The 362,099-nt window shown below is 59.5% G+C and carries 315 protein-coding genes, 3 tRNA genes, 2 rRNA genes, 1 other RNA gene and 10 pseudogenes (2 of these 331 only partly in view); 146 read left to right on the forward strand and 185 right to left on the reverse strand.

The window, feature by feature from the left end; translation table 11 throughout:
* The 7 genes from ABIA48_RS09940 to ABIA48_RS09970 form a co-directional block, all read right to left on the reverse strand.
* On the reverse strand, positions 1-1,631 hold the 5' portion of the coding sequence (locus ABIA48_RS09940; protein WP_429488304.1) for a fatty acid--CoA ligase. 13 nt of this gene lie to the left of the window's left edge; the window shows 1,631 of its 1,644 coding nt (coding positions 1-1,631); the start codon lies at positions 1,629-1,631; the stop codon falls past the left edge of the window.
* Between the two features lie 23 nt (positions 1,632-1,654).
* The gene (locus ABIA48_RS09945) at positions 1,655-3,433 is read right to left on the reverse strand and encodes an acyl-CoA dehydrogenase C-terminal domain-containing protein (protein ID WP_310057195.1); all 1,779 of its coding nucleotides are present in this window, start codon (positions 3,431-3,433) and stop codon (positions 1,655-1,657) included.
* A gap of 6 nt (positions 3,434-3,439) precedes the next feature.
* Positions 3,440-5,959: an efflux RND transporter permease subunit gene (locus ABIA48_RS09950; RefSeq protein ID WP_429488306.1), complete on the reverse strand. Its 2,520-nt coding sequence runs from the start codon at positions 5,957-5,959 to the stop codon at positions 3,440-3,442.
* 16 nt (positions 5,960-5,975) lie between these two features.
* Positions 5,976-7,067, reverse strand: a complete 1,092-nt coding sequence (locus tag ABIA48_RS09955; protein WP_429488308.1) for a WD40/YVTN/BNR-like repeat-containing protein — start codon at positions 7,065-7,067, stop codon at positions 5,976-5,978.
* 188 nt (positions 7,068-7,255) lie between these two features.
* Entirely contained in the window at positions 7,256-8,614 is a 1,359-nt protein-coding gene (locus ABIA48_RS09960) for a DUF1329 domain-containing protein (RefSeq protein WP_429488310.1), read from the reverse strand.
* Between the two features lie 41 nt (positions 8,615-8,655).
* The gene (locus ABIA48_RS09965) at positions 8,656-10,659 is read right to left on the reverse strand and encodes a DUF1302 domain-containing protein (protein ID WP_429488312.1); all 2,004 of its coding nucleotides are present in this window, start codon (positions 10,657-10,659) and stop codon (positions 8,656-8,658) included.
* A 124-nt stretch (positions 10,660-10,783) separates the two neighbouring features.
* Positions 10,784-11,350, reverse strand: a complete 567-nt coding sequence (locus tag ABIA48_RS09970) for an RBBP9/YdeN family alpha/beta hydrolase (RefSeq protein WP_429488314.1) — start codon at positions 11,348-11,350, stop codon at positions 10,784-10,786.
* Positions 11,351-11,705: 355 nt separating this feature from the next.
* Between ABIA48_RS09970 and ABIA48_RS09975 the strand changes: the two genes are divergently transcribed.
* From ABIA48_RS09975 to ABIA48_RS09995, 5 genes are all read left to right on the forward strand, one after another.
* Positions 11,706-12,743, forward strand: coding sequence for an AraC family transcriptional regulator (locus ABIA48_RS09975; protein ID WP_429488315.1), 1,038 nt, complete (start codon positions 11,706-11,708; stop codon positions 12,741-12,743).
* 264 nt (positions 12,744-13,007) lie between these two features.
* Positions 13,008-14,621 (forward strand): phospholipase effector Tle1 domain-containing protein, encoded by a 1,614-nt coding sequence (locus tag ABIA48_RS09980; protein ID WP_429488317.1) that lies wholly within the window; start codon positions 13,008-13,010, stop codon positions 14,619-14,621.
* Positions 14,618-15,274, forward strand: coding sequence for a DUF2931 family protein (locus ABIA48_RS09985; protein WP_429488319.1), 657 nt, complete (start codon positions 14,618-14,620; stop codon positions 15,272-15,274). The genes ABIA48_RS09980 and ABIA48_RS09985 overlap by 4 nt, the downstream gene beginning before the upstream one ends.
* 86 nt (positions 15,275-15,360) lie before the next feature.
* Positions 15,361-16,014: a DUF2931 family protein gene (locus ABIA48_RS09990; RefSeq protein ID WP_429488320.1), complete on the forward strand. Its 654-nt coding sequence runs from the start codon at positions 15,361-15,363 to the stop codon at positions 16,012-16,014.
* A gap of 140 nt (positions 16,015-16,154) precedes the next feature.
* Positions 16,155-16,457 carry a helix-turn-helix domain-containing protein gene (locus tag ABIA48_RS09995; protein WP_429492829.1) on the forward strand — a complete coding sequence of 101 codons (303 nt, stop codon included), beginning with the start codon at positions 16,155-16,157 and terminating at the stop codon, positions 16,455-16,457.
* Between the two features lie 136 nt (positions 16,458-16,593).
* On the opposite strand, the gene ABIA48_RS10000 is transcribed toward ABIA48_RS09995, so the two are convergent.
* The 8 genes from ABIA48_RS10000 to ABIA48_RS10035 form a co-directional block, all read right to left on the reverse strand.
* Positions 16,594-19,329, reverse strand: a complete 2,736-nt coding sequence (locus ABIA48_RS10000) for a C2H2-type zinc finger protein (protein ID WP_429488322.1) — start codon at positions 19,327-19,329, stop codon at positions 16,594-16,596.
* Positions 19,330-19,689: 360 nt separating this feature from the next.
* Positions 19,690-20,700 carry a YeiH family protein gene (locus tag ABIA48_RS10005; RefSeq protein WP_429488324.1) on the reverse strand — a complete coding sequence of 337 codons (1,011 nt, stop codon included), beginning with the start codon at positions 20,698-20,700 and terminating at the stop codon, positions 19,690-19,692.
* A complete protein-coding gene (locus tag ABIA48_RS10010) occupies positions 20,697-21,023 on the reverse strand; it encodes a Rieske (2Fe-2S) protein (protein WP_429488326.1) in 327 nt (108 codons plus the stop codon). Before ABIA48_RS10010 ends, ABIA48_RS10005 begins: the two co-directional genes overlap by 4 nt.
* Complete coding sequence (locus tag ABIA48_RS10015) at positions 21,020-21,682, reverse strand: DsbA family oxidoreductase (protein ID WP_429488328.1); 663 nt, start codon at positions 21,680-21,682, stop codon at positions 21,020-21,022. Before ABIA48_RS10015 ends, ABIA48_RS10010 begins: the two co-directional genes overlap by 4 nt.
* Complete coding sequence (locus tag ABIA48_RS10020) at positions 21,679-23,010, reverse strand: MFS transporter (RefSeq protein ID WP_429488330.1); 1,332 nt, start codon at positions 23,008-23,010, stop codon at positions 21,679-21,681. Before ABIA48_RS10020 ends, ABIA48_RS10015 begins: the two co-directional genes overlap by 4 nt.
* A 91-nt stretch (positions 23,011-23,101) precedes the next feature.
* Entirely contained in the window at positions 23,102-24,154 is a 1,053-nt protein-coding gene (locus ABIA48_RS10025) for a 3-keto-5-aminohexanoate cleavage protein (protein WP_204929298.1), read from the reverse strand.
* 96 nt (positions 24,155-24,250) lie between these two features.
* Positions 24,251-25,099, reverse strand: coding sequence for a TauD/TfdA family dioxygenase (locus tag ABIA48_RS10030; protein WP_204929297.1), 849 nt, complete (start codon positions 25,097-25,099; stop codon positions 24,251-24,253).
* A gap of 13 nt (positions 25,100-25,112) precedes the next feature.
* Entirely contained in the window at positions 25,113-26,093 is a 981-nt protein-coding gene (locus ABIA48_RS10035; protein ID WP_204929296.1) for a quinone oxidoreductase family protein, read from the reverse strand.
* A gap of 268 nt (positions 26,094-26,361) precedes the next feature.
* Between ABIA48_RS10035 and ABIA48_RS10040 the strand changes: the two genes are divergently transcribed.
* The 4 genes from ABIA48_RS10040 (at position 26,362) to ABIA48_RS10055 (ending at position 29,586) form a co-directional block, all read left to right on the forward strand.
* Positions 26,362-28,284 carry an alkaline phosphatase D family protein gene (locus ABIA48_RS10040; RefSeq protein ID WP_429488333.1) on the forward strand — a complete coding sequence of 641 codons (1,923 nt, stop codon included), beginning with the start codon at positions 26,362-26,364 and terminating at the stop codon, positions 28,282-28,284.
* Between the two features lie 117 nt (positions 28,285-28,401).
* A complete protein-coding gene (locus ABIA48_RS10045; protein WP_429488335.1) occupies positions 28,402-28,896 on the forward strand; it encodes an adenylate kinase in 495 nt (164 codons plus the stop codon).
* A 184-nt stretch (positions 28,897-29,080) separates the two neighbouring features.
* On the forward strand, positions 29,081-29,335 hold the full coding sequence (locus ABIA48_RS10050) for a type II toxin-antitoxin system Phd/YefM family antitoxin (protein ID WP_429488337.1): 255 nt from the start codon (positions 29,081-29,083) through the stop codon (positions 29,333-29,335).
* The gene (locus ABIA48_RS10055; RefSeq protein WP_429488339.1) at positions 29,332-29,586 is read left to right on the forward strand and encodes a Txe/YoeB family addiction module toxin; all 255 of its coding nucleotides are present in this window, start codon (positions 29,332-29,334) and stop codon (positions 29,584-29,586) included. The genes ABIA48_RS10050 and ABIA48_RS10055 overlap by 4 nt, the downstream gene beginning before the upstream one ends.
* Here the strand turns inward: ABIA48_RS10055 and ABIA48_RS10060 are convergent.
* Positions 29,580-30,770 (reverse strand): acetylornithine transaminase, encoded by a 1,191-nt coding sequence (locus ABIA48_RS10060; RefSeq protein ID WP_429488341.1) that lies wholly within the window; start codon positions 30,768-30,770, stop codon positions 29,580-29,582. The genes ABIA48_RS10055 and ABIA48_RS10060 overlap by 7 nt on opposite strands.
* A gap of 102 nt (positions 30,771-30,872) precedes the next feature.
* Here ABIA48_RS10060 and ABIA48_RS10065 point away from each other — a divergent pair, with 102 nt between their 5' ends.
* Positions 30,873-31,790 (forward strand): LysR family transcriptional regulator, encoded by a 918-nt coding sequence (locus tag ABIA48_RS10065; RefSeq protein WP_429488343.1) that lies wholly within the window; start codon positions 30,873-30,875, stop codon positions 31,788-31,790.
* A 43-nt stretch (positions 31,791-31,833) separates the two neighbouring features.
* On the opposite strand, the gene msrA is transcribed toward ABIA48_RS10065, so the two are convergent.
* The 3 genes from msrA to msrB are packed head-to-tail and all read right to left on the reverse strand — an operon-like array spanning position 31,834 to position 34,899.
* Positions 31,834-32,541: a peptide-methionine (S)-S-oxide reductase MsrA gene (gene msrA, locus ABIA48_RS10070; protein ID WP_429488345.1), complete on the reverse strand. Its 708-nt coding sequence runs from the start codon at positions 32,539-32,541 to the stop codon at positions 31,834-31,836.
* 30 nt (positions 32,542-32,571) lie between these two features.
* Complete coding sequence (locus ABIA48_RS10075) at positions 32,572-34,347, reverse strand: cytochrome c biogenesis protein DipZ (RefSeq protein WP_429488347.1); 1,776 nt, start codon at positions 34,345-34,347, stop codon at positions 32,572-32,574.
* Between the two features lie 33 nt (positions 34,348-34,380).
* Positions 34,381-34,899 (reverse strand): peptide-methionine (R)-S-oxide reductase MsrB, encoded by a 519-nt coding sequence (gene msrB / locus ABIA48_RS10080; RefSeq protein ID WP_429488349.1) that lies wholly within the window; start codon positions 34,897-34,899, stop codon positions 34,381-34,383.
* Between the two features lie 299 nt (positions 34,900-35,198).
* Here msrB and ABIA48_RS10085 point away from each other — a divergent pair, with 299 nt between their 5' ends.
* Both ABIA48_RS10085 and ABIA48_RS10090 read left to right on the forward strand, forming a co-directional pair.
* A complete protein-coding gene (locus ABIA48_RS10085; protein WP_085714630.1) occupies positions 35,199-35,918 on the forward strand; it encodes a response regulator transcription factor in 720 nt (239 codons plus the stop codon).
* The gene (locus ABIA48_RS10090; RefSeq protein WP_429488351.1) at positions 35,915-37,435 is read left to right on the forward strand and encodes a HAMP domain-containing sensor histidine kinase; all 1,521 of its coding nucleotides are present in this window, start codon (positions 35,915-35,917) and stop codon (positions 37,433-37,435) included. The genes ABIA48_RS10085 and ABIA48_RS10090 overlap by 4 nt, the downstream gene beginning before the upstream one ends.
* A 112-nt stretch (positions 37,436-37,547) precedes the next feature.
* Here ABIA48_RS10090 and ABIA48_RS10095 read toward each other — a convergent pair whose 3' ends face one another.
* From ABIA48_RS10095 to ABIA48_RS10110, 4 genes are all read right to left on the reverse strand, one after another.
* Positions 37,548-38,303, reverse strand: coding sequence for a class II aldolase/adducin family protein (locus ABIA48_RS10095; RefSeq protein ID WP_429488353.1), 756 nt, complete (start codon positions 38,301-38,303; stop codon positions 37,548-37,550).
* Positions 38,300-39,280, reverse strand: a complete 981-nt coding sequence (locus ABIA48_RS10100; protein WP_429488355.1) for a CobW family GTP-binding protein — start codon at positions 39,278-39,280, stop codon at positions 38,300-38,302. Before ABIA48_RS10100 ends, ABIA48_RS10095 begins: the two co-directional genes overlap by 4 nt.
* Positions 39,277-41,025: an amidohydrolase gene (locus ABIA48_RS10105; RefSeq protein WP_429488357.1), complete on the reverse strand. Its 1,749-nt coding sequence runs from the start codon at positions 41,023-41,025 to the stop codon at positions 39,277-39,279. The genes ABIA48_RS10100 and ABIA48_RS10105 overlap by 4 nt, the downstream gene beginning before the upstream one ends.
* Positions 41,026-41,106: 81 nt before the next feature.
* A complete protein-coding gene (locus ABIA48_RS10110; protein ID WP_429488359.1) occupies positions 41,107-42,711 on the reverse strand; it encodes a 5-guanidino-2-oxopentanoate decarboxylase in 1,605 nt (534 codons plus the stop codon).
* Between the two features lie 150 nt (positions 42,712-42,861).
* Between ABIA48_RS10110 and ABIA48_RS10115 the strand changes: the two genes are divergently transcribed.
* From ABIA48_RS10115 to ABIA48_RS10145, 7 genes are all read left to right on the forward strand, one after another.
* Positions 42,862-43,767, forward strand: a complete 906-nt coding sequence (locus tag ABIA48_RS10115; RefSeq protein WP_007984195.1) for a LysR substrate-binding domain-containing protein — start codon at positions 42,862-42,864, stop codon at positions 43,765-43,767.
* A 268-nt stretch (positions 43,768-44,035) separates the two neighbouring features.
* Positions 44,036-45,127, forward strand: coding sequence for an ABC transporter ATP-binding protein (locus tag ABIA48_RS10120; protein WP_429488362.1), 1,092 nt, complete (start codon positions 44,036-44,038; stop codon positions 45,125-45,127).
* A gap of 89 nt (positions 45,128-45,216) precedes the next feature.
* Positions 45,217-46,329, forward strand: coding sequence for an ABC transporter substrate-binding protein (locus ABIA48_RS10125; RefSeq protein WP_007984193.1), 1,113 nt, complete (start codon positions 45,217-45,219; stop codon positions 46,327-46,329).
* A 10-nt stretch (positions 46,330-46,339) separates the two neighbouring features.
* A complete protein-coding gene (locus ABIA48_RS10130) occupies positions 46,340-47,212 on the forward strand; it encodes an ABC transporter permease (RefSeq protein ID WP_007984192.1) in 873 nt (290 codons plus the stop codon).
* A gap of 7 nt (positions 47,213-47,219) precedes the next feature.
* Positions 47,220-48,047: an ABC transporter permease gene (locus tag ABIA48_RS10135; protein ID WP_429488365.1), complete on the forward strand. Its 828-nt coding sequence runs from the start codon at positions 47,220-47,222 to the stop codon at positions 48,045-48,047.
* A gap of 323 nt (positions 48,048-48,370) precedes the next feature.
* A complete protein-coding gene (locus ABIA48_RS10140) occupies positions 48,371-49,075 on the forward strand; it encodes a hypothetical protein (protein WP_108229062.1) in 705 nt (234 codons plus the stop codon).
* 369 nt (positions 49,076-49,444) lie between these two features.
* On the forward strand, positions 49,445-50,875 hold the full coding sequence (locus tag ABIA48_RS10145) for a PLP-dependent aminotransferase family protein (RefSeq protein WP_429488367.1): 1,431 nt from the start codon (positions 49,445-49,447) through the stop codon (positions 50,873-50,875).
* A 114-nt stretch (positions 50,876-50,989) separates the two neighbouring features.
* Here the strand turns inward: ABIA48_RS10145 and ABIA48_RS10150 are convergent, their stop codons facing one another.
* The 10 genes from ABIA48_RS10150 to ABIA48_RS10195 form a co-directional block, all read right to left on the reverse strand.
* A complete protein-coding gene (locus ABIA48_RS10150) occupies positions 50,990-51,790 on the reverse strand; it encodes an N-acyl homoserine lactonase family protein (protein WP_429488369.1) in 801 nt (266 codons plus the stop codon).
* A 14-nt stretch (positions 51,791-51,804) separates the two neighbouring features.
* Positions 51,805-52,764, reverse strand: coding sequence for a diiron oxygenase (locus ABIA48_RS10155; RefSeq protein ID WP_429488371.1), 960 nt, complete (start codon positions 52,762-52,764; stop codon positions 51,805-51,807).
* 67 nt (positions 52,765-52,831) lie between these two features.
* Positions 52,832-53,590, reverse strand: coding sequence for a TauD/TfdA family dioxygenase (locus tag ABIA48_RS10160; RefSeq protein ID WP_429488373.1), 759 nt, complete (start codon positions 53,588-53,590; stop codon positions 52,832-52,834).
* 21 nt (positions 53,591-53,611) lie between these two features.
* Positions 53,612-54,484 carry a branched-chain amino acid aminotransferase gene (locus tag ABIA48_RS10165; RefSeq protein ID WP_429488375.1) on the reverse strand — a complete coding sequence of 291 codons (873 nt, stop codon included), beginning with the start codon at positions 54,482-54,484 and terminating at the stop codon, positions 53,612-53,614.
* Positions 54,485-54,515: 31 nt separating this feature from the next.
* Positions 54,516-55,856, reverse strand: coding sequence for a KamA family radical SAM protein (locus tag ABIA48_RS10170; protein ID WP_429488377.1), 1,341 nt, complete (start codon positions 55,854-55,856; stop codon positions 54,516-54,518).
* Positions 55,857-55,888: 32 nt separating this feature from the next.
* Positions 55,889-56,533 carry a glutathione transferase gene (yfcF, locus tag ABIA48_RS10175; RefSeq protein WP_429488379.1) on the reverse strand — a complete coding sequence of 215 codons (645 nt, stop codon included), beginning with the start codon at positions 56,531-56,533 and terminating at the stop codon, positions 55,889-55,891.
* A 231-nt stretch (positions 56,534-56,764) separates the two neighbouring features.
* Positions 56,765-57,250, reverse strand: coding sequence for a cupin domain-containing protein (locus ABIA48_RS10180; protein WP_429488381.1), 486 nt, complete (start codon positions 57,248-57,250; stop codon positions 56,765-56,767).
* A gap of 84 nt (positions 57,251-57,334) precedes the next feature.
* The gene (locus tag ABIA48_RS10185) at positions 57,335-57,829 is read right to left on the reverse strand and encodes a RidA family protein (RefSeq protein WP_007986839.1); all 495 of its coding nucleotides are present in this window, start codon (positions 57,827-57,829) and stop codon (positions 57,335-57,337) included.
* A gap of 49 nt (positions 57,830-57,878) precedes the next feature.
* Entirely contained in the window at positions 57,879-59,159 is a 1,281-nt protein-coding gene (locus tag ABIA48_RS10190) for an ATP-grasp domain-containing protein (protein ID WP_429488383.1), read from the reverse strand.
* Positions 59,160-59,202: 43 nt separating this feature from the next.
* Positions 59,203-60,303, reverse strand: coding sequence for a hypothetical protein (locus ABIA48_RS10195; RefSeq protein ID WP_204929267.1), 1,101 nt, complete (start codon positions 60,301-60,303; stop codon positions 59,203-59,205).
* Positions 60,304-60,451: 148 nt separating this feature from the next.
* Here ABIA48_RS10195 and ABIA48_RS10200 point away from each other — a divergent pair, with 148 nt between their 5' ends.
* Positions 60,452-61,870, forward strand: coding sequence for a PLP-dependent aminotransferase family protein (locus ABIA48_RS10200; protein ID WP_429488385.1), 1,419 nt, complete (start codon positions 60,452-60,454; stop codon positions 61,868-61,870).
* 258 nt (positions 61,871-62,128) lie between these two features.
* On the opposite strand, the gene cyoE is transcribed toward ABIA48_RS10200, so the two are convergent.
* The 7 genes from cyoE to hmpA form a co-directional block, all read right to left on the reverse strand.
* A complete protein-coding gene (cyoE, locus tag ABIA48_RS10205; RefSeq protein WP_007986830.1) occupies positions 62,129-63,016 on the reverse strand; it encodes a heme o synthase in 888 nt (295 codons plus the stop codon).
* An 11-nt stretch (positions 63,017-63,027) separates the two neighbouring features.
* Entirely contained in the window at positions 63,028-63,366 is a 339-nt protein-coding gene (gene cyoD / locus ABIA48_RS10210) for a cytochrome o ubiquinol oxidase subunit IV (RefSeq protein ID WP_204929260.1), read from the reverse strand.
* A complete protein-coding gene (locus ABIA48_RS10215; RefSeq protein ID WP_007986828.1) occupies positions 63,367-63,993 on the reverse strand; it encodes a cytochrome o ubiquinol oxidase subunit III in 627 nt (208 codons plus the stop codon).
* Between the two features lie 3 nt (positions 63,994-63,996).
* Entirely contained in the window at positions 63,997-66,027 is a 2,031-nt protein-coding gene (cyoB, locus tag ABIA48_RS10220) for a cytochrome o ubiquinol oxidase subunit I (protein WP_429488388.1), read from the reverse strand.
* A 3-nt stretch (positions 66,028-66,030) separates the two neighbouring features.
* On the reverse strand, positions 66,031-66,966 hold the full coding sequence (gene cyoA / locus ABIA48_RS10225) for a ubiquinol oxidase subunit II (protein WP_204929259.1): 936 nt from the start codon (positions 66,964-66,966) through the stop codon (positions 66,031-66,033).
* 839 nt (positions 66,967-67,805) lie between these two features.
* The gene (locus ABIA48_RS10230; RefSeq protein ID WP_033063323.1) at positions 67,806-68,315 is read right to left on the reverse strand and encodes a disulfide bond formation protein B; all 510 of its coding nucleotides are present in this window, start codon (positions 68,313-68,315) and stop codon (positions 67,806-67,808) included.
* A gap of 272 nt (positions 68,316-68,587) precedes the next feature.
* Positions 68,588-69,769: an NO-inducible flavohemoprotein gene (hmpA, locus tag ABIA48_RS10235; protein WP_429488391.1), complete on the reverse strand. Its 1,182-nt coding sequence runs from the start codon at positions 69,767-69,769 to the stop codon at positions 68,588-68,590.
* 156 nt (positions 69,770-69,925) lie between these two features.
* Between hmpA and norR the strand changes: the two genes are divergently transcribed.
* The 5 genes from norR to ABIA48_RS10260 all read left to right on the forward strand — a co-directional run bounded on the left by norR (position 69,926) and on the right by ABIA48_RS10260 (position 74,468).
* Positions 69,926-71,476, forward strand: coding sequence for a nitric oxide reductase transcriptional regulator NorR (gene norR / locus ABIA48_RS10240; protein WP_429488393.1), 1,551 nt, complete (start codon positions 69,926-69,928; stop codon positions 71,474-71,476).
* Positions 71,477-71,747: 271 nt separating this feature from the next.
* Positions 71,748-72,650 (forward strand): chemotaxis protein CheV, encoded by a 903-nt coding sequence (locus ABIA48_RS10245; protein ID WP_007986822.1) that lies wholly within the window; start codon positions 71,748-71,750, stop codon positions 72,648-72,650.
* Between the two features lie 27 nt (positions 72,651-72,677).
* The gene (locus tag ABIA48_RS10250; RefSeq protein WP_429492831.1) at positions 72,678-73,136 is read left to right on the forward strand and encodes a GNAT family N-acetyltransferase; all 459 of its coding nucleotides are present in this window, start codon (positions 72,678-72,680) and stop codon (positions 73,134-73,136) included.
* Positions 73,137-73,308: 172 nt separating this feature from the next.
* Positions 73,309-73,635, forward strand: coding sequence for a hypothetical protein (locus ABIA48_RS10255; protein ID WP_429488395.1), 327 nt, complete (start codon positions 73,309-73,311; stop codon positions 73,633-73,635).
* Between the two features lie 83 nt (positions 73,636-73,718).
* Positions 73,719-74,468 (forward strand): YkgJ family cysteine cluster protein, encoded by a 750-nt coding sequence (locus tag ABIA48_RS10260; RefSeq protein WP_429488397.1) that lies wholly within the window; start codon positions 73,719-73,721, stop codon positions 74,466-74,468.
* Between the two features lie 143 nt (positions 74,469-74,611).
* On the opposite strand, the gene ABIA48_RS10265 is transcribed toward ABIA48_RS10260, so the two are convergent.
* Positions 74,612-74,869 carry a hypothetical protein gene (locus ABIA48_RS10265; RefSeq protein ID WP_429488399.1) on the reverse strand — a complete coding sequence of 86 codons (258 nt, stop codon included), beginning with the start codon at positions 74,867-74,869 and terminating at the stop codon, positions 74,612-74,614.
* A gap of 197 nt (positions 74,870-75,066) precedes the next feature.
* Here ABIA48_RS10265 and ABIA48_RS10270 point away from each other — a divergent pair, with 197 nt between their 5' ends.
* Positions 75,067-76,041, forward strand: coding sequence for a 2-hydroxyacid dehydrogenase (locus tag ABIA48_RS10270; RefSeq protein WP_204929251.1), 975 nt, complete (start codon positions 75,067-75,069; stop codon positions 76,039-76,041).
* 188 nt (positions 76,042-76,229) lie between these two features.
* A complete protein-coding gene (locus tag ABIA48_RS10275) occupies positions 76,230-76,739 on the forward strand; it encodes a DUF2165 family protein (RefSeq protein ID WP_429488401.1) in 510 nt (169 codons plus the stop codon).
* 26 nt (positions 76,740-76,765) lie between these two features.
* Here ABIA48_RS10275 and ABIA48_RS10280 read toward each other — a convergent pair whose 3' ends face one another.
* The gene (locus ABIA48_RS10280) at positions 76,766-77,668 is read right to left on the reverse strand and encodes a DMT family transporter (protein ID WP_429488403.1); all 903 of its coding nucleotides are present in this window, start codon (positions 77,666-77,668) and stop codon (positions 76,766-76,768) included.
* 151 nt (positions 77,669-77,819) lie between these two features.
* On the opposite strand from ABIA48_RS10280, the gene ABIA48_RS10285 reads away from it, so the two are divergent.
* Positions 77,820-78,695 carry a helix-turn-helix domain-containing protein gene (locus ABIA48_RS10285; protein WP_429488405.1) on the forward strand — a complete coding sequence of 292 codons (876 nt, stop codon included), beginning with the start codon at positions 77,820-77,822 and terminating at the stop codon, positions 78,693-78,695.
* Positions 78,696-78,839: 144 nt separating this feature from the next.
* Here ABIA48_RS10285 and ABIA48_RS10290 read toward each other — a convergent pair whose 3' ends face one another.
* The 3 genes from ABIA48_RS10290 to ABIA48_RS10300 form a co-directional block, all read right to left on the reverse strand.
* Positions 78,840-81,269: a TonB-dependent siderophore receptor gene (locus ABIA48_RS10290; RefSeq protein WP_429488407.1), complete on the reverse strand. Its 2,430-nt coding sequence runs from the start codon at positions 81,267-81,269 to the stop codon at positions 78,840-78,842.
* A gap of 241 nt (positions 81,270-81,510) precedes the next feature.
* On the reverse strand, positions 81,511-82,500 hold the full coding sequence (locus ABIA48_RS10295; RefSeq protein WP_429488409.1) for a FecR family protein: 990 nt from the start codon (positions 82,498-82,500) through the stop codon (positions 81,511-81,513).
* Positions 82,497-83,069, reverse strand: a complete 573-nt coding sequence (locus ABIA48_RS10300) for an RNA polymerase sigma factor (RefSeq protein ID WP_429488411.1) — start codon at positions 83,067-83,069, stop codon at positions 82,497-82,499. Before ABIA48_RS10300 ends, ABIA48_RS10295 begins: the two co-directional genes overlap by 4 nt.
* On the opposite strand from ABIA48_RS10300, the gene ABIA48_RS10305 reads away from it, so the two are divergent.
* Entirely contained in the window at positions 83,004-83,315 is a 312-nt protein-coding gene (locus ABIA48_RS10305) for a hypothetical protein (RefSeq protein WP_429492973.1), read from the forward strand. The two genes, ABIA48_RS10300 and ABIA48_RS10305, sit on opposite strands and share 66 nt — an antisense overlap.
* Here ABIA48_RS10305 and ABIA48_RS10310 read toward each other — a convergent pair.
* Both ABIA48_RS10310 and ABIA48_RS10315 read right to left on the reverse strand, forming a co-directional pair.
* Positions 83,305-83,712: an HPF/RaiA family ribosome-associated protein gene (locus ABIA48_RS10310; RefSeq protein WP_310057365.1), complete on the reverse strand. Its 408-nt coding sequence runs from the start codon at positions 83,710-83,712 to the stop codon at positions 83,305-83,307. The genes ABIA48_RS10305 and ABIA48_RS10310 overlap by 11 nt on opposite strands.
* 214 nt (positions 83,713-83,926) lie before the next feature.
* On the reverse strand, positions 83,927-84,874 hold the full coding sequence (locus ABIA48_RS10315) for a LysR substrate-binding domain-containing protein (RefSeq protein ID WP_429488414.1): 948 nt from the start codon (positions 84,872-84,874) through the stop codon (positions 83,927-83,929).
* A gap of 135 nt (positions 84,875-85,009) precedes the next feature.
* Between ABIA48_RS10315 and ABIA48_RS10320 the strand changes: the two genes are divergently transcribed.
* Positions 85,010-86,386 (forward strand): L-serine ammonia-lyase, encoded by a 1,377-nt coding sequence (locus ABIA48_RS10320; protein ID WP_429488416.1) that lies wholly within the window; start codon positions 85,010-85,012, stop codon positions 86,384-86,386.
* Positions 86,387-86,695: 309 nt separating this feature from the next.
* Positions 86,696-87,016, forward strand: a complete 321-nt coding sequence (locus ABIA48_RS10325) for a DUF3509 domain-containing protein (protein ID WP_429488417.1) — start codon at positions 86,696-86,698, stop codon at positions 87,014-87,016.
* Here ABIA48_RS10325 and ABIA48_RS10330 read toward each other — a convergent pair.
* On the reverse strand, positions 87,013-87,513 hold the full coding sequence (locus ABIA48_RS10330; RefSeq protein ID WP_429488419.1) for a phosphate-starvation-inducible protein PsiE: 501 nt from the start codon (positions 87,511-87,513) through the stop codon (positions 87,013-87,015). The two genes, ABIA48_RS10325 and ABIA48_RS10330, sit on opposite strands and share 4 nt — an antisense overlap.
* 277 nt (positions 87,514-87,790) lie before the next feature.
* Here ABIA48_RS10330 and ABIA48_RS10335 point away from each other — a divergent pair.
* A pseudogene (locus ABIA48_RS10335) lies at positions 87,791-88,030 on the forward strand (YebG family protein); the annotation flags it as partial.
* Between the two features lie 188 nt (positions 88,031-88,218).
* Here the strand turns inward: ABIA48_RS10335 and ABIA48_RS10340 are convergent.
* Entirely contained in the window at positions 88,219-89,238 is a 1,020-nt protein-coding gene (locus ABIA48_RS10340; protein WP_204929241.1) for a Glu/Leu/Phe/Val dehydrogenase, read from the reverse strand.
* Positions 89,239-89,421: 183 nt separating this feature from the next.
* Between ABIA48_RS10340 and ABIA48_RS10345 the strand changes: the two genes are divergently transcribed.
* Complete coding sequence (locus ABIA48_RS10345; protein WP_429488422.1) at positions 89,422-90,225, forward strand: SirB1 family protein; 804 nt, start codon at positions 89,422-89,424, stop codon at positions 90,223-90,225.
* A gap of 118 nt (positions 90,226-90,343) precedes the next feature.
* Here ABIA48_RS10345 and maiA read toward each other — a convergent pair whose 3' ends face one another.
* The 3 genes from maiA to hmgA are packed head-to-tail and all read right to left on the reverse strand — an operon-like array spanning position 90,344 to position 93,604.
* Positions 90,344-90,979 carry a maleylacetoacetate isomerase gene (gene maiA / locus ABIA48_RS10350; protein ID WP_429488424.1) on the reverse strand — a complete coding sequence of 212 codons (636 nt, stop codon included), beginning with the start codon at positions 90,977-90,979 and terminating at the stop codon, positions 90,344-90,346.
* Positions 90,980-90,991: 12 nt separating this feature from the next.
* Positions 90,992-92,296: a fumarylacetoacetase gene (fahA, locus tag ABIA48_RS10355; protein WP_429488426.1), complete on the reverse strand. Its 1,305-nt coding sequence runs from the start codon at positions 92,294-92,296 to the stop codon at positions 90,992-90,994.
* Positions 92,297-92,299: 3 nt separating this feature from the next.
* Positions 92,300-93,604 carry a homogentisate 1,2-dioxygenase gene (hmgA, locus tag ABIA48_RS10360; protein ID WP_429488428.1) on the reverse strand — a complete coding sequence of 435 codons (1,305 nt, stop codon included), beginning with the start codon at positions 93,602-93,604 and terminating at the stop codon, positions 92,300-92,302.
* Between the two features lie 163 nt (positions 93,605-93,767).
* On the opposite strand from hmgA, the gene ABIA48_RS10365 reads away from it, so the two are divergent.
* Positions 93,768-94,592 (forward strand): IclR family transcriptional regulator, encoded by an 825-nt coding sequence (locus ABIA48_RS10365; protein ID WP_429488430.1) that lies wholly within the window; start codon positions 93,768-93,770, stop codon positions 94,590-94,592.
* Here ABIA48_RS10365 and ABIA48_RS10370 read toward each other — a convergent pair.
* The 8 genes from ABIA48_RS10370 to ABIA48_RS10405 form a co-directional block, all read right to left on the reverse strand.
* Positions 94,557-95,252, reverse strand: a complete 696-nt coding sequence (locus ABIA48_RS10370) for a hypothetical protein (RefSeq protein WP_429488432.1) — start codon at positions 95,250-95,252, stop codon at positions 94,557-94,559. The genes ABIA48_RS10365 and ABIA48_RS10370 overlap by 36 nt on opposite strands.
* Positions 95,253-95,414: 162 nt before the next feature.
* A complete protein-coding gene (locus ABIA48_RS10375; protein WP_429488433.1) occupies positions 95,415-97,952 on the reverse strand; it encodes a LuxR C-terminal-related transcriptional regulator in 2,538 nt (845 codons plus the stop codon).
* A 141-nt stretch (positions 97,953-98,093) separates the two neighbouring features.
* The gene (locus tag ABIA48_RS10380; protein ID WP_429488435.1) at positions 98,094-99,461 is read right to left on the reverse strand and encodes a DUF1329 domain-containing protein; all 1,368 of its coding nucleotides are present in this window, start codon (positions 99,459-99,461) and stop codon (positions 98,094-98,096) included.
* Between the two features lie 23 nt (positions 99,462-99,484).
* Positions 99,485-101,278, reverse strand: coding sequence for a DUF1302 domain-containing protein (locus tag ABIA48_RS10385; RefSeq protein ID WP_429488437.1), 1,794 nt, complete (start codon positions 101,276-101,278; stop codon positions 99,485-99,487).
* A gap of 464 nt (positions 101,279-101,742) precedes the next feature.
* Positions 101,743-102,654, reverse strand: coding sequence for an SDR family oxidoreductase (locus tag ABIA48_RS10390; RefSeq protein WP_429488439.1), 912 nt, complete (start codon positions 102,652-102,654; stop codon positions 101,743-101,745).
* Between the two features lie 143 nt (positions 102,655-102,797).
* Positions 102,798-103,700 (reverse strand): alpha/beta fold hydrolase, encoded by a 903-nt coding sequence (locus ABIA48_RS10395; RefSeq protein WP_429488441.1) that lies wholly within the window; start codon positions 103,698-103,700, stop codon positions 102,798-102,800.
* Entirely contained in the window at positions 103,700-104,482 is a 783-nt protein-coding gene (locus ABIA48_RS10400) for a class II aldolase/adducin family protein (RefSeq protein ID WP_429488443.1), read from the reverse strand. The genes ABIA48_RS10395 and ABIA48_RS10400 overlap by 1 nt, the downstream gene beginning before the upstream one ends.
* Before the next feature lie 226 nt (positions 104,483-104,708).
* Positions 104,709-105,164 carry a flavodoxin gene (locus ABIA48_RS10405; protein ID WP_429488445.1) on the reverse strand — a complete coding sequence of 152 codons (456 nt, stop codon included), beginning with the start codon at positions 105,162-105,164 and terminating at the stop codon, positions 104,709-104,711.
* A 102-nt stretch (positions 105,165-105,266) separates the two neighbouring features.
* Between ABIA48_RS10405 and ABIA48_RS10410 the strand changes: the two genes are divergently transcribed.
* Complete coding sequence (locus tag ABIA48_RS10410; protein WP_429488447.1) at positions 105,267-105,743, forward strand: PAS domain-containing protein; 477 nt, start codon at positions 105,267-105,269, stop codon at positions 105,741-105,743.
* Between the two features lie 54 nt (positions 105,744-105,797).
* Entirely contained in the window at positions 105,798-106,403 is a 606-nt protein-coding gene (locus tag ABIA48_RS10415; protein ID WP_429488449.1) for a hypothetical protein, read from the forward strand.
* Positions 106,404-106,406: 3 nt separating this feature from the next.
* Here ABIA48_RS10415 and ABIA48_RS10420 read toward each other — a convergent pair whose 3' ends face one another.
* Complete coding sequence (locus tag ABIA48_RS10420; protein WP_429488451.1) at positions 106,407-107,366, reverse strand: MerR family transcriptional regulator; 960 nt, start codon at positions 107,364-107,366, stop codon at positions 106,407-106,409.
* Between the two features lie 212 nt (positions 107,367-107,578).
* On the opposite strand from ABIA48_RS10420, the gene ABIA48_RS10425 reads away from it, so the two are divergent.
* The 7 genes from ABIA48_RS10425 to ABIA48_RS10455 all read left to right on the forward strand — a co-directional run bounded on the left by ABIA48_RS10425 (position 107,579) and on the right by ABIA48_RS10455 (position 112,209).
* Complete coding sequence (locus tag ABIA48_RS10425) at positions 107,579-108,148, forward strand: antibiotic biosynthesis monooxygenase (RefSeq protein WP_429488453.1); 570 nt, start codon at positions 107,579-107,581, stop codon at positions 108,146-108,148.
* A gap of 173 nt (positions 108,149-108,321) precedes the next feature.
* Positions 108,322-109,032, forward strand: a complete 711-nt coding sequence (gene folM / locus ABIA48_RS10430) for a dihydromonapterin reductase (protein WP_429488455.1) — start codon at positions 108,322-108,324, stop codon at positions 109,030-109,032.
* Between the two features lie 20 nt (positions 109,033-109,052).
* Positions 109,053-109,613 carry a GTP cyclohydrolase I FolE gene (folE, locus tag ABIA48_RS10435; RefSeq protein WP_429488457.1) on the forward strand — a complete coding sequence of 187 codons (561 nt, stop codon included), beginning with the start codon at positions 109,053-109,055 and terminating at the stop codon, positions 109,611-109,613.
* A gap of 2 nt (positions 109,614-109,615) precedes the next feature.
* Complete coding sequence (gene folX / locus ABIA48_RS10440) at positions 109,616-109,987, forward strand: dihydroneopterin triphosphate 2'-epimerase (RefSeq protein ID WP_007970304.1); 372 nt, start codon at positions 109,616-109,618, stop codon at positions 109,985-109,987.
* Between the two features lie 96 nt (positions 109,988-110,083).
* Entirely contained in the window at positions 110,084-110,380 is a 297-nt protein-coding gene (locus ABIA48_RS10445; RefSeq protein ID WP_007986756.1) for a DUF1244 domain-containing protein, read from the forward strand.
* Positions 110,373-110,711 carry a HopJ type III effector protein gene (locus ABIA48_RS10450; protein WP_429488460.1) on the forward strand — a complete coding sequence of 113 codons (339 nt, stop codon included), beginning with the start codon at positions 110,373-110,375 and terminating at the stop codon, positions 110,709-110,711. The genes ABIA48_RS10445 and ABIA48_RS10450 overlap by 8 nt, the downstream gene beginning before the upstream one ends.
* Positions 110,712-110,958: 247 nt before the next feature.
* A complete protein-coding gene (locus ABIA48_RS10455) occupies positions 110,959-112,209 on the forward strand; it encodes a 2-aminoadipate transaminase (protein WP_429488462.1) in 1,251 nt (416 codons plus the stop codon).
* A gap of 250 nt (positions 112,210-112,459) precedes the next feature.
* Here the strand turns inward: ABIA48_RS10455 and ltrA are convergent, their stop codons facing one another.
* Both ltrA and trxB read right to left on the reverse strand, forming a co-directional pair.
* Complete coding sequence (gene ltrA, locus ABIA48_RS10460) at positions 112,460-113,881, reverse strand: group II intron reverse transcriptase/maturase (protein ID WP_429488464.1); 1,422 nt, start codon at positions 113,879-113,881, stop codon at positions 112,460-112,462.
* 477 nt (positions 113,882-114,358) lie between these two features.
* Positions 114,359-115,315 (reverse strand): thioredoxin-disulfide reductase, encoded by a 957-nt coding sequence (gene trxB, locus ABIA48_RS10465; protein WP_007970300.1) that lies wholly within the window; start codon positions 115,313-115,315, stop codon positions 114,359-114,361.
* 315 nt (positions 115,316-115,630) lie between these two features.
* Between trxB and cysZ the strand changes: the two genes are divergently transcribed.
* Together cysZ and ABIA48_RS10475 are read left to right on the forward strand one after the other, a co-directional pair.
* Complete coding sequence (gene cysZ, locus ABIA48_RS10470) at positions 115,631-116,383, forward strand: sulfate transporter CysZ (protein ID WP_429488467.1); 753 nt, start codon at positions 115,631-115,633, stop codon at positions 116,381-116,383.
* A 57-nt stretch (positions 116,384-116,440) separates the two neighbouring features.
* A complete protein-coding gene (locus ABIA48_RS10475; protein ID WP_429488469.1) occupies positions 116,441-117,640 on the forward strand; it encodes a glycosyltransferase family 4 protein in 1,200 nt (399 codons plus the stop codon).
* A 119-nt stretch (positions 117,641-117,759) separates the two neighbouring features.
* Here ABIA48_RS10475 and ABIA48_RS10480 read toward each other — a convergent pair whose 3' ends face one another.
* The 3 genes from ABIA48_RS10480 to ABIA48_RS10490 all read right to left on the reverse strand — a co-directional run bounded on the left by ABIA48_RS10480 (position 117,760) and on the right by ABIA48_RS10490 (position 120,170).
* A complete protein-coding gene (locus ABIA48_RS10480) occupies positions 117,760-118,863 on the reverse strand; it encodes an NADH:flavin oxidoreductase (protein WP_429488471.1) in 1,104 nt (367 codons plus the stop codon).
* A gap of 216 nt (positions 118,864-119,079) precedes the next feature.
* Entirely contained in the window at positions 119,080-119,562 is a 483-nt protein-coding gene (locus ABIA48_RS10485) for a glutathione peroxidase (protein WP_429488473.1), read from the reverse strand.
* 122 nt (positions 119,563-119,684) lie between these two features.
* Complete coding sequence (locus ABIA48_RS10490; protein WP_007942189.1) at positions 119,685-120,170, reverse strand: FKBP-type peptidyl-prolyl cis-trans isomerase; 486 nt, start codon at positions 120,168-120,170, stop codon at positions 119,685-119,687.
* Here ABIA48_RS10490 and ABIA48_RS10495 point away from each other — a divergent pair.
* From ABIA48_RS10495 to ABIA48_RS10505, 3 genes are all read left to right on the forward strand, one after another.
* Complete coding sequence (locus ABIA48_RS10495) at positions 120,139-120,465, forward strand: DUF3565 domain-containing protein (protein WP_429488475.1); 327 nt, start codon at positions 120,139-120,141, stop codon at positions 120,463-120,465. The two genes, ABIA48_RS10490 and ABIA48_RS10495, sit on opposite strands and share 32 nt — an antisense overlap.
* Positions 120,466-120,526: 61 nt before the next feature.
* Entirely contained in the window at positions 120,527-122,626 is a 2,100-nt protein-coding gene (gene pta, locus ABIA48_RS10500; protein ID WP_429488477.1) for a phosphate acetyltransferase, read from the forward strand.
* Positions 122,627-123,532, forward strand: coding sequence for an acyltransferase (locus ABIA48_RS10505; protein WP_429488479.1), 906 nt, complete (start codon positions 122,627-122,629; stop codon positions 123,530-123,532).
* 170 nt (positions 123,533-123,702) lie between these two features.
* On the opposite strand, the gene cysN is transcribed toward ABIA48_RS10505, so the two are convergent.
* The 3 genes from cysN to ABIA48_RS10520 all read right to left on the reverse strand — a co-directional run bounded on the left by cysN (position 123,703) and on the right by ABIA48_RS10520 (position 127,540).
* Complete coding sequence (gene cysN / locus ABIA48_RS10510; RefSeq protein WP_429488481.1) at positions 123,703-125,601, reverse strand: sulfate adenylyltransferase subunit CysN; 1,899 nt, start codon at positions 125,599-125,601, stop codon at positions 123,703-123,705.
* Positions 125,602-125,610: 9 nt separating this feature from the next.
* The gene (gene cysD / locus ABIA48_RS10515; protein ID WP_008046199.1) at positions 125,611-126,528 is read right to left on the reverse strand and encodes a sulfate adenylyltransferase subunit CysD; all 918 of its coding nucleotides are present in this window, start codon (positions 126,526-126,528) and stop codon (positions 125,611-125,613) included.
* A gap of 253 nt (positions 126,529-126,781) precedes the next feature.
* A complete protein-coding gene (locus ABIA48_RS10520; RefSeq protein ID WP_429488483.1) occupies positions 126,782-127,540 on the reverse strand; it encodes a Nif3-like dinuclear metal center hexameric protein in 759 nt (252 codons plus the stop codon).
* A gap of 103 nt (positions 127,541-127,643) precedes the next feature.
* On the opposite strand from ABIA48_RS10520, the gene algW reads away from it, so the two are divergent.
* A complete protein-coding gene (algW, locus tag ABIA48_RS10525; RefSeq protein WP_429488485.1) occupies positions 127,644-128,804 on the forward strand; it encodes a Do family serine endopeptidase AlgW in 1,161 nt (386 codons plus the stop codon).
* A 130-nt stretch (positions 128,805-128,934) separates the two neighbouring features.
* Here algW and hisC read toward each other — a convergent pair whose 3' ends face one another.
* From hisC to ABIA48_RS10575, 10 genes are all read right to left on the reverse strand, one after another.
* Positions 128,935-129,987 (reverse strand): histidinol-phosphate transaminase, encoded by a 1,053-nt coding sequence (gene hisC, locus ABIA48_RS10530; protein WP_033063317.1) that lies wholly within the window; start codon positions 129,985-129,987, stop codon positions 128,935-128,937.
* A 2-nt stretch (positions 129,988-129,989) separates the two neighbouring features.
* Positions 129,990-131,315, reverse strand: a complete 1,326-nt coding sequence (gene hisD / locus ABIA48_RS10535) for a histidinol dehydrogenase (RefSeq protein WP_429488487.1) — start codon at positions 131,313-131,315, stop codon at positions 129,990-129,992.
* Between the two features lie 125 nt (positions 131,316-131,440).
* Positions 131,441-132,076 (reverse strand): ATP phosphoribosyltransferase, encoded by a 636-nt coding sequence (hisG, locus tag ABIA48_RS10540; protein WP_007970278.1) that lies wholly within the window; start codon positions 132,074-132,076, stop codon positions 131,441-131,443.
* 128 nt (positions 132,077-132,204) lie between these two features.
* Entirely contained in the window at positions 132,205-133,470 is a 1,266-nt protein-coding gene (murA, locus tag ABIA48_RS10545) for a UDP-N-acetylglucosamine 1-carboxyvinyltransferase (protein ID WP_429488490.1), read from the reverse strand.
* Positions 133,471-133,492: 22 nt separating this feature from the next.
* On the reverse strand, positions 133,493-133,732 hold the full coding sequence (locus tag ABIA48_RS10550) for a BolA family protein (protein WP_008070578.1): 240 nt from the start codon (positions 133,730-133,732) through the stop codon (positions 133,493-133,495).
* A 115-nt stretch (positions 133,733-133,847) separates the two neighbouring features.
* The gene (locus tag ABIA48_RS10555) at positions 133,848-134,153 is read right to left on the reverse strand and encodes an STAS domain-containing protein (RefSeq protein ID WP_429488492.1); all 306 of its coding nucleotides are present in this window, start codon (positions 134,151-134,153) and stop codon (positions 133,848-133,850) included.
* Positions 134,150-134,803: an MlaC/ttg2D family ABC transporter substrate-binding protein gene (locus ABIA48_RS10560; protein WP_429488494.1), complete on the reverse strand. Its 654-nt coding sequence runs from the start codon at positions 134,801-134,803 to the stop codon at positions 134,150-134,152. Before ABIA48_RS10560 ends, ABIA48_RS10555 begins: the two co-directional genes overlap by 4 nt.
* A gap of 11 nt (positions 134,804-134,814) precedes the next feature.
* Positions 134,815-135,282, reverse strand: coding sequence for an outer membrane lipid asymmetry maintenance protein MlaD (gene mlaD, locus ABIA48_RS10565; protein WP_056728368.1), 468 nt, complete (start codon positions 135,280-135,282; stop codon positions 134,815-134,817).
* Positions 135,282-136,079, reverse strand: coding sequence for a lipid asymmetry maintenance ABC transporter permease subunit MlaE (gene mlaE, locus ABIA48_RS10570; protein ID WP_429488497.1), 798 nt, complete (start codon positions 136,077-136,079; stop codon positions 135,282-135,284). The genes mlaD and mlaE overlap by 1 nt, the downstream gene beginning before the upstream one ends.
* Entirely contained in the window at positions 136,079-136,888 is an 810-nt protein-coding gene (locus ABIA48_RS10575) for an ATP-binding cassette domain-containing protein (RefSeq protein ID WP_007986707.1), read from the reverse strand. Before ABIA48_RS10575 ends, mlaE begins: the two co-directional genes overlap by 1 nt.
* A gap of 276 nt (positions 136,889-137,164) precedes the next feature.
* On the opposite strand from ABIA48_RS10575, the gene ABIA48_RS10580 reads away from it, so the two are divergent.
* The 10 genes from ABIA48_RS10580 (at position 137,165) to ABIA48_RS10625 (ending at position 144,192) form a co-directional block, all read left to right on the forward strand.
* Positions 137,165-138,139, forward strand: coding sequence for a KpsF/GutQ family sugar-phosphate isomerase (locus ABIA48_RS10580; protein ID WP_429488499.1), 975 nt, complete (start codon positions 137,165-137,167; stop codon positions 138,137-138,139).
* Positions 138,139-138,663: a KdsC family phosphatase gene (locus ABIA48_RS10585; protein ID WP_429488500.1), complete on the forward strand. Its 525-nt coding sequence runs from the start codon at positions 138,139-138,141 to the stop codon at positions 138,661-138,663. The genes ABIA48_RS10580 and ABIA48_RS10585 overlap by 1 nt, the downstream gene beginning before the upstream one ends.
* Before the next feature lie 7 nt (positions 138,664-138,670).
* The gene (gene lptC, locus ABIA48_RS10590) at positions 138,671-139,243 is read left to right on the forward strand and encodes an LPS export ABC transporter periplasmic protein LptC (protein WP_429488501.1); all 573 of its coding nucleotides are present in this window, start codon (positions 138,671-138,673) and stop codon (positions 139,241-139,243) included.
* Positions 139,230-139,778 (forward strand): lipopolysaccharide transport periplasmic protein LptA, encoded by a 549-nt coding sequence (lptA, locus tag ABIA48_RS10595; RefSeq protein ID WP_204929204.1) that lies wholly within the window; start codon positions 139,230-139,232, stop codon positions 139,776-139,778. Before lptC ends, lptA begins: the two co-directional genes overlap by 14 nt.
* Positions 139,778-140,503 carry an LPS export ABC transporter ATP-binding protein gene (lptB, locus tag ABIA48_RS10600; RefSeq protein WP_046040048.1) on the forward strand — a complete coding sequence of 242 codons (726 nt, stop codon included), beginning with the start codon at positions 139,778-139,780 and terminating at the stop codon, positions 140,501-140,503. The genes lptA and lptB overlap by 1 nt, the downstream gene beginning before the upstream one ends.
* A gap of 184 nt (positions 140,504-140,687) precedes the next feature.
* Positions 140,688-142,181, forward strand: coding sequence for an RNA polymerase factor sigma-54 (locus ABIA48_RS10605; RefSeq protein WP_204929203.1), 1,494 nt, complete (start codon positions 140,688-140,690; stop codon positions 142,179-142,181).
* A gap of 74 nt (positions 142,182-142,255) precedes the next feature.
* Positions 142,256-142,564: a ribosome hibernation-promoting factor, HPF/YfiA family gene (gene hpf / locus ABIA48_RS10610; RefSeq protein ID WP_007941242.1), complete on the forward strand. Its 309-nt coding sequence runs from the start codon at positions 142,256-142,258 to the stop codon at positions 142,562-142,564.
* Positions 142,565-142,576: 12 nt separating this feature from the next.
* Positions 142,577-143,041 carry a PTS IIA-like nitrogen regulatory protein PtsN gene (gene ptsN / locus ABIA48_RS10615; RefSeq protein WP_007986694.1) on the forward strand — a complete coding sequence of 155 codons (465 nt, stop codon included), beginning with the start codon at positions 142,577-142,579 and terminating at the stop codon, positions 143,039-143,041.
* 2 nt (positions 143,042-143,043) lie between these two features.
* Positions 143,044-143,901, forward strand: coding sequence for an RNase adapter RapZ (rapZ, locus tag ABIA48_RS10620; RefSeq protein WP_007986692.1), 858 nt, complete (start codon positions 143,044-143,046; stop codon positions 143,899-143,901).
* Between the two features lie 15 nt (positions 143,902-143,916).
* Complete coding sequence (locus tag ABIA48_RS10625; protein ID WP_429488502.1) at positions 143,917-144,192, forward strand: HPr family phosphocarrier protein; 276 nt, start codon at positions 143,917-143,919, stop codon at positions 144,190-144,192.
* A gap of 105 nt (positions 144,193-144,297) precedes the next feature.
* Here the strand turns inward: ABIA48_RS10625 and pmbA are convergent, their stop codons facing one another.
* Entirely contained in the window at positions 144,298-145,644 is a 1,347-nt protein-coding gene (gene pmbA, locus ABIA48_RS10630; RefSeq protein ID WP_007986689.1) for a metalloprotease PmbA, read from the reverse strand.
* A gap of 108 nt (positions 145,645-145,752) precedes the next feature.
* Between pmbA and yjgA the strand changes: the two genes are divergently transcribed.
* Positions 145,753-146,277, forward strand: coding sequence for a ribosome biogenesis factor YjgA (gene yjgA / locus ABIA48_RS10635; protein WP_007970253.1), 525 nt, complete (start codon positions 145,753-145,755; stop codon positions 146,275-146,277).
* A gap of 48 nt (positions 146,278-146,325) precedes the next feature.
* Here the strand turns inward: yjgA and tldD are convergent, their stop codons facing one another.
* The 8 genes from tldD to mreB all read right to left on the reverse strand — a co-directional run bounded on the left by tldD (position 146,326) and on the right by mreB (position 157,548).
* Positions 146,326-147,768 carry a metalloprotease TldD gene (gene tldD, locus ABIA48_RS10640; RefSeq protein ID WP_429488505.1) on the reverse strand — a complete coding sequence of 481 codons (1,443 nt, stop codon included), beginning with the start codon at positions 147,766-147,768 and terminating at the stop codon, positions 146,326-146,328.
* A 12-nt stretch (positions 147,769-147,780) separates the two neighbouring features.
* Positions 147,781-148,635, reverse strand: coding sequence for a carbon-nitrogen hydrolase family protein (locus tag ABIA48_RS10645; RefSeq protein WP_429488506.1), 855 nt, complete (start codon positions 148,633-148,635; stop codon positions 147,781-147,783).
* Positions 148,636-148,705: 70 nt separating this feature from the next.
* The gene (locus tag ABIA48_RS10650) at positions 148,706-152,509 is read right to left on the reverse strand and encodes a YhdP family protein (RefSeq protein ID WP_429488508.1); all 3,804 of its coding nucleotides are present in this window, start codon (positions 152,507-152,509) and stop codon (positions 148,706-148,708) included.
* A 75-nt stretch (positions 152,510-152,584) separates the two neighbouring features.
* Positions 152,585-154,042 (reverse strand): ribonuclease G, encoded by a 1,458-nt coding sequence (gene rng / locus ABIA48_RS10655; RefSeq protein ID WP_007986680.1) that lies wholly within the window; start codon positions 154,040-154,042, stop codon positions 152,585-152,587.
* A 57-nt stretch (positions 154,043-154,099) separates the two neighbouring features.
* Complete coding sequence (locus ABIA48_RS10660) at positions 154,100-154,696, reverse strand: Maf family protein (RefSeq protein ID WP_429488511.1); 597 nt, start codon at positions 154,694-154,696, stop codon at positions 154,100-154,102.
* Positions 154,697-154,739: 43 nt separating this feature from the next.
* A complete protein-coding gene (gene mreD / locus ABIA48_RS10665) occupies positions 154,740-155,231 on the reverse strand; it encodes a rod shape-determining protein MreD (RefSeq protein WP_007970244.1) in 492 nt (163 codons plus the stop codon).
* Positions 155,231-156,367: a rod shape-determining protein MreC gene (gene mreC, locus ABIA48_RS10670; protein ID WP_429492833.1), complete on the reverse strand. Its 1,137-nt coding sequence runs from the start codon at positions 156,365-156,367 to the stop codon at positions 155,231-155,233. The genes mreD and mreC overlap by 1 nt, the downstream gene beginning before the upstream one ends.
* 143 nt (positions 156,368-156,510) lie before the next feature.
* Positions 156,511-157,548, reverse strand: coding sequence for a rod shape-determining protein MreB (gene mreB / locus ABIA48_RS10675; RefSeq protein WP_015093487.1), 1,038 nt, complete (start codon positions 157,546-157,548; stop codon positions 156,511-156,513).
* A gap of 211 nt (positions 157,549-157,759) precedes the next feature.
* Here mreB and gatC point away from each other — a divergent pair, with 211 nt between their 5' ends.
* The 6 genes from gatC to ABIA48_RS10705 all read left to right on the forward strand — a co-directional run bounded on the left by gatC (position 157,760) and on the right by ABIA48_RS10705 (position 162,983).
* Positions 157,760-158,047, forward strand: coding sequence for an Asp-tRNA(Asn)/Glu-tRNA(Gln) amidotransferase subunit GatC (gene gatC / locus ABIA48_RS10680; protein WP_077045271.1), 288 nt, complete (start codon positions 157,760-157,762; stop codon positions 158,045-158,047).
* Positions 158,048-158,063: 16 nt separating this feature from the next.
* Complete coding sequence (gene gatA / locus ABIA48_RS10685) at positions 158,064-159,515, forward strand: Asp-tRNA(Asn)/Glu-tRNA(Gln) amidotransferase subunit GatA (RefSeq protein ID WP_429488513.1); 1,452 nt, start codon at positions 158,064-158,066, stop codon at positions 159,513-159,515.
* 10 nt (positions 159,516-159,525) lie between these two features.
* A complete protein-coding gene (gene gatB / locus ABIA48_RS10690; RefSeq protein WP_008000924.1) occupies positions 159,526-160,971 on the forward strand; it encodes an Asp-tRNA(Asn)/Glu-tRNA(Gln) amidotransferase subunit GatB in 1,446 nt (481 codons plus the stop codon).
* A 148-nt stretch (positions 160,972-161,119) separates the two neighbouring features.
* Positions 161,120-161,494 (forward strand): septal ring lytic transglycosylase RlpA family protein, encoded by a 375-nt coding sequence (locus ABIA48_RS10695; protein WP_204929193.1) that lies wholly within the window; start codon positions 161,120-161,122, stop codon positions 161,492-161,494.
* Between the two features lie 50 nt (positions 161,495-161,544).
* Positions 161,545-162,606: a calcium/sodium antiporter gene (locus ABIA48_RS10700; RefSeq protein WP_429488516.1), complete on the forward strand. Its 1,062-nt coding sequence runs from the start codon at positions 161,545-161,547 to the stop codon at positions 162,604-162,606.
* Positions 162,603-162,983, forward strand: a complete 381-nt coding sequence (locus ABIA48_RS10705; protein ID WP_046040018.1) for a carboxymuconolactone decarboxylase family protein — start codon at positions 162,603-162,605, stop codon at positions 162,981-162,983. Before ABIA48_RS10700 ends, ABIA48_RS10705 begins: the two co-directional genes overlap by 4 nt.
* 127 nt (positions 162,984-163,110) lie before the next feature.
* Here ABIA48_RS10705 and ABIA48_RS10710 read toward each other — a convergent pair whose 3' ends face one another.
* From ABIA48_RS10710 to ABIA48_RS10750, 9 genes are all read right to left on the reverse strand, one after another.
* Positions 163,111-164,052: an AEC family transporter gene (locus ABIA48_RS10710; RefSeq protein ID WP_429488518.1), complete on the reverse strand. Its 942-nt coding sequence runs from the start codon at positions 164,050-164,052 to the stop codon at positions 163,111-163,113.
* 186 nt (positions 164,053-164,238) lie between these two features.
* Positions 164,239-165,792, reverse strand: coding sequence for a galactarate dehydratase (gene garD, locus ABIA48_RS10715; protein WP_429488520.1), 1,554 nt, complete (start codon positions 165,790-165,792; stop codon positions 164,239-164,241).
* Between the two features lie 11 nt (positions 165,793-165,803).
* Entirely contained in the window at positions 165,804-167,186 is a 1,383-nt protein-coding gene (locus tag ABIA48_RS10720) for an MFS transporter (protein WP_429488522.1), read from the reverse strand.
* Positions 167,187-167,353: 167 nt separating this feature from the next.
* A complete protein-coding gene (locus ABIA48_RS10725; RefSeq protein ID WP_429488524.1) occupies positions 167,354-168,799 on the reverse strand; it encodes an aldehyde dehydrogenase family protein in 1,446 nt (481 codons plus the stop codon).
* A gap of 60 nt (positions 168,800-168,859) precedes the next feature.
* Positions 168,860-169,771, reverse strand: coding sequence for a 5-dehydro-4-deoxyglucarate dehydratase (gene kdgD, locus ABIA48_RS10730; RefSeq protein ID WP_007981458.1), 912 nt, complete (start codon positions 169,769-169,771; stop codon positions 168,860-168,862).
* 433 nt (positions 169,772-170,204) lie between these two features.
* The gene (locus tag ABIA48_RS10735; RefSeq protein ID WP_177318948.1) at positions 170,205-170,954 is read right to left on the reverse strand and encodes a FadR/GntR family transcriptional regulator; all 750 of its coding nucleotides are present in this window, start codon (positions 170,952-170,954) and stop codon (positions 170,205-170,207) included.
* Positions 170,955-171,147: 193 nt separating this feature from the next.
* On the reverse strand, positions 171,148-172,875 hold the full coding sequence (locus ABIA48_RS10740; RefSeq protein WP_429488526.1) for an ABC transporter ATP-binding protein/permease: 1,728 nt from the start codon (positions 172,873-172,875) through the stop codon (positions 171,148-171,150).
* Between the two features lie 97 nt (positions 172,876-172,972).
* Entirely contained in the window at positions 172,973-173,533 is a 561-nt protein-coding gene (locus ABIA48_RS10745; RefSeq protein ID WP_429488528.1) for a response regulator transcription factor, read from the reverse strand.
* The gene (locus ABIA48_RS10750; RefSeq protein ID WP_310057545.1) at positions 173,526-174,788 is read right to left on the reverse strand and encodes an ATP-binding protein; all 1,263 of its coding nucleotides are present in this window, start codon (positions 174,786-174,788) and stop codon (positions 173,526-173,528) included. Before ABIA48_RS10750 ends, ABIA48_RS10745 begins: the two co-directional genes overlap by 8 nt.
* A 362-nt stretch (positions 174,789-175,150) precedes the next feature.
* On the opposite strand from ABIA48_RS10750, the gene ABIA48_RS10755 reads away from it, so the two are divergent.
* The 9 genes from ABIA48_RS10755 to ABIA48_RS10795 all read left to right on the forward strand — a co-directional run bounded on the left by ABIA48_RS10755 (position 175,151) and on the right by ABIA48_RS10795 (position 187,119).
* Positions 175,151-175,867, forward strand: coding sequence for an SIMPL domain-containing protein (locus ABIA48_RS10755; RefSeq protein ID WP_429488531.1), 717 nt, complete (start codon positions 175,151-175,153; stop codon positions 175,865-175,867).
* Between the two features lie 473 nt (positions 175,868-176,340).
* Positions 176,341-177,966, forward strand: a complete 1,626-nt coding sequence (locus ABIA48_RS10760) for an ABC transporter substrate-binding protein (RefSeq protein ID WP_429488533.1) — start codon at positions 176,341-176,343, stop codon at positions 177,964-177,966.
* A gap of 303 nt (positions 177,967-178,269) precedes the next feature.
* A complete protein-coding gene (locus ABIA48_RS10765; protein WP_204929180.1) occupies positions 178,270-179,871 on the forward strand; it encodes an ABC transporter substrate-binding protein in 1,602 nt (533 codons plus the stop codon).
* Between the two features lie 174 nt (positions 179,872-180,045).
* Positions 180,046-181,479 carry an OprD family porin gene (locus tag ABIA48_RS10770; protein ID WP_429488536.1) on the forward strand — a complete coding sequence of 478 codons (1,434 nt, stop codon included), beginning with the start codon at positions 180,046-180,048 and terminating at the stop codon, positions 181,477-181,479.
* 78 nt (positions 181,480-181,557) lie between these two features.
* A complete protein-coding gene (locus tag ABIA48_RS10775; RefSeq protein WP_429488537.1) occupies positions 181,558-183,153 on the forward strand; it encodes an ABC transporter substrate-binding protein in 1,596 nt (531 codons plus the stop codon).
* 74 nt (positions 183,154-183,227) lie between these two features.
* Entirely contained in the window at positions 183,228-184,238 is a 1,011-nt protein-coding gene (locus tag ABIA48_RS10780; RefSeq protein ID WP_007981479.1) for an ABC transporter permease subunit, read from the forward strand.
* 10 nt (positions 184,239-184,248) lie between these two features.
* Entirely contained in the window at positions 184,249-185,160 is a 912-nt protein-coding gene (locus ABIA48_RS10785; RefSeq protein WP_429488540.1) for an ABC transporter permease subunit, read from the forward strand.
* A gap of 10 nt (positions 185,161-185,170) precedes the next feature.
* Positions 185,171-186,139 carry an ABC transporter ATP-binding protein gene (locus ABIA48_RS10790; protein ID WP_310057566.1) on the forward strand — a complete coding sequence of 323 codons (969 nt, stop codon included), beginning with the start codon at positions 185,171-185,173 and terminating at the stop codon, positions 186,137-186,139.
* Positions 186,139-187,119 (forward strand): peptide ABC transporter ATP-binding protein, encoded by a 981-nt coding sequence (locus ABIA48_RS10795; RefSeq protein ID WP_429488542.1) that lies wholly within the window; start codon positions 186,139-186,141, stop codon positions 187,117-187,119. Before ABIA48_RS10790 ends, ABIA48_RS10795 begins: the two co-directional genes overlap by 1 nt.
* A gap of 169 nt (positions 187,120-187,288) precedes the next feature.
* Here the strand turns inward: ABIA48_RS10795 and ABIA48_RS10800 are convergent, their stop codons facing one another.
* The 5 genes from ABIA48_RS10800 to ABIA48_RS10820 form a co-directional block, all read right to left on the reverse strand.
* A complete protein-coding gene (locus ABIA48_RS10800) occupies positions 187,289-187,543 on the reverse strand; it encodes a hypothetical protein (protein WP_429488544.1) in 255 nt (84 codons plus the stop codon).
* Between the two features lie 150 nt (positions 187,544-187,693).
* Positions 187,694-188,926 carry an MFS transporter gene (locus ABIA48_RS10805; protein ID WP_429492835.1) on the reverse strand — a complete coding sequence of 411 codons (1,233 nt, stop codon included), beginning with the start codon at positions 188,924-188,926 and terminating at the stop codon, positions 187,694-187,696.
* Positions 188,919-189,971: a hypothetical protein gene (locus tag ABIA48_RS10810; protein WP_429488546.1), complete on the reverse strand. Its 1,053-nt coding sequence runs from the start codon at positions 189,969-189,971 to the stop codon at positions 188,919-188,921. Before ABIA48_RS10810 ends, ABIA48_RS10805 begins: the two co-directional genes overlap by 8 nt.
* Entirely contained in the window at positions 189,961-191,349 is a 1,389-nt protein-coding gene (locus ABIA48_RS10815) for a DUF6002 family protein (protein WP_429488548.1), read from the reverse strand. The genes ABIA48_RS10810 and ABIA48_RS10815 overlap by 11 nt, the downstream gene beginning before the upstream one ends.
* 239 nt (positions 191,350-191,588) lie before the next feature.
* Positions 191,589-193,172, reverse strand: a complete 1,584-nt coding sequence (locus ABIA48_RS10820) for a peptide chain release factor 3 (protein ID WP_007981495.1) — start codon at positions 193,170-193,172, stop codon at positions 191,589-191,591.
* Between the two features lie 356 nt (positions 193,173-193,528).
* Between ABIA48_RS10820 and ABIA48_RS10825 the strand changes: the two genes are divergently transcribed.
* The 5 genes from ABIA48_RS10825 to ABIA48_RS10845 all read left to right on the forward strand — a co-directional run bounded on the left by ABIA48_RS10825 (position 193,529) and on the right by ABIA48_RS10845 (position 199,070).
* Positions 193,529-194,245: an ABC transporter permease gene (locus tag ABIA48_RS10825; protein WP_429488550.1), complete on the forward strand. Its 717-nt coding sequence runs from the start codon at positions 193,529-193,531 to the stop codon at positions 194,243-194,245.
* A 20-nt stretch (positions 194,246-194,265) separates the two neighbouring features.
* Positions 194,266-195,159, forward strand: a complete 894-nt coding sequence (locus ABIA48_RS10830; RefSeq protein WP_429488552.1) for a glycine betaine ABC transporter substrate-binding protein — start codon at positions 194,266-194,268, stop codon at positions 195,157-195,159.
* A gap of 12 nt (positions 195,160-195,171) precedes the next feature.
* Complete coding sequence (locus ABIA48_RS10835) at positions 195,172-195,825, forward strand: ABC transporter permease (RefSeq protein ID WP_429488554.1); 654 nt, start codon at positions 195,172-195,174, stop codon at positions 195,823-195,825.
* The gene (locus tag ABIA48_RS10840) at positions 195,822-196,979 is read left to right on the forward strand and encodes a betaine/proline/choline family ABC transporter ATP-binding protein (RefSeq protein ID WP_429488556.1); all 1,158 of its coding nucleotides are present in this window, start codon (positions 195,822-195,824) and stop codon (positions 196,977-196,979) included. Before ABIA48_RS10835 ends, ABIA48_RS10840 begins: the two co-directional genes overlap by 4 nt.
* Positions 196,980-197,906: 927 nt before the next feature.
* Entirely contained in the window at positions 197,907-199,070 is a 1,164-nt protein-coding gene (locus tag ABIA48_RS10845) for a type III PLP-dependent enzyme (RefSeq protein WP_277534528.1), read from the forward strand.
* A gap of 154 nt (positions 199,071-199,224) precedes the next feature.
* On the opposite strand, the gene ABIA48_RS10850 is transcribed toward ABIA48_RS10845, so the two are convergent.
* Together ABIA48_RS10850 and ABIA48_RS10855 are read right to left on the reverse strand one after the other, a co-directional pair.
* Positions 199,225-199,929 carry a tetratricopeptide repeat protein gene (locus ABIA48_RS10850; RefSeq protein ID WP_429492837.1) on the reverse strand — a complete coding sequence of 235 codons (705 nt, stop codon included), beginning with the start codon at positions 199,927-199,929 and terminating at the stop codon, positions 199,225-199,227.
* Between the two features lie 57 nt (positions 199,930-199,986).
* Positions 199,987-200,667 carry a Fe2+-dependent dioxygenase gene (locus ABIA48_RS10855; RefSeq protein WP_429488558.1) on the reverse strand — a complete coding sequence of 227 codons (681 nt, stop codon included), beginning with the start codon at positions 200,665-200,667 and terminating at the stop codon, positions 199,987-199,989.
* Positions 200,668-200,874: 207 nt separating this feature from the next.
* Between ABIA48_RS10855 and ABIA48_RS10860 the strand changes: the two genes are divergently transcribed.
* Both ABIA48_RS10860 and ABIA48_RS10865 read left to right on the forward strand, forming a co-directional pair.
* On the forward strand, positions 200,875-203,199 hold the full coding sequence (locus ABIA48_RS10860; RefSeq protein WP_429488560.1) for a TonB-dependent receptor: 2,325 nt from the start codon (positions 200,875-200,877) through the stop codon (positions 203,197-203,199).
* 234 nt (positions 203,200-203,433) lie between these two features.
* Positions 203,434-205,962: a PepSY domain-containing protein gene (locus ABIA48_RS10865; protein WP_429488562.1), complete on the forward strand. Its 2,529-nt coding sequence runs from the start codon at positions 203,434-203,436 to the stop codon at positions 205,960-205,962.
* Positions 205,963-206,036: 74 nt separating this feature from the next.
* On the opposite strand, the gene ABIA48_RS10870 is transcribed toward ABIA48_RS10865, so the two are convergent.
* The 5 genes from ABIA48_RS10870 to ptsP form a co-directional block, all read right to left on the reverse strand.
* Positions 206,037-206,459 (reverse strand): hypothetical protein, encoded by a 423-nt coding sequence (locus ABIA48_RS10870; protein WP_429488564.1) that lies wholly within the window; start codon positions 206,457-206,459, stop codon positions 206,037-206,039.
* A gap of 154 nt (positions 206,460-206,613) precedes the next feature.
* The gene (locus tag ABIA48_RS10875) at positions 206,614-208,155 is read right to left on the reverse strand and encodes an alkaline phosphatase D family protein (protein WP_429488566.1); all 1,542 of its coding nucleotides are present in this window, start codon (positions 208,153-208,155) and stop codon (positions 206,614-206,616) included.
* A 186-nt stretch (positions 208,156-208,341) separates the two neighbouring features.
* Entirely contained in the window at positions 208,342-210,081 is a 1,740-nt protein-coding gene (locus ABIA48_RS10880) for a PTS fructose-like transporter subunit IIB (RefSeq protein WP_429488568.1), read from the reverse strand.
* Between the two features lie 11 nt (positions 210,082-210,092).
* The gene (gene pfkB, locus ABIA48_RS10885; RefSeq protein WP_429488570.1) at positions 210,093-211,034 is read right to left on the reverse strand and encodes a 1-phosphofructokinase; all 942 of its coding nucleotides are present in this window, start codon (positions 211,032-211,034) and stop codon (positions 210,093-210,095) included.
* Positions 211,034-213,895 (reverse strand): phosphoenolpyruvate--protein phosphotransferase, encoded by a 2,862-nt coding sequence (gene ptsP / locus ABIA48_RS10890; RefSeq protein WP_204929160.1) that lies wholly within the window; start codon positions 213,893-213,895, stop codon positions 211,034-211,036. Before ptsP ends, pfkB begins: the two co-directional genes overlap by 1 nt.
* Before the next feature lie 290 nt (positions 213,896-214,185).
* Between ptsP and cra the strand changes: the two genes are divergently transcribed.
* Positions 214,186-215,181 (forward strand): catabolite repressor/activator, encoded by a 996-nt coding sequence (gene cra, locus ABIA48_RS10895; RefSeq protein ID WP_204929159.1) that lies wholly within the window; start codon positions 214,186-214,188, stop codon positions 215,179-215,181.
* A gap of 3 nt (positions 215,182-215,184) precedes the next feature.
* Positions 215,185-215,961, forward strand: a complete 777-nt coding sequence (locus ABIA48_RS10900) for a TatD family hydrolase (RefSeq protein ID WP_429488572.1) — start codon at positions 215,185-215,187, stop codon at positions 215,959-215,961.
* Here the strand turns inward: ABIA48_RS10900 and ABIA48_RS10905 are convergent, their stop codons facing one another.
* The 5 genes and pseudogenes from ABIA48_RS10905 to ampD all read right to left on the reverse strand — a co-directional run bounded on the left by ABIA48_RS10905 (position 215,962) and on the right by ampD (position 220,334).
* Positions 215,962-216,351 (reverse strand): hypothetical protein, encoded by a 390-nt coding sequence (locus ABIA48_RS10905; protein ID WP_429488574.1) that lies wholly within the window; start codon positions 216,349-216,351, stop codon positions 215,962-215,964.
* A gap of 245 nt (positions 216,352-216,596) precedes the next feature.
* Entirely contained in the window at positions 216,597-217,526 is a 930-nt protein-coding gene (locus ABIA48_RS10910; protein ID WP_429492839.1) for a methyl-accepting chemotaxis protein, read from the reverse strand.
* Positions 217,503-218,594: pseudogene (locus tag ABIA48_RS10915) on the reverse strand (methyl-accepting chemotaxis protein); the annotation flags it as partial. The gene ABIA48_RS10910 and the pseudogene ABIA48_RS10915, both read right to left, overlap by 24 nt.
* A gap of 346 nt (positions 218,595-218,940) precedes the next feature.
* On the reverse strand, positions 218,941-219,777 hold the full coding sequence (ampE, locus tag ABIA48_RS10920; RefSeq protein ID WP_429488576.1) for a regulatory signaling modulator protein AmpE: 837 nt from the start codon (positions 219,775-219,777) through the stop codon (positions 218,941-218,943).
* The gene (gene ampD / locus ABIA48_RS10925) at positions 219,774-220,334 is read right to left on the reverse strand and encodes a 1,6-anhydro-N-acetylmuramyl-L-alanine amidase AmpD (protein WP_277534495.1); all 561 of its coding nucleotides are present in this window, start codon (positions 220,332-220,334) and stop codon (positions 219,774-219,776) included. Before ampD ends, ampE begins: the two co-directional genes overlap by 4 nt.
* A 252-nt stretch (positions 220,335-220,586) precedes the next feature.
* Between ampD and nadC the strand changes: the two genes are divergently transcribed.
* Positions 220,587-221,435: a carboxylating nicotinate-nucleotide diphosphorylase gene (nadC, locus tag ABIA48_RS10930; RefSeq protein ID WP_429488578.1), complete on the forward strand. Its 849-nt coding sequence runs from the start codon at positions 220,587-220,589 to the stop codon at positions 221,433-221,435.
* Positions 221,436-221,486: 51 nt separating this feature from the next.
* Here nadC and ABIA48_RS10935 read toward each other — a convergent pair whose 3' ends face one another.
* From ABIA48_RS10935 to rlmE, 17 genes are all read right to left on the reverse strand, one after another.
* Positions 221,487-221,792 carry a DUF6388 family protein gene (locus ABIA48_RS10935; protein WP_429488580.1) on the reverse strand — a complete coding sequence of 102 codons (306 nt, stop codon included), beginning with the start codon at positions 221,790-221,792 and terminating at the stop codon, positions 221,487-221,489.
* A gap of 133 nt (positions 221,793-221,925) precedes the next feature.
* A tRNA-Thr gene (locus ABIA48_RS10940) sits at positions 221,926-222,001 on the reverse strand.
* 138 nt (positions 222,002-222,139) lie between these two features.
* Complete coding sequence (gene pnp / locus ABIA48_RS10945) at positions 222,140-224,245, reverse strand: polyribonucleotide nucleotidyltransferase (protein ID WP_007988674.1); 2,106 nt, start codon at positions 224,243-224,245, stop codon at positions 222,140-222,142.
* 207 nt (positions 224,246-224,452) lie between these two features.
* Positions 224,453-224,722 carry a 30S ribosomal protein S15 gene (gene rpsO, locus ABIA48_RS10950; protein ID WP_011332409.1) on the reverse strand — a complete coding sequence of 90 codons (270 nt, stop codon included), beginning with the start codon at positions 224,720-224,722 and terminating at the stop codon, positions 224,453-224,455.
* Positions 224,723-224,839: 117 nt separating this feature from the next.
* Positions 224,840-225,757, reverse strand: a complete 918-nt coding sequence (gene truB / locus ABIA48_RS10955; protein ID WP_057716473.1) for a tRNA pseudouridine(55) synthase TruB — start codon at positions 225,755-225,757, stop codon at positions 224,840-224,842.
* A 3-nt stretch (positions 225,758-225,760) separates the two neighbouring features.
* Positions 225,761-226,162, reverse strand: coding sequence for a 30S ribosome-binding factor RbfA (rbfA, locus tag ABIA48_RS10960; protein ID WP_007973108.1), 402 nt, complete (start codon positions 226,160-226,162; stop codon positions 225,761-225,763).
* Positions 226,163-226,321: 159 nt separating this feature from the next.
* Positions 226,322-228,847, reverse strand: a complete 2,526-nt coding sequence (gene infB / locus ABIA48_RS10965; RefSeq protein ID WP_429488583.1) for a translation initiation factor IF-2 — start codon at positions 228,845-228,847, stop codon at positions 226,322-226,324.
* A gap of 27 nt (positions 228,848-228,874) precedes the next feature.
* Complete coding sequence (gene nusA / locus ABIA48_RS10970) at positions 228,875-230,356, reverse strand: transcription termination factor NusA (RefSeq protein WP_007988680.1); 1,482 nt, start codon at positions 230,354-230,356, stop codon at positions 228,875-228,877.
* A 59-nt stretch (positions 230,357-230,415) separates the two neighbouring features.
* A complete protein-coding gene (gene rimP, locus ABIA48_RS10975; RefSeq protein ID WP_007915250.1) occupies positions 230,416-230,874 on the reverse strand; it encodes a ribosome maturation factor RimP in 459 nt (152 codons plus the stop codon).
* A gap of 138 nt (positions 230,875-231,012) precedes the next feature.
* Positions 231,013-231,089: transfer RNA gene (locus ABIA48_RS10980), tRNA-Met, on the reverse strand.
* 97 nt (positions 231,090-231,186) lie between these two features.
* Positions 231,187-231,272, reverse strand: a tRNA-Leu gene (locus ABIA48_RS10985).
* A gap of 22 nt (positions 231,273-231,294) precedes the next feature.
* Positions 231,295-231,678, reverse strand: a complete 384-nt coding sequence (gene secG, locus ABIA48_RS10990; RefSeq protein ID WP_033063466.1) for a preprotein translocase subunit SecG — start codon at positions 231,676-231,678, stop codon at positions 231,295-231,297.
* A gap of 4 nt (positions 231,679-231,682) precedes the next feature.
* Complete coding sequence (gene tpiA, locus ABIA48_RS10995) at positions 231,683-232,438, reverse strand: triose-phosphate isomerase (RefSeq protein ID WP_429488586.1); 756 nt, start codon at positions 232,436-232,438, stop codon at positions 231,683-231,685.
* A 66-nt stretch (positions 232,439-232,504) separates the two neighbouring features.
* A complete protein-coding gene (gene glmM / locus ABIA48_RS11000; RefSeq protein WP_429488588.1) occupies positions 232,505-233,842 on the reverse strand; it encodes a phosphoglucosamine mutase in 1,338 nt (445 codons plus the stop codon).
* 16 nt (positions 233,843-233,858) lie between these two features.
* Positions 233,859-234,710, reverse strand: coding sequence for a dihydropteroate synthase (gene folP, locus ABIA48_RS11005; protein ID WP_429488590.1), 852 nt, complete (start codon positions 234,708-234,710; stop codon positions 233,859-233,861).
* A gap of 8 nt (positions 234,711-234,718) precedes the next feature.
* Complete coding sequence (gene ftsH / locus ABIA48_RS11010; RefSeq protein ID WP_057398827.1) at positions 234,719-236,629, reverse strand: ATP-dependent zinc metalloprotease FtsH; 1,911 nt, start codon at positions 236,627-236,629, stop codon at positions 234,719-234,721.
* Between the two features lie 199 nt (positions 236,630-236,828).
* Entirely contained in the window at positions 236,829-237,461 is a 633-nt protein-coding gene (rlmE, locus tag ABIA48_RS11015; protein WP_007988685.1) for a 23S rRNA (uridine(2552)-2'-O)-methyltransferase RlmE, read from the reverse strand.
* Between the two features lie 105 nt (positions 237,462-237,566).
* Here rlmE and ABIA48_RS11020 point away from each other — a divergent pair, with 105 nt between their 5' ends.
* A complete protein-coding gene (locus ABIA48_RS11020) occupies positions 237,567-237,875 on the forward strand; it encodes a YhbY family RNA-binding protein (RefSeq protein WP_007942889.1) in 309 nt (102 codons plus the stop codon).
* 9 nt (positions 237,876-237,884) lie between these two features.
* Here the strand turns inward: ABIA48_RS11020 and ABIA48_RS11025 are convergent, their stop codons facing one another.
* The 8 genes and pseudogenes from ABIA48_RS11025 to grpE form a co-directional block, all read right to left on the reverse strand.
* Positions 237,885-238,268, reverse strand: a complete 384-nt coding sequence (locus ABIA48_RS11025) for an MFS transporter (protein WP_310057837.1) — start codon at positions 238,266-238,268, stop codon at positions 237,885-237,887.
* 49 nt (positions 238,269-238,317) lie between these two features.
* Entirely contained in the window at positions 238,318-238,794 is a 477-nt protein-coding gene (gene greA / locus ABIA48_RS11030; RefSeq protein WP_033051914.1) for a transcription elongation factor GreA, read from the reverse strand.
* Positions 238,795-238,796: 2 nt separating this feature from the next.
* The gene (gene carB, locus ABIA48_RS11035) at positions 238,797-242,018 is read right to left on the reverse strand and encodes a carbamoyl-phosphate synthase large subunit (RefSeq protein WP_007988688.1); all 3,222 of its coding nucleotides are present in this window, start codon (positions 242,016-242,018) and stop codon (positions 238,797-238,799) included.
* A gap of 118 nt (positions 242,019-242,136) precedes the next feature.
* Positions 242,137-243,273, reverse strand: a complete 1,137-nt coding sequence (gene carA, locus ABIA48_RS11040) for a glutamine-hydrolyzing carbamoyl-phosphate synthase small subunit (RefSeq protein ID WP_007988689.1) — start codon at positions 243,271-243,273, stop codon at positions 242,137-242,139.
* Positions 243,274-243,532: 259 nt separating this feature from the next.
* A pseudogene (dapB, locus tag ABIA48_RS11045) lies at positions 243,533-244,337 on the reverse strand (4-hydroxy-tetrahydrodipicolinate reductase).
* Positions 244,338-244,347: 10 nt separating this feature from the next.
* Positions 244,348-245,472, reverse strand: coding sequence for a molecular chaperone DnaJ (gene dnaJ / locus ABIA48_RS11050; protein WP_007973132.1), 1,125 nt, complete (start codon positions 245,470-245,472; stop codon positions 244,348-244,350).
* A gap of 296 nt (positions 245,473-245,768) precedes the next feature.
* The gene (gene dnaK / locus ABIA48_RS11055; RefSeq protein WP_429488594.1) at positions 245,769-247,685 is read right to left on the reverse strand and encodes a molecular chaperone DnaK; all 1,917 of its coding nucleotides are present in this window, start codon (positions 247,683-247,685) and stop codon (positions 245,769-245,771) included.
* Between the two features lie 102 nt (positions 247,686-247,787).
* Positions 247,788-248,354, reverse strand: a complete 567-nt coding sequence (gene grpE, locus ABIA48_RS11060) for a nucleotide exchange factor GrpE (protein ID WP_108229189.1) — start codon at positions 248,352-248,354, stop codon at positions 247,788-247,790.
* A gap of 241 nt (positions 248,355-248,595) precedes the next feature.
* On the opposite strand from grpE, the gene recN reads away from it, so the two are divergent.
* Entirely contained in the window at positions 248,596-250,269 is a 1,674-nt protein-coding gene (gene recN / locus ABIA48_RS11065) for a DNA repair protein RecN (RefSeq protein WP_429488597.1), read from the forward strand.
* Positions 250,270-250,345: 76 nt separating this feature from the next.
* Here the strand turns inward: recN and fur are convergent, their stop codons facing one another.
* Positions 250,346-250,750 carry a ferric iron uptake transcriptional regulator gene (gene fur / locus ABIA48_RS11070; protein WP_003197684.1) on the reverse strand — a complete coding sequence of 135 codons (405 nt, stop codon included), beginning with the start codon at positions 250,748-250,750 and terminating at the stop codon, positions 250,346-250,348.
* Positions 250,751-250,847: 97 nt separating this feature from the next.
* Between fur and ABIA48_RS11075 the strand changes: the two genes are divergently transcribed.
* Positions 250,848-251,375, forward strand: coding sequence for an outer membrane protein assembly factor BamE (locus ABIA48_RS11075; protein WP_429488599.1), 528 nt, complete (start codon positions 250,848-250,850; stop codon positions 251,373-251,375).
* A 61-nt stretch (positions 251,376-251,436) separates the two neighbouring features.
* Here ABIA48_RS11075 and ABIA48_RS11080 read toward each other — a convergent pair whose 3' ends face one another.
* The 3 genes from ABIA48_RS11080 to ABIA48_RS11090 are packed head-to-tail and all read right to left on the reverse strand — an operon-like array spanning position 251,437 to position 253,589.
* The gene (locus ABIA48_RS11080; protein ID WP_429488601.1) at positions 251,437-251,751 is read right to left on the reverse strand and encodes an RnfH family protein; all 315 of its coding nucleotides are present in this window, start codon (positions 251,749-251,751) and stop codon (positions 251,437-251,439) included.
* Positions 251,744-252,178 (reverse strand): type II toxin-antitoxin system RatA family toxin, encoded by a 435-nt coding sequence (locus tag ABIA48_RS11085; RefSeq protein ID WP_429488603.1) that lies wholly within the window; start codon positions 252,176-252,178, stop codon positions 251,744-251,746. The genes ABIA48_RS11080 and ABIA48_RS11085 overlap by 8 nt, the downstream gene beginning before the upstream one ends.
* A 7-nt stretch (positions 252,179-252,185) precedes the next feature.
* A complete protein-coding gene (locus tag ABIA48_RS11090) occupies positions 252,186-253,589 on the reverse strand; it encodes a sodium-dependent transporter (protein WP_007988705.1) in 1,404 nt (467 codons plus the stop codon).
* Positions 253,590-253,707: 118 nt separating this feature from the next.
* Between ABIA48_RS11090 and smpB the strand changes: the two genes are divergently transcribed.
* Positions 253,708-254,190, forward strand: coding sequence for an SsrA-binding protein SmpB (smpB, locus tag ABIA48_RS11095; RefSeq protein ID WP_007988707.1), 483 nt, complete (start codon positions 253,708-253,710; stop codon positions 254,188-254,190).
* Positions 254,191-254,306: 116 nt separating this feature from the next.
* Here smpB and ABIA48_RS11100 read toward each other — a convergent pair whose 3' ends face one another.
* A complete protein-coding gene (locus tag ABIA48_RS11100; protein WP_429488605.1) occupies positions 254,307-255,074 on the reverse strand; it encodes a GntR family transcriptional regulator in 768 nt (255 codons plus the stop codon).
* Positions 255,075-255,335: 261 nt separating this feature from the next.
* On the opposite strand from ABIA48_RS11100, the gene ABIA48_RS11105 reads away from it, so the two are divergent.
* From ABIA48_RS11105 to ABIA48_RS11195, 19 genes are all read left to right on the forward strand, one after another.
* Positions 255,336-257,030 (forward strand): lactate permease LctP family transporter, encoded by a 1,695-nt coding sequence (locus ABIA48_RS11105; protein WP_204929140.1) that lies wholly within the window; start codon positions 255,336-255,338, stop codon positions 257,028-257,030.
* Positions 257,031-257,181: 151 nt separating this feature from the next.
* Positions 257,182-258,006 (forward strand): (Fe-S)-binding protein, encoded by an 825-nt coding sequence (locus ABIA48_RS11110; RefSeq protein WP_429488608.1) that lies wholly within the window; start codon positions 257,182-257,184, stop codon positions 258,004-258,006.
* A complete protein-coding gene (locus ABIA48_RS11115; protein ID WP_108229195.1) occupies positions 258,003-259,454 on the forward strand; it encodes a LutB/LldF family L-lactate oxidation iron-sulfur protein in 1,452 nt (483 codons plus the stop codon). Before ABIA48_RS11110 ends, ABIA48_RS11115 begins: the two co-directional genes overlap by 4 nt.
* Complete coding sequence (locus ABIA48_RS11120; protein WP_429488610.1) at positions 259,454-260,125, forward strand: LutC/YkgG family protein; 672 nt, start codon at positions 259,454-259,456, stop codon at positions 260,123-260,125. Before ABIA48_RS11115 ends, ABIA48_RS11120 begins: the two co-directional genes overlap by 1 nt.
* Positions 260,122-262,932 carry an FAD-binding and (Fe-S)-binding domain-containing protein gene (locus ABIA48_RS11125; RefSeq protein ID WP_429488612.1) on the forward strand — a complete coding sequence of 937 codons (2,811 nt, stop codon included), beginning with the start codon at positions 260,122-260,124 and terminating at the stop codon, positions 262,930-262,932. Before ABIA48_RS11120 ends, ABIA48_RS11125 begins: the two co-directional genes overlap by 4 nt.
* A 202-nt stretch (positions 262,933-263,134) precedes the next feature.
* Positions 263,135-263,410 (forward strand): hypothetical protein, encoded by a 276-nt coding sequence (locus tag ABIA48_RS11130; protein WP_108229198.1) that lies wholly within the window; start codon positions 263,135-263,137, stop codon positions 263,408-263,410.
* Between the two features lie 334 nt (positions 263,411-263,744).
* Complete coding sequence (locus ABIA48_RS11135) at positions 263,745-264,023, forward strand: hypothetical protein (protein ID WP_277534441.1); 279 nt, start codon at positions 263,745-263,747, stop codon at positions 264,021-264,023.
* 94 nt (positions 264,024-264,117) lie between these two features.
* Positions 264,118-264,511, forward strand: a transfer-messenger RNA (tmRNA) gene (ssrA, locus tag ABIA48_RS11140).
* Positions 264,512-264,677: 166 nt separating this feature from the next.
* Complete coding sequence (locus ABIA48_RS11145; protein WP_429488615.1) at positions 264,678-265,889, forward strand: tyrosine-type recombinase/integrase; 1,212 nt, start codon at positions 264,678-264,680, stop codon at positions 265,887-265,889.
* Positions 265,890-265,992: 103 nt separating this feature from the next.
* Positions 265,993-266,448 (forward strand): hypothetical protein, encoded by a 456-nt coding sequence (locus ABIA48_RS11150; RefSeq protein WP_429488617.1) that lies wholly within the window; start codon positions 265,993-265,995, stop codon positions 266,446-266,448.
* Between the two features lie 30 nt (positions 266,449-266,478).
* Complete coding sequence (locus ABIA48_RS11155; protein ID WP_429488619.1) at positions 266,479-266,883, forward strand: DUF6387 family protein; 405 nt, start codon at positions 266,479-266,481, stop codon at positions 266,881-266,883.
* A 184-nt stretch (positions 266,884-267,067) separates the two neighbouring features.
* Entirely contained in the window at positions 267,068-267,340 is a 273-nt protein-coding gene (locus ABIA48_RS11160) for a helix-turn-helix transcriptional regulator (protein ID WP_429488621.1), read from the forward strand.
* 1 nt (position 267,341) lies between these two features.
* A complete protein-coding gene (locus tag ABIA48_RS11165) occupies positions 267,342-267,548 on the forward strand; it encodes a hypothetical protein (protein WP_429488622.1) in 207 nt (68 codons plus the stop codon).
* Between the two features lie 457 nt (positions 267,549-268,005).
* Positions 268,006-268,251, forward strand: coding sequence for a hypothetical protein (locus tag ABIA48_RS11170; protein ID WP_429488624.1), 246 nt, complete (start codon positions 268,006-268,008; stop codon positions 268,249-268,251).
* The gene (locus ABIA48_RS11175) at positions 268,248-268,556 is read left to right on the forward strand and encodes a hypothetical protein (protein WP_429488625.1); all 309 of its coding nucleotides are present in this window, start codon (positions 268,248-268,250) and stop codon (positions 268,554-268,556) included. Before ABIA48_RS11170 ends, ABIA48_RS11175 begins: the two co-directional genes overlap by 4 nt.
* A 3-nt stretch (positions 268,557-268,559) precedes the next feature.
* A complete protein-coding gene (locus tag ABIA48_RS11180) occupies positions 268,560-269,522 on the forward strand; it encodes a toprim domain-containing protein (RefSeq protein WP_429488627.1) in 963 nt (320 codons plus the stop codon).
* Entirely contained in the window at positions 269,509-271,314 is a 1,806-nt protein-coding gene (locus tag ABIA48_RS11185; protein WP_429488629.1) for a DUF927 domain-containing protein, read from the forward strand. Before ABIA48_RS11180 ends, ABIA48_RS11185 begins: the two co-directional genes overlap by 14 nt.
* Before the next feature lie 590 nt (positions 271,315-271,904).
* The gene (locus ABIA48_RS11190) at positions 271,905-273,395 is read left to right on the forward strand and encodes an aldehyde dehydrogenase family protein (RefSeq protein ID WP_429488631.1); all 1,491 of its coding nucleotides are present in this window, start codon (positions 271,905-271,907) and stop codon (positions 273,393-273,395) included.
* A 98-nt stretch (positions 273,396-273,493) separates the two neighbouring features.
* A complete protein-coding gene (locus tag ABIA48_RS11195; RefSeq protein WP_429488632.1) occupies positions 273,494-273,766 on the forward strand; it encodes a DUF4242 domain-containing protein in 273 nt (90 codons plus the stop codon).
* A gap of 59 nt (positions 273,767-273,825) precedes the next feature.
* Here ABIA48_RS11195 and ABIA48_RS11200 read toward each other — a convergent pair whose 3' ends face one another.
* The gene (locus ABIA48_RS11200; RefSeq protein WP_429488634.1) at positions 273,826-275,727 is read right to left on the reverse strand and encodes a sigma-54-dependent Fis family transcriptional regulator; all 1,902 of its coding nucleotides are present in this window, start codon (positions 275,725-275,727) and stop codon (positions 273,826-273,828) included.
* Positions 275,728-275,985: 258 nt separating this feature from the next.
* Between ABIA48_RS11200 and ABIA48_RS11205 the strand changes: the two genes are divergently transcribed.
* The 7 genes from ABIA48_RS11205 to pqqE all read left to right on the forward strand — a co-directional run bounded on the left by ABIA48_RS11205 (position 275,986) and on the right by pqqE (position 282,620).
* Positions 275,986-276,918 (forward strand): transporter, encoded by a 933-nt coding sequence (locus ABIA48_RS11205; RefSeq protein WP_429488636.1) that lies wholly within the window; start codon positions 275,986-275,988, stop codon positions 276,916-276,918.
* Positions 276,919-276,997: 79 nt separating this feature from the next.
* The gene (locus tag ABIA48_RS11210; protein ID WP_429492843.1) at positions 276,998-279,085 is read left to right on the forward strand and encodes a PQQ-dependent dehydrogenase, methanol/ethanol family; all 2,088 of its coding nucleotides are present in this window, start codon (positions 276,998-277,000) and stop codon (positions 279,083-279,085) included.
* A 118-nt stretch (positions 279,086-279,203) separates the two neighbouring features.
* The gene (pqqA, locus tag ABIA48_RS11215) at positions 279,204-279,275 is read left to right on the forward strand and encodes a pyrroloquinoline quinone precursor peptide PqqA (protein WP_097084786.1); all 72 of its coding nucleotides are present in this window, start codon (positions 279,204-279,206) and stop codon (positions 279,273-279,275) included.
* Between the two features lie 125 nt (positions 279,276-279,400).
* Positions 279,401-280,312: a pyrroloquinoline quinone biosynthesis protein PqqB gene (gene pqqB / locus ABIA48_RS11220; protein WP_429488638.1), complete on the forward strand. Its 912-nt coding sequence runs from the start codon at positions 279,401-279,403 to the stop codon at positions 280,310-280,312.
* Between the two features lie 136 nt (positions 280,313-280,448).
* Positions 280,449-281,201, forward strand: a complete 753-nt coding sequence (pqqC, locus tag ABIA48_RS11225) for a pyrroloquinoline-quinone synthase PqqC (RefSeq protein WP_429488640.1) — start codon at positions 280,449-280,451, stop codon at positions 281,199-281,201.
* Positions 281,198-281,473, forward strand: a complete 276-nt coding sequence (gene pqqD / locus ABIA48_RS11230) for a pyrroloquinoline quinone biosynthesis peptide chaperone PqqD (RefSeq protein ID WP_008051583.1) — start codon at positions 281,198-281,200, stop codon at positions 281,471-281,473. The genes pqqC and pqqD overlap by 4 nt, the downstream gene beginning before the upstream one ends.
* Complete coding sequence (gene pqqE, locus ABIA48_RS11235) at positions 281,445-282,620, forward strand: pyrroloquinoline quinone biosynthesis protein PqqE (RefSeq protein ID WP_429488642.1); 1,176 nt, start codon at positions 281,445-281,447, stop codon at positions 282,618-282,620. The genes pqqD and pqqE overlap by 29 nt, the downstream gene beginning before the upstream one ends.
* 103 nt (positions 282,621-282,723) lie before the next feature.
* Here the strand turns inward: pqqE and ABIA48_RS11240 are convergent, their stop codons facing one another.
* On the reverse strand, positions 282,724-283,674 hold the full coding sequence (locus ABIA48_RS11240) for a LysR family transcriptional regulator (RefSeq protein WP_429492845.1): 951 nt from the start codon (positions 283,672-283,674) through the stop codon (positions 282,724-282,726).
* A 400-nt stretch (positions 283,675-284,074) separates the two neighbouring features.
* On the opposite strand from ABIA48_RS11240, the gene ABIA48_RS11245 reads away from it, so the two are divergent.
* The 13 genes from ABIA48_RS11245 (at position 284,075) to ABIA48_RS11305 (ending at position 300,427) form a co-directional block, all read left to right on the forward strand.
* A complete protein-coding gene (locus ABIA48_RS11245; RefSeq protein WP_429488644.1) occupies positions 284,075-284,404 on the forward strand; it encodes a DUF485 domain-containing protein in 330 nt (109 codons plus the stop codon).
* The gene (locus ABIA48_RS11250; protein ID WP_429488646.1) at positions 284,401-286,050 is read left to right on the forward strand and encodes a cation acetate symporter; all 1,650 of its coding nucleotides are present in this window, start codon (positions 284,401-284,403) and stop codon (positions 286,048-286,050) included. Before ABIA48_RS11245 ends, ABIA48_RS11250 begins: the two co-directional genes overlap by 4 nt.
* Positions 286,051-286,219: 169 nt before the next feature.
* On the forward strand, positions 286,220-287,470 hold the full coding sequence (locus ABIA48_RS11255; protein ID WP_429488648.1) for an OprD family porin: 1,251 nt from the start codon (positions 286,220-286,222) through the stop codon (positions 287,468-287,470).
* Between the two features lie 350 nt (positions 287,471-287,820).
* Positions 287,821-289,524 carry an AMP-binding protein gene (locus ABIA48_RS11260; protein WP_429488650.1) on the forward strand — a complete coding sequence of 568 codons (1,704 nt, stop codon included), beginning with the start codon at positions 287,821-287,823 and terminating at the stop codon, positions 289,522-289,524.
* 102 nt (positions 289,525-289,626) lie between these two features.
* Entirely contained in the window at positions 289,627-291,135 is a 1,509-nt protein-coding gene (locus ABIA48_RS11265; protein ID WP_429488651.1) for a CoA-acylating methylmalonate-semialdehyde dehydrogenase, read from the forward strand.
* Between the two features lie 45 nt (positions 291,136-291,180).
* Positions 291,181-291,954, forward strand: a complete 774-nt coding sequence (locus ABIA48_RS11270; RefSeq protein ID WP_429488653.1) for an enoyl-CoA hydratase — start codon at positions 291,181-291,183, stop codon at positions 291,952-291,954.
* 25 nt (positions 291,955-291,979) lie between these two features.
* On the forward strand, positions 291,980-292,870 hold the full coding sequence (gene mmsB / locus ABIA48_RS11275; RefSeq protein WP_429488655.1) for a 3-hydroxyisobutyrate dehydrogenase: 891 nt from the start codon (positions 291,980-291,982) through the stop codon (positions 292,868-292,870).
* A gap of 2 nt (positions 292,871-292,872) precedes the next feature.
* Positions 292,873-293,997, forward strand: a complete 1,125-nt coding sequence (locus tag ABIA48_RS11280) for an enoyl-CoA hydratase/isomerase family protein (RefSeq protein ID WP_429488657.1) — start codon at positions 292,873-292,875, stop codon at positions 293,995-293,997.
* Entirely contained in the window at positions 293,979-295,130 is a 1,152-nt protein-coding gene (locus ABIA48_RS11285) for an acyl-CoA dehydrogenase family protein (RefSeq protein WP_429488659.1), read from the forward strand. The genes ABIA48_RS11280 and ABIA48_RS11285 overlap by 19 nt, the downstream gene beginning before the upstream one ends.
* Positions 295,131-295,194: 64 nt before the next feature.
* Entirely contained in the window at positions 295,195-296,823 is a 1,629-nt protein-coding gene (locus ABIA48_RS11290) for a methyl-accepting chemotaxis protein (RefSeq protein ID WP_429488661.1), read from the forward strand.
* The gene (locus ABIA48_RS11295; RefSeq protein ID WP_429488662.1) at positions 296,820-297,476 is read left to right on the forward strand and encodes a TetR/AcrR family transcriptional regulator; all 657 of its coding nucleotides are present in this window, start codon (positions 296,820-296,822) and stop codon (positions 297,474-297,476) included. The genes ABIA48_RS11290 and ABIA48_RS11295 overlap by 4 nt, the downstream gene beginning before the upstream one ends.
* Before the next feature lie 991 nt (positions 297,477-298,467).
* Positions 298,468-299,049 carry a TetR/AcrR family transcriptional regulator gene (locus ABIA48_RS11300; RefSeq protein WP_429488664.1) on the forward strand — a complete coding sequence of 194 codons (582 nt, stop codon included), beginning with the start codon at positions 298,468-298,470 and terminating at the stop codon, positions 299,047-299,049.
* 151 nt (positions 299,050-299,200) lie between these two features.
* Complete coding sequence (locus ABIA48_RS11305; RefSeq protein WP_429488666.1) at positions 299,201-300,427, forward strand: MFS transporter; 1,227 nt, start codon at positions 299,201-299,203, stop codon at positions 300,425-300,427.
* Between the two features lie 765 nt (positions 300,428-301,192).
* On the opposite strand, the gene ABIA48_RS11310 is transcribed toward ABIA48_RS11305, so the two are convergent.
* The 5 genes and pseudogenes from ABIA48_RS11310 to ABIA48_RS11330 form a co-directional block, all read right to left on the reverse strand.
* Positions 301,193-302,911, reverse strand: coding sequence for a UvrD-helicase domain-containing protein (locus tag ABIA48_RS11310; protein WP_429488668.1), 1,719 nt, complete (start codon positions 302,909-302,911; stop codon positions 301,193-301,195).
* Positions 302,912-302,919: 8 nt separating this feature from the next.
* Entirely contained in the window at positions 302,920-304,719 is a 1,800-nt protein-coding gene (locus tag ABIA48_RS11315) for an ATP-dependent nuclease (RefSeq protein WP_429488669.1), read from the reverse strand.
* A 1,842-nt stretch (positions 304,720-306,561) separates the two neighbouring features.
* Positions 306,562-306,990 (reverse strand): hypothetical protein, encoded by a 429-nt coding sequence (locus ABIA48_RS11320; RefSeq protein WP_429488671.1) that lies wholly within the window; start codon positions 306,988-306,990, stop codon positions 306,562-306,564.
* Positions 306,991-307,962: 972 nt separating this feature from the next.
* Positions 307,963-308,328 (reverse strand): hypothetical protein, encoded by a 366-nt coding sequence (locus ABIA48_RS11325; protein WP_429488673.1) that lies wholly within the window; start codon positions 308,326-308,328, stop codon positions 307,963-307,965.
* Positions 308,329-309,308: 980 nt separating this feature from the next.
* A pseudogene (locus ABIA48_RS11330) lies at positions 309,309-309,614 on the reverse strand (glycoside hydrolase family 19 protein); the annotation flags it as partial.
* Here ABIA48_RS11330 and ABIA48_RS11335 point away from each other — a divergent pair.
* Positions 309,603-309,782 (forward strand): annotated as a pseudogene (locus ABIA48_RS11335) (transposase); the annotation flags it as partial. The pseudogenes ABIA48_RS11330 and ABIA48_RS11335 sit on opposite strands and share 12 nt — an antisense overlap.
* 316 nt (positions 309,783-310,098) lie before the next feature.
* On the forward strand, positions 310,099-310,728 hold the full coding sequence (locus tag ABIA48_RS11340) for a LysE family translocator (protein WP_429488675.1): 630 nt from the start codon (positions 310,099-310,101) through the stop codon (positions 310,726-310,728).
* A gap of 20 nt (positions 310,729-310,748) precedes the next feature.
* Here ABIA48_RS11340 and ABIA48_RS11345 read toward each other — a convergent pair.
* A pseudogene (locus ABIA48_RS11345) lies at positions 310,749-311,153 on the reverse strand (helix-turn-helix domain-containing protein); the annotation flags it as partial.
* On the opposite strand from ABIA48_RS11345, the gene ABIA48_RS11350 reads away from it, so the two are divergent.
* Entirely contained in the window at positions 311,123-311,428 is a 306-nt protein-coding gene (locus ABIA48_RS11350) for a tautomerase family protein (protein ID WP_429488677.1), read from the forward strand. The pseudogene ABIA48_RS11345 and the gene ABIA48_RS11350 overlap by 31 nt on opposite strands.
* Positions 311,429-311,776: 348 nt before the next feature.
* Here the strand turns inward: ABIA48_RS11350 and ABIA48_RS11355 are convergent, their stop codons facing one another.
* Both ABIA48_RS11355 and ABIA48_RS11360 read right to left on the reverse strand, forming a co-directional pair.
* Positions 311,777-312,418, reverse strand: coding sequence for a LysE family translocator (locus ABIA48_RS11355; protein WP_223458943.1), 642 nt, complete (start codon positions 312,416-312,418; stop codon positions 311,777-311,779).
* Between the two features lie 237 nt (positions 312,419-312,655).
* Positions 312,656-313,006, reverse strand: a pseudogene (locus ABIA48_RS11360) (MFS transporter); the annotation flags it as partial.
* Between ABIA48_RS11360 and tnpC the strand changes: the two are divergent.
* Positions 312,995-313,780, forward strand: a pseudogene (gene tnpC, locus ABIA48_RS11365) (IS66 family transposase); the annotation flags it as partial. The pseudogenes ABIA48_RS11360 and tnpC overlap by 12 nt on opposite strands.
* Here tnpC and ABIA48_RS11370 read toward each other — a convergent pair.
* From ABIA48_RS11370 to ABIA48_RS11380, 3 genes are all read right to left on the reverse strand, one after another.
* Complete coding sequence (locus ABIA48_RS11370; RefSeq protein WP_429488678.1) at positions 313,777-314,985, reverse strand: MFS transporter; 1,209 nt, start codon at positions 314,983-314,985, stop codon at positions 313,777-313,779. The pseudogene tnpC and the gene ABIA48_RS11370 sit on opposite strands and share 4 nt — an antisense overlap.
* A 105-nt stretch (positions 314,986-315,090) precedes the next feature.
* Positions 315,091-315,948 (reverse strand): LysR family transcriptional regulator, encoded by an 858-nt coding sequence (locus ABIA48_RS11375; protein ID WP_429488680.1) that lies wholly within the window; start codon positions 315,946-315,948, stop codon positions 315,091-315,093.
* Between the two features lie 608 nt (positions 315,949-316,556).
* Positions 316,557-316,820 carry a hypothetical protein gene (locus tag ABIA48_RS11380; protein WP_429488681.1) on the reverse strand — a complete coding sequence of 88 codons (264 nt, stop codon included), beginning with the start codon at positions 316,818-316,820 and terminating at the stop codon, positions 316,557-316,559.
* Positions 316,821-317,444: 624 nt separating this feature from the next.
* Here ABIA48_RS11380 and ABIA48_RS11385 point away from each other — a divergent pair.
* Both ABIA48_RS11385 and ABIA48_RS11390 read left to right on the forward strand, forming a co-directional pair.
* Positions 317,445-317,807: a DUF6124 family protein gene (locus ABIA48_RS11385; RefSeq protein ID WP_429488683.1), complete on the forward strand. Its 363-nt coding sequence runs from the start codon at positions 317,445-317,447 to the stop codon at positions 317,805-317,807.
* 1 nt (position 317,808) lies between these two features.
* On the forward strand, positions 317,809-318,057 hold the full coding sequence (locus tag ABIA48_RS11390; protein ID WP_429488685.1) for a hypothetical protein: 249 nt from the start codon (positions 317,809-317,811) through the stop codon (positions 318,055-318,057).
* 50 nt (positions 318,058-318,107) lie between these two features.
* Here ABIA48_RS11390 and ABIA48_RS11395 read toward each other — a convergent pair.
* The 3 genes and pseudogenes from ABIA48_RS11395 to ABIA48_RS11405 form a co-directional block, all read right to left on the reverse strand.
* Positions 318,108-318,422: pseudogene (locus ABIA48_RS11395) on the reverse strand (HipA N-terminal domain-containing protein); the annotation flags it as partial.
* Positions 318,419-318,670: a helix-turn-helix domain-containing protein gene (locus tag ABIA48_RS11400; RefSeq protein WP_429488687.1), complete on the reverse strand. Its 252-nt coding sequence runs from the start codon at positions 318,668-318,670 to the stop codon at positions 318,419-318,421. The gene ABIA48_RS11400 and the pseudogene ABIA48_RS11395, both read right to left, overlap by 4 nt.
* 47 nt (positions 318,671-318,717) lie before the next feature.
* Positions 318,718-319,638, reverse strand: coding sequence for a YeeE/YedE thiosulfate transporter family protein (locus ABIA48_RS11405; protein ID WP_429488689.1), 921 nt, complete (start codon positions 319,636-319,638; stop codon positions 318,718-318,720).
* Positions 319,639-319,779: 141 nt separating this feature from the next.
* Here ABIA48_RS11405 and ABIA48_RS11410 point away from each other — a divergent pair, with 141 nt between their 5' ends.
* Positions 319,780-320,238: a DUF2252 family protein gene (locus ABIA48_RS11410; RefSeq protein ID WP_429488691.1), complete on the forward strand. Its 459-nt coding sequence runs from the start codon at positions 319,780-319,782 to the stop codon at positions 320,236-320,238.
* A 199-nt stretch (positions 320,239-320,437) separates the two neighbouring features.
* On the opposite strand, the gene ABIA48_RS11415 is transcribed toward ABIA48_RS11410, so the two are convergent.
* Together ABIA48_RS11415 and ABIA48_RS11420 are read right to left on the reverse strand one after the other, a co-directional pair.
* A complete protein-coding gene (locus ABIA48_RS11415; RefSeq protein ID WP_429488692.1) occupies positions 320,438-321,271 on the reverse strand; it encodes a phosphatase PAP2 family protein in 834 nt (277 codons plus the stop codon).
* A gap of 34 nt (positions 321,272-321,305) precedes the next feature.
* Positions 321,306-321,977: a histidine phosphatase family protein gene (locus ABIA48_RS11420; protein ID WP_277534363.1), complete on the reverse strand. Its 672-nt coding sequence runs from the start codon at positions 321,975-321,977 to the stop codon at positions 321,306-321,308.
* Between the two features lie 395 nt (positions 321,978-322,372).
* Between ABIA48_RS11420 and ABIA48_RS11425 the strand changes: the two are divergent.
* A pseudogene (locus tag ABIA48_RS11425) lies at positions 322,373-323,299 on the forward strand (methyl-accepting chemotaxis protein); the annotation flags it as partial.
* A complete protein-coding gene (locus tag ABIA48_RS11430; protein ID WP_429492847.1) occupies positions 323,294-324,157 on the forward strand; it encodes a methyl-accepting chemotaxis protein in 864 nt (287 codons plus the stop codon). The pseudogene ABIA48_RS11425 and the gene ABIA48_RS11430, both read left to right, overlap by 6 nt.
* Positions 324,158-324,230: 73 nt before the next feature.
* Here the strand turns inward: ABIA48_RS11430 and ABIA48_RS11435 are convergent, their stop codons facing one another.
* The 9 genes from ABIA48_RS11435 to ABIA48_RS11475 form a co-directional block, all read right to left on the reverse strand.
* Entirely contained in the window at positions 324,231-324,536 is a 306-nt protein-coding gene (locus ABIA48_RS11435; protein ID WP_007989040.1) for an XRE family transcriptional regulator, read from the reverse strand.
* Positions 324,529-324,894 (reverse strand): type II toxin-antitoxin system RelE/ParE family toxin, encoded by a 366-nt coding sequence (locus tag ABIA48_RS11440; RefSeq protein ID WP_007989038.1) that lies wholly within the window; start codon positions 324,892-324,894, stop codon positions 324,529-324,531. Before ABIA48_RS11440 ends, ABIA48_RS11435 begins: the two co-directional genes overlap by 8 nt.
* Positions 324,895-325,131: 237 nt before the next feature.
* On the reverse strand, positions 325,132-325,500 hold the full coding sequence (locus tag ABIA48_RS11445; protein WP_429488695.1) for a glyoxalase superfamily protein: 369 nt from the start codon (positions 325,498-325,500) through the stop codon (positions 325,132-325,134).
* A 216-nt stretch (positions 325,501-325,716) separates the two neighbouring features.
* Positions 325,717-327,174 (reverse strand): D-aminoacylase, encoded by a 1,458-nt coding sequence (locus ABIA48_RS11450; RefSeq protein ID WP_429488697.1) that lies wholly within the window; start codon positions 327,172-327,174, stop codon positions 325,717-325,719.
* A gap of 1 nt (position 327,175) precedes the next feature.
* Positions 327,176-328,036: a MurR/RpiR family transcriptional regulator gene (locus ABIA48_RS11455; protein ID WP_310057760.1), complete on the reverse strand. Its 861-nt coding sequence runs from the start codon at positions 328,034-328,036 to the stop codon at positions 327,176-327,178.
* Positions 328,037-328,050: 14 nt separating this feature from the next.
* Positions 328,051-329,400, reverse strand: coding sequence for a gluconate:H+ symporter (locus ABIA48_RS11460; protein WP_429488699.1), 1,350 nt, complete (start codon positions 329,398-329,400; stop codon positions 328,051-328,053).
* Between the two features lie 220 nt (positions 329,401-329,620).
* Positions 329,621-331,066, reverse strand: a complete 1,446-nt coding sequence (locus ABIA48_RS11465; RefSeq protein WP_429488701.1) for a SulP family inorganic anion transporter — start codon at positions 331,064-331,066, stop codon at positions 329,621-329,623.
* 252 nt (positions 331,067-331,318) lie between these two features.
* Positions 331,319-332,230, reverse strand: coding sequence for a LysR family transcriptional regulator (locus ABIA48_RS11470; RefSeq protein WP_429488703.1), 912 nt, complete (start codon positions 332,228-332,230; stop codon positions 331,319-331,321).
* A 241-nt stretch (positions 332,231-332,471) separates the two neighbouring features.
* Positions 332,472-333,062, reverse strand: a complete 591-nt coding sequence (locus ABIA48_RS11475) for an NAD(P)H-dependent oxidoreductase (RefSeq protein ID WP_007994557.1) — start codon at positions 333,060-333,062, stop codon at positions 332,472-332,474.
* Between the two features lie 162 nt (positions 333,063-333,224).
* Here ABIA48_RS11475 and ABIA48_RS11480 point away from each other — a divergent pair, with 162 nt between their 5' ends.
* Positions 333,225-333,539, forward strand: a complete 315-nt coding sequence (locus ABIA48_RS11480) for a putative quinol monooxygenase (RefSeq protein WP_204929116.1) — start codon at positions 333,225-333,227, stop codon at positions 333,537-333,539.
* Here ABIA48_RS11480 and ABIA48_RS11485 read toward each other — a convergent pair.
* Entirely contained in the window at positions 333,529-334,293 is a 765-nt protein-coding gene (locus ABIA48_RS11485) for a sulfite exporter TauE/SafE family protein (RefSeq protein ID WP_429488706.1), read from the reverse strand. The genes ABIA48_RS11480 and ABIA48_RS11485 overlap by 11 nt on opposite strands.
* Positions 334,294-334,499: 206 nt before the next feature.
* On the opposite strand from ABIA48_RS11485, the gene ABIA48_RS11490 reads away from it, so the two are divergent.
* Positions 334,500-335,390 (forward strand): LysR substrate-binding domain-containing protein, encoded by an 891-nt coding sequence (locus ABIA48_RS11490; protein ID WP_429488708.1) that lies wholly within the window; start codon positions 334,500-334,502, stop codon positions 335,388-335,390.
* A 30-nt stretch (positions 335,391-335,420) separates the two neighbouring features.
* On the opposite strand, the gene ABIA48_RS11495 is transcribed toward ABIA48_RS11490, so the two are convergent.
* The 3 genes from ABIA48_RS11495 to kynU all read right to left on the reverse strand — a co-directional run bounded on the left by ABIA48_RS11495 (position 335,421) and on the right by kynU (position 339,587).
* Positions 335,421-336,830 (reverse strand): amino acid permease, encoded by a 1,410-nt coding sequence (locus ABIA48_RS11495; RefSeq protein WP_429488709.1) that lies wholly within the window; start codon positions 336,828-336,830, stop codon positions 335,421-335,423.
* 88 nt (positions 336,831-336,918) lie between these two features.
* Positions 336,919-338,232 (reverse strand): OprD family porin, encoded by a 1,314-nt coding sequence (locus ABIA48_RS11500; protein WP_429488711.1) that lies wholly within the window; start codon positions 338,230-338,232, stop codon positions 336,919-336,921.
* A 104-nt stretch (positions 338,233-338,336) separates the two neighbouring features.
* Entirely contained in the window at positions 338,337-339,587 is a 1,251-nt protein-coding gene (kynU, locus tag ABIA48_RS11505) for a kynureninase (protein WP_429488713.1), read from the reverse strand.
* Positions 339,588-339,808: 221 nt separating this feature from the next.
* On the opposite strand from kynU, the gene ABIA48_RS11510 reads away from it, so the two are divergent.
* Positions 339,809-340,282, forward strand: a complete 474-nt coding sequence (locus ABIA48_RS11510) for an Lrp/AsnC family transcriptional regulator (RefSeq protein ID WP_007989007.1) — start codon at positions 339,809-339,811, stop codon at positions 340,280-340,282.
* Positions 340,283-340,296: 14 nt separating this feature from the next.
* Here ABIA48_RS11510 and ABIA48_RS11515 read toward each other — a convergent pair whose 3' ends face one another.
* On the reverse strand, positions 340,297-341,310 hold the full coding sequence (locus ABIA48_RS11515) for an AraC family transcriptional regulator (protein WP_116260230.1): 1,014 nt from the start codon (positions 341,308-341,310) through the stop codon (positions 340,297-340,299).
* A 385-nt stretch (positions 341,311-341,695) separates the two neighbouring features.
* Here ABIA48_RS11515 and antA point away from each other — a divergent pair, with 385 nt between their 5' ends.
* Genes antA through ABIA48_RS11535 form a run of 4 tightly spaced genes read left to right on the forward strand, consistent with a single transcriptional unit; the run spans position 341,696 to position 346,063 of the window.
* Entirely contained in the window at positions 341,696-343,087 is a 1,392-nt protein-coding gene (gene antA / locus ABIA48_RS11520) for an anthranilate 1,2-dioxygenase large subunit (RefSeq protein ID WP_429488716.1), read from the forward strand.
* Positions 343,087-343,578: an anthranilate 1,2-dioxygenase small subunit gene (gene antB / locus ABIA48_RS11525; protein ID WP_429488718.1), complete on the forward strand. Its 492-nt coding sequence runs from the start codon at positions 343,087-343,089 to the stop codon at positions 343,576-343,578. Before antA ends, antB begins: the two co-directional genes overlap by 1 nt.
* An 18-nt stretch (positions 343,579-343,596) precedes the next feature.
* Positions 343,597-344,616, forward strand: coding sequence for an anthranilate 1,2-dioxygenase electron transfer component AntC (gene antC / locus ABIA48_RS11530; protein ID WP_429488720.1), 1,020 nt, complete (start codon positions 343,597-343,599; stop codon positions 344,614-344,616).
* A 43-nt stretch (positions 344,617-344,659) separates the two neighbouring features.
* Entirely contained in the window at positions 344,660-346,063 is a 1,404-nt protein-coding gene (locus ABIA48_RS11535) for an amino acid permease (RefSeq protein ID WP_429488722.1), read from the forward strand.
* Between the two features lie 63 nt (positions 346,064-346,126).
* Here ABIA48_RS11535 and kynA read toward each other — a convergent pair whose 3' ends face one another.
* Positions 346,127-346,981: a tryptophan 2,3-dioxygenase gene (kynA, locus tag ABIA48_RS11540; RefSeq protein WP_429488724.1), complete on the reverse strand. Its 855-nt coding sequence runs from the start codon at positions 346,979-346,981 to the stop codon at positions 346,127-346,129.
* Complete coding sequence (gene kynB, locus ABIA48_RS11545; RefSeq protein ID WP_429488726.1) at positions 346,978-347,643, reverse strand: arylformamidase; 666 nt, start codon at positions 347,641-347,643, stop codon at positions 346,978-346,980. The genes kynA and kynB overlap by 4 nt, the downstream gene beginning before the upstream one ends.
* Before the next feature lie 265 nt (positions 347,644-347,908).
* On the opposite strand from kynB, the gene ABIA48_RS11550 reads away from it, so the two are divergent.
* Entirely contained in the window at positions 347,909-348,253 is a 345-nt protein-coding gene (locus tag ABIA48_RS11550) for a cupin domain-containing protein (protein ID WP_007988984.1), read from the forward strand.
* Between the two features lie 173 nt (positions 348,254-348,426).
* Here ABIA48_RS11550 and mmsB (ABIA48_RS11555) read toward each other — a convergent pair whose 3' ends face one another.
* Positions 348,427-349,314, reverse strand: coding sequence for a 3-hydroxyisobutyrate dehydrogenase (gene mmsB / locus ABIA48_RS11555; protein ID WP_429488728.1), 888 nt, complete (start codon positions 349,312-349,314; stop codon positions 348,427-348,429).
* Positions 349,315-349,324: 10 nt separating this feature from the next.
* Positions 349,325-350,851, reverse strand: a complete 1,527-nt coding sequence (locus ABIA48_RS11560; RefSeq protein WP_429488730.1) for a CoA-acylating methylmalonate-semialdehyde dehydrogenase — start codon at positions 350,849-350,851, stop codon at positions 349,325-349,327.
* Between the two features lie 149 nt (positions 350,852-351,000).
* Between ABIA48_RS11560 and ABIA48_RS11565 the strand changes: the two genes are divergently transcribed.
* On the forward strand, positions 351,001-351,948 hold the full coding sequence (locus ABIA48_RS11565; protein WP_033063487.1) for a LysR family transcriptional regulator: 948 nt from the start codon (positions 351,001-351,003) through the stop codon (positions 351,946-351,948).
* Here the strand turns inward: ABIA48_RS11565 and recD are convergent.
* The 5 genes from recD to ABIA48_RS11590 form a co-directional block, all read right to left on the reverse strand.
* Positions 351,945-354,038 carry an exodeoxyribonuclease V subunit alpha gene (gene recD / locus ABIA48_RS11570; protein ID WP_429488733.1) on the reverse strand — a complete coding sequence of 698 codons (2,094 nt, stop codon included), beginning with the start codon at positions 354,036-354,038 and terminating at the stop codon, positions 351,945-351,947. The two genes, ABIA48_RS11565 and recD, sit on opposite strands and share 4 nt — an antisense overlap.
* Positions 354,035-357,724: an exodeoxyribonuclease V subunit beta gene (gene recB / locus ABIA48_RS11575; RefSeq protein WP_429488735.1), complete on the reverse strand. Its 3,690-nt coding sequence runs from the start codon at positions 357,722-357,724 to the stop codon at positions 354,035-354,037. Before recB ends, recD begins: the two co-directional genes overlap by 4 nt.
* The gene (gene recC, locus ABIA48_RS11580; RefSeq protein ID WP_429488737.1) at positions 357,724-361,173 is read right to left on the reverse strand and encodes an exodeoxyribonuclease V subunit gamma; all 3,450 of its coding nucleotides are present in this window, start codon (positions 361,171-361,173) and stop codon (positions 357,724-357,726) included. Before recC ends, recB begins: the two co-directional genes overlap by 1 nt.
* Positions 361,174-361,326: 153 nt before the next feature.
* Positions 361,327-361,442, reverse strand: a 5S ribosomal RNA gene (gene rrf / locus ABIA48_RS11585).
* Between the two features lie 156 nt (positions 361,443-361,598).
* Positions 361,599-362,099: ribosomal RNA gene (locus ABIA48_RS11590) — 23S ribosomal RNA — on the reverse strand; it runs 2,391 nt beyond the window's last position.

A 362,099-nucleotide genomic window follows, 5' to 3' on the forward strand; every position in this document is an offset into this window, starting at 1 on the left:
CTTTCGCGGATCAGTTTTTTGTTGATCTTGCCGACGCTGGTCTTGGGGATTTCGGCGACGAATTTGAACTGCTTGGGGATCGCCCATTTGTTGATGCGGCCGCCGTCGACGAAGGCTTGCAGGTGCGTCTCGAGGATCTTGCGATCCAGGTATTGCCCCGGCTCGCTGACGACCATGGCCATGGGTCGTTCGCCCCACTGTTCATCGACAATGCCCACGACAGCGACGGACATGACGCCCGGGTGCTCGCTGATCAGGCTTTCCAGTTCCAGGGAGCTGATCCACTCGCCGCCGGTCTTGATCACGTCCTTGATGCGGTCCTTGATTTCCACGCCGCCCTGTTTGTCGATTGAGGCCATGTCGCCGGTGTGCAGCCAGCCGTTGAGCCACAACTCCGCGCCTTTGTCCGGGGCGTTCAGATAGCCCTGGGTCAGCCACGGCGCGCGCACCACGATCTCGCCCAGGGACTCGCCGTCATGGGCCACGTCATTGCCCTCGGCGTCGATGATTTTCAGGTCGACCATCGGCACCGGCGTGCCGGTCTTGATGCGGATCGGCAGTTGGGCTTCGGCGGATAGCTGAAGGTCCTCGTCGCGCAGGTAGGTCAGGCACAGCAACGGGCAGGTTTCCGACATGCCGTAGCCGGCGTGCACCACCATGCCTTTGGCGCTGGCTTCACTGGCGATGCCAAGCGTCAGTGCGCTGCCGCCGAGGAGCATTTTCCAGCCGTCGAAACGGGTCGCCTTGCCCTCCTCGCAGTTGAGGATCATCTGCAGGATGGTCGGCACGCAATGGGAGAACGTCACCTTCTCTTCGCGGTACAGCCGGACCAGGCTGTTGGGCTCGTAGCGGCCGGGGTAGACCTGCTTGATGCCCATCAGGGTCGCGACATAAGGCACGCCCCACGCATGCACATGGAACATCGGCGTGATTGGCATGTACACATCGTCGGAGCGCAGCAGCGGCTGGCCCTGATAGACGCCCAGGGTGCCGACGGCATTCAGGGTGTGCAGCACCAGTTGCCGATGGCTGAAGTACACGCCTTTCGGGTCACCGGTGGTGCCGGTGGTGTAGAACAGCGTGGCGACCGAGTTCTCGTCGAAATCCGGGAAGTCGTACTGGTCCGGGGCCAGCGACAGCAACTGCTCGTACTCACCGAGCACTGGCAGTGACGTCTTGGTCGCCTCGTCATCGGTGAGTTGCAGGTAGCCTTTGACGGTTTCCAGCCGTCCGTGGATCTGCTCGACCAGGGGCAGGAAATCGTCATGCACCAGCACCAGGTCATCCTCGGCGTGGTTCATGGTGAACAGCACCTGCTCCGGTGACAGGCGAATGTTCACCGTGTGCAGCACCGCGCCGATCATCGGCACGGCGAAGAAGCATTCCAGGTAGCGATGGCTGTCCCAGTCGAGCAGCGCAACGGTGTCACCGGCCTTGACCCCGGCCGCCGTCAGCGCATTGGCCAGGCGGCGAATGCGCTGGTTCAGCGTCTGGTAGCTGTAGCGCAGTTTGTCGGCGTAGACGATTTCCCGGCCCGGCTCGTAGCGCACGCCGGACAGCAGTAATTGCTTGATCAGCAAGGGATAGGCATAAGCGCCGTCGGCGGGCGGGATTATTTTTGTATTCAGCATGGTTGGAGTTCCTTGTCCTTCGATCAGAACTGATCGGCTTGCAGCTCGTAGAGGCAATCACTGCCGGCCTTGGCCGATGCGCTCAACGAGTGGATACGCGGCAGCAACCGGGCAAAGTAGAAACGCGCGGTCGCCAGTTTGCTGGTGTAGAAGTCGTCTTCGGCATCACCGCTCATGACGGCCTTGGCCATGCGCGCCCACATGTAGGCGTATGCGGTGTAGCCAAACACGTGCAGGTACTCGACCGAGGCCGCACCGATTTCGTTCGGGTTGCTCTGGGCCCGATCCAGCAACCACGCGGTCAGCTCGTCGAGGGTGTCCACGGCGGCGTTCAACGGCTTGGTGAACTCGCCGAGGTCAGCGCAGGCATTGGCGGTAAAGTTGCGGATTTCCGAGGCGAACAAACGGTAAAGCGCCCCGCCGCTGCCGACGATCTTGCGCCCGGCCAGGTCCAGGGACTGGATGCCGTTGGTGCCTTCGTAGATCTGCGTGATGCGCACATCGCGCACCAGTTGCTCCTGGCCCCACTCGCGGATGTAGCCGTGGCCGCCGAAGATCATCTGACCGTGCAAGGTGGTTTCCAGCCCCATGTCGGTGAGGAACGCCTTGGCCACCGGGGTCAGCAGCGATACCAATTCCTGGGCCCGGGTGCGGGCTGTGACGTCTTCGCTGTACTTGGCGATGTCCAGTTGCAGGGCCACGTAGCTGGAGAACGCACGGCCACCTTCGTTCAAGGCTTTCATGGTCAATAGCATGCGGCGCACGTCCGGGTGCACGATGATCGGGTCGGCGGCTTTGTCCTTGTTCTGCGCGCCGGTCGGTGCGCGGCTTTGCAGACGGTCGCGGGCGTACGCGACGGCGTTCTGGTAGGAACGCTCGCCCTGGGCCAGACCCTGGATGCCCACGCCCAGACGCTCGTAGTTCATCATGGTGAACATGGCCGCCAGGCCTTTGTTCGGTGCGTCGACGATCCAGCCGGTGGCGCCATCGAAGTTCATCACGCAAGTAGCGGATGCCTTGATGCCCATCTTGTGTTCGATGGAGCCGCAGGACAGCGCGTTGTTTTCGCCCAGCGAACCGTCGGCGTTGACCAGCACTTTGGGTACCAAAAATAGCGAAATGCCCTTCGGCCCCGCCGGTGCATCCGGCAGACGTGCGAGTACCAGATGGATGATGTTCTCGGTCAGGTCGTGATCGCCGCCGGTGATGAAAATCTTGCTGCCACTGACCTTGTAACTGCCGTCGGCCTGGGGTTCGGCCTTGGTGCGAATCAGGCCCAGGTCGGTGCCGGCGTGGGCTTCGGTCAGGCACATCGAACCGGTCCAGGTGCCGGCGTACATGTTCGGCAGATAGCGTTGCTTGAGCTCTTCGCTGGCGTGAGCCTTGATTGACAGGCAGGCGCCGGCGGTCAGCATCGGGTACAGGCCGAACGACAGGCTGGCCGAGTTGACCATCTCTTCGACCTGCGCCGAAATCGCCTTGGGCATGCCCATGCCACCGTACTGCGGATCACCGCCGACACCGACCCAGCCGCCCTCGGCGAAGGCTTGATACGCCTCGGCAAAACCGTCCGGCGCGGTGACCGAACCATTGCTCCAGGTGCAGCCCTGTTCGTCGGTGGCGCGGTTCAAGGGTGCGATGACTTCGCCGCTGATCTTGCCGGCCTCTTCGAGGATGGCGGCGGCGGTTTCTTCATCGATCACGTCGGCCAGGCCGGGCAAACTGGCCCAGAGCCGGGACACCTGGAAAACCTCGTTGAGTACGAAGCGCATGTCGCGCAGGGGAGCTTTGTATTCAGACATCTTGGCTTACTCGGAAGTGGTCAGGGCATGGGGCATGCCCGGACGTTCAGTGGATTCAGTGTTCTCGGCTGCGGTAACAGAACCCGGCTGAGGAGCCCGTTCGCGCAGCAGGAAATACGACAGGGCCGGAATCAGGATCAGCGCGCCGAGCATGTTCCACAGGAACATGAACGTCAGCAGGATGCCCATGTCGGCCTGGAACTTGATCGGCGACCAGACCCAGCACACCACGCCGGCGGCGAGGGTGATGCCCACCAGCCCGACCACTCTGCCGGTAAACGAGACGGCGTTGCGGTAGGCCTGGGACAACGGCAGGCCCTGGCGCTGGAAGTGCAGTTGCACGCTGAGCAGGTACAGGGCGTAGTCCACGCCGATGCCGACGCCGAGGGCGATCACTGGCAGGGTCGCGACTTTCACGCCGATACCCATGGCCACCATCAAGGCTTCGCAGAGGATTGAGGTCAGCACCAGCGGCAACAGCGCCACCAGCGTGGCCCGCCAGCTGCGGAAGGTGATCAGGCAGAACAGCGTCACCGCCGCGTACACATACAGCAGCATGGTGTGATTGGCCTCGCGGACCACGATGTTGGTCGCTGCCTCGATACCGGCAGTGCCGGCCGCGAGCAGGAACTGGCGATCCCCGGTGCTGTTTTCCCTAGCGAACTTGTCAGCAATCGCCACTACGGCGTCCAGGGTTTCGGCCTTGTGGTCCTTGAGGAAGGTAATCACCGGCATCAGCGAGCATTCGGTGTTGAACAGCTCCGGCGAGTTGACCGAGGCTTGCTGCCCGGCGTAGTTGAGCACGTCCTGATTGCGCTGGATGCTGTTGAGCTTCGGGTTGCCTTCATAGGTGCCGGCGGTGATCTGCCGTACCGCGTTGACCAAGGACGCGGTGGCTTGGACGCCCGGATACTGTTGCAGCTCCCAGGCCAAACGGTCGGCGAGTACCAGAGTCTTGTAGTTCAGGCAGCCTTCCGGGGCGGTCTTGATCATCACCGCGAACAGGTCGCTGGACAGCGCGTAATGCTGGGTGATGTAGGCGTTGTCGCGGTTGTAGCGCGAGTCGGCACGCAACTCCGGCGCACCGCTTTCCAGGTCACCAATCTTCAGGTTGAGGCTGACCACGTAGCCGCCAATACCCATCAACACCGCGACCAGCACGGCACCGGTGGCCCACTTGGCGGTGGTGAAGCGATCGAGCGCGTCCCACAACCGGCCGAAGCCTTTGTGCTTTTCGGCACGGGTGTCGATTTTCAGCGCGCGCTCAGCGGCCTTGGCGCCAACGCCGACATAGGACAGCGCCACCGGCATCAGCAACAGCGAGGTGAAAATCAGCACGGCGACGCCGATGCTGGCAGTGATCGCCAGGTCCTGGATCACCGGGATGTCGATCAGCATCAGCACCGCAAAACCCACCGCATCGGCCAGCAACGCGGTAACGCCGGCAATGAACAGTCGGCGGAAGGTGTAGCGCGCGGCGATCAGTTTGTGGGTGCCACGGGCGATGTCCTGCATGATGCCATTCATCTTCTGTGCCGCATGGGACACGCCGATGGCGAAGATCAAAAACGGCACCAGCACCGAGTACGGATCGATGGCGTAACCGAGCCAGGCGACGATGCCCAGTTGCCAGACCACTGCGATCAGCGAGCAGCCGACCACCAGCAAGGTGCTGCGCACGCAACGGGTATAGGCGTAGATGATGGCCAGCGAAGTGACCACCGCCAGACCGAAAAACATCATCACCTGAATCAGACCGTCGATCAGATCGCCCATGAGTTTGGCGAAGCCGATCACCCGCACCTTGTAATGGCCGGAGCCCTCTACCCCGGATTTACGCGCTGCGCTGTCGCCGGCGTATTCGATCTTGTCGCGCAACTGCTCTTCGAGCATCTGCGAGAACGCGTGGTAGTTGATGCGCTGGCCACCGGCGGCGGCTTTGTCCAGCAGCGGCACGATCAGCATGGTCGACTTGAAGTCGCTGGCCACCAGACTGCCGACAATGCCGGCGCGGGAAATGTTCTGGCGCAGCTGTTCGATCTGTTCAGGCTGCCCTGAATAGGTGTCGGGCATCACCGGGCCACCCTGGAAACCGTCCTCGGTGACTTCGGTCCAGCGCACCGCCGGGCTCCACAGCGACTTCATCCAGGCGCGGTCGACACCTTCGGTGAGGAACAACTGGTCGTTGACCTGCTTGAGTACGTCGAGGTATTCGGGGTCGAAAATATCGCCCTGGGTGTTCTCCACCACCACCCGCACCGAGTTGCCCAACCCGCGCAGGGAAGCGCGGTTTTCCAGGAAGTTCTGGATGTACGGCTGGCTCTGCGGAATCATTTTTTCGAAGCTGGGGCGCAGCTCCAGGCGAGTCACCGCCATGTAGCCCAACACCACGGTGGCCAGCGCCATCAACAGCATGAACAGCGGGCGGAAGTTGAACACCAGCCGTTCGAGAAGGTTGCCGGAACGCTGGTCGAAATCACGCACATCGCGGATCACCGGCATGGCGTCTTGTTTGATATTGCCCATGTCTGGGTTCTCGCTCTTAGGGTTCGAGGGCTGGGTCGGTGGACAACGTCCGGGCACCACGACTGCCCGCCAGCACCAGCGCACCGTCGGCGGACTGGGTGGCGCCGGCAACCGGTGTCGGTGCCGGCTGCTGCAGCAGATGCAGCTGCGCGCCCGTCCCTTGGCTGACCAGCATCTGCCCGCCCTGGGTGAACAAGCGGTAGTTGCCACGGGCATCGATCAGGCCCGCGGTGATGCTGACGTGCAGGCCGGTGTCCAGTGCGGTCCAGCTCTGGCCGCCGTCGGTGCTGCGCAGCACGTTGCCGCGCAGTCCGTAGACCAGCACTTCGCCGGGCTTGCCGAGCACGCCGAAGAAGCTGCCTTGATAAGGCGTCGACACGGCGGCGAAACGCCGGGCGCTGTCATCCCACTTGAGCAACAGGCCTTGCTCGCCGGCGATGTACAACGCGTCGCCGGTGGCGGCGATTGCGTTGAGGTGCAAGCTCTGCGGGTTGTCGGTGCGATCCTGGAACGGGGTCCAGCTCTGGCCACCGTCGTCGGTGCGCAGGATCAGGTTGAACACGCCGACCACATAGCCGGTTTTGTCGTTGGCGAACCAGACGTCAAGCAGCGGTTTGTCCGCGCCTTGATCCAGTAGCCTTTGGCCCTCGGTAGCCAGCAGCGGCCATTGCTCGTTGCCCGGCTCGGCCTTGGCCAGTGCCGAGTAATGCTTGATCAGCAATTCGCCGATCTGGCGACCGTCGAGTTGCTTCTTCCAGGTCGCGCCGGCGTCGCTGCTGTGCAGCACCACGCCGTCATTGCCCACCGCCCAGCCCTGGGTAGTGGTCGGAAAATTCACCGCGGTGAGATCGGCACTGACCGGCACGGCGGCCTGCTGCCAATGCTTGCCCGCATCATCGGAAAACAGAATATGGCCACGCTGGCCGACGGTAATCACGCGCCCGCCAGCGCGGGCCATGCCGGACAACGGGCTGTTGATCGCCAAGGTACTGACCCTGGCGGGCAGGTCCAGTACATCGACGTATTCGGCCGCGTGGGTGACGCCCTGCGACAGGCCGAGCACAACGCCGAACGCCAAACGCAAAATATTATTTTTATACGAACACATGCTGCGTCCTCTTCGGAAAACCGCGTCGAGGCACACTTGCGTGTACCAGACGTTCAAACCTCGCGCCGTGCAGGTCATGTGGGAGCGAGCTTGCTCGCGATGGACGTTAACGATTACGCGTGCTGTCTGGATGCCCGCGTCGCCTTCAGGTCCATCGCGAGCAAGCTCGCTCCTACAATGCGGTTGGCTTAGCGAATGCCGGCGCCTGCCAGGGATTCCGACGACCACTGCGCCTTGGAGAGCGGGTCGATGTACTTGATGCCGCCGTAAGGGCCGACTACGCCGTTGATGTTGTACGAACCACCGACCAGGTCGTAGATCATGAAGGGCGTCGAATCCGGCACCTGCTTGTCATAGCTCTGGCTCAGGAAGGCGAAGGAGCCGCGATAGAGCTGGCCACGGGCGTCATATTGATCCGAGGCCAGAGCGGTCCAGCTGTCTTCGTCGAGGTAGAAGCGACGCTTGGCGTAGATGTGACGCGCACCGGCCTTGAGGTTGCCTTCGACGACCCAGACGCGGTGTTTTTCCCAGCGCACGAAATCCGGCGCGAGGTGGTTGGCGGTGGTCAGTGACTTCGGATCCTGGACGTAGGTCAGCTTGTAGGTGTTGTAGGGCACGATCATTTCCTGCTTGCCCACCAGCTTCCAGTCGTAACGGTCCAGCGCGCCGTTGAACACGAACACGTCGTCGTAGGTACCCGCACCCGCGGTGCCAGGGTTAGGCGTGTCGTAGGCCAGGTTCGGTGCCAGTTTCACCCGACGCTGACCCGGCAGGTATTGCCAGGCGCGACGCGGCTGCTGCAACGGGTTGGCGGCGTCCTTGAGCATCACCGCCTCGCCGGCCCGGCGCGCAGGGCCGGTGTAGGACAGCTTCATCTGGTAGTACACGTCGGCGCTGCTGATCGGCTGCGTGAGGTTTTCGTAGATCGGGTAGGAAATGAACGCCTGCCCGGTGGTGGCCAGGCTCGGCACACCGGCGGAGTCGACGTTCCAGGAGTCGTACTTGGAGCTGATGCTCACACCCTGATAACGCAGCAGGAAGTTCCACATCGCTTCGTTGCCCGATTGTGGAATCGGGAACGGTACGCCCGGCAAGACGTTGTCGATGGCCAGGCCACCTTCAAGGGACTTGGCACCGCTGGCGTTCTTCACGCCGTTATCCAGAATGGCCTGGGGCAGCGAAACGGTACGGTGAGTCGGGAACACGTCGACATGAAAAGTCGGGAAACGCTTGGCCAGTTCTACCGTGGTCGCCGTGAGCAGGCCCTTGTATTGGTCGACGTTCTTGCCGTCGATCACCAGCAGCGGCTTTTCGCTGGCAAACGGATCCGGGCGCATGCTGTCACCGGATTTGAAGCTGGTCGGCGGCGTCGTCAAGCCACCGTTGTAGGCAGGGATGGAACCATCAGCGTTCCCGGCTTTTTCAGCGCCCACCATGGTCAGGCTGGTGCCTAGCTTGGCAGCTTCCTGGGTTGAAACAGCGGCCTGTGCCTGGGCGGCAAGGACCAAGGCCAGCGAAGCGGCCAACACGGTTTGTGCGAATTTCATCTTGTTATTCTCCTGCTTGCATTGAGCAAATCAGTGGTGAATCAAAAGGTTGTTTTCATCGTCAGGTACACGGCGCCACGATCCTCAGTCGTGGCACCACCTCCGGAGAAGGACGAATAGCCACCGGCGAAACAGGCGTAGTTTTCGTTGCCGCTAAAGGCGTTCGGAGTGGAGCCGTCACCGCCGTTCGGGCCGGTACTCACACCGCTGACGTTGCACTTTTCGGTCTTGCCGAAAGAGTCCACGTACTTCAGGTCGACAAAGTATTTGTTGTACACAACGGCACCGACGCCCAAGGCATAGTTGCCGGTGTCCTTGGCCCCGCCACCGGAGACCGGTGACACACCGGCGAGCCCCACGTTGACCGACATCGGCGCGTTGAGGTCGACACCGGGGAACACCTGGTACCAGGTCGGTGTGAAGTTGACCGCGATGCCCCAGTTGTCCCGGGTCGGTGCGTCGATGCCGCGATAGCTGTCCTTGCCCTTGTAGAGCGCTTCGTTCTTGCTATCGAGCTTGAGCAGGTTGCTGTAGTACAGCTCGGCCAGCACCGTTGCCTGATCGAACACCGGCGTTTTCGGCAGGGTCATCAGACCGTTGAGCGTCCAGTGCAAGGTATCGCCTGTGGCGCTCATGCTGTCGCCGCGGCTCGGGGTGTCGTAGATCACGCCCGTGGCATCCGTGCGCGCCGGCAACAGGCCGAGGCCCTTGCCCAGGCCCAGCGGGCTGGTAGTGCTGACAATCGCCGGGATACTGGCCAGCGGCATGTTGTGACGGATGTTCAGGTCCGAGCCGACGCTGACCCCGCCCACGTCCTTGGACAGGCTCAGGCCAAAGATCTTGATGTTGTCGGCATACGCCAGTTGATAGGTGGCGGTGTCCAGCGAGTTGAGGGTGTTGACCACCGCCGGCACTTGCCCTGCCGGCCGGGTGCCGTTGGGGTTGGCCGAGGTAATGCCCCTGGCATCCAGCCAGGCTTGCGGCAGGATTTCCGAAGTCTCGCGGTAGTAGACGCCGAGGGTGCCATCCAGCCAGGCTGGCGACCACTTGGCCATCACGCCCCAATCGCCGCTGCTGCCCGGTGTCAGGTCATGCCCGCGACGCACGTTGGTCAACGCGTTGCACGGCGCCAGGCCACAACCCAGCGGGCTGCCAGGCACCTTGGCGTTGGTGTTGCCGAGCAGGAACGACTGCGCACCATAGCCGATCAGATCCGAACCACCGTAGTAAGTACCGGCTTCGGGCAGGCGCGCGGCGTCCCAATCGAGGAAGTACTGGGCGCCCACGGTCAATTCCGGATTGACGGTGAACGTCATCGACAGTTGATTGCGCGGGACGAACAGTTCCTTGGCTTCGGTGCCCGGCGACGCGGCAAGCTTGGCCAGGTCGAGGCCGGACTGGCCGTAACTGACCGAGTGCACCGGGTTGAGAATGGTCTCGCCCCAGAACACGTTGTGCTGACCGGCCTTGGCGCTGAACATCGACTCCTCGCCCACTTCGGTGCTGTAGAACACGAAGGCATCGAGGATTTCGCCCGAAGGACCGCTGTAGTAGCGCTGGGCATAGTTGCTCAGGTGCGGGCTGCCATTGCCGACGTTGTCATGGGTGACCGCTGCCAGGCGCGGGTCGTTGGCGATCAGGCCCGACGTCGATCCATTGCCGTTGACGAACGGGTTGGAGTTGGAACCGGTGTTGTCGTAGGCCTTGTCGTACCAGCTGGCGGCGCTGACGCGAAAGCCCATGGCGTTCTTGTAGACCACATCCATTTCGGTCAACAGGTCGATACGGTTGGTAATGTTGGTGCCGGCCTTGCGGAAGTTGTAGTCGCCGTCGTTGTTGTTCGGCGTTCCCAACATGCGTTTGTCAGCGCTTTCGGTGCGCACGCCGTAGTTGTACTTCACGGTGTTATCCAGGCGCGCGGTCCAGTCCGGGTTGCCCAAATCGAGCTCGACCCCATGGGCCGCCGGCGCAATGACGGCCAGAATGGCCGAGGCCAACAAGGTGTAGCGCGCTACGGTGAAGCCGTGACTCTTATTGTTGTGCATTGCGTTGTCTCCGCCTTTTTGTATTTGTTTTAAGCGCAGCCGCCCTCACGCAAACATAGATGGGTTTGCGTTTAAGGAAAGAGGGCAAATGCCGGTTGGCGTACTGCCAGTCCAGCTCCTTGTACTAGCGGTCCAGCTCCAGGATGAGTTCTTCGGCTTGCTGCCAATGGCCAAATCCTGCGGCCGGATTGAGGTGGCCGACATCGCCCAGATTGAGCAATTCGGCGCCCCAGCCTTCTGCCATGCGGGTGACCGCAGGCAGCGTGGCAAGGTGATCGTTGGTGCTGCCGGCCACGATGCTGCGAAACGGCAGTGGGCCTTGGGGCAGAGGATTCCAGCCCTGGCTACGCAGGGTTTCGGAAGAAGGATAGTTGGGCGGCCAGACCGCATCGAGGTCCGGTGGCGCGGCCAGCAAAGCGCCCTTGATCGGACGGCTGTAATGCGCCGCCCAATGCGCGACCATCAGCACGCCGGCACTGTGGGCCACCAGAATCACCGGCCCGTCAATTTGCTCGAGTTCGTGCTGGATTGCCCGGACACGGGCCATGCAGTCGAGTTTGTCGGTTTCCAGTGGCGGGACGCTGCGCACTTTGCCCAGCCTGTCTTGCAGCAACGTTTGCCAATGTTCGGCCACGTGCTCGCGCAGACCCGGGACGATCAGAACGGTGGCGGCAGTTTGCAATTTGTCCACGTCAACACCTTCGCTTTCTCGATAACTCGACTGGCTGTTTGCGCCAGGGGCTTTTTGTAGTGTCGACATTAAAGAGCGCCCACCCGAAGCGCTTTACATTGGACGTCAGGCACTTTTCTTTTGATGACAAATTGTCGGACAGCAGGACACTGCGACCGCTGGTCGAAAAACCCCGCAGGTTGGCGCAGGGTCACTGTAATCAACGGATCAGGGACGATTGCTTCAAACAACACCGTTGATTCGCGACCGGACAACATGAAAACCATCAACGACATGACAACTGTTCAACTGTTGATACGCTGGATATAGTCGCCACGCTCACGCCAATCGCCATCGGCACAGGGAAGCCCCTCGCATGACCAAGCTTGTTCGCGCCGCCGTCTTGACCAACTACCTGGAGGTCACCCAGTACCTGGGTTTCAACCCGCGCGATGTCATGGCAGCCGTCGGTCTGAGCAAAGCCCAATTGCAGGCCCCTGAACACCGCATCCCCATCGATGCCGCCGTACGCCTGCTGGAAGACTCCGCCACCGCCAGCGGCTGCCAGACCTTCGGCCTGAGCATGGCCGAGTCGCGCCAGCTCTCGGACTTCGGCGTGGTCAGCCTGCTGCTCAGCCACCAGCGCACCCTGCGCGATGCCTTGCAGGTCGTGGTGGATTACCGGCACCTGATGAATGATTCGCTGGCCATCTTCATTGAAGAGGCCGGCAAGATGGTGATCATTCGCGAAGAGGTGGTCACCGAAACGCCCATGCCCAGCCGCCAGGCCACGGAACTGGCCATCGGTGTGATGTTCCGGCTGTGCTCGGCCCTGCTCGGCTCGCACTGGCACCCCTACAGCGTCAACTTCATGCACCAGCCACCGGACAACCTGCACCTGCATCGTCGGCTGTTCGGCTGCAACCTGGAGTTCGGCAGCGAATTCAACGGCATCGTCTGCCCGGACGTCAGCCTCGACATGACCAACCCCAACGCAGACCCGGCCATGGCCCGCTACGCCCAGAGCTACCTCGACTCGCTGCAGAACCACGAAGGGAACTCAATGCTGTTCGAGGTGCGCAAGGCCATCTACCTGCTGCTGCCCATGGGGCGCGCCACCATCGAACAGGTCGCCCAGAGCCAGGGCATGAACGTACGCACCCTGCAACGCCGTCTCAAGGACGACGGCTGCGCCTTCAACGACGTGATCAACGACGTGCGTCGAGATCTGGTGCTGCGTTACCTGGACAACCCGAATTACTCGCTGAGTCGCATTGCCGACATGCTCGGGTATTCGATGGCGAGTTCGTTTACGCGGTGGTTCATCAACCAGTTCGGCATGCCACCGGCTTCATGGCGCAGCACGCAGAAACAAGGTGGAGCAAAACCCCACTCTGACGCCAAAGAATCCTGAGCGCCTCGAACCCTGGATTAAAGGGTGGTCACGCAGGCAGTCCAGGTCGCCACGGGGCTGTGCTCTACACGTCCCATCTCCCCACCCTCGTTGCTTGAAGGCTTTTCTGACAGCCCCAGACCTCAATCTTCCCAGACCGATCCCACAAGCAAATAGGCTGCAACTGGCAGCGTCCCCCCTTCCTCGACACGCACGCTTACCCCTAAAAATCGATCACCTGATTTGGCGCCCAGGGAGGGGCATTTCGCTGAAAGGAATGCACTCATGGAACAAGATCTTGAGGGGTACCACTGCGCGGTCTGCCGCGACCAGGCCAAGGCTCGCGCCCGACAGCCCAAGCACTGGGATGCGGCAGAGGAGCAACGCAAATACGCGGAAATGCTGGCCCGACAACGGGCGCGCGAAGAGCAGGCCAACCAGGCGTGGGAAGAAAAAAAGGCCCGGGAAGAAGCGGCACGCGTAAAGGTCACCCTGCGCATCGGCGTGTTTTTCGACGGCACCGGCAACAACCCGTTCAATGTCGAGATGGGGCGCAAATGCGGGGCTCATCATCCGGTGTCGGAGGACGATCTGGATGGCAGTTGCAAGCCGTATATGCGGGACCCTGAGAGCAGTTATGGGGGGGAAGTGACGAATGTTAAGCGGTTGCATGAGTTGTATCGAGAGGACAAAAACGTTGAGCTGATCACATCGAACAAAATCGTATTCGACAAGGTTTATATCGAGGGTATTGGCACAATGACAAACGAGCAAGATCGCTTGCTGGGCATGGCGTTTGGTCGCGGTGAAACTGGCATCGAGGCTCGAGTGTTTCAGGCATTCCGTCAAGTCAAACTAAGGTTGCGCGGTTTTCACGATGACTACCCGGACCTGCAGATCAGTTCCCTGATCTTCGATGTCTTCGGCTTCAGCCGTGGCGCGGCTGCCGCCCGCCACTTCGCCTACTTGTGCATGGTCGGCATCAACAGCCCGCTCGTAGATACGTTGTACCTGCCGGATCGCCTGTTCGCCCGCGGCTTCAGCAAGATGTTCGGTGAAGGGGTCAAGACCGGGTTTATCGGTCTGTTCGACACCGTCGCTTCCGTGGGTGGCCTGAGTAACCTGGGGTATGTGCGCAGCCCGGCAGCTCCCGGGGTCAAGTTGCATTTGGCGCCGCGCTTCTTTCCCCAAGTATTGCAACTGGTGGCCCGGGACGAATACCGCGCCAACTTCGCCCTCAATCGGGTCGGCCCGGACCATCCGGAAATCAACCTGCCGGGAGCCCACTCGGACATCGGCGGGGGTTACCGGGATGACGTCGAAGAGTGCGTGCTACTCAGCCCCCTGCAAGCCCTGGACGTGGGCGAGCTCACCGAGGTCAAAACCACCTCGATCTACCGCGAGGCCGAGCAGGAACGGGAAAAATGGCACGCCAAGGGTTGGCCACTGGAAATGCTGGAGCTGGTGACTCCAGAGCCGGTAATGCTACCGCCCGCCCCGAGAGAACGGGCAGCGCCAAAACAGAAGCGGGTGTTTGTCGGTTTGCAGCTACGGCGCAAGGTCAGTGCCGGACTGGCGCTGGTGTACTTGCGGGTGATGTATGAAGCCGCCAAAAAGCACGGGGTGGAGTTTGAAGATATTCAGCAACGTGCTGCATTCGCACCACCTGCTGAGCTTCAGCCACTGTGCGAACGATTTATCGCGGGTGACTACAGCCTGACCACTGCCGAAGAGCAACTGCTGAAGCTCCGTTACATCCACCAGTCGGCGCACTGGAACCCGACCTTTCTCTCCGGACCTCGCAGCACCCGATTCGAGCTGGCTTATGCCCATGTCCCCACGGCGGATGCCGTACGGGTGCACCACCCTCATGTTCCGGAATGGAGGCTGTCACCATGAAAAACCTCATTGCACTACTGGCCACGTTGGCGATAAGCGCGTGCCAGCCCGTCGATCCGTTGTCGGCCAAAAATGATTACAGAACGCCCTGGTGGTACATCGGCTTTACCGAGCCTGCTTACATGACTGTTTGGGTGGAAACGACTGCGGTTGTCGATATACAGGATCGACTTATCCCCGCAGGGGCCTCAGGCGCAGCGGCGCAAACGCCAGACGGTGAATACACCAAGGAAATCGCTCGCGGATGGGATGGCATTGGCGGCTCTAGCATGCCGGTGGTGGGCGCCGACCTGCCAAAACGCCTCTTTGTGCGCTGGCAATCGATTGTCGAACGCCAGACCTACGCCGGCTGGATCGATATCTCCGAATCGACCCGCGACATCATGCGCAACTCGACGGCCCGGCGTTGCCACAAGTACCCGCAGCATAGCGCTAACTCGAGTGCGCAACTGAATCTGGGACTGGCGCCGGGCGGCATCATTCAGGTTTGGGTTCGGGACGAGTGCTCGCACGCCCACAAAGTCGACCGCGGGCAAGTCGGCATCGAACCCTTGGGGCCCGACCAAGGCAAGTACAACGGCTTCTACGGCAAGATCAAAGACTCCTCCCAACGCTACATCGAGCGCTTCGGCATTCCCTATGGCAGTTGGTAATCATGAGCCTTGGTTTTCGCCCATGTCCCCACGGCGGACACCGTACGGGTGCACCACCCTCATGCTCCGGAATGGAGGCTGTCACCATGAAAATCCTGTTTGCCTTGCTGGCAATGTTGTCGATCAGTGCCTGCCAAGCCGTCGATCCGCTGTCGGCCAAAAATGACTTCAAACTGCGCTGGTGGGGAATTGGCTTCACCGAGCCTGCCCACATGACGGTCTGGGTCGAAACCTCGGCTGTCGAGGACATAAAGGGGCGGGTAATTCACCATATTGCGGCAGGAACGGCAGCCAGTAGTGACAATGAAAATGGCACCGAAAATGCTCGTGGCTGGATAGGTGTGGGTGGCGCCGGCATGCCCGTCACGGGCGCCGACCTGCCCAAACGCCTCTTTGTGCGCTGGCAATCGATTGTCGAGCGCAAGACCTATTCGGGCTGGATCGATATCTCCGAATCGACCCGCGACATCATGCGCAACTCGACGGCCCGGCGTTGCCACAAGTACCCGCAGCATAGCGCTAACTCGAGTGCGCAACTGAATCTGGGACTGGCGCCGGGCGGCATCATTCAGGTTTGGGTTCGGGACGAGTGCTCGCACGCCCACAAAGTCGACCGCGGGCAAGTCGGCATCGAACCCTTGGGTCCCAACCAAGGCAAGTACAACGGCCATTACAGAAAAATCAAAGACTCCTCCCAACGCTACATCGAACGCTTCGGCATTCCCTATGGTAGTTGGTGACAAGGGGCTTTTTACCCCCGAATCGACCCAATGAAAAAACGGCGACTGCTGGTACAGTCGCCGCGAAAGACCGGTGTTTGTGACACCGGCCGGGCGCCGCACTGCGCGAGGAGTAGACGCAGTTCGGCGCTCTGTAGCAGCTGCCGAGCCGGCGAGGCTGCGTTCGGCTGCGAAGCAGTCGTAAAACCCTGCAACGCCGTCTCAAGGACGACGGCTGCGCCTTCAACGACGTGCGTCGAGATCTGGTGCTGCGCTACCTGGACAACCCGAACTACTCCCTCAGCCGCATTGCCGACATGCTCGGCTACTCGATGGCGAACTCGTTTACGCGGTGGTTCATCCATCAGTTTGGGATGCCGCCGGCGACGTGGCGGGCGCAGAAGCTGGGGGCTGCGAAAGTGCAGGTGGATGCTGCGGGGCAGGTTGTTCCGAAAGAATCCTGATTCGGTTGGACTATTGGAAGCTCGAAAACGCTATCAGTCAGGTGCCGGCCTGCCAGCCTGGGTGTTTTTGTTTTATATGTTTTGTCAAATTGACTGGGGTACGTACCACAGTGGGACGGTCTTCAACTGGACATGACTACTTTTTTAGTTGGTGGGTCTTGGCGTGCTTATCCCTGACGTCTTTACGTCTAAATACCTTGCCACATCCAGGCTCCATACAGCTGTAGGGCTTTTCGCCGGTATGGGTTCGCATGTGGCTCGTAAGACCTAACTTATGCGCAAACGCTCGGTCGCAATACCCACACTTATGGGGCTGTTCGCCGGTATGGATTCGCATGTGGACCTTAAGATTTGACTTGTTCGAACACACTTTGCCGCACCCCGAAAACTCACAGTGGTAGGGCTTTACGCCGGTATGGATTCGCATGTGGACCGTAAGATGTGACTTTTGCTTACCCGCGTAGTCGCACCTCGGATGCTCACAGCGGTAGGGCCTTTCGCCGGTATGGATACGAAGATGTCTGTTTAATTCACTTGGACTCGTAAATGCTTTACCGCAGATGGGGCAGGTATGAGCGTTCAAAGCTCCCGACACGGGAGGAGACACTTCTCTAACCAGCGCGCGGCCAGAAATCAACTCAGCCTGCGTCGGCGGCGCGTCAAATAATCCACTGATGTCCCATGCCGAAGCCTGTGAATTGGACACGGGAGGAGGCACTTCTCCAACCAGCGCGCGGCCAGAAATCAACTCAGCCTGCGTCGGCGGCGCGTCAAATAATCCACTGATGTCCCATGCCGAAGCCTGTGAATTGGACACGGGAGGAGGCACTTCTCCAACCAGCGTGCGGCCATAATTCAACTCAGCCTGCGTCGGCGGCGCGTCAAATAATCCACTGATGTCCCATGCCGAAGCCTGTGAATCGTCACCGAATATCGACCCCACCCGCCCATCCCGATCCACCCGCCCCACCGGCGAATTGCCCACAAACCCATACAGATTCAACCCGTCCACCGCCCCCGCCGGGTCGGGGTTGATCCAGCGACTCAACCACGGCGCGAAGTAGCGATACCCGTAGTAGTACAACCCGGTTGCATCGCGTTCCTTGCCCGAGTAACGAATGGTTTTCCAGGCGCCGCTCTGGTCGCTGTGGTCCTCCCACGCCGTGCCGCCGAACGGGTAATACGCTTCGCGGCTCTGTACGTTGCCCTGTCCATCAAGTTCCACCGCACTTGAACCAAGATGATCGGTCAGGTGGTAGCGCAACGCGTGCTCGGGCGCATTCGGCCCTTGCCGCCATTTCACTCGGTTGCGTCCGGCTTCGAGGTCGAGCACTTGATGGGAGGGGATGCCGTTGCGCAGGTGAATTTCCAGCCCCGGCAGGTAACGCACTTCGGCGGTCATGGTCCGAGCGTCGGTCAGGGTGGTGCGGACTTTGCGCAGGCGTTTACCTCCGCCGCCGTAGAGATAGCATTCGGTGTCATCGGCTTCATTCTCCCGTTGCACCGGCGACACGCTGGCGAGTTGGTTGCGCCAATCCCAGGTCATGGCTTGGCCACGCTGCAGACAGCGCAGGTTGCCATTGCGGTCGAAGCGGCTGTCGAAATCCGCTGGCTGATCATCCTCAAGCAGGCTGCGATTGCTGTTCGGGTCGACGGCCCAGCGTCGGGTGAAGGGCTGCGCGCCGAAGTGCCGCAACTCAGTCATGTTGCCGGCCGGGTCGTAGTCGTATTCTTCGCGGTAGTTCACCACGGCGTTGACGTCGTTCGAGGTGCGGTAATGGGGCATCGGGTAAGAAGCGGCTTGCTCGGCTTTCCAGCCGGTGGCGCTGATCAACTGGCCGAGGCTGTCATAGCCGAAGGTGCGCCGTGCCTCGACACGTTGATTTTTATGGAAACGCGCGGGCAGCGCACGGTCGTCGATTTCAAGGATATTGCCAACCGCGTCGACGGCATAACGCAGATCCTGCAAGGGTGATTCGCCGGGTAATGCGCTGGCCAATCGCAGCAAACGTCCATCGCTGGGTGCGTACTCGGCCTCGGTAACGACGCCGTTGCCGGCGGTTTCCCGTTCGACCTGATCGCTCGGGTTGTAGCGGATGTCGTGCACCAGGCACTGTCCGGGTGCCGGGCTGTTCGCCGTTTGCAGCCAACCCGCCTTGAGCTGTCCGGCCACGGTGTAACCGAATCGCCGATGGTTGCCGCTGGCATCGACAAGTCTCAACAAATCCCCGGCGGGGTTGTAGGCCCAGCGACTCTGCAGCCCCATTGCGGATTCAAGTAATGCATCGCGTGCCGACTCGTCCAGCGGCCAATCGGGTGTGTCCAACCCAGTGAGAAAGTGGCTGATTTCACTCGTCGCCAGCCCCAGCAGATCGTACTCAGGCATATGCCGGGTGCCAGCCGGGTCGTCGTGGCGAATCAGTCGACCACACTGATTGCCGACCTGAAGATTGGCGGCGCCATATTCGAAGCGCTCGACCACCCGTAGCGCCTCACCACGCGCCTGTTCCATCACTGCCGTGGGGCGTAGCGACGTGTCGTACTCATGATCCTGCCGCGTGCCGCGACTGTCCCACTGAGCCAGGGTTTCACCGGCCTGCCCAAGCAGTAACGCCCGCCAACCGGCATCGACACTATCCGTCGCCAGCACCTGCCCTGTCAGGCTAAACACATGCCCCATCGCCGGAACCGGCAAGCGCGCATCCCACTGTTCAACCCCACGCCCCGCCGCATCGAATACCTGCCGCGTGACTCGCGCCTCTGGCGCTCGCCCGGCCTGTGAGCGCCAGTAGCCCACGTCACGCACAGCGAGCCCTCGCGGATCCATGACCACGAGGGTGGGCGTTGCGTGATGCACAGAGGGATTGTTCATGGGCTCTGGATAGCATTCGCTGTCGGGCAACGTCTACTGTCAGAAATTACAGGTGGGAGGAAAAAACCCATTGATTGCCTGCCATAAAAAAACGGCGACTGCTGGTACAGTCGCCGCGAAAGACCGGTGTTTGTGACACCGGCCGGGCGCCGCACTGCGCGAGGAGTAGACGCAGTTCGGCGCTCTGTAGCAGCTGCCGAGCCTGCGAGGCTGCGTTCAGCGGCGAAGCAGTTGTAAAACCATGCAACGCGGTGTGTCAGTCAACCCGCGTATACCGGATTTGCGAGGACTTCGTCCTCGAACGCAGGCTTCGCCAGCTGCTACAAAAGTGGCTTCGCAAACAGTCTCTCTTGGCAGGGCCTAGAGGCCCCAGTGCAGCAGCAACAGCACCAGCACGACCAGGAACACCGTCTCCCCTACCATCAGCAGGATCGGCTTGATCCCGACCGCTGCCAGCTCCTTGAGCCGGGTCTTCATGCCCAGGGCGCTGATGGAAATCACCAGGCACCAGCGCGACAGTTCGTTGACCGCCCCCTGCACGGCAGGCGCTATCCATCCGGTGCTGTTGATGCAGGCCAGAATCAGAAAACCGACGGCGAACCACGGCAACAATGGCGGACGTTTGCCGGTCGGGTCGGCACCCTGCATGCGGGTGATCATTGCGGCGGTGACGATCACCGGCAGCAGCATGGCGACGCGCATCAGCTTGACCACCGTGGCCGTGTCGCCGGTCTCGGTCGACATGCTGTAGCCGGCGCCGACCACCTGGGCCACGTCGTGGATCGTGGCGCCGAGGAACACGCCCGCCACCTGCGGCGACAACTGCAACCAGTTGGCGATCATCGGGTAGACGATCATCGCCATCGTGGACAGCGCCGAGACGCCGATCACCGTGAACAGTGTGGCGCGTTCTTTCTGCGGATGGTTCGGCAATGCCGCCGCCAGGGCCAGTGCCGCCGAGGCGCCGCAGATCGCCGTCGCACCGCCGGTGAGCATGCCGAACAGGCGCTGGAACCCCAGGGCCTTGGCCGCGACCACCGACACACTGATGGTCACCACCACCAGAATCACCACCAGCGCAATCGGCTTCCAGCCCAACGCGGCCATCTGTTCCAGGGTGATGCGCATGCCCAGCAGCGCCACGCCGATGCGCAACACCGTGCGGGCAGTGAACTCGACGCCGGCCTTGCACGGGCCGTCATCGGCCAGGAAATTCAGGGCCATGCCCAGCAGCAAGGCAAACAGCATGACCGGCGCACCGTAGTGCTCGGACAAGAACGACGCGGCGGCCGCCACGATCAGGCTGACAATAAACCCCGGAGCCAGTTCGCGCGTGCGACTGTGGATACGGGTGAGAGCAATGACGCTCATGGCGCGGACTCCTCGGATGCGATGACGATAAACGCCTGGTCGTCGATGATCTCGACCGGGTAGTGGGTGACTTTGACCAAGGTGGAATTGAGCATGTAGCCACTGCGCAGATCGAAGCGCAGGCCATGGGCGCAGCATTGAATCACCTGCCCCTCAAGGCGCCCGCCACACAGCGAGGCGCCCTGATGCGGGCAGCTGTCGTCGATGGCAAACAGCTGCCCGTCGACGTTGAACAACGCCAGGCTTTTGTCTTCGAATTCGAACAGCGCCCGGCCACCGGCCTGCGGGTGTTTGCCGGCAGGTACGGGAATGCGCCGGGTCATGCTGACTGCCGCTCGCGATCACTTTCCTTAAGGGCCTGGTTCATGGCCCCGAGCAATGCCTCGGCAGGTTGCGCGCCCACTACCGTCATGCGGCGGTCGAACTGAAAGCTCGGCACGCCACTGGTCGCGCCGGTAGATCCTTCAAATGGCGTGGCGTCGCCCTTCAGGCAATCAAGCACCCCGTCCGTATCGACGCCACAGGAGCGGGCAATGGCGAGCAAGGTCTCCCGACAACCGAGGTTTTCGCGTCTCTGGAAATAAGCGGCGAACAGTCGTTCGAGCAACATTTCACGCTGACTGGCATTGCCCAGCGCGCTGACACGCTCGAACAAACGATGGGCGTCTGCGGTGTTGGGCATCGTCTCGATGCGGCTGAGGTCGATGGCCAGTCCAACCGCCCCGGCTGCCTGCTGTACCTGGGCCTGGCGCATGGTCATGGCGTCCGCATTGCCCAGGCGTTTGCGATAGAACTCGGCGAAGGGTTCACCCTGTACCGGCAACTGAGGCAACAACTGCACGCCATGCCACACCGTGGTGATCTGCACATCCGGGTGGCGACTGCGAAACTGCACCTGCGCATGCTCCAGTTGGCGTTTGCCGATCAGGCACCAGGGGCAGATAAAATCGAAAAACACATCAATACGTAAACGACGACTCACAACTTCACCTCTAAACCCGCTTCACCGACAGGGTCAGGCACGCTCTGACCCTGAAGCCGGGCAATATCTTTGTGGTAATGACACTTGGCATAAAAGAACACCGCCGCCGCCGCGAGGCTGACCAGTGGCACCAGTTGAAACGCGGCATGCAGACCGATGAGGTCGGACACCCGGCCAGTGATGAACGGCCCCGGCGCCAGCCCCAGCATGTTGTTGGCCAGGGTCAGCGTGGCGAACGCTGTACCGTGCACCGAGTAATGGGTCAGGTTGGCAACCATCGCGCCGGCAGGTCCCGTGGTACCGGTGGCAATCAGCATGCCCAGGCAGATCAGCAGCAGTTGCACTGGCCCTGCCTGCAAGGCAAACGCCGCCGACAACAGCAAACAACTACCCAGGCAGAAGCCGATGGCCAGGCTGACCTTGCGCTCCGGCGAGTTGCGACACAGGCGATCGCTGAGCATGCCGCACAGGATCATGCCCGCACCGCTGCACAACACGATGATCGCCGCCATGCCGCCGGCCTTGTCGGTGGGCATGTCGTAGTAGCGATTGAGGTAGCTGGGAATCCACACCATCACCGTACCGCCGACGAACAACTGCAAGCCGCTGGCGATGTAGGTCGACACCACCGAACGGCTGGACCACAGCGTGCGCAGCGGACGCTTGACCGCGGCAGCCGTCTTGTTCGCAATCTGCGCGGCACGCTGTGGCGCAATGCGAGCTTCCTTGACGATGAGCGGATAGAGCACCGCCAGCCCCAGGCCAAACAACGACATGCCGGCGAACGACCAGCGCCAGCCCAGCTTGGCCGCGATGGCACCGCCCAGCGCCATGCCCAACACCGAACCGAACATCCCGCCGGCCATGAAGGCACTGGCCAGAGTGGCGCGCATGTGTTTGGGGAACACCGAAATCACCACCGCGATGCCCACGCTGCCGTAGGCGGCTTCGCCGACACCGACCATGAACCGCGCGATGAACATTTGCTGGTAGTCCTGCGCCAACGCGCAACCCAGGGTCGCCACGCTCCACAGGAACGCCATCAGCGCCAGGCTCTTGACCCGGCCGAAGCGGTCGGCCATCAACGACAGGGGAAACGTCAGCAGGCCGACCATCAGGGCAACGATGCCGCTGAGCAGACCCAGCTGTCCGTCGCTCAACGCCCACTCAGTCTTGAGCAGGGGGAATACCGCGTTCAGTACCTGACGCGACATGTAATCGGAAATCAACAGGCCGAACGTCAGTGCAAAGACGATCCAGGCATATTGGCGCGCAACGCCGACGCTACCTGCGTCGTCATCGTCGGCGGCGATTGGGTGAAAGGCCATGCAGCCTCCTCAAAGCTTTTATTTATTTTTGTTATCAAGCGTGTTGCAGCTCAGTGCGCGGGAGGTCACGGCCTCTCGCGCACCTGATCGGTCAACCGCGTTGCGGTACACCTTTTTGCCCAGCCTTGCGGTTGGGGGCCATGCCGTTGGCCAACAGGGTTTCTTCGATGGTTTCGTACTGCACGCCGATGCGGTAGATCTCGCGGGCTTCTTTGCCGGTGGCGATTTCACGGCCCAGTTCATGAGCGATGCGCACGGTTTGCTGGATCTGCGCCACCGAGCCGAAACGATCGCCCTTGTGATCAATGATAGTGTCTTCATTGCCCACGCGCGGGTGCATGCCCATGGCCATCGACATGGTGTTGAACGGCATGACGTTCTTGAGCAGCGATTCGGAGGTCAGGGTGCAACCGTCCGGCGCGCGGTGGATGAAGTTGAAGAAGTTGAACGGGTTCGGGCCGTCGAAGCCGCCGCCGATGCCGATCCAGGTCAGGTTCAGCGGGCCCTTGTAGATACCCCTGCGCACCAGGCGCTCGAGGGTTTCCATAGCGTGCATGCCGGTCAACTGGAAGTGCGGCTGGATGCCGTTGTCCATCAGGCGCTTGAGGTGCTCGGCAACCCAGGCCGGGCCGGCCGGTACGGTCATTTCGCTGTAGGCGGCCTGAGTCAGCGGGTTGGCCAGGGAAGTGCCTTCCAGGTATTCCGGATACAGCAGCTCCATGATGTTCATCTGGGTGGTGTTGATGGCCACGGTGACCTGATCCGGCTTCGGCGTCAGCTCGGCCAGCATGTGGCGGGTGTCGTCGGACAGCCACTTGGCCGCTTCACCGTCGCTTTCCGGGGCGAAGGAAATCGAACCGCCGACCTGGATGATCATGTCCGGCACGGCTTCACGCACACCGGCAATCAGCTCGTTGAACTTCGACAGACGCTTGGAACCCTTGCCGTCCAGTTCACGCACATGCAGGTGCAGTACGGTGGCGCCGGCTTCATAGCAATCGACCGCTTTCTGGACTTGCTCGTCCATGGTCAGCGGGATGTCTTCCGGGAAGTCTTCGGGCATCCATTCCGGGCCGTACGGGGCCACGGTGATGACTACCTTTTCCATGTTTTCGGGGTGCAGGGAATCGTCGAAGAATTGCATGGTTACTCCAGTTCTTACAGTTCTTATGATTGTTCCGTCCACCCGGGGTCGTGCCGGGCAGACGTGTTTACGAGAGCGGATGCAGGTCGCGTTCGATCAGAACGTCTTGTCGCCGATGATCCCGGCGCGTTCCATCTTGCGATGGCACGGCGGGTAATCCATGACGGCGTAGTGCTGGGTACTGCGGTTGTCCCAGATGGCGATGCTGTTGGGCTTCCAGCGCCAGCGCACCTGATACTCGGGGATGTACGCCTGACTGATCAGGTAACGCAGCAACTCGCTGGCGCCGGGGTTGGCGTCCTGGCCGAAGCGCACCCGCTCAGGGGTGTGGTAGTTGCTGAAATGGGTGGTGAAAGCGTTGACGAACAACACCTTTTCGCCGGTTTCCGGATGGGTGCGCACCACCGGATGTTCGGCATCCGGATACATCGCCTTCAGCGCCAGACGCTTTTCGATCGGCATGGCGGCGCCGAAGCTCGCCTCGATGCTGTGGCGGGCGCGCAGGTCAGCGATTTTTGCTTTCACGTCATCCGGCAAATTCGCGTAAGCCTCGACCATGTTGGCCCACATGGTGTCGCCGCCGACCGGCGGGCATTCCACGCAGCGCAATACGCAGCCCATCGGCGGTGCTTCGCGCCAGGTGGCGTCGGTGTGCCAGGCGTTTTCGTAGCGGTCCATCGGCTGGTCAGGATTCTTGTAGATCCGCACCAACCCCGGATGATCCGGATCACTGCCGGCCACCGGATGATCTTCCAGCTCGCCGAAGCGTCGGGCGAAGGCCACGTGCTCGGCGCGGGTGATGTCCTGATCGCGCAGGAACACCACGCGGTGCTTGAGCAACTGGGCACGAATCTCGGCAAACAGACCGTCGTCATGCACCGCATCGGCAAGATTGACGCCGATCAGTTCGGCGCCGATGTTGCAGGTCAATTGTTCGACTTTCATGGCTGGCCGCTCCTTAAATAACGAAAATCGACGAGCCCGTGGTCTTGCGTGACTCAAGGTCGCGATGGGCCTGCACCGCATCCTGCAAGGCGTAGTGCTGGTTGATCTCGATCTTGATCCGGCCGCTGCCGACGTGGTCGAACAGCTCACCGGCCAGGGCGGCTTTTTCCGCAGGATCGCTGATGTAGTTAGCCAGGGCCGGACGGGTCAGGAACAGCGAACCTTTCATCGCCAGCAACACCGGGTCGAACGCCGGGATCGGCCCCGACGCGGTACCCACGCAGACCATCAGGCCACGGGGTTTCAACGAATCCAGCGACCCCATGAAGGTGTTCTTGCCAACGCTGTCGAACACCACATTGACGCCGACACCGTCAGTCAGTTCGCGAACCCGCGCAGCAACGTCTTCATGGCTGTAATTGATTGTATGGTCGCAACCGTGAGCGCGAGCGATTTCCGCCTTTTGCTCAGTCGAAACCGTGCCGATCACGTTCAGGCCCAGCAACTTGGCCCACTGCGAAACAATCAGGCCGACACCACCGGCAGCGGCATGCAGCAGGATGCTGTCGCCAGCCTTGAAGTCGTAGATGCGGCGCATCAGGTACGAAGACGTCAGGCCGCGCATGGTCATCGCGGCAGCGGTTTCGAAGCTGATGGTTTCCGGCAGCTTGATCAGCGGCGCGGCCGGGATCAGGCGTTCGGTGCTGTAGGCGCCGAGGGTGTTGAGAAAACCGGTGTAGGTGACGCGATCACCGACCTCGACATTGGTGACCCCTTCACCAACGGCCTGGACTACGCCAGAGGCCTCGACGCCCATGCCGTTGGGCAGCGGAATCGGATAGGTACCGTTACGGAAATAGGTGTCGGCGTAGTTCAAACCAACCGCCACATGACGAAGCCGAACCTGGCCGGGACCGGGTTCGCCGACTTCGACGTCCTCGTAACGTAGAACTTCGGGACCACCGGTTTCGTAGAAGCGTACGGCTTTGGCCATTTTTCTTATTCTCCAATCTGCAATATGGGCGTGTTGCATCGAATTGCGCTGATTGGACTGTAGGACGAGGCCTGTTGAGACGCTTCTCATCAGACGACAATGGCTTTTCATTTGATGACAGACGGGGGCGGTCGAAGTTTGCGGGTTGCTGAATCCGGGCCTTTCACTCGAAACGCCGACACATGGCGCGGCAGACTCACTCTAGCCTGTCCATTCGCCACCTGCGCTATCATCGCCCGCCTCGATCCCCCAAGAGTCTTGAATCCGGATGTCCGAAACGCTGCCACTGCCCGACGATCGCCAAGCCCTGCCGCCGGTCCTGGCTGGCCCGCTGTTGCGGCGCCTCGAGCCCACGCGGCTGGCGCTGTGGCTGGTGGGTTCCCGGGCACTGGCGCTGACCTTGCGCTTGCAGGGCGTCGGCGATATTCGTCTCGATGCCGGGCAGTGCACGGTGATCGCGGTGGGGGCTCATGCCTTTGTGCACTTGATCGATGTGCAACTCGATTGCGCCCTGCCCCGGGATGAGTCGATCGAATATGACCTGCTGATCGATGGCGCAGAAACAGGCATCGCCGACTGGGCGCCACACCTGCTGTACGGCGATGCCCGTTGCCCGAATTTCGTCCTGCGAGCGCGGGTCGATCAATTACTGCACGGCTCTTGCCGCAAACCTCATCACCCGGCGGCTGACGGCTTGCTCTGCGTCGACCATTTACTGGCGCAAAAACACGCCGCCAAGGACCGCCCGGCGCTACTGATGATGACCGGCGATCAGGTCTACGCCGACGATGTCGCGGGGCCGATGTTGCGGGCGATTCACGCCTTGATCGAGCGCCTGGGCCTGTTCGGGGAGCACCTCGACGGTGCCGTGGTCAGCGATAGCGCCAGGCTCTACGAGCATCCGGCCAGCTACTACCACCGTGCGGATCTGCTGCCGGCGCTACAAAGCAATGAAACCTTGCGCGAGCGTTTCTTCGGTGGCGCGCGCAAGCCGATTTTCACCAGCAGCAGTGCCGACAATCACCTGGTGACCTTCGCCGAAGTCATGGCCATGTATTTGCTGGTCTGGTCGCCAACACCCTGGACCCTGATCACCCCCCAGGCACCGACACTGACGCCGCAAAGGCTTGAACGCTACGCCCTTGAACAGACCCGCATCGACGCCTTCAGGGCCAGCCTTGGCAACGTCGCGCGAGCAATGGCGCATCTGCCGACGCTGATGATTTTCGACGACCACGATATTACCGATGACTGGAACCTTTCCGCGCAGTGGGAGGAAACGGCCTACGGCCATCCGTTCTCCCGGCGCATCATCGGCAACGCGCTGCTGGCGTACATGTTGTGCCAGGGCTGGGGCAACAATCCGGATGCGTTCGCTGCCCTGCTGCACAAGGCCGGTGCGTTGAGCGCCAGCACACAGGACCGGCACCTCGACAGCACGGTTCAGGACGATCTGATCGATGACCTGCTGAAATTCCAGCACTGGCATTACGTGCTGCCGACCACCCCGGCCATCGTGGTGATCGACACCCGCACCCGACGCTGGCGCAGCGAGATGAACCTCAAGCAGCCTTCCGGCCTGCTCGACTGGGAAGCCCTCAGCGAACTGCAACAGGAACTGCTGGACCACCCGAGCGCGATCATCGTTTCACCGGCGCCGATCTTCGGCGTCAAACTGATTGAAACCGTGCAGCGGGTATTCAGCTGGTGCGGTTACCCACTGCTGGTGGACGCGGAAAACTGGATGGCCCATCGCGGCGCGGCCCAGGTGATCCTGAACATTTTCCGCCACTCGCGCACGCCGGGTAACTACGTGGTGCTGTCGGGCGATGTGCACTACTCCTTCGTCTACGAAGTGCTGATCCGCCACCGCAAGGCCGGGCCGCGCATCTGGCAGATCACCAGCAGCGGCATCAAGAACGAATTCCCGGCCACCCTGCTCGAATGGTTCGACCGCCTCAACCGCTGGCTGTACTCGCCACGCTCGCCGCTGAACTGGCTGACCAAACGTCGACGCATGCGCATCGTGCCGCATGTTCCTGAACACGCCGAAGCCGGTGAGCGGCTGTGGAACTCGGCGGGGATCGGGCAGGTGTTCTTTAATGAAAAAGGTCAGCCGCAGGACATTTTTCAACACAACTCCAATGGCTCGCCGAAGACGCGGATCGTGGCGCCCGAAAGCGACGAGTGATCACAAAAAACTGTGGGAGCGAGCTTGCTCGCGATTGCAGTCTGTCGGTCACTTTAGTGGTGACTGGCATACCGTCATCGCGAGCAAGCTCGCTCCCACAATTGATCGGAGTCGCTCATGGACCTCACCCGAACCCTGATCATCGGTAATTCCGGCTCCGGCAAGAGCTGGCTGGCACAACGGCTGGCGGAACGCTTGCAACTGCCCTGGACCGATCTTGACCGGATTCACTGGCTGTCCGACGAACACAGCATCCCCCGCCCCCGAAATGAAGCGTTGGGAATGGCGCGGATCGCAGCCGATGAAGAGCGCTGGGTGATCGAAGGGGGTTACGGCTGGATCGTCAGGGAAATCCTCCACCGGGCTACGGCGTTGATCTGGCTGTGTATCAATGACGTCGATTGCGTCGCCAATATTCGCCGGCGGGAAGCCAACGATGACGAACGATTGATTGCATTGCTGGAGTGGGCTGATAGCTATCGAACGCGTGATGACCCCAGTGGCTTTGCGGCCCATCGGCACCTGTTCGAAGGGTTTACCGGTTCAAAGATTCAGCTGATGGATCGGACGGAAATCACGGATTTTTTCAGTGCAACGCAAAGTACCGGTTAACCACAGTGTCTGATCCTTTCAAATCGGATCTGGACTACACCACTTGCGGAAACGTCCCGAAGAGGTTTCGACGATACTCAGGACAAACGTTGATGCGTCATCTGCACAGCGACCACTCGGAGGTATCGCCTTGTCATTCTGTACTCATTTCTGTACGTTCTTTGCATCGAGTGAGGACTACGACATGCAAACCATCAACTACACCACTGCACGCGCGCACTTGGCGGAAACCATGGATCGGGTCAACGAAGATCGTACCCCATTGCTGATTACCCGCCAGAAAGGCGAGCCGGTGGTGATGATGTCACTGGCCGAATACAACGCCCTAGAAGAGACCGCCTACCTGCTCCGTTCCCCCGCCAATGCCGAACGCCTGATCAAATCAATCGGCAATCTGCGGGCGGGGAAAACTCAAGCCAGGCAACTCATTGAAGAATGAAAATCGAGTTCACTCCTGAAGGCTGGGACGACTACCTTTGGTTTCAGCAAAACGATAAGGCCGGGCTCAAACGAATCAACTTGCTGATTAAGGCAATCCAGCGCGAACCGTTCCGGGGCCTGGGAAAACCAGAGCCCCTCAAACACAATCTGAGCGGCTGCTGGTCGCGACGGATTACTGCTGAACATCGCTTGGTCTACTCAGTCGAGGATGGTGAAGTATGCGTCGTGTTGTGCAGATACCACTACTGAGCTGCCCCCCAGGCCGCCCTTACAATCCCGCTCACCCCTCTGACAATCATCTCCACTTCCCGCTCATCAATCGTCAGCGGCGGCAGCAGGCGAATGGTTTTGCCCCGTGTGACGTTGATCAGCAAACCGTGATCCCGGGCAGCGATCAGGCTTAGGTCGCGGATCGGTTGCTTGAGTTCGATGCCAATCATCAGCCCCTGACCACGGATCGCCATTACGTTCGGGTGGCCCGCCAATTCTGTGCGCAATCTTTCGAGCAGGCGCTCCCCCTGAAGCCGGGCGTTTTCCAGCAGCCCTTGTTCTTCAATGATCTCCAGCACGGTGCATCCGACCCGGCAAGCCAGCGGATTACCGCCGAAGGTGCTGCCATGGCTGCCCGGCGTAAAGAGTTCGGCCGCCTTGCCACGGGCCAGGCAGGCGCCGATGGGTACGCCGTTGCCCAGGCCTTTGGCCAGGGTCATGACGTCCGGGACGATGCCTTCGTGCTGGAACGCAAACCATTGGCCGGTGCGGCCGATACCGGTCTGGATTTCATCGAGCATCAACAGCCATGAGCGCCGGTTGCACAGTTCGCGCACAGCCTTGAGATAGCCCGGTGGCGCCAGTTGCACGCCGCTTTCGCCCTGGATCGGCTCCATCAAAACCGCCACGATCCGCGAGCCATGGGCTTGTTGCACCTTGTCCAGCGCATCAAGGTCGCCGAACGGCACTTTGACGAAATCCCCCGGCAGCTTGTTGAAACCCAGGCGCACCGCCGGGCCATCACTGGCCGACAACGTGCCGAGGGTGCGGCCGTGGAACGCGTTCTCCATGACCACCACCAGCGGCTGCTCGATGCCTTTGTGCCAGCCATGCAGCCTGGCGATTTTCAGTGCGGTTTCGTTGGCTTCGGCCCCGGAGTTGTTGAAAAACGCCCGGTCCATGCCCGCCAGGCGGGTAAGTTTCTGCGCCAGCCGTTGCTGCCAATCGATGCTGTAGAGATTCGACGTGTGCAACAGCAACCCGGCCTGCTCAGTAATGGCGGCAACGATTTTCGGGTGGGAGTGGCCGACGTTGGTCACCGCCACACCGGCGACCGCATCCAGGTATTCGCGACCGGCCTGATCCCACAGGCGAGTGCCCAGGCCCTTGTTGAAACTCAGGGCCAGGGGTTGGTAAGTGCTCATCAGGCAGGCGGCGGTCATGACATCAAGCTCCAGCAGGGGTCGGTGTTTTTGCAGTATGGTTAGCAACTTGAGCTGGATAAACGCTGAAAACCTTCAATCATTTTAAAGCCGAGCTTGATAATGGATTTGTTCCAGGCAATGACCGTTTACGTGAAAGTGGTGGAGACCGGCAGCATGACCGCCGCCGCATTGCAGTGTGAAATGTCCACGACCATGGTCGGCAATCACCTCAAGGCCCTGGAGCAACGGCTGGGTGTGCGCCTGCTCAACCGCACGACGCGGCGCCAGCGGCTGACCGAGTTCGGTGCCGCGTATTACCAGCGTTGCCTGGAAGTGTTGGGGTTGGTGGCCGATTCCGAGCGACTGGCCGAACAGGCGCTCGACGAACCGAGCGGTATCTTGCGTATCACCGCGCCCTTGACCTTCGGCACCGAACGTCTGGCACCGGCACTGAGTGAGTTCAGCCGGCAAAACCCGCGGGTGAAACTCGACATAGTACTGACCAACCGGCGCCCGGATCTGCTGGAAAACGGCCTGGATGTGGCGTTTCGCCTCGGCGCACTGGAGCCCTCCAACCTGATCGCCCGCCCGCTGATCGACTACACCCTGACCATGTGCGCGTCACCGGAATATCTGGCCCGTCGGGGCACACCGCAAACACCGGAAGACCTGCGGCTCCACGATTGCCTGTCCTTTGCCTATCCGGCCGGCGATGACTGGCAATCGGTGCAAAAGGAATGGCGCCTGGCCGGGCCCGATGGCGAAGTCAGCGTGGGGGTCGGCGGGCCGATGCTGATCAACAGTTCGGCCGGACTGCATCAGGCAGCGCGAACCGGCATGGGCATCGTGATGATGCCCGACGCCCTGGTCGAGCAGGACCTCAAGGACGGAAAGCTGCTGGCCTTGATGCCCGATTACTGCCCGCCCAGTCGGCCGATGCACCTGGTCTATGCCCAGGATCGCCACCGTTTGCCGAAACTGCGGCGTTTCGTCGAATTCGCTGTACAGAGGTGGGGCAAGCACCCGTTGGCCGAATAGACCCTGCACGAGTCAGTGGCAGGGTTGTCCATCTCCCATTCACTTACATCCCCGACTTCACCAACACCGGTTGCTCCTGATAACGATTCGGGTACAACTGCTTGAGCTGCGCCACCTTCGGCAAGTCATTGATCACGATGTACGGATAGGTCGGATGTTCGGTCAGGAAATCCTGATGTTCCTCCTCCGCCGGATAGAAACCATTGAAAGTTTCCAGCTTGGTCACGATCGGTTTATCGAACGAATGCGCGGCGTCGAGCTGGGCGATGTAAGCCTGCGCGACCCGCTGCTGCTCAGCGCTTTTGGTGAAGATCGCCGAGCGATACTGGGTGCCGCTGTCCGGCCCCTGACGGTTGAGTTCGGTCGGGTTGTGCGCCACCGAAAAGTAGATTTGCAGCAAGGTGCCATAACTGACTTGAGCTGGATCGAAGGTGATTTCGACCGATTCCGCATGGCCAGTATTGCCGTCGCTGACACGTTCGTAATGCGCGGTGTTGGCTGCCCCGCCTGCGTAGCCGGAGACGGCATTCTTCACGCCTTTGACATGCTGGAATACACCTTGAACGCCCCAGAAGCAGCCACCGGCGAACACCGCGGTTTCGCTGCGGGCCTGGGTGCTTTCGTCGAGGGTCGGCGGTGGAATGATCACCGCCTCTTCGGCACCGCCGAACGAGAAAGCCGAGCATTGGCTGATGATGCCGGCAGCCGCCAGCCCCAGCAGGGTACGGCGCCAGCTAAAGAGGTTTTTCATGGGGCGAACTCCTGAATCGTTGAAAAGTTATCAGCCGAACGTGAAGGCGTAAGCCGACGCACCCGGGTCAAGAAACTCGATACTGAAGGTCCGGTCGCTCACGCCGCCGTTTTGCCGCACCAGTTGATACAAGCGCTGCTCGGTTACGGTGCCGCTGCCATCCGGAGCCACGTCCATGCCGTGGTCATCGCCCGGCGCCTGGCCGTCGATCAACACCTTGAAGCGCACCGGTTTGCCATCGGCGCCAGGGCCGAGCACCAAATGCAAATCACGGGCATGGAAGCGATAGACGATGCGACTGGCCGGTGCGCTGGCGGTGGCCCGTTCCGGACCGACATGCCACTGCCCGCCCAGGCTCCAGTCGTTGAGGGCCAGTTGCGCCGGCGGGTTGTAGGCCGCGACTTTGTCCGGTACCAACGCGGTTTCCGGCACGAAATGCTCCGCGCGCTGGTAGCCGACATAGGTTTCCGGCGACTGCACGGCGTTGTTGTCCGGGGCCATTTGCACGCCATCGGCCTTGGCATCGATCAGCCCGTCCGCAACTTTTGCAGCGCCTGCCTCACGCAGCAATTGCTGGATGACTCGCTCCGATTCGGCGTACTCGCCTTCACCGAAGTGGTGATAACGAATGCGTCCCCGGGCGTCGGCAAAGTAATGCGCCGGCCAGTACTCGTTGTTGAAGGCGCGCCAGATCTTGAATTCGTTATCGATGGCCACCGGGTAGTTGATGCCCAGGTCTTTCATGGCTTTGGTGACGTTGTTGACATCGCGCTCGAAGGCAAACTCGGGCGCATGCACGCCGATCACCACCAGCCCCTGATCGCGATACTTCTCGGCCCAGGCTTTCACATAGGGCAGTGAACGCAGGCAGTTGATGCAGGAGTAGGTCCAGAAATCCACCAGCACGACCTTGCCTTTCAATGCCTGGGCATCGAGAGGTGGCGAGTTGAGCCATTGCACGGCGCCATCCAGAGGCGGCAGGTTGCCTTCGACCGGCAAGGTGCCAGGGGTTTTGTCAGCTACTTGCACCGCGCCCTCGGAGGCCGCGTTCTGCGCGATCATCGCCCCGCTGTTACGCGGCAATTTGCCGGACAGTTTCTCCACCAAGGCTTGCTCGATTCCACCGGTAGATGCCGTGGAAAACCGGGCCAGAATCCCCGTATCCAACCCCAGGGCAATCGCCGCTACACCGGCCAGCATTGCGCCGCCCAAGCCGCGACGAACCCATTCGCCGGCGCCAATCGAGCGCTTCATCGCCGTGAAAACCTTGCCCCCCAACAGCAATGCCAGCGCAAGGGAGGTAGCCGCCCCGGCCGCATAGGCCAGCAACAGCAACGTGGTCTGGATGCTCGCACCCTGCAGCGCCGCACCGGTCAACAGCAAACCCAGGATCGGCCCGGCACAGGGCGCCCACAGTAATCCCGTGGCAACGCCGATCAGAAACGAAGCGCCAGGACGCGGCCGCGAATCGGCCCCCGCCACTTCGGACAGGCGACTGCCCGCCGCCACCAATGGCCGGGTCAGGCGCTCGGCCAATTGCGGCAGCAATAGCGTCAGACCGAACAGCGTCACAAACGCCAGTGCCAGCCAGCGGCCGTACTGATTGAGCTGCACCACCCAGCCACCGCCCACCGCCGCCAGCGTGGCGACCAGCGCGAAAGTCAGCGCCATCCCTGCCAGTAGCGGCAATCCGCTTTTGACGAACGGTTGCCCGGTGCGGGCGAAGACAAACGGCAACACCGGCAGAATGCACGGGCTGACAATCGTCAGCACACCACCGAGATAAGCGAGGACCAGCAGCCACATGGCGATTACCTGCAAAAAGTGAGTGGAAAGGAATCACACCGTCTTCGGCACGAACTTCATCGCCAGGCCGTTCATGCAGTAACGCAGGCCGGTGGGTTTCGGGCCGTCATCGAACACATGCCCCAAATGCCCGCCACAGCGTCGGCAGTGAACTTCCTCGCGGACCATGCCGAACGTACGGTCCTGGCGGGTGGCCACGGCCTTGTCCAGCGGCGCCCAGAAACTCGGCCAGCCGGTACGACTGTCGAACTTGGTTGCCGAGGAAAACAACGGCAGATCACAACCGGCACACACGAACGTGCCGTCACGGTGCTCGTTGTTCAGCGGGCTGCTGTAGGCCCGTTCGGTGCCTTCTTCGCGAAGGATGTCGTACTGCTCGTCGCTCAGGATCCTGTGCCATTCACTGTCACTGTGGGTCACTTCGAACTCCTCGGCCGCACTGGCCTCGCTGATCAATGCCGTGCCTGTGGAAAACTTCGGCAACAGGCCGATCGCCAGGGCTACTACCCCCAGCCCGCTGCTTGCTAGAAGAAATTGCCGTCGTGAAAACATGCGCGTCTCCAAAAAAACCAAGGGAGTTTCATGGAACACAGCCTAGGCTTTGGGTGATCGCCAAATCCTCACGGGAAGTTAAACAATTCGTGATAACTCAGCCCCCGAAAAACCCGCACAATGAATAACGCCAACCTTGAACACTGCTATTCCTGTGGGAGCGAGCTTGCTCGCGAAGGCGGAGTGTCAGTCGATGGTGATACTGGCTGACCTGACGCTTTCGCGAGCAAGCCCGCTCCCTCAGGTTTTGCACCTTGACCGAGCGGCAATGCGCCCACTGCACCGAAGGATTGAGCTGGATGGAACAGACCAAACGAGTCCTCGTGGTCGAGGACGACCTGCACATCGCCGACCTTATCTGCCTGCATCTGCGTGACGAGCAGTTCGAGGTAGTGCACAGCGCCGATGGCGATGAAGGCATGCGCCTGCTGCAGCAAGGCAACTGGGATGCGTTAATCCTCGACCTGATGCTGCCCGGTGTCGACGGCCTGGAAATCTGCCGCCGCGCCCGGGCCATGGCCCGCTACACGCCGATCATCATCACCAGCGCGCGCTCCAGCGAAGTGCACCGGATCCTCGGCCTCGAACTGGGTGCCGACGACTATCTGGCCAAACCCTTTTCCATGCTCGAACTGGTGGCCCGGGTCAAAGCGCTGCTGCGCCGGGTCGATGCCATGGCGCGCAACCTGAAGATGGACGCCGGCAGCCTGCTCACCGACGGCCTGGCCATCGACCCGATCACCCGCGAAGTGTCCCTCGACGGCCGTCGCCTCGATCTCACGCCCCGGGAGTTCGACTTGCTGTATTTCTTCGCCCGCCAGCCCGGCAAGGTGTTTTCGCGCATGGACCTGCTCAACGCCGTGTGGGGCTACAGCCACGAAGGCTATGAGCACACGGTCAACACCCACATCAACCGTCTGCGCGCCAAGATCGAGGCCGATCCGGCGCAACCGGTGCGCATCCTCACGGTCTGGGGCCGCGGCTACAAATTCGCCACCGGTGAGGAGCCGCAGCCATGAGGCTGACCCTGACGCAACGCCTGTCCCTGGTGTTCGCCGTGCTGCTGCTGGTGTGCTGCGGCACGTCGGCGTGGTTGCAGGTGCGCTCAAACCAGATGCATGAGCAGGAAGTGGTGCAAGGCTTGTCCCGTGACCTGGCGCAGCACATCGCCCGTGATACGGTGCTGATGGACACCCAGGGCCTGATGCCCAATGCCGTGCGCGATCTGTTCAGCAAACTGATGCAGGTCAACCCGAGCGTCGAGGTGTATCTGCTCGACACCGCGGGCAAGATTGTCGGCAGCGCCGCGCCTGAGGGCCGGATCCATCGTGACCGGGTCGACCTGGCACCGATCCAGCGCCTGCTGCGGGGCGATGCCCTGCCGATTCTCGGCGACGACCCGCGCAGCGTCGATGCGCGCAAGGTGTTCAGCGCCGCACCATTGAAGGTCGACGGCAAACCGGCCGGTTACCTCTACGTGGTGTTGCTCGGCGAGGACCACGACCGCCTGGCCGAACGCGGCGCGACCAGTGCGGCGCTCAATACCGCGCTGCTGTCCATCGGGCTGGTAGCCCTGTTGTGCCTGATCGCTGGTCTCACCGCGTTTGCCCTGATCACCCGGCCGTTGCGCCGCTTGACCGAAACCGTCAGCCAGTTCGACATCGATGGCGTTCCGGTCATGCCAGCCCCGCCCGTCGCGGTGGAAAAAGCCGCCAGCCACGATGAAATCGCCGTGCTCGATGCGGCGTTCCGGCAGATGCAGGCACGCCTTGGCGAACAATGGCGTTCGTTGACCCGCCAGGATCAGGAGCGCCGCGAACTGGTGGCGAACATCTCCCACGACTTGCGCACGCCGCTGGCCTCGTTGCACGGTTATCTGGAAACCCTGTCGCTCAAGGACGCTACGCTGTCCCCTGCCGACCGCCGTCGTTATCTCGGCATCGCGCTGGACCAGAGCCGCAAGGTCGGCGGTCTGGCGCAATCGCTGCTGGAACTGGTGCGGCTGGAGCACGGCTTCGTGCAACCGGTGCTGGAACGTTTTTCCCTGACCGACCTGGCCCAGGACATCTTCCAGAAATTCGAACTCACCGCCGAGGCGCGCCAGGTCGAACTCAAGGCCACGTTCGCGCCGAACGTCTCGGCGGCCTGCGCGGATCTCGGGTTGATCGAGCGGGTGCTGACCAACCTGTTCGACAATGCCCTGCGCCATACCCCGCCGGGTGGCGAGGTCGAACTGGGCCTGCGCCCGCAAGGTTCGTACATCGAAGTCACGGTCAGTGATACCGGCCCCGGCATCGCCCCGGAACTGCGCGAAGGTTTGTTTTTGCGCCCGTTCAATATCGGCGGCGCAAGGCGCGATGGCGGGTTGGGGCTGCGGATCGTGCATCGGATCCTGCAATTGCATGGGCGCGAAATTCAGTTGATCGATGTGCCGGGACGTGGCGCGACCTTTCGTTTTTCGTTGCCGATCGATGAAGAGACAGCGTCGGCGTTGGCGGTGCGGTCGATGAACCTGAATACACCGCGACAGGCCTGACAGACCGCGGCGCCTGCTTCGCGAGCAAGCCCGCTCCCACATTTGGAATGCATTCCCCTGTGGGAGCGGGCTTGCTCGCGAAGAGGCCAGCTCAAACAACACAGGATCTGGATCAGTCGCGATACCCCGGCGCCACTCGATCCAGCATTCGCAACAACGCCGCCCACGCCAATTGCATGGCATCCGGATCACTCAGCTGCCCATCCTCCAACGGCCGCCCCGGATCATTGAACTGCCGCTCAGTGTGCGCGCAGACGTCATGCGACGGCAGAACAACTTCACCGGCAGCCTGCGCAGCCAATTGAATGTCGCAGGCCTTTTCCAGGTAATACATACGCAGGAACGCCTGCCCTACCGTCTCGCCCACCGTCAGCAAGCCATGGTTACGCAACATCAACACCGGCTTGTCGCCCATGTCCGCCACCAGCCGTTGTTGCTCACTCAAGTCCAGCGCTACGCCTTCGTAATCGTGATAAGCGACGCGACCGTAGAACTCCATGGAAATCTGATTGACCGGCAACAACCCGCACTTCAACGCCGCCACCGCGCACCCGGATTTGGTGTGGGTGTGCAGCACGCATTGCGCATCGTCACGGGCACCGTGGATGGCGCTGTGAATCACGAAACCGGCCGGATTGACCGGGTACGGCGACGGCTCCACCGCGTGGCCATTGAGGTCGATCTTGACCAGATTGGACGCGCTGATCTCGTCGAACATCAGCCCGTACGGGTTGATCAGAAAGTGATGCTCCGGCCCCGGAATGCGCACCGAGATGTGGGTGAAGATCAAATCGGTCATGCGAAAGTGCGCAATCAAGCGGTAGCAGGCCGCCAATTCTTCACGCAAACGTTGCTCTGTCGATGTCATGCCACGGTGACCTCTTTCACGGTGCTCTCTTTTACGCTGCAGTCTTTCACGGTGCAATCTTCCAGCCCTTGCCCCAAGGCCTCCCAGCCATCGAAGCCACGGCGAGCGATAAATACCAGGCGTGTTGCGTTGGCCCGGGCGTCATCCAGTGCCGGCAGAAACTGACTGCGCGTGCCGACATGTTGCAGCCAGTGCGCCGTGCTGCCCGGTGTCAGCAGCACCAGGCCTTTGACCCGGAATACATCACTGGGCAGCGCCCTCAACCAGCCGCGCAAGCACTCGACGTCGAGGGCCGCGTTGCTCTGCCACAACCAGCTGCTGAACATCTCGCCATGATCGCCGTCGGACACCCGAGTCAGCGGTTTCTGTGCCCGAGGCTCAAGGTCCAGGTCGGTATCCAGCCACAGTGCATCGGGCAACTCGGCCTGTACACTTTCATGCACGCGAGTCCTGGCGCCCAGTGCATCGCGCAACGCTTGCAGCTGTGATTCGTCGACCAGGTCGGTCTTGTTCAACAGCAACAAGTCGGCAGCCGCCACCTGCGCCCGAGCCAGGCGTGCGTACTCACCATCAAGTTGCAGATGACGGGTGGCGTCGACCACGGTGATGACCATGTCCAGTTGCATCTGGCTGCGCAGTTGCGGGTAGGCCAGGGTTTGCACGATGCGCTGCGGGTCGGACACACCGCTGCACTCGATGACGATGCGCTCCAACCTTGGTTCAAGCTGCGCCAGGCTGGCGAGTTGCGCCAGCAGGTCTTCCTGCACCGTGCAGCAGATGCAGCCGTTTTGCAGGCTGTACACGGCGTCGGTGACTTCGGAAACGATGGCCGCATCGATGTTCAGCTCGCCGAAATCGTTGACGATCACCGCCAGCCGACTGCCTTCGGCACGGCGCACCATACGGTTGAGCAAAGTGGTTTTACCGGCGCCGAGAAAACCCGACACCACAGTCACGGCGATACGTGGGGAAGTCATTCTGCCTTGCCCTCCAGCACCGGTGGTTCGCCCTGCCAGACGGCTTTGAGGCCGACGGTTTCCAGCGTTGAATGGCGGTCGTAGACCAGTTGCCCTTCAACGAAGGTCAGCAGCACCTGGGTCTTGTGAATGTAGTTGCGCGCCGGGGCGGCGAACAAATCTCGGTCGATGACGATCAGGTCCGCCGACTTGCCCACTTGCAGGCTGCCGGTGCTGTGCTCCAGGCCCATAGCCACGGCGCCGTTGCTGGTGATCACGGTCAGCGCCTGTTCGAGGCTGATCGGGTCACCGAAGCAGGCCGGGTCGTCGTTCCACGGGTTCTGCCGGGTGATCATGGTTTCCAGCGCCAGCCACGGGTCGATGGACGCCACCGGCCAGTCAGTGCCCATCACCGCTGTACCACCGGCGGCGAGCACACCTTTGAAGTCGTAGATGCGTTTGAGTCGCTCCTGACCGTAGCCGGAACGTGCGCCGCTGGCGAACGGCGTCGGGTACCAGGCGGCCGGGGAAAATTCGGCGATGACATTCAGTTCCTTGAAGCGCGGCAGGTTGCCGGGGTGCAGCAAGGTGCTGTGGGCGCACTGGTGGCGCACACCGCTGAAACCGTTGCGACGACGGGCCTCGGCCACGGCATCGAGGAACACGTCGGAGGCGCCGTCACCGGTGCAGTGGGCGATCACGCAGATGCCCTTGCGGTCCATGTCCACCACCATGTCGGTGATGTGTTCCGGGGTCAGGTTGAGCTTGCCGCGCCAGCTCGATTCCTGCGGCCACGGGGTCAGCAGGTACGAAGACTTCGGCTCGACCGTGCCGTCGAAGTGGAACTTCACCGCGTTGGCGCTCAGGCGCGCGCTGCGGTAGTAGTGACGCTCGCCGGCCAGCAGCTCCCAGCGGCGACGCACCGGGAAGATGTCGTCCTGCCAACTGATCGCCGCTTCGATGCGCACCGTCAGTTCGCCGCTGTCGTCCAGTTCCTTGAGGGCCTGCAAACGCTGTTCGCAGACGTGCACATATTTGCTCGCCGTGACGCCACGCGAGCTCTGGAAGTGCACGCCATCGCGATAGGCGCGGCGCAACACGCTGACCGGCGTCGGTGGCATGGCCGCGTGGATCATCGCGTAGGCACCGTCGATCATCAGGCCGGTGGGTTCGCCGGTCAGTTCGTCACGTTCGAAATAACCGTTGCGCGGGTCGGACGTGTGGCGGTCGATGCCCGCCAGTTCCAGGGCCTTGGAGTTGACCATCATGGTGCCCCACATACGGTCGAGCAGCGCCACCGGACGGTCCGGCATCACGCTGTCGAGCCACTCGCGGCCCGGCGTCAAACCCGCCTCGCGGAAGGTGTAGCGCACCCAGTATTGGCCGTAGATCCAGCCGTCGCCGGGATGGCTGTCGGCATAGGCGAGGATGCTTTCACGCAGCTGTTCCGGGGTCGGGTCTTCGATGCCGACGTCGAGGTCATCGGCGTAGCGCGGTGCCAACGCGAGGTCGGGATGCGTGTGCATGTCGTGCAGGCCCGGCATGCAGAATGCGCCTTGCAGGTCGTGCACGCGGGTGTTCGGGCCCTTGAACATCTCGATCTGGCCAAGGCTGGCCACTGCGATCAACTTGCCGTCGCGGATGGCCACGGCCTCCGCCCACGGGTTGGCCGGGTCCTGGGTGTAGATACGACCGTTGGCGAGGATCAGGTCGGCGTAGGTCCCCTGCACGGAATGGGTAGAGGAGAAGTTATCGGACTCAGCCATGTAAGCCACCTTTGAGTTCAGGGAGATTGAAAGGTCCACCGGGCGTTGTGCGTGTCGGCGACCTGAAAAATTGTTGTTGTTTTACTCAGCCAGAAACGTTGTGGCGTCGACCTCGATCATCACCGGTTCATGGCAATTGCCGAGTTGCCCGAGCAACTCGCGCAAGCCGTGCAGATGGCTCACCCGGTGATGGGGCACGTGGCAGCTCTGTGCCAGCGCAGCGAAGTCCGGCGTGAGGATGTCCACCCCCAGCAACGGCACCGCCTTGGCATTCATGTAGTCGCGGATTTCGCCGTAGCTGCTGTTGTTCCACAGCAGCAGGATCACGCCGGCGCCGGCCTCTTTGGCGGCGATCAGTTCGGCGCTGGAAAACTGCAAGCCGCCATCGCCGACCAACGCCACCACCGGGCGCAGTGGTCGGGCCAGCTTGGCGCCGATGGCGGCGGGCAAACCGTAGCCGAGGGTGCCGTAGCCGCTGCCGGCGTTGAACCAGCTATTGGGGGTTGGCGCACGGTAGCCGAGGGCGCCCTGGTAAACCGGTTGAGTCGAATCACCGACGATCAGCGGTTGCGGCAAGTGATCACGAACCGTATCGAGCAAGGCTTGCATACGGCTCTGTTGCGCGTTCCAGCCAGCCCGTTCGATGGCGTTGACCCGGCTCACCCGCTCGCTCGCCCAGCCGGCAATAGCCTGGCGCTGTGGCAGTCGCGCCAGCAGCGAACACAAGCCCTGCCCGGCATCACCGAGCAATCCGACCGTAGCTGTTTGCACACCGAGCACTTGCATCGGGTCGATGTCCAGACGAATCAGCGGCGCTTTGAACGCCAGTGGACCGAGGCCGAAAAAGTCATAGTCGGTTTCACCCAGTTCGGTGCCGACAGCCAACACCACGTCGGCCTCGGCGAACAGTTCGCGACCATGGGCCGATGACTGCACACCGTCGAGCAGCAAAGGATGTTCGGGCGCCAGTAAACCACGGGCGTTGGTGGTCAACGCCACAGGGGCCTGAAGACGCTCGGCGAGCGCGGTCAGGACTTCAGCAGCCCGGCGCGCCCCGCCACCGGCGAGGATCAATGGACGCTTCGCGTTGCTGATCAGGGCCACCGCAGCATCAATGGCTTCCGGCGCCGGGGCAGGCGCTGCCGGTAACGGACGCGGGCGCAGGTCCAGACCTTCGGCAGACATTTCCAGCACATCCAGCGGAATCTCGATGTGCACCGGCCGCGGCCGCGTACAGCCAAACAGGGCAAACGCCCGCGCCAGTACTTCCGGCAATTGCGCCGGGTGCTGCAACGTATGGCTGAAAGCGCAGACCCCGGCGACCAGCGCGCGCTGATCCGGCAGTTCATGCAAGTGACCATGGCCCAGGCGCAGGTGGTCGCGACGGTTGCAGGTGGAGATCACCAGCATCGGCACCGAATCCGCATAGGCCTGGCCCATGGCAGTGATGATGTTGGTCATGCCGGGACCGCTGATGATGAAGCACACCCCGGGCTTGCCGCTGGCCCGGGCATAACCGTCAGCCATGAACCCGGCGCCCTGCTCGTGGCGCGGGCTGACGTGCTTCAGGCGGCTGCCGTGCAAGCCGCGATACAACTCGACGGTGTGCACCCCGGGAATGCCGAAGACGGTTTCAACGCCATAGCCTTCCAGCAACTGAACGAGCGCCTGGGCACAACGGGGCATGCAGCACCTCCTGGATAAAGGGCCACGGTGGCCCAACGACGAATGGGGCTAGTATTGTTGAATCAACCGATACAACAATCGATTTTTTTTGGCCTGACTGTTCGATTTACATCACCATATGAGCCACTCAAAACAATAACGGGATGATTTGTGCGTTTTCCTTCGATGACAGCCCTTCGCGCGCTGGATGCGGTTGCCCGCACAGGCAGCGTGTCGATCGCAGCCCGTGAACTGAACCTGACCCGCAGCGCCATCAGCCACCAGATCAGCAAGCTTGAGGAATGTGTCGGTTTCGCCCTGACCGAGCGCATTGGCCGGGGCATCGGCCTGACGTATCAAGGCGAACGCTATGCGCGGGAAGTGCACGGGATTCTGTTGAACCTGCTGGATGCCGGGCAGTTGGTCGATGATCAGGAGATTTCGGGCCGGTTGTGCGTCAGTTGCGCGCCGGGGTTCGCCACCTATTGGTTGTGTCACCACATCGGTGCGTTCCTGCGCCAGTACCCGCAAGTGCAATTGCAGCTGATCTCGCCGCGGACACCGGACGACACCAACAACCCCAACACCGATCTGTTCATTGCCTACGGCATCGGCGACTGGCCGGAAATGGTCGTTGAAGAGATTGTGGCGCTGCGCTTTTTCCCGGTGTGCAGCCCGCGTCTGATCAACGCATTGAGCGGGCTGAAAAACCCGCAGGAACTCAGTGCCTACCCGCTGCTGCACATGACCGACTATTCGGACTGGCGCGTGTGGCTGACTGCTGCCGGTGCTTCAGGGGTCAACGCAATGAGCGGCATTCTGTTTTCCGATGCGCATTGTGCACAGTCCGCCTGCATTGCCGGCCAGGGCATTGCGATTGGCGACAACCTGATCAGCGGCGATGCCTTGTCCAAGGGTTTGCTGGTGCGCCCGTTCGACATCAGCATCGACCTGCACCGTGGCTATTACCTGGTCGCCGACCCACAAAAAGCCGAGCGTGCAGTGGTCCAGGCCTTCAGCAACTGGGTCAAGACGCAACTGCAGTCGTCCCACCAGACCTGGCAAGACACCCTGTAAAACACACCAAATTCCCCTGTGGGAGCGGGCTTGCTCGCGAAAGCGGTGTGCCACTCACCAAAAAAGTTGAATGTGACGCCGCTTTCGCGAGCAAGCCCGCTCCCACAGGGATTTAGTTGTCACGTAATTGAGCAATAAAACTAACCAATACGAGCAAAATAATTCCATTGATGTAGCGATATTTTTAACAATAATAAGCTTCAAAGCCCGTTTCGGATTCGCATCCGTCCTCGTACGTCATACGGGCAATAAAAAGAGGAACTCCATAGTGTCCAGCCGTTCAGCGATTCAGCTCAGCGCTCAAGGTATCAGCCAGTATTACGGCCGTTTCGCGGCGCTGGATAACGTCGATCTCGACGTTCGCCAAGGCGAATTTCTTACCCTGCTGGGTCCGTCCGGTTCGGGCAAGACCACCTTGCTGATGATCCTTGCCGGTTTCCTCAGCCCGACCTCGGGCAAGTTGATGGAACAAGGCGTCGACATCATCAAGCGCTCCGCCGAGAAGCGGAACTACGGCATGGTGTTCCAGGGTTATGCGCTGTTCCCGCACATGAGCGTGGCCGACAACGTGGCCTACCCGCTGCGTATCCGCAAAGTCGCGGCGGAGGAACGCAATCGCCGGGTCAAGCACATCCTTGAAGTGGTCGGCCTCGGTGCGCACATGCACAAGAAGCCCGCCGAGATGTCCGGCGGCCAGCAGCAGCGTGTGGCGATTGCCCGGGCGCTGGTGTTCGAGCCGGAACTGTTGTTGCTCGACGAGCCGCTGTCGGCGCTGGACAAGAACCTGCGCGAACAGCTGCAAACCGAGCTACAACGCATCCACCGTCAGGTCGGCACCAGTTTCGTGTTCGTCACCCACGACCAGAACGAAGCCCTGGCGCTGTCCTCGCGTATCGCGATTTTTAACCACGGCAAGCTGACTCAGGTCGACACCCCGGAGAACATCTACAACCGCCCCGAGAGTCGTTTCGTCGCCGAGTTCCTGGGCAAGATGAACCTGTTCCCGCTGGACAACCTGACCCGCAACGGCCAGACCGCCAGCGGCCGTTGCGGCACCAGCGTATTGCACGCCCAGGCGCCGAACGCACTGAGCCAGGCGCCGATCGTGCTGGCCGTGCGCCCGGAGCACATGGAACTGCACAGCGAGTGCCCGACCCGGGACGGCTACAACGTGATGCCCGCACAACTCACCGACAAGGTCTATCAAGGTTCCAGTACCCATCTGGCGCTCAAGGTCGGCGGCGATACGTTGCCGATCAACCTGTCCGTACCCGGCAATCACCCGGGCGCGTCGATGACCAGCGGTGCGCCGGTGTGGCTGAGCTGGCCGGTGCAGCAAAGCTTCCTGCTACAAGCCTGAACCCAAAAAAACCGCGTCACAAAGCTCTCTTCCAATGACAACAAAAAGGCCGGTGTCCACGCAGACACCCGCCAACTGAGGACTTGCCCATGCGCCAGGATCACCAACAAGACTGCATCGAAGTGCTTATCGAAAAGGCTCGCGACGGTCAGATCAACCGTCGCACCTTCATCCAGGCCATGGGCCTGCTGGCTGCGGTGCCGCTGGCGCTGCGCAGCGGTATCAGCTGGTCGGCGGACAAGCCGCTGGTGGTGGTCAACTGGGGTGGCGATGCCCTCAACGCGTTCCGTTCGGCGTGGACCGACACCTTCACCAAAAACACTGGCATCCAGGTGCGCATCGACGGTGCCGGCCCGACCGAAGGCGCAATCCGCTCGCAGCTGGCCAGCGGTCAACCGAGCTGGGACGTGGTCGACGTCGAGAGCTACAGCGCCATCGTGCTGGGCCGGGAAAAGATCCTGCAGCCGCTGGACTACAACGTGATCAAGCGCGATCAAGTGGCCCCGGCGCTCTCCTCCGATTTCGGCATCGCCAGCTACCAGTTCAGCTATGTCATGGCCTGGGACAGCGCAAAATTCGGCGACAACGGGCCGAAGACCTGGGCCGATTTCTGGGACGTGAAGAAATTCCCCGGCAAGCGCACGCTGTACAAATGGATGAACGGCATGCTCGAAGCGGCGCTGCTGGCCGACGGCGTTCCGGCCGATCAGTTGTACCCGCTGGACGTGCCGAGGGCGATGAAGAAGATCGACGAGATCAAGCCTCACGTCCTGTCGTTCTGGAGCTCGGGTGCCGAGAGCCAGCAATTGATGGTCGACGGCGAAGTGTCGGTGGGCGCGATCTGGCACACCCGCGCCAAACTGCTCAGCGAAGACACCGACAACCGCGTGCGCTGGAGCTTCGACAACGGTTTCATCAACTCCAGCAGTTGGGCCGTGCTGAACGGCAACCCGGGCGGCACTCAACCGACCATGCAGTTCATCCAGCAAGCCTTGCAACCCGAAGGCCAGCTCAAGCTGTTTGAATTGCTGGGCAACGGCCCGTCGAACAGCGCCACGGAAAAACTGATGTCGGCCAAGCAACTGGAAGGCAACTGCGCGTCCGAAGACAACCTGAAAAAACAGATCGCTCTCAATGCCCAGTGGTACGCCGACAACTACTCCAAAGCCCTGGAAGAGTATCTGACGCGGCTGTCCAAGTGAGCCATTGACCATGACTACGACCCTGACCTCAACGCTGACCACCCCCAAGCCCCGCTTCAGTTCGCCGGGGCTGGAGCGCAGCATGCTGCTGTTCCCGCTGCCGGTGTTGCTGCTGGTCTTCTACGTGCTGCCGTTTCTCGGTGTGGTCGGCTGGAGCTTCTCGCTGCCCACTCCGGGCATCGAGCAGTACCAGCGCATCGCCACGGACCCGGCAATCCACGAGATGCTCTGGCGCACCTTGCGCCTGTGCATGACGGTCAGTTGCCTGGCCCTGGTGATCGGTTATCTGCTGGCCTACTGCTGGGTGTTCAGCCCGCCGTTCTGGCAGCGGGTGGTGGAGATCTGCATCTTCATCCCGTTCTGGATTTCGGTGCTGGTACGGGCCTTTGGCTGGTTGATCGCCCTGCGCAGCAACGGTGTGCTCAATAACGGTTTGATGGACATGGGCCTGATCGATCAGCCGCTGCAACTGAGCCGCAATGAAATCGGGGTGGTCATCGGCATGCTCCACGTGATGATCCCGTACGCGGTGTTCCCGCTGCTGTCGACCATGCGCCAACTGGATCAGCGTGTGCTCATGGCCTCGCGCGGCCTCGGTGCCGGTGCCTTGCGCACCTTCTGGCAAGTGCTGCTGCCGCAGACCCTGCCGGGCATTCTGGGCGCGTTCATCATGGTCTTCGTGTTCTGCCTGGGCTTCTTCATCACCCCGGTGCTGTTGGGTGGCGGGCAAACGGTGATGATCGCCGAGTACGTGTTCCTGCAAATGTTCCAGACCAGCAACTGGGGCCTGGGCGCGGCACTGAGCGTGGTGTTGCTGGCCCTGGTCAGCGCGCTGATCTGGGTGCTGTTGAAAATGACCCGCGTCAACCGACTGGTAGGCTGAGATCACTATGAATACCCATCGCACAAGCCTGAGTACGCGGCTGTTGGCCGTGGTCGCCATGGCCTTCATGCTGTTCCCGCTGCTGACGGTCATCCCGGTGTCGTTCACCAGCAAACGCTTTCTGTCGATGCCCGAAGGCAACTGGTCGCTGCGTCACTACGAGGCGCTGGTCAGCAACCCTGACTGGTTCCACGCCATCAGCCAGAGCCTGACCATCGCCTTCGCCACCAGCGTCATCGCCACGTTGCTGGCGACGAGTTTCAGCCTCGGCATCTGGTACATGCGCTCCAAATGGGCCACGGTGCTGATTGGCCTGGTGCTGTTGCCAATGGCGATTCCGCCGGTGATTTCCGCGCTGGTGCTGTACTTCATGGAAACCAAGCTCGGTCGCTTCGCGCCGGGCATGGGCTACGACACCCTGACCGGGGTGGTGATTGCCCACGTGATCATGGTGGTGCCGTACGGCGTGGTGACCATGCTGGTTGCGTTGAGTCAGATTGACCGGCGCATCGAACTGGCCTCGCGCAACCTCGGTGCCAGCCTGATGCAGACCACGTTCATGGTGATCCTGCCGAACCTGAAGTTGGGTCTGGCCTCCACCGCGCTGTTGGGTTTCGCCCTGTCCTGGGAAGAAGTGGCGGTGACTCTGTTCATCACCAGCGTCAACGTCGACACCCTGCCCAAACGCATCTGGAGCGGCTTGCGCGATAACGTCGACCCAAGCGTCGCGGCGATTTCGGTGTTGCTGATCAGCCTGACCTTGCTGGTATTGATCGGCCGGTTGGTGGTTCAGCATCTGGCGGATAAACGAGCGCGCAAGCTATTGCACCCATAGTCTAGTCGCGTCATTTCTCTCGGTAATCAGAAAGCCCCGCTTCGTCATGGTCGCGGGGCTTTTTTGTGGGAGCGAGCTTGCTCGCGATGAGGGAGTGTCAGCCAACATCAAGGGGCCTGCCAGATTGCCATCGCGAGCAAGCTCGCTCCCACAGGGATCCGGGTTGACCGAAGAATCTGTGGTCAACCCTCTACAAAGCGAAATCATGACCAGCCGCCTGTTGATCCGTGACAACTACGCCCCGGTCCAATAGATTAGTCGGCCTGAAAAAGCCCCCGGGCTTTCTCGCCCCTATTCAAGTTCAAAGAAGTAGTGAAATTTCAATGTCCGATTCCAATACCGCTGAATCCGTAGTCACCTTGTCGTCCAAAGCGGAATACGAAAACTCCATCAATCTTTCACAACACGTGCCCCAGGCCAAAACCATCAGTGAGATGGTGCTGGACGCTTTCCAGTCAACTCGTGAAAGCGACCAGATTCGCGAACTGCGCGCCGCGATCCGCCAGGCCCACGACAGCTTCGATGACGACAAGGCCTATGAACTGATGGGCCAGCTCAAGCAGCTCAAGGACGCCGAAGCAGCGGACATCGCTGCCCTGGAAGACCTGAGCAGCAAATTCCCGATCAGCCGCATCCTCTCCAGTTTCAAGGACGATCCGGCGTTCCAGGAAATCGTCTACGGCCTGGCCCTGAAGGTGCTGAACCAGACCCACCAGGCCATCAGCAACCCGAGCGGCGGCAAGAGCAAGGCCGCCAAGGCCAAGAAAGAAATCGAAGTGTTCACCATCAGCAAGGACGGCATCAGCGTCACCCTGCCGCTGCGCACGCCGCGCTCGCGCCTGAACGTCGACCGTGAAGCCCTGGAATTCCTCGGTTTCACCTTCGTCGGCGAAGGCGATGAGGCGGAACTGGAAAGCGAGACGTTCCTGGACAACAGCGGCGCCGAGCAGGCGGTCAATCGCAAGAACATCATCACTGCCCTGCAACAGCAGACGGCGTTCGACGGCTACAGCATCGCCGCGCAGTAAGGCGCCCCATCCTGATCTGTGGTGAGAGGACTGCCTGTGGCGACGGGGCTTGCCCCCGTTCGGCGGCGAAGCCGTCGTAAAACCAGCGAATGCGGTTTTCCTGCGATAACTCAAATAGCTTGATTGGGGTGGCTGCGCCACCCAACGGGGGCAAGCCCCCTCGCCACAAGTGACTCAGCCCCCCTTAAAAGCCCCGCCATCCGTGCGGGGCTTTTTATTGCCCGTGATTCGGGCAAAACCGCGATTACTCTTCCAGTATCGACGCCAGAACACCACTTCCCTTCACCCATGAGCACCACGGGTCCTCCTGCGGGGAGCGTCAACTCACTTTCCAGCCCAGACCTCAGTGGTGCAACTGCCGAGGTCATCATGAACACGCCCCCCTTGTATCGCCAGCTGGCCAACCACTACCTGGACGCAATCCGCAGCGGCACCTTGAAAACCGGTGAGCGCTTGCCCTCGATCCGATTGATGATGGAAAAACACGCCGTCAGCCTGTCAACCGCCGTACAGGTGTGCCGGGAGCTGGAAGACTATGGCGTGCTGGAGGCCCGGCCACGCTCCGGCAACTACATTCGCCAACCCGACACCGTGCCCAAGCCCACCCCGACGGCCTTGGCAGCAGCACTGGATACCAGCGTTTATGTCGGCATTCACGAACAGGTGTCTGCGGTGCTCAAGGCCAGTCAGCGCGCGACGATCAAGGTCAACTTCGCCAGCGCCTACTGCGCGCCTGAGCTTTATCCGCTGAAGACCTTGCAGGACAACATGATCAAATCCCTACGCTACGACGCCCGCCTGCTCGGCACCGCGGGCTCAACCTGTGGCAGCAGCGCATTGCGCAACATCCTGGCCCGGCGGGCACTGGCCAGCAAGACCCACCTGGCCCCCGAGCGGATCGTGATCACCAACGGCGCCACCGAAGCGATCAATCTGGCCTTGCGTGCGGTCACCCGCCCCGGCGACACCGTGGCCGTGGAGTCGCCGACTTTCTACGGCCTGCTGCAAATCCTCGAAAGCCTGAACCTGCGGGTGCTGGAAGTCCCGGCCTCGGCCCATACCGGGCTCAATCTGCAGGCCCTGCAACGGCTGCTGCAAGGCCCCGAGCGGGTCAAGGCATTGATCGTGGTTCCCAACCTGCAAAATCCGCTTGGCAGCATCATGCCGGACGCCAACAAGGCACGGCTGGTCAATCTGTGTGCCGAGCACAACACCGTACTGATCGAGGACGACACCTACGGCGACCTGGTGGACACCGAGCAACCGTTGTCCACCCTCAAACACTGGGACCGTACCGACAATGTGATTTATTGCGCCTCACTGAACAAAACCCTGGCACCGGGCATGCGCCTGGGCTGGATCTGCGCCGGCAAATGGCACGACCGCGTGGAGATGCTCAAGCATACGCAGTCCCGGAGTTGCGAAGCGCTATCGCAATTGGCGGTCAGCGAATTCATGCGCACACCGTCCTACGAACGTTACCTGCGCCGTTTACGTAAAACACTGACCGTACAACGCGCACAGATGAGCACGGCGATTACCCGCTATTTCCCCATCGGCACCAGTGTGACCCACCCCCAGGGCGGCACGCTGTTATGGGTGGAATTGCCTCGCCGGTATTCATCCATGGCGTTTTTTCACGAGGCGCTGAAGGTCGGTATCCAGATTTCCCCTGGGGATATCTTTTCCAATGCCAAGCGTTTCGATCACTTTGTGCGCATTGGCTGTGGCGCACCGTATTCGCCGCGGATTGATGAGGCTGTAGAGACCTTGGGGCGCATCCTCAAGAATCAGGGCTAACAACCCTCTGTGGGAGCGGGCTTGCTCGCGAAAGCGCTGTGTCAGACACATCAATGTTGAATGTGCTGGCGCCTTCGCGAGCAAGCCCGCTCCCACAGGTTTTTGGGGTGGGGTTCAGATCGGGGGTTGGTGCAGGCAAATGATATGTGGGTCGTCATTCCAGTGCGGGAAACACTCGGCGATCAGCGGGTCGTGGCCGGGGATGACGTGGTCCTGGCTGTCGGCCAGGCGGTCGATTTCGCTGAAGGCTTCAAGGGTTTGCGCCAGGTCATCGAGAATCGGGAACGGGCTGCGCTCACGAATGTTGACCCACAGGTGCGCGGCATCCGAGGCCAGCACAATCCAGCCGCGCCCGGTGTTCACTCGCACCACCTGGCTGCCCGGTGTGTGTCCGCCCACGGGGTGCAGGGTCACACCTGGCAACACCTCGACTGTGCCGCTGTGCAAACGCATCCGCCCTTCGAACAGCGGCGGCAGCGCCGACATCACGTCCTCGACTTCGTAGGTTTTGTTCACCGTGCGATGAGCCATTTTCGGCCCGGTGCAGAAACGCAGCTCCGCTTCCTGCAAATGCACGGTCGCCTTCGGAAACAGCCCGAGGTTGCCGGCATGATCCCAATGCAAATGGGTAAGGATCAGGTGTTCGACCTGTGCCGGATCGATGTCCAGTTGTCGCAAGGACTCCTCCGGCAGGCGGTACATCTGACGATTGCGCCGGTCCGCCGTGGCCGGTTGAAAACAGGTGTCGACCACAATCACCTGCTGCTCGTTGCGGATGACCCAGAAGTAGTAGTCCAGCGGCATCGGCGCATTCGGATCACCGCAGCAGGCGTCGTAGAGAAAATTCTCCCTGGCGGTGCGCTGGGCGTTTGCGCCGACACGGATAGCGAACACTTCGTACACAGGAACGGACATAGTCACCTCCGGGTTCAGGCGGCTGCCGTGGTTTTGAGGGCCGGACGGAAATCGAAATCGATCTGCTCGCTGATGCCCAGGTCCTGTGCCAGCTTATGCAGGCCGCTGTAGTCGCGCATGATGGTCGCGTTCTTGTTGCTCTCGCGGGTGTCGGCAATGATCAGCGCCGCATCCTCGACCCCGAGTTGCGTCAGAATCGCCTCCCACATCGAGTAGTCCTGAGCGATAAAAGCACTCAGCGCCACCGACAGGTTGCGAGCGAAAAATTCCCGCTGGGTCGGCTGCATGTTCGCGTACATGACCTTCGCCACTTCGGCCAGCACCTTGCTGTGAGCGTATTCGTCGCGGTTGTGAAGCTCGGCTACCCGACGGTTCTGCGGCTGGATGGTCTGGTCGTCTGCCAGCAGGTCCAGATAAGCGTTGACGCTGATCTCGGCCACCACCGCAAAAGTGATCGCCACCAGATCTCGCTGCCATTGCTCGGGCAGCTCTGCATGCAAGGCCTTCAGGCGCAGGTAGGTGACGGACGGCGGCAAGTCCAGATCCTGATCCAGTGCCCGCTCCAGCTTGGTCCGCTCAATGGCGCGCAGGTGCATCAGCGTGTGGTAATGCTCGTCGATCAGGGTCTGTTGCATGGCCTCGCGAAAGTGCCAGTCATCCTTGCCCAGGTACTGATTGGCGATGACGCTGAGTGCCGGGTTGACCACGTGCTCCTCGGCGGTGACGGTGCGCAGGTTGTAGCCGATCCAGCCCCAGGTCACCACGCTGCTTTTGAGCTCGTCGCTCAAGGCCTGGAATGTCGGGTGATGGAAAAACGGCACCATGCACTCCGGGTAATCCGGGCGCGCCGGGTCGAACGCTTCAATGATCTGGGCCCTGTCCGGCGCACAAACGGAGGCGCGCTTGGTCCAGGCCTGGTTGAGCCGCACGATCAGTTGATGATCGACCTGGGCGATCTCGATTGCTGTTTGCATGACGCGATACCTGTAAGACGCGTACCCGCCAAGGGGTACGCCAAAAGAATGAAGGGCGACGGAAAAATCAGGCCAGCCAGTAGCGGGTCAGGTGGCGCGCCGGGTCAGTGTAACGACTGCGGGCGTGGATCATTCGCCAGTTATCCCAAATCAGCAGGCATCCGTCGGGAATCAGCACCGGAACGTTATGCTCGACAAAGTACGCTTCGCCGAGCACGGCAAACCTGGCCAGTGGCGAGGTGCTGTTGGCGACCAGGGATTGCTGCAGGGCTTCCCTGGACGGATTCACATCGCCGTAGTGAAACTGGTTGTAGCTGAAACGGAAAATATCCCCGTCCGGCGTCGGCGTCAGGATGTATTCCTGGACCCGCCGTTGTCCCGGTTCGCCCGGTTTGGCGGTGGCGACAAACTCTACCGGCGTGTCATCGAGCCATGCGCGCAGCTGCGGTTCGCTACGTTCGAGGACGCGCAGAAATTCATAGCCGTCCACCAGGCCGGTGTGCCCGCCGCCACAGGTCGCCTGTTTATGGCAATGCAATGCCAGGTAGCGCGGCGGCGGCCCGTACACTGGCGCCTCGGTGTGCGGGCCGATGCCGTTCATGCTCTGGGAGTACGGCAAGTCTTCGTAACCCGGTTTGCGGGTAATGGGAAAAGCCATCTGGCCGTTGAACTGCGGAATGATCGGACCGAACTCATGCAAGGTGCCTACGACATCATCGGCACATTCGTCCGGGGTCAGCACCGTCCAGCCCAACGTCGACAGCTCTTCATGACGATGGCCGAGCGAAATGTAAAGTTGCGACGCAACAATCCCTTGATCTGACATGGTGAAATTCCTGGCAAGTGATCAGGCGTTTACGGTTGAGGTGTAAGCGGCAATGAAGTCACGACAGGCATCGCCCGGTCGGTAGTGCTGCTCATCAATGCTCTGCACCGGGGTGATTTCGGCGGCGGTGCCAGTGAGAAAACACTCGTCGAAGTCGCCAAGCTCTGTAGGCAAAATCGTGCGTTCGACGACCTGGTAGTCCAGCGCTTTGGCCAACTCGATCACGGTCTGCCGGGTGATACCGTTGAGAAAACAATCCGGCAGCGGCGTGTGCAGAGTCCGGTCTTTGACGAAGAACACATTGGCGCTGGTGGCTTCGGCGACATGGCCGCGCCAGTCGAGCATCAAGGCATCGTGATAACCGCAGTTCTCGGCGTCGTGCTTGCTCAGCGTGGCGATCTGGTAATGCCCGGATGCCTTGGCTTCGAACGGGCTGCTGCTCGGTGGCGGGCGGCGCCAGCTCGCGGTTTTCAAGCGGATGCCGGCCATGCGCGCCGCCGGGTCGAAATAACTCGGCCACTGCCAGCAGGCGATGGCCACGTGCACACGATTGAAGCGCGCCGAGGTGGAGATCATTTCACTGCCGCGCCAGGCCACCGGGCGCAGATAACCCTCGACCACCTTGTTGCGTTGCAGCAGTTCATGGCTCGCCGCTTCCAGTTCAGCCAGCTCATAGGGGATGGCAAAGTCCATCATTTGCGCCGAGCGATACAACCGCTCGCTGTGCTCGCGCAGCTTGAAAATCTTGCCGTTGTAGACCCGTTCACCTTCATACACGGTGCTCGCGTAATGCAGGCCATGGGTCAACACATGCAATTGCGCCCGGGACCACTCGACGAACTCGCCGTCGAGCCAGATAACACCCTCGCGTTGATCAAACGGGATACTGCTCATTTCCATATCTCCCCATTGCTGTTGATTTTTCCTACGCCGTTTCCAGCAACACCGGTATCAATTCCGGCACGGCGGCGAGCTCGGTCTGAAAGAAGAACGAACGCTCGCCGAAAGCCGGCTGCAAGTCGTCGAACCAGGTCACTTGCGGATCAAAGCGCGCATAGAACGTGCGCAACACCCATTGCGGGTTGCGTGCCTGGAGGAACTGCAAGACAAAGACCTTTTCTCCGGCGACGGTCTCGATGCCGTTGATCAACACCTTGCCGTAGAAGGTGCTCATGGACGGCCCGCGCACTGTGCGCGCCAGCCCGGATACCGTGCGGTATGCGGCCTGAAAGATCTCGAAGGCCCGGGCCAGTGGCATCGCGAAGTAGTGGCTGGGGCCGGTGTCACGCTCGACGAACATGTAATAAGGCACGGCCCCGAGCCGCACGCCTTCGGTCCACAGCGCGGCCCAATCGGCGGGGTTTTCGTTAATGTGACGGATCACCGGCGCCTGCATGCGCAGCGTCGCGCCCGTCGAGCGAATGCGTTCGATAGCCTGGCGGGCAATGGCCTGGCGGATCTCCACCGGGTGGTTGTAGTGGCCCATGATCGACAGGTTTTTACCCGCCGCGACGATACGCTGGAACAACTCCAGCAGCTCGGGCGCATCCGTGTCGCTGACAAAACGCTGCGGCCAGTACGCCACGGATTTGGTGCCGATGCGGATGCTCTTCAGGTGTGGCAAATCCAGCAGCGGTTCGATGTAACCGGCCAGCGAGCGGGTGTTCATGATCATCGGGTCGCCGCCGGTAATCAGCACGTCTGTCACTTCGCTGTGCACCTTCAGGTAACTCACCAGTTCCTGGGACTCACGGGCATTGAACTTGAGTTCTTCATCACCGATGAACTGCGCCCAGCGGAAACAGAAGGTGCAGTAGGCGTGACAGGTCTGACCGGCGCCGGGGAAAAACAGTACGGTCTCGCGGTACTTGTGCTGGATGCCCGGCAGGACTTTGCCGTTGAGCGTGACGCCGTTGTGGGTCAACTGTCCGGCCGGATGCGGGTTCATACGCAGCCAGATCGCCTCGATCCGGCGCTTGATCGCCGCGCTGTCATCCAGTTCGATCAGTTGCTTGAGCGAGGCATATTCCTCTGGCAGCAACATGTCCTTGTGGGGAAAGGTCATGCGGAAAACCGGATCGTCCGGAATGTTGTTCCAGTCGATCAGCGTGCCCAGCACGTATTCATTGGTACGAAACGGCATGACCCGGGCCACGACGGTCATGGCCTCCTGCAACGCCGGCGTCAGCTTGTGCCAGTAAGGTGTATCGCGGATAGTGCGTGAGTTATAGGGTTTGTAGCGTTCGTGCTCCGACAGTCCTTGCATGGCCGCGCTCCTGGTGATTGCCCTGAGTGTTGTTAGGCGATGGCCGGCGCTTTGCGCTCTATGTCCATCCACGCCCGGACGCTGTCGCGATCCCACTGGCGACGCACATAGGCTGCGAGCCGGGCAGGCACTGGATCGCCGTTGGCAACCAGTCGGTTGAGCATGATTGCCAGGTCGGTGTCGGCAATGCTCCAGTCACCGAACAGATGCTCGGCACCCTCTTCCAGCAAATGGTCGGCGGCGAAGAACAAGCGCTCGACGGCGGCTTGGGCATCGGCGCTCAGGGGCGCATCTTTTTTACCGAAGTAAACCAGGTCAAACGGGCGCTCCTTGCGTACCACCAGCAAGTCACTGCGCAACCAGGCCTGCAATTGACGGGCACGGGCGCGCTGCTGGAGGTCCTGTGGATAAAGTTTTTTATGCCCCGGGGAAAGTTCATCGAGGTATTCGGCAATCGCCGATGATTCCGACAAGGCAAAATTGTCGTGAACTAACGTGGGAATCTTGCATGTCAGCGAAAGATCGCGATAACTCGCCAGATAGTTCTCACGAGCCTTTAGATCAACCGTAACAAGTTCAAATGAAAGTTGCTTTTCCTTGAGCGCGACAAAAGCCGACATTGCGAAAGCGCTGACATAATCAGCGCCAACGTACAGTTTTAGCTTCCTGTTTTCCATAGAACACTCCATTCACCGACTGTAGGGATTAACGTGCATTTGAAGTGATCGTAGTTAGTTGAACGAAGGCTGAATAGATACAGAATCTGCCCGTTTCAATCGATACAGAAAGTTGTTTTTTACCGGCAGACACGCAGCCAAAACCGCTGCAACGGGGGATACGGGGGCAGGCCTGTAAAACAAAAAAGGGAGCCAACGAAGGTTGGCTCCCTGGGCTGATTCGGCGGGAAATTACGGCTGGGTGGTGATCAGGCCATGGCTGTCGGCGAAGTTCGAAAGCAGTGCCATTTGTGGCATGTTGCTCATGTTCAGCATCGCCAGAGGCTCGTGTTTGCTGGTGTTGACGAAGCCATGCCGGGTCCAGGCCGGCACCAGCAGCACGTCGCCGCTGCTGACGTTGACCTCATCGGCATCGCCGAGGGTCAGCACGCCGCTGCCGCACTGGATGACAAACAGATGCCACCAGGAATGGGCATGGCCATTGAGCGTTACGCCTGGGTTCAGCCATTGCATGGCGATCGCCATCCCAGGTGTCACTTCACAGCCCTCAATGCTCTTGTCGTGAGCCAACGCGACAATATCAACGTCGCTGGCTTCAAGGGATTGACGCAAATCCGTTAGTTCGGTGCCTTTCCATACCTTGGGACTTGACGGTCGATGATGCAGGCTCTGACGAAAATCCTTATATGAAAAAAACGCACCTTGAAAGTTATCCATTCACACGCCCTTTCTTTTTATTCCCCATACTTTAGCGCTAAACCTTAAGTTAACGGTTCAGCGCTGTAAAGCCGGGGGAATAATTTATAGAACCGATGGGCGCAAGGCGGCGATCATGTCCACTTCAATCGCCGCATTCTTGGGTAACTGATACACACCTATCGTGGTACGTGTATGTTTACCGGCATCGCCAAGTACATGGCTGAACACATCCGAGGCGCCGTTAGCTACTTCGCTTAAATCGACAAAATCCGCCGTGGACTTCACATAGACCGTTACCCGGATCAATGACTTGATCTTGTCCAGCGAACCAATGGCATCGACGATCAGCGCCAGGCCGCGCATCGCGCTGATGCTGGCCGCCGCTTGCGCATCGGCCATATTGAGGTCCAGCCCGACCCGGCCAGGGTAATGGATTTTGCCGTTCATGCGCGGCACCAGGCCGCTGATGTACAGCTCATCGTGATGGCGGATCAGCGGCGCGTAATGCCCGCCTGCGGTGTTTTCGCCGTAAATGTCATAACCAAACTCTTTGGCCAGGGCGATGAAGCGTTCATCGCAGGTCATGTGCTGGATCATTGATCGAATCCTCTTAATCAGTAATGCAAAAATCCTGGTCCTTGCGGGCTCAACACACGGCGCGGGTGGCCGGTGCCTGGCAAGTGACGTCAATACGGGACTCAATTGCCTCGGCCAGGCGCAACAGGTCGTTGCTCAGTTGCTCGTAGTGTTCGTTGAACAACACGATGTGACCGATGAATGAGAAGTTGTCTTTGACCAACGCGCTGACCGAGTCGCCGATACGTTTGGCGTACTGCCCTTCCACCAGGTCGATACGCAGTGCGCGGGCCAGGGCCTCGATATCAGGCGTTGCACGCAGGATGCCGCCGGTCGGTGCCCTGAGCAGGCGAATGCCGCAGTAGCCGCGAGCCACTGGCTCATATTGTTCAGTCTTGCCTTCCACCGCCCAGCGCACCCAGCGCTCCCACGGATCGAAATTGACGAAGGATCGTTTGGCCAGGTCCCAGATGTGCATGCCGCCGGGACGCATGTTGGTTTCCACTGCGGAGGTCAGGTTGTCGCTGCGCAGGAACACTTCGTTGTGCCAGGCACCATTGTCCCCGGACACCAAACCGGACATATGCCGGCCGGCTGCCAACAAACGCGCCTGTATCTCAGCCGGAAGCGGTGCCGGTACGACTTGCTGGATCTCCGCGCGGTAGGCGCCTTCGGTGGTGGTTTTTTCAGTGACCCAGGTGCTGCCGGCCACGCAGTCCCAGCTGTATTCGCGGGCGTTCTGCACCAGCTCTTCAAGGACGATGCCGCCTTCACGATAAGGCTTCAGGGCGAGCCAGGCGTCATCGCATTCCGAAGGGTGATGGATGACGCGACAGCCTCGGCTGGCGCCTTCGCAGGCCGGTTTTATGAAGGCCCTGCCGCCCAGTTCGACGACCCTTTGGCGCAGTTCCGGCAAACTTCCGACCCGCACGGAAAACACCGGTCGATACTCTTCGGGTGAGGTGCAGGCCGCCGCTTCAAGCCGGCGAAAGATCTGCTTGTCCAGGCCCGCCCGCGCTTCGTCCGGGGTAATGCCCGGCAGGCCGAAGTGACTGGCCAGCGCTGCACCGAGCAGCACACCACGATCGGAGAACGGCAGTACGCCGATCAGCCTCCAGCTGTCGGCGTTCAGGCACCCCACCACCAGTTCAAGGGATGTCGTCACATCCTTCTCGGCCAGTGAAGTGCTGCAAACGTGATCGGCCACCTGGTCGTCATGGAGCTGAATTTTCTCGACCAGCAGGATGAGCCTGGCGTTGTAGAGCGACTTGCACAGCTCGCGCAGTTTCTGGATATCGTGAACCCGATTGCCGTTGTAACCGACCACTACTACGCATGAAGTCGTATTCATGATGTCCCCCGACTTGCAAAGTGAAAATCGCAACTGCGATGACTCAGTCATGCAACGACGCATTGGATTTACGGTTGAGCCAGTACCAGGCCAGGATCCCTCCGGCCCCGATAACGGCCAGCACCAGCGCGTTGTATGGCGCCGGCACAACCCGCATGATCAACACCGTCAACCCGGCCCCGACGCCCAGGGATACCTCCTTGACGAACATGTTGTTCTGCTTGACCGAAAAGTAATCGAGGTAGCTGAACGCACATTCGGCGATGGACAGCAGCGCCACCCAGATCAGTGCACCGGCGAGGGTTTCGACGTGGAACGCGGCGGGTGAAGACAGCACGGCAAAGCCACCGACGATGATCCCGATCACCGCCACGACCTTGAAGCGCCCGGTGCGCTCGATCAGTTTCATCACCGGCACCTGGGCAAACACCACCACGGCGCTGTTGAGGATCAGCATCAAGCCGTACCAGGCTGGCAATTCACCAGTCTTGAGCAGAATCGCTTGCGGCAGGATCGAGAACACCCCGAACAGCTTGATGCCCATGATGATCCCGGCGATCACCCACGGCAGCTTGTTGCCCCAGTTGCTACCGACCTGACTGGCCGGGCGGGCTACCACCGGTTCGCTGGTGAAGGTCGCACCGAGGGCGATCGGCAGGCACAGCAACACGAAGGCCGCCGCGCCGAGGAAAAACATGGTCGGGGTGAGTAGCGGCGACAACAGGATCAAACCGGCCACCAGGCTGCCCATGTTCATGGCCACGCGGTTGTAGGCTGCACCTTCCTTGGTCTGGGCCGCTTCGCTCTTGATCAGGTAACCGGCAATGGCAATGCCGTAGGCAAACAGTGCGGCAGCAAACATCACCATGCCTTGATTGCTGGTCAGTGCCAGCAATACCAGGCCGAGCCCGGCACACAGTAGCGTGACGCTCAGGGAGCGACGACCAAGCACCAGCAAAGTCAGGGGCAACAGCAGCAACAAGGCGCGATATCCGAGGGCCAGAATGCTGTTGGTGGCGGTGTCGAGCCAGACGTTGGCCTTGCCCAGCACTGCGAACAGCGACACGGCGGTGATGATCCGGATCGTGAACAAACGCAGGTTGATGACCGGTTTAGCGACCGCGATCGTTGTTTCGACACTCATGCAACACCTCATGAACCACGCGATTGCCGCCCAGTAAAGGTCGACCATCAGAAAAGTCTGTAAGGGCATGGTAGAGACAGAGGCTTGTCCTGATCAGAGCAAGTTCGTATAGAATCCAACGAACTTTACTGCCGGAGAGACCAGTAAAATGCAGGTTCAACGTGCAGTCATTGCCGCCATTGAATTCCAGCCCGGCGCGCCGCTGGTGCAGCAGATCGTCGATCAACTGACCCAGGCCATCAGCACGGGCGGCCTGCCCCACGGCGCCAAGCTGCCGCCGATTCGCGAACTCTCCGACTTGATGAACGTGGGCAAATCCACGGTGGTCGATGCGCTGGACCGCTTGCGGGCCAAGGGTCTGGTGGTGTCGCGCCAGGGCTCGGGGCATTACGTGCATCGCTCCGAAGCGGCGCTGAAAAGTGGCACCGGCCCGGACCTGCAACCCCAGGACACCCTCAGCGTGGTACGCCGTGCCCTGTTGCTGGACAACGGCGCGTTGCGCCCCGGCTGCGGGTTTCTGCCGACCTCCTGGCTGCCCGCCGAAGAATTGCAGAAAGCCGTGCGCGGCACCCTGCGAGCGACGTCGTTGCGCATGGGCGAGTACGGCGTGGCGGGCGGTTACTTGCCGTTGCGCCAGGCCTTGCGGGTCAAGCTGGCGACTTTCGGCATCGAAGCGCCGGTGGATCAGATCATCACCACCGCCAACACCATGCAGGCCATCGACCTGCTGATGCGCCTGCTGGTCAAACCCGGCGACACCGTGCTGCTCGACGACCCCTGCTATTTCAACATGCACGCCAACCTGGCGTTGCACGGGGCCAGGGTCATCACCATCGCCCGGGATTGCGACGGCATGGACCTCGACGCGTTCGAGCAACTGCTGATCGCCCACAAACCCGTGCTGTACATGACCAACAGCACGTTGCATAACCCCACCGGCCACTCGTTCACCCCGGCCCAGGTCTACCGCTTGCTGGAACTGAGCCACCGCCATGGCTTCCACATTGTCGAAGACGATTTGTACTGCGACATCCAGCAACGCCGCACCCCGCGCCTGGCGGCGAGCGGGCTGGACAACGTGAGTTATGTCTCCGGTTTCTCCAAGACCCTGACCGCCAACAGCCGCGTCAGCTACACCGTGCTGTCACCGCAACTGGCGGCACGCATGGTCGCGCTGAAAATGGCCTGCGGTGGCGTGACCTCGGAGCTGGCAGAGCAGATTACGTGCACCATGCTCAGCGATGGCAGCTATGCCAAACATGCGCGGCGCACGGTGGATCGGTTGTATGAATCCAACAGCCGTGTGGCCGGTTGGTTGGCGGAAGCCGGGTGTTCGCTTTCCTCGTTGCCCGGCGAGGGCGTGTTTATCTGGGCGCGATTGCCGGAGGGCCTGCACGCCGAGAACCTGGCTCGACAAGGCCTGGAGAACAATATGGTATTGGCGCCGGGCACCTTGCTGAGCAAAGCCCCGAATGCCAGTCAGTTCCTGCGCTTCAACGTAGCCCACAGCGACAGCCTGCAGGTGCGCGAGCGGTTTTTCCGCCTGCTCGAAACACAAAATAAATAACTGAGCCCCTAATCCTGTGGGAGCGGGCTTGCTCGCGAAGAGGCCGTCACATCCAGCATCAATATTGCCTGACACACCGCCTTCGCGAGCAAGCCCGCTCCCACAAGGGTTCAGCGTCGCACTTAAAACTGGCGGCACCACCGATCCAATGTGGGAGCGAGCTTGCTCGCGATGGCGGCAACTCGATTCATTTGAAACACCAACAAAAAGCCCCGCTCTTCTCTCGAAGGCGGGGCTTTTCAATTCAGCATCCGACGCTTACGGCGCGTACGTCAGCAACAACTCCGTCGGCACTTTGAAGTCCAGGGACATCATCACGCTCAACGCGGTAATGGTGAAGATCGAGAACACGAACAGCTTGCGTGCCCAGACCGTGTCATCCACTGCCTTGTAGCCGGTCCAGGCCATGTACAGCCAGTACATGCCCATGGCCGCGGCGACGGCGAGGTAGCTCATGCCGGCGTAGCCGCTGAAGGTCAGCATCAAGGTCGCCACGAGGAAGGCCAGGATGTAGATCAGGATGTGCTTCTTGGCCACCTGGATCCCGCGCTTCACTGGCAGCACCGGAATCGATGCGGCCAGGTAATCGTTGAAGCGGAAGATCGCGATGGCGTAGGAATGCGGCATCTGCCACAGGCTGAACATCACCAGCAGGGTCAGTGCGGCCATGTCGAAAGTGTTGCTCACTGCGACGTAGCCGATCACCGGCGGCATCGCGCCCGACAGACTGCCCACCAGCGTGCCGTGAACCGACTTGCGCTTGAGGTACAGGCTGTAGAAGCCGACGTAGATGACGAAGCCGATCACCGCGAACAGCGCGGCCAACGGGTTGGCCACCTTGTACAACAGGGCAACGCCGGCGACACCCAGGACGGTCGCATAGATCAGGGCCAGTTTCAGGGAGATCAAGCCCTGGACCAGCACCCGGTTCTTGGTGCGTTCCATCTTCAGGTCGATGTCGCGGTCGATGCAGTTGTTGAACACGCAACCGGAGGCAACCACCAGGGACGTGCCGATCATGGCGGCCAGGAAAATGGCCAGATCGACATGCCCTTTGGAGGCCAGGAAAAATCCGCCTGCCACAGAAAGCACGTTACCGAAAATGATCCCCGGTTTGGTGATTTGGATAAAGTGCTTAAGGGACATGCGGATCTACCTCACTTCGCCATCATGAACGTGTGGATGCTGAACATGATCCACAGCGACAAGCCAACCAGCAGGACAATCACGATCGCGGCAAAGACAAACGCAATCACGTTGTTACGCTGCGCGGCCGAACGGTCCAGGTGGAGGAAGTACACCAGGTGCACCAGCACCTGAATGACCGCGAATGCCAGGACGATCAACAGAGTGATCGACTTCGGCAGCGACGGGTACATCACCAGACCGAATGGAATCAGGGTCAGGATTACCGACAGGACGAAGCCAATGACGTAGGACTTGACGCTGCCGTGACCGGCGTCGTCGTGGCCATGGTGGGAATGAGCGTTAGCCATTTACATAGTCCCCATCAGATAAACAACCGTGAATACACAGATCCACACAACGTCCAGGAAGTGCCAGAACAGGCTCAGGCAGCTCAGACGGGTCTTGTTGGTCGCCGTCAGGCCGTTTTTCTGCACCTGATACATCATGATCGCCATCCAGATCAGACCGCTGGTCACGTGCAGACCGTGGGTGCCGACCAGGGTGAAGAACCCGGACAGGAAGCCGCTGCGGCTAGGGCCGTAGCCTTCGGAGATCAACATGTGGAACTCGTTGATCTCCATGCCGATGAAGCCGGCACCGAACAGGAAGGTCAGGGCCAGCCAGCCCAGGACCTGCTTCTTGTTGCCACGGAAGAACGCCAGCATGGCGAAGCCGTAGGTGATCGAACTGAACAACAGCAGAGCGGTTTCGCCCAGCACGTATGGCAGCTCGAAGATGTCGTGGCCCGACGGGCCACCCGCTACGTTGTTAACCAGTACCGCGTACGCTGCGAAGATCGACGCAAACAGAATGCAGTCGGTCATCAGGTAGAGCCAGAAACCGAATACGGTCATCTCGCCCGAATCGTGGTGATGGTCATCATGCCCATGTCCATCGACATGGGTGTGTCCAGCATTGGTCACTAAGTTCGACATGGTTTAAGCCTGTTCCAACGAGGTTTCAACACGGGTGGCAGTGGCTGGGACTTTCCCGGCTGCTACCAGACGCTTGTGCTGCTCGGCTTCGATGCGCTCGATCACGTCGACCGGCACGTAGTAGCCTTGATCATCACGGGCCGCGTGGATCACGAAGTAGATCACGGTGCCGGCGAGACCCGCGATTGCCAGCCACCAGATGTGCCAGATCATCGCGAAACCGAACACGGTCAACAGTGCGCCCATGACCACACCGGTCGCGGTGTTGTTTGGCATGTGGATCGGTTCGTACTTGGCCGGAGCCTTGTATGCAGTGCCGTTTTCCTTGGCTTCGGTGAACGGATCGACCACGTCGGCTTTTGGCAGAACAGCGAAGTTGTAGAACGGTGGTGGCGACGAGGTCGACCATTCCAGGGTGTGTGCATTCCACGGATCGCCGTGTTCGCACATGTTTTCCGGCTTGTTGCGGTCACGCACGCTGACGTAGAGCTGGATCAGCTGGCAAGCGATGCCCACAGCGATCATCACCGCACCGAACATGGCGACGTACAGGTACGGCACCCACTCAGGGTTGGTGGTGGCGTTCAGACGACGGGTCATGCCCATGAAGCCCAGAGCGTAGAGCGGCATGAACGCGACGAAGAAGCCGGAGATCCAGAACCAGAATGCTGCCTTGCCCCAACCTTCGTGCAGCTTGAAGCCGAACGCTTTAGGGAAGTAGAAACCGAAACCGGCGATGTAACCGAATACCGCACCGCCGATGATCACGTTATGGAAGTGCGCGATCACGAACAGGCTGTTGTGCAGAACGAAGTCGGCACCCGGGATGGCCAGCAATACGCCGGTCATGCCGCCGATGGCGAAGGTCACCATGAAGCCCAGGGTCCATAGAACCTGGCTGGTGAAGCGCAGACGGCCCTGGTAGATGGTGAACAGCCAGTTGAATAGCTTCACACCCGTCGGGATGGAAATCAGCATCGTCGCCAGACCGAAGAAGGCGTTGACGCTGGCACCCGAACCCATGGTGAAGAAGTGGTGCAGCCAAACCATGAAGCCCAGGATCGAGATCGCGCCCGATGCGTAGACCATCGAGTGGTGGCCGAACAGTTTCTTGCCGGTGAACGTCGAGATGACCTCGGAGAAGATACCGAACGCCGGCAGAATCAGGATGTAAACCTCAGGGTGACCCCAAGCCCAGAACAGGTTGACGTACATCATCGGATTGCCACCAAGTTCATTGGTGAAAATGTGGAAATCCATGTAACGGTCAAGCGTCAGCAGCGCCAGGGTGGCGGTCAGGATCGGGAACGAAGCCACGATCAGGACGTTGGCCCAGGTGCAAGTCCAGGTGAAGATCGGCATGTCCATCAGCTTCATGCCAGGGGTACGCATTTTCAGTACGGTGGCCAGGAAGTTGACCCCCGTCAGCGTTGTCCCCAGACCCGATAGCTGTAGCGCCCAGATGTAGTAATCCATCCCCACGCCAGGGCTGTATTGCAGACCCGACAGCGGCGGATAGGCAACCCAGCCGGTCTTGGCGAATTCGCCGACGCCCAGGGACAGGTTGATCAGCACCACGCCGGAAACCAGCAGCCAGAAGCTCAGGGAGTTCAGGAACGGGTAGGCAACGTCACGCGCGCCGATCTGCAGCGGCACTGCAAGGTTCATCAGGCCGGTGAAGAATGGCATCGCCATGAAGATGATCATGATCACACCGTGAGCGGTGAAGATCTGGTCATAGTGTTCAGGTGGCAGGTAGCCAGGCGAACCCTCGGTGGCCATGGCCAACTGGGTACGCATCATGATGGCGTCGGCAAAGCCGCGTAGCAGCATGACCATGGCGACGACGATGTACATCACGCCGATTTTCTTGTGGTCGACCGACGTCAGCCACTCGGTCCACAGGTAGGTCCACTTCTTGAAGTAGGTGATTGCAGCGAACAACGCCAGACCACCGAGCGCGATCATGGAGATGGTCACCATGACAATTGGCTCGTGGAACGGGATCGCTTCCCAACTTAATTTACCAAACATCGTTTACTCCTCTGCCCCGGCAGCTGAATGCGAGTTCATGTCCGTAGCGGCCACTTCTTTCTCTTTCTTCTCGTGGTGCACCTTAGGACCCGGTTTCATGCCTTCGTACTTGTCGACGATGGTCTGGAACAGGTTCGGCGTCACCGAGGAGTAGAGCTCGACTGGGTTGTTCTGGCTTGGCTTGGAAAGGGCTGCGTATTCAGCTTGTTCAAGCTGTTTAGGTGCCTTTTTGACTTCACTTACCCAGGCGTCGAAATCTTCCTGAGTCGTTGCGATCGCTTTGAATTTCATACCGGTGAAACCAGCGCCGCTGTAGTTGGCGGAGATACCGTCCATTTCAGCGTTTTCGTTGGCGATCAGGTGCAGCTTGGTCTGCATGCCCGCCATCGCGTAGATCTGGCCACCCAGAGCAGGGATGAAGAACGAGTTCATCACGGCGTCGGAAGTGATCTTGAAGTTGACCGGGGTGTGCGCCGGGAACACGATCTTGTTGACCGTGGCGATGCCTTGTTCCGGGTAGATGAACAGCCACTTCCAGTCCAGTGCGACCACTTCGATGGTCACCGGCTTCACGTCGGATTCCAGTGGCTTGTACGGGTCCAGGGCGTGGGTCGACTTGTAGGTGACGTAACCCAGGGCAATGATGATCAGCACTGGAACAGCCCACACCGCGATCTCGATCTTGGTGGAGTGGTTCCATTTCGGGGTGTAGGTAGCGTTGGTGTTGGACGCGCGGTATTTCCAGGCGAACAAGAAGGTCATGATGATGACCGGAACCACGACCAACAGCATCAGCAGCGTTGCGGTGATGATCAGGTTTCGCTCGTCCAGACCAACCTGGCCCTTGGGATTGAGCAAGGTCATGTTGCAGCCTGACAGCAACAATGTGCCGATCAGCGGCAATAAGCCTAGTAGTCTGGGGTACCTGTTTTTACTCATCTCACGACCTCTAAAGCAGCTTGCGCAATGCAGTTGGGTTTTGATCGCCAACACTTCACCCTGCCAAGGGTTGGCATTTTCTTGGATTGAATAAGGGCATGCCCGTCGTGCGTCAGACGCGTTTCGACAAATCCTGGGCCTGCGGCGAGTTCTTATTCGAATTCGTGGTCAAAGGCCTTGTTACAGACCAATTCCATTTGGTGCGGGTAGTTTTGGAGGCTCCGACACCAGGGCGTCGCATGAAGCCACTGGACCTCTCGACACCCTTTCTGCCTGACTCCTGGTTAAGGATTGAGCAGTGTCGGGTATTCAGTGCGGGCGATTGTAGTTATGTAGCGTTTCATAAACCATGTCTCATCCCGAAATAATTTTTATCCGATGCGGCAACAATCATTAACCAATTCCGCAAAAGTGGCGCATCTTATCGAAATTGATTCTCAACAAAAACACCAAAATAAGTAGGCCTACCACCCGCAGTTCAGACAGTATCGAAAGCTTGCACACCTCTATCGATGTCGCCCAAACCCCGATATGACAAGGGCTCTGGCAATTCGCCGATGCCTGTTAAAACTGCCTGCTTCAGCTCGATCCGGCGAACATCGGCAACGCTGAATATTGGCCAATTTCGTTACGCATCCACGCGCCAATCCGTCTCCGGCGAATGCCCTGCGACACGCGCTCTGTGACAACATGTCGCACATGTGTCGCACCCTTGGCTGCCACACATCAGGGACTTTTTACCCGGCCTCTGAAGTGCGTTCTTCAAGCGCAAAATGCCCCGGACCTCTCATCGGGGACCGGGGCATTTTTTGTCCGACAATGCGTGTCGACAGAGGATCTCAGCGCAGCGCCTTGCGGTTACGCGAAGTCAGCAGCGGCACCAGCACCACGATCAGCACGAAGGCAACCAGCGCCCACTGCGCCAGCGACAGACCGAGGATCGGCGGATACGGCGTGGAGCAGAAACCATCGACCTGGAAGCCCAACGGGAAAATCTTCGCCAGCGGTAGACCATCGACAATCGGTTGCAACACATCGATGCCGCAGCTGACAGCCGGATAGAACTGCGTATAGACGTGATGCCCGGCAACGCCGACGCCTGCCAGCGCGCAGATCACCACCAGGGTTTCAAACACCGTGATGCTGCGACGGGTGCGCATGGCGGCGCCAATGAAGGCAAAGATCGCGATCAGCAGCAACGCGTAACGTTGCAGGATGCACAGCGGGCAAGGTGCCTCGCCCAGAACAATTTGCATGTACAGCGCGCCGCCGATCAGCGCCAGGCAAATGATGCCCAGCAACACCAGATAGCGCCGTTCACGCCCCAACCGCATGGTTTCCTCGCTCATCGCGTTTCCCTTGAAAATTTCGATTGCCCGCCAGTCTACACGCTGGCCCGGACCTTTGAGAGTCTGGAGCATGTCAGGGGGATTCGGGGGGAATAGACGATAAGGCGGTTAAGAAGGGATTAACTTTCGAGCGTTTTTTTCAATTCAGGACCGCAGTGTGGCATTCGCGAGCAAGCCCGCTCCCACATTGGTCCGTGTCGCTCACAGATCAAATGTGGGAGCGGGCTTGCTCGCGAAGCAGGCGACTCGGTCCCCCGAGTCGCCGCAACCGCTTACTCCAGGGCCGCTGCCGGCCCGAAGAACTCGTAGCGGCTTTGCGCCTCCGGCACGCCCAGTGCCTTGAGGTGACGCTTGATGGACGCCATGAAACCTTTCGGCCCCAGGAAGTAAGCATCCAGGTCACGCTGCTCCGGCAGCCATGCATGCAACTGCTGCTGGCTCAACAAACCGACCTTGTGCGCCGCCGGGCTCACGCCGTCGTCCTCGGAATAGCAATAAAAACGCTTGAGCTGCGGATGACGCTCGGCCAGGCCATCGATCCAGTCGCGGAACGCGTGAACGCTGCCGTTGCGCGCACAGTGGATGAAATGCACCGGCCGCCGGGTTTCCAGTGCCGCTTCGAGCATCGCCAGGGTCGGGGTGATGCCGACACCGCCGCTGATCAGCACCAGCGGTTTATCGCTGGCGGTGAGGATGAACTCGCCCGATGGCGGGAACAACTGGATGCTGGCTCCGACATGCATCTGGTCGTGCAGGTAGTTGGAAGCGCGGCCACCGGCTTCACGCTTGACGCTGATGCGGTACTGGCCTTTGTTCGCCAGCGCCGACAGCGAGTAGTTACGGCGAATCTCTTCACCATCGAGGATCAGTTTCATGCCGATGTACTGGCCGGGTTCTGCCGCCAGGATCGGGCCTTTGTCGGCGGGTTCGAAGTAGAACGAAGTGATCTCGGCGCTTTCCTCGACCTTATCTACCAGGATGAATTCCCGCGCCCCGCGCCAGCCGCCGTGGGCCTGTTCTTTTTGGTCGTAGACGCTGGCTTCGGCACCGATCAGGATGTCCGCCAGTTGGCCGTAGGCCGCGCCCCAGGCCGCGATCACTTCAGGGGTGGCGATCTCTTCGCCCAATACTTCGGCGATCGCTCGCAGCAGGCAGCTGCCAACAATCGGGTAATGTTCCGGCAAGATCTGCAGGGCCACGTGCTTGTTGATGATCTTCGCCACCAGGTCGCCCAACTGGTCGAGTTGGTCGATATGGCGCGCATACATCAATACGCCGTTGGCCAGGGCACGCGGCTGGTCACCGCTGGCCTGGTGGGCCTGGTTGAACAGCGGGCGGACTTCCGGGTATTCGGAGAGCATCATGCGGTAGAAGTGCGTGATCAGCGCTTCACCACCGCTTTCGAGCAGCGGCACGGTGGATTTGACGATGGCACGGTCTTGAACGCTCAGCATAAGGTGACTCCTGGAGTTCTTGGGTTGCTAACGGGTTACCCTTTGCTTATCAGTTTCCATGCCAACTATTTAATCGTTGTAAATCAACATGTTAATAACAACATAGTCATTTAGACACTGCCTGGCTTATAGTCATACCGACTACACGGAGTCACTATGACTGCAAAACCCTTGCTCACCGCCCTGCTGCCCCTGGTCGCCGACCTGTCCCGCGAACTGCCCGAAGGCGAGCGTTATCGACGCCTGCTGGAAGCCATGCGCGCCCTGCTCCCGTGCGACGCCGCCGCGCTGCTGCGCCTCGATGACGAATGGTTGGTGCCACTGGCCGTCGACGGCTTGAGTACCGACACCCTCGGCCGACGCTTCAAGGTCAGCGAGCACCCGCGTTTCGAAGCGCTGCTTAGCAGCCCCGGCCCGACCCGCTTCGCTGCCGACTGCAACTTGCCCGACCCTTATGACGGCCTGGTCGATGGCCTGGATGATCATCTGGAAGTCCACGACTGCATGGGTTGCCCGTTATTCATCGACGAGCGTCCGTGGGGCCTGCTGACCCTCGATGCCCTCAATCCGGAGCAGTTCGAACCGATCGAACTGGGCGCGCTGGAAGCCTTCGCCAGCCTTGCCGCCGCCACCGTCAACGCCGCCGAACGCATCGAGCGGTTGAACAATCGCGTCGAGGACGAACATCAGCGTGCCGAGGTCTACCGCCAGGCCAGCGGCCAGCAGCACCGCGAGATGATTGGCCAAAGCAAAGCCCATAAAAGGCTGATGGAAGAAATCAATCTGGTGGGCGGCAGTGACCTGACTGTGTTGATCACCGGCGAAACCGGGGTCGGCAAGGAATTGGTGGCCCAGGCCATTCACGACGCTTCGTCCCGTGCCGACAAACCGATCATCAGCCTCAACTGCGCCGCATTGCCCGATACCTTGGTGGAAAGCGAGTTGTTCGGTCATGTTCGCGGCGCCTTCACCGGGGCGATGAACGACCGCCGTGGCAAGTTCGAGCTGGCCAATGGCGGCACGCTGTTTCTCGATGAGGTCGGTGAGTTGTCGTTGACGGTGCAGGCCAAGTTGCTGCGTGTTTTGCAGAGCGGTCAATTACAGCGACTGGGCTCGGACAAGGAGCATCAGGTCGACGTGCGCCTGATCGCGGCGACCAACCGTGACCTCGCCGAAGAAGTGCGCAGCGGCCGCTATCGCGCCGATTTCTATCACCGTCTCAGTGTTTACCCGCTGCTGGTCCCGGCCTTGCGCGATCGCGGGCGTGATGTGTTGCTGCTCAGCGGTTACTTCCTGGAGCAGAACCGCTCGCGCATGGGTCTCAACAGCCTGCGCCTGAATAGCGACGCCCAGGCCGCGCTATTGGCCTACGACTGGCCCGGCAATGTACGCGAGCTTGAACACTTGATCGGCCGCAGCGCCTTGAAAGCGCTGGGCAACTGCAAGGAACGGCCGAAGATTCTCAGCCTGAGCGCGACTGATCTGGATCTGCCCAACGCCAATGTTGAAGCCACTGCCGAGCAACCCGCCGCCCTTGTAACGCAAGCAGTGACCGGCGACTTGCGCGAGGCTACCGAGCGTTATCAGCGTCAACTGATCGGCGCCTGCCTGGAACGGCATAACAACAACTGGGCCAGCGCGGCGCGTGAGCTAGGCCTGGATCGGGCGAACCTGGGGCGGATGGCCAAGCGGTTGGGGATGAAATAGTGTTTTTCAGTGTCGAGTGAAATCTTGTGGCGAGGGGGCTTGCCTCCGTTGGGTCGCGAAGCGGCCCCAGCTTTCCACCAATCAAACCGAGTCGCTGGATTTACGACCGCTGCGCGGCCGAACGGGGGCAAGCCCCCTCGCCACAATGGTCCTGTGTTTGGTCCGAGATGGGCATTCCCCCTAAAGCCTGCCCTCGACAAGTCGATAACCCGGCATCGAAGTTATCGGCGATCCCGAGATTGCCCGTCACCTTTTTCCTGAGAAGGTTCATATGTCCTCCAACAAAGCCCGCGCAGACTCACTTTCGCTTCTGCTGTTTACCTTGCGCAGCGGCAAGCTGATGGCGATCAACCTGCTCAAGGTCAGTGAAATTATTCCCTGCCCGCCGCTGACCCGGCTGCCAGAGTCACACCCTCACGTCAAAGGCATCGCGACCCTGCGCGGGGCGTCGCTGTCGGTGATCGACCTCAGTCGTGCCATTGGCGAGCGTCCGCTGGAAGATCCGAACGGCGGCTGCCTGATCGTCACCGATGTCAGCCGTTCCAAGCAGGGCCTGCACGTGCAGGCGGTGAGCAAGATCGTCCATTGCCTGACCACCGACATCCGCCCTCCGCCCTTCGGCTCCGGTGGTTTGCGCGCCTACATCACCGGCGTGACCTCGGTCGACGGCACCCTGGTGCAAGTGCTGGACATCGAAAAAGTCATCCACGGCATCGCCCCGGCACAAATCGAAATGGCGCCGACCGAACTGAGCATGGAAGACGCCGAATTGCTCGGCAACGCGCGCATTCTGGTGGTCGATGACAGCCAGGTCGCCTTGCAGCAATCGGTACACACCCTGCGTAACCTCGGCCTGCAATGCCACACCGCCCGCAGCGCCAAGGAAGCCATTGACTGCCTGCTGGATCTGCAAGGCACTGCGCAGCAGATCAACCTGATCGTCTCGGACATCGAGATGTCGGAGATGGACGGCTACGCCTTCACCCGCACCCTGCGGGAAACTCCGGACTTCGCGCATCTTTATGTACTGCTGCACACGTCACTGGACAGTGCGATGAACGCAGAGAAAGCGCGTCTGGCCGGGGCCAATGCGGTGCTGACCAAGTTCTCTTCGCCGGAATTGACCCAATGCCTGATCACGGCGGCAAAGGCTGTCGCCGAGCAAGGTTACTGAGTCTTGGCCGAGGAATTTGGCTGGCTGATGCGGCGCGACCTCTCTGTAGTCGTGCCGCCAGCCGATTGGCCAGCCGGCCTGCAGCTGAGCGAATACCGCCCCGAAATCGGCGCAGCCGTGCACCGTTTGATGGAGTTCGGTTACCTCGAAGGTGGCGGCCGCGTAGCAGCGCTGGACATGTGGCAATGGCAGTTCGAAACCGACCCGGAATATGACTCGGCGCTGTGTTTCATCGCACAGGATGCCGAAGGCATCGTTGGCGTGTGCCAGTGCTGGACCAGCGCCTACATCAAGAATCTGGTGGTGCATCCACGGTTTCAGGGCCGTGGATTGGGGCGTGCCTTGTTGTTGCAGGCGTTCAAGGTGTTCCAGCAACGGCGCGAAGGATTTGTGGATTTGAAGGTGCTGGAAGACAACCACCGGGCGCGGCGCTTGTATGAAAGTGTCGGGATGCGCGCAGTCCGCCGGGAGCCGGTTCCACTCTGACACACCGCCATCGCGAGCAAGCTCGCTCCCACAGGTTACCCGTCGTACACAAAATCTGTGGCCACACTCGACCACTGTGGGAGCGAGCTTGCTCGCGATGGGGCCTGCACAACCACTTCAAAACCTTCAGGCATACTCACCTTTCGGTCACTGCCCCAAGGATGCCTGGACCATGAAAGCAGCAACCCTGACTTTTCTCTGCCTCACCGCCCTCACCTCTCAGGCCCACGCCTCCAGCCCCGACGCCTGGGCCGCCTACGACAAAGCCGTACTTGCCAGTTGTACCAAGGCCAGCGGCCTGAAGGACAGCAAACCGGTCGGCAACGCCGCGCAGTTCGATGACCGGGTCGGCTACACCGCGCTCCTGCTCCAGGGCCAGTACCCGCAAAAACACATGAAAGGCGCCCAAGGCACTGAACTGTGCCTCTACAACAAAAAGAGCAAAACCGCGTACGTCACCGAATGGGACTCTATCCGCCCGGCCGACAAGGCAAACTGAATGGCGCGTAACTTGCTTTGAAAGCGGCTTTGATGGCGGCATTCTGTCGCCGTTTCATACCCTGTGATACGAACAAACGCTCAATGAGTACGACGTTTTCCTGTGTAGGCTGCGGTAAATGCTGCAACGACCACCATGTGCCCCTGACCTTGAGCGAGGCCCGGATGTGGGCAGCCGATGGCGGTCAGTTGATCGTGCTGGTGGAAGCGTTTCTGGGCAATGGCCTGGGTCTGCCGGCGCAACAACGGGAACACGCCGAACGCCGTTCGGCAGCGGTGCGCAGCGGCGAATCCGATGCGTACGTGGCCATCACGTTCGCCGCCTACAATGTCGGCCCCTGCCGGAATCTTGACGAAGACAACCTCTGTCGCATCTACGAACGCCGGCCGCTGGTGTGCCGCATCTACCCGATGGAAATCAATCCGCACATTCCCCTGAACATCACCCTGAAGGAATGTCCGCCCGAGTCGTGGGAAAAAGGACCGGATCTGATTGTCGGCGGCAACCTGGTCGATCAGCAGCTGGTGCAACTGATTCAGCGCTCCCGCCAGGCGGATCGCGATGATATTCAGATGAAGGATGCGATTTGCGCGTTGCTGGGCATTCGCACAACGGCCCTGAAGGGTGACGGGTTTACCGCTTATCTGCCGGATATGGCGGAGTTTGCTGCGATCGTCGACGAACTGGCTGGGCAAACGTTGCCGGAATGGGCCAGCGAATGGCAGTTTCATGTGTCAGGCGATGAAATTGCCGGGCAAGTGCTGGCCGCCGGTGCGCAAGAGGCGGCCGGTGTGCCGGCGAACTACGCGTTTATTTCATTGCGGGCGGCTTGATCCGGGATATGCGTTGTTTGTGCCGCCCCCTTCGCGAGCAAGCCCGCTCCCACATTTGATCGCATTCTCATGAAAGAACGCGTTTTCCTGTGGGAGCGGGCTTGCTCGCGAAGACGGTAGACCAGGCACCACAGAGTTAAAACTCAGCGCTTACCCATCGACCGACGAGTCCCCGGCGGCGCCATGCCAGGGGTTTTGGTGTGGCCGTTCTTGGCGCCGTTCTTGTACCACGGCTGGTTGGAGCCCTTGGCCGACGCCAGTTCGCCCGGTTTGAACGGGAACTTGAATGCTGGAATCTCGGCCTTGGTTTCGCTGTCGGCGCTGGAGTCGACGCTGTCTGGCAGCTCTGCCTGTACGTCGCTCAAGGCGTCGGCTACCGGCGGTTGTTTCGGGGATGTCATGAAAGCTCCGGGTGATGCGCAAATTGTCGGGCCCAGTGAGCGAGCCGCGAAAGGCCGCAGTATAGCGGATTAGCAGCAGCGAGCTTCAAGCGGCAAGCTTCAAGTCAAAAGCAGTGGCGATGGCTTTTGGACTTGCGGCTTGCCGGTTGAAACTTGTAGCTTGCTAAGCATTCCTCACCGCCCGACGAGCCGCCTCCATGAAAAAAACCGTCCTCGCCTTCAGTCGCGTCACGCCTGAAATGGTCGAACGCCTGCAACAGGACTTCGACGTCATCGTGCCGAATCCGAAAAACGGCGACATCAACGCCCAGTTCAACGAAGCCCTGCCCCATGCCCACGGTTTGATCGGCGTCGGCCGTAAACTCGGTCGTGCGCAACTGGAGAACGCCGCCAAACTGGAGGTGGTGTCCAGCGTTTCGGTCGGCTACGACAACTACGACGTGGCCTACTTCAATGAGCGCGGGATCATGCTCACCAATACCCCGGATGTGCTCACCGAAAGCACCGCCGACCTGGCCTTCGCCTTGTTGATGAGCAGTGCCCGCCGCGTAGCCGAACTGGATGCCTGGACCAAGGCAGGGCAATGGCAAGCGACCGTCGGTGCACCGTTGTTCGGTTGCGATGTCCACGGCAAGACCCTGGGTATCGTCGGTATGGGTAATATCGGCGCGGCCATTGCCCGCCGTGGTCGCCTGGGTTTCAACATGCCGGTTATCTACAGCGGCAACAGCCGCAAGACTGCGCTGGAACAGGAGCTCGGTGCGCAGTTCCGTAGCCTGGATGAATTGCTGGCCGAAGCCGACTTCGTCTGCCTGGTGGTGCCGCTCAGCGAAAAAACCAGGCACCTGATCAGTCATCGCGAACTGGCGCTGATGAAGCCTGGCGCCATCCTGGTGAACATCGCCCGTGGCCCGGTGGTGGATGAACCGGCGCTGATTGAAGCCCTGCAAAACAACCGCATTCGCGGTGCCGGGCTGGACGTGTACGAAAAAGAGCCATTGGCCGAGTCACCACTGTTTCAGCTGAAAAACGCCGTGACCTTGCCGCACATCGGTTCGGCCACCCACGAAACCCGCGATGCCATGGCCAACCGCGCTCTGGCCAACTTGCGCAGCGCCCTGCTGGGCGAGCGACCGCAGGACCTGGTCAACCCGCAAGTCTGGAAGGGTTGAAAAAACGGGCAGGCGTTACAAGCGCCTGCCCGTTAATTCAAAGAAAAAAACAAATCAATCTCCACTTATCAAGCAAGTATTCTGAATACACACCCTGCAATTCAGTCAATAACCAAACAATAAAACCACACGATAGACTCTCCTTACTTACCCAGGCATAACGGGAACAATAATGGAGATTAACAATCTTGAGCCAACTCACAACGAGTCAAGTCATTCGATTCAGCAAAGCCACGCTGATGTTGTTTATCAGTTTCTTTGGATTGCTGATGCTTTACAGCAACTTCACGGATTACGCGACCAACTATGAATACCTCGCCCACATCCTGAGCATGGACACCACCAGTGATAGCCAGAAATACAGCTACAGGGCTATTACCTCAGCGATGCTACATCACCGCATCTACTGGCTGATCATTACACTTGAGGTGGTCTACACCATATTTTGCGCACTCGGAACCTATTACCTTTATAAAAACATCAACGCCGGTCCGGGAGAGTTTCACGAAGCCAAAAAACCTGCACTGATAGGACTGCTGATCGCCCTCGCCCTCTATTACGTTGGTTTTCAAGTGATTGGAGTCGAATGGTTCAACATGGATGAATCGCAAACCTGGAACTACAAGGACTGGGCCCGGCAGATTGTTGATTTCATCTTTCTGTTATTAATATTCATCGCGATGAAAATCGAGCGCTGAGCCCCTCGACGCTCGATGTCACGACCTCAGGCCAGTTTGCCGCCACCCAGTACCTGGGGTGCTTTGGGTTTGCGAAACACCAGTACGTTCCCCGACATCACCAACACCAGCCCCAACAGTGCCGGCACGGTCCATTGATAACCCTCGGCAAACGCTGACACGTTGAGCGCCACCACCGGGAATAGCACCGTGCAATACGCAGCACGCTCAGGCCCCATGCGTCCGACCAGGGTCAGGTAGGCGGTGAAACCGATCACCGATCCCGGAATCACCAGGTACAACAGCGACCCGATGTAACGCGCGCTCATTTCCATCTCGAAGGGAATGCCTTTGACCAGACACCACACCGAGAGCATCGTCGCACCGTACGCCATGCCCCAGGCATTGGTGGTCAGCGGCTTGAGACCGGCCTTCTGTTGCAGGCTCGAGAGCATGTTGCCCGCCGAGAAACACAAGGTGCCGCACAGGGCCAGACCGAGACCGAGCAAGGTTTCCGGGCTGGCGGTATGCCCAGCCAATTCCGGCCAGAACAACAGCCCCAGCCCAAGCAGGCCCAGCGCACCACCCATCAGCACATTGCGGGCGATTTTCTGAGCGAAGAACACCCGCGCGTTGAGGGCGTTCCACAAGGTCGCGGTGGAAAACACCACGGCCACCAGACCGCTGGGGATCCACTGGCTCGCCGTGAGGAAGCACATGAAGTTGACGCAGAACAGGCACAAGCCCTGAGCCAGGCAGATCAGGTGCCCGCGACGGTTCATCACTTGCAGGCGTCGGCTAAGCAGCAGGATCACGAACAGCACCAGCGCAGCGAGGCCGAAGCGATAGACGATCGACACGGGAATGGCCACCACGCCCAGTTGCCACTTCAAGGCAATCCAGGTGGTGCCCCAGATCAGCACGGTCAGCAAGTACAACGAAAGGTTCATGACTAAGGCTCCTCGATAGGTGCCCAGTGTCCGGCGCAACGCCTGGGCGCACTTGCATAAACTTGCGCTTTTGTCTGGCGACAGGCTGGCAGGCACACGTCTACGGAGTAGGATGCAGGGCGTTGGATGCAGGTGTTAGAGAGCAACGATCATGGCTGCACTGGATACCCTACAAGTCTTTCAAGCTCTTAACCGTTCGCCGAATGCTCGCCTCGAGCACAGTGCCGAGCTCGGTGACGGCCTGTCTGCTGCCTTGTGGAGCAATCACCACGATGCCCAGGAATACGAAGCGCCCAGCCACCACACGTTGTCCTGTTACATAGCCGGCGGCACCGGCACCTTCCGTCGTGATCAGCCCGGCACCAAGGGCGGCCCGGACAAACTGTGCATCCTGCCGGCCGATCACCAGTCAGGCTGGGTGATCAACGGCGACATTCGCCTGGCGCACCTGTATTTCAGCCCCGAACAATTTGCCCTCGGCTGCGTCACCCTGCTCGATCGCGAACCACGGGAAATGCAGCTGCGCGAGCAGACCTTTCTCGATGATCCGCAGCAGGCGTTGCGCTTTCGGCAGTTGATTACATTGAATTGGGACGAGCCGGGCGAGCGCCTGCTCACCAGCAGCCTGGCCCACGAATTGCTCAGCCACGCCCTGCTCAGCCAAGTGAATGTACGTCAGGGCTTGCGCCTTAAAGGCGGATTGGCCGCACATCAGCGCCGGCATCTGGTGGAGTTCATCGACAGCCATCTGGACGACGCCATCAGCCTGGGTCAACTGGCGGCGTTGTGTGCATTGTCGGAATACCACTTCGCGCGGATGTTCCGCGAAAGTTTCGGCTTGCCGCCCCACCAATACGTGCTGGCGCGGCGCCTGAACCGGGCGCGGGAGTTGCTGCGCGAGACCTCGCAGCCTCTGGGCGAGATTGCACTGGCCTGTGGCTTTTCCAGTGCCAGCCACTTCACCAACCGCTTTCGCCAGGCCCTGGGTGGAACGCCTGGCGATTATCGCCAGGCGTTTTTGCGCTAGCCCCGAGCTTTTTCGTGGCCTGTACAACCGCCTTCGCGAGCAAGCCCGCTCCCACAAGGTTTGGTGGTGCTCAGCTGTTTTGTGATCACCCTTTTCCCCTGTGGGAGCGGGCTTGCCCGCGAAGAACGATGACGCGGTCTGTCGTCAGAACTCCAAGGTGCTGGACAGCGAAATCTGCCGCGAATCGCCCATCGACACAAAGAAGCGGCTCGCCGCCGAAGTGTAGTAAGTGCGGTCGAACAGGTTCTTCACGTTGAGCTGGAACTTGACCCTCTGCCCTTCGACCTTGGTGTCGTAGGTGGCGAACGCATCGGCCACGGTGTAGCCCGGCAGGTCGAAATCGTTAACCGCGTTGCCCGCGCGCTCCCCCACATAACGCGCCCCGGCGCCGACCCGCAGTTGATCACCGCCTATGACGGTGCCGAAGTCATAGACGGCCGACAACGAGCCGCTGTTCTTCGCCACGTTTTGCAGTTGATTGCCTTTGTAAACCGGGTCCTCGGTGACTTCGGCGTCGGTGTAGGCGTAACTGCCGATCATGCTCCAGCGATCGCTGAGCTGACCGCTCAAGTCCACTTCCAGGCCACGGGAACGCACTTCGCCGGCGGCACTGTAAATCGTGGTCGGGCCTTCGGCGTTGGCCACCAGCACGTTGCGTTTCTTGATGTCGAACAGCGCGATATTGCCGGTGACGCGCCCCGGCAGATCCAGCTTGGCACCCAGCTCCCAGGACTTGGCTTCTTCCGGCGCGATGCCACCGTCAAGCACGGTACTGCTGCCGCTCAGCGGCGCGATGGTCGAGTTGGGTTTGAACGACTCGGTGTAACTGCCGTAGAACGACAAGGCATCGGTGTATTTGTACACAAGGCCCGCGCGCGGCACCCATTTCTGCCCGTTGCTGTCGGTGTTGGCGTGGAACGGCACGCCTTTGCCGGCGTACTGGTCGTACGCCTGGAAACGCGCGCCGGCCACTAGAATCCACTGCTCGGTGAGGTGGATGGAGTCTTGCAGGAACACCGAATCGCTGCGCAGTTCATCGGTCTGCGCGCTGTCGGCCGCACTGACAGTGGTGCCGGGCACTTCCTGGCCATAGACCGGATTGACGTAACTGAACGTGGTCAGGCTTTTCTGGCGGATCAGGTCTTCGCGGAAGATCTTGCGGTATTCGTCGTCGATGCCGAACAGCAGGTCGTGCTGCATGCCGAGCACGTTCACATTGCCTTCTAGGCTGGCGGTGGTGAAACGATCAGTGCTGATGGCATTCCGGGTGCCGTCCATGCTGCGGGTCAGGGTGCCCTTTTGGGTGTCGATGGCGGTCACGCGCACCTGGCTGGCGTCGTAGGTTTCACGGTTCCAGCTGTAGCCGAAATGGGCTTTCCAGTTGTCGTTGAGTTCGTGATCGGCTTCGAAGTGATAGAGGTCCGAACGTCCCTCCATGTTGTTGAACGGCTCGTCGAGACGCTCATTGCGCGAGATGTCCAGTGGATGGTTGGTCCGCGGATCGATCAGCGTGCCACGGTCGAACGGCGTGAGGAATTCGCGGTGCTCATAGGAGAAAAGCAGCTGGGTGCTTTCGCCGTACCAGGCCAGGGATGGCGCGATAAGGCTCTCGCGGTGCACGCCGAAATTGCGCCAGTAATCTTCGTCTTCGTAGTCCAGCACCATGCGGTAGGCCAGCCCGGAATCGCCGAGGGCGCCGGTACTGTCGAGACCGCCGCCGCTGCCATTCTTGCTGTCGCCATAGGTCGAGCCGCGCAAGTTCAAGGCGTTGTACTGCTCAAGCTCGGGCTTCTTGCTCACCATATTGACCACGCCGCCCGGATCCTGAATGCCGTAGAGCAACGAGGCCGGCCCCTTGAGCACTTCAACCCGGTCGACGCTGGCGTTGAGACCACGACCCTGCACGATCGGCATGCCGTCACGCATGATCGAGCCGTTACGGTTGTCGCCAAAGCCGCGGACCATCACCGAATCCTGAGTGCTGCCCAAGGTGTTGGCCTGAGTAATGCCGCTGACATTCGCCAGGGCATCATCGAGATTGCGCGGAGCCTGGTCGCGGATGACTTGGGCCGGGACCACGTTGATGGTCTGCGGGATGTCCTGAATCGGCGCCGAGGAGCGCATCACCGAAGAGGTCGGTGGCGGCTGGTAGCTCATGGAATCGTCCATCACCGAAGTGATGGTGGTCGCGCCCAGGTTCAACGCGCCTTCGGTAGGCCTCGGCTCCAGGGCCATGGTGTGGCCGTCGGTACGACGGAAGGTCAAGCCCGAACCGCTGAGCAGACGTTGCAAGGCCTGTTCGGCGCTCATCTGGCCATTGATTGCCGGCGCATTGAGACCGTATGGCGCTTCATCGGTGTAGACGACGCTGATGCCGGTCACCCGGCTGAAATCACTCAAGGCCTGGGGCAGCGGTTTGGCGGCCAGGGAAAAACTGAACTGTGCATGTTGCTGGCTGTTGCCGGCTTCAGCGGCCAGCGCCACGCTCAGCGGTAACAACGCCAATGCCGAATAGCTCAACGCAGACACACTCAACCATTGTTTGACCGAACCCGATTTTGCCCTGGACTTCATGACTCATGACCTGTGTAGAACCACAACGGATGCGAATGACTCGCAGTTTCAGTCACTACACGAATGGCAATCGGGTTTACCTCAGCAAAAATTTGAAAATATTTTTACATTGAGTGATTGGGTGTCTGATCTGGCCCCTTCGCGGGCAAGCCCGCTCCCACAAGGTTCTATGTTGTCCCCCAATTTGGTGACCGACTCAAAACCTGTGGGAGCGGGCTTGCCCGCGAAGAGGCCAGCAGCTTCAACGCAAAATAATCAGATGCCCCAACACCTGATGCTGCTCAAACCCCATCACCCCCTGCAACGAACTCAACACCGCCTGCGGGTTCCTGCTCGGGAAGCTGCCACTGACCCGCCGTGTCGCCAGCTCATCGTTGAGCAACACGATTCGTCCGGGGTAATAGCGTCCCAAATCCTGAACCACATCGGCCAACGTCGCCTTGTAGTAATTGAGCCAGCCCTGACGCCATGCCAACTGCGCTTCGCTGTCCACTGCGTGGAGCTTTTGCGCCGAACTTTCGCCGTAGGCCACTTGCTGGCCGGCGGTGAGTATTTGCTGTTCGGCGTTCTTGTCCGCCGACACGCCAACCCGCCCCGACAACACCGTGACCTGCGCGCCATGGGGCTGCAAACGGACTTCGAATTGCGTGCCCAGGACCCGCGCCTGACCTTTCTCCGCCTCCACCACAAACGGCTCGCCGGTATGGGTGACGCTGAAAAAGCCGGCGCCGCGGCGCAACTGCACATGGCGCTCGCCACGGCTGAAATCCACCGCGATGGCACTGTCGGCGTCCAGGGTGACTTGCGATTGATCGGCCAGGGTCACCGTGCGAATTTCCCCTGGCGCCGAGATGTAATCCGCCCCCAGGTCATCGATCCAGCGCATCGGCTGCCAACCCGTGCCGAGGCTGATCATCAATAGCAGGCAAGCGGCCATGGCCAAGGCCCCGGACCAGCGCCCGACGGTGTTGCGCCGCGAGCGATTCATCGCCTTGAGGTACCCCTGCAAGGCAAAGGCGTCTTCATGGGCGAGGGTGCGCGCCGGCACTTCGCTCAACTCCCACAGCACTTGCGCCTGGGCATACGCCTCGGCATGGGCGGGGTCGGCTTGCAACCATTGGCTGAACGTAGCCTGGTCACCGCTGCTTGGCTGGTCATGCAACAGGCTCAGCCAGGCCAGCGCGGCTTGCTCCTGCGCGGGCGTCGGAATGACGCGGTCAAAGTGGTTCACGGTGCTTTCCCTGGCATACGCGTTTCGGGTTCCCGAAGGCTGGCCTTGCAGGCTTCGAGGGCGCGCATCATATGTTTTTCCACGGCACTTTGGGACAAACCCATGGCCTTGGCGATCTCCGCGTATTTACGGCCATGAATACGATTGAGCAAAAAAATCTGCCGTGTACGCTCCGGCAAGGCGCGCAACGCCGCTTCGACATGACGCAAATCGCTGCCCGCCTCCAGTGCCGCCTGCGGTCCGCTGCCGTGGCTGTCCGGCGGTTCGACCAGCAAGCCTTCACTGGCCCGGACTCGCGTGCCTTCACTGCGCAAATGGTCGATGGCGATATTGCCGGCGCAGCGCAGCAGGTAAGTGCTGAGCTCCTCGACCTGCACCAGCGGCCGACGCCAGAAACGCAGGAACAAATCCTGCACCAGATCAGCCGCCGTCGCCCGGCAACCGACGCGACGATTCACCAACGCCTCCATTTGCGAGCGCTGGGAAAGAAAGACCTGGAGAAAATGCGCACGATCGCAGCGTTGTTCGTCGTGCTCGATATCGTGGGGGTCGGGAGGGAGAGTAATCATCGTTCATGTTTCGACCTGAAAACCGGTGAGGCCACGACAGCGTCAGGGGGCCGGCAAGGCCGCAATATTAATGATAAATATTCTCATATGCAAAAGGATCGGGTGCAGCCCTCTATTACGCCCATTGGTTGCACCACAGCCATGCCAATGGTCACGGAATCCAAAAGCCAGCGAAAACAAAACGGGCCTGCAATGCAGGCCCGTTTTCATGGGAAGGAAAAAAGTGAATCAGGTGTCAGCCGTTAAGCGCCGCCTGTTCGTTCTCCAGAAACTCTTCTTCCAGCAGGTGGTCGGCATGGGCACCACTCTCGATGGGCACCACATTGGCTCGTTTGCCGCGTAATTTGCCGAACATATGCTCCAGCGCATGTTCAAGTTTGGTGGCCGCTCCGTCGATCGCCTGCTCCATGGTGGAGGCTTTATGGGTGACGGAAACCGGTTGATGGCCTTTTGGCCGCGCCTCCAGTTGGCAGCGCATGTCATGGGGACCCGGCTTGTCGCCGTTCTCGTCCCGCAGGTGAACCTCGACGCGTGTCAGGTCCTCTTCGTAGCGTTCGAGCATGCTCTCAATGGTCGTACGTACCCACTCCTCCAGTCGTTTACTGCCTTGAATATGGTTATCGCTATTGACTTGGATTTGCATAGTTCATCCCTTATTTCAGCTAGCTCGCGAGAGGCCGGTCAGCTAAGCCCTTGGGCGTCGTCACCGTGACCTCTTGGTTACACAATCGGTCTGTACGCGGAACAATTCAACCCCCTAAAAAAGATAAATTTTCAATCGCAAAAAAAGCCGGACAACCGATAAAAGCGCTGTTAAGGTCGGGAGTTGGGTCGCCCTGCTCTTACGTAATAATTGCTCACATTTGCCGCTCCCCCAACGGGTGCAGGCTGCGAAAAATCCCCGCCTCTTCCACCAGCCAGTCATGCACCGCACGCACGCCGGGATGGCTTAGCGCACCCGGCGCATAGAGCAACATGTAGCGTTTGTGATTAGGCACCGCCAAGCCAAAAGGCACGATCAACGCCCCGCGTTCCAGTTCGTCGTTAAGCAGCGTTCGTCGGGCAATCGCCACGCCCATCCCGGCGATGGCCGCCTCGATGGTCAGGTGATTGCGATTGAAGGTATGCCCGCGTCGCACATCCGCCCCCTCGAAGCCGATGGCATTGAGGTAAAACTCCCATTCCGCGTACTCGTAGCTGCCGCGCCAGGCGGTAATGTCGTGCAGCAAGGGAAAGTGCATCAGGTCTGCCGGACCATGCAGCGGCGGACGACCACGCAACAGGCCCGGCGCGCACACCGGAAAAATCTGTTCATCAAGCAAGGCTGTGGATAACAGGCCGGGATAGCTGCCGTCGTTCAGGTCGATCGCCAGGTCGAAGTCACCTTCATGCAACGGCACGCTGCTGTCCTCGGCCACCAGGCGCAACTGAATGTCCGGAAAACGCTGCTGCAAACGCGGCAGCCGTGGCGTCAGCCATTTGCTCAGGAACGACGGAATCGAACGCACCCGCAGAATCCCGCTGATCATGCCCGCGTCCAGTCGCCGCAATTCCGCATCGATGCTGCCAAAGGCCTCGTTGACGGTAATGGCCAGGCGCTGGCCCTCGGCGCTCAGCTCCACGCCGCGGGCACGGCGGTGAAACAGGCGAAAACCCAGGCGTTCTTCCAGCTGGCGGATCTGCTGGCTGACTGCCCCCGGGGTGATGTGCAGTTCTTCGGCACATCGGGTGAACGACAGGTGCCGCGCAGCACAGGCAAACACGTTCAGCCAGACGTATGTCTGGCCGTGCAATTGACGACTCATCGTTTAGTCCTGCTAAAGGATGTCTTAGGAATTTTCGTTGGTCACGTAGGAGCTTGACGGGCAGTATCGCCGACATTGCGCTTGTCCTACAAAAATGGCGGCGATTCCCCTTCCATTGCTTGTACAGGCTTTAGCATGGCTATCAGTGTTTTCGATCTCTTCAAAGTCGGCATCGGCCCGTCCAGCTCCCATACCGTCGGTCCGATGCGTGCCACCGCGACCTTTGCCCGGCAACTGGTCGAACAGGGTTTGCTGGCTGACGTGCGACGAGTGGAAATTCGCCTTTACGGTTCACTCTCTGCCACCGGCGTTGGCCACGCAACAGACCGCGCCTGCGTCATGGGCCTGATGGGCGAATGGCCCGACAGCATCGATCCCGGCACCATCGACAGGCGCATTCACACCCTGCGCGAAACTGGCAGATTGTGCCTGGCAGGCGTTGCGGAAATTGCCTTCGACTGGCAACGCGATCTCCTGTTGCTCGACGAGAGCCTGCCCTACCACCCCAATGCCATGTCCCTGACAGCCTTCGGCGAATGCGGCGAACTGTTCGAGCAAACCTATTACTCGGTGGGCGGCGGCTTCATCATCGAAGCGGCCGAGGCCGAATCCGGAATCGCACCGACTGGCGATGTGGTGCTGCCTTACGACTTTTCCAGTGCCGCCGAACTGCTCAAGCTCTGCAACGAGCACGGGCTGCGGGTGAGCGAACTGATGATGGCCAACGAGCGGGCATGGCGCACTGACGCGCAGATCCGCCAGGGCCTGTTGCAGATCTGGTCGGTAATGCGCGAATGCGTAGAGCAGGGTTTACGCCACGAAGGCATTCTGCCCGGCGGCCTGAATGTTCCGCGTCGAGCGGCGAAACTGCATCGCAGCCTGCAGGAAATCGGCAAGCCGAATGTCATCACCTCCACGTTGTCAGCGATGGAATGGGTCAACCTGTACGCCCTGGCGGTCAACGAAGAAAACGCCGCCGGCGGGCGCATGGTCACGGCCCCGACCAACGGCGCGGCGGGGATCATTCCGGCGGTGCTGCACTACTACATGAAGTTCAATGCCGAGGCGTCTGACGACGATGTGGTCGCATTCTTCCTGGGCGCAGCGGCCGTCGGCATCCTGTGCAAGAAAAACGCTTCGATCTCCGGGGCCGAAGTCGGTTGCCAGGGCGAAGTCGGCTCCGCCTGCGCCATGGCCGCCGCGGGTTTGGCAGAGGTGCTTGGCGCCACCCCGGAACAGCTGGAAAACGCCGCCGAAATTGGCCTGGAACATAACCTCGGCCTCACCTGCGACCCGGTTGGCGGACTGGTGCAAGTGCCGTGTATCGAGCGCAATGCGATTGCCGCCGTGAAGGCAATCAACGCCACGCAAATGGCCCTGCGCGGCGACGGCAAACACTTCATTTCCCTGGACCGGGTGATCCGTACCATGCGTGACACCGGGGCGGACATGCACGATAAGTACAAAGAGACGTCACGGGGCGGACTGGCGGTGAACTGGGTGGAATGTTGACCGTTTTGGTTGCACGCCAGCCATTATTGCCCTGAAACGGGCAGAAAACGCGGCCCCTGTAGGAGCGAGCTTGCTCGCGAAAAACCCTCAGGCGCCGCGAACCATCTGGTTTGACGCGTTATCGTTCACGACCATCGCGAGCAGGCTCGCTCCTACAGAACGTGTTTTTTGTCCGGCATTTTTTCCGGCATGAGCCTTGCTAGTTCCCTGGTGGAACAATGATGGCGAGATGGCCGGCGGTCTGGCATTGCGAACCAACCCGATCACGGCCGGTCAACAACTGCAGGTTCAATCAAGCGGTGACGCATCATGGACAACCCTTTCCAGCTCATTACCGATGCCTTCGCAGCGGATTATCAGATCAACCTGAGCATTCAGGGCCTGGACGGCAGCATCATGCTGACCCTTTCCGACAATGGCCGCGTGGTGGCCAAACGCATGATCAGCGCCGAACAGCGCAATGACCCCCAACGTCTCAAGCGCCTGGTTCAAAGCATTCAATTCGGCATTGCCATCGAACAAGGCCACAGCGCCGTGACCATTCTCGAAGCCATGACCACCGGCAGCGGCCGGACCTTGCCGCCACCCGCCGTCAAAGGGCGGCTGCGCCCCCCCACGCTCGGGCTCTAGATTTCGCCCTTCTCGATCTCAGGATGTTCACTGGAGCCCGCACCGATTTTGCGTTGCGGGTTTTCGATCTTCACCGATGGAAATTGCGACGAAGCGTAACGCACCACCAGAATCGCAAACGCCAGCAGCAGGATCCCGCCGCACAGGTAAATGATCCCCAGGTCCGGCGGGTTGTGATGCGAAACGTTGGAAATCAGCAACCGCGTCAGCGCGGTGATCGCCACATAGATCAGGAAACGCACGGGCATGTGGTTGGTCTTGAAGTAAATCCCGACCATCGCCCCCAGTTCCAGGTAGATGAACAGCAGCAAGATGTCATCGATCTTGATGTGCCCCTCTTCGATCATCCCGAGAAACTCCATCACCGCCGCCCACGCGGTCACCGCACCAATGGCGAACAGCGCCAGGTAGTGAAAGGTTTCGACGAACAGATTGCCCAGGGACTCGGCCAGCTCATGGACGTTCCGCCGCAATTTTTCGGCCCAGTTGATTTTCACGATGATGCTTCCTTAGGTCGAATCGACCGGATGATGCGGGTTGGACGTGACGGTTTTTCTGTATGCAGAAAAAAGGCCAGCCCATGATGGCGAGCTGCTCTGGATTGCGCGCCGTGGCGTTTGGTCGCACCCGTGCAGCGCCTCGCCTGACAAATGTCGAATCCGGACTACATTAAAAAGCCACTACCCAAAAGACAGGGTTTCGCTTATGCTTTTCGCTGTATATAGATACAGTAGTCGAAACCGACAACCAATGTGAAGGCATGTGAGGTGGTGAATGGCCGTCGAAGTGGTATACCGCAGCAGCCGAGATCTGGAGCGCTTGTTCATGGATAAAGCCGAAGCTGACCGTCATGACAAAATGCTCGAACTGGCCGAATTGCTGGCTGAAGTGTTGCAAAAAGCCGTTCCGTCCCTGACCGAGCAGCAAGTGGAAGAAGCCGGGATCTACATGGCGAAGAATCGCGATGTGTTCGCCAAGGCGTTCAAGAGCCAGCCGGACGCCCTGTCCGAACTGCTCAGCGCACCGGTTGAAGTCGCAGAACCTGTTGCAGCGGTTGGGGCCGTTGAAGCCGCTGAGCCGATCACCCCGGCCAAGCCTGCCAAGGCCCCCAAAGCCGCCAAGTAAGTAAAGCCCAAATTGAATAGGCCCTGAGTCGAATGGCTCAGGGCCTTTTTCATGCCTGTGGAAAACTCATACCTGATTCAACGGTACAACACTTTTTCCGCCAACTCGTCGGCCACCCGTGCGGGTGAGCGTTTTTCCGCCTGGGCGTGGGCGAACACTTCGGTCAGGCGCGAGCTGATTTTCGACAAGTGTGCGGTGATGGTCGACAGCTCTTCGCCGCGGTGCTTGAGCGAAACGTAAATCAGCCCACCGGCGTTGATCACGTAATCCGGTGCGTACAGGATGCCCCGCCGCTCCAGTTGGTCGGCGACATCCAGATGCGTCAACTGATTGTTCGCCGAACCGGCCACCGCCGAGCAGCGCAGTTGCGTCACGCTGTGGCTGCTCAGCACCCCGCCCAAACCGCACGGCGCAAGAATATCGCAAGGCGTGCTGAGCAGTGCGTCGTTGGCGATGGGATGAGCCCCGAGTTGCTCCATCGCCAGTTGCACCTTGCCGTGATCGATATCGCTGACCAGCAATTCGGCCCCGGCGGCGTGCAACTGTTCTGCCAAGGCATAGCCGACGTTGCCCAGGCCTTGAATGGCGACGCGCAGGCCTTCGAGGTTATCGCTGCCCAGTCGCGCCATCGCCGTGGCGCGAATGCCGGTGAATACGCCCATCGCCGCGTGCGGCGCGGGGTCGCCCGCCGAGGTAGTGCTGGTGACGTGTTGAGTCTGTTGGGCGATGCAATCCATGTCCGCCACTGAGGTGCCACTGTCGATGGCCGTGATGTAGCGCCCGTCGAGCTGATTGATACAGCGCCCGAAGGCTTCGAACAGCGCGGCGCGATTGGCCACGTGAACGGGGCGAATGATCACCGCCACGCCTCCGCCCTGGGCCAGGCCGGCCAGCGCAGCCTTGTAGCTCATGCCCTGGGCCAGGCGCACAGCGTCCTCGACCGCGGACTCGTCGCTGGGGTAGGCAAGGTAACGACAACCACCCAGGGCAGGCCCCAGGCGGCTGTTATGAATGGCAATGACCGCCTTCAACCCGGTGGCCGAGTCAACGCTAAGATGCAGCGATTCAAGGCGAGTGCTTTGCATGAGAGCGAACATCGTAAGGCTCCCGAATCACTTCTTGTAGTCGCCAGTATAGGCTTGCGCACAAAAATTGCAGAAGCGCACAGGAATAAGCACGGCCACAATGCTGGCTTTCGGAAATAACCTGTATTGGCCCTTGCGCGGCACTGGACGAATGCCGGAGAGGGGGCTAAAACGAGGCATTGCCCGGAGATTTTGATGACCCCGCGCCAATCGTTTTTCGCCTGCCTGCAACGTTCACCGCCCGCGCTGTTCGAGGCGGCACTGTGGATTGCGGCCGAGCACGATAGCGAGGTGAACCCGCAAGCACTGCTGGCCGATTTCCAGGCGTTGCAACAACGGGTCAGTGGCGGATTGCCGATGTTGCCGGTCAGTGAACTGGCCCAGCCGCTGCTGCGGCGCATGAACGATCTTGGTTTTGCCCAGGACGATTTCACGCCGTTGCGCCCGCAAGTGGCACTGCTCGATAAAGTACTGGAACGCCGACGAGGGCAACCCTTGACGCTGGGGCTGATTGCACTGGAGTTGGCCCGGGGCCTGGAGATTCCCATGGTCGGGGTCAACTTCCCCGGACATTTCCTGCTGCGGGTGCCGGGCGCCGATCATTTGCTTGACCCCTGCGGCGGCCGTCGCCTTTATCCGAACGATTGCAGGGAATTACTGCACCGCCAGTACGGCCCGAACATAAAGCTCAGCGCCGAGCACCTGGAAACCGCCGAGCCGGTGCAGATGCTGCAACGACTGTCGCGCAACCTGCGCCAGTTGTACCTGTCCCACGACGATGTCATCAATGCCTTGATAGACGCCGATCGCGTCCTGCAACTAGGCAACGCCAGTGCCACAGACTATCTGTCCCGGGCCAGCCTGTATCAACGGCTGGACTGCCCGAATGCCGAGCGTTTTGACCTTGAGCATGCGCTGCTGCTCAGCGACGACCCGATCCAGCGGATTCGCCTGACGGAACGCCTGGGGCATTTGCCGCCGAACGCCATCGTTCACTGATCACAAAACACCTGTGGGAGCGGGCTTGCTCGCGAAAGCGGTGTGTCAGCCACATTGTTGTTACTGACATGCCCTCTTCGCGAGCAAGCCCGCTCCCACATTGGGACAGGGTGAATAGTTATGGCGTGTCTGGCTGGTTCGCCGGATGCGCCTTGATGAACGCCGGGTGTGTTGCCGCCAATGCCGCCACTCGCCGGATGCGCGGATAAGCCTCAAGGGAAACATTAAAGCGCTCGGCCGCATACAACTGCGGGATCAGATAGACGTCCGCCAACCCGGGCTCGGGACCGAAACAGTAACCGTCATCACCGATCAACTGCTCCACCGTGGCCAACCCCTGGCCGACCCAGTGGCCGATCCACTCCACCACTTGCGGTTCGTCGTGGCCCAACTGGCGCAGCCGATTGAGCACGCTGACGTTATGCAACGGGTGCACATCGCAGCCGATGACTGCCGCCACACCGCGTTCATGGGCGCGGGTGGCGAGGTCCCTGGACAGCAGTGGTACCTGTGGATAACGTTCTTCCAGGTACTCGATGATCGCAGGAGACTGGATCAATAATTCGCCTGCATCGGTGCGCAAGGCCGGCACCCGGCCTTGCGGGTTGATACCCAGATAAGCCGGCTGCCGATGCTCGCCGCCCTGCGGTGCGATCAGGTTGACTGGCAAAGATTGATAATCCAGGCCCTTGAGCGCCAACGCGATACGCACCCGGTACGACGAAGTCGATCGGTAGTAGGTATAGAGTTCCATGCCCCTCTCCTGTTAACGCGCCGGCAGCACTTTGCCGCGGCACTCACCGAAACCGATGGAAGCGAAACCGTCACGGCGGCAACGGCCGCGCAGGATGATTTCGTCACCGTCCTCAAGGAATTTACGCACTTCGCCCGACGCCAGCTCGATCGGTTTTTTACCACCCTCGGTAATTTCCAGCAGGCTGCCGAACTGACCGTTCTCAGGGCCCGACAACGTGCCCGAGCCGAACAGATCACCGGCCTGCAATTGGCAACCATTGACGCTGTGGTGCGCGACCATTTGCGCCACGGTCCAGTACATGTGATGCGTGTTGCTCAACGTCAGGCGATGGGCCGGCAGGTTCTGTTCGCGCATGGCCTCGGTGAGCAGCAACACTTCCAGTTCGATGTCGAACGCGCCAGCGGCCTGATCGCGCTTGTCGAGCAGGTATGGCAGCGGCTGCGGATCGCCTTGCGGACGCGCAGGCTGGGCGCGACGGAATGGCTCCAGCGCTTCGGCGGTAACAACCCACGGCGAGATGCTGGTGATGAAGCTTTTCGACAGGAACGGGCCCAGCGGCTGGTATTCCCAGGCCTGGATGTCCCGTGCCGACCAGTCGTTGAGCAGGCAGAAACCGGCGATGTGATCGGCGGCGTCGCCAATGGCAATCGAGTCGCCCATGTCGTTGCCCTGGCCGATCCAGATGCCCAGTTCCAGTTCGTAGTCCAGGCGCGCGCAAGGGCCAAAGGTCGGCTCGGTTTGACCGGCCGGCAAGGTCTGGCCTTTCGGACGACGTACGTCGGTACCGGACGGGCGAATGGTCGATGCGCGACCGTGGTAGCCGATTGGCACGTACTTGTAGTTCGGCAGCAACGGGTTGTCGGGACGGAACAGTTTGCCGACGTTCTGCGCGTGCTCAATGCCGACGTAGAAGTCGGTGTAATCGTTGATTTTCGCCGGCAGGTGCATCTCGCAATCCGCCGCCAGTGGCAACAGTTTCGCCCTCTGGGCTTCGATTTTGCCGTGCAGGGGGCTGCCTTCGGTGAACAGTTCCAGCAAGCGTTCACGCAGGGCCACACGCGCCTCGCGGCCCAGTTCGAAGAAAGCATTCAACTGGCCGCCACGGGTGGCCTCGACGGCAGCCTTCGCGGCGCCCTCGAACAACCCGGCTTCCAGGGCCGCTTGCAAATCAAAGATATGCTCGCCAATGGCCACGCCACTGCGCGGTGCCGAGCCGTTGAGGCTGAACACGCCCAGCGGCAGGTTTTGCAGCGGGAAATCAGCATGGCCGTTGGCGGATTCAACCCAGCTGCGAGTGATGGAAGTCTGCGTCATGGGTTATCTCCGGGTCGGGTCGAAAGTGGCGGGCAGCGTAGCCCAGCAGGCATCGTAAGTGTTTTGCAGTTGCGGGCAATCGAGGGCGAAACGGCTTGGACGCAACACCTGGCTGGTTTCGAACATGAATGCCATGGTGTTGTCGATTTTCGCCGGCTTGAGGTCAGCGTTGATCGCTTTGGTGCAAGTCTCACCGTCCGGACCGTGGGCGCTCATGCAGCTGTGCAACGATGCACCGCCAGGCACAAAGCCTTCAGCCTTGGCGTCGTATTCGCCCTGGATCAAGCCCATGAATTCGTTCATCAGGTTGCGGTGGAACCACGGTGGACGGAAGGTATTCTCGGCCACCATCCAGCGCGGCGGGAAGATCACGAAGTCGAGGTTGGCCAGGCCGTGGACGCTGGTCGGCGAGGTCAACACCGTGAAGATCGACGGATCAGGGTGATCGAAACTGACGGTGCCGATGGTGTTGAAACGGCGCAGGTCATATTTGTACGGCACGTTATTACCGTGCCAGGCGACCACGTTGAGCGGCGAATGATTGAGTTCGCACGCCCACAACTGGCCGAGGAACTTCTGCACCAGCGTGGTGGGCTGTTGCAGGTTTTCGTAGGCAGCCACCGGGGTCAGGAAGTCCCGCGGGTTGGCCAGGCCATTGCTGCCAATCGGCCCCAGGTCCGGCAGACGCAGCGGCGCGCCATGGTTTTCAGCGACGTAACCGCGGGCTTGCGGGTCGAGCAGTTCGATGCGGAATTTAAGGCCGCGTGGCAGTACGGCAATTTCCAGCGGTTGCAGTTCAAGCACGCCGAGTTCGGTGGCAATACGCAGGCGCCCCAGTTCAGGCACCAGCAATATCTCGCCGTCAGCATTGAAGAACACACGCTCCATAGAGCGGTTGGCGCGATAGTTGTAGATGCTGATCCCGGCCGGTTTTTCTGCGCCCGAGTTGGCGGCCATGCTTACCAGACCGTCGATGAAGTCAGTCGGCTCGGCGGGAATCTCCAGCGGGTTCCAGCGCAGGCGGTTGGGAGTCACGTCACCCAATGGACCGCCCGCCAGTTGCCGATCAAGTTTGACGAACGCCGGATGATTGGCCGATGGCTGAATGCGATACATCCAGGTGCGACGCGCCTCACTGCGCGGCATGGTGAATGCCGTACCGGAGAACAGTTCGGTGTAAAGGCCGTACGGGGCTTTTTGCGGGGAGTTCTGGCCGACGGGCAATGCGCCGGGCAACGCTTCGCTGCTGAATTCGTTACCGAAGCCTGACAGGTAAGCCAGCGCTGGCGTCGTTGAATCGGAGTTCATGGAGCCTCCTGAACAGGGAGTCGGCAATGGCCGGTCGCTCTGTTGCAGAGTTCGTGGCATGCCTGGGTTATTTTTATCGTAATTCAATTACGCATAACGTAATTTGATTGGTATTGACCGTCAAGCTATAAAGACGCCCATTCGTCCCGGGATCCCAGCCACCATGGAAAAAACCAGCGACAACAACGGTAAACAGAAAGTCCGCTCGGCCGAGGTTGGCACCGACATCCTCAAGGCTCTGGCCGAATTGTCGCCCTCGACTTCGCTGTCGCGCCTGGCCGAACACGTGCAGATGCCGGCGAGCAAGGTTCACCGCTATTTGCAGGCCTTGATCGCCAGTGGATTCGCCGAGCAGAACGCCGCCACCAACCATTACGGCCTTGGCCGCGAAGCCTTGCGCGTAGGGTTGGCGGCACTCAACAGTATGGACGTGCTGAAAGTCGCCACCCTGCCCCTGGCTGAATTGCGCGATGACTTGAACGAAACCTGTTTTCTGGCGGTGTGGGGCAATCAGGGCGCGACCGTGGTGCATATCGAACCGGCGGTGCGTGCGGTGACAGTGGTGACACAACTGGGCTCGGTGTTGCCGCTGCTCAGCTCCTCCACCGGACTGGTCTTCGGCGCTTACCTGCCTGCGCGTGAAACCGTGGACCTGCGCGATCAGGAATTGCAGAACAGCACCGCCCACGCCTTGGCCGACCAGCAGGCATACACGACGATGTGCGAACAGATCCGCCAACGGGGCCTGCATCATGTGCATGGATTGTTGATGCCCGGTGTGGATGCCTTGTCGGCGCCGGTGTTCAACGCGATGGGCAAGATTGCGGCAGTGCTGACGGTGGTGGGGCCGACGTCGCTGTTTCATGCTGACGAAAATGGCCCGGCGGCGCAGCGATTGCTTGCCGCGACCCGGGCCATCAGTTGGCGGATGGGATATGAACATCGCCCCCAGTCAAACCAGGAAGTCAGGAACAATATCGATCACTAGCCTGCTGATTTCTTGAGTTGTAACCTGTGTATGCACATGTTCATCTTTTGTACTGTAGGCGACCGAAAAAACGCCGATATGCTCGCCATGGTAAAACGGAATTTCATTGTGCTGCAGGTAGCCGTATAGATCTTCGGCCAGACTTCGGGAGTGTAGAACTTTGCGCTCACCGGAGTCGTCAATAAAACTGGTTATATACACTGCATTAATATCAACCTCGGGCATTCCATACTTTACTGCCCTATGAACCTCTTCAAAGCTCAATGATTTTACCGAGCGTTTGGAAAGATTGACTGAAGGTGCGCTGGTTAACACCCTGACGATCTGCACGACAAGATCTTCAAAACTCAACAAGTCCAGTCCCGCAACCCGATCTTTCGATGCGAATGAAAACTGTCGTTTGAAAACGCCATTGATGCCTTGTACGTAATTGGGCAGTTGTTCTTTTTCAACCCACTCCAGGGTCTCATCGAACAATGTCCTGGAGGACTCCACATCGTCATACAGTACGTCGACCAGCGTATTCAGGTAGGTGTTGAAAGGGCTGACACCAAATTTTTGAAGCTGCTCGGTCAAAAGCACCTCTACTGCAAAACCCGGGCGAGTTTTCTTCAAGGCAAGAATTCGTGGATCGCTATAAGAATAAAGACTGTTACTCATAAAAACTTCCTGTCATGTTATTCGGATCGAACTTCCTGTCGACCCGCTGGTTACTTGCATCTGACTTGCGTCACTGATTGAGCGCGAATCTACAGCAGACAGCCCACCCAACAACACAACGCACATGTATGCAATCGTTAAACAAAGATTCAGGATATTTAATCAACCGACAATCCCTATTGCCTTGGCCTTGGCTACCGCTTGCGTACGTCGTTCTACACCCAACTTGCTGTGAATTCTTCGGGCATGAGTTTTAACCGTATGCAATGAAATGAACAACTGTTCGGCGATTTGTTGATTGGAGTTACCCTGTGCAATAAGACCGAGTACTTCAAGTTCTCGAGAGCTCAGCAAACCTGCATCGGCCGCCAGTATGGCCTGCGGTACTTCTTCGCGCACACGACCGAGCAAATCCGCCTGGCGCAATCCCAATTCGCGCAGTGCCTGCTGCCCATTGCAACGGCTCACCAAAGCCAGGCCCGCCTCGAGTGCCGTCCTGGCCAACGCAGGCTCGCCAATCAGGTCGGCCACTTCGCAGATCACCAATTGCAACTCCGTTTCCAACGCCAGCATGGCATGCCGTTGCGCCTCTTCGAGCAATTCCTTGAGTCGATCCAGCGGGTCTTGCGCTTGATGCAGATAAGTCTGCGCCAGCACCAGTTGGTATTCGATTCGGGCAATCAATTGCAGCGTGGCCGGGGGTGCCTGGCGCGCACGGGGTCCACGGTAATGCCGCAAGACCCGGGTCAGCGCCTCCTGCGCCAACTCCGGGCGCCCTTGTTGCAACCAGAAATGACTGCTGATTTGCAGCAGCACGCCGCGATAAACCGTGTCGGGGATCTGTCGCTGCTGCATCAACCGCTCGGCCTCGCGCAGACGATCAAACGCAAGGGCATAGTCGCGTTGATTGGCCGCCATCTGCGCCTGCCCGAGAAAGCCGTACAACACGTGCTTGTCCTGACTGTGCAGGCAATCATCAAGGCCAGCCTGGAAACACTCACCGGCCAGTTCGTCTTGCCCCATGCACAGGGCCAGCCGCCCACGCCGCAAAGCGATTCGCCCCAACAGCGGCGTCGGTCGATCCGCCTGCCGACTGAGCATTTCATTGATGTCGGCCAACAACTGCCCGGCTCGCCGGGGTGCACCACGCTGCTCCAGCAACTGTGCATGATCGAGTTCCAGCAAACCCTCAAACAACAACGAGCCTTGTGCCCGCGCCAGGCACAGTGCGTCACGATTGTAGGCCTGGGCGCCGTCGAGGTCGGCATTGAGCAATGCCTGCTGGGTCAACCCGGACAGGCACAACAACCGCGCAGGCCACGCCTCGGCGGCCAGTTCGTCCAGTGCCTCGATAAAATGTGCCCGTGCGGCCGGCATGCGTCCCTGCAAATGCAGCAACCAACCTTGTTGCGCCTGCCAGCGCGCCAGCAGTTGCCGCTGCAAGGGCGCTGTCGGCTGCGGGGTGAATCGCGCCAGCTGCCCGATGCACGCGGCCGCCTGCTCGAAGCGCCCGGCAAATAGCAGGGCGGCGGTAATCAACCCCACCCGTTGCGGTGTCCCCAGGGTCAATTGCTCACCCAGGCGCTCATGCAGCTTGAGTAACAGGCTGACATTCTGACGCTTGAACAAATGCTCAAAGCTGAAGTGCTGCAACAGGCTGACCGCGACCTCGTGCTCCTGTGCCAGCAACGCCTGCTCGAACGCCCCCTGCCAGTCCTCTTTGGCGCTGAACCATTGGCAGGCGCGGCGATGCCAGGATCGTCCGGCCGTCGTCGGTTCTTCACGCATCGCCCGGGCCAGTGGCTCGAAGACCCGCAACCATTCGACGGAGTCTTCCCAGGGTTCAATGAAGCAGCCCATTTCCTGCAACGCGTGCAGCCACTGCGCGCCCTCACCCGTGCCGAAAAGATGCTCGCACAAGCTGGCGTTGAAGCGTGGCAGGTGAACCAACACCTGCCAGACCTCAACCAACTCCGGCGGCAGGGTGTTGAACAACTCGTGTTGCAGGTAATCGAGCAGCGTCGCCGAACGACCCTGCTCACCCGACCACGGACAACCATTGAGTAACGCGATCCGCACGCCAGCGCACCAGCCACCGCTGCGCTCAACCACCCTTGTGGCGGTTTGTGCAGCCAGGGTCGGCTCGACGTGAGCGAGCAACTGCACGACTTCTGCCTCGGTGAACGCCAGTGCCCGACCTTCGCACTCGTACAACTCATCATCCAGCAGCAGCCGTGGCCAGTTGCAGGGTGGTCGTCGACGGGAGCCCAGCCACCAGGTCAGCGCCGGACTGGCAACGGCCAACAGGCGATCGAGCATCCGATCGAGCTCCGGGTTGGGTGCGCGGCAATAGTCATCAAGAAACAGCCAGGTCGGCGTCTGCAATCGGGCCAGATGCGCCAGCAACCCGGGTTCATCCGCCGGGGGCAGGCCCAGCGCTTGCGTCAGGCGCAACAGAAAGTCGGCCGCACTCAACGACTCTCCCGCCAGCGGCAGCCAACAGACCCGATACTGCTCCGGCGCTCGCAGCAGGCATTCGGTGAGCAACGCACTCTTGCCACTACCGGCCGGTGCGCAAAGCAACTTCACCCGCGCAGTCGAGACCAGCATGGGCTCAATCAGCCGCTCGCGGGACAGATGATGGGACGACAGTCGGGGCAGGAAGCCAGAGCGGTCCGGACAGTGCGTCATTGCAGTCATTGTTGTGCGCCTTTTTTATAATTCTGGCGCCACCCTAGCCCCCTCCCGAGCGCTTGTTGAAGAAGTATTCAACACACTGATCGACCGCTATAAAAAAGGTGACCGTAAAGTCACCCTTTTGTGTAGGAGCCTGTAGGAAACCTACCGCACCCCCGTGCTACGCAAGGCTGCCGGCGTGTAGTCCCCCGCTTTTGCATCGATGTTGAATTCGAAGCTGCGCTTCTCTTCGTTCTTCATTCCCAAGGCGATATAACGACCGGCGATCAGGTCATACAGCGCTTCGACGGTGTAGGCCGGCACCTGGTGATCGTAGTAGAACTGGGCATGCCCCTCGGCGACGCGCCAGAGCTGACCACGCCCGTCGTAGTGGTCGGCCAGCGCCACTTGCCAGCTGTCTTCATCGATGTACATGTGGCGCTTGGCGTACACGTGCCGCTCATTCGGCTTGACCGTGGCGACGACTTCCCAGACCCGGTGCAACTCATAGCGGGTCAGGTCCTGATTGATGTGCCCGGCCTTGATCACATCGGTGTACTTGAGTTCCGGTGAATCGAGCTTGTAGCTGTTGTAGGGAATGTACATCTCCTTCTTGCCGACCAGTTTCCAGTCGTAGCGATCCGGTGCGCCGGAAAACATGTCGAAGTTGTCGGTGGTGCGCAGGCCGTCGGACGAGGTGCCTACGCCGTCATAAGCCACCTGTGGCGCACGCCGTACCCGACGCTGGCCAGCGTTATAGATCCAGGCCTTGCGCGGCTCCCTGACCTGGTCGAGCGTCTCGTGAACCAGCAACACGTTGCCCGCCAGCCGCGCTGGCGCAGTCACTTCCTGCTTGAAGTAGTTGAGGACGTTATCGTCGCTGCCCGGCTTCAGATCACCGAGCAACGACGGTACGGCGACTTCGTCCTTGAAGCGGATCACGGTGAAATCGCCATTGGACTGCGGGGTTGCCTGGGTGATGGTGCGGCGCAGATTACCGCCGTGGTAACGAGTGACGTGGTTCCAGATCACTTCCACGCCATTCTTTGGAATCGGGAATGCGTAGTAGCGATTGCCGGTGAAATTGGCCAGACCGTTACCGTCGTTGATCGGTGTTACGTTCAGTGCACTGCGCTTGGCCGACTCATAGATTTCTGCCGGTAACGCCACAGTGCGGTGGCTCGGGTAGACCGGAATCCTGTAGGTCTCGGGGTAGCGCTTGAACATCGCGATCTGGCCGTCGGAGAGCTTGTCCTTGTACTGGTCGACGGTGGCTGCGGTGATCACGAACAACGGCTTTTCGTTGGCGAAGGGGTTGGCGAGGAAACCTTTACTGTCCACTGCACCCGCATTTTTCGGGATGCCACCGGTCCAGGCCGGAATCGAGCCATCGGCATTGCCGGCCTTCTCGGCACCGAGCGGGGTAAGGCTGATGCCGAGTTTGCCGGCTTCCTCCGGCGACACTGCCGCCATCACATTGGCGGCCAGCAACCCGAGGGTCAGTGCACCCAATTGCAGAATCATCTTGCGCATTGAAATCATCCTTTTCAGCCAGATCAGAAATTCACGCCAAAACTCAACGCCACGAAGTCACGGTCGGTGAGAACGTTAAAGTCCCCACCGAAAAAATCGGTGTAACTGAGGCTCGCGGTATAGGTGTTGCGATAGTCCGCATCGACACCGAGGCTGACCGCCTTGGCGCCTTCGTTGAACAGACCGTTGGGGCCAAAGCCGGAGACATCGTGGGACCACGAGAGGTTGGGTCTGAAATTGATCCCGGCGATCAGGTTGTTGTAGTCGAGGATGGCCCTGGCGCGATAACCCCATGAAGTCGAGGTCACGAAACCATCGGTATTACCGCCGAAACCATACTGGCCATACACCGAGTCACGGCCGTAGCGCAGTTTGGTACGCGACTCCAGACCGCCAACCCGGACCACCGCCGCCTCGCCCACCAGGGTCAGGCGGTCCGCACCCGCGACCTGATCGATGAAGTGCGTCAGGGTGCTCTGCACCTGCGTCACTTCCTTGCGGCGATAGCCTTTGTTGTCGGCCCCGGGCGATGTCGCAATTGGCGATGCCGCGCCTCCGGCGATCGGGTTGAGCATGGCCAGTGTCAAGTCGTTGGTGTTGACCTGCACCGGCGCGTTGGGACGGTAGCTGATTTCGCCAGTCCACGCGGTGCCGGTGGACAACGTGGTGGAGAAACTTGCGCCGTAGAGGCGGATGTCCTCCGGGTATTCGAGGTAATACTGGCCGCGACCGAGCATCACACTCTGGGCGAGGCCTGAACCGCTGCCGGGGACGATCCGGTTGGCGGCGGCGACGATCCCTGGAATGCTCGCCAGTGTACTGAGGCCGGCGGTGGTGGTCCCGACGTTCGGGGTGCGGCTGTGGTAATTCAAGAAATACAGGCCGTACTCGGTGTCGTCCCCCAGCCAGCGCAACGCCGTACCCCACTGCCCGGAATCCCGGGCATCGCGGTCACCGCCACGGGGAACGATCACACCCTCCTTGCCGACTTCGAAGCCCTGGCCAAATGCAGCAGCGATCGGCTGCAACGGTGCAATGGCCGGACTGGCGACGGTGTAACCCTTGTTGCAGCCGTCCGCCACCACATCGACACCAAAGAAAGTGCCGCAGTTATCGACGACCGTCTGGTCCCATTCCAGTTGATAAAAGCCTTCCACAGTCAGCTTGTCTGTCAGGCCCTGGGAGGCAAACAGCATGTTGACCGGAATCAGGCCTTCCTTGATCTCGGCGCCAGGACGACGGAACGCGGACACGTCCACCGGGTTGATGCTGTTGATCGAGTTGCCGATGAAGGTACTCTCCCCCCAACTGACCACCTGCTTGCCCGCACGGACCGTACCGGGCAGATCGGCGATGGAGTAGTTGTGATAGACAAAGGCGTCGAGGATTTGCCCGCCAGAAGACTTGGCGCCCTCTTTGCGGTTGTGATCGCTGATGGGCTTGAACTCGCGGTCTTCATCCTTCAACTCGAAGTCGTACCAGTACTTGCCACGCACGAACACACCGGTGTCGCCGTACTTCAGTTCTAGGTCATGAATCCCCTTGAAGATTTTCGAAAAGGTTTCGCCCTTCTTGAAGTTCAGTCGCCCGTCGTCACCGGTTGAGGCCTGGCCGGAACCACCATTGACGATGCCCACCAGGGCGTTATCCGCATCACGCATGCCCCAGCTCGCGCCGACCGACAGCGAGGAGTCGAACGTTCCCTCGATTTCCCCGATGTTGAACGAAATGGCCTGCGCCTGGGCACAGCAACCCAAGGCGACCGCAGCCGCCAGCGCCTGCGGTGTGAAGATGGCGCGCATTGTTGTTTTTGTCATGCGTCTTCCCCGGTGAGTGACAGAAGGCCCCACCCTACTGCCCGGCATCGGGGTCGATAAGCGCACCAAGGAGGTATTCGTGGTGTACCTCTAAAGGATGACTGGCACCGGGGCATCATCCAGACGACGAGCAGACGCATGCGGACTGTTGTCCGGGCTGCAACAGTGCATGTCCGGAATTGGTATTTTTCCCACGACACCAAGGGCTTATTCTTGTCTGGCTCTCACGCAAAAGCCTGAAAGCCCCTCAGAAACGGCCCACGCCATGACTGACAGACTTCAGATGAATTGAACATTTCAGTTCGTCGCCCCGGGTACACCGACGTTGATTTGTAGCTCCTGGATCCAACGTCTTACTTTGGCCGCTGCGTTTGCAGCGGCCTTTTTTATGGGCGGTGGTTTTCAAGCGCAGGCACAAGCCTGGAGATGGCAGCACCTGGACAGGCCCTGCCGAAGACGCGTCGTCAAAGCGAATACTTGTGCAAATTGCCCATCATTTCCTTCAGCGCTTCGATGTTGTCCTTCGGATGCGCGGCGCCTTCGAAGTCGCAAATCTGCTGCCAGTGCGCGGCCACGTCTTCCGGGGAGAAACCCGCCCGTGGATCGAACCCGGCGCCGAGGCTGCGCTCCCAGCGGACCTTGCCCATCCAGCCGCCGCCGACCTCGAACAGGCCGGAGGTTTCCTGGCAGTTCTCGCTGGCCAGGTACACCACCAGCGGGCTGACCAGTTCCGGTTTGAGCTGTTCGAAGACTTGCGGCGGAATCAGGCCTTCGGTCATGCGCGTGCCGCCGGTGGGGGCGATGGCGTTGACCAGGATGTTGTTCTTGCGGCCTTCGATGGCCAGGGTGCGGGTCAGGCCATAGAGGCCAAGCTTGGCCATGCCATAGTTGGACTGGCCGAAGTTGCCATAGATACCCGAGGTCGACGCGGTGAAAATCACCCGGCCGTAGTTCTGTTCGCGCATGTGTGACCAGGCGGCACGAGTGACTTTGTAGGCACCTTCGACATGGACGCGGTAAACCAGGTCCCAGTCGGCGTCATCCATTTTGTGGAAGGTCTTGTCACGCAGGATCCCGGCGTTGTTGACCACTACGTCGACGCGACCGAAGACATCCAGGGCGTGCTGGACCAGTTTGTCACCGTCAGTGACCGAGTCATGGTTGGCTTCGGCGATACCGCCGGCCTCGCGAATTTCCGCTACCACGCGGTCGGCGGCCGAGGCGTTGGCGCCTTCGCCCTGGGCCGAACCGCCGAGATCGTTGACCAGCACCTTCGCGCCCTGTCTGGCGAACAGCAGTGCATGCGCCCGTCCCAGGCCGCCACCGGCACCGGTGATGATCACGACTTTATCTTCGAAGCGCACAGACTCATTCATGGGGGGGACTCCAGCAGGCCAAGGGACAATGAGTCCGAGTTTCAGGCACGGCGCAGCGGGTCACAATGAACACGGGGGAGGCTGAATGGTGTGCGATAAGGCTGGGGGATGATGATCGCGCCGGACAGGTTCAATGCTGCGAATCAGGAGCAGGCGACTTTGCGCGGCAGAGAAAGCAACTGATCGCGAAACGCCAGGTAGTGCTTGAGCACCTCGCCGGGAGCCTCGATTTGCGGGTAGTGGCCAATATCGGGCAACACGACCGTGTCCGCCTCCGGAATCAGCTCCCGGTAACGCTCGACCATGTGCACGCCGGAGACCGGGTCGACCCCGCCATCGATTACCCGCAGCGGCACTTCACCGCGTTGCATCGCGCTCACCCAGCGATTGCGCCAGACTCGTCGCTCCGGGATGTAGGCGATCAATTTGTGCATGATCCGTGGCCCGTGATGGCTTTCGATCAGGCTCCAGAAATCATCCATCTGGCTTTCACTGGGACGGGTTTGCGGACCGAAAATCTGCCGAAAGATTTTCATCAGGCCATCACGACTGAAGGCCCGGCCAATCATCCAGCCCAAAGGGCTGAGCAAGAGTTTTTGCATCAGTACCGGGCGGTGAGTTTCCGGAAACAATCCACCATTGAGAAACACGCAACTGGCCAGCTCCACCCGCGCTTCGTAGTGCCGGGCCAGCAGTTCCTGGGCCACACTGTCGCCGTAATCGTGGGCAAACAAATGCACTGGCTGATCAACATGCAGGTGTTCAAGCAATGCCTGTTGCAGGTCCGCTTGCTCCAGCAGGCTGTATTCATGATTGACCGGTTTGGCCGAATCGCCGAAGCCCAGCATGTCGCAAGCGATCACGCGAAAACGCTGGGTCAATGGCTGCCACAGATAATGCCAGTCCCAACTGGCGGACGGAAAGCCGTGAATGAGCAACAGCGGTTCACCCTGCCCGGCTGTCCAGTAACGGATGCTCTGGCCATGGAATTCGAACGTCTGGCTGCGTTTGCGCCAGACACACAGGGGGATCTCGGCGAGTACCATTAGAGTGTATAACCCGGGTCCAGTTTATCGAGTTTACGCAGCAGCGCCGGCCAGGCCAGCGCTCCGCCCATTCCTTGAGCACTTCGGGTGACTCCCGCAATCATGGCTTTGGCGCCGGCCAGAATCTGCGGTTCGATGGCGATCAGCTCAGCGGCACCGCTCTGCGCCATAACCTGAATATCGCAGGCACGCTGAAAGGTAAACATCATCAGGAACGTATCGGCGATGGTGCTGCCGCAAGTCAGCAGACCGTGGTTATGCAGCATCAGGAAATTGTTTTCACCGAGGTCGGCTTGCAGCCGCACTTTCTCATCATGGTTGAGCGCCACGCCTTCGTAGGCGTGGTAGGCCAGGCTGGAAAGCACGAACAACGACTGTTGGCTGATCGGCAAAACACCCTGCTTCTGCGCCGACACCGCAACCCCCGAGGCCGTGTGGGTGTGGAGCACGCAGACGACATCGTGACGGACTTCATGCACGGCGCTGTGGATGGTGTAACCCGCCGGATTGATTTCGTAAGGACTGTCCATCAGCTTGTTGCCGGCCTGATCCACCTTGACCAGACTCGACGCAGTCATTTCGTGAAACATCAACCCGAACGGGTTGATCAGGAAATCTTCGGTGCCGGGTACCTTGGCGGAGATATGAGTGAAGATCAGGTCATCCCAACCCTGTTGAGCGACCAGGCGATAACAGGCCGCCAGGTCGATGCGAGTCTGCCACTCGGCGGCACTGACCTGGTCTTTGACACTGTGCGGCGATTGGACGGAAGCGACAGTCACGGCAAGGAGCCTCGGTATTTTTATGATGGAGTGTTTCCTATGTTTACCGAGTCTAGTCAGCCCTTGAGGTTCGTGTAGTTGCATTGACAGCCAGCTTGATGGCCCAGCGAGTCAGTCACCCTGCTACCCTGGATCCATGTCAAATGACCGGCGCCCGCGATGGTCTGAAAGGCAAGTTTTACCGCACTGTCAGAACCCCGGCGAGCATGGGTGGCAGGAATAACGGTCAGGCGCGCAATGCGCTGATCAGCTCCGCCAGCCAAGGCTCGGCGTCCGTCTCGGGGGTCACGGTTTCGCTGGCATCCAGGCGCAGCATCGGCAGGACTTCGCGAATGCCCAGTTCATCGAACAATTCACGCATCTGCTCGCCGCCGCCACAAAAAGTATCGCCATAACTCGCATCGCCCAAACCGATCACCGCACCCGGCAAACCGCGCCAGGCCGCTGGCAATTGGTCACGAATGGCCGAATACAGCGGTTGCAGGTTGTCCGGCAGCTCGCCCATGCCGGTGGTCGAGGTCACCGCCAGAAAGGCTTCGGGGCCAAACGCCTGGATGTCGGCGAGGGTTGCACGCGGGTTGTGCCAGGTTTCGAAACCGGCGGCTTTCAACAGGCTGTCGGCGTGGCGGGCGACTTCTTCGGCCGTGCCGTACACCGAGCCGGAAATGATGGCGACTTTCATCAATCTGATCCTGAATCCGAGTCAAAGACCCGGATATTAACAGCACGGTCGTAATTGTTCTTTTAGAATGCAATCGACAATCAATCAGGAAAGGATACTCCGATGATTAATGCGCAACTGCTGCAAATGGCGATCAACGCCTCGAACGACGGCATCGTGATTGCCGAAAAGGAAGGCGATCAAGACAAAATCCTCATCTACGTCAACCCCGCGTTCGAACGCCTGACGGGTTACACCAGCGAAGAAATTCTCTATCAGGATTGCCGCTTCCTGCAGTCGGGGGACCGTGACCAGGAAGCCCTGCAGTTGATTCGCGATGCCTTGAACAGTGAAGGATCCTGCCGGGAAATATTGCGAAACTACCGCAAGGACGGCACACCGTTCTGGAATGAACTGTCCCTTTCAACGGTGAAAAATCCAACGGATGGGCAAACCTATTTTATCGGTGTGCAGAAAGACGTCACCGTGCAGGTCAAGGCGCAACAGCGCGTGGCACAGCTTGAGGTGCAGTTGGCTGAACTCCAGTCCGAGCTTGCTGCGCTCAAAGCGACGAACGGCATAAACCAAATCCTGAATTAATGGTCATTAATTACAATCACCAATGACTATGTACCTATATCTTTCGAGCTGGCCATGCAACGCGACGCACTCCTGACCCAGGATGAGCTGGATTTCATCCAGACCATGCAACACAACCCGCAGCTCAATGTGCGAGACGCGACGTCGAGCCTGCTCGTCAACGGTGGGTCGCAAATCCGTGACCTGCTCACCCGCCTGGCGGCCCATGAGCAGGTCACCATTCAAGCCAGTTTCGAAAACCAGCAATTGACTTTCCCGCTGCATCTGGTGGAAGACGAGTTCCATGCGCTGCATCTGCGTCTCGGCGTGCCCAGTATCTATGAGGACGGGCCGATGGTGCGGCCTTGGCGCCTGGTCCTGGACGAACCGGTAGCGCTGGAGAACGCCAAGGGGCAACCGGGCGCTCTGTGGGTGCACGAAGTATCGTGCAAAGGGGTCTTGCTGGAGGTACGCAACAAGACCAAGCCGCCGAAGCATTTCGCCTTGTGGTTCAGCCCCTCAGGCTATGAACGGATTGCCTTGCGCGGCACTTTCGAGAAAGAAAACGAACAGGGTTTCTACGCCTATCAGCTTAGCCAGAGCGATACAGACGAAACCGAACGCCTGCGCCAGTTCATCCTGCAACAGCATCGGCTGACGCATCCCGCGCTGCACCTCTGAACCTCAAGTATCCAGACTGCCCGCCAGGAACTGCTTCAGACGCTGGCTCATGACATCCCCTTCGTTACCCAGGCATCCGATCGACGACCCGGCCAGACTCTCCTGTGCCAGATCAGAAGCATCACCGGCCAGCAACAACTGACAATTGAGGCTTAAGGCCAGGCGACTTAAACGCCGGGGCAATTCGACAGCCGGTACATGATTGGAAAACAGCACCAGCGCCTGGGGTTTGATCTGTTCACAGACCAGGGTCAACTCATCGAACGGCTGACCAATGGGCAGCACTCGAATCCCCGTTTGCGGGTAGCCCAGAAACAGGGCGGCGATCAGTAATTCGAGTTCCCGGCAATGGCCAGCGAGGGCACTGATGACCACTCGCCGCGGCCGGGTATCGCGCATCAGCAGCAGGCGTTGCAACACCCGCGAACGCAGGAATCCATCAAGGAATACCCATTCGCTGATCCCGCCGAATTGATCCTGGCGTTGCAGCAATTGCCTCCATACCGGAAGCAGAATGTCTTGAAACACCACCGACAGGGAGTAGCTGGAAAAAACCTGTCCGTACACCTGCTCCAGCTGAACGTCGTCAAACACGCTGACGGCTACCCGGATCTGCCGTTGCCATTGCGCATAGTCGGCCAGCACGATGTCGTTGGGAATGATCTGGGACAGCACTTGAATTGGCGCCGCCCTGGCCAGCAACTTGCCGATCTTGCTGACGGCAACACCACGCTCGATCCAGCCGAGAATGCTGCGAACACGCTCGATATCGGACATCGAGTACAGGCGATGCCCACTTTCAGTGCGTATTGGAACAATCAGGCCATACCGTCGTTCCCAGGCTCGAAGCGTGATCGGGTTGACGCCTGTCAGGCGCGCGACCTCGCGAATCGGAAAGAGCTGTTCCTGTTCAAGGGAGATTGTCTGCGGTACACCTGAAGCTACGTCAGTAAGGACAGGCATCTAAGGTTGTACATCCATGTGCAGATGGGTCCTCATTCTAACTCCGCCACCCCATAGTGATTCAAGTTCATAATCGAAGAAAAACGCTCAAAGACGAAGCCGGCAGAATCAGGAATAATCCTTGCTTGTTTCAAGCCGCAGCCCGACACCCCGGCGCTGTGCCTGGCGAAGTTCCTACCCGGAGCGACGCAAATGTCTTACGGAGATATACAATGTCTACCTCTCCCGTCACGCTGATGGTCGCGCGTCGTGTTGCCAATGGTCGGTTTCAGGATCTGATCGCCTGGTTGCGCGAAGGCGAACAACTGGCCACCGACTTTCCCGGCTACCTCGGCTCTGGCGTACTCGCTCCGCCGCCCGGCGATGACGAGTTCCAGATTATCTTCCGCTTCGCCGACGAGCAGACCCTGCACGCCTGGGAGCACTCCGCCTCACGCAGCGCCTGGCTCGGACGCGGCAGCGATCTGTTCGCCCACCCGACAGAACATCGGGTCAGCGGCATCGAGGGCTGGTTCGGCACCGCCGGTCAACGCCCGCCGCGCTGGAAACAGGCCGTGGCAATCTGGCTGGCGTTCTTTCCGGTATCACTGTTGTTCAACTTTGTGCTGGAGCCGCTGCTCAGCGAGATGGCGCTGCTGCCCCGCGTGTTCATCAGTACCCTGTGCCTGACGCCGCTGATGGTCTATTTCTTCATTCCCCTGTCGACCCGCCTGCTGGCCAATTGGCTGAACAGCACGCCGGTACGCCGTTTGCCCCCCGAACCCGCCCCCCAAAACCACTGATAACCTTTGTGGGAGAGGGCTTGCTCGCGAAGACGGTGTGTCAGTCAACATTTGTTCCGGCTGACACAACGCTTTCGCGAGCAAGCCCGCTCCCACACAGGCCCGTTTTGCATAATAGGTAGAGCGCTGCCGTCGCTGGTATAGTTTTGCTCTCACCGCAACGCGAGCCGTTCATGACCACTTCCGCAGCCCCAATCCTCATTACCGGCGCCGGCCAGCGTGTCGGCCTGCACTGCGCCCGGCGATTGCTGGAAGATGGCCATCGTGTGATTTTCAGCTACCGCAGCGAGCGGCCCGGCGTACAAACCCTGCGCGATCTGGGTGCGACGGCGGTGTTCGCGGACTTCTCCAGCGAGGTCGGAATCCTCGCCTTCATCAGCGAGCTGCAAACCCACACCGACTGTTTACGGGCGATTGTCCACAACGCCTCCGAATGGCTGGCCGAAACACCGGACACCGACGCCGCAGCGTTCTCCCGCATGTTCAGCGTACACATGCTGGCGCCCTACCTGATCAACCTGCATTGCGCCGACCTGCTGCAACGTTCAAGCCCTGCCGACATCGTGCACATCAGCGATGATGTGACCCGTAAGGGCAGCAGCAAGCACATCGGTTATTGCGCCAGCAAAGCCGGGCTCGACAGCCTGACCCTGTCCTTCGCCGCCAGGTACGCGCCGGCCATCAAGGTCAACGGGATCGCGCCGGCCCTGCTACTGTTCAACCCTGAAGACGACGCGGCCTACCGCGCCAAGGTGCTGGCCAAATCCGCATTGGGCATCGAGCCCGGCTGCGAAGTGATCTACCAGAGCCTGCGTTATCTGCTCGACAACCCTTATGTCACCGGCACCACCCTGACCGTCAACGGCGGAAGGCACATCAAATAAGTGTCCCGCGAGGATTTTCCATGACGTTATCCCTGCCCCAGAATTATCGAGAGATCCTCATCGGCCTCGGTGAAAATCCAGACCGCGAAGGCCTGCTCGACACCCCGGTGCGCGCAGCCAAAGCCATGCAGTACCTTTGCCATGGTTACGAGCAAAGTGTCGAAGAGATCGTCAACGGCGCACTGTTCGCCTCAGACAACGATGAAATGGTGATCGTCGACAACATTGAGCTGTACTCGCTCTGTGAACATCACCTGTTGCCCTTCATCGGCAAGGCGCATGTGGCTTATATTCCAACCGGCAAGGTACTGGGCCTGTCGAAGATTGCGCGGCTGGTGGACATGTTCGCCCGGCGCCTGCAAATCCAGGAAAACCTCACCCGGCAAATCGCCGACGCAGTGCAACAGGTGACCGGCGCGGCCGGCGTCGCGGTGGTCATCGAGGCGCAGCACATGTGCATGATGATGCGCGGCGTCGAGAAACAGAACTCGACCATGAACACCTCGGTGATGCTCGGCGCCTTCCGCGAGTCGAGCAACACCCGCCAGGAGTTCCTGCAATTGATTGGACGGAGCAAGTAGCAATGCCACAACTTCAACCAGGCATGGCACGCATCCGGGTCAAAGACCTGTGCCTGCGTACCTTCATCGGCATCAATGAGGATGAGATCCTCAACAAGCAGGATGTGTTGATCAACCTGACCATTCTGTACGCGGCCCAGGAAGCGGTGCGTGACAACGACATCGACCACGCATTGAACTACCGCACGATCACCAAGGCGATCATCGCCCATGTGGAAGGCAACCGCTTTGCGCTGCTCGAACGCCTGACCCAGGAAATTCTCGACCTGGTGATGGCCAACGCCTCGGTGCTCTACGCCGAGGTCGAGGTCGACAAGCCCCACGCGCTGCGATTCGCCGAGTCGGTGTCGATTACGCTTGCAGCGAGTCGCTAGCTACAAGCTACAAGCGCCAAGCTGTAAACTTGCAGCCACCGCAATCCAACTTGCAGCTTGAAGCCTGTCGCTTGAAGCTGTCTCGCAGAGACCGCCATGACCGATCAACAACGCCTGGAACTCGAAGCCGCCGCCTTTCGCCGGCTGGTGGCCCACCTGGACAGCCGCAAGGATGTACAGAACATCGACCTGATGAACCTCTCGGGTTTCTGCCGCAACTGCCTGTCCAAGTGGTACAAGGCTGCGGCCGACGAGCGCCAGATCGAGGTCAGCCTCGATGAAGCCCGCGAAGTGGTTTACGGCATGCCGTACGCCGAATGGAAAGCCCAATATCAGCAGGAAGCCAACGCCGAACAGCAAGCGGCGTTCGCCAAAGGAAAACCCAATGAGTGATTTGAACACCCTGCGCGCCAGCCTCAACAGCGGCGAACACGCCTTCGCCGACACCCTGGCTTTCATCGCCGCCGGTTACGACTATCAGCCTCAGGCCTTCAACAATGGCGGCGTGGAAAACGCGGCCGGGCAGAACGAAGGTTCGTGCAAGACCCTGGGTCTGGCGCTGCTCGAAGGTTTGAGCGATGAAGAAGCCCTGCTGGCTTTCGGCGAGCATTACCGCTCGGTTGTTGCCACGCCTGAGGGCAGCGACCACGGTAATATCCGCGCATTGATGGCCCATGGTCTGGCGGGCGTGAAGTTCACCCAACAGCCACTGACCCGCCGCTGATTTAAATTGTAGGAGCGAGCCTGCTCGCGAAAAACCCAAGAGCACTGCTGGGCCTCCGGTTTACGCGTAATCGTTCACCACCATCGCGAGCAGGCTCGCTCCTACAGGTTCTGCATTCACGGCGCGGAACTGATCAGAAACACATCCTGACTTTTAAGATTGACCCGGCAACTTTATTTCGTTTGCCCCGTAACACCGCTCCCGGCTTAGATAAAAAGAAGTCCTCCTTCTTCCGAGTCGGTCATTCATGCGCAGCGAATCCATCAGCCAGTCGATCAACATCGTTCACCCTGTCACGCTCAGCCACGGTAAAAACGCCGAGGTCTGGGATACCGACGGCAAACGCTACATCGACTTTGTCGGCGGCATCGGTGTGTTGAACCTCGGCCATTGCCATCCGCGCATCGTCGAGGCCATTCGCGAACAAGCCACCCGACTGACCCACTATGCGTTCAACGCCGCGCCCCATGTGCCTTACCTCGAGCTGATGGATCGCCTGAGTGCGTTCATGCCGGTGGGATACCCGGTCAGCGGCATGCTCACCAACAGCGGCGCGGAAGCGGCGGAGAACGCCCTGAAGATCGTCCGTGGCGCCACCGGCCGCAGCGCGGTCATTGCCTTCGACGGCGCATTCCACGGCCGCACACTGGCCACGCTCAACCTCAATGGCAAAGTGGCGCCCTACAAACAGAAAATCGGCGTGCTGCCAGGGCCGGTGTTTCACCTGCCCTTCCCCAGCCAGGACAACGGCGTCACCTGCACCGAAGCCCTCAAAGCCATGGAACGCCTGTTCAGCGTCGAGATTGATGTCGAAGACATCGCCTGCTTTATCGTTGAACCGGTGCAGGGCGAAGCGGGCTTCCTGGCCATGGAAGTGGAATTCGCCCAGGCGCTGCGCAAGTTCTGCGACGACAAAGGCATTGTGCTGATCGCCGATGAAATCCAGTCCGGTTTCGGCCGCACCGGCCAGCGCTTCGCGTTCTCACGGCTGGGCATCGAACCGGATCTGATCCTGCTCGGCAAAAGCATCGCCGGCGGCGTGCCGCTGGGGGCGGTGGTCGGGCGCAAATCGCTGCTGGATAACCTGCCCAAGGGCGGACTCGGTGGCACCTATTCCGGCAATCCCATCGCCTGCGCAGCGGCACTGGCAACCCTCGATGAAATGACCGATGCCAATCTGCATGCCTGGGGCACACAACAGGAAGAAGCGATTGTCGGCCGCTATGAAACCTGGCGCGCGAACAACCTGACACCGTACCTGGGCCGCCTGACCGGCGTCGGTGCGATGCGCGGCATCGAGCTGATCAACGCTGATGGCTCGCCCGCCCCGGCACAATTGACCCAGCTGCTGGCTTTGGCGCGGGATGCGGGCCTGCTGCTGATGCCCAGTGGCAAATCGCGGCACATCATTCGCTTGCTGGCGCCGTTGACCATCGAGGCTGCGGTGCTGGAGGAAGGGCTGGATATTCTTGAAGCTTGCCTGGCAAAACTGGCGTGAGAGCGAAGTCCCACAAAGAGATTGAGGCCAGCACAACATTTGTGTGCGACATCAATTAAATGTGGGATCGGGCTTGCTCGCGAAAGCGGTGGATCAGCCAGCATTAATGTTGCATGACACACCGCCTTCGCGAGCAAGCCCGCTCCCACACTGGAATGTGCTCAGGCATAAAATTGTGGATCGAGTAGGAGGCGGATTTACATCCGCCGTCCTCTCACACCACCGTACGTACGGATCCGTATACGGCGGTTCAAGTTATGCGGTTAAGCCGGTTTATCGTATCCAGTACCGAGACTAGCCCAAGTTGGTCCCACAGCTTCTTCGGCAACGCCTGATTCATATGAGACGCCCCCGAACTCCACCATGGGCCGCGACCATTGAAGGCTGATTTGCAGGCGCGTGGCTCGCTAAGCCCCAAGCGCATCAAGTTGCACGCCCTCGTTGAGGGCTGCCTCCATTGGCGCCATACGGCGCAGCGCAGCTTTCGACGCACCCAACCATCCAACTCCTCAAGAGGCCTCTTGCTCTGACTCAGCTTGAAGTAGCCTGCCCAGCCACGCAGTACAGGGTTTATTCGCTCAATGACGATTGCCATCTTGCAACCCCGCGCTCCGCGCAGCAGGTCTCTGAGTCGGTCGCGCAGGCGACCCAGACTCATCGTTGCCACTCTTAGTCTCGGCTGTTGATGCCAGCTCATCCCATAGCCCAAGTAATCACACATCCACGACCCGGCTACTCGGCTCTTTTCCCGATTCAGTACCAGTTTCAGGCGCCGGCTCAGGAAGCGTTCAACGCCGGCCATCACCCGTGCGCCTGCCCGTTGGCTACGCACGTAAATGTTCGCGTCGTCGGCATAACGCACGAAACGATGGCCCCGCCGTTCCAGTTCGCGGTCGAGTTCGTTGAGCAAGATATTCGACAGCAACGGCGAGAGGGGGCCGCCTTGCGGCGCCCCTTCCTGCCGTCGACTGACGAGTCCACCGGACATCGTTCCCGCCTCGAGATAACGGCGGATCAGCGTGAGCACCCGCTTGTCTTCGATCTGACGCGCCGCGTAAACCATCAGGACATCGTGGTTAACCCGATCAAAGAACTTCTCCAGATCAAGTTCTACGCACCAGCGGTGGCCCGCTGCCACATGGCCGCGGGCAGTTTCGATGGCTTGGTGAGCGCTTCTGCCCGGACGAAAGCCGTAGCTGTAGTCCGAGAACAGCGGATCGAAGATCGGCGTGAGCTGCTGCAGCAGGGCCTGCTGGATCAGGCGATCCACGACGCTGGGGATGCCCAACTGGCGGGTTCCGCCTTTGGGTTTGGGGATGTCGACGGCGCGCACACCTTGCGGGTGATACTCACCGGCCAACAACCGAGCCTTGAGGATCGGCCAATACTGCTTCACGTAGCCCGCCAACTGGTCGACCGTCATGTCATCGGCACCCGGCGCGCCCTTGTTGCTGACTACGCGTTGATACGCACGCCTAAGGTTGGCGGGTGCAAGCACCCGCTCCATCAGCGTGTCCGGCTCCGCGCTCGTCCACGTCACAGACGCCGTCGATACCTGTGCGCTGTCAGCCGTCATCCTCGGATTCTGTCCAGGACTCGGAGTAACAGTCTTCTCTGGGAGAAATTTCTGCATTTCGGTATTCAACGAGACTCTGACGCCTACTGGCGGCATACCTTGTTCGGCCCTTGGTGGCGCGGTTAACCGCCACTTACTACGGCTTCGGCTGACTTCTGCACGCTCATCCCGTCGTCTCTCGACGCTCGGTAGCACAGTGGCAAACGTGCAGATCTCCCAGGGTAATTCGCGCGACCTTCCTGCTTATGCCTGTCAGATCTACGTCGCAGCGCTCCGTGCAAGTATTGGGCTTTGAGGAAACACGCCCTCTTACCCCGCTGCGCCGCCTCTATCCGCTTCCTGTTCGTCAGGCCAGCATTTTGCCTCGGGCTTCCTTCAGATTCGCAGTCACCCGCGACACCCTTGCCTCTGGCTAACACTTCCCCTTGCCGGGTGTGTAGAGGACTTTCACCTCCAAGTCACCAGCGTAGCCACCACAGCCAAGCTGGTTGCGCTTGCGCGCAACGCGCCATGCCTGGCGCACGCATAAAAAAACCGGCCGAAGCCGGTTTTTTCATTTCGACGAAAACAGAATCAAGCGTTCTGCAGATTGTCGAGGTAACGCTCGGCATCCAGTGCCGCCATGCAACCGGCGCCGGCCGAGGTGATGGCCTGACGGTATACATGGTCAGCCACGTCACCGGCGGCGAAGATACCTTCAAGGTTGGTGGCAGTGGCGTTGCCGTCACGGCCGCCCTGCACCACCAGGTAACCGTCTTTCAACGTCAGCTGACCTTCAAACAACGAAGTGTTCGGGGTGTGGCCGATGGCGATGAACACGCCGTCGACTTTCACTTCGTCGAAGCTGCCGTCGTTGTTCTTCAGGCGGGCACCGGTCACGCCCATGTTGTCGCCCAGCACTTCGTCCAGGGTCGCGTTCAGCTTCAGCTCGATCTTGCCTTCGGCTACACGGGCGTTCAGCTTGTCGATCAGGATCTTCTCGGCGCGGAAAGTTTCGCGACGGTGGATCAGGGTGACTTTGCTGGCGATGTTGGCCAGGTACAGGGCTTCTTCAACAGCGGTGTTGCCGCCGCCAACCACTGCCACTGGCTTGTTGCGATAGAAGAAACCGTCGCAGGTTGCGCAGGCGGAGACGCCTTTGCCCATGAACGCTTCTTCCGATGGCAGGCCCAGGTAACGGGCGCTGGCGCCGGTGGCGATGATCAGGGCGTCGCAGGTGTAAGTCGCGCTGTCACCGGTCAGGGTGTACGGCTTGGCGGCGAAGTCGACGGCATTGATGTGATCGAAAACGATCTCGGTTTCAAAGCGCTCGGCGTGCTCGCGCATCCGCTCCATCAACGCCGGGCCGGTCAGGCCGTGGACGTCGCCCGGCCAGTTGTCGACTTCGGTGGTGGTGGTCAGTTGACCGCCGGCCTGCATGCCGGTGATCAGCAGCGGCTTGAGATTGGCACGGGCGGCATAGACCGCGGCGCTGTAACCGGCAGGGCCGGAACCGAGAATAATCACTCGCGAATGACGGACTTCAGACATGACCTGCTCCTGTTGACCGGCCCGGAACACCTGGCGCGGAACGCCGGATTGCCGGCGGGAATAAAAAAGAACGGTTGAAAGCACTTGGGGAAGGCTTGAACCCGACCGTCCTGTAAAAAGATTGGGTGCAGCGTATCGAGGGGGCGAAGATTAAGGAAATACGGTTTAACAATCCAGCTCATAGGTGGTCTCTATCCCGTAACCGTGATTATCAGGACGCCTTTGTTACAGTTAATGTCGATGCTGCTACCGCGCTTTCGTCCGTCAGACAAAGCCGGTAAGGTCGGCGCGTTTTCCCTCTACCCGGAGCACGTTATGCCCGCCCCTGTTCTGTCCGGCCCGCAATACCTGCGCGAAGGCCTCAAACTGGTGTTGAGCCCCAGCCTGCGTTTGTTTGTGCTGTTGCCGTTGGCAATCAACCTGGTGCTGTTCGTCGGATTGATCTATCTGGCCGGCCACCAATTCAGCCTGTGGGTCGATACGCTGATGCCGTCCCTGCCCGACTGGCTGAGTTTTCTCAGCTACATCCTCTGGCCGCTATTCGTGGTGCTCGTCGTGCTGATGGTGTTTTTCACCTTCACCATGCTCGCCAACGTCATTGCCGCACCATTCAACGGCTTTCTTGCGGAGAAAGTCGAAGTGGTGGTGCGCGGCACCGATGACTTTCCGGCGTTCAGCTGGGGCGAACTGATTGCAATGATCCCGCGCACCCTGGCCCGGGAAATGCGCAAGCTCGGCTACTTTCTGCCCCGGGCGATCGGGCTGTTCATCCTCTCGTTCATCCCGGTGGTGAACATCATCGCCGCGCCGCTGTGGCTGTTGTTCGGGGTGTGGATGATGGCGATCCAGTACATCGACTACCCGGCGGACAACCACAAGCTGGGCTGGAACGAGATGCTTGGCTGGCTGCGCGAGAAACGCTGGCAGAGCATGAGTTTTGGCGGCAGCGTCTATCTGGTGCTGCTGATCCCGGTGGTCAACATCCTGATGATGCCGGCCGCCGTGGCGGGTGCGACGCTGTTCTGGGTGCGTGAACGCGGAGCGGAAAACCTGGTGACCCAGCGCTGAGCCATCACCGCCAGCAACTCGGTCACAAATCCATCATCCCGACGTCACACTCACGACATGACCCCAGCCGACACTGGGGTCATGACGACAACTCTGCATATCACCCTGATCACCGAAACCTTCCCTCCGGAAATCAACGGCGTGGCCAATACCCTGGGTCGCTTGTGCGACGGCTTGCGCGCGCGCGGGCATCAGGTGGAATTGGTGCGACCGCGCCAGGGCTGCGACCAGCAATCGGGCAGCGACGATGGGTTGCTGCTGTGCCGCGGCTGGCCGCTACCGGGTTACCCCGGCTTGCAATGGGGTCAGTCGTCGATGCACAAGCTGCTGCGGCGCTGGACGCGTCACCGCCCGGACGTGCTCTATATCGCCACCGAGGGTCCGCTGGGCTTGTCGGCCTTGCGTGCGGCACGGCGACTGGGGATTTCCGTGGTCAGCGGGTTTCACACCAATTTCCAGCAGTACTCCAACCAGTACGGGCTTGGTTTGCTCACGCGCCTGCTGACTCACTACCTGCGCTGGTTCCACAACCGCTCGACCATGACCCTGGTGCCCAGCGTCAGCCAGCGCATGGAACTGGAGCGACGTCATTTCGAACGACTGGCGTTGCTGTCCCGAGGGGTCGACAGCGAATTGTTTCACCCGGCCAAACGTTTGAATGCCCTGCGCGAGCAATGGGGACTGACCGAAGAAGACATCGCCGTCATTCATGTCGGGCGTCTGGCCCCGGAAAAAAACCTTGGGCTGCTCAAACGCACCTTCAATACCCTCAAGGCGAGTTATCCCCGGCGCACGCTGAAACTGATCGTGGTCGGCGACGGCCCGCAGCGCCAGGAGCTGGAAAAGGAAATGCCCGAGGCGATTTTCTGCGGCACCCAGCGGGGTGAAGCCCTGGCCTGTCACTACGCGTCGGGCGATGTGTTTCTGTTTCCGAGCCTGACCGAAACGTTCGGCAATGTGGTGCTTGAAGCACTCGCCTCGGGGCTCGGCGTGGTGGCCTACGACCAGGCGGCAGCCGCCCAGCATATTCGTCATGGCTACAACGGTGTATTGGCGATGCCGGGGGATGAAGAAGCGTTCTGCGATGCAGCGGCATGGCTGCTGGAGGACAGGGAAACCTTGCGCAATGTGCGCCTCAATGCGCGCCAGCATGCCAGTCGCCAGGGTTGGGCGACGATCATCGAGCAGTTCGAGGGACAGTTGCGGGGGGCTTGTGCCGGGGAGATGGTGGTGCCGAATGCACCGATTGTTCCCTGATTTTGTAGTGCTCTTTAGTCAGTCTTCGCGAGCAAGCCCGCTCCCACAGGGGATTTGTGTACGACACAGAACCAATGTGGGAGCGGGCTTGCTCGCGAAAGCGTAAGTCCTGACGCCGCTTAAACCAGCGTCATCAACGCCTCACGGCTGAACGGCAGAATGTCTTCTTCACGACCATCGCGCACTTTCTGCGCCCAATCCGGATCCACCAGCAACGCACGACCGACCGCCACCAGGTCGAACTCATCGTTGTTCAAACGTTCCAGCAGTTTTTCCAGGCTGGCCGGTTGCGCGACCTTGTCGGTGTTGACCATGAATTGCAGGAATTCGCCATCCAGGCCGACACTGCCCACGGTGATGGTCGGCTTGCCGGTCAGTTTGCGAGTCCAGCCGGCCAGGTTCAGTTCGGAACCGTCGAACTCCGGCTCCCAGAAGCGGCGGGTCGAGCAGTGAAAAATATCCACGCCCGCATCGGCCAGCGGCTTGAGGAACTCGCCCAGGACCTCCGGGGTTTGCACCAGACGTGCGGTGTAATCCTGCTGCTTCCACTGCGAGAAACGGAAGATGATCGGGAAATCTTCACCGACCGCGGTACGCACAGCCTGAATCAATTCAATGGCGAACCGCGAACGGTTGGCCAGGCTGCCGCCGTATTCGTCGGTGCGCTGGTTGCTGCCTTCCCAGAAGAACTGGTCAATCAGGTAACCGTGGGCACCGTGGATTTCCACGCCGTCCATGCCAATGCTCCGGGCATCCCTGGCGGCCTGGGCGAACGCGGCGATTACGTCCTGAATGTCTTGTTTGGTCATGCCGTGCACCACGACCTGACCTTCCTTCACTTTTTCCGACGGGCCATAACCGGGCACGCTGGCGTCCGGCTCGGTGCCGATACGGCGGACGCTGCCCACATGCCACAATTGCGGCACGATCTTGCCGCCTTCGGCGTGCACGGCGTCGACGACTTTTTTCCAGCCGCCCAGTGCCGCTTCACCATAGAAATGCGGAACATTCGGGTAGCCGTTGGAAGCCTTGTGACCGACGGTGGTGCCTTCGGTGATGATCAGGCCGACGCCTGCAGCGGCACGACGACGGTAGTACTCGATCACTTTGGAGTTCGGCACGCCACCCGGTGAAAAGGAGCGGGTCATCGGCGCCATGACGACGCGGGTCGGCAGTTCGAGGGTGCCGAGGTGGAACGGTTTGAACAGGGCTTTGACGGGCATGGGACGCTCCACGGAGGAATGACTTTATGACGGTTATAATATGGAGAGTCCAACGCATTGAACAGCATTATTGATCAGCGTGATTAGGGGTCAAAAGGCAGGGAGTACTGTAGGAGCGAGCTCGCTCGCGATGGGCTTGAGAACGCTGCGGGGTATCAGACTTGCAGCGTTATCGTTGACGACCATCGCGAGCAAGCTCGCTCCTACAGGAGGGAATCAGCTCAGCGCTTTTTCAATCGCGTGAACGATGGTCGGATCATCCGGCGCCGTGCGTGGCGAGAACCGCGCCAGTACGCGGCCGTCCTTGCCCAGCAGGAACTTCTCGAAGTTCCAGGTGATGTCACCAGGAAACTCCGCGCCCTCGCCCGCCAGCAAGCGGTACAACTGATGGCGGTCATGCCCGTTGACTTCCAGCTTGCTGGACAACGGAAAGCTCACGCCATAGTTGAGGCTGCAGAATTCCTTGATCTCCCGTTCGCTCCCCGGTTCCTGCCCGGCAAACTGATTGCACGGCAGGCCCAGCACGCTGAAGCCTTTGGCCTTGAATTGCTGATAGAGGTTTTCCAGCGCCGCGTACTGCGGGGTCAAGCCGCATTTGGAGGCCACGTTGACCACCAGCACGACTTGGCCTTTGAAAGGCGCCAGAGGTAGCTCCTGGCCATCCAGGGCTGTCAATTTAAGGTCGTGAAAAGCACTCATGACGTCCTCCAGATTCCCGTGTTCTTCTCGAAACAGCCACTTGGCGGTGTCGTCAGGGACAGCCGCAGACTAAAAAGGCGCCCTCGGGGCGCCTCTCCAGTTATCTGAGCTTAGCGCAGAAATCAGTGGTGATGGCCACCTTCGCCATGGACGTGGCCATGAGCGATTTCTTCCTGGCTGGCGTCACGGATGGCAACGATCTTGACCTGGAAATTCAGGCGCTGGCCGGCCAACGGGTGGTTGCCGTCAACGGTCACGTCGTCGCCGTCCAGATCACGGATGGTCACGATCTGCATCTGGCCGTCCGGAGCGGAAGCGTGGAACTGCATGCCCACTTCCAGTTCGTCGACGCCTTCGAACATGCTACGGCTCAGGGTGCTGACCAGTTCGGCCGCGTATTCGCCGTAAGCGTCTTCCGGTTCAACGGCTACAGTCAGCTCATCGCCGACGGCCTTGCCTTCCAGAGCCTTTTCCAGGCCCGGGATGATGTTGCCTGCGCCTTGCAGGTAGACCAGCGGCGCGCCGCCGGCGGAGCTGTCGATGACCTCACCAGCGTCGTTGGTCAGGGTATAGTCGATGGAGACAGCCTTATTGGCGGCGATCAGCATGGGGCGAGACCTTTTGCATAAGAAGATTGAAAGGCCAAGTTTAGCGAAGCAATCGTCCGAAAGCGAACACAACCCGGACAAACGGGATTCGACGATCACAGGCTTCCATCAGGACGAGGACGGACACTGGGTGGCCGAGCTTTCCTGCGGCCACACCCAACACCTGCGGCACCAGCCGCCATGGCAATCCCGGGCCTGGGTCATGGACCCTGCACAGCGCCAGGAAAAAATAGGCCAGCCCTTTGCCTGCGGTTGGTGCGCACAAGGCTCGGTTAGCGATAACCTTGGCGACTGAATTTCGGTAATCGACCAGCCATAGGTCGTGACCATTGCCATGCACCCTCCAGAGAATCCGCATGCAAACTTTTTTTATCGCGCCCACCGATTTTGGTGTGGGTCTGACCTCCATCAGCCTCGGGCTGGTACGCACCCTTGAGCGCGCCGGGCTCAAGGTCGGCTTTTTCAAACCGATTGCCCAGCCGCATCCGGGTGACACGGGCCCGGAACGTTCCACCGAACTGGTGGCGCGTACCCACGGCTTGAAACCGCCTCAGCCACTGGGCCTGGCCCATGTCGAGCGCATGCTCGGCGACGGCCAGCTCGATGAATTGCTCGAAGAAATCATCACCCTGTATCAGCAGGCGGCCATCGGCAAGGACGTGCTGATCGTCGAAGGCATGGTGCCGACCCGTAGCGCCAGCTATGCCGCGCGGGTCAATCTGCATCTGGCCAAGAGCCTCGACGCCGAGGTGATCCTGGTCTCGGCACCGGAAAACGAAGTGCTGACCGAGCTTTCCGGACGCGTCGAGTTGCAGGCGCAATTGTTCGGCGGCCCGAAAGACCCGAAAGTCCTCGGTGTGATCCTCAACAAGGTCAAGACCGACGAAAGCATGGACGCCTTCGCCACGCGCCTGAAAGAGCATTCGCCGTTGCTGCGCAGTGGTGATTTCCGCTTGCTCGGCTGCATTCCGTTCCAGCCGGAACTGAACGCCCCGCGCACCCGCGACGTCGCCGACCTGATGGGCGCGCAAGTACTCAACGCCGGTGACTATGAAACCCGGCGCATGACCAAAATCATCATTTGCGCCCGCACCATGCGCAACACCGTGGAGCTGCTCAAGCCCGGTGTGCTGGTGGTGACCCCCGGCGACCGCGACGACATCATCCTCGCCGTCAGCCTCGCGGCCTTGAACGGCGTGCCGCTCGCCGGCCTGCTGCTGACCAGCGACACCCTGCCCGACCCACGCATCATGGACCTGTGCCGGGGCGCCCTGCAGGCCGGGTTGCCGGTGCTGTCGGTGAGTACCGGCTCCTATGACACCGCCAACCTGCTCAATGGCCTGAACAAGGAAATCCCCATCGACGACCGCGAGCGCGCCGAAATCATCACCGATTTCATCGCGGGCCATCTCGATGCCGACTGGCTGCATCAGCGCTGCGGTACACCACGGGAGATGCGCCTGTCGCCAGCGGTTTTCCGCTATCAATTGATCCAGCGCGCCCAGGCGGCCAACAAGCGCATCGTGCTGCCCGAAGGCAGCGAACCGCTGACCGTGCAGGCTGCCGCGATCTGCCAGGCCCGTGGCATCGCTCGCTGTGTGTTGCTGGCCAAGCCCGAGGACGTGCAGGCCGTCGCCCGCGCCCAGGGCATCGAGTTGCCACCGGGACTGGAAATCATCGATCCGGACTCGATCCGCGAGCGTTATGTCGAGCCGATGGTCGCGCTGCGCAAAAGCAAAAGCCTCAATGCGCCAATGGCCGAACAACAACTGGAAGACACCGTGGTCATCGGCACCATGATGCTGGCCCTGGATGAGGTCGACGGCCTCGTGTCGGGTGTGATCAACACCACCGCCAACACCATCCGCCCGGCCCTGCAGCTGATTAAAACGGCGCCGGGCTGCACCCTGGTGTCGTCGGTGTTCTTCATGCTGTTCCCCGAAGAAGTGCTGATCTACGGCGACTGCGTGATGAACCCGCACCCGAGTGCCAGCGAACTGGCCGAGATCGCCCTGCAAAGCGCTGACTCGGCCGCAGCATTCGGCATCACGCCACGGGTGGCGATGATCAGCTACTCCAGTGGCGACTCGGCCAGCGGCGAAGAGGTCGAGAAGGTCCGCGAGGCCACCCTGCTCGCCCACGAACAACAGCACTCGCTGCTGATCGACGGCCCCTTGCAGTACGACGCCGCCGCCAACGAAAGCGTGGCCCGGCAATTGGCGCCGAACAGTCAAGTGGCCGGGCGTGCCACGGTGTACGTGTTCCCCGATCTCAACACCGGCAACACCACGCACAAAGCCGTACAGCGCAGCGCCGACTGCGTCAGCCTCGGGCCGATGCTGCAAGGCCTGCGCAAACCGGTGAACGATTTGCCGCGCGGCGCGCAGGTCGATGACATCGTCTACACCATCGCCCTGACCGCGATTCAAGCCGCCAATCGACCTATGGATGTGTAAATGCTGGACTTCCTACCCGCCCCTTTGCGCGGTGTAACCACCTCGCTGCTGTTGGCATTGAACACGATTCTGCTGTGCTCGTTCCTGTTCTGCGTGGCGCTCGTCAAGGTCTTGCCGTTCGCCTTCACCCAGCGTATCGCGGGTTGGCTGATGAGCCATACCCACGAAGCCTGGATCAGCAACAACAAAGGCTGGATGAACCTGGTGCGCCGCACGCGCTGGCACATCAGCGGCCTGCAGGGCCTCGACTATCGGCACTCGTACCTGATCACCAGCAACCACCAGAGCTGGGTCGATATCCTGGTGCTGCAATACGTACTCAACCGGCGCATTCAACCGCTGAAGTTCTTTCTCAAGCAGGAGCTGATCTGGGTCCCGGTGATCGGTCTGGCCTGGTGGGCGCTGGGCTTTCCGTTCATGAAGCGCTACTCCAAGGCCTATCTGGAGAAACACCCGGAAAAGAAAGGCAAGGACCTGGAAACCACCCGCAAGACCTGTGCGAGGTTCCGCGACAACCCGGTGGGCATTTTCAACTTCGTCGAAGGCACGCGCTTCACCGCGGGCAAGCACAAGCAACAGCAGTCACCCTTCAAGTACCTGCTCAAGCCCAAGGCCGGAGGCATTGCCTTTGTGCTCGATGCGATGGGCGAGCAGCTTGAATCCCTGGTCAACGTGACCATCCACTACCCCGCCGGGCGTCCTGGTTTTTGGGATTTGTTGTGCGGGAACGTTGCGGACGTGGTGGTGCACTTTGAAGAGCTGAGAATTCCGCCGCAGTTCATCGGCAAGAACTATGACCAGGACGGTGAATACCGCCTGCAATTTCAGGGCTGGATCAATCAGCTGTGGCAGGACAAGGATGCGTTGCTGGCGCAGATGCATCGCGAATATCCAGGCAAACACTGATCCTCTGTGGGAGCGGGCTTGCTCGCGAAAGCGGTGGATCATCAGCCAGCATCAATGTTGAATGACACGCTGCATTCGCGAGCAAGCCCGCTCCCACATTTGAATATCACAAGGCACAAAAAAACCCGCCGATGATCACTCATCGGCGGGTTTTTCATTACGACTGAGGCTTAGATCGCCCCACGCTCACGCAGTAGAGCCAGCACTTGCTTGACGCCTTCCTCCAGCGACACGGACTGGGTGTCGATCACCAGGTCGGCATCCAGCGGCACGTCGTACGGGAAGGATTCGCCCGGGATGTTATCCCCGGCCGCCGCGTACAGGCCTTGCGGATCACGCTCGGCGCAAACCGTCGGCGAAGCCTGGACGTAGACTGTCAGCAGACGTTCCTTGCCGATCAGTTCCCGGGCCTGTTCACGACCTTCGGCACTCGGCGCAACGAACGCCGCCAGGGTCAGCAAACCGGCTTCGTTGAACTGACGCGCAACGTGTGCGGCACGACGCCAGTTCTCGGTACGCCCGGCGCGATCCTGTGGCAGACCTTTGTTCAGGTCGTGACGCAGGTTCTGGCCATCGAGCACGAACACCGCACGGCCAAGGTCGAACAGCTTGCGTTCAACCGCATACGCCAGAGTGCTCTTGCCCGCGCCCGACAAGCCGCTGAACAACACGGTGGCCGGTTGTTGGCCAAAACGCTGTGCGCGTTCTTCGGTGGCGACGTGAGCCAGTTTGCCGTGGTGCGTGCTGGTGCCATGTACCAACGGTTGGGCGATGATCATGCCGGCACCGACGGTGCCGTTGGTCAGGCGGTCGATGATGATGAACGCGCCGGTGGTGCGGTTGCTGTCGTAACCGTCGAGGGCAATCGGCGCATCCAGCGCGATCTTGACCTTGCCGATTTCGTTCAGTTGCAACGCGCTGGCCGGACCCTCTTCCAGGGTATTCACGTCGACCTTGTTGACGATGCTGGCGATGGAACCCGGCACGTAACTGGTAGCGCGCTTGATGTCGTATTTCTTGCCCGGCAGCATCGGCTCTTCAGCCATCCACACCAGCATCGCCTCGAAGCTGTCAGTCACCGGCGGCACGTTGTCGGCATGCACCAACAGGTCACCACGGGAGATGTCGATTTCGTCTTCCATGGTCAGCGTTACTGCCTGACCAGGACCGGCGTGCTCCAGTTCACCTTCGAAGGTGACGATGGATTTCACGCGGCTGCTCTTGCCCGACGGCAGCACCACGACTTCGTCGCCCTTCTTGACGATGCCGCTGGCCAGCGTACCGGCGAAACCACGGAAGTTCAGGTTCGGACGGTTGACGTACTGCACCGGGAAACGCAGGTCGGTGAAGTTGCGATCGCCCGCCACTTCCACGGTCTCGAGGATTTCCATCAGCGACTGGCCGGTGTACCACGGCGAACGCTCGGACTTGTTCACCACGTTGTCGCCCTTCAAAGCCGACATCGGCACGAAGTGCATCGTGGTGGGCTTCATCTTCAAGCCTTCGGCAAACTGCAGGTAATCGGCCTTGATCGACTCGAACACGCCCTGGTCGAAGTCCTTGAGGTCCATCTTGTTGATGGCCACAACGATGTGCTTGATGCCCAGCAGCGAGGCGATGAAGCTGTGGCGACGGGTCTGGGTCTGCACGCCGTAACGGGCGTCGACCAGGATGATCGCCAGGTCACAGGTGGAGGCACCGGTGGCCATGTTGCGGGTGTACTGCTCATGGCCGGGGGTGTCGGCAATGATGAATTTGCGCTTGGCGGTGGAGAAATAGCGGTACGCGACATCGATGGTGATGCCTTGTTCACGCTCGGCCTGCAGGCCGTCGACCAGCAACGCCAGGTCGATGTCTTCACCGGTGGTGCCGACTTTTTTCGAGTCGCGGGTAATCGCTTCCAGGTGATCTTCGTAGATCATCTTGGAGTCGTGCAGCAGGCGCCCGATCAGGGTGCTCTTGCCGTCGTCGACGTTACCGCAGGTCAGGAAGCGCAGCAGCTCTTTACGTTCGTGCTGGCCCAGGTAGGCGAGGATGTCCTCGCTGATCAAATCAGATTGATGCGACATGACAGCCCCTTAGAAATAACCTTGACGTTTTTTGTCTTCCATCGAGCCGGCGCCATCGTGGTCGATGACACGGCCCTGGCGCTCGGAAGTTCGCGTCAGGAGCATTTCCTGAATGATGTCCGTGAGGCTTTCGGCCTCGGACTCCACCGCGCCCGTCAACGGGTAGCAACCAAGGGTACGGAAACGCACTTTCTTTTTGACGATGCGCGCTTTGTCTTCGTCGCTCAGGTGCTCGAGGATGCGCTCGTCGTCGATCATGATCAGCGTGCCGTTCTTCTCGATGACTTCACGCTCGGCGGCGAAGTACAACGGAACGATCGGGATGCCCTCAAGGTAGATGTACTGCCAGATGTCCAGCTCGGTCCAGTTCGACAGCGGGAAGACGCGGATAGACTCACCCTTGTTGACCTTGCCGTTGTACACGTTCCACAGCTCGGGACGCTGGTTTTTCGGGTCCCAGCGGTGCTTGCTGTCGCGGAACGAGTACACGCGCTCCTTGGCGCGGGATTTCTCTTCATCGCGACGGGCGCCGCCGAATGCTGCGTCGAAACCATACTTGTCGAGTGCCTGCTTCAGGCCCTCGGTCTTCATGATGTCGGTGTGCTTGGCGCTGCCGTGGGTGAACGGGTTGATGTCTTGCGCCACGCCGTCCGGGTTGACGTGGGTGATCAGGTCGAGGCCCAGCTCGGCGACCATCTTGTCGCGGAAGCTGTACATCTCCTTGAATTTCCAGCGAGTGTCGACGTGCATCACCGGAAACGGCAGCTTGCCCGGGAAGAACGCCTTGCGTGCCAGATGCAGCATCACGGCGGAGTCTTTACCGATGGAGTACAACATCACCGGGTTGTCGAACTCGGCGGCCACCTCGCGGATGATGTGGATGCTTTCCGCCTCCAGCTGTTTCAGATGCGTCAGTTTGTCGACCATGGCTACTCACGAAAGCTTTCTTATGAACGGCCAGCGGGCCGTGTTCGAGCGGGGATCCTAGCACAGCGACCTCTTCTAATCAGGACGCCAACTAGATCGAAAGAGCATATGAATATGCCTGCCCGTTTGGGCACAGCAGAACCCTGTGGGAGCGGGCTTGCTCGCGAAGGCGGACTGACATCCAACACTGATGTCGACTGACACAGCGCATTCGCGAGCAAGCCCGCTCCCACATTTGGATCGATGGCGTACCTCAAATCGGATTCGGGCAATCGATGAAGATGTGCTCCAGCGCAAAGCGTCGCGCCAGGTAATCCCCCAACGCCTGAACGCCGTAGCGCTCGGTCGCGTGGTGACCGGCGGCGATAAAACTGATGTCGTTCTCCCGGGCACTGTGGAAAGTTTGCTCGGAAGCCTCGCCGCTGAGGTACAGATCGACGCCTGCCAGAATGGCCTGATCGATGTAACCCTGGCCACCACCAGTGCACCAGCCGACGCTGCGGATCATTGCACTGCCTTCGATCAACAGCGGCTCACGGCCCGTCACTTCCTGGACGCGGCGGGCGAAATCCCGGGGCGTCATCGGGTCATTCAGCGAGCCGACCAGGCCGACAATCTTCAGATTGTCCGGATCCAGCGGCCCTTCGACGGTGATGTCGAGCTGCCGCGCGAGCTGCACGTTATTGCCGACGTCCGGGTGCAGATCCAGCGGCAGGTGATAGGACAACAGGCTGATATCGTGCTTGAGCAAGGTTTTCAGGCGGCGTTGTTTCATGCCGGTGATGCACGGGTTCTCGCCCTTCCAGAAGTAGCCGTGATGCACCAGTACCAGGTCGGCATTGGCCTCCACGGCAGCGTCGAGCAAGGCCTGGCTGGCAGTCACACCACTAACGATGCGCATCACCTGCGGCCGACCCTCGACTTGCAGGCCGTTGGGGCAATAATCGGCAATTTTCGAACTGCTGAGGTAACGGTCGGCTTCTTCGACCAGGGTGCTCAGGGCGACGGCCATAAAAGACTCCTAAATATCCCGTTCAGAGGCGCGCGCGGCCTCGTATAATGCGCGTCATTATGAGCGGTCTTAGACCGCCTGCAACTCTCTCAGGACGTGCTTAATGCTCAAGGCGCTGCGTTTTTCCGGCTGGCCGCTGTTGGCTGGCGTGCTTGTCGCTCTGTTAATCATCCAGCGTTACCCGCAGTGGGTCGGGCTTCCAAGCCTCGACGTCAATCTGCAGCAAGCCCCGCAAACCACCAGCATGCAGCAGGGCCCGGTGTCCTATGCCGACGCGGTAACCACCGCCGCGCCGTCGGTGGTGAACCTGTACACCACCAAAGTCATCAACAAACCCAGCCATCCGTTGTTCGAAGATCCACAGTTCCGCCGCTTCTTTGGCGACAACTCGCCCAAGCAGAAACGCATGGAGTCGAGCCTCGGCTCCGGCGTGATCATGAGCCCGGAAGGCTACATCCTGACCAACAACCACGTAACCAGCGGCGCCGACCAGATCGTTGTGGCCCTCAAGGACGGTCGTGAAACACTGGCCAGGGTGATCGGCAGCGACCCGGAAACCGATCTCGCGGTACTGAAAATCGATCTGAAATCCCTGCCTTCGATTACCGTCGGTCGCTCCGACAACCTCCGCATCGGCGATGTCGCGCTGGCCATCGGCAACCCGTTCGGCGTCGGCCAGACCGTGACCATGGGCATCATCAGCGCCACCGGGCGCAATCAACTGGGCCTGAACAACTACGAAGACTTCATCCAGACCGATGCGGCGATCAACCCGGGTAACTCCGGCGGTGCACTGGTAGATGCCAACGGCAACCTGACCGGCATCAACACAGCAATCTTCTCCAAGTCCGGCGGCTCCCAGGGCATCGGTTTCGCGATCCCGGTGAAGCTGGCGATGGAAGTGATGAAGTCGATCATCGAGCACGGCCAGGTGATTCGTGGCTGGCTGGGTATCGAAGTGCAGCCGCTGACCCAGGAATTGGCCGAATCGTTCGGCTTGTCCGGGCGTCCGGGCATTGTCGTGGCGGGGATTTTCCGTGATGGTCCGGCACAGAAGGCCGGCCTGCAATTAGGTGATGTGATTCTTTCCATCGACGGCGAACCGGCCGGCGATGGCCGTCGCTCGATGAATCAGGTGGCGCGGATCAAGCCGACGGACAAGGTCACGATCCAGGTGATGCGCAACGGCAACGAACTCAAGCTGACCGCGGAAATCGGTTTGCGTCCGCCACCGGCACCGGTCCAAGAGAAAGAAGAAGAGTAACTGGCCAACCCACAAACCCTTGTGGGAGCGGGCTTGCTCGCGAAAGCGGTGTGTCAGTCGACGCAAAAGTTAACTGACACACCGCTTTCGCGAGCAAGCCCGCTCCCACACCCACAGGGTTGGCCGTGAGTTAAAGGTCGCCTAGGCCGTCGATCAGCGCCTGGTTCTGCTCAGGCGTGCCGATGGAGATCCGCAGGAACTGGGCAATCCGCGCCTGCTTGAAGTGCCGGACAATCACGCCCTGTTCGCGCAATTTAGCCGCGATACCTGCCGCATCGTGCCGGGGGTGACGGGCGAAAATGAAATTCGCCGCCGACGGCAGCACTTCAAAGCCCTTCCCTTCCAGCTGCGCAATCACCCATTCACGGTGCTCGATGACCAAACGGCAGGTCTTGTCGAAATACTCGCGATCCTCGAATGCGGCGGCTGCACCGACATTGGCCATACGGTCCAGCGGATAGGAGTTGAAGCTGTTCTTGATCCGCTCCAGCGCCTCGATCAGGTCCGGATGCCCGACCGCCAGGCCAACCCGCAGACCGGCCAGGGAGCGGGACTTGGACAGGGTCTGGGTCACCAGCAGGTTTGGATAGCGGTCCACCAGCGTAATCGCCGTTTCTCCGCCGAAATCGATGTAAGCCTCGTCCACCACGACCACGGAATCCGGGCTGGCCTTGAGGATCTGCTCGACCGCCTCCAGCGCCAACAGGCAACCGGTCGGTGCATTCGGGTTAGGGAAAATGATCCCGCCATTCGGTCTGGCGTAGTCCGCCGGGTTGATCCGGAACTGCTCGTCCAGCGGCACCGCATCGAACTTGATGCCATACAACCCGCAGTAAACCGGATAGAAGCTGTAGCTGATGTCCGGGAACAATAGCGGCTGATCGTGCTGCAGCAAACCGTGGAAGATGTGCGCCAGCACTTCATCGGAACCGTTGCCGAGAAACACCTGATTGCCTTGCACGCCGTAGTACCTGGCGACGGCTTGCTTGAGCACATCGCTGTTCGGGTCCGGGTACAGACGCAGGTTGTCATTCAGTTCGGTTTGCATCGCCGCGAGGGCTTTCGGCGATGGGCCGTAGGGGTTTTCGTTGGTGTTGAGCTTGACCAGTTTGGTCAGCTTGGGCTGCTCGCCCGGCACGTAAGGCACCAGATCCTTGACGAATGGGCTCCAGAATTTACTCATCTTCATTTCACCTGCTTGTCGTCAACGATACGGTATTCGGCGCTACGCGCGTGGGCGGTCAACGACTCGCCACGGGCCAGCACGGATGCGGTCTTGCCCAGAACGGACGCGCCCTGCTCGGAGCAGAAGATGATCGACGAACGTTTCTGGAAGTCATACACGCCCAGCGGCGAAGAAAACCGTGCAGTACCGGAGGTCGGCAACACGTGGTTCGGGCCGGCGCAGTAATCACCCAGGGCTTCGGATGTGTGACGGCCCATGAAGATTGCACCGGCGTGGCGGATGTGCGGCAACCAGGCTTGTGGATCGGCAACGGACAACTCGAGGTGCTCCGGCGCGATGCGGTTGGCCACTTCGATGGCTTGCTCCATGTCGCGAACCTTGATCAGCGCACCACGGCCATTGATCGAGGTTTCGATAATCGCGGCACGCTCCATGGTCGGCATCAACTTGGCGATGCTGGCGGCGACCTTGTCGAGGAACTCGGCATCGGGGCTGACCAGAATGGCCTGGGCGTCTTCATCGTGCTCGGCCTGGGAGAACAGGTCCATGGCAATCCAGTCCGGATCGGTCTGGCCGTCGCACACCACGAGGATTTCCGAAGGGCCGGCGATCATGTCGATACCGACCTGGCCAAACACGTGGCGCTTGGCGGTAGCCACATAGATGTTGCCCGGGCCGACGACCTTGTCGACCTTCGGCACGCTTTCGGTGCCGTAAGCCAGCGCCGCGACGGCCTGGGCGCCCCCGATGGTGAACACACGGTCGACACCGGCGATGCAGGCCGCGGCCAGCACCAGCTCATTGATTTCACCGCGCGGGGTCGGTACGACCATGACCACTTCGGTGACGCCGGCGACCTTGGCCGGAATCGCGTTCATCAACACCGACGACGGGTACGACGCCTTGCCGCCTGGCACGTACAGACCCGCACGGTCCAGCGGCGTGACTTTCTGGCCCAGCACGGTGCCGTCGGCCTCGGTGTAGCTCCAGGATTCCTGCTTCTGTTTTTCGTGGTAGCTGCGCACACGAGCCGCGGCGACTTCCAGGGCTTCACGCTGGGCCACGGAGATGCGCGTGAGCGCCAGTTCCAGTCGCTCGCGCGGCAGGATCAGGTCCGCCATGGACGCCACGTCCAGGCCGTCGAACTGCCGGGTGAATTCCACCAGTGCCGCGTCGCCACGCTCGCGCACGGCCTTGATGATGTCCAGCACTCGCTGATTGACCGAGTCGTCAGACACACTTTCCCAGCTCAGCAGATGATCCAGATGATGTGCGAAATCCGGGTCAGCAGCGTTGAGTCGGCGAATTGCAGTCAGTGCGGTCATAGCGAGAGCCTCATAGGAATGGCAAAAAACTCAGGCGCCCGAAGCTAACATTCGATCCGCTTGGGCACCTGAGAATTCTGGCTATGAGGCGGATAGACGGCGCGCCTTGCGGTCGCGCAGGTGAATCAGCCGCGGTGTCGAGACTCCACTGCCTTGCGCAAGGTGTCGATCAACGCCTGGATACGGGCGTGCTGCATTTTCATCGAAGCCTTGTTGACGATCAGCCGGGAGCTGATGGCCGCGATGAAATCCTGTGGCTCCAGGCCGTTGGCCCGCAGCGTGTTACCGGTGTCGACCACGTCGATGATCTTGTCTGCCAGACCGATCAGCGGCGCCAGCTCCATCGAGCCATAGAGCTTGATGATGTCGACCTGACGACCCTGTTCGGCGTAGTAGCGCTTGGCGACGTTGACGAACTTGGTGGCGATACGCAGGCGGCCCTTGGGCTCGACCGCGCCGACTTTACCGGCGGTCATCAGCTTGCACTGGGCGATTTGCAGGTCCAGCGGCTCGTACAGGCCCTGGCCGCCGTATTCCATCAGCACATCTTTACCGGCGACGCCGAGGTCGGCAGCACCATGTTCGACATAGGTCGGCACATCGGTAGCACGCACGATCAGCAGACGGACATCGTCCTGGGTCGTGGGGATGATCAGCTTGCGGCTCTTGTCCGGATTCTCGGTCGGCACGATGCCCGCTTCAGCCAGAAGCGGCAGGGTGTCGTCAAGGATGCGGCCCTTGGACAGTGCGATAGTCAGCATGGGAAACGTCAGCCCTTAATCAGGAATCTTATGCCCGGTCGCAATCGGCGCCGGACACGCATCGAGCCGGAAACCGGCTCGACCTACAACAATCCAACGGACACCTCCCTGTGCCCATGCAGCAGAAACTAGCCCGGAACGCGACGGATCCTGGCGCCCAGCATCTGCAGTTTTTCTTCGATGCACTCGTAGCCACGGTCTATATGGTAGATGCGGTCGATCAGGGTGTCGCCCTCAGCAACCAGGGCCGAGATCACCAGGCTGGCCGAAGCACGCAGGTCGGTCGCCATCACTGGCGCGCCCTTGAGCTTCTCGGTGCCGGTGACGATGGCAGTGTTGCCCTCGACCTGGATCTTGGCGCCCATGCGGTGCAGTTCGTAGACGTGCATGAAGCGGTTTTCGAAGATCGTCTCGATCACAGCGCCGGTGCCTTCGGCAATGGCGTTGAGGGAGATGAACTGCGCCTGCATGTCGGTCGGGAACGCCGGGTACGGAGCGGTCCGCACGTTGACGGCTTTCGGACGCTTGCCGTGCATGTTCAGCTCGATCCAGTCTTCGCCGCAGGTGATTTCGGCACCGGACTCCCGGAGTTTTTCCAGAACGGCTTCGAGGATGGTCGGATCCGTATCCTTGACCTTCACACGGCCGCCGGTTACCGCCGCTGCCACCAGATAGGTGCCGGTTTCGATACGGTCGGGCATAACTTTATAAGTGGTGGTGTGCAGACGCTCGACGCCATCGATGGTGATGGTGTCGGTGCCAGCGCCGGAAACCTTGGCACCCATGGCGTTCAGGAAGTTCGCCAGGTCGACCACTTCAGGTTCGCGCGCGGCGTTGGCCAGTACGCTGCGACCCTTGGCCAGGGCGGCGGCCATCATGATGTTCTCGGTACCGGTCACACTGACGGTATCGAAGAAGAAGTGCGCGCCGCGCAGGCCGCCTTCAGGCGCCTTGGCCTTGATGTAGCCGCCTTCGACGTCAATGACCGCGCCCATGGCTTCAAGGCCACGGATGTGCAGGTCGACTGGACGCGAACCAATGGCGCAACCGCCAGGCAAGGCGACTTCGGCTTCACCGAAACGGGCAACCATCGGACCCAGCACCAGGATCGACGCACGCATGGTTTTAACCAGTTCGTACGGTGCGACCAGGGTCTTGATGGTGCGCGGGTCGATTTCGACGGCGAGTTTCTCGTCGATCACCGGCTCGATGCCCATGCGGCCGAACAGCTCGATCATGGTGGTGATGTCGTGCAGGTGTGGCAGGTTGGCCACGGTCACCGGGCCATCGCACAGCAAGGTGGCAGCCAGGATCGGCAGGGCAGAGTTCTTTGCCCCGGAGATGCGGATTTCGCCGTCAAGACGAGCACCGCCAGTAATAATCAATTTATCCATAAGAATCTCGACGCCCTTGGGCTCAGGTGCGCTCGGCCCAGGCCGCGCTGCTGAAAAATTTCATAGTGACCGCATGGATGCTGCCATCGGCGATCCACGGGTTCAAATGGGCATAGATGCTTTGCTGACGCTTGACCGGGCTCAGTGCCGCCAGTTCATCGCTAATCACGTTCAGCTGAAAGTTGCAGCCTTCGCCTTCAACTTCTACCTGAATTCCTGGCAGCTTTCCTTCAAGGAAGCTCTTCACTTCTACGGCCTGCATGCTCAACCTCAATCGGCGCCCTGTGCGCGCGGGTCGGACATCATACAAAAAAGCCCCGCGCCTGCGAACCCCGCATTCACAGGACTCTGACGGGGGGCTTCTTTATAGATGCGGTTCAGGGATGCGCCAACAGCTCGGTCATTTCGCTGACCTGAGCGATTTCACGCATGTCGTCCGGCATCCCACGGATGCTCAGGGCCTTGCCGGCCTCCTGCGCATCGCGGATGAAACACAGCAGCAACGACAAACCGACACTGCTGGACTTGGTCACCGCCGAGCAATCGACCACCAGCGCCACGGCCTTGCTGGCCTTGATCAGCGCCTTGCCCTGCTCGCGCAGGCCAGGGCCGGTGCGGTAATCCAGCACGCCGCTGAGTCGCAACTCGCCCGCTTCATCCATCTGGACTGCCGATTCACTCATTGGGCTGACTGCCCTGGTTTCTTGTCGGTGGCTTCCTTGGCCTTGGCGACTTCCCCGGCCCAACCATTGATGGTCTTGTCCAGGTCATTGCCATTGCGCTGCATCGCGTCGGCGAACTGATCGCGGAACAGCTTGCCGATATTGATGCCGTTGATGATGACGTTACGCAGCTTCCACTCGCCGTTGATCTTTTCCAGCGTGTAGGACACTGGATAGATCGAGCCGCTGCTGCCCTTGACGGTCATGCCGACGCTGGTACGGTTGCCCGACTCGTCCTTGGCAGGTTCAACGGTGATGCCCTGGTTGTTGTACTCCAGCAAGGCATTGCCATAGAACTGGAACAGACCCTTCTTGAAGTTTTCTTCGAAGGTTTTCATCTGCGCAGGCGTAGCTTTCTTCGAGTATTTGACCGTCATGATGCTCTTGGAAATACCCTCGGCATCCACCACCGGCCCGACGATGTCGTTTAGCGCCGTATAGAAGTCCTGCGGATCCTGCTTGTACTTTTCTTTGTTGGCCGCCAGATCGGCCAGCATCCGGTTAGTGGTGTCCTGTACCAGATCGTGCGCGGAAGGTGACGCCACGGCATTGGCCACCAGTGGCAGCGCCGCGAGCAGTACCAACAGGCCACGTCGCAAGATAGAGATCATTTACCAGTTCCTCATTTAGCTTCTTTGCTAACGGTATTGAGAAGAAATTTACCGATCAGGTCTTCGAGCACCAGCGATGACTGCGTGTCATGGATGGTTCCACCATCCTTGAGCAGGGTGTCTTCCCCACCCACGCTAATACCGATGTACTTCTCGCCCAACAGGCCAGCAGTCAGGATAGATGCAGTAGAGTCCGCCGGAAGATTATCGATGCGTTTTTCCAGCTGCATGGTCACCCGACCGGTGAAACTGTCGCGATCCAGATCGATGGCCGTGACCTTGCCGATGGTCACACCGGCCATGGTCACCTTTGCTCTGACAGTCAAACCGGCGATATTGTCGAAGTAGGCATAAAGTTTATAGGTGTCGGTGCTCGGGCTCGGGGACAGGCCGCTGACCCGCAACGCCAACAAGAGCAAAGCCAGGATGCCAGCCAGCAAGAAAAGGCCGACACCGATTTCCAGGGTGCGGTTTTGCATCAGAAATCTCCAAACATCAAGGCGGTCAGAATAAAGTCCAGGCCGAGTACTGCCAACGAGGCATATACAACGGTTTTGGTAGTGGCACGACTGATCCCCTCGGAAGTGGGTTCGCAATCATAGCCTTGGAATACGGCAATCCAGGTCACGACAAAGGCAAAGACGATACTTTTGATGATCCCGTTGAGCACATCGTCGGTGAACGTCACGCTGTTCTGCATGTTCGACCAGTAGGAGCCCTCATAGACCCCCAGCCAGTCGACAGCTACCCACGAGCCGCCCCAGATACCCACGACACTGAAAATCATCGCCAGCACCGGCAGGGAAATAAAACCGGCCCACAGGCGTGGTGCGATGATGTACTTGAGCGGGTCAACCCCGATCATTTCCAGGCTGGACAACTGCTCGGTGGACTTCATATTGCCGATTTCGGCGGTCAGCGCGGAACCTGCGCGCCCGGCGAACAGCAAAGCAGTCACCACCGGCCCCAGTTCACGCAGCAGCGTCAGGGCAACCATCTGCCCGACAGCCTGCTCTGAGCCATAGCTGGAGAGAATGTTGAAGCCCTGCAGCGCCAGCACCATGCCGATGAACACCCCGGAGACCACGATGATCACCAGGGACATCACGCCCACCGAATGCAACTGCTTGACCAGCAGCCCGAAGCTGCCACCGATACCGCCGCGGCCGAGCAAGGCATGGAACAGGAACAAGCTCGAACGCCCGAACACCGCCAACGCATCGATGCCGGCCTGACCGAAGCGGCGAACGCGCTCTATCAATGAAATTCTGCGCATCAGCGCTTCCCCAGAAGATCTGCGCGGTAATCCGTCGCTGGAAAGTGGTACGGGACCGGGCCGTCGGGTTCGCCGGTCATGAACTGACGAATGCGCGGCTCATCCGAGTTCATCAACTCGTCCGGCGTGCCCTGCCCCAACACCTGACCATCGCCCACCACATAAATGTAATCGGCAATGCTCGCGGTCTCGGCCAGGTCATGGGATACCACGATGCTGGTGATGCCCAGCGCATCGTTGAGCAGGCGAATCAGACGCACCAGAACGCCCATTGCGATAGGGTCCTGGCCAACAAAGGGCTCGTCGTACATGAGAATCTGTGGGTCGAGGGCAATCGCCCGCGCCAGCGCAACACGGCGCTTCATGCCGCCGGAAAGCTCATCGGGCATCAGCTCGATGGCGCCCCGCAAGCCCACGGCCTGCAGCTTGAGCAGGACGATGTCGCGGATCATTTCATCCGGCAGTTGCGTATGGACACGCAATGGGAAGGCGACGTTTTCGAAGACATCGAGGTCGGTAAACAGGGCACCGCTCTGAAACAGCACGCCCATATGCTTGCGCGCATCGAACAGATCGCTGCGCGACAGTTTTGGCAGGTTCTGACCATTGACCCAGACTTCGCCCTTGGTGGGCCGCAACTGGGCGCCCATCAGACGCAAAAGCGTGGTCTTGCCACACCCGGAAGGTCCCATGATGCCGGTGACCTTGCCGCGAGGGATACGGATATCGACATTGTTGAAAATGCTGCGCGCACCGCGCTTGAAGGACAGTCCCTTCAGCTCGACCGCGTAGGCGTTATCGGCACTCATCTAAACTCCTTGCGATGCAGCCTCTCACTCGGACGCCTGGCTTTCTGACAAAAGCACATACCTCCCGGGCAGGCCGAACTGGCGGCGAACTATACCACTGCAAAGGCTGCGTCCCCAAGGCCAAAGCCGGGTCATGTTCAACTGCATGTCAGCTTGAAAGCCCCATTTAGAAGGTTTCCGGTAACTGAAAATAACAATGCGCGACGAACTTGCGTGAGGGATTCGATCATAACCGCTATAATCGCCGCCTTTTCATCAGGCTATACGATTTCTGACATGAGCCAATCCAGCGACCTGATTCAATCAGCACAACGCACCATCCGCCTCGAAGTAGAAGCCGTGCAAGGCCTGCTACCCCATATCGACGCAGATTTCGTACGCGCTTGCGAGATGATTCTGGCCAGCAAAGGCCGCGTGGTCGTGGTCGGCATGGGCAAGTCGGGGCACATCGGCAACAAGATTGCCGCGACCCTGGCCAGCACCGGCACCACGGCATTTTTTGTGCACCCGGCTGAAGCCAGCCACGGTGACATGGGCATGATTACCCGCGACGACATCATTCTGGCGCTCTCGAACTCCGGTTCCACCAATGAAATCGTTACCCTGCTGCCACTGATCAAGCGCCTGGGCATTCAGTTGATCAGCATGACCGGCAATCCTGACTCGCCGCTGGCCAAAGCCGCCGAGGTCAACCTGAACGTCCACGTCGAGCACGAGGCCTGCCCGTTGAACCTGGCACCCACCTCGTCGACCACCGCCGCACTGGTCATGGGCGACGCCCTGTCAGTCGCGCTGCTGGAAGCGCGTGGCTTTACCGCCGAAGACTTCGCTTTTTCCCATCCCGGCGGCGCCCTGGGCCGACGCCTGCTGCTGAAAGTGGAAAATGTCATGCACGCAGGCCAGGAACTGCCGCAGGTCCAGCGCGGCACCCTGCTCAAGGATGCCCTGATGGAAATGACCCGCAAGGGCCTGGGCATGACCGTCATCCTGGAAGCCGACGGCAAACTGGCCGGAATCTTCACCGACGGTGACTTGCGCCGCACACTGGACCGCAGCATCGACATCCACAGTGCCTGCATCGACCAGGTCATGACAGCCCATGGCAAGACCGCGCGTGCCGAGATGCTCGCCGCCGAAGCGCTGAAAATCATGGAAGACCACAAGATCAACGCGCTGGTCGTGGTCGACAGCGAAGACCGCCCGGTCGGCGCCTTGAACATGCACGACTTGCTGCGCGCAGGAGTAATGTAATGAGTGCAGACCTGCTGCAACGCGGCAAACAGATCAAACTGGCGGTGTTCGATGTCGATGGCGTGCTGACCGATGGGCGCCTGTACTTCCTCGAAGACGGCAGCGAATTCAAGACGTTCAACACACTCGACGGCCAGGGCATCAAGATGCTGATGGCTGCCGGCGTGCAGACGGCCATCATCAGTGGCCGCAAGACCCCGGTGGTCGAACGGCGAGCCAGGAACCTCGGTATCCCGCATCTGTATCAGGGACGTGAAGACAAACTGGTGGTACTCGATGAGCTATTGGCCCAACTCAATCTGAGCTATGAACAGGTTGCCTACCTCGGCGATGATCTGCCGGACCTTCCGGTGATTCGCCGCGTCGGCCTGGGCATGGCAGTGGCCAATGCCGCCAGTTTCGTGCGTGAACACGCTCACGGCATCACCCTCGCCCGTGGCGGCGAAGGTGCCGCTCGCGAATTCTGCGAATTGATCCTGCGCGCCCAGGACCGCCTCGATGCGGCCAATACGGCGTACCTGTGAGCCCACTATGCTGAGCAAAAAGTTTCGCAACACCCTGCTGTTCAGTTGCATCGTGGCGATTTTCGCCGCGGTTGGCTACTGGAACATCAGCCCGGAACGCTTTCTCGACAAGCCGGTAACGCCGGTCGATGAAAGCGCGATCGACTATTACGCCATCAACGCCCACAGCGTGCAGTACCTGCCGGACGGCAAGCTGCAATATGATCTGGTGTCCGACAAGGTCGAGCACCTGAAAGCGACCGAGGTGACATTGTTGACCAACCCCGACCTGAATGTGTTCCGCGGCACTGAATTTCCGTGGCACGTCCAGAGCCTGCACGGCGAGGTCAACCCTGACGGCACACAGGTCGAACTGATCGATGACGTGCGTATCACGCGTTTCGACGAGAAAAACCGCAAGACCCTGATCACCAGCACCCGCATGACCGTGTTCCCGCAGCAGCAATATGCGCAGACCGAGCAAGACGTTAGAATCGACGGCGCTGGCGGTGTATCGACTGGCAAGGGAATGAAGGCGTATTTGAAAGAAAGCAGGATACACCTGCTATCGAACGTAAGAGGACAGTATGAGGCTCGTTAAAACCCTCCCGATTTTGCTCAGTCTGAGCGCAGCACTGGGAAGCGTGAGCGCCTGGGCTCTGCCGGAAGATCAACAGCAGCCTATCCGCATTCAGGCCGACGATGCCCAACTGGACGACAAGCAAGGTATCGCCACCTATAAGGGTGACGTGATCATCACCCAAGGCTCGATGAAGGTGACAGGCAACACCGTTACCATCACCCGCACTCCGACCGGTGACATCGACGTAGTGACCTCGGTGGGCAATCTGGCGTACTTCGAGCAATTGCAAACGGCCGGCGATACCAAGCCTGTTCAGGGCTGGGGCGTGACCATCCAGTATCACGCCGCGCAAAACCGCGTCGTACTGATCGACAAGGCCAAAGTTGTCGACAAGGACAACAACGTCACCCAAGGCGAAAAAATCGTCTACGACACGGTCAAGAAGCTCGCCAGCGCCGGTCGCGCCACGGGCAGCAAGGTCACCGAGTCGCGCCCGCGCATCGACATGGTGATCCAGCCGAAAAAGAAAACCGACGAGCAAAAGGCCCAGTAATGGCAACTCTGAAAGCTCAGCATCTGGCCAAGAGCTACAAGAGCCGCCAGGTCGTGCGCGATGTCAGCCTATCCATCGACAGCGGTCAGATCGTCGGCCTGCTTGGCCCCAACGGTGCCGGCAAAACCACTTGCTTCTACATGATCGTCGGCCTGGTACAGGCCGACCAGGGCCGCGTCCTGATCGACGACCTCGACGTCAGCCACCAGCCGATGCACGGCCGCGCAAAGGCCGGTATCGGCTACTTGCCGCAAGAAGCATCGATCTTTCGCAAACTGTCGGTAGCCGACAACATTATGGCCATCCTCGAGACCCGCAAGGAACTCGACAAGGCTGGTCGTCGAAAGGAACTGGAAAGCCTGCTGCAGGAATTCCACATCAGCCACATCCGCGACAACCTCGGCATGAGCCTGTCCGGCGGTGAGCGCCGTCGCGTGGAAATCGCCCGCGCCCTGGCCACCAATCCGAAATTCATCCTCCTCGACGAACCCTTCGCCGGCGTGGACCCGATTTCGGTCGGCGACATCAAACAGATTATTTACCACCTCAAGGCCAAAGGCATTGGCGTGCTGATCACGGACCACAACGTTCGTGAAACCCTGGATATCTGCGAAACGGCCTATATCGTCAACGACGGCCAGTTGATCGCCGAAGGTGACGCTGAAACCATCCTGGCCAACAACCTGGTCAAGGAAGTGTACCTTGGCCATGAGTTCCGCCTGTAAGCGCTGAAGCAGTCATGGCGAATGCCAGACCGCAGTAACAATAAAAATCAACAGGTTTTTATTGTTACTGCGCTCTAGGCAAACACTTCAGTTTCGGGCATATAATTTGCTTATGTTTGGCGCCCCGGCGCCCTGTAGTGGATGGCGCATGTGCGCCGGCGAATTAAGGTGTTAAGCCCCTGCCATGAAACCATCGCTAGTCTTGAGAATGGGCCAGCAGCTGACGATGACACCGCAGCTGCAACAGGCCATCCGCCTGCTCCAATTGTCGACCCTGGACCTGCAACAGGAAATCCAGGAGGCCCTGGAGTCCAATCCGATGCTCGAACGCCAGGAAGAAGGCGACGACTTCGACAATTCCGACCCCTTGGCCGACAACACCGAACAAAAGCCCAACACCGACATTCAGGAACCCTCCTACCAGGAAAGCGCCCCGACGGTTGACAGCCTCGATGAGGGCGACTGGAACGAGCGCATCCCCAACGAACTCCCCGTCGACACCGCGTGGGAAGACGTTTACCAGACCAGCGCCAGCAGCCTGCCCAGCAATGATGATGACGAGTGGGACTTCACCACCCGCACCTCGGCCGGCGAAAGCCTGCAAAGCCACTTGCTGTGGCAACTGAACCTGGCCCCGATGTCCGACACCGATCGTCTGATCGCCGTGACCCTGATCGACTGCATCAACAATCAGGGCTATCTGGATGAAACCCTCGAGGAGATCCTCGAAGCCTTCGATCCGGAACTGGACATAGAACTGGACGAAATCGAAGCTGTCCTGCATCGCATCCAGCAATTCGAGCCCGCCGGCATCGGCGCCCGCAATCTGGGCGAATGCCTGCTGCTGCAACTGCGCCAGCTGCCTGCCAAAACCCCTTGGCTGGCCGAGGCCAAGCGCCTGGTCACCGACTACATCGACCTGCTTGGCAGCCGCGACTACAGCCAGTTGATGCGCCGCATGAAGCTCAAGGAAGATGAACTGCGCCAGGTCATCGAGCTGGTCCAGAGCCTCAACCCACGCCCAGGCTCGCAGATCGAGTCCACTGAAGCCGAGTACGTCGTTCCTGACGTTATCGTGCGCAAGGACAACGAGCGCTGGCTGGTGGAGCTGAATCAGGAATCGGTGCCACGGCTAAGGGTCAACGCCCAGTACGCCGGTTTTGTGCGCCGCGCCGACACCAGTGCCGATAACACCTTCATGCGCAATCAGTTGCAGGAGGCCCGCTGGTTCATCAAGAGCCTGCAAAGCCGTAATGAAACCCTGATGAAAGTGGCCACCCAGATCGTCGAGCATCAGCGCGGGTTCCTCGAATATGGCGACGAAGCCATGAAGCCGCTGGTCCTGCATGACATCGCCGAAGCAGTCGGCATGCATGAGTCGACGATTTCACGGGTGACCACCCAGAAGTTCATGCACACCCCCCGGGGCATTTATGAACTGAAATACTTTTTCTCCAGTCATGTAAGCACCTCCGAAGGCGGTGAATGCTCGTCCACGGCGATCCGCGCGATCATCAAAAAACTGGTTGCCGCGGAAAATCAGAAAAAGCCGTTGAGTGACAGCAAGATCGCTGGTTTACTGGAGGCACAAGGCATTCAGGTGGCCCGCCGTACCGTCGCCAAGTACCGCGAATCCCTCGGGATCGCGCCTTCGAGTGAACGCAAGCGGTTGATGTAGGGCCACGCCACAGCGTTCCAGTGGTAGATCATCTGATCTACCGCTTTATGCACTGGCAACGAAGGAGAAGCTGTATGCAAGTCAACATCAGTGGACACCAACTGGAAGTGACCGAACCTCTTCGCACCTACATCGGCGAAAAACTCGAACGACTGGAGCGACATTTCGACAAGATCACTAATGTGCAGGTCACGATGACCGTCGAAAAACTGAAGCAGAAAATCGAAGCCACGCTGCATATTCCCGGGAATGAAGTGGTCGCAAACGCGGAACATACCGATATGTACGCCGCGATCGACGCACTCACCGACAAGCTGGATAAACAACTCAAAAAGCATAAGGAAAAGACCCAGAGCCTCCTTCAGGGCGCAACCGGTCGTTAACACTCCCTACCCATGATCCGACTTGAAAGTATCCTGACCCCCGGCCGTTCCCTGGTGAACGTGCCGGGCGGCAGTAAAAAGAAAGCTCTCGAACAAATTGCCAATCTGATCGCCCGCGAAGTGCCGGCTCTGGAGATGCAAGATGTCTTCGAGGCACTGATTGCCCGTGAAAAACTCGGTTCCACCGGTTTTGGCAACGGCATCGCTATTCCACATTGCCGTCTCAAGGGCTGTGTTTCGCCCATCAGTGCATTGATGCACCTGGACGCCCCTATCGATTTCGACGCCATCGATGGCGCGCCGGTTGACCTGCTGTTCGTACTGCTGGTCCCGGAAGCCGCTACCGATGCGCACCTTGAACTGCTGCGACAGATCGCCAGCATGCTCGACCGCAAGGATGTACGCGAAAAGCTGCGTCATGCTGCAAGCAACGAAGCCCTGTATCAGGTAGTCCTGGATGAGCAAAACGGTCAGTAATCATGCGCTTGATCATCGTCAGTGGCCGTTCCGGCTCAGGTAAAAGTACCGCCCTCAATGTTCTTGAGGACAACGGCTACTACTGCATCGACAACCTGCCTGCCGGTCTGTTGCCGGAGCTGGCCGAACGCGCCTTGATTCATACCGAGCTGTTACAACCGCTGGTCGCCGTTTCCATTGACGCCCGCAACCTGCCCAGTCACCTGTCACGCTTCCCCGAGCTGCTCGAAGAAGTCCGCAGCCGCCACATCCAGTGCGATGTCCTGTATCTGGACGCTGACGAAGAAACCCTGCTCAAGCGCTTCTCGGAAACCCGCCGACGGCACCCCCTGACAAACGCCAACCGCTCGCTGGCCGAAGCCATCAGCGTTGAGAGCGTCCTGCTCGGGCCGATTGCCGACCTCGCCGACCTCAAGATCAACACCACCAGCCTGAACCTGTATCAACTGCGCGACGCCATCAAACTGCGCCTGTTGAATCAGCCCGAGCCGGGCACCGCGTTCCTGGTGGAGTCCTTCGGGTTCAAGCGTGGCATGCCGGTGGACGCCGACCTGGTGTTCGATGTGCGTTGCCTGCCCAACCCTTACTGGAAACCGGAATTGCGCGAACAGTCCGGGCTCGATCAACCGGTTGCCGAATACCTGGCGGCACAGCCGGATGTGGAAGAGATGTTCCAGGACATTTCCACATACCTGCTAAAGTGGCTGCCTCGTTTTGCCGCCAGCAACCGCGCCTACGTCACCATTGCCATTGGGTGCACAGGCGGACATCACCGCTCCGTCTACCTGACCGAGCGTTTGGGGCAGGCGCTGCAAAAAACCCTGAAGAACGTCCAGGTTCGCCACCGCGACCTCAGCTAAAGGATTCACATCGCGATGCCTGCTCGGGAAATCGAAATCATCAACAAGCTGGGGCTGCATGCCCGGGCGTCTGCAAAATTCGTCGGGGTCGCCGGCCAGTTCAAGGACTGCACGATCAGGGTAGGACGCACACCTGAATCCACAGTCGACGGCAAAAGCATCATGGCCATGATGATGCTCGCTGCCGGTAAGGGCACCAAAATCCATCTGAGCACAGAAGGCGAGCAGGAACAGGAAGCGATGGACGCGCTGGTGGCCCTGATCAATAACTACTTCGACGAAGGCGAATAAACGTCGTCCAGTAACGGCAAGCCGTGCTCCTGCAGGCCCCATTCAAGTCGCAAAAAAAGGCGTACCACCCGATGGGTGGCACGCCTTTTTTGTTTAGCGCAAAGCTTAGCTACCCGCCACCGTCATCCGCTCGATCAGTACCGAGCCCGTGCGAATGTTGCTACGCAGCTCCAGGTCATTACCCACGGCGACGATCTGTTTGAACATGTCGCGCATGTTGCCAGCGATGGTCACTTCCTGGACCGCGAACTGGATTTCGCCGTTCTCGACCCAGTAACCCGCCGCACCCCTGGAATAATCACCGGTGACCATGTTCAGCCCCTGGCCCATCAACTCGGTGACCAACAGCCCGCGCCCCATGCGTCGCAGCAAGGCCGCCTGGTCTTCATCGCCATGGGTGACGAACAGGTTGTGCACGCCGCCGGCGTTGGCCGTGCTTGGCATTCCGAGCTTGCGGCCAGAGTAGGTGCCGAGGATGTACGACACCAACTCGCCTTTTTCGACGAACGGTTTGGCGTAGGTGGCCAAACCATCACCATCGAACGCCGCACTGCCCATCGCACGCATCAAGTGTGGGCGCTCGTCGATGGTCAGCCACTCCGGAAACAGCTTCTGCCCCAGCGTGCCTTCAAGGAACGATGACTTGCGGTACAGGCTGCCGCCGGAAATCGCCGACAGGAAACTGCCGAACAGCCCCCCTGCCAACTCTGCGGAAAACAGCACCGGCACCTCGCAAGTCGGCACCGGACGCGCGCCCAGACGGCTCGCCGCCCGTTGCGCAGCGCGCTGGCCAATGCTGACCGGATCGGCCAGCAGATTGCCCTGGCGGTTCACGTCGTACCAGTAATCGCGCTGCATCTGGCCGTCCGCTTCGGCGATCATCACGCAGCTCAAGCTGTGGCGAGTCGATGCGTAGCCGCCAATGAAGCCGTGGCTGTTGCCATAAACGCGGCAGCCCTGATGGGTGCTGAGGGTGGTGCCATCGGCGTTCTTGATCCGGCTGTCGGCGGCAAACGCCGCGGCTTCACAGGCCAGGGCCTGCTCGATGGCTTGCTCCGGAGTGATGTCCCATTCGTGGAACAGGTCGAAATCCTGGATATCCCGTGCCATCAACGCGGCATCCGCCAGGCCCGAGGCCTCATCTTCCGAGGTGTGCTTGGCGATGGCCAGTGCAGCGGCAACCGTTTCGCGAATCGCCTCCGGACCGCTGGCCGACGTGCTGGCCGAGCCTTTGCGCTGGCCGACGTACAAGGTGATGCCAAAACCCTGGTCGCGGTTGAATTCGACTGTTTCGACTTCACGCTGGCGCACCGTAGTCGACAAGCCCTGCTCCAGTGACACCGCCACTTCACAGGCGCTGGCCCCCTGGCGCCTGGCTTCAGCGATGATCTGCTCGACTTGTTCCTGCAGTGCCGGCAACGCTTGTGGGCCGACGCTTTCAACTGCACTCATGCTGTTCTCCACTCAAATTCTGCTTTCGGTAACGGTCATCGAGCGACCGGGCCGGACAAGTGGCCCCCGACTGGTTATCATGGCGGCGTTTCTTTGCGGACTGCCACCATGGTTGATTCTTACGACGACTCCCTCGATACGGGAGAAAAAAGCAAATCCCAGGTCAAACGCGAGCTGCATGCTCTGGTTGACCTCGGCGAGCGCCTTACAACGCTCAAGCCTGACTTGCTCAACAAACTGCCATTGACCGACGGATTGCGCCGGGCCCTGGCCGATGCGCCCAAGCACACCGCGAACATCGCGCGTAAACGGCACCTTCAGTTCATCGGCAAACTGATGCGCGATCAGGACACTGACGCGATTCTGGTTCTGCTCGATCAACTCGATGCCTCCACTCGCCAGTACAACGAACGCTTCCATAACCTGGAACGCTGGCGCGATCGTCTGATTGCCGGCGACGACGCCGTACTGGAGAAATTCGTCGTCGAATATCCCGACGCGGATCGCCAGCAACTACGCTCCCTGATCCGTCAGGCCCAGCATGAGGTTGCGCAAAACAAGCCTCCTGCTTCCAGCCGTAAAATCTTCAAGTACATCCGTGAGCTGGACGAGACTCAACGCGGACTGCGTTGAATCTCGAATCGGGTGAGTCGCGACGCGACTCACCCGAAGCTCGTTCCATCAAGCGCCCGTGCCACCCACGGTGATCGCATCAATCTTCAGCGTTGGCTGGCCGACACCCACCGGCACCGACTGCCCATCCTTGCCACACGTGCCCACGCCGCTGTCCAGCGACAGATCATTACCCACCATCGACACTTTGCTCATGGCTTCCGGTCCGTTGCCGATCAGGGTTGCGCCTTTGACCGGAGCGGTGATCTTGCCGTCCTCGATCAGGTACGCCTCGCTGGTGGAGAACACGAACTTGCCGCTGGTGATGTCCACCTGACCGCCGCCGAGGTTGGCGCAATAGATGCCGCGTTTCACCGAAGCGATGATTTCTTCCGGATCGCTTTCACCGGCGAGCATGTAGGTATTGGTCATGCGCGGCATCGGCAGGTGCGCGTAGGATTCGCGACGGCCGTTACCGGTGCGCGCCACGCCCATCAGGCGGGCGTTGAGTTTGTCCTGCATGTAGCCTTTGAGTACGCCGTTTTCGATCAGCGTGGTGCACTCGGTTGGCGTGCCTTCGTCATCGACGCTCAACGAGCCACGGCGGCCGGCCAGGGTGCCATCATCGACAATGGTGCACAGCCTGGACGCAACCATCTCGCCCATGCGCCCGCTATAAGCCGAGCTGCCCTTGCGGTTGAAGTCGCCTTCCAGACCATGACCGACAGCTTCGTGCAGCAGCACGCCCGACCAGCCGGAGCCGAGTACCACCGGCAACGTGCCGGCCGGTGCCGGTATCGCTTCAAGGTTGACCAGTGCCTGACGCAACGCTTCGCGGGCATAGCCCATGGCGCGGTCTTCGCCGAGGAAATAGCGGTAATCGGTCCGACCGCCACCACCATGACCGCCGCGCTCGCGGCGACCGTTCTGCTCGACGATCACACTGACGTTGAAACGTACCAGCGGCCGCACATCCGCCGCCAGGCCGCCATCGGTGGAAGCCACCAGAATCCGCTCCCAGACACCGGCCATGCTCACGGTGACCTGCTGGATACGTGGGTCCAGGGCGCGGGTTGCGGCATCGACTCGCTTGAGCAAATCGACTTTCTCGGCACGGGTCAGCACTTCCAGCGGATTGTCCGGCGCATACAGCTGCGCGACATCCTGACGGGTAAATGCCTGTACGGTGCCGTGCTGCCCGGCCCGGGAAATCGAACGGGCAGCACGTGCCGCCGCGCCCAGGGCTTCCAGGGTGATGGCATTGCTGTAGGCAAAACCGGTTTTTTCGCCCGATTGCGCACGCACGCCCACGCCTTGGTCAAGGTTGAAGCTGCCTTCCTTGACGATGCCATCTTCCAGCGCCCAGGACTCGGAGATCTGCCCCTGGAAATACAGGTCGGCCGCATCGATGCCCGGGCCGGCCAGATCGCCGAGCACGCCTTGCAGGCTCTCGATCGTGACGCCACCGGGCGCCAGCAGGTGTTCACTGACTGAGGACAACAACTCGCTCATATGCTTTACGCCTTAAATTCGTCGTTCTGATGCAGGTCGCTGGGCGCCCTGCGAGAAAAAGCGCCGGTGACTGGACACCGGCATCCGCGCCCGGATGGACGCCTGTTCGCTGCTGTCGCGTTCGGCCAGCAGCACGGCCTCGCCTTGATCCTGTTGCGCCAGCACACGCCCCCACGGGTCGACGATGGCGGCATGTCCAAAGGTTTCCCTTGGCCCCGGATGCGTCCCGCCCTGGGCAGCCGCGAGTACGTAACATTGGGTCTCGATGGCCCGCGCACGAATCAGCACATCCCAATGCGCCGCGCCGGTCACCGCCGTGAACGCCGAGGGGGCGGTAATCAGTTCCGCGCCGGCAGCTCGCAGTTCACTGTACAGCTCGGGAAAGCGCAGGTCATAGCAGACCGTCAGGCCAACCCGGCCGACGGGGGTGTCCGCCACGACCACCTCGCTGCCATAAGCATAGTCATCGGATTCACGATAACGGCCACGATTGTCCGCCACGTCCACGTCGAACAGGTGCAGCTTGTCGTAACGCGCCACCGTTTCACCCTGGTCATCGACCAGCAACGAACAGGCATGCGCTTTCTTCGTCGGTTGATCCACCGGCGGCAACGGCAATGTGCCGGCCACAATCCATAACTTGAGGTCGCGTGCGGTCTGTTTCAACCAGGGCAGGATCGGGCCGTCGCCCAGCGCTTCGGCGCGCCCGATGTCGGCAATGTCGCGCCGGCCCATGGCGGCGAAATTTTCCGGCAGTACCGCCAGTTTCGCGCCGCCGGCAGCCGCTTGTTCGAGCAGTCGACGGGCCTGGGCCAGATTGGCCAGCACATTGCTCTGGCTGACCATTTGAATCACCGCTACAGACATGGCGCACTCCTGGAATCGTATGCGGCCATGCTACTCCATAGGCTTGCCGAGTGCCTTTTCAAAAAGGACCTCAAAAAGCCTTGTCGAAGGTGATTTTCGGTTCTTTCCACGGCCCCTGAACGGTGTACTTCACGCTGGCGAAACGGGCGACACGGTCACCGATCAGCTTGTCGATCAGGAACAGCGCCCCGCCGACTGCCGGTGCACCGACGATCAGCGCGGCAATCGGCAAGTTATTGGTCACCGGCAAGGTCACCAACAGTTTCGCATCGATCTGATCGGCGACCAGGTTCAAGGTGCCGTCGAGTTCAATGGTGCTCGAAGGGCCTGTCAGCCGGATCGGCTCACGGGTGACATACACGCCATTGGTCCCCACCAGCAGCCCCTTGACCCGGTCATAACTCAGGCCCTTGCCGAACAGGTCGGAAAAGTCCAGGCGCAGGCGCCGGCCGATGGAGTTGAAGTTGAGTAAACCAAATACCCGCAACGCCTGGGCACTGCCCTCGACCTCGACGAACTGGCCCTGATTGAGCGTCGCATCAAGCGAGCCGGAGAAGCGTTTGGTTGCCACCCAGGCCGGCGAGCCTGGCCAGTTGCCATCGACATCCATGTAAAAGTCCTTGCTGGTGACGCTCGGTGCATACCCCCAGTTCTTGAGCACATCGGCGAGGTTCTTGCCGCTGACGCGTCCCTTGTACCAGCTTGAACTGGCGCCGGGCACGCCTTCCCAACCACCGCTGCCCACCAACAGAATGCCCTTGAGACCCAGGTCCAGCGAGTTGAACACGATGCCCTTGGGCGTCGGACGAATCTTCAGCGACCAGCCCCCCACCAGATCCTGGCCCTGGAATAGCTGATTGATGGTGATGTCCATTGCAGGGATTTTCGTCGGGTCCACCGAGGCCAGCGGATCCGGTGAGTTTTCATCGGCCAGCACGGTCGGGTCCGGTGCCGGCAGGCGCACGGTTTGCAGATTGATCGTGATCGGCGCCCCTTTCGCATCGGGAAGGCTGGCGTTGCCCTTGATCTGCTGGCTGTCGAGTTGCAGCGCCCAGGCGGAAGGGTTGCGCGCCAGCAGAATTGAGGCCTGATCGAGCGTGGTGCCGATACCGCTGAGCTTGCCCACCTTGAAATCCGCACCACTGAGCAATTGCCTGGCGCTGCCTCCGGGGTCCTGCCCGGCGTATTTATCCACCAGATCCTTCCACGGACCAACGTCCAGCTCCGACAGCACGCCCCGTATCCGCAGACCTTTGGTGCCAGGCAACACGGCCTCGCCGCCACCGAGGAACAAGTCCCCGCGACCGTCGGCGAAATTGCTGGCCGGGGCCGCAAACGTGAAACTCGCCAGGTCCCCGTAATTGGCCCAATAGCGCCGTTCGTCGCCCTGCAAGGTCATGCGGAACCTCGTGTCGCGCCCGGTCTCGGCGGTCATGCCGAACGGTGCAGGTAAATCGACGGCCACGCCCTTGAGGTTGGAATTGACCGTCAATTGGCTGTCGGCGCCGTTCAGGGTCAGTTGCAGTTGATAGGGGATCACGCCACTCACCGGCAGAGGCTGGGTCACCTTCAGCCAGTCGGTCAGTTTCTTGACCTCGACCTGGCCCGACGCGCTGACCCGGGTATTGAGTTTGCCTGCACCGCCATCGGCAAAAATCTGCGCGGTAACCGGCTTGTCGAATGCCCGTGCGCTAATGTTCTGCCCGCTCAGGCCTTTGGCACTGTCGAAACGGAAATCACCTTTGAGCTGAGTCAACTCCAGCACAGGCTCCGCCAGCTTCAAGCGCGCCTTGGCGGTCTTGAAGTCGACGAGGATCTTCGGTTCCTCGTCTTTTGCCAACGGAATATCCAGCTTCAACTTGCCTTGCAGGTCACCCTCGCCTTCCCAGCCGGCGAAGGTAGCTGCGGTGCCGATCGGTGCTTCCTGAAGGATTTTCAGGCCATCGCCCAAACCACCGGCAAATCCGCCATCGAGGAACAAATGAACGTTCTGCCCCGCAGGCACATGGGGAATGTCGACGTAGATATCGCTGACCTGCGTATCGAGCAACTGGCCCTTGCTGGCCAGAATCCGCACCCCGCTGTCCTCGACAAACACATCACCGCTGACCTTGCTGACATGGGGCCATCCCGGCTGGAATGCCAGTTCGGCATCGTGGACCTTGAAGTACAGGCTGATGCTGCGATCGACGTCCGCGGCACCGTGGCTGAGCGACCCTTGATACTGGAAGAAGCCTTGATCCACCGCGCCCTTGAGAATCGCCGTGCGCAGCCATTCATCCAGCGCCGGGCTGAGGACTGCCGGCAGGTACTTGGCGGTGTAGCGACCGTCACCGTCCACCAGGCCAACCCGCAGGTCCATGTAGTCTTCCTGGGTGTGATCGAAATGCAGGCGAATCAGGAAGTCGCCGGCAATCTTGCCTTCCTCGCCCAGTACCTTCAGGTACGGCGCGATCAGGGTGAAACCTTCTTTATCGAGTTTCCAGGTCAGCCGCGCATTGGCTTGGATGTACTGCCACGGCTTGGCGAAAATCGGGTCCAGGTGCAGCATGAAATCCTTACTGTCCATGCGCAGTTCACCGTGCCCCAGGTCACCGCTGATGCTGCCGCTGACATTTCGCGCCGCCGGCGCACCGTGATAGGCGTCGAAGCCCACCTGGTCGAGGTTGGCGGCAAAGCCAAACTTGCTGTCATCGGTGGCATTGGGGCGGAAGTCGACCAGCACGTTGCGCAGGCCACCCGTGACTTTCAGCCGCTCGACGACCTTGGCAAAGCCTTCCGGCAAAGGTGCCAGGGCATTAAGCAGCGGCGTGAGCGGGGTCAGGTCGACGCGGTCGGCCTGTAGATGCCAAAGTTCTTCGGTCTTGTCGGTGGCGGCGCTTTGCTTGAGCTGCAAATGCGTTTCCCAGCGGGTGTCGCCGAGGTTCATTGCCAGGGAATCCAGGGTCACCAGCATGCCTTCGGCACTGCGCTGGAAGTAACCGTTGAGCGCCAGGTTGTTGATCTGGATCGGCTGGCGGTCGACGTAGGCGCCCTTGAGTTGTGGCGCGTTCAAGCGCACTGCCGCGCTTTGCAAGGTGCCTTTGCCCCAGGTCGCCCACAGCTCGCCGCCGGCCTTGATCTCGGAGAATTTCCATTGCTGGCTGACGCGCTCGGGCAACCACTTCGACCAGTCGCTTTGCGGCAGGCTTAGATAGACTTCAGCTTCACCGTCCTTCCATTCGCTGGCACGAATGCGCGTACGCAGGCTCATGGCCACCGGTTGCCCGTCAGGCAGGGTCAGCCGCGCGTCGAGCCGCTGCTGCGACGCCCCGGTTTTCAGATTCAGACCGACATAAGTCAGCGTCAGCGGCGACTTTGCAAACGGCTGCAAGGTCACCTGGCTGTCGAGCACCGACAGTTGCTGGATCATTTGCATACGATTGAGCAACTGTTGCGGATCGGCGGGTTGATCCTGTTGCACTGGCAAACCTTCCAGAGCCCATTGACCGTCGTCACCCTCCTTGACGCTGATCTTCAGGCCGCTGACTTCCAGATGCGCGATGCGTACCTGACGTGCCAGCAGGCTGGCCCAAAGGTCCGGCACCGCGCGCACCTGATCCAGATGCAAGGCATTGGCGCCCTCGCCGACCGTCACGTCGCGAGCCATCAATATGGGGGCAAATCCACTCCAGTTACCTTCGAGCTCGCCGATCTGCAACGGCATGCCCAAGGCATCGCTGGCTTGGGTTTCGACGTCGGCACGATACTCGGCCACCAGCGGTGTCAGCTCCCGGCCAAGGCTGACGTATAGCGCCATCAACACCAAAACCAACGCGCACAGGCCCAGACCCCAGCGGATCAGTGCGGCCAAAATGCGTGTCAGACGGTCCATGTCAGGTGGCCCCCATGGCAAAAGTTTTGCAAAAAGCTGAGGCCAGCCGTTCAGGAAAAGTTAAAACGCAGCGATTCAGAGCAACACCACGTCGTATTGTTCCTGGGAATACATGGTTTCTACCTGGAAGCGGATGGTGCGTCCGATAAACCCTTCCAGCTCGGCGACGTTGCCCGACTCTTCGTCAAGCAGACGGTCCACCACTTTCTGGTTTGCCAATACACGATAGCCTTCCGCCTGATAGGCGCGAGCCTCACGCAGGATTTCACGGAAGATTTCGTAGCAAACGGTTTCCGGGGTCTTGAGCTTGCCGCGGCCCTGACAGGCATTGCACGGCTCGCACAACACTTGCTCAAGGCTTTCGCGGGTGCGCTTGCGGGTCATTTGCACCAGGCCCAGCTCGGTGATACCGATGATGTTGGTCTTGGCATGATCGCGCTCCAGTTGCTTTTCGAGCGTGCGCAGCACCTGGCGCTGGTGCTCTTCATCTTCCATGTCGATGAAATCGATGATGATGATTCCGCCGAGGTTGCGCAGGCGCAATTGGCGGGCGATGGCCGTCGCGGCTTCGAGGTTGGTCTTGAAGATGGTTTCTTCGAGGTTGCGATGGCCGACGAACGCCCCGGTGTTGACGTCGATGGTGCTCATGGCTTCCGCCGGGTCGACCACCAGATAACCGCCGGACTTGAGCGGGACCTTGCGTTCGAGGGCCTTCTGGATTTCGTCTTCGACGCCATACAGGTCGAAAATCGGCCGCTCGCCCGGATAATGTTCCAGGCGGTCGGCAATCTCGGGCATCAATTCGGCAACGAATTGCGTGGTTTTCTGGAAGGTTTCCCGGGAGTCGATGCGGATCTTCTCGATCTTCGGGCTCACCAGGTCACGCAGTGTGCGCAGCGCCAAACCGAGGTCTTCATAGATCACGCTGGGCGCGCTGATGGTTTTGATCTGGGCGCTGATCTGATCCCAGAGCCGGCGCAGGTAGCGGATGTCCATGAGGATTTCATCGGCGCCGGCGCCTTCGGCTGCCGTGCGCAGAATAAAACCGCCGGCTTCCTTGATTCCTTCTGTGGCCACGCAATCAGTGACCACTTGCTTGAGGCGCTCGCGCTCGGCTTCGTCTTCGATCTTCAGGGAAATGCCGACATGGGCCGTGCGTGGCATGTACACCAGATAACGCGAAGGGATCGACAACTGGGTGGTCAGGCGCGCGCCTTTGGAACCGATCGGGTCCTTGGTCACCTGCACCACCAGGCTCTGGCCTTCGTGCACCAGCGCACTGATGCTCTCGACCGCCGGGCCTTCGCGCAGGGAAATTTCCGAAGCATGAATGAATGCGGCACGATCAAGGCCGATGTCGACGAATGCTGCCTGCATCCCCGGCAATACCCGCACGACTTTACCTTTATAGATGTTGCCGACGATCCCGCGCTTTTGCGTGCGCTCGACATGGACCTCTTGCAGGACACCGTTTTCGACCACCGCCACGCGCGACTCCATCGGCGTGATGTTGATCAGGATCTCTTCACTCATGGCAGGGTCTCGTTCAGGCATGTTCACGATAATGGCCGCATCTGTTCAGAACGTTGCTTAGTGTGCGTTCCGGGTTTGCCAACAGGGTATGCCGAAATGGCCGAGCAGTTCCGCAGTTTCGCAAAGCGGTAGTCCCACCACCGCCGAATAACTTCCATCAAGCTCGGCGACAAACACCGCACCCAGTCCTTGAATGCCATAACCACCCGCCTTGTCCTTTGGCTCGCCGCTGGCCCAGTAGGCCGCTGTTTCATCACGACTGATGTCACGAAAACGCACCCGACTGGTGACAACCCGGGACTCGCAACGTTCGCCATCGAGCACCGCAATCGCGGTCAGGACCTCATGCTCACACCCTGACAACATCATCAGCATGGCGCACGCATCCGCTTGATCAACCGGTTTGCCGAGAATTTTTCCGTCGAATACCACGGCGGTATCAGCGCCGAGCACACAGAACGGGCCATCGGATACGACAGCGTCGCGCCCGGCCTCGGCCTTGCCGCGCGCCAGACGCTCGACATAGGCCGATGGGGATTCTTGAGCTAAAGGAGTTTCATCGATCTGCGCACTGACGGCGCAGAACGGTACGCCGATCTGCGTGAGCAATTCACGTCGACGCGGTGAACCAGAGGCAAGATAAAGCTGTTTCATCAAGACATCTCCCTGTCCAGGTGCGGGCAAATGCCTGACCGAATCAATTGATTTTGTAGCGCCGACGCAACCCGCGCAAACCGAAACTGATCCAGGGCCAGAGCAATGCACTGACCAGTGCCGGCAGCACCAGCGCCAGGGTTGGCTGACGATTGCCGGTCAGGGCACTGAGCCACAACTGAACCAGTTGGGCGAGGCCGAAGATCACCAGGATCACCAGGCTCTGCTGCCACATCGGGAACATCCGCAGACGTTGTTGCAGCGCCAGTACCAGATAGGTGATGAGGGTCAGGATCAAGGCATTCTGACCCAGCAAGGTACCGTAGAGCACGTCTTCAGCCAGCCCCAGACAGAACGCCGTCACCATCCCGACGGTCTGCGGCAGGTTCAACGCCCAGAACGCCAGCAACAGGGCAAGCCACAGCGGGCGCAGGATTTCCATGAATTGCGGCAACGGTGAAACACTCAGCAGCAGGCCGACGGCAAACGTCAGCCAGACTATCCAGCCGTTTCGGGATGCTTTTACACCGCCCATTATTCTCTTCCCACTGGAGTGGCCGGCGCGGAGACTGGCGGTTTGGCGGCAGGCTTCGCGGCAGCGGGTTGCGCCGCCGGCGGTTTAGCCGTCGCAGGATGCGTGGCCGCAGGCTTGGCTGGCGTGGTGGCAGGCTTGGCTGGCGCAGTGGCCGCAGGCGTCGCCGGGGCTGGAGCCGCGGGTGCGGCAGCCGATGCCGCGGGGGCTACGGGGTTGACCAGTTTCGGGACCGTCGCCGGAATGATCGGCCCACCGCCCTGCGCGTCCAGGTTTTCCTGGGCCTGGGCAGCGTCGTTGGCGCGTTCTTCCGGGGTACGGGTGTCGCTGAACACCAGCAGCAGGTAACGGCTGCGGTTCAAAGCGGCGGTCGGAATGGCGCGGACAATGGCAAACGGCTGGCCGGAATCGTGAATCACTTCCTTGACCGTCGCCACCGGGTAACCGGCCGGGAAACGTTGGCCGAGACCGGAGCTGACCAGCAAGTCGCCTTCCTTGATGTCGGCGGTATCGGCCACATGACGCAACTCGAGACGCTCCGGGTTGCCGGTGCCGCTGGCAATCGCCCGCAAACCGTTACGGTTCACCTGCACCGGAATGCTGTGAGTGGTGTCGGTCAGCAGCAAGACGCGGGAGGTGTAGGGCATCAACTCGACCACCTGGCCCATCAGGCCACGGGCATCGAGTACCGGCTGACCGAGGACCACACCGTCGCGTTCACCTTTGTTGATGATGATGCGGTGGGTGAAGGGGTTGGGGTCCATGCCGATCAACTCGGCCACTTCGACCTTCTCGTTGACCAGTGCCGAAGAGTTGAGCAGCTCGCGCAGCCGAACGTTCTGCTCGGTCAGGGCGGCAAGCTTCTGCATGCGCCCCTGCAACAGCAGGTTCTCGGTCTTGAGTTTTTCGTTTTCGGCGACGAGCTCGGTCCGGCTGCCAAACTGACTGGCAACGCCTTCCCACAGCCGTCCGGGCAGGTCGGTGATCCAGTAGGCGTCCATCAGCACCAGCGACATCTGGCTGCGTGCCGGCTTGAGCAGACTGAAGCGGGCATCGACCACCATCAGCGCGACCGATAGCACGACCAGCACCAACAGGCGTACGCCCAGCGAAGGACCCTTGGTGAAAAGCGGTTTAATAAGCCGCTCCTCCCAGGCAAATGTTCTGTTTATTCATACGGCAGCAATCCGGCCTGGATGCAGATTGACAGAAGATAAACGCGAACAGGCAGCACCGCAAAGTGCCGCCTGCGCGCTCAACAGCATAGAAGCGACCCGGCGACTTACTCGCTGGAAAGCAGGTCCATGGTGTGTTTATCCATCATTTCCAATGCACGGCCACCGCCGCGAGCAACGCAGGTCAGCGGGTCTTCGGCAACGATCACCGGCAGACCGGTTTCCTGGGCCAGCAGCTTGTCCAGGTCACGCAGCAAGGCGCCACCACCGGTCAGTACCAGGCCACGCTCGGCGATGTCGGAAGCCAGTTCCGGAGGCGATTGCTCCAGGGCGCTTTTCACGGCCTGAACGATGGTTGCCAGGGACTCTTGCAGAGCTTCCAGCACTTCGTTGGAGTTCAGGGTGAATGCGCGTGGAACGCCTTCGGCCAGGTTGCGGCCACGAACGTCGACTTCGCGAATTTCGCCGCCCGGGTAGGCAGTACCGATTTCCTGCTTGATGCGTTCGGCGGTGGATTCACCGATCAGGCTGCCGTAGTTGCGACGCACGTAGGTGATGATCGCTTCGTCGAAACGGTCGCCGCCAACGCGGACGGATTCGGCGTAAACCACACCGTTCAGGGAGATCAGCGCGATTTCGGTGGTACCGCCACCGATATCCACAACCATCGAACCGCGAGCTTCTTCAACTGGCAGGCCGGCACCGATCGCAGCGGCCATTGGCTCTTCGATCAGGAATACTTCGCGGGCACCGGCGCCGAGGGCCGACTCACGGATGGCACGACGCTCAACCTGGGTGGATTTGCATGGGACGCAGATCAACACGCGCGGGCTAGGCTGCAGGAAGCTGTTTTCGTGAACCTTGTTGATAAAGTACTGCAGCATTTTTTCGCAAACGCTGAAGTCGGCGATCACGCCGTCCTTCATCGGACGAATGGCAGCAATGTTGCCCGGAGTACGGCCGAGCATGCGCTTGGCTTCGGTGCCGACAGCAACGACACTTTTCTGGTTACCGTGTGTCCGAATGGCCACAACGGAGGGCTCATTCAGGACGATACCGCGCTCGCGCACGTAAATAAGGGTGTTGGCAGTGCCCAGGTCAATGGAAAGATCGCTGGAAAACATGCCACGCAGTTTCTTGAACATGGGAAAGGGACCCTAGGCAACGCGTGGGTAAAAAAGTGCGGCAAACTCTAACAACGACAGGGATTTTGGGCAAGGCGCCAATATGTTAAATTGGCCGCTTTTCTGTGCACCAAGCCCCACAATCGCGGCCTTATGACCGTAGAAGTGCGGTAGTGTTCCGACAATCTAACACACGGACGCCGTCCGTTTTGTTTTCCACTGGAGAATCCCAATGGCGCTAGAACGCTCCGACGTGGAAAAAATCGCTCATCTGGCCTGCCTTGGCCTGAATGAAGCCGATCTTCCACACATCACTTCGGCCCTCAACAGCATTCTCGGGCTGGTCGACGAAATGCAGGCGGTCAATACCGACGGTATCGAGCCGCTGGCTCACCCGCTGGAAGCCAGCCAGCGCCTGCGCGCAGACGTCGTGACCGAGACCAATAACCGCGAGGCCTACCAGTCCATCGCACCAGCGGTCGAAAACGGCCTGTACCTGGTTCCGAAAGTCATCGACTAAAGGGAAAGAGCCTGCAATGCATCAATTGACTCTGGCCGAGATCGCCCGCGGACTCGCCGATAAAAAGTTTTCCTCCGAAGAGCTGACCAAAGTCCTGCTGGCGCGCATCGCCCAGCTCGATCCACAGCTCAACAGTTTCATCAGCCTCACCGAGGACCTGGCGCTCACGCAGGCGAAAGCCGCTGACGCCCGTCGGGCCAATGGTGAGAGCGGCGCCCTGCTCGGCGCGCCGATCGCCCACAAGGACCTGTTCTGCACCAAGGGCATCCGCACCAGCTGCGGCTCGAAGATGCTCGACAACTTCAAGGCACCGTATGACGCCACCGTCGTCGCCAAGCTGGCCGCTGCCGGGGCCGTGACCCTGGGCAAGACCAACATGGACGAGTTCGCCATGGGTTCGGCCAACGAGTCGAGCTACTACGGCGCGGTGAAAAACCCGTGGAATCTGGAACACGTGCCGGGCGGTTCGTCTGGCGGCTCGGCGGCGGCGGTTGCCGCTCGTCTGTTGCCAGCAGCCACCGGCACCGACACCGGCGGTTCGATCCGTCAGCCAGCAGCCTTGACCAACCTCACCGGCCTGAAACCGACGTACGGTCGCGTTTCGCGCTGGGGCATGATCGCCTACGCCTCCAGCCTCGATCAGGGTGGCCCGTTGGCGCGCACGGCCGAAGACTGCGCGATTTTGTTGCAAGGTATGGCCGGCTTCGATCCGAACGACTCCACCAGCATCGATGAACCCGTGCCGGACTACAGCGCCAGCCTCAACGGCTCGCTGCAAGGCCTGCGCATCGGCGTGCCGAAGGAATACTTCAGCGCCGGTCTCGACCCGCGCATCGCCGAACTGATCCACAACAGCATCAAGGAGCTGGAAAAGCTCGGCGCCGTGATCAAGGAAATCAGCCTGCCGAACATGCAGCACGCGATTCCTGCCTACTACGTGATCGCCCCGGCGGAAGCCTCTTCCAACCTGTCGCGTTTCGATGGCGTACGCTTCGGCTATCGCTGCGAAGACCCGAAAAACCTGGAAGACCTGTACAAGCGCTCCCGTGGCGAAGGCTTCGGCGCGGAAGTACAACGCCGGATCATGGTCGGTGCCTATGCGCTGTCCGCCGGTTACTACGACGCCTACTACCTGAAGGCGCAGAAGATCCGTCGCCTGATCAAGAACGACTTCATGGCCGCCTTCAATGAGGTCGACATCATCCTCGGCCCAACCACGCCGAACCCGGCCTGGAAGCTCGGCGCCAAGAACAGCGACCCGGTCGCTGCGTACCTGGAAGACGTCTACACCATTACCGCCAACCTCGCGGGTCTGCCGGGCTTGTCCATGCCAGCAGGTTTCGTCGACGGTCTGCCGGTGGGCGTGCAATTGCTCGCGCCGTATTTCCAGGAAGGCCGTTTGCTCAACGTTGCGCACCAGTATCAGCTCAACACTGACTGGCACACCCGCACCCCAACCGGCTTCTGAGGAGACACACATGCAATGGGAAGTCGTGATCGGGCTGGAGATTCACACCCAGCTCACCACCCGGTCGAAAATCTTTTCCGGTAGTTCCACCACCTTCGGTTCCGAGCCGAACACCCAGGCCAGCCTGGTAGACCTGGGCATGCCCGGCGTGCTGCCGGTGCTGAACCAGGAAGCGGTGCGCATGGCGGTGATGTTCGGTCTGGCGATTGACGCCGAGATCGGCCAGCACAACGTGTTCGCCCGTAAAAACTATTTCTACCCGGACCTGCCCAAGGGCTACCAGATCAGCCAGATGGAATTGCCGATCGTCGGCAAGGGCCACCTGGACATCGCCCTGGAAGACGGCACCGTCAAACGCGTCGGCATCACCCGCGCGCACCTGGAAGAAGACGCCGGCAAGAGCCTGCACGAAGAATTCAGCGGCGCCAGCGGCATCGACCTGAACCGTGCCGGCACCCCGCTGCTGGAAATCGTCTCCGAACCGGACATGCGCAGCGCCAAGGAAGCCGTGGCCTACGTCAAGGCGATCCACGCGCTGGTGCGTTACCTCGGCATCTGCGACGGCAACATGGCCGAAGGTTCGCTGCGTTGCGACTGCAACGTGTCGATCCGTCCGAAAGGCCAGGTCGAGTTCGGTACCCGCTGCGAGATCAAGAACGTCAACTCGTTCCGTTTCATCGAGAAGGCGATCAACAGCGAAATCCAGCGTCAGATCGAATTGATCGAAGACGGCGGCAAAGTGATCCAGCAGACTCGCCTGTACGATCCGAACAAGGACGAGACCCGTCCGATGCGCAGCAAAGAGGAAGCCAACGACTACCGTTACTTCCCCGATCCGGACCTGCTGCCGGTGGTCATCGAGAACTCGTTCCTCGACGATGTGCGCGCCACGCTGCCCGAGTTGCCACCGCAGAAGCGCGAGCGTTTCCAGGAGCAGTTCGGTCTGTCGGTCTACGACGCCAACGTGCTGGCCACCAGCCGTGAACAAGCGGATTACTTCGAGAAGGTCGCGAGCATCAGCGGCGACGCCAAACTGGCGGCGAACTGGGTGATGGTCGAGTTGGGCAGCCTGCTCAACAAGCAAGGCCTGGACATCGAAGAGTCGCCGGTTTCCGCAGAGCAACTGGGCGGCATGCTGTTGCGCATCAAGGACAACACCATCTCCGGCAAGATCGCCAAGGTGGTGTTCGAAGCGATGGCCAACGGCGAAGGCAGCGCGGACGAGATCATCGACAAGCGCGGCCTCAAGCAAGTGACCGACACCGGCGCCATCTCGGCGGTACTGGACGAAATGCTCGCAGCCAACGCCGAGCAGGTCGAACAATACCGTGCGGCAGACGAAGCCAAACGCGGCAAGATGTTCGGCTTCTTCGTCGGTCAGGCCATGAAAGCCTCCAAAGGCAAGGCCAACCCGCAACAGGTCAACGAATTGCTGAAAAGCAAGCTCGAAGGCTGATGAGAATGGAGCCAGCATTCAAACCTGGCTCCATTCCCTGTGGGAGCGGGCTTGCTCGCGAAAGCGGTTCGGCACTCAATACAAAGTTGACTGTCAGAATGCATTCGCGAGCAAGCCCGCTCCCACATTTGTTTCGGGAAACCTTCGAATGAAACGTCTGCTCGGCGCCTGCGCCCTCCTCTCGCTCCTGGCCGGTTGCGCCAGCACCGACACCGTCGATCCGCACGGCTACGACAAAACCGGCGTGGCTTCGTACTACGGTGCCAAACACCAAGGCAAACGCACCGCCAGTGGCGAGCGTTTCGACAAGAATTCCATGACCGCCGCCCACCGCCAGTTGCCCTTCGGCACGCGGGTGAAGGTCACCAATCTGAATAACGACAAATCCTGTGTGGTGCGTATCAATGATCGCGGGCCGCACACCCGTGGCCGCCTGATTGACCTGTCCCATGAAGCTGCCGAGCGCCTCGGCATGCTCAAAAGCGGCACCGCCCGGGTACGCGTCCAGGCCCTCGACGACTGACCGATGGAGCCCCGACCATTTTCGGATTAGCCGATATACCCCTGATCAGCGTGATCGAATTGCTCAGTGGGTTGCTCCTGCTGATTGTCGGCGCCGAACTGATGGTGCGCGCCGCCGTACGCATTGCCGCGCGGTTGCACATTCGACCGCTGATCATCGGCCTGACCATCGTCGCCCTCGGCAGCAGCGCACCGCAGATGGCGGTCAGCCTGCAAGCGACCCTTACGCACAATGCCGACATTGCCGTCGGCAGCGTGATCGGCAGCAGTATCTTCAACATTCTCGTCACCCTCGGGTTGTCCGCGCTGATCATTCCGCTGCGGGTTTCCCGGCAACTGGTGCGCCTGGATATTCCCTTGATGATCGGCGCCAGCCTGTTGGTGTTCGTACTCGCCTGGAATGAAGAACTGACCCGTGCCGACGGCGTGATGTTGCTGACGGCACTGGCGATTTACCTGGGGTTGTTGCTGCGCCAGTCGCGACACTCGGCACGCCCGGTATCGAGCCATGACCACAACATACAAGCGCCCTGGCTGCGCAGCGTGCTGATGATCATCGCCGGGCTGGCGATGCTGGTGTACGCCGGGCACTTGCTGCTGGGTGCAGCCGTTGCGGTCGCCACCGATCTTGGGTTGTCGGAGCGGATCATCGGCCTGACCATCGTCGCCGTCAGCACGTCACTGCCTGAGCTCGCCACTTCGTTGATCGCGGCAACGCGCGGCGAGCGCGATATTGCCGTGGGCAACGTGATCGGCAGCAACCTGTTCAACCTCCTGGGCGTGCTCGGTTTTACCGCGCTGGTGGCACCGTCGCCGCTGTCGGTGTCACCCAACGCGCTGGATTTTGACCTGCCAGTCATGCTCGGCGTCGCGGTGCTGTGCCTGCCGGTGTTTTACTCCGGCTACCGGGTGACCCGCGCCGAAGGCCTGCTGTTTCTGGGCCTGTACCTGGTCTATGGGCTGCACGTGGTGTCGTTCACCACCGGCATGCCACTGGCCGGTAAGCTGGAACACTTGATGCTGTTTTTTGTCCTGCCGGCACTGGTGGCGTTTTTGCTGTTCACGTCGCTGCGCGCCTGGCGTCGCCAACACCCTAAGAGGGATGTCCCATGACCGAGAATAAGAAACCCGGCGTTGAAGTCCGCCGCCAAGTGATGGGCGATGCCTTCGTCGACCGCGCACTGGGCAATGCCACCGAATTCACCCAGCCGCTGCAGGATTTCGTCAACGAACACGCCTGGGGCGGTGTGTGGAATCGCGAAGGCCTGCCCTTGAAAACCCGCAGCCTGATCACCCTCGCCGCACTGACCGCACTCAAGTGCCCGCAGGAATTGAAAGGTCACGTGCGTGGTGCTTTGAACAATGGCTGCACGGTGGATGAGATTCGCGAGGCGTTGCTGCATTGCGCGGTGTATGCCGGCGTGCCGGCGGCGATCGATGCGTTTCGGGCGGCACAGGAAGTGATCGACAGTTACCAGAAGCCAGAGTGAGGCATTGAAATCGGGGCACCCGACCTGACGCCTTCGCGAGCAAGCCCGCTCCCACAGGGGAAAGCATTCCAAATGTGGGAGCGGGCTTGCTCGCGAATGGCTCCAAAGAACACCGCAAAGCCTGAGGTCAGATCCACCCGCCCCACTGCAAAAAGAAGATCCCGATGTTGGTGGTGACCGCCGCCATCAGCGTGGTGATCACGATAATCGCCGCCGCCAGTTCATGGTTACCCTCGGCCGCCCGGGCCATGACGAAACTGGCAGCGGCGGTCGGGCTGCCGAAGTACAGAAACAAAATCCCCAGTTCCGCCCCGCGAAAGCCCCACAACCACGCCCCCAGCGTCGCCAGCACCGGCAAGCCGATCATCTTCACCAGGCTTGAACTCAGCGCCATGTTGCCGCTCTTGCGCAACGCCGCCAGCGACAGCGTGCCGCCGATGCAGATCAGCGCCAGCGGCAAGGTGGTTTGCGCCAGGTATTGGCCGGAGGTTTCCAGCCAACCCGGCAAGCCGATCTTGAAATAGGCGAACGGCGCCGCCGCAATCACACTGATGATCAGCGGATTGCTGAACACGCTTTTGCAGATGCTCCACGGATCGGATTTGATCACCGGGCTGTAGACCGCCAGCACGATGGTCGAGAGTGTGTTGTAAAACAGGATCACCAGTGCCGCGAGAATCGCCCCGAGGGAAATCCCGTAGTCGCCGTACATGCTCGCCGCCAGTGCCAGGCCGATAACGCCGTTGTTACCGCGAAAGGCCCCCTGGGTGTAGATCCCCCGATCTTCCCGCGGACACTTCCAGATCGCCCAGCCCCAGGCAATGGCAAAGCACACCAGGGTCGCCAGGGAAAAGTAGATCAGCAGCGCCGGCTGCAACGCCGCGTGCAGGTCGGCATGCAGGATGCCCAGAAACAGCAGCGCCGGCATGGTGACGTTGAACACCAGTGCCGACGCGGTGTGGATGAAGTTGTCGTTGATCCAGTCGATGCGCTTGAGCAACACCCCAAGAAACAGCATGGCGAACACCGGTGCGGTGATGTTCAGGGTTTCGAGGAAAATTGCCAGCATGCCGGGAGGACCTTCGGGTGGGCGTCGTTAGGGGGCTAATGATAAGCCACTGGACACTTCGGCGCCCGCTGGATCGCCTTCGCAAGCAAGCCCGCTCCCACATTTAATCAGCGTCAAACACAATATCTGTGTACGCCAAAAATCCAATGTGGGAGCGGGCTTGCTCGCGAAGCAGGCGACTCGGTCTTAAGTAATCGGCGCCGGGTTGAACAGGGTGATGTCGTTGTGCAGCTTGTGCTGCTCGGCCCACGTCTGTTTCTTGCCGCTGGCCACGTCCAGGTAGTAGTGGAACAGCTCCCAGCCCAGTTCCTCGATTGATGCGCGGCCAGTGGCAATGCGCCCGGCGTCGATGTCGATCAGGTCCGGCCAGCGCTGTGCCAGTTCGGTCCGGGTCGACACTTTGACGACCGGCGCCATGGCCAACCCGTAAGGCGTGCCGCGACCGGTGGTGAACACGTGCAGGTTCATACCCGCCGCCAGCTGCAACGTGCCGCAGACAAAGTCGCTGGCCGGGGTCGCGCAGAAGATCAGACCTTTGCGCTTGAAACGCTCGCCTGGGCCGAGCACGCCGTTGATTGCGCTGCTGCCGGACTTGACGATCGAACCCAAGGATTTCTCGACAATGTTCGACAACCCGCCCTTCTTGTTGCCCGGCGTGGTGTTGGCGCTGCGATCCGCTTCGCCCTTGGCCAGATAACGATCGTACCAGTCCATTTCCCGCACCAGTTCCTGGGCGACTTCCTCGGTTTGCGCCCGTGAAGTCAGCAGGTAGATCGCATCGCGCACTTCGGTGACTTCGGAAAACATCACCGTCGCACCCGCCCGCAGCAACAGGTCCGAGGCATAACCGAGCGCCGGGTTGGCGGTGATGCCGGAGAACGCATCACTGCCGCCGCATTGCATGCCGAGGATCAGCTCGGACGCCGGCACGGTTTCCCGGCGGCGTTGATCGAGCTTCTTCAAGCGCGTCTCGGCCAGTTCCATGATCTGCTCGATCATCTCGGTGAAGCCATGGCTGGAATCCTGCAAGCGGTACAGCCATGGCTCGCTGAGATCCACCGAGCTGTCGTTCTCGTGCATCACCTGCCCGGCCTGCAATTTCTCGCAGCCCAGGCTGATCACCAGGGCTTCGCCGCCCAGGTTCGGGTTGCGCGCCAGGTTGCGCACGGTGCGGATCGGGATGTACGCGTCGGTGGCGGTGATGGCTACGCCGCAGCCATAACTGTGGGTCAGCGCCACCACATCATCGACGTGCGGGTACTTGGGCAGCAACTCGGCCTTGATGCGCTTGACCGCATGATCGAGCACGCCGGTCACGCATTGCACGGTGGTGGTGATGCCCAGAATGTTGCGCGTGCCGACGGTGCCGTCGGCGTTGCGATAACCCTCGAAGGTGAAGCCTTCCAGCGGTGCTTGCGCGGCCGGCACGTCGGTGGACAGCGGCAGGCTGTCCAGCGGCGGCGCAGTCGGCATGCGCAGTTGATCTTCCTTGACCCAGCTGCCACGAGGGATCGGCTGCAAGGCGTAGCCAATAACCTGGCCGTAACGAATCACCTGGCCACCTTCCGGAATGTCTTCCAGGGTGACCTTGTGGCTCTGCGGCACAAAGTCCACGGTGACCAGGCCGTCCGCAAACTCGGTGCCGGCCGGTACGCCCTGATCGTTGACCACGACCACTACGTTATCCCGCTCGTGCAGGCGGATGTAGCGCGGCGAGTCGGAATGTTCAATCAACTGCATGACGCCGCTCCTCAGGAATGCGCTTGAGACAATTTGTTGTTGGTTTCAGCACCGCCCACAGGTGGCTCTTTGAGCACCACACGCTTGATCGGACCGACGATCACCAGGTAGCTGAACACCGCCACCAGCGCGTTGCAGCCGACGAACACCAGCGCCCATTTGAACGAGCCAGTGGAGCTGATGATGTAGCCGATAACGATCGGCGTGGTGATCGAGGCAATGTTGCCGAACATGTTGAACAGGCCGCCACTCAAACCGGCGATCTGCTTCGGCGAAGTGTCGGACACCACCGCCCAGCCCAGCGCGCCCACGCCTTTGCCGAAGAACGCCAGGGCCATGAAGCCTACGACCATCCATTCGACGTCGACATAGTTGCAGGCAACGATGCTGCTGGAAACCAAAAGACCGGCAATGATCGGCGCCTTGCGGGCGAAGGTCAGGGAGTGGCCCTTGCGCAGCAGGTAGTCGGAAATCACCCCGCCGAGCACACCGCCGATGAAACCGCAGATCGCCGGCAACGAGGCAATGAAACCGGCCTTGAGGATGGTCATGCCGCGCTCCTGCACCAGGTACACCGGGAACCAGGTCAGGAAGAAATAAGTGATGGCGTTGATGCAGTACTGGCTCAGGTACACGCCGAGCATCATGCGGTTGGTCAGCAACTGGCGGACGTAGTCCCATTTCGGGCCTTCGACGCGCTTGCCGGGTTCCTGGCCCTTGGCCTTGTCCTGGTCCATGTCGACCATGCCGCCGTTGTCGGCGATGTGCTTGAACTCGCCCTCATTGATCAGCGGATGTTGGCGCGGGCTGTGGATAACCTTCAGCCAGATCAGCGAGAACACGATACCGATCACGCCCATGACGATAAACACGTGCTGCCAGCCGAACGTGAAGACGATCCAGCCCATCAGCGGTGCGAAGAGCACGGTGGCAAAGTATTGCGCCGAGTTGAAAATCGCCGACGCGGTGCCGCGTTCAGCCGTCGGGAACCAGGCCGCCACGATGCGGGCGTTACCGGGGAAAGACGGCGCTTCGGCCAGCCCCACCAGGAAGCGCAACATGAACAACGCCACCACCGCCGTGGACATGCCGAACTCACCGACATAGCCCTGCAGCACGGTAAACAGCGACCAGGTGAAGATGCTCAATGCGTAGACTTTTTTCGAGCCAAAGCGGTCAAGCAACCAGCCACCGGGGATTTGCCCGGCCACGTAGGCCCAACCGAATGCGGAGAAGATGTAGCCGAGGGTAACGGCGTCGATGCCGAGGTCTTTTTGCAGGCTGGAGCCGGCAATTGCGATGGTAGCGCGGTCGGCGTAGTTGATCGTGGTCACCAGGAAAAGCATGAGCAGGATCAAATAGCGGACGTGAGTCGGCTTCTGGGTCGTTTGCATGTAGATGTACTCCCACTGATTATTTTTATGCGGGGTGAATCTTTGGTTTTTCCCTGTGGGAGCGAGCCTGCTCGCGATGGAGGGTAACGATGACGCGGGGCATCAGGTTTTCCGCCGCGTCCTCAAGACCATCGCGAGCAGGCTCGCTCCCACACGGGGTGTTGCGTTTACGAACCGATGTAGCTGGTTTTCACCACGGTGTAGAACTCTTGCGCATAGCGGCCTTGCTCACGTGATCCATAGGATGAACCTTTACGCCCACCGAACGGAACGTGGTAATCCACACCGGCGGTCGGCAGGTTGACCATCACCATCCCGGCCTGGGAGTGGCGTTTGAAGTGGTTGGCGTACTTCAGCGAGGTGGTGGCAATGCCCGCCGACAACCCGAACTCGGTGTCGTTGGCCATGGCCAGCGCAGCTTCGTAATCAGCCACGCGGACCACGTTGGCCACCGGGCCGAAGATCTCTTCGCGGCTGATGCGCATCGCCGCTGTGCTGTCGGCAAACAGGGTCGGCGCGAGGAAGTAGCCTTCGGTATCGCAGGTCACCAGGCCACCGCCGCTGACCAGCCGCGCACCTTCGGACTGGCCGATGTCGATGTACTTCATGTCCTGTTCAAGTTGCGCTTGCGAGACCACCGGACCGATATCGGTGCCAGCCTTCAACGCGTGGCCGACCTTGATCGACTTCATGCGCTCGGCCATGGCTTCGACGAACCGGTCGTGAATGCCGGCGGTGACGATAAAGCGGCTCGAAGCCGTGCAACGCTGGCCGGTGGAGTAGAACGCGCTCTGCACCGACAGCTCGACCGCTTGCTTGAGGTCGGCGTCGTCGAGAATGATCTGCGGGTTCTTGCCGCCCATTTCCAGCTGGACCTTGGCCTGACGAGACACGCAGTTCACAGCGATCTGACGCCCCACGCCCACGGAACCGGTGAAGCTGATGCCGTCGACTTTCGGGCTGTTGACCAGCGCTTCGCCAACCACACGACCGCTGCCCATCACCAGGTTGAACACGCCGGCCGGGAAACCGGCACGGGAGATGATTTCGGCCAGCGCCCAGGCGCAACCCGGAACCAGGTCAGCAGGCTTGAGCACGACGCAGTTGCCGTAGGCCAGGGCCGGGGCGATTTTCCACGCCGGAATGGCAATCGGGAAGTTCCACGGAGTGATCAGACCGACCACGCCCAGGGCTTCGCGAGTCACTTCAACGTTGACGCCCGGACGCACCGACGGCAGATAGTCGCCGGACAGGCGCAGGCATTCACCGGCGAAGAACTTGAAGATGTTGCCGGCGCGGGTCACTTCGCCGATGGCTTCCGGCAGGGTCTTGCCCTCTTCCCGGGCCAGCAGGGTGCCGAGCTCTTCGCGACGGGCGAGGATTTCAGTGCCGACTTTATCCAGGGAATCGTGGCGCGCCTGGATGCCGGAAGTGGACCACGCCGGGAACGCCGCACGGGCAGCTTCGATGGCAGCGTGGACCTGGGCCAGATCAGCCTTCGCGTAGTCGCCGACGGCGTCGCTCAGCTCGGACGGATTGATGTTGGTCGAGTAATCGCTGGCCGCAACCCATTCGCCATTGATGTAGTTATCGAAACGCTTTGCATCTGCCACGAGATGTTCTCCTCACGCAAAAAGCCGCTGATCGCTCAGCGGCCCTGGTTTTGTCGGATGTTACTGAGCACCTTGCTTGTCGATCAGCGCGGCGAGCATTTCGTACTCTTCGCCGGTCAGATCGGTCAGCGGTGCACGCACAGGACCTGCGTCGTAGCCGGCAATTTTTGCCCCGGCCTTGACGATGCTCACGGCGTAACCGGCCTTGCGGTTACGGATGTCCAGGTACGGCAGGAAGAAGTCGTCGATGATCTTGCCGACGGTGGCGTGATCTTCGCGAGCGATGGCGTGGTAGAAGTCCATCGCGGTTTTCGGGATGAAGTTGAACACCGCCGAGGAGTAGACCGGCACGCCCAGCGCCTTGTAAGCCGCGGCGTAGACTTCGGCGGTCGGCAAGCCACCCAGGTAACTGAAGCGATCACCGAGGCGGCGCCGGATCGACACCATCAACTCGATATCACCCAGGCCATCCTTGTAGCCGATCAGGTTCGGGCAGCGCTCGGCCAGACGTTCCAGCAGTGGCGCGGTCAGGCGGCAGACGTTGCGGTTGTAGACCACCACGCCGATGTTGACCGATTTGCACACGGCTTCAACGTGGGCGGCAACACCGTCCTGGCTGGCTTCGGTCAAGTAGTGCGGCAGCAGCAGCAAGCCCTTGGCGCCCAGACGCTCGGCTTCCTGTGCGTATTCGATGGCCTGGCGAGTGGAACCGCCCACGCCCGCCAGGATCGGCACGCTGGTGGCGCAGGTGTCGACGGCGGTCTTGATGATTTCCGAATATTCACTGGCCGCCAGGGAGAAGAACTCACCGGTACCACCCGCGGCGAACAGCGCCGAGGCGCCGTATGGGGCCAGCCATTCGAGACGCTTGATGTAGCCCGCACGATTGAAGTCGCCCTGAGCATTGAAATCGGTGACCGGGAAAGACAGCAGACCGGCAGAGAGGATGGACTTCAGTTCTTGTGGATTCATTATTCGAACACCCTGGATAGCGACGTAGTGTGAGATAACCGTTCAGCTTGCGCCGAAGTTGTAGGTCATCGTACAACTTAAAATACAACCGTCAACTGCATTTCATCGCCGGGGGTGAAAATTGTTCGACAGGAGCGCATAGAAGGCTCGGTTCAGGGACTTCAGGCTCGATGTACACGAAAGCGAGCGTAGCGAGCGCAGACATTAACGCGGCGCTCTAGAGGTACGTTGTCGGAAGATTGGGATAGGGATAAGTAAATGGGGAACTGACTGAGGGTTTGGCGGGATGGCTTACGGCCCCTTCGCGAGCAAGCCCGCTCCCACATTGGATTTTCGGTGTACACAAATTTTGTGTTCGACACTGATCAAATGTGGGAGCGGGCTTGCTCGCGAAGGCAATCCGCCAGCCAATACCGGATTGGAATCAGAACACTCAGCCCCGCTGTGCCTCAGCCTCTTCATGGGCATGACGCAACCGTTCGCGGCTGTTGGTCAGGTGCAAACGCATGGCGGCCCGAGCGGCATCGGAATCCTGGCGGGCAATCGCGTCGTAGATCTCTTCGTGCTCACGGCTCAGGCGATTCATGTAGTGCTGCTGATCGTCATGGGCCAGCCTCGCGGAGTTCAGGCGGGTACGTGGAATGATGCTGGTGCCCAGGTGGGTCATGATGTCGGTGAAGTAGCGGTTGCCGGTGGCCAGGGCAATCTGCAGATGGAACTGGAAGTCCGAGGCCACGGCATCGCTGGCGTGGGACACGCTTTCATTCAGCGCATCCAGCGCCGCGCGCATCAGGCCAAGTTGCTCGGGACTGCGGCGTTGCGCAGCGAGGCCGGCGGATTCCACTTCCAGGCTGATGCGCAGTTCCAGGATGGCCAGCACATCACGCAAGGTCACGACCGTCGCCGGGTCGATGCGAAAACCGCTCGGGCTCGGCGTGTCGAGCACGAAGGTGCCGATGCCGTGGCGGGTTTCCACCTGGCCGGCCGCCTGCAGGCGGGAAATCGCTTCGCGCACCACCGTGCGGCTGACGCCATGGGCATCCATGATGGCCGACTCGGTGGGCAACTTGTCGCCGCGCTTGAGATGGCCGTCACGGATCTGCTCGGACAGCACCGTCACCAGTTCCTGAGCGAGGCTGCGGCGCTTGCGTGGGAGGCGTGGTGTGTCGATCGGGTTTTCCATGGTGAACATCTGTCTCGAAAAATTCGGCTGAAACCGCATCATAGCGCAACGCAGTTGTACGATCACCGTCAAGGTGACCACCACGCCCTGTGGGAGCGGGCTTGCTCGCGAAAGCGGTCTGACATTCGGCATGAGGGTGTCTGACACACTGCCTTCGCGAGCAAGCCCGCTCCCACAAGGAGATTTGTGGTGCTCAGGCGGTCACGGTCTGGTCCACCAGATGGCCATTCTCGATACGGATGTGCCGCGGATGGAAGCGCTTGAGGCTGCTGCGATGGCCGACGCTGACAATGCTCAGCCCCGGCAATTCATCGATCAGCGCCTGATACAGCGAGGCCTCGTCCTCTTCGTCCATCGCCGAAGTCGCTTCGTCCATGTACAGCCATTGCGGCGCATAAAGCAGCGCACGGGCAAAGGCCAGGCGCTGCTGTTCACCCGGCGACAACATGCGTTGCCAGTGGTTGGCTTCGTCGAGACGGGCAATCAGGTGCGGCAAGCGGCAGGTTTCCAGCACCTGCACGTAGCGCTCGTTCGGATAGGTATCGCCGGGCTGTGGATAACTGAGGACATCACGCAGGGTGCCAATCGGCAGATACGGTTTTTGCGGCAGGAACAGGTAGCGCGCCGATGGCAGGCGAATACTGCCGTGGCCAGTCGGCCACAGGTGTCCCATCGCCCGCAGCAAGGTCGACTTGCCGCTGCCGGAACGACCGCTGAGCATCACACGCTCGCCCTCCTCCACGGTCATGTCGGCGTTGGTCAGCAGGTGGCGACCTTCAGCCAGGTCGAGGCCGAGGTTGTGCACCTTCAGAATTGAGCCCGAACTCTGTACGTCGATGGCCGGCGCACGCACTTCGTTGTCACGCATGGCCTGATGGAAGCTCAGCAGACGATCGCAGGTGGCGCGCCAGGAAGCGAGGCTCTGGTACGCACTGATAAACCAGCTGAAGCTTTCCTGCACATTGCCGAATGCCGAGCTGATTTGCATCAGCTCGCCCAGTTCGATCTTGCCGGAGAGGTAACGCGGCGCGGCAACCATGAAGGGGAAGATGATGGCGGCCTGACTGTAACCGGCGGTGAAGAAAGTCAGGCGCTTGGACACCTTCATGATGTCCCAGAAGTTGTGCCAGACCATCCCGAAGCGGCCGCTCAACCGACGATTTTCGTTCGGCTCGCCGTTGTACAACGCGATGCTTTCGGCATTCTCGCGAATCCGCACCATGGAGAAACGCAGGTCGGCTTCGAAGCGTTGTTGTTGATTGTTCAGACCGATCAGGCGACGACCGATCAAATGCGTCAGCCAACTGCCCACCACGGCGTAAACCAGCACGCACCAGAACATGTAGCCGGGAATGGTGATGCCGAACACTTCGATACTGCCCGACACGCCCCACAGAATGATCGAGAACGACACCAGGCTGACGATATTGCGCAGCAGCCCGATACCCAGCTCAAGGGTGTTGGAGGTGAAGTTGTTGAGGTCTTCGGAAATCCGCTGGTCCGGGTTATCCGTGTAACCACCCTGTTCCAGCTGGTAGTAGTTTTTGTCACCCAGCCAGCGGGTGAAATGCTTTTCGGTGAGCCAGGCCCGCCAGCGGATCGTCAACATCTGCGTCAGATAGAGGCGGTATACCGCGCCGACAATCGCCACCGCGGCAATCGCGCAGAAGTACAGGATCAGCTGCCAGAACGCGGCTTCATCCTTCTTTTGCAGGGCGTTGTAGAAATCCTTGTACCAGGTGTTGAACCACACCGAGATCCCCACGCTGATCAGCGACAGCGCAATCACTGCGATCAGCAGCGTCCAGGCCTTGACCTTCTCTTCACTGCGCCAGTAAGGCGTGATCATCGCCCACACTTTGCGAAAAAATTGCCCGCGCACGGCGTCGTTGACCGCGGAATACTCAGCGTTCTGATTCATGGATAAGGCTCGATAAAGAAAAGAACACGCACGAACCGATCATAGATGATCGGTCCGGTTTGTCGCGAGATGCGGCTCGCATACGTTCAGCGCAGGTTCAGCGGCGAACGGGGCGCTTCTGCAGTTTGCGCTGCAGGGTGCGACGGTGCATGCCCAGGGCCCGGGCAGTGGCGGAGATGTTGCCTTCATGCTCGGTCAGCACGCGCTGGATGTGCTCCCACTGCAGGCGGTCCACAGACATCGGGTTTTCCGGCACCAGGCTGTCGAGGTCGGCGTGTTCGGACAGCAACGCCGCCAACACGTCGTCGGCGTCCGCCGGTTTGCACAGGTAGTTGCAGGCACCGCGCTTGATCGCCTCGACGGCGGTGGCAATGCTCGAATAACCGGTGAGAATCACCACGCGCATTTCCGGATCCATTTCCAGCAATTTTGGCAGCAGCACCAGGCCCGAATCGCCGTCCATCTTCAGGTCCAGGGCGGCATAATCCGGCAGATCGGCCTTGGCCAGTTCCAGGCCTTCCTCGGCGGAGCTGGCAGTGCTTACGCGAAAACCGCGGCGGGCCATGGCACGGGCCATGACGCGGGTGAACGTGGCGTCGTCATCGACCAGCAGCAAATGCGGCAGTTCTTCGCCTTCGACTTGGGTCTCTTCACTCATGTTCGTCTCCTCGGGCGACACGGGGCAGGCGCAGCTCGGTGAGCGTGCCGCCTTCCTCATGACTGTAGAGTTTCACTGAGCCGCCGGCGCGTGTCACGCTGGCCTTGCTCAAAAACAGGCCCAGGCCGAAGCCTTTGCCCTTGGTGGTAAAAAACGGTTTGCCGATTTGTTCGGCGATGGCCAGCGGCACACCGGCGCCATGGTCACGAATGCTGATGGTCAGGTTCTCGGCGTCCCAGTCCAGTGTCACTTGCAACCCCTCGGGGCAGGCATCGGCGGCGTTGTTCAGCAGATTCAGCAACGCCTGGGTCAAGTCTGGCGGCGGCGCCATGCGCGGTACCGCGCCCTGGCCGAGGCGCTGGAAGCGATAACTGGCTTCCGGACGCATCAGGTGCCAGCGATTGAGGGCTTCATCGAGCCAGTCGGTGACGTCCTGCATCTCCACCGCCAGGCGGCGATTGGCCTCCGCCGCCCGAACGAGCTGTTGCAAGGTCTGTTTGCACAGCTTGACCTGATCCTGCAGCACGCTCAGGTCATCCTGCAACATCGGGTCATGGTGATCCTGGCGCATTTCCTTGAGCAACACGCTCATGGTCGCCAGCGGCGTGCCCAGCTCATGGGCCGCACCGGCAGCCTGGGTGGCGACGGCCAGCAATTGCTGATCACGCAGGCCTTCTTCGCGACGAATGGCGCGCAGTTCTTCCTGACGGCGCAGCTCTTCAGCCATGCGCGCAGCGAAGAACGTGATCACTGCAGCGGCGAGAGCGAAGCTCAGCCACATCCCGTACACCTGCAGGTTTTCCCGGGCGATCGGGAAGGTTTGCAATGGATAGAACTGTGCCAGCAACAACGTGTACATCGTCAGCGCGATACCCGACAGGATCACCGAATAACGCCATGGCAACGTCACCGCAGCAATGGTCAGCGGCACCAGGTAGTACGAAACAAAGGGGTTGGTCGAGCCACCGGAGAAATACAGCAGCGCACTGTGGATAAACAGGTCGCAGGCCAATTGCACGGCGTATTCGAGCTCGGTCACCGGCCACGAGGTGCGCAGGCGGATCGCCGTGAACACACACAACAGCATCGAGCAACCGAGGGTCGCGGCCAGTTGAAACCAGGGCAGCGGCAACAATTCGAGCCAGTAGGCCAGGCCCACGGAACCGGCCTGGGCGGCCAGCACCAACGTGCGGATGAATGTCAGCCGCCAGAGGTTCTGGCGAGTGGCGGAAGTGATTTGAACGGGGGCGAGCATGAGCTCTCCTGATGAGCGCTCCAGGCGGATCGCAGGGAGTATAACCAAGCGCGGGGGCTGACAGGCAAAAGTGCGGCAAACGGCCACAGCCTATTGGCCGGCACACATCCCTTGTAGCAGCTGGCGAAGCCTGCGTTCGGCTGCGAAGCAGTCGTAAAACCTGCGTGCATGATGTCTTTGTATAAACGCGGAGCCTGATTGACGACTGCTTCGCAGCCGAACGCAGCCTTCGGCAGCTGCTACAGGGAATCGTGTTGATCTGTATAGAAGTTGTAACTGTGCGAACCAGAGCATTAAAGCTAGAGTCTGATGGTTTCACGCAGGCCCGGACCATACCCCTGCGCACCTTTCAAGGAGCCTTCATGCACACATTCCGCCGCAGCGCCGCCCTCCTCGCCCTGAGCGTTGGCACCGTCGCCAGCCTCCCGGCCCTGGCCGCCGACGAGCTTCATTACAACCAGATTTCCCTGCGCGCCGAAGTCAGTCAGGAAGTGGCCCGCGACCTGATGATCGTGACCCTCTACACCGAAGAACAGAACAGCGACCCGGCCAAACTCGCCGCCGACGTCAGCACCTCCATGAACAAGGCACTGGCCCGGGCCAAGCAAGTCAAGGACATCACCCTGCGCCAGGGCAGTCGCAACAGCTATCCGATCTACGACACCAAGGGCCAGAAAATCACCGGCTGGCGCGAGCGTGCCGAATTGCGCCTAGAAAGCCCGGATTTCGCCGCATTGTCGAAGCTGACCGGCGAACTGCTCACCGACCTGAAAATGGGCGGCATGGACTTCGCCATCGCCACCCCGACCCGCAAGGCCAGCGAGGATGCACTGCTCAAGGAAGCCGTGAGCGCCTTCAAGGCCCGCGCGCAACTGGCCACCGATGCCCTCGGCGGCAAGGGCTATAAAATCGTCAACCTGAACCTCAACAGCAACGGTTATCCACAGCCTTACCTGCGCGCGCCGATGATGATGAAAGCCGCCGCCATGGACGCCGCACCGGTGACACCGGATGTCGAAGCCGGCACCAGCCAGGTCAGCATGACCGCGGATGGTTCGATTGAAGTGCTGATGCCTTGATTCGATAGCCCGTCCACAAAAAACGGCGATCACTCACATGATCGCCGTTTTTTTTCGGGCAGTTTTCAGGCATGAGCTATAACTGGAGAGTCCGCCGAGAAAAGCCGGCAGTTGCACTGGGTGCAACTGAGATCGATTGGCCACCATCGGTGCAACAATAACCACTCTTATTCACGCCATACCCACCCCACAAAACGGGGGTATAAATAAGTAACACCCCGCCCTGATGGGGAGCATCCAGCGCCAAGGGCGCACCGTAAAAGTGCCTCGTTTGCACCGTAAAAATACCGCGCAAACGGTTAAATGCGGCAGAATTTATACAAATGCGACATTAAGGTACGTTCGTACCACCGTTTAAGGCTTGTAGTCACTCTGGATCTTGCATTGGGTATGGCCCCTGCATAAGTATCCGCAGGCACGACTCACGAGGTCGTCCTCTAATTCCAAAAATGACAACAAATCATGAGGCCACCATGCTTAAACAAGCGGTCATTCCGTTTTTAGTTGGCGCAAGCTTGCTAGCCAGCGCACCGTTCGCCCAAGCAGCGACTAACCTGGTGTTCTGCTCCGAAGGGAGCCCGGCCGGTTTCGATCCAGGTCAATACACCACCGGAACCGACTTCGACGCCTCTGCTGAAACCATGTTCAACCGCCTCACCCAGTTCGAGCGCGGCGGCACCGCCGTTATTCCAGGGCTGGCGACCAAGTGGGACATCTCCGATGACGGCCTGAGCTACACCTTCCACCTGCGTGAAGGCGTCAAGTTCCACACCACCCCGTATTTCAAGCCGACTCGTGAGTTCAACGCCGACGACGTGCTGTTCACCTTTAATCGCATGATTAACAAGGATGACCCGTTCCGCAAAGCGTACCCGACCGAATTCCCGTACTTCACCGACATGGGGATGGATACCAACATCACCAAGATCGATAAAGTCGACGACCACACTGTCAAGTTCACCCTCAAAGACGTCGATGCCGCGTTCATCCAGAACATGGCCATGAGCTTCGCCTCGATCCAGTCCGCCGAGTACGCTGCCCAGCTGCTCAAGGAAGGCAAGGCCGCCGACATCAACCAGAAGCCGGTTGGCACTGGTCCGTTCGTGTTCAAGAGCTACCAGAAAGACTCCAACATCCGCTACACCGGGAACAAGGACTACTGGAAGCCTGATGACGTGAAGATCGACAACCTGATCTTCGCCATCACCACCGACCCGTCGGTACGTATCCAGAAGCTGAAGAAAAACGAGTGCCAGGTCACCCTGTTCCCTCGTCCGGCCGACCTGAAGGCGCTGAAAGAAGACAAGGACCTGAAACTGCCTGACCAGGCCGGTTTCAACCTGGGTTACATCGCCTACAACGTGATGCCCAAGGTCAAGGGCCAAACGGACGCCAACCCGCTGGCCGAGCTGAAAGTTCGCCAGGCGCTGGACATGGCGGTCAACAAGCAACAGATCATCGACTCCGTGTACCAGGGCGCCGGCCAACTGGCCGTCAACGCCATGCCGCCGACCCAGTGGTCCTACGACACCACCATCAAGGATGCGCCGTACAACCCTGAGAAAGCCAAAGAGCTGCTCAAGGAAGCTGGCGTCAAGGAAGGTACCGAAATCGTTCTCTGGGCGATGCCGGTACAACGTCCATACAACCCGAACGCCAAACTGATGGCAGAAATGCTGCAGTCCGACTGGTCCAAGATCGGCCTCAAGGTCAAGATCCAGAGCTACGAGTGGGGCGAGTACATCAAGCGCTCCAAAGGCGGCGAAAACCAGGCGATGCTGATTGGCTGGAGCGGCGACAATGGTGATCCGGACAACTGGCTGAACGTGCTGTTCGGTTGCGACTCGCTGGAAGGCAACAACTTCTCCAAGTGGTGCGACAAGAAGTTTGACGACACCGTCAAGCAAGCCAAGCGCACCTCGGACCAGGACAAGCGCACCGAACTGTACAAGCAGGCGCAACACCTCCTCAAAGATGCTGTACCAATGACACCTATCGCTCACTCGACGGTGTTCCAACCCATGCGCGCCAACGTGCAGGACTTCAAGATCAGCCCATTTGGCTTGAACTCCTTCTACGGCGTCAGCGTCAGCAAATAAGGTTTTGCAACGGCGACGTTTCTGACGTTGCCGTTGCTCTATCTACCGAGAAAGCAGGAATTCGCCTACATCCAAATCCGCAGCTGACTACAGCATCGGGTAAGGACGCGTTGCCATTTCCTACGAGTCTTTAGGACTCTACGCATTTACTGCCGGACCCGTGGCTCATACCGTCGGGATCCGACCAGTGCACGCGTGGGTCATCGGTTACTGCTGCGTGCATGGCTTGAAATCAGTGATGCCTCTACGTCCGCGGACGGGACGGCGGCTCATTGACAACACTTTGAGAGAAAAGGAAGCGTTATGCGCCATACCTTGGTTTTATCCGCACTGCTGGGCACCGGCCTGTTGGCCGCCACTTCCATCAGCCAGGCCGCCAACAACAGCCTGGTGTTCTGCTCCGAGGGCAGCCCCGCCGGTTTCGACACGGCGCAGTACACCACTGCGACCGATAACGACGCCGCCGAGCCGCTGTACAACCGACTGGCAGAGTTTGAAAAAGGCGCGACCAACGTCGTACCGGGCCTGGCCACGAGCTGGGATATTTCCGAGGACGGCCTCAAATACACCTTTCACCTGCGCGAAGGGGTGAAGTTTCATACCACCAAATACTTCACGCCGACCCGCGATTTCAATGCCGACGACGTGCTGTTCACGTTCAATCGCATGCTCGATCCGCAACAACCTTTCCGTAAGGCTTATCCGACAGAATTTCCGTATTTCAACGGCATGAGCCTGAACAAGAACATCGCCAAGGTCGAAAAGACCGGGCCGCTGACCGTGGTCTTTACGCTCAACAGCGTGGACGCCGCGTTCATCCAGAACATCGCCATGAGCTTCGCCGCCATCCTGTCGGCCGAGTACGCCGACAAACTGCTGGCCGAAGGCAAGCCGAGCGACATCAACCAGAAGCCGATCGGCACCGGGCCGTTCGTGTTCAAGAGTTACCAGAAAGACTCGAACATCCGCTACACCGGCAACAAGCATTACTGGGACCCGAGCCGGGTCAAGCTCGACAACCTGATTTTCGCCATCAACACCGACGCTTCGGTGCGCGTGCAGAAACTCAAGGCCGGCGAGTGCCAGATCACCCTGCACCCGCGCCCTGCCGACGTGACCGCGCTGAAGAACGACCCGGCGCTGCAACTGATCGAGAAGCCTGGCTTCAACCTCGGCTACATCGCCTACAACGTGCGCCACAAGCCGTTCGACCAGCTCGAAGTGCGTCAGGCGCTGGACATGGCGGTGAACAAGCAAGGCATTCTCAATGCCGTTTACCAGGGCGCCGGGCAACTGGCGGTCAACGCCATGCCGCCGACCCAATGGTCCTACGACGACACCATCAGGGACGCTGCCTACAACCCGGAAAAAGCCAAGGAACTGCTCAAGGCTGCCGGCGTCAAGGAAGGCACCGAAATCACCCTCTGGGCCATGCCGGTCCAGCGTCCGTACAACCCCAACGCCAAGTTGATGGCCGAGATGCTCCAGGCTGACTGGGCGAAGATCGGTCTCAAGGTCAAGATTGTCAGCTATGAGTGGGGCGAGTACATCAAACGCACCAAGAACGGCGAGCACGACATCAGCCTGATCGGCTGGACCGGTGACAATGGTGATCCGGACAACTGGCTGGGCACGCTATACAGCTGCGATGCCATTGGCGGTAACAACTACTCGATGTGGTGTGATCCGGCTTACGACAAGCTGATCAAGCAGGCCAAGGTCGTCACCGACCGTGACCAGCGCACCCTGCTCTACAAACAGGCGCAGCAGTTGCTCAAGCAGCAGGTGCCAATCACGCCGGTCGCCCACTCAACGGTCAACCAGCCGCTGAGCGCCAAAATCGAAGGGTTCAAGGTGAGCCCGTTCGGTCGCAATGTTTTCTCGGGTGTCAGCATAGAAAAATAACCGATTAGCCAGAAATGCCAGAGGGCGGATTTTCCACCCTCACGCAGATGCTTTGCCGTTTTTTGCCAATTTGGCTGACAGCAAACGTTTGCGATGCCGTGTATGAGTTCTAAACCAATAGCCGGATCACAAAAAAAAGACCGGTATAAAAAAAGAAAGTAAGGAGCTTTACCCATGAAACTGAGCAGCACCGCGTTATTGGCCCTGGCCATCAGCAGCGTAACCGCCACGGCTTACGCAGAAACCCAAAGCCAGGCTTTCACCCCGGTTACCGTGAACGAGAAAAGCGCCCAAAGCGAAGCCACCGGCTTTGTCGAAGGCCAGTCGATCACTGGCACCACGCGTAACTGGTACGCCAACGAGCAACTGCAACGCGGCGCCAAATTCGCCTACAAGAAGGACGGCGTTTCGACCCCGACCGATCGCCGGATCAACTGGGTCCAGGGCACCATCCTCAAGTACAACTCGGGTTTCACCGAAGGCACTGTTGGCTTCAGCACTGAAGTCGCCGCCTACAACGCCATTGCCCTGGACCGGGACCGCAAAGACCTGGCGTCCAACAACGGTGGCGCACCGGGCTCTCGTCCAGGCGCGGGCAACAACCGGACCCTGACCAAAGAGGGCGGCGACGCTCAAGGCCAGTGGAGCAAAATGGGCCTGGCCAACGTCAAGGCCCGTGTCTCCAACACCACCCTGACCGCCGGCCGCATGAACTTCAGCAGCCCGATGGTCGACGTGATCGGTAACCGTGCATTGCCTTCGAGCTTCGAAGGTTTGGCTATCCACAGCGAAGAGCTGAACAACCTGGCCTTCGACCTGGCCACCTTCGACCGCAACTCGCCGCGTACCGAAGAAAGCCAGCGCAAATTCCGCACTGAATACGCCAACGGCATCGTCGAAACCGACCACGTCTACACCGGCGGTATCACCTACAACCCGCTTGCCAGCCTGACCACCAGCCTCTGGGCGACCCAGGCTGAAGACATCTGGAACCAGTACTACTTCGGCGCCTCTCACGTTCTGGGCGACAGCCAGGTACTGAGCCTGACCACCGGCCTGAACTACTACAAAACCAAGGAAACCGGTAAAGCCCTGATCGGCGACATCGACAACGACACCTACTCCCTGTCGTTCGGCCTGACCCACCAGGCGCACACCCTGACCTTCTCGTACCAGGAAGTGAACGGTAACGAGTACTTCGACTACCTGCACGAAACCAACGGCATCTACCTGGCCAACTCCCTGCTGTCGGACTTCAACGGCCCGAACGAAAAATCGTTCCAGGTTGCCTACGGTCTGAACATGGCCGAATACGGCGTGCCTGGCCTGAAGTTCAACATCTACCAGGCTCGTGGCTGGGGTATCGACGGTACTCACTACACCGGCAACCAGGGTGTGGCTGGCAAAGGCTACGACGGTATCCAGTCGCAAGATGGCGAACACCATTACGAATACGGCATCGGCGCGACCTACGCCGTGCAGAGCGGCCCACTCAAGGCCACCACGATCCGCGGCACCTACACCGCTCACCGTGCCAGCGAAAACCAGGCTGACGGCAGCATCAACGAGTTCCGTCTCGTGACCACGGTTCCGTTCAACATCCTGTAACGCACCTGCCGGACGGCTGATTCAGTGACGAATCGGCCGTTCGACTTTTGTCCATTAACTGATTGCAGAGGGTTCTTGATGAAAATGCTTCCCCTACGTGCGGCCATCGCGGCCGCGTTGCTCAGTGTCGCTGTCGGCGTTTCGGCCAAACCCTTGGTGGTTTGCACCGAAAACAGCCCCGAAGGCTTCGACATGGTCCAGTACACGACTGCAGTCACAGCCGATGCGGTGGCCGAAACCATCTTCAATCGCCTGGCGGACTTCAAGCCCGGCACCACCGAAGTGATTCCGGCGCTGGCCGAATCCTGGGACATCAGCGAAGACGGCCTGAGCTACACGTTCCATCTGCGTAAAGGCGTCAAGTTCCACACCACCGAATACTTCAAGCCGACCCGCGACATGAATGCCGACGACGTGGTCTGGAGCTTCCAGCGTCAGCTGGACCCGAACCACCCATGGCACAAGCTGTCGAGCGTGGGCTTCCCGTACTTTGAAAGCATGGGCTTCAAGGAGCTGCTCAAGAGTGTCGAGAAAGTCGACGACAACACGGTCAAGTTCACCCTGACCCGCCGCGAAGCGCCGTTCCTGGCCGATATCGCCATGGCGTTTTCTTCGATCTACTCCGCCGAATACGCCGACCAGTTGCTCAAGGCGGGCAAGACCGGCGATCTGAACAACAAGCCGGTCGGCACCGGTCCGTTCGTCTTCCAGCGCTACAACAAGGATGCCCAGGTTCGTTTCAAGGCCAACCCGGACTACTTCCGTGGCAAGGCACCGGCTGACTCATTGATCTTCGCCATCGCCACCGACAACAACGTGCGCCTGCAGAAGCTCAAGGCCAACGAATGCCAGGTCGCGCTGTACCCGAAACCGGACGACATCCAGAGCATCAGGAAAGACACCAAGCTCAAAGTCGACGAACTGAACGCGATGACCGTTGCGTACATCGCCATCAACACCACTCACAAATACCTGAGCGACGTGCGTGTGCGTAAAGCCATCGACATCGCCTTCGACAAGGAAGCAGCCGTCAACGCGCTGTTTGGCAAAGGCAATGCGACCGCGGCGGTCAACCCGTTCCCGGACACTCTGCTGGGCTACAACCACGACCTGAAGAACCCGCCCCGCGACCTGGACAAGGCCCGCGCCCTGCTCAAGGAAGCCGGCGTACCGGAAGGCACGGTATTCACCCTGTTCACCCGTAACGGCGGTGGTGCCACCAACCCGAACCCGATGCTCGGCGCACAGATGATGCAAGCCGACCTGGCCAAGGTCGGGATCAAGATCGACATCCGCGTGATGGAATGGGGCGAAATGCTCAAACGCGCCAAAAACGGCGAGCACGACATGGTTTCCGCCGGATGGGCGGGCGATAACGGCGACCCGGATAACTTCCTGACGCCTATGCTCAGTTGTGAAGCGGCCAAGAACGGAGAAAACTACGCCCGTTGGTGCAATGACAAGTTCCAGACGCTGATCGACCAGGCCCGGGAAAAAACCGATCCGGCCGAGCGTGCAGCGCTCTACGAACAGGCCCAGGTTATTTTTAACCAAGACCAGCCATGGATCAGCCTCGCACACACGAGAATGTTCACCGCAATGCGCAACAACGTAGAGGGCTATCACATTAGCCCCCTCACCACGAATAACTTCGCCACCACCCAGGTGAAGTAGATAAGAAAACTCCCGGCATGCCTGACCCCAGGCATGCCGGGCACGCCTAACCGGCTGATGAGGTACACCTTACGATGTTTAGTTTTATTGCCCGCCGACTGGGGTTACTGATCCCCACGTTTTTCGGCATCACCTTGCTGACATTCGCGTTGATTCGCATGATCCCTGGCGACCCCGTGGAAGTCATGATGGGCGAACGCAGAGTCGACCCGGAAATGCACGCTCAGGCAATGGAACGCCTAGGTCTGAACAAACCCCTGTATGCCCAGTACCTGGATTACATCGGCAAACTGGCCCACGGCGATCTCGGTGAATCCCTGCGAACCCGTGAAAGCGTCTGGTCGGAATTCACCTCCCTGTTCCCCGCGACCCTGGAATTGTCCTCGGCCGCGCTGTTGTTCGCCGGTGTCCTGGGCCTCTTGGCCGGAGTGATCGCGGCACTCAAGCGAGGGTCCCTGTTCGACCATGGGGTGATGGGTGTCTCTCTCGCGGGATACTCGATGCCGATCTTCTGGTGGGGCCTGATCCTGATCATGTTCTTCTCGGTGAGCCTGGGATGGACCCCGGTTTCCGGGCGGATCGACCTGCTCTACGACATTGAGCCGCGCACCGGCTTCATGCTGATCGACACGCTGCTGGCCGATGAGCCGGACGCCTTCTTCGACGCCCTGCACCATCTGATCCTGCCGGCCATCGTGCTCGGCACCATTCCGCTGGCAGTGATTGCGCGGATGACCCGCTCCTCGATGCTCGAAGTGCTGCGTGAAGACTACATCCGCACCGCCAAGGCCAAAGGCCTGTCGCCGGCACGCGTGGTGTTCGTCCACGGCCTGCGTAACGCACTGATTCCGGTACTGACGGTGGTCGGCCTGCAAGTCGGCACCCTGCTGGCCGGCGCGGTCCTGACCGAAACCATTTTCTCCTGGCCCGGCATCGGCAAATGGCTGATCGAAGCCATTGGCGCCCGGGACTATCCCGTCGTGCAAAACGGCATCCTGTTAATCGCCTGCCTGGTGATTGTGGTCAACTTCGTAGTGGACATCCTCTACGGCTTTGCCAACCCACGCATCCGTCATCAGCGCTGAGATCATGACCATGACCACTCCAATTCCATCGGTAGCAGTCGATCAAAGCCTGCTGTACCCGTCTCCGTACAAAGAATTCTGGCAAGCGTTCTCCAAGAACAAAGGTGCCGTTGCCGGCCTGATGTTCATGCTGCTGGTGATTTTCTGCGCAATCTTCGCCCCATGGGTCGCGCCGCATAACCCGAGCGAGCAGTACCGCGACTTCCTGCTGACCCCGCCGGCCTGGCTGGAAAGCGGGCATCTCCAGTTCCTGCTGGGGACCGATGAACTCGGTCGCGACCTGCTGTCGCGTCTGATCCACGGTTCGCGCCTGTCCTTGATGATCGGCTTGTCGTCGGTGGTCATGTCGCTGATTCCGGGCATCCTGCTGGGTCTGTTCGCCGGGTTCTTCCCGCGCGTGCTCGGCCCAACCATCATGCGTCTGATGGACATCATGCTGGCCCTGCCGTCCCTGCTGCTGGCCGTGGCGATTGTCGCCATCCTCGGCCCTGGCCTGATCAACACCGTGATCGCCATCGCCGTGGTGTCCCTGCCGTCCTATGTTCGCCTGACCCGCGCTGCGGTGATGGGCGAGCTGAACCGCGACTACGTGACCGCTGCACGTCTGGCCGGTGCCGGCCTGCCACGCCTGATGTTCGTTACCGTGCTACCTAACTGCATGGCGCCGCTGATCGTTCAGGCCACCCTGAGCTTCTCTTCGGCGATCCTCGATGCCGCGGCACTGGGCTTCCTCGGCCTTGGCGTACAACCGCCAACCCCTGAGTGGGGCACCATGCTGGCTTCGGCCCGCGACTACATCGAACGCGCCTGGTGGGTCGTGAGCCTGCCTGGCTTGACCATTTTGCTCAGCGTGCTGGCAATCAACTTGATGGGTGACGGCCTGCGCGACGCGCTGGACCCGAAACTCAAGAACGCCGCCTGAGGAGATTCCCATGTCACTGCTAGAAATCAAGAATCTCAACGTTCGTTTCGGCGACAAAAACGCCACGCCAGTAGTCGACGGCCTCGACCTGACAGTGGACAAAGGCGAAGTGCTGGCCATCGTTGGCGAATCGGGTTCCGGCAAGTCCGTGACCATGATGGCGCTGATGGGCCTGATCGAGCATCCGGGGATCGTCACCGCTGACGCCCTGAATTTCGACGGCAAGAACATGCTCAAGCTCAACAATCGCCAGCGTCGACAGATCGTCGGGAAAGACCTGTCCATGGTCTTCCAGGATCCGATGACCGCGCTGAACCCGAGCTACACCGTGGGTTTCCAGATTGAAGAAGTGCTGCGCCTGCACCTGAAAATGTCCGGCAAGGCTGCCCGCAAGCGCGCCATCGAACTGCTGGAAAAAGTTGAAATCCCGGGTGCCGCCAGCCGTATGGACGCCTACCCGCATCAACTGTCCGGCGGCATGAGCCAGCGTGTCGCGATTGCCATGGCGATTGCCGGCGAACCGAAACTGCTGATCGCCGACGAACCAACCACGGCGCTCGACGTGACCATTCAGGCGCAGATCATGGACCTGCTGCTGGCGTTGCAGAAAGAGCGGAACATGGGCCTGGTGCTGATCACCCACGACCTCGCCGTCGTGGCCGAAACCGCCCAGCGCGTGTGCGTGATGTACGCCGGCCAAGCGGTCGAAGTGGGCCAGGTGCCGCAACTGTTCGACATTCCGGCGCACCCGTACAGCGAAGCACTGCTCAAGGCGATTCCGGAACACAGCCTGGGTGCCTCGCGCCTGTCGACCCTGCCGGGCATCGTTCCCGGTCGCTACGACCGTCCGCAGGGCTGCCTGCTGTCGCCGCGCTGCCCGTACGTGAAAGACAACTGCCGCCAGCAACGTCCGGCCCTTGACCAGAAAAGCAACAGCCTCGCTCGCTGCTTCTACCCGCTGAACCAGGAGGTGGCGTAATGGCCGTCGTTCTTACCGCCCGCGACCTGACCCGTCACTACGAGGTGTCCCGAGGCCTGTTCAAGGGCCACGCCACCGTGCGCGCCCTCAACGGTGTGTCGTTCGAACTGGAAGCCGGCAAGACCCTCGCGGTCGTCGGCGAGTCGGGCTGCGGCAAATCCACCCTGGCCCGTGCCCTGACCCTGATCGAAGAGCCGTCCTCCGGCTCCTTGAAAATTGCCGGGCAGGAAGTCGCCGGTGCCAACAAGGCCCAGCGCAAGCAACTGCGCAAAGACGTGCAGATGGTGTTCCAGAGCCCGTACGCCTCGTTGAACCCTCGGCAGAAAGTCGGTGATCAGCTTGCAGAACCATTATTGATCAACACCAACCTGAGCGCCGCGGAACGTCGCGAGAAAGTCCAGGCGATGATGAAGCAGGTGGGCTTGCGTCCCGAGCACTACCAGCGTTATCCGCACATGTTCTCCGGTGGCCAGCGCCAGCGGATCGCCCTGGCCCGGGCGATGATGCTGCAACCGAAAGTGCTGGTGGCGGACGAACCGACCTCGGCGCTGGACGTATCGATTCAGGCGCAGGTGCTCAACCTGTTCATGGATTTGCAGCAAGAGTTCAACACCGCCTACGTGTTCATCTCCCACAACCTGGCAGTGGTACGCCACGTTGCCGACCATGTGATGGTGATGTATCTCGGTCGCCCGGTGGAAATGGGCACGAAAGAGGACATCTACTCCCGTCCCCTGCACCCCTACACCCAGGCGCTGCTGTCGGCGACGCCGGCCATTCACCCGGATCCGGACAAGCCGAAAATCAAGATCGTCGGCGAATTGCCCAACCCGCTGAACCCGCCATCCGGCTGCGCCTTCCACAAGCGCTGCCCGTACGCCACCGAGCGTTGCAGCACTGAAGAGCCGGCCCTGCGCCTGCTCGACAACCGCCAGGTGGCCTGCCACTACGCCGAGCAATTCCTCGACGGCGCGGCATAAAAATGTGGAAGCGGGCTTGCTCGCGAAGGCGTCATTGCAGTCAACATCAACGTCGACTGACAGACCGCTTTCGCGAGCAAGCCCGCTCCCACAGGTAAAGAGTTAACCAAGCCCCTTCTACTTCGATTGCGCATCGGTCTGGTAGAGGGGGTTTTCTTTTGTCTGCTGTTTACGTCTGGCTGTCGCCTTCTTCTTCATCGGAGTCCGGCTCGTCGGTGGTCGAGTCATCATCGTTGTCAGCGCCACCCTGCCCCTGATCGCCTGGCTCCGATTCGGATTTGGCGAACATCAACTCTGCATAACCCGCCTGCCCGCTCGAAGCCTGCTCCCCGTGATCGATACACTCGGCCCACGCCATCGAAGTCCCGAGCGAGAGCATCACCAACACCTTCAACAGCAGTAAAACGCGAAACAACCTGTTCATAGCCGATTCCTTCCTTTCGTAGAGTGCTTGTCTGGTGCTGAGTGAAATCTAGTTCCGATCAGCCGGGTTCTCCAGATTGGACGCTGTCGAAGCCACGGAATTGCCGCGTATGTAGAGATTGCTTTTGAATAAGGCCTATAACCAGATCAACTATGTGGCTGCCTCACTTTTCAAAGAGTGATTTATCACTTTGTGGGCACATGAACATGTCGCAAGGTAAATCAGCGGCATGGATATTAATGCCAATACTGCGCTTGCGATCCAGACACTATGCCCACCAAAGTGACCGTACAGTTGGCCGCCAACTGTCGGAGAAAGAAGCACGCTCGTACTCCAGCACATCGAAAAAAGCCCGAAGTAAAGTCCGCTTCTACCCGCTTTTGCACGGTACATAACCATGACATTTAACGTTGGCATAAAGAGGATTTCGCCAAGAGTCCAGACTACGGTCGACAGGCTGACATAAAGGATCCCGCTCCCCCACGGCAACATTCCCAGCCCACAAGCCAGCAACAAGGCACCTGCCAGCAGTTGCCGACGCGCCCCCCATGACTCACTCAGGTGAGATAACGGAATTTGCAGCAAAACTACCAGCAGTGCATTGAGTGCAAATTGCCATCCGATGACCTCGGGCCCCAGTCTATAACTCTCGAGTAAATAGTTACCTAACATGCTGTAGACCGGTTCGAAGGCAAGACCGAGTAGCACAGAAGCCACTAGCAACCAAACGAAAGGCTTGTCTCGAAAAGGGACACCGGAATGCGAAGCTGTATCAGAGACTTCATCCGATTTCAGAACCTCTCGATGAACTGTCGCCCGGACAAACCAGACTAAAGCTAGCAGCGTCATGACTGCACTGAAAAAAAACACCCAGCGAAAATCAGTCTCCGCCAGAACGCCACCCAATACTCCGGCTATAGCCATACCAAGGTTGCTGGAAACACGATTCAATGACTGCGCACGGGCACGCTGCGCAACTTGGCAATACTCCATGATCAAACGCTGATGAAGCGTACGAATCGCACCATCGAGTACACCGCTGGACAGCAGTAATGCAGCCAGCAACGAAACGTCTGTGACCAACCCCAACAAGACCAGGATCCATGCCGAAACAAAAAACAGTAAGGCCGTAAGCCGTTTCGTGGAGAAATGATCACTTAGCAGCCCACCGCCCAATGACCCAATCAGCAACCCTGCTCCATATGCCGAAAGCAACCAGCCGACGGTTTCAATCGGCAGCCCCAGCGCCTGACGCAGGTACAACGCCATGAACAATTTGACCATGGCGCTCAACCGGCTGATAAAGATCAACGCAGCAAGCACCCAGGCCATTGAGCAGAAGTAGCCATCTAACCGAATCAGACGGGTGAGCCGACTAGTCATACCATTGGTCAAGATTGTGGCTCACTTGGCTGTGAATGCCTTTTGAAGCGAAGGGAATATCCGAACGAATCTCGTGATCTGCATCGAAAAAATACTGCGCTTGAAGCTGTCCATCAGCATCCAGACCTATCAGAGGGTTATTGACCAGAAACTGCCGGACTGAGGCACAAAGCGTCGGCACTCGAATTAATAGCCGCCATTGACCGAAATCATTCTTCGGAACAACGGCCTTCGCTCCGAAGCGTTTTTTGTATTGAAAAGTTCCCTTGCTTAAAAATGGTTCGCAACCTTGGAAGTCAACACAGTCGATGGATGATTGATTGGAGGCCCATTCCAGGATCGCGTGATAAACAAAATTTTGCGCGCCATTTGCACGAAAAAGCGCAGAGCCGTCCTTCACTCCGATCAATCGCGCATTCAATGTGCGCGTCGACATATCAATCTGGGAAACACTCCCTGCTACCCATTTCTCATTCAAAAGAATCCGAAATAACACTCCTCGTTTGAACAAATCCAGATATGCCGATTGCTCCTGCACACTTCGAGCAAAAGCCCCGTAGCGAGCGCTCATTGTCGGAGCATGCATGGAGCGATAAAAGGAGAAGAAGTCTTCATCCTCAAATGACACATCGAACTTGAAGCCCTCTTTGATCGATTGAGTTCGACGCTTGCTTTCTCGTTGAGACAGTTGCCCCAGCACATGTTCCAACCCAGCAGAAACATCGACTCGCTGGTGAACCCTGCTGAGCCCCACAACATCGCCGGGCTGCTGGCATTGCTGGATGATGTCCAATGAAGCCATCAACAAACTCATGTCGGTTTGATTCTGTTTTATAAAGTCATCAAGTTGCTCCCACTCCATAGTCCCTTCTTGATCTGCAGAAAAATGCTCGAAAAAGCATTGAGCTACAAAAGGAGCAATGTAAAGCAGTCCTGCTTCCACCCCGAAATACGTAAGACGAGCCGGAGTTCCGGCTCGGGAGCGCCCACTGTAAATACGAAAGTGACAGACTGTTTTCTGACTCATTCGAAAATCAGCGCTCATCGTTATTTCCGTTACGAAGGGTCTCAATCATCTCATCAGCACTTGTAATAAATGACAGCCCATCAAACGGCACAACCTCATAGTCCCCAAGACAATAGGTGCCTGATGCATGAATGGTGTATCCGTCCACGCCCTCCAATAGCTGTCGATCAATCGCATTCAAGCAACCAGTCATCGCCATCACCAATGACCACTCCCTCAAGTCGCGAGGGTCGCTGGGCAATCTCACAGCGGTGTTGGCGAGCAACTGAACGCATTCGCTGTAGCGTTGCATACACTCATACAGCGAAACGACAATTCCAGAGCCTCCATTGGCCCGGACATGTTCAGTCATTTCCACAGCGGTGGGCGGTAAGTGCGTGTAAAAAGTAGATTCGAGAGTCTCGTCGGGACTCCAAGTCGTAGCAGGAAAATGCGCAGACGCCGATTGCATCCACAGTCCGTCGTCTGCCTGCGTATAGAGTGGAGTAGAAGCGCCCTCGAAATTTCCATCGAGCAAATGCAGAACCATGTCACTGGTAGCCAAGTGTTGAACCAATAGAAACGAAGGTGTGGAAACCTGTTTTCTTAGACGTTTCAATACGTCCACGCCAGAGCAATATCCCAGAAGTCCATATGCGCTCGACACCGCATGCACGTGTACTGTTTTGCGATCGGTATCCCAAGCATCGCCATACTCGAAATCAAAAAAAGCTCGGGCTTGGTCAGAGAATCGATAGTTTTCCAGTCGCAGGGAATGCCACAGCTTCGAATCACCCAATGGTTCGTTATTGAAGAGCTCTTTGAACTGCTGCCCAATAGCCTTCACAGCTTCCGGCGAGTCGGCATCAAGGACAAATATCGGGTTCAGAGCACGCAGCCGAGGGTCATCGTAAAGTTCGGTCCTACGCAACTTCCCGATCGTCTGCACAGGTGTCAGCGTGACAATACGCAACTGTTCGGGATGAACCAGTTTGGCTTTCAACGCGCGTAGAACGGCATCACGTAATGCAATGGCCTTGTTGCCGGACGAAGGGGAAAACAACAAGATACTGTCACCCGTTTCCTGAATATGCCGAATGGCACGTGCAACGATCAGTGTGGAAGCAAAGGTTTTCGTTGTTTGTGTATTTACGTTTTGCCGCAGGTCGAACAAGCGTAGCGGTACACCTCGATAGCGACCCAACTCAAAAAACTGTGCAGTGGCAACGGAAAGAAAGGCCTGCATACGGGAGTCCAATACAGGCAACCTCATTGAAGGTTCGAAAGCACCGTCGCTGCTGATTTCGAAATCGGAAGTGCTGTTGACGATCAGATCGTAGTAACGCTCGAGAACAGAAACCGGTGGCTTAGGTTGTTGTGTCGCCGTTGCACTCGAGTCGGTTTTCATCACATCCATTTGTTTTGCGCTCCTGCACGTGGAAAGTCACTTCTTGCGTAATGTTCAGTGAACGCTAGACCTCTATGAGTGCCGTGTCGCGGGAAAAAGCCTGGAGAAATAAAAACAAGATTCGAGCTACAAAAAGCGGAAAAGTCCCCTACAGAAACATCCGACACCCTGATCGACTCGAACCAAAACAGGCAACAAAAAGCCCCGAGGCATTCGCGTCGGGGCTTTTTGATTTTGCAACTCAGCGCTTAATGATGCTCACGCGTCGCACGGAATTTCACGTCCGGCCAGCGCTCTTCCATCAGCGCCAGGTTGACCCGCGTCGGCGCGAGGTAAGTCAGGTGACCGCCGCCGTCCAGTGCCAGGTTTTCCACAGCCTTGTTGGAGAATTCCTCAAGCTTCTTCTTGTCGCTGCATTCGATCCAGCGTGCGGAATAAACGGTGATCGGCTCGTAGGAGCACTCGACCTTGTATTCCTCTTTCAAACGGCTGGCGACCACATCGAACTGCAGCACGCCGACGGCGCCGAGGATGATGTCGTTGCTGCGCTCCGGGAAGAACACCTGGGTCGCGCCTTCTTCGGCCAGTTGCTGCAGACCCTGGCGCAGTTGCTTGGATTTCAGCGGATCTTTCAAGCGTACGCGACGGAACAGTTCCGGGGCGAAGTGCGGGATGCCGGTGAAGCCCAGGACTTCGCCTTCGCTGAAGGTGTCGCCGATCTGGATGGTGCCGTGGTTGTGCAGGCCGATGATGTCGCCGGCAAACGCTTCTTCCAGTTGCTCACGCTCGGAGGAGAAGAAGGTCAGCGCGTCGCCGATCCGCACGTCCTTGCCGGTGCGCACGTGGCGCATCTTCATGCCTTTTTCGTACTTGCCGGAGCAGATACGCATGAAGGCGATGCGGTCGCGGTGTTTCGGGTCCATGTTCGCCTGGATCTTGAAGATGAAGCCCGAGAACTTCTCTTCCACCGGCTCCACGGTGCGCTCGTTGGCCACGCGCGCCAGAGGACGCGGCGCCCAGTCGACCACGGCGTCGAGGACATGGTCGACACCGAAGTTACCCAGTGCCGTACCGAAGAACACCGGGGTCAGCTGGCCGTCGAGGAATTCCTGCTGGTTGAACTCGTGGCAGGCGCCCTGCACCAGCTCAAGCTGTTCGAGGAAACGCTCGTACTCGTCACCCAGGTGCGCACGCGCCTCGTCGGAGTCGAGCTTTTCGATGATCTTGGTTTCGGTGCGCTCATGGCCGTGACCGGCGGTGTACACGATGATGTAGTCATCGGCGAGGTGATACACGCCTTTGAAGTCACGGTAGCAACCGATCGGCCAGGTGATCGGCGCAGCCTTGATCTTCAGGACGGCTTCGATTTCGTCGAGCAGTTCGATCGGGTCGCGGATGTCACGGTCGAGTTTGTTGATGAAGCTGACGATCGGCGTGTCACGCAGACGGCAGACGTCCATCAGGGCGATGGTCCGTGGCTCTACACCTTTACCGCCGTCGAGAACCATCAAGGCCGAGTCCACCGCCGTCAGGGTGCGGTAGGTATCTTCGGAGAAGTCTTCGTGGCCCGGGGTGTCGAGCAGGTTGATCATGTGCTCGCGATACGGGAACTGCATGACCGACGTGGTAATGGAAATACCCCGCTGCTTTTCCATTTCCATCCAGTCGGAGGTGGCATGGCGGTCGGACTTTCGGGATTTCACCGTACCGGCAATAGCAATGGCCTTGCCCATCAGCAAGAGTTTCTCGGTGATGGTGGTTTTACCGGCATCGGGGTGGGAAATAATGGCGAAAGTGCGGCGTTTCGCGACTTCGGCGGCCTGTTTGGTCATGGGAAATCGCCTGGCAGGTGATTCAAAAAAGGGCGGCGAGTATAGCCCAAATCGCGACCTCCGGACCACCGTTCGCCCGTAGCAGCTGCCGAGCCCGCGACGTGAGTCGAGGTGCGACGACAGGTGGCCAAATAATGCTGGATTGGGGAACCTTTTAAAGCACCGAGACGTCCATTCCCCCGTTACGACCACTCGTCGGGGGCCTGAAACACCTGCAATTCAGCCTGACGAGGCTGTGCTCATGGCTCGCTATCACGCCGCATTGCCGGCCTGAACGAGCTGCTTCTCGCGAACATTTATTCGGCAGCCACGTAAGGCATTGCCAGTGTTCGCCGACTGAAAAAAGGAGTCCGCCTGTGGCTATCCACTATGGCAAAGGGCTGATAGGAGGCGCGCTGGTAATCGCCCTTCTGGCCCTGCTGATCCACTGGATCGGCATCAACACGATCGAACATTACCGCGACGATTTGTTGTTTTACCTGCAAGCTCATCTGATTCTCGTCCTCGCTTCCATGCTGGCCGCCCTTGTCGTGGGCATTCCTGCCGGCATCCTCCTCAGCCGCCCGTCCATGACCGGCCGCGCCGAACGCTTCATGCAGTTCTTCAATATCGGTAACACCGTGCCACCACTGGCCGTGCTCGCGATTGCGCTGGGCATCCTCGGCATCGGCAGTGGCCCGGCCATCTTCGCCCTGTTCCTCGCTTCCTTGTTGCCCATCGTGCGCAACACCTACGAAGGCCTGAAAAACGTCCAGGGTTCCCTGAAGGAAGCGGCGGTCGGCATCGGCATGACCCCGCGCCAGGTGCTGTGGAAAGTCGAACTGCCGAACGCCGTGCCGATCATCATCGGTGGTGTGCGCGTGGCGTTGGCGATCAACGTCGGGACGGCGCCGCTGGCGTTCCTGATCGGCGCTAACAGTCTCGGCAGCCTGATATTCCCCGGCATTGCCCTGAACAATCAGCCGCAGTTGCTGCTCGGCGCGGCGTGTACCGCGTTGCTGGCCCTGCTGCTCGACGGCCTGGTGACCCTCGCCAGCCGCCTCTGGCTCGAACGCGGCTTGCGCCCGTCTTAAGCCCCGGCAAAGGAATCGTCATGAAAACATCAAGCTTATTACTAGGCTGCGTTCTGCTGTGCGCAGGATTTGCCCACGCCACGGAGAAACCGCTTATCCGCATTGGCGCCCGGGTGTTCACCGAACAGACCCTGCTCGCGGAAATCACCGCTCAATACCTGCGCAGCAAAGGTTATGACGCTCAGGTCACCGGCGGCCTGGGTAGCAACCTGGCCCGCAGTGCCCAGGAAAGCGGCCAACTGGACATGGTCTGGGAATACACCGGCGTGTCCCTGGTGTCCTACAACCATGTGACGGAGAAACTCGACAGCCAGCAGTCACTGGCACGGGTCACTGAACTGGACGCGAAGAAAGGCCTGGCCTGGCTCTCGCCGTCGAAATTCAGCAACACCTATGCGCTGGCGCTACCGGCAAATATTGCCGCCGAGTACCCGCAAGTCCGCACCATCAGTGACCTCGACCGCACATTGCGCGCCGAGGCCAAGGACAATCCGCTGGTGGCGCTGGACACCGAGTTTGCCAACCGCTCCGACGGCCTGGCCGGCATGGTCGAGCGCTACGGCATGGACCTGACCCGTAAAAACATCCGGCAGATGGACGCCGGTCTGGTCTACACCGCCCTGCGCAACGGCCAGGTGTTTGCCGGCCTGGTCTATACCACTGACGGACGCTTGAGCGCGTTCAAGCTCAAGTTGCTGGAAGACGACAAACACTACTTCCCCGACTACACCGCCGCGCCGGTTGTGCGTCAGGCGTATCTCGATGCACATCCGCAACTGGCAGCCCAGCTCAAGCCGCTGGCCGACCTGTTCGATGACCAAACCATGCGTCAGCTCAACGCCCGGGTTGATGTCGATCATCAAAACCCTGCATCCGTTGCCGCAGATTTCCTGCGCCAGCATCCCGTGAACTGAGGAGGAGACGACATGAATTTTCTCAACGCCTTTTCCCATCTCGACTGGGCGCAAGTGCTGCACCTGACCTGGCAACACATCACCCTGGTCGGCATTGCCGTGAGCCTGGCGATTCTGGTCGGCGTGCCGCTGGGTATTCTGATGACGCGGTTCCCGACCCTCGCAGGTCCCTTGCAGGCCAGCGCCACGGTGCTGCTGACTATCCCGTCGATTGCCCTGTTCGGATTGTTACTGCCGGTGTACTCGACATTCGGCCAGGGCCTGGGGCCGATGCCGGCGATCACCGCGGTGTTTCTCTACTCGCTGCTGCCGGTCATGCGTAACACCTACCTCGCGCTGACCAGCGTCGAACCGGGCATCCGCGAAGCCGCGCGCGGCATCGGCATGACTTTCGGCCAGCGCCTGCGCCTGGTCGAACTGCCCATCGCCGTGCCGGTGATCCTCGCCGGCGTACGCACCGCCGTGGTCATGAACATCGGCGTGATGACCATCGCCGCCACCATCGGCGCCGGCGGCCTCGGCGTACTCATCCTCGCTTCCATCAGCCGCAGCGACATGTCGATGCTGATTGTCGGCGCCGTGCTGGTCAGTGTGCTGGCGATCATCGCCGACCTTTTTCTGCAAGTGCTGCAACGCTCGTTGACTCCAAAAGGACTCCTGAAATGATCGAACTTCAAAACCTCAGCAAGACCTTCCAAAGCAACGGCAAAGATGTGAAAGCCGTGGACTCGGTGAGCCTGACCGTCAATGAAGGCGAAATCTGTGTGTTCCTCGGGCCCTCGGGTTGCGGCAAAAGCACCACGCTGAAAATGATCAACCGCTTGATCAAAGCGACTTCGGGCAAGATCCTGATCAACGGCGAAGACACCACCGACCTCGACGCTGTGACGCTGCGGCGCAACATCGGGTATGTGATCCAGCAGATCGGCCTGTTCCCGAATATGACCATCGAGGAAAACATCACCGTGGTCCCGCGCCTGCTCGGTTGGGACAAACAGAAATGCCACGACCGCGCCCGCGAGTTGATGAACATGATCAAGCTCGAACCCAAGCAATACCTGCATCGCTATCCGCGGGAGTTGTCCGGTGGTCAGCAGCAGCGGATCGGCGTAATCCGCGCACTGGCCGCAGATGCACCGTTGCTGTTGATGGACGAACCGTTCGGCGCCGTCGATCCGATCAACCGCGAGATGATCCAGAACGAATTCTTCGAGATGCAGCGGGCGCTGAACAAGACCGTGATCATGGTCAGCCATGACATCGACGAGGCGATCAAGCTGGGCGACAAGATCGCGATCTTCCGTGCCGGCAAGCTGTTGCAGATCGATCACCCGGACACGTTGCTCGCGCATCCGGCAGACGAGTTTGTCAGCAACTTCGTCGGCCAGGACAGCACGCTCAAGCGCCTGCTGTTGGTAAAAGCCGAAGACGCGGCGGACAACGCGCCCTCCGTCAGCCCGCAAACCCCGGTGGCCGAAGCGCTGGAATTGATGGATGAGCATGACCGGCGCTACGTGGTGGTCACTTGTGCCGAGAACAAGGCCCTGGGTTACGTACGACGTCGCGACCTGCACCGCCAGGCCGGCACCTGCGCGCAGTACCAACGCGAGTTCAATGCCACGGCGGCGTACGACGAACATCTGCGCATCCTGCTGTCGCGCATGTACGAGTTCAATCGGGCGTGGTTGCCGGTGATGGATGCCGAGCGGGTGTTTTTGGGTGAGGTGACACAGGAGTCGATTGCGGCCTACCTGAGTTCCGGACGTTCGCGGGGGATGAAGACCAATATCGTCTCGCCTGCCGAGGCGGTGGTTGCCTGACAGCTCACATAGCTTGATAAAAATGCAAAACCTGTGGGAGCGAGCTTGCTCGCGATAGCATTTTCACAGCCAACATCGTAGTTGACTGACATTGCGCTATCGCGAGCAAGCTCGCTCCCACAGGTTCTGTGCGATTTTCTTGTAATTCGCAGGCCGGAAAAAAATATCAACAGCATCGCCTGCAAAAGCTATCTAGAAACACCTTCTGAAATAACCAATTCCCCCCTCAGATCACTTATTCGCAGCCAACGTCGCCGAAGTTGTCGCCATTGTACTTTTCAGTGACTTAGCGCACAAAAGCAGCGAACGTGCAGGTATTTTTAACACTTCACAAATCCTGGGGAACATCCGACTGTCATCTGAGTCGGTTACAAAGAGTGATGCTCGCAACGCGCGTCAGAAGAGTGCAAAAACGCGACATTTTTTGTTGATCTCAAGCCCCTCACGCCCTAAAGTTCGCGCCGAACGTCCATGCTGGAAACGATCCATCCGGCTCAAGTACTGACGACGAGACAGCAAGGCCAAGGGAAAGCACCACTTCCCATGGCCTTTTTGCTTTCGGCGACATGCCTTGGGAAGTAGGCGAACCAAAGTGGGGATACGGAGGACGTTCAGGAGGGTGTGTCATCAATGAATTCACGAGTGCGCCGGAGCCTGCTTTTGCGCAGGGTAAGGCGCGAGGACCGCAGTTTGGTTGTTCCAAATAAGGGACGAGCAACGCAGCCCTGCGCAAAAGCAGGCCCGGCCCTTCGGGTTGTGCCTGAGCGCGCGCCATGCTGCGTTGCAGGCCTTGCGAAGGGAATGACCATTAGCGGCGGCCTGCGCCTTGCCTGGCACGCGCTCAGGCAACAACGCACTCGCGAATTCATTGATGACACACCCTCGCACCCATTGATTAACAACGTTTGCCTTTAGGAGCTCCCAGGTATGTCGATCCAGGTCGAAGACTATTTCGCGCGCGAAACCTTTCAGAAAATGAAGGCGTTCGCCGACAAACAGGAAACCCCGTTCGTGGTGATCGACACCGCGATGATCGCCCAGGCCTATGACGACCTGCGCGCCGGTTTCGAATTCGCCAAGGTCTACTACGCGGTCAAGGCCAACCCGGCCGTCGAGATCATCGACCTGCTTAAAGAGAAAGGTTCGAGCTTCGACATCGCCTCGATCTATGAGCTGGACAAAGTGCTCGGTCGCGGCGTCAGCGCCGACCACATCAGCTACGGCAACACCATCAAGAAATCCAAGGACATCCGCTACTTCTACGAGAAGGGCGTGCGCCTGTTCGCCACCGACTCCGAAGCCGACCTGCGCAACATCGCCAAGGCCGCCCCAGGTGCAAAAGTCTACGTACGCATCCTGACCGAAGGCTCGACCACCGCCGACTGGCCGTTGTCGCGCAAATTCGGCTGCCAGACCGACATGGCCATGGACCTGCTGATCCTCGCTCGCGACCTGGGCCTGGTGCCTTACGGCATCTCGTTCCACGTCGGCTCGCAGCAGCGCGACATCAGTGTCTGGGACGCAGCGATCGCCAAGGTCAAAGTGATCTTCGAACGCCTGAAGGAAGAAGACGGCATTCACCTGAAGCTGATCAACATGGGCGGCGGCTTCCCGGCCAACTACATCACCCGCACCAATAGCCTGGAAACCTACGCGGAAGAAATCATCCGCTTCCTGAAAGAAGACTTCGGTGATGACTTGCCGGAAATCATCCTCGAGCCAGGCCGTTCGCTGATCGCCAACGCCGGCATCCTGGTCAGCGAAGTGGTGCTGGTCGCGCGCAAATCCCGCACCGCGGTAGAGCGCTGGGTGTACACGGATGTGGGCAAGTTCTCCGGCCTGATCGAAACCATGGACGAAGCCATCAAGTTCCCGATCTGGACCGAGAAGAAGGGCGAGATGGAAGAAGTGGTCATCGCCGGCCCGACCTGCGACAGCGCCGACATCATGTACGAAAACTACAAGTACGGCCTGCCGCTGAACCTGGCCATCGGTGATCGCCTGTACTGGCTGTCGACCGGTGCGTACACCACCAGCTACAGCGCTGTTGAATTCAACGGCTTCCCGCCGCTGAAGTCGTTCTACGTGTAAATACATCACGCAGAAATCAAAAAGCCCATGACACGTCATGGGCTTTTTTGTTTACGCAAACCCCTGTGGGAGCGAGCTTGCTCGCGATGGCGATAGCTCAGTCAACATTGATGTTGAATGCATGACGTCATCGCGAGCAGGCTCGCACAAAGACTTAAGAGACTGGGGTTAATTCGACGACTCGATGATGGAATTCGTGGGCCAGCGCCTGAATCCTCGGATCGGTCGCGCCCATCAGCGCCTGACTCGCCACTCGCAGAAAATTCAGGTTGCCACCGGCCAACGCCTTGCGCAGCCAGACCAGCGCATCCTCGATATTCCCTTCGTCGGTCAAGACTGCCGCAAAGCTGAACTGCCCGCGAAAATCCCCACCCTCGGCCGAACGTCGATACCAGCTGCGAGCCGCGGCCGGATCCACCGGACAGACCCGCCCTTCTTCCAGATACCGTCCCAACAGATTCATCGATTTTGCATGGCCCAACTCAGCCGCACGGCGATAGAGACTCAGTGCTTGAAGCTGATCCTCGACCACCCCGCGACCGGTCGCCAGCAGATTGGCGTAGTTGTACATCGCCCAATCCAGCCCTGCAGTGGCGGCAAGTCGGTAATGCCTGGCCGCTAGCGATGTATTGGCAGCACAGCCCCAGCCATGCTCATGACAACGGCCGAGCATGTTGCGCGCCATCACATGCCCGCGTCGCGCGGCGATGTCGAACCAACGCAGCGCCAGCGGCCGATCCTGAGCAATGCCCTGCCCATCCAGCAAAATCTGCCCGAGCAACGCCTGCGCATCAAGGACGTCTTCGCGGGCCGCGATCAGAATCGCCTGGGCCGCCCGGGCCGGACTTTCGTCAAGCATCGCGCGCAGGCGCTCACCGTCGAGCGTTTCCTCGCGGCGTAAACGAAAATCCGCCACTTACACCTCGACCCAGCGACGCAACAGGTTGTGATAGGTGCCGGTCAGGCGGATCAGCGATGGATGATCAGGCACATCGCGGGTCAGTTGCTGGATAGCCCCATCCATCTCGAACAACAGGGCGCGCTGGCTGTCTTCGCGCACCAGGCTTTGAGTCCAGAAAAACGAGGCGAGTCGTGTTCCACGCGTCACCGCGTTGACCTTGTGCAGGCTGGTGCCGGGGTACAGCACCATGTCGCCGGCGGGCAGTCTCACCCGCTGGGTGCCGAAAGTGTCCTGGATTTCCAGCTCGCCGCCGTCGTAATCCTCGGGCTCGCTGAAGAACAGCGTGGCGGACAAATCCGTGCGCACCCGCTCGATGCCGCCTTTGGGCTGTCGCACCGCGTTGTCGATATGAAAATCGAAACTGCCGCCGGCGGTGTAACAGTTCAGCAGCGGAGGAAAGACTTTGTGCGGTAACGCTGCCGACATGAACAAAGGATTTTTCCACAGCCGTTCCAGCATCGCCGCGCCGATCTCCTTGGCCAGCGGGTGGCCTTCCGGCAGCTGTAAATTGTGCTTGGCCTTTGCCGATTGGTAACCCGCGGTGACTTTGCCATCGGCCCATTCGGCCTGTTCCAGGGCCTCGCGAATGCGCTGCACCTCGTCTTTTTCGAACAGGCCTGGAATGTGCAGCAGCATGGCAAAGACACCTGAAAACAAAGGAGCGTCAATGGTATTGATTCTTAGTGCCTGTGTAAAACCCCACAGACGAACGAGACAGCAAAAACCGTAAGGGTAAATTGTAAAGAATGTAAATTCAGTGCAAATAGCAATATTTCGCAATTGATACAGATACGTGTTTACCCTATATTCCGCCGCCTCAAATCCTTGGGGAGGGGAATTCAAATGTCACGTCAACAACCACAAGTACCGGTCAGTTCACCACGTTTGCTCGCATCCGCCATCGGCATGGCGATTACTGCCGGCTCTGCGGGCCACATGGTTTTCGCGGCGGAAAAAACCGACGGGAAAGCACCGGACAATGTGATTTCGCTGGGCGCCACCGCCATCACCGGCGAAGCCCAGGACGAGACAACCTACAACGTAGAAAAAGCCTCCTCGCCCAAGTACACCGCGCCGCTGATCGACACGCCGCGCTCGGTGACCGTTGTTCCGCAACAAGTCTTGAAAGACACCGGTTCGCTCAACCTGCAGGACGCGCTGCGCACTGTTCCAGGCATCACCTTCGGTGCCGGTGAAGGCGGTAACCCGCAAGGCGACCGTCCGTTCATCCGCGGCTTCGACGCCCAGGGCGACACCTACCTGGACGGCGTGCGCGATACCGGTTCCCAGAGCCGCGAAATCTTCGCCGTTGAATCGATCGAAGTCAGCAAAGGCCCGAACTCCGCCATCGGCGGTCGTGGCGCCGCGGGCGGCAGCATCAACCTGGTCAGCAAAAAAGCGCACCTGGGCAATTCGCTCGATGGTGGCTTCACCTGGGGCTCCGACCAGACCCAGCGCTACACCTTCGATGGCAACTACCAGTTCACCGACACCGCCGCTGGCCGTCTGAACCTGTTGAGCCACGAGAGCAACGTCGCCGGGCGTGACAGCGTCAACTACGACCGCTGGGGTATCGCCCCCTCCCTGGCTTTCGGCCTGGGTACCGATACTCGCGTCAACCTCGACTACTACCACCTCGAAAACAACGACACGCCGGATTCGGGCATTCCTTACTCCATCCCCACCGGAGGCTCGACTGCCCGTACCAAGGCCAACCCGGACAAGCCGAATGACGGCGGCGACAGCAGCAATTTCTATGGTCTGACCGACCGCGACTTCCGCAAGGGGCGCACCGACACCGCGACCTTCGCCATCGAACACGACCTGAGCGACGCGCTGACCATCAAGAACACCCTGCGCCACGGCACCAGCATGCAGGATTACATCCTGACCCAGCCGGACGACAGTAAAGGCAACGTCAACAACGGTAGCGTCTGGCGCCGGGCGAACACCCGCGTGAGCAACACCGAGACCACCACCAACCAGACCGACCTGTTTGGTGATGTCTACATCGCCGGGTTCAAGAACAGCTTCTCCACCGGTGTCGAATACACCCACGAGGAAAGTGAAAAATCTTCGTACAACGTCAACACGGACACCACTCCGGGAACGGCAGCGGTGACCACCAACTGCTCGCCGGCGCTGATTGGCGCGCCAAGCGGTTACAACTGCACCTCGCTGTCCAACCCGAATCCGAATGATCCGTGGAACGGCGCCATCTCGCGCAATTACGCCGGCACCGACACCAAGGCCGACACCTACGCGCTGTACGTGTTCGACACCCTGACGTTGTCCGAGCAGTGGCTGGTGAACATGGGGCTGCGCTACGACCATTTCGACACTAGCTACAAAACCTTCAACGGCTCCAGCGTGACCACGTCCAAGGGCGATGACACCAGCGAATTCGTTACCGGTCAGTTCGGCGTGGTGTACAAACCAGCCGAAAACGGCAGCATCTATGCGTCCTACGCGACGTCTGCCACACCACCGGGCAACACCTTGGGCGAAGGTTCGGAAGGCAACCCGTTGGGTGGCACGCCGGATCGCAACGGCAACCTGTTGAAAAGCGACATGGAGCCGGAAACCACCAGGAACTACGAAATCGGCACCAAGTGGGACCTGTTGAACGATCGTCTGTCCGTGACCGCCGATATCTTCCGCACCGAGAAAGACAACGCTCGTGTGCAAACCAACACCACCACGTTTGAAAACGTCGGCAAGACCCGCGTTCAAGGTGTCGAACTGTCGGCCAGCGGCAAGCTCACCGACAAATGGCAAGTGTTCGCCGGTTACGCCTACATGGACAGCGAGCAAATCGATGGCGGCGACCTGCCGGCAAACAAAGCCAACAACGGCAACGAACTGCCTAATACGCCGAAAAACAGCGCCAGCCTGTGGACGACCTATCAGGTCACGCCAAGGCTGACCATCGGTGGCGGTGCGTTCTATGTCGATGACGTATTCGGCAACGTCGCCAACACCACCATGGTTGATTCCTACGTTCGTTACGACGCGATGGCGGCCTACAAGCTGAGCAAGAACGTCGACCTGCAACTGAACGTGCAGAACCTGACCGACGAAACCTACTACGACAAGGCGTTCTCGACTCACTTCGCCAACCAGGCGGCCGGTCGTACCGCTTTGCTGAGCACCAACTTCCACTTCTGATCGATGTAGAAACTGTGGGAGCGGGCTTGCTCGCGAAAGCGGTCCGTCAGCAGACATTGACGTTGACTGACACGACGCCTTCGCGAGCAAGCCCGCTCCCACAGGGAATGCGCTCGAAAGACCAGGCCCTGTTCAACTGAACGGGGCCTTTGTGCGTAAAAAGAATGCTTCTCGACAACGCCACGGCATAATGCGCGGCGTGATGAATCAATTTGAACGAACAAGGCGAGCGACGTGTTGAAGAAAACCCTGTTCCAGTTGCACTGGTTTTTCGGCATCAGCGCCGGGCTGGTCCTGGCCCTGATGGGCATCACCGGGGCGACGGTGTCGTTTCAGGATGAAATCCTGAGCACACTCAACCCTTCTGTGTTGCAGGTCGAAAAACAGGTCGCCGGTGTGCTGCCGCCCGCCGAACTGGTGGAGCACATCGAAGCCGTGTCGGGCAAAAAAGTCTCGATGCTCACGGTGGAAACCGACAGTGGCAACGCCGCCAAAGTGTGGTTCACCCCGCCACCGGGTGAACGCCGTGGCGAGATGCGCTACTTCGATCCGTACACTGCCGAATTCCTCGGCGACGCCACCGGCCAGGACTTTTTCGGCCTGATGCTGCAACTGCACCGCTTCCTCGCCATGGGCGACACGGGTCGGCAGATCACCGGCGCGTGCACATTGATGCTGGTGTTCTTCTGTCTGTCCGGCCTGTACCTGCGCTGGCCTCGCCAGTGGAGAAGCTGGCGCGCCTGGCTGACCCTGGACTGGCAGAAAAAGGGCCGCAGCTTCAACTGGGACCTGCACTCGGTGGCCGGTACCTGGTGCCTGGTGTTTTACCTCCTGGCGGCGCTGACCGGGTTGTCCTGGTCCTACGAGTGGTACAACAAGGGCCTTACCCGGTTGCTCTCCGACTCACCGCAGAACGAACGCGTTCGTGGCGCACGCGCCCATGCGCCAAGCGGTCCGGCACCGACGGCCGATTATGTGGCGATGTGGAGCAGCATCTACAGCGCGGCCGGTCCGCATCTCAGTTCCTATAACGTGCGCATGCCGCCAGTTGCCGGCCAACCAGCGACCGTTTACTTCCTGCTGAAAACCTCACCCCACGATCGTGCGCTGAACCAGATCACCCTCGACCCGGCCACCGGCGTGGTCAAACGGGTTGACCGCTACAGCGACAAGAGCCTCAAGGCGCAACTGCTGACCAGCATTTATGCGCTGCACGTCGGCAGTTACTTCGGCATCGTCGGGCGCATCATCCTGACCCTCACCGCGCTGACCATGCCGTTGTTCTTCATCACCGGCTGGTTGTTGTACCTGGATCGTCGTCGCAAAAAACGCCAGGTCAAGGCAGCCCGCAAGGACCTCATGCAAACCGCCAGCGATACGCCGGCGTGGCTGATCGGTTTTGCCAGCCAGAGCGGGTTCGCCGAGCAACTGGCCTGGCAGACCGCAGGGCAGTTGCAGGCCGCGGGCCTGCCGGTGAAAGTGCAGCCGTTGGCGGACGTCAGCGAGCAGGATTTGCGAGACTCGAACAACGCACTGTTCGTCGTCAGTACCTTCGGTGACGGCGAAGCGCCGGACAGCGCCAGGGGGTTCGAACGCAAGGTGCTGGGCCGCACGCCAAGCCTGGAACGCCTGAACTACGCAGTCCTCGGCCTCGGTGACCGGCAGTATCAACACTTCTGCGGATTCGCCAAACGTCTGCACACCTGGCTCGGTGAGCACGGCGGCAAGACCTTGTTCGCGCCGGTGGAAGTCGACAGCGGCGACCCTTACGCCTTGCGCCACTGGCAACAGCAACTGGGCCTGCTGACCGGCCACGCACCCGTCGATACCTGGCAAGCGCCCAGCTACGACAACTGGACCCTGGCCCGTCGTGAACTGCTGAACCCGGACAGCAGCGGATCCCCTGTGTATTTGCTCGGCCTCAGTGCTCCAACCACCAGCAGTTGGCTGGCGGGCGACCTGGTGGAAGTACTGCCGCGCAATTGCCCGTGGGCCATCGAGCATTTCCTCGACGGTCTGGGGATTCACGGTGAGACCAAGGTGCAGCTCAACGGCCTGGAGGAAACCCTCGAACAGGCCCTGGCCAGCCGCCAGTTGCCGGAGAACCGCGCCCATCTGGTCGGCCTGCACGCGCAAGCGCTGGCAGAGGCCCTCGTGCCATTGGCCATGCGCGAATACTCCATTGCGTCGATCCCGGCCGATGGTGTGCTGGAATTGATCGTGCGCCAGGAAGTGCATGCCGATGGCAACCTTGGCGTCGGCTCCGGCTGGTTGACCGAACACGCGCCAGTGGGCAGTTCCATCAGCCTGCGCGTACGGCGCAACAGTGGTTTCCATCTGCCGGCCCAACCGGTGCCGATGATCCTGCTGGGCAATGGCACCGGGCTTGCCGGGTTGCGCAGCCTGCTCAAGGCACGGATTGCCGACGGCCAGCAACGTCACTGGCTGCTGTTTGGCGAGCGCAATCGCGAGCACGACTACTTGTGCCGAAAGGAGCTGGAGGAGTGGCTGATCAATGGTGATCTGGCGCGCCTCGACCTAGCGTTTTCCCGGGACCAGGCTGAAAAGATCTACGTACAGGATCGCCTGCGTGAATCGGCCGACGAGCTGAAGAAATGGTTGGCCGAAGGCGCCGTTATTTACATCTGCGGCAGCCTGCAGGGAATGGCTTCAGGGGTGGACCACGTGCTTAACGAAATGCTTGGCATTGAAGAGGTTGACCGTTTGATTGAGCAAGGTCGATATCGACGGGACGTGTACTGATAAAGCTGAAGTTCAATAAAAGATCGTTCCCATACATGGGAACGATCATATTAATGCCTGGACAAGCGGCAGACTCAAGATGACTTTATTTCATCTTCACCTGCCGATTGATTTTGTTTATTCAACCATGCATCGAACCCTTCAAGTTGTTCGCGGCCTGGGCATTGGACGTTAGAGCAATTGTTATTCAGGCTGCACATGTAGTTGCAGTCTATGGCCCTGGGGAAGCCCCCCTCATCAACGATACATTGATCGCTGGTACCACTTCGGTATCTACCATCTCGATCATTATCTCTACCAAAAAAAACACAAAGTACTGGTCGCCCTCCAGGGCTACTTATGTCGCAATAATAACCACCGACCATCCCCCAATTGCCATTACATAAACCAGCATTGGTTTCATTTGCCTCTGCGCAGGCAGTAAGAAAAAGTGTACAGAAGATCACGCACACAACTGTCTTCCATGATGTTTTTGATTGCCAATTAATGAGTTTCATCAGCGTTCCTCGCTTGAATTCAAGCTTGAAGCATAAATAAGAAACTCACCAAAAAACACCTGCCAGAAATGATAGGTATATATATTAACGGGTCATCAATCGCACAACTCTTAACCTGGCAAGTTCTGTAATCAGCTGAACAATTGACCACTTTTTACATCGACTGCAACTTCTGTTCAAACACACTGACCCCGTCCAGATCGCGCAACACCACACTCAACTCCCCGCTCTGCCCATCGATATTCACCTCGCCAAAAAACTGAAACCCGGCAAACGGCGAGACGTTCTGCGCGGGTGGCGCCTTTTCGAACACCACTTCGGGGCCGAAGGTCTTGTCCAGCGGATTAGGCCCGAAACTGCCTGCATTCAAAGGTCCGGCGACGAACTCCCAGAACGGTTCGAAATCCTGAAACGCCGCCCGATCCGGGTGGTAATGATGGGCCGCGCAGTAATGCACATCCGCAGTCAGGAAGAGGAAATTGCGCACCTTCTGCGCTCGCAGGAAACCGAGCAGTTCGGCGACTTCCAGTTCACGCCCCTGGGCCGGCCCCGGGTCACCGTTGGCCACGGCTTCCCAGCGCGCGACACCGGGGCTGACCTCGCCGTCAGGCACGCCGAGGCCAATGGGCATGTCGGCGGCGATCACTTTCCATTGCGCGTTCGAGGCCTGCATTTCGCGTTTGAGCCAGTCCAGTTGCGCACGCCCGAGGAACGGTTTTTCAGCGCCAAGATTGTCATCGTTGGCGCCGCGATAGCTGCGCATGTCGAGCACGAACACATCGAGCAGCGGCCCGTAGCCCAGCTTGCGATAGATCCGCCCGCCGCCATCGGCGCTCTGCAAGCGCATCGGTGCATACTCGAGCCAGGCCTGGCGTGCGCGGTCCACCAGGCTGTGGATATCTTTGTCCTGGTAACGCGCATCCAGCTGTTTGCCTGGCGACCAGTTGTTCACCACTTCGTGGTCGTCCCATTGCCAGATCTGCGGGACCTCGGCGTTGAAGCGACGGATGTTTTCGTCCATCAGGTTGTAGCGATAGTTGCCGCGATACTCATCAAGGGTTTCGGCGACTTTGCTCTTGGCCTCGGTGGTGATGTTGCGCCATACCCGGCCGCCTTCCGTGGTGAGCTGCGCCGGGATCGGGCCGTCGGCGTAAATGGTGTCGCCGCTGTGGATAAAAAAGTCCGGCAAACGCCGGCGCATTGCTTCGTAGATGCGCATGCCGCCAATGTCCGGGTTGATGCCGAAGCCCTGGCCGACGGTGTCGCCACTCCAGACAAAACGGATGTCACGGCGGGTTTGGGGCACGCTGCGCAAGTGACCGAACCAGGGTTCGCTGGCAACGCCGCTCTGGGCGTCTTCGAACTGCACGCGATAGAAAATCGCCTGGTCGGCGGGCAACCCGGTGAGTTCGACCCGGGCAGTGAAATCGGTGCGCGCATCGGCCAGGGGCGAGACGAATCGTCGAGGGTTGGGAAACAGGCTTCGGGTGTCCCACTCCACCACCATCCGTGCGGGGCGGTCGCAGCGGCTCCAGATGATCGCACGGTCGCCCAGCAGGTCGCCGGACTGCACGCCGTCGGTGAGTTGCGGCCGATCCTTGACCGAAGCGATCACCGCCGGCGCCAGCCCCGGCAGCAGCAATCCGGCGCCGACCGCCTGCATGACACGACGGCGCCCGAGGTTGAAATCGCTCATGGTGTTCTCCCTGAAAAAGGAAAAACTAAAGCATGGACCTATGACCCTGGCATGACACAGATCCCGCCAACACCACAGATCCCTTGTGAGAGCGAGCTTGCTCGCGATGACGGATTCATACTCAACAAATATGTTGGCTGAACGACCGCTATCGCGAGCAAGCTCGCTCCCACAGGGGGGCAGGTGTCAGGCTGTGACGGGTTCTACCGCCAACTCCACATCTTCCGGCCGCTTGACCAGCGCATACACCACCGCCGTCAACAGACTTCCCGCGACAATCGCCAGCAGATACAGCAGTGCATGGTTGATCGCATTCGGGATCGCCAGCACGAACAACCCACCGTGGGGCGCCATCAATTTGCAGCCGAAATACATCGACAACGCACCGGTCAGCGCACCGCCGGCGATGCTCGCCGGAATCACCCGCAACGGATCTTTCGCCGCAAACGGAATCGCCCCTTCGGAAATGAAACACAGCCCCAGCACCAGCGCTGCTTTACCGGCTTCGCGTTCGGTCTGGGCGAACTTGCGTCGGGCAATGAACGTGGCAATGCCCAGGCCAATCGGCGGCACCATGCCGGCGGCCATGGTCGCCGCCATCGGCGCGTAACTCTGCGATGCCAGCAGCCCGACAGAGAACGCATAGGCGGCTTTGTTGATCGGTCCGCCGAGGTCGACGCACATCATCCCTCCCAGCAACACACCCAGCAGAATCGCGTTGGTGGTGCCCATGCTGTCGAGGAAATGCGTGAGGCCGGCGAGCATGCCGGCGACCGGTTTTCCGACCACGTAGATCATCACCAGACCGGTGAACAGACTCGCCAGCAACGGGATGATCAGGATCGGTTTCAGCGCCTCAAGGCTTTGCGGCAAACGCGCATAACGGTTGATCGCCTTGGCCGCATAACCGGCCAGAAAACCGGCAATGATCCCGCCGATAAAGCCTGCGCCCAGGGTGCTCGCCAGCAGACCACCGATCATCCCCGGCGCGAGGCCCGGACGGTCAGCGATGGAATAGGCGATATAGCCTGCCAGCAGCGGCACCATCAGCTTGAACGCGGTGTCGCCACCGATCTGCATCAACGCCGCCGCCAGCGTGCCCTGCTCCTTGAATGCGGTGATGCCAAATACGAACGACAGGGCGATCATCAAGCCGCCGGCCACCACCATCGGCAACATGAATGACACACCGGTCAGCAGGTGTTTATAGGCGCCGGTTTTCTCTGATTTGGCTGGGCCCTTGGCGCTGCTCGAAGCGCTTTCCTGCTGGCCTTCGGCCAAGGCTTTGTTCAAGGTCGCTTCGGCTTGCTTGAGGGCAATGCCAGTGCCACAACGATAGATTTTCTTGCCGGCGAAACGCTCGGTGGCGACTTCGATATCGGCCGCCAGCAGCACCACATCGGCCTCGGCGATCGCTTGCGCGCTCAATGGATTGCGTGCGCCGACCGAGCCCTGGGTTTCCACCTGCAGATCGTAGCCCAGGCGCTTGGCCGCTTGCTGCAAGGCTTCGGCAGCCATGAACGTGTGGGCTACGCCCGTCGGGCACGCGGTGACGGCCACCAGTCGCGGCGTGTTTTGGACAACCGCAATGGGCTCGATGACAGCTTCGCAAGCGGTGTAAACCTGCGCTTCCTGCGCACCGCGCCGCAGCACGGCGTCCACGTCTTGCAGGGCCTGGGCCGGGGTACTCTGGAACACCCGCTTACCGACAAACCGTGACATGTCCACCGGCGCGCTGGTCACCAGCAGCACCCACTCGGCCGCTTCGAGGGTGGCCGCCGACAATTGCTTTTCGGGATGCGCGGCATCGGTGACTTCGACACTGGTGCTCCAGCCCTGACGCTGGGCCGCAGCATCGAGCAACCGGGCACACAGCACACTGGTGACCATGCCGTTCGGGCAGGCCGTAATGATGGCTAACTTCATGACAAACCCTCTTATTGTTCTGTCAGGGGACGCACGCGCACACCCTGTTCGAGCTGCGCCAGTTGCGCCGCATCGCCAATGCCGAATCCGATCTGGGTCACTGCCATCGCGGCAATCGCCGTGGCGGTGCGCAAGGTCTGCTCCGGCGTATCGGCGCTGAGCAAACCGTGGAGCATCCCCGCCAGCAACGAATCACCCGCGCCCACCGTGCTGGCGACGCTGACTTTGGGTGGCGTGGCATGCAGCGCCGAGCCGACGCTGAACCAGTTCACCCCATCGGCACCGTGGGAGATCACCACATGCTCTATACCTTGGGCGTGCAATCGCTCCGCCGCTGTGGCCTGGGCACTGACCGACACGACCTCGCAGTCCAGCACCTCGGCCAGCTCTTCAGTGTTGGGTTTGATCAGCCAGGGTCCCGCTTTCAGCGCTGCGCGCAACGCATCGCCGCTGGTGTCGAGGGCGACGTTCAGACCCAGTTGTTTCAAGCGCAAAATCAACGCCTGCAACCACTGCGCGCTGACGCCCAACGGCAAGCTCCCGGCGACCACCACCGCATCGTGCCCCGGGGCAATCTGCTCCAGTCGATCCATCAAGGCCTGCTGCGCCGCTTCGCTGACCTGCGGCCCCGGCCCGTTGATGTCGGTGATGCGGCCGTCGCTTTCCGCCAGTTTGATGTTGCTGCGGGTTTCCCCGGGAACGCGGATGAAAGCGTCGACAAAACCGCGTTTGGCGAACAGCGTTTCGAACGCTTGCAGGTTGTCTTCGCCAAGGAATCCACTGACGGTCAACTGATGCCCGAGGTCCGCCAGCACTTGCGCCACGTTCACGCCTTTGCCGGCGGCGTGGGTGTGCATCACGTCGCTGCGGTTGACCTGGCCGGCTTCAAGGCGCGGCAACTGCACGGTCAGGTCCAGCGCGGGATTGAGGGTCAGGGTGAGAATCCGGGCCATTACAGGGCCTCCACTAGTGCACGTACTTCATTGGCGCTGCCCACGGCCAAGGCCTGTCGGGCAAGGGTTTGAGTCTGAGTGAAGCCTAGTTCACGAATCCGCGCCTTGACCTCGGCAATGCTGCGAGCCCCAACGCTGAGCTCGTCCACCCCGAGGCCGACCAGCACCGGCACCGCCAGCGGGTCGGCCGCCAGCTCACCGCACACACCGACCCATTTGCCGTGGGCATGGGCTGCGCGCACGGTGATGTCGATCAGTTGCAGCACCGCCGGATGCAAGCCATCGGCCTGGGCCGACAGCGTCGGATGGCCACGGTCGATGGCCAGGGTGTATTGCGTCAGGTCATTGGTACCGACGCTGAAAAAGTCGACCTCCCTGGCAAGCACCGGCGCCAGCAATGCCGCCGACGGCACTTCGATCATAATCCCCAGTTGCAGGTCGGCAACCGGGATTTCCAGGCGTAGACGTTCGGTCATGTCACGGGCCTGGCGCCACTCGTCAACGCTGCCGACCATCGGGAACATGATCCGCAGCGGACGGTTGTCGGCGGCCCGCAGCAAGGCGCGCAGTTGCGCTTCCATGATCTGCGGGCGTTGCAAGGTCAGGCGAATACCGCGCACGCCGAGGAACGGGTTTTCTTCCTGCGCAATCGGCCAGTACGGCAATGGTTTGTCGCCACCGACATCGAGGGTGCGCACCACCAGCGGCCGCCCGGCCAGACCGTCGAGGACACGGCGGTACTCGGCTTCCTGGGTCGCCTCGTCGGGCGCTTGCGGGTGGGCCATGAAAATCAGTTCGGTGCGCAACAGGCCAATGCCTTCGGCGCCCTGCTCCACCGCGCCAGCCACACCGGCGCTTTCACCAATGTTGGCGAACACTTCGACGGCGTGGCCATCGCTGGTCAATGCCGGTTGATGACGCCGCTCAGCTGCTGCCTTCAAGCGTTGCTCGCGGGTATCGCGTTCGGCCGTGGCGCGCTGCAAGGTCGCCGCGTCAGCGTCCACATGCAGACGCCCACGCTGGCCATCGAGCAGCAACGGCGTACCCGGTGCCAGCAGCAACACGCCGGGGCCGGCGCCGACCAGGGCCGGAATACCCAGGGCCCGGGCAACAATCGCACTGTGTGCCGTAGCGCCACCCCGGGCGGTGAGAATCCCCGCCACACGTGCCGGATCGAGACGCGCGACGTCGGACGGACCGACCTCGTCCATCACCAGGATGTACGGCTGATCCGGTTCGCTCGGGGTTTCGATGCCACAGAGCTGCATCAACACCCGACGCCCGATGTCGCGCAAGTCGGCAGCACGCTCGGCGAGCAAGGCGTCCTGCAACGCTTCCTGCTGCCGGGCCGCCGCTTCAATCACAACCATCCACGCCGCCTCGGCGCTTTCGCCCTGCTTGAGGCGCGTGTCGACCTCATCGGTCAGTTCCGGGTCGTCGAGCATCTCTTGGTGGGTGATGAAGATTTCGCGAATGGCTTTGCTTTTGCTGCGCTCGATCAAGCCCTGGATGTCGCGACGCACCTGCGCCAGGGCGAGCTTGAGACGTTCACGCTCGATGGCGGCGGACTCTCCGCGCAACGGGTAATCGATGGCTTGCAGCACTTGAATATGCGCCGGCCCAATGGCGATCCCCGGCGCGGCGGCAATCGCCTGAACCACGCTGCCCGATATCGGGGCGAGGACCACTTCGGCCATATCGGCAACGATTTCGCGTGCCTGGCTGACCGGCGGCAGCGGTTCGACTTCTTCGCCCAGGCCTTCTTCGATGGCGGCCAGCAAGGCCGGCAACGCATCAGCCGCAATGCCCGGCTCGGCGATGATTTCCAGGACCTGCCCGCGACGGGCGCCGAGGCTGAGCAGTTTGCTCAGGCTCTTCACCGACACCGCGCTGTCGTGACCATCGACAATGCGCACGCGGATTTCACCGTCAAAACTCTTTGCCAGTTGCGCGAGGATTTTCGCCGGGCGCGCATGCAAGCCGTGGGCGTTGGCCAACGCAATTCGCGCACTGGGCCAGTCGGCGGGCACTTCACCACCGAGCACCTCGAGGACTTTGCGGCTGCTGGTGGCGTGCCCCAATTCATGACCACGCCCTTCGATCAACAGCGCGCACAGGCGCTCGAGCAGGGCTTGATGGGCCTCACCGAGGCTGGCCAGGCAGAACAGTCCATTAAGGGGTTGGCCGAGGTAACGCAGCGGTTTATCCGGGGTAACGAAGGCCAGGCCGGGGCGCTTCACCGTCTGCTCGCTGTGCAGCCACCACAGGCCATCGCCCAGGGGCAGTGCTTCAACCTGCTGCAGCACGGCGGAGAAACCGTTGCTCACGCAGTCGGCCTGACGCAACAAACGCGCCCCGCGCCAGACCAGCTCCTCGAAATCTTCGGCCGCCACACCGAGGCCGATCATCTGCGCATCCAGCGCCAGTTCCTGCGGCGCGCCTTGCAGCAACTTCAGCAATGCTTCGGCGGACCCGGCGCGGCGCAGGGCCTGGCCCAGGTCCGTCTCGCCGAGGGCGCGGGTGAGCAATTGCAACAGACGCAGGTGTTCATCGGATTTGGCGGCGATACCGATCGCCAGGTAAACGATATGACCGTCGCCCCAGTCCACGCCGTCAGGGAACTGCATCAGGCGCACACCGGTAGTGAACACCTGGTCGCGGGTTTCGGGCGTACCGTGGGGGATGGCAATGCCTTGACCGAGAAAGGTCGAGCCCTGGGCTTCCCGCGCCTGCAATCCGGCGAGATAACCCTCGGCAACCAGGCCGTCGACGACCAGATGCCGGGCCAGCAATTGCAGCGCTGCGGACTTGTCCACAGCCGACTGGCCCATGGAAATCTGCTCTACAGTGAGCTCGAGCATGCTTTCTCCTTTTTGGCGCCTTGGGGCACCAGGTATTGTTTTGAATGAATCAGCTCAGGCGCTTGATCATCGCTTTTGGCGGTTTCACGGCAGAACCGGCCAAAGGCACCTGTAACGTAGAAAATACGCCTGCTGAAACGTTTAATCTAGAATGAATGGCACGTTACTCGATAATGTCCCATCCTTGAAGCCCAACTTGTCGGATGCGTTACGACAATGGTCGCCTGCCTGAATCGGTTAGGATTGACGAAAATGTCGAGGCAACCTCGAAAAAACAAGGAAACAGCGGGTTGAAACTCAGTGATATCGCCCAGTTGGCCGGTGTGTCCGTCACCACCGCCAGCTATGTCATCAATGGCAAGGCCGAACAGCAGCGCATCAGCAGCGCCACCGTCGAACGCGTGCGTGCGGTCGTCGAACAACATGGCTTCACACCTAACCCACAAGCCGCCGGTTTGCGCAGCCGACACACGCGCACGCTGGGGTTCATTCTGCCGGATCTGGAAAACCCCAGTTACGCACGAATTGCCAAATTACTGGAGCAAGGCGCACGGGCCCGGGGTTATCAGTTGCTGATCGCCAGTTCCGACGATGCACCAGACAGCGAACGGCAATTGCTGCAACTGTTCCGCGCCCGGCGCTGCGACGCACTGATCGTTGCCAGTTGCCTGCCGGCTGGCGACGACAGCTATCGCCAGTTGCAGGCCAAGGGCATTCCGATCATCGCCATCGACCGGGTCATGGAACCCGAGCACTTCTGCTCGGTGATCAGCGACGACCGCGAGGCCAGCCTGCAACTGACCCGCAGCCTGCTGGAGCCGCTGCCCAGGCAGATCGCGCTGATCGGCGCCCGCCCGGAGCTGAGCATCAGCCGGGAACGTACCGCAGGCTTCAAAGAGGCCCTCGCCGGATTCAATGGTGAGGTGCTGATCGAAGAAGGTGAATCCTTCAGCCGCGAGTGCGGTAAACAATTGATGGAAGAGCTGCTGCTGCGCCTGGGCCATTTGCCCGATGCACTGGTGACCACATCCTACGTGCTGCTTCAGGGCGTGTTCGATGCGCTGCACGACTTCCCGCTGAAAAACCGCCCGTTGCGCCTCGGCACGTTCGGCGATACCCAGTTGCTGGACTTCCTGCCGCTGCCGGTCAATGCCATGGCCCAGCAACACCAGTTGATCGCCGACAAGGCCCTCGCACTGGCCCTGGCAGCCATCGAGCAGTCGGATTACCGGCCCGGCGTGCAAGCCATCGCACGGACGTTCAAGCAGCGTATTCTCCAGGATTGAACCGTGGAACTGATCGACACCCACACCCATCTGGATTTTCCGGACTTCGACGCCGATCGTCAGGCGCTGCTGGCCGAAAGCCGCGCCCTCGGGGTGCGACGGATCGTGGTGCTGGGGGTTTATCAGGCCAATTGGCAGCGGGTCTGGGAGCTGGTGCAGAGCGACCCCGACCTGCACGCCGCGTTCGGTTTGCATCCGGTGTACCTGGACGATCATCGCCCGCAACACTTGAGCGAACTGGGTGACTGGCTGACACGTCTGGCCGGTCATCGGCAACTGTGCGCAGTAGGCGAGATCGGCCTGGATTACTTCATCGAAACCCTGGACCGCGACCGTCAGCAGGTATTGTTCGATGCACAATTGCAACTGGCGGCGGATTTCGAACTTCCGGCATTGATCCATGTGCGACGTAGCCATGCGGCGGTGATTGCCACGCTCAAACGGTTTCGCCTGAAACGGGCCGGCATCATCCACGCCTTCGCCGGCAGCCTGGAAGAGGCGCGGGAATACATCAAGCTCGGCTTCAAACTCGGCCTTGGCGGCGCCCCGACCTGGCCGCAGGCGCTGCGTATGCACCGCGTGCTCGGCGAACTGCCACTGGATTCGGTGGTGCTGGAAACCGACTCGCCGGACATGGCCCCGGCCATGTTTCCAGGCCAGCGCAACAGCCCGGCACACTTGCCGGCGATCTGCGAGGCACTGGCGCAACGGATGGCGATCAGCCCGGAACAACTGGCGGCTGCCAGCACCGCCAACAGCTGCGCAGTGTTCGGCTGGTAATCAGTCGGCGTGAGCCCTGGCGGCTTCCAGGATCAGCGTCAGGTGCTGGCGTCGGCGGAAGTAACGGACCACCGCGAAGTACACGAATATGGCGATCAGCGAAACATTCAGCTGTTCGATGACGCTGAGCATTCCCAGCCACTCCATCACCAACGCCACCAGCAACGCGGTGCAGACCATCAACCGCAGGCTGGCGCGCAACAGCGAAAAAGAGTCGAGCGACTTGAAGCGCTTGAACTGTTCCGGACAACGTAACCTGAGGTGTTTCTGGCAGTGGGCACAGGCAAACGCTTCATTTATCGCGATGGCGTTAAGTTGCCAGGGTTGAAGCAGCAATGTGCGCCGACAATGCGCACAGCGTCCCAGGACTCCTGATGTTGCAACAGACATAACCAAGTTCCTCCATGAAATAAGCCGCGTCACTCTTCCTTGATTGAAATCCAAAATCCAGCGCACGGTGGGAATCAGGAGGGCTCCCACGCGGAAAGGGATAAAGTATTACGAAACTTTCCGACAGTACACCACAACCTGTCGGAGCGGGCTTGCCCGCGAAAGCGATCGTTCAGTCACATTAATGTTGGATGTGCCGCCGTCTTCGCGGGCAAGCCCGCTCCCACTGGGTCCCGAGGAGACATTCAAACCCGGAATGCACTGATCAACTGTTTCAACTCCACGACCTGGGCCGACAACGCCCGACTGGCATCTTCAGTCTGATGCGCACCTTCAGCAGTACGCTCGCCGGCGCGATTGATCTCGACGATGTTCTGGTCGATGTCGTGGGCCACAGCGGTTTGTTGCTCCACCGCGGCGGCAATCTGCTGGTTCTGGTCGACGATCATGCCAACCGCCCCCAGAATGTTTTCCAGCGCCTGCTGGACCTTTTCCGACTGCCCCACCGTGCCGTTGGCCATTTCATGGCTGGTGCCCATGGCCTTGACCGCTGCGCCGACACCGCCATGGAGCTTGGCGATCATCTGTTCGATTTCTTCGGTCGATTGCTGGGTACGCTTGGCCAGGGTCCGGACTTCATCGGCTACCACGGCGAAACCACGCCCCTGTTCACCGGCCCGTGCTGCTTCGATAGCGGCATTGAGTGCCAGCAGGTTGGTCTGCTCGGCGATACTCTTGATCACTTCCAGAACGCGGCTGATGGACTGGCTGTCGTTGGCCAGTTGATTGATCACCAGTACCGATTGATCGATCTCGCTGGCCAGCGCGGCAATGCTGCCCTGCTGAGACTCCACCAGACCGCGCCCACTGATGGTCTCATCGTTGACACTGTGGGCACTGCTCACCGCCGCCGCGGCACTGCGCGCGACTTCCTGGGAAGTAGCCGACATCTGGTTCATGGCCGTGGCCACTTGTTCGATCTGCGTGCGCTGCCCGGCGACGGCCTGGTTGCTCTGCGCGGAAACGCTCTCCACCTGCCCGGCCTGACGCTCGACTTCGCTGACGTTCTGCCCCACCCGCTCGATCAGGTCATGGATTTTTTTCACCGTACCGTTGAACACCTCGCCCAGTTCCCCCAGCTCATCGCGGCTGTGGGCGCTGAAGGTCACGGTCATGTCGCCTGCCGCCACCTTGTCCATCACCGCTCCCAGGCGCTTGAGCGTGGTGCGGGTCGAAGCATAGAAAGCGCCGTAGAGATAAAAGATCAACACAAATACGACTGACAACGCCACGGCCTGCAAGACCATGTGCGTGCGATTCTGCTCAAGCCGCTGCTGCAATTGCGGGCCGAGATACTTCAGGACCGCCTCGTTGAGTTGGTAAGTCTGGTCCATCAGGGCACTGACCTGATCGTAAAAGCCCTGCCACGGCGCATCGAGGGTGTCGGCCATGACCACTTGCTCTTCGAACAACTCGCTGGCTTTCTTCAAGGATGCCCGGCTGCTATCGGCCTGAGCGGCCAAGGTGTCGCGTGCGGCTTTGCTGGAGCCCAAGGCATCCTGCAACTTCAGGCCATATTCGGCCTGGAGCTTTTCAATCTGCGCCAGCAACTCATCGAAACGGGTACTCGAAGCCGAGTTGATGAAACCCTGCCCCAACGAAAAAGAGCCCATTGCCCGGCCTTCGCCCAGGATCTGGGTGACACGCGGCGTGACAAGGGTGACGAGCTCGCTCAACTGGCGCATGTCGCTCTGGTTGTCGCGACTGAGGCCGGCCTGGTTGGTGATGAGCTGGCTGAAAATCTGCGCGCTGCCCACCAGCTTGCCAATCAGTGCACTTTTGCTTTGCAGGGAGTTTTCCGTTTGCTGGGTCTTGAACGCGGCGATCATTTCATCGCGTTTGCCATCAAACACTGCGACCTGCTCCGGGTCGCTGGTCATTGCCGTCAGCCCTTGCAGGCGAGTCAGAATGTTTTGCTCAAGTGTGCTGATTTTCGATTCGACATTGCCGGCCTTGCCGGACTGGCCGAGGCTGACATTGATCTGCACCAGGTTGTTCAGGGTTTCCAGATCGCGCCGTAACGCCAGGCTGCTGCCCAACAGATCGAGGCTCTGCAGTTCGACACGCGTGCCGTGGAACTCACGATAGGAGTCGCGCACCAGATAGAAGTTGGTCACCAGCATCGGCACCAGGAACAGTACGCTGATCAGACTGAACTTCATGCCGAAGCTCAGGCGGTTCATCAGCGCGACAGCGGGATAGAGCAAGCTCTTCACTGGATGTCTCCCTTCGATTTTTTATTGTTTTTATTGGCAGGCGCAGACCGACGGCAGATAGCCACTATTCGGCGCTATCTCTGTATAACGTAAATCGGCAGGAGGTTTTGTAACTTAAGGTTAACGACAGCAGTCCGCGTACGATACGAAGCGAACTCAATGTGGCGAGGGGGCTTGTCGGGTCGCCGCACCGCCCCGCTCGGCTGCGCAGCAGTCGTAGGTCGTAGATCCCCGTTTCAACTGTCAAATCGCATAGGGCGGCTCCGCCACCCAACGGGGGCAAGCCCCCTCGCCACATTGGCTCCCTACAGGCCTAAGGCAGGACCGTCCACAACGCAAACCCGGCATACCAGAGCACCGCGGCACGCAGCAGCAGCTCCCAGATGCGGTCCAGATTGTTGATACCTTCTGCGCCCGCCACCGGCGCTGGAATTTCACCGGCCACCAGTCCGACTTTCTCGATCAGTTGCGCGGCACTGATGTTCCAGTTCAACAGTTCATGCAACATGACCCGACTGACCGCGACAAAATTGCCAACCAACGCAAGGCTCGCCGCCAGCAGGCGCACTGGCACCCAGTCGAAGGCGTGACGCAATTGCCCGGCGCGCTCGACCACTGCAGGGCTTTTCCCGTGTTCTTCGGCCAGCGCCAGCAGCCGATAGCTCAACGCTGCGACCGGACCCAGCAGGAAGTACCAGAAAATAACCGCGAAAAAACTCTGGTAGGCCTCCCACAACAAATGCCCTTCGACCTGTTCCAGCAGTTGCTCGCCACTGTCGGCGCAAATGTCCAGATCGCGCTTGGCGACATGGGCCGCGGCTTGCAGGTCCTCACGGCGCCAGGCATCGCGGAACGGCCCGAGATCTCCCAACAAATCACCGCGTCCGAGGCTGTAAATCACCACCAGCAAATGGACCGGCAGCGCCAGCAACCCGTAGGCCACCGGTTCGATGACCACCAGCAGCAAACCCAGCAACGCCACCGGCAACAAGACCATTACCGACAACACCAGCCATGGCCGACCCGAAAGTCGCGGACTGGCTTCAAGCTTGTGCAGCTTGTGTATCCAGCCGCCGTCCCGCTGAACCCGATGGCGCAGGGCCGAGAACTTTTCGATCCACACCGCCAATAGCAACACCAGAAAACTCATTGCCCTTCCTCTTGTGCCAGAGCTGCACGATAGCGTGCCCAGTCGAACGCCGGCCCCGGATCGGTTTTGCGCCCGGGTGCAATGTCGCTGTGCCCGCAGATGCGCTCTGTGGTGATCGCCGTGAACGCCTGCTGCAGCTGGCGGGTCAAGGCTGTCAACGCGCTGTACTGCGCATCGGTGAACGGCAGATCATCCGTGCCTTCGAGCTCGATGCCCACGGAAAAATCGTTACAGGTTTCCCGCCCCTGGAAACACGAGACGCCGGCGTGCCAGGCGCGCTCAAGACAAGAGACAAACTGAGTGACGGTGCCGTCACGTTCAATCAGAAAGTGCGCAGACACTCGAAGGTCGGCGATCCCTGCAAAGTAGGGATGTTCCGTGACATCCAGACGATTCTGGAAAAATTCCTGCACCTTGCCGGTCTGAAATTGCGCGGGCGGCAGACTGATATTGTGGATCACCAGCAGGGAAATCTCGCCCTCGGGGCGCGCATTGAAGTTGGGCGAAGGGCATAAACGCACACCCTGACACCAACCGCTCGCGGGGTCCAACTGCATACCGACTCCTTCAACGTCGACTGTGTTGGCACAGTATGCCGCGATAATCCCCCAAGGCGCGATCACTTGCCGCGTTTGAGACGCTTGAGGTTGCCGATCTCAAACAGGCGCTTGTTCGGAATCGACGGCCAACGCCGACAATGTCAGGGACTCGACCAAATGCAGGCACCAGCGCCAACGTAACGCGCTGATGCCTTGGGTTGGTCGCTGACATGGCCCTATAATCGAGCCACTTTGTTTGTGGAGTCCGTTATGCCGAATCTACGTCTCGCCGATCTGACCGCCGAAATCGAAGCCAACGTGCGCCGTGCGTTGCGTGAAGACATTGGCAGCGGCGACATCACCGCGCAGTTGATCCCGGCCGAACGCCTGGCCAAAGCCACCATCATTACCCGTGATGCCGCTGTCATCAGCGGCACCGCCTGGGTGGATACCGTGTTTCGGCAACTGGACCCACGGGTGGCGGTGCACTGGCAGGTTGCCGACGGCGAACGGGTGACGCCCAATCAGGTGCTGTTCCACCTCGAAGGCCCGGCGCGCTCACTGCTGACCGGCGAACGCAGCGCCCTGAACTTCCTGCAATTGCTCTCCGGCGTGGCAACCCGCGCGCAATACCTGGCGGACTTCGTCGCCGAGACTCAGGTCAAGCTGCTCGACACCCGTAAAACGCTGCCGGGACTGCGCCTGGCGCAGAAGTACGCTGTGACCTGCGGCGGTTGCCACAACCACCGCATCGGCCTGTATGACGCCTTCCTGATCAAGGAAAACCACATCGCCGCCAGTGGCGGCATCGCGCAGGCCATCGCCGCCGCGCACAAGATCGCCCCGGGCAAACCGGTCGAGATTGAAGTGGAAAACCTGGAGGAACTGAAAGAAGCGCTGGCGGCCGGTGCCGATATCATCATGCTCGACGAACTGAGCCTGGATGACATGCGCGAAGCCGTGCGTCTGAACGCTGGCAAGGCCAAACTGGAGGCCAGCGGCGGGATCAACGAAAGCACGTTGCTGCCGATTGCACAGACCGGGGTGGATTACATTTCGATCGGTGCGATGACCAAGGATGTGAAGGCGGTCGATCTATCGATGCGCCTGAGTCTCTGATCGAACCTCGCCGTACAAAAAACGCCAGCCTCATCAAGGCTGGCGTTTTTGTCAGACCACCAGATTGTTCATCTCGCAGTACTCTTCCCACCCGACGCCCAACACCTCCGCAGCTTCTTTGTGCAGCTTCAGGCGTTCTGCTTCGTATTCTTCCGGCGTTGAGGTGTACTTGAGTGTCAATTCCCACGGCTGCAAGCCCTGGGCTTCCGCTTCGTCCTCGAACGCCCATTGAATCTGGTCTTTCTGATCATCGGCACTCAGGTCCTTGATCTCTTCCATCAGATCCGGCACATCCAGCACGTACTTTTTCAGTGCTTCTTCGTGTCTGGCTTCTTGGGTCAATTTTTTTATTGTCATGGCGTTCTCGTTGATCTGGGGAATGGAAGATGGATCTGGATCATCAAGGATCTCTCTGACGCAAAAAAACCGTATGAAGCGCGGTTTGTCTGGCCTTCAGAACCATTCGGGATCATCTGAAAACAAGTCTTGCTGGTGCCCGAGACAGGAATCGAACCTGCGACCTTCGCGTTACGAGTGCGCTGCTCTACCGGCTGAGCTACACGGGCGGTGGGCTAAACCTAGCACTGACTTCAGGGGCAGGCAACTTCCGGAGCGTCTCTATTTTCTGCAGACAAAAAAATGCCCCACCGTTTTCACGGCGGGGCATTTTTTATAACGTTGAAGCGGTCAGGCGTGAGGCGTAATTAAACGCCCGAAGCCTTGGCTGCTGCCACGTCTTTGATGGACAGCTTGATACGGCCGCGGTTGTCCACGTCCAGTACCAGAACTTCCACTTCCTGGCCTTCTTTCAGAATGTCGGTCACTTTCTCAACGCGAGCGTCGCTCAGCATGGAGATGTGAACCAGACCGTCCTTGCCCGGCAGGATGTTGACGAATGCGCCGAAGTCGACGATGCGTTCAACCTTACCGACGTAGATCTTGCCGATTTCGGCTTCAGCGGTGATACCCAGAACGCGCTGACGGGCAGCTTCAGCAGCTTCCTTGGTTTCGCCGAAGATCTTGATCGAACCGTCGTCTTCGATGTCGATCGAAGCCTTGGTTTCTTCACAGATCGCACGAATGGTCGCGCCGCCTTTACCGATAACGTCACGGATCTTGTCGGTGTCGATCTTCATCGCGATCATGGTCGGAGCGTTGGCCGACAGTTCGGTACGCGACTGGCCAATGATCTGGTTCATCTGACCGAGGATGTTCAGGCGCGCTTCCAGGGCTTGGCCCAGAGCGATTTCCATGATTTCTTCGGTGATGCCCTTGATCTTGATGTCCATCTGCAGCGCGGTCACGCCTTTGGCGGTACCGGCTACCTTGAAGTCCATGTCGCCCAGGTGGTCTTCGTCACCCAGGATGTCGGTCAGGACGGCGAATTTCTCGCCTTCTTTAACCAGACCCATGGCGATACCGGCAACCGGCGCCTTCATTGGAACGCCAGCGTCCATCAGGGCCAGGGAAGCGCCGCAAACGGAAGCCATCGAGCTCGAACCGTTGGATTCGGTGATTTCCGAAACCACGCGGATGGTGTACGGGAACACGTCAGCGGCAGGCAGCATGGCCGAAACCGAACGACGGGCCAGACGGCCGTGACCGATTTCGCGACGACCAGCGCCACCCATGCGACCACACTCGCCCACCGAGAACGGAGGGAAGTTGTAGTGCAGCATGAACGGGTCTTTTTTCTCGCCTTCCAGGGTGTCCAGCAACTGCGCGTCACGGGCGGTGCCCAGAGTCGCGACTACCAGAGCCTGGGTTTCGCCACGGGTGAACAGTGCCGAACCGTGGGTCTTTGGCAGAACACCGACTTCGATGTTCAGCGGACGCACGGTGCGAGTGTCACGACCGTCGATACGTGGCTTGCCGTTTACGATGTTTTCGCGAACGGTGCGGTATTCGATTTCACCGAAAGCAGCTTTGACGTCGGAAGCGGAAGGCTGGCCTTCTTCACCGGACAGCTTGGCAACGACCTGGTCCTTCAACTCACCCAGGCGAGCGTAACGGTCGGCCTTGACGGTGATGGTGTAAGCCTGGGAGATCGCTTCGCCGAACTCGGCACGGATAGCGCCCAGCAGTTCGGTGGCTTCAGGCTGTGGAGCCCAGGTCCAGGTTGGCTTGGCAGCTTCGGCAGCCAGTTCTTTGACAGCGTTGATCACAACCTGGAACTCGTCGTGAGCAAACAGTACCGCGCCCAGCATCTGGTCTTCGGTCAGCTCTTTGGCTTCCGATTCAACCATCAGCACAGCGTCCGAAGTACCGGCAACGACCATGTCCAGGCTCGAAGCAGCCTGTTGCTCGTAAGTCGGGTTCAGCAGGTAGCCGGTGCTTTCGTGGAACGCAACGCGGGCAGCGCCGATCGGACCATCGAAAGGAATGCCGGAGATGGCCAGGGCAGCCGAGGTACCGATCATCGCAGCGATGTCCGGATCGGTCTTCTTGCTGGTGGAAACAACGGTGCAGACAACCTGCACTTCGTTCATGAAACCTTCTGGGAACAGCGGACGGATCGGACGGTCGATCAGTCGGGAAGTCAGGGTTTCTTTCTCGGAAGGACGGCCTTCGCGCTTGAAGAAACCGCCAGGGATCTTACCGGCAGCGTAAGTCTTTTCCTGGTAGTGAACAGACAGAGGGAAGAAACCCTTGCCTGGATCGGCTTGCTTGGCACCGACTACGGTCACCAATACGCTGACGTCGTCGTCAACGGTGACCAATACTGCGCCGGAGGCCTGACGGGCGATACGGCCAGTCTCGAGGGTAACGGTCGACTGACCGAACTGGAATTTTTTGATTACCGGGTTCACGGTGTCCTACCTTCTTTGTGGCTCTTGGGGAACTGGTTTCTTGCGAAATTCTTGGGCAACGCCGGGAATCGGCCCGACCGGTTGTCCGGGGTGCACTCACACAGGTAAAGCAGACATCCAGATAAAACTTGAGGCTGGAAGCCTGCCATGCGCTGGCGGGAAACCCGCTGACGCACGACAGACAACCAACCTCTAGCGCAATCGCTATTAGCGACGCAGACCCAGGCGAGCGATCAGAGCGCTGTAACGGCTCACGTCCTTGCCTTTCAGGTAGTCCAGCAGCTTACGACGCTGGTTAACCATGCGGATCAGACCACGACGGGAGTGGTGGTCTTTACCGTTGGCCTTGAAGTGACCTTGCAGTTTGTTGATGTTGGCGGTCAGCAGTGCAACTTGCACTTCTGGCGAACCAGTGTCACCAACAGCTTGCTGGTAGTCAGCTACGATTTGAGCTTTTTCTTGAACGTCGAGAGCCATGAGGCAATCCTTTTATCAGGAAACTGTTTCAGAAAAACAGTTTCAACAGGCCAGGGACAAATCCCTGTATCTAAAAATGAGTAGTGACCGTGCCTGTTAACAGCCACCCTCGTCCGGTCATTCTGACCGAATCAGTCGACGCGGCGCGATACGCCCGTCTTCGCTCACTTCACCGATACCGATGAAGCGACCATTGTGATCCTGTACTCGCACCATGCCGAACTTCGGAGCATCCGGGGCACGTACCGGCTGGCCGTTGAGCCAGTAGAACGCACTCGCTTCCGAGAACTGCAACAGTGGCCAATCCAGCAGGCCGCTGTCCGATGGCATCAGGAAGCGATCGACCGCCTCGTTGCCGCCTTCGGCATGTACTGCTTCCAGCTCTTCCAGGGTAACCGTCTGCGCCAGGGTGAATGGCCCGGCCTGGGTACGTCGCAGTTCTGCAACGTAAGCGCCACAACCGAGTTGCTCACCGATATCCTCCACCAGAGTACGGATATAGGTGCCTTTGCTGCAATCCACCGCCAGCCGCGCAGTATCACCTTCGAAGGCCAGCAATTCCAAGCGCGTAATAGTAACAGAACGCGGTTCGCGCTCCACTACTTCGCCAGCACGAGCCAGCTTGTACAACGGCTGGCCGTCACGCTTGAGTGCGGAGTACATCGGCGGTATCTGACTGATTTGCCCACGAAATTTCGGCAGTACAGCCTCGATATCGGTGCGACCAACGGTCACCGGGCGCTCCTGCAAAACTTCACCCTCGGCATCCGCCGTGGTGGTGGTTTTGCCCAATTGCGCCAAGGTTTCATAACCCTTATCGGAATCGAGCAGGTATTGCGAGAACTTGGTGGCCTCGCCGAAGCACAGCGGCAACACGCCTGTGGCCAAGGGATCGAGACTGCCGGTGTGTCCGGCCTTCTCGGCATTGAGCAACCAGCGAACCTTCTGCAAGGCCGCGTTGGAGGTGAACCCCAGCGGCTTGTCGAGCAGGATGATGCCGCTGACGTTACGACGGATACGTTTGACCTGAGCCACCGATTACTCCTTGGTGTCTTCGGCTTCTGCCGCAACCGGATGCTGATTGTCTTCAGCCACTGCGCGCTCGATCAATGCCGACAAGTGCGCACCACGCACGACGCTTTCGTCGTAGTGGAAGTGCAACTGTGGAACGCTGCGCAGCTTCATCTCACGGGCCAGCTGCATGCGCAGGAAACCCGCGGCAGAGTTGAGCACCTTGATGCTTTGTGCGATTTCTTCGGCGCTGTCCTGGCCCATCACGGTGATGAAGATCTTGGCGTGACCGACGTCACGGCTGACTTCCACTGCAGTAATGGTGACCAGGCCGACGCGCGGGTCTTTGACTTCACGACGGATCAGTTGTGCCAGCTCACGCTGCATCTGATCGCCGATACGTTGGGTACGGCTGTATTCTTTTGCCATGTCTTGTTACCTGTTACTGCCCCGCGGTGAAACCCGCAAGGTCTGAAAGCGGCAAACGCCCGGCCTGACAAAAGCCAGACCGGGCGTTGCGTTTAGAGTCCTGGTGACGAATTGCGCATTTGCATGCGGCGACCCGTCACGGCTCTTGAAGTGCGCGAGTTAGAGGCTGCGAGCAACCTGCACCTTCTCGAAGACTTCGATCTTGTCACCGACCTTGACGTCGTTGTAGCTCTTCACGCCGATACCGCATTCCATGCCGGCACGTACTTCGGAAGCGTCATCCTTGAAGCGGCGCAGGGATTCCAGCTCGCCTTCGAAGATAACGATGTCTTCACGCAGTACACGGATTGGACGGTTACGGTGAACAACACCTTCGATAACCATGCAACCGGCGATCGCGCCAAACTTCGGCGAACGGAACACGTCACGCACTTCGGCGATACCCAGGATGTTCTCGCGAACATCGCTGCCGAGCATACCGGTCAGGGCTTTCTTGACGTCTTCGATGATGTCGTAGATCACGTTGTAGTAACGCATATCCAGACCTTCCTGCTCGACGATCTTGCGCGCACCGGCATCGGCACGCACGTTGAAGCCGAACAGTACAGCGTTGGAGGCCAGTGCCAGGTTGGCATCGGATTCGGTGATACCACCGACGCCGCCACCGACCACACGCACTTGCACTTCGTCGTTACCCAGGCCGTTCAAGGCACCGTTCAACGCTTCCAGCGAGCCACGGACGTCGGATTTGAGGACGATGTTGAGCGTCTTCTTCTCTTCCTGGCCCATGCTTTCGAAGATGTTTTCCAGCTTGCCGGCGTGAGCGCGAGCCAGTTTGACTTCGCGGAACTTGCCTTGACGGAACAGAGCCACTTCACGGGCTTTCTTCTCGTCGGCAACCACGCTCATCTCGTCGCCGGCATCCGGAGTACCGTCCAGGCCGAGGATCTCGACAGGGATGGCAGGACCGGCTTCCTTGATGGCTTTGCCATTCTCGTCGAGCATGGCACGCACGCGGCCATAGTTCGAACCGACCAGGACCATGTCGCCCTGACGCAGGGTACCGTCTTGAACCAGCACGGTAGCCACCGGGCCACGGCCTTTGTCCAGGCGGGATTCAACCACGACACCACGGCCAGGAGCCGATGGCGTTGCAGTCAATTCCAGAACTTCGGCTTGCAGCAATACCGCTTCGAGCAGTTCGTCGACACCGGTACCCATCTTCGCCGAGACCGGTACGAACGGCGTGTCACCACCCCACTCTTCCGACGTCACGCCGTGAACCGACAGTTCGCTACGGATACGATCGAGGTCAGCACCTGGCTTGTCGATCTTGTTCACCGCGACAACCAGCGGAACGCCAGCAGCCTGAGCGTGCTGAACAGCTTCGATGGTTTGCGGCATCACGCCGTCGTCCGCTGCAACCACGAGGATCACGATGTCGGTCGCCTTGGCACCACGGGCACGCATCGCGGTGAACGCGGCGTGACCAGGGGTGTCGAGGAACGTCACCATGCCACGGTCGGTTTCAACGTGGTACGCACCGATGTGCTGGGTGATACCACCGGCTTCGCCAGCAGCAACCTTGGCACGACGGATGTAGTCGAGCAGGGAAGTTTTACCGTGGTCAACGTGGCCCATTACAGTCACGACCGGCGCACGGGAAACTGCCTCGCCTTCAAACTTCAGGGACTCGGCCAGGGAATCTTCCAGGGCGGTGTCGCTGACCAGGGTCACTTTGTGGCCCAGCTCTTCGGCAACCAGTTGAGCAGTTTCCTGATCGAGTACCTGGTTGATGGTCGCTGGAGTACCCAGTTTGAACATGAACTTGATGATTTCAGCAGCCTTCACCGACATCTGTTGAGCGAGATCGCCAACAGTGATGGTTTCGCCGATCTTCACTTCGCGCACGACAGGGCCGGTTGGGCTCTGGAAACCGTGAGCGTTGCGCTTCTTCAGCTTGGCCTTGCCGCGACCACCACGACGGAAGCCATCGCTTTCTTCGTCGGTAGTACGTGGAGCAACGCGTGGAGCCGGCGCCTTTTCCTTGACCGAAGCACGATGCGGAGCGTTTTTGCGCTCGCCATCGCCGCCACCGCGACGACTGTTGTCGTCGGCACGTGGTTTGTCCGGACGACGCTGTTCGTCACGCTTGCGAGTGTCGGCCGCAGGAGCCGGGGCAGCTGCCACAACCGGAGCGCTTTCGCGCACAGGCTCGGCCACTGCGACAGGCGTTGCGACAGGTTCGGCAGGAGCGGTCTGCGCAGCAGCAGGCTGGCGACGCGCTTCTTCTTCGGCGCGACGCTTGGCTTCTTCTTCAGCCTTCTGGCGTGCAGCATTTTCTACTGCGCGACGTTCATCCAGTTCACGCTTGCGCTCGGCTTCGATTTCTTCCGGGCTGCGCTGTACGAAGACTTTCTTCTTGCGTACTTCAACGCTGATGCTTTTGCTGCCAGCAACCCGCAGGGTGCTGGTGGTTTTACGCTGCAGCGTAATCTTGCGTGGTTCTTCCACTTTCGCCTTGTGGCTGCTTTTCAAGTGAGTCAGCAACGATTGCTTCTCACTGTCAGTCACACTTTCTTCGGCGGCGGTGTGCGGCAGACCTGCCTCACGCATCTGCTGCAACAGGCGCTCTACCGGTGTTTTGACCTCATCGGCCAGTTGTTTCACCGTGACTTGCGTCATGCACTTCTCTCCTCAGGCCGCGCCTAATTACTCGAACCAGTGGGCTCGGGCGGCCATGATCAACTTGCCGGCACGATCATCGTCAATGCCGTCGATGTCGAGCAGGTCGTCAATAGACTGCTCGGCCAGGTCTTCGCGGGTAATTACGCCGCGCACCGCCAGTTCCATCGCCAAATCCTTGTCCATACCCTCAAGCGAGAGCAGGTCTTCGGCCGGATGGGCGTCTGCCAGCTTTTCCTCAGTAGCGATGGCTTTGGTCAACAAGCGATCCTTGGCACGAGCGCGAAGCTCGTTGACGATTTCCTCGTCAAAGCCGTCGATGTTGAGCATTTCTTCCAACGGTACGTAGGCAATCTCTTCCAGGCTGGTGAAGCCTTCATCAACCAGCACCTGAGCCAGTTCTTCGTCGACTTCCAGCTCGTCGATGAAGTTGCGCAGGATGTCGCCGGTTTCTGCTTGCTGTTTAGCCTGGATGTCCGATTCGGTCATCACGTTCAGGGTCCAGCCAGTCAACTGGCTGGCCAGACGCACGTTCTGACCACCGCGACCAATGGCCTGAGCCAGATTGTCTGCGCCAACGGCGATGTCCATTGCGTGGGCATCTTCGTCAACGATAATTGCCGCAACCTCGGCCGGGGACATGGCGTTGATCACGAACTGAGCCGGGTTGTCGTCCCACAGAACGATGTCAACACGCTCACCGCCCAACTCACCCGACACTGCCTGGACGCGCGAACCGCGCATACCGATGCAAGCGCCTTGCGGGTCGATGCGTTTGTCCTTGGAGCGAACGGCGATCTTGGCGCGCGAACCCGGATCACGGGACGCAGCCATCACTTCGATCAGGCCTTCGGCAATTTCCGGCACTTCGATGCGGAACAACTCGATCAGCATTTCCGGCGCGGTACGCGACAGGATCAACTGCGGGCCGCGGTTCTCGGTGCGGATTTCCTTGAGCAGCGCACGCAGGCGCACGCCAACCCGGAAAGTTTCGCGAGAAATGATGTCTTCACGGGCCAGCAACGCTTCAGCGTTGTTACCCAGATCGACGATCACGTTGTCGCGGGTGACTTTTTTCACGGTGCCGGAGATGATTTCACCCAGGCGCTCGCGGTAAGCGTCAACAACCTGAGCGCGCTCTGCTTCGCGTACTTTCTGCACGATGACTTGCTTGGCAGTCTGTGCAGCAATGCGGCCGAACTCGATGGATTCGATTTTCTCTTCGACAACGTCGCCGACCTTGGCGCCAGGATGCGTTTCGGCAACCTTGCTCGGCCAGGTTTCGATGGCCGGATCGTCCAGGTCAGCTTCCTCGACGACCGTCCAGCGACGGAAAGTCTCGTAAGCGCCGGTGTGGCGATTGATTTCCACACGCAGATCAACTTCGTCTTCAAAACGCTTTTTGGTAGCAGTGGCCAGAGCCAGCTCCAGCGCTTCAAAAATCACGTTTGCCGGTACGCCCTTTTCATTGGATACCGACTCAACAACCAGCAGTACTTCTTTGCTCATCGTACGCCTCGCCTTTCGCAAGCCATTGGATCCGCGGGATCCGCAGTATCTGGCACGCCTCAGTCAAAACTGGGAATAATGTTGGCCTTGTCGATCATATCGATCGGCAACAGGAACTCATGGTCATCTACTTGCACCACGACATCCTGCTCTTCTACGCCGCGCAGAAGGCCCTGAAAGTTGCGTCGTCCTTCAAAAGGCGAGCGCAGCTTGATCTTCACTTGTTCACCGGCAAATTTTGCAAACTGCTCAAGAGTGAACAGCGGGCGTTCCATGCCAGGCGAGGAAACTTCAAGGGTGTATTCAACGGAGATTGGATCTTCAACATCCAGCACACCGCTGATCTGACGGCTGACGATGGCGCAATCGTCCACCAGCACGCCGCCTTCTTTATCGATATAAACGCGCAACATTGAGTGGCGACCCTGGGCCGAAAACTCAATACCCCAGCATTCATAGCCTAGGGCCACGACCACCGGGGCCAGCAAGGCCTGCAACTCTTCTAGCTTGCTCGACACCTGAACCCCCTAGTGCATGTATGTGCATGCTATGCAAAATAAAAAAATGGGCTAAACGCCCATCCTTGAAACGCCGTCGAACAGCGGCGTTGAAAGTGTCCAGCTAACAAAAAGCCCCTTAAAAGGGGCTCCTTAAACTGGTTGCGGGGGCCGGATTTGAACCGACGACCTTCGGGTTATGAGCCCGACGAGCTACCAGACTGCTCCACCCCGCGACAAAGCTGGGGCGGAAGTATACGACCGATCCCCTACAGGGTCAATGTAACCTTCCACCTGCAAGAAAGCCCGCAACAGCGGGCTCTCCTGACTAATTGGTACCGAGAAGGGGACTCGAACCCCTACACCCTATGGGCACAACCACCTCAAGGTTGCGTGTCTACCAATTCCACCACCTCGGCAATACTACGTTTGAAACCCTTCTTACTTCTGCTCTTGAGCTGGAGGCACGTCAGTCGCTGGAGTAGCCGACTTTTGCTCTTGAAGCACCGGGACATCATCAGAAGCCGGTTGTTGCTTTGGAACTTCCAGTACCGCTGGATTTGGGAGACCTACTTGAGTCAGCTGGTGAGCCTTCTCTTTAGCAAAGTAACCTAACCCCAAGCTGGTCATGAAAAAACCTGCGGCAAGTATAGCAGTAAACTTACTAAGAAAGGTAGAGGAACCTTGGCTTCCGAACACAGTATTTGAAGCACCTGCTCCGAAAGACGCGCCAGCATCCGCACCTTTACCCTGCTGCAGCAAAACCAGAGCTACTACGCCCAATGCACCCAGCAGATGAAAAACGACTACGACTGTTTCCAGCATTTTTTCAGTTTCCCGCGGCGCGACAAATCGCACCGAACTCATCTGCATTCAGGGAAGCCCCACCAATGAGACCCCCATCGATATCCGGCATGCCGAACAGTTCGACCGCATTGGCCGCCTTCACGCTGCCGCCGTATAGAAGCCGCACACCTTGCGCGACCTCAGAATTCTCTGCCGCCAACTGGGCGCGAATGGCTGCATGCACATCCTGCGCCTGTTGTGGCGTTGCAGTCAGTCCGGTACCAATGGCCCAGACCGGCTCATAAGCGATCACTGCCTTGGCAAAGGCACCGACACCCAGCTCCTCAATGATACTGCCCAGCTGACGCGAGACAACCTCAAGAGTCTTTCCGGCTTCACGCTGCTCAAGGGTTTCCCCTATACACAACACCGGAATCAAGCCACACGCCTGTGCCGCTGCGAACTTGCGGATCAGCATTCCGTCCTGCTCGCCCATAATCTGGCGGCGTTCGGAGTGCCCGACAAGCACCAGGGAACAACCTGCATCCACCAACTGACTCGGTGCAACTTCACCGGTCAACGCACCTTGCCCGGACTCCACCGCAGAATTCTGCGCGCCGACCGAAATCGACTTTCCTTTCAAGCCATCAATCACTTGATTGATATGCAGCAAAGGCGGGAATACCGCTACATCAACATCGCTCGGCAAGGCCAAGTCACGAAGGCCGTTGATCAGCTCAGCGACGCTGGCGCGGGTACCGTGCATCTTCCAGTTACCAGCTACCATAGGGCGACGCATGCTGTACCTCGTCGGTCAAAGTGGGCGCAGATGTTACCCAACACAATCAAGGCTGGCAAGCCGAATTCAGGCAGAAACTTCAGTAACCAGTTTTGCCAGCTCTTCGGCATAGCCGCGAACCAGGGTTTCGTCTTCACCTTCAACCATGACGCGCACCAGCGGTTCTGTCCCGGACTTGCGCAACAGCACCCGCCCACGCCCAGCCATCGCCTGGGTAACACGCTCGCTGGCTTCCTTGACCGATGGATGCTCGAGGGGATTTGCACCACCGCCGAAACGCACATTGATCAGCACCTGAGGGCACTTGCGCAGCGCCTGCCGGGATTGCGCCAGACCTTCGTCACGCGTGCGCAGCGCCATCAACACCTGCAGTGCCGCAATGATTGCATCACCCGTGGTGGTGTGACTGAAACACACGATGTGCCCGGAGTTTTCGCCACCCACGATCCAGTTGCGCTCCAGCAGCTCGGCTATGACATAGCGGTCACCGACATTGGCACGCACAAGTGGAATACCCAGATCAGCCAGGGCCAGCTCCAGCCCCAGGTTACTCATCAGGGTTCCGACCACGCCGCCCTGCAGCTGGTTGCGAGCATGCAGATCACGAGCAATGATGAACAGCAATTCGTCGCCATCCACCACCGCACCTGTGTGATCGACCATCTGAACGCGGTCGCCGTCACCATCGAAGGCGATACCCAGATCGGCGTGCTCAGCCACGACGGCAGCCTGCAGCTGTCCCATATGGGTCGAACCGCAATTGTCGTTGATATTCAAACCATTCGGCTGCGCCGACAGCACGACGACTTCAGCACCCAACTCGCGGAACACGCTCGGCGCCACTTTGTAAGTCGCACCGTGAGCGCAGTCGATCACGATTTTCAGACCCGAGAAGCTAGTGCCGGTCGGCACGCTACTCTTGCAGAATTCGATATAGCGCCCCGACGCATCGTTGATTCGCGACACCTTGCCGATCTTGCTTGATTCCACCACGGTCATTGGCGTATCGAGCAATTCTTCGATCATCAGCTCGACTTCATCCGGAAGCTTGGTGCCCCTGCCGGAGAAAAACTTGATGCCATTGTCATCATGCGGATTGTGCGACGCACTGATGACGATGCCAGCCTCGGCATGAAAGGTGCGCGTCAGGTAAGCAATCGCCGGGGTCGGCATAGGCCCCAAAAGCATCACATCGGCACCTGCCGACGTCAGCCCTGCTTCAAGTGCCGACTCGAACATGTAACCGGAGATCCGGGTGTCCTTACCTACCAATACCTTGCAGGCGCCCATCTTGCGGAACGCCATACCTGCAGCCCAGCCAAGCTTGAGCATGAAATCAGGAGTAATCGGGTATTCACCGACGCGCCCACGAATACCATCGGTGCCAAAATATTTTTTGCTCATAAGTGCTCCTTCATTCTTATTCGGCTGATTCCACTGCGGCGATCATCCGGACCACATCCACTGTTTCGGCTACATCATGGACGCGCAATATACGCGCACCTTTCGCCGAAGCCAGCGCCGCGAGCGCCAAACCACCATACAGTCGGTCTTCCACCGGACGATTCAATGCCTGACCAATCATGCTCTTTCGCGAAACCCCGACTAACAGGGGCCGCCCCAGGGCATGCAGGGCTTCCATATGTTTGAACAAGCTCAGATTGTGCTGCAAGGTTTTGGCGAAGCCAAAGCCCGGATCAAGAATGATCCGCTCAGCCGGAATCCCCGCCAATGAACATTGATGCATGCGCTCAGCGAGAAACTCACCGACTTCCCTTGTAACGTCCTGATACTGCGGATTGTCCTGCATATCGCCTGGCTCGCCCAGCATATGCATCAGACAAACCGGCAGACCGGTGGCCGCCGCGGCATCCAGCGCACCATCGCGGCGCAACGAACGCACATCATTGATCAACCCGGCCCCCAGGCGCGCAGTTTCACGTATGACCGCTGGCGTGGAGGTGTCGACCGAGATAATGACGTCCAACTCGCGACTGATGCGCTCGACGATGGGCGCTACGCGCTCCAACTCCTCCAGTGGCGACACCGCCCTGGCACCAGGGCGGGTGGATTCGCCACCGACATCGATCAGCGTCGCGCCGGCCGCCACCATGGCTTCGGCGTGGCGCATGGCCGCGTCGAGCTGGCTGTATTGGCCACCATCGGAGAATGAATCAGGAGTGACATTGAGAATACCCATGACATGCGTCTGGGCCAAATCAAGAACCCGGTTGCCGCAAGGCAACCGGGTCGAGGACTGAACAGAAGTCATTTCAAACCTTATACGTCAGCAGCAGGACCACCGATCGGTGTTTCCGGACGCTCATCCTGCACCACCGGCGGGGTGCCGGAAGTACCCGTGCCACCCGACCAGTCACGCGGCTCGCGAGGCGTACGACCCGCCATGATGTCGTCGATCTGCTCGGCATCAATGGTTTCGTACTTCATCAAGGCATCAGCCATGGCATCGAGCTTGTCACGGTTGTCCGTGAGAATCTGCTTCGCCGTGCCATAGCACTGATCGATGATGCTGCGCACTTCGGAGTCGATAAGCTTGGCTGTTTCGCCAGAGAAGCTTGCATTCTGACCGCCACCGCCACGACCGAGGAACACTTCTCCCTCTTCTTCGGCATACATCAACGGACCGAGTTTTTCCGAAAGCCCCCACTTGGTCACCATGTTCCGCGCAATCTGGCTGGCGCGCATGATGTCGTTGGAAGCACCGGTGGTCACGCCATCGAAGCCCAGGGTCATTTCTTCAGCGATACGACCGCCGTACAGCGAGCAGATCTGGCTGATCAATGCACGCTTGGACAGGCTGTAACGATCTTCTTCCGGGAGGAACATGGTCACACCCAGCGCACGACCGCGCGGGATGATCGACACCTTGTACACCGGATCATGCTCAGGCACGACACGCCCCACAATAGCGTGGCCCGCTTCGTGATAAGCCGTGTTCTGTTTTTCTTTCTCGGACATGACCATGGATTTGCGCTCGGCGCCCATCATGATCTTGTCTTTCGCCAGTTCGAACTCTTTCATCTCGACGATGCGCTTGCCGGCACGGGCAGCGAACAACGATGCCTCGTTCACCAGGTTGGCCAGATCGGCACCCGAGAACCCCGGGGTACCACGAGCGATCACGGCCGGAGCAACGTCGTCGCCCATTGGCACTTTGCGCATGTGAACCTTGAGAATCTGTTCGCGGCCACGAATGTCCGGCAGACCGACCACAACCTGACGGTCGAAACGACCTGGACGCAGCAACGCAGGGTCCAGCACGTCAGGACGGTTGGTCGCGGCAATCACGATGATGCCGTCATTCATTTCGAAGCCGTCCATCTCGACCAGCAACTGGTTGAGCGTCTGCTCGCGCTCGTCGTGACCACCACCCATGCCGGCGCCACGATGGCGACCGACCGCATCGATTTCGTCGATGAAGATGATGCATGGAGCGTGTTTCTTGGCCTGTTCGAACATGTCGCGAACACGACTGGCACCCACACCGACAAACATCTCGACGAAGTCGGAGCCGGAAATGGTGAAGAACGGTACTTTGGCTTCGCCGGCGATAGCCTTGGCGATCAAGGTTTTACCGGTACCCGGAGGACCAACCATCAGCACACCGCGAGGAATGCGGCCACCCAGGCGCTGGAACTTGCCCGGATCGCGCAGGAACTCGACCAGCTCACCGACTTCTTCCTTGGCTTCGTCGCAACCGGCAACGTCAGCCAGGGTAGTTTTCACCTGATCCTCGGAGAGCAGGCGCGCCTTGCTCTTGCCGAAACTCATCGGCCCGCCCTTGCCACCGGCACCACCCTGCATCTGCCGCATGAAGAACATGAACACGGCGATGATCACCAGGATCGGGAAGCTGGCGACCAGGAGTTGGGTCCAGATGCTTTGCTGCTCAGGCTGCTTGCCTTCGACCACGACGTGGTTATCCACCAGGTCGCCGATCAGGCCGTTGTCCTGGATCGCCGGGCGAATGGTCTTGAAGCTGTCGCCATCGTTGCGCTTGCCGGTAATCACGTAGCCATCAACCGCTACGCGCTCGACCTTGCCATCCTTGACCTGCTGGATGAAGTCGGAATAGTTGAGGGTCTGCGGCTCGTTAGGGCTGGAGAAGTTGTTCATCACCGTCACCAGGACAGCCGCGATGATCAACCACAGGATCAGATTCTTTGCCATATCGTTCAATTAACTACCCTCTGAAGCAAGCTCCGCTACTGGCGCGCGCTTCGCATGATATTCACCGGCCTAACTTACTACATTACCTACAACTTGGCAGGCGCCGTCTGTAACCCTTTGTGAAACACTTCCTACACAATATTCGCTAATTCTGACAAGGCGTAATACAAAAATCCTATCACCCCGATCGAAAATTCACTCATTCCTCACTGCGGCCGCGGAAACCACGGCCCAGCAGGTACTGCTCGCGAGAACGGTCGCGCGACGAGGTCGGTTTGCGCATCTGCACCTTCTCGAACTGCTGGCGAACGCTCTTGTGGAATTCGTCGAAACCTTCGCCCTGGAAGATCTTGATCAAAAAATCACCACCGGGCTTGAGCACCCGCGTCGACAGATCCAGTGCCAACTCGCACAGGAACATCGCCCGCGGCATATCAACGGCCGGCAATCCACTCATATTGGGGGCCATGTCGGAAATCACAAGGTCTACTTCTTTATTTCCGACGGCGTCGAGAATCTGGGCCAGCACGGCATCCTCGGTAAAGTCGCCTTGAATGAAGGTGACGTCGGGGATGCTGTCCATTTCAAGAATGTCAGAAGCGATCAGTGTGCCCTGCCCACCAATCAGACGACTGGTCACCTGGGACCACCCACCGGGTGCCGCGCCAAGGTCGATTACGCTCATACCAGGGCGGATCAGGCGATCCTTTTCCTGGATCTCCAGCAGTTTGTAGCTGGCGCGGGAACGGTACCCGTCTTTTTGTGCCATTTTGACGAATGGGTCGTTGAAATGTTCTTGCAGCCACTTAAGGCTTGTCTTGGAACGGGCCACGGGATACCTCGGAAATAAAACGGGTCGTGATTAACTGGGCGGTCCCGGACTCGCTCGGGTAAACTGGCCGCCGCTTTTTACAAGATCAGACGCAGGGGTCAGATTATGCCGCTCACTCAAGAGCAGAAGAAACAGTACAAATCCATTGGCCACCATCTGAAACCGGTTTTGATTGTGGCAGACAATGGTTTGACTGAAGGTGTGTTAGCCGAACTCGAACGCGCTTTGGCGGATCACGAGCTGATCAAAATCAAGCTCAATATCCTCGATCGCGAATCGCGCCTGGCGTCCATTGCAGAGCTCTGCAAGGTCGGCAAAGCGGATCTGGTTCAGGTCATCGGCAAGATGGCACTGATCTACCGCAAGAACTTCAGCGTCAACAAGCAGCTGTCGAACGTCCATCGCTTCAAGTGATGGCAAGGGTCAAGGGTGTGCTTCGCGCACCCTGCCACTCCATCCCGGTATCGGTTGCAACACCAGCACCAGCCCGGAAAACCCCAGAACAAGATAGCTGAACGCCTGCCAACGCACGGCATCCGGCCAGCCGAATCGCACCGCGAAGTACATCGCGCACGCACACAGCGCCATCATCAGCAGTTGCCCGCGAATATCTCGCCATAGACTGACAAGGCCCTCGGCCTTTATCAGCACCAAAGCCTGAAATATCACACACGCCGTAGCGAACCCCACTACCAGCGTATTGAGCATGCCTGCGATTTCGTCGATCAGTAGCGGCGCCAGGCCAATTCGCCCCAGCACCGGCAACAGACCGATTTGCAATAGCCACAAGCCGCCGACCCACAACATCTGGGTCAGCTGCCAAAGCGTGGCGCCCGCACGAAACGGGCGCCGGCCTTCAGATGTGGCGAACTTCGACAATCTCGTACTCGATAACGCCGCCAGGCGTTTTGACTGCAACCACATCACCCTCTTCCTTGGCAATCAAGGCGCGGGCAATCGGCGAGCCGACAGAGATCTTGCCGAGCTTGATGTCAGCCTCGTCCTCACCAACGATCTGGTAAGTCACGCTTTCATCGGTTTCGACGTTGGCGATTTCCACGGTGGTACCGAAAATCACCTTGCCGCTGTGAGGAATGGTCGTCACATCGATAATCACCGCATTCTGCATGCGGCCTTCGATATCACGGATCCGCGCCTCGACCATACCCTGCTGCTCGCGGGCAGCGTGGTATTCGGCGTTTTCCTTCAAGTCACCCAACTCGCGGGCCGTACCGATGTCCTGGCTGAGCTTCGGACGAACGACCTTGGTCAGGTGAGTGTGCTCTTCTTCCAGGGCGCGAGCGCCCTGAACGGTCATTGGGTACTTCGTTATGCTCATGCCTTCAATCCTGCATGCAAATCCTGCAAGCGGCGTACGGTCTTCTCGGGACCGAACTTCAGCGCTTCACAGATCGCTTCGCCCGCTGCGATGGTGGTGGTGCAGTAGATCTTGTGCTGCAGGGCGTTGCGACGAATGGAATAGGAGTCGGCGATCGACTGACGACCTTCGGTGGTGTTGATGATCAGGGTGACTTCGTCATTCTTGATCATGTCGACCACGTGCGGACGACCTTCGGTCACCTTGTTCACACGACGCACTTTCAGGCCTGCAGCCTCGATCAGCTTGGCAGTCCCGGCAGTGGCAACCACTTCGAAGCCCAAGTTGATCAGATCACGGGCCACGCCCGCAACCAGTGGCTTGTCGTCGTCACGTACGCTGATGAACGCAGTACCGCCGGTCGGCAACACTTCGCTGGCACCCATCTGGGCCTTGGCAAACGCCTCACCGAAGGTGTCGCCCACGCCCATCACTTCACCGGTCGACTTCATCTCCGGGCCGAGGATCGGGTCAACGCCAGGGAATTTGGCGAACGGGAACACCGCCTCTTTCACGCTGTAGAAGTTCGGGATGATTTCCTTGGTGAAACCCAGTTCTTTCAGGGTTTTACCGGCCATCACGCGTGCTGCGATCATCGCCAGGGAAACACCGATGCACTTGGACACGAACGGTACGGTACGGGAAGCACGCGGGTTGACTTCAATGACGTAGATGTCTTCGCCTTGCAGCGCCAACTGTACGTTCATCAGGCCGACCACGCCCAATTCCAGGGCCATTTTCTTGACCTGTTCGCGCATCTCGTCCTGGATGTGCGCCGGCAGCGAGTACGGTGGCAGCGAGCATGCGGAGTCACCGGAGTGAACGCCGGCCTGCTCGATGTGCTGCATGATCGCGCCGATCACTACGTCCTTGCCGTCGCAAACCGCATCCACGTCCATTTCGATGGCGCAGTTGAGGAAGTGGTCCAGCAGCACCGGGCTGTCGTTGGACACCTGAACCGCTTCGCGCAGGTAGCGCTTGAGTTCTTCTTCTTCGTAAACGATTTCCATCGCACGACCGCCCAGTACGTAGGACGGACGCACCACCAGCGGGTAACCGATCTTGGCGGCAGCACGAATGGCTTCGTCTTCGCTGCGCACGGTGGCGTTTGGCGGCTGACGCAGGTTCAGGCGCTGGACCATTTGCTGGAAGCGCTCGCGGTCTTCGGCACGGTCGATGGCGTCCGGGCTGGTGCCGATGATCGGCACGCCAGCGGCTTCCAGGGCACGCGCCAGCTTCAACGGGGTCTGGCCGCCGTACTGAACAATCACGCCTTTCGGCTTCTCGACGCGGACGATTTCCAGTACGTCTTCCAGGGTAACCGGTTCGAAGTACAAACGATCGGAAGTGTCGTAGTCGGTGGAAACGGTTTCCGGGTTGCAGTTGACCATGATGGTCTCGTACCCGTCATCGCGCAGAGCCAGTGCCGCGTGTACGCAGCAGTAGTCGAACTCGATGCCCTGGCCGATACGGTTCGGACCGCCGCCCAGGATCATGATCTTGTCGCGACCCGACGGTGCGGCTTCGCACTCTTCTTCGTACGTCGAGTACAGGTAAGCGGTGTCGGTGGCGAACTCGGCGGCGCAGGTGTCGACGCGCTTGTAGACCGGGAAGATTTCCAGCTTGTGGCGGTGAGCACGCAGGCTCTTCTCGGTCACACCCAGCAGCTTGGCCAGGCGCATATCGGAGAAGCCTTTGCGCTTGAGGCGGAACATCAGGTCGCGGTCGATGCTGGTCAGGCCCAGGGTCTTGACCTTCTCTTCGTCCTTGATCAGATCTTCCATCTGCACCAGGAACCAAGGATCGATCATGGTCATGCCGAAGATGTCTTCAACGCTCATGCCGGCGCGCATGGCGTCCGCCACGTACCAGATACGCTCGGCGCCCGGCACGGTCAGCTCGCGCTTGAGCACACTCATGCTTTCCGGATTGGCCAGGTCAACCTTCTCGTCCAGACCGCAAACACCGACTTCCAGGCCACGCAGGGCTTTCTGCAGGGATTCCTGGAAGGTACGGCCGATGGCCATGACTTCACCGACCGACTTCATTTGCGTGGTCAGGCGCGCATCAGCCTTGGAGAATTTCTCGAAGGCGAAACGTGGCAGCTTGGTGACGACGTAGTCGATGGACGGCTCGAAGGACGCTGGAGTCTTGCCACCGGTGATGTCGTTCGACAACTCGTCGAGGGTGTAACCGACAGCCAGCTTGGCTGCGACCTTGGCGATCGGGAAGCCGGTGGCTTTCGAAGCCAGTGCCGAGGAACGCGATACACGCGGGTTCATCTCGATCACGACCATGCGGCCAGTGTTCGGGCAGATACCGAACTGCACGTTGGAGCCACCGGTTTCGACGCCGATCTCGCGCAATACCGCCAGGGAGGCGTTACGCAGGATCTGGTATTCCTTGTCGGTCAGGGTCTGTGCCGGAGCCACGGTGATCGAGTCACCGGTGTGCACGCCCATCGGGTCGAAGTTTTCGATGGAGCAGACGATGATGCAGTTGTCCTTCTTATCGCGGACAACCTCCATTTCGTATTCTTTCCAGCCGATCAGCGATTCGTCGATCAGCAGTTCCTTGGTTGGCGACAGGTCCAGACCACGGGCGCAGATTTCTTCGAACTCTTCACGGTTGTAAGCGATACCGCCACCGGTGCCGCCCATGGTGAAGGACGGACGGATGATGCACGGGAAGCCGAGCTTCTCGAGGACCGCGTTGGCCTCTTCCATGCTGTGGGCGATGCCGGAGCGCGGGCACGCCAGGCCGATGGACTTCATCGCCTTGTCGAAACGCGAACGGTCTTCGGCCTTGTCGATGGTATCAGCGTTGGCGCCGATCATTTCTACACCGAACTTCTCCAGAACGCCTTCGCGCTCCAGGTCCAGTGCGCAGTTCAGGGCAGTCTGGCCGCCCATGGTTGGCAGCAATGCGTCCGGACGCTCTTTCTCGATGATCTTGGCAACGGTCTGCCACTTGATCGGTTCGATGTAGGTGGCGTCGGCCATGGCCGGGTCGGTCATGATGGTGGCCGGGTTGGAGTTCACCAGGATGACGCGGTAACCCTCCTCGCGCAGGGCTTTGCAGGCCTGGGCGCCGGAGTAGTCGAATTCGCAGGCCTGGCCGATCACGATCGGGCCAGCACCGAGAATCAGGATGCTTTTAATGTCTGTACGTTTTGGCATGGGTTTGTCACTCAAATCCGCAGGTCAGTCGGCAAGCCGTCTTGTTCAATCTCTGAAGACTTGAGGGGGCCACCGGTGTCGGGACCACCCTCAAGCTTTGCAACATCAGGGCGAGCGATCAGCGTCGCTTGGCCATCTCGTTGATGAAGCGATCGAACAATGGCGCTACGTCGTTCGGGCCAGGGCTGGCTTCCGGGTGACCCTGGAAGCTGAAGGCGCTCTTGTCGGTACGCTCGATCCCTTGCAGGGTGCCGTCGAACAGCGATTTATGGATCGCACGGACGTTGGCTGGCAGGGTCGCTTCGTCTACGGCAAAACCGTGGTTCTGGCTGGTGATCATCACCACGCCGCTGTCCAGGTCCTGGACGGGGTGGTTGGCACCGTGGTGGCCGTGACCCATTTTCAGAGTCTTGGCGCCGGAGGCCAGGGCCAGCAGCTGGTGACCGAGGCAGATACCGAAGACCGGGATCTCGGTTTCCAGCACGTCCTTGATCGCCTGGATCGCGTAGTCGCATGGCTCCGGATCACCAGGGCCGTTGGACAGGAACACGCCGTCCGGCTTCAGCGCCAGCACATCGGCAGCAGGTGTTTGAGCAGGCACGACGGTCACGCGGCAACCGCGCTCGACCAGCATGCGCAGGATGTTCACCTTGACGCCGTAGTCGTAGGCCACTACGTGGTACGGCAGCTCGGAGGCCTCGATGGTCGCGTGACTGTCGGTTTTCAGATCCCAGACAGTCGAGCGCCACTCATAGCTTTCCTTGGTGCTGACGACTTTCGCCAGGTCCATGCCCTTGAGACCAGGAAAACCCTGGGCGGCGGCGATGGCGGCTTCTTCGGAAATGTTGTCACCGGCCATGATGCAGCCGTTCTGCGCGCCTTTTTCACGCAGGATGCGCGTCAGGCGGCGAGTGTCGATACCGGCGATGGCCACAACATTGTTGGCCTTCAGGTAGTCGGACAGGGACATCGTGTTACGCCAGTTGCTCGCGACCAGTGGCAGGTCACGGATAACCAGACCAGCGGACCAGACGCGATTGGACTCGGCGTCTTCCGGCGTGGTGCCGGTGTTGCCGATGTGCGGGTAAGTCAGGGTAACGATCTGTTGGGCGTAGGAAGGATCGGTAAGGATTTCCTGATAGCCGGTCATTGCGGTGTTGAACACCACCTCACCAACGGTTTGACCGTCGGCTCCAATGGCTTCGCCGCGAAAAATGCTGCCATCAGCAAGGGCGAGTATGGCTGGCTTAGTCAAGAAGACCTCCCGTAAATAAAGCCTGAAAGGGCGATCGCAGGTTGTAAAAAAGCGGAGTGACGTATGGACACGTCACCCCGCTTCTTCACTGAATTATTCTGCGCGCTTTTAGTGGACACACTAAAGCTGTAGCTTACAGAAAAAGGCTTTTTTGGTCTACCGCCAATGAGCCTTAAAGGCTGGAGAATGCGACAGGACGTCGCTTGGCGGAACAAAACCGGGCTCTAACGCTGTGCGTGAGCCCGATTTCGGGTGCATCTTAACGCAGGTCGAGCACATCTTGCATGTCGTAAAGACCAGGCTCGCGCCCGTCCAGCCACAACGCAGCACGTACCGCACCCTTGGCGAAGGTCATGCGGCTTGACGCTTTGTGAGTGATTTCGACACGCTCACCGTCGGCGGCGAACAGCACGGTGTGATCACCAACAATGTCGCCGGCACGCACGGTGGCGAAACCGATGGTCTCACGATCACGAGCGCCGGTCTGGCCTTCACGACCATACACCGCCACCTTCTTCAGATCACGACCCAGCGCATCGGCAATCACCTCGCCCATGCGCACGGCAGTGCCGGACGGCGCATCGACTTTGTGCCGATGGTGAGCCTCGGTGATTTCAATATCGACATCGTCACCCAATACGCGAGCCGCCGTGTCGAGCAACTTCAGGCACAGGTTGACACCGACGCTGAAGTTGGCCGCGAAGACGATAGGAATGTCCTTGCCCGCGTCCGCCAGCAACTGCTTTTCTTCAACGCTGAAGCCAGTGGTACCGATGATCATCGCCTTGCCGTGCTTGCGGCAGAAAGCGAGATTCTTCAGGGTCACGGTCGGGTGCGTGAAGTCGATCAGCACGTCGAACTCGTCGACCACCCGATCCAAGGTCACCGGACAGGGGTACGCCGATACGACCCAGCGCAGCCAGCTCGCCAGCGTCCGCGCCGACCAGCGTACTGTCAGGACGATCCACCGCCGCCGTCAGACCGGCACCCGGGGTTTGCTGCACCGCTTCAATCAGGGTCTTGCCCATGCGCCCGGCGGCGCCCATCACTGCAATACGTCGCATGCCTGCCTCCTTACAAATCGCCGAAGAAGCGCTTCACGCCTTCGAACCAGCCGGTGGTTTTCGGCGAATGGCTATTGTCGTCCGCGAGTGAACTGCGGAATTCCTCGAGCATTTCACGCTGGCGACGGCTCAGGTTCACCGGTGTTTCCACCGCCACACGGCACATCAGGTCACCGGCACCGCCACCGCGCACGGGCGCAACACCCTTGCCACGAACACGGAACTGCTTGCCGGTCTGGGTTCCCTCAGGGATTTTCAGTTTGACCCGGCCATCAAGGGTCGGAATCTCCAGTTCACCGCCCAGCGCCGCATCGACGAAACTGATCGGCACTTCGCAGAACAGGTGCTTGCCGTCGCGCTGGAAAATCGAGTGCTCGCGCACGTTGATCACCACGTACAGGTCGCCAGTCGGGCCACCTTGAGCGCCCGCCTCGCCTTCGCCGGACAGACGAATGCGATCACCTGTATCGACACCGGCCGGCACTTTCACCGACAGGGTCTTGTACTCTTCGACTCGACCTTCGCCATGGCAGGAATCGCACGGATCGGAAATGATCTTGCCCTGGCCATGGCAGCGCGGGCAGGTCTGCTGCACCGAGAAGAAGCCTTGCTGCATGCGCACCTGGCCGATACCGCCGCAAGTCGGGCAGGTCACCGGCGAAGAACCTTTCTTGGCCCCGGAGCCATCGCATGGCTTGCAGTTGACCAGCGTCGGAACGCGGATATTCACGGTCGTGCCACGCACCGCCTCTTCGAGGTCCAGTTCCAGGGTATAGCGCAAGTCACTGCCGCGCTGGGCACCACCACGGGAACCGCCGCGACCGCCACCGAAGAAATCACTGAAGACATCGCCAAAGATGTCGGAGAAGTTCTGACCACCGAACCCGGCACCGCCGCCACCCATGCTCGGGTCGACACCGGCATGGCCGTACTGGTCGTATGCCGCGCGCTTGCTGGAATCCGACAGCACTTCGTAGGCCTCGTTGGCCTCCTTGAACATCTCTTCCGACGCTTTGTCATCGGGATTACGGTCCGGGTGGTGCTTCATCGCCAGGCGACGGTAGGCCTTTTTCAGGTCTGCTTCGCTTGAGCCTCGCTCAACACCCAACACTTCGTAATAGTCACGCTTTGCCATAAGTCTTTGCACTCTTAAGGACGTCCGACACAACCCTCCTGAGTCTGCCGAACTCGTTGAGCCCCAATACAGGCCCGGACCCAACTCACGTCAATTCAACGATCCTGGTCTTTGATTCAATGCGGTACTTGCGGCTCGAAAAGCAGGAGCATTTCCGGCCATACCACCAACATCCGAACTTCGTCGCATGCTGTAAAAATTCGCGTATTCCAGACACGCCAACGCGGGAGCAAGCTCCCGCGCGGCGACATCCTACCAGTCACCGCCCAAAGGCAGTCAACCGGCCGACCAACAACTTACTTGTGCTCTTTAACCTCTTCGAACTCGGCATCGACAACATCATCAGCCTTTTCAGCCTTGTCGTTGTGTGGTGCCGCGCCTTCAGCAGGCTGAGCCTGTTCGGCGTACATCTTCTGCGCCACTGGAGCGGAGACTTTCGACAGTTCTTCAACCTTGGCGTCGATAGCAGCCTTGTCGTCGCCTTTGACGGCGGCTTCCAGGGCAACTACGGCCGCTTCGATTGCAGTCTTCTCTTCGGCAGTCACTTTATCGCCAGCATCGACAACCATTTTGCGCGTCGAGTGAACCAGTGCATCACCCTGGTTACGGGCAGTGGCCAGCTCTTCGAACTTGCGATCTTCCTCGGCGTTAGCCTCGGCATCACGCACCATGCGCTCGATTTCTTCGTCGGACAGACCGGAGTTGGCCTTGATCACGATCGACTGAGTCTTGCCGGTAGCCTTGTCCTTCGCACCGACGTGCAGGATGCCGTTGGCGTCGATGTCGAAGGTTACTTCGATCTGCGGCACACCACGTGGTGCCGGTGGAATGTCGGCCAGGTCGAACTTGCCCAGGGACTTGTTCTGGGCAGCTTGCTTACGCTCGCCCTGCAGCACGTGAATGGTCACGGCACCCTGGTTGTCGTCGGCAGTCGAGAACACTTGCGATTTCTTGGTAGGAATCGTGGTGTTTTTCTCGATCAGCGCGGTCATCACGCCACCCATGGTTTCGATACCCAGGGTCAGCGGGCTGACGTCGAGCAGCAGAACGTCTTTCACATCACCGGCCAGTACCGCGCCCTGGATGGCAGCACCCATGGCAACCGCTTCGTCCGGGTTGACGTCTTTACGAGCGTCTTTGCCGAAGAACTCGGTCACCAGCTTCTGCACCAGCGGCATGCGGGTCTGACCGCCTACCAGGATCACGTCGTTGATCGCGCCAACGTCGATACCGGCATCTTTCATCGCGATGCGGCAAGGTTCGATGGTGCGCTGAACCAGGTCTTCCACCAGCGCTTCGAGCTTGGCGCGGGAGATTTTCACGTTCAGGTGCTTGGGACCGGTGGCGTCTGCAGTGATGTACGGCAGGTTCACGTCGGTCGACTGGCTCGAAGACAGTTCGATCTTGGCTTTTTCAGCAGCTTCTTTCAGGCGCTGCATGGCCAGCGGGTCACCCTTGAGGTTCATGCCGCTTTCTTTCTTGAATTCGTCGACGAGGTAGTCGATCAGACGAATGTCAAAGTCTTCACCGCCCAGGAACGTATCACCGTTGGTGGCCAGTACTTCGAACTGGTGCTCGCCATCGACTTCAGCGATTTCGATCACGGATACGTCGAAAGTACCACCGCCCAGGTCGTAAACGATCACGGTGTGATCGCCCTTGGCCTTGTCCATACCGTAAGCCAGAGCGGCGGCGGTCGGTTCGTTGATGATGCGCTTCACGTCCAGACCGGCGATGCGGCCGGCGTCTTTGGTGGCTTGACGCTGACTGTCGTTGAAGTAAGCCGGAACGGTGATGACCGCTTCAGTCACGGTCTCGCCGAGGTAGTCTTCGGCGGTTTTCTTCATTTTCTTCAGGATTTCAGCCGAGATTTGTGGCGGTGCCATTTTCTGGCCGTTCACTTCAACCCAGGCGTCGTTGTTATCAGCCTTGACGATCTTGTAAGGGACCATCTGAATGTCTTTCTGCACGACTTCTTCGTCGAAACGACGACCGATCAGACGCTTCACCGCATACAGGGTGTTGTGCGGATTGGTCACAGCCTGACGCTTGGCCGACTGGCCAACCAGAATTTCGCCATCGTTGGCGTAAGCGATGATCGACGGCGTGGTACGCGCGCCTTCAGCGTTTTCAATAACTTTTGCCTTGCCGTTTTCCAGCACGGAGACGCAGGAGTTGGTAGTCCCCAGGTCGATACCGATAATTTTGCCCATGTTCACTCTCCCGAAACTTTGGATTTGGTTGCCGCAGCAGTGGTGGCTAACTGCGGTAGCACTTAAACGCTTGACTTATAAATGGGGGCCTTGCGGTGGATTTCAAGCCTGCTCGTCAATCGAAGGCGAAACCGGCGCAGGCGCCTTGCTGACCACGACCATCGCCGGGCGCAGCAGGCGACCATTGAGCTGATAGCCCTTCTGGAACACCTTCAAAACACTGTTCGGCTCGACATCAGCGCTTTCCTGCATGGCCATTGCCTGATGTTGAACGGCGTTGAACGGTTCGCCATGCGGATCGATCGCTTCAAGCTGATAACGCTTGAGGGTGTCGTGGAACATCTTCAGGGTCAGCTCGATGCCTTCGCGCATCGGACGGATGCTTTCGTCGTCCGGGCTGGACAGTTCCAGGCCGCGCTCCAGACTGTCGACAATCGGCAGCAGGTCGCTGGCGAATTTTTCCAGCGCGAACTTGTGAGCCTTCTCCACATCCTGCTCGGCGCGACGGCGGACGTTCTGCAGATCGGCGGCTACACGCAAAGCCTGATCCTGAGCGCCTGCCAGTTGCTCTTCGAGCACTTGTACACGAGCCGCCAGGTCTTCACCCGAAGCCTCGGGCGCCTGGTTGGCGTCTGGGTTTTGCGTATCCACTGTCTGTTCGTCAGCCATAGATTTCTCCTTTCAATATCGTCCGCGAGCTCAACTCGCGCTTCTGCCCAGCTATATGGGGCCGCAAAATCCGGCTTCAAGGGGGGGCCGACGATTAACCCTACAAAAAACAGCCGCTTTGTCATTCCCGCTCGCGATAAGGGTTTTGTCGGACCAAGCGAATCGAGCTAACGAGGGGCATTGTCAGCCAGAAACAAAACACTGTATAAATAACCAGACTTAACACCTGGGAGCGGCCCATATGCTGGTGCACCTGTCCGTACACAACTACGCCATCGTTGAACATCTCGATCTCGAACTCGATCGCGGGATGAGCGTTATCACCGGGGAAACCGGCGCGGGCAAGTCGATCATGCTCGACGCGCTGGGCCTTACCCTGGGTGATCGCGCCGACAGCGGCGTGGTCCGCCCCGGCGCCGACAAGGCCGACATCCTGGCCACCTTCGATCTGGCCGACATTCCGGAAGCCAGTGCCTGGCTGGCTGAACGCGACCTCGAAAACGACGGCCCGTGCATTCTGCGACGGGTGATCACATCCGAAGGACGCTCGCGTGGCTACATCAATGGCACGCCCTGCCCGCTTGGCGATCTGAAGGCGCTGGGCGAGCTGCTGATCGATATCCACAGCCAGCACGAACACCAGTCCCTGCTCAAGACCGATACCCACCGTCGCCTGCTCGATGAATATGCTGGCGCGACGGATCTTGCCCGCCAGGTTCAACTCGCCGCCCAGCGCTGGCGCCAGACCCGCCAGGAACTGGAGCGACTCTCCAACTCCGGCGACGAGCAACGCGCCCGACATCAGTTGCTCAGCTATCAACTCGAAGAACTGGAAAACCTTGGCCTTGGCGACAACGAACTGGGGGAACTGGAACAGGAACACAAGAACCTGACCAACGCCGAGACCCTGCTGAGCATCTGCCGGCAAGTCGTCGAGCAATGCAGTGAAAGTGATTCCGGGAATGTCCTGAACGCCCTCACCGCCAGCCTCAACCGCCTGTCGAGCGTGAACAACTCGATCGGTGCACTGGGCGAAGCCAGCAGCTTGTTGACCAGCGCACAGATCCAGGTTGAAGAGGCCGTGGGTGAACTGAACCGCTTCCTCGACAACTTCGACGCCGACCCGTCGCGTCTTCAATACCTGGAAGAACGCCTCGACGCGATCTATACCCTGGCGCGCAAACACCGCATCCAGCCGACCGAAGTTGCCGAGATGCAACAGAAACTGCTGGATGAAATCGAAACCCTGAACGCCAATGACGAATCCATCGAGCGCCTGAGCGATGAGTTGTCGTCCTATGCCCGGCACTATCAGGAAAAGGCTCGGGAACTGAGCGATCTACGGCATCAAGCGTCGAATAGCCTGGCGAGCGCCGTAGAGCAGGAAATCCAGCGACTGGGCATGCCTGGCGGTCGCTTCACCATTGAACTGCGCCCCAACAGCGGCGACGAACTGCTGCCAAATGGACTCGAACAGGTAGAACTGCTGGTCAGCGCCAACCCTGGCCAGCCGCTGAAAGCCCTGGCGAAAGTGGCATCCGGTGGCGAACTGTCGCGGATCAGCCTGGCGATTCAAGTGATCACCGCACAGACATCCCGTGTACCGACCCTGGTATTCGACGAAGTGGACGTTGGTATCGGTGGTCCGACTGCAGAAATCGTCGGCCAACTGTTGCGTCGCCTCGGCGAGCGCGGGCAGGTGCTGACCGTGACCCACTTGCCGCAAGTGGCAGCGCAAGGTCATCAGCATCTATTTGTGCACAAGGTGCGCGGTGAGGATGCTACCCGCACGGCGGTGTCAAAACTGGGCAAAAATGACCGCGTCGAGGAAGTCGCACGGATGCTGGGCGGCATCGATCTCACCAAGGAGTCCCTGGCCCACGCCAGGAAAATGGTGGTTACCGCAAAAGCTTAACTAATGGCAGATAGCACGAAGGCGACCCTGAGGTCGCCTTCGCTCGTTTCGCGAACCTTAAGTTCGCGCGACATGCTTACTTTTTCTTGCGCACGTACAGCACCAGATTGTGATCAACCATCTCGAAGCCATACTTGTCGACGATTGCTTTCTGAAGCCGCTCGATTTCTTCGTCGAAGAATTCGATCACTTCGCTGGTTTCGACGTTGACCATATGGTCGTGATGCTTTCCGTCGTCCAGCTCGAAGACCGCATGGCCTCCATCGAAGTTGTGCCGCACCACAAGGCCAGCTGCCTCGAACTGGGTCAGAACACGGTAAACCGTGGCCAGACCGACGTCCTCACCAGCCTCCATAAGGGCCTTGTAGACATCCTCGGCACTCATGTGGCGCTGCTCGGCGGAATCGAGCATTTGCAGAATCTTGACCCGTGGCAGGGTCACTTTGAGGCCGGCTTTGCGTAGTTCGCTATTTTCAACCATGGTCAGCTTTCTCGCGATGCTGCTTCGCAGCTTCTCTTAATGCGGGTATGATCGGCGTTTACGTTGTCCCAGCCAAGATAGTGGAAGTCGCCCACCGATGCAAAACACCAAGCTCTTGCTAACCAGTTTCACCTTTGTGGGACTGCTCGCACTCGCCGGTTGTTCATTCCCCGGGGTTTACAAAATCGACATCCAGCAGGGCAATGTCGTCACGCAGGACATGATAGACCAGTTACGCCCGGGAATGACCCGCAAGCAAGTACGGTTTATCATGGGCAACCCTCTGCTGACTGACACGTTCCATGCCGATCGCTGGGATTATCTGTACAGCCTGCAACCTGGTGGCGGTGAACGCCAACAGGAACGCATCAGCGTCATCTTCAACCCAAATGATCAGCTTGTCAGCCTCTCTGGCGATTTCATGCCAGGCGTGAGCCGTGACGAAGCCATTCTCGGCAAGGACAGCGGCACGAAAGTGACTGCCCCGGCAGAAAACGTCGAGAAACCAAAACCGGAAAAACCGGTCAAGCCAGGTTCGTTGCTGGATCAGATCCAGAAGGACGTCGACGGTGTAGAAACCGTTCCGGTCCCGACGCCACAACCACTGGAAACCTCGCCGCAATAATTTGCGACGCAATAAAAAGCCCGGCATGTCCGGGCTTTTTATTGTCTGGCGTTCAAGCCACTCACTGATTACGGGCCTTGGCCTCGGCAGCCTTTGCCGCGCGCAGTCGACGAACCTCTTTGGGGTCGGCCAGCAACGGTCGGTAAATCTCGATGCGATCCCCAGCCTGGACTGCCCGACTCTCGGGATCAGCTACAACCTTGCCAAAGATACCCACAGGGCAATTGGTCAGATCCAGTTCCGGAAACTCTTCAGCCACACCTGACCTGAGCAAGGCCGCCCGCACTGTCGTTCCAGCAGGCAGTGTCACCGTCAGCAGCACTTGACGGTCTACGGCCGCGTAGACCACCTCGACTTCAATCATGATCTCAACCATGTATCTGCTTGGCGCGCTGACAGAACGCATCCACCAGGGTATTGGCCGCCTGATTGAACAGTGGCCCCAAGGTGGCGCGAACCAATGGCCCGGCATAATCGAACGACAGATCAAGACTGATCTTGCAGGCCTTCTCGCCCAGTGGCTTGAACACCCACACGCCATGCAGCTGATTGAACGGACCTTCCTCAAGGTTCATTTCGATCGATTGGCCGGGAACCAGGGTGTTACGCGTCACGAAATGCTGACTGAGGCCGCCCTTCGCCACCCCGACGCTCGCCCGCATATGTTCAGGGGTACTCTCCAGGACTTCGGCCGCCGAGCACCACGGCAGAAACTCCGGATAGCGTGCCACGTCGTTGACCAGGTCATACAGCGCTTGTGCCGGGTATGGCAGCAAGGCCGAACGTGAAATGTGTGTCGTCATGTCAGCGTCACTTCCACAGCTGGGCGGCAAACACTACGAGAATGCCGATGGGCGCCACATAGCGCATCAAGAACAAGGACAGGCCAAACAATGCAGGGTTGCGGATCGACAACTCGTCGCGCACCGCTTCACGCCCCATGATCCAGCCCGCAAATACCACGAAACACAAACCGCCAAGCGGCAACATGAGTCGCGAGGTGAAGAAATCGATCACGCCAAAGAAGTCGAGACCACCGGTTGCTCCCCATTGGTAGAGGTGGAACATCCCGCCTTCGTTCACGAAAAATTTGGCCTCCTTCCAGATATTGAAGGAGAACACCGTGCCCAGGCCGACAAACCAGCAGCTGAAAGCCAGCCAGAAAGTGACCCATGCACGACTCACATTAGTGCGCTCAACCAGATAGGCCACCATCGGTTCGAGCAGGGAAATCGCCGAACTCCAGGCAGCAACCGCCACCAGCACAAAGAACACCACGCCCATCAACTGCCCGAACGCCACGTTGCCGAAGGCAAACGGCAGGCTGACAAACATCAGCCCCGGCCCTTCGCTCGGATTCAGGCCCGCTGCGAAAACAATCGGAAACAATGCCAGGCCGGCCACCAGGGAAACAAAGGTATCGAGCAGCGCAACGCCGACAATCGTTCCTGAAATCGACGAATTCTTTGGCATGTAGGCGCCGTAGATCATGATCGAGCCGACGCCCACACTCAGGGAAAAGAACGCATGCCCCATTGCGGGCAGCAAACCGTCCAGGACCTTTTCCGGGTGGAAGTCGAACATGAAATGCACGCCGTCCATGAAATGCCCGGTGGTCATGCTGTAACCCAGTAGCACGAGGACCATCACGAACAACAACGGCATCATGATGCGCAAACTGCGTTCAAGCCCGGCAACCACGCCCTTGGCGATCACCACAGCTGACAACAGCATGAAAATCGTGTGCCAAAGTGTCAGGCGCCATGGATCGGCGATCACATTGCCGAAGTAGGCACCCACCTGGTCCGGCGTCACGCCCTGGAAGTCGCCACGCCCCATGTCGATGATGTAATCCAGCGACCAGCCGCCAACCACACTATAGAAAGACAGGATCAGCAACGCCGTGATCATTCCGGCAAAAGCCCCCCAGGACCATTTCGCCGAGTGGCCTGCCTCGACCGCCAGCATCTTCAAGGCATTGGCCGGGCTCTGCCGGGCACGCCGGCCGATCAGGGTTTCCGCCAGCATGACCGGCACACCAATCAGCGCGATGCAGGCCAGGAACATCAGTACGAAGGCGCCGCCGCCATAGACGCCAACCATGTACGGGAATTTCCAGATACTACCCAGCCCCACGGCCGAACCGGTCGCGGCGAGTATGAAGACCCAGCGGCTAGCCCAACTGCCGTGGACAGAAACCTTGTCTGTCGACATCGTTATCACGCCCAAGCGTTCAAAAAAGAGGCCGCATTGTCCGGGATTCAATCAACCTGCTCAAGCACGTAGCAACACCGTAGCCGACTCGCGTGCAACTCCCTATAATGCCGCCCCTATGGCTAAACAGAAGAAACACCCAACAGGGACCATCGCGCAAAATAAAAAGGCGCGACACGATTACTTCATCGAACATCGGTTCGAGGCTGGTCTGGTCCTGGCCGGCTGGGAAGTAAAAAGTCTGCGGGCAAGCAAGCTGCAGCTGGTTGACAGTTACGTACTGCTCAAGGATGGCGAAGCCTGGCTGCTCGGCAGCCACATTACGCCCCTGACGACCGCCAGTACCCACGTCATCGCTGACCCGGTCCGCACCCGTAAATTGCTGCTCAATCGGCGCGAACTCGAAAAGCTGTCCGCCGCCGTGCAGCAGAAGGGTTACGCCTGCGTGTGCCTGTCCTGGTACTGGAGCAAGCACATGGTCAAGTGCGAGATCGCTCTGGGCAAGGGCAAGAAGGAATACGACAAGCGCGATACCGAGCGCGAACGCGACGCCGGTCGCGAGTTGCAGCGTGCGGTGCGCAACAAGGGCAAGGAAGAGTAATTCCTTCGCCTTGAGGCCCCCTTCGCGGGCAAGCCCGCTCCCACAGGGTTTCGGTATACCTGTGGGAGCGGGCTTGCCCGCGAAAGCGATCCCACAAGCCATACAAATCCGACTGACTATATCCCCTTGCGCCGCTCCGCCCGGGCCACGCGCTGCACTTCCTGACGCACTTCTTCCAGTACTTCCTGCACATACAAAATGTGCCGACTGGAAACTTCCCGTGCCTGTTCCGCCCGCCCTTCGATAATCGCCTGGTACAACTCCCGATGCTGTGTGATCAGCATGTCGCGGGTTTCAGTGCGTTGCTTGTACATGCCACCGATGTTGGTCACCACGTTGCGCTTGAGCAGGTCGAACAGCCCGCGAATGGTGTGCAGCAACACGGCATTGTGGCTGGCCTCGGCAATCGCCAGGTGAAAACTTGCGTCCGCGGCCCCCTCTTCCGCACGACTCACCTCTTCGTGACGCGAATAGCAGTCCTGCAATTCGTTGAACGCTGCGGTCAGCCGCTCGCGATCCACATCGGTGGCACGCAACGCCGCGTAGTAGGCGCAGGACGCTTCCAGCGTATGGCGAAACTCGAGCAGATCGCGTTGCGCCTCGGGATTACTTTCCAGCAGATGCAACAAGGGATCACTGAAGGTGGTGCCCAGCGACTCCACCACATAGTTGCCGCCGCCCTGGCGGCTGACCAGCAGGCCCTTGGCGGTCAACTTCTGAATGGCCTCGCGCAACGAAGGACGTGACACGCCAAATTGCTCGGCCAGTGCACGTTCCGCCGGCAAGCGCTCACCCGCCTTCAGCGTGCCCTCGAGGATCATGCCCTCAAGCTGCTCGACAATATCGTCAGACAAACGGCGCTGACGAATCTGATCAAACCCCATAACTCGATTACTCCACGATCCGACGGCTCGCCGGGGCTCTATTCTGGCCTATCGGCGCCGCGCCAGCACCTGCCACAACGCATTTGGTCATACCAGGCAGACGACCTGCGCACCGTGCATACGACAAAAGTTTTAGGGCGGCAAATTGACACACCGCCTACAAGGCTTTTACCCTAGCCAACAGCGATTGTAAATTGGTCTTACCAATTATCCAAGAACGCTGATCAGTGCCTGACCAACAACAATTAGGGGCCACCCCATATGCAAACCTGGCAACAGCTCTATACCCCGCTCGGCAGCCTCGGCCTGTCCGCACTCGCAGCCGTCATCCCCATCGTGTTTTTCTTCCTGGCCCTGGCCGTGTTCCGCCTCAAAGGCCATGTGGCCGGCAGCATCACCCTGGCGTTGTCGATTCTGGTGGCGATCTTCGCCTTCCAGATGCCCGTCGATATGGCGTTCGCCGCCGCCGGGTATGGCTTCGCTTATGGCCTGTGGCCGATTGCCTGGATCATTGTGGCAGCGGTGTTCCTCTACAAACTGACGGTCAAGAGTGGTCAGTTTGAAGTCATCCGCAGTTCGGTCCTGTCGATTACCGATGACCAGCGCCTGCAGGTCCTGCTGATCGGCTTCTGCTTCGGCGCCTTCCTCGAAGGTGCAGCCGGTTTCGGCGCACCGGTGGCGATTACCGCCGCGCTGCTGGTAGGACTTGGCTTCAACCCGCTGTACGCCGCCGGCTTGTGCCTGATCGCCAACACCGCGCCGGTTGCCTTCGGCGCCCTGGGTATTCCGATCATTGTTGCCGGACAAGTGACCGGCATTGATGCATTCAAGATCGGCGCCATGACCGGCCGCCAACTGCCGCTGCTGTCGATGTTCGTGCCGTTCTGGCTGGTGTTCATGATGGATGGCCTGCGCGGCGTGCGGGAAACCTGGCCGGCAGCGCTGGTGGCTGGCTTGAGCTTTGCCGTGACCCAGTACTTCACCTCGAACTTCATCGGTCCGGAACTGCCGGACATTACCTCGGCCCTGGCCAGCCTGATTGCCCTGACCTTGTTCCTGAAAGTCTGGCAACCAAAACGCGCCGCCGGCCAACACATCGTGGGCGCCGTCTCGGCCTCCGTGGTGAGCGCCAGCGTCGGTGGTTTCGGCCAGAAACGCACCACCGTGGCATCGCCCTACAGCCTCGGGGAAATTTTCAAGGCCTGGTCGCCGTTTTTGATTCTCACCGTACTGGTCACCATCTGGACCCTGAAACCGTTCAAGGCCATGTTTGCCGCCGGCGGTTCGATGTACAGCTTCGTGTTCAACTTTGCCATTCCGCACCTGGATCAGATGGTGATCAAGGTTGCACCCATCGTGGCCGCGCCGACCGCCATCCCGGCGGTATTCAAACTGGACCCGATTTCCGCGACCGGCACGGCAATATTCTTTTCGGCACTGATCTCGATGTTGGTGCTGAAGGTCAACTTCAAAATTGGTCTGACCACTTTGAAAGAGACCTTTTATGAACTGCGCTGGCCGATCCTGTCCATCGGCATGGTGTTGGCGTTTGCCTTCGTGACGAACTACTCGGGCATGTCCTCGACCATGGCTCTGGTACTGGCGGCGACGGGCGCAGCATTCCCGTTCTTCTCGCCGTTCCTCGGCTGGCTGGGGGTTTTCCTCACCGGTTCCGATACCTCGTCCAACGCCCTGTTCAGCTCGCTGCAAGCGACCACCGCACACCAGATCGGCGTCAACGACACCTTGCTGGTGGCGGCGAACACCAGCGGCGGTGTGACCGGCAAGATGATCTCGCCACAATCGATCGCTGTGGCCTGCGCTGCAACGGGCCTGGTGGGCAAAGAGTCGGATCTGTTCCGCTTTACCCTCAAGCACAGCCTATTCTTTGCAACGATTGTCGGCCTTATCACCTTGGCCCAAGCCTACTGGTTCACCGGGATGCTGGTGCACTAAGGACTACAAGCAACACGATAAAAACCGACGCCGGGCCACGCCCCCGGCGTCCGCTATTCACACCCCGGTCTGTAAGGCTGCTGAAAGCTTCCCTCTCTATATTCAGCGGCCTCAACAGACGAATAACCGGGACCACCCGGAGACACGCCTGATGAGCGAGCTTTTTTACAACGCTGTGCCGAATGCGACCCGTGTCGCCCCGCCACTGCCCGAGCCTCGGCAATACCCCAGCGAGAAACCGTCACGGGTCTATCTGTTCGGAACCTGCGTGGTCGATTTGTTCTACCCGGAAGCCGGGATGGACGCGATCCACCTGCTGGAGCGCGAGGGCATTCGTGTCGAGTACCCGCAAGGGCAAAGCTGCTGCGGACAACCCGCCTATACCTCGGGCTACACCGAGCAGGCACGGACCGTGGCGCGCTCGCAACTGGCGTTGTTTGCCGGGGATTATCCGGTGGTGGTGCCTTCGGGTTCTTGCGCCGGGATGTTGCGCGAACACTATGCCGACTTGTTCAAGGACGAGCCGGATACGTTGAAACAGGTTCAGGCGCTGGCCGCCAGAACCTTTGAGCTGGCCGAGTTCCTGTTATTTGTCTGCAAGGTGCAGCTCAAAGACAGCGGCGAGCCGGTGAAAGTGGCGCTGCACACCTCGTGTTCGGCGCGCCGTGAAATGAACACCCACCTGCACGGCCGCGAATTGTTGTCGCAGTTGAGCAATGTGGAGCGAGTCAATCACGATCACGAAAGTGAATGCTGTGGCTTTGGCGGGACATTCAGCGTCCGTATGCCAGATATTTCCGGCGCGATGGTGGCTGACAAGACCCGGGCGTTGAAGGAGTCCGGCGCGCACAAGGTGTTGAGTGCCGACTGCGGTTGTTTGATGAACATCAACGGCTCGCTGGAGAAACAGAAAGAAGCGCTGCGCGGCCAACATCTGGCCAGCTTCCTCTGGCAGCGTACCGGAGGTGCGAAATGAGCACCTCGACGATTATTCCTACGGTTGCCGTAGAAGAAGATTTTCGCACCCGCGCCCACAACGCGCTGGGTGACGCGCAATTGCGAGGCAACTTTCGCAAGGCGATGGATTCACTGATGAGCAAACGGGCAGCAGCTTTCAGCGATGCCCACGAAAGAGAACACTTGCGCGCACTGGGCAATGCAATCCGTGCCCGCGCGCTCTCCAAGTTACCCGACCTGCTCGAGCAACTGGAACAGAACCTGACCCGCAACGGTGTGACAGTGCACTGGGCGGAAACGGTGGACGAGGCCAATGGCATCGTCCTCTCGATCATCCGCGCTCACGAGGGGCGGCAAGTGATCAAGGGCAAATCGATGGTCAGCGAAGAAATGGAGATGAACCATTTCCTGGCTGACCGGGGCATTGAATGCCTGGAATCGGACATGGGCGAGTACATCGTCCAGCTCGACCACGAGAAGCCTTCACACATAATCATGCCGGCAATCCACAAGAATGCCGGTCAGGTCGCGTCCTTGTTCCACGACAAACTTGGGGTGGAGTACACCAAGGACGTTGACCAACTCATTCAGATCGGTCGCAAGGTCTTGCGGCAGAAATTCTTCGAAGCGGACATCGGCGTCTCCGGCGTCAACTTCGCCGTGGCCGAAACCGGCACCCTGCTGCTGGTGGAAAATGAAGGCAACGGCCGCATGACCACCACGGTGCCGCCGGTGCACATCGCCGTCACCGGCATCGAAAAAGTCGTAGAAAACCTGCGCGATGTGGTGCCACTGCTGTCGCTGCTGACCCGCTCGGCCCTGGGCATTCCGATCACCACTTACGTCAACATGATCTCCGGCCCGCGCAAAGCGCATGAGCTCGACGGCCCGCAGGAAGTGCACTTGGTACTGCTCGACAATGGTCGCAGCCAGGCCTTTGCCGACAGCGAATTGCGCCAGACCCTGAACTGCATCCGCTGCGGCGCCTGTATGAATCATTGCCCGGTGTATACCCGAATTGGCGGCCATGCCTATGGGGAGGTTTACCCCGGCCCTATCGGAAAAATCGTCACACCGCACATGGTCGGCCTGGCGAAAGTCCCGGACCACCCGAGCGCTTCTTCGCTGTGCGGAGCCTGCGGGGAAGTATGCCCGGTAAAAATCCCGATCCCTGCGTTGCTGCGACGCCTGCGCGAAGAAAACGTCAAGGCCCCGGACAGCCCCCATCAAGTGATGCGCGGCCAGGGCAGCAAGTATTCGCGCAAGGAGCGGTTCCTCTGGAACGCCTGGGCGAAGCTCAACAGTTCGCCGACGCTGTATCGCCTGTTCGGCTTCTTCGCCACCCGCTTGCGCGCCCTCACGCCGAGCAATGTCGGCCCGTGGACGCAAAATCACAGTGCTCCGAAACCCGCTGCCCGCACACTGCATGACATGGCCCGCGAGCACTTCGCCAAGGGAGACCGCTGATGAGCGCCAAGCAAAATATCCTCGCCAAACTGCGTAAAAGTCTGACAGGCACCACACCGGTGGCCGACAACTTTGATGTCGATCTGGTGACCCAGCCTTACACTTACGCTCCCGGGCAACGCATTGCGCAACTGCGCAAATTGATGGAGGCGGTGCACACGGAAATCCACCTGACGTCCGGTGAGCAATGGCCGGCGCTACTCGCGCAATTGCTGCGGGACCGCCAGTTACCGAGCCTGCTTTTCGCACCGACAACGCCCCACGGTCAACGCATCACACAACACTGGGCGAATAATCCCGATCTGCCGATGCTCAAGGCCTACGACCGCCCGGTTGAGGAATGGAAAGCCGAGCTGTTCAACGATACCCCGGCGAGCCTGACCGGCAGTCTCGGTGCCATCGCGGCGACCGGCAGCCTGATTCTCTGGCCGACACGGGAAGAACCACGTTTGATGAGCCTGGCGCCACCGGTGCATTTCGCGCTGCTCAAGGCCAGCGAAATTCGCGACAACTTTTATCAGGTGCAACAGGAGTTCGAATGGGCGCAAGGCATGCCGACCAACGCGTTGCTGGTGTCCGGCCCGTCGAAGACCGCCGACATCGAACAAGTCCTGGCGTACGGCGCCCACGGTCCGAAAGACCTGGTGGTGCTGATCCTGGAGGACCAATGAGTCTACCGGCCGCTTTCCTGCGCGATGCACAGCAACTGATTCCTCAAGAACGACGTTTCGACGACCCACTGTCGACCCTGGCCTTCGGCACTGACGCCAGTTTCTACCGGTTGATTCCGCAACTGGTGATCCGCGTCGAATCCGAAGATGAAGTGGTGGCGCTGCTGCAACTGGCGCAACGCGATCAGGTGCCGGTGACCTTCCGCGCCGCCGGCACCAGCCTATCTGGCCAGGCGATCAGCGATTCGGTGCTGATCGTGCTTGGGGATAACTGGAACGGTCGCGAGATCCGTAGGCAAGGCGCGCAAATCCGCCTGCAACCGGGGGTGATCGGCGCCCAGGCCAATGCCTGGCTGGCGCCGTTCGGACGCAAGATCGGCCCGGACCCGGCCTCGATCAATGCCTGCAAGATCGGCGGAATCGTCGCCAACAATGCCAGCGGCATGTGCTGCGGCACGGCGCAAAACACCTATCACACCCTGGCCGGCATTCGTCTGGTGCTGGCCGACGGCAGTCGTCTCGACACCGAAGATGCCGCCAGCGTTGCGGCCTTTCGCCAAAGCCACGCCGCCCTGCTGGAGCGCTTGGCAACTCTGGGGCGTGAGACTCGCGCCAACGCCGAGCTGGCTGCGAGAATCCGCCATAAATACCGTCTGAAAAATACCACTGGCCTGTCGCTCAATGCCCTGGTCGATTTCGACGAGCCTGTGGATATCTTGAGCCACTTGCTGGTGGGCTCCGAGGGCACTCTCGGATTCATCAGTGCCGTGACCTACGATACGGTGATCGACCACCCGAACAAGGCCTCGGCCCTGATTGTCTTCCCGGATGTCGAGACCTGCTGCAACGCGGTCTCCGTACTGAAAAGCCAACCGGTGTCGGCCGTGGAACTGCTGGATCGGCGCAGCCTGCGTTCAGTGCAGGACAAACCCGGCATGCCGCCTTTCGTACAGCACCTGTCGAACAATGCCTGCGCCTTGCTGATCGAATCCCGCGCCGCATCGCCCACATTACTGCACGAACAATTGGCGCAGATCATGCTGTCGCTGAAGGCGTTCCCGGTGGAAAAGCAGGTCGATTTCACCGAAGACCCGCAGGAAAACGCCCGTCTCTGGGCCATCCGCAAAGACACCTTCCCCGCCGTCGGCGCGGTGCGCAAGACCGGCACCACGGTGATCATCGAAGACGTCACCTTCCCGGTCGAACAACTGGCCATCGGCGTCAACCGCCTGATCGAGCTGTTCGACAAACATCACTACGACGAAGCAATCCTTTTCGGACACGCGCTGGAAGGCAATCTGCACTTTGTCTTCACCCAAGGCTTCAACAACGCGGAAGAAGTCGCACGCTACCAGGCGTTCATGGATGACGTGGCACAACTGGTGGCGGTGGAGTTTGGCGGTTCACTGAAGGCCGAACACGGTACCGGACGCAATATGGCGCCGTTCGTCGAGCTGGAATGGGGCAGTGATGCCTACCAGTTGATGTGGCAGCTCAAGCGTCTGCTCGATCCCAACAGCATTCTCAACCCGGATGTGGTGCTCAGCGAAGATCCGCAGATCCACCTCAAGCACCTCAAGCCATTGCCGGCCGCCGACGAGATTGTGGACAAGTGCATCGAGTGCGGCTTTTGCGAACCGGTCTGCCCGTCGAAAGGCCTGACCCTGAGCCCGCGTCAACGCATCGTGATCTGGCGCGACATTCAGGCGAGAAAACGTGCCGGTGTCGATACCGCCGAACTCGAAGCCGCGTACGAATACCAAGGCATCGACACCTGCGCCGCCACCGGCCTGTGCGCGCAACGTTGCCCGGTAGGCATCAATACCGGCGAACTGGTGAAAAAACTGCGCAGCCGCAAGGCAACGCATACGAAAACCGCCATCTGGCTTGAAGGAAACTTCGCCATGGCGCTGCAAGGGGCGCGCTTCACCCTGCACGTCGCCAATGGTGCACGTCTGTTGCTGGGTGCACCGCGACTGGCAAGACTTTCCGCTGCCGTAACCAGGTTGTCCAAGGGGCAAGTCCCGTTGTGGACCAACGCCATGCCCCAGCCTGAACGGCCGATCCGCTTCAGCCCGGCGATCACCGATGAGCGTCCGCGGGTGGTGTACCTGGCCGCGTGCGTATCACGGGCCATGGGGCCCGCAGCAGGTGACAAGGAGCAAATGTCACTGCACGACAAGACCCGAGGCCTGCTGGAAAAGGCCGGTTATCAGGTAGTTTTCCCGGACAACCTGGACAGCCTGTGCTGCGGCCAGCCGTTTGCGTCCAAAGGCTACGCCGAGCAAGCCGAACACAAACGCCAGGAACTGATTGGCGCCTTGCTTCACGCCAGCCGCGGTGGGCTCGACCCGATCTACTGCGACACCAGCCCATGCACCTTGCGCCTGGTTCAGGATCTGGGCGAAGCCCGTCTGGACCTGTACGACCCGGTGCGCTTCATCCGCACGCATTTGATGGATCGCCTGGAGTTCACACCTCAGGAAGCACCGATCGCCGTGCACTTGACCTGCAGCACCCAGCACCTTGGGGAAAGCCAGGGGCTGATCGACCTGGCGCGCAAATGCAGCCAAAACGTGGTTATTCCCGAAGGTATTCATTGCTGCGGTTTCGCCGGAGACAAGGGCTTCACCACGCCGGAGTTGAACGCCCATTCACTGCGCACGCTCAAGGACGCGGTGCAACAATGCAGCGAAGGGGTATCTACCAGCCGCACCTGTGAGATCGGTCTGACGCAACATGGCGGCATTGACTACCACGGACTAGTCTATCTCGTGGACCGCGTTACCCAGGCTAGGGTGCCCTGATAGCAGGATCTACAGGAAGGTGCATAGATGTACATTCCTTTACTCTACTTGCCGGAATCGACAGCTCTACAGTAGAAAAACAGAACCCTGACGTGCCGCCGCAGTTCACTGATCAAGTCCCGCTAATGCGGGACTTTCCCAACACTCGGTAGTCCGATTTGATGGCCAGCAAAGCCTGGCTCTTCAGTCCAAGGAGATACACATGAATCGTTCTGTGCTTTTAGGTTTGTTCGTTGCAGCTTCCATGATGGCTTCCACTTCGTTTGCGGCCGAAAAAGACCAATGCGCGGTCAATCTGCAAACCATCGAAAACGCGAAGGCACAGATTCCTCCCGAAATGGCTGAGCAAGTAGCGGACTCTGTCGAGAAAGCCCAAGCCGACCATGTAAAAGGCACCAAAAAAGGTATTGATGATTGCGTCGCCGAGACCAACCAAACCATCCAGGACCTCAAGAACGCGAGCAAAGGCGGGAAGTAACTCTCAGCTCAGTGCCAGCCTTCGGGTTGGCCTTCCGGGCCTTGTTGGCGTACATCAACAACGGAGTACTGGCAGCCGGGTGTTCAAAGCCCGGCTGCGTCCGATACGAAGCAAACCTAAACCCGCCAGTTGCGGGTTTTGTTGCATCTGGGGTCTGGAAATGTGTAACCGTGCGCATCGCTGGAAAAGCTCGACACGTTTTCCGAAAAAAACGAATTCTTGCGTTGCGTCGTAGTCTTTTAGATAGGCCCCATCAATCGTGGCTGTTTTTCGGGCTCGGCCTGGCCGCCCGCTCATACGTCAACACCGAGACCATCCGATCCAGGAGATATCCATGAAACGTACCGCACTCGCTGGTCTGTTCATTTCCGCTGCAATGCTCGCCTCTCCTGTATTTGCTGCGGACAACAACCTTTGTACGAGCAAGCTGCAAGAGCTCAAAGGCAAAGTGAATGCGCTGCCGGCGACCTCCGGAAACACCACAATGGAGATCAAAAGACTGATGTCCAGCGCCGAAGCCTCACAAGCCTCCGGAGACGACAAGAAATGCGTCACCGAAGCCATCCAGGCATTGGCACTCGCTGACAAACAGCGCAACGAGCCCAACCCATAATTTGTGCTGGCCAACCTTCGGGTTGGCCTTCTGAGTCACGTTGACGTACACTGTACAGGCTTGTTGCTCACTTGATTCAAAGAGCACCAGGCTCGGGGCCGTTTAGGATTCGACGCCGGTTGCGAAACTTTAGGTGCATGCCGAGTTGGTAACAGAACTCGTAAATCCACTGTTGCAACTTCCTATAGTTGCCAATGACGAAACCTACGGGGAATACGCTCTCGCTGCGTAAGCAGCCTTAGCCCTTCCCTCCTGGTACCTTCGGGTCCAGCAATCATCAGGGGATGTCTGTAAACCCAAAGTGATTGTCATATAGAACAGAATCGCCGTGCAGTACGTTGTGGACGAAGCGGCTAAAACTTACACAACTCGCCCAAAGCACCCTGCCCGTCGGGTCGCTGAGGGTTAACTTAATAGACACGGCTACGCATGTAGTACCGACAGCGGAGTACTGGCGGACGGGGGTTCAAATCCCCCCGGCTCCACCAAATAGCAATCTAGACCTGTCTCAGACAGTCTACGAAACACCCAAGAAGCCCGCCCCGTGCGGGCTTTCTTGTTTCTGGCTGTACCTCCTTGCCTACCCCTATAAACATTGCCCGCGTGTCCTGCCATGTACCGTTCAAAAAAAATTGAACCTAGGGGATACATGCATTGAAGCGTAGCGAAATCAAGCGCCGCCCATTGGCTGACACGGTCATTTCAACCCTCGAACCGGAGGTAAAGGAATACCGAGAAAATGACGGCGACAGCTTTTACCTGCGCGTGCGACCAGACGGGAACAAATCTTGGCAACTGCGCTACAAGAAAGCTGACGGAAAATGGTCGTGGCTGGGATTAGGTAGCTATCCAGCAGTCAGCGGCGCAATAGCCCGCAAGAAGGCTGCCGAATTGCGAGCAGACGCTGCACAAGGTAGTAACCCACTTGCAACCAAGCGTGCCAGAAAAGCGGCCGAAGACGAGGCTGCCGGTCGTACTTTTGAGTCGCTTGCCCGCGAATGGTACGCGGCCAAGCGTAAGAGCTGGAGCGATGGCACCGCGGTACGAACCATTGGAGCCTTGGAGCTTCACGTATTCCCGGTATTTGGCAAACGCATCTATCGCGAAATCCTGCCAATGGAGTGGATGGAGTTTTTGCGAGCGATGGAGCAGAAAGGAATCATCGAACAGACCAGCCGCGTCCGTGGTATGTGCCGGGAAATTTATGACCTTGCACGCGTTACCGGTCGTGCAACACATAACCCACTGGAGGGGCTGCACAAATTTCTTCAGACCAAGGCCGCTGAGAACTATGCCCATGTATCCCCAGAGGAGTTACCGCCACTTCTTCGGGCTATCCGTGCGTACCCGAGCGCCACTGATATTCGTATTGGCCTTCACCTTCTTTCCATGCTCGCTTGTCGCCCCTCTGAATTACGCGAAGCGCGCTGGTCAGAGTTCGATCTGGACAAGGCACTGTGGTCGATCCCCGCTGAGCGAATGAAACGTCGGCGTGAACATCTGGTGCCGCTACCAACCCAAGCTGTCGATCTGCTGCGCAATTTGCAGACGCTCACTGGGGCCTATCCGATGTTGTTCCCTGGTCGGAGCGATACGACCAAAGCCCGCTCCAATACAGTGTTCCTAATGGCTTTGCGTCGACTTGGGTATGAAGGTCGCCAAACCGGACACGGTTTCCGTCATATCGCCTCGACGATTTTGAACGAGCACGGGTTTGACGAAAACCATATCGAAGCCCAGCTCTCTCATGTCAAAGAGGGAATCGCAGGCGTCTACAACAAAGCGATCTACCTTCCTCAGCGGACAATCATGATGCAATGGTATGCGAACTATCTCGATAGCATGGCTGGTGATGCTTTCGTCTAATTTGATTTCGGCAGCGTGCAGACTTTGGACTTTCTGGGGCCGCGTAGACAAATATAGACTTAACCCTATCCGCGTTAACTACCGGCCCATGACTGGACACTGAATGAACAAGCTAAAAAACTGGTCCGTACTGAAAGGCATAAAAGGACTTGAACCGTATCACTACGACACCTGCTTCCCACCTAAGTGGTTCGATTTGGACAACTATAAAAACATAGTTAGCAAGTCCAGCAAGGATTGGTACGAAGCGATCATGACTCGAAATTTTGTCAATATAAAACTAAAAAACATCGTTACAGATGATGAAAGCTGGATAGCTTTATTCGTGATGTCGTTCAGTCAAGCACAAGACACACTCGCTTCCCTTAACAAAAATAAGGAAGAAAACGATAATCTGGAAACCGCGATAATTAACATGGATGCCTTTGACTACGCTGAAATCCTTGGCGCATATGCGTACAACGCCCCTGACATATTATTTGGCGACATAGTCCACGCGGACAGTTTTATGTCCAGATGCCCGCCCAGTGACGCAAGTGAATCTGTAAGAAACCAATAAGAAAAAATCACGTATGTTCCCGTATGGGACATGCCAAGCGAATCAGAGCGCAATTATTTTTCTCGCTACAACAAGCTTGCACCTGTCCTGCTTGACATTACAGCTCCAGACGAAGTTATAGCCAAGTCAGCCGTAGCATTTGCAAGATCAATAAGAGAGCGCTTTGACCTCTCAAATCTGAAGCAAAAAATATCAACCAAAGACTTTGAAAAATGGTCGGAACAAAGACTTCTTGCTTATATCGACCTGGAGCTTTGGTTCGGGGCTATTGGTGAAAAGCCTGCTGCCCACAAAATTGCAGACCTACTATTTCCTGACAAAGTCGATGTTGACATCTCCGAATACGTGCGAAAAACGGTTAGAAAGAATGCCCAAATACTAATGCGCGCAGACACATACAACGCTTTGACCGCTCAATCTGGCGCAAATATTTAGCTATGAATTATTCCGGAGACTTTCTGAACAGCGAAGCTTCCGGAAACAATTCCAAAAAAAATTTTCCGGACACCAGCAACAACCGCTAACTTCCGGACAAAATCAGGCCTTATCGGCAACCTACCGAAAAAGTTCGTCAGAGTATTAAATCTGTATCCGCCCGAACCTATAGCCGGATACAAACATGTACAACATCCCACCAATTCAAGCTGAAAGCACTTTGTCCGCCATTCAGCATTTCGATCCTTTCACCATAATCATTCGTATGCCTGAATTGGAGGCCATGACCGGCCTCGCCCGCCCAACCGTCTACAAGCGACTGAAGGACGACCCAACCTTTCCACGCCCAGTACCGCTGAGTAATAGCAAGTCGCGTGGTTCGCCGGTTGGCTTTGTGCTGGCCGAAGTACAGGATTGGGTTCGCCAGCGCATTGCCCTGCGCAACGAGGGTGTCTGAAATGAAAAAGTTCACGATCCCCGTCGAGCGATTCGCTAGCAAGATCCAGCAATTTGGGGATCTTCCGTTTCAAACGGAGGCAGTGAAAAAACCAGTCTCTCGCTGGTGGCTCATTGGCGCTATGAAAAGCCAGGAGCCTATCAACACCTCACCAGTTTTGCGGGACCAACTGCAGTTCACCCTCGGCCTGGTGGATGTGTGTCCATGAGAATTGCACACCCATTCCTTCCGCTTGCCATGCATCCCCGTAAGAGTTATGGTTTGCCCGTCGCTGCAAATTCAGCGACCGGGTTTGGCGACCCGAGTACTGTTAGGCGCACAGGCGCCCCCATAACGATTGCAGGCGCTTTTTTTGTGCCCGCACATCCTGTTTATGGTGGCTGTGCGCGGGAGACCTTCGGGTCTGCCGGGTTCCTAACGTCCCGGTTCGCCAACCTGCGCACAGCTGCCACCCTAAATCGTTTGGCGACGGTCAGTGGCAGCTCCAACACCACGTTAGGAGTACCACCGATGACTACCCTCATTCCGTCCAAAGTTCGCGCACTAGCTCACCGCCGAATGGCCTTGAGCGCCCTCCGTGCAAACTCCTCCCTTTCAGTTCGTTTGAAACGCTACAACCACCATATGGACCTAGTCCGCGCCCTGGAATCCCAAGGGGCTGCGCAATGAATCTACAGACCCACCAAATCGCCGACGAAGCTATCAACCTGATTGACGCCACCCACGACCACATCGGCTGGCTGACCGCCCTGATAACCGCCATTCGCGCCGATGCGCAACACAACAAGGGTCGTGACCTCGAAAAACTGACCGGTTTTGGCCAGTTCCTGGGCAATGATTGGAAGCACTATCTGGACGGGCAATCCAAGCGTTTGCGTGGTCAGTTGGATGTGGTGGAGGTGTCGCTTTGAATACCCTCAACTGCACGCCCGATACACCGATTATCGACCTGAACAGCGATCAGCGCCGCACGCTGATTGATCTCATTGAAGTTGAGCGCAATCACGCTTCTCACTGGTGGACGATGCTCAACGAAATGCGCTGCCACGGTGAGTTACCACATTGGGTGAAAGAGCAAGAAGTCGGGGCTGCCCCGGATCATGACCGTTGGTTAACTGATTGCTCCCACATCAACAAAGCGTTGTTCGGGCGTGCCTCTGTGCGCGGTGAAGCCAGCCAGCCGATGTTTCGCTGCCACCCTGAACTGAGGGGCTAAATCATGACGAATTTTCAACACTGCCAATCGGCGGTGACGCCCTCGGCTTGCCTGAAGAATGTCACCGGGCCGGCTGATGCCATCCATCACAAGGCCGTACCAGTCCAGTTTCGTGACGCGCTTCAGTCCGTTTATGGCCCGCTCGATTGGCTGCCGGAGCCAGACGGCGCAATTCATCGTTTCCATGTTCCCGGCGACAAGCAGGGCAGCGAAAACGGCTGGTATGTCTTGTACCTGGACGGAATCGCGTCGGGCGCGTTTGGCAGCTGGAAAGTGGGCAGCACCAGCACCTGGTGCTGCCGTGAACCGGCCGATCCGCGTGAAGCCGAGCAAGTGCGCCACCACATCGGGCAGGCCAAACGCCAACGCGAAGCCGAGCAGCAACAGCGCCAACTCAAGGCAGCCATTCGCGCTCGGCGTTGGTGGCGCGATGCGCGGCGCGCTGATCCTGCCCACCCGTACCTGATCGCCAAGGGCATCCATCCGCATGGCCTGCGCCAGAGTGGTAATGCCTTGTTGGTGCCGCTGTATGCGGCAGGTGAGCTGGTCAACCTGCAGCGCATTACCAGTGACGGCAGCAAACGCTTTCTGGCAGGTGGTCGGATCAAGGGCAGCTATTCGCCACTGGGCGTCATCGTGCCGGGCCAGCCCTTGTGCATCTGCGAGGGCTGGGCCACGGGCGCCACGCTGCATCAGCACGGCTACGCCGTGGCCTGCGCCATGAACAGCGGCAACCTCAAACCTGTAGCGCTCGCCCTGCGTGCCCGCTACCCAGAACAGCCAATCCTCATCGCCGGCGACGATGACCGGCTCACCGACGGCAATCCCGGGCGCACCGCCGCCAATGTCGCCGCCGCGATGGTGGGTGGCCAAGTGGCGTTCCCGGAATGGCCAGAAGACGCCCCCGCCGACCTCACCGACTTCAACGACCTCGCCAATTGGAAACGCGCCCATGTCCCTGCCTGACAGCAACGTCATCAGCCTTCGGCCCGATGCGCCGACCATTGCGCCTGAGCGCCCCTGCTGGGCCGTGTACGAGCAGTGGGTCACCAATGAGAAGGGCCGCAAGTTGCGTCCGGGGGTGTACCGCCACGGGTTCAAACGCGCAGCGGGCCAAGATGAGGACGACGCCGACAACGACACCAACGACCGCCCGATCATTGATGAATGGATCGCCAGCCCGGTGACCGTGACAGCGCGGACCACCAACAGCGATGACGGCAGCGAGGGACGTTTGCTGCGCCTGTGCACCGACAGCGGCATCAAGGAATGGATCATCCCCATGGAGGTGTTCGGTGGCAGTGGCGAGGATGCCCGCCGCCAGCTGTTCGGCATGGGCGTCATCATCGCGTTGAAAAAACGCGGCGCCTTCATGGAGTACCTGCTAGAGCAACGCCCAGAAGAACTCTTCGCCACCACCAGCCGTCCGGGCTGGCACGAGTCGGGCGCGTTTGTCTTGCCCGGCCGCACCCTCGGCAGCGACAAGGTGCGTTATCAGGCCAGCGGCAAAGGCCAGAACCTGTTCAGCGTGCGTGGCGAGCTGGCGCTCTGGCAAAGCGAAGTCGCCGCCAAGTGCGCGGGCAATCCGGTGCTGACGTTGGCCATCGGTTGTGCGCTGGCCGGACCACTGCTGAGTCTGGTCGGCGTGCTCGGCGGCGGTGTGCACCTGGTGGGCGACAGTTCCAGCGGTAAGTCCCTGGCGCAGTTGATTGGCTCGTCGGTGTGGGGTGACCCCGGCGTGTTCGCCGCCAGTTGGGACGTGACCAAGGGCGGCTTGGAGATCGAGGCCGCCGGGCGCAATGACACCCTGTTGCCGCTGGACGAAATCAAGCGCGCCGATCCGAAGCGTGTCCAGGAGATGGCCTACTCACTGGCCAACGGTCAGGGCAAAGGCACCATGACCCGCGAGCGTGAAGGTCGCGCTAAATTGAGCTGGCGCCTGCTCACCCTGTCGAGTGGCGAACGCTCCCTCTCCGAGCACGCCGCCATTTCCGGTAATGCCGCCCATGCCGGTGCTGAACTGCGCATGGTCGATGTGAATGCCGGCACTCGGGCCCACCGCGCCTTCGATGAGCTGCACGGGCTGGAGGGGGCCGACTTCCACCGCCTGCTCACCGTGGCCGTGAGTGCCCACCATGGCCACTTGGGGTCCGCGTTCGTCGAGCAACTGCTCGCCAGCGACGACCGCCCCGGCCTGCTGGAAAACTTCGCCAACGTACGCGGCAAGTTTGTCGAGGACAACGCACAGGCCGGCCGTGTGGCCGACCGCTTCGCCGTGATCGCCCTGGCTGGGGAAATGGCCATCGCCTACGGCCTGTTGCCTTGGGTACCGGGCAGTGCCCTGATCGACTGCCAGTTGCTGTATGGCGAGTGGCTGGCGCGGGTCGGCAGCGGCAATGCCGAAGACCGGCAGATCCTCGCCGGCATCCTCGACTTCATCGACAAGCACGGCAGCAGTCGCTTCTCCGACGTGGATGACCACACACCCGACTCCAAGGTGTTCAACCGCGCCGGGTATTGGGAAGTATCCCTGGGCAAACGCCTGTACCTGTTCAACAAGTCGGCGCTGGTCGAGGCGGCCAACGGCTATGGCCTCAGTCGTGTGGTCAAGGCACTGGACGGGGTCGGCGCGTTCGCCAAGCGCGACACCGACAGAGACAGTCGCAAGACCAAAAAATATCGCCTGCCCGGTGGCGGATCGGCGCGCCTGTATGTCGTCGATGCCGAAGCCATGGACCTGGAAGCCGCCAGTGTATGACCACTCAACACCCATGGCCGACTTCACAGGAACCTAGTTTTGTGGGGAACGCGGGGAACAGTGGGAACAACCAATGTTTCCGGGGCGTTGGGGCGTTCCCCCTTATAGAGATGTTGGGGAACAGGGGGAACACACACCTGTTTTTCTATAAACGACCCTGTTTCTGCCCAGCGATTTGGTGGGAGGTGCTCGGCACATAGGGCTTGGCCAGCCGCCGATCCACCTCACTTATTATTTTTTGGAGAACTTAAGTCAACTCCAACAGCAGCTCGACGAGTCTGCCATGGTGGAAGTCGAGTCTTTTTGAGGAAGCCGGCGCAGAGATCACGGTGATATCCGGTAGGAAACATGCGAGCGGTGCCGAAGCTCCATGAACTTGGCCTTCGTGCTGGCCTGGCCGCATCCACGGCGCCGCCACTGTCCCGTTCTGAGACAGTTGTACAGGTTCGATACAGCCCTCGCTTCGCCATTTCTGCTCAGGTCGCCAACCCGGCAGGTCAGGCACCCAGCGCCTGCAGCACTTTCGGCGAGGCTGGCACAGGCGTTGCTCCGGGGTCAGGTACAAGACCCACAACAACAAGGCCTCGCCCATGGAAAACCTACCGCTGCATCCCAAGACCGTCGAATTCCTCTCCAGGCAACCGCGTATGCTGATCGGCGCCGAATGGATGGACGCCACCAGCGGCGCGACCCTGCCGGTGCGCAACCCGGCCACTGGCAACGTCCTGCTGGAAGTGCCGTCCGCCAACCATGTCGATGTGGACCGTGCAGTGCAGGCCGCGCGCCGCGCCTTCGACAACTCCACCTGGAGCCGTATGCGTCCGCGCGAGCGGCAGAACCTGCTTTGGCGCCTGGCCGACCTGATCGAGCGCGATGCCCAAATGATCGCCGAGCTCGAATGCCTGAACAACGGCAAGAGCGTGCAGGTGGCACGCTTGGTGGACGTGCAATTGTCCATCGACTCCCTGCGTTACATGGCCGGATGGGCTACCAAACTCTCGGGCAGCACAGTGGAACCGTCCCTGCCACTAATGCCCGACAGCGACTTCCACGCCTTCATCCGTCGCGAGGCCGTGGGTGTGGTCGGCGCCATCGTCGCCTGGAACTTCCCCTTCCTGCTGGCTTGCTGGAAACTCGGTCCGGCCCTGGCCACCGGTTGCAGCGTGGTACTCAAGCCGGCCGACGAAACCCCGCTGAGCGCCCTCAAGTTGGGTGAACTAGTGCTGGAGGCCGGTTATCCCGCCGGGGTGTTCAACGTGGTCACCGGCACTGGCCTCAACGCTGGCGCCGCGCTGACCAGCCACCCGGGCGTGGACAAGCTGACCTTCACCGGATCCACGGAAGTGGGCAAACAGATCGGTAAAGCGGCCATGGACAACATGACCCGCGTCACTCTGGAGCTGGGCGGCAAATCGCCCACCATCGTCCTGGCCGATGCCAACCTGCAGGTGGCCGCCGCCGGTGCTGCCAGCGCCATCTTCTTCAACCAAGGCCAGGTGTGCTGCGCCGGCTCGCGCCTGTACGTGCAGCGCAAGCACTTCGACCGGGTGGTGGGTGACATCGTCGACATCGCCAACGACATGAAGCTTGGCAACGGACTCGACCCGAGCGTGGCCATGGGACCGCTGATCTCCGCCAAGCAACAGGATCGGGTGCACAACTACATCCAGATGGGTTGTGATTTGGGTGCCACCGTCGCCTGCGGTGGCGAAAAGTTCGGCCCCGGCTACTTCGTAAAACCCACGGTGATCGTTGACGTCGACCAGAAACATCGCCTGGTCCAGGAGGAAATTTTCGGCCCGGTACTGGTGGCCATGCCCTTTGACGACATTGACGAAGTCGTGCGTCTGGCCAACGACAACCCCTACGGCCTGGGAGCCAGCATCTGGTCCAATGACATGGGCGAGGTACATCGCATGATCCCGCGCATCAAGTCCGGCTCGGTCTGGGTCAACTGCCACAGCGCTCTCGACCCGGTGCTGCCCTTCGGCGGCTACAAACTCTCCGGCGTCGGTCGCGAAATGGGGGCGACCGCCATTGACCACTACACAGAGCTGAAAACCGTAATGATCAAGTTGTAACCCCTTTCAGGCCGGGGACCGCCCCTCAAGGCCCCTGCCTGTTTTTTATTTTGGGTCGTGCACCATCGCTCGCCCACCACAATTTCAAGGAAACTCACATGCCGAAATATGTCATCGAACGGGTAATCCCGGGGGCCGGGAAGTTCTCCGCCGAAGAGCTCAAAGCCATTTCGCAGAAGTCGTGTGCTGTGCTCGGCACAATGGGACCGCAGATCCAGTGGCTGCACAGCTATGTGACGGACGACAAGGTTTACTGCCTGTACATCGCGGCGAACGAACAGTTGGTTCGTGAACACGCCGCACAAGGCGGCTTCCCGGCCAATAGCGTGGCAGAAGTGCTTGAGACCATCGACCCCGGTACCGCCGAATAGTATCGCCGCCCCGTAGGCAAGGCCGCCGTTCCTGTTGAAAGGCGGCATTGCCTCCAGCGCTAATTCTCCTCCATTCCCTTCAGTTTGCGGTACAGCGTCGCCCGCCCTATCCCGAGGCTGCGCGCGGCGGCCGAGAGGTTGCCACCGTTCGCGTCCACCGCCGCCTTGATCGCACGCAGCTCCGAGACCTGCAGGGTATCCCCCGCCTGCGGCTGCGGTGTCCCTGCCGTTGACCCGAGCTGAACTTCACAATCCTCCAGTACGTCGTCAGGCAGGTGCTGCAGGTCGATTTCCCCGTCGCTCTCGGCCAAGGCAGCAGCCAGGCGCAGGGTCTGGTTAAGCTGGCGGACATTTCCCGGCCAACGGTAGATCAACAGCGCCTGCAGCGCGGCTTTGCTCAGGCTGAGCGGTTTGTGTGCGGTGGTTGCGGCGTACAACAGGTGCTGGATCAGCGCTTCGAGGTCGCGGCGCTCGCGCAGGGCTGGCAGGAATACGCGCAGGCCATTGATGCGGTAATAAAGATCCTCGCGAAAGCCTTGGTTGGCGCTGAGCTGCTTGAGATCTCGGTGGGTGGCGCAGATCAGCGCGCAGTCCACCTTGATCACCTGGCTGCTGCCAAGTCGGCTAAGGCTTCGCTCCTGCAACACGCGCAGCAGGCGACCTTGCAGTTCCAGGGGCATGTCGCCGATCTCGTCGAGAAACAGGGTGCCCTTGTGCGCCTGTTCTATCTTGCCGCTGGCGCCCCCCTTGCGACTGCCGGTAAAGGCACCTTCGACGTGACCAAACAGTTCCGATTCGATCAGGCTGGCCGGGATGGACGAACAGTTGATCGCGACGAAGGCCTCGCCAGCGCGGCGACTGCCTTCGTGCAGCAGACGGGCGAAGACCTCCTTGCCCGTGCCGGTTTCGCCGTTGATCAGCACCGGGATGTCATGGGAGAAGGCCTTGCGTGCCCGGGTCAGAGCGTCCTGCAAGGCCGAATCCTGCAAGCAGGGGCCGGGCTCGGACGAGGGCAACTGCTCGACGGTAGTTGCAGCCATAGGAGTCGAACGCGGCACCCGCGTCATTTTCTGGTCGGGACTCAGAGTGATGCAGGCGTGTAGTTCGCCGCTGTGGTGGCTGCGCAAGCGCAGCGGCGCACTGAGATCGTGGCGGCAATAGCAGGTGGCATGGACGAAAGGCACGTCGAACAGCTCGGCGAAATCCAGGCCGGACTGAATCTCGCCAAGCTTCAATAACTGTCCGGCGATGCGGTTGGCGCAGCGCAGCTTACCGGCCGGATCGAAGGCCAGCAGGCCTTCCAGTGGCGTACCGAGAATGTCCAGGCGGTGGTGTAGGTGCACCAGCAGCACATCACCCAGCTGGGCGAACATGCGGTTTTCGATGGCACGAGCGGCAAACACCAGGGAATCCAGGGTGTACACCGAGGGCACGCCGTGTTTGCTGCTGGCGTCCAGCACCCCGACGATGCCGCCATCCAGGCCGAAAATCGGCGTGGCCAGGCAGGAGAACCGGCGAGCCTCCTCCAGGTAATGCTCCTCGCCGACGAAAAACACCGAGTCGCGCTCGCTCAGGGCGCAGCTCGGCGCGGTGGTGCCAACGTTCTGCTCGGAAATCTGCGCCCCGACACGAAATACCTGGTTCAACTCACGGTTGTCGGTGCTGCGCCGGCCTAGGCTGCTGACCACCACTCCTTCCAGATCGATGCAGGCCAGCACCCAGTCCTTCGGCGACAGGGCGACATGCAGTTGCTCCATTTCCGGGGTGGAGCACTTAAGCAGCAGGTGATTACTTTCAGCTATTTGTGCACCGCTGGCGACCACCGGGGCATCGAACAGCAGACTGTCGCGCTGACACAGACCGTAGTTCTGTGAGCGCTGCCAGGATCGCGCGACCACTTGGGAATCGACGAAACGCTTGCGCGAAGGGGGCGTCGTAGGGGTGTTGCTGGATTTGTGCATGGCATGCGTCTCGGGGGCGAATGTCTCGAACTGGGCCAGCCCGGCCCCAAGCCACTGTCTCAATTTGAGGCAGCGATACAACGGGACAAATCCTGCGCTTCGTTCGATAACTCTTATTTTTATTCAAATTATTGATTTTCAAGAGTTTTTTATAAAAAACAAAAAACTGGCACAGGCTCTGCTCAATGACTTCACGTTAGTCCGGTATGCGCTCCGGCACTAAGTTTGATCATAAACAAAAACAATAAAGGTGATGTTATGAAAATGAGCACAGAGCCAGCTCGCCTCAGCCCTGCGTGGTTGCCACGCGAGCTCCGTCCAGCTTATCTGTTGCATGCTTCGCTATTGGGCCTGCTCTTCGGTTTCTCCGGCAGCGCCTCGGCGGTGGACGTTGATGCTGGCGATTACACTGCCCTTCCGGCAGGCACCAACCTGGGCTTGCTCTATTACCAACACACCGAACGCAATGCCCTATACGCCGACAGCCACAAGGTACCGATCAAAGCTGGCCTGGATTCAGATGTAGGCATCCTGCGGGGTGTCCACTTTATGCAGCTCGGCGATTACATTGTCGACCCACAGTTTCTCCTGCCGTTCGGCAATGTGCGAGCCAAGGACGATTTGCAGGATCTTGGCAGTGACAGCGGCACCGGCGACTTGATCCTCGCCGCCACGGTCTGGCTACTGAATCAGCCTGAACAGCGCCGCTACTTCGGCATCACTCCTTTCCTCTACGTGCCCACCGGCAGCTATGACAAACATAGCGCGATCAACCTCGGCGAGAATCGCTGGAAGTTCGCTTTGCAAGCCGGCTATATCACCGGGCTGACCGACAAGCTGACCCTCGATCTGGTGGGCGATGTGACGGTATTTGGCGACAACGACGAATACGGTAATTCCAGCGCCACCCAAAAACAGGATCCGCTTTATCAAGGCCAGGCTTTTCTGCGCTACAACTTTACCGAGCGCTTCGATGTGCGTGCCGGGATTTCGAAGCTCTGGGGCGGCGAAAGCGAAATCAATGACCTGGGCATGGACGACAAGCCCGGCACCAGCAAATACACAGTGGGGACATCCTACTTCGTCACTCCGAGCACCCAGCTGATGGTCAATTATGGCCAAGACATCTCCGTAGACAACGGCTTCAAGGAGGACAAACGCATCAATCTCCGCGTTCTGCAAATGTTCTAGCTTTCACGCGCCATTCCCCGCGCAGAAAGCGCGCAAAGCGACCCACCTCCAACAAGTACAAAAGGAGTCTTGCGTAATGATCAAGACGCAGTCAGCACCTCTGATTTTCGCTAGCCTGGCCTTGGCCCTGCTGGCTCCCCTGGTTGGCGCCAGCCAAGTCGACCAAGCCGCCATCATCGCCAGCGAGAACGACGGCAGCCAGTGGCTCAGCCATGGTCGCACCTATGATGAGCAGCGCTTCAGCCCGCTCAAGCAGATCAATGAGCAAAACGCCAACCAACTGGGTCTGGCCTGGCACATCGATCTCGACAACCACCGTGGCCTGGAAGCCACGCCGCTATTCTCTGACGGCGTGCTTTACGCTTCTTTGTCCTGGAGTCGCGCCATCGCCGTCGACGTCAAGACCGGCAAAGTGTTGTGGACATTCGACCCCCAGATTGACCGCGGCAAAGCTCGCGATGCCTGCTGCGACGCAGTCAACCGCGGTGTCGCGCTGTGGAACGGTAAGGTCTACATCGCTACCCTCGACGGCCGCCTTATCGCACTCGATGCCAAGAACGGCCAACAGGTGTGGAGCCAGCAGACAACCGACAACAGCCTGCCCTACACCATTACCGGTGCACCACGGGTCGTTAAAGGTAAGGTGATCATCGGCAACGGCGGTGCCGAATACGGTGTGCGCGGTTACTTTTCTGCCTACGACGCCGAAAACGGCAAGATGGAGTGGCGCTTCTATACAGTGCCGGGCGATCCGAACAAGCCCTATGAGCACCCGGAACTGGCCGAGGCAGCCAAGACCTGGACCGGCGACCAGTACTGGAAACTCGGTGGTGGCGGCACAGTGTGGGACAGCATGGCCTACGACCCGCAGCTCGACCTGCTCTATATCGGCACCGGCAACGGTTCGCCGTGGAACCGCAATATCCGCAGCCCACAAGGCGGCGACAACCTCTACCTGTCATCGATCCTGGCCATCCACCCAGACAGCGGCCGCCTTGCTTGGCACTATCAGGTGACACCGGGCGATTCCTGGGACTTTACCGCCACCCAGCAGCTCACCCTGGCCGAGCTCGAAATTGGCGGCAAACCGCGCAAAGTGATCATGCAGGCGCCGAAGAACGGTTTCTTCTATGTGCTTGACCGTGAGACCGGCCAACTGATCTCCGCTGAAAAATTCGGCAAAGTGACCTGGGCCGAGAAGATCGACATGGCGACCGGCAAACCGGTGGAAGCACCGGGCGTGCGCTACAAAGACAAACCCATAGTGATGTGGCCGAGCCCGTTCGGTGCCCACGGTTGGCACTCGATGTCGTTCAACCCGCAGACCGGCCTTGTGTACATCCCCTATCAGGAGATTCCAGGCGTCTATCGCAACGAAGGCAAGGACTTCACCAAGCGCAAGGCATTCAACACCGGCGCCGGGTTCTCCGACGCCACCGAGATCCCGCGCGAGGTGGTGTCCGGCGCGTTACTGGCCTGGGATCCGGTGAAGCAAAAAGAAGCCTGGCGTGTGCCCTACCCGCACTACTGGAATGGCGGCACCCTGAGCACCGCGGGCAATCTGGTGTTCCAGGGCACGGCCGACGGCAACCTCATCGCCTACTCTGCTGACAAGGGCAAGAAACTGTGGTCCTTCGCGGCCCAGACCGGCATCGTCGCTGCCCCCATCAGTTATCGTTTCGAAGGTGAGCAGTACATTGCCGTAATGGCTGGTTGGGGCGGTGTCGCGCCTTTGATCGGCGGTGATGCGGCTAATGCGCCGGGGGTGGGCAACGTCAGTCGCCTGTTGGTGTTCAAACTCGGCGGCACGGACTCTCTACCGCCATTACCGGAGAAAGCGCAGGTCGTCAGCCGCATACCGAAACCGGTCGACGTGTCCGCCACAGACCTCGCCGCAGGCCAACAGATGTTCGGCACCTATTGCTCCGTCTGCCACGGCGTGGGCGCAATCAGCGGCGGATTGATTCCCGACTTACGCAAATCCGACGAGGCGCGGCGTGGCCTGTTCCAACAGATCGTCCTTGACGGTGTTCTGAAGCCTTTGGGCATGCCTTCTTTCAAAGACACGTTGGAGCCCGCCGAAGTCGAGAAAATCAAGCAATACGTGATGAGTCGGGAATACGCGGACTACCTCAAGGTACAACAGTCGGCCAAGGCAGCGCCGTGATTGCACTGAAGTAACGCAATGGTGGCGAGCCGGCGTGACCGGACTCGCCAAGATGTCGAGCAAGGATGCGAACAGCTTTTTCAAGATTAACCATCCAACAACAATGAGGAACTCGATCATGTGGATTAAACCTGCCTACACCGACCTGCGTATCGGCTTTGAAGTCACCATGTATTTCGCCAGCCGCTGACCCGTGAGCGTGGTGCCGTGCGCGGCTCCACTCCACAGGCATGGCACCACATCAATTTGGCCCCGGTGCGCCGGGGCACTTTTTGCGCAATCGCACCCTGACGCGATTGTTTGTCGGAACAAATAATGAATATCCAGATTCTGGGCTCCGCCGCCGGCGGCGGTTTCCCCCAGTGGAACTGCAACTGCGTGAACTGCGCAGGCTTTCGCAACGGCAGCCTGCGGGCCAAGGCGCGGACGCAATCGTCCATCGCGATTTCCGATGACGGCTTGAACTGGGTGCTGTGCAACACCTCCCCGGACATTCGCGCCCAACTCCAGAGCTTCGCCCCGATGCAGCCTGGCCGCGCCCTGCGCGATACCGGGATCGGCGCGATCATCCTGATGGACAGCCAGATCGATCACACCACCGGCCTGCTCATGCTGCGCGAGGGTTGCCCGCATCAGGTCTGGTGCACCGACATGGTCCACGAAGACCTGAGCAGCGGCTTTCCGCTGTTCAACATGCTGACCCACTGGAACGGCGGGCTGAACTGGAACCGGATCGAGCTCGATAAAGGCTTCACCATCCCCGCCTGCCCGAACCTGCGCTTCACCCCGCTGCCTTTGCGCAGTGCCGCGCCGCCGTACTCGCCGCACCGCTTCGACCCGCATCCGGGCGACAACATCGGCCTGATCGTCGAAGACCTCAACACTGGCGGCAAACTGTTCTACGCACCGGGGTTGGGCAAGATTGATGCACCGCTCCTGGAAATCATGGCCGGTAGCGATTGCCTGTTGGTGGATGGCACGTTGTGGGACGACGATGAAATGCAGCGTCGTGGCGTCGGCACCCGCACCGGGCACGAGATGGGCCACCTGGCACAAAACGGCCCCGGCGGCATGCTCGAAGTGCTGGAACAACTGCCCACGCAGCGCAAGGTGCTTATCCACATCAACAACACCAACCCGATTCTCGATGAAGATTCGCCGGAACGGGCGGAGCTGGATCGGCGCCAGGTTGAAGTGGCGTATGACGGCATGAGTATTGTGCTGTAGCGGAGGGCCCCTTCGCGGGCAAGCCCGCTCCCACAGGGATTGTGTACGCCACAAATCCAATGTGGGAGCGGGCTTGCCCGCGAAGGCGTCCGACCAGACACCAAAGATTTCAACGGTTGTGCACCGGAGAACCGCAATGACCGACACCCCGATGTCCCCCGCCGAATTCGAAGCGGCCCTGCGCGCCAAGGGCGCCTACTACCACATCCATCACCCCTACCACGTGGCGATGTACGAAGGCCGCGCCACCCGCGAACAGATTCAGGGCTGGGTCGCCAACCGCTTTTACTATCAGGTGAACATTCCGCTGAAGGACGCCGCGATCCTCGCCAACTGCCCTGACCGCGAGATCCGCCGCGAGTGGATTCAACGCCTGCTGGACCACGACGGCGCGCCCGGTGAAGACGGCGGCATCGAAGCCTGGCTGCGTCTGGGCCAGGCCGTAGGCCTCGACCCGGACCAGCTGCGCTCCCAGGAACTGGTGCTGCCCGGCGTGCGCTTCGCCGTGGACGCCTACGTCAACTTCGCCCGCCGCGCCAGTTGGCAGGAGGCCGCCAGCAGCTCCCTGACCGAGCTGTTCGCCCCGCAAATCCACCAATCGCGCCTGGACAGTTGGCCCCGGCATTACCCGTGGATCGACCCGGCCGGATACGAGTATTTCCGCACGCGCCTGCGCCAGGCACGGCGTGATGTCGAGCATGGTCTGGCGATCACGCTTGAGCACTACAAGACCCGGGAAGGCCAGGAGCGCATGCTGGAAATTCTCCAGTTCAAACTGGACATTCTTTGGAGCATGCTCGATGCCATGAGCATGGCCTACGAACTGAATCGCCCGCCGTATCACAGCGTGACCGGGGAGCGAGTCTGGCACAAAGGAATCACCTTATGAGTTTCGATCGCAGCAAGACCCCGACCTGGCGTCCCGGCTACCGCTTCCAGTACGAACCGGCGCAGAAAGGCCACGTGCTGCTGTACCCGGAAGGCATGATCAAACTCAACGAAAGTGCCGCACTGATCGGTGGCTTGATTGACGGTGAACGGGATGTCGCGGCGATCATCGCCGAACTCGACCAACAGTTCCCCGGCGTGCCCGAGCTCGGTGACGACATTGAGCAATTCATGGAGGTTGCCCGTGCGCAGCACTGGATCGAACTTGCCTGATTCATCAGTGCAAGTACCGCCCAAACCGGAAGTCGGCCTGCCACTGTGGCTGCTCGCCGAGCTGACCTATCGCTGCCCGTTGCAATGCCCGTACTGCTCCAATCCGCTGGATTTCGCCGAGCAAGGCAAAGAGCTGAGCACCGAACAGTGGATCAAGGTGTTCCGCGAAGCGCGGGAAATGGGCGCGGCGCAACTGGGCTTTTCCGGTGGTGAACCGCTGGTGCGTCAGGACCTCGCCGAGTTGATTGCCGAAGCCCGCAAACTGGGCTTCTACACCAACCTGATCACCTCCGGCATTGGCCTGACCGAGCAGAAAATCAGCGACTTCAAGAAGGCCGGCCTCGATCACATCCAGATCAGTTTCCAGGCCAGCGACGAGCAGGTGAACAACCTGCTGGCCGGTTCGAAAAAGGCCTTTGCGCAGAAACTGGAAATGGCCCGGGCGGTGAAGGCCCACGGTTATCCGATGGTGCTGAACTTCGTGACCCATCGGCACAACATCGACCAGATCGACCGCATCATCGAGCTGTGCATCGCACTGGAAGCGGATTTCGTCGAGCTCGCCACTTGCCAGTTCTACGGCTGGGCTCAGCTCAATCGCGTTGGGTTATTGCCGACCAAAGAACAATTGGTGCGCGCCGAACGCATCACCAATGAATACCGCGCCAAACTGGAGGCCGAAGGGCATCCATGCAAGCTGATTTTCGTCACGCCGGACTACTACGAAGAACGCCCGAAAGCCTGCATGAACGGCTGGGGCAGTATTTTTCTGACGGTCACGCCAGACGGAACCGCCCTGCCCTGTCACGGTGCCCGACAGATGCCGGTGCAGTTTCCCAACGTGCGCGAGCACAGCATGCAGCACATCTGGTACGACTCGTTCGGCTTCAATCGCTTTCGTGGTTACGACTGGATGCCCGAACCGTGCCGCTCCTGCGACGAGAAAAAAAAAGACTTCGGCGGCTGCCGCTGCCAGGCGTTCATGCTCACCGGTGATGCCAGCAACGCCGACCCGGTGTGCAGCAAGTCGCCACAACACGGCGTGATCCTCAAGGCTCGCGAAGAAGCCGAACACGCAACCCAGACCATCGACCAACTGGCCTTTCGTAATACGCGTAATTCGCGGTTGATCGCCAAGGTCCGCTGAATGCATGAATCCAGACTCACCTTAGTCAGTCTAATGAGTCCTCGCTGGCGACTGCGACGCGTCGCTGGGTGCGTGCTGATTGGCCGCTGACCCGTACTACAACTCAGGGTGAAGGCAGGTAAACCATCGCATGCGACTCGCCCATCAGCAGCGGTTGATTGAGCTCCGCGCAAGCGCGCAGATAGTCGGCTACCAAGGTGATCCGCTTCAGCTTGCGCAGGTCCTCGCTGTAGTACATCCAGAACTGGCGGGTGACCTCCACCTGATCCGGCAGCACTTCACATAGGCGCGGGTCGGGACCGGCGAGGAAGCAAGGCAGGATGGCCAGCGCTCGCCCTTCCAGCGCCGCATGGTACTGGGAGACAACGCTGGTGCTGCGCAGTCGGCTGTGCGCGCCGGGCAGCAGGTCGTTCAGGTAAAGCAGCTTGAAGCTGAAGGCCAGATCCTCGACATAGGTCACGAACGGATGGCCGGACAAGTCCTCACGATTGGCAATCGGCGCATGATTGGCCAGGTACTCCGGTGTCGCATACAGACGCAAGCGATAGTCGCACAGACGCGAGCACACGTATGGACCGCGCTCAGGACGCTCCAGGGTGATCGCAATGTCCGCCTCGCGCCGTGACAGGTTGACGAAGTGCGGGACCGGTAAAATGTCCACTGAGATGTGCGGATAGTGAATGATGAAATGACTCATCTGCGTGGTGACAAAGCAGGAACCGAAGGCTTCGGTACAGCCGATGCGCAGGTGCCCGGCGAGCCCCCCGGTGGTTCCTGAAACCTGCTCGCAGGCTGCCAGCAGCGTACTTTCCAGCGTTTCGGCGTGGCTGATCAGGTGGTGCCCCTCGACCGTCAAGACGAAGCCCGACGTCCGCGATTTCTCGAATAACAGGGCGCCCAGGCATTGCTCAAGGGCGCGGATGCGCCGCGACACCGTGGTGTAGTCCACCCCCAAACGGCGGGCGGCACCGCTGGCGGTGCGGGCACGGGCGACCTCGAGAAAGAAACGCATATCGTCCCAATTCACGTGACTTTGCGTTGTGCGTTTTTGCATATTCATCAGGCTTTTCCGCCCATACATATTGGAAATTAGCCAACATATACTCGCATCCAGCCTGGTTTGACCAGCATCGTTTCTCAACCGGAAACGCCCCAATTTCAATCGGGGCTGACGGCATAAATGCAGGCTAAAAAGGCTGCTTTCAAGCCGAAAATAGGCAGTTGTGCGTCAGCGCAATCACCGTCGTATTCGCACCCGCCGAGGACTCATCCGGCGGGCACTCTGTCGGCACCCAACTGATGCCATTGCACCATCCCCTTGCCTTAGGAAGATAGCCAGGGCAGCAACGACTCCAGCAGCATTCAGGTGACGCTCCGCTTCGGAACGTCGCTCGGGTACCCGTACGCCCCTAAAAAGGCCGGCAAACAAAAACAATTAAAAGCGGAGCCTCACCATGACGACTGACCATCCGAACCACGCCCTGACTTGCGACCAGGTCAGGGCCAATCCCAAGTTCCAGCGCCTCGCTAGTCAGCGCGCACTGCTGGCCTGGTCACTGAGCGGCGCGGTCCTGGCCGTCTACTACAGCTTCATTACGGTGGTGGCCTTCGCCCCTGCCTGGCTGCACCTACCGCTGTATGACGGCAGTCATCTGAGCCTCGGCATGCCGATCGGCGCGACAATTATCCTGCTGTCCTGGTTGCTCACCGCTTGGTACGTACACACCGCCAATACCCGCTTCGACGTGCTCAGCGCGCAAATCCTCCAGGAGACCCGCGCATGAAACGCCTGCCCGCCCTTCTCACCCTTTGCCCTCTGTTGGCCAATGCCGACACCATCACTGCAGAGAAGCAACCGCTCAACGTGCATGCCATTGGCATGTTCTTCGTCTTCGTCCTAGCCACACTGCTGATCACTTGGTGGGCGTCCCGCCGTACACGCTCCGCTGCCGATTTTTACAGCGCCGGTGGCGGTATAACGGGTTTTCAGAATGGCCTAGCAATCGCCGGTGACTATATGTCGGCGGCCACATTGCTCGGCCTTTCGAGCCTGGTGTTCAACAAGGGTTATGACGGCTTCATCTACATCATCGGCTTCTTCGTCGGCTGGCCCATCGTCACCTTCCTGATGGCTGAGCGCCTGCGCAACCTGGGCCGCTACACCTTCGCCGACATCGTCTCCTTGCGCCTGGATCAAACCCGCGTGCGCAGCTTCGCCGCCCTCGGCTCACTGACGGTGGTGTGTTGCTACCTGGTGGTGCAGATGGTCGGAGCCGGCCAGTTGATCAAGCTGCTGTTCGGCCTCGACTATCGCACGGCGGTGGTGGTGGTCGGTTTGCTGATGCTGGTCTACGTGATCTTCGGCGGCATGCTCGCCACCACATGGGTGCAGATCACCAAGGCGGTTCTGCTGCTGGGCGGCGGCACAACCCTGATGCTGATGGCCCTGAGTCGCTTCGGCTTCAGTTTCGAGACGCTGGCTGCCCAAGCGGTGGCGGTGCACGCCAGTGGCGTGCAGATCATGGGCCCGGGCACCTTGTTGGCCGACCCGATCAACGCGGTATCCCTGTCCCTCGGACTGGTCTTCGGCATCGCCGGCTTGCCACACATCCTCATGCGTTTCTTCACCGTGCCCAATGCCAAGGAGGCGCGCAAATCGGTGCTGTTCGCCACGGTATTTATCGGGTTCTTCTTCCTGGTGGTTTGCATCCTGGGCTACTGCGCCATCGTCATCGTCGGCACAGATCCGCAGTACTTTGTCGACGGCAAGCTCGGCGGCGCCATGGTCGGCGGCGGCAACATGGTGGCCATGCACCTGGCTAAAGCGGTGGGCGGCAACCTGTTTCTCGGATTCCTCTCCGCTGTGGCCTTCGCCACCATCCTTGCCGTGGTGTCCGGGCTGGCCCTGGCCGGCGCCTCGGCCATCTCTCACGACCTTTATGCCTCGGTGCTGAAGAAGGGTATGGCTGACGAGATGCAGGAAATGCGCGTGTCGCGCGTCGCCACTGTCTGTCTGGGCATTGTCGCAATTTCCCTCGGCATTCTGTTCGAGGGCCAGAACATCGCGTTCCTGGTCGGCCTGACGTTCGGCATAGCGGCCTCTGCAAATTTTCCGGTGCTGATCATGGCCATGTACTGGGACGGTCTGACCACCCGAGGCGCCCTTTACGGCGGTCTGACAGGGCTGATCAGCGCCCTTGGCCTGGTCGTCGGCTCGCCATCAGTGTGGGTCGGCGTATTGGGCCATGCTCATGCGATTTTCCCTTACGACCAGCCGGCGCTGTTCTCCATGCCTTTGGCCTTCCTGGTCATCGTCGTGGTGTCCAAGCTGGACCGCAGCGAGCGCGCCAACCGTGAGCGCGCGGCATATGCCGATCAGTTCGTCCGCGCGCAGACCGGCTTGGGCGCTGCCATGGCCAGCAGTCACTGACGCTGAAGTTTTTGCGGGGTCTACGCCCCGAGCGCGAGTTCGCCCCTTAGCACCGCGCTTTTTTACTCCCGCCCTGCGCCGCCCCGCGCTGGGCACCTCCAACAAGCCTTCCCTCCACTGGCCCCGGTCAGTGCGGGATCGGCTTGCTCATAACAACAAGAGGCAAGCAATGAAACCCACCCTTTTCACACTGTTCCTGGCGGGCACCAGCCTGGCCACCCAAGTCCATGCGGACTTCCTCGCAGACAGCAAGGCCAGCCTGGAGCTGCGCAACTTTTACTTCAACCGAGATTATCGTCAGACCAACGCCGCCCAATCCAAACAAGACGAATGGGCCCAAGGTTTCCTGCTGCGCTATGAATCGGGCTTCACCGACGGTTTGATCGGTGTCGGTTTCGATGCCATCGGCCTGCTCGGCGTCAAGCTTGATTCCAGCCCCGATCGCGCAGGCTCCGGCCTGCTCAAACGTCACAGCGACACGAGCAAGGGCGCTCAGGACGAGTATGGCGAACTGGGCCTGACCGCCAAAGTGCGCGCCTCAAAAAGCACGCTGAAACTCGGCACGCTGTTGCCCAAGCTGCCGACCGTGCTGGCCAACGATTCACGTCTGTTGCCACAAACCTTCAAGGGCGGTCAGTTGACGTCGCTGGAACTTGAAGGCCTGACGGTGGATGCCGGACGATTGACGCAGGTCAATCAGCGCGACTCCTCAGACTACGAGGACATGGGCATCACCCGAACCGGCGCCAAGGGCATCACCACACGTCATGTCGATAGCGACAGCTTCGATTTCGCCAGCCTGAACTACAAATGGACCAGCAACCTCGCTACTGGCTACAGCTACGGTCACCTCGACAACTTCTACAGCCAGCACCTGGTGAATCTGACTTACGTGTTGCCGGTAACGACGGGCCAGTCGTTCAAGACAGATCTGCGCTTCGCCCGCTCCACCGACGATGGTGGCAGTAATGTCGATAACAACGCCATTGGCGCGATGTTCACCTACAACCTCGGCGGGCATGCGTTCGGCCTGGGTTATCAAGGCATGAGCGGCGACACCGGCTTCGCCTACATCAACGGCACCGATGCGTTCCTGGTGAACTTCGTGCAGATCGGCGACTTCGCCAGCAAGGACGAAAAGTCCTGGCAGGCGCGTTACGACTACAACTTTGCAGCCTTGGGCGTTCCAGGCCTGACGTTCATGACCCGTTACCTCACCGGCGACAATATCGATCTGGGCGGTAATCGCCCGGAAGGCAAGGAATGGGAACGGGATACCGACATCGGCTATGTCGTGCAGAGCGGACCTCTGAAAAATGTCGGGGTGAAATGGCGCAACGCGACAGTTCGCTCGACCAACTTCGGCAGCGATCTGGATGAAAACCGCCTGATCCTCAGCTACACCCTACCGCTCTGGTAAATCCTCCGCCAGACGGGGGCCGCTCGCGTCGTCTGACGGTGCGAGTGGCCCCTTCCAACGCGCAACCTCTATGATTTTTTTGCACAACGCACCGGTTTTTATGAGCATTCTTAATTGATTTTTGCATGCATATACTGGGCTCAAGCGCCTAGTCATGAACCAGGCCAGACCCAACAAAAACAAACAAGGGCATACACCGTGAAGACATCCATGCTTGCCGCCGTCTCCCCGTTATCCGGTACCTGCGCGCGTCTCGTACGCATTGCTGACCGCAGCGAAGCCCGCCTCGCCGCCTGACCATTCCGTACCCGTTACCGCGCCGGTCGCCCTAGCGATCGATGGAGACTTCAATGAACAGCAACTGCCAACCCTTCCTCGCCGCTCGAGACTTCCTGCTGGCCCACCGTACCGATTACGCCACTGCCGCGCGTGACTTCCGCTGGCCGCAGCTGAACGAGTTCAACTGGGCACTGGATTACTTCGATGCGATGGCCGAAGGCAACCAAGCCAATGCCTTGTGGATAGTCGAAGAAGACGGCAGCGAACAGCGCTATAGCTTCCAGCAACTGGCCTCGCGCTCCAACCAGGTGGCCAACCACTTGCGTGCCCTTGGCGTGCGCCGTGGCGAACGCATCCTGCTGATGCTCGGCAACGATGTCGCCCTGTGGGAAACCATGCTGGCCGCCTTCAAAATCGGCGCCGTGGTCATTCCCGCCACCGCCTTGTTGACCCCGGATGACCTGCGCGACCGCATCGAGCGCGGCCAGGTTCGCCACCTTGTGGTCGGCGGCGCCCATGTCGACAAGTTCGTCGGCCTGGGTGAAGGCTGCAGCCGCATATGCGTCGGTCCGGGCCCCGCCGACTGGACCTCGCACAGCGCAGCCAGCGAATATTCCGAGCAGTTCGAAGTCGAGGGCCTCACCCTGGCCACTGACCCGATGCTGCTGTACTTCACCTCCGGCACCACCTCCAAACCGAAGATGGTGCTGCACAGTCACCAGAGCTACCCGGTCGGCCACCTGTCGACCATGTACTGGATCGGCCTGCAGCAGGGTGACCTGCACTTGAACATCTCATCACCGGGTTGGGCCAAGCATGCGTGGAGCTGCCTCTTCGCACCGTGGAACGCCGGCGCCTGCATCTTCATCCACAATGTCGCGCGCTTCAGCGCCACGGCTCTGCTCGGCGCGCTGGAGCGCTACGGCGTCACCAGCCTGTGCGCCCCACCCACCGTCTGGCGCATGCTGATCCAGGAAGACCTGGCCAGTTACAAGGAGCGCTTGAAACTGCGTGAACTGGTGGGCGCCGGTGAACCGCTCAACCCGGAGATCATCGAGCAGATCCTGCATGCCTGGGACTTGCCACTGCGCGACGGCTTCGGCCAGTCGGAAACCACCGCCCTGGTCGGCAACACACCTGGCCAACTGCTCAAACCCGGCTCCATGGGCCGTCCGCTGCCGGGCTACCGAGTGACCATGCTTGACCCCGATGGCATACCCGGCAATGAGGGTGAAGTAGCCCTGCCGCTGGACGTGCGACCACTCGGTCTGATGTTGTGCTACGAGGACAGCCCGGAAAAAACCGCCGAAGTGATGCGCGACGGTTACTACCGCACCGGTGATACCGCACAGATCGACGAAGAGGGCTACATCACCTTCGTCGGCCGTGCCGACGACGTGTTCAAGGCTTCCGACTACCGCATCAGCCCTTTCGAACTGGAAAGCGCGCTGATCGAACACCCGGCGGTGATGGAAGTGGCCGTGGTGCCGAGCCCTGACCCTGTGCGCCTGGCAGTGCCCAAGGCCTATCTGATCCTGGCCCATGACGCACCGGGCAGCTACGAACTCGCCGCCAACATCCTCGCCTTTGCCCGCGAGCATTTGGCGCCCTACAAGCGGGTGCGACGTATCGAATTCGTCAGCGAACTGCCCAAGACCATCTCAGGGAAGATTCGCCGGGTGGAGTTGCGGCAAATGGAAGTGCAGCGTCGTCAGGGCGACGCTCGAGGCCCGCAGGAATACTTCGAAGAAGACTTCCCGCACCTCAAGGGCTGAACCCGGGCCGTTAAGCCGGCCATTCTGAATTCAAACGCGACCGCTCGGCCAATCAGGCCGAGGGGCCTCACTCGACTCAAAAAAAGTAGACAGGACCCGAAAATGACCTCCTCCAGCATTCCTAGCGTCAAGCTTCTCATCAACGGCGAATTCGTCGAATCGCGCAGCACCCAATGGCGCGACGTGATCAACCCGGCTACCCAGGAAGTCCTGGCCCGCGTCCCCTTCGCCACCGCCGAAGAAATGAACGCCGCCGTGGCCAGCGCCAAGGAAGCCTTCAAAACCTGGCGCAAAACGCCGATTGGCGTCCGCTCCCGGATCTTCTTCAAATATCAGCAACTGATCCGCGAAAACATCAAAGAACTGGCAGCACTGCTCACCGCCGAACAGGGCAAAACCCTGCCGGACGCAGAAGGTGATGTGTTCCGCGGGCTAGAGGTCGTTGAGCACGCGACCGCCATCGGCAATCTTCAGATGGGCGAATTGGCCAACAACGTGGCCAATGGCGTCGACACCTACACCCTGATGCAGCCGCTGGGCGTGTGCGCCGGCATCACCCCGTTCAACTTCCCGGCGATGATCCCGTTGTGGATGTTCCCGATGGCCATCGCCACCGGCAACACCTTCATCCTCAAGCCGTCCGAGCAGGATCCGTTGGTGACCATGCGCTTGGTGGAACTGGCGCTGGAGGCCGGTGTACCGAAGGGAGTGCTCAACGTCATCCACGGTGGCGTCGACGCGGTGAACTTGATCTGCGACCACCCGGACATCAAGGCCGTGTCCTTCGTCGGTTCGACCAAGGTCGGCACACACGTCTACAACCGCGCTACCCAGAATGGCAAGCGTGCACAGTGCATGATGGGCGCGAAGAACCACGCCATTGTCCTGCCCGATGCCAACAAACAGCAGACCCTGAACAACCTGCTGGGTGCTTCCTTTGGCGCTGCGGGCCAGCGCTGCATGGCTCTGCCAGTGGTGATCCTGGTCGGTGAAGCGCAGGCCTGGTTGCCGGACCTGATCGAGCGAACCAAGACCCTCAAAATTAATGGTGGCACCGAACCAGGCACCGACATCGGCCCGGTGATCTCCTGCGCGGCTCTGGATCGCGTCAACAGCCTGATCGCCAGCGGCATTGCAGAAGGCGCCACGCTCGAACTGGATGGACGTAACCCAAGCGTGCCTGGCTATGAGGACGGCAACTTCGTCGGCCCAACTATCTTCTCCGGCGTCACTGCACAAATGTCCGTGTACCGCGAAGAAATCTTCGGCCCGGTGCTGTGCGTCATGCACGCCGCCAGCCTGAGCGAAGCAATCGAGATCATCAACGCCAACCCGAATGGCAACGGCACAGCCCTGTTCACGCGCTCCGGTGCTGCTGCCCGTCACTTCCAGGAAGAAATCGACGTTGGCCAGGTGGGTATCAACGTGCCGATTCCAGTACCGGTTCCGCTGTTCTCCTTCTCCGGTTCGCGCGCCTCCAAGCTCGGCGATCTGGGTCCTTACGGCAAGCAGGTGGTGACCTTCTATACCCAGACCAAGACGGTTACCCAGCGCTGGTTCGACGAGGATGACACCGGCGGCTCGGTGAACACCACCATCACCCTTAAATGATCTCTGTCGGCCGGCGCCAAGCGTCGGCCGGCCAGGAGCTGAACGATGCAGTACCAGACATTACTGGTTGATGTGCAACAGCGCGTCGGCCTAATTACGCTCAACCGGCCGCAGGCGCTCAACGCGCTGAACAGTCAGTTGATCGCCGAGCTGAACCTGGCTCTGCACCGCCTGGAGGCCGACCCCGAAGTCGGCTGCATGGTCATCACCGGATCGACCAAGGCCTTTGCTGCCGGCGCCGACATCAAAGAGATGGCCGCGCTGGGCTATCCGCAGATCTACCTGGACGACTTCTTCGCCGCCGCCGACCGCATCGGCGCCCGGCGCAAGCCAATGATTGCCGCAGTAGCCGGCTATGCCTTGGGTGGCGGCTGCGAGTTGGCGCTGATGTGCGATTTCATCTACGCCGCCGATAACGCCCGCTTCGGTCTGCCGGAGCTGAACCTGGGGGTGATTCCCGGGATCGGTGGCACCCAGCGCCTGAGCCGCGCCGTTGGCAAGTCCAAGGCCATGGAGATGTGCCTGACCGGCCGCCAACTCGGCGCCGAGGAAGCTGAGCGCGCCAACCTGGTTGCCCGTGTGTTCCCCGTCGCGGAGTTGCTGGAACGGACTCTGGAAGTCGCCCGCAGCATTGCCGGCAAGTCGTTGCCGGCGGCCATGATGATCAAGGAATGCGTCAACCGCGCCGAAGAAATCAGCCTCAGCGAAGGCATACGTTTCGAGCGCCGGCTTTTCCATTCGCTGTTTGCCGGCCACGACCAAAAGGAAGGCATGCAAGCCTTCGTCGAAAAGCGCGTGCCGAATTTCCTGCACCGCTGATCCCCACTCGCAAAAGGTAGTCATCATGCATATCGGATTTCTCGGCCTCGGCAACATGGGCGGCCCAATGGCCCGCAACCTGCTCAAGGCTGGCCACAGCCTGACCGTCTTCGATCCTTTCCCGCAGGCGGTCGCCGCTCTGGTCGAGGCCGGCGCCAGCGCCGCTGACTCGCCCGCCGCCGTGGCCAAAGCGGGGGTCGAGGCGATCATCACCATGCTGCCAACCGCGGACCACGTGAAGCAGGTCTATCGCGGCAAGGACGGTCTGTTGGCCAATATTGGCCAAGGCGTGCTGTTGATTGACAGTTCGACCATCGACCCGATCAGTGCGCGCGAAGTAGCAAAATTCGCCCTCGCCCAAGGCAACCCAATGCTCGACGCACCGGTATCCGGCGGCACCGGCGGCGCGACGGCAGGCACCCTGACCTTTATGGTCGGCGGCCCGGTCAGTGTGTACGACCAAGCTCTGCCGATCCTCTCGGCTATGGGCCGGAACATCGTGCACTGCGGCGAAGCAGGTAACGGCCAAGTGGCCAAGATCGCCAACAACATGCTGCTAGGAATCTCCATGGTCGGCGTAGCCGAGTCTATGGCCCTGGGTGTGGCCCTAGGCATGGACGCCAAGGTGCTGGCCGGTGTCATCGGGACTTCCACCGGTCGCTGCTGGAGCTCGGAGATCAACAATCCGTTCCCGGGCGTGCTGGAAAATGCTCCGGCCTCGCGTGGTTACAGTGGCGGCTTTGGTACCGACCTGATGCTCAAGGACCTCGGCCTCGCTACGGAAGCAGCCAAACATGCGCGTCAGCCAGTGGTACTCGGTGCTGCCGCCCAGCAGCTCTACCAGACCTTCAGCCTTCAAGGTAATGGCGGTCTGGACTTCTCCGCCATCATCAAACTATTCCGTGGGGAAGCGTAAGCATGAGCGAGCAGCAAGCCCCGGTGCTGGCTAGTGTGCGCAACCGCATCGGCCACCTGACGCTGAATCGACCCGGCGCGTTGAACACCCTGGACCTGCCCATGGTGACACTGCTTTGCCGACACCTGTGGCTGTGGGAACAGGACCCGGAGATTGTCGCCGTGACCATTCGCGGAGCCGGGGAAAAAGCCTTCTGCGCCGGCGGCGACATCCGCATGCTGTACGACAGTCACAAGGCCGGCGACAACTTGCACGAGCTGTTCCTTGAGGAAGAGTACGCCCTTGACGAGTACCTCCATGGCTACTCCAAACCGGTGCTGGCGCTGCTGGATGGTTTTGTCCTCGGCGGCGGGATGGGCCTGGCTCAGGCTGCATCGCTGAGGGTGATCACCGAGCGCACGCGGATGGGCATGCCGGAAGTCGGCATCGGCTTTTTCCCCGATGTCGGCGGCAGCTATTTCCTGCCGCGTCTTCCGGGTGAGTTGGGTATCTATCTGGGGGTCACAGGCTGCCAGGTCCGTGCCGCCGATGCGCTCTATGCCAACCTGGCCGACTACTATCTGCCCAGCGAACGACTGGCCGAACTAGATGCCACCCTGGATCATTTGAACTGGACCCGTGCGCCCGACGAAGACCTGCAAGACCTGCTCGCTGGCCTGGCCACCGAGCGTATTGCAGGATCGGAACTCAAGGCTTATCGCCAGGTGATCGATGAATACTTCGCCCTGCCGGATGTGCCGGCGATTCGCAACGCGCTGCAGCGCGAGCAGCGTCCCGAGCTACGCGACTGGGCCGAACAGACGGTAGAGCTACTCGACAGCCGCTCGCCGTTGGCAATGGCCACGACACTGGAGCTGTTGCGTCGCGGTCGATATCTGAGCCTGGCCGACTGTTTTGCATTGGAGTTGCACCTGGATTACCAGTGGTTCGACAAGGGCGACCTGATGGAGGGCGTCCGCGCCCTGATCATCGATAAGGACAAGACCCCACGCTGGAATCCGCCAACCCTGGCGGAACTGGTACCTACGCGGGTGCAGGCCTTCTTTAGAGACTTTCGCCCAGCCTCTGGCACCCCCCTTCGCACCGCCTCATCGGCAGGAGACTCGCAATGCACGATATCGAATTGACCGAAGAACAACGCATGATCCGCGACATGGCCCGTGACTTCGCCCGCAGCGAAGTCGGCCCCCACGCCCAGGGTTGGGAGAAAGCCGGCTGGATCGATAATGCCGTGGTGGCGCAGATGGGTGAACTGGGCCTGCTGGGCATGGTTGTGCCGGACACCTGGGGCGGCAGTTACACCGACTATGTCGCCTACGCCCTGGCCGTGGAGGAAATCTCGGCCGGTGACGGTGCGCTCGGCGCCTTGATGAGCATCCACAATTCAGTGGGCTGTGGCCCCTTGCTGAAATATGGCAGCCCGTCCCAGCAAGACCGCTGGTTGCCACTTCTGGCCAGCGGCCAGGCCATTGGATGCTTCTGCCTGACCGAGCCACAGGCCGGCACCGAAGCTCACAACCTGCGCACCCGCGCCGAGCTGCGCGATGGCCAGTGGGTACTCAACGGCGCCAAGCAGTTTGTCAGTAATGGCAAGCGCGCCAAGCTGGCCATCGTCTTCGCCGTCACCGATCCGGAGCTCGGCAAAAAGGGCCTGTCGGCCTTCCTGGTGCCGACCGACAATCCCGGATTCGTGGTCGATCGCAGCGAACACAAGATGGGTATCAAGGCTTCCGATACCTGTGCGGTAACCCTGAACAACTGCACGATACCCGAGGCCAATTTGCTGGGCGAGCGCGGCAAGGGCCTGGCCATTGCGCTGTCCAATCTGGAAGGCGGTCGCATCGGCATCGCCGCCCAGGCCCTGGGCATCGCCCGCGCCGCCTTCGAGGCCGCGCTGGGGTATGCCCGCGAACGCATCCAGTTCGGTAAGCCGATCATCGACCACCAGAGCGTGTCCAACCTGCTCGCCGATATGCACACCCGGCTCAATGCTACACGCCTGTTGGTGCTGCATGCCGCACGCCTGAAAAGTGCCGGGCAACCGTGCCTGTCAGAAGCTTCGCAAGCCAAGCTGTTCGCTTCTGAAATGGCCGAGCGCGTGTGCTCCAGCGCCATGCAAATCCATGGCGGCTACGGCTATCTGGAGGACTACCCGGTGGAGCGCTATTACCGTGATGCGCGCATCACCCAGATCTACGAAGGCACTAGCGAGGTCCAGCGCCTGCTGATCGCCCGCGAGCTAACCCACTACGCGCTCTGAGCCGTTGGCCGGACGCGCCCGCTGTCCGGCTGCCCCTTCTTCCGCTCCCCTTCTGGAGTTGCCCATGCTTGGCCTGCGTAATATTCCCATCAGCCGCCGCCTGTGGTTGATCCTGCTGACGTCGATCCTGATGCTGCTGACTCTCGCCGGCCTGATGCTCAAGCGGAACTATGACGACCTCTATGCGGCAAAGGCGCTGAAAACCCGTCACGTGGTCGAGACCGCCAACGGCATCCTGCGACATTTCCAGAACATGGAAGGCCACGGTCTCAATCGTGAGCAAGCACAACAACAGGCCAGCGCGGTCATGCGTGACCTGCGCTATGACCGCGGGGAGTACTTCTGGATTGAGGACCTCGACACACGCCTGGTCATGCACCCCAATGCCAGCCTCGAGGGCAAGCGCATGGCCGGCACCCGCGACCCTGATGGCAAGGCACTGTTCGACGAAATGGTTGCCGTGGCGATGCGCGACGGCTCCGGTCTGGTGCGCTACCGCTGGCCAAAGCCGGGTTCCGACGTGCCGGTGGAGAAGGTTTCCTACGTCGAACTGTTCAAACCTTGGGGGTGGATCGTGGGCTCGGGCATCTACATCGACGACGTCCAAGTCGAGTTCCGCCGCCAGCTGGTTCAGGCCTTCGTCATTCTGGTGACAATCGCCCTGCTGCTCAGCGCGCTGATCCTGCTGATTGCCCGCAGCATCGCCTCGCCACTGGCCCAGGTGGTTGATGCTATGGAGAACATCGCCAGCGGTGACGCCGACCTGACCCACAACCTGGACAGTCGCTGGCGCGATGAGTTGACCGCTCTGAGCAACCACTTCAACGGGTTTACCAGCAAACTACGCACTGTAATCGGGCAGTCCGTCCAGACCGCCGGCAGCCTGAACAAGGCCTCGCAATCGCTTGGTGAGATTGCCAGCGATAGCCAGCGTCACAGCCAGCAGCAGTCACAGCAAATGGAACTGGTGGCCGCCGCCATTCACGAGGTGTCCTACGCCGTGCAGGAAGTGGCGAAGAATGCCGAGCACGCCGCCAACGAAGTACGCCAGGCCGATGAGCAGGCACGCCAAGGCCAGCACAATATCGACAGCAGCCTGCGTCAGATCGACCAGTTGTCCGAGACCATCGGCCAGGCTGTCGAAGTGATCCAGAGCCTGGCCCAGGAAAGCACTCAGATTGGCAGCGTACTGGAAGTGATCCGCGCCATCGCCGAGCAAACCAACTTGCTGGCGCTGAACGCTGCTATCGAAGCAGCGCGCGCTGGCGAGCAGGGTCGTGGCTTCGCCGTGGTGGCAGACGAAGTGCGCCTGTTGGCGCAACGCACCCAGCAGTCCACCGCGCAGATTCAGGGCATGATCGAGCGCCTACAGGGTAACTCCGAAGCGGCGGTCAATGTCATCAATGCCAGCAGCCAAGCCGCTCAACAAACCGTGGTACAGGCCCGCGAAACCGGTGAAAGCCTGCATCAGGTCATTACCGCCCTGCGCAACCTCACTGAACTGAACGCCTCAATTGCCAGTGCCACCCTGGAGCAGTCCCACGTGGTCGAGGACATCAACCAGAATGTCACCCGCGCAGCCTCGCTGGCCCACGAGAGTGCCCTAGCAGCGGATCAGTCCAACGAGGCCAGCCAGAAATTAGGCGAACTGGCGGGTCAGCTCAATCACCTATTGGCGCAGTTTCGCGTATGAGGTGGATGAACAATATGCAGCCCTCCAAATCCCTTTTTGCGGTGCCTGTCGACGAAGAGCGCAACACACGCTACCTGGACACGCGTCGCAAGGCTGTCGAGTTGTTCGCCAGGCATGGTTTCAGCCGAGTGAGCATGCGCGACCTGGCCACTTACCTGGGGATCAAGGCCGGCTCCATCTACAACCACATTGATAACAAAGAGGCACTGTTGTTTGAACTCATCGAGGAGCTTTACGAGGAGTTGCTTGATGGTGCCAGCCTGGTGATCCGTCGCAAATCCGCACCCAGTGTACGACTGCACGGCCTACTTGAAGCACACATCCGGCTCCACGAGCGTATGGCCGCGCATTTTCGCCTGGCTGAGTACGAACTCCATTGTTTGAGCTGCGAACAGCAAGCCTCGATATTGACCCTGCGCCGACGCTATGAGGAGCACCTGCTGGAGACAATAGAGCAACTCACCGGTAAACCGCCTAGCGTCACTCGACGCGCGACCCTGAGCGGCATTGTTTCCCTGCTCAATCAACTACCAGCCTGGGTTGGGGAGACCCAGACCGGCATTGGAGCACGCCGTAAGTTGCTGCATGATATGGTGATGAGTAGTCTGCAGGGTGCATTGCAGGCAACTCAGGCCTATGACTCTAAACGCTAGGAAAAACCACCCCACTACCGCTTGTGAAGTAGCGCCTTTCATGTCTTTGAAGCGTTTCTTTCGAGAAACCACGGCTTCAAAGGTGTCATACCTCAAGCGTCTTCACAGCTTGTTTAGCTCGCTGGATGCATTACACGCGGAGGTTGCAGTGTGATGACACCTGCGATCACGGTTTTTTCTTTAGGTTGGGAATAGCGTCCGCTGTGGGTCGTTTTCAGCCGGTCGCGATAGACAGCAATCGGCCGACTCTGTTGAAAACGTCGGCCATGGTTTCCATAACAGAAAGGTACGCGCTTGGGATTGAAATCTTTACTTTGAACAGTGGATTCCGGGGTCAGATTTCGCGTAGCGGCGCGCAAAAAAGGCGCTTTCACCACTCAGTATTGGGCAGTCCCCGAAGAACTGATTTTTTCAACAGAATCGGCCAATAACGGACGCTGGATATGACCGCTTTACCTCCTGTGGCGCCAAGGTGACCCGAAGGTATCTCCGGGCTCCGTTAGATACGGGTTCAATTCAGTCACGGTTCAGGTAGACAGGCGTTAGATTTAAAGATTCGCACAACCGCCAGCAAATCACGAACGGCGGGGCCTGCGAGGCGATAGTACAATTTGTCAAAGCCGAGGTTTGAAAGTGGTAACGGGGACCGTTTCAACGTCCTGGCAATCCATGGAAAAAGACTATTGCTGAGCAAGATAGGAGCAAGATGCCCGAAAGGGACCGAATGCGCCGGAGACAGTGCCGTGTAAGGCCTAGAGCTCAAAACCGAAATTAATCTTATAAGAGGATTCAAAGCGACAAAACGTGTGATCCCGAGGGCCTCGGAAAACGGGGTGCATTTCCTGCACCCCGGCACGGCTTCGATGCATCTCCTCTCATAGCCAGTCCAGTCTCCCAGTCATACCCTCGTATCCTTAGTTGTGTCCATCCTTGACGAGTGGGAAGGAAGTCAGTATTTTTCAGGAATGATCATTCCAGAAAGGCTGCTCTAATGCGCACCAAAGAATTTGAGCAGGATGAAGTCATCGATGCAGCTATGCAGGTTTTTTGGCAGCTCGGCTATTGCGCCACCTCGATACAGGACCTGGTCGACGGCACAGGATTATCTCGAAGCAGCCTGTACAACGCCTTTGAGAACAAGCATGGCTTGTACGAGCATGCATTACGCCGTTATCACGATCTGACTTCCTCGAACATAACGTTGCTTCAGGAGTCAGGCTCCGTCAAAAAGTTGATCCAGCAACTGCTGATGAGGATTGTGAATGATGAGCTCAGCGATACCGGACAACGTGGCTGCCTTGCCGCCAATGCCTCACTTGAGCTGGCTGGCCAAGATGAATCCATTGCCGAGTTGGTCTCTCTCAACTTCCTGCGTCTGGAGAAAGCTTTAGAGCGCGCACTCATCCGTGGTCAGGAAAAGGGGGAAATTCTTGCGCACAAGAAACCTCGCGCGCTCGCACGCTTTATTGTGAACACGATTCAGGGCATGCGGGTATTGAGTAAAGGCAGTGCTCACCAGAATCGTCGACAACGCTTGCTGGACGTGGTCGATATCACGATGGACACTTTGTAACGCAAGACGGGATGTTGGAATACTTCGAGTGAAAATCTGGCAGAGGTCAGGTTTTTTTGCCTAGTTCTGGAATGATCATTCCAGAAAATTCAAAACAACCTCAGACGGTCGGTCAGGAATAGGAAATGAACTCTTTCTCAGGGATACAACGATGAGCGCGCCCGGTAACGACGGATTGATAGCACCGAGTCTCGATGAAGCGTCTTCAGTGCAAAGACTGCCCCTCTGGAAACTGTTGGCATTCACGATGGCTGGCTTCATCACCATCATGACGGAAACCATGCCAGCCGGTCTGCTGCCTCTGATTGGGCAGGATCTAGGCGTCTCGCAAGCCATGGCTGGCCAGTTAATTACGCTCTATGCATTGGGCTCGGTTCTGGCGGCGATTCCAGTCGTTGCTGCTACGCGGAAATGGCATAGGAGGCCGTTGTTTCTGCTGGCGATTGCCGGGCTGCTGGTGTTTAACACAGTGACAGCGTTGTCCTCCCACTATTTGTTGACCTTAGTTGCGCGATTTATCGCCGGAATGGCGGCGGGCGTGATGTGGGGACTATTGGCCGGTTATGCACGACGCATGGTGCCCCATGGTCTCCAAGGGAGAGCCCTGGCGATTGTCGGTATCGGTCAACCCGTGGCCTTGTGTCTCGGCGTGCCCCTCGGCACTTGGCTGGGGACTCTGTTTGATTGGCGTGGCGTGTTTTGGATTATGTCAGCCCTCGCGTTATTACTGTTCATTTGGGTGCGATTTGGTGTGCCTGACTACCCGGGACAAACCGAACGTCAGCGCCAGTCGCTCCGAAGTATTTTTCTAACCCCGGGACTGCGCTCGATATTGGCTGTGATCTTCGTTTGGATGCTCGCGCACAACATCCTGTACACCTACATTGCATCGTTCTTGGTCTCCGTGGGGCTTGGCCAGCGGATAGACCTCGTTCTTATGCTTTTCGGTATTACCTCTATCGTCGGCATCGGGGTCACAGGAATGTGGGTGGATCGTGGGTTGCGTGTGCTGACGCTAGTAAGTCTGGCGGTTTTCGCGGTGGCGATGTTGGTGATGGGAATGGCAAGCAGCTCCCCTAGCATCGTGCTCCTCAGCATTGCGATCTGGGGGCTGACGTTCGGTGGCGCTCCCACGCTATTACAGACGGCCATTGCCGATACCGCGGGTGATGGCGCCGATGTTGCACAATCGATGCTGGTCACCATTTTCAATCTGGCAGTAGCCGGAGGTGGCATCGCTGGTGGCTTGTTACTGGAGCATGTAGGGCCGAACTCTTTCCCCCCAACACTACTGATATTGGCGTTGCTCGGTCTATCCGTTGTTTGGCAAGCCAGGGCCAATGGTTTCAAGCCTGGTCATCGAGCCATCACGCAATAGTGTGTTCAATGGCCCGATAGGAGAGCGCCGGCACGCTGAGAAATTTCAACGGGTCCTCCCGAGGGGGTGGGCCTAGGGGGTAATTCGGGCCCCGCGCCTTCGGTATATATGACCTTTTTTCGGTGGTTGGTTGTTGTTTTGTCGATCCCCGCAAGCCCCGCCCCCTATGGGTTTTTCGGTCCTATACATCGCAACAACTCAGGCCAGCCATATCGATGGGTGAATGGCCTAGGTTGGTGTATTGCCGATGGGCTGCCCTCGATGGTGAAAACAGCCATTAACGGGATGGCCAGACTGATCGCTTACCGTTTGGGCCGTTAGATACGGGGTCAATTTGGTCACGGCTCAGGTAGACGGGTGTTAGATCCGGAGATTCTGGTAATCCTCTGGAGCCCTAGCAAAACAAGGGCTGCAAGGGCTTTCAGAAAACAACCATAGGTGAGGATTTAAAAGCGCCTATCGTTGAGCACCTGACTCCAACGACAGCCCACAACACCGCTTCAAGCGACGACCAAAAGCTACATCATGACCGACAGATATCGACCAAAACCGTCACTCAAAGACGCTAACGAAGCCAGGGAACGTAATCCTCCTCGACACCAGTGGGGTCTCTGGGCAGGAATGCGCTTTCTCCACTATCTACTTATCGTCGCCTCCTCGGCTCTGATGGCCAGCTATGCCTTACTGTGGCTGACTAGGCCCACATATCTTTTAAAAGATCTGACTTAAACCAGTAATTACAGGTCATGGCAATCGACACATCACTTAGAGCAAAGGGCTTCTTCGCCGCCCTTTTGGAGTCAAAATTGTTGCTCGCTGCATCGCTCGAGTCACGGCTACTCTCATAGTCAAGCGGGCTTGCCTTTCGCGCTCAGCGGAGGGGTTGTCAGTCAGGTATCGGCCTTTCATCAGCCCTTCGTAAAGAAGGACTTCGGTGAACTCCTTGCCTTTCGACTTATGCATAGTCATCAGGTGGATGCCTTTCCACTCCTTTGTCGCAGCTTGGAAATGCTCCTGCAGGAGTGCATCTCGAACGAAGCTCTCGGCACCCGTATAGCTCTGCGTGTTCCTCCAAACTTCCCCTAGACGGCCACGCAGCAGAGTTCCTTTACCAAGTAATCGAACAAAGCGACTATCAGCTGCGATCTGTTTGATTTCAGCGCAGGCGCTGCAATCCAATAGCTTGCGCACGGCGATCCAGTCGGCAGCAGGATCGCCTGACAGTTCTAGCTGCATACGCTGCTGCGAGATTTCCTGCGCAGCCGCCATCACCCTTTTATGGGAAATTTTCTTCAGCTCTCGCCCTGCAGCCACACCGTCTATCGCGTCGACAAGATCTAAGTTTGGCTTGCTTGGTTTTTTTTCACCTCGCCGGCCGCGAACGTGGGCACAGAGATTCCCGAGTAGTTTCAATGTGATCGATTCGGCGTGTGGTCCCCCCTCTAGGAGGGCCGCAATGGTCACCGCGGCCAGGGCAGCAGCTTCTTGGTCGAACGCGACGTCATGGGAAATGCGTGGTAGCTCATCAGCGTCGCTAGAGAGGTAAGCGGATACCTCTGCCATTAAATCTTTGCTCGGTACCAAGATGGTCAAGGACCAATTTCTACCGCCCTTCAACAAGCGGCGTATGATGCCGATTACCACCCTCTTGAAGTCCAGGTGCAGCTGGCCTTTGCGGGGTGTATACGTTTGTACCGCGACATTATTGTAAGCCTTGCCCTTATTAACCCCATTCATTAAATCGTTTCCGAACTGCACGATGTCTGTTCCGTTGCTTCGGTGGTTCTCTAATCCAAAGTTGAAAGTGTCTGGATTGAAAGCATCTTGGTATTCCTGGATCCGAGCCGCATTCGCTCCACGAAACTCATAGATACGTTGCTCAGGATCAGCTAGCGCCATGACTTGGCTGTGCGGCGTAAGTGCACGTATGAACCGCCACTCATCTTCATTTGTGTCTTGGAACTCATCCAAGATGATCAGGGGATAGCTTGATCCGTAGATGCGCTGCAGCGCTTTACTGCTCTCAAGCAGCAGGGCTGCGTTGCTCGCGAAAAGGTCGAAATGAAGCAACCCATCCTCTGCCAGCAGCCGTTGTTTTTCGGCCTCTCGTTGATCCTCGGGGAGGCTGGACAACCGAGATGCCGCCTCTGGCGGGGGTAGAAGAGTTATCGGGCTACCTGCGCGCAACAGATACCCGTGGCTGCGCAGTAGCCCCCAGGTGAAACCATGGTAGGTATTGACCTCAAGCTTGCCGCGCTCTAACGCCGGCAAAAGCTTTCCCGCATGCTCGGCTACCCTTGCGACAGTCGCCCTGGCGAAGCTGAGAAAAAGCACCCGCTGACCGGTTTTCAATTGCTGCTCGCCGATCAGCACCTCCGCTTTTAGTAGGGCTACGGTGGTTTTTCCTGACCCAGGTCCTCCAAGGACGAGCATATGTCTTGGACAGCCGATAACCGTATTACGAGTGTCGTCTAGCTCTAACATTGCCGCTCCTAGATCAAATCAAGAACATCGTCCAGGAGATCTGGGGCAGCTGGCTTTGGAGGAATGACCGACGCACAGATTTTGGCCAACGTGTCTACAATGAACAAAGGCAACTGACCTTGATTGGTGGCAGTGCAAAGTATCGCTGCTGCGGCTCCATCACCTTTCCAACGTTTCAGCAGCACGCTCAATACCGTCTTTAGCTCGTCAACGGTGGTTTGATCTGTTGGTACCCTTTCTCTTAGATCTGGTGGCCAAGACTCACTGGCGACCAGATCGGCAGCATACTTGCGAAGAACAGCCACATCAGTTCCGTTGAGAACGACATTCTCAAACCCTGTTTCAGGAGCCTCGTAAGGGAAGTCAACCGATTCGGTAATAGCCTGCCGCTGTGCCGGCTCTTGTTGATCGAAGACCGCGTACACCGTTTTCCCTAAGCCACGGTAGTAAGCCCCCATCGCAGCAATCTGGGAGTCGCTACCCGCATCTAGGATGGGGATTCCTAAAGCCTCTAGAGGCATGAATCGGTCAGGATCTTCCTTGTGGAGCATGCGAGCCACTGCGGGCCAGGCATCGTATTCAGTGCGTCCCTCTGCAAGAAGCACACGCCGTGCAAGCAACGCTTCACAGACCCGCTGCCGGATATCTTGCCTATAGAGCTTGGCTTTGATGCCAGGTGGCATCCCGGCCGCGCGTGCCTGCAGATGCCCTTCCTCCCGACTAACAACGACGATCTGCTGCGGGCTGAACTCTTCAAGAACGTACGGAGAGTGCGACGTGAACAGGGCTTGAGCTGACTTACCCCGGACGCCATTGATGATGCGTTTTTGGATATGGGGAGGGATCGCAATTTCTGGCTCCTCCATTGCAAAGATGACGTTCTGCTTCAGCTCTGCGATGAGTGATAACAGCGCCAAAACCATCATGTTTATCGTTCCGGTGCCCTGATGTTGAAACGGGGCGGCATGTTCGCTGCCGTCGCTACGTTGAGCACCGGTGGCCATGAACACTGTGAGTGTTCGACGGAGGGACTCTCTCGTGAGGTCAGACACCCGCATGTGGGGATCAGCACCGCCATCTGACGGCATGTAGTTCCTGATAGAGGCCTGCACACTTGAAAGGATGTTACTGATCCCTAGCTCCGGCTTTTCGGCGACCTCAAGGTCGCGAAGCTCGACAAGCAAGTCCTCCCAAATCTTGAAGTTTTTTTCCTGCTGCAGCCTCAGAATGATGTCGAGCAACGAGCCCCGCTCTAGGCTTAAAGCTCGACTTCCGGTCCGCACGGTCCGAAGGTAAAGGAACCCACACTCCCGCTTGTCGGTGTTGCGAAAGGCATCAAATGTGCCGTCTTGCTTTGCAGGCGACGCGAAGTATGTTGAGCCGATGAAATCATCTTCCTCGGCGTCATATCCACCGGTGAAACCAACGCGTAGGCAGGACTGGACACCTTCGGCATCTGTTCCCTGAGCGGGAGGTCCCTCGAGAACCGCAGAGTGCGCGTTATCCCACCATTCAAGATGGTCTCTGAAGCGCATTTCCTGGTCGGCATTCAACCCAGTGATCACGAGTTCAATACTAATAGCGACAGGCTGCCCCTCTGGGCCAATGTATTCGCTAGCGTAGAAATCGTGTTCATCAATAACCGGGCGACGTGACAAGCGCTCCGGCCCCAGAACAAGGTCGATAGCCTCGAGAAGAGTGGACTTCCCTATATTGTTGTCGCCGACGATCACCGCATGATCAGGAAGAAGAATCTCTGCAGTTCTAATCCCTCGAAAATTTTCTACTTTCAAGCTTGCAACACGCATGTCATCCCTCTTCCCTTGCGCTGATTTCGATCCCATCCCAAGGATAGCGTCTAAGCAAGCACATGCTGTTAATTTCGAAGGGGTCCTGAAACGTACCGATGACTCTCACTGCAGGTAAGGGCAACATCTCTCCGAGCAGTCATACGGTGCCCCCTCTGATCCGCGCCCCTGAAGCCGTTGAGGCGTTTCGTCGGCATCTGTTGGAAAGACCGCTTCTGATCTGAACGGTCGTTGGCCGGGAGCGGATCGGGTCGAATCTCTACAGCCGATTTCTGTCTGTAACGAGGGGCAGAGAACACCCAAAAAACACACCGGGGACCCTGGCGATTTCCGAGGAACACGGGTGCGAAGACTCGCGCAAATTCATTAGCGGCACCTCGCCAAAGTTAGTTAACTGGTTAACTCGGTTGGTTAACTAAGCTGAAAGCCTTACGGACCGTGGCTTGTAGCCAGGTTAACTAACCATTTGAGCTGGTTAACTCGGCTACCCTTCAATTCGCCTGAGAGCCAAGCAGGCCGTGGCTTTCAGAGCGGTTAACTAAGGAGTTAACCGACTAAATTACTCGGTTAACTGGTTAACCGCATGAATTGAGCGGTTAAATTGACTGAGAGCCAAGCGGGCTGGGGCTTTCAGGCAGTTAACCTAGGAGTTAATCGACTAATTTACTCGGTTAACTCCTAGGTTAACTGGTTAACTCCTAGGTTAACTGGTTAACTCGGTTGGTTAACTGGGCTGAAAGCCTTATGGTCGATGGCTTGCAGACCGGTTAACTAAGCATTTGACCTGGTTAACTCGACTATCCGCCAGTGCTTTCCAGTGATAGCTCGCGCTCGCTCCCGCGTTTTGAACTCGGTGGTGATCTGTCATTTCATCGCAATCAATACAACGGGGATATTCGGGGGTGTCATTCCTCAAAACGACACCCATCAACAGCGGAGGCTGTGCGCCGTTTGGTCTGCTGATCCGCTCCTTTCTCAGTCGGTCTTTCTGCCGATCTGTCTGTTGCTGTTCCCCCCAAAACACACAGGGGTACAAGTTCCCCCGCTCAAGCCCCCGGAAACATTGGCTGTTCCCACTGTTCCCCCGTTCCCCCGTTTTTTGAAATCAGTCACACATTGGATGACGAACAGTCGCGACAGATTGGGGTGGTTAGTTTGCGGCTATGGCGAAGGGATGCAAACGACCCAATGCGGACGGTGGGTTCACTAGCTGAACGTTCGCGGATTTCACTTCGACGCGCGGAGTTCAAATCAGTGCCAACGTTTTCACACAGCCTAGATCCATAGCGGTCACGGCGAAACATGTGTCGGATAAAATAGGGCAAAGCAGGCAGTCATATCGCTAGCGTCACAACGTGAAGAGATGACGATACATGGTCGTGATGGACCCTGAGCACAAAAGGGGATGTGTTATCTATTTGTCCCGCTCAGTCAGTGCTGGCGAAAAAATGCTCAGCCCGTTTCCGCTGCGTTCAGACATTATGCCGTCCGTTTTGTCGATCAGAAGGTCAAAGGAGCCTGCCTCCTAGAACTGCCTGACCAGCAAGTCATCGCAGCGATGCGCTTTTGCATTTTCGGGGTTTTCACCGCGTGACTAAAGGCACAGGGCTCAAACGGTTTGTGTGGCTCAGTCTCTTCGTGTTGCTGCGGTCGATGCAGCATCCTGGTATGGACTACCCCCGGTACGATAAACATCCCCGACCTTCGCTTTGAGCATAGGAGGTAGTCTATGAGCACTTGGTGATTCACCCCGAAACTCAAGGCCGAAGCCGTCAGGCAGGCCTTTTAACGTGGATACTCGATCGAAGAGATCGCGCTCTGCGAAGTGTTGCCACTGTTAGCTCACAACAAGGGTAGCAAATCGATCAGAGGTAAGAAGGCAGCCTTTGGCACTTTGTACGTGGAGGAGGTCCCGCCTGTCATCCCTGTCCCCCCACTTTGGCCGACCCAAGAGCATACTTTCACCAGTTCTGTGTAGCGAATTGCGAGCCATTGGATGAACTGATTATTGTCGCCAAGTTCTTCGACAATATAGAGAGCGTCAGTATTCATTCCGTTAGCGGTGAAAAATGCCAACTTGGCAAACGGCCCCATGTCAATTCCGAACCACTTGCCAAGCGTTTGGCTGTCGGCAGCTTTTTTGCTTTTTAATTCGACGGGATAGGCGGAACCGGATGCGCCTATCACGTACATGTCTAGATCATTGTTGGATAGAAGGTAGTCAATCTGGAAATAGTAGCGTGCGTACTCAAACCAGAACAGGTCGGACACTATGGATGGGTCATTCCATGGGGGAGTCCCGAGGTTTATTCTACCAAGCGTGTTGCACCTTAAGCCTCCGTTTCCGACACGTGATGGGAATACATCGAAAACTGTTTCCGGAGAAACCGTTATTAGTTCACCACGTCTCCCTACTTCTTTCAATTCAAGTTGATATGGCTTTGGATAGTTTGCTCGTCCAGCTGCGGAGCTTGGTGAAGGAAATACAAAGTTAGCTTCATTGGGGTTTATTGGGTCGACGAAATATGTCCGAATTCCGAGTTGCCGAAAGTAGGTGTAGGCGGATATCTCAGCTGGTGATAGCGTGGCGCCAACGCTACTCGCTGTTTGCCAAGAAAAAACTCGCCCGCGAGGCAGGAGACAAACCTTGCACTTGGTCGGAATTGGAGTATGAGTAGGTTTTCCCGGTACGACTATCCATCCCCCAGGGCCGAAATAAGCGTCGTGCGTTGCAAGAAAATCCTTAAGCCGGACCTCTGCCAGTATCCCTTTGATTTTGTTCTCGTTAATCGATGACCATTGGGTCTCAAGAAAGTTGACGGCTTGTGGAAGAGTTGAAGGCATATTTTCCCTAAGAGCTGATTGAAGTAGACGGAAAAGTCGATTTATATTTTCCACCGCTCGTATGGAAGACGCTCATTGCGATCGCGTAACTCCCAGTTTTGCTTGGGATCGCGTCGGAAGTACCATACGAGATGAGGAGAGAAGCTGGAATGGCATTTTGCCATACTGCTAGGGTATTAGCTGCATGTCCATTGTCTGCTTCTGGCCGGTTTCTGCCTGCCGTGAAGGACCGATTCGACCCAATATCGATGGCTTGTTCTCACGGGCGGAAATCGGCCTATTCGACGCGGCGCTCAAGCAACGGTGCTGCGAGTTTAATGAATGAAGGTCATTGGGCGTAAAGGGGGGCCACCTCTCCGTGTGCTTGGGTTGTCAGATAGTCCGAGTAGCTTTTGCCCGTCACCATAGCGCCTTTATTCCGGTGACAAGTGTTAAGAAACAAAGGACCCACATAACGATTGGCCCTGAAGCACCTTTGAACTTAAGCCCCCAAGCCTCGATTTCGACATCGCCCGAAACCTGCTCAAGCGCCAACACAAGAGTAAGTGCTGTCAACGCTGCTAGAGGGACGCCTATAGCCGCTGCTAAATGATCATAGAGAATTTCGTTAAAGCGTTTGTCGTAGAACGCAGAGCCAACAAACAGAACTAAAAATACAGACCCAATTGTCGCCAATGCGACTACCGATCCCCAGCGCATGAATAGCTGCGTCTTACGTACCAAGCTTTCTCCGCGTTTGATGATTTGGTGATCAGTCTCTGTCATGGGTTACCTCGACGCTTAATGGTTTGGTTAGCCAATGTCAGCTTCTGGCCGATTTCTGCCTGTCACCAAGGGCTGTATCCGACCCATTGTGGACATAGGTTAACGATTACACCATTTGTGCGAATGCCCATGGTTCAGTAAGAGCCCCAACCTCTGCTGGAGGTTGGCGGTGGGCGTTAGGCAGATGCAGATGCAAATAAGCCGAGTATTCATTCGGCCTGCTCCATCTCGTAGCACTCCCATTCGCTCCCCAAGGCTTCACGGTAGGCACCCCAACCAGGCGGAAGGTTTGCAATGTCGATCAATGTTGGATCGTGCTCGACGATGCATTCCATGCTGACTACTAGGGCATCAGATGGGGCATTAGTTGTGCCACAGGTGAATGACCAAGAATGATCATCACCGTAATGGACTACGCACAGGATAGGGAGTCCTTCCCGCAGTGCCTGTCGTGTCGTTATGGCTACAACATTCTTCGCTTGATCGAACGTCCAATTGTTTTGCATATGTTTGAAAAGCCTAACTATAAGTAGACGACATAAGTGGCGTAGCGTTTTTCGCCGTTTGTGTCTGATAACGTATCATGTCCATGCATAACTCCTCGTCTACTTGTGAGCGTCCGTTTTTTCGCCGGTTGCTGCCTGCCACTGATTCTGTGCACACGGGTTAAATCACATGCAAACGGTGTGAGCGGTGATGTATGCCAAAATCAGCCCAGCATCAAGCACCCTGTATCCCTAGGTGTATCCCAAGAAAAATCGAATTAAACAAAGCCCAATGTTTACGGGATAAATCCATGCCAGTTCAAACGTCCCCGGCTCCACCAATTGAGGCACCAACGAAGCCCGCCCTGTGCGGGCTTCGCTGCATTTGGGGTTTCATATGTTGCTGAAGGCTGTTGTGGATTAATGTGGATTCATACAGGCTTCAGCGACTTTTCAGCAACATCCCCTCTTTGGCGTTCTGCCAGCTCCCCCCAATCACACCAGCACACCCAGCGCGCGCTTATAAATAGCCAGCCGATCAGCTTGGCCATTCAAGCCGCTATTCACCTTGCGCGTGATCGCATCGAACTTCTCGGCGTCCGCCAGCTCGCTCAAGCCGTTGCTCGACCAGTACCACGTAGCCGATAGAGCCGCATAGATCGGCCGTTCCAGAAGTTCAGGCTTGGTCAGAAGGTCCAGGCTCAGGGCTGAGCCGCACGCCTGATAGTTGACCCAGCCCGTCACTTGAATCAATCCTCGGCCTCGGTACTTCCAGCCGTCACCCGTCACCGCAGGCCCGTTGAGCATCCCTTCGGGACGCTCAAACAATGGATGGGTGCGACGCACTTCCTGACCCGAATGCTGGTCGGGGTAAGTGCGGAGATGAGTTTGAATGTGCTCGCCTACAACATGAAACGAGTGATGAAAATCATCGGTGCCAACGGTTTGATGAAGGCGCTGCCGGCATAAAAAAGGCTGATTTTGGCCCATGCCAGAGGCTGTAAAAACAGCATTGACGTGTTCCAGGTCGCGACCGATGCGGCCCGCAGTATTGACCGTGCGATCGCTCAGCCAACGAACGTCGATGATTCAAGACGATGAGGTCAGAACGTTTTTACACACTCTGGGCCAGAAGCGGCCATTCGCACCTGCTTTACCGTGCCGTCCAGCAGATTACTTTTCCCTCTCCAAACCAGACTGTTGCGGCCAAATCCATCCGCACTGTATCTGCTCCTGCCTATCTACTACTGGTTAGCATGACTCCTCACTCACGGACTTATGCCCTATGCCGGATACCACTAACCTTTATCTGTTCATTGTTGCCGCCTTGCTGTTGTTGATCGTTCCTGGCCCTAACATGGCCATCGTCAGCAGCCATGCTGTTGCTCATGGATGGCGCGCCGGCCTCGCCGCTGCGCTAGGAATAACCCTGGCTGACGTGCTGATGACCATCATGGTTAGCGCAGGCCTCGGTGCGTTAGTGATGAGTTGGGCGCCGGCGTTTGACTTGCTGCGCTGGGCCGGCGCTGGTTATCTGATGTGGCTGGCGTGGCAGGCATTGAAGGCTCCTTCTACGGATACTCAGTCTCAAGCTACACAGGCCTCGATGAGAAAGATCTTTGCCCAATCCACGCTCAACAGCTTGTTAAACCCCAAGGCGCTGTTGTTTTTCATGGTGTTTCTGCCGCAGTTCGTCACCGTAGGTACCAGTAGTGTCACCTCGCAATTGATGTTCTTGGGGTTATTGCTTGCACTTATCGCATTGATCTTTCATGCCCTACTCGGGTTTTGTGCCGGACAGCTGCATATGCGCCTTCGCGAAGGCATGATCTCCAAACGCCTGGGAGCCTATAGCTTCGCTGCGGTTATGACAGTGCTGGCGGCACGTTTGCTTCTACTTAATCGACCACTTTAAAAGGAGCGAGACATATCGGCTTAACGCAATTGCCGGGGTGTTACGTTAAGCATTTTTTTCATCAATCGCCGCAAAGATGTGGCATCCCGGTATCCGACGCGTTCGGCAATGGTATCGACCGAGTATTTACTGTTTGCCAGCAGCTCCCGGGCTTTATTGGCCTGGACACGCTGGATCAGCCGCAACGGGCTGTAGCCGGTAGCCTTGTGTATGTGTCGAGACAACGTTCGCTCTGACAAGCCAAAGTCGAATGCGAGTGTACTGACGTTGATGGTCGCCGGTAGTGAGGCTTCGATATGAGCCGTCAGCTTTGCGATCAATTCATTTCCCTGAGCCATCATTGCCGGAACCATGAAGGGCGATTGCAGCTGTCGGCCGTCTATCAGTAGCGTTCGTGCAACGGCATTTGCCAATGCCGGGGAGAAATGGGGATGTCAGCGCTCAAGCCATTCCTTGCATCATCCAGGTCAAAGTCCCCAGCGGTGTACTGAGCGAGGCCATGCGAGGCGACTATGTACAGCGTTTGCATCAAGCGGTAAGCCGGTCGAAAGAAGCGAACGACCAAAGAATCGTCATGACGTCGATCATCCTTGATGAAGTCAACGATGGCTTATGGGGAGCCAACGGAGCAATCTGGTATTTAGCCGATTTCACTCAGGCGGCCGGGTACCGACATCTGCAGGGGCTGACGGGGAAGTAAGGCAGCAAAGATCCATTGGCTTGTACGACATGCAGAGCGCTAGCTCGAGTGGCAGCGTTGGGGCACTTTCTGACGGTCGTCGTGACAGGCAGCACAGCCCAAAGCGGTCACTCGTGAATGCTCCAAGACGCGAATCTAATCAGTGGCGAGTAAACCGGTCGCCACTGAACGGAATGGCTACTCCGTAATTTCAACCTTATCCAACACCCGATTCACCGATACTTTCCGGTAAAGGGCTTCCCCCATGATGCGCCGTTTAATCTTCCTTGAAGCGCTTACTGGGTAGGTTCGTACAGAGTTTCACAGTCCCCGGCCTTCCTGTTACCGGAGTTACAAGCCCGACTCCCCTTACGCTGCCTGCCGCCGCATGGTCAGGATGGCAGCACCGAAACCGATGAATGTCGACCCCACCACCCGGCTAACCCAGCGGGACAGCGCAGGCCGGGTCAGCACACCCTTGGCCCGCGAGGCGAGCGCGGCATAGAGGCTCAGGGACGACACCGACAATGCCATGAAGATCGAGGTGAGGATCAGAAATTGCGGCAGCAATGCCGTGCTCTGATCGATGAACTGCGGAAACAGCGCGGTGAAGAACATCGTCGCCTTGGGGTTGGTCACCGCCGTCAGGAAGGCCGATTTGTACAGTTTGGAGCGAGTCGGCCGGCTTTTCTTCAAGTTATCCTGAATCCCGTCCGGGAGCATCGGGCCCTTTTTGAACAATTGTCTGATGCCCAGGTAGAACAAATAACCGGCACCGATGAATTTCACCGCGTTGAACAACCATTCGGAACTGGCGAGCAGCGCCCCCAGCCCCAGCATGGCAGCGGACGACAGGCAGAACAGGCCACTGGCGTTGCCGAGCGATGACCATATGGCGCTGCGCTGCCCATGGGCCAGGCTATTGTTGATCGCCATCAAGGTCGCAGGCCCTGGGCTGGCAATAGCAATCGCGGCGACCAAGGTAAAAGTCAGAATCGAGTGAGAATCCATTTTCAAAGCTCGTGGTGGTGAGGGCTGGCATATTACAGGAGCGAGCGGGACAACGAGTTAATTGGTGCTCGGTTTCCCAGGCGGTAATTGGATTGAAAGCGCTCCTTGCCCACCGACAGCTATTGTGGACTCAGCCCCTTCGTAACAGGCAGTAATCGGCCAATGCCCGCTAGAATCAGCGGCGTGAGGTGTGTGTTGGACGACATCGGGCGTGGATTCGGCGCCGACGCAAATCTCGCTTTGACGTCCCAGGAATAGAAAAACCACAAAGGCAGTGAATAGCGTGAACATCGCCAGCAGTTGCAACAAGGTGTTGAATCCTGCGGTATAGGCCAAGCGCAGCATCGTCAACGGGATTTGGCTGGCGTCGGTGCTCGCGTGCTGGATATCACCCATCACCAGGCGTTGCGCGATAGTTGAATAGTCGACAGCGGACAGTTTGACCGAGTCACTGATACTCAGATGGTGTGCGACCAGGGCCGTCAGCATCGCAACAGTGATTGCCAGGGCTACACCTTCGCTCGCCACCCGCGTCGTATTGAAAATACCGGCGGCCATCCCCGCCCGTTCCTTGGGGTCCACGCTGACGAAACGCCGGTACAGATGCTCGCGCCGGGCGAGAAGAAAACCCACCGTGCTTACGTCTGGGCCTACTTCACCACGCCTTTTTCAGCGTTCAAGGCAGTGGTTTACGACTTCAGTCCGAGCCGTGCGGGCGAGCATGCACGCAACTTTCTAGGTCAGTGGAATGGCAAACTGGTTTGCGACGATTTTGCCGGCTACAAAGCAAGCTTCCAGCAAGGCATCACTGAAATCGGCTGCATGGCCCACGCCCGCCGCAAGTTCTTCGATCTGCACGCGACGAACAAAAGCCAACTGGCCGAACAGGCGCTGCACTCAATTGGCGGGTTGTACGAAATCGAGCGGCAAGCGCGGGGTATGACCGGCGAAGATCGCTGGCGAATACGCCAGGAAAAAGTGGCGCCCATTATCGACGCATTACACATCTGGATGTTGGCCCAGCGTGACCTTGTGCCCGAAGGATCGGCTATCTCCAAAGCTCTGGATTACAGCCTCAAGCGCTGGACGGCACTGACGCGATATCTCGAGGGCGGCGCTGTGCCCATAGATAATAACGCGGTCGAAAATCAGATAAGGCCGTGGGCACTTGGACGCTCGAACTGGTTGTTTGCCGGATCGCTACGCAGCGGTAAACGGGCGGCAGCAATCATGAGCCTGATCCAGGCTGCGCGCATGAACGGGCACGATCCATACGCCTATCTGAAAGACGTCCTCACGCGCTTGCCAACCCAGCGCGCCAGTCAGATTATCGATCTGCTGCCACATAAGTGGGCTCGTTAAGCCTCGCCGTGTGTACGAGTTTGACTTTGCTTAGGGACGTGCCTCCAAAGCTGCATGAGCGCCAAAGAAGCAAGACTCGCAATAATGAGCGCAAGTGAGCTTATTCCAATGCTCAGCCCCCAAAAGTCGATCAAGTAGCCTGTTAACACCGGGATCGCCCCAGCGGGCACATACCCACCCATGTTGAACACTGCGTTGGCTTCGGCTCTGCGCTGCGCAGGCACGCGGTCAGCAATAAGGGTCAGTGCACCTAACTGGCCCAAGCCTTGACCGGCGCCTGCCAACAGAGCGGAAACGATCAGCCATGGAGCGGAACCGATTTCCAGCGCGATCCACACGAAAATCATTGAGAAGACAGTACCGATCCCGCTAAGCGAAAACACGGTACGGCTGCTGTATCGCTTCGCCGCAAACTGCACGCCCACGGCGACGAGGAACATTGAAAAGGCCATACAACCCGTGACAAGGGGACTATTCACGTCTAGAAAAGTCGCTATCAGCTTGGGGCCGAGCGATAGGATGAATGATGTCGAAGTTATTCCAGGGCCGAAGAACGCTATCCCCAATAGCACGATGCCGAGGTTTTCCTTAGCGACAGTGGGCAAGCGCGGTTTAAACGTACCGCCCCCAAGCTTCTGGTTCTTTTGATTGAGTAACGCTAGGAGCGCCACGCACAAAATCGCGATTTCCACTCGGAAGACTGTGTGGATCGGGTTCGGAAGATATTGCGCAACGACCCCTGCCAATAGCGGCCCGGTGCCCGCTCCGGCCACCATCGCGACAGATGCCATTAGCGAAGCAAAGTGCTTGCGGTGAGGCTGAGCATGCTCGACGACATTCGCCATACCCCCAGATACAACGAGGCCCACCGAAACGCCGGTGAGGAAGCGCGCGAGCATCAAGACGCCGATGCTGTGCGCTTGGTCGAACAGAATCGCTGCAATGATAGCCAGCCCCACACAGGGTAGAAGCAAGGCTTTGCGCCCGTAGTGGTCGGACGCCTGCCCAGCGACGGTGAGAGTTAGAAGAAGACCGATGATGTAGCAGGCAAAAATTACGGTTAGCACCCCCGACGCGAAGCCGAGGGACTGCTGCCAAAAGCTGTAGAGTGGCGTAGCGGCATTTGAAAGTATAAAAATCGCGGTCACGATCCACGCTGTACGGTACACAGCCATTGAGCTTTTTATGGAATGGGAACTGCTCATTGGTGAAGGGCCTCTCAGTGGGCAGGAATTCAATTCGAAGCCCAGAGTAGAGAAATGCTTCGTGATGGCCCATTCATCAACGTCACAAACCGGATGTGAAAAAATTCACAGCTCCTGTGCCTGCACTAATCCCTCCATGAGGAAATCAAGCACTGCCCGGATTTTTAGAGAGCTGCGTAAATCTTCATGAAACGCGAGCCAGATGGGTAGTTCCAGCGGTGTGTGATCCATATCAACCCTTGCCAGCCCATATTCTTTGCCTAAAAAATCCGGAAGGAAAACTATGCCAGCATTGCCTACGGCAGCTAATGCCTGGATGCGCAGGTCGTTGCTGGTGACGGAAAGCGGTCTTCCTTCCAGCCGATCCAGGAGCCATTGCTGCTGTACCGAATCGTCCATGCTACGGTCGTAGCCTATGAACTCGAACTCTTCAGGTTCACGTTGACTAATGTAGTCCTCGCTAGCATGAGGGTAAAAACGCAAGGAGCCGAGACTTTTGGCGACGACACTCTGTTCATCCGGCCTGCGGAAGGTAATGGCAATATCGGTTTCTTTCCTTGCCAACGACGCAGTGGACTTGGCTCCAACGAGCGTCAGCTGCAACCGGGGATAACGCTCGCGCAATACCCCAAGTCGCCGAGCTACCAACGTTCCGAGGTATGCAGGAGGTGCAGACAAGATCACCGCACCCTCAATACGGCTTTCTCCCCCGTCAGCGAATCGCCTGAGCGCAAGTGACGCAGACTCCATCTGCGCTGCATATTCACCTACCCTCACACCATCCTCGGTCAATTGGTAGACACGGCCCCTACGATCTACCAGCTTCATGTCCAAAGAGGCTTCAAGGGCAGCTATTCGGCGAGCCACAGTCGCGTGCTCCACCCCCAGCGAGCGAGCCGCAGCGGCTAAGGAGCCCTCATGAACAAAGGCAAAGAAAAAACGGAGGCTGTCCCAGTCAAGCATATTGGTCATCAGGGTGTGGTTAGGAGTGGATTTACAGCGAGCTAAAAGCGTAGCTTACCGATAAATCAGGTGGCGCTGCCGCATAAAGCTTGGACTTAATTTCGTCCCCACGTTCTCCGCCCCGCAAGAACCGCTTGGCGATTACAGCGATCACGACGGGCATGGAATATTCAGTCCCTCCGGTGCCTGTAGAGCAACGGGCAAAATCGCGGGTGATATCAGGGGGCCCTTGTCCTTCCATCGGCGCTCCGACTTCGGCTCCACTGCTCACTACGCGCACTTCCATTTGCACCTAACGCATCGCTTCCAGCATCCCCGACGCGGCTGCGGTTAGGATTCTAGCCCGGTGCAAGTCAGTTTCGTTGCGCAAGGTGTATTGGACGGACGCTTACAAACGTCCCCGCAACTTCATCATCTAAAGACGTCCACGGACGTCTTTTTTTGTGTCTGAAATCCAGTAAAAACAAGGGCTGTGGGCTTAACGGTTCGCCTTGATCGACTGATTGCACATGAAAAGCAGCGCTTTGGAGAGCGCATGGCCCAGGTGGCGACACGAGGTGTGGAACGATTGACCTATTGGCAAGCGGAAACAGGACTCCCGTTAACGATCAGTACTTGATGTCCCGGGCTGTGCGACGGGTATCTTGCTTGGTACTGCGCTTGTCCTGGCGACAGTCTGCATTGCTCTTGTCATTGCCCTTTCTGCAATCATCCTTGGTTTGCCGGGCAGTGGAGCGCCCTTCCTGCCTGGTATCGCGAGCTTCACGCCGCTGTTCACCCTGCTCGGTCGCGTAGGCAGGTAGCGTCACCCACTGCACGCCAGTGGCGACTAGCAGCATCGCCAGGGCTTTCAAGTAGTGCTTGCGAATCATGATTTTTCTCCAGTTCCCTATCGCTCAGTCGCTTCGTTCGCCCACCCAAGAGTTCAGCGAAAACGTGCATTACATCGTACGCTCACAACTCACTAAAGCACTTTGCGGTACGTGAAATCTGACGATAGGGCCACACCGGCAGTCGGGCAAGGCTGTTATGTGCATGATTGCAAAATGGATATCGGTAACGACCAGGCTTTTGCGTATGTGCGCGGTGACACATAGCAAAATCAGTCCCGCATCGAGCACCCGGCATGCCCCCCGTCCGCCATTCGAAGCTAACAAGCCGCACCCAGCACTTGCGCCGACTTCACCACGTCCTAGGAAATTTCCCGCAAAACGCATCGCCTTTCATGAACTGGCGAACGCTGCTCCTCGCGGATAGCCTTCAGGGGTCGCTGCAAATCAGCGATCGGCTTTGACAGGCTGAAGAGCAACCTTCCACTCCTCCTGATAAAACGGCATGCTTCTGCGCGCCCAGTTTTTATGGCGGCTGTGCGTGGGGCATCTTCGGGTGCACCGGGTCGTTGCTCCTCCGGTCTGTCAACCCGCGTACAGCTGCCACCCACATCTGATTGACAGCAGATCGTTGGCAGCTCCCTGAACCAAAGACGGAGCACAATCATGAAAAAACAAAGCCCCACCCCGCCAGGCCCATCATCCGATTCAACAATCGAAACACCCGACTTATCCAAACTCTCCGAATCCACCGAACCCGCCATCAGCGCCCGCTTCCGCAACCCCAACCACCTCGACCCCGTCAGCCACGTCTTCACCATCCGCCCCGACATAGACACACCGTCCCTGCTCACCCACGCCAGCGAAACCCTCGCCTCGCTCAACGTCATGAGCACTGACCTGGCCTGTGAGCTTGAGAGCTCACGTCGCAATATCGCATTGGCCATCCAGCAGTTGGCCGTGCTGGCGGAGTTGCTGGTGAACCGGGCGCTGGACAACATCGCGCCACTCGATGAAGTGGAGGCTTGAGATGGATAGATACATGCCCATGCCCGGCATCGACTGCACCATTGCTTCGCTGCTGATCGACACCGAGGCTCCACTGGATGTGCTGCACGAAACAGCTGCCTATCGCATTCGCACCGCGACGCAACTGCTGGAGAACCTCGCAGCAAACGAAGGCGTTTACAGCGAACTGGCGCGGGTGCTGGTGACCTCCCTGCGCGATGGTTGCGACTTGCTGGATGTGGTTGGACGGCGGCTGCAGATGCAGGTTTGATCCTGGAAATACAAAATGGACGATCTCATTAAGATCGCCCATTTTCATCACTCGGAATGCACCTGAACCCTGCCAATAGGCGAACTGCTGCCAGAAAGAGCAAGCAGCAACATTGGATCGACGTTTACGGTTTTCGCCAGGCGATTGCGCAACTGCTCCAACATATAGCCTTCAGGGAGATTCATCTGGAATACGGGATGCAGATCCCGTCTGCGAAACTCGTCAGCACGCACAGGCATCGACAGACTGATGGCAGTGCTGGGCAATGCGTCTTCTTGATAGCGGAAAATAAAATCATCGCCGCTGGTGAGGATTCGGCCGCTATGGCCCTCTGGCGTACTGACTTTGAGGGAAGCCATTTTCATTCGAACAACTCCCCAAGCTCTTCAAGGGTCGGCATGGTCGCCGGAACAACGGCGAGCTCACAGTCCAAAGCGCTCAAGGCTCTTGCATAAGCGTTCATGGCAACACTATGGGTACCCTTCTCGACAGCAATGACTTTCTGCCGCGTCAAACCGGCGAGCTCAGCAAGTCGAGCTTGTGTCAGGCCGCGCCTGATACGGGTTTCACGTATTTGGCTACCGAGCCGAGAGATCAGCAGGACGTGTTCCATGTTCAGCTACCGTGACATTTATCATTAAATGTATCGTATACAGAACATTATTGCGAATATGCCTTACTCACCCGCCTCACCCAAACCCCCACCAATATCCCCAACACAATCGACACCAATGGCACAGCGCCTACCCAGGTCAGTGTCGGAAACACCAACAATATCTGTGAGTCATTTCCGCCCAGCATCATCGAGGCACCGGTCCCCATGAGTACACCAGCCAGTAAATGCCTGCCTGCTGTCATCGCTTCGAACCGTTGATAGTTGAACGTACGACGATGCAATGTGTAACAGAGCATGCCCCCCAGCAACAGGCTGAACACCGCGACACGTTGCTGAGTCAGCATGTTTTCGCCCGGCAACCAGAACATTTGCGAGAGATCGTAAAAGAACACGCTGGGCGTCCACTGCGGTTCAAAGGTGTAAAGGGCGCTGGTCAGCGCGCCCAGCAGCAGGCTCGACAGCACCAGGTGTTTGTCGCCGTGGATCCGGATTAAAAACAGCAAAATCAGCAGCACGATGCCGATGGCCAGCCAGTAATGGCGGCTGGAAATCATCGGCATTTGCAGCGCCCGGTGTTCGGTCAGCATGTTCAAGTGATGCCACAGCACGATGCCCAGCACCCAGCCGAGGATGGTGAAGACCTTGTTGAGGTTGCCGCTGGCGAGTTTGGTCAAGGTGCCGACGCTGCATCCGTCATTGAGCACCGAGGCGAGGCCGAACAACAGCCCGCCACCGACCAGCGACAAGTAGCCGACCTCGGGAATGAACAATGGCTGACTGACACCAAACAAGGCGTAGAACGGCGCGAGCAACAAGCCGAACAAACCGCAACTGACCAACGATACGAACAGGGTCGGCCGGCGCTTGAGCAGCAGCCCCATGGCGTTGACCAGACACATGCCCATGCGTTGGGACACCCAGCCGACAAGGAACGCCAACAACAGCGAAATCAGCAGTGAAAGCACAGGCCTCCCTGTCTCCGGTCAGTGACATCGTGCCGATGCCTGAGAGAGAGCGTAGCCGCTGCGCAAACACTTGGGATGCCCCCGAAAAGCCCTTCTACACTCAATCCGCATATGCCCTCAACACCTGTCGAATAGGCCCTCATGACCACCCTTACAGCCCGCTTGAAACAAGGCAGGGATGCGCGCAAGAACTGCCCGCGCAGTTCACAGGCAACCCTGGGAAAGGTCGACCGCGACCCAATTCCGCTGATCAAGGCGTCGAGTGAAGGGCGCGTCAAATCGCTGGTGGAGTTGCGCTACGGGCGCATGTTGGTATCGCCCTTCACCTTCTATCGCGGCACCTTGCAAGCAGACCGTCGTGAACTGCTGTCGCGGTTTCATGTTCAGGGCATGGCGTTCAAAGTGGTGGGCGTCGGCAGTGTCGGCAAGAGCGACGCACTGGCACGGGACGTTGATCGAGATGAATTTTTCTTCACCCCACTGCTCCGCTGCTGCCTGTACATTGCCCTCGCTCATTCAAGAAACTACGGTTTGCCCGCCCTCCCGCGGGCTTTTTTTTGGGTTCTTCACTGGTTTAAGCATGGGCACGGCCCCTTGTAGCCAGCTTGCTGGCGATGGTCGTTAACGATAACGCGTATGAACTGGATGAACGCGGCGCACTTGAGTCCATCGCCAGCAGGCTGGCTCCTACAGTTTCCCGGGATTGCGTGAGGAACCTTTTTTTTGGTTCTTCACGAATCCCGGGCAACAAAAAACCCGCAGCCCATTCGGATTGCGGGTTTGCGGTTCAATCGTCAGCTCAATTCACAGACTGAGGCTGAGTCGACAACAGCGTTTTTTCCCTGCTCTTGAGCACCGGCATTTCCAGCCTCGCCCGCCCGTAAAACGCCAACGCCGTCAGCAAACACGCCAGCCACACAAAGATCCCGGCCCATAAGGTGTGGGACATGTAGTGCCAGCCTTGCAGTACCCGCGTGGTGCCATAGATGAAACCGAGGGTCAGCGAGCCGTACATGATCGCTTTCGAATAGCGCCAGCGGTAGCGACGAGCCACGAAGTACAACGCCAGCATGGTGAACCCGCCCGACGCGTGCCCGCCCGGCCAGCAGCGACCGTCACCGGCGACTTTCAGCAGGTCGAAATTTTCATACCACTCGACGTGCTCCATTTTGCCGCCGTACAGGGTGGTCTCGATCGGGCAATACACACTGGTGTGGCCCTTGAGGTAGTGAATCACCCCGGTGCTGATGGAGAACGCGAACACCACGTAGAGAAAATCGCGACGGTGCCGGGTGGCAAAGCGCAGCACCGGTGCGACTTTGATTTTTTCCAGGAAGGCGATGATTTTCGAATGTTTTTCGGCCTTCAGGCGCGGCCAGAGAAATGACAGCAAGGCCCCGATAATTGCAATCTCGCCGGTCCAGTTAGGGATGATCCGCGCCCACTTATGGGTGATTTTTTCGAACAGATGAACCTGGTCCAGCGGGTACGTCTGCGTCACCGGATCAAAAAAATAGTTGTTGAACGCGATGTCGATTTTGGTCATGTCGAACATCAGGAACACCACGACCGCGCAGGCCAGCGGAATACCGAAATTCACCCAGTAAAAGCGGTAGCGAGAAGCGGTCAGCATTGTGAATCCTGATTCAAAAAGAAGAGGGAAAAACTCAATGAGTGCTCACCGAGCTCCAGTCAGAAGCATCGATGAAACCAAGCATGCGCGGAGTCTGCGGGGTTTCGGCGGAAATAAACAGTGAAGCGCCATAACCCAGGGTCGAAGGCGGTAACTTGAGGTCTTTTTCCAGTTGCTCCATGCATTCGCTGTGGGTCACCAGAACCAGATTACGCCCGGCCACTTTATGCGCAAGCGCGTCGCGCAGCATGGTGCCCTTGCAACTGATCAGCCAGTCTTCGCCCGTGCCAACCTTGTTAAACATGAAGTTGGCGGTCTGTGCCGTACGCAGGATCGGGCTGTTGTAGATATCGGCTTTGTCCAGGCCAAGGTGTTTGAACTGTGCCCCGAGGCTTTCGGCAACACGGCGAGAGCGCTCGGTAATGCCATCGTTACCAACCAGGCAAGGCGCAGAGGAGTGGTCGCAGCGCTCGACGTGGCGCACCAGTACGATCACGTCGCCCTTGGCCCATCCCGTCATCAGCGCCTGTGCACCGGCCACATTGCCGTGAGCCAGGTCCGGCGCGGTGGCGGGACGCAGCAAAAACACGGTCAACGGGATAACCAGCAACGCCGAGGCCAACACCACCGCAGCGTTGCGATAGCGGGCGAAACGGTTCAGATCGATCGAGCGTTTTATCCCGAAAAGACTCAGTCTTAATTCCACATCAAGCCGCCTCGCCGGCAAACACCACCCCATTAGATCCCGCAAGGTTAGAGAAACGTGCGTCGGTGACTGGTGAAACGCATGTGAAAAAAAGCTTAAAAACGCTGTAAAAAATTTGTTACAGAATCTGTTCGACAAAATCCTTTCAGCTCCCTGGATTGCTGCCGATACATCCTGCTTACACAGCTTGGCGGCCCCCAAAAAAAACAATCTTCCAGCCAACCGACAAACAAGAAGCACTACGTTCCTGGAGGAATTTGATGAATAGCTGGTTTGGCAACATCAGCGTGAACCTGAAACTGGGCCTGGGATTTGGCCTGGTCCTGGCACTGACCTGCGTTCTCGCCCTGACCGGCTGGACCAGCCTGGGCGGGTTGATCGACCGCAGCAACTGGATGAGCGACATCACCCAGCTCAATGGCGGCCTGACGAAGCTGCGCGTAGTTCGCCTGCAGTACATGCTGACCAACGGCGACGAAGCCGCCGCACAGACCGTGCAGACCACCCTCGACGCTTTCTCGGCCCAGCAGCAAGCCCTGCTGGCGAAGTTCAAGAGCCCGGAAAACCTCAAGCTGCTCAGAGAGCAGGGCGCCGTCATCGATGCCTACAAGACGTCCCTCGACAAGATGCGCAACGCCTATCGCGCCGGTAACAGCGCCCGTGATGCCATGAGCACCAGCGCCGAAACCGCCAGCACGTTGATCAACGACATCAACGCCCGCGTGCAGCAAATGCCGTTGAGCGACCAGCGCTTCGAGCAGTTCCAGGCCATCACCGCGGCCAAGGAAGCGTTCCTGCTGGCCCGTTATGAAGTGCGCGGCTACACCGCCACCACCAACGCTGAGACCGAGCAAAAAGCCGTCGGCCAACTGGACGCGGCCATCGCCAGCCTGAAACCGCTGAACGCACAGTTCGCCGATACCCGGCAAGACGCCCTGCATCGGCTGGAAGCTGCACTGGGCGACTACCGCAGTGCCTTGCAGGCCTACAAGGCCGCCAACAATGACGCGGTGCAGGCGCGCAAGGAAATGACCGACCAGGGCGCCGCCATCGTGTCCCAGAGCGATCAGCTGTACCAGATCCAGCTCGACCGCCGTGACGCCGAAAGCGCCCGGGCGCGCACTCTGCAACTGATCAGTACGTTACTGGCGTTGCTGGTGGGCATCATTGCCGCCGTGGTCATCACTCGCCAGATCACCCGCCCATTGCGTGAAACCCTGGCGGTGGTCGATCGCATCGCCAGCGGTGACCTGTCCCAAAACGTCCTGGTTACCCGCCGCGACGAACTCGGCGTGTTGCAGCAGGGCATCGCGCGCATGGGCGTGACCTTGCGCGACTTGATCAGCGGCATCCGCGACGGCGTGACCCAGATCGCCAGCGCCGCTGAAGAGCTGTCGGCCGTAACCGAACAGACCAGCGCCGGGGTCAACAGCCAGAAAGTCGAGACCGATCAGGTCGCGACTGCCATGCACGAGATGACCGCCACCGTGCAGGAAGTCGCGCGCAACGCTGAAGAAGCCTCGCAAGCCGCTGCCGCGGCGGACGGCGAAGCCCGTGAGGGTGACAAAGTGGTCAACGAAGCCATCGCCCAGATCGAGCGCCTGGCCAGCGAAGTGGTGCGCTCCACCGAAGCCATGAGTGTGCTGCAACAGGAAAGCGACAAGATCGGCAGCGTCATGGACGTGATCAAGGCCGTGGCCGAACAGACCAACCTGCTGGCGCTCAATGCCGCCATTGAAGCAGCCCGCGCCGGTGAGGCCGGTCGTGGTTTTGCCGTGGTGGCCGACGAGGTTCGTGGCCTGGCCCAGCGCACGCAGAAATCCACCGAGGAAATCGAAAGCCTGGTGGCCGGCCTGCAGAACGGCACGCAGCAAGTGTCGGCGGTGATGAACAACAGTCGTGTCCTCACCGACAGCAGCGTGGCCCTGACCCGCAAGGCTGGCGAGTCACTGGAGAACATCACCCGCACGGTGTCCAACATCCAGTCGATGAACCAGCAAATCGCCGCCGCCGCCGAACAGCAAAGCGCCGTGGCCGAAGAGATCAGCCGCAGCATTATTAACGTGCGTGACGTGTCCGAACAGACCGCCGCAGCCAGCGATGAAACGGCGGCGTCGAGTGTTGAACTGGCACGGTTGGGCAATCAGTTGCAGATGATGGTGAGTCATTTCAGGGTCTAGGCCGAACAGGTCAGCGAGTTGACAGGAAGCCCTTTGAACAAAGGGCTTCTCTCATTTCAGGCCGTCGAGCTGCTTATTTGGCGAAGTTTTCGATCTTTACCTGGCCCTCAGGAAAGGTGGCGATGATTTCCAACTCGCCACCCATGGCGCGGATGTAGTTGCGCAATGTGCTGATGTACATGTCCGTGCGTCGTTCCATTTTCGAGATTGCTGCCTGGTTGACGTGGAGTGCTTTGGCCAACGTGTCCTGGCTCAATGCCTGAGCCTGACGCAACTCGTGCAACGGCATTTCTGCTCGCAGTTTTTTAACCAAGGCCTCGACACGCGCTTGAGACTCGGGAGAGCGACGCGCTACCAACTCAGAAAATTTTTTAGCCATTGTCATAGCCCTCTGTCTTCAATGTTTCCAAGTGCTCGTCGTACAGCCGCTCAGCCAGCGGCACATGCTCCTGATACCAACGGTCCTTGCCGGTTTTGTCGCCGCCAATCAGCAGAATCGCACAACGTCTGGGATCAAAGGCATACAGCACTCGATATGGCTTGCCTGCATGTTGCACCCGCAATTCGCGCAGATTTCCGTGCCGCGAGCCCTTGATATCGCTGGTAAACGGGAATCCCAAGTGCGGCCCCTCATCTCCAAGCAACGTGACTGAGGCTTGCACTGAGTCCTGCTCCGCCTCATTGAGTCGATCCCACCAAGCCTCAAATTCATCCGTGTATTCAACGTCCCATTTCATACAAATATGCCACCCGCGGAATATAACCTCAAGGGAATAACTGTATGAGCTTCAGCGGCCCTTCGAATACCCTTGAGCCCCCACGCAATTGTTAATGATGATTGCTGGAGGAACCTGGATGTTGTACGGGCGCAGGCGGATTACTGGATGGCGTTGCAGGCGGGTGGCATCAGCCTGGATATGGGCAAGGCCAGTTCCTACGCAGTGCGTGGGAATCAATCAATGGCTGGCTAAACCTCAGACACAAATCGCATTGGTAAACACCAACCGATTGCCGAACGGATCGCTGATGGTCATGTCCTGGCTGCCCCAAGGCATGGCCTGGATCTGTGGATGCGCAAACGCATACTCCTTGGCCAGCAGTTGCTGCTGGAAGGCTTCCAGTTCATCGGTCTCGATGCGCAAGGCCGAGCCTGGCGTGCTGTCGCCATGGTGTTCGGACAGGTGCAGCACGCACTCACCCCGCGAGACTTGCAGGTACAGGGGGAAACCGGCTTCGAATCGATGTTGCCAATCGATCTTGAAACCGAGGAAATCAACGTAAAACTCCACGGCCTGGGCTTCGTCGAAAATACGCAGGATCGGAGTGGTTTTGCCGAAGCTCATCGAGTTGCTCCCTGTAGGAGCGAGCCTGCTCGCGATGATCGTTAACGATAACGCGTTTTGACTGGCTAAACGCGGCGCCTTTGACTTCATCGCGAGCAGGCTCGCTCCTACATGATTGAACAGCATTAGGTTGTCGGGTTTGATATCAGTCCTTCGGCGCGGAAATGCCATTCTTTAATCTCAAAATGACATCACTGTGACGCAGTCCTCGAAACGTCACTGAAACCCTGTGCGCAAATCCCCTTCCCGGGCCAGGAACCACCCTTCCCTGCGCCCGTTGGCCTGGCCATCGCGGTAACTCAACACACCGTTGACCCATACGCCCTCGATGCCTTGCGCCGCCCGCTGTGGATCGTTGAAATCGGCGACATCATGGATGGTCGCCGGATCGAACAACACCAGGTCCGCCCAATGGCCTTCGCGGATTTCACCGCGCGCCTTCAAACCGAAGCGTGCCGCCGACAGTCCGGTCATTTTGTGCACGGCGGTGTGCAGCGGGAACAGTCCCACGTCACGGCTGAAATGTCCGAGCACCCGGGGGAATGCGCCCCACAAGCGTGGGTGCGGAAACGGGTCTTCCGGCAAGCCGTCGGAGCCGACCATCGACAGCGGATGCGCAAGGATTCTACGCACATCCGCCTCATCCATTCCGTAGTACACCGCACCGGCCGGTTGCAGTCGGCGGGCGGCCTCCAGCAACGACAGATTCCATTCGGCGGCGATATCCATCAGGTCGCGGCCGCCCATCTGCGGATGCGGCGTCGACCAGGTAATGGTGATGCGGTGGGCATCGGTCACCTGCTTGAGGTCCAGGGTCGATGAACTCGCAGCGTAGGGATAACAGTCGCAGCCCACCGGGTGGCTCTTCGCCGCCTGTTCGAGGGACGCCAACAGCTGCGGACTGCGCCCCCAGTTACCGGCACCGGCACATTTGAGGTGAGAAATGATCACCGGGCTTTGCGCATGGCGACCGATCCGGAACGCCTCGTCCATGGCCTCCAGCACCGGTTCGAATTCGCTGCGCAAATGGGTGGTGTAGACCGCACCAAACGCCGTCAACTCTTCGGTCAGTTGCATCACTTCATCGGTTGATGCCGAGAAGGCGCTGGCATAGGCAAGGCCGGTGGACAGGCCCAACGCGCCGGCCTCAAGGCTGTCGCGCAGTTGCTCGCGCATCGCGGCGATTTCATCCGCCGTGGCGGTGCGGAACAGGTCGTCCAGATGATTGCTGCGCAACGCCGTGTGGCCCACCAGCGCCGCGACGTTCAGCGTAGTGTTCGCCGCTTCGACTGCCGCGCGGTAGTCACTGAACTTCGGATAGACGAACGCAGCGGCCGTGCCGAGCAGGTTCATCGGGTCTGGCGGATCGCCGCGCAGACTCACCGGCGAAGCACTGATCCCGCAGTTGCCGACGATGACCGTGGTCACGCCCTGGCTGAGCTTGGGCAGCATCTGCGGTTGGCGAATGACCACGGTGTCGTCATGGGTGTGCACGTCGATGAATCCCGGCGCCAGCACATGGCCCTGTGCGTCGATTTCTTCGCTGGCGCTGGCATCGCGCAGGTCGCCGATGCGCTCGATGCGACCATTCAGAATCGCCACGTCGGCGGGGTAACCAGGGTTGTTGCTGCCGTCGATGATCAGGGCGTTGCGAATCAGCGTGTCGTACTGCATGTCAGTCTCCCAGCGGCAAGTGATCGTCGCCGCCGCGGTATTCGTCGAGGGCGAGTTTGATTCGCCGCAGACGTTCTTGATTGTCTTCAGGGTTGGCCAGGGCCAGCTCGGTGGCAAGCACATCGATGGCCAGCAGCATGCCGTAGCGCGCCGCCGTGGGTTTGTAGATGAACGAGGTTTCGGCACTTTGCAGGGGCAGGACGATATCGGCCAGTTGCGCCAGCGGTGAACCCGCGCGGGTGATGGCCAGAATGCGTGCGCCATAGTTGCGCGCCAGCTCCACCGTTTCAATCAGCTCCGGGGTAATGCCGGTGAGCGAGCAGACAATCACTACGTGTTCGGCGCTGAGGCTGGCGGCGGTGACTCGCATCATCACCGCATCGTGGCACGCCGCAATCGGATAGCCGAGACGCACCAGGCGCACTTGCAGTTCATCGCTGCACAGGGTCGAGCAGCCGCCCATGCCGAAAGCGTGAATCATCCGCGCCTTGCCCAGCAGTTTCACCGCATCGGCGAAACGCGACTCATCGAACGCCGCCAGGTGCTGACGCAAGGTCGATTCGATGTCGCCGACGATTTGCCCGTAGAACGCCGACTGCTCGGGCGTACCCGCCGGGTCGAGAAATCGGCTGCCAACGCCGCTGGCCTGGGCCAGTTGCAAACGCAAGTCACGCAGATCCTTGCAGCCGACCGTACGGGCGAAACGTGACAGCGTGGCGCTGCTGACCTCCGCCCGCAGCGCCAGTTCATCGAGGCTGGCGGAAGCGGCAAATCCTACGTCGTCGAGCATCAGGCGTGCGATGCGTCCTTCACCGGCGCTGAAGGAGTCCTGACGGGCGCGGATCTGGTAGAGGATGTCCATGCGGGTGGCTCCGGCTAAATCAGATAAGAAAGGCCAACGGTCAGGCCGAAGGCAACGACCGAGATCAATGTCTCGAGCACGGTCCAGGTCTTGAAGGTTTGGGCAACGGTCATGTTGAAGTATTCCTTGATCAACCAGAAACCGCCGTCGTTAACGTGGGAAAAGATAACCGACCCGGCGCCCGTCGCCAGCACCAGCAGCTCCGGATGGGGATAACCCAGACCAATGGCCACTGGCGCGACCACACCTGAAGCAGTGGTCATGGCCACAGTGGCAGAACCGGTGGCGATGCGCATCAGCGCGGCGAACAGCCAGCCCATCAACAACGGCGACAGATGAAATTCGTGGGCCAGGCCGACAATCTGGTCGGTGACGCCAGCGTCCACCAGAATCCGGTTCAGGCCACCACCGGCGCCCACCAGCAGGGTGATGCTCGCGGTCGGCGCCAGGCATTCGTTGGTGAACTTGAGGATCGATTCGCGGTTGAAGCCCTGAGCCAGGCCGAGGGTCCAGAAGCTCAACAACGTGGCCAGCAACAGTGCGATCACCGAGTTACCGATGAACAGCAAGAACTGGTTGAAACCACTACCCGGCGTGGAAATCAGATTGGCCCAGCCGCCGATCAGCATCAGCACCACTGGCAACAGGATGGTCGCCATGGTGATGCCGAAACCCGGCAGGCTGTCGCGGGGTTCGCGCTCCAGGAACTGACGCTCCAGCGGGTTTTCCGCCGACAATTGAATACGCGGCACGATGAACCTGGCATATAGGGGACCGGCAATGATCGCGGTCGGAATGCCAATCAGGATCGCGTACAGCAAGGTCTGCCCCACCGACGCCTGATACGCCTGCACTGCCAGCATCGCCGCCGGGTGCGGCGGCACCAGCGCATGCACCACCGAAAGCCCGGCGACCATCGGCAAGCCGACCATCAGGATCGAGACGCCCACGCGCCGCGCCACGGTAAACGCAATCGGCACCAGCAAAACGAAACCGACTTCGAAGAACAGCGGCAGGCCGACCAGAAACGCGATAGTCACCATCGCCCAATGCGCGTTCTTCTCGCCGAAGCGGTCGATCAAGGTCCGTGCCACCTGCTCGGCGCCGCCGGACTCGGCCATCATCTTGCCGAGCATGGTGCCCAGTGCCACCACCAGTGCGATGTGCCCCAGGGTTTTGCCGACGCCCGCCTCGTACGCCCCCACCACACCCGACGGCGGCATCCCCGCCACCAGCGCCAGGCCGATGGAAATCAGGGTGATGACAATGAACGGGTTTAGCCGGTAACGGGCGATCAGAACGATCAGCGCGATGATGGCAACGGCGGCATACACCAGCAGCCAATAGCCGAAGGACAGGGTCATGCGGTACTCCTCGAGAGGGTCACGTCGAAATATTTGTGAAACTCTTAAAACATTTCGAGACGCGATATTCAAACGAGGTGAAAGTAATTTTCGTGCAGAGGTAAGGGATGTCGTATAGAGGTATGGCGTGTCGCGAATTATGAAAGTCGGCCGTGTGAATTTTCATCACCGACAACAGATCTTTCCCTCGCTCAGCGTGGGAAAGATCGAATGGCTGGATTCAGTCGTGATGCACCCGGGCGCGCTTGAGCAATTTCCTGCAACGCTCGGACAAGTGCAGCACTCGCAGGTGCTTGCCGGCCTTGGCGTAGCGTTCGCGCAAGGTGCCCAGCGCGGCAATGGCCGAGTAGTCGACAAAACTCAAGTGACGGCAATCCAGGGTCACTTGCACCGGGTCGTTGGCCGGATCGAACTGATTGAGAAAGGGTGTGGTCGAGGCGAAGAACAGCGTGCCATGCACCCGGTACAACTTGCTGCCGTCGTTCTCCAGGTGACTGTCGGCATACAGCTGTCGGGCCTGCTGCCAGGCAAAGTTCAGCGCAGCAATGATGATGCCGCAAAGCACCGCGATGGCCAGATCGGTGAAAACAGTAATCACCGTCACCGCAATGATCACCAGCACGTCGTTGAGCGGTACCTTGTTCAGCACCCGCAACGAGGCCCAGGCGAAGGTCTGTTGCGCAACCACGAACATCACCCCGACCAGTGCGGCCAGCGGAATACGCTCGATCAGCGGCGACAGAAACAGAATGAACAGCAGGATCGACACTCCGGCCACCACTCCGGACAAGCGCCCGCGGCCGCCGGAACTGAGGTTAATCACGGTCTGGCCGATCATCGCGCACCCGCCCATGCCACCGAACGCCCCGGACACCACATTCGCCGCCCCCAACGCCACGCACTCGCGATCCGGGAAGCCACGGCTTTCGGTGATTTCGTCGGTGAGGTTGAGGGTCAACAGGGTTTCCAGCAACCCGACCAGCGCCATCAGGATCGCGTAGGGCGCGATGATGCGCAGGGTGTCCAGGTTCCACGCAATGTCCGGCAGCGCCAGCGTCGGCAAGCCACCGGCTATGTGCGCCATGTCGCCCAGGGTGCGGGTCGGCAAGCCAAGCAGGTACACCGCCAGGCCCACGCTGAGAATCGCCACCAGTGCTGGCGGCACTGTGCGGGTCAGCCGCGGCAGTACGTAGACAACGGCCATGGTCACCGCGACCAGACCAAGCATCATGTATAGCGGTGTACCGCTCAACCAGGCTTCACCGCTCTTGAAGTGCTCCATTTGCGCCAGCGCAATGATGATCGCCAGGCCATTGACGAAGCCAAGCATCACCGGGTGCGGCACCATGCGCACCAGTTTGCCGAGCTTGAGCAGCCCGAACGCCATCATGATCAGCCCACCCAGCAACACCGTGGCCAGCAAGTACTGCACGCCGTGTTGCACCACTAGCGCGACGATCACCACGGCCATCGAGCCGGCCGCCCCGGACACCATGCCCGGCCTCCCGCCAAATAATGCAGTCAGCGTGCAAATGATGAACGCGCCATAAAGCCCCATCAGCGGATTGAGGTGGGCCACCAGCGCGAAAGCGATGCACTCGGGCAACAGGGCGAAGGAAGTGGTAAGTCCGGCCAGGACATCGGCGCGTAGACGTTTTGCTTTCATGGTGGGATCGCACACAGGGATAGACGAGAAAAGAGTGTGCGGATGTTACGGAATCGGGGGCCGACCGGCCATCATCTGTGTCATCGAAAATGTCTTCGCGAGCAAGCCCGCTCCCACAGTTGATCGCATTCCTTCTGACGGAGCGCGGTCAACTGTGGGAGCGGGCTTGCTCGCGAAGAACGATGACGCGGTCTAAAGCTAACTCAAACCTTCTCATCGCGATTCCACCCAACCTGACGCAGGAATCACAAATCAGCCCTTGAAATCCGCGTTCGCGTAATCCGCCAATTTGCCCTGGATGAAGTCCAGAAAGCATTGAATCCGCAGGGCCAGCTGCGAGTTGCGGTAGTACACCGCGTTGATCGGCTGGCGGTAGCCGCTGTTGAATTCGCCCAGCAATACTTTCAAGCGTCCGGCACGAATGTCTTCGATGGTCATGAAGTGCGACAGGCTGGCAATGCCCTGGCCGTCCAGTGCCAGATGGCGGATGGTCTCGCCGCTGGAGGCGCTGATCGACGCCTGAATCGGCCAGCGATCGCCATGCACATAACGCAGCGGCCATTGGTTGAGGCCTTCGTTCTGGGTGAACCCCAGCAGCGTATGGCTGGCCAGGTCCGCCACGGCCTGCGGTGTGCCGTGCTTTTCCAGGTACGCCGGGCTGGCGACGATGTGCAACGGGCTGCATCCCAGGGAGCGGGCATGCAATGTCGAGTCGGTCAGGGTGCCGATGCGGATGGCGATGTCGGTGCTCTGTTCCAGCAGGTCGATGATCAAATCGTTGCTGTTGAGTTCGAGCTGGATGTCTGGGTAGAGCCGACGGAATTCATCAATGTAGGGCACGATGGCGTGCAGCATGAAAGGCGATGCCGCGTTGATGCGCAGGCGCCCGGACGGCGTTTGCTGACGCGAGGTCAGGCGCTCTTCGAGTTCATCCATTTGGTCGAGAATCTGCTTGGCGTGTTCGAAGAAATACTTGCCCTCCTCGGTCAGGTCCATGCGCCGCGTGGTGCGATTGATCAACGTGGTGTCGAGCTTGGCCTCCAGCCGCGACAGCGTACGGCTGACCGCCGAAGGCGTTTGCCCGACCTGCTCGGCCGCCGCAGAAATCGACCCGCATTCAATCACGCAGACAAAAATCTGCAATTCATCGGATCTGGCTTTCACGTGTGTCCCTTATCGATAGTCCTGCGCCGTTCTATTGTGCAGCGAAAATCCAATGTGGCGAGGGGGCTTGCCCCCGTTCGGCGGCGAAGCCGTCGTAAGATCGACATACGCAATTTATCTGAACCACCGCGCTCACCGGTTATGGGTCCGCTTCGCGCACCAACGGGGGCAAGCCCCCTCGCCACAAAAGCTCTCTCGCTACAAACCAGTGTCGGTGTCTGATATCGATAGTAGCCGAGCGTTACGCCTTCAGACCAAACACCTCAGTCAAATGCTGCTCATAACGCGCCACATCAGCTTCGATGTTCGGGCGCTTCATCACGTCCACACACAGGAACGTCGGCAAACCGGTCATGCCAAGGAACTCGTTGGCTTTGTGGAACGGGAAGTACACCGCGTCCACACCTTTGGCTTCGAAGAAATCGGTCGGGTCGTCGAAGGCTTGCTGCGGGGCGTTCCAGGTCAGCGACAACATGTATTGCTTGCCGTGAATCAGGCCACCGCTGCCGTACTTCTGCGACGCGTCCGAACGGGTGCGACCGTCGCTGGCATAGAGGCTGCCATGCCCTTCGGTAAAGACTTCATCGATGTACTTTTTCACGGTCCACGGCGCGCCCATCCACCAGCCGGGCATCTGGTAAATGATCACGTCGGCCCAGAGGAACTTGGCCACTTCTTCGGCGATGTCGTAGCCCTCGTCGATGAAAGTGGTTCTGACATCCACACCGCCGCGATCCAGCACGCTCAACGCGGTTTCATGCAGGGTGGTGTTGTAGCGGCCGTCGGAGTGCGCAAACTTTTTGCCGCCATTGAGCAACAGGACTTTTTTCATGGGAGGTCTCGGGAAGGTCGGGAATCGGATGACGGCAGAGTACCGACTGGCCTCGTGCGGAATAAGCGTCGATTGGGCAAATATCATTTGACCCAGAAGCACGAATCAATGGCCGATTGTTGCCTTAGACTGACGCCAGTTCTGACCTGAGGAGAAATGTAGATGAGTGAAATCCAGGGCTTCATCCTGCACGCCAAGACCCGTCCGGAAAAATCCGACGCCTTCGAAGCGTTTTTCAGCAGCTACGTGGAAGCGAGCCGAGCCGAACCCGGTTGCATCGAATACCACATGTTGCGCGACAAACAGGACCCGACCCTGTTCATCTTCTACGAAATATGGCAGTCCCAGGCCCACCTCGATGTGCACTCGAACCTTGCGCACATGAAGCAGTTCCTCGACCAGCGCGATGAATACCTGGAACGGGACTTCGAGATCCGCGCCATCGAAATGATCAGCCCGTCGTCCGCTAGCCGCTGATCAGCAAATGGCCGCCGAGCAAGCCCAGGCCAATGAAGAACACGCGCTTGAACAACACGGCGCTGATCCGCTGGCGCAGCGATTGCCCCAGCCACATGCCGAGCATTGCCGGGATCAGCGCCAGCAGCGATGCGCTCAACTCGCCCCCGCCAAGAGCACCGCGCCATAGCAAGCCACCGGCCAGGGCCAGGGTCGAAACGGTGAACGACAGGCCCAGCGCCTGCACCAGCTCATCCTTGCTCAAGCCCAGCGCTTGCAAATAAGGCACCGCCGGAATCACGAATACGCCGGTGGCCGAAGTGATGACGCCGGTCAGCACACCACACAATGGACCGAGCCAGCGTTCGCTGCGCCGCCCTACGCGCAAAGTCGGCAGGAACAAACCACTCAGCGCATAAAGCAACAATGCCGCCCCCAGCCCCCGCACCACCCAATGGCCACCGCTCATGCCGACCCACAGGGTGCCTGCCCCGGTGCCGATGAAAATCGCCAGCAACATCGGCCACAACCGTTTGACCAGCCCGGACAAATGCCCGCCGAATGCCAGTTGCCAGACGTTGGTCAGGGTCGCCGGAATGATCAGCAGCGCCGCAGCCTGCGTCGGCGCCATAGCCACACCGAGCAGGCCCATGGCAACGGTCGGCAGGCCGAGGCCGATCACGCCCTTGATCATGCCGGCCAGCACAAAGGTGGCGATAACCAACAACGAAAGGGCCAGCCCGAGATTCTGATAAAACGCCGAGAGTGTGTTCATGGGGCCATGGTGAGCCCGCAAGGGTTGATTGAAAATCTGCCATATACTGAGGTTGCCTCTCGCAAGGCAAGAGGCTGAATATTTGGGTCGAGGCTACTGGCCTCTTCGCGAGCAAGCCCGCTCCCACAGTAGATCGCGTCACCTGTGGGAGCGGGCTTGCTCGCGAAGGCGCCCTTCCAGACAACACACATCCAGAGGTTGCTGCAATGCACTTCGACCTGACCGACCTGCGCCTGTACCTGAACATCCTCGACACCGGCAACATCACCGCCGGCGCCGCACGCAGTCATCTGTCACTCGCGGCGGCCAGTGCGCGCATTCGTGCCATGGAAGCCTCACTGGGGATCGGGTTTCTCGAAAGAGGCCGGCGCGGTGTAACGCCAACGCCGGCCGGCAATGCCCTGGCCCGACACGCCCGGGTACTGCTGCAACAGGCCGAACGCCTGCAACAGGACCTGGCCGAATACGCCAAGGGCGTAAAAGGCCAGGTGCGATTGTTGTGCAACACCACGGCAATCACCGAGTACCTGCCGGAGTTGCTCGCCGACTTCCTGCGCGACCACCCCAATCTGGATATCGACCTGCAGGAACTGCCCAGTACCCGTATCACCCACGCCTTGCGCCAGGGTGCGGCGGACCTCGGTATCGTCTCCGACGCCATCGACACCCACGACCTGCAAACCCGCCCGTTTCGCGATGATCCGCTGGTACTGATCATGCCCCGCGAACATCCCTTGGCACAGGCGGCCTCAGTCAGTTTCACCGACACATTGCGTCACGATTACGTCGGCCTGAACGCCAACAGTGCCCTCGCCGTGTACCTGGAGGAACAGGCGCTGCACACCGGTACACGGATGCAGATCCGCATCCGCGCCGACGGCTTCGACGGGGTGATGCGCATGGTCGCACACGGCGCCGGATTGGCGATTGTGCCGTTGGCGGCGATCCAGCGCGGGTCGCTCGATGAGCCGTTGAAAAGTGTCGCGCTGGAGGATGACTGGGCGCAGCGCAAACTGCTGCTCTGTGCTCGCTCATTCGACAACCTGCCCGGTTATGCCAGAGCCCTGTTCGAGGCATTGCAGGGCGACAGCCTTTGAAGACTGCCGCCCCGCCGTGTTGCTTCCAGACTAGACCTTGGGCAACGGACGCAAGACTTCGGCAGTCTTGGGTTTTCTGAAAAAGATGCCGTAGATCACCGTGAGTACCAGCAGGAAAGGCACACCGAAGACCAGGGTCATCTTGAAGGCGTCGGTGAAATAGGTGGTGATCATCACCGCGCCCATCAGCAGCAGCCCCAACAGGGTCGAGTAAGGGAACAGTCGCATGCGGAACGACAGTTTGCGTTCACCGTTGCGTTGGTGATAACGACGGAAGCAGTAGTGCGTCAGGAAAATCATGAACCAGGTGAAAATGGCGCCGAACATGGAGATTGCCATCATCAAGGTGAACGAGCTTTCCGGATACAGGATATTGAGTAAGGTCGCCAGGGCGATACCCGAGCTCGACAGCAGCAGTGCGTTCAGCGGAATCCCGCTCTTGCTCAACACGCCCATGGACTTCGGCGCATAACCACCACGGGACAGGCTGAACATCATGCGCGTGGTGATGTACAACTGACTGTTCATCGCCGACAACGCCGCAATCAGAATCACGAAATTCATCACGCCGGTCGCGCCGGGAATACCGATTGACTGCATGACCGTGACGAACGGGCTCTGGGCTTGACCGGCCTGGACCCACGGTACAATCGCCAGCATCAGCGCGAGGGTCAGCAGGTAGAACACCACAAGGCGCACGATGGTTGCGCGAAAGGCCTTCTTCACCGCTTGCTCCGGATCCTTCGCCTCTCCGGCGGCCACCGCGATCATCTCCACGCTCAAGTAGCTGAAGATCGACACGATCACCGCGACCCACATCCCTTGCAAGCCATTGGGAAAAAAGCCGCCGTGGGAGGTGTAGTTATGCACGCCGTATTCCGGGTTGCCGGAGCCGAACACCACATACACCGCCAGAATGATGAAGCCGACAATCGCGCCGATCTTGATGGTCGAGAACCAGTACTCGAAGGTGCCGAAGGTCTTCACGCTGATGGCGTTGAGCACGATCAGCACACTGGAGAACGAGACGATCCAGATCCATTCCGGCACGTTGGCGAACCAGTACTTCATGTACATCGCCACCGCCGTTACTTCCGTACCGACCGCCAGCACGATCGCCGCCCAGTAGGCATAGCGCACCAGGAACCCGGCCAGCGGGCTGACATAGAATTCGGCATAAGCACCGAACGAACCCGAGGTCGAATGGGCCACGGTCATTTCCGCCAGGCAGCCCATCAACAGCAGGGTGATGATCGCGCCGATGGCGTAGCTGAGCAGCACGCTCGGCCCGGCATAGCCGATGGCGTAGGCGCTGCCCATGAACAACCCGGTGCCAATCGCACCACCAATGGCGATCATGCTCATCTGCCCCGACGTCAGTTGACGCCGCAAGCCGTGTTCACGGTTGGATATCGTTTCAAAACCGGAGTTATCGGTCATTTGTCTGTCCTCTGAATATTGTCTTTCTTGAAGTGAGCACGTGGTTGGAGGGTCTCGTGGGGATCAGCCACGCACAGCAGGACACGGATCAGAAAATACTCAGTGGATACTCGATGATGACGCGGACTTCGTTGTTGTCCGTGGTGTCGGCGCGCGCCACTTGAGCGGTCGAACGCACACTGGCCTGACGCACCCGCACCGACAGATCCCTGGCCTTGCCCGACTGCACGACGTAGCGCGCTTCGAGGTCGCGTTCCCAGCGTTTGCCGTCATCGCCGTAACGCCCGTAAGCGCCGTTGGGACCGCCGTCGTAGTGGCTGTCGTCGATATGGTCACCGCGGACGTAACGCGACATGAAGCTCAGGCCTGGCACGCCGAATGGCGCCATGTCCAGGTCGTAGCGCAGTTGCCAGGAACGTTCGTTGGGGGCGTTGAAGTCGAGGACCTGGATCGAGTTGGCGAGGAAAATCGAAGTCCCCGGTTGTTGATCGAACCCCAGGTAATCGAACGGCTCATCGCCATCCACGCGTTGATACGCCAGGGTCAAACGATGGGCGCCGAACGTGTACGCTGTGGCCAACGACCAGGTGGTGTTATCGATCTTGCCGGCCAGGCTCTGGCCATCGTCGTTGGTACGGTAAATATTGAAATCCAGGTTCAGCGACTGCCCTTCGCTCAAGGCAAAGGTGTAGTTGGTGTTGGCGTAATACTGCCGCCAAATGTCGGTGAACTGCGAACCGTACAGGCTGACGCTCAGTTGATCGCTCACGGCATAGCTGCCGCCCAGATAGTCGACGCTGCGGGTTTCCACCCCGGCATACAGCGCTTTCAGGGCGCCATCGGCGTTGGTGGAATTACTGTCGTTACCGGCTGTGAAGTGGCCGATGTCCACTTGCAGCGCCTTGAGTTCATGACTGGTCAGCTGAAAGCCGGTGGCCACGCTGGTAAACAGCCGCGCATTACCCGTGCCGAACACCGGGTTGAACGGGGTCAGGTTGCCGTACTTGAGTTCGGTGTTGGAGATCCGCGCCTTGAGCGCACCACCTGCTTCGGAATACTCATCCTCGGGGCGACCGTCGGAATCGACCGGCAGCAAACCGGTGCCGGTTCGTCCCTTGCCGCTGTCGAGTTTGAGGCCCAACTGCGCATAGGCATCGACGCCGAAACCCACCGTACCCTGGGTATACCCGGAACGGTAATCGAGCATGATCCCGTGGGCCCATTCGTCCCGATAGTTCTGACCACCCGGGTTGTTGAGGTTGTTGCGGTAGAAATAGAAGTTGCGGTTGGTCAGGACCAGGCTGCTGTCTTCGACGAATCCATTGTCGGCTGCGGCGTAAGCCATTTGACCGAGGCAACTGGTGATAGCGAGCGGCAAGGCTGGCCAAAGGGACAATTTCATTCTGCGTGCTCCTTATTATTGTGTTTGCACAGAACTCTTGATTGACGGCACCCGAAGCCCTGCCGCCAGGAAAACCCGGCAGCAAGACGCGGACATCGGTTAACTCAGGTGACGCTGTGGCGGACCTGGAATTGCGCCTGCGCCCAGGTTTTCCGGTCGAGGATTTCGCCGAGGATCTGCACGGCATCCCAGACCTCGGTGAACGTCGTGTACAGCGGGGTAAAGCCGAAGCGCATGATCCGCGGCTCGCGGTAGTCACCGATTACGCCGCGGTCAATCAAGGCCTGGATCACGGCATAACCCTCGGGATGCTCAAAGCTGACATGGCTGCCACGCTTGGCGTGTTCGCGTGGCGTGACCAGGGTCAGCTCATGAGCGGCGCAGCGCTGCTCGACGAGTTCAATGAACAGGTCAGTCAGGGCCAGGGATTTGCGGCGCAGGCTGGCCATATCGGTCTGGGCGAAAACATCCAGCCCACACTCGACCATCGCCAATGAAGTGATTGGCTGGGTGCCGCACAGGTAGCGGGCGATGCCGCTGCTCGGCTCGTAGCGAGGCTCCATGGCGAACTGCCGCGAATGGCCGAACCAGCCCGACAAGGGCTGCGGCACCAGATCGCACAGCTGCGGCGAGACCCAGACAAACGCCTGCGAACCCGGACCGCCATTGAGGTATTTGTAAGTGCAACCAATGGCGTAGTCGGCGCCCGCCTGATGCAAATCAACCGGCACCGCCCCGGCGGAATGCGCCAGATCCCAGATAGCCAGCGCGCCACACTCGTGGCTCAGCGCGGTCAGGGCCTGCATGTCGTGCATGTAGCCCGTCTTGTAATTGACGTGGGTGAGCATCACCACTGCCGTGTCCTGGTCAATCGCTTGCGGCAACTCTTCCGGGCTGTCGACCAGACGCAAGGTGTACCCCTGCTGCAGCATGTCGGCCAGGCCTTCGGCGATGTACAGGTCGGTAGGGAAGTTGCTGGTTTCGGTGACGATCACCCGACGCTCTGGCGACCGGGTGGCCTGCACACGCAACGCGGCGCTGAGCACCTTGAACAGGTTGATCGAGGTGGTGTCGGTCACCACCACTTCGCCGTCGCGGGCACCTATTAATGTGGCCAATCGGTTGCCCAGACGCTCGGACAGATCGCGCCAGCCAGCGCTGTTCCAACTGCGGATCAGGCCATTGCCCCACTCCTCGGCGATCACCGCCTGAGCGCGAGCCAATGCCGCGACAGGGCGTGCGCCCAAGGAGTTGCCATCGAGATAAATCACGCCTTCAGGCAGCGCAAACTGCTGACGCAGAGGCGCCAGACTGTCCTGTGCATCAAGCGCCAGGCAATCGTTTCTTGTAGTCATTGGATGTCCTGTTTTTTTAAATGACATGCCGTCCGGGCACATCGTGAAAGTCGAGGCGGGCAGAGCGCCCAGCGCCCTGTTTCAGGCGCTATCTGCGCCTTTTTGGTGGAGAGATAATGAACTAAGACTTGGAGAATTTTCGTGCAAAGTGAGCGACGCTATAGTACTTATCTCGCAGAAAATTCGACTCCAACGCTAATAAACACGGATTTATTTCAACCATGAATCTCGACTCGACAGACCTGCGAATCCTCCATCAACTGCAACAGGACGGTCGTATCAGCAACCAGGAATTGGCAGAGAAAGTCGCGCTGTCGCCGTCAGCTTGCCTGCGTCGATTACGCCTGCTGGAAAGCGAGGGAATCATCACCGGCTATCGCGCGGTGCTGAATGCCGAACGGCTGGGAATCGAACTGGAAGCCATCGTCCATGTGTCGTTGCGACAGGACGTCGCGGACTGGCACGAGACCTTCATCAAGAAGGTCCAGTCGTGGCCGGAAGTGGTCACCGCGTATGTGATTACCGGGGCGAGCAACTATGTGTTGCGAGTACAAGCGCGCAACCTGAAACACTTCTCGGACTTCATCGTGAATCACCTGAACCGCACGGTGGGCGTCACCGATATCCGCTCGGAAATCGTCCTGCAGAAAATCAAGGAGCGCGACGAATTGCTCGATCTGGTGGTGCGCAGGTAAGGGCGCCCTGCCCCTCAGAAGCCACGCATGCGGCGGGCTTCGTTGCGCTGCAAAGTTATGGTCGGTGTTTCGTCGAACAACTTGCGGTACTCGGCGGAAAAACGCCCGAGATGGGTGAAGCCCCAGCCCATGGCGATCGCGGAAATATTGCGCGCAGAACCGTGCTCAAGAATCTCCTGACGCACGGCGTTCAAGCGGTATTTCTTCAGGTAGACCATCGGCGACAAGGCGAAGTACTTCTTGAACGCCTCGAACAACTTGAAGCGCGAGACGCCGGCGGCGGCTTCGATGTCCTCCAGGTGCAGGGCTTCGCGGGCGTTTGCATGGATGTACTGCCGGGCCCTGATCAGGTAGTGCGGCAACTTCACGCCCAGCACGTTTCGCAGCTCTTCTGAATAGTTGTTCGGCTGAGCGAGGATCAAGCCTTTGATCAGCGAACTTTCAATGTCCCGAGTGAAGGCCACCTGCTCATAGAGTTCGCTGCTGCGCTCCAGTTCGGCGATGAAATAGCGCGCCATGCGCCACCATGAGGCCGACGCTCCGTCGACCGCGTCCATCACCGGTTCAAACCGCAGCGGCGTATCCAGAGGCCTCTGTAGAAGCCCCTCCAGAGACTCGCTCATGGCGACTCGGGTAATCACCACCTGGACCTTGCGGCAATCGCCGGAGATCGCCAACAGCTGGTTTTCATTCGGGGAAATGATCACCCCTTGATCGCGGTCGGACTTCACCACGCTGCCGTTCTTGCTCAACTCCTGCTCGCCCACCAGCGGCAGACTCAGGCTGTAACTGCTGAAGTGCTCGGCATCTTCGATATCGATGGTCACATCGGTGCCGTACTCGATGGTGCCAAGGGTCGTGGCCATCGACTTGAACATATTGGCGCTGTGATGAAAACGGATCCGTTCGGGCGTCGTGGTGACGAGTCGATGCGGCCCGCAGATACCGGACATCCAGCGCCTCGCGGCCTCAAGGTCATCGCTGTCGACACGAATGTCGCGACACTGCGGATCAGTTTTGCTGTTCATCACGACGCACTCACGGGCTATTTTTTCGGCGCGCTCTGACGGCGCGTCTCCGTATTGGAAAGGCAAGTTCCAAGCCACAAAACACCAGCGCCAACTTAGCGGATAGCAATCCTCAACCAAGCGGATAACGCCGTCGGCCAGAGGCAGACAATCGCTATCAAACCGCATTCGACGCTGCACAAAACAGTACCTGATTGCTGCAAACAGGGGCAGCCGTTCATCGCCTGGTGTGCCGTTTGAGTCGTCGCTGCCCAGCCTGATACCGGGTAGGTGTTACCGCACCAATTTTATGGACTGCCTTCGCCGACTAACCGGATAGACCCCTACCTGCCCTGCCCCCTCTAATGAGTCCACGATTAGCCCCAATAAGAACAGGTACACACCCATGAGTGGCGAAAAAAACGTCGAGCAGTGGAAAGCGTTTATCGAAGGCTGCCTGGATTTCCGTCCGGTAGAGGGCGTGTTCCGCATCGCCCGGGACATTTTCACCGAACCGCAGTTGTTCGACCTGGAGATGGAACTGATCTTCGAGAAGAACTGGATCTACGCCTGCCACGAAAGCGAGCTGGCCAACAATCACGACTTCGTCACCCTGCGCGCCGGCCGTCAGCCGATGATCATCACCCGCGACGGTGAAGGAAAACTCAACGCGCTGATCAACGCCTGCCAGCATCGCGGCACCACCCTGACCCGCGTCGGCAAGGGCAACCAGTCGACCTTCACTTGCCCGTTCCACGCCTGGTGCTACAAAAGCGACGGCCGCCTGGTGAAGGTCAAGGCGCCCGGCGAGTACCCGGAAGGTTTCGACAAGGCCACCCGGGGCCTGAAAAAGGCCCGAATCGAGAGCTACAAGGGCTTCGTGTTCATCAGTCTCGACGTACACGCCGACAACAGCCTCGAAGACTTCCTCGGCGACGCCAAGGTATTCTTCGACATGATGGTTGCCCAGTCACCCACCGGTGAGCTGGAAGTGCTGCCCGGCAAGTCGGCCTACACCTACGACGGCAACTGGAAACTGCAGAACGAAAACGGCCTCGACGGCTACCACGTCAGCACTGTTCACTATAACTATGTGGCCACGGTGCAACACCGCCAGCAGGTCAACAGCGAGAACGGCACCAGCAGCGGCAGTACCCTCGACTACAGCAAACTCGGTGCCGGCGACGCCAATACCGATGACGGCTGGTTCGCCTTCAACAATGGTCACAGCGTGTTATTCAGCGACATGCCGAACCCGACGGTGCGCTCCGGCTACGCGACGATCATGCCGCGCCTGGTCGAAGAACACGGCCAGCAAAAAGCCGAATGGATGATGCATCGCCTGCGCAACCTGAACATCTATCCAAGCCTGTTTTTCCTCGATCAGATCAGCTCGCAACTGCGCATCATCCGCCCGGTGGCCTGGAACAAGACCGAGATCATCAGCCAGTGCCTGGGGGTGAAGAACGAGTCGGACGCCGACCGCGAAAACCGCATTCGCCAGTTCGAGGACTTCTTCAACGTCTCGGGCCTGGGTACACCGGATGACCTGGTGGAATTCCGTGAAGCCCAACGCGGTTTCCAGGCGCGCCTGGAGCGCTGGAGCGACATTTCCCGAGGCTGTCACCAATGGGCCACCGGCGCCACGCCCAACAGCGAAGCGATCGGCATTGCCCCGGCCATGACCGGCACTGAATTCACCCACGAAGGGCTGTACGTCAACCAGCACAGCAACTGGCAGAAATTCCTGCTCGATGGCCTGGACGCGAAATCCCTGAAACTCCGTGAGGTGCAATGATGAATGCGCAATTGAAGTACCGGATCGAACAGTTTTTCTATCGCAAATCCGAACTGTGTGACGCCCAGGATTGGGACGCCTATCTCCAGTTGTTCGACGAACAGAGTGAGTTCCACTTGCCGCAATGGGACTCGGAACACGTCTACACCCGCGACCCAAAACGCGAAATGTCGCTGATCTACTACCCCAACCGTTCCGGCCTGGAAGACCGCGTGTTCCGTCTGCGTACAGGCAAGTCCGCGTCTTCGACGCCGATGCCGCGCACCTTGCATTTGATCAACAACGTGCAGATCGACGAACTGGAGAACGGCGAGCTGGAGGTGCGCCTGAACTGGCACACCTTGTTCTATCGACTGGCCACGGCCGAGCAGTTCTTTGGCCGTGCGACCTATCACCTCAAGCCTCATGCCGACAGCTGGCTGATCAGGCGCAAGCATGTGCTGCTGCTCAACGACACCATCAACTCGGTACTCGACTTCTACCACCTCTGAACCCATGGAGACCGAGGCATGAATCACAAAGTAGCGTTCAGCTTTGCCGACGGCAAAACCCTGTTCTTTCCGGTACAGCCCAACGAAATCCTGCTCGACGCCGCCCTGCGCAACGGTATCAACATTCCCCTGGATTGCCGCGAAGGCGTCTGCGGAACCTGCCAGGGTCGCTGCGAATCCGGCGACTACAGCCAGGATTATGTGGACGAGGAAGCCCTCTCGAGCCTGGACCTGCAGCAGCGCAAGATGCTCACCTGCCAGACCCGAGTGAAGTCCGACGCGGCGTTCTATTTCGACTTCGCCTCCAGCCTGTGCAACGCCTCGGGTCCGGAACAACTGAGCGCAACGGTGAGTGACGTCAGGCAGATTTCAGCCGGCACCGCGATCCTGCACCTGGATCTCGGTACGACGACCCCACTGGATTTTCTGCCGGGGCAATACGCCCGGTTGTCGATTCCGGGGACCGAAAGCAAGCGTTCCTACTCGTTTGCCAATCGGCCGAGTGAACACAATCAACTGCAATTTTTGATTCGCCTGTTGCCCGACGGGGTGATGAGCAACTACATCCGTGAACGTTGCCAGGTGGGCGACGAAATAATGCTGGAGGCCCCTCTGGGTGCGTTCTATCTGCGGCATGTGGCCAAACCGCTGATTCTGGTGGCGGGCGGAACCGGGCTGTCGGCACTGCTGGGCATGCTCGACGACCTCGCCGAACGCGGTTGCGCGCAGCCGGTGCACCTGTACTACGGCGTGCGCGACGCTGCCGATCTGTGCGAACGCGCACGGATCAAGGCCTATGCCGAACGCCTTCCGGGGTTTCGCTACACCGAAGTCGTCAGCGATCCATCGCCACAGTGGACGGGCAAGCGCGGCTACATTGCCGAGCATTTCGACATCAGTGAACTGCGCGACGCGCCGGTCGACATGTACGTCTGCGGTCCACCGCCGATGGTCGAGTCGATCAAGGACTGGTTGCAGACCCAGGCACTGGACAGCGTTCACCTGTACTACGAAAAGTTCACCGAGAGTAATATCTGATCTTTCAAATCAGGCCTGACAACAATAACCAGAAGGGAACGAAATGGCGGATGAAATCTTGCAACAGGGAACGCTCAAGCGGGGGTTGAAAAATCGCCATATTCAACTGATCGCCCTGGGCGGGGCTATTGGCACCGGGCTGTTCCTCGGCTCTGCAGGCGTGCTCAAGTCGGCCGGCCCGTCGATGATCCTCGGTTATGCGATTGCCGGGTTCATCGCCTTCCTGATCATGCGCCAGTTGGGCGAGATGATTGTCGAGGAGCCGGTGGCCGGTTCGTTCAGTCACTTCGCCCACAAGTACTGGAGCGGTTATGCCGGCTTCCTGTCCGGCTGGAATTACTGGGTGCTGTACGTGCTGGTGGGCATGGCCGAGCTGACGGCCGTCGGCAAGTACGTGCAGTTCTGGTGGCCGGAGATCCCGACCTGGGTCAGCGCCGCGGTGTTCTTCGTCCTGGTCAACCTGATCAACACGATGAACGTCAAAGTCTTCGGCGAGATGGAGTTCTGGTTCGCGATCATCAAGGTCGTGGCAATCATCGGCATGATCGTCCTGGGCTGCTACATGCTGTTCAGCGGCACTGGCGGCCCGCAGGCGTCGGTCAGCAACCTGTGGAGCCACGGCGGTTTCTTCCCCAACGGCACCACTGGCTTGCTGATGTCGATGGCGTTCATCATGTTCTCTTTCGGCGGCCTGGAACTGGTCGGCATTACCGCCGCTGAAGCCAGCGAGCCGAGGAAGGTGATTCCCAAGGCGATCAACCAGGTGGTTTATCGCGTGTTGATCTTCTATGTCGGCGCACTCACCGTGCTGCTGTCGCTGTACCCCTGGGATCAACTGCTGCAGACCCTCGGCGCATCAGGAGATGCCTACAGCGGCAGCCCGTTCGTACAGATCTTCTCGCTGATCGGCAGCGACACCGCCGCGCACATCCTCAACTTCGTGGTGCTCACCGCGGCGCTCTCGGTCTACAACAGCGGCGTCTACTGCAACAGCCGCATGCTCTACGGCCTGGCCGAACAGGGCGACGCACCGAAGTCGCTGATGAAACTGAACAAACAGGGCGTGCCACTGCGGGCGCTGGGCATCTCGGCGCTGATCACCCTGCTGTCCGTGCTGGTCAACTACCTGGCGCCCCATGAAGCGCTGGAATTGCTGTTCGCCCTGGTGGTCGCCTCGTTGATGATCAACTGGACGCTGATCAGCCTGACCCACCTGAAGTTTCGCAAGATCATGGGCCAGCAAGGCATCGTGCCGGGCTTCAAGTCGTTCTGGTTTCCCTACAGCAACTACCTGTGCCTGGCGTTCATGGCCATGATCGTCTGCGTGATGTGGATGATTCCGGGCATACGCGCCTCGGTCATCGCCATCCCGGTGTGGGTGGCGATCATCTACCTGTTCTACCGGATACGTGTGGCGCGGGATCGCGGCTTGGCAGTCGCTCAATAATCCTGCGTGCAACAAAAAGCCCCGGCATTCATTGAATGCCGGGGCTTTTTAATGCCTGTCAGGTCAAAGGGTCGAACGTACCCGCCACAACTCCGGGAACAGCACGGTATCGAGCATCTTGCGCAGATAACCCACCCCTTCAGTGCCGCCAGTGCCGGGCTGGAAGCCGATGATCCGCTCGACCGTGGTGACATGGCGGAAGCGCCACTGACGGAACGAGTCTTCGAGATCGATGAATTTCTCGGCCAGTTGATAGAGATCCCAATAACGCGACGGATCCTTGTAGACCACACGCCAGGCCGCTTCGACCGAGGCGTCATGCTGCGTCGGGGCGGTCGGACAATGCTCGAAACGCTGCGGGTCGATCGTCAGGCCGGCGCTGGCCATCAAGCGAATGGCTTCGTCATACAGCGAAGGGGTGGAGATGGCTTTTTCGAGCGCCTGCAACAGCTCCGGCCGATGGGCGTGGGGACGCAATAGCGTCGCGCTCTTGTTGCCCAGGATGAACTCGATTTCACGGTACTGAAACGACTGGAAGCCCGACGATTGACCCAGGAAAGGCCTGATCGAGTGGTACTCGGTGGGCGTCATGGTGGCCAGCACCGTCCACGCATGCACCAGTTGATCAAAGATCCGCGAGACCCGCGCCAGCATCTTGAAGGCCGGCGGCAACTCACCCAGCCGAACGTGTTCGCGGGCGGCCTTGAGCTCGTGCAGCATCAGCTTCATCCACAGCTCGGAGGTCTGGTGCTGGATGATGAACAGCATCTCGTTGTGGTCCGGCGACAACGGGTGCTGGGCACTGAGAATACGCCCCAGGTCCAGGTAGTCGCCGTAGCTCATGGAGTCGGAAAAATTCAGCTCGGCGTTATGCCATTCCTCTGTCTGATTGGCAGGCGAATACGGACATTGGCTCATTGAACAGGCTCCTCATGTGGCGGTGAATTCAGTGGACGCAATATGGCCCGGACCGGGCTGGCATCGAGATTGGTAAAACGTAACGGCAGCGCGATCAGTTCATAATCGCCTTCGGGGACTTCATCGAGCACGATGCCTTCGAGAATGGCCATGCCGTGATGCGCCACCGCGTTGTGCGAATCCATGGTCTTGGATTGCTGCGGGTCCAGCGACGGCGTATCGATGCCGATCAGCCGCACGCCGAGGCTGGCCAGCAGATCGACGGTTTCTTTGGCGACGGCGGTGAAACTCGGGTCCCAGGTGGTCAGCGGTGCGTTTCGATAAGTACGCAGCAGGACGCGCTCAGGGAGATGGGCCAGGCGCCCCCGCAGTTGCTCCGGCTGCACCAGTTGGCCGCTGTCCAGGCAATGCAACACCCGGCAAGGCCCGATATAGACATCCAGCGACACTTCGCCAATGGCCTTGCCATCCGCGCTGTAGTGCAGTGGCGCGTCGACATGGGCGCCGGTGTGCGGCGACAGCGTGATACGCCCGACATTCACAGGGCACTCGGGCCCCAAGCTCCAGACGCGTTCTTCCTGAAACGGCGTATCACCCGGCCAGGTCGGGGTTGCAGTACTCAGGGGCGGGCTGATGTCCCACCACGACATTGTTTTTTTCATAGCAAAGCTCTCGGCCTTTTCCGAAGTGAATGATACGAGTGATACCTGTGCATGTTCTTGCGAAAACTTTCGGTAATGCTCGGGTCTTTCGCAGAAACCGCCGGAAATCGATCAATTATCGAGGGTAAATTTCAACCGCCCTGGGTAACGCGGCCAAGCAATGGCCGCTGCGTTTCTGGATACATCAATGTCGAGTACAGACAACTGATGCCCGGCCAGGCCCTATAGGGTGCGACTTCAGCTCTCCCTCATGCCCGGAGTCATCATGACCGCACCGATTACCGTTCTTCGCGACACCCACCCGCTGCCCGTACTCGACGCCTGCAAATGGGAAAAACTCGAAGGCGACCCGCACACTGTCAACCTCAACGCCTACACCAGTGAAGACGGCAGCAAGATCATGGGCACCTGGATCTGCACGCCAGGCAAGTGGTACGTGGAATACGTGAAGTGGGAATACTGCCACTTCCAGGAAGGCTACTGCGTCATCACTCCGGAAGGCATGGCGCCGATCCACCTGCGCGCCGGTGATATTTTCGTCATCGAACCGGGGATGAAAGGCACCTGGGAGGTAGTGGAAACCGTGCGCAAATATTTCGTGTTTGCCTGATACAAAAAAACCGGGGGATCACCCGACGTGATCTCCCGGTAAATATCTATAGGTAAACGCCGTACCCTGTGGGAGCGAGCTTGCTCGCGATAGCGGACGGTCAGTCAATTCATTGTTGAAGCTACTGCCGTCATCGCGAGCAAGCTCGCTCCCACAGGTTTTCCACCGCCTTTCTATTGCGGCTTGCGATAGCTGTTGATGATCGCCGAGAAATCCTGACCACCCTCCCCACGCAAGCTCATCGCCTGATACAACTGCTGGGCCACCGCGCCGAGCACGACCGGTTGGTGCGCCTGACGCGCAGCTTCAGTAGCCAGCCCAAGATCCTTGAGCATCAGTTCAGCCCCGAAACCGCCGGTATAACCGCGCGACGCCGGCGCCGTTTCGACGATACCCGGCCACGGGTTGTACATCTCCGAGCTCCAGCAACGTCCGGTAGAGCTGTTGATGATGCCCGCCAACACCTTGGTGTCGATGCCCAACGCGTCACCCAGCGCCATGGCCTCGCTGACGCCGACCATGGAAATCCCCAGCAGCAGGTTGTTGCAGATTTTAGCGATTTGCCCGGTGCCAACCTCGCCACAATGGACGATGTTGCGGCCCATTTGCGCGAGCACCGGTTGCAGGGTGGCGAACAGTTCGGGAGTGGCGCCGACCATGAAGGTCAGCGTCCCGGCGGCAGCACCACCGGTCCCGCCAGAGACCGGTGCATCGGCCATGGCCACGTCTTGTTTGGCGGCGGCGGCGGCCACGTCCCGCGCGGTCTGCGGATCGATGGTGCTGCAATCGACGGCCGGTACGCCTTTACCGATACCGGCGAGCACGCCGTCTTCACCCAGCCACACAGTGCGCACATGTACCGCGGCGGGCAGCATGGTGATGACCAGTTCGGCACCCTCTGCCGCTTCACGGGCCGAAGGGCTGATACTGCCGCCCAGTTGTTCCAGCTCCGCCAACACGGCTTTGTTCAGGTCCACCAGGCGCAGTGCATGGCCGGCCTTGATCAGGTTGCGCGCCATCGGCGCACCCATGTTGCCCAGACCGATAAAAGCGATTTTCATGTCCGGCTCCTTAACGCAGGTTGATCGTGGTGTTCACACCGTCGTTGACGCTGTCGTCATCGAACCAGCGACTGGTGACGGTCTTGGTCTGAGTGTAGAACTGCACCACTTGCTTGCCGTACGGACCAAGGTCGCCGAGCTTGGAACCGCGCGAACCGGTGAAGCTGAAGAACGGGACCGGCACCGGAATCGGGATGTTGATACCAACCTGGCCGACATCGATTTCAGTCTGGAATTTACGCGCCGCCGCACCGCTCTGGGTGAACAGGCCCGTGCCGTTGCCGAACGGGTTGGCGTTGACCAGGGCGATGGCCTCATCGAGGGTGTCGACTTCCAGTACCACCAGCACCGGGCCGAAGATTTCCTGGGTGTAGATCTGCATGTCGGGGGTCACGCCGGAGAACAGAGTCGGGCCGACAAAGTTGCCCTTCTCATAACCGGGAACCGAGATCTCGCGACCGTCCAGCTCCAGTTTGGCGCCTTCCTTGATGCCGCTTTCGATCAGATCGAGAATCCGCGCCTTGGCTTTTTTCGAGATCACCGGACCGACATCAGTGCCCGGCTCGCTGCCGGCATTGACCTTGAGTTTTTGCGCCAGTGCCTTGAGATCCGGCAGCCATTGCTTGGCCGCGCCCACCAGCACCACCACCGAGGTGGCCATGCAACGTTGACCGGCGGCACCGAAGCCGGCACCCACCAGCGCATTCAGCGCTTGCTCGCGATTGGCGTCCGGCAGCACCACGGCGTGGTTCTTGGCGCCCATCATCGATTGCACACGCTTGCCGTGTTTGCCCGCCAGGTCATAGACGTGGGTGCCGACGGCAGTCGAGCCAACGAAGGAAACTGCCTTGATGTCTTTGTGGGTGCAGAGCCGGTCCACCACATCCTTGCCGCCATGCACGACGTTGAGCACGCCAGCCGGAATACCCGCCTCAATCGCCAGCTCCACCAGCAGCATGGTCGACATCGGGTCCTGTTCCGACGGTTTGAGTACGAAGGTATTGCCGCAGGCGATGGCCATCGGGAACATCCACAGCGGAATCATTGCCGGGAAGTTGAATGGGGTAATGCCCGCGCACACGCCGATGGGCTGGCGCAGGGTATAGGTGTCGACACCGCCAGCGACGTTTTCAGCGAATTCGCCCATTTGCAGGCTGCCGATGGAGCAGGCGTGCTCGACCACTTCCAGGCCACGGAAAATATCGCCTTCGGCGTCGGCAATGGTCTTGCCCTGCTCGGCGCTCAGGACCACGGCGATGCGCTTGGAGTGTTCGCGGATCAGCGCCTGGAGCTTGAGCATGATGCGCATCCGCGCGCCGATTGGCGTCAGCTTCCAGGTCTGAAAAGCACGATGAGCGGCGCTGATGGCGGCGTCGACTTCTTCGGCGGTGGCAAACGGCACTTTGGCCAGCACTTGCTGGGTCGCCGGGTTGACGATGTCGTGCCATTCGGTGGACTTGGACTCGACCCACTGGCCGTCGATCAACAGTTTGACCTTTTGCACGGTGGTGTCATTGGGCGTGAGCGATACGTTCATGTGGGTCTCCAGAATTTGTTTTTATCTTAGGAGCCAAGGCGAGATAGTCGCCCTGGGTTGAGGCGTGTGTCGCGAATTGGTTATCGGACTGTTTTTGGAGTATAGATGTGCAAACTTCTAATAAGAACGCACATATAAACCGGTCCAACATGCAAAAAAACATCACCTCCCTCGGCTCACTGAACTGGGATGACCTCAAGTTTTTCCTTGAAGTCGCCCGCACACGCAAGGCCAGCACCGCGGCCAAACGCCTGGCGGTGGACTACACCACGGTGTCGCGGCGCATCAGTTCCCTGGAAACGGCATTGGGCACATTGCTGTTCGAGAAATCCCGGACCAACGGCTTCGTCCTGACCGCCGAAGGCCAGCGGTTGATGGGGTATGCCGAATCGATCGAAAGCACCTTGCACATGGCGTGCGAGCAGGTTTCCGGGTCCGGCGTGGCGCTGTCCGGCCATGTGCGCATGGGCTGCACCGAAGGCTTCGGCAGCTTTTTCATCACGCCGCAATTGAGCCACTTCGTCGACACCTACCCGGCGATCTCGGTGGATATCCTGCCGCTGCCGCACTTCATCAGCCTGTCCAAGCGCGAGGCCGACATCGTCATCGCCCTGGAGCGCCCCGAGCATGGCCCGTACGTCTGCTGCAAGCTGTGCGACTACCGGTTACAGCTGTACGCGACCCAGGATTATCTGGACAACCACCCGCCGATCCGCCGCCCGGCAGACTTGGCGAAACATTCGTTTATCAGTTACGTCGACGACCTGGCGTTCAGCTCGGAGCTGCTGTACCTGGCCAACGTGCTACCCGGTGCAAGTGCCAATCTGCGCAGCACCAGCGTGATCGCGCAGTTCGTGGCGGCGCAGCAAGGACGCTCACTGGCGATCCTGCCGTGCTTCCTCGCGACACAGGACCCTCGCCTGCTGCCGGTGTTGCCACAGGAAATCAATATCACTCGACAGTTCTGGATGTACTGCCGTGAGGACCTGAGGAAGCTCAAACGGATCACCCTGTTGTGGGATTACATCCGCGCAGTCACCGAACAGAATCAGGGCCTGTTGATGGGTGACAGCCGGGAGATGCTGTTTGCCGATTAGTCGGTGCCGAGCTCCAGCATCAGCCCGCTCAAGCGTTTGACCCTGCGTTTCACCGCCTCTTCAAACACCCCTGCACGCGACTCGATCAAGGTGAACCAGTTCTTGGCCCGGGTGATCCCGGTGTAGATCAGTTCCTTGGTCAGCACGGGATTCAAGGCGTCAGGAAGAATCAACGCAGTATGCGCAAACTCCGAGCCCTGGGATTTATGCACGGTCATGGCGTACACGGTTTCGACATCATTCAGGCGACTTGGCAGGACAAACCGCACGCCACCCTGGCCATCATTCCTGGGGAATGCCACACGCAGGACCGTTTTTCCAGTCTCGTGACCTTCCCGTTCCGGAAGCTTTAGGGCAATGCCGATATCGCCGTTCATCAACCCCAGCCCGTAATCGTTGCGGGTCATCAGGACAGGGCGACCTTCGTACCACTGCTGGTCGCTGTCGATCAGGCGTGCCCTTAACAACGCGTCCGTCACTCGCTGGTTCAAGCCCTCAACACCCCACGGCCCCTTGCGCACGGCACATAACAACTGGAACGCGTCGAAAGCCTGCAGCACTTGTCGCGCCCAATCAATCCAGCGCAAATCATCAGGAGGGCTGTCGAGCGGCGGCCGCTGATGGCGCAGTACGCTCAGGTAATGTCGATAACCCTGCGGGCCCTCACCATGGCCATCGAGAAGCAAGCGTTCCAGCGCCCGATCCTTCTCCCCCTTGAGGGACAAGGAATACACATCCTCATGGCTTCGCGCAGACAACAACTTGCGTGCTTCCTCGGGCTGCTGCTGGTTGACCCATCGAGCGAGTTGACCAATACCGCTGCCCTCACCGAATCGCCGGGAATGGCGCAACATCACAACTTGCTGGGCCAATGGATGAGCGCCCTGTGCGTCCTCCTGCAATCCGCTGGCCTGCAGGTTTTCGCCACTGACGGCTTCCAGCCACTCGCGTGTCTGTGGGCTATACCAGCCAGCCTCTGCGTCGCGGCACAGATCCCCCAATACCGCACCGGCCTCTACCGAAGCCAATTGATCCTTGTCACCCAACAGCACGAGACGCGCGTGGACCGGCAATGCATCGAGCAGGTTGGCCATCATTTCCAGGTCAATCATCGAGGCCTCGTCCACCACCAACACATCCAGCGGCAGGCGATTGCCTGCGTGGTGCCGAAAATGACGAGTCCCGGGCCGGCTGCCGAGCAGGCGGTGAACGGTGGTGACGTCGGACGGAATCTTTTCTCGTATATCTTCCGTGACCTTCAAGGTCCGGACCTGCTGGCTGATGGATTCTGTCAGACGCGCCGCGGCCTTGCCGGTAGGTGCGGCGAGGCGAATGCGCAGGGGCATGCCGGCCTCGACCGCTGGCGCCTGGAGCAACGCCAGCAAGCGCACGACGGTCGTGGTCTTTCCGGTTCCCGGCCCCCCCGTAACGATGCTGAAGGCGCTGCGGGTCGCCAGGGCACAGGCCAGTTTCTGCCAGTCGATCACTTCACCGGACCGGGCAGGACCAAACAAACCGGTGAGGCGCTGGAGCAAGTCGTTCGGCGTGGATTCTTGTTCTGTCAGTCGCTCGCGTAGCGAAATGTCGATCCGTCGCTCGTAGGTCCAATAGCGGCGCAGGTACAAGCGCTTGCCCGATAAAACCAATGGTCGGTCGCGCACGTTGTCACGGCTGTCAGCGGCCAGTGCGACCAGGGTGCTGGCGGCCAGTACCTTGCACCAATGAGCACCGTCCAGCGATCCGAGCAATTGCGACGGCAACAGCAGCGCGCCGCCTTGCACGTCCCCTTCGGGTGGTAATGACAGGGCGAAGTCCGGTTCTTTCAGCGTCTCGAACAGGTCGAGACAGACATGCCCGTGGCCCAACTGGTGGCTGGTCAGCGCCGCTGCCAGCAACACCAGCGGATCGTCATTCGGAGCCAGCTCATGCAGGAACGCAACGAAGGCTTTGTCCAGCGCCCGCAACCAGCCGCGTTCGACCCAACGCGTGAGCAATAACAGCAAGTCGTCGGCACAGCTCAGCGGCGCCAGGTCGGCCAGGCTTTCGGCTGCCAGCGATGAGGGCAACAAATCGGCGAATGTACGACTCATAACAGAACTCCCTGTTCCCAGGCAGGTTCAGCCTTGGGCTCTGGCTTGCCCTGGAACAACCTGTCCAGACGCTCGATCAACTCTCTTGGCGGACGAGCAAAAAACACACCCTGGCTGGCCGCACGCGTACCACGCAAAAACAGGTACAACGCCCCGCCGACATGCCGGTCGTAGTCGTAATCAGCGAGCCGCGCCTTGAGCTGGCGATGCAGGGCCAACAGGTACAACACGTATTGCAGGTCATAGCGATTGTCGAGAATCGATTGTTCCATGGCCTGCCCGGTATAGGCTGCATCATCGACGCCGAGCCAGTTGGATTTGTAGTCGGCAACGTAATAGCGGCCGTTGTGCTCGAACACAAGGTCGATGAAGCCCTTGAACATGCCGTTGAGCAACACCGGTTCTGCGGCCACCCGTGCCACGCCGTTATGGGTGTATTGGCACACCAGCGCATCGAGTTTGAGCACATCGACCTTATGGCTGGCGAACCAGAACTCCATCTCGACCTGGTACCGGGTCAGTTGCCCGAACACTACCGGAGCCTGACCGGCGCCCAGATGCAATGGCAACGTGAGCAGATGCTGCAGCCAGTCATTCAACGTGGTGATCCAGCCCTCCCAGCCTCGGCGATTGCAGCGACGGGCAATCGCGTCGATCACATCTTGTGGTGCCGCATCAAAACCCTCGCTCCCTGCCCATTCGAGCAGACCATGGAGGAAAGTGCCGGGGTTCGGGCCGCGTGGGAAGCGATGGATATCGGCGCCACCAGCAACCACTTCTCTGGGCGCCTGCGGATCGAGTCGTTCGTCATCGAACAGTTTTTGCGCCTGCGGGCTCTCCGGGGCCTCATCCGTACCGACACTCAGGGTGTCGCCTATGCGCAACGCGCTATAGGACGCGATCCACCAGTTTTCACTGGCCTTGCGTTTCGGTACTAGCGGAACCAACAGCGCCGCTTCGTTTTGGGGTGGCTGGTAATGCTCTGTTGTCGCTTCAGGCATCTCGGCATACGCCAGCGCCGGGCAGTCCTGCTGCAGATCCCGCAACCAAAGCTGCAACGCCGAGGGCTCGGCCAATGGCGCGCCGCCCCCCAGCAGATAACCCAATGCCGATAGATGCAGCACCGAGCCATTGTTATTGCCCCGCTTGAGGTCAGCCACCCCCAGCCAGCAGGCGTGTTGCGCCCGGGTCAGGGCGACATAGAGCAAGCGCAAATCCTCGGCCAGACGCTCATCGTCAGCCAGGGCAATCAATTCTGCCGTCGGCTTCAACGTGACCTGGGCATTGCCTGATTCATCGTGGTAGTGCAACGGCAGCCGGCTGCCATCCACCGGTTTCGCCGAACAAATGAAGGGCAGGAACACCAACGGATACTCAAGGCCTTTGGATTTGTGAATGGTCACGACCTTGACCAATTGCTCATCACTTTCCAGACGCAGGATCTGTTCTTCGCCAGCCTGACCGGACAACGCCAGATGCTCGGACAAATGCCGGATCAGTGCTTGCTCGCCATCGAGTTCAGCCGCCGCCTGTTGCAGCAATTCGGACAAGTGCAGCAGATTCGTCAACACCCGCTCGCCGTCACTGCGTGCAATCAATGCCTGGGGCAGACGGAAGTCGTGCAGCAGGCGTCGCAACATCGGCAGTACGCCCTGCTTGCGCCAGATTTCGCGATAGCCTCGGAACTGCATCACCCTGGACTCCCAGGCCAACTCGTCCTGATTCAGCCGCTCCAGCTCAGTCAACGAAAGGTTCAACGTGATGCAGGCCAACGCAGCCCGCAGCGGTCGCTCGACATCCGGCTCGGCGCACGCCTTGAGCCAGGTCAGTACGTCATGAGCTTCCTGGGCGGCGAACACCGAGTCCTTGTCCGACAGGTAAACACTGCGCACGCCACGGGCGGATAATTCGGAACGAACCGCCTGCGCTTCCTTGCCATCGCGTACGAGGATAGCGATGTCCGCCGGCAGCAGGCCCCTGAAGTCCTTGTTGTCCTGGGTGAACCCCGCTCGCCCCTGTTGTCCGCCATTGAGTAACGCGGTGATTTCACTGGCGCAGGCAGCCGCCAGTTGCTGCCGGTACACCGCACCGGACAACGGTTGCTCGGCCGGCAAGTGCCAGATGTTCAAGGCAGGAACTGCCTGATCATTTATGCACAGGACTTCTTTGCGACCCTGGGAGGCAACGGGCGTGAACGGAACCGGATTTTCGCCATCCTTTTCCCGGAAGAGGAAAGCACCACGCCCTGACTGACGGGCTTCGGCACGTTCGAACACATGGTTCACCGCATTGACCATGCCGTGGCTTGAGCGAAAGTTGGTACCCAGGGTGTGCAGGCGGCCGGTGGTGGCCTGACGGGCGCGAAGGTAGGTATGGATGTCGGCGCCACGAAAAGCGTAGATCGCCTGTTTCGGGTCACCGATCAGGAACAGACCGCACTCGGGGCTGTTCTCTTCAATCCGGTAGATACCCTCGAAGATCCGGTACTGTACCGGGTCGGTATCCTGGAACTCATCGATCAGTGCGACCGGAAACTGTTCACGAATCAGGGTTGCCAGTCGCTCGCCGCCATCGGACTGCAAGGCAGCATCAAGGCGTAGCAGCATGTCGTCGAAGCCCATTTCCGCCCGGCGGCGTTTCTCTTCCTCGAATCGTGCCCCGACCCAGCGGGCAGCATGTTGCAGTACGGCGGCATCGGGCGTCGGTAACCCATCGAGACAGGCCTTGAGACCGGCCATCGTATCGAGCCCCGGATGCCGAGGCGCGTCACCCTTCCAGGCTTCGGCCATGCCATCAGGGGTCAGGCGCGTGAAACCGGTGCCGATATCCAGTTGCTCAAGGGACTCGTCTTCGGCCCAGGCTTTGATTTTTTCGAACCAGGGCTCGAAATAGCGTGCCTGCATCTTGCGACCGTCGACGCTCTTGCTGGCAACGCCCTGGTGACAGATGACAAGCAACTCATCTGCCCACTGGAGCCAGGGCTTCTTGAGTTCGATCAGGGCCGCCCGCCGCTCTTGCAAGCATTGTGAAATCACTTCGGCGGGCTCTTTCCCTTGAAGCGTATCCCGCTCGCTGGCGAACAACGCACGAATCCGCGGCAGCAGCGCCGCCGGCCCGCCCCAATTGCTGCGCACCCAGTTCAGCGCATCACCTTGCATCGGGTAGCAGAACAGCCGCCAGTAATCGCGCAGGACTTCCCCCAGCAAGTCGCTGTGGTCGGTTTCCAGGGTCTGGGTAAACAGGCTGCCGCTGTCGAATGCGTGTTCGCGCAACATGCGCTGGCACCAACTGTGGATAGTCGACACCGCTGCCTCGTCCATCCATTGGGCGGCGATGTCCAGACGGTTTGCGCACCCCGGCCATTGCTCGGGCAGGTACTGATCACGCAGCTCGGCAATAAGGCTGTCGGGGGCCGATGTTTCTTCGCGGAAAAATCGTGCAGCCTCGGCGAGCCGCGTGCGAATGCGTTCGCGCAACTCCTTAGTGGCTGCATCGGTGAACGTCACGACGAGGATTTGCGGCGGCAACAGCTCTCGCCCGAAGCCCGAGCCCTCGTCACCGTGGCCAAGGACCAGACGCAGATACAGCGCGGAAATGGTGAATGTCTTGCCAGTCCCGGCGCTGGCTTCGATCAGTTGACTGCCACGCAGCGGGAAAGCCAGGGCCAGAGGCGTCTTCTTGCTCATCAGTGCGCCTCCTCACTGGACAGTGAACGCCAGGGTGCTTCAAGAAGCGGGCGATAGAGGGCGTCACACCATTGGGGGAACGTCTCATCGGCGATCAAGGCTTCGTAATCGGCGAATTGGCGGGCGAGTGCCGGGCTTTCACGACGTTCTCCGCCCGTCGTCAGTCCATCACCTTCATAGACCTTGCGCGCAGCGGCCCCGGCTTTGACCGGGTCGGTTTGCCCCAGCCACGCGAAGGCTGTCTTGACCGCGATCGGCAGTGGCTGGCGCATGCCCGAGTGCCAAGCCATCAGCAGATCGCCCAGAATTTTCTGTGCTTCAGCCCCGTCCAGCGGACCGAGCAACAGGCTGTCGTCGCTGGCCACCAATGCGGTGGTCAGCGCCATTCCACAGGCACAAGCCACCAGATGATTGACCCATGGGCGTATCAGACGATGCCATTTGCGCGACTTGATCGAGCCGATACTGTTGGGGATGGTAGTGATGGACAGCAAACCACCATCAGTGCGCTGATGCAGGCCGCTGAGCCAGCCCTCAATATGCAGGCCTTGCAGTTCAAGATTGACTGGCAACGCGCTGCCAAGCGGTGTTGGCCATAATGCCAGTAGCTGTTGATGACGTTGCAGCAAGTCAGGCAATGGCTCGATCAACTCGCGTTGCAAGCACTCACCGAATCCGGCCATGGGCAGCAGCCCGCTGTTTTGCAGACGTTTCGCCTGGGACTCCAGTGCCTGCCCGGTATTTCCCGGATCTGCCAGCGCCGCTTCGAGCAAACGGTCGCTGAGGCTGTAACGCTGCAATGCATCAAGGACAAAAGGCTCTTCATCGGCCAACGGTACTTCAGCCGCCTCAAAGAAGACCTTCAGTCGCTGGCTGAAAAAGTGTCGTACCGGATTGCGCAGGAAATCTTGCAACTGCCCGAGACTGAGTGGTTCGACCTGAACGTGAGCCTCAAGCACTTCGGCTCTTGTTTGTTGCTCTGTTGCTTGATGAAGGACCTGCCATTCGGTGGCGTAGCTGAACGACTCATCCCCTTCGTGAAAGTAGCGAGCGCTGAAGGGTTGCAACGGGTGCTCCCGGGTCATGGCTTCAAGCAGATCCTTGTCGCTTTGCGACAATCGCCAACCGCTGGCCAAGTGGTCACGCAACTGGCCGATCAACACTGACGCAGGTCTCTCGCTATTGTCGCGGATGCTCCGGCCTACCCAACTGATATAGAGCTGATCCCGCGCCGACAACAAGGCCTCCAATAACAGGTAGCGGTCATCTTCGCGCCGGGAGCGGTCACCTGGACGGTAATCACTGCCCATGAGATCGAAATCCAGCGGCGGCTGCGCGCGTGGATAATCACCGTCATTCATGCCCAGCAGGCAGACCAGTTTGAACGGGATAGCGCGCATGGGCATCAAGGTGCAGAAGTTGACCGCTCCGGCCAGGAAGCGTTGGGACAAACGCCCCTGATCCAGACCTGCAAGCCAGGCTTCACGGACGACGGTCAGTGGCAACTCGTCCTGCAACCCGACGGACTCGCAGGTCTCGAGCCAGGTTTCACGCAGCTCTTCGAGCTGAGCCAGCAGGTAGTCATCGTGTTCGTTACCGGCAAGGAAGAACAACTGCACCAAAGCCTGCAAGCGAAAGCCCCATTGCCCGGGCCGTGCAGGCTGAGAGAGTTCGTGGTGAGCCGCCTCCAGCGCGTCCAGCAACGCAACCAACGGACCAATGAGCGCGGCGTCCAGACCACCGATTTCGTCGTAGGGCTCGATACCCTCATAAGCATCGGCGCTGCCAACGGCATAACCGAGCAACATCCGTCGCAGCCCGAAACGCCAGCTGTTTTGCTCCAGTTCATGCGGTAGCCCGAGCCCGGCACGTTGCTCGGCATTCATGCCCCAACGAATGCCGGCACCTTCGATCCAGCGGTGCAACGTCGGCAAGTCACGCTCCTCGACGCCAAAGCGAGCACGCAGTGCCGGAACGTCCAGCAGATCAAGAATCTCACTGACGGGGAATCGGCTGTCAGGCAGCTTGAGCAGGTGCTCGACAGCAATCAGCAATGGATCGCGACCACGCTGGCCCTGGTCGGCCAGAGTAAATGGAATGAAACGTGGATCCTGGCGGTCAAGCTGACCAAACACGGCACGAATATGCGGTGCGTAACTGTCGATGTCCGGAACCATCACGATGATGTCCCGGGGCCGCAATTGCGGGTCGGCGCTGAAGCGCGCGAGTAATTGATCGTGGAGGATCTCCACTTCTCGCTGGGCGCTATGGGCGATGTGAAAACGGATCGATTCATCCTTCTGCAGATCGATAGCCGGCCAACGCTCCCGAGTCTCGTTGAGGGGGCGCAACTCGAGGATGTCATCCTGCAACTGGTTGAGCACGTTCAGCGGCTGACCGTCGCTGAACAGGTCGATGCGTCCGTCGCGGAATGCCGAGCGATAGCTATTTGGATCGTCATAACTGTCAAGCAGGTTGATATAGTCCCGCCCCTGTTTACCCCATGCGGCCAACAATGGGTGGGCATGCTGATGGAGGGTTTGCGGATCGATCACTACCGGCATGCCGTTTTTGCGGGCTTGACGCTTATATTGATGCCGCAACAGGTCTTTATCGGCGACGATGTCCGCCCAATGATGACGACACGGGTTGTGTACGCAAAGCAGGACCTGGCTGAATCGTGCCAATCCCGCCAGTGCTTCCAGGGCTTGAGCAGGCAGGGAAGAAATCCCGAAAACGATCACTCGTGAGGGTAATCCTTTAGGGACGGTTTCGATGTTGTTGATGCGTTCGATAAATCGCTGATGGACTCCGGCACGGCTTTGCGCCATGCCCTCTTCTCCCACATCCAGCAAGAGTGCGCGCCATAATTCTGCCTGCCAGCAATTGGCCGGACTGAGGGGCTTGGCCTCGCCTCTGCCGCTTCTGATTTGATGACGTCCTTCGGCCCAGTCTTCGAGCCAGTCAGCCCGGTACACCTGGTACTGGTCGAACAGATCCGCCAGACGTTCCGACAGTTGATAGCGTTTGCGCAGGTCGGTGTCATGGGTCAGGAAACGCTGCAGTGGCTCGAAGTGCGGCTGGTTGATCAATTGCGGAAGCAGCCGCATCAGACGCCAGGTCAGCGGGGCTTTATCAAGCAGGGACTTGACCGGAATTTCGTCACGACCAAGGACCGTGCGATAAAGCTGCCACATGAAACTGCCGGGTAATTGGACATCGATGGCGGCAGCGATGCCACAGCCTCCCATGTCGTCTTCTTCGGAGTCTACCGCCAGTGCCAGCTTCAACCATTGGGCGATGCCATTGCTTTGCACCAAGGCGATTTCATTCTCCAGGGGAGCCAGCGGGTAGCGCCGCATCCAGCTGACCACCAGGCTGCGCAACTCGTCCAGGCGGTTGCCGTGAACCACCATAAAACCAGCACTGAGGGACGTCGCGTCCGGCATAAAGGCTTCCTTGGAAAATACAAACGCTAGGGCCGAACCTTAGCATTGTCGGGAGACTGTGACAGCGTGGACCTGTCCGGTATTGCTGTACGAACTTTCTTGCAGGCAAAACAAAACCCCAACTGCTTGCGCAATTGGGGTTTCGGAATTTAATCTTGACGATGACCTACTCTCACATGGGGAAACCCCACACTACCATCGGCGATGCATCGTTTCACTGCTGAGTTCGGGATGGGATCAGGTGGTTCCAATGCTCTATGGTCGTCAAGAAATTCGGGTACTGAGTCGTGACCGGCTGGCCTCGCTTCAGCAAATTGGGCAGGTGATAGTTTGGTGTTTTGTGAGCATTTCGAACTTTCGGTTCATTGCGTCTTCACACACCGCAATCTGGTCTCTTCCGAGTTCGCAAATTGCTTGGGTGTTATATGGTCAAGCCTCACGGGCAATTAGTATTGGTTAGCTCAACGCCTCACAGCGCTTACACACCCAACCTATCAACGTCGTAGTCTTCGACGGCCCTTCAGGGAACTCAAGGTTCCAGTGAGATCTCATCTTGAGGCAAGTTTCCCGCTTAGATGCTTTCAGCGGTTATCTTTCCCGAACATAGCTACCCGGCAATGCCACTGGCGTGACAACCGGAACACCAGAGGTTCGTCCACTCCGGTCCTCTCGTACTAGGAGCAGCCCCTCTCAAATCTCAAACGTCCACGGCAGATAGGGACCGAACTGTCTCACGACGTTCTAAACCCAGCTCGCGTACCACTTTAAATGGCGAACAGCCATACCCTTGGGACCGGCTTCAGCCCCAGGATGTGATGAGCCGACATCGAGGTGCCAAACACCGCCGTCGATATGAACTCTTGGGCGGTATCAGCCTGTTATCCCCGGAGTACCTTTTATCCGTTGAGCGATGGCCCTTCCATACA

This window comes from Pseudomonas sp. S30_BP2TU TE3576 (assembly GCF_050436025.1).
Taxonomy (GTDB): domain Bacteria; phylum Pseudomonadota; class Gammaproteobacteria; order Pseudomonadales; family Pseudomonadaceae; genus Aquipseudomonas.

Excerpts from the sequence above, each read along its gene's own strand:
- ABIA48_RS09945 (WP_310057195.1), bottom strand. The coding sequence starts at position 3,433 with ATGTCTGAATACAAAGCTCCCCTGCGCGACATGCGCTTCGTACTCAAC.
- ABIA48_RS09950 (WP_429488306.1), bottom strand. The coding sequence starts at position 5,959 with ATGGGCAATATCAAACAAGACGCCATGCCGGTGATCCGCGATGTGCGT.
- ABIA48_RS09955 (WP_429488308.1), bottom strand. The coding sequence starts at position 7,067 with ATGTGTTCGTATAAAAATAATATTTTGCGTTTGGCGTTCGGCGTTGTG.
- ABIA48_RS09960 (WP_429488310.1), bottom strand. The coding sequence starts at position 8,614 with ATGAAATTCGCACAAACCGTGTTGGCCGCTTCGCTGGCCTTGGTCCTT.
- ABIA48_RS09965 (WP_429488312.1), bottom strand. The coding sequence starts at position 10,659 with ATGCACAACAATAAGAGTCACGGCTTCACCGTAGCGCGCTACACCTTG.
- ABIA48_RS09975 (WP_429488315.1), top strand. The coding sequence starts at position 11,706 with ATGACCAAGCTTGTTCGCGCCGCCGTCTTGACCAACTACCTGGAGGTC.
- ABIA48_RS09980 (WP_429488317.1), top strand. The coding sequence starts at position 13,008 with ATGGAACAAGATCTTGAGGGGTACCACTGCGCGGTCTGCCGCGACCAG.
- ABIA48_RS09985 (WP_429488319.1), top strand. The coding sequence starts at position 14,618 with ATGAAAAACCTCATTGCACTACTGGCCACGTTGGCGATAAGCGCGTGC.
- ABIA48_RS09990 (WP_429488320.1), top strand. The coding sequence starts at position 15,361 with ATGAAAATCCTGTTTGCCTTGCTGGCAATGTTGTCGATCAGTGCCTGC.
- ABIA48_RS10000 (WP_429488322.1), bottom strand. The coding sequence starts at position 19,329 with ATGAACAATCCCTCTGTGCATCACGCAACGCCCACCCTCGTGGTCATG.
- ABIA48_RS10005 (WP_429488324.1), bottom strand. The coding sequence starts at position 20,700 with ATGAGCGTCATTGCTCTCACCCGTATCCACAGTCGCACGCGCGAACTG.
- ABIA48_RS10010 (WP_429488326.1), bottom strand. The coding sequence starts at position 21,023 with ATGACCCGGCGCATTCCCGTACCTGCCGGCAAACACCCGCAGGCCGGT.
- ABIA48_RS10020 (WP_429488330.1), bottom strand. The coding sequence starts at position 23,010 with ATGGCCTTTCACCCAATCGCCGCCGACGATGACGACGCAGGTAGCGTC.
- ABIA48_RS10025 (WP_204929298.1), bottom strand. The coding sequence starts at position 24,154 with ATGCAATTCTTCGACGATTCCCTGCACCCCGAAAACATGGAAAAGGTA.
- ABIA48_RS10030 (WP_204929297.1), bottom strand. The coding sequence starts at position 25,099 with ATGAAAGTCGAACAATTGACCTGCAACATCGGCGCCGAACTGATCGGC.
- ABIA48_RS10035 (WP_204929296.1), bottom strand. The coding sequence starts at position 26,093 with ATGGCCAAAGCCGTACGCTTCTACGAAACCGGTGGTCCCGAAGTTCTA.
- ABIA48_RS10040 (WP_429488333.1), top strand. The coding sequence starts at position 26,362 with ATGTCCGAAACGCTGCCACTGCCCGACGATCGCCAAGCCCTGCCGCCG.
- ABIA48_RS10045 (WP_429488335.1), top strand. The coding sequence starts at position 28,402 with ATGGACCTCACCCGAACCCTGATCATCGGTAATTCCGGCTCCGGCAAG.
- ABIA48_RS10050 (WP_429488337.1), top strand. The coding sequence starts at position 29,081 with ATGCAAACCATCAACTACACCACTGCACGCGCGCACTTGGCGGAAACC.
- ABIA48_RS10055 (WP_429488339.1), top strand. The coding sequence starts at position 29,332 with ATGAAAATCGAGTTCACTCCTGAAGGCTGGGACGACTACCTTTGGTTT.
- ABIA48_RS10060 (WP_429488341.1), bottom strand. The coding sequence starts at position 30,770 with ATGACCGCCGCCTGCCTGATGAGCACTTACCAACCCCTGGCCCTGAGT.
- ABIA48_RS10065 (WP_429488343.1), top strand. The coding sequence starts at position 30,873 with ATGGATTTGTTCCAGGCAATGACCGTTTACGTGAAAGTGGTGGAGACC.
- msrA (WP_429488345.1), bottom strand. The coding sequence starts at position 32,541 with ATGAAAAACCTCTTTAGCTGGCGCCGTACCCTGCTGGGGCTGGCGGCT.
- ABIA48_RS10075 (WP_429488347.1), bottom strand. The coding sequence starts at position 34,347 with ATGTGGCTGCTGGTCCTCGCTTATCTCGGTGGTGTGCTGACGATTGTC.
- msrB (WP_429488349.1), bottom strand. The coding sequence starts at position 34,899 with ATGTTTTCACGACGGCAATTTCTTCTAGCAAGCAGCGGGCTGGGGGTA.
- ABIA48_RS10085 (WP_085714630.1), top strand. The coding sequence starts at position 35,199 with ATGGAACAGACCAAACGAGTCCTCGTGGTCGAGGACGACCTGCACATC.
- ABIA48_RS10090 (WP_429488351.1), top strand. The coding sequence starts at position 35,915 with ATGAGGCTGACCCTGACGCAACGCCTGTCCCTGGTGTTCGCCGTGCTG.
- ABIA48_RS10095 (WP_429488353.1), bottom strand. The coding sequence starts at position 38,303 with ATGACATCGACAGAGCAACGTTTGCGTGAAGAATTGGCGGCCTGCTAC.
- ABIA48_RS10100 (WP_429488355.1), bottom strand. The coding sequence starts at position 39,280 with ATGACTTCCCCACGTATCGCCGTGACTGTGGTGTCGGGTTTTCTCGGC.
- ABIA48_RS10105 (WP_429488357.1), bottom strand. The coding sequence starts at position 41,025 with ATGGCTGAGTCCGATAACTTCTCCTCTACCCATTCCGTGCAGGGGACC.
- ABIA48_RS10110 (WP_429488359.1), bottom strand. The coding sequence starts at position 42,711 with ATGCCCCGTTGTGCCCAGGCGCTCGTTCAGTTGCTGGAAGGCTATGGC.
- ABIA48_RS10125 (WP_007984193.1), top strand. The coding sequence starts at position 45,217 with ATGCGCCAGGATCACCAACAAGACTGCATCGAAGTGCTTATCGAAAAG.
- ABIA48_RS10130 (WP_007984192.1), top strand. The coding sequence starts at position 46,340 with ATGACTACGACCCTGACCTCAACGCTGACCACCCCCAAGCCCCGCTTC.
- ABIA48_RS10135 (WP_429488365.1), top strand. The coding sequence starts at position 47,220 with ATGAATACCCATCGCACAAGCCTGAGTACGCGGCTGTTGGCCGTGGTC.
- ABIA48_RS10140 (WP_108229062.1), top strand. The coding sequence starts at position 48,371 with ATGTCCGATTCCAATACCGCTGAATCCGTAGTCACCTTGTCGTCCAAA.
- ABIA48_RS10145 (WP_429488367.1), top strand. The coding sequence starts at position 49,445 with ATGAACACGCCCCCCTTGTATCGCCAGCTGGCCAACCACTACCTGGAC.
- ABIA48_RS10150 (WP_429488369.1), bottom strand. The coding sequence starts at position 51,790 with ATGTCCGTTCCTGTGTACGAAGTGTTCGCTATCCGTGTCGGCGCAAAC.
- ABIA48_RS10155 (WP_429488371.1), bottom strand. The coding sequence starts at position 52,764 with ATGCAAACAGCAATCGAGATCGCCCAGGTCGATCATCAACTGATCGTG.
- ABIA48_RS10160 (WP_429488373.1), bottom strand. The coding sequence starts at position 53,590 with ATGTCAGATCAAGGGATTGTTGCGTCGCAACTTTACATTTCGCTCGGC.
- ABIA48_RS10165 (WP_429488375.1), bottom strand. The coding sequence starts at position 54,484 with ATGAGCAGTATCCCGTTTGATCAACGCGAGGGTGTTATCTGGCTCGAC.
- ABIA48_RS10170 (WP_429488377.1), bottom strand. The coding sequence starts at position 55,856 with ATGCAAGGACTGTCGGAGCACGAACGCTACAAACCCTATAACTCACGC.
- yfcF (WP_429488379.1), bottom strand. The coding sequence starts at position 56,533 with ATGGAAAACAGGAAGCTAAAACTGTACGTTGGCGCTGATTATGTCAGC.
- ABIA48_RS10180 (WP_429488381.1), bottom strand. The coding sequence starts at position 57,250 with ATGGATAACTTTCAAGGTGCGTTTTTTTCATATAAGGATTTTCGTCAG.
- ABIA48_RS10185 (WP_007986839.1), bottom strand. The coding sequence starts at position 57,829 with ATGATCCAGCACATGACCTGCGATGAACGCTTCATCGCCCTGGCCAAA.
- ABIA48_RS10190 (WP_429488383.1), bottom strand. The coding sequence starts at position 59,159 with ATGAATACGACTTCATGCGTAGTAGTGGTCGGTTACAACGGCAATCGG.
- ABIA48_RS10195 (WP_204929267.1), bottom strand. The coding sequence starts at position 60,303 with ATGAGTGTCGAAACAACGATCGCGGTCGCTAAACCGGTCATCAACCTG.
- ABIA48_RS10200 (WP_429488385.1), top strand. The coding sequence starts at position 60,452 with ATGCAGGTTCAACGTGCAGTCATTGCCGCCATTGAATTCCAGCCCGGC.
- cyoE (WP_007986830.1), bottom strand. The coding sequence starts at position 63,016 with ATGTCCCTTAAGCACTTTATCCAAATCACCAAACCGGGGATCATTTTC.
- cyoD (WP_204929260.1), bottom strand. The coding sequence starts at position 63,366 with ATGGCTAACGCTCATTCCCACCATGGCCACGACGACGCCGGTCACGGC.
- ABIA48_RS10215 (WP_007986828.1), bottom strand. The coding sequence starts at position 63,993 with ATGTCGAACTTAGTGACCAATGCTGGACACACCCATGTCGATGGACAT.
- cyoB (WP_429488388.1), bottom strand. The coding sequence starts at position 66,027 with ATGTTTGGTAAATTAAGTTGGGAAGCGATCCCGTTCCACGAGCCAATT.
- cyoA (WP_204929259.1), bottom strand. The coding sequence starts at position 66,966 with ATGAGTAAAAACAGGTACCCCAGACTACTAGGCTTATTGCCGCTGATC.
- ABIA48_RS10230 (WP_033063323.1), bottom strand. The coding sequence starts at position 68,315 with ATGAGCGAGGAAACCATGCGGTTGGGGCGTGAACGGCGCTATCTGGTG.
- hmpA (WP_429488391.1), bottom strand. The coding sequence starts at position 69,769 with ATGCTGAGCGTTCAAGACCGTGCCATCGTCAAATCCACCGTGCCGCTG.
- norR (WP_429488393.1), top strand. The coding sequence starts at position 69,926 with ATGACTGCAAAACCCTTGCTCACCGCCCTGCTGCCCCTGGTCGCCGAC.
- ABIA48_RS10245 (WP_007986822.1), top strand. The coding sequence starts at position 71,748 with ATGTCCTCCAACAAAGCCCGCGCAGACTCACTTTCGCTTCTGCTGTTT.
- ABIA48_RS10250 (WP_429492831.1), top strand. The coding sequence starts at position 72,678 with ATGCGGCGCGACCTCTCTGTAGTCGTGCCGCCAGCCGATTGGCCAGCC.
- ABIA48_RS10255 (WP_429488395.1), top strand. The coding sequence starts at position 73,309 with ATGAAAGCAGCAACCCTGACTTTTCTCTGCCTCACCGCCCTCACCTCT.
- ABIA48_RS10260 (WP_429488397.1), top strand. The coding sequence starts at position 73,719 with ATGAGTACGACGTTTTCCTGTGTAGGCTGCGGTAAATGCTGCAACGAC.
- ABIA48_RS10265 (WP_429488399.1), bottom strand. The coding sequence starts at position 74,869 with ATGACATCCCCGAAACAACCGCCGGTAGCCGACGCCTTGAGCGACGTA.
- ABIA48_RS10270 (WP_204929251.1), top strand. The coding sequence starts at position 75,067 with ATGAAAAAAACCGTCCTCGCCTTCAGTCGCGTCACGCCTGAAATGGTC.
- ABIA48_RS10280 (WP_429488403.1), bottom strand. The coding sequence starts at position 77,668 with ATGAACCTTTCGTTGTACTTGCTGACCGTGCTGATCTGGGGCACCACC.
- ABIA48_RS10285 (WP_429488405.1), top strand. The coding sequence starts at position 77,820 with ATGGCTGCACTGGATACCCTACAAGTCTTTCAAGCTCTTAACCGTTCG.
- ABIA48_RS10290 (WP_429488407.1), bottom strand. The coding sequence starts at position 81,269 with ATGAAGTCCAGGGCAAAATCGGGTTCGGTCAAACAATGGTTGAGTGTG.
- ABIA48_RS10305 (WP_429492973.1), top strand. The coding sequence starts at position 83,004 with ATGCGCACGATCGCAGCGTTGTTCGTCGTGCTCGATATCGTGGGGGTC.
- ABIA48_RS10300 (WP_429488411.1), bottom strand. The coding sequence starts at position 83,069 with ATGATTACTCTCCCTCCCGACCCCCACGATATCGAGCACGACGAACAA.
- ABIA48_RS10310 (WP_310057365.1), bottom strand. The coding sequence starts at position 83,712 with ATGCAAATCCAAGTCAATAGCGATAACCATATTCAAGGCAGTAAACGA.
- ABIA48_RS10315 (WP_429488414.1), bottom strand. The coding sequence starts at position 84,874 with ATGAGTCGTCAATTGCACGGCCAGACATACGTCTGGCTGAACGTGTTT.
- ABIA48_RS10320 (WP_429488416.1), top strand. The coding sequence starts at position 85,010 with ATGGCTATCAGTGTTTTCGATCTCTTCAAAGTCGGCATCGGCCCGTCC.
- ABIA48_RS10325 (WP_429488417.1), top strand. The coding sequence starts at position 86,696 with ATGGACAACCCTTTCCAGCTCATTACCGATGCCTTCGCAGCGGATTAT.
- ABIA48_RS10340 (WP_204929241.1), bottom strand. The coding sequence starts at position 89,238 with ATGTTCGCTCTCATGCAAAGCACTCGCCTTGAATCGCTGCATCTTAGC.
- ABIA48_RS10345 (WP_429488422.1), top strand. The coding sequence starts at position 89,422 with ATGACCCCGCGCCAATCGTTTTTCGCCTGCCTGCAACGTTCACCGCCC.
- maiA (WP_429488424.1), bottom strand. The coding sequence starts at position 90,979 with ATGGAACTCTATACCTACTACCGATCGACTTCGTCGTACCGGGTGCGT.
- fahA (WP_429488426.1), bottom strand. The coding sequence starts at position 92,296 with ATGACGCAGACTTCCATCACTCGCAGCTGGGTTGAATCCGCCAACGGC.
- hmgA (WP_429488428.1), bottom strand. The coding sequence starts at position 93,604 with ATGAACTCCGATTCAACGACGCCAGCGCTGGCTTACCTGTCAGGCTTC.
- ABIA48_RS10365 (WP_429488430.1), top strand. The coding sequence starts at position 93,768 with ATGGAAAAAACCAGCGACAACAACGGTAAACAGAAAGTCCGCTCGGCC.
- ABIA48_RS10370 (WP_429488432.1), bottom strand. The coding sequence starts at position 95,252 with ATGAGTAACAGTCTTTATTCTTATAGCGATCCACGAATTCTTGCCTTG.
- ABIA48_RS10375 (WP_429488433.1), bottom strand. The coding sequence starts at position 97,952 with ATGACTGCAATGACGCACTGTCCGGACCGCTCTGGCTTCCTGCCCCGA.
- ABIA48_RS10380 (WP_429488435.1), bottom strand. The coding sequence starts at position 99,461 with ATGCGCAAGATGATTCTGCAATTGGGTGCACTGACCCTCGGGTTGCTG.
- ABIA48_RS10385 (WP_429488437.1), bottom strand. The coding sequence starts at position 101,278 with ATGACAAAAACAACAATGCGCGCCATCTTCACACCGCAGGCGCTGGCG.
- ABIA48_RS10390 (WP_429488439.1), bottom strand. The coding sequence starts at position 102,654 with ATGAATGAGTCTGTGCGCTTCGAAGATAAAGTCGTGATCATCACCGGT.
- ABIA48_RS10395 (WP_429488441.1), bottom strand. The coding sequence starts at position 103,700 with ATGGTACTCGCCGAGATCCCCCTGTGTGTCTGGCGCAAACGCAGCCAG.
- ABIA48_RS10405 (WP_429488445.1), bottom strand. The coding sequence starts at position 105,164 with ATGAAAGTCGCCATCATTTCCGGCTCGGTGTACGGCACGGCCGAAGAA.
- ABIA48_RS10410 (WP_429488447.1), top strand. The coding sequence starts at position 105,267 with ATGATTAATGCGCAACTGCTGCAAATGGCGATCAACGCCTCGAACGAC.
- ABIA48_RS10415 (WP_429488449.1), top strand. The coding sequence starts at position 105,798 with ATGCAACGCGACGCACTCCTGACCCAGGATGAGCTGGATTTCATCCAG.
- ABIA48_RS10420 (WP_429488451.1), bottom strand. The coding sequence starts at position 107,366 with ATGCCTGTCCTTACTGACGTAGCTTCAGGTGTACCGCAGACAATCTCC.
- ABIA48_RS10425 (WP_429488453.1), top strand. The coding sequence starts at position 107,579 with ATGTCTACCTCTCCCGTCACGCTGATGGTCGCGCGTCGTGTTGCCAAT.
- folM (WP_429488455.1), top strand. The coding sequence starts at position 108,322 with ATGACCACTTCCGCAGCCCCAATCCTCATTACCGGCGCCGGCCAGCGT.
- folE (WP_429488457.1), top strand. The coding sequence starts at position 109,053 with ATGACGTTATCCCTGCCCCAGAATTATCGAGAGATCCTCATCGGCCTC.
- folX (WP_007970304.1), top strand. The coding sequence starts at position 109,616 with ATGCCACAACTTCAACCAGGCATGGCACGCATCCGGGTCAAAGACCTG.
- ABIA48_RS10445 (WP_007986756.1), top strand. The coding sequence starts at position 110,084 with ATGACCGATCAACAACGCCTGGAACTCGAAGCCGCCGCCTTTCGCCGG.
- ABIA48_RS10450 (WP_429488460.1), top strand. The coding sequence starts at position 110,373 with ATGAGTGATTTGAACACCCTGCGCGCCAGCCTCAACAGCGGCGAACAC.
- ABIA48_RS10455 (WP_429488462.1), top strand. The coding sequence starts at position 110,959 with ATGCGCAGCGAATCCATCAGCCAGTCGATCAACATCGTTCACCCTGTC.
- ltrA (WP_429488464.1), bottom strand. The coding sequence starts at position 113,881 with ATGCCGCCAGTAGGCGTCAGAGTCTCGTTGAATACCGAAATGCAGAAA.
- trxB (WP_007970300.1), bottom strand. The coding sequence starts at position 115,315 with ATGTCTGAAGTCCGTCATTCGCGAGTGATTATTCTCGGTTCCGGCCCT.
- cysZ (WP_429488467.1), top strand. The coding sequence starts at position 115,631 with ATGCCCGCCCCTGTTCTGTCCGGCCCGCAATACCTGCGCGAAGGCCTC.
- ABIA48_RS10475 (WP_429488469.1), top strand. The coding sequence starts at position 116,441 with ATGACCCCAGCCGACACTGGGGTCATGACGACAACTCTGCATATCACC.
- ABIA48_RS10480 (WP_429488471.1), bottom strand. The coding sequence starts at position 118,863 with ATGCCCGTCAAAGCCCTGTTCAAACCGTTCCACCTCGGCACCCTCGAA.
- ABIA48_RS10485 (WP_429488473.1), bottom strand. The coding sequence starts at position 119,562 with ATGAGTGCTTTTCACGACCTTAAATTGACAGCCCTGGATGGCCAGGAG.
- ABIA48_RS10495 (WP_429488475.1), top strand. The coding sequence starts at position 120,139 with ATGGAGACAGCCTTATTGGCGGCGATCAGCATGGGGCGAGACCTTTTG.
- ABIA48_RS10490 (WP_007942189.1), bottom strand. The coding sequence starts at position 120,170 with ATGCTGATCGCCGCCAATAAGGCTGTCTCCATCGACTATACCCTGACC.
- pta (WP_429488477.1), top strand. The coding sequence starts at position 120,527 with ATGCAAACTTTTTTTATCGCGCCCACCGATTTTGGTGTGGGTCTGACC.
- ABIA48_RS10505 (WP_429488479.1), top strand. The coding sequence starts at position 122,627 with ATGCTGGACTTCCTACCCGCCCCTTTGCGCGGTGTAACCACCTCGCTG.
- cysN (WP_429488481.1), bottom strand. The coding sequence starts at position 125,601 with ATGTCGCATCAATCTGATTTGATCAGCGAGGACATCCTCGCCTACCTG.
- cysD (WP_008046199.1), bottom strand. The coding sequence starts at position 126,528 with ATGGTCGACAAACTGACGCATCTGAAACAGCTGGAGGCGGAAAGCATC.
- ABIA48_RS10520 (WP_429488483.1), bottom strand. The coding sequence starts at position 127,540 with ATGGCCGTCGCCCTGAGCACCCTGGTCGAAGAAGCCGACCGTTACCTC.
- algW (WP_429488485.1), top strand. The coding sequence starts at position 127,644 with ATGCTCAAGGCGCTGCGTTTTTCCGGCTGGCCGCTGTTGGCTGGCGTG.
- hisC (WP_033063317.1), bottom strand. The coding sequence starts at position 129,987 with ATGAGTAAATTCTGGAGCCCATTCGTCAAGGATCTGGTGCCTTACGTG.
- hisD (WP_429488487.1), bottom strand. The coding sequence starts at position 131,315 with ATGACCGCACTGACTGCAATTCGCCGACTCAACGCTGCTGACCCGGAT.
- hisG (WP_007970278.1), bottom strand. The coding sequence starts at position 132,076 with ATGCTGACTATCGCACTGTCCAAGGGCCGCATCCTTGACGACACCCTG.
- murA (WP_429488490.1), bottom strand. The coding sequence starts at position 133,470 with ATGGATAAATTGATTATTACTGGCGGTGCTCGTCTTGACGGCGAAATC.
- ABIA48_RS10550 (WP_008070578.1), bottom strand. The coding sequence starts at position 133,732 with ATGCAGGCCGTAGAAGTGAAGAGCTTCCTTGAAGGAAAGCTGCCAGGA.
- ABIA48_RS10555 (WP_429488492.1), bottom strand. The coding sequence starts at position 134,153 with ATGAGTGAATCGGCAGTCCAGATGGATGAAGCGGGCGAGTTGCGACTC.
- ABIA48_RS10560 (WP_429488494.1), bottom strand. The coding sequence starts at position 134,803 with ATGATCTCTATCTTGCGACGTGGCCTGTTGGTACTGCTCGCGGCGCTG.
- mlaD (WP_056728368.1), bottom strand. The coding sequence starts at position 135,282 with ATGCAAAACCGCACCCTGGAAATCGGTGTCGGCCTTTTCTTGCTGGCT.
- mlaE (WP_429488497.1), bottom strand. The coding sequence starts at position 136,079 with ATGCGCAGAATTTCATTGATAGAGCGCGTTCGCCGCTTCGGTCAGGCC.
- ABIA48_RS10575 (WP_007986707.1), bottom strand. The coding sequence starts at position 136,888 with ATGAGTGCCGATAACGCCTACGCGGTCGAGCTGAAGGGACTGTCCTTC.
- ABIA48_RS10580 (WP_429488499.1), top strand. The coding sequence starts at position 137,165 with ATGAGCCAATCCAGCGACCTGATTCAATCAGCACAACGCACCATCCGC.
- ABIA48_RS10585 (WP_429488500.1), top strand. The coding sequence starts at position 138,139 with ATGAGTGCAGACCTGCTGCAACGCGGCAAACAGATCAAACTGGCGGTG.
- lptC (WP_429488501.1), top strand. The coding sequence starts at position 138,671 with ATGCTGAGCAAAAAGTTTCGCAACACCCTGCTGTTCAGTTGCATCGTG.
- lptA (WP_204929204.1), top strand. The coding sequence starts at position 139,230 with ATGAGGCTCGTTAAAACCCTCCCGATTTTGCTCAGTCTGAGCGCAGCA.
- lptB (WP_046040048.1), top strand. The coding sequence starts at position 139,778 with ATGGCAACTCTGAAAGCTCAGCATCTGGCCAAGAGCTACAAGAGCCGC.
- ABIA48_RS10605 (WP_204929203.1), top strand. The coding sequence starts at position 140,688 with ATGAAACCATCGCTAGTCTTGAGAATGGGCCAGCAGCTGACGATGACA.
- hpf (WP_007941242.1), top strand. The coding sequence starts at position 142,256 with ATGCAAGTCAACATCAGTGGACACCAACTGGAAGTGACCGAACCTCTT.
- ptsN (WP_007986694.1), top strand. The coding sequence starts at position 142,577 with ATGATCCGACTTGAAAGTATCCTGACCCCCGGCCGTTCCCTGGTGAAC.
- rapZ (WP_007986692.1), top strand. The coding sequence starts at position 143,044 with ATGCGCTTGATCATCGTCAGTGGCCGTTCCGGCTCAGGTAAAAGTACC.
- ABIA48_RS10625 (WP_429488502.1), top strand. The coding sequence starts at position 143,917 with ATGCCTGCTCGGGAAATCGAAATCATCAACAAGCTGGGGCTGCATGCC.
- pmbA (WP_007986689.1), bottom strand. The coding sequence starts at position 145,644 with ATGAGTGCAGTTGAAAGCGTCGGCCCACAAGCGTTGCCGGCACTGCAG.
- yjgA (WP_007970253.1), top strand. The coding sequence starts at position 145,753 with ATGGTTGATTCTTACGACGACTCCCTCGATACGGGAGAAAAAAGCAAA.
- tldD (WP_429488505.1), bottom strand. The coding sequence starts at position 147,768 with ATGAGCGAGTTGTTGTCCTCAGTCAGTGAACACCTGCTGGCGCCCGGT.
- ABIA48_RS10645 (WP_429488506.1), bottom strand. The coding sequence starts at position 148,635 with ATGTCTGTAGCGGTGATTCAAATGGTCAGCCAGAGCAATGTGCTGGCC.
- ABIA48_RS10650 (WP_429488508.1), bottom strand. The coding sequence starts at position 152,509 with ATGGACCGTCTGACACGCATTTTGGCCGCACTGATCCGCTGGGGTCTG.
- rng (WP_007986680.1), bottom strand. The coding sequence starts at position 154,042 with ATGAGTGAAGAGATCCTGATCAACATCACGCCGATGGAGTCGCGCGTG.
- ABIA48_RS10660 (WP_429488511.1), bottom strand. The coding sequence starts at position 154,696 with ATGAAACAGCTTTATCTTGCCTCTGGTTCACCGCGTCGACGTGAATTG.
- mreD (WP_007970244.1), bottom strand. The coding sequence starts at position 155,231 with ATGGGCGGTGTAAAAGCATCCCGAAACGGCTGGATAGTCTGGCTGACG.
- mreB (WP_015093487.1), bottom strand. The coding sequence starts at position 157,548 with ATGTTCAAGAAACTGCGTGGCATGTTTTCCAGCGATCTTTCCATTGAC.
- gatC (WP_077045271.1), top strand. The coding sequence starts at position 157,760 with ATGGCGCTAGAACGCTCCGACGTGGAAAAAATCGCTCATCTGGCCTGC.
- gatA (WP_429488513.1), top strand. The coding sequence starts at position 158,064 with ATGCATCAATTGACTCTGGCCGAGATCGCCCGCGGACTCGCCGATAAA.
- gatB (WP_008000924.1), top strand. The coding sequence starts at position 159,526 with ATGCAATGGGAAGTCGTGATCGGGCTGGAGATTCACACCCAGCTCACC.
- ABIA48_RS10695 (WP_204929193.1), top strand. The coding sequence starts at position 161,120 with ATGAAACGTCTGCTCGGCGCCTGCGCCCTCCTCTCGCTCCTGGCCGGT.
- ABIA48_RS10705 (WP_046040018.1), top strand. The coding sequence starts at position 162,603 with ATGACCGAGAATAAGAAACCCGGCGTTGAAGTCCGCCGCCAAGTGATG.
- ABIA48_RS10710 (WP_429488518.1), bottom strand. The coding sequence starts at position 164,052 with ATGCTGGCAATTTTCCTCGAAACCCTGAACATCACCGCACCGGTGTTC.
- garD (WP_429488520.1), bottom strand. The coding sequence starts at position 165,792 with ATGCAGTTGATTGAACATTCCGACTCGCCGCGCTACATCCGCCTGCAC.
- ABIA48_RS10720 (WP_429488522.1), bottom strand. The coding sequence starts at position 167,186 with ATGCAAACGACCCAGAAGCCGACTCACGTCCGCTATTTGATCCTGCTC.
- kdgD (WP_007981458.1), bottom strand. The coding sequence starts at position 169,771 with ATGAATCCACAAGAACTGAAGTCCATCCTCTCTGCCGGTCTGCTGTCT.
- ABIA48_RS10735 (WP_177318948.1), bottom strand. The coding sequence starts at position 170,954 with ATGGAAAACCCGATCGACACACCACGCCTCCCACGCAAGCGCCGCAGC.
- ABIA48_RS10740 (WP_429488526.1), bottom strand. The coding sequence starts at position 172,875 with ATGAATCAGAACGCTGAGTATTCCGCGGTCAACGACGCCGTGCGCGGG.
- ABIA48_RS10745 (WP_429488528.1), bottom strand. The coding sequence starts at position 173,533 with ATGAGTGAAGAGACCCAAGTCGAAGGCGAAGAACTGCCGCATTTGCTG.
- ABIA48_RS10750 (WP_310057545.1), bottom strand. The coding sequence starts at position 174,788 with ATGCTCGCCCCCGTTCAAATCACTTCCGCCACTCGCCAGAACCTCTGG.
- ABIA48_RS10755 (WP_429488531.1), top strand. The coding sequence starts at position 175,151 with ATGCACACATTCCGCCGCAGCGCCGCCCTCCTCGCCCTGAGCGTTGGC.
- ABIA48_RS10760 (WP_429488533.1), top strand. The coding sequence starts at position 176,341 with ATGCTTAAACAAGCGGTCATTCCGTTTTTAGTTGGCGCAAGCTTGCTA.
- ABIA48_RS10765 (WP_204929180.1), top strand. The coding sequence starts at position 178,270 with ATGCGCCATACCTTGGTTTTATCCGCACTGCTGGGCACCGGCCTGTTG.
- ABIA48_RS10770 (WP_429488536.1), top strand. The coding sequence starts at position 180,046 with ATGAAACTGAGCAGCACCGCGTTATTGGCCCTGGCCATCAGCAGCGTA.
- ABIA48_RS10775 (WP_429488537.1), top strand. The coding sequence starts at position 181,558 with ATGAAAATGCTTCCCCTACGTGCGGCCATCGCGGCCGCGTTGCTCAGT.
- ABIA48_RS10780 (WP_007981479.1), top strand. The coding sequence starts at position 183,228 with ATGTTTAGTTTTATTGCCCGCCGACTGGGGTTACTGATCCCCACGTTT.
- ABIA48_RS10785 (WP_429488540.1), top strand. The coding sequence starts at position 184,249 with ATGACCACTCCAATTCCATCGGTAGCAGTCGATCAAAGCCTGCTGTAC.
- ABIA48_RS10790 (WP_310057566.1), top strand. The coding sequence starts at position 185,171 with ATGTCACTGCTAGAAATCAAGAATCTCAACGTTCGTTTCGGCGACAAA.
- ABIA48_RS10795 (WP_429488542.1), top strand. The coding sequence starts at position 186,139 with ATGGCCGTCGTTCTTACCGCCCGCGACCTGACCCGTCACTACGAGGTG.
- ABIA48_RS10800 (WP_429488544.1), bottom strand. The coding sequence starts at position 187,543 with ATGAACAGGTTGTTTCGCGTTTTACTGCTGTTGAAGGTGTTGGTGATG.
- ABIA48_RS10805 (WP_429492835.1), bottom strand. The coding sequence starts at position 188,926 with ATGACTAGTCGGCTCACCCGTCTGATTCGGTTAGATGGCTACTTCTGC.
- ABIA48_RS10810 (WP_429488546.1), bottom strand. The coding sequence starts at position 189,971 with ATGAGCGCTGATTTTCGAATGAGTCAGAAAACAGTCTGTCACTTTCGT.
- ABIA48_RS10815 (WP_429488548.1), bottom strand. The coding sequence starts at position 191,349 with ATGGATGTGATGAAAACCGACTCGAGTGCAACGGCGACACAACAACCT.
- ABIA48_RS10820 (WP_007981495.1), bottom strand. The coding sequence starts at position 193,172 with ATGACCAAACAGGCCGCCGAAGTCGCGAAACGCCGCACTTTCGCCATT.
- ABIA48_RS10830 (WP_429488552.1), top strand. The coding sequence starts at position 194,266 with ATGAAAACATCAAGCTTATTACTAGGCTGCGTTCTGCTGTGCGCAGGA.
- ABIA48_RS10835 (WP_429488554.1), top strand. The coding sequence starts at position 195,172 with ATGAATTTTCTCAACGCCTTTTCCCATCTCGACTGGGCGCAAGTGCTG.
- ABIA48_RS10840 (WP_429488556.1), top strand. The coding sequence starts at position 195,822 with ATGATCGAACTTCAAAACCTCAGCAAGACCTTCCAAAGCAACGGCAAA.
- ABIA48_RS10845 (WP_277534528.1), top strand. The coding sequence starts at position 197,907 with ATGTCGATCCAGGTCGAAGACTATTTCGCGCGCGAAACCTTTCAGAAA.
- ABIA48_RS10850 (WP_429492837.1), bottom strand. The coding sequence starts at position 199,929 with ATGCTTGACGAAAGTCCGGCCCGGGCGGCCCAGGCGATTCTGATCGCG.
- ABIA48_RS10855 (WP_429488558.1), bottom strand. The coding sequence starts at position 200,667 with ATGCTGCTGCACATTCCAGGCCTGTTCGAAAAAGACGAGGTGCAGCGC.
- ABIA48_RS10860 (WP_429488560.1), top strand. The coding sequence starts at position 200,875 with ATGTCACGTCAACAACCACAAGTACCGGTCAGTTCACCACGTTTGCTC.
- ABIA48_RS10870 (WP_429488564.1), bottom strand. The coding sequence starts at position 206,459 with ATGAAACTCATTAATTGGCAATCAAAAACATCATGGAAGACAGTTGTG.
- ABIA48_RS10875 (WP_429488566.1), bottom strand. The coding sequence starts at position 208,155 with ATGAGCGATTTCAACCTCGGGCGCCGTCGTGTCATGCAGGCGGTCGGC.
- ABIA48_RS10880 (WP_429488568.1), bottom strand. The coding sequence starts at position 210,081 with ATGAAGTTAGCCATCATTACGGCCTGCCCGAACGGCATGGTCACCAGT.
- pfkB (WP_429488570.1), bottom strand. The coding sequence starts at position 211,034 with ATGGCCCGGATTCTCACCCTGACCCTCAATCCCGCGCTGGACCTGACC.
- ptsP (WP_204929160.1), bottom strand. The coding sequence starts at position 213,895 with ATGCTCGAGCTCACTGTAGAGCAGATTTCCATGGGCCAGTCGGCTGTG.
- ABIA48_RS10905 (WP_429488574.1), bottom strand. The coding sequence starts at position 216,351 with ATGTCTGTTGCAACATCAGGAGTCCTGGGACGCTGTGCGCATTGTCGG.
- ABIA48_RS10910 (WP_429492839.1), bottom strand. The coding sequence starts at position 217,526 with ATGACCGTGACCTTCAGCGCCCACAGCCGCGATGAGCTGGGGGAACTG.
- ampE (WP_429488576.1), bottom strand. The coding sequence starts at position 219,777 with ATGAGTTTTCTGGTGTTGCTATTGGCGGTGTGGATCGAAAAGTTCTCG.
- ampD (WP_277534495.1), bottom strand. The coding sequence starts at position 220,334 with ATGCAGTTGGACCCCGCGAGCGGTTGGTGTCAGGGTGTGCGTTTATGC.
- nadC (WP_429488578.1), top strand. The coding sequence starts at position 220,587 with ATGCCGAATCTACGTCTCGCCGATCTGACCGCCGAAATCGAAGCCAAC.
- ABIA48_RS10935 (WP_429488580.1), bottom strand. The coding sequence starts at position 221,792 with ATGACAATAAAAAAATTGACCCAAGAAGCCAGACACGAAGAAGCACTG.
- rpsO (WP_011332409.1), bottom strand. The coding sequence starts at position 224,722 with ATGGCTCTCGACGTTCAAGAAAAAGCTCAAATCGTAGCTGACTACCAG.
- rbfA (WP_007973108.1), bottom strand. The coding sequence starts at position 226,162 with ATGGCAAAAGAATACAGCCGTACCCAACGTATCGGCGATCAGATGCAG.
- infB (WP_429488583.1), bottom strand. The coding sequence starts at position 228,847 with ATGACGCAAGTCACGGTGAAACAACTGGCCGATGAGGTCAAAACACCG.
- nusA (WP_007988680.1), bottom strand. The coding sequence starts at position 230,356 with ATGAGCAAAGAAGTACTGCTGGTTGTTGAGTCGGTATCCAATGAAAAG.
- secG (WP_033063466.1), bottom strand. The coding sequence starts at position 231,678 with ATGCTGGAAACAGTCGTAGTCGTTTTTCATCTGCTGGGTGCATTGGGC.
- tpiA (WP_429488586.1), bottom strand. The coding sequence starts at position 232,438 with ATGCGTCGCCCTATGGTAGCTGGTAACTGGAAGATGCACGGTACCCGC.
- glmM (WP_429488588.1), bottom strand. The coding sequence starts at position 233,842 with ATGAGCAAAAAATATTTTGGCACCGATGGTATTCGTGGGCGCGTCGGT.
- folP (WP_429488590.1), bottom strand. The coding sequence starts at position 234,710 with ATGACTTCTGTTCAGTCCTCGACCCGGTTGCCTTGCGGCAACCGGGTT.
- ftsH (WP_057398827.1), bottom strand. The coding sequence starts at position 236,629 with ATGGCAAAGAATCTGATCCTGTGGTTGATCATCGCGGCTGTCCTGGTG.
- ABIA48_RS11020 (WP_007942889.1), top strand. The coding sequence starts at position 237,567 with ATGCCGCTCACTCAAGAGCAGAAGAAACAGTACAAATCCATTGGCCAC.
- ABIA48_RS11025 (WP_310057837.1), bottom strand. The coding sequence starts at position 238,268 with ATGTTGTGGGTCGGCGGCTTGTGGCTATTGCAAATCGGTCTGTTGCCG.
- carB (WP_007988688.1), bottom strand. The coding sequence starts at position 242,018 with ATGCCAAAACGTACAGACATTAAAAGCATCCTGATTCTCGGTGCTGGC.
- dnaJ (WP_007973132.1), bottom strand. The coding sequence starts at position 245,472 with ATGGCAAAGCGTGACTATTACGAAGTGTTGGGTGTTGAGCGAGGCTCA.
- dnaK (WP_429488594.1), bottom strand. The coding sequence starts at position 247,685 with ATGGGCAAAATTATCGGTATCGACCTGGGGACTACCAACTCCTGCGTC.
- grpE (WP_108229189.1), bottom strand. The coding sequence starts at position 248,354 with ATGGCTGACGAACAGACAGTGGATACGCAAAACCCAGACGCCAACCAG.
- recN (WP_429488597.1), top strand. The coding sequence starts at position 248,596 with ATGCTGGTGCACCTGTCCGTACACAACTACGCCATCGTTGAACATCTC.
- fur (WP_003197684.1), bottom strand. The coding sequence starts at position 250,750 with ATGGTTGAAAATAGCGAACTACGCAAAGCCGGCCTCAAAGTGACCCTG.
- ABIA48_RS11075 (WP_429488599.1), top strand. The coding sequence starts at position 250,848 with ATGCAAAACACCAAGCTCTTGCTAACCAGTTTCACCTTTGTGGGACTG.
- ABIA48_RS11080 (WP_429488601.1), bottom strand. The coding sequence starts at position 251,751 with ATGGTTGAGATCATGATTGAAGTCGAGGTGGTCTACGCGGCCGTAGAC.
- ABIA48_RS11085 (WP_429488603.1), bottom strand. The coding sequence starts at position 252,178 with ATGACGACACACATTTCACGTTCGGCCTTGCTGCCATACCCGGCACAA.
- ABIA48_RS11090 (WP_007988705.1), bottom strand. The coding sequence starts at position 253,589 with ATGTCGACAGACAAGGTTTCTGTCCACGGCAGTTGGGCTAGCCGCTGG.
- smpB (WP_007988707.1), top strand. The coding sequence starts at position 253,708 with ATGGCTAAACAGAAGAAACACCCAACAGGGACCATCGCGCAAAATAAA.
- ABIA48_RS11100 (WP_429488605.1), bottom strand. The coding sequence starts at position 255,074 with ATGGGGTTTGATCAGATTCGTCAGCGCCGTTTGTCTGACGATATTGTC.
- ABIA48_RS11105 (WP_204929140.1), top strand. The coding sequence starts at position 255,336 with ATGCAAACCTGGCAACAGCTCTATACCCCGCTCGGCAGCCTCGGCCTG.
- ABIA48_RS11110 (WP_429488608.1), top strand. The coding sequence starts at position 257,182 with ATGAGCGAGCTTTTTTACAACGCTGTGCCGAATGCGACCCGTGTCGCC.
- ABIA48_RS11115 (WP_108229195.1), top strand. The coding sequence starts at position 258,003 with ATGAGCACCTCGACGATTATTCCTACGGTTGCCGTAGAAGAAGATTTT.
- ABIA48_RS11120 (WP_429488610.1), top strand. The coding sequence starts at position 259,454 with ATGAGCGCCAAGCAAAATATCCTCGCCAAACTGCGTAAAAGTCTGACA.
- ABIA48_RS11125 (WP_429488612.1), top strand. The coding sequence starts at position 260,122 with ATGAGTCTACCGGCCGCTTTCCTGCGCGATGCACAGCAACTGATTCCT.
- ABIA48_RS11130 (WP_108229198.1), top strand. The coding sequence starts at position 263,135 with ATGAATCGTTCTGTGCTTTTAGGTTTGTTCGTTGCAGCTTCCATGATG.
- ABIA48_RS11135 (WP_277534441.1), top strand. The coding sequence starts at position 263,745 with ATGAAACGTACCGCACTCGCTGGTCTGTTCATTTCCGCTGCAATGCTC.
- ABIA48_RS11150 (WP_429488617.1), top strand. The coding sequence starts at position 265,993 with ATGAACAAGCTAAAAAACTGGTCCGTACTGAAAGGCATAAAAGGACTT.
- ABIA48_RS11155 (WP_429488619.1), top strand. The coding sequence starts at position 266,479 with ATGCCAAGCGAATCAGAGCGCAATTATTTTTCTCGCTACAACAAGCTT.
- ABIA48_RS11160 (WP_429488621.1), top strand. The coding sequence starts at position 267,068 with ATGTACAACATCCCACCAATTCAAGCTGAAAGCACTTTGTCCGCCATT.
- ABIA48_RS11165 (WP_429488622.1), top strand. The coding sequence starts at position 267,342 with ATGAAAAAGTTCACGATCCCCGTCGAGCGATTCGCTAGCAAGATCCAG.
- ABIA48_RS11170 (WP_429488624.1), top strand. The coding sequence starts at position 268,006 with ATGAATCTACAGACCCACCAAATCGCCGACGAAGCTATCAACCTGATT.
- ABIA48_RS11180 (WP_429488627.1), top strand. The coding sequence starts at position 268,560 with ATGACGAATTTTCAACACTGCCAATCGGCGGTGACGCCCTCGGCTTGC.
- ABIA48_RS11185 (WP_429488629.1), top strand. The coding sequence starts at position 269,509 with ATGTCCCTGCCTGACAGCAACGTCATCAGCCTTCGGCCCGATGCGCCG.
- ABIA48_RS11190 (WP_429488631.1), top strand. The coding sequence starts at position 271,905 with ATGGAAAACCTACCGCTGCATCCCAAGACCGTCGAATTCCTCTCCAGG.
- ABIA48_RS11195 (WP_429488632.1), top strand. The coding sequence starts at position 273,494 with ATGCCGAAATATGTCATCGAACGGGTAATCCCGGGGGCCGGGAAGTTC.
- ABIA48_RS11200 (WP_429488634.1), bottom strand. The coding sequence starts at position 275,727 with ATGCACAAATCCAGCAACACCCCTACGACGCCCCCTTCGCGCAAGCGT.
- ABIA48_RS11205 (WP_429488636.1), top strand. The coding sequence starts at position 275,986 with ATGAAAATGAGCACAGAGCCAGCTCGCCTCAGCCCTGCGTGGTTGCCA.
- pqqB (WP_429488638.1), top strand. The coding sequence starts at position 279,401 with ATGAATATCCAGATTCTGGGCTCCGCCGCCGGCGGCGGTTTCCCCCAG.
- pqqC (WP_429488640.1), top strand. The coding sequence starts at position 280,449 with ATGACCGACACCCCGATGTCCCCCGCCGAATTCGAAGCGGCCCTGCGC.
- pqqD (WP_008051583.1), top strand. The coding sequence starts at position 281,198 with ATGAGTTTCGATCGCAGCAAGACCCCGACCTGGCGTCCCGGCTACCGC.
- ABIA48_RS11240 (WP_429492845.1), bottom strand. The coding sequence starts at position 283,674 with ATGCAAAAACGCACAACGCAAAGTCACGTGAATTGGGACGATATGCGT.
- ABIA48_RS11245 (WP_429488644.1), top strand. The coding sequence starts at position 284,075 with ATGACGACTGACCATCCGAACCACGCCCTGACTTGCGACCAGGTCAGG.
- ABIA48_RS11250 (WP_429488646.1), top strand. The coding sequence starts at position 284,401 with ATGAAACGCCTGCCCGCCCTTCTCACCCTTTGCCCTCTGTTGGCCAAT.
- ABIA48_RS11255 (WP_429488648.1), top strand. The coding sequence starts at position 286,220 with ATGAAACCCACCCTTTTCACACTGTTCCTGGCGGGCACCAGCCTGGCC.
- ABIA48_RS11260 (WP_429488650.1), top strand. The coding sequence starts at position 287,821 with ATGAACAGCAACTGCCAACCCTTCCTCGCCGCTCGAGACTTCCTGCTG.
- ABIA48_RS11265 (WP_429488651.1), top strand. The coding sequence starts at position 289,627 with ATGACCTCCTCCAGCATTCCTAGCGTCAAGCTTCTCATCAACGGCGAA.
- ABIA48_RS11270 (WP_429488653.1), top strand. The coding sequence starts at position 291,181 with ATGCAGTACCAGACATTACTGGTTGATGTGCAACAGCGCGTCGGCCTA.
- mmsB (WP_429488655.1), top strand. The coding sequence starts at position 291,980 with ATGCATATCGGATTTCTCGGCCTCGGCAACATGGGCGGCCCAATGGCC.
- ABIA48_RS11280 (WP_429488657.1), top strand. The coding sequence starts at position 292,873 with ATGAGCGAGCAGCAAGCCCCGGTGCTGGCTAGTGTGCGCAACCGCATC.
- ABIA48_RS11285 (WP_429488659.1), top strand. The coding sequence starts at position 293,979 with ATGCACGATATCGAATTGACCGAAGAACAACGCATGATCCGCGACATG.
- ABIA48_RS11290 (WP_429488661.1), top strand. The coding sequence starts at position 295,195 with ATGCTTGGCCTGCGTAATATTCCCATCAGCCGCCGCCTGTGGTTGATC.
- ABIA48_RS11295 (WP_429488662.1), top strand. The coding sequence starts at position 296,820 with ATGAGGTGGATGAACAATATGCAGCCCTCCAAATCCCTTTTTGCGGTG.
- ABIA48_RS11300 (WP_429488664.1), top strand. The coding sequence starts at position 298,468 with ATGCGCACCAAAGAATTTGAGCAGGATGAAGTCATCGATGCAGCTATG.
- ABIA48_RS11305 (WP_429488666.1), top strand. The coding sequence starts at position 299,201 with ATGAGCGCGCCCGGTAACGACGGATTGATAGCACCGAGTCTCGATGAA.
- ABIA48_RS11310 (WP_429488668.1), bottom strand. The coding sequence starts at position 302,911 with ATGTTAGAGCTAGACGACACTCGTAATACGGTTATCGGCTGTCCAAGA.
- ABIA48_RS11315 (WP_429488669.1), bottom strand. The coding sequence starts at position 304,719 with ATGCGTGTTGCAAGCTTGAAAGTAGAAAATTTTCGAGGGATTAGAACT.
- ABIA48_RS11325 (WP_429488673.1), bottom strand. The coding sequence starts at position 308,328 with ATGACAGAGACTGATCACCAAATCATCAAACGCGGAGAAAGCTTGGTA.
- ABIA48_RS11340 (WP_429488675.1), top strand. The coding sequence starts at position 310,099 with ATGCCGGATACCACTAACCTTTATCTGTTCATTGTTGCCGCCTTGCTG.
- ABIA48_RS11355 (WP_223458943.1), bottom strand. The coding sequence starts at position 312,418 with ATGGATTCTCACTCGATTCTGACTTTTACCTTGGTCGCCGCGATTGCT.
- ABIA48_RS11370 (WP_429488678.1), bottom strand. The coding sequence starts at position 314,985 with ATGAGCAGTTCCCATTCCATAAAAAGCTCAATGGCTGTGTACCGTACA.
- ABIA48_RS11375 (WP_429488680.1), bottom strand. The coding sequence starts at position 315,948 with ATGCTTGACTGGGACAGCCTCCGTTTTTTCTTTGCCTTTGTTCATGAG.
- ABIA48_RS11380 (WP_429488681.1), bottom strand. The coding sequence starts at position 316,820 with ATGATTCGCAAGCACTACTTGAAAGCCCTGGCGATGCTGCTAGTCGCC.
- ABIA48_RS11385 (WP_429488683.1), top strand. The coding sequence starts at position 317,445 with ATGAAAAAACAAAGCCCCACCCCGCCAGGCCCATCATCCGATTCAACA.
- ABIA48_RS11390 (WP_429488685.1), top strand. The coding sequence starts at position 317,809 with ATGGATAGATACATGCCCATGCCCGGCATCGACTGCACCATTGCTTCG.
- ABIA48_RS11400 (WP_429488687.1), bottom strand. The coding sequence starts at position 318,670 with ATGGAACACGTCCTGCTGATCTCTCGGCTCGGTAGCCAAATACGTGAA.
- ABIA48_RS11410 (WP_429488691.1), top strand. The coding sequence starts at position 319,780 with ATGACCACCCTTACAGCCCGCTTGAAACAAGGCAGGGATGCGCGCAAG.
- ABIA48_RS11415 (WP_429488692.1), bottom strand. The coding sequence starts at position 321,271 with ATGCTGACCGCTTCTCGCTACCGCTTTTACTGGGTGAATTTCGGTATT.
- ABIA48_RS11430 (WP_429492847.1), top strand. The coding sequence starts at position 323,294 with ATGGGCGTGACCTTGCGCGACTTGATCAGCGGCATCCGCGACGGCGTG.
- ABIA48_RS11435 (WP_007989040.1), bottom strand. The coding sequence starts at position 324,536 with ATGGCTAAAAAATTTTCTGAGTTGGTAGCGCGTCGCTCTCCCGAGTCT.
- ABIA48_RS11440 (WP_007989038.1), bottom strand. The coding sequence starts at position 324,894 with ATGAAATGGGACGTTGAATACACGGATGAATTTGAGGCTTGGTGGGAT.
- ABIA48_RS11445 (WP_429488695.1), bottom strand. The coding sequence starts at position 325,500 with ATGAGCTTCGGCAAAACCACTCCGATCCTGCGTATTTTCGACGAAGCC.
- ABIA48_RS11450 (WP_429488697.1), bottom strand. The coding sequence starts at position 327,174 with ATGCAGTACGACACGCTGATTCGCAACGCCCTGATCATCGACGGCAGC.
- ABIA48_RS11455 (WP_310057760.1), bottom strand. The coding sequence starts at position 328,036 with ATGGACATCCTCTACCAGATCCGCGCCCGTCAGGACTCCTTCAGCGCC.
- ABIA48_RS11460 (WP_429488699.1), bottom strand. The coding sequence starts at position 329,400 with ATGACCCTGTCCTTCGGCTATTGGCTGCTGGTGTATGCCGCCGTTGCC.
- ABIA48_RS11465 (WP_429488701.1), bottom strand. The coding sequence starts at position 331,066 with ATGAAAGCAAAACGTCTACGCGCCGATGTCCTGGCCGGACTTACCACT.
- ABIA48_RS11475 (WP_007994557.1), bottom strand. The coding sequence starts at position 333,062 with ATGAAAAAAGTCCTGTTGCTCAATGGCGGCAAAAAGTTTGCGCACTCC.
- ABIA48_RS11480 (WP_204929116.1), top strand. The coding sequence starts at position 333,225 with ATGAGTGAAATCCAGGGCTTCATCCTGCACGCCAAGACCCGTCCGGAA.
- ABIA48_RS11485 (WP_429488706.1), bottom strand. The coding sequence starts at position 334,293 with ATGAACACACTCTCGGCGTTTTATCAGAATCTCGGGCTGGCCCTTTCG.
- ABIA48_RS11490 (WP_429488708.1), top strand. The coding sequence starts at position 334,500 with ATGCACTTCGACCTGACCGACCTGCGCCTGTACCTGAACATCCTCGAC.
- ABIA48_RS11495 (WP_429488709.1), bottom strand. The coding sequence starts at position 336,830 with ATGACCGATAACTCCGGTTTTGAAACGATATCCAACCGTGAACACGGC.
- ABIA48_RS11500 (WP_429488711.1), bottom strand. The coding sequence starts at position 338,232 with ATGAAATTGTCCCTTTGGCCAGCCTTGCCGCTCGCTATCACCAGTTGC.
- kynU (WP_429488713.1), bottom strand. The coding sequence starts at position 339,587 with ATGACTACAAGAAACGATTGCCTGGCGCTTGATGCACAGGACAGTCTG.
- ABIA48_RS11510 (WP_007989007.1), top strand. The coding sequence starts at position 339,809 with ATGAATCTCGACTCGACAGACCTGCGAATCCTCCATCAACTGCAACAG.
- ABIA48_RS11515 (WP_116260230.1), bottom strand. The coding sequence starts at position 341,310 with ATGAACAGCAAAACTGATCCGCAGTGTCGCGACATTCGTGTCGACAGC.
- antA (WP_429488716.1), top strand. The coding sequence starts at position 341,696 with ATGAGTGGCGAAAAAAACGTCGAGCAGTGGAAAGCGTTTATCGAAGGC.
- antB (WP_429488718.1), top strand. The coding sequence starts at position 343,087 with ATGAATGCGCAATTGAAGTACCGGATCGAACAGTTTTTCTATCGCAAA.
- antC (WP_429488720.1), top strand. The coding sequence starts at position 343,597 with ATGAATCACAAAGTAGCGTTCAGCTTTGCCGACGGCAAAACCCTGTTC.
- ABIA48_RS11535 (WP_429488722.1), top strand. The coding sequence starts at position 344,660 with ATGGCGGATGAAATCTTGCAACAGGGAACGCTCAAGCGGGGGTTGAAA.
- kynA (WP_429488724.1), bottom strand. The coding sequence starts at position 346,981 with ATGAGCCAATGTCCGTATTCGCCTGCCAATCAGACAGAGGAATGGCAT.
- kynB (WP_429488726.1), bottom strand. The coding sequence starts at position 347,643 with ATGAAAAAAACAATGTCGTGGTGGGACATCAGCCCGCCCCTGAGTACT.
- ABIA48_RS11550 (WP_007988984.1), top strand. The coding sequence starts at position 347,909 with ATGACCGCACCGATTACCGTTCTTCGCGACACCCACCCGCTGCCCGTA.
- mmsB (WP_429488728.1), bottom strand. The coding sequence starts at position 349,314 with ATGAAAATCGCTTTTATCGGTCTGGGCAACATGGGTGCGCCGATGGCG.
- ABIA48_RS11560 (WP_429488730.1), bottom strand. The coding sequence starts at position 350,851 with ATGAACGTATCGCTCACGCCCAATGACACCACCGTGCAAAAGGTCAAA.
- ABIA48_RS11565 (WP_033063487.1), top strand. The coding sequence starts at position 351,001 with ATGCAAAAAAACATCACCTCCCTCGGCTCACTGAACTGGGATGACCTC.
- recD (WP_429488733.1), bottom strand. The coding sequence starts at position 354,038 with ATGAGTCGTACATTCGCCGATTTGTTGCCCTCATCGCTGGCAGCCGAA.
- recB (WP_429488735.1), bottom strand. The coding sequence starts at position 357,724 with ATGAGCAAGAAGACGCCTCTGGCCCTGGCTTTCCCGCTGCGTGGCAGT.
- recC (WP_429488737.1), bottom strand. The coding sequence starts at position 361,173 with ATGCCGGACGCGACGTCCCTCAGTGCTGGTTTTATGGTGGTTCACGGC.